The sequence below is a fragment of the Koromonas humicola genome (assembly GCF_059726255.1).
On the sequence record NZ_AP040873.1, the window covers coordinates 57672 to 519044 of the forward strand.

Below are 461373 nucleotides of genomic sequence, written 5' to 3' on the forward strand. Positions count from 1 at the left end.
AGATTTACGCATGAGGGTCTCGCTATTCTTCGCTCTAGTTATTGCGCCGCGCCTCGCCTGAACCGCACAGTACCTTGCGGGCTATTCCAGTTGGTTCGCATTTGCGTCGTGCTCATGCTACTCGGTGGCATGGCACTGGCACAGCAGGGAATCATCGAAGATATTCGGATTCACGGCAATCGCCGCATTCCGGCCGATACGATTAAGTCCCGCATGTTTACCCGCCCCGGCGATGTTTACGACCCGGCGGGAATGGAACGGGATTTTAACTCGCTGTGGAACGCGGGATATTTCGATGACCTTCGCATTGAACGTGAAGAGAGTCCTAAGGGCTGGATCATCCACGTTTATGTGAAGGAAAAGCCGACAATTCGTGAAATCAAGTACATCGGCCTCAACGCGGTATCGCAGAGCGATGTGCTTGATAAGTTCAAAGAGCGAAAAGTCGGACTGAGCCAGGAAAGCCAATTCGATCCCACGCGCGTGAAGAAGGCTGAGGTCGTTCTGAAGGAATTGCTGGCGGCCCACGGTCGCCAGTTTGCCACCATTACCACCGAAGTGCGCCAGATTCCCCCGGCTGCAGTCGGAATCACCTTCAATATCAAAGAAGGCCCGAAGGTAAAGGTTGGCAACATAAAATTCGAAGGCAACAAGAAGGTGCCGACGCGTTACCTGCGCGCCGCGATGCACAACTCTAGGCCGATCGGTATTCCGCACAGCCTCATTCTTGAAAACTTGTTTGCCCGCACATTTGACGCAACCAAGCTCAGCGAAGACGCCGAGCGAGTGCGTTTTGCTTATCAGGATCGCGGCTACTTCAAGGCGATTGTCGAAGATCCGAAAACGAAGACCCGTGATGTGAACGGCATTGCCTGGTACTTCCCGTTCAAGTCGCGTCATGGCAAGGCCGTGGATATCACGATCCCTGTCGAAGAGGGCGAGCGCTACAAGTTGAAGGAAATCACCTTCAGCGGAAACAAGTCGATCACCAACACCGCTGCGTTGCGCCGACTTTTCAAGATCAAGGACGGCGATTGGTTCAATCGCACCCAGGTCGGCAAGGGCTTGGAGGAATTGCGCAAGGCCTATGGTTCGCTGGGCTACATCAACGAAACCAACGTGCCGACTCCTGAAATCGACGAAGAGCACAAGACGATCACGCTGAAGATTGACGTCGATGAAGGTAAGCAGTTCTTCGTTCGTCGCATCGAGTTCTCTGGCAACACCACGACTCGTGACAAGGTGATTCGTCGCGAACTGGCTCTTGAAGAAGGTCAGATATACAACTCCCGCCTGTGGGAAGTCAGCTTGCTGCGATTGAACCAGCTCAACTACTTCGAAACCCTCAAGCCGGAACAGGATTCGGAAGTTCACCAAGACGTAGCCGAGAGCACGGTCGACATCAATCTCAAGGTGAAGGAGAAGGGCAAGAACTCCATCGGATTGAATGGCGGCGTCAGTGGCCTATCGGGCTCTTTCGTAGGACTCAATTACGAGACCAACAACTTCCTCGGCCTCGGTGAAACGCTGTCGGTTTCGGCATCGCTCGGAACGTACCAGCGCGATGTGATGTTCGGCTTCACCGAACCGTATCTTTTTGATAAGCCCATTCAGTTAGGGTTCACGGTCTTCACGCGCAACTTCAAGTACGATCAGGCGCGGCAGGCCAGCATCGCTACCGGCCAGAAGACGAATCTTCCTGACATCTACCTGAACTCGCTGCAGAACTACTCGCAGTCGAGCACAGGCTTCACGGTGTCGGCGAGCTATCCGCTGCATCGTTCGTTTAAGCGCGTGGGATTGACCTATTCGTTCGACAGCTCGAGCATCACCACATTCACGGATGCTTCGCGACTGTACTTTGAGTTCCTGGCATATCGGAGTGTTGGCGGCGCCAATGCTTTGCAGGGTATTCGTACCAGCAAATTGGTTCCCAGCTTTAGCAGCAGCACCATCGATAATCCGATGCGTCCGCACAGCGGCCGCAGCTACTTCGTCGGCATGGACATCGCCGGCATCGGTGGAAACGTTTCTGACATTCGTCCAATCGGTGAGTTCAAGCAATTCATCCCGATGAAGGGCCTCCATCCGAGAAAAGACGGATTACAGACCCTCGGCGTACGACTGCAGGGATCGTTCATTACCGGTTATGCAGGGAAGACTGCGCCGCCGTTTGAGCGTTACTTCCAGGGCGGCGATACCGACCTGCGTGGTTTTGATATCCGCGCCGCTGGTCCAATCGCTCTGATCTCTGACCAGGCTTCCATCACCTTGACCAACCCTGACGGCAACCCGGTTCCTAAGGATCCGAACAATCCGCGCGTTGGTTCGGCTACGGTTAACATCCCGATCTCGCGTCTGGTGTTCCCGGGCGGCGATACGAGCTGGGTAGGTAATGTCGAATACCGCATTCCTATTGTTGGACCGGTGACGTTTGCCCTGTTCTCCGATACGGGCATGAACATGGCAATTCGCCAGTCGCAGTTGCGCTTGAGCGATCAGCAGGTCAACCAGTTGAATGCAACACCATTCGGTTGTCCGAGCTACGATCCGACTTACAACACCTGCCAAGGCACTCAATTCCTGCAGTTCAGCAAGGAGTTGAAGCCATTGGCGCACACGAATTACGTGATGCGCATGTCGACCGGTGCGGAACTTCAGGTGATTCTGCCTGTGGTGAATGCTCCGTTCCGCATTTTCTATGCGTATAACCCATTGCGCGTCGATACCCAAGCGCCCCAGGCAAACCGTCTCTCAAGAGATATGTTCCCGGCGGGTGCGGCGGGCGACTTCACGTATCAGAACGCTATTGCAACCTACAATCCTTCGTACAGGCTGCGTGAGCCGAGAAAGACGTTCCGCTTCACCGTGGCTACTACATTCTAAGGATTGTCGTGAATTCACTGGGAAATAGGGCGTCGCCAGCAAAGTCGTTTGACGCTCTTTTTTCTGCAACCTATAATCGGGAACATCCGTCAGAGGAATCCATCAGGGCTGGAGCTGGATCGTTTGCGGCTCGCCCGCCTTCTGAAAGGTTTCTGCGGAATTTCCGTAAGCTCCTAGAGGAGTTGAGGCTAATCTCCATGAATCGCAACTTTGCACGTTTGCTCCCGGCCATGGCGCTGGCCGCAGTACTCAGCGTTCCGGCCTTCTCCCAATCTGCTGCTCCTGCAGCTTCCGCAGCGCCTACAGTCGCAAAAGTAGGCATTGTGAACATTCAAGCTGCCATCGTGAACTCGAACGAAGGTCAGCGTGATTTTGAATCGCTGCAGAAGAAGTTCGACCCGAAGCGTTCCGAGCTTGAGAACCTGAACAAGGAAGTGGATGAGCTTCAGAAGAAGTTCAACACTCAGGGCGACAAGCTGAACGACGAAGCTCGCAACGACCTTCTCAAGCAGATTGACGCAAAGAAGAAGACCCTGCAGCGCAACTACGAAGACGCAAACAGCGACATTCAGGCACAGCAGAATGAGATCGCGAACCGCATCGGGCAGAAGATGGTTGAGACTCTGGACAAGTACGCCAAGGAAAACGCTTACACGCTGATCCTGGACGTCTCCAGCCAGTCGAGCCCGGTTCTATGGGCCGCCAACTCGGTCGATATCACTAAGGCCATTGTGGACGCGTACAACACGCAGTCCGGCGTTCCTGCTCCGGCGAAGCCTGCCGCTAAGACCGCCGCTCCTGCCGCCAAGACCGCCGCTCCTGCCGCCAAGACCGCACCGGCTGCTCCGGTAAAGAAGTAACGACCCAGAAAGAGCTTTAAGAAAAAAGGGCCGCCTGTAAATTCAGGTAGCCCTTTTCTTTGCTCAGAACTCCCACACTCGGCACAGAGTCGCTAGACCATAGCGAATCTCGAACTTCAAATACCAAGGTTAACGAGTTAGTAAATGAGAGCTGTGGAAAACATGTGAAGAATTGAGGAGAAACTCTGATTTAAGAACTGGTCTCAGTGCAGTTAGGCTTTTGCAGAACTGAGCGCTCGTCTATAAGCTGCACACAATAAACGGGATAAATTAATTGGCAGAAAATGCTTGACGACCAAACCGTTGGCACTCAACAAAAACTGCATCGCGAGGTTTTGCACACATCCATACTTGCCAATCTTGTCATCCCTTGTTCCTCGCCTTAGGATTTGTCGTCAATCTTCGTTCGCGCCGACTCGTAAAACGGCGAGGAAAGCTTCCTGTGGAATGTCCACTTTGCCAATCCTCTTCATGCGCCGCTTGCCCTCTTTTTGCTTCTCCAGCAACTTACGCTTACGCGAGATGTCGCCTCCGTAGCATTTGGCGATGACGTTTTTGCGCAGAGCGGCAACGGTTTCGCGAGCTACAATCTTGGCTCCAATGGCTGCCTGGATGGCCACTTCGAATTGCTGGCGCGGGATGAGTTCGCGCATCTTGGAAACCAAAGCCTTGCCGCGTTCGTAGGCGTAGTCGCGATGCACGATGATGGAAAGTGCGTCTACCGGGTCGCCTGCGACGAGAATATCAAGCTTGACCATCGGCGATTCCCAATAACCGGAGAGATGGTAATCGAGCGAGGCATAGCCGCGCGAAACCGTCTTGAGACGGTCGTAGAAGTCGAGAACAATCTCATTTAGCGGTAATTCGTAGGTGAGCATCACTCGGCTCGCGCCTACATACTCAAAGTTCTTCTGTTTGCCGCGTTTCTCTTCGACGAGTTTCAGAATGCCGCCCACGTATTCTTCTGCGGTGAGAATCATCGCGGTGATGATTGGCTCTTTGACAGTGTCGATCAGCGTAGGGTCGGGCCAGCGGGAAGGGTTATCAACTTCGATTGTCTCGCCATTGGTTAGCGTGACGTAGTAGCGCACGCTCGGGGCCGTGACAATCAGGTCGAGATTGTATTCTCGCTCCAGCCTCTCCTGGATGATTTCCATGTGGAGCAGGCCGAGAAAACCGCAACGGAAGCCGAAACCAAGTGCGGTTGAGCTTTCTGGTTCGAAGAAGAACGACGCATCATTGAGGCGAAGCTTTTCGAGCGCGTCGCGCAACAGGTTGTGCTCGTGTGAGTCCACGGTGTAGAGGCCCGCAAACACCATTGCCTTGATGTCTTCAAAGCCGGGCATAGCCTCGAGCGCGGGCTTGTCCGCGTCGGTGATGGTGTCGCCGATCTTCACGTCGGCTACTGTCTTGATAGTTGCGAAGAAGAATCCAACTTCGCCAGCGGTGAGTTCGTTGACCTCTTTCGCTGCAGGCGTCAACACACCCATGGTGTCAACAAGGAATGTCGTCCCCTTCGCCATCAACTCTATTTTCTGTCCCTTGTAGAGTCGGCCATTGACAACGCGCGCCAGCACCCCGACGCCGCGATAACTGTCGAACCACGAATCGAAAACCAGCGCCTGCAGCGGAGCATCTACGCTGCCCTTCGGTGGGGGAACTCGCTGCACGACGGCTTCGAGCACATCGACTACGCCTTGGCCTGTCTTGGCGCTGATGGGGATTGCCCCGGAGGCATCAAGTCCCACGGCGCTCTCAATCATTTCCTTCGTGCGCTCGATGTCGGAACTTGGCAGGTCAATCTTGTTGATGACTGGAATGATTTCGAGCCCGTGATTGATCGCGATATAGCTATTGGCGAGCGTTTGGGCCTCTACGCCCTGGGTCGCATCGACCACCAGCAGCGCGCCTTCGCATGATGCCAGCGAGCGCGAAACTTCGTAGGAGAAATCAACGTGCCCGGGCGTGTCGATCAGGTTCAGCTGATACGTCTGGCCGTCCTTGGCTGTGTACATCATGCGGACGGCGTGGGCCTTGATCGTGATACCGCGCTCGCGTTCCAGGTCCATGGCATCGAGCACCTGCTCTTGGCCGGCCATCTCGCGGGCGCTAAGGGAGCCGGTTATCTCCAGCATGCGGTCGGAGAGCGTGGTCTTGCCGTGGTCGATGTGCGCGATGATCGCGAAGTTTCGTATCAGAGTGCGGTCCATGATTTACTTTCGAAATGCCATTGCCCGCACGATTTGCGAGGCTACGCTGACGTTATTTTCCGATTCTATCACCTGCCTACGAAGGCGCCTTTTTGGCGCTACCAAGGCGAACTCGCGGTTGGCGATAGCGGATTTAAACTCTTTTGTAACCGGTTGGCGAGCGCTGGGGCAGTGCCCGCAACCTCCGGAGGAATTCGGGGTTCGAACAGCTTGTAAGGAGGGTACTTTGGCTAAACGAATTGCAACACTCCTGGCTTTACTGCTGGTGAGTGCCGCTGCATTTGCTCAAATCCCAAGTTTTGGAAACGTGTTTATTGGCTATTCCTACAATCACGGGGATACGGGTTTGAACAACCGAGGCAATCTCAATGGATGGGAGGGATCGCTCGAGGGCAAGTTTCTGCCGTTCATCGGAATCGTAGCCGACGTGAGTGCGCAGTATGGCACGCTTCGCGTTCCCGCATCGAGCTTTGGTACAAATGTCGATGCAAAGACTCGAGTGCAAAGCTACCTCTTCGGACCTCGTGTCTCGTTCTCTGTAGGGAAGATTCGTCCGTTCGCTCATATTCTGATCGGCGCCTCGCATTTGCACGAATCCACCGACTTTGGATCGGGTAGCGAAACCGGCTTTGCTAATGCCATCGGCGGCGGAATCGACTATCACTTGATTCCCCGTGTGAGTTGGAGACTGCAGGCTGATGATCTCCAGACCAGATTCCACGGTGGAAGGCAGGATGATGCACGAATCTCCACCGGGCTTGTCGTGAAGTTCTAAACGGCGATCCGATTCCGGAGGCGTCTGATCAAAGAGGGCCGGCAATGGCGTGGGTTTGCGCCTCTCATGCCGACCCTCAAGACATTTCTCTTTTGGATTTGAGCACGAGTGCGCGTATGCTTCCAGCGATCATCTGGAGGTGTACGCAATGTCCCTGGCAGATTTGCGAAAGTATGGAAGGGCCGAGATTCTCGTGCCGCTACTCATTGCTGGGGGAATGATTGCTGGACTGATGGGCTTTGTCAGCCTGGCACTGAGAGTATTCAACTTGGCGCAGAATCCTTTCGGACTTTCGGGCCTGACTCTGCTGTTCTGCGGCATCGGTGCGATTGCACTCGCAGAATTACTTGATCTTCTCGTGGAAATCTCCGCTCATCTGGCGGCGATCAGAACACAACTCGGCAAGGGAGTACTTGGGTTGCTGGGCTGAAGAGTATCGCTAGTGGGCTCCGGCTCCGAGCAGGCTGTAGGCGAGCACTACGAGTACGGCCAGCGTGAACCCCACGTACAGGTAATCGCGTTCACGCGCAAATGCGAACGCAGAGAATACAACACGCGCAATGGGCGTAGCGATCAGCAACAACATTCCTAGCTGGATGATGGCGCGCCCGCTGAACTGCTTTGTGCCATGAAGTATCCCTCTGATGCTGCGAAGCGGTGAGAGTTCTCCGTGAAAATTGGAGTAGTCAGCCGTGGCGTGTCCATGATGGGTGAGATAAACAGCTCCACCCACGAGAACAACAATGGCGGAAAGAATAACTCCCACACGTAGAAGCCGACCAATGAACTCTTCCATGCGCTGGTCGTCCATGTCGGAAGTCTTCATAGTTTCCCCGTTAGGCCATTGAAAATCATCTCAATCCCGAGCCCGACGATCACTGCACTAAAAACCAATCGCAACGAACGAGTCCGAGCTTTCACCAACACCTTTGCTCCGGTCATTGAGCCGGCTAGCGCCCCAAGAACGACCGGCATCGCAATACCTGGGTCTATATAGCCGCGAGCAAGATACAGTCCTGCACTGGCCGCTGCAGTAACGCCAATCATGAAGTTGCTCGTGGTGGTCGAAACTTTGAAGGGGATTCGCATCGCCTGATCCATGGCGAGTACCTTCACCGCTCCGGAGCCGATTCCGAGCAGTCCTGAGAGTGTCCCCGCGCCGAACATCAGACCAAAACCGAGCGGTATGCGATGCACCGTATAGCCCTGCATGCCATCAGCAGTTGGATATTCCCCATCGAGATGCAATGCCTTGGCCAGTGCGTCGCGACGCCCTTCAGTCTGATGAGGTGGTCGGGTGCGAAGGGAAAGATACGCCGAATAGAGCAGGACAAATCCGAACACAATTGCAATCGTCGAGGTAGAGACGTGTGTTGCGATCAACGCTCCAATGATTGCACCGACTGTTGTCGCTATCTCCAGAAACATGCCGATCCGCATATTGCTGAAGCCTTCGCGAACATAAGCAGCGGCAGCTCCGGAAGATGTCGCGATCACCGACACTAGTGACGCGCCAATGGCGTAACGCATATCAACGTGAAAGACGAGAGCGAGCAGAGGAACGATGACAACTCCACCGCCAAGTCCAGTGAGCGCGCCGAGGAATCCAGCGAGAAACGAACCGATCGCGAGGAATACGGTGAAGTGTAGAACTGTCATTTCAAGCTACTAGATTCAAAAACGCAATCGATGTCCTGCATGCGAGTCGCTAGCCTTCCCACACGAAGCCGTCAAATGTATGCACATGTTCGTATCCGAGACGTTGGTACAGCTCATAGGCTCGCTGATTCTCTTCCGTTACGGTAAGCGAAAGCTCACTAAAGCGTCGTGCCGTGAGGTCGGCGTAGCAGTAGCGGAGCAGATGCTCGCCAATCCCTTGGCCGCGATACTCGGGAAGAGTGCAGACCTGAGTGATGTGTCCCACGTCGTGACGAACACGAGAGCAAAGCAATAATCCCACCCGCGTGTGCGTTGGTCGATGAAACGCAACGAATGAAGATGTAGCGTCGAAGACTCCGCACCCCGGAAATCGAACGATATTGTTCAAGAAACGAAGAGAACCGGAGATAGTTCGATACTGATCGTTCACGTCGCTGTCCACGTGGTCGCGGTATGCGGCGGTGATGATGTGCGCTGCGGGTTGGTAATCCGCGTCGTTCCATCGATGTATCTCAATGTCGTGTGGAAGTTCGCGGTCAGGCACGATGTAGTTCGGGTCGATGGCGCGAGAGAGAAATAAACGCCGGTAGCGCCGGAATCCCTCTTCCAGAAAAGGGGCCGCGAGTTCACCGCTGGCATGGATGAGCAGTTGTGCTTCTACGCGATGTAAGCCAGGTGACTGCTGAAGTGTGCTGATCGCATGGCGCAACAACTCGAGCTCAATGCTGTGCCGGCGCTGGTGAGTGGAGTCGGTTGACTCCACATAGAGATCGCCGATGACGCCCTTAGCTCCTTCATAAACGAAGAAGCAGTAGCCGTGCACGCGTCCACGCTCGATAGCTGCGAAGCCGGGCAGAATACGTGAATCGGCGTAGCGCAGAATCATGTCTGCCGAGGAACGGTAGTCCCAGTGCAGGATGTTTCGCCAGACACCCACTTCCTCATCCATCAGGAAGCGCAGGTCTGTAGAAGCGAAATGGCGTAGATCGAGAATCTCCACTCTGCGTAGGGCCTCAGGCTTAGGTCGACTGCCCGGTTAAGTGTAACGGATGTGAAAAGGGAATGGGTAAGGATGGTTGCTGGAGGGGGGTGACGCAAGGTATGCTCCCCCTCCAGTATTAGTTAGTCGCCTTCAGGATGTACGCCTGCCGCAGACACTTCGTAAATCTCGATGTGTTGAGCCCGGTACGAGCCCAGGAACCGCATTCCACGATTTTGCAGCAGCAAGCTGAGTGCAGGGATCGATCCCTCGCGCGTCACAAGAATGTGCGAAGACGCGGGAATGCCTGCAGGTATCTCAAATACAGCAGGAGAAACCTCCAAGCCCTCGTATGGAACCACCCGGCGATCCAAATAGAAAGACAATCCAAACGCGGTGTTCCGACTCATATTGAACGTGGCTAGAGGCAAAGAGCCGGGCTGGTCAATGTGCTCAAGCAGTTCGGCCACGGGACGTGAGGATTGCGTCGCGTCCATTGTGGGTGCCAGAGCGCGCAGGAATAACCCAACCGCAAGGATCAGCGGCAACAAAGTGATGAAGCGCAGCATGCGCCATCCAGAGAAGAGCAGCGGCAGAGCGACAATCAGGAAGATAGTCGTGCCTGCAAAAGCCGCAGCCATTGTGCTGGCCGAAGTCGAATGAAGCTTGTACAGCAGGCGTGGAGCGATGAAGAAGGCTGCCCCGATCACGCCTAGCAAGGCAGCGTGTATCAGAATCGCAACACGGCTTGGACGCTCATCGCGACCGGCACGACGATGAACCGCCAAAGCGCCGAGGATTAGCAGAGGCGGAATCGAGGGAAGAATGTATCCCGGCAGTTTCGACCCAGACAGCGAGAAAAATACGATCGGAATCAACGCCCAGACGAACAGAAACGTCTCAAACACGTACGAAGGTTCGTCTTCTTGCAATTCGACGTCTTCGGATGAGTGGCTAACTCGCTCGCGCAGACCACGGAATCCATCCATCAGACCATGCAGAACCCACACCACCCATGGAAGCGTGGCGAGCAATACGACAGGGATGTAATACCAGAAGGGCTGCTTGTGGCGGTAAAGGTTGGAGCCGAAACGGGCTAGGTTGTTCTTTAGGAAGAAGACGCTGAAGAACTCCGGCGTGCGAAGCTGAACCAACACATACCACGGTGCGGCGATCAGCAGAAACACAAGAATGCCGATTGGATCGAGTGAGCGGAGAAGCAGTTTGAGATTCCGCTGACTGGCGCAAAACGCAATCAGGATGAATGCGGCCAAAGCGGGAGCGACAGGCCCTTTGGCAAGCATCGCCAATGCATTGAGCGAATAAAAGAGCACAAGCCAAATGCGGCAGGAGGCCAAGCGTGGTTCCCCACTGGCCCCCTTTTTTGTCGCATCGTACCAGCCATACCAAGCCAACAGCGACAGGCAGAAGGGTGCGGCCAGGAGCATGTCCGTGGCTGCAGCGCGTGCAAATCCAAGCATGAGGAGCGCGGAGGCTACGAAAAGCGCTGCGTCGAGACGCGCTGCGTGGCGAAAACGGCGCACGGCGAGGAAGGTTCCGAAGACGAGCAGGGTGGCGGCTAGGGCGGAGGGTACCCGGGCTGCCCAGTCCGAGACTCCGAAAGCGGTGTAGGAGAGCATCTCGCCCCAGTAGAGCAGGATGGGCTTCTCGAGCCAGGTGTGTCCGTAGAGCGTTGGCGTGACCCAGTCGTGTCGAGCCAGCATTTCGCGGGCGATTTGGGCATAGCGAGGTTCATCGGGTCCGAGGAGTCCGAACCCGGATAGGCGGAAGAAGAAGAATAGGCCACAGAGTCCGATGAGCAGCAGTAGCTCGCGAACGCGGTTCTGGTTGACTTGCATGAGGAACAGTGTAATTCAGTGCCACAAGTGAACCCGAGCACGAGACCGCGAGCAGGGAATTCGCTTACGGCTCGTCGCGGTAGATTGCGATCTGCGGCTTTCCGCCTTCTTGCAGCTTGGCACGGAACATTCCAGGGGTGTTGAAGCTCCAGGCAAGCTGGCCGTCGGGGGTGAGGGCTACGATTCCACCGTCCCCATGCATGGCCTTGAGCTGCTTCTGGATGACCTCGTCGGCGGCGGCTTGGAGCGACATTCCCTTGTACTGCACAAGAGCGCAGATAGTGCGGGCGACAGTGAGGCGGATGAAGTACTCGCCGGTTCCGGTGGCCGAAACGGCACAGGACTGGTTGGAGGCGTAGGTTCCGGCGCCGATAATAGGAGAGTCTCCAACACGGTTCCAGTGCTTGCCTGTCGTGCCTCCGGTGGAGGTTCCAGCGGCGACATTGCCCTGGAGGTCTAGCGCGACGACGCCGACGGTGCCGAACTTATGCGCATCGGGTGACTCGTACTGTGCGATCGGCTTCGGTGGAGCTGCTGGAGCGCCTTCGGGGCGCGGAGGAATCGGCAATCCCTGCTTTGTCAGCTCCTTTACGAGCGCCTGCCAGCGGTTCTCGGTGAAGAAGAAGGAGGGAGGTACTTGCTCAAGATGCAGGCTTGCCGCGAACTGATCGGCTCCAGGTCCGATGAGCATGACGTGCGGTGACTTCTCCATCACGGCGCGAGCAAGCGAGATGGGGTGACGCGTGTGCTGAACATCGGCAACGGCTCCAGCGCTCATCGTCTTTCCATCCATGATCGCGGAGTCGAGTTGATTCGTGCCGTCGGCGGCAAAGACCGCGCCGCGTCCGGCGTTGAACATAGGATTATCCTCGAGCTGCTTGATGGCTGCCTCAACTGCATCGAGCGCGGACCCGCCTTTGTCGAGGACGGCGGCAGCGGCATCGAGCGCCTGCTTGATTCCGGCGCGATAGTTGGCTTCGGCTTCGGGCGTCATGGAGTTGCGCTCAATCACGCCTGCGCCTCCATGAAGCACAATTGCCCATTTGCGCGGAGGAGGCGCGGATTGCGCGAAGAGACCGCCACACACGAGGACGATTCCGCCGACCAGAACGAGACGAGCTAACAGATTCATGCGGTTAGTTATACAACGTCGCGCGAGGGGTTCGTCATTATTCACGGATCGCTCAAGGCTGAGAAGAAAAAACTGCGGGCAATTCTGGCGGCAGATACCAGCCAGGATACCCCCCCCCATATTTCCCGCTAAAAATTTCAAAACAGAGGAGTTAGAGCACAATCATATGGCTCTAATGCTCTCTATTAAGGATAGCAAGATTGAGGCCTGATCCCCTCACTGTGGCTGCGAGTTTATTCCTTTGGACTTCAGTCATTTGCGGGGAATTTTTTGAAATTGGGGCTTGACACACTAACGAGATCGGCTGTGTCACGGGTGAAATGGTGCTTGAGGGACGAAGGCACTGGACGCGGTAGGTTTAGCTATGAGGCCCGCGTGAATCCGTTATGGCTAGATTGATCTGTGAGTGAAGTTTGTGACGAAAGCAGCGGATGTGTTTTCTTTGCTCAAGCGGGTTGCTCGATGCAATCAGTCCCAGAGTTGGAAAGCGCCAACTCTGGGCCACCCGCCGAATCAGCTGCACTCGCCTATAATGCGCGCATGAAATATCTTGCGATCGTCTTGCTGGTATGTGCTTGTGCTGTACCTTCGCATGGCGATCAAGTTGTTTGCTCTCCTACCGCGCTGTCCAATGCCGCGGGGCAAATTCATGCTCTTCAAGAACAACTTAAGCGCACTCAGGTAGAGGAGATGAACACAGCCGTCCCCGCACCCGCGAGGGAGCAGTTGGAACAACTTAAGGATGCTCTGGTTGTCGCTGCTGACGCCGTTCTCTCCTGTTCGCCGAAGACAGTTGATCCGGATCAATTGCAGCGCAAGATGGCTGAGGCCCTGAGTGCTAATCCGCCAGAGCCCCCCGAAAATACGATTATTCCCAAAGACGATCATCGGTTCGACGAAGCATTTCGTTCGTATGGGCACAACCTAAGAGTCCGAGTAACTCGACCGCACGGCACCGCCTCCCTGCTCGAACTCAATTTTTCTATCAACATAGAGTGCGGCAGCGACCAGATGCTGCTGCTTTACGAATTTAGAAATGATGAGTGGCAGCGGCTGATCCGCTGGCAGGCACCGCCCTTGAAGGAGGTGTCGGACGCATTTGGCGACTTCTTTCTCTCGGCGATCTTGTCCAATCCTGAACGGGGAGACTCAACACCGCGACTAGTCGTTATTCACGGAAAGCCTTGGTGCAGCTCTCGGTTCAGCGCGTTTGACATCGACGTTCTATCTCCCATCTCTGGTTCGAGTTCGCCGAAAGTGGTTTGGCACACTGAGAGAAGCTATTCCCGAGGCGACTTCGAGCCGAAAATTAAAGCATCCGGCAACACCTTCGAGTTCCGGATCAACGAGAGCGGCATGGACGTCGCTGCGTTTGAGCGGCGCGTTGTTTACCGGTATCGCGTGGACGATAACAGGGTTGAGCGGCTTCAGCCTATCGCTATAAACGCCCGAGGATTTGTTGAAGAGTGGCTCGCAGCACCATGGTCTGAGTCCCTGCTGTTTTCGGCGCAGAACTCGACCGACGCGCTGAAAGCCGTCCATCATCGATTCAAGCGTTCATCGCGGTCGGAAACCGAATACGAGTCGCAGACCTATGGACCGGTCAGAGGGTGTAAAGCTCAAGGGGTATTCCAAGTTCAGATCAATTCAACGCTGGAAAAGACCGTTCCCGGAAAGTCAGGCGGTGAATCCAGACCACTACCGCCGTTCTATTTCCGAGTGCGCGATATCAAAGTAGGGTATTTGATGCTCTCGGCGTCTATGAAACCCGATCCGACTTGTGGTGGCCCGAACTTGATGGCGCTACCGAAATAGATCACGCACGATTTGAATGTGAGATGGTGCCTAAGGGACACAGTCCCAGAGTTGGAAAGACGCCAACTCTGGGCTACCCGGGTTGCCGTATTCACGTCAGCCGCGACGTGCTGCCTCGATCGTCGCGACATCGATCTTTCTCATCGTCATCATCGCCTCGAAAGCACGCCGGGCTTCACTTCCACCGGCGGCGAGCGCATCGGTCAGGGCGCGCGGAGAGATTTGCCACGAGAGGCCCCAACGGTCCTTGCACCAACCACACGCGCTTTCCGTGCCGCCATTGCCGACGATCGCGTTCCAGTAGCGGTCCGTCTCCTCCTGATTGTCGGTCGCAACCTGGAAGGAGAAGGCTTCGCTGTGCTTAAAGGTCGGGCCGCCGTTGAGACCGAGACAGGGGATACCCAGGACGGTGAACTCCACGGTCAATACATCGCCCTTCTTTCCTCCAGGAAAATCGCCAGGGGCCTCGTGAACAGCAACCACTTTACTGTCCGGAAAGGTGGCGGCGTAGAATTGCGCCGCCTCATGCGCATCTTTGTCGAACCAGAGGCAAATCGTGTTCTTTGGCTTCATCTTCTAGTGTGCTCCGTATGCTCGAGTTGAAGGCGAATGCAGTTGTTCAGGGGGATTGGATGCGAGTACGCCCACAAAGCTTCGTGTTGCGAGATTCAATGAGCAGGAAAGCTGGATCATCATCCCAGAGTTGGAAAACGCCAACTCTGGCCACCGATTTGGGGGGCAATGGTCCGTTCTGATTCCGAATTCGGCCCGGCGCAAAACAGGTGGAAGGTCGCATCTAAGCTGGGTGCGAGGGCATATGAAAGAGACGGTTCCGGTGAAATCGGCCTCAGTGTTGATCGACGAGAGGATCAAAGAGTTAGGAGACTGGCGCGGCAAAATGCTCGCGAAGGTACGAGAGATCGTGCACAAGGCTGACCCTGAGATTGTCGAAGAATGGAAGTGGAGGGGGACTCCGACGTGGTACCACGGCGGCATCGTCTGCACGGGAGAGACATATAAGAATGTCGTCAAGATGACGTTTGCCAAGGGTGCTGCGTTGGAGGACCCTGCGCGGCTATTCAATTCCAGCATGGATGGAAATGTCAGGCGCGCAATTGATATTCACGAAGGGGATGCGATTGATGAAGCGGCGTTGAAGGAACTTATTCGTGCGGCGGTGGCGCTGAATCTTGAGGGCAAGAGCAAGTCTCAGAGAGCGAGCAGCAAGCGGGCAAGTTAGGTTGTTACTGCTCTCACATGAACTGAAAGACGACCGACTGGTGGAATCCCAGGTTAGCTCCGCTTCGCTCCGTGAACCTGGGCCACCCGAGTCTGGGAAGAAATTTCGTTAGAGAGATTTCGAATTGAGAGTCGAGGAGATGCAATCAGCCCCAGAGTTGGAAAAACGCCAACTCTGGGCCACCTGCCCAGGTTAACTCCGCTTCGCTCCGTGAACCTGGGGCACCCGAGTCTGGGAAGAAATTTCGTTAGAGAGATTTCGAGCTGTGAGTCGAGAGGATGCAATCAGCCCCAGAGTTGGAAAAACGCCAACTCTGGGCCACCCGCCCTGCCACCTGCCATCTGCCCCACAATCGCAGTGAGTAAACAGATGTCTAGGAGTGTTTAGTCACGTTGCGAAGCTTGTTCTATGGGCATGCAGAAGCACAAGCCATTACCGTCTGGATCAGTCACGGCAAACTCACGAAGTCCCCAAGTCTGATCAACTGGAGCAGTGTGAATTGGAGATTCTGGACGCAGGGTCGTGTCTAACCCGCGTTTGCGAAACGTCAGATAACGCTCGTCAACGTCGTTCACAAACACGCGTATCAGTGAACCGAAGGCACCATCTCCCGCATGGTGCGAGAGTTGGAGCTGGGCTCCGTCTCGAATTAGGTCAATGACTCCGTTGGCCATCTCGAGATCTTCGTGTCCGGGCCACACGCGTTCGAAGTCGAGAATTCTTGTGTAAAACTGCACGGATCTTTCTAAATCACTACACTTCAGCACAGGAACAATCTTCATCGCAGCTCCCGCATGCTAGATGGTGGGATGTCGAGCAGATGTAAACAGCCCCAGAGTTGGAAAGGCGCCAACTCCGGGCCACCTTTTGTTCGGCTATTGCTTGTAAACCACTCCGTTCTTCATCACGAAGCGAACGTTCTTTAGTACCGAGATGTCGGCCAGTGGATTGCCGGGGACGGCGATGATGTCGGCGTAGAAGTTGGGTTTGAGTTGGCCGATTTCGTTCTGCCATCCGAGAAGGCGAGCGCCATTGATGAGTCCGGCGCGAAGGGTGTCAGCGGGAGACATGCCGAATTGCACCATCAATTCGTATTCGCGGGCTTGCGTGCCGTGGGGGAAGGGGCCTACGTCGGAGCCAATGGCCATGGGGACTCCGGCCGCGAGCTGTTTCTTGAATTCCGCGACGTGGTAGTCGAACATAGCGCGGCGGCGCTGCGCGGACGCAGGTGAGTCGGCGTGGAGCGCGAAGTATTCCGAGATGGCGAAGGTCGGCACGGCGTAGATCTGCTTTTCGCGCATGATGCGCATGGTTTCCGGTGAGAGCTGGTCGGCGTGGTCGATGGATGCGACTCCGGCGCGAGCGGCAAAGAGCGTTCCGGGCTCCCCGGTGGCGTGGACTCCGACTCGGGTTCCGACGCGCGCGGTTTCAGCGACGGCTGCGGCAATCTGCGCCTCGGTGTACTGGTATGGCGTGGTGAATCGGCCGTCGACGAGTTGGTCACGTCCCGTTTCGTAAATCTTGATGAAGTCGGCACCTTCCTTGATTTGCTGGCGGATCACGCGGACGAGGTCGTCGGCGGTGTTGGCGTAGGTGGCGTTCGACGAGATGTGTTCGGCGGGATTGTAGTGGATGGCGTCTTCGTGTCCGCCGAGGATGTCGATTGCGTTGCCGCTGACGCGGAGGCGCGGGCCGGGGATGAGTCCGGAGTCGATGGCGTTGCGCACGGCGGTGTCGGCTGAGCCTGCGCCTTCGGTGCCCATGTCGCGCTCGGCGGTGAATCCGGCCATGAGGTCTTCGCGCGCGGCGGACGCGGCGATGAGAGTGCGCTCGGGGACCGACTCGACGACGGTCTGCAGGTCTTCGGCGCCGGGATGCAGGAAGAGATGAATGTGGGAGTCGATGAGGCCCGGCATCAGGGTGAGATTTCCGAGGTCGATGACCTTGGCTCCGGCGGGATGCGTGACTGACGGACCGGCTTCGGCGATGCGATTGCCTCGGATGAGAATTTCGCCGGGAGAGATGAGCGTGCCGTGTTCCACATCGAGCATGTGCGCGGCGTGCAGGACCGTGAGTTCGGGCTTGGCTTCGGTGGGCTGCTGCGCGACGAGTGAGGCGGCGAAGATGGCGATGAATAGCGAAGTCAGTGCGGATCGTAACGTGCGTGACATGCGCAAGATGGTAGCACGGTAACGAGAGGTGATTATCGCTTGCGTAACGTGAGTTGAGAGATGCAGGCAGTGTGCTCTCCTAGGTTAACGCCGCAAAAGTCGCGGCGCGAACCTGGGGCACCCGGCACCGGCAGAAATGGGGCACCCGCGTTTCTTGTGTATGTACTAGCTGCGTCCGCGGAATTTGATGATTTGGCGACGGTCGCGCTTGGAAGGGCGAGTGGGCGGGAGGATTTCCCATTCGGCAAGGGCGCGGCGTTCGGCAACGGCTTTCTTGCGCTGTTCAATGCTTTCTTCGCTCTCGCGATAGAGGGCTTGTGCGACGGGAGCAGGGCCGCGCACATCGCTCAGTCCGAGCACTTCGATCTGAAAGATGCCGCCGTCGTTTGTGACCTGGAGTTTGTCTCCAACGCGGATTTCGCGGGCGGGTTTCGCGGGCTGGCTGTTGAGCAGAATGCGTCCGAGTTCACAGGCCTTTGCGGCTAGCGAGCGGGTTTTGAAGAAGCGCGCGGCCCAGAGCCACTTGTCGATGCGTACCGAGGTCATGTGCTTATTTTCCTACAGAACAGCGTTTTGAGCAGGGTGGGTACTTCCATTCATTGTTTGTCCGTGATTCGGATTTGGGATGGTGATTGTCCTTCGGTTTTCGATTCTGTAGCAGAGATACACGACAGTTCAGGGAGCGGGGTATATTCTGAGCTGCTCATTCTTTCCTCAGTTCCGAGCGTTGTTATAGCGTCGTTCACTCAACTGCATCTGTGCGGGAGCGAGTCGCATGATAAGACTTCGGAAGTTTTCTGTTCTGTTCGCGTTTCTGTTTCTCTTCATATCCTTCACACAGGCGCAGGACCTCAAGTCGTTTGAAAAGCGCATCACGGTCAAGACTCTGGACAACGGATTGACGGTGATCGTTTGCGAGAGGCCCGAAGCTCCTGTGTTCTCATTCTTCACCAATGTCGATGTGGGATCAGACCGCGAGGTGCCGGGTATAACGGGCTTGGCGCACATGTTCGAACACATGGCCTTTAAGGGCACGGACAAGATCGGCACTAGCAACTATGCCGAGGAGAAGGTCGCGCTTGAGAAGGTGGAGCAGGCGTACCAGGCATTCGATAAAGAGCGCCGCAAGGCAGTAGGCCGCGACGAGAAGAAAGTCGCGCAGTTGGAAAAGGACTGGAAAGACGCGATTCAGGCTGCTCAGAAGTATGCAGTCGAAAACCAGTTCGGCAGGATCGTTCAGGAGAACGGCGGCGTTGGTTTGAACGCATTCACCTCGAACGAGCAAACGGGATACTTCTATTCACTGCCGTCGAATCAGGTCGAACTGTGGGCGTATCTCGAGTCGGAGCGTTTTCTGCATCCAGTGATGCGCGAGTTCTACAAAGAGCGGGACGTTGTTTACGAGGAGCGGCGGTTAGGTGAGAGCCAGCCGATGGGACGCCTGATGGAAGAGTTCCTCGGCGTGGCATTCATCGCGCATTCGTATGGTCGGCCTGTTGTGGGATGGCCTTCGGATCTTGAGTCGTTCTCCGAGACAGATGCTGAGAAGTTCTATAAAACGTACTACGTTCCTTCGAACATGGTGCTGACGGTCGTTGGAGACGTGAAGTCGAGCGAATTGATGCCGGTGATCGAGAAGTATTTTGGACGCCTGCCAGCCGCGCCAAAGCCGGATCCAGTGCGCACGGCCGAGCCTCCGCAGAAGGCAGAGCGCGTCGTGATCTTGCATGAAGCGTCGCAGCCAATGTTCCTTGAGGGCTATCACAAGCCCGATGCGAAGGACAAAGACAGTGCCGTGTATGACGCGCTGGAGGACCTGCTGTCGAATGGCCGGACTTCGCGCCTGTACCGTTCGCTCGTAAGGGATAAGAAGATCGCGCGCGACACGGCGGGCTTCAACGCATTCCCAGGGCGCAAGTATCCGAACCTGTTTGCTTTCTATGCAGAGCCGACACCCGGACACACTGCGGCAGAGGTTCGCGATGCGGTGCATGCGGAGATTGATCGGCTGAAAAAAGAAGAAATCACGGACGACGAACTTCAGATGGTGAAGGCTCGCACGAAGGCCGATCTGCTGAGGCAATTGGGCAATAACTTTGGGTTGGCGATGCAGTTGGGCAATGCGCAAACACTCTTTGGCGATTGGCGGGAACTGTTCCGGCAAGTGGACCGCATCGACGCTGTCACGAAGGCTGACATTCGCCGCGTGGCGAGCGCCACATTTGTCGAGTCGAACCGCACGGTGGGATTGATTGAGTCGACCAAGCTTGCGCAGTCGGCTACTGCCGCGAAGGAGGCGCAATAATGAAGCGTCTTTCAAGAATTGCACTGACGATTGTGGTTTCGTTGCTGGCGTTTGTTCCCGTGGCGCAAGGTCAGGCTACGGATTACAAGCAGATTCAGGCGCCTCCGCTGCATGCTTTTAAGCCGCAGGTTCCGAAGCGGATTCAGCTGGCTAACGGGATGGTGATTTTCCTGCAGGAAGATCATGAACTGCCATTTGTTCGTGGTACGGCGAGAATTCGCGGCGGCTCGATTGATGAGCCGGCGGAAAAGTCTGGTCTGACGTGGATCTACAGTCAGGTATGGCGCAATGGCGGCACGAAGGACAAGACGGGCGACCAACTGGATGACTATTTGGCGATGCGGGCGGCAAGTATTGAGATCACTGGCCGCCGCGATTCGAACTTCGCCAGTTGGGACTGCTTGAAACAGAATTTCGACGAAGTGTTCGGAGTTTATGCCGAACTGTTGCGAAATCCTGAATTCCGCGAAGACAAGATTCCCATCTCGAAGAACCATGTGACCACTTCGATCGCTCGGCGCAACGATACACCGTTCGAGATTTCATCGCGCGAAGCCGCGAAACTGGTTTATGGCGAGAAGAACCCATACGCCATCGTGCCGGAGTATGCCACGGTGGCACGGATTACCCGCCAGGACCTGATCGACTGGCACAAGCAGTACGTTCATCCGAACAACATCATTCTGGGTGTGGTGGGCGACTTCGATTCGAAGGAAATGGAGGTCAAGCTGCGGAAGGCCTTCGATTCTTGGCCAAAAGGGCCTGCGGCACAGAAGACCAAAATCACCTTCCCGGGACCGAAGCCCGGAGTGTACTTTGCTCCGAAGGATGACGTCACGACCAGCATCGTGCGCATGCTAGACAACGGCACGAGGTTCGACGATCCGGACTACTACGCACTGGAAGTGTTCAACCAGTTTTTCGGCGAGGGATTCTCGTCGCGATTGTTCAGCAACATACGTTCGGTGAAGGGGCTGGCTTACGCGGTGGGTGGCGCTGTGCAGGCGGACTACGACCATCCCGGCATGCTGACCCTATATGTGGCGACCAAGAGCAAATCCACTGCGGCGGCGATTGATGCCTTGTATGCGGAAATGGACGGATTGAAGAGTAATCCGGTCACGCCAGACGAACTGGAGAAGGCTAAGAAGTCTCTGCTGAACTCTTTCGTGTTCCGTTTCGCGTCGAAGCAGGCAGTAATGAGCGAGAGAATGACGTACGAGTTCTACGGCTATCCTTCGGATTTCCTGGAGAAATACCGTTCCGGGATCGAAAAAGTGACTGCCGCCGACATCTCCCGCGTCTCCCAGAAGTACATGAAAAAAGACCGAATGGCCGTTCTGGTGGTTGGGAAGGCCAGCGAGTTTGATCGGCCCTTGGCATCGTTTGGCACGGTAACCACTCTGGACATCTCGATTCCAGCGCCGGGAGCCGTGTCTAAGTAGCTCAAACGAATACCTTCTGTTAAGGCCCGGGCAAGTACGCCGGGCCTTTTGTTGCGTGTTGCGATAGGAGGTTAACCAGAATGGAACGTAGCCTCTTAAGCTTGGGCCAAGGGCTCGGGGGAATGTCTGGAGCCTGATAGAATTCAGGGGTTTACAGTCTCTCGGACCGGTTCAAGGATTGGCGTAGCCAGAGGCGCTTTGCTCTCCCACGTTAGCCGCGCACGAAACGCGCGCCGAAGCTGGGGCACCCGCTGATACAGCAATCCAGAAACCTCTCCAGTGAACTTTTTGCGCTGAAATTTCGTATTAAGTCAGCATGGCCGCTAGTTCGCCCATGCTGACTCTGTTCACGGCTGCTCAAAGCCGTCAGGCGGAGGCTCGGGTGGAAGAGGCACAAGTCGTTGCACAACTTGTACGCCGCTGTGCATCCGGTGACACTGTCGCCTGGGAAGAACTCGTCCAGCGCTTTCATCGTCGCGTGTACAACATCTGCTACCGATTCGCGGGTTCGGCGGACGATGCGCAGGATTTGACCCAGGAAGTTTTCATCAAAATCTTTCGTACGGTGAGCAGTTTCGACGGCGAAAAGGCCTCTTTCAATACCTGGGTGACCACCGTAGCCCGTAACCTGCTGGTCGATCATTTCCGAAAAACCCGAAACGACCGGGCGACCGACTCTATCGATTCGCTGCAAACGGAGGATGAGGACGGGCCGACGTTGGCTGACAGGCTGGCCTCGGGCGCTTCGGGCGCTGACGCTCATGTGGAAAGCCGTGAACGGCGGGAAATGGTGCATCGGGCTTTGCAGCAGATCTCTCCAGACCTGCGCGAGGCGGTCATCTTAAGGGATTTGCAGGATATGGACTATCGCGAGATAGCCCAAGTGCTGAAAGTGCCTGAAGGAACGGTAAAAAGCAGAATCAATCGTGGCAGGGCGGAACTGGCGAGGCTGTTGCAGCGTACTTATAAACAAGCCCTGTAACCCGGATGGGTGATGGATCCGGTAGCTTGAGAGCTAACAAGGCGAGGGGTGAATTGAGATGTTGGGCGAAACAAAACCCGAGATGCAGTGCACAGAGTTCGACGCTCTGCTGGCGGAGGCAATCGACGGCACGCTGACGGGTGAGCGGCGTGAACGCTTCGAGCGGCATAAGTCGGAATGCGTCGCGTGCGGCACGATGTACGCCGAAGTCGTGAGTGGATTGGCGTGGCTCAGCGAGGTCGAGGAGGTCGAGCCTCCACGAAACCTGGTACACAACATTCTGGTTGCCACCAGTGGCGCAGCCGAGAAGGCGGCCAAGGCCGAGCCAAAGCGTTCGGTGTGGCAGCGCTTAATCACGCAGACGCGCATTGTGTTTGCGCCCGTGATGACGCCGCGTTTCGGAATGTCGATGGGTATGGCGTTCTTCTCCATCACCCTGGTATTGAACATGGCCCAGATCCGGATCAAGGATCTGACGCCTCACAACCTGAGTCATACGTTTTATAGCAGTCAAAACAAGCTGATGAAATATTACGAGAATATGCGCCTGGTGTACGAGATTGAGTCGCGAGTGCGGGACCTGCGGAACGCTACGGATGAGAGCGAGCGCGAACAGAGGAACCGTCACAATGACAAGAACAATCAGACCCAGGAGCAGAACCAGAACAGCGAGCCAGATCGGCGTCAGCACCGTGAATTCAGTCTCGGTCAGAACGTTGTCATGCAGGCATCGTTGAATGGAGGTGAGCCGCAATGGATGGCTCATCCCGGCATACTTGCGAAGCAGAGGAGAGAGATATGAACTGCGCACAACACCCCGACGCGGCAGCGGTAGCTTACTGTCGCACCTGTGGCAAGGCGCTCTGCGAGGTATGCAAACGCGATGTGCAGGGAACGATCTTCTGCGAATCCTGCCTGGCGGCCCGGATTAATCCCGGTGTGGGAAATTTCGGAACGGGCGCGGGCACGTATGGACCTTCGGCCGGAGCAGTACCGCCTCCGCCGCGCGCTCCTGAGGATGCGAGCCCAGGATTGGCTTTTGTGCTGGGTTTCATCCCTGGCGTGGGTGCGTTTTATAACGGCCAGTTCTTAAAGGGATTCGTACACGTCATTGTATTGGCTACCCTGATCTGGATGTCGGATCACGGCATGGGCGGTTTTGCCGGCCTGTTGATTGCGGCATGGTTCTTCTACATGGTCTTCGACGCCTGGTCAACGGCCAAGGCGCGCAGATACGGGCAGCCTCTGCCTGACCCACTGGGCCTGAACGCAATGTTCGAGTCGCGTGAGGGCACGTTCCGCGATCGTATGGAGCACGCGGGCGAGCAGATGGGAACGCGCATGGAGAACGTTGCGCGGGAATTCGGGCACCATTGGCAGAATGCGGGCGGAGCGACTCCTGGGAGCACGCCGGGTACGCAGGCAAATGTTGCACCTAACGCGGAAGGTGCTCCGAGCGCAACCGCAACGGGTGAGGCGCCAGGTGCTGGTCCGCAGGGTACGTACTACGCCGGGCAGGAGGGGACGTACTACACGGCTCCAAGCTATCCGCCTCCGCCAAAGGAGCGCGACCGCAATCCGGTGGGAGCAATCATTCTGATCGGGCTGGGCGTGATCTTGCTGATGGCGAATCTCGGCTGGTTCAGCTTCAACTGGGTTATGCACTTCTGGCCGGTAATCCTGATCACGATTGGTGTTTGGCTCTTCGTCAGACGCCAGCGTGAGGCACGGTGAGGAGGCGGCTATGAGCTACTATCGACCGAATCCTGCATGCAGATGTGGCCGTTGCAGTACGCACGGCCTGACCGGGCCAGCCGTGCTGATCACCATTGGCATTCTGTTCTTGCTGGCCAATATGGCCGACTATCCGTTTCACCGTACGTGGCCGATTCTGCTGATCGTTGTTGGTGCAATCAAAGTGGTCCGGTATGTGTTGCCCGCGAGCGGGCACGTGAACCCCGGGCAGTATGCGCCTCCGTACATGGCGCACTACGGGGCGCAGTATGACGCGGCCCCGAATCCGGGTGCAGCCCAAGGCCCGATCGTGACTCCGCCACCAGCCCCGATTGCGGGTGCCTTGGGGAGCGGCAATGCTGAGAAGGAGGCGCACAATGGCTAGCCCTGCTCCGGTGTACGTTCCTCCTCCGCCTCGTCGGAGATCGATTGTAGGACCGCTGATCCTGATCGTGATTGGCGTGTTGTTCCTGCTCAGGAATTTCGGGTACACGATCCCGCTGTTCCACTATTTTGTGAAGTATTGGCCTCTGCTGCTGGTTCTGGTTGGCTTGGTGCGACTGGCAGAGTTTTTTGCGGCACGCAGCGCAGAGCGTCCGGTGCCAGCGTTGGGCGGAGGTACGATCTTTCTTCTGATTCTGGTGATCATGGTTGGCGGCGGGATGAGCGCCGCGTTCCATGGCCGCAATGACATTAACTGGGGCAATATTCGCGACAACGTCGATGTGGATCAGGATCTGCTGCATTTGTTCGGCAGCGAGTACACCTATGACGGCGAGCTATCGCAGGATCTGCCCGCCAACGGCGCAGTACGGCTCACTCTGGATCGCGGCAACATCACGGTAAACAACTGGGATCAGCCGCAGGTCAAGGTCGTGTACCACAAGCGCATCTTCGCTGGTAGCCAGAACGAAAGCAACTCGACGAACGGTGCGACCATGCCAAAGATTCAGGTGCAGGGACGTGTGCTCGACATTCAGGGCAACACGGAGGGCGCCGGTCCGAAGGGTGTGGCATCCGACCTCGAACTGTTCGTGCCGGTGAAGGCTGACCTGGAGATCACTCAGCGACGCGGCGACATTTCGGTGACGCAGCGCACGGGCGATATCAAAGTGAACTCGGATCGCGGTGACGTGACACTGGATCAGGTTACGGGAAATGTGAACGTGGTGAGCCGTCATGGTTCGCTGCACGCCATGAACATCAGCGGCAACGTCAACGTGGATGGCCGCCTTGACGACCTGTCGCTCGACACGGTGTCTGGAACAGTGTTCGTCACGTCCGACATCTTTGGCGATACTCGGCTTTCGAAGCTGGCGAAGGGGGTCACGATTCGCACTTCAAGGACCGATCTGCAGTTCGCAAAGCTTGATGGCGACCTGACGATGGATTCCGGCGATCTGCAGGGCGATGGATTGCTTGGCCCAGTGGCGCTTACGACCAAGGCGAAGGATGTCAATCTGCGCAATCTGAAGGGCGACGTCCGAATCAACGATGACCGAGGCGACATAAACCTGGAAAACAATTCCGCCGCCGCGCTCGGGAATCTCGACCTGACGACGCATCACGGAGATGTGCACCTGAGGCTTCATCCGAAGGCGAACTTCCAGTATCAGGCAGTGACGCATCACGGCGACATCAACAATGAGTTTGACAACAACCGGGCGATGGGGAGGAACAATGTCTCCAGTGCTTCGGGAACGGTGGGTAAGGGTGGCGTGAAGATCAATGTCACTGCGGATACCGGCGACATTGAGATAAGCAAGCTGGACGGCTCTGCACCCGAAAGCCCTGAGCCTTCGGCGAAACCTCCCAAACCACCAAAGCCGCCTAAGGCGGGCAAGAAGGTTGGAGATGTCGAGGTGATGTAAGAATTTGCTGCAAGCAAAACCGGAGAGCTAAGCTCTCCGGTTTTCTTTTTGCCTGAGAAATGCGGATACAGATCAACCGAAGTTGATGGGGTGCTTGCCAAGCCAGTGCGAATCACGGGTGGTACCCATGTTGCGCATGGCTCCACGGGCGATTCCTGAGGAGAGCTGACGAGTGTCCCACGCCACGCCGGCAGTAAAGCCTACGACGGCACCGACAATGCTGAGAGCAGCAACTGCGGCTGGCTTTGGTTTACGCCGCTGCACCAGAACGCCGCAGAGAGCGCCAATGCCCGCACCTGCGAGGGTAGGCGCCCAGGAGGCACGCACGGAACGTCCGAGAACCTCGCCGACGCGCTGGCCTTCCAGCACCAGTTCATAAGCGGCGCGCGCACCGCTCCATCCTGAGCCCGCGAGATCGCGGCCGTATTCGACTTCTGATTTCAGCCAATCACCAATTTTCATGCCCATCCCCGTTGCTGCCAGGAAATTCAGTACAGATGAAATTTGATAGTACCTCTGAGCGTGAGAAAGCGAAAGCGGTCACGAGCAGAGAACGTTACCTTTTTCACTAAGTGCTTTCAATCTTGACGCAAGCTTGCAGAAAAGGGCAAATCTTGGCAATCAGAGAAAACCCCGATCCGGCCTGCGGATCGGGGTTTTGGGGCCAACGACAGAAGAACATATGCGATTTAGCGGGTTATGCCGCTGGCTTCTTTCTGCGAGGCGGGGTCACATCCGGGTTTTCGACCAGATCCTTGTCGCCCTCAACACGTAGTTCTTCGTGTCGTACATCGCCCGACACCTTTTCGGTACTGGTTACTTCTCGTTTTCCTACACGAACTTCTTCGTTTACCACTTGCTGCTTTTCGGGAACGACCCGCTCCTCAGAGAGAGGCACGCGGATTTCCTCGTTGTCGCCTATCTGTCCAGAAGCAGTGGTGCCGGTGGGCTGTACTCGTTCAATTACCAGTTCTTCACGCGTGACGGGAACTTCGATGGTCTGGTTTTCCGTTACGACTTCCTTGCGCAGACGCACATCGCCGCGCTGGACGCGTTCGCGGTGAGCTCGCAGTAGTTCGCCGCGAAGCTGGATGCGCTGATTTTCGACGTCAGTGTAGTCGCTGGTGTTGGTGCCGAATCGTGTTCCGATTTCGTCGGTTGCAGTGCGACGAGTTGCAGTTTGGGTGGTGTCGAACGACTCGAATCCGCTCTCGCGCAGATCGCCGCCGCATCGCTCAAGTATGGTACGCGCGGTTGTGAGGTCTCCACCCACAACGGTGACGATGGCTCCTCCCGAGTTCAGGCCGCGGGAGTAGTAGTCGTAGCGATCATCGGACCAGTTCATGCCCTGAGTGGAGGTTCGGAAATCGGTATCCTCGTCTTGGCTCTCACCGGAGAAGAACCCTTTTATGTCCTGCCAAAAAGAGCGATGACTTCCTTCGTGGTGCACTCCTTCAGTCTCGTCAGGACGCATGCGGAGAGACGCTGCATTCGGTTCACTGACGTTAGTGTCGAGACGGCTTTCGGTTGTGATTCCCTCATCAGGACGCATGCGGAGAGAAGACGCGTTGTTCGGATCGCTGACATTCGTGTCGATGCGGCCCAAGTTGCCTGTGCCCTCGTCCGGACGCATTCTCCTGGATGCATTGTCGGGAGAATCGATCGCCGCGTTGCCGGAGGTGCCAGTGGAGCTGGCTTCGCTATTGAGCGCGGCTACTCCGATCTGGTCATTGCTAAAGCCTTGTTGCTTGAGTTCGGTGAGTGCGCGGTATGCATCGTTTTGATTGGAGAAGAATGCTGTAATTCGTTCAGAATTACGTCCCACATCTTCGCCCAGGGGATAGTTGTTTGCGGACATCCAGGACTCCTTTGTTCGCGACTGTAGGTGTGGGCTCAATCATGCGAGCCGACGAAGTTCTGCACACCTATTGAGCTGCTGTTTATCGTTCTATCGGTCAGATGCGCATTCATTGCGCGGAATAAATGGGAGCAAAGGTTTTTCGCGATCTGGCGCGCTCAGTCGCAAACGCAAAAAGAAAATCCCCAGCGCTGAGGCCGGGGATTTGATTTCAGTGAACTTTTATTGCTTATTCATCATTCCCTGATACACGCGATTGGGATCGGTCGAGATCAGGTAGAGAGTGTTCGCGTCCGTTGCATAGAAGTGCACGGGAACGTTGCCGATGGTTCCGGTGCCGCGTCCGTTGCTGGTGATGGAGTAATTGCCCGACTGCGCTACATCGGTGTCGATGCTTGTGGGCGTCTGCGAATCGATGGTTCCGATGAGACCTCCGGCACCGTCAGCGTCGAAGTTTCCTGCCGATTCAGTTGTGCCTCCGGTGGTGAGAGTTCCGGAGAGATTCTCTGCATAATTCCCGGAGATGTTCGCCAAGGTAAGGCCGGTCGTTTGTGCTCGCATTTCGCCGGTCTCGACGATGGCGTAGTTGGCTACTGAGGAGCCAGTGACCATCATCAGCGACAATCGGGGCGAAACCTGCCATCCCACGATGTCCATTGTTGAATTCGAATACTTCAGGGTGGCAGTCCAGCGGCCAGTGGCTGCAACGGAGTAATTACCGCCGAAGCTGACTGCGTCCGAGTACGATCCTGCGTCGTTGAAATCTTCAACTGCATTCAAGATCGCTCCAGTGCCGTCAAGAGTCAGCCGCCCGGTCTCGACAATGGGGCCGTAGCTGTCATATCCGGAAATCTCGAAGACGTGATCTCCCTTGAATGTCGCTACGTCGGGGGCAATTGATTTCTGCGCGTAGCCGTAGCCGTGCAGGAAGAAATTGCGATCGGTGCTGATCAGTTCAATTCGGTCCTGAGCAAGTGGATATACGACGAAGTTGTGGGTTACACCGTTCGAGGTGTAGCTCGCTGTGCCGCGCGAAGTTCCGAAATTGAAGCTGCCGGTCACGGCCAACTGCGGGCGGAATGTACCAGTGTCGTTTTCGTCGATTGTGCCGGAAATGGTATTGCCCGCGGAATTAATTGTGAGCGCTCCCACCGCGCCGTAAATGTTCAGTGCTTGATCCTCCCCATCAAGGCGCACGATGTACGTGACCTGCCCTTGTACTGCGGTGGAGGTGGGATTGGGTTGGGGCAGGATCCTGCCAGTGGCGTCATTGCTGTTCGAGATTTCAAGCAGTGAGGCTTCGCCGCTGGCTTGCATCACAAAGCGATAAATGGCCTGACCTGTGCCGCCACGGAGCGTCAGTTGTCCTCGTCCATCCTGATTGACAGTATAAGAACCTTTGACTGTCTCGTTCAGGGCTTGTGCACCGCCATCGTTGGTGGTGTCACGGGTGCCCCCGGTGATGGTGCCTTTACCGTCGGCAGTGAAAGTTCCGGCTACGGCATAGAAATTGTTTGGGTTCGAGCCGTTCGCGGCAAATACATAGGTTCCATTTAGGCTCGACGTGCTGTATCCGGCATTGTTTCCAGAAGAGGGAGGTGTGGGAACAGGAGTAAAGTTACTACTCGAAGATCCACCGCAGGATATTAGAAGACTTAGAGCACCAGCGGTAAGCAATGTGAGAACGAGTTTGCGCATGGCTGTCCTCATCGTTCGAGAGAAGTCTCTCCATACAGTTAACTCAAGCCCGGGACGAAAGTTTCGCAATAGAATGCATGTATGAACAGTGAATTTGTTCCATTTCCGCCACGTCCGGTGAGCCGCGAACTATACCTGATCGGATTTCGTCTCGATCCGGCTGCCGAAGGGCCGCAATTCTATACAGTTATCGGAGTAGAGAACGGAGACGAAACCCCCATTACGTTTGGTGACCGCATCCTGTTCTTCCACAGCACCGATTGCGCAGCAACAGCACTGAAAGCCAGCGACAACGGCTTCAAAGACGTGCGTCCGGTGCCGACAGAGATGGAGATGCTGTGTGACATCAGCGAGGCCCTCTACTTCGCGAACTCGCAGAACGAAGATGGCGACGGTGCGCTGTTTGACACCATCGCAGTCTTTGACGATCTGCTCAAAGCGGTGAAGATGAGTGTTCCCGATGAGTATGCAGCGGTGCTGGGATTGTTGGCTGGAAGGCTGCGCGAGAATCCTGAGTTTGCCAGCTTCCTGGAAGAGAGTGGCCTGTCACGCGAGAAACTGGAAGATGCGCTGATGTGGTGCGTAGGTGCAGTGGCGGTGAAAAGTACCTGGGTGGCTTAGATTCCCTACTCGAATGAAAGAACCGCCGTGCTTCGAGGGCGCGGCGGTTCCTTGCGTCTAAAAACTAGCTTCGCGTGCTGGCAATCTCTGGCTGATGCCGGTTTGCTTGAGGCGGGAACTGAAGGTGATCGCGAACCAGGCTCTCCTTCAGCTTGTCGAATGCCTCTTCCGGAGAATTCACGAAGGTGAACAGGTTCACATCGTCGGGTGCAATCGTTCCGGCGTCGGCAAGCGCCTCCAGATTCAGCACTCGGCGCCAGTACTCTTCGCCGTAGAGAAGAACAGTCATCTTCTTCGCCAATTTCTCGGTTTGTGCCAGCGTGAGGATTTCGAACAACTCATCAAGCGTGCCAAAGCCGCCGGGGAACACCACGAGTCCCTTCGCCAGGTAAGCGAACCACAGCTTACGCATGAAGAAGTAGTGGAACTCGAAATTGAGTTCTGGAGTGATGTAAGGATTGGGCACTTGCTCAAAAGGCAGGGCGATATTCAGTCCGATCGTCTTGCCCCCAGCTTCATGTGCTCCGCGGTTGGCCGCTTCCATGATGCCCGGGCCTCCACCGGTGGTGACGACAAACCGATGCCGCTTGCCCGCAAGAGTCAGCGTCCACTCGGTGAGCATGAAGGCCAGTCGGCGGGCGTCTTCGTAGTAGTGGGCCATGTCAACGGCGCGCTGCGCACGATGTCTCTCCTGCTCGTGCTCAGGGGCAGGTTCCGCTGAGCCGGGGCGCGCGAGGAGTTGCACTGCTTCCTCGGCGCTGCTCAGGCTTCGGAATCGCGCTGAGCCAAAGAACACAACTGTGTCCTGGATCTTCTCGCGGCGGAATCGGGCCAGAGGTTCTGTGTACTCAGCCAGAATGCGCAGGGGGCGTCCATCAGGTCCCTGAAGGAAGGTTTCGTTTTCGTAGGCAAGGGGTGCGCGATGATTGGTATTTTTCGTCTGATCAGCCATATGAAACTATGCGTTCAAAGTGTTTCAAACAACTTCAGCAGCCGTCTGCTTCCGGCAAACGTTGGATGAAGATATCGGTGGGCGAGTTTGGCGACTGTAACTTTGGCAGAAACCAGCGTAGCGAATCCCTACCGAATATCGCGAAAGTGTGTGGCATCGGAAATCCCCATCCATACATCGACGAGGCCGATTCCTGAGATCATTCCGCGCACGAATCCGAGATTGAGAATCGCCTTCACGGAAGGCCAAGCTGCCAGCAACGGATTCTCGGTCCACAGACGCGTCCACGGGAGAACCATGACGAGAATTCCCGCCCAGACCGCGATGGCGACCTCGATCACTAGCAAGAGGCGCTGCGCCCATACGGGCGGATGCGTGGAGTTCGGCACACGCTGACCGGACTGTGGCTCCGGCGCCGGCGGTTGTGACGTCTGCTTCAGCGGTCCTGCTTCCATCGTCTTTTCGATGCGTTCCCGTTTTCCCGTGATTGGCATACCGTGGTCAAGACATCGCCTAAGGCAGTGTCTCGAAAGCACACGTGTTTGATTCTACGCTGAAGAACGCAAAAGACAGAATCGCGGCTTGATAGTTTCAGATGAAAATACGTTTAACCAATATTCCTAGATGGCGGCACGCAATTCGCGAATGCGCGTTGCGACGTCACGGTAGTCGATATTGGTGCCATAGACTTCCATAAATCGGTCAAGCGCTTCATGCTTTCGACCGGCAGCTTCATAGGCACTGGCCAATTCGTAATTCACAGCCGTGCGTGATTCCTCATCCGGTGCGACTTCCAGAGCTTTGAGAAACCACTTGAAAGATGCCTCAGGCACTGCTTTCTCGACAAAGCAGGTCGCCAACCAGATGTAGGCTTGCTGCATCCGGCTCGGACTCAGTCTTCCGGAGGTGCGGCACACCTTTTGAAGCTCACCAATGGCTTCATCGAGGAGGCCCATTTCGCGGAAAGCAATCCCGAGATTGAAGTGGGTTTCGGGATCTTCGTCCTCTTCGTGGGGAGCGGCAAGATCCTGCTCGAAATCGTGCAGCAAACTGCCAAAGACGTTTGACTGGGGAGCGGGTTCAGGCTCAGGTTCGGGCTCCACCGCCAATTGCGGCACGAATTCAGGTTGCGGAGTGGTATGCACCGGCACCGGCGCAGGGGGGATGGGCGCACTCGCTGCAGGTTGCACCGGGCGAGGGGCTACCGCCGGAGTTTCGTGTCGGGGCTGCGGGGCAGGAGCAAAGCTGTCGCCCAATTCGAAATCAAGCTCTGCAGCAAGCGAACTCAAGGTCGGTGCCGCTGCAGGAGCGGTGAGTTGATTCGAAACTTCTGATGGCCCGAGATCGAACGGCGCTGCTCCGCTCTCGCCCAATTCGATGACTTCAACTGGAGCAAAGCCCTGATCACGCGTAGCCGCGGGTTGGGAGTGGGGCGTTGGTGCGCTGCGCTGCAAGTCTGCCCGCAAGGCTGGCAGTTCGGGATGATCGGGGCAGGCCAGTGTCAATCGCTGGAGGGCCGATTCCGCCTCCGACCATATTTTTTGCGCAAGGCAGAACCGGGCTTCCTGCAGGAGTTCCGCAATGTTCTCAGAACTGGCGGACGCGGGCTGAACAGGCGCGGCAGATGGAAATTCCACCGCTGCGCTGGGAGTGGCGGGGTCGAAGCTCTGGTTGGTCTCTTCCTGCCAGACTGATTCCCACTCGCCTGAGAGATCGATTTCTTCGGTGCTGCCGGAGAGAGCATCGCCCGATCCAAGATCGAAGTCGCTGGCCTTAAATTCACCGCTGCCAGCTTCCCAAGTCGTTGTATGCGCGCCCCCAGCCAGATTGGCGTAGTACGCGGCAGCTTCGAGCTTGCCGAGTCCCTCGAGCACGCGTTGCATGGTGGAATAACATGCGGCAGCGTTTGTTGTTTGTCCCTCCACGTTGTAGAGGTTGGCAAGGCTGCGATTCACCTTCAGATCGTCTGGCGCTTTTTGCAGAACGGACTCGAGGAACTTGATGCCGCGAGCCTTGGAGGAGAAGGATTCGCACAGTTCGGCCTCGGTCAGGGCGGCGGCGATCTCCTCTTCTATATATGGCTCGTAATGTTGTTCAGGAAGCTTCGGTTCCTCGGTGGTGAGGAACTCCTCCAAAGTTCGAGGCTGTATCTCCGGCTTGGGTGCGGGGGCAGGCACAGGCGCGGGAGCTTCGCCCGGATTGAGTCGGGCGCAGACTTGCCGGTATCCCTGGAGGTGAGAAGAGTTCTCGGGCTCAAGCTCGATCAGCTCTTTGTATGCGTCGCGAGCGCGCTCAAGCTGCTCGGACTGCACGCAGGCGTGGGCGAGGAGTTCGAGCACCTCGGCCAGCATTGAGCTCTCTCCAGCACGCTGGAACAACTGATAAATAGTTTGCAGGGCCTCGGGATTGTTGCGGACGCGAGATACTGACCCGTGCAGATGAGCGACGACCTCTTCTTTATCGTGGGCCAATACTTCTGACGAGAAATCGCTGTATAGAGCGAGGGCTTTTAGTGTCTCGTTCTCCTTGTAGAGTTGGCTCGCGACTTTCAAGACTCCGTCCGCATCGTGGTGGACGGTCATCAACTTACGGCACAGGACGTAGGCTTCTTCCAGCTTGTTCAGCTTGAGGTAGGCTGCTAGCAGATTGCGAAGTCCATCGGCCCGCGAATCAAGATCGGGAATCGCCTCGTAGAGTTCGACTGCTTTTTCAGCGTCTCCGAGTTCGAGCATCACCTGGGCCCGCAGTTCCTGTGCCCGCAAGTTGGAGCGGTCGAGTGCGATCAGGCGGTCGAGAATCTTCTGCGCAGGATCGAGCGCACGGCGCATGACGAGCGTATTGGCCGTCTGCGACAGCATCTCTTTGGCTTCATTCTTCTGGCCGCTTTGAGTCATCAGGTCGGCGGTTCGGGATATAACCTGAATGTTCTCCGGATCAAACAGGACCAACTGCTTCAGCAGGCGTAGCGTTTCCTTGGATTGACCTTTGCGGGTGTACGCGTCGGCGGCGGCTAATAATGTGGAGCGCGCATCGGCGACCAAGCCTTGCTTGCGGTAGAGTTCAGCCAGTTTTTCGAGCGCCTGCAATCCATTCGGATCGAGCTTGGTGATCTTCTTGTACATCGCGATGGCTTTTAGGGTGAAGCCATCGTGGGCGTAGGAATCACCCACCACGCGGAAGCGCTCGATAGCCTTTTCGTTCTGCCCAAGGCGCGAGTAAATGTCCCCGACCTGATTGAGGATGGCGAGATCTTTTGGCTCGACCTGCAGTATCTTTTCGTATTCGGTGATGGCGTGCTGCAGTTTGTTCTGCTGCAGGTAACGCTCTGCATTGGCCCGCGACTTGTCTTTATTGAAACCGAACCCGAACATGATTGCACTCCAAAGCGCCTGCATCCGGCTGCTGACCGCGACTGCCAAATTGCGTACGCAGGGAGAGACCTTGTATTTGGCCTTACGGTAACACAGCTCTGGTTTGCCCGAAACCATCCAAAGCCCCCAATTTCAACATGGGGGGACATGTCCCATTGGATTGACATGCCTTCCAGTTCTCAGTAGCGTTAGGGTTTGCTCGTCATGGAACCTTCCTCGGCAGGGATGTCCATCTCGCGATTCCGTCTGCTCGTGCTGCTCCTGATGGTTGTTGGAGCGAGTGTTGCCATTCACGGCTATCACTATGGGATTGAAGATGAAGCCATTTACCTGGCGGCCGTCAAAGCACACGTAAATCCCGCGCTCTATCCGCACGACGCTGACTTCTTCCGCCCACAGACGGGGCCAACGCTGTTTGACGATCTGGTAGGTCTCACCGCGCGAGTGCTGCACGCTCCGGTGGATTGGGTGGACTTCGGTTACTATCTCGGCACCCTGCTCGCGCTTTTCGCCGGGGTGTGGGCCTTTTTATCCCGAATGTTCACGCAATTTCGTGCGCGATTGGGCGGGCTTCTGCTGGTTGCGTCGCTCCTGACACTGCCCGTTGCGGGAACCTCCATTTTCATCGTGGATCAGCATCTGCACCCGCGAACGCTGGCGACGGCGCTAATTTTGTTCGCCTGCGCCTGCGTCGCTCCACGAGCGTGGGGCGCAAAAGTTGCCGAGGGCAGCTACGCGTTAGCCGCGCTTATGATGATCGGCGCTGTGCTCGTGCACATCCAGATGGCGTTCTATGGATTGATTTTCCTTGCGCTGCTGGTGGTGCCGTGGCGCGCGGTGGCGAACCGGTCGGTGATGATTGCAAGTTTTACGCCGGTGCTGCTGGGTTCAATGCTGGAGAAGGGAAGCCCGGAGTGGAGGGAAGCCGCTCGCACGCGAACGCAACATTATTTATTGCGATGGGAATGGTATGAGTGGATCGGTGCGATTGCTCCGATATTAGTTCTATGGGCAATGGCGCGGTTCGCACGCAAAAGAGGGTTCACTGCGGCGTCGGCTGTAGCAATGCGAACGGCTATCTTCGGAGCATTGGGAGTTGTGGCCGGATGCGTGATCACGATTCCTCCGCAGTTAGAGAGGCTCACACCGTTTCAGCCGTTGCGGATCCTCCACCTTACATACCTGGTCATGATCATGCTGGGTGGAGCGTTGCTGGCGGAATTCGTATTGCGTCTGAAGCTTTGGCGCTGGGCTCTGCTGATTGTGCCGATTTGCATGGGAATGAGCTATGCGCAGTTCGAATCGTTTCCGTCGTCTCGCCATATTGAGTGGCCCGGTCACAGTACCGGTAATGCCTGGGTGGAGGCGTTCGACTGGATAAAGGCGAATACTCCGGTGGACGCGTATTTTGTGCTTGATCCTCATTACATGAAGCTTCGGGGCGAGGATTATCACGGCTTCCGGGCGCTGGCCGAACGGGGGCAAATGGCCGATTGGGACAAGGACCCGGGGGTGGCGTTGTTGTTTCCAGAATTGGCAAGCCGCTGGTCACGCGAGGTACATGCGCTGGATAATTGGAACCAGTTCACCGAGGCTGACTTCCAGCGTTTGCATCAGCGGTTCGGGGTTGATTGGACTCTGTTGCCAAACGCGGAAATTCGGAAATTGCAGGATGGGAACAACTCTCTGGACTGTCCTTATCGCAATTCAGCCGTCAGCGTTTGTAAGATAAGGTGAAACTTTCGAAGCTGAAAATTCAGGCGGGAACATTCTTGCCTTCTGTTTCGTATTCATAATGCGTGGCCATGTGCCCTGGTTTTGCGGAGGAGTATGCACGGCATCAGATTGAAGGAACCCACCCTCATCGCGCTTGAGACGATGCGGGCACACAAGTTGCGCTCGTTTCTGATGCTTCTGGGCGTCATTCTCTCGGTGTCCACGCTTATTCTCGTTGTGGCGCTAATCAACGGCACCAACTCTTATATAGCCGACCGCGTGGCTAACATGGGCAACGGCGTCTTCCTCATCACCCGCTACGGAATCATCAACAGCCAGGAAGAATTTGTGAAGGCGGCCCGCCGCAACAAGCAGCTCACCTGGGACGACTACGTCGCACTTCGCGATGGCCTCAAACTACCGAAGGCAGTCGGACTGGAGTGCAGGTTTAGCGATACCGTTCGTCACGAAGGGCAGACAGTAGAGGACGTAAGCGTTCGCGGGGTTACGGCAAACATCGGCCAGATGGGTACGGAAGAGGTTGCGCGCGGTAGGTACATCAGCGACAACGATAACGAGCACCGCAGCTTTACGGCCATGGTGGGTGCAGACGTCGTCAAGAAGCTGTTTCCCAGCGTGGACCCAGTCGGCAAGATGATCACAGTCCGTGGCTACGATTTCGAAATCGTAGGTGTCGCTAAGCCTATTGGCAATGTGATGGGCCAACCGCAGGATAATTTTGTTTATATCCCCGTCCAGACCTGGTTCAAACTCAACGGCACGCGCACGGACCGATTCAATATCAACGTTCAAGCACGTGCGCCGGAGTATCTGGAGCAAACGAAGGACGAGGCTCGCGCCCTGATGCGTGCGCGCCGCCATGTCGCACCGAATGAAGAAGACAATTTCGGCTTGTTTGGGGCCGACAATTTGATGGACTTATGGAAGAATCTGACCGGCACGCTCGCAGGAGCGATGGTCGGATTCGTCTCGATCTTCCTGGTGATCGGCGGCGTGGTCATTATGAATGTCATGCTGGCCAGCGTCACCGAGCGTACGCGTGAGATCGGCATCCGCAAGTCGCTCGGCGCGCGCACTTCCGACATCCTGAGCCAGTTCCTTGTCGAGGCCTCGGTCATGAGCGCCATGGGTGGGGTCATCGGAATCCTAGTGGCTTGGCTACTGTCAGTCGTCCTCGACAAGACGACTCCGCTGCCAATGTCCGTACCGCTCACGGCGGTGATTGTCGCCATAGGCGTTTCGACCGCGGTGGGACTGTTCTTTGGCGTGTATCCGGCGCGTAAGGCTGCAAGGCTCAACCCAATCGAAGCTCTGCGAGCCGATTCCTAAAGGAGAAGAAGAATGAATTCAAAAGGCAGATATTTCTCCTTTGGCGAGAGCGCACGAATGGCTTTTGAAACCCTGCTGGCCAACAAAGTTCGCTCGGCGCTGACCGTGCTCGGGGTGTTCATCGCGGTTGTTGTGCTGGTGATGGTGTTCTCCATCATGTATGGCGTGGATTCCGATCTGCGGGCGCAGTTGGAACAATATGGCACGGACACGTTGTTCGTGTTCAAGTTCGAGCCCGGAATTCACATGGGACGCCTGCCGCAGGAACTGCGTCTGCGCAAGCCGTTGACCTATGACGATGCGCAGGCAATTCGGGAACAGGCTCCGTCAGTGAAAGAGGTCTGCGTCGAGATCGACTCCACGAGTTTCACTCCCGGCACTCCGAATTTCATTCCGACGGCGCGCTACAACGGCAAAGAGGTTACGTCCGTGAACTTCGAGGGTGTGACCCCGTCCTATGAGGTCGTGCAAAACGCGAAACTGGACCAGGGGCGCTTCATCAACGACACGGAAAACACCCGTCGAATGGACGTAGCCGTCATCGGATATGACTTGGCCGAAGCTCTGTTCCCCGCTAAAGACGCGATCGGGAAGGAGTTGCAGGTCACCGGCATGACTTTCCAGATTATCGGCGTGCTGAGCAAAACCAAAGGCGTGTTCCTGCGCGACGGCAACGCAGATAAGCAAGTATTTATTCCATATCTCACCTACTTGAAGCATCGGCCACAGGACAAGGAAAACTTCCTTACGGCACGGGCCTTCGCTGGAAAGAAATCGGCAGCAACCGACGAGATTACCGGTATTTTGCGCCGCCGTAGGAATGATGGATTCAATAAGCCTGACAGCTTCGGAATCTCCTCGGCTGAGGCAATTTCCGATCAGTTCCGCAGCATTATGGGATCGATTGCACTGCTGACCATCGCTGTAGCTTCGGTTGGGATGCTGGTGGGCGGCGTGGGCGTCATGAACATCATGCTGATGTCGGTTACAGAACGCACACACGAGATAGGCGTTCGCAAGGCAATTGGGGCACGCAGCAAGGACGTGATTCGACAATTCCTTGTAGAAGCGATGGTGCTGACCGGCTCGGCCGGAGTGGCTGCCGTGCTCTTCTGCCTTGGCTTAATTGGATTGCTGAATGTGATACTGCCAAGCTGGCCGATGGCCGTCCCGGGCTGGGTGATTCCGGCTTCAGTAGCGGCAGCCATGAGCGTTGGCCTGTTCTTCGGAATCTACCCGGCGGCAAAAGCGGCGAAGCTTGATCCAGTAGAAGCCCTGCGATACGAGTAACTTACGCGTGAGTCACTAAGTCACGAGTGGGACGAATCGGTAGGAGACTGGCGGCGAGCTTTCATCTCGGAAGCCATTTGCCCCAACTGTTCGGGTGACAGCATCTGTAGCGCGGCCGGGAAGATGACGGTTTCCTCCAAGTGCAGATGGGCGCCAAAAATCTTGTCCAGTGCCGAGCCAACGTGCTCAAGCCGATGCGCCACCGCTGGTAAACCCTCGGGATGCTGCATCAGTCCAGAGCAGATCTCCAGCAGATCGTCAGCGAGTTCATCAATGGCTTTGTGCTGTTCCACCATGGTCTCAGCGGCCTCTCTAACCAGGTCGCCTTGGGCCAAAATGCTCTGAAAGCGCGGAAATAGAGTTTTATTCTCGTCAGCTTCGTGCAGCGGAAGCGCCTCCGTGAAGTAGCGATAGATGGCGCCAGCCGTATCGGCGATCTCGCGCGACGGTGCGGACTCAGCCCGTGCTAGTTTCTGGCTCAACTGCATGTAGTGCCGGATGCGCTCGTGACAACTAAGCAGCATCTGGAGTGCGTTGGGTTCCGCGGAGCCTTTCCCCGAGGACTGCCCCGCTATCTTCATTAGCCTCATGTAGCGATTTGATGCCGCTGCGGGGATGCTGTCGATGATCGAGGTCACAAACGCCCCGAAAATGGTTCCTTTTCAGACACCCCGCTTTACAATATCGCTGATTTTGGTGGTAAAATACTCGCGCTTTTGATTTGGAAGGACGCGAGCGATAAGTACCCCGAAAGCGACACCGAAAGTTGCTCCGGAACACGCAATCTGCAGACGATCTCTCCGATTCACAGCCTGATTTCAATTCACGAAGGAACACGTAACACCATGGAACAAGGAATCGTTAAGTGGTTCAATGACGCGAAGGGCTTTGGTTTCATCAGCCGCCAGAATGGCGAAGATGTTTTCGTCCACTTCTCGGCTATTCAAACGAATGGCTTCCGTAGCCTGAAGGAAGGCCAAGCCGTGCAGTTCAACGTCGTCAAGGGACCCAAGGGCTGGCAGGCAGAGAACGTTACGGCGATCTAGTACGCGTCCGCAAGGTTCCAAGGAGAAGGGCAGCCAATCGGCTGCCCTTTTCGTGTCTGGGCTACGACCATCGTGTGTCGTTCGTGCTATTGCGAAGAGCGATGAATGTTCGTACGATAACGCCATCCATGAGTTTGCCCTCAATCTGTCGCGGTCGGGGCGTGCGCCCGCCCGATGAGCGCGTTGGAGACTGAGTTGAAGAAGAGCCTATTGCAACAATGTTCGGAAGTGAATCGCGAGCTGTGGCTTGTGTTTTCGCTATTTGTCATCGCAGCGCTGTGCAACTTCCTGATCGCTGGCCGCGGCATGTTGCTCAGTTTCTATACATTCCCAACGTTGTTCTCGGCTTACAACTACGGGCGTCGCCATGCCGTACTTACGGCTGTGGCCAGTGTGTTGATGATTGTGATCATCACCATCCTCAACCCCAACTTGTTCGATCACAGCAGTGAAGCTCTTGTGTCGCAGAAGTGGTACGACATCTGTATCTGGGGCGGATCGCTGATTCTCACCGGCTTTGCCATGGGCACGCTGTATGACCGCAGCACGAAGCGCATGCACGAGTTGCGCGAAACCTATCATGGCGTGCTGATGATCCTTCAGCACTTCATTTCGAAGGACACGTACACTCAGAACCACTCATATCGCGTCTCGATCTACGCGGCCAAGATGGCGTCAGAGATGGGGTTTGACGATGAGCGCATTGAGGACGTTCGCGCTGCCGCCCTGCTGCATGACATCGGCAAACTCGACGTCAGCCGCGACATCCTGTACAAAGCAGCGCGGCTCACAAAGACCGAATACAGCGAAATGCGCGAGCACGTCACCCGCGGTGTCACCATGCTGGAGCCGGTAGGCGGCTCGCTTCGCCGTGTACTGCCAATCATCTTGGCCCACCACGACCGCTTTGATGGCTCGGGCTACACGGACCGCGCAGGGGAAGAGATTCCGCTGGAAGCTCGCATTCTCGCCGTAGCCGATGCCTACGATGCAATTACGAGCGACCGGCCGTATCGCAAGGGAAGCAGCATCTACGAAGCCCGCGAGATACTGGAGCGCGGCGCAGGACGCGAATTCGATCCCGAGGTCGTTGCCGCCTTCGTCCGAGCTTTCCGCAAGCAGCAAATGGAAATCCCTGACGTAGTGGTCTAACCAGCCCGTTTGGAAGCTTTCTAACCCGCATCGTACAATAGAGAACAGCTCGCAGTTCCTTCATGCGGAGGGTTGTGTGAGCGGTTGAAACAGGCGGTCTTGAAAACCGCTTTACGGGAAACCGTAACGGGGGTTCGAATCCCTCACCCTCCGCCAGTTGCTTATTTGCCTAGGTCCGTTCCCATGGCGGCGCTCCTGCCCTTATGCGAACCGCGCCACGTCCCCCGCCAGAGTTTTGATTCAGATCAGTTCCAATCGTTCATAGGCGACGTAAGATTGCGTGTACGTACAAACATTCCTATGAAGACACTTAGTGCAGCTCTCATCGTGTTCTCGATTGCGGTTTGCGCATCCGCTCAGACGCCGCAGACGTCCTCGAATACCCCGGAGATTTTTCTACTAGGAACTCTGCACAACAGGCATTTCGATCCCGCAAATCACTACTCCCTCGCTGACCTTCGCAGCGAAGTTGAGGCGCTACATCCTGACATCATTTGCGGCGAAATCACGCCCGAAGCTTACAAAGCACCGACGGAGGGCTACTTTCCTCCAGAGGCGGCGTACCTTGCAGAGATCGCACCGACACTAAACGCACAATTTGTACCGACTGACTGGCGGATTGCGTACGCTTGGCAGTCTCGGGCCGCAGCGATGGAACCGAAGAAGATCACGCACCGCGTCGAGGTGCTTTCGAAGAAAATGCTTTCGGAGATGAAAACGGAAACGAATCCGTCGATCTTCGACTACATGCATACAAGGTTCATTCCACTCGTCGATAAGCAATTTGAAGAAATCATTGGCGAGAACACAGTTTCCGACATTGCCGCCGGCGGATGGCATGAACGCAATCGGCGCATCGTCGAGAACTGCCTGGATGCCAGCAAGGGGGCTCGGCGGATTTTAATTGCTTACGGCGCGTCGCATCTGCCGCAGTTGCGACGTCAATTGGCAGCTAAAGGAATGCAGGCACAAATGGCCCCTCGACTCTTTACTCCAGCCGGAGTGGGCGCAGTGCCTGAGTCTGTGCTCGGGCGCTGGCGCGCGAATCGTGACAACCTCATCGCGATCCGCGAAGGTCGTCTATCCGTTTCACGCGATTGGCAAGACAAGATCAGAGATAGCGACCGCATAAAGGATCTGGACGAGGCGCTGAGGGTATCCGGGGAGGGACAGTTATCCACGGCAGCAAAGAAGTAGTTTCGAGAGCGGCACAGGACGAAACTCCCAGAGTTCCTGCAATCCGCTAATCAGCGAGCAATTCAGAAGACGTGCGTGCCAGATCACCTACTAGGATCATCATAGATTTAGGGCGCTCAGCATGACGCAACTGTACACAACGCTAGCAATCGTGTCTGTGCTTTTGGTGCTGAGCGTGATTGCCAGCAAGGCAGCAGTAAAGCTCGGAGTGCCAACGCTTCTGCTATTCCTGGCGCTCGGGATGGCTGCCGGCTCGGAAGGCCCCGGCGGACTGTGGTTCGACTATCCGCACGTGGCTCAGGGTGCGGGGGTCGTCGCTCTGCTGTACATTTTGTACTCTGCAGGATTCGACACAAACGCCAGAGACTTTCGACAGCAGATGTGGCCCGCCCTCAGTCTGGCCACATGTGGAGTCTTCGTTAGCTGCGCGCTGATTGCTACTTTCACACACTATGTGTTCGGCACAACATGGTCTGCTGGAGTTCTACTGGGTGCGGTCGTGTCCTCCACAGATGCGGCAGCAGTGTTCAGTGTCTTTCGAGCCAAGAACACGAATCTGAAACCAGGGCTCCGACACCTGATCGAAGCCGAGTCAGGCAGCAATGATCCCATGGCGGTTTTTCTTACGTTGTCCGCCATCACCGCCATCCTCAATCCTCACACTTCATTCAGCACGTTTATCTGGCACTTCGCGTTGGAGATGGGCCTCGGCGCGGTGTTCGGGTACTTGGGAGGCAAAGCCACCGCGTATGTGATCAACCACATACGGCTGCAATGGGAAGGCCTGTACCCGGTCCTGAGCATCGGACTGGTGTTGCTGCTGTTCGCGTTGTGCTCCAGTGTTGGTGGAAACGGATTTCTGGCCGTGTATCTGGCTGGATTGATCGTGGGCAATACAACACTGATTCATCACCGGAGCCTTCTTCTGTTCCACGACGGCCTCGCGTGGCTGCTTCAGATCGCAATGTTTTTGATCCTCGGCCTTCAGGTGTTTCCATCGCAGTTGCTGTCGGTTGCAAAGGTCGGACTCCTTGTCGCCGTGTTCCTTATCGCAATTGCTCGGCCGCTTAGTGTGATTGTTGCGCTGACACCGTTTCGCGTACCACTGCGCGAGCAGATATTCCTGGCGTGGGCTGGGCTCAGAGGTGCAGCGCCAATCATTCTGGCGACTATGGCCGTTACGAGCAAGGTTCCGCATTCGGAGACGCTATTCAACACCGTCTTCTTCGTCGCCGTGGTTTCGGTTGCGGTTCAGGGTACAACGGTCGATCAAGTTGCCAAGCTGTTGCGATTGGTTGACCGCGAGCCTGCACTGTCGGAAACTCCTCTTCGATTTGATCCGACGGCACTGCCGGACAAGCGCTTGGTCGAGTTTGAGATCGCTGCGCGCTCTATGGCGGAAGACAGGCGCATTGTCGATCTCAAGTTGCCTTCAGGAGTACTAGTGCTGCTGGTAGCACGGGCTGGTGAAGATGTGATTCCGAGTGGCGGGACGGTGCTTCGTCGCGGAGATATCGTCCAGGTGCTGGCTGATCCGGAATTCGCTCCACATGGCCGTGAGATATTCGGCGAGGCGACCAGGAATACATAAGCCACTGCTCTAGGTGCGAGATGCGGAAAGTAAAACCTTCTGCACCGCACTCGCATCCTCGTTATCCCATGAGCAGTCTTCCTCGCGACGATGTCTTTGCTGGTTCAGTTCCCACGCTTTACGAGCGCTACCTTGTACCACTGATATTTGAGCACTATGCAAATGACATGGCCGCGCGCTTACAGAAGATCAGACCGTCCCGTCTGCTAGAGATAGCTGCAGGAACCGGTGTACTGACGCGAGCTATGGCATCGTGGTTACCGATCAATGTCGAGATCACCGCGACGGACTTGAACGATTCGATGCTGCAGCACGCAGCACAGCTTCGCACTAAACGCCGTGTTGAATGGCGGCAGGCCGATGCTGCGAATCTGCCCTTCGACGACGGCGCGTTTGATACCGTAGGTTGCCAATTCGGAGCCATGTTCTTCGAGAAGCCAAGAGCTTTCGCCGAGATTCGGCGCGTGCTCTGTGCGGGCGGGACTTTCGTTTTCAGCGTGTGGGATCGCATTGAGGAGAACGAATTCGCAGACACGGTGACCGCTTCATTGGCATTGCTCTTTCCTGAAAATCCTCCGCGATTTCTCGAACGAACGCCGCACGGCTACTACGAGCATCGAGCCATTGAGCGAGACTTGGCGAATGCTGGATTCGGATCGCGTGCACAGATAGACACTCTCGATGGCCGCAGCCGTGCAGCCTCGCCGCGCATTCCAGCCATCGCCTACTGCGAGGGAACGCCTTTACGAAACGAAATTGAAGCTCAGGGTGTATCGCAACTCGATCCGGCGATCGCGATTGCGGAGAAAGCCATCGCCAAACGTTTCGGGTCGGGTCGTGTTGACGGCAAAATGCAAGCCCACATTGTGACGGTGCAGAAGTAATCTCACTCTGCTGTCGGCGCGAGCACCTCGTATTCACTGATCAACTTTCGCCAGTGCTCCGGTACCAGAATCGAAGACTTCGTCGCGTAGTCATAGGCCACTTGTGTTGAGAGCGCGTGGGCTGCGAGTTGGGACTTTGTCTCGCTCCATATTTCGTATGCAAAGTCGAAGGACTTGCGTCCTATGCGCGATACACGACATGCAACTGCGACTTCTTCTCGATAGCTGAGAGGCAGCGTGTAACTGAACTCCTGTCGAGCGAGGATCATACCAGTAGCGACCGAGAGCGGCTCTTTCAGCACTTCATCGAAATAGACCCCGCGAATAGTTTCTGCCCATATCACGTAGGCAGTGTTGCCCGCGTGTTGGGCCATGTTTATGTCGCAAAAGGGAATGCAAAAACGCATGATGCATCGAAAGTCGCTGAGAGCCATGGGCTTGTCTCGTTCGTCGGATGCCGCAGCCAGATGATGATTTGTCTTGTGTTCGAAACGAGATGTTGTTGACACGAAAAAGCAAAAGCCGGGCAGAAGCAGCCCGGCAGTTTCGGTTGGTTCGCGAAGAGCTAGGACTTGAAGACCTCAAACTTCTCATGCGAGGCATTGCAGATAGGGCAGGTCTTCAGCGTGGCATCGTCGGTCACCTCGCCGCAAATGGGGCAGACGTAGAATGTGGCGGACTCGCGCTGCGCTTCGAGTTTAGCCAAGGCGGTGGCATAGAGTGTGGCGTGCACTGCTTCAGCCGCCGCTGCCAAACGGAACGTACGTGCTGCACCGGATTGTCCGCTGATTTCTGCTTCGCGAATAAAGTCCGGATACATCACGTCGCGTTCGTACTCTTCGCCTTTTCTCGCTACGGCTAGATTCTCCGCCGTCGTTGCGACTACAGGTTCGGCGAGCTTGGCCTCAGGCGTTGCACCCATCCTGATGATGACCTTAGCGTGACTCGAGGCGTGAATCTGCTCGGCGCGAGCAGCGGCACGAAAGAGCGCGGCAACGCGGAGGTAGCCCTCCTGCTCGGCGCGCTTCGCAAATGCGGAGTAGCGCACTGCTGCGTTGCTTTCGCCTTCGAATGCCGCCTGCAGGTTCTTTAGAGTTTGTGAAATTCCAGGGGCACTGCTGCTCATGGTTATTCTCCTCGTGCTAAGACTACTCTCGTACCTCTGTCCTGCGCTGTGACGAGTGCACGCCGTAAGGACCAATAATTACTCGCCCTCTCAGGTGAGATGACCTGTGTCTTTCAACCAGAAACAGTGAATTTGCATCCAACAACATTCGGCTGAGGTTCTCAATTCCAACAAAGGGAAGGCGCGCATGAGTGCGAATGTGCAGAGTCAGGCAATCCCTGCTCTTGAGCAAAAAGGTTTCGTGGTGGAGAGCGGGGCTGATCGTCATGGAGGCGCAATTTACGTCGTCGGCGATCAGATCCAGGTAAAGATTTCGAGCAAAGATACGAATGGAGCCTACACGGTGCTCGAAGGCATCACGCCGCCTCATCAGGGCCCGCCACTTCATGTGCACAACAATCAGGACGAATCGTGGTACATCCTCGAAGGCAATTTCAAATTCGTCGTTGACGGCGAGCGAATCCTGGCAGGGCCCGGAGATACGGTCTTCGCGGCGCGAGGCACTTGTCATACTTTTCGCAATATCGGTGACACACCTGCAAAGGTCATTATCACCGTAGTGCCCGGCGGATTGGATGAGTTCTTCGAAGAACTGAGCGTGGCCGCGCCTCCGGGCGAAGTGCCCGACCCGGCAAAGCTTGTTCCGGTGTTCAAGAAGCACGGCTTGGAGTTGATGGGGCCGCCGCTTGGAGACGACTAGACGTGAGGCTTGCCGCGGATCACGGTAAGCCTATCCATTGATTCATTCCTCGTTAGCAGCAATGATCAACGTACGGCCCGAACGTAAACTGCTCCTTTGCCTCCCCGCAGATCGCGCCCGTAGCTGACGACAAATTTCACTCCGAGCGCACTCACCTTCAATTGCACTCCTGTGTCCCACAGCCAGCGTTGTGATGCAAGCGAGGACGGATCAACGGTCTTGCCGGTGTCGAGAAATGGTCCGAGCTTTACCGTGATGAGTCCGTTGCTGTATGTGTTTTTGTCCATCTCCCAATTCGAAAGCATATATCGGCGGCCTAGTGGAGCGCTTCCTTTCTTTCCATCGCGTGTTCCCACGTGAGCGCGCATCGTGAGGTCGTTATCTCGTTCAAGACCGAGCATGAACAATTCATCGAATGGAATCGTGCCCTTGATGTCTCCTACTCGCAGTCGATGCTGCATTTCGTAATCATCACCTTGTGCGCGCGGGTACCAGTGAGTTGCAATTGCTGCTTGTGGCTTGAAGAACGCTCCGCCAGACCTTCCCAGAATGCGCCCGGCCTCGGTCTCAGCCCACCCATCCATGTTCAGGCGCTTTTCCGGAATTGTCAGTAGCCGATACTCGATGCGCGCCAGATGTTTCAGTTGGGTTCCATCGAGCAGCAATCCGGGGGGCAGCACTGCGCCGGGATCGACATTCCTCAGGTCACGATGTGAAAGCTCCGCGCCGGTGGACCAACTCCAATTCGCATGATGAATCGACGCTATGCTGGCATTGATGCTTGTTCGCCGCAGGTTCAACGAAGCAGGTTCCGGAGCTGTTCCGGTGAATGATCGCCGGACAACCCAATTCTCGTTGCGCAGATCAAGTCCTGCTTGATACCTCCAACGCGGGTCGCGCCGCAGCGGACCAGATAGCGAGACCAGTGCACGCCTCTTCTGCGCGTCCCACCGAAACAGAGACACAACATTGGTAGCCGAGCGATCTATGTTGTAGTATTCCGGCATGAGTGTCTGATAGAAAACTCCGCGAAAGGTGGAAACGAGAGCTTCTGTCTTTGAATATCCCCACCCATTTCGCTCGAGTGCATGAAGCGTTACATCGAAGTTCTGGTCCTGCCGTGCTGCGATTGCGAGCTTGTAGTTGGGAAAGATCTCAAGCGCACTCAGGCGCTTCTCTGTTGCCCAGTACTCCCCGAGTCTAAGCACACTGCCACGCGAAAACGCATAAGCGCGATCGAGCAACACGCCATCCACCCGCGGCGTGGGATCGGAATGAATGCTTTCGATCTTCGGCTTGCCAACTCGATTCCAATACTTCAGGGCGGCATCAGTGTTTCCAAGGAGGTAATAGACACTGCCTGAAAAGTCGTTCACGTATTCGTCGTTGGGCGAAAGTCGCGAGGCGATATGCAACCAGCGTGCTGCCGCGGCATAGCGCTTGTTCAGAAACTCAATTCCACCGAGTTCGACAGGGAAGCGAGTATCGTGAGGATCCCGACGGTATCCCGAGAGAAAGCTAAGACGTGCATCGCTCAGCCGCCCAAGCTTCGCAAGAGACTGTCCATAGTAGTAGTACAGGTCCGGATCAGCATGCGACATTGTATCCGGTTGGCTCTCAAGTAGAGTGACGACCTCTTGCCACTTCTCCTGTGCGAACAACTGCGCCGCCGTAGGTTTCAGCGAAGATTCCTGAGGGAGAGCTTGTGCGGGAATAAAGAAAATCGCGAGAAGGATGAGTAGGCGAACTAATGCCCAGGCTGTTTCGGTAGAGCGAGTAACGTCCAGCGCTGGACTCCTTCCCATTGTCGTTCAAAGCTGCCGCGGTCGATTTCTCGCAACTTACGCTCAGCGGGATCGTTTACCATTACAACCTGTCTCTGACTGTCGATCCCGGTCACGACGACATAGTGCAATGCGCGCTCATTTGTTGCGGGTTTGAGCCCAATAATCAGTGGCCGCCCCTTCGTGAGATGCTGCTCGAGCAGTTCCCAGTCGCCTGAAAACGAAAATGTCTCGAATCCGTGTTGTTGGAGATAGCGCGACATTGCCGAGGCATAGATGCCATGTGCGCCGGGAGAATGCAGCGTGCGGAGGATGTGCGCGGCGTCGGCGCGATCCCCGGTTGCTTCTCCGCCGACGGCAGACCAATACTGCATGACCATCGCAATGCTTGCAGCTCCGCATCCCTCGGCACTTTGCTTCACGAACGGAACGTCGAGCCACAACGCACGGCTTTGTGCGGCTGCAATCGTGTTGCAACCGCACAGCGCGATTCCGAGGATTACGCAAAGTAGCCGCACGTTCAGCCGCATGTTACCGCAAAGCGACGATCAGCAGAATCAGGACGGCGATTGCAACCAGGATGAGCAGCAGATCACGATTGCCAATCGTGCCGGCAGCAAAGTCCGCCTGCGCCTTGTCGGTACGGGCAGCAATGGTTGCAAGTTCCTCATCGCTCAGAGTCGGCACCGCTACCTTCACCCGCTCGGGATCCATACCTGCATCGCGGATAGCTTTTGCGGCCTGTGGCGAAGAGACAAACTCCTGCACGCTCTGTTCGTTATGACGGCGTTTCTCACCCGCAGCAATCACTTGCTTCTGAACGTCCGAGGGATTGACAACGTGGGTTTGCGCCATCACTGGGCTGGGAGCAATATACAGCGCCATTAGCACAGTCGAGACCGCTACCTCTATCCGGCGCGGCAGTAATGAAATCATTCAGAACACCTCCAAATCCCATCTGCAGCCGATACATGGGCTTCAAGGTGCAATTAGATGTGCAGGATCGTTCTCATGTTGGCACAAGCCAGTAGGAGCGAGACAAAAAACGCACGCTCGCAATTCTTGCCGCGTGGAATGTGCAAGCTACGTATTCGACCGTTTCGTTCAGCTAATTAGTCGAGTGATTTATGGAATCGCAAGACACTGGCTAACAGAATAACGGCTGCAAATACCGCGAGGCTCGCCATTTGTGGCCACAGCACATCGAAGCCAACGCCTTTTAGGAATATGCCACGCAATATGACAATGAAGTATCGCAGCGGATCTGCATAAGTCAGCACCTGCAACCAATGAGGCATGCTGCTGATTGGAGACGCAAATCCGGAGAAGATGATAGCGGGCATGAGGAAGAAGAACGCCGAAACCATCGCTTGCTGCTGCGTTGAAGAAACAGTGGAGATCAGCAGTCCTACGCCGAGCACGCAAAGCAGGTAAAGCACCGTTCCGGCGGCAAGCACAAGGATGCTTCCTCGAAGCGGCACGCGGAACCACAAGGTTCCTACCGCGGTGATCAACACCGCATCGAGAAGTCCTATCAGGAAGAAAGGAATGGTCTTGCCGAGGATAAACTCCGCCTGTCGAATCGGCGTGACCATGATCTGTTCCAACGTGCCGATCTCGCGCTCACGAACAACGGCGAACGCCGTGAGTACCACGATGACCAGCGTGACCAAGTTTCCCATCACTCCGGGCACAAAGAACCACTGACTACGCAGATCGGGATTAAACCACGGCTGCCGCTGTAACACGATGGAAGGCATCTGTGCGGTCATCGCCGGAGAACTGCGGTCCAGCATCTCGCGCTGGTAATCCTGCGCGAATCTCGATGCAATCTGGTTCACGTATCCCAGCGACACCAATGCTGTGTTGGAATTGCTCGCATCGAGAATCACCTGCACCGGAGCAGTCTGCCCTTTGCGTAGCCGTTCGGAAAATCCTGCATTGATTTGCAGCGTGAGCAGCACGTCGCCATGGTCCACCATCTGGCGCACACGTGCGCGATCCAGCGTACGCTCACGCACGTCGAAGTAACGGCTCCCTGCAAATCGCGACACGAAGTCGCGGCTCACCTGCGTGTTCTCGTAGTCGATGATCGCTGTGGGCACGTGCTGAATATCGAGCGTCGCGGCGTATCCGAAGACCACCATCTGGATGATCGGTGGAGCGAACAGCATAAAGCGTGTGCGCTTGTCCCTGAAAACCTGGATGAATTCTTTTAGCAGCATTTGACGCAATCGAAGCCACATAGCCTTATCTCATCCGTTTCTGGAAAGCGTTTGTCGCAACCATGACAAGGACCATTGCGAAGATCAGCAGAGCAAGCAAGTCTTCCCACATCAGTACCAGCGGAGTGCCCTTGAGAAACACAGCCCGAATCATCGACATGAAATAGCGCGCCGGAATCACATGTGTCACAACCTGGATGAATCTCGGCATTTGATCGATAGGAAACACAAATCCGGAGAGAAGAAATGCGGGCAAGAAGGTCGCGATCATCGATGCCTGGCTCGCCGCCAATTGGGATTTGAGCACGACCGAGAGAAAGTATCCCAGCGAGAGCACAACCATCAGGAACAGCGCCGAGCTAACGAACATCACTAGCACGCTGCCACGAAATGGAACTCCAAACCACCATATCCCCATGACTGCACACAGCGCCGTGTCAGCCAATCCGATCACAAGGTAGGGAGACAGCTTTCCGATCATCAACTCCAAGGGCGAAACAGGAGTGGAGATTAACTGCTCCATCGTGCCGCGTTCCCACTCGCGCGCAATCGTCAGGGAGGTGAGGAAGGTTCCGACCACGGCCATAACGATTGCCACTACGCCGGGAACAATGTTGGCCATGCTTTCGAGGTCTTCGTTGAACCACGTGCGGGCTGCAACTGCAATCGGCGGATCCATTGCGCGTTGGCCCTTTTGCCGCACCCAATCGAGTTGCACCTGCTGCGAATATCCCTGCACGACAGCATCGGCGTAGCCCATTCCGACGTTTGCGCTGTTGCCATCGGTACCGTCCACTAGCGCCTGCACGGAAACAGGTCCACCATCGCGGAGCTTCTGTGAAAACTGTGGGGGGATTACGACGGCCAACTGGCAATCGCCCGAGTCGATCCCTGCAATCACGTCGCGATAGTTATCCACCTGCTTGCGCATTTCGAAATACTCAGATGATCGAAAGCGCTCGACGAGATCGCGGCTTTGCTGGCTGTTTTCGCGGTCAAATACGTACAAGGGCAGGTGCTTGATGTCAAAGCTCACGCCATAACCGAAGGCCAGCATAAGAATGACGGGCATGGCAACCACAATGAGTATGCTGCGCAGATCGCGTCGAATCTGCAGCACTTCTTTCCATGCAATCGCGCGCACTCTTCTCAGGTTCATCGCGCAGCTCCTTTTGCGGGCTCGCGTGCCGTGAGTGACACGAAGACGTCCTCCAGCGATGCCGGGATCTGTTCAATGCGTGCAACTTTAATGGATTTCTTCTGCAGCGTGTCGCGTAACTGCGGAATCGCGCTGCCTGCGTTCTGCACCACCGCGTGCAGTGCGTTACCGAACACTGCTACATCCATCGCCACTGTCGATTGTTCAAGCGCTTCCAGCGCGGGGCCAAGTGGGTCACATTCAATCAGCACCAGTTCGCCCTTCATAGCGGTGCGCTTCAGTTCGGCTGGAGAGCCTGAGGCGACGATTTTTCCGCGGTAGATCAGCATGAGCCGGTTGCAGTACTCAGCCTCGTCCATGTAGTGCGTCGTTACGAAAACAGTGATTCCCGCAGCAGCCATCTCATGAATTAGCTCCCAGAAGTTTCTGCGCGAAATCGGATCGACACCCGAAGTTGGCTCGTCGAGAAAGAGCACAGCAGGTTTGTGCAGCACCGCACAGCCAAGGGCAAGCCGCTGCTTCCATCCTGCGGCGAGAGTTGAGGTCAGCGTCTTCTCGCGACCTTCGAGTCCCGCCATCTTAACTACCCACTCGAAACGTTCTGCCATTTGCGCGGCAGGAACCTGGTACATACCGCCAAAGAATCGTATGTTCTCCTCAACGGTGAGATCGTTATAGAGCGAGAACTTCTGCGACATGTATCCGATGTTCTGTCGCACTTGCTCTGGCCGCTTGGCAACGTCAATCCCTGCGACGCTTGCCATGCCCGACGTAGGATGCAGCAGTCCGCAGAGAATGCGAATGGTCGTGGACTTACCTGCGCCGTTCGGTCCGAGGAATCCGAAGATCTCTCCCTTGTTTGCTTCGAAGCTGATGTGGTCCACGGCATAGAAATCGCCGAAGCGCTTCACCAGATCCTTAACCACAACGGAGCGTTCATCGCTCATGGGCGCACCTCCGGGCGAGGCTCGACTGCATCGACGAAAACGTCTTCCAGAGATGCATCAATCACGTTGGCCGAGGTGTAACTCACGCGCGCGTTGTCCATTCGCTCGCGTAGCAGTGGAACGATGCGAGCAGCATCCGAGACGAGGAGATGAACTCCATCGCCCACAAGCACTGTGTTTCCCACGCCGTCGATATTCTCGATTGCTGTTCGAACCTTTCGCGGATCGGGCGTTGCGATCGCGATTACGGAATCTGCAAGCCGGTGCTTCAAAGCATTCGGAGTATCGCAAAACAGCAGGCGGCCCTGATGTACGAGTGCAACGCGATGGCAGCGCTCCGCTTCGTCCAGATATGCGGTCGAAGTCAGGATGGCCACACCTTCGGCGAGTAGGGAATAAAGAATCTTCCAGAAATCACGACGCGAAACCGGATCGACGCCGTTTGTAGGCTCGTCCAGCAGCAGCACACGCGGAGTGTGAATCAGCGCGCAAATTAGCCCGAGCTTCTGCTTCATTCCTCCGGAAAGATTTCCCGCAAGGCGCTTGCGAAAGTTTTGCATGTCGGCGGCGTTCAGCAGTCGTTGACTGCGCTCGCGAAACACGCTTCGCTTCACACTGAAAATCTCTGCGTAGAAACGAATGTTCTCTTCCACCGTGAGGTCTTCATACAATCCGAAACGCTGCGACATGTAGCTGATGTCATGCTTCACGCGTTCTGGATCGCGCACCACATCATGCCCCGCAACGTGCACTGATCCGCCATCGGGCACAAGAACACCGGCCAGTATGCGCATGGTGGTTGTCTTGCCGGCGCCATCCGGACCCACGAGGCCGAAGATCTCTCCGTAGTTCACATCGAACGTGAGATGATCCACGGCTTTCACGCCAGGAAACTGCCGCGTGAGATCGCGAACGATAATGGCTGGCTGTTCAGGCATTCGCTATTTTCCCAACTCAATCGTCACATCGGCAGGCATGCCGGATTTCAATTCGCGGTTAGGATTCTCGACGTCGATCTTGACGCGATAAACCAATGCGACCCGCTCCTTATTCGTCTGTACGGTCTTTGGCGTAAACTCCGCCTCAGGCGAGATGAAGGAGATCGTTCCCTTGTATGTCTTGCCGGGGAAAGTGTCAGTACGCACTGTCGCCGTCTGCCCCCAGCGAACGCGGCCAAGATCGGTTTCGCTGACATAAGCGCGCACCCAAAGATGATCAAGGTCAGCCACAGTTACCACTGGCGTTCCCGGAACAACGTATTCGCCCAGTTCTGCCTGGCGCACCGTAACCACGCCGGTCACAGGCGAATTCAGCACCGTGTAGCTGTGGCGAACTTTTGATAGCTCAAGGTTCTGCTGCGCCGTTTGCACATTAGCGCGGCTTACCGCGACCTGTTCCTTACGGGTTCCTTCGCGAATCTCGGAGAGGTTCTGAATGCTGCGCTCGTAAACGGCTTGCGACCGCTTGTATGCGGTCTCCGCCTGATCACGAGCTTGAGCCGAGATCGCCTCGCGCTGGTACAGCTTGTTGTAGCGGTCGAGGTCGGCACGCTTCATTTCGAGGTCGGCCTTGGTGTCGGCTACGGTTTGTTCTGCTGCTTGCACATCCTGTGTGCGGTTTCCCGCAACCGCCAATGCCAACTCCTTGCCGCGCGTTTGCAGCGTTGCTTCATCGACGCGAACCTGCTGCTGGTAATCGGCATCGTCGAGCTTGGCAATCAAGTCTCCTGACTTCACTTGGTGGCCTTCATCGACAGGAAGCTCGACAATTCTGCCTTGCGTGCGAAAGCCGATGACACTCTCGTGGGCTTCGACGTTTCCTGAGAGCAGCAGAGTGTTCGATTGCCCCTTTTGTTTATGCGCCGTGCGGTAGTAGTAGATTCCTGCGCCGATGCAAACAACCAGCAGAATTGGAATGATCACTCGCTTCATTGCTTCGGTCCTTTCCTGCCGCTCAGCGGCTGCCAAGATAATCGGGGTAAGACTCTTCGGTATTGCCCATGGCACGTGCCAGTGAAATTCTTGCGTCGGCGTGATGCGTGAGCGCCACAATCTGATTCTGTTGTGCGCGTGAAAGCGCGTCCTGCGCGGTGATCACTTCAACGTTGTTCGTCACGCCTTGGCTGAACCGCAACTGTGCAAGGTCTAGTTCTTTCTGTGCCAGCTCAAGCCCTGCCTGGGCGACCGTAACTTCTTCGGCTGCCGATTCCAAGTCGAGCAATGCCTGTCGCAACTCCTGCTCAACTCCCAGTCGCGCGTCATTCATCTGGCGCTCAATCCGGCGAATGCGTGCATTGATTTCCGAGGCTTCGCCTTCGCGGTCCCGGTCGAAAACGGTGAACGAGAGCGAAATCTGCGCGGTTTCGGTCGCGTCCATTGATCCAAGAGTTCGCCCTATTCCACCGTAGTTGCCGGACGCCGTGAGCTTTGGCAAATAGCGCGAACGCGAAGCGCGTGCCTGCTCAAGCAGAGCCTCCCGCGTGCGCTTGAGAGATTCATAATCAGGGCGCGAAGCAAGCGCCTGCCCAAGCACGTCCTCAACTCTGAACGGCTTTGTCGTGCGGAACGAAAGCGATTCCGCCAGTTCAATCTCTGTCCCCGGTGACATGCCTATGTTTCGCGCCAGAGAGAGCAATGCGGATTTTGCACGATTCTGTGCCTGCACGAGCCCCTGTCGTTCATTCGCCAATTGCACCTGTGCCCGCAGAACGTCGATGCCGGTTGCGATTCCGGCATCTTTTTGATCGCTCGCCAGTTTGTATAGAGCTTGTGCCGTCGCGACGCGCGACTGCGCTGCTGCGGCCAAGGCGAACTGGGCTTGCGCTGAAAGATATAGTGCGGCAACGTTACGCACCACTTGGTCGCGAGCGTCCTGATAATCGGAGTTAGCCGCGGACTTTGATTTCTGTGCCGCACGATACGTGTGTAGCGACTGCATATCGACGATCGCCTGATCCGCATAGGCCCGTGCCTCGTATGTGCTGTACGGACCGACAACTGAGGGTAGCGGCAAGCCCGGCATGCTAATTTCCATGGCTGCGAGGCTGCGGCTTTGAACGGCTACCGGTGTTTCGACGCGCACTCGGGGCAGTAATAGCGCTTGTCGCCGCTGTGCAGTTGCCGCGGCTTCGTCAAGTCTCGTCTGAGATACGAGCACGCCAAGGTTGGCCTGCAACCCGCGGTGGATCGCATCCTCTAGAGTCAGTCTATAAGCTGCCGCAGGAGTGTCCTGCGCCCACGCCGATGCAGCTACTGCCGAGAGTAGAAGAACGCCAAGCTTCAGACGCAGCCTCGTCATAGTTTTCCCTCCCGCTTACGTTTCGTCTTTTCGCTAATGGTCGGCGCGCGCAGTCCGGAGAGAAACACCTGCATCGTCGTTTCCATCTGTTTTGCAAGAGAGGACTGGGAATCAAGGGACCAGAGAACAAGTGTTCCGAACAATGCCTGTTGAAAGACCATTGCTGATTTCGCGGGCGAGAACTCGTCGCTCAACTCTCCACGCTGCTGCCCGAGCTTGATGATCTCGGCGAGCAAATCCCGTCCAGCGGACATTTCGCGCACAACGTACTCGCGAACCTCCACGTTGCCCAAAAAGGACAGCACGATGCTCCGAGCCATGTGCGCACTCTTGCCTGGTGCCCGAATCAACTCATGTGCAAGAGACGTGAGCACGTCGATGGTGCTCCTATCGCCCTGTTGAGCCATTTGCAGATGGTGCCGAACTGTGCCTATCTGTTTTCCGGCGAAATAGCCGAGTACGTGCTCTTTGCTGGGGAAATAGTTGAAGAACGTTCCTTTTCCCACATCGGCTCGCTCGGTGATGTCTTCAACTTTCGTTTGCGCAAAACCTTTGCTGGAGAACAGCTCCATTGCCGCGACAAAAAGCTTTTCAGTAGTTTCCTGCTTGCGCCGCTCTCTGCGGCCCATCGCCGCCAACGCGGTTCTGTCGTCGGGTGCCGTAATACGGCCTTTCGTGACCATGAGACAAATATGACCACGAGTCATATTTATGTGTCAAGAAGGTTCGTGAGCTGCCAAAGGCAAAAGGGCAGAGGTGTTCCGATTCGGTTAAGGAAACGAGGGTAGTAGCAGGAAGGCTATTTGCTAGCGGAGTTCATCTTCTCGTCGAGTGCCTGCCGGACTGTGCTGAACAGCATATCGGAGGTATGTGGTTTTTCGAGGATTCGGATGCGTTCGGTTTTTTGCGTGCGTGCGAGGGCCTCTTCCGTGTAGCCAGAGACAAAGACAACCGCGACGTCGGGCATCATTTCCGAAACACGCTCGGCCAGTTCGGTGCCGCGCATCTTCGGCATCACGACGTCAGTCAGCAGCAGCCGGATCTCAGGATGCTCACGGCAAATCGCGATGGCTTGTATGCCATCGTCTGCTTCCAGAACTGTATATCCTTGGCGTGTCAGCAGCTCGCGCGTAAGCTCTCGCAGAGCTTTCGAATCTTCCACTACGAGGATTGTTTCGTCTCCGGTCATCTTTTCTGGAACGTGCTCCACGGCCCTCCGTGCTGAAACCGACTCTAAGGAGTACGGCAGATAAACCTTGAAGATTGAACCCAGTCCGGGTTCGCTGTACACCCAGATGTCGCCACCGCTTTGCTTCACAATGCCGTAAACCGTCGCCAGTCCCAATCCTGTTCCTTTGCCGGTTGGCTTCGTCGTGAAGAACGGTTCAAAGATATGCGAAGCGACTTCCGTATCCATTCCGGTGCCCGTGTCGGTGACTGCAAGTAGCACGTATCGCCCAGGAGATATCAGGGCATGCTGCTTAACGTATGCATCATCGAGCTCCACCGGACGCACCTCAACCGTGAGGCTTCCACCTTGCGGCATGGCGTCACGCGCGTTCGTGGCGAGATTCAGAAGTAGTTGCTGCAACTGCCCCGGATCAGCCTTCACGGGGCACTCGTCTTCCGAAGTGTGGATCGACAGATCGATATCCTCGGGCAGCAATCGGCGAAGCATTGAGTGAACTCCGCGGACAGATTCGCGCAGATCGAGCACCTCGGGGATGACCGCTTGTTTGCGGCTGAACGCGAGCAGTTGCTTTGTTAGGTTGGCGCCTGTACGCGCAGCAGCCATAATCTGCTGAATGCGATTCCTTACGGAAGCATCTTCGGGCAATTCAGCAAGGGCAAGTTCCGAGAAGCCGAGCATGATTCCAAGAAGGGTGTTGAAGTCGTGCGCGATGCCTCCCGACAGTCGACCGACGGCTTCCATCTTCTGCGCCTGGAACAGTTGATCCTCGATGCTCTTACGGTCGCTTACATTCTGGACGACGGAGATGCGATACAGCGACTTGCCATTGCCGTCTTTCACTAAAGATGAAGTTACGTTCACCCACACCGGGAATCCTTCTCGATGCAGGTATCTCTTTTCGATTCCGTACGCGTTCGTGTCTCCGCGCAGCATCTCGTCGAGAAGAACTGTCTCTCGCTTCAAATCTTCCGGATCGGTGATCCCACTGAAGGTGCGGCTTCGCAATTCCTGCTCGGTGTAGCCGAGCATGTTGCACAGGGCCTGATTCACCATCAGAAGACGGCCGTCCAGTGCAACCTGTTCAATTCCGACCGCAGCGTGCTCGTAAATAGAGCGGAACCGTGCTTCGCTCTGGCGTAGTGCCTCTTCGGCGTTTTTGCGTTCGGTGATGTCGCGCATCACCACCGTGTATAGCTTCTGAGAATCGACGGTCACCTGTGAGATTGTGGCCTCGATCGGAAACTCATCTCCATTGGCACGCAGAGCCGTCAACACGCCCGGTGAACGCATGGTGCGGGTCGTTACACCCGATTCGCCGAAGCGCCGGATGTGCTCTGCATGTTGCGCGCGGAATCGTGCAGGGAGAAAACGGTCCAGCGTGGTGCCGATTGCCTCATTCGCCGGACACTGGAACATTCTCTCGGCGGCGATGTTGAACATCACGATTCGCTGCTGCTCGTCCACGGAGATGATTGCATCCATGGCAGAGCGAATGATGCCTTCAAGCTTTGCCTCGCCGATGCGAAGGGCATCGCTTGCCTTGCGCTGGGCATGATATGCGCTCTGCAGACGTTCTGATGCGGCGCGTGCGTCGGCTTCGGCGTGTTCTGCTTTCTTGCGAGTGGCTTGTTCTGCATACAGCAGATCGCCGATCAGTTCGAGCTCGGCGTTAGCTTGCTTAATTTTCTCGCTCCGCAATGCGAGCTCCACCTGCATCTTTTCCAGTTGACCTGAATCCCCTTGTGCGGCGTTCTTGGCAACCGTGCGCTCCTCGCGCAAACTCATCAGGCTCGTGACGTCTTCGACGCGGTGGATCAGGTAAACGACTTTGCCATCATCGTCCAACACCGGGGTGTTCAGCGGACTCCAGTAGCGCACTTCGAATCCACCGCCTTCTTGCTCAGGACGGCGAATGTCATACTTCTGGATCGGCATCTGGTCTGGCGCGCCGGATGTCAACGCCCGCTGTAGCGAGTTGCGGAGATTATTTACTCCTGTTGCTGCGGTGTCTCCAGGATTGTCGGGGAAAACGTCGAACAGGTGACGGCCAACGATTTCATCGCGCCGCGTCATCGTCGCGCGCAAATAGGAATCGGACACCGCGACGATCACCAGTTCTGGCGAGAGCACCAGGAATGGCGTCGGAGAGGCTTCGAACAGCAGACGAAAGTGGTCCGGCGGCATTGATGGAGTTCGGTCAGCCATCGCAAAAACAAGAGTCCAATAATCAACTCTGAAAATTGGATGCCCTTAACACTCTTTGGGGATATCTAAGACTGCAGAGAGCAACTCAACTTACCCGTCGAATGAATATCTTCAAATGTATCACTTGTCGCTGTGACGTATGTCACAAATAAGTGGATTGCGAGACGGATTGTCGCGAATTTACCTGACCATCGCCGATGAACTTGCCAGCTCGTTGGATTTCTGTGTCGCCAGGCGGTACACGCGCACATAGTCCACCAGCATCGAGGCAGGGAATTGCGTGCTGGCGTTCGGACTGCCAGGCCAGTTGCCACCGACGGCCAGGTTGAGCAGCAGATAAAAAGGATGATCGAAAACCCACCGCTTGTTCGCGTCCAGATTATTGGTTGTCTGGGTTTGATACAAAACGTTGTCCACATAAAAGCGCACTACGCCTGGCTCCCACTCCGCAGCGAATACGTGGAATTCCTCGGCAAAGCGCTTCCCTTTTCCCAGCGAGTAGGATCCGGTCAGTGGATTGGCACCGAAGTATTGCGGCCCGTGCATGCTCCCGTGAACCTTGGCGGGATCGTAACCGACATTTTCCATGATGTCGATTTCGCCACACTCCGGCCACCCAACCTTCTCGACGTTGCTGCCGAGCATCCAGAATGCTGGCCACAAGCCTTGGCCTCCGGGGATGCGAATGCGTGCCTCGAACCGCCCATAGAGTTGTGCAAATTGCTTCTGAGTATTCAGGCGTGCGGACGTATATTCACGCGTCACTCCATCTCCACCAGTGAAGCGCTCTTTGCGTGCCGTGAGCACGAGGTTGCCCTTGTCGACATGCGCATTTTCAGGACGTGCCGTGTAGTATTCCAACTCATTGTTGCCGAAGCCATCGCCACCCACGACGTAGCTCCACTTGGACGGATCGGGTATGGAGCCATCAGGTCCATTAAATTCGTCGCTCCACACTAGTTCCCAAGCTTGGGAGGCAGGAGCCTTCGGCACCTCGGTACAGACGGCAGCAGTGGAAAGAAGAAAGAATACGAGCGGCAGGTAATGGAGCTTCATGACGAATTCAGCATAGCTCAGCACACGCTGGATCGTGAAGCGCCCAGTATTGAGATGGAGTCCCATCTTCTACTGATGCGGAGTGGGGCGATTCAGTAGCGGAGTGGCTGCTCGATTGATTTTGCAGCCAAGGTGGGGAAGATGTATCCACGCCACGTACGATCGTAGCGGAATCCCATCCGGAACATTCGCCAGCGTCTTTTATTGTCCGGCACGTTGACGACGACATATGGAGGCCATGCCAGCCCCAAACTCGTTCCTTTGGAATTGCCGATCAACCAGAAGAAGGGTTCGCGCTCGGAGCGCCATGAAAGCTTCTGCTGGAGCCAGCAAACTACGGGGGCGAAACCTCGAGGATCAATTCCCTGATTGACGCATTGTTGCCGCCCTACGAACTCGCGGTTTTGCATCGAGCCGATAAGCCATCGACCATCTTGCTTTGAGACTGTCCAGCTAAGCACACCTCGTTTTAAAGCAATAGCATTGCCGCCGTGATCCTTCGCGCCAGTCATCTCCCACAAAACTTTCACTGATGCCGTGTCGGGATGAAGGAACTGTGTTCTTACCTCTCGTGCTGCCAGCTGACTGTCCTTGAATGCGTTTGCGAATATCGGCTGCTGTGCCTGCTCAACCGCGAGTCGTCCATGTGCACTGGTGCCCTGATAGGCCTGGAAGTCGGCATCTTCAGTGAATAGCTTGGCGACCTCGTGTGCGTCATGGCTGTTCCACGCCGACACAAAGTCCTCGACTAACTGATTGATGGGTTTCAATTCCGCAGGAGCCGAAGCCTCCTGTGCCGGCGCCGCAACCACCAACAGCAACATCAAAGCGAATGCTCTCATCGTTGTTGACCCAAGCACTTGTGAACTGTGCGGGCTTGCGCCACTCCGCACGTGATGCCATATGATGCCGAGCTTTGTAGATGGGAGTGCTTGTCTCAGAATCAGATTCGCGATGCGTCGGTGCGCAGACACACCTCGGGCGGGGGATGATTTGGCAGGTAATTTCAGGGAGGGGTGTCGCTTTTGGTGGGACTCTACCGCATCGAGGAGTAGCCGCTACATCAGGCTACTAAAAGAGGGAATCGCCCGGTGTTTACTTCTGTTATGGGAGTAGATGCATGAGGGGTGGTCACAGTTGCTTGTTTTTGGACTGCTACAACATTCTCGTTTCTTTTTGCTGTTGAAAACCGAGGAAAAATTCTCGTCAACATGAAACCCTGGCAGCAACCGGATACGGCAGTCTGCAATTCTCTTGAGAGTTCCTGATGTGGAGGAGTCCTGAAGTTATGTCGCTCGGTCAACCAGTACTTATTGCTCTGCGGGACGGCAGTCTGCCGGGTTCATCGGCGCGATGAGGCGGGAGGCACTAGTGCTTACCGGCTAGGCGTCCCGCCGCCAGAGTCTGAACCAGGGATCTTCGGCGTGCATGGCATCGTGCTTCTGGTTCGCGGCCTTCCAGTCAGGCATTCGGAGCGGTCTCTTGTCTGGCAATTCGAGCAATTGCTCCAACTTCTCTATTTCTTGGATGGTCTTTTCAATGTCCATGGTGATTCCAGTTATCTGATGCTCACCAGCCGCGTTTTGGCTACCGATCATCCTCAAAATCGGCATTGCCTGCCACCAGCGAGACACAACAAACTTGGCTTCCAATTGAGGAAATTCTACGCTAAATGCCACCGCTTTGCATTGAAGCAGCTTGCGATCCCGCATAAGATTCGCTTCACGCATTTGCGGTTCCGGGGGAGGGTGAAATGCCCACATACGAATATCTCTGCAAAGATTGCCATGGCACTTTTGAAGCGATTCTGACCATGTCCGAGCACGAAAAGGAACATGTGGCCTGCCCAAAGTGCGGAAGCAAGAATGTCGAGCAGGAACCCACAAAATTCTTCTGCGTGACCTCTAAGAAGAGCGCATAGCAGGCAGTGCAATCGGAAATGAACGGCGCGGAACACTCCCTGATGTGTTTCGCGCTTTGTCTCTTCTCATCTGTTTGTGTGTAGGAGTTACTTCAGGACATTCAAAGGGATTGGCCGGGAAGGTGCGGGCGCTGCGACCATCGTGCGAAGCACATCCTTCTCATAGTGCCACCAGCCTTGGAACATCTGATTGGTTCGCAAGCGCACGCAAAGCGGATGCCAGACGTCCTCGATGTAGTGGTCGGAGGAACATGGTCTTCCGGGATCGACCGCTACATCCCTCGTGTCCAGTCGCAGTCCTTCACGCACGGCTTTTAATGCGCTCTCTTTTGCGCTCCACAGCAGAGCAAGAATTTGCGATCGCTCAGAGTCCCCGACCTCGGCGACAAATTCCTGCTCTTCTGCCGTGAAGTAGTCACTAACGAAATCATTGCTGCGCGGTTCAATCAACTCCAGATCACATCCCAACGCAACGGCTGCATCGAACGTGACCGCGCAGATAGCTTTTCCTCCGCGATGGCTCAGCGAAATAGCCATGTCGGCGGGTTTGCCTGAAATAAATGCCACAGGAGCGCCAGAGGGCTCTGGCCGAATCTCGATTTCAGCCAGCGATACGAAATGGGCAGGCAGTTTCAAGCAGGCTGCGAGAGCGCGCTTCGCCGTCCACCGTCCTAAACGAAAATCAGCTCGACGTTTTTCAAAGCGCATGTTTTTCAGACGGGCAAGTTCTCCCGTGCTCAGCCAACTGTTTTCCTTTGGCACATCCGCTTCGCTCTGTTCCAGCCAATAGACGTTCATCCCGCCCGCCTCATTTCATAAACTCAAGCTGCCTTCGCCTGTGCATGCAGAGCTTTCATAAGATCACTGCTCACCGAATCCGGTAGAGCGATGGTCTTGTAGCCCTGCATCTGCACATAGACATTTCCGTCAGCATCGACTACGTCAACGGCATAGGTACCTTGCTCCACATTCGGAGTCACCACCGCATACAGCGGATGTTTACTCTCCGTGTTTCGCAATACTGTGACGCGTTCAACGTGTTGCGGCAGACCCATCTTGCCGTTCACGCTGATCTCCCACAGTCCTGCCGTCTGGAAGCAGAACTCGATCAGTCGTGGAGCGGCGGCCAGCGGACGGTCAGCGGGATGATGATGTGTCGGCAGGTTCGCCGTCATCTCGCCGACCATCCGCTGTTTCTCCTCCCACGCCTTGGCCATAACTTGGTAGGCAGGACCGTGGAAGTAGATGTGATAGATATCTGCTGCCGCAATCGGCAAGCCGGTTGTCGCTGCCTTCTCAGTCGCGGCAATTGCTTCGGGCGCCTGCTTCGTAAGAATCACGCGACCGGTGAAGTGCGTTGTGATCTCGGGCTCCGGATTCTTCGGCAGTGTCCTGCTTCCAATCAGCTTGCAGTCCGCCACCACGGAATCTCCGCGCTGCGAAATCACGGCTTCCACTCTCAGAGTCCTCGGCTGGCTTCTATAGAACTTGAACGGAGCGAGGAAGTTCACATTTTCCAGCGCCTCTACATGCCAACCTGGCATCATGACCTGTGCCGCTTCAGCAAAGGCTTCAATGCCCATCACTCCCGGCAACACCGGAGTGCCGCCGATTTGGTGATCGTGCAAAAACGCCTGTTCCGTTGGGTTCAGAGTGGTCTCAATGACGAGTCCGTTGTAGAGGCCCATGCTGGTGACTTTCCCGATCATCGGTCCGTGCTTTGCCAGAGTCTCGACTGCTGCCGGATCGACGCCTCCAGTCTCATCCCACTCATGCACCAGGATGCCCAATCGCTGTCCTATCACGATTTCGCCACGCGTTCCGCCGTAGGTCAGTTCGCGGCGGATCAGCGGAATGCCCGCTTCTGGAGGCAGCATGTCGATACCGGCCAGTTCCATCATTTTCGGAATCGAGCCACGCGTCGCCATTCCCATTCCGCCCCACGCCGTCCAGTCGATCACGATTCCCCGAGTCGAAGGCCGCGTAGTGCGGAAGCTGGAAGTCGTCTTGCACAGCAGATCGTTGGCCGAACTGTAGTCTGCCTGCCCTCCGTTGCCAAAGCGTCCTGCAACCGAGCTGAAGCAAACAGTCGCACCCAGTGGCATGTTCCCAATGCCTTTGAGCAAGTTGAACCAGCCATCACACTTCACGTCGAAGATCAGGTCAAACTCACGCGGATCTTTATCCGGCAGGAAGTGACTGCGCTCCATGCCCGCCGCGTGCAGCAGAACATCGACTCTTCCATTGCGCTGCCGCACCTGCTCCAACACTTTGGCAACCGCCTCTGCATCGGTCAGGTTCACGCTGAAGTAGTGCACCGTGCCGCCAGCGTCGCGCACGGCGTTGATTGCCTTCAGCGCCGCTTGCGCCCGCTCCAGCCCCGCGAGTTCTTTCTCTACCATCACCGGAGTAGCGCGCACGCCGCTTGCCTGAATGCGAGCAAAGATTTGCCGCTTCAATGCTTCCTTGTCCGTTGAGAACAGCTTGAGTTCCGGGTTGTTCGGATCCGGCTCCGGCACCAGGTCGAGCAGATAGAACACACCGCCCGAAGCCGACGCCAGATCGGACGTAATCGCCGAAACAATTCCGCCCGCCGCGCCTGTCACGACGAACACCGTGTTTGCATCCAGAGTCAATCCGGGCTGACCATCCGCCGCAGGCTGTTCTTCCAGACCCACGCTCCAGCGCTCGGTTTCCTTGTATCCAACTTCCACCGTGCCGGGATCGCGTAGAGTCTCATTCATCAGGTTCTGCGCCATCTGTGCGGCATCACGTCCCAGTTCGAAATCAACTGCCTTCACCAGCACGTGTTCGCGTTCGCGCTTGTAGGTCTTGGTCATGCCAACCACCGGACCGCCCAGAGGCGCAATCGCTCCGGCTTCGTCATAGCCATGCTGTCCACCGAGCAGCGTCGCGGAAACCAGGAACGTGCCCGGAGCCGCGATCTGCTCGTACAGCGTGCGCATCGTGTGATACAGCAGCTTCACTCGAACCCGCAGAGCCTCACGCCACGCTGATAAATCCAGTGTGCGCAGACTCGGCTCTTCGTTCAGCGCAACCAGCCAGTACACGCCCTGAATCGGACCCGAAGCCGCCCACGCTTTCAGTTGTGCGTTCAAGGTGTCGGCATCCGGAGTGCCTTCAATGCGCAATACCTCTACGCCGAGTTTCTTTAATTCTGTGGTCAGCGCGTCGGCTACGCCGTTCTTGTCCGGCATCAGCACCACTCGCGATCCCGCGCCCAGTGTCACCCCTGTCGGCTTACACGCTGCCACCGGAGGCCGCAGAATTGGAATCGGCACCCTGCGCGGAACGCTGTTTGCCGCATCCAGCGAGGCCAGAGGAGGACGTGGCTTTGCAGGCTCCGCCTTCATCGAAACCTCGGTTGCTACACCCTTGGACTCAGGCTTCTCAGATTGGGGCAGAGCTACCTGCGCGGCTCCTTTTGCCATTCCCGGCTGTCTGTCATACGCGAACTTGATTACGTGATTCAGCGTCGGGAAGTCGTGCAGCTTCAAGTTCTCGTCACGCGGAATATTGTATGCACCGCGAATCGCCGCCAGCATTTCAGCCTGCTTCACGGTATCGACACCGAGGTCAGCTTCGAGATCGAGGTCGAGATCCAGCATGTCTTTCGGATAGCCAGTTTTTTCGGCCACAATCTCCAGCACCTTCTCTTTGATCTCCTCCTGCGAGATCAAAGGCACTGCTGGAGCAACTGCTGCTGGCGCTTCGACCGGAGCCACTGGTATTTCAGTGGCCTCACTCTTCGGCTCGCTGTTTTCTGGTGCAGGTACGGGCAGAGCCTCAGCCTTTACTGCCATCCCTGGCTGTCTGTCGTACGCGAACTTGATCACATGATTCAGTGTTGGGAAGTCATGCAGCTTCAAGTTCTCGTCACGCGGAATGTTGTATGCACCGCGAATCGCCGCCAGCATTTCGGCCTGCTTGACTGTGTCAACGCCGAGATCAGCTTCAAGATCAAGGTCGAGATCCAGCATGTCCTTCGGATAGCCAGTCTTCTCAGCCACAATCTCCAGCACCTTCTCCTTGATCTCCTCCATCGAGATCAAGGACGTTGGCGATGGTGCAGGCGTTTCTGCAATCGGAGCAGGTTGCAGTGCCGCGCTCTTCGGCTCGCTCTTTTCAGGTGCAGGTACGGGCAGAGCCTCTGCTTTTGCTGCCATTCCCGGCTGCCTGTCATACGCGAATTTGATCACATGATTCAGTGTTGGGAAGTCATGCAGCTTCAAGTTCTCATCACGCGGAATGTTGTATGCCCCGCGAATTGCCACCAGCATTTCGGCCTGCTTGACTGTGTCAACGCCGAGATCAGCTTCAAGATCAAGGTCGAGGTCCAGCATGTCTTTCGGATAGCCAGTCTTCTCAGCCACAATCTCCAGCACCTTTTCCTTGATCTCCTCGACCGAGATCAAAGCCACCGCTGGTGCAACGGTTGCTGGCGCTTCGACCGGAGCGGGTGATACTTCAGTGGCTTCACCCTTCGGCTCGCTTTTTTCTGATGCAGGTACGGGCAGAGCCTCAGCTTCTACTGCTGCTCCCGGCTGCCTGTCATATGCGAACTTGATCACATGATTCAGCGTTGGGAAGTCGTGCAGCTTCAAGTTCTCGTCACGCGGGATGCCGTACGCGCCGCGAATTGCCGCCAGCATCTCGGCCTGCTTGACTGTATCCACACCGAGATCCGCCTCAAGGTCGAGATCCAGATCCAGCATGTCCTTCGGATAGCCAGTCTTCTCGGCTACTATCTCCAGAACTTTCTCGCGAATCTCCTCAACACAAATGCGAGCTACTGGGGGCGCTGTGACAGGTTCACTCGCGGCAGTCGCGATCGGAGCGGCTTCCGCAGCAGCAGTTGTCGTTACTACCCCTACGGTTGCGGCGGAGACTCCTGCCGCTGCAGCCATGGCCTTGGCTGGCTCTGCTACTTTGGGTGCCACAAGATCCGGTCGCTTTTCGAGCACAAAGTCGATCACCTTTGCCAAGGTCGTGTAGTCACGCAGCTTCAGGTTCTCGTCGCGCGGAATATCGAACGCCGTGCGTGCGGCGACAAACAATTCAGCCTGCTTGACCGTGTCGATGCCGAGATCGGCTTCGAGATCGAGATCCAAATCCAGCATCTCCTTCGGATACCCGGTCTTTTCGACGACCATGGCCAGGATCTGCTCTTTCAGTCTCTCTCTGGCCCCGTTCGCTTCTGTTAACTTCTGATCGCTCATGGTCTCCTCCGTTGCTTCTGGAGTTGGCGATTGAGCGCCAAGCTCCGGGGTCTGCTCATCCAAGGTTTCGGTGAGCTTCTCGTGTTCTACCGTGAGTGTCGTTGCGGGATCGGCTACAACCTCGGCCACTGCCGTCGTTGGCTCGACAGCAATTTCTAACTGTGGCACTGCTACCGGAATTTCGATCACCGCTTCCGCCTTCGAAGCCTGCTTCGAAGCTGCTGCCTCAATGGCCGAAACTCGCGCATCACGCACGCGCAATGTGCGACGGACGACTTCCAATTCCGCGCTATTGCCGCCCGCGATTCTGGTCAGCCATGCATTCCAAACTTCCGGAGCAGTGATGCGATACTCATACCCGAGTGCATTCGGCTGGCGACGTGTGCCATCCTGGGTTTCAATCCAGCGCAGCAGCAGCATGCTGATCTGCGAGCCGAAGCCCGCTGCCAGCCGCAATGCATACTTCACCGGATAGCTGCCGCCTTTCGACAGATTCAGCGCACCCAGCTCCGGATCGATCTCCTTGAAGTTGGCTACGGGAGGCACCTGTCCGGTTTCGAGTGCTTTCACCGCGACTACATCCTCGATGCCCGTGGCCATTGCGTGTCCGGTGAAGCCCTTCGTATTGGCGATCACGATGTCATCGGCACGCTCGCCAAATACTCGTCGAAGCGCGTTGATTTCAGCTGAAGCCGAGCCACCGCGTGCGGGTGTGTAGGTCTCGTGTGAGATGAACACCATCTCAGGAGCAATCTTGCTGCGGGTTATTCCCTTTGCACTTTCGGCTCGCGCCACCATTTCTTCCATCACCTGGCCGATGTGTTGCACATCGAGCCGCGTGCCATGGAAAGCGCTGTTGGCTGTTGCCGAGCCAAGCACTTCGCATATCGGTTGCAGTCCGCGTTCTGCCGCAGCTTCTGGCGTCTCGATGACCAGAGCCGCAGCGCCCATTCCCACGATCATGCCGTGACGGCGACGATCGAAAGGAAGTGCAGCGGTGGTCACGTCTTCGTCAGTTGCTGCTGCGCCCGTCACCAGGAAGCCTGTGCCCATCCACCCGAGCAGATGGTCCGAAGTGACGTCGTCAGCGGAAACCACGATCACCCTGCGGCACCGGCCTTCATGAATCCAGTCCTCGGCTATTGAAATTGCCTGGGTAGTGCTGGCGCACGCAGCATTCACCTGGGTGTTCGGTCCGCGAGCGCCAATGAACTCGGCAAATTGCGAGTGACCCATCGACAGCACTTTGAAAAGGAAGCGCCGATCGAACGTGTACCTGTTCTGCTCTACCTCTGCGCGTGCCTTGTCGAGTTGCTTGCGCAGTTCAATGCCGAGAGCCGAGTGCCCATTGAGTTGCTGCGCTCTCCCGCACAATGTCTCGAGCAGTTCCACCTTTTGGCGACGTGCAACGTCGGCATGGTAGCGTGCAATCTCATCAGCAAAGTAATTACAGCCTGGGAACGCAGACGCAAAGATCACGCCCGTTTCGTCCCGCAGGCTTTCGGGCAGCATCCAGCGGTCAAACAGCTTTGTGCCCTTGCTTGTCGTCTTGTAGCGCATCACCAACGGAATTCCCGCATTACGCAGCGCGTCGATTCCTGCGGCGATCGCCAGAGCCGTCACTCGATCCAGTGCAGCCGCACGCTCGGTCGACACTCCAAACTCGGAGACCACGTCGAACTCGCCGCCGCGTCCTGCCAGCTTGATCACCTCATCGATGTTGTCGATCGTTTCAAATGCGCCACCGCCGTCTTCTCCCTTCACCAATCTCGTTACATGCTTGTCGAGCATGTCTCGACGAATGTTCATGGGGATCGGATGAATGAACTGATCGCCGTTGAGAATGCGGCCTACATTCGCGTCATCAAAAATCCGTTCGGTGCCCGGCAGACCAAGAGCTGCACCGGTGATCACCACCGAGGACTTCGCCCGCACCGCAGGTTCATCCTCTTCCTTGTGCTCTGGAGAAACGTGCTCCGGAGCGCTGTTCGCCGCAATGTTCTCGGCCTTCGGCAACGCCTCAAGAGGTTCTGCCGTTTCTTGCTGCGCAACCGCGACTGGCTCTGGCTGAGGTTCCAGCGCGACTGCTTCGGCCTGCGTTTTGCTATCGCCGATCTCTGCTACCTCTTCGGCTTCGCCTGCTCCCAGTCCCGCTGCATACAAGCCACACAGCGCCTGGTTGAAGGCCACCACATCTCCCAGCTTGGGATGATTTGTGAAAAGTGCAACCACGTCTCCGCGATCGCCAAGCACGTCATCTGCAAATCCCTGGAGAGCTTTCTTCGGTCCCGTTTCGACGAAGACGCGAGCTCCAGCGTTGTACAGAGTTTCCAGTCCCTTCACGAATTGCACGGGCGAGGCGACCTGCTTTGCCAGCACCTCGACCATTTGCTCCTTCGTTTCGGGATCCATCGAATAGAACTCGCCGCTCACGTTCGATACCGTCGGCAGCTTCGGAGGGGTCAACCGCAGCCTCTGCAGCATTCGCTTCAGTGGTTCACTCGCCCCCGCCACAATCGAGGTATGGAACGCGTGGCTTACCGGTAATGGAACCGCGTTGAATCCAGCCTTGAGGAATGCCTCTATCGCAGCAGTTATGGCTTGCGACTCTCCGCCGATCACGGCTTGGCTCTTGCTGTTGATGTTTGCAATTACGACGTAGCCTTCGATGGTCTTCAGGATGCGCTCGATCTCCGCCAGTGGCGCAAACACTGCCGCCATGCCGCCGTTGTCTCCGAGTGAAACCTTCGTCATCTCGCGGCCACGAGCGCTCACCGCCTCCATTGAGTCATGGAAAGGAAGTCCTCCGGTTGCAACCAGCGCACCGTACTCGCCCACGCTGTGCCCCATCGCCATGTCGGGCTTGATACCGTAAGCCGCCAACAGACGCGTCATGGCTACGTCGGTGGCGATTACCGCGGGCTGCGTAATCGCGGTCTGCCGTAGATCGTTCTCCGCCTGCTCGACAGCTTTGGGATCGTCGCCATCAATGAATATAAATTCGCTTAGCGGTTTCCCCAGCAGCGGGGTAAGAACCTCGTCGGCCTCCTTGAATGTGTCCGCCACAATCGGCTCTGCTGCTCGCAGTTCCTTCATCATGTTCACGTACTGCGAACCCTGCCCCGTGTACAGGAAGGCAACCTTTGCCGCCGGTCCCTGCCCCCGGAAAATCCCCTGCGCGCGCAGAACTTTCCAAATCGCTGGCTGGTTTGCGGCCAACGCCTTCAGTGCCTTCCCAGCTCTGTCCGCCAGCTCAGCCGCATCACCATAATCAATAACAATGCGCTCAGGGGCCTTCAGGTCTGCGACGTCCGGTGCTGCCACCGCTGGAGCCTGTCCGGCTGCAGCGTCCTTCTGCACTGTCTGTAGTCGCTCTTTCAGAGCTGCCACGGACTCCGCCCCAATCACCAGCGCACCCCGCAGCGGTGCCTTGCGCGAACTCTTCGGCTTCGGCTCGTCTTCATGCGATTCGGCCCTCACTGATTCGGGTCCCATCTTCGCCTCTACTCCAACGGTCGGGTGCCCCACGTTCGCACCCGCTGTTGGTGCTAACGTGGGAGCCTCTGCGTCAGCGCTTGCGTCTGCACGCACTGGCTCACCTGCACTCGCCGAAGCAATCCCGGCGCTTCCTGCACTCGCAACCGGAGCACCGCCAGTGATCGCCGCCACATCTCCCACAGCCATCAAATGCTTGCCGTTCAAGCGTCCTGGAATGTGTTCCTCGATGACCATGTGGAAGTTCGTTCCGCCAAATCCAAATGCACTCAGACCACCGCGACGAACTCCGTCCTTCGGAGTCTCCCACGCTCGCAGTTCCGTGTTCACGAACAGCGGTGAATGCACAAAATCGATTCCGGGATTCGTGCGCGGACAATTCACGCTCGGCGGCAACACCTTCTCATGCAGTGACAGTGCGGCTTTCAGCAGACCAGCCGCAGCGGCTGCGCCTTTCAGGTGTCCGATGTTGGATTTCACCGAGCCCAGCGCAACCGAGCCCGTTGGCAGGTTGAACTCGCCCAGCGACTTCATCACGCTCTCTACTTCCACTACATCGCCCACTTTGGTCGAGGTTCCATGCGCCTCGATCATCGTTGCCGTCTCGGGAGAGAGCCCTGCATTGTTCCACGCGCGCTCAATTGCGTACTCTTGGCCAATTGGGTTTGGAGCCGTGATGCCCTTGCCCTTGCCATCGCTCGCACCGCCAATTCCGCGAATCACCGCATAGATCTTGTCGCCATCGCGCTCCGCATCTGCCAACCGCTTCAATACGAAGATCGCCGCGCCTTCGCCCATCACGAATCCATCTGCGCCTTCTGCAAACGGCCTTGTGCCTGTTGCCGAGAGTGCCCCAATCTTGCAGAACTTCACAAACGTAGGCGCGCCCATATTGCGATCGATTCCGCCTGCGATTACCGCATCGAAATCGTGCGACGCCAGTCCGTTGATCGCAGCTGTCATGGCCGCCATTGTCGATGCGCATGCCGCATCAGACGTGAAGTTCGGCCCATGGAAGTTGAAGATGTTTGCGATTCGTCCTGCGAGGCAGTTCGCCAACTCGCCGGGCATGCTGTCTTCTGTAATGGTGGGGAAGCGTTGGCCAATCCGCTTGTGCAACTCGCGCGTGATCTCTGCCTTCAATGTTTCGGGCAGTGATGCAAAACAATCGACAGCCTTCAGTTCTTCTTCAAACTCGGGATAGTACACGCGCATTGCGGTGAGATAGTGTTTCTCGCCCGCCATCGCATTGCCCAGGATGACTGCTGTGCGGTTCAGATCCAGCGGCCGGTTCGGATACCCGTAGTCTTCCAACGCCTCGCGCGTACATGCCAGTCCCCACTGTTGCGCTTGATCCATCGCCTTTGCAACGAGCGGCGGAATCGGCATTTTCCACTTGATCGGCTCCCATGCAAATTCGCGCACCCATCCGCCGATTTTGGAGTAAGTCTTGTCTGGAGCACCGCGATCTTCGTCGTAATAGAACTGCGGATTCCATCTCTCAGGCGGCACTTCGGTGATGCAGTAACGTCCAGTCTTAATATTGTTCCAGAATGCCGCCACGTTCGGAGCTTCGGGTAGGACTGCTCCGGCTCCAACTATAGCTATGGCACGGTGAGCTGTGTCTTCCATGATGACGCTCCTCATGATTGCGAATAATGCGCATTGCGAAAAATGTATCCGGCCCCGCTTCACACTGCGTGGGCCGGATAGCTAATGTCACGTTCAATGACAACTACACGGCCGCACGTTTCGCGACGCGGTTGTAGAGCACGTCGGCGACGTAATCCATATCCCCCAGCAGACCTGCCTGCGCACGGCGGATCGCCGGCACCCCGATCAGCGTCTCGAAATTCGCGATTTCAGATTCCTCAACGCCGCCAGCGCCACACAGCCAGCGAAGTCCTTCCTCTGCCACCTTCAGTGCTGCTTCGCGAGCAAAGATGCGGCTGATTGCAGCCAGCCCCTTCGTCTCAAAGCGGTCGCTCGATTTTTCGTTGAGCTTGCCTTCTGCCATCAATGCCGCACGCCGCGCCAGGCTTCCAGCGCACTCGGCATAGGCGATCAACTCACCCAGCCGCAGCAGTATGTGCTGATGCCGCGTCAGTCTTGTCGTGCGCGTCTTCTCCAGCACTTCGGACAAAGCATGCAGCGCCATTGCCACATTGCCTGCACCTACTTCCGGATGCTTTGCGTGCATCTCTTCAAACTTCTTCGCCTGCTCGTGGTAGTACTGTCCGCGCGTCTTCAGGTGGAGCTGCCAACGGTCGCGTGCAATCGTCATCTCCATGATTTCCGACGTGCCTTCGTAAATCGTGGTGATGCGCACGTCGCGCTTGATCTTCTCCACCATGTACTCGTGCGTGTAGCCGTAGCCGCCCAGCGCCTGGATGCTCGCATCTGCCGCCATGTTTCCGGCTTCAGTGGACATATACTTTGCCACTGCGCCTTCCGTGTTCAGGAAGCCCTCGCCCGCATCGATCCTCTCGGCTGTTTCCTCAATCGCAGCGCGACCAGCTTCGAGTCTCGCCACGTGCGGAACGATCAATTTGTGCGTGTAGCCCTGCTTCTCCGACAGCGGAGCTCCGGCCTGAATGCGCTTTGCCGCATAGGGAATCGCGCGATCCAGCGCCGCCCATCCTCCGCCCAAACCAAACGCCGCCACCATCAATCGCGTATAGCCAAACACAGCCTGCGCCTGCACCAGTCCTTGTCCCTCAACGCCGCCGATCAAGCGGTCGGCATCGACATAGACGTTGTCCAGCGCCAGCGCTGCCGTGTTGCTCAGGCGAATGCCATGCTTGTTTTCCGGCTTGTCTTGCTTGAATCCCGGTGCGCCCTTCTCCACGATGAACCAGCTCGGCCCAGCGGGAGTTGCAGCCAGAATCGTGTAGGCGTCAGCAATTCCACCATTGCTGATCCACTGCTTCAGCGCGTTGATCTTGTAGCCGACGATCTTTCCGTTTTCTTCCACGCGTTCTGCCGTGCTCTTCAACGCGCCCAGATCGCTTCCTGCTGCCGGTTCGGTCGCGCCGTAGGCAAAAAGGATTCCCTCATCGGCAATCTTGCCCAGCCACTTCTTCTTCTGTTCCGGCGTCGCACCCACGAAGATTGGATCGCTGCCGAGGAACGTCGCCAGAACGGCTGTCGCAACGCCCAGATCGATATGCGCCATCTCTTCGCACACGCAGTACACGTCAAAGGCGCCGCCGCCAAATCCGCCATATTCTTCGGGGATAAACAGCAGTTGAATCCCGAGTCCATTGGGATCGCACATGCTGTGAATGGTCTCCAGCGGACACTCATCGCGCTCGTCCAGAGCGATCAGTTCCTCATCGGGTAGCCGCTTCTTCGCAAAATCCCTCAGCGACTTCAGGCTTAGCTTCAGAGTCTTTTTTGTAATCATGGCGCGCCTCTATTTCACTGTCTGGTGATGTTCATGGAGCTTCGTTTTTAACTCGGGCAGGAACTCGAGCAGATCGTCTACCACGCCCACATCGGCCACCTGGAAAATCGGAGCCTTGGGATTCTTGTTGATCGCGATGATGAACGGATTGCCTTTGAGTCCGGCCAAATGCTGGAAAGAACCGCTGATGCCGCACGCCATATAGACTTTCGGCTTCACCGTCTGTCCTGAAGATCCAACCTGTCGCGACTTCGGAAGCCACTTGGCATCCACTACCGGACGTGAGCAGCTCATCGCCGCACCCATTTCCGCCACGAGTTCTTCAACCATGGCGATGTTGTCCTGCTCCTGCACGCCGCGTCCAATGGACACAAGCACCGGTTCTTTGCTGATGTCCACGTCGCCTGTTTCCGGAATGATCGTTTCGAGATAGCGCCGTCCGGCACTGAGCGCGCCGACTGCCGATGACTTATCGACCACGGTCCCATTTGCTGCCGCTGCGGCGGTCGCCTTGAATGACCCAGGCCGAATGTTGATCACCGCGCCTGCCGAGATGTCCGCTCGAACATGCGCGCTCACCTGTCCGCCAAACTCCTGGCGAACTGCCTTCAGCGTTGCTCCTTCCACGCCTTCAATTCCGACGACATCCGACACGAAGGCCGCGTTGAGCTTCACCGAGAGTCCCGGTCCCAGATCAACGCCGAAATGTGAATGAGGCAGCAACACGATGCTGCCCGCAGGAATAATGGTGACGAGGGCTTTGCGAATCAGTTCGGCGTTCGGGTACGCCAGTGCGTCGTTCGACACCTTCCAGACTTCCGCGTAGCTGCTCTGGACCTCTTTGCAGGCTGTATCCAGTTCCGCTCCCGAACCGCAAATAATGGCCGTTGGTGTTGCCGTGGCGTCAATTGCCTTCGCCGCTACCAGCAACTCCGCCGCGGTGTCGTCCACCACGCCGTCTTTATGAACGATGTATGCAAAGATGCGTGCCATTATTTCAACCCTCCTTTGGACTTCACCAACTCGATCACCTGTTCCACAATCTCTTCGCGGCTGCCCTTCAGAATCTCTGCGCCCTTGCCCACGGCTGGAGCGAAGTAATCCGTGCGCACCACCTTCGGCGCAAACTTTCCGGCCACCCCCAGCTCCGTCGCGCCCAGCGTCGGAATCGGTACCGAAGCTACCTGCCGAATTCCCCTCATGCCGACATAACGTGGCTCGTTAATTCCTGTCTGGATCGAGAGCACGCAAGGGAGCTGCATCTCGTTCATCTCTTTGTTCCCGCCCTCGACTTCGCGGCTCACCTTCAGCTTTCCCCCATCGAGAACTTCAATCGCATTCACCAGGGAGGCAAATGGGTAGTCGAGCATAGCGGCCAACATTCCGCCCACCTGCGCAGCTCCGTCCTCAGCCTGCGCACCAGTCAGAATTAGGTCAAACTTGTTCTTCTCGACATAGGCTTTCAGCAGCGCGGCGACCCCGGCACCATCCGATCCTTCGAACTTTTCGTCCGAGATCAGCACGGCATTCTTCGCGCCCATTGCCATCTCGCGGCGCAGGACTTCTTCGTCCTCTTCGCTTCCCACGGTCACCACGGTCACATTGCCGCCGTGTTTTTCCGCGATCTGGAGAGCTTCTTCAACCGCGTAGTTGTCCCATTCGTTGACCGAATAAACGAGGTCGTCGCGCTCGATGTCGTTTCCGGCACCGTTCAGTGCGATTTCGTTCTCGGAGGTATCAGGCACTCGTTTAACGCAGACTAGAATTTCCACTTCATCCTCCCCGATAAAAAGGCGATTGATTGCAGTTTGCCGAACCGTATTGCTGCTTCGTTTCGGCCGTAACAAGTTCCTTCTGATCCGTTGCCGGAGTTCTTCTCACCATTTGCTTGTCGACAAGCTCTGCCAGGTCGATGGCCGTCATCTTGCCTTCCATGCCTGCGACCTTAATGGCGTCTTCCATATTCACCATGCAGAATGGGCAAGCGGTCACAATTACGTTTGCACCCGCTGCGGCTGCCATCCGCACGCGCTTCACACCCATGCGCTGTTCTTCTTTCGGTTCGTAGAAGAGCATCAGCCCGCCACCGCCACAGCAGAACGAACGGTCTCGCGAGCGTTCCATCTCGACGCGCTTCAATCCCGGAATCGAGTCCAGCACCGCACGCGGCGCGTCATACACCTGGTTGTGCCGCCCCAGATAACACGGGTCGTGATATGCGTAAATGGCATCCTTGTTTTCGACTGGGTTGAGTTTGATCTTTCCCGTCTCGACTTCGCGCGCGATGAATTCGCTGATGTGCTCCACCGGAGGCAGGTCTTCGTAGTCTTTCTTCAGAGCGTTGTACGCGTGCGGATCTGCGGTGACGATGCGCTTCACGCCTGTGGCCTTGATGGCCTCCGTGTTGTGCTCGCGCAATTCCATGAACAGCGTTTCTTCGCCGAAGCGTCGCACTTCGTGCCCACTGTCTTTTTCCGCCGCGCCCAGCACTCCAAAGTTCTCGCCCGCATTGTTGAGAATCCTTGCCGTCGCTCGCCCAATTGCCTGAATGCGATCGTCATACGACGTGATGCTGTCCACGAAGTAAAGCGTGTCGGCCGCCACGTCCGTCTTGCCGTCGAGAACCTTCACCTGGCACTCGGCGCGGAACTCCTTTGCCAGCGCCCACTCGGCCCGCTTCTTCTCCATCTTTCCGTAAGGATTTCCGCGGCTTTCGAGAGCCTTCAGAGGCTTCTGCATCGATTGCGGTACGTTGCCTTCGTCCACCATGCCGCGCCGCAGATCGACAATCTTGTCGATGTACTCAATCATCAGCGGACATTCTTCTTCGCACGCTCCGCACGTCGTGCACGACCACACTTCATCTTCCGAGTAGATTCCGCCAATCAGCCCTTGCCCGTTTGCCTTTGCCTTGCTGAACACCGGGTAGTGTGCGAACGCGTAATCGCGCGCCTTGATCGTCAGGAACCTTGGTGACAGCGGCCTGCCCACTGCGTTTGAAGGACAGTTGTCCGAACAGCGTCCGCAGTCCGCGCACGTGTAGAAGTCCAGCATGTGCTTCCACGTGAAGTCCTCGAAGGTCTTCACCCCGAAGGATTTCACTTCGTCCAGGTTTGCTACATCCCAACGCACGGGCTTCACCTTGCCGCGATCCAGCTTGGCAAAGTACACGTTGAACAGCGACGTGATCACATGGAACTGAATGCCGAATGGCCGGTAGCACAGCAGGAAGTAGAACGTCAGCTCATGCACAATGCAGATGGTAATGCGCGTATTCATCAGTGCCGGAACCGACGCCGTTGCCATCGCTTTGTTCAGCATCCATGGCAGTGATAGGTAGGCCAGCGACTCCACTTCGCGCCCTTGCTGTGCATGCAGAGCTGCGTTACTTGCCGCGTAGACGATGTCACACGCCATCAGTACTGCGATCAGTCCCAGCAGGAAGATTGCGTCCGCCGGATGACCTTTGCCGAATCGTTCCGGCACTGCGTATCGCGCAGGCTTGAACACGATTCTCCGGACGGCGGCAACGATCATGCATAGAAACACAATCGTTGCCGACCAGTCTGTTAGCAGGTCATAAAAGTGACCCGCCTCCCCCGGAAATCCGAAGTTGTCCGAAAGCCCATAGATCACGAGCGCAAAGGAGCGCACCGCGAGCGTGATGAATCCGCCGAAGATCAAGATGTGCAGAAGTCCCGCGCCCGGATAGCGAGGATGCTTCCACTGCGCCAGCCAGTATTGGAAGACCTTCTGCGTTCGCTCCCAGAATCGGTCGAATCGCACATCGCTCTGTCCATGAATTAGTGGAATCAGGCGCTGGGCGACGATGTAGGAGAAGAACGCCAGTCCGAGAACATGAATCACAAGGAACAGCACTTTAGCCGGATCCAACCATTCGGAAACCTGTGTCGTTGTATAAACTGCTTCAACCATAAGGCCCTCGTCTTCTCAGCAAGTTCCACTAACGTTGTTCACTCATCCGGTGCCGGCCCCGCACGGCTTATAGCGGGATATTTCCGTGGCGGCGTTTCGGCCGCACTTCCTGCTTGTTGCTTAGCGTTTCCAGAATCTCGATCAGTCGCATGCGCGTCTCGCTCGGCGTAATTACCGCGTCCACATAGCCGCGCTCGGCTGCGACGTACGGGTTGTAAAACTCCTTGCGGTAGTTATCGAGAACTTCCTGCCGCTTTGTTTTCGGGTCTGCAGCTTCCTTGATCTCGCGTCGGAAGATGATGTTTGCTGCTCCCTCGGCTCCCATCACGGCGATCTCAGCCGTCGGCCAGGCAAGCGTGATGTCGGCGCCCAAGTGCCGCGAGCACATCGCGATGTACGCGCCCCCGTAGTTCTTGCGCGTAATCAGCGTCATCTTGGGCACGGTCGATTCCGAGTACGCCCACAGCAACTTGGCCCCATGGCGGATCACGCCACTCCATTCCTGATCTTTGCCGGGCAAGTATCCCGGAACGTCAGCAATGGTCAGCATTGGAATGTTGAAGCAGTCGCAGAACCGGATGAAGCGCGTAGCTTTGTCGGACGAGTCCACGTCTAGGCAGCCCGCGAGCACGTTGGGATTGTTCGCGATGATGCCGATGGTGTTTCCATTCAGCCGCCCAAAGCCCACCACCATGTTCTGTGCGAAGTAATAATGAGGTTCGAAGAACTCGCCGTTATCGACGATCGCCCTGATCACCTCATGAACGTCATACGCAGCCGCAGGGCTATCTGGAATCACCGTGTCCAGTTCTGGTGCGAGCCGCTCTGGATCGTCTCCCGTCTCGACCTTCGGCGGATGTTCTTCGTGGTTGCTGGGCAGGAACGAAAGTAGCTTGCGGATCTGCATCAGACAGTCGCGGTCATCTTCTGTGGCAAACTGCGCCACCCCGCTCCTTGTGTTGTGAGTCATTGCGCCGCCGAGGTCTTCCTGCGAAATCTCCTCGCCAAGCACGGCCTTCACGACTTCGGGCCCGGTGATGAACATGTAGCTGGTCTTCTTCACCATGAAGACGAAGTCGGTCATCGCCGGTGAATACACCGCGCCACCCGCGTTTGGGCCCATGATTGCCGAAATTTGCGGAATCACTCCCGAGCAGATTGAGTTGCGATAGAAGATCTCGCCAAACCCGCACAGCGAATCGACGCCTTCCTGAATGCGTGCTCCGCCGGAGTCATTCAGCCCGATGAAGGGAATGCCAGCTTTCAGCGCGAGATCCATCGTCTTGCAGATCTTTTTGGCGTGCATCTCGCCCAGGCTTCCAGCGCGAGAGGTGAAGTCCTGCGCAAAGGCGGCTGCTGGCCGACCATTGATCTTTCCAAATCCAGTGATCACCGCATCGGCCGGAATCTCCATCTTGTCGATCCCAAACTTTGTTCCGCGATGCTTCATGAACATGTCGGTCTCACGGAATGTTCCCGGATCAAACAGCAGCTCCATGCGTTCGCGAGCGGTCAGCTTGCCACGCTCGTGTTGTGAAGCGACGGCTTCACCGCCGCCCATCTCTTTCACTTCGCTCTCGCGCGCGTGCAGGTCCCTGATCTTTTCTTCCACTGCTCCGGTCTTCAATTTGTAAGCGGCAGTTCTCATCGCTCTTTCCTCTCTCCTGTAATGCAGGGTGCCCTACCTTCCGGGTCGTCCGGACGGCAGGGCCCTTCGCACCTCAGCCGATCACAGCCAGCACAGCGCCCTTTGCCACCTTGTCGTTCTCTTTGCATTGAATGGACTTCACTGTGCCTGCCACCGGAGCCGTGATGAGGTTCTCCATCTTCATAGCCTCAAGAATCACAACCACGTCGCCCGCTTCCACTTCCTCGCCTTCATTCTTTTCAAACAGCACGACCACTCCCGGCATGGGAGCTACCAGGCGGGTCTCTGTTGCGTGGCCATTGCCCTTGGAAGGAGTAGCAATGGTTTTTTCCGAATTGACTGTAGGCGGAACCGCCACTACTGCCGCCGTTGTCGCGGCACTCACCTCGGTCTCAACTCTTTTCATCGCTGCAGCAGAAGCTTCAAACGGCATACTTCTCTCCTTCGAACATCGATTTGGCCCGATCAATCTCGGGGCGCAAAGGGTCGCAGTCGCGCAGATGTGCTCTCTTACGCCAGAGGCGGAGGTGTGAGACACAGTCATGCGCGGCATCTTCCGGATGCCGAACAAGCAACGTGCCAGCGCCTTGAGGTTGCTGTGTGTATGTGGACAGCTCACCTCGACAGCACTCGACTCACATTGCAGCTTTACGTTCTAGTGCTTCGTTTTTTGAGGGGTACAGGAGGATGGGGCGCGAGACCTCGCGCTGAAGCCCGACTTCTACAACAGGGAATGGTCCGAACTCAAATCACCGATCGCAATCTGGACCTATCGATCGTTGTTCGTACCCACGTTTGGCGTTTTCTGCATTCATTAAAGCGCTCGGGAAACCCGAACTTTAGAGTAAGTATGATCTATCTGTCCCGGTATTACCGACGCCAACCGTTGACTTCCGAGCTTGCTACTTCCTACCCGTGTCCTCTTATAAATGAAGCCCTAAGTCGTCCGCTAGCCACAGTTCCGGCAGCGGAAAAACGGCCATCAGTATGCGTTAATCTGTGCTTATGTGGGGTGACCTCTGGATTACATCTGAATTACCCGTCAGTGTCCTTGACTGTTGTAATGAAACGAGTAAATACTTCATGCGTCGAAAAGCCGCTTTCTCGCATTTCCCAAACTGGAGCGGTTATGCATAACGGAGAGTCCCGATGAACACTGCAAAGTCTCACCGTCTCCGCTTTTCAGATTTCGTTGCCGACCTCGCTACCGGCGAGCTTTTTAGAGATGGGACCAAGCTACAACTACAGGAGAAACCTTCCCAGATCCTCGCCCTTTTACTGCAACGTCCCAAAGAACTCGTAACGCGCCAGGAAATCATAAGCAAGGTCTGGGCCAAGACCTACGTAGAGGGTGATCTGTGTCTGAACGTCGCCATCCGACGTTTGCGTTCGGTCTTAAATGACACGGCCACCCACTCCAGCTTTATCGAAACCGTGGGCAGCCACGGCTATCGCTTCATCGCCGACGTCCATCGCGCAAACGGTTCGGGCACCATCACGCCCAGCCGCAAACATCCGCGAGTCGCTGTCTTTCCGCTGCAGTCCGCTCCCGAATCCAATTGCGCCTCTTTCGGCGGAGCCATGACCGAGCTGATCATCGTTGAGTTGCGGCGCATGCATCCCTCGCTGTCGATTGTCACTCCCGAATTCACCACCGAGCGCCGCCGCAAGAGCAAGAGCAAGGCGTCCATCTGTCGCGAAGTCGCTGCCGACTACATGCTGGTCGGTGAGGTCTCCACCGCCGAAGGTCAATTGCGCATCATCGCCCGCCTGCTCAAGGTTCGCACCCAGAGCTGCGTCTGGGCTGACAGCTATATGCGCAGCATGAGTGACCTGTTCGCATGCCAAATCGAAATTAGCCGCAGGATCGCCTCATCGCTTCTGCAGGCGATTCCCAGCTCCATGCACACTTCGCATCCTGAATCGGTTCCCCCTGCGGCGTACGAGACTTACCTCCGGGCCTGTTCCCTGCGCTCGCGCTTGTCCGAGGAATCGCTCAGCCAGTCCATACCTCTGTTTGAGGAAGCTGTGCATGAGTGCCCACAATTCGCTTTTGCCTGGACCGCACTGGCCAACGCGCATTGCATGATTGCCCGCCTCGGAATGGCTCCATCGAGTCGCAGCTTTCCCCTCGTCAAGAGCTATGCCGACAAAGCTCTTGCCCTAGAAGATCATGCCGAGGCCCGCACGGCGCTCGCCTACTATCAGTTCTTCTACGAATACGATTGGGAAGCGGCCGAAGCTACATTCCTCCGCGCACTTGCCCTCGATCCCCGCTACCCGCTTGCCGTCGGAGGTTACGCGCAACTGCTCGCCGCGCTAGGCCGGCACGAAGAAGCGGTTTTCCTCATGCGACAGGCTTGCGAGTTGGATCCCTACGCCAGCTACACGGCCATCATGTTCGGCTGGTCGCTCTACTACGCGGGCAATTATGAGGAATCTCTTGCCCAGCTTCAAAAAGCGCTTGAGATGGACTCATCCCAGTGGATCGGCCACACCAGTGCCGGAATGGTTCTTGAACGCATTGGGCGCATGGACGAGGCCATCACCGAATTTCGACTTGCGATGGAGTACTCCGACAATAGCTCGCTCGCTCGCGCACACCTCGCCTACGCCATTGCCCGAAAAGGCGATACTGCGGTTGCCACAGCCATCATTAATGAGCTGATCGAGCTTCGAGAATCCCAGTACTTCAGCCCTTACTGGATCGCCGTGATCTACGCCGGACTCAACGACTCAAGCAAGGCGCTCGAATGGCTCGAAGTTGCGGCGCGCGAGCGCTCCGGCTGGATCGTGTTTGCCCGCGAAGATCCCAAGTTCGACATCCTGCATTCCGACCCGCGTTTCCATCGAACCGTCGCCGGAATCGCTCCTTCGCGGGAAACTGCCGTGCCTGCATAGAGCTCTGGAAATTGCATCTACTTCGGCGTAAATTGTTGGCGGCTTCAATCGTCTTTTGTATTGCAATCAGCAGTGGGAGACGTGTGTGACAAAGCTGAACACAAAGTCCACGTTGACACTTTTGTTGGCACTCTTATTTCTCTTCACAGGTCTTCGAGATTGGGTTGCTCCGGGGTTTCTGTCGATTTGGGGTCACCGAAGTGACGGTCTTGAAATCGCAGTCGAACTGTTTGTTGGAATCGCTTTTGCCGTCGCATTCTTAAGAATGAAATTTCAAAGGGAAGAAGCATAGCTACAGAAACAACAAAGCCCACTCAATCTCAGTTGAGTGGGCTTTGGTTTGAATCGCTGTTGCCATTCTTAGGCGTGGGTTGCGAGCGCTCGCCCTTCTACCAGCGCCTTCATTCCCGCAACAATCTCACGTAAAGATTCAGCCTGGGCGTCGAGTTGTTCTCCGGCTGCGGCACCCTGCTCGGCGCTTGCTGCGTTCTTCTGGGTCACCTGTTCCATCTGCAAAATTGCGCTTGAGATCTGGGTGATTCCGCGAGCCTGTTCTTGGGTGGCCAGATTCACTTCGTCCACGAGTGTCTTGGTCTTCTTTGCTCCCTCGGTGAGGTCGGCAATTCCAGCTTCGACAACCGCAAGCTTATCCTTGCCTTCCCGAGAACTCTCGATCGATTCCTCGATGAGAGCGGCAGTCTCTTTCGAAGCCTGTGCGCATCTCTGCGCAAGGTTTCGAACCTCGTCAGCCACAACGGCGAATCCCATACCCGCCTCACCAGCACGGGCCGCCTCGACAGCCGCATTCAATGCAAGAATGTTGGTCTGGAAGGCTATCTCGTCGATCATCTTGTTGACCTTGGCAATCTTCTCGCCCGAAGCGTTGATGTGATTCATCGAAGTCACCAAGTCTGCGAGCTTCGCCTTCATCGATACATAATCCGCGCCTGCCTTCGTCACAATCTCGGCAACATCCTTCGAGTGATCCGCCGTCTGGCGCGTCATCGAATTGATCTCTTCCGTCGACGACGATGTCTCCTCCAGCGAAGCCGCCTGTTCCGAAGCGCCCTGCGCGAGAGCCTGCGAACTGCTCGACACCTGGCCTGCTGCGCTGGATACCTGGTCGGCACTCTGCGCCAGTTCCTCTGTTCTCTGGGCCAGTACTTCGACGATCCGTGAAACGCCGAACCAAACCACCAGGACCGACAGGATCGCAAGCACTACCACAATCACGTTTACGATCGTGGACTGCGTCCCCATAGTTTGTGCTTCGTCCCTTGCCTTCTGAGAGAGGGCCGATTGTGCTCCAACCAGCGAATCAGCAGCGTCGGTCAGTGATTTGCCGAGCGGAATGAACAGGCTGTCGCGGATGATTGCCTCGGTAGCTTTTCCATCGCGGCAAAGAGCGTCCTGGCTGCGGTGCATCTCCACGTACTCTGCTGTTTTCGTGCGCAGCGTGGAAAGAGCCGACTTGCCTGTATCGGTCACTAACATTGGCTCGAGCTCGTCATAGCTGCTGTTCAGCTTGCGAATCACCTCGCCAAACATCCGATTGCTCGAGTCGACACTGGTCTGATCTTTAATGACGGAAAACTGCAGGTCGCCGCGATGGTACAGACGCATGAGCGCAAGGTCGCCTTTGATCTGCGCCATGATCTGCAGCTTCTTCACCATCACGGTGGTGGAATGCTCCAAGCGGGTGCTGAATTGCCAGTGCACATAAAACGACCATGCCGAAAGCAACAGCACACAAATGAAGGTTGAGCTAAGCGCGAATAGAGCTTTCTTCTTGAGTGACATTCTGGTTGCGACTCCTGGGGGGGCGGACCGCAACAAATTTGGACCGCTAGAATGGTTCACCCTATCGGCAGCAACTTGAAAAACTTCAGTAAATTTTTGTCTCGTTTTGGTTACAAAACGACCAGTTTTCCTCAGGTTCCAAAAGCCCTCTCTCGGAGCACACCTCCTTCAATTTTGCCCGGTTTAAGATATATCTTTACATCCGATATATCTTGAGATATATCTTTAAATCGAGGAGAAAACAATGTTTGAACATGGATTCAACCACCATCACGGCGGGTGTGACCGCCGACATTTTCGCAGAGGCCCTCTAGGTCCGGAACGCGGTTTCGAGGGCCCTTTTGGTACGGAGCGGCATGGCGGCCCCGGGGGTGAGCGCGGTTTCCGCGGCTCACGTGAGCGCCTATTCGATGCGGGAGATGTAAGGCTCGTGGTTCTTAAGCTGCTCTCGGAGCAGCCCAGCTACGGCTATCAGCTAATTAAGACCATGGAGCAGCGACTTGCCGGAGGCTACACTCCGAGCGCGGGCGTGATCTATCCAACTCTCACAATGCTCGAAGAAGAAGGCCTAGCCACGTCCACTTCTGAGAACGGGAAAAAGGTTTACTCACTCACACCGGAAGGGAAGCAATACCTCAAAACCAACAAGCGTCAGATCGAGCAGTTGTTCGGGCGTATTGCGGAAGCAGGCCGTACCTTTGAGCGTGGGCGCTCGCCGGAAATTATGAAGGCCTTCCACACTCTGCGCGGTGCCGTCATCGCACGTGTTTCGCGCGAGAGCGTCACCTCCGAGCAGATCCGGGACATCACCGATATCATCAACGCCGCTGCTCAGGCAATCGATGACCTATAGCCTCAACGCGCTGTCACGCCTCGGGTACGGCTGCGCGTTGAGATCAGTTTGAAAAGGACAAAATCCATTGCAGTATTCAGAATCTAAGTTTCGCCAAGGTTTCACCCAAATCTACGCTGCCGCGAATCCACCTTGGGACATTGGCAAGCCGCAACCGCCCTTCGTAGACGTAGCAGATCAGGTCACCGGGCCTCTGCTCGATGCAGGATGCGGAACTGGCAACACATCCGTATTCTTTGCCTCCCGCGGTCTGCAGGTCACCGGCATCGACTTTGTAGAAGAAGCGGTTCGCCGCGCTCAGGCCAAAGCCGAGTCACGTGGGCTAACTGTTCAGTTCCTTGTGAAGGATGCCATGTCGCTCGTTTCGTGGGACCAGCGCTTTTCCAGCGTGATCGACAGTGGCCTGTACCACATCTACGACGTCGAAAATCGTACTCAATATGTACGCGGGCTCACCAATGTTCTCGAACCCGGAGGACGTCTGTTCCTCCTAAGTTTCAGTGATGAGGATCCAGCACCGGAAGGTGGAGTTTCACTCAAAGAACTTCAGGCGGATTTTGCCGAAGGCTGGAAAATTGAATCAATCCGCTCAGTCCGCGGAGAACTAAACACAGCTTTCGTGGCGGAACAGCCAAACGCCTTCCCTAATGGCGGCCCCAAGATGTGGTTTGCCATTATTCGCCGCACCGCATAAACAAAACCGGCGCTCTCTGGCGCCGGTCGTCTGTACTGTTCTAATTGGGGAATTACACCGCCGTTAGCACGTGTCCCATCTTCAGCTTTTTGGTTTCCATGTAGAAGTGAGAGCTCGGAGTTGGAGGCACTTCGCAACTAATACGCTCCACAACGATTCCCGCGCGCGTCAGCGCCGCGATCTTCTGCGGATTGTTGGTCATTAGTCGCACTTGCTTCAGCTTGAGGGCCTTCAGAATTTCAACTGGAAGCGCAAAGTCACGGTAGTCCACCTTGAATCCCAAGTGCTCGTTGGCCTCGATCGTGTCCAGTCCGTGGTCTTGCAGCGAATAAGCCTGAAGCTTGGCCATAAGCCCAATGCCGCGCCCTTCCTGCTTTTCGTAGATCAGAACTCCCACACCCTCATCGGCAATCGCGCGCATAGCCTGGTTCAGTTGCTCTCCGCAGTCGCATCGCAATGACCCCAGCACATCGCTTGTCAGGCATTGCGAGTGGATGCGCACCAGCGGAGCGCCCTGCGAGATGTCGCCCATAATCAGCGCCACTGCTGTTTCCAGCTTGTCGCCCTTCGTGCGTTCAAAACCCAGCGCACGGAAATGTCCCCACTTCGTCGGCAGCTCTGTATCGGCAACTTGCCTTACTGTGGAGGTACTGCAATTGTCAGCAATCATCTTTTCTGTCCTTCGTCTGCTCAGCCCTGGGTGCCCCATCCTGCGCCGCCTGGCGCACGTGGGGTATTTGAAGTTCGGCTAGTTCCTGGACTTCAGTGTGTGCGCTCGTTCCATCCGCTGGCGATACTCCACCAGCTCGGCGATACTCAGCACCACCATGTCATGCTCCAGCGCGAACTCATCGATGTCGCTGCCCTTGGCCATCGTGCCGTCAGGGTTCGTGATTTCGCATAGGACGGCTGCGGGTTTCAGTCCTGCGAGCACGGCCAAATCCACCGAGCCTTCTGTATGCCCTGTGCGAGTCAGCACGCCACCTGGAGCCGCCCGTAGCGGAAACACATGTCCCGGACGAACCAGATCCTCTGGCTTGGCGTCATCGGCAATTGCGGCCTTGATGGTCGTCACCCGATCCTGCGCCGAAACTCCAGTCGTCACGCCCTCGCGCGCCTCGATCGTCACGGTGAAGGCCGTCTGGAAGCGGCTTTCATTGTTCTCGACCATTAGGGGCAAATCGAGTTCTGCAATCTTCTGTTCGGGGAGGCACAGGCAGACTATGCCGCTGCATTCGCGGATCAGCACTGCCATGGATTTCGGTGTGATCTTTTCGGCCGCAACAATCAGGTCGGCTTCATTCTCGCGGTCAAAGTCGTCCACGAGAATTACGGGATGTCCCTGTCGCATATCTTCAAGGGCCCGCTGGAATCTTTCTTCAAAGGGAAGTGCCGCAGATTGGAGTGTCGCGGCTGCGACTGGCGAGATGGACATTTGAAACGCTCCTCGTTCGTTAAGTCTGACGAAAAACGTTTCAGGGCTTTGAAGCGGAAGGCTATCCCACACCCGAACCGTGTAACCTCGTGAGTTACTAGCGGGTGCAGATGTCGCGCATCTTCTTTCATCCGGACTTTAACCGTCGGCCCTGGAATTTCACCAGATCTGCTGACCCTGCTTTCGCAGGCGCTCGCGGGCTATACCGCCGGTGGGGAGTTGCACCCCGCCCTGAAGACGTACGCCTAATACAAACCCATCATAGCGCCAAACAGCCGAAAAGTAACCGTGCGCGCCGTCACTTATTTCCGTGATGCGTTAGGAATATTCTATTTCCAACGTATGTGGAGGCAGGTTCAGAGTATCGGCTTTGACTTGTTGACGTTTCGCTGGTACAGTCTCGAACCGTTTAAGTGCCTGTATCCGGGTTATTTGTTAGAAAGTAAGTAGTGGGGTTCTAAGCGGCTAGTCCAAATTAGCGTGTTTCGACGGCAAATGCTTTTGTTGCCGTCAATGTCGCTTGTTATCGCGCTCGGAGTCCTGAATATGAAAAACGTTTCGCATGCATCTGTTTCGCCTTACTTGGCGGGTTGTTCCGCGAGGAGGATTTGATGCCTTCGCCTTCTGTGCTCGTTCCTTGGGCCCTTTGGCCGTTGTTGTTGGGAATTGGGTTGCAACTGCTGTTGGTGAAGATGCAGTCCTCCCGCGCCAAAGGCGTTCTCGCTTTCCTTTGCAGCCTCGTTAGCCTCGCCGCCGTCCTCGGAACTTATCCCGGAATCCGTAACGGGGCAGCCATCACACTCAATCTTGGCACTTGGGACGGTCCGCTGACCCTCGTCCTGCACGTGGATGCGCTCAGCCTGTTGTTTGCCTTCATGGCCACAGGAATCGGATCGCTCGTCCTGCTGTATTCGATTGATTACATGGCCGAAGATCGTGCGGCCTCGCGCTTCTACAGCATCATCCTGGCATTCATCGCGGGCCTCGTTACCCTTGTTTACAGCGCGAACCTGCTGATCTTCTACCTCGGATGGGAACTCGTTGGCCTCTGTTCCTTCGCCTTGGTCGGTTTCTGGTACAAGAATCCTGAGGCCGTCAGCGGAGCCCGCAAGGTGCTGTTGATGACGCACCTCGCCGGATACGGCCTCCTCGCCGCCATCCTCATCATCTATGCGCGCACCGGATCCACCATCTGGACCGATGCGGCCGTGGGTCAGTCGCTCACCACGGGGCTGTTCGTGCTAATGCTCGTGGCGCTGGCAGCCAAATCCGTGCAGTTCCCGCTGCACACTTGGATTCCCGAAGCCATGGCCGCGCCGACTCCGGTCAGCGCCTTGCTGCACGCTGCCTGCTACGTAAAGGCTGGCGTTTACCTTGCCGCCCGCATGCACAGCTTCGCCGCATGGCCGCAATCGTGGTCCATCATGATGCTCACCGTAGGCTCCGTCACCATGCTGGTCGGCGTCCTCTACGCCTTGGTGCAAACCGATCTGAAGCGCCTGCTGGCCTTCAGCACCGTCAGCCAGATCGGCTACATGATCACCGGAATCGGCCTCGGCACTCCGCTTGGCATCGCAGCCGGTCTCCTGCATTGCGTAAATCACGGATTCTTCAAGGGCAGCCTCTTCCTCGCCGCCGGTTCTGTCCAACACGCTGCCGGAACTCGCGACATGGACAAGCTTGGCGGCCTCGCTACCAAGATGCCCCGCACAACCTGGGTCTGGATGATCTCGGTCGGAGCCATGATGGGCATTCCGCTCATGAGTGGATTCGCCAGCAAGTGGCTCGTTTACACCGCCGCCTTGCAGACCGGAATGGTCATCCCGGCGCTCGCCGCCTGGGTCGCATCCATCGGTACCGTATTCATCGGAGTTAAGGCGACCAGTGCCGTTTTCCTCGGCGAAACCAACAAACAGACCGAGCACGCCCACGAGTCTCCGGCCACGATGACCGCAGGCATGATCCTGCTGACCGTCGTGACCGTCATACTTGGTATCGCACCTCAGCTCGCCGTGCGCCTCATCATCAACCCAGTTTTGGCGGCATTCGGAATGCCTGCCGCGGTCGGCGTTTCATGGTTCGGAATGACCGATGCCATGGGTAGCTGGTCGGCTTCTGTAGGATTGGTGATGGCCGTCGTCTCTGCCGTCATTGGTGGAATCATCTACTTCGCCATCGCACGCCCGGCTCGCACGGTTGTAGCTCATCGCGCCGCCTATGCCACGGTGGCCGTAGGTGGTGGAACCTTCACCGGAGGCGAGCCACTCGGCAACGACTCCCACATTTCCGCAGGCGACTTTTCCGAAATCCTCAAGCGTCAGTGGTCTCCGATCCTTAGCGGCCTCAACGTCGATGAGGTCTATCTGCGCGTGTGGCAGGCTCTCTCCCGTGCGGCTTCAGCCTTCCGAACCGTGATCTCGTGGTTTGAAGCCAACGTTATCGCCACGCTTCTCGGTGCGTTGGTTGTGACGTTAGCCGTCGCGCAGAAGTTCGCACCGACGATCACGCCGATTCCAGTGGCCGCCGCCGAACACATTCCCGCCATCGTCGGCCTCTGCAGCGGAATCGCCTTGCTCGCGTTGATGCTTGCATCTGTCGCCAACTCAGCATGGCGCAAATACTCCGCGCTCATCTTGCTATCCGGAGCACCAGCCGTTGCGGCACTCTTCATTGAGTCCGCGACGCTGCGCTTGGTTCTGCTGGAAACGGCTTCGTTCCTGGCCATCGCTCTCATTTACCAGAGCGCGAAAAACGCAGAGGTGGCCCATTCAAGCCCATCAGTTGGGCTTGAGGGGGGTAAGCACGAATCCCATCTCTCTGCCGTCTGGACTTACGCATCGGTCGTCATCGCTTCTGCTGCGACGCTCGTTCCCGGCCTCCTGCTGCTTGAGAACGGAAACGCGAGTGTCGCCCGCACTTTGCTGATCGCGGGATTCTTCCTGAAACTCGCGCTCATTCCGTTCTGGATGTGGCTGCCCAAGGTCGCCGCTCAGGTACCGTCGCTCGTTATCGCCCTCCTCATCTGCGTCATCGACATCGCGGCCTTTGGCGAACTCGCGCTGGTGGCAAGAGCGATGCCTTGGTTGCTTGAACCACGTCCTCTGTGGCTTGGCGCTGCCGCTCTTACGGCAGTCATCGCGGGTGCATTGATGCTGGCCGAGCGCGACATCAAGCGACTACTCGCTCTCTCCACTGTCGAGGACATGGGCTTCCTTACCTTCGGACTGGTCGCCACAACAGCCATCGGTTTCGACGGTGCAATCGTCGGAGCCGCTGCCCACGCTATCGCCAAGGCCTTGTTGTTCATCTCGATCAGTTCACCGGAAGCCGATGGCGCACTGAACGATCATTCGCAGGCTCTTGCATCGCGGTACCCGATATCGGCCGGGGGATTTGTGTTCGGCATGCTGGCCGTGCTCGGAATTCCGCCCACGATGGGTTTCATCGGACGCTGGCGCCTTTACGAGACAGCGGCACAGCAAAGCACATGTTTGCTCGTGCTCTTGATTGCCGCTTCCATGATGGCGCTCATCGCCTATGTCCTCACGCTCACTCGAGTTTGGTGGGGACCATCAACCGCCCAAGCCTCTGAGGCTGTTTCTCGCGAGGCCGGATTGAGCAAGCTCACCGTGATCGTTCTAGTCGCGGTTCTGCTTCTTTCTGGCGTCTTGCCCGTCGGGCTGGAGAACTTACTGCGAGGCATCCAATGAAGCTGCTACAGAAACTCGTTAGTCACTGCCGCACCAAGAGCCCCTGGCTGTTCCACATGAATTCCGGGAGCTGCAACGGTTGCGATATCGAACTGATTGCCAGCATCGCGCCTCGGTACGACGTCGAGCAGCTTGGCATCCACCTCGAAGGCAGCCCACGTCATGCTGACATTCTCGTTGTGTCCGGCCCCGTCACTATGGGATCGGTCAACGCCGTGAAGGCCGTGTACGACCAGGTTCCTCATCCCAAAGTGGTCGTGGCGCTCGGCTCCTGCGGAGCGACTTGCAATGCGTTCGCCGGAAGCCCAACCGTCGTAGGCCCGCTCAATCGACACATCCCGGTTGATGTTTTCGTCCCCGGATGCCCGCCGCGTCCTGATGCCATCATCGAAGGCATCGCAAAGGCCGCAGCCATTCTCGGACAGCCCGATCGCAAGCCTCTCACGCTTGATGAAATGCAGGGTGAGCCGGACGCCGAAAGCGCGACCTCTGAGCCGACCGACCAATCCGAGTCCGCAACAGAAGGAGAGGCGCTATGCAAATAACCATCGCCATTCTCCGACTACTCGTTTTCCCCGGATTGTTGTTCGCTGTCCCTGCGGCGTGGTTTTTCCTCTATGTCGAGCGAAAGACCATCGCCCACATGCAGCAGCGCTTCGGTCCGCCATTGCTCCAGCCCTTCTACGACTTTGTAAAGCTGCTCGGCAAGGAGCCCATCGAGGGACGCGGCATCGAAGGCTTACTCATGAAGGCGTGGCCTGCGCTCTCGGTTCTCACGCTTCTCGCCGCGCTGGCACTGCTTCCGGTTTTCCCCGGGAAGTCAGGCTTTTCCGGCGATCTTATCCTGCTCATAACGCTCCTTGAGTTGCCCTCGATGTTCTACATCCTCGCGGGCTTCACCTCGCGCTCCGTTTACGGCAAGGTCGGAGCCATGCGCGAAGCCTCGCTCAGCCTTGCGAGCAACCTTCTTTTCCTCGTCGCGGTGATGATGATCGCCATGACGGCTCACACCTTCCGCATCTCGGAACTCGCCACGCCCACGGCATCACCTGCGCGCTGGCTGGGACTCGCGGCCATACTCATCTGCATTCCGGCGAAGCTTCGCCTCAACCCGTTCTCCGTCTCCAGCGCCGAGCAGGAAATCTACTCTGGCCCGCTCACCGAATACAGTGGCGGCGATCTCGCGCTCTGGGAATTGGCTCACGGACTCGAATGGCTTGCTCTTTCCGGACTGGTTGTTTCTCTTGCGTTCCCGCGCACCGGATTTGTTTTGGCTGATGCTGCTATTTTCGCTTTCCTGTGCTGCGTGGTGGTGATCGTGTTGGCGACGGTTGCCGCCGCGACGGCCCGTTTCACCATTGAACACTCGGTGCGCTTCTATTGGCGCTGGGGCATTGTACTGGCAGCGGTTTTTCTGATTTCTGCCATTGTGATTCGAGGTTAGACGATGAGCATCATCAAGCTGCTCTTAAAGAATCTTCGCGAAGGCACCATTACGCTGCCGTTCCCGGAACGTCCACCCATTCACGGTGCGTACCGGGGCATGGTGAAGAACAATCCTGACGAGTGCACCGGCTGCGGACTCTGCGCCTACGTATGCACCTCCTCGGCTATCACCGTGCAGCGTGTCCTCGATGGATACCAATGGAGTTACGATCCCGCGCGTTGCACTTTCTGCTCGCGCTGCGTCTCTCGCTGCCCTAAGCATTCCATTGAAATGGAAAGCGAGCGTCCTCCGGTATATGTGGAATACGGAAGTCTCGCACACACCGATCATGTGAAGAAGAAGACCAAACCGCCAGCCGCTCCGGCGACTCCTGCCGCTCCAAAAAACGAGGCCGCAGGTGCCTAGTACATCGAAAGAGAGCTGGATGAAGTGAGGGTGCAAGCATGACGCTAACAGAATTGCGATTCGACTCGACTCTGCTCGAATTACGCGCCGAAGATGGGTGGGAACAGAAGAACGGTAGCTGGTGGATTTCACCTGAGGCGCTCGACGTGCGCGCCATGACCACGTTCATGCTCGCCGAGGGCGCTCGCCTTATGACCATCATGTCCATGGAGCGCCAGGATGGCGAAATCCGTCTCGACTACCACTGGGATGTGAAGGGAACCATCATCACGTTTACCACTCGCACCGAAGGCAACAAGATCCCGAGCATTCTCGATCTGTTGCCCGGAGCCGACTGGATCGAGCGCGAGATTCACGAATACTTCGCCGTTGAATTCATCGGACGCGACAATACAAAGCCTTTGATGTTGCGGTCCGGACTTGAGCCGGGGCTGAACCGCCGCGAGGTCGCCAAGCAATGACCTACAAAATTCCTATTGGACCGTTCCACCCGGCTCTCGAAGAGCCCTACAAACTCGATCTCTTCTGCCACGGCGAAACCGTGCAGTCGGCCGAGCTGAACGTCGGTTTCAACTTCCGCAACATCGAGTACCTCGCGCAGAAGCGCAATTACCAACAGATCATTGCACTCGTCGAACGCGTCTGCGGCATCTGCTCCAACGTTCACACCACAACGTTTTGCCTCGCTGTCGAGCGCCTGCTCGGCTTCCAGGTTCCCGAGCGCGGGCAGTACATCCGGGTCGCTGTTGCCGAACTCGAGCGCCTGCACTCGCATATTCTTTGGGCCGGAATCGCCGCCAAGCTCATCGGCTTCAAGACCATGTTCATGAGCTGCTTTGCCATGCGCGAACAGGTCATGGATCTGCTCGAACTGATCTCCGGAAACCGCGTCAACTACGGCATGAACTGCTTTGGCGGAGTCATGCGTGATATCACCGACACCGATGTCATCCTGAAGATCGTCGACAACATCGAGAAGGGCCTCGTCAGCTCCGTCATCCCGGTCTTCACCACGAATCCCACCGTGCGCGATCGCTGCGCCGGAATCGGCATACTGACCAACGAGCAGGCACGCGCCATGGGAATCGTCGGACCACTCGCACGCGCATCAGGTGTCAGTCAGGATATTCGCCGCGACGCTCCTTACCTCGTGTACGACCGCTTGCAGTTCGAAGTCCCTGTGCAGACCGACGGTGATGTCCGCGCCCGCCTCGTTGTCCGCGCCCTCGAAATGCTTGAGAGCTGCAAGATTCTGCGCCAAGTCATTCGCGATCTGCCCGAAGGCCCCATCGCTTGCGCTCCCGGCATGCCACGCCTCAAGGTGCCCGCAGGCACTGCAGTTTCGCGCCTCGAAGCTCCGCGTGGCGAAGTCTTCTACTCGGTCACGTCCAACGGCAGCGACATCCCGGAACGCGTGAAGATCCGCACGCCAACCTTCGCCAATATGCCTTCCGTACAGTGGGCCGTCATCGGCGCGCAGTTAGCCGATGCTCCGCTCATCCAGGCATCCATCGATCCTTGCTACTCCTGCACGGATCGCTAGACGCATTCCAAAAACGCAATAGGCGCCGATCCCTTCGGCGCCTTACTTTTCCTTTGTTTTTCCTGAGCGAAGCGAACCCCGTCCTTAAGCTCTTACTGCTCTGCACTCTCAAACAGCACATGATACCCGCGCTGGAATGACTGCAGATGATTCCGCATGGCCTCCCGCGCCTTTGCCGCATTGTGCTGCCGGAAGGTCTCCAGGATTTTGCTGTGCTGTACGACGGCCTGCTGCATACCTTCCTTCACCAGGAGGCTTTTTCCGATCAGATCCATCATCTGCTCGCGCACGCCGGTCAGAATATTGCTCAGCACGTCATTGTTTGCTGCCTGTCCCATCAGCAAATGGAATGAAAGATCCAGCTTGCAGAACTCTGCCGGATCGTCCAGCGAATCCGCCATCTGCCTGATCAGTGTTTCCATCTCCCGGATCTGCTCCGGCAATATGCGTTCCGCACAAAGCCCTGCGAGCTCCGACTCCAGGATCAGACGCGCCTCGATGAATTCCCGTAGCGACTTTGCATTCGTCAACAATCCATTGCTCAGCCAAGGACTGGTGAAATACGCCGAAGGCTGCTCAGCCACATAGCTTCCGCCACCCGCCCGCACGCGAATCAACCCGATGAAAGCCAGCGAAGTCAGTGCCTCGCGCAGGCTTGAGCGACCCACATTGAACACCCTGCACAGTTCCGCTTCGGATGGCAGTCTTTCTCCGGGTTTCCAGTCTCCGGCAGTAATCCGCGCAGCAAGTTGCTTCGCCACCTGCTCACTCAAGGTAGCGCGCGCAACTGGACCGAGACCGCTGAAAGTCTTAGCGAACATTCGAAAGCCACTCTGTTGACAGGGCTAGGATAGGCTCTAATTCTCTCCTGTCAATCACGATTTCATATTAACCGAACACTAAGGCGATCACCGGGGTGCCCCACCCCTAAACTCGTGCTTCCCGAGTTTAGGGTGGGGTTGTTGACTTTGACCTTCCTTCCCCTGGTATGAATAAGGCTGAATGGTCTTTACACGTTCTTCACTTCCTGCGCCAACTGCGTCAGCGAAGACTTCGCATCCCCATACAACATGCTGGTCACCGGCTTGAAGAACAGCGGATTCTCCAGTCCCGAGAACCCTCTCCCCTGACCGCGTTTCAGCACAATCACCGACTTCGCCTTGTCCACTTCCAGAATCGGCATCCCTGCAATCGGACTGTTCGTGTTGTCTCTCGCGTCCGGATTCACCACGTCATTCGCACCTACCACTACCGCCACATCGGTCGATGGAAACTCCGGATTAATCTGCTCCATCTCGTAAAGCTCGCCATAGGGAACGTTGGCCTCTGCCAGCAACACGTTCATATGCCCCGGCATACGTCCCGCCACCGGATGAATCCCATACTTCACCGTCACACCGCGTTCTTCCAGCGCGCTAGCCAACTCGCGCACTGCGTGCTGCGCCTGTGCCGTCGCCAGCCCATATCCCGGTACGAAAACTACTTTGTTCGCATACGCCAGTCGCACAGCTGCGTCGTCCAGCGAAATCTCCCTCATCTCACCAGCTTCGCCTTCTGCCGCTGCATGATGCACCGCGCCAAAGCCGCCAAACAGCACATTGGTGATCGAGCGATTCATCGCCTTGCACATCAGGATCGACAGGATCAAGCCCGAGAATCCATCCAGCGTACCGGCGATGATCAACACATTGTTTCCCAGCACAAATCCTGTTGCCGCCGCCGCCAATCCTGCATAGCTGTTCAGCAGCGACATCACTACCGGCATATCCGCCGAGCCAATCGGAATCACCAGCATGATTCCGAACACGAATCCCAGCGCCACCATCGCGTAGAACGCCGCCGTCGCCTCCGGATTCACAATCGAATACACGAAGCACGCCACCATCCCGCCAAAGAGCAACAGGTTCACCACCTGCTGTCCCTTGAACTGCACCGGAGTCCCTCTCACCACGCCTTGCAGCTTGCCCGCCGCTATCAGCGAACCCGTCGTCGTCAGCGAACCCAGCATCACTTCAAATCCCAGCGCGCCGCGCGTGAATGTCGGCATCTCTAGCCCGCCATGCAGCGTGTATTCGGCAATGCCCACCAGCGCCGCGGCAAATGCGCCAAACGCGTGCGACAGCGCGGTTCGCTGTGGCATGGCCGTCATCGGCACCCAGATCGCCATCAGCGCGCCCACAATCGAGCCCACAATCAGCCCTGCCGCAATCCACTCGTACGTGATGATCTTGTGGTGGAACAGCGTTCCAATAATGGCCGCCGCCATGCCAGCCTCGGCCATAAACATGCCTCGCCTTGCCGACTCCGGATGGCTCAGCCCCTTCAGGCCCAGGATGAAAAGAATTGACGCAATCAGGTAGGTGAATTCGAGGAAGTAATTAACGCCGACTTGCTCCATTTACTTGCTTCCTCCCTTCGCCGTCTTTCGTGACTGGAACATCTTCAGCATGCGATCCGTAATGCCGAAACCGCCCACCACGTTGATCGTCGCCGTCGTCACCGCAATGAATCCCAGCAGAGTAGCAATCGAAGGCTTCGCCGCATCGCCTCCGTGCGCCAGCGCATGGAAGTCCACCTTGTGCATCCCGGCAATCACCAGCGAGCCAATCAGCGAGATGCCCGAGATCGCGTTCGTCGCCGACATCAGCGGCGTATGCAGCAGCGGAGGCACTCTCGAAATCACCTGATACCCCAGAAAAGCCGCCAGACAGAACACATACAGCGCCGCGATCAGTACCGCCGGATTCAGTCCTTGCATGAAATCTCCTACGCCTGCTGCGCACCGGCCGCAGCCGTCACGCGCTCGTTCACAATTTCGCCGCCGAATGCGACACACGCCCCGGCGATAATCTCGTCCTTGCGGTCGAGCGTCAGTTCGCCATTTTTCAAGATCAATTGCAGAAAGTTACTCAGGTTGCGCGAATACAGCATGCTCGCGTGTACCGGCATTTCCGCCGCCAGGTTCAACGGCCCAAAGATGGTGACGCCGTTGTGCACAACGGTCTCGCCCGGCTTTGTCAGCTCGCAATTGCCACCCGCCGGAGCCGCCAGATCGAAGATGATCGCCCCCGTGCGCATCTCCTCCACCGCCGCCCGTGGAATCATCAGCGGAGCCCGTCGTCCTGGCACCTGTGCCGTCGTAATTACCACATCGGAAACCTTCGCTGCCCGCGCAATCGCCTGCCGTCCCAGCTCCAGTGCCTCCGGACTCAGCTCCTTCGCATAGCCCCCCTTGTCTTCCGTCTGCAGCCCGCCCAGATCGACCTCGATGAATTTCGCACCCAGCGACTTCACCTGCTCGCCCGCCGCCGCTCTTACGTCATAGGCCTCAACCACCGCGCCCAGCCGTCGGGCTGTCGCAATCGCCTGCAACCCCGCCACGCCCGCGCCCAGCACCAGCACCTTTGCCGGAGGCACGGTACCCGCCGCCGTCATCAGCAGCGGAAACAGCTTCGGCAAGTGATCCGCCGCCACAATCACGGCTTTGTATCCGGCCACCGTTGCCATCGATGACAGCGCATCCATCGACTGCGCTCGCGTTATGCGCGGCACCAGTTCCATCGAAATCAGCGTCGCCCCGCGCCGCACCGCCGTCTCCAGCGCCGCCGGCTCATCCAGCGGACGCAAGAACCCAATCAGTACGCAGCCATTCTTCAGTCTTGTCTGGTCTTCCACCGGAGGCACATTCACCACCGGAATCACATCGGCCTCAGCAACCAGCGCCGCGCGATCGTCTGCAATCTGCGCGCCCACTGCTTCGTAATCCTGATCGCTTGCCCCCGCCCGCAATCCCGCCCCTGCCTCCACCACGACGCTCACGCCTTGTGCGGTAAGCGTCTTCGCTCCATCCGGTGTCAGAGCCACGCGGGACTCGTCCTGTCTGCTCTCTTTCAAAATGGCGACAAGCACAATTTCCTCCGTAACCTCATAGTGTTAGGAATGCAAACACTACTTCGATGCTGCGCGACTCAGAGCTGATTCCCTGATATCGCACCTCTTTTCGATTTCTTGTGAATTTCTGAACCGCCCCACGCGGCTACCGTAAGACAACAGTGTCATCCTGAACTGCGGTTTGAGCTATGGCGTCATCCGAAGGAAGTGAAGGACCCCTACCCCGCCAGCCTCTGAACTGCCGGTGTGATCATTATGGTGTCATCCTGAACGAAGTGAAGGATCTCTATCTCCACTGCCGCCGCAGGTCACCTACTGCTCACTCTCTCAATGCCGGAGTCGTGAAGCAACATGCACCGCCTACTCCTCGTACAGCAGCGGAAACGCGTTCTGCACCTCTGCCGCCACCCCACGTGCGACTTGGATGTTCACCAGCGGTCCTCGATTCATCCCCGGACAATACGACGCCGCATGACGCCGCTGTTTGGGATCATTCAGTAGCTCTGGCCAGTACGGAAACGCGCTGCATTGCAGTGGCTTCACCTCGTGCACCGAGCACCCTGTCGTCATCAGGAAAGGACACTGCTTCCCGCGCGGCTTTCGGAACCGCAACAACGGCTTCTTCCCGCACACATAGCGTCTGCGGAACTCCACCCGCCCGATTTTCAGATGACTCGCAATGCGCGCGATATCTTCCGGAGTCAAATACACGAAGCCCTTCTGCTCGCAGCACTTCGTGCATCCCTTTTTGCATTCAAAACGCATCTGCCGAGTGTACTCGAAACCACCCCGCCGTCCTTTGCCTTTGCTCTTTAGCAGTGTCATCCTGAGGCGAAGCCGAAAGGACCCCTACCGCTCCACCGTCGTCCCTCTCATTTCCGAGGAGTCGATTTCCGCCTGCTGGAATCTAAGCAGAGTAGAATTCCGTTGCGCATTTTCGAAAGGGGCATCGCATGGCAAAAGCTCTCATCATGCTCGTACGCATCCTGGCTCTGGTCGGTCTCGTTCTCGGCTTGTTTCTGTGGAGTGGTTCGGCCAGCTATCTCGCACCACACATCGGAGTTGGCTTTCTGATTTCCGCCGTGGTTTTCATCCTGTCCATTGTCGGCATTCTCAAGAAGGCGGTTGTCCCCGGCATCCTCGGCGTCATCCTCGCCGTCCTCGTCCCCGTCGCTGGATTCAAACAGCTCCCGCTTACCTTCCACACCTTCGGAGTCATCCAGATCATCCACGTCGTCGTCGCGCTTGCCATAATCGGCGTCGCCGAAGGCCTCTACGGCGCGATCCGCCGCGCCAGCTAAAGCCTCCAAAGGGGTGCTCCATCGTGCGACCGCACGCGACGATGGGCACCCAGACTCACCAGAATCAATCACCTAGCTGACGCAAAGAGAAATTTCCTCGTTTCACCGCGCCCCAAAGTCATTTCCATGCAAATCGGCGGCTTCATTCCTGCTCTGCATTTTTGCCACTCTATGTTCACTTCCTGCCAACAGGCATACAGCACGTAATTGCGTGCTTTCATCACACTGCGATGTGATGTGCCGTTAACTCGACTAAAATTTGCTTGCACTCAGGTTTGCATTCTAATTACCATTTAACTTCCCTCAGGAATGGTCGCGCGTTTTCCCGAGCGCAGGTGTACTCATACGATGAATATTGGCGAAACGATTCGGAATTTCCGATTGCAAAAGGGTATGTCACAGGGTGACATTGAAAAACGCACAGGCCTTCTGCGCTGCTATCTGTCACGTGTAGAGAACGGTCACACCGTGCCCTCGTTAGACACTCTGGCAAAAATCGCCGAATCCCTTGAGATTCCTTTGGGTAGTTTCTTCGCCGAGCCTGCTAGCGATAGTGGCCCCGTCAGGGCTCTGCCTCAGCTTAGCGATGAAGAGGTGCGGTTCCTTTCCCAGATTCGCCGCTACTCCAGTGGACTTAACGATAGCGACCGCAAACTCGTTGTTGCGATGGTCAAAAAAATGGCGGCCTCGAACGGTCGCTAGGTACCTCTGATTTTTGCTTTCCGATCATGAGCGCGCCTTTCGGGCGCGCCGATCTATTTACGGTCGCTCGTCGAAGCTAACTACCACCTTTTCTTCACCCGGCACCGCAACCCCGTTCTGTCGTGCAGGCGAGTATCGCCACTTCTGCACAGCCATCACCGCGGCTCTTGCCAGCAGCGGATTTCCGCTGACCACGCGCGTGTCGTAAACCATCCCGTCAGCTCCTATCGAGACCTTGAGCGTGACGTTCCCATTCACATGCGATCGCACCGCATCTGCCGGATAAACTGGCCTGACCATTTTCACCAGCACCGGATGGGTGTCCTTGGCTTTGATTACGGGCGCGGGTGGGTGTTCCGCTTGAGTATTGCTGTCATCCACCACCGGCTTCGGCAGCGTGGGCACCGCACGTGGAGCCGGTTTCTTCGCCCAAGGGAAGGGAATATGCAACGCACCATTCAATGCGAGCAGCAAGATAAGCGCGATCACCGTTGCGACCACGGGAATGACCACGGCTGCGTGCAAATGCCTTATGCGTCTGGCGCTCTCCTCCTTCGCTGCGTCTTTTATCTTCGCGACCTTTTCCAGTGCAATCTGCTGAGCGCTCTTAATCGGCGGCGGAGGCACTGGGACTGGCCGGAAGCTCTTACGCAATTCATCCGGAGCGTTCGCCGTTACCGGTTCCTCATGCTTCGCGATCCTCGGAGCGAATAGCTGCGACACTCGCGGGTCAGGCCGCACCTCTAGCTTTTCGGCCGCGCTCCCCTGCGTTCTGATCACCACTCTGGGCGTTCGCGGCGCAAATATCTTTGACACCCGCGGGTCCACCGGAACCGCTCCCGGCGTTGTATCAGGCGGAGTGTCAGACCCTACGGGAGAGTTCGGTACCAGCCTCGGCCCACGATCCTGCGGCTCTTGCGTTGATTTCGGAGCGGGTGATTTCGGAGCGGGACGATACCCAGCCACTTTGCTCTTGTCCTTCGGATTTGCCTTCGCAGCCGCATTCGCACTAGGCGAAAGTTCGCCTGAAAGCTCCGGAACAGAATCCAGCTTCGACAAGAATGACGCCAGACTTGCGTCTTCAAATACCTTCCCCGGCGTCTTGACCGTTTCCGGTTCAGATTTCACTGCCTCCGCCTCAGCTTTGCTGAGCTCGGGAGATGGTGTTTCTACGCCTGAGAGCACCGAATCGATCATCTGGTCGGCCAAGCTCAAATCAATCGCCGGATCCAGCTTCCAGTTGTCGGTGGTCTTTGGCGCAACGTCTCCCCCCGCGGTGCTTTCTTCCTTGGGTGCGGAACTTGGCTCGATCCACCCTAACTCCGGTACAACGCTCTCAATCACCTGATCCCCCAAGGTTCGCTGCGCCATTCCAATCTCCACCTGTGAACTAGCGGCAGCGGCGGCAGTACTTCTGGGAATCTCTGGCTCGACAGCGCGTGCCGCGATGTCTTTCTGCTCCTCGCGCTTCTCGTCCCCAGGCTTCGCTCCCACATCAAGGTCCGCAAGCACAGCGTCCACGATTCCGCCCGCCAGCTCTCGCTGTTTCAGCGCAAATCCCAGCTTCATCGCGTTGGCACAAAGCCGGTTCACTTCCCGCGGAACCCCTCGGCTCGCCTTGCATATCTTGACGAGAGCATCTTCGGTGAACAGCGCCGCGCCCGCATAACTTGCCACCTTCAGCCTGTGCTCGATGTATTCCTTCACCTGAGCCGGGGAAAGCGGTTCCATTCGGCAGATTGTCGTGATCCGCTGCAGCAGTTGGGCATGGCTTTCAGTACGCAGATTTGCTTCAAGCCCCGGCTGTCCCGCCAGAATGATGCGTAGAAACGCATTCTCCGTGGATTCAACATTCGACAGCAGACGCACCGACTCGAGTGCCGAGCCATCTAGGTTCTGCGCCTCGTCGATAATGATGATGACCGGTTTCTTGCGTCCTGCCTGTGATACAAATCCGGCAAACAACTGCTGCAACCGCAACCCGTCGTGCTCGGCCTCGGCTCCCGCAATTCCCAGATCGACGGCGATCATGCGCAGCAGCGCGTCTCCACTGCACTGTGTGTGGAACACAAATGCGACGTCGGCCTCACCGCGATAGAGCTGCATCAGCTCCAGCAAAACGGTGGTCTTGCCGCTACCAGCCTCTCCAATCAGGGCCTGCAGCACATCGCAGTCTTCGATGCCGGTTGAGAGCTGGTCCAACGTCTGAAGGTGCTGCGTTCGCGCGTACACAAAGCGAGGATTGGGCGATACCCCAAAGGGCTGTTCCCGCAGGCCGTAGAAATCCAGCATTTTAGACATGGTGCACGTCCGCGGAGCCCCGATCCTGAGCTCCACATTCTACTAATTTCAGATGTCAGAACCGCGCCTGCCGTACTCGCCAAAAGCGCACAATCTTAGCCCACATTTCCAATTAGGCTCAAACTGCCGACGTATAATCCACTCCTGCTCAGCGATTCCTGCGTCGCTCGTCCGTTTCAGCTGGCTTATTTCTGTTCTCATCGTTTGCTGAATGCGCTAGATTCTTCTGAATTCGGAGAACATGATGAATCGCGCAATCAGGGTGTCCCTTGCTGTCTGTCTCCTTCTCGTTACTATGGCAACCATCACTGTTTCACAGACGGACGCCCGATGCCAGCTTCCTCTTTCGCAGAGTTCCAAGGTCAAAAGCTTGTTCACTGATGAGCAGGAAAACGAACTCGGCGACGTGACCACCTATAAATTCCAGCAATCAAATCGGGTGCTTGAAGATCCCGACGTTACCGCTTATTTGCAGCGCGTGGGAGACAAGCTGGTTGCCACTCTTCCGCCCACCGGAATTCGATTTCGCTTTTATGTGGTGGACATCCCCGAGGCAAACGCCTTCAGTTTCCCCGGAGGCCGTATATATGTCTCGCGCAAGCTGGTTGCGTTTCTTCATTCCGAAGACGAACTTGCCGCCATCCTTGCACACGAACTAGGCCATGTCGCAACTCACCAGAGCGCCACTGAGATCTCGCAGCACATGCGCCACGTTCTCAAGATCGATCACCTTGAGAATGGCGAAGTTTACGACCGCTACAACGAACTGCTTGAGAATTGGCGGCGCAAGAATTACGATTCCGAGCACAACGAGGATGCCGAACAACTTCAGGCTGATCTGGTCGGCCTCTTTGCCCTGGCCCGCGCTGGATACGAACCCCATACTATGCCCGATCTTTTCGGGCGATTTGTGGAGTCGAAGCCGAAAACGGGGTCCTGGTTTTCCAACATCTTCGGAGGCTTCACTCCAAACGCACATCGCTTACGGGAAATGACGAAGGAAGCTGCCTCTGTACCTTCCTTCTGCATTCAGCCCAGCGCGAAGTTTCCAGCTTCAGAGTTCCAGCAGTGGCAGTCCACCGTTCTTGCTTATCGCGGCATTGGACATCGCGAATCTCTGCAAGGCGTCGTCTTGCGCAAGAAGTTGCAGCCCGCGATTCGCGCCGACCTCGATCAGCTCATCATCAGCCCTGATGGCCGCTACTTCCTTGCTCAGGACGAAGGCAGCATTGTCATCTTTCTACGCGAAAATACGAAGCCTCTGCTGCGTATAAATGCTGAACGCGCACACCCGGCGCAATTCTCGCCTGACTCGAAGCACGTTGTCTTCTACGTGTCCTCTCTCGGCTCTTCTCCTCGCGTTGAGGTCTGGAACATCGAAGATCAGTCGCAGGAAGTCCACGAAGTGTACGAACGCAATGGGTGCGAGCAGACTGCGCTTTCGTCCGATGGCAATTACTTCGCATGCGTATCCGGTACCGGCGTCCAGCTCTCAGGAGTCAATTTCGACCTGCGCGTGCATGACGTAGATACCGGAGATCTTGTTTACGAGAAGAAATCGTTCTTCTCCGGAGCGCTCTTCTCGACAATGCTCGACCTGATCGTGGCTAGCACATCCGGTTCTGACAGTATTTCGATTGCGCAGATCGTCTTCACCCCCGACAACCGATTCCTGTATATCGGTCGCGACAACATCGCCACCGCCATCGAACTCGCAACTGGCAAGCAGGTTTCTCTCGACCAGAACATTAAACGCATCATGCGGTTACAGTTTGCGTTCCTCGACAATCACCGCATGATCGGAGTCGAGTCGGATGGCAAAGCCGATGTTGTGAACCTTGCCGATGGTCGTATCCTTGCGGGACGGCTCGGCACGGGTTTCACTCGTTTCCAGGTCGCTTCGAATCCCGAGTACCTCATCCTACGCCCGATTAAGGATCACGCCGCTGGCGTATTCAGCATCAAGCAGAACATCATATTCATGGCCAGCAAGACCCGTGCACTTGATCTCTATGGCGACGTGGTCGTGCGCGAGCGCATGGACGGAAGAATCGCGGTCCACAGCATTACGGATGGGAAAGAGCTCTCAGCCTCTCCCATGATGGACACAACTCTGGGCGAGCTTCGTGCCGCAGCGCTCTCCCCCGACATGAGTATGCTTGCGCTCTCTGGCGGATCGCGCGGAGCCGTCTGGAATCTCAATACCGACAAACGCCTCGTCTATACGCGCAACTTCGATGGTGCCTACTTCAACGACAAAAACCTCTTCTGTGCCGTCTTTCCCAAGTGGGAAGAGAGAAAACGAAGCATCGCCACTGCCGATCTCAACGGAGGCGGTGTTCGCAACCTGGATACCGAGGAGAACGTGAAAAGTTGGCAATCCGGCCGCTATTTCATTGTCGAGCGCCCGGCTAAGAAGGACGAGTACAACAAGAATGTCACCTTCGAAGTTCACGACGTCTGTACCAACTCATTGTTGTGGTCACGTCAGTTCCGCGACGGCGTTCCGAGTTCTTATCGAGACCAGAACGCCCATTCGATTGTGTTCATCTGGCGTGTGAACGATGACGAAGCCAAAGCTCAGATCCGTAACAGTCCTCAGCTTCAGCAGAGGCAGCACGAACTCCGCGAAAAGCAAGGTGTTTACTATCTTGAGCTTCTGGATCTCGATACAGGGAATCTCCGCGCCCGGGTGCTCATCGACACAGGGAAAGGCTCGTTCGCGTTTTCCGATGCGTTCTTCACTTCCGATCGCCTTTTCATAAGCGACGAACAAAGCCGGCTTCTCGCCTACTCGCTCGATGGTCATCTTCAGGGGCGCATCTTCGGCAACTCTGCCACGATCTCTCCTGACGGGAACAATCTTCTAGTTTCCAACAATCACGGACGCCTAACCGTCTTCGATACTCACACCCTGAAGCAGCGCCAGCAGCTTGAGTTCACTGAACGAATCGCATCTCTGGCCTTCGGCTCCAATCCATCGTTGCTTAACGTAGTCACCGCCGACCAGACGCTATTCCGAATCGATCTCAGCTCATCCTCTGCGCCCGCGGGCGGGCAGTGAACTCAACGAAAAAAGCCCGAGACTGGTCCAAGTCCGGTTTCGCAAAGGTGAACATCTGGCCCGTGACAGCATCGCGAGGACATGTATGTGCATCCTACCGAGCGCATTGGAGAAAAGACTTTGGGATCAGCTCTCCCCAGCCGCTCTCGCCGCGCCCTCGTGTTCGCTCATAATTTCTTCAAACATCCGAGGATGATTGGCTCGCTCATCCCAAGCTCGCGGTTTCTCGTCGAGCGCCTGTTGCAGCAAGTGGATTGGAGTCGGACGAAAGTTGTCGTAGAGTACGGTCCGGGCGTAGGCACCATCACGGCTTCCATCCTCAAGCGCTTGCCTTCCGATGCCGTCCTGATCGCCATCGAGATGAACGAAGACTTTGTTGAATTGCTTCGTGAGCACAATCGCGATGCGCGTTTGAAGGTTGTGCACGGATCAGCCGCCGACGTCCGTCGCGTCCTCCGGAGCTTTGGCTATCCCGGTGCCGACTACATCATCTCCGGCATTCCTTATACAACGCTGACCGAAGATGTTCGCGTACGTGTCATGAGAGAATCCCGTGCGGCATTGAATCCCGAAGGTGCGCTGCTTATCTACCAGTTCACCCGCGCCGTGCTTCCATACCTTCGTCGCGAGTTCGGAAAGGTTCGAACCGACTTCGAACCCCTCAACGTACTTCCCGCACAACTCTTCACCTGCAAAAAACGCGCCTAACGAATTTCGAGAGAAGCCCGGCCTCCATCCTAAATCTCCAGGTGGCCCATTCAAGCCATCCTCTGGCTTGAGTGGGGTAGTTGCTTTTGCTCCTGTTCTTGCCCTCTTATATAGCAGTCCACCTGAGCGCGACGAAAGATCCCACATGTACACATGCATTCCTGCCGACAGGATATGGATTCCGCCTCCTTCGTCTTCTCCCGCTTCTCATCTACACTAGATCTATATGGTCCGCTTCATCTCTCTTGTCCTATTGGCTGGCGTTTTAGTGTTTGCATGGGCGTACGCAATTCCGGTCGCGCCTCCGGTCCCCCAGACTCTGCTTTTTTCGCCGGGATCGTCCTCCAAGACCATTGCCGCCGAGCTCGAGCGTGCCGGAATCATCCGCAACCGCTACGCCTTCGAACTCTTGCACTATGCCATGCCCAAGAAGAAGCTCAAGGCCGGTGAATACCGCTTTGTGCGTGCCGCCAACGGACTAGAAGTGTTCGACCGGATTGCCCGTGGAGATGTTCTCATCCACACCGTCGTAGTCCCCGAAGGCTTCAATATGTTTGAGATCGCCTCCGCCATCGAAGCCGCCGGACTGGGCAAGAAGGATGATTTCCTCAAAGTCGCCACTCACGATACCGACCTCGTGCGCGCTGTCGATCCTCAGGCCAAGAGCCTTGAAGGATATCTCTTTCCGGACACCTACAATTTCTCGCGCACCATGAGCATGCGCGACATGGCCGCAGCCATGGTGCATCGTTTCCAGCGCGAGGCGCAGGCCCTCGGTCTCAATCACGACACGCACCGCCTCGTCACTCTCGCCTCTATCGTCGAAAAGGAAACTGCCGCACCCGAGGAACGTCCCGAAGTCGCAAGCGTTTACGCCAATCGCCTCTCGCATAACATGGCGCTTGCTGCCGACCCAACGGTCGTTTACGCTGCACAGCTCAACGGTAACTATCGCGGAACCATCTACCAGAGCGATCTTCAGTCCGAGTCGCCCTACAACACCTACAAGTTCGCTGGACTTCCACCCGGGCCAATCGCTAATCCCGGAGCGGCCTCGCTGAAGGCTGCGATGCAGCCAGCCAGCACCGAGTACCTCTTCTTCGTCGCCGCCGGAGACGGAAGCGGACGCCACCACTTCTCCGCCAACTTTGAACAGCACGAGCGCAATGTCATCGCGTATCGCAAGGCCATGAAGGCGCAGTCACGATGATGAACGTGCAAAGCAATACTGGCTTCATGCTTCAGCACGGAGTCTCGTTCTAATGCAGCTTCCTCCTGCGTTGCGCCGCGCCATTGACGAGGAACTCAGTTCCGCAAACCCTGCTCGCTTGCGTGCCGCTTCCACCACGCTCAGTGCCACCTATCGCCAGAGCGCCGAAAGCACCTCGCCGCGCACGTCTTCCAGTCCTGCGCTCTCCACCGACGACCAGCGCGCAGCCTACCTAGCTGTCCGCGTTCCGGCAACATTCGCCGCCGCCTCTGCGGCTCTCAGTGGGACCTGCGAAACGACACATTCAGAGCCCGTTTCTGTCCTTGACCTCGGCAGCGGCCCTGGCACCGCACTCTGGGCAGCTGCAGAAGTCTTTCCCGGGATCGAGTCCGCCACCGCGTTTGAACGCGATCCCAGGCTCATCGACATCGCGCGTCGTCTCGCTGCAAAGTCCGAGCACCCAGCAGTCCGCCAAGCCAGATGGGTTCAGGGCGATCTCAACTGGGCTTTGCCCTCAGGCACTTGGGACCTGGTGCTTTGTTGCTACGCGCTGAACGAACTACCGGCACCAAAACGCGCCGAACTCATCCGTCAGGCTTGGGCTCGAACTGCGAAGCTGCTGATCATCATCGAACCCGGAACAAAGCCCGGCTACGCCAACGTTCTCGCGGCGCGTACCCAACTACTCGCCTCCGAGGCGGCCTTGGCGGCACCGTGCCCCAATGCTCTTGCCTGTCCCATGGCTGGCAGCTCCGACTGGTGCCATTTTGCCGCTCGCGTCGAGCGCACAGCCGAGCACCGCCGACTTAAAGACGCGACCCTCGGGCATGAAGACGAGAAGTTCTCCTATGTTGCTTTCTCTCGCGAGCACGTGCAGCGTCCTTCGTCGCGCATCGTGCGCCATCCCCGAATATTCAGCGGCTACACGCAGCTCACGCTTTGCCGCGAAGGTGAGATCGCAAATCAGACTGTAACTCGTTCCCAGAAAGAGGATTGGCGACGTCTAAAGCGCCTTGGCTGGGGAAGCGGCTGGTAAGCTCTCGCTCTCTGATCCGCGTTCAGGACAACTCTGGTGGCCGCTCGACACCTCTGAAGTAAAGCGGTGTCAGGATTGCAGTCCACGGGTGCGGATGTTGACTTGGGTGCCATTGACCCGGGTGCATCACAGGTGCCCCACCTTCGACGCGCTTTTTGTGCGCGGCTAAGGTGGGAAAGCAAAACGCCCATGACTCCAAGCCTGAAAACGCTATACGCAAGCATTCTTGAGATAGGCGGCTTCCATGCATCAAGCGGCTAGACTCAGGAGTGAGTCGAACGTAGTGCCACTCCACAGAGCAGTCCTGTGTGTCGACTGCGAATCCATCACCAACGGTCTGTCGGATGAGTGTCTCGTCTGTGGCAGCCGCTCCCTTTTCAGTCTCGACCGATTGCTGAGTAGCTCGCATCCATCGAAGGCAAAAATGAAGCCCGGCAGCGTGTTGCTCAACGCAAAGGTTTCGATCGACCTCGAGAAGATGACCCCGAGCGAGTTCAGTGGCATTGTCGAGGACATCGCGGAAGCGCTCCGCTCCAAGCAGCTAGCCGGAGAAGCACAGTTCCGAATCAAGGTAGAACCTGCGGTGCTGGAACTCAGGAAGCCGGAGCTCAAGGCCGCATAGACACTACTCCGGCAGGAAGCGGTATCCCACGCCGCGCACCGTGATCAGGTACTTCGGGGTTGATGGCGAGTCCTCGATGTATCGCCGCAGTCGCACGATGAAATTGTCGATCGCGCGCGTATCCGTATCCTCGTGCAGCCCCCAGACTTGTTCCAGAATCTGTTTTCGGCTCACGTTCTCGCTACGATGATCGATGAAGTAGCGCAGTAGCGACGCTTCCATCAACGTAAGCTGAACCTTTCCCTTTGGCGCGGTAAGTTGCAGCGTATTGAAATCCAGCGTCCGTCCTTCGAAGGTGAAGACATCATGCGCAGGTGCGGGCCGATCTGCTGTCGCGTTCACCGCAGCTCGTTGAGTGTCCGGAATCACGGGAACGGTTGCAATCTCACGGGCCGTAAGCTCGCGCTGCCACTGCATCCTGCGCAGCAGTCCACGGATGCGTGCCAGCAGAATGCCGAGTTCGAATGGCTTTGGTAAATAGTCATCGGCGCCCGCAGCAAACCCGCGCAACACATCCTCTGGACGCGAGCGTGCAGTTAGCATCAGGATCGGGACGTAGTTCTTCGCTTCCCGAAGACGAGCAGCCACTTCGAATCCGTCCACGCCCGGAAGCATGATGTCGAGCACGAGGGCGTCGAACTGCTCGCCACGGTCAAGTAGCAACTCAAGTCCTGCCTCGCCGGTCTCTACGGCAACTACTTCGTGCCCGTCGGCTTCGAGATTGAACAGCACTCCCCGGGCCAGGTGAATTTCATCTTCAACGATCAGAATTCTTGCCATCGCGAATCGATGTTATCGCACGCGAGCAAGAGGAAGCGAGCCAGGGAGATTGTTCGCAAGATATCCAATCAACAACTTAACTTTGGAGGAACTACTGAAGTCGGGAATGTTGGCAGCTAAGCTAATGCTTTTCTGCGGCGGCGGACACCATTAACCAAAGTGTCACATCCGCCGCGAAGAGCCATTATTCAGAAAGTGAATGGTTAGGCTTTTACTGTGTTCCCCTCACGTGCGAGGGAAGCCATGTGCTGCGCCGCTTCCTTGCCCGTGCGAATGCAGTCCGGCACGCCGATTCCCTTGTAAAAGTTTCCGGCAATCGACAGGTTCTGCATCTGCTTCAGGGTCTCGCCAATGCGATCTATTCGCTCCAGGTGCCCCGGCGTGTACTGCGCCATCGAGCGATCCCAGCGATACACCTTCACAAACCACGGATCGGCAGATAGCCCGGTGATCTGCTTCAGTTCCTTGCGCACCTGCGTCGTGATCTCTTCATCGCTCAGCTTCAGAACGCTCTCGTCCTTCGCTCCGCCAAGGAAGCATCGCACCAGAGCCTTGTTGTCCGGCGCGCGGAACGGGAACTTTGTATGCACGAAAGTCGTCGCCAGCATGCGAGTTCCTTCGCTGCGCGGAATCAGGAAGCCGAATCCCGGAGGACACGCCTTCAGTTGCTCGCGTTCGTACCCAAGCGTCACCGTGACCGACGAACTGTATTCAACTTTGCCCAGGTCTTCCGAAAGCTGAGCATCGATATTGGTCAGCATTTTCGAGGCGATGCGCGCCGGAGTGGCAAAGACTACGGCATCGAACTGCTCGACTCCGCGCGGCGTAATCAGCTCCCATCCGCTCTCTTTGCGGGTGAGCTGACTGACCGCGGTTCCGGTACGCAGGCTCTGTGGATTCAAGCGCGCAACGATGGCATCGATCATCTGCTGCATGCCGCCCTTCAGCGAGCTGAACAGCGGCTTCGGCGCATAACCCTTTGCCTTCTGCATAGCGGCCATCTTCTTGCGACCGGCCAGCATGGCTCGGCAAAGCGATCCGTAGTTCTCTTCCATCTCGACGAAGCGCGGCAGCACCGCACGCACGCTGAGCGAAGAAGCATCGCCGCCGTACACACCCGAAAGCAGCGGATCGGCAAGACGATCAACGACCTCGGCTCCGAAGTGGCGCTCGACCATCTGTGCGACGGTCTCATCTTTGCCGACCGGGCGAGGTGGATGCATCAACTCGCCAAGCATCTTGAACTTTGTACCCCAAGAAAACAGCCGAGTCAGTGCGGTTGGAATGAGCTTGGTGGGCACCATGAACATCAGCCCATCCGGCATGGGAATCAAGCGGCCCTTGACGAGAATGTACGTGACGCGCTGCGAGTCATTGGAACCAATGAGGTCGTTGGCGATGCCGAGTTCGGCGCAAAGTTGATTGGCCCACGGCTTTTCGGTGAGGAATGAGTCGGGTCCGCCTTCGACAACGCAGTCGCCCACCTTGTCGCTAAACATGACTCCGCCGAGCCGGTCGCTCGATTCAAAAAGAGAGTATTCAACGGGCGCGCCAGCAGCGCGCTCCTGTTCAAGATAGTAGGCGGCACTCAAACCCGAAATGCCGCCACCAATAATCGCAATGCGCATGTATAAGAACTCCCGTACTACAAACCAGACAGCTCACCAGTTGCAGGCGAGCTGATAGCTTAAGATCCTGATTCCGCTGCCGCAGCCAGACGCGTGCGCGCAAGTTGCGCAACGGCGCGGGCAAACAGCACAGAGTCGTTCAGAGACTCGGCGCGCGAGAGCGCAATTCCTCTATCGACAGCGTAGGCCTTGAACATGATGTCCACGTCGTAGAGCACTTCGACGTGATCGCAAACAAACCCAATCGGTTGAACGAACAAATGCTTGTGCCCTGCGGCGGCCAGTTCATCAATCACACTCTCGACCGTCGGTCCTAGCCACTCTCCGCCACTCATTCCTTGGCTCTGGAAGGCAAAATGCCAATGTCCCGCAATCTCGGGAATTGTCGCCGCGACCAGTCCCGCAGTTTCCCGAGTCTGGCGCTCGTAGTTGTCTCCGGCCTCGATGGTGCGAACGGGAACACTGTGTGCGGTGAACAGCACTGGCACGGGTGCGTTGGCTTCGCAACATGCTCGCGACCAGCCGTCACGCAGCTTTTCAGAGAATGCCCGGATCAGTAGAGGTTCAGCGTGCCATTCGGGAACGAAGTCCACGCTGAATGGAGCCTTGCCTGTTTCGCCAATCACCGCGCGGCGATAAAGGCCGACACTTGTTCGCGAATTGTGTGGTGCGAGGCAGATCGCGATAGCGTGCGTCACTCCGTGGGCTGCCATCTGCGCAACGGTGTCGCGAATGTAGGGCTTCCAATTTCGCATGCCGACGTAGGCGGGAAGACCGAGTTCGGCGGAGATGCGGGCCGCCTGCTGCATCGTGATTTCCGTCAGCGGCGAGTGGCCAATCAGCGAGTAGCGATGCTTGATTTCTTCAACCACGGAGGGCGGAAGCGGCCGTCCGCTGGTTACGTTGGCCAAATAGGCCGGAATCTCGTCGATGGTGTCCGGAGTTCCGTGCGCAAGCAGCAGGACGGCAGGCTTCTGCATATTATCGAGTCCCGGCTACGACGCCACGATGCTGCGCCGAATACTCCCGAACAAATTTTGCCAGGTCCTTTACGTTCTCAACTGGAGTCTGCGGCAGGATTCCGTGTCCGAGATTGAAGATGTGCCCCGGACGGTTGCCAGCGATATCCAGAATGTTTTTCGCGCGCTGCTTCAGTTCATCCCATTCGGCAAAGAGAAGCACCGGATCGAGATTGCCCTGAACGGCGGGGCGGAAGTTCATCAGCTTCCAGCCTTCATCGAGCGGAACGCGCCAGTCGAGGCCGATCACGTCGGCTTCGGTCTCGTTCATCGACGGAAGCAGCGTGGTGCTGTCGGTTCCGAAGTAGATGATCGGCACGCCAGTTTTCTTTAGCGACGAAATGAGTTCCTTCGTGCGCGGCAGAACGTACTTGCGATAGTCCTCAACGCTCAGGCAGCCCACCCAGCTATCAAACACCTGGATGACGTCCGCTCCGGCCTTTACCTGGTCGGCGATGTAGGCAGCAAGCACCACGTTGAGCTTGCGCAGCAGTTCATCCCAAACTTCGGGCTGGCGGTACATCAACTTCTTCACTTCGATGTAGTTACGGGAGCCGCCGCCCTCGACCATGTAGCTTGCAAGGGTGAAGGGAGCTCCGCAGAAACCGATCATCGGCAGCTTGTCGCCCCAGTGCTTTACGCAGTCGGCAATGGCTTGGGAAACATACTGCAGCTCGGGAGCGCCATCGGTCGTGAGGACCTTGATGTCATCGGCCGAGCGGACAGGCTTTTCTATGACCGGACCCTCTCCGGCAGAGAAATGGAAAGGCAGACCCATCACTTCGAGTGGAAGCAGCAGGTCGGCAAAAATGATAGCGGCGTCGACGTTCAGAGCCTCAGCGGCCGTGATCGTCACCTCAGCGGCCAATTCGGGTTTCTTGCAGATTTCGACGAGGGAGTGGTGCTTGCGGACTTCGCGATACTCGGCCATGTAACGGCCAGCCTGGCGCATGAACCAGACCGGGGTAGACTCAGTCGGAAGGCCTTTGCAGGCACGGACGAAAATAGAATTGGGTGCGGACATAAAGACTAGAGTTTATCAGAGAGGGCAAACTCCAGCTTGTGACAGGAGTCACTCTGGATTTTGTGCGCGGACTCGGGCCGGGCATTATTGCGAAACAAAGATGACAGCCAGCCTGTCTTCGTAAGCGATCCGCCAGCTATGATTTCCGGTCTTGATTCGAAACAGTCCTGCAAGCTTCGAGTTTGGCGCCAGCAGCACCGTTTGGATCTTCTGCCGACGGAGAACTTCGTCAGGGTTCTGCTCTCCAAGGTACAGGTGATAGTAGTCGAGCAGAAACCGGTCACCGTAGAGGTCGGCGCGACCATCGATGTAAACCTTGTATTGAGGGTAAGCGCGCCATATCAGATATCCGCCGTACCCGTAGTCGTTGAGCAAATTGGGGCGAAGGTTGTGTTCGATCATGTAGTCGAGTGCAGACTTGGGGAAGCGAAGCCATTCGGCCTCACGCTGATAGCGCACTCCGGCCCAAAGTTGGCAGACGCACAACAGAGCTGATGCGAACACGATTCCCGCCGCAAGCGAAGCTCGCATTCTTATGTTGATGGATCGTGTGATGAGTCGCGCAGCCCATTCGGAACGCATGTGTTCGGCGAGTATCGGAACGGCGATCAAAGCAAAGAGCGGAATATTGCGGCCCGACTTGAGCGCAGCGGCCCAGAAGATAGCAAACATCAGCAACTGGCCGGGGCGCATTGGCTTGCGAGAGAACAGGATTGCCAACAGCGTGAGTACGGCCAGCGCAACGAACGGGTAGAACGCAGGGAACGTCAGCGGTGGAGACTGCCATTCTGTGATGAATTCATTGCTCGCCATCCTGATGACGGTGAATGGGTAGCGCAACATGGCAATGCCGTTCGGGTTCAGCGGCACGATTGCGGCACACCCCAGCGCGGCGATACATAATGCGCCAATTTGCTTAGGGCTGGCCGATTCGCGCCCGATGAACGAATCGAGCGCTTCAGTTCCGGCAATCACCAGCAGAATGGCAATTCCGAACATGTATCCGGCATGGAGTTGCACCCAAAGCAATGTCAGCAAGGGAAGCCAGAACAGTGACCGAACCCGACCAGTCCGCAGGAATCGCTTTGAGATCAGGAGGAATGCGGCTCCGAGCAGCAGAGTGCAGGTTAGTGGCCGGATAGCGAATCCCGGTCGAGCGGCCCAGCACCCGAGTATGACGGCGGCTGCTCGTGTCCAGCGATTTCCTTTCGATGCCAAATACAGCAATGCAAACGCTAGAGTCAGTAATGCGGTATTGACGATTGTGAGTGCGGTGAAACCGCCAAGTCGATGGATGAAATACATCACGAGATCGCAAAGGTACTCGTGGGCAATCCATGGTTGGCCGGAAAAAGTGTAGGAGAACGGGTCTGTGTGAGGGATGCCGTGATGCTGTGCTATCCAGCGTCCTGTCGCGAGGTGCCACCAGGTATCGGCTGACGCCATGGGCCGCGAGGCCAGCGCGCAACACGCGAGTGACATCGCGACTACCGGGGCATGGTTGAGCATGCGGGACGCGAGCGAAGCCTGGGGCGAGCTTTTGGAAGCGGTGCTCGGCGACAGGCTTTCTCGCGTTGTGAATATGCTCGCCATGCTTTAGTGGCGGAAGTGTCTTACTCCGGTGAACACCATTGCCAGTCCCAAACGGTCAGCGGCTTCAATCACTTCCTGGTCGCGAACGGAACCGCCGGGCTGGATGATCGCGGTGGCTCCGGCTTTGGCGATCACCTCGACTCCATCGGGGAAGGGGAAGAACGCGTCGCTGGCCGCAACGGTTCCGGTCAGGGGAAGAACGGCTTTTTCGGCTCCGATGCGGGCCGAATCCACCCGGCTCATCTGTCCGGCACCGACGCCCACGCTTTGTCCATCGCGCGAATAGAGAATCGCATTGGACTTAACGTGCTTGCAGACCTTCCAGGCAAAGAGCATCGCGCGAGCTTCTTCGGCCGTGGGCTGCCGTTTGCTGACGACTTTCAGGTCGGCTTCGGTGATTGGGTGAACGTCATTGTCCTGCATGAGGACGCCGCCGGATACGTTCTTTAGCACCCACTTCTGCTTGAGGTCGGCAATCTTGACGAGGCGAAGGTTCTTCTTCTTCGCAAAGGTTTCAAGAGCGTCGGGAGTGAAACTTGGGGCGGCTATGGCTTCGACGAAGAGCTTTGCCATCTCGGCAGCCGTGTCGGCGTCAACCTCACGATTCACGCCGATCACTCCACCGAAGGCCGAGACTGGATCGCACTCGAGGGCGCGAACGTAGGCTTCCTTCAATGTCGATCCGGTGGCGGTGCCGCAAGGATTGGTGTGCTTGATGATGGCGCAAACGGGCTCGGAGAACTCCTGAGCAAGATCCCATGCAGCCTGCAAATCGACGATGTTGTTGTAGCTGAGCTCTTTTCCCTGAAGCTGCTTGCCGTTCGCGATGCCTTTGCTGCTGCCATCCGAATAGAGTGCGGCTTTCTGGTGCGGGTTCTCTCCGTAGCGCAGGTCGAAGGCCTTGTGGAACTGCAAACGAAGCGTCTCGGGGAATGTGGCGCTCTGGCCCAACTGGGTGATATCGAACTTCGAGGCGTCATCAATGCTGATTTCGGCAAGTGCGTTGGCGATGGCCATATCGTAGGCGGCGGTGGTGGCAAATGCCTTTTGCGCCAATCCCCACTTCGTTCTCAGCGAAAGCTCGCCGGAGCTCTGCTCCATTTCGGAGGCGATGGATTCGTAGTCGGTGACCGAGGTCACGATGGCGACGTCCTGGAAGTTTTTCGCCGCCGAGCGGACCATGGAGGGACCGCCAATGTCGATGTTCTCGATAATCTCCTCGAAATGAACGCCCGGCTTGCTTGCTGTCTTCTCGAAGGCATAGAGGTTCACAACCAGCATGTCGATGGGCTCAATTCCGTGTTCCTTGACGGCGGCGACGTGGGCAGGATTTGAGCGCACGTGCAGGATGCCGCCATGCACCTTCGGGTGCAGGGTTTTCACGCGGCCATCGAGCATTTCCGGAAAGCCGGTGAGGTCGCTGATGTCGCGGACCTTGAGTCCTGCTTCCCGCAGGGTGCGCGCGGTGCCACCGGTGGATACCAGTTCCACTCCGAGTGTGGCGATGCGGCGTGCAAATTCGATCAGGCCGGTTTTATCAGTAACACTCAGAATGGCGCGTTTGATCTTCGACATGTACTTCCTCTCCAGAGGATGAGATTTCGGAATGCCGGGGGAGGGAGGGAACTGGAGCGCGCTACAGAGCGGATGAAGTAAGTGCATCCTCGCATCTGCAGGGCTGATTGCCCGGCGTTTGTTGGGTGTCCTTACAGGAATCCGGTCTAGATATCTTTGCGGGGACGCGCTTTCAGTCGAACCTGTCCGTCCTTCACCATTACAGTGTACTCGACTGCTTTGCACTTGAACTGATTGCGGATCTCTGAGGACTTGCTCTGGACGAACTTGGCGAAGGGGTCGAAGGCTCCGAGTGGCTGTCCTGCGGCTTCGCGGGCTCGGACGATCGCCTCGTAAAGTGCAACCACTTCAATGACGTCGTCGCTGAATAGCAGGTAGCTCTCGGGATCGAGGTCATTACCGGGCTTCGGAGCCGTGTCTATATGGCCGAAGCCGCCGACGCCGAGCAGAACGTCTTCCGGACGACGGTAGCCCTCTTCCTTAATCTTGGCTTTGCGTCGCCAGAGATCGCTGAAGACGGAATACTTTTGCGCGACTGAGTTGAGGCGGAACCGCTGGGCGAAGCTAAGTCTGCCGTTCTCGACATTGCGCCGAATCAGGGTCTGAACACGTGATTCCGTGTCCATTGGAGGCTTTTTGGAGCCGCCTGCGAAGTAGATGTCGAATTCGATTTTCAGCCGCCGAAAAGATTCCTCTAGCAGCCCTAACTCTTCATCAATGGTCACGGACTCACACGATAGTTGTAGCTCTCGAGAGCAGAACTCCTGCGCTAGTTGTTCGGAATATAGCATATCGAGGGCGAAATCAGGGCAGAGGACGGGAACGGGAGGCAGACGCGAAAGGGCACTGTCTGTCGGGAGAAATAAATTGTTTGCTGTAGCTGCCTCTAAGGTGCCTTAACTCGCATCTAAGCTGACATGTTCCGCGGAGAAAAAATCCGTGTGGCTGTAGCGGATGATCACGCCGTTTTGCGCGAGTCGCTGGGCGCATTGCTCGCGGCACAACTCGATTTCGAAGTCGTAGGCACCGCCAGCAATGGCGTAGAAGCGCTGGACATGATTCAGAGAGAGCACCCTGACGTGCTGGTGCTCGACTTGTTCATGCCCGCAATGGATGGATTCGAGGTTCTTCGGCAACTTGATCGTGCCAACGAGAGGGTTGCTAGCGTGGTGCTTACGGGATCAGAGAGCCAATCTGACTACGTGCAAGTGGTTCGATTAGGTGCGCGGGGTTTGGTGCTGAAGGGCGACACTCCCGAGAAACTCTTCTCCGCAATTCGATCCGTTGCCGATGGTGAGTTGGCCTTCAGCGATGACGTGGCGCAGGGTGTGTTGCTTGCCATGTCGGCTGAAACGCAACAAGAGCGTGCCACAAATCTGCAGCGGTTAAGTGAACGCGAAAAGCAGATCGCCTATCTGGTGGCGCGCGGAATGAAAAACAAGGACATCGCCGTTCAATTGACCATTAGCGAAAACACGGTGAAGCGACATCTGCAAAGTATCTTCAGCAAGACGGGCGCTAAGGATAGGCTCGAATTGGCCGTCATCGCGTTGACTGAGAGTTCCTCAAGCGCCGCGTAAATACAGCTTCTTACAACTCTCCCCCGAGTGATCTTGCCGCGTTCTGCGGCCGCTGCGACTTTTGTGTCAGGTTTGACACTCAAGAACAAAGCTCCTAAAGTCATTGCATCGGCTTCGAATTGATGTATGCTCCTACGGTTTGATGTCGTGTTCTTTTCCAAGTAAGCGTTCGCGCGCCTGAGGCTCTCGCCTCATGGCATGGGAAGCGGGTGAGAATCCCGCGCTGCCGCGCAACTGTAAGTCGGAGAACGCCCTTGTAGCCACTGTGCAATTTGCATGGGAAGGCGTGAGGCACGCTACGGTCGATGAGACCACTCCGAACAGCCAGGAGACCGGCGCGAACACAACCAGCAACCCCTTTCGCGTGTGAGGGAGGATGTATGCGAGTTTTCCGCCTCGTAGTTTTCTCTTTTCTGGTACTTCTAATTTCAATTTCTGCTCTCGCCCTGGATGTCCAGGTGCGTGTCGTGGACCCGTCGTCCGCAGTCGTGAACGGAGCGCATGTGGCTGTTTATGCGCAGGGATCGAGTCAACCCGTAGCGCTTGGTACGACTGACGCTCGCGGCATAGCAAAATTCTCAAACGTTCCGGGCGATGCGCTTCGTGTTGATGTGCTTGCTCCGGGCTTCGCTCGCTGGAGTGCTACTGTGGCGAAGTCGGGCGACGTCACGGCGCAGCTTAAGCTCACTTCGGGATCGGAGACCGTGTTGGTTTCCGCGACACCTTCGCCAGTTGAGGCAGGGCTCACCGGGTTGAATGTTTCCACGCTTGACCCAGCGACGCTCAACACGATGCAGCCTGTCGCGGCGTCGGATGCGATTCGGTTTCTGCCCGGTGTGATTCTTGCTGATTCGGGTAATCGCGGTGGACAGACATCATTGTTCGTTCGCGGCGGTGAGTCGCGTTACAACAAGATTTTTGTGGATGGCGTTCCAGTCAGCGATCCGGGAGGATACTTCGACTTCGGAACGGTTTCCATGGCTGGCATGGATCGCTTGGAAATGCTGCGCGGTTCGGAGAGCGTGCTGTACGGCTCCGACGCGATGAGCAGCGTGGTCCAGATCACATCGGCCGTCGGACACACAAAGACTCCTGAGCTGCTCGTCGAAGGCGACGGAGGTAATTTCCAGACTGGACATGGATACGCATCGCTTTCGGGTGCGCGTGGCCGTTACGACTACAACCTGTTTGGCGATGAATTCCACTCGGCTGGTCAAGGTGCAAACGACAAGTACGACAATGCGACCGAGGGAGCGAATCTCGGAATGCAGCTTGCCAAGAACGCGTTTGCGAGACTGCACGTAAGACATACAACATCGCGCGCCGGAGTTCCGGGCGAAACTACATTCCTCGGACAGCAACTGCTGTTGCCAGACTCCGACGCGTACGCGCATCAGAACAATCTGCTCGCTGGCTTGGATTTCAACGTCTCTGCGCCTGACAAGTGGCAGCACTTACTCACGATCTACAACTACAACCATCAACGTCGCGACGCCGATACCGTGACAGATAACTGGCGTACTACTCCGGCGTACGGATTGATCGACTATCCCTATGAGGACCAGGCAAGCATCAATCGTTTCGGCATTCGCTATAACGGCGAAGTGTGGGAGTCACGGCGGGCGCGCACGAGCTTTGGCTACGAGTTTGAAGACGAAAACGGATTCGTAGGCGACAATCTGTATCCGCCGTTGAATCACGGTCTGCGTCGCAACCATGCAGTGTTTGGTGAGCAGTTCGTCGAGTACGGTCGTTTCAGCGCAATTGTGGGCGCACGTTATGTACACAACGAGAGCTTTGGCGATCGCGGCGTGCCTCGCGCATCCTTTACCTACTTGGTGTCGCGTGGAAACAACGTGCTTTCAGGCACGCGCCTGAAGGCAAGCTACAGCGAGGGCATCAAAGAACCGCGCTTCGAAGAATCGTTTGGAATTGGCGGATACTTCATCGTCAAGAACCCGAACCTAAAGCCCGAACAGGCTCGCAACCTCGAAGCGGGAGTTGAGCAGCGTTTTGGTTCGCGTATCGCGGGAACGGCAACATACTTCAATACGCAATTCCGGAACCAGATCGCGCTTACGACCGACCCTGCCACCTACATCTCGAAGTACATCAACCTGAACAAGGCGCTGGCGCATGGCGCGGAACTGGACTTGAGCGGCCGGATTAGTCAGTCGCTTCAGGTACAGGGTTCATATGTATATACATCGACGCAAATTCTGAAGGCCCCGGTCAGCATGGATCCGCTGACGATGGCTGGAGCCCCGCTGGTTCGTCGGCCGAAGCATGCTGGGTCATTGCTGCTGTCTTACTCGCGTCCGCGGTATGGAGCCACACTCGGTGGATCGTTCATCGGGCGTCGTCCTGACTCGGACTACTACGGATATGGATATACGCACGCAGCAGGTTACGCGCGGGTTGATGTGAGCGCATGGTATAGGCTGAATCGCTATGCCACCGTCTATACCAGCGTGAACAACCTGCTCAACAAGCACTACGAAGAAGTGTTGGGCTACCCGGCGCTGACCGCCAACTTCCGGGCGGGCATGCGCTTCCACTTTGGCGGAGAATAGAGCGGTTTTCCAATCGCACTCTTTCGCACAGGAAAGTCGTTTTCCCCCAACGGCTTTCCTTTTTTTATTGCGATAATCCGCCGCGCCCCAGCGCACACATTAGGGTCTCGCGCAGTATGCTCAAATCAGCACTCATAGATTCGAACGGAGAGATTTCGATGGAATGGTTGAATTTAGTGCGGGCGCGCCGATCGGTTCGGCGATATCGTCCTGAGCCGGTGCCGCAGGAGATCGTGAAACGTTTGCTGGAAGCTGTTCGAATGGCACCTACGGCAGGGAATTTCCAGGCTTATGAGATTTACCTCGTGAGTGGCTCCGAGCGCATGAAGGCGTTGGCCGGAGCGACGTTTAACCACGACTGGATTGCGCAGGCCCCGATGGCGCTCGTCATCTGCACGAATGCGGCGCGTTGCGAATACGACAACAAGGAACACTGGGCTCTGCAGGATGCAAGCATCGCTGCGACGATAGCGCATTTTACGGCGGCTGATTTGGGTTTGGCGAGCTGTTGGGTCGGAGCATTCATTCCGGCAAAGGTGGCAGAGGTACTCGAGATACCAGTCGGGCATGTGCCGATGGCGCTGCTGCCGATAGGGCATGCGAATGAGACGCCCCAGGAGAGCCCGCGCCGTGGCATTACAGAATTTGTGCACGAGAGGAAATGATGAGGGGTAAAGGTTTCAAAGTTTCGAGGTTTCAATGTCAAAGCCGAATCGTTTGATGATTGGTGACCTAGAGCGATGAGCTGAGATTGGAGCGGCGGCAGGGATCCTTTGCCTACGGCTCAGGATGACATCCATCCAAATGATGGATGTTCGAAACGTTGAACCTATGGAAGTTTGAATCTTGTCCCTACGCCCGCGTTCTTTGCTCGGACTTGTACTGCTGCAGGCGCTGGCGAATTTCGTGAAGCTTGGTCACCTGTTCGGCTGCCAGGGGGCGCTCGCAGCCGAGTTGCTTTACCACAAGCGCGATCTTGGCGAAGTGCTCCACGGTTTCCATGTTCATATAGGCCTGCATCAGATCGCCGCCATAGGTGACGACACCATGATTGGCCATCAGAACCGCGTCGTGGTCAGGGATAAACGGCTCCAGCGATTCGGAGAGCTCGGAGGTACCCGGCGTGGCGTAATGCGCTAGCGGCACGGAGCCAAGCGAGAGAAGAACTTCGCTGATGAGTGCCTGATCGAGCGCCAGTCCGCAGGCGGCAAAGCCGGTCGCTGTCGGTGGATGAGCGTGCACGATCGCGTTGACGTCCGGGCGCATGCGGTAGATGGTCATGTGCATGCCGATTTCGCTGGTAACGTCGCGGAATCCGGAGACTTTACGGCCGTGCATGTCAACGACCAGCAGGTCCTCGGCGGTCATCATGCCTTTGCAAATGCAGGTCGGTGTGACCAGGACCGATACCTCATTCAGGCGCACGGAGATATTGCCGTCAGTGGCGGCAATCAGACCGCGCTCGTGCAACATCTTGCCGAAGCGCAGAATCGCAAGCCTGGACTCGTAATCACTCATTGCCGGTTCATTCCCATCCGAAAATTCCCGCTCCACGCATACTACCGTAGCCTCAAGCGCTCCGCCACTTTTTCTGTAATCACCTGCTGATTCAGAGGGCGCCCTATAATCGAAATGTGCTTGTTTCCGAATTTGATTTTCCTCTACCCCCGGAGCTGATTGCCCAGCATCCGCCAGCCCAGCGTGCGGCTTCGCGGATGTTGCACCTGAAACGCTCTCAAAATGGCGAAGTCGCGGGCGAATTCTGCCTTCGCGACACGGTTTTCACCGAATTTCCGTCACTCCTACGGCCGACGGACCTAGTTGTCTTCAACGATACCCGCGTGCTTCCGGCACGGCTGTTTGGGCACCGAAGCGGCAGTCGCGCGCAGCTTTTGAGTCCGGCTAATCCGGCCTCTCGCGACTTCCTGAAGGGACGCGTTGAAGTGCTCCTGACGCGCCGTCTTCCGGGTGATGACCAGCGGTGGCAAGCACTTGTGCGTCCTGGAAGGAAGATCATGCCGGGCGAGCGGCTGTACTTTCCCAATGCGTCTGGCCAAACCCAGCTTGAGGCCGAAGTGCTCGAGCGCGGCGAGTTTGGAGAGCGAACGATCCGGTTCCTGCCCGTGCCGGACTTCTTCTCCCGGCTTGAGGCATTGGGGCATATACCTTTGCCGCCATACATTGACCGCGAGGATACGGCGGAGGATCGCGCACGGTATCAGACGGTATTTGCCCGGGATCCCGGTTCGGTAGCCGCGCCCACGGCGGGACTGCACTTTACCGAGGAAATTCTGGCCGAGATCCGCAGCAAGGGCGTTGAGACCGCGACCGTTACGCTCCATGTGGGGCTGGGTACGTTTGCGCCAATTCGCACGGAAGTGGTCGAGGAACACAAGATTCACACCGAGTGGTATCAGATTTCGGAGGAGACGGCTGAGCGCATCTCGCGAGCTAAGCGCGAAGGGCGGCGCGTGGTGGCTGTTGGGACCACAACCGTGCGCACGCTGGAGTACGCTGCCGGGCAGAATCCTCCCACGCCGGGTGAACCACAGCAGATCACGGCTCACAGTGGCGAAGCCGATATTTTCATCTATCCGGGATATCGCTTTCGTGTGGTGGATGCCATGCTGACGAATTTCCATTTGCCGAAGAGCACGCTGCTGATGCTGGTGTCAGCCTTTGCTGGGCGGGAAACGACTCTCAAGGCATACAATCACGCGGTCGCAGAGCGCTATCGGTTCTTCAGCTATGGGGATTGCATGTTCATCGAGTAAAGGGCAGGAGGAGCATCGGACCATGCCCTCCTGCTTCTGATTTGTTAGCATTTGAGTCGTGCCAGCCAAGAAGAAATCCGCTACTGCCGAAGTTCCTGCTGCTTCTCACACCTCGGTTCTACCTCCAGAAGGCAAAGGGCGCGTCTTTTTGATCGATGCGTACTCGTTTGTCTTTCGCGCCTATCATGCGATGGCCCGACAGAGGCCGATGTCGACGCGCTCGGGATTGCCCACGGCAGCTACATTCGTATTTGTCAATATGTTGAACAAGCTGCGTAAGGACTTCGCGCCGGAGTACATCGCGGCAGTGTTTGATATGGGGCCAAGCTTCCGTGAGGAGCAGGCGGCAGCGATGCCCGCTTTGAAGAAGCGCGACAAGGAAACGGGCGAAATCGTTGAAGTGGCCTACGCGGGTTACAAGGCCAATCGTGCCGAGATGCCCGAGGATTTGCGTCAGCAGATCCCGTATATTCATCGCGCGCTCGATGTGTATCGCATTCCGATCCTGGGCAAAGAAGGATTTGAAGCCGACGATGTTATCGGTACGCTGGCTCACCGGGCAGCCGAGGCGGGCTATGCGGTTTACGTGGTCAGCAGCGACAAGGACATGATGCAGTTGGTCAACGGCAATGTCTGCGTGCTCAACCCTCCGAAAGACAATCTGATCTGCGATCCCGAGAAGGTGAAGGAAACGCTTGGCGTGAGACCCGAGCAGGTGGTCGATCTGATGGCGCTTCGTGGCGACTCGATCGACAACGTTCCGGGCGCGCCAGGCATTGGTGACAAGGGGTCGGTAGAGCTTATTCAGCAATACGGGTCACTGGATGCTCTGCTGGAGCATGCGGCTGAGGTGCAGAGAAAGACTTATCGCGAATCGCTGCAACAGAATCGCGAGATGATTCTGCTGAGTAAGGAACTGGTGACGATCGACTGCAATGTGCCGATCGAGTTTGAGCCAGAGGCAATGCGGGCCAAAGATCCGGACGTGAATGCAGCTCGCGAACTCTTTACGGAACTTGAATTTAGCGGGCTGCTGAAAGAATTCCTGGAGGAAGGCGAGGCAGTCGGCGAGACGAAGTACGGCGAATTGACCTCGGACGTTCTGGATGCAATTTCGAAATCGAAGGACGTTGCTGTTGCGTTGAGTGCAGCGGCGCAGTTAACCGAAGCCGAGTCGAGTAAAGCGGCAGCAGAGGCAGGCGACATTGCACAGACGGACGAAGCGCCGGAGCAGGGAGTGCTCGCTTTGGGCGAACCGATGCCTGTTGCTGCAGCACCACAGGAGAGCCAGCCGATAGCGCTTTCAGTGAAGAAGGCCGAGAGCTACACGTCAGACCTGAATGGTGAGCACCGAACGGGGATCGCCGAGGTGCTCGCAAATCCGAAAATCTCAAAGGCCGTTCATGACGTGAAGTCCACAGTGCATGCGTTGCGCGACACGGGGCTGGCACTCGATGGAGTGGAACACGATACGATGCTCTACTCCTACTTGCTGGATCCGACGTACAGTTCGCATACTCTGCCTGAGGTAGCTCTGCGCAGGTTGGGGCTGAAACTGACGGGATCGCTGGCTGAGGCGGCGGACATGACGTTGCGGCTGGCTGAGACTTTGCGCGAGGAAGTCAACGCGGAGCCGGAGCTTGAATGGCTCTATCGCGAGGTCGATCTGCCGCTTGCATACGTATTGCACGGGATGGAACAGGCGGGCGTACAGCTTGATTGCGCCGTGCTGGCCGATATGTCGCAGAAGCTGCAGGGTGATATTCGACGGCTTGAGCGCGATATTTATGGCCTAGCCAGGGTGGAATTCAATGTAAATTCGCCGAGGCAGCTTGGCGATGTGCTGTTCAATCAGATGGGTCTGCCGAAGCCGATCAAGTACGGCAAGGGTAAAACGATTTCGACGGCACAGGATGTACTCGAAGGCTTGGCTGGCGATCATGAAGTCGTGAGATTGGTGCTGGAATTCCGCCAGCTTACGAAGCTTAAATCGACATATATCGATTCACTCCCACAGCTTTGCCGAAATGGAAGATTGCACACGAGCTTCAATCAGGCGGCGACAGCAACAGGGCGGCTGAGCTCCACGAATCCGAACTTGCAGAATATTCCGATACGCACTGAGTTGGGGCGTGAGATTCGCGCTGCGTTTGTGGCGGCTCCGGGCAAGACGCTGATTGCAGCGGATTACTCGCAGATTGAGTTACGGCTTCTTGCGCACTACTCGCAGGACAAACTGCTGGTCGATGCATACCGCACGGGCAAGGACATTCACACGATCACGGCGGCGGAGGTCTTCGGGATTCCGCCGATGCTGATCGATGCTGAGCATCGTCGCCGAGCGAAAGCGGTGAACTTCGGAATTGTGTATGGAATTTCGCCGTTTGGATTGGCTCAGCAGTTGGGGATTGAGCAGAAGGAAGCGAAGCAATTCATTGAGACTTATTTTGAACGCTATGGCAGCGTTCGAGGATTCCGCGAAGGAGTTTTGGAGCAGGCGCGCAAGGATGGGTTCGTGCGCAATCTGTTTGGACGCAAGCGGCCGATACCCGATTTGCTGAGCAAGAATCCCAACCTGCGCGGCTTTGCGGAACGCACGGCGGTGAACACTCCGCTGCAAGGGACGGCGGCTGACTTGCTGAAGATTGCGATGATCCGGCTTGACCGCGAGATCCGCAAGCGCGGGTTGCAGGCGCAGATGCTGCTGCAGGTGCATGACGAACTTGTGCTGGAAGCTCCCGACGACGAAGTTGAGACCGTGAAGGCTCTGGTGAAGGAGTGCATGGAAAATGCACACGAGCTGAGCGTTCCGCTTGAGGTCGAAGTGAGTGCGGGAGCGAACTGGCGCGATATGGATTGAGGTTGAGGCCGCGTGCCTGCACGGCAGCGCGGCCTTCAGATCGATCTAGAACACAATGCTGATCGCGATGCCGGGACGGCTCGGGTACCGACGATTGTACAAGTAGTACCCACCATCTACGTAGTCGATGAATACATCCTCTGATTCATACCAGTTCGCGGCCCAGTACTCCGGGAAGGGCTCGACTGGGGTGAACCAATAGCCCGAATACTGGAATCGGGGCGCTCCGCCTACAACCATGAAAGGCAGACTGTAAACGCGGAAGAAGTGTGCGCGTCCGTAGTGCGTGCGGAAGTAGCAGTCAGGAACTCGGTATCCGGTGTATCCGCCGCGCTGTACCCACGTTCGGTGTTCTACGTCCCACTGATGCGCGCGGTAGGCTGCCCAGTGGTTGCGCTGTTGCATTTGCTGTTCACGGCGTTGCTCTCCCATTGGGCGAAGTTGGCGGCGCGGACCAATCTCGCGTGCAGTAGGTGGCTCATCGCGACGAGGTTCGAAGCGCTGCGGGTGGGGCTGAGCCTGGATGCGCTGCTGTTGCTCTCGCTGCACGTGTTGAGGCGGTTGCGCCTGCGGTCTCCGGTACGATTGAGGTTGTTCCACGCGCTGCGGCGGTTGCTGTATGTGCTGTGGACCTTGCTGCGCCCGAGGTGGCTGGTGCTGTTCTGGAGCACTTGGGTGCTGCTGTTGCTGAATCTGCCCGTGCTGGGATTGTTCGGGCCTGCCCTGGTCGCGATTGCCGCGGTCGTGCTCCTGGCCGTGCTGAGCGTAAACTGGCGCGACCGCCAAAAACGCGGAGAACAATGCAACTCCGGTGAATCGAATCGCTTTCATAACCGAAACTCCGTTCTCGTAAGCCGGTAAGGAAGGCTTCGTTCTTTAACCGAATAGAAGCAGACGAATGATGCTAATGGTGTAACCAGACGGCTTATTCGGCACGCCATTCATGATATGAGAAACACGGAACGATAGCTTTTGTTGCGACGTAATGTTGCGAGGCTAGGGCAAGAATGGGAACGCCTCGTACTCGGGATGAAATGAAAAACGGCGTGCACGCGATGGTACACGCCGTATCTGAAGTTAAGCTGGTTAAACGCCAATCGTCTTTTCTAATGCTGCCGCGACGGAGTCCACGTGTTTCTGCATCAGTGTTTCGCTTTCGGCTTCGACCATTACACGGGCGAGTTTTTCGGTGCCGGAATAGCGAACCACGAGGCGTCCGTTCCCATCCAGTTCTTGCTCGGCGGCGCGAATTGCATCGGCGACTTCGGGGATGTCTTTCATCGGAACTTTTTCGCGCACGCGCACATTACGAATCTTCTGCGGGAATACCTTGAATTCTGCAGTCAGTTCTCGGAGTGACTTGCCCGAGCGCGCGACAACATCGAGAACGCGAAGCGCGGTGAGAAGTCCGTCACCGGTCGTAGACTCGCCATCCATGAAAAGGATGTGGCCTGATTGCTCACCACCAAGCACAGCGTGCGTCTTCAGCATGTCCTCAAGCACATACTTGTCACCCACGTTGGAGCGAAGCATCTTTATACCGTGAGAGCGCAGAGCTTTCTCGAGTCCGAGATTGCTCATGGTGGTGGCTACAACCGTGTCTTCGGCAAGAACGCCACGAGCTTTCATATCGAGAGCCGCGAGCAGCAGAACGGCATCCCCGTTGACGACATTTCCTTCAGCATCGCTGAACAATGCGCGGTCGGCATCGCCATCGAGCGTGACTCCGAGATCGAACTCGCCTGCACGGCGCTTCAATTCCTCCGCCACGTGTTCGGGGTGCAATGCTCCGCAGCCGTCGTTGATGTTGCGGCCGGTGGGCGAGGTGTGGAGAGCCTCCACTTTGACTCCGACGCGGTCTAGCAGTTCGGGACCGACCACGCTGGCGGCCCCGTTGGCGCAGTCGATTAGAACGCGCATTGTGGCGAGCCGCTTGGAATCAACGTTGGATGCGAGCCAGCGCTGGTAATCAGCGCGTAGGGCGGCGCGACCGGGGAGGATTTCAGACATCAGGTCCGTGTCATCCTGTTTTTGTGCGAGAAGCTGATCGAGGTGCTCGAATATCTCGACTTCGATTTCATGCTCGATCTCATCGGCGAGTTTCATGCCGTTCTGGCCAAAAAGCTTGATGCCATTGTCCTGCCAAGGATTGTGCGAAGCCGAGATGACAACTCCGGCAGCAAATCCGTGGGTGCGGGTGAGATAGGCAATGCCGGGAGTCGTGAGAACTCCAGCACTGGCAAATCCGCATCCTGCATCTCGCAGACCGCGGGCCATGGTTTCGGCGATCCAAGCGCTGGATTCGCGCGTGTCCTGCCCGAGAACGACTCGGGAGTCAGGTGAGCGGCGTACAAGGCGCGTGCCCAGCGCGCGTCCAATGGCGTAGACCGTAGTGCGGTCCAGGGGGTATTCGCCGGCGACTGCGCGAATACCGTCAGTTCCAAATAGCTGCCTCATAGATTTCCGTACAGGAGCACCAACTAAGGGACTCCAGCTTTCGAAGATGATTTTTGAGTTCTTACGATCACGTGAATGGGGGTTGAGCCAGAGATGTGCACAAGGGGGTCGGGAAGGTAAGCCATGGTCTCAAAGCTTGCCTGTCCGGCGACTCCTGTGACATCCACCGCGTCGGTGGCTGCACTCTCAATGGCCTTCACGTGGCGTGCGGGGCCCGTTACTGTGAGAACAGCAGGGTCGGCTGCGACAGATTCAATCCGGTATCCCGGAGGTAGAGTTCCAACCACACGCGGGCGCACAGGAATTTGTCGCGTGGCGCGAACATCGAAGACGATGCGTAAGCGGCTTGGGGTTACCTGCATGACCTCAACTTCATGCGGCACCTGAATGTGGTCGGGTGTTAGGTCGTAAGTGTGTTCCCCCGGAGCGGCACCCTCGAGATTGACAACGGCATGCACCCCGGATTGTGCGAGCTCGCGCAAAACTCGTGCGGGTCCACGAAGCCGGATCTGCGCCTGAGGAATCACGTCGGATGAGTAGTCGAGATTCTTTGGGGGATGAGCGAACTCGACTGGCACTAATAAAGAGACTTCGGATACAGGATCGCGAGCAACGCCGTACCACATCAGGACGGCGATCATTACCGAAGTGAGCTTCAGTAAGAGGTTATCGAAGAGAAGATGTCGCACGCGCGTGATCACAGCGTGTCCTCCCGCTCGGCATCGCGTTGCTGTGAACGCAAGGTACGATCGTCAGTTCGGGGGCGCAGAGCCTCGATTGAACTTGGAGTGAGGTGCGTTGCTCCGGGCTCGGGAATTGCCGGCGGCACATAGCGCATCAGCAGTTCGCTAAGGCGCTGGCGAAGGCGTTCGGGAGTAATCTCGCGCTCGACTTGCCCACCGACGGCAATCGAGATGCCTCCGGTCTCCTCAGAGACGATCACAGAGACGGCGTCGGTTTCCTCGGTGATGCCGATTCCTGCCCGATGTCGCGTACCGAGTTGCGTGGAGAGAAGAGGGTTCATCGAGAGCGGCAGGAAGCAGGCTGCGGCGGCAATCCGATCCTTTTGCAGGATCACGGCGCCGTCATGCAGTGGTGCACTAGGGCGGAACAGAGTCGCAAGCAAATCGTAGGAGAGATGCGCGTCCAGGGCGACTCCACTTTCGATATAGGTGCGGAGTCCAATTTCACGCTCGATGACGATGAGTGCGCCAGTCTGATCCTGCGAGAACGTGCTGGCCGCCATGACAATGTCGTCGTACGTGTCGATAGTGCCATTCTGCGAACCGCGAGTGAGCGTCAAGTTGCGTCCAAGCCGTGCCAGAGCTTGACGAATCTCAGTCTGGAAAATGACGATGAGCGCGAAAATGCTATACGGCAGGATGGTGCCGACCAGCCAATCAAGCGTACGCAGGTTGCTGAGATGCGCAATGTAAAACGCAATCACCAGGGCGCCCACGCCCGTCAGCATGGTGACGGCGCGCGTTCCTCGCACCAGCAACAGAAACTGGTAGATCAGGAAAGATACAAGCAGAATGTCCAGAATTGATCCGGTCGTCAGTTGCGGCGAGTATCCAGATAGATTCGGGAACTTCGGCATGGTCTCCTCAAGAAATCTGGGTTGAACGGCACAAGGACGCGCCTATATCGGAACTTGTCATTGTAAAGCAGCGCACAAACGAATACAGCTTACATAGCTGATTCTTGAGCTTTCGTAACCTTCTGTTTGGAATCCCCTGTTCGGACTCCGAACTCAGGTCCGGTCAGTGGGAGGCGAAGCAGGCAAAACGGATTCGACCCGAGCCCGCACCTCGCCTCGCGCAAGACGCGCCTGGATCGCGTCCCCGGCGGCGAGTTGGGAAGCGTCTTTCACCAGCGTGCCGGAGGCATCGAAAATCAGCGAATAGCCGCGCTCGAGGATCGCTACCGGCGACAGGGCAGCCAACTTCGCTGAGGCTTGGTCGAGCCGCGACCGTCGCTGCATTAAGCCGTGGCGAAGCGCTGCCGAAATACCCTGTGTACGAGCAAGCAGGTCGCTTTCCCACGTTTTGAGCTGCTGGCGCATATCGCGCTGCTGTAGTCGGGAGGCTGCCATTTCCACCTGGCGGTGCGCATCGGACAGTCGCGCCCGGGTCAGGCTCTCAAGCCGGAACTTCAGGTCATCAACACGCTGCTGCCGTCTGGCGAGTAAGTCTTCCATGCGGCCGAAGACACGATTCTGCTCCAAGGCCATTAGGCCCTGACGAGATGCTAACAATTTGTACTGCATTGCCCGGCGCAGGCGTTCGCGAAGAGAACAAACGTTCTCTTGAAGATCATGCTTCGAGCGGACCACGATTTCTGCGGCCGCGGATGGTGTCGGAGCGCGAAGATCGGCCACGAAGTCGCAGATTGTGAAGTCAGTCTCGTGCCCTACTGCAGAAATAACAGGAATACGACTGGAAGCTACGGTCCGGGCTAGCGGTTCTTGATTGAAGGCGGCGAGGTCTTCGATGCTGCCGCCTCCGCGGGCAACGATGATGACATCGACGGCATGCTCTGAGCCCGGTTCCTGTTTGTTGAAGAATCGAACGCCTGCCGAAACTTCGCTTACTGCGGCTTCGCCTTGAACTTGCGCAGGAAAGATGAGCACGCCGAGCGACTCGTGCCGTCGGCGAAGCACGTTGAGAATGTCGCGAATGACCGCGCCTCGGGGTGAGGTAACTACCCCAATGCGCCGGGGAAGTGCTGGGATGGGCTTCTTCCGTTCCTGGGTAAAAAGTCCTTCGGCGGCGAGTTTCGCTTTCAGTTGCTCGAAGGCGACCTGGAGCGCACCGGCTCCCATGGGCTCCATGTATTCGGCCAAGAGCTGCATTTCGCCGCGGGCTTCGTACATGGTGATGCGTCCGCGAGCGATGACCTGCATGCCATTTTGAGGCTTAAACCGAAGCAGTCGCGCCTGTGTGCGGAACATCACAATGCGGAGTTGGGCGTCACCATCCTTCAGAGTCAGGTAGAGGTGACCGCTATCGGCAGGGCGGCAATTGGAAATCTCGCCTTCGACCCACACATCCGGAAATCCCTTTTCCAGATGGTTGCGAACAGCCGTGACCAGATCGCGAACACCGTAAATGCGGCGTGACGGTGCTTCGGCTACCTTGAAGTCGAAAGAGAACTGAGAATCTCCCACGCGGGCATTCTAGCAGGAGCAGGGAAGGGTAGAGCCTATGCAGGTCTGTTACCGGCGGAAATTCCGCAGCAACCACATCACAAATGTCAGCAGGACGCTTAGCAGGATCGACGTGGCAATCGGAAAATAAACACGCGTGTTGCCGCTACGACTACGCCACTGTACGTCTCCGGGCAGCCTTCCCAAGGGAATCCCCAGGCGCGAGCCAAGCATTATGACGGCGCCGATTGCGACCAGCACCAACCCTACAGCCAACAGAGTTTTCCCGAGGTCCGCCATCGCCTCAGTTTAGCAAACTGCGATCTGTGTTCGGCGCGACAGCCCGCATGGAAAGACCGAGCGAATTGGGCAAGCAATACACGACTTTGTGCATCCAACCGCATGACCGCCGGAGTGAGCTCGCCTGGCTCGAAGCATTGCAGGCAGCACACCAGCGGCTCGTAACTATGAATCGGACAAACGAACAGCTCCGGGCCGTTTACCTTCTATGCTGCATCGTCGCGTGCCTTGTGCAGCTCCAGGCAGTGGCTGCGGACCGACCTCCGATTCCCACGACTCAGGCCCCCGCGATGGGGATGACAGCGAACGAGATTGTGGCGCGGCTGGAACAAGGTAACCAGCAGAGGGCCGCTGCGCTGCGAGGGTATGAAGGAAGACGGTTCTACACTCTCGTTTACCACGGTTTCCCTTCGAGTCGGCAGGCTGAACTCGAGGTGATTGCGCGATATCAAGCGCCGAACAGCAAAACCTTCGACATTGTTTCCGAAGAAGGATCGAAGGCGATCCAGACGAAGGTCTTTGCGAAGCTGCTGGAGAGCGAGCGCGAAGCGTTCCAGGCGGAAAACCAGCGGCACACCGCACTCTCGATAGAGAATTACGAATTCATATTGCTCGGCTCGCGACCCAGCCCATATGGTGGGTGCTACCGGCTAAAGGTAGAGCCACGTAGGGAGGACAAATTCCTCTACCGCGGCGAAATCTGTGTGAATGCAATTGATTTTGCCGTGGAGAGCATTGACGCTGAGCTGGCTAAGAACCCTTCGTTTTGGCTGAGGAAGACACATATCGAGCACCACTACCAGAAGGTGGGCGATTTCTGGCTACCGGCCTCCAATCAGACGATCACCAATATGCGCATGGGCGGCACGGCGACTCTGAATATCGTGTACTCGCAATACGAGCTGCACTGATCGGCGTCCAGAAATAAAAATGCCGGAGCTTTTCGGCTCCGGCATGCGAAGGTAAATCTCCAAAAATTAGAAGTGGTAAACGAGCTGGATCGAGGGCTCGGGAACGTGCGTCTTCAGCTGCGTTCCGAAGGGCTCGCTGGTCAGCTTGAAATCCGGCGACGTGCGAAGCAGACCGCGGTACTGCAAGCGAACGCCCCAGTGGTCGGAGAACTTCAGGTCGGTTCCGAAGCCATAGGCGAAGGCTGGCTTGGTCTCGGTTTCAGGATTGCCGCTCGTAGTGAATCCACCATCGACAGGGCCAAAGTGCACCATGCCACCGCCGAACATTGCGTAAGGCTTCACCCGGTCGTTAGAAGGAAGCCGGAAGATATAGGTGCCGATGACTTCAACGTTGTCCGAAAGCACACGGGTGAATGTGCCGCTCTGGAAACCATTACCCTGGAAGAAAAGTTCAGAAGCGCGATTAGCAGTAACCGCCAGGCCAATTGCGCTGTGGCGGCCGAAATCGTAGCGGGCATCAACGACAGCGCCGATCGATTTCGTGGTGGATTGAGTATTGGCAGCTCCGTTCGCTTCCAACGTTTTCGAGGTAAACGTTGCGGCTGGGAAAATTCCCTGGCCGCCTACACCGATGGAGATATTGGAGACAATGCCCTGCGCGTGTGCCATGCTGCCAAACGCCAGTACGGTGATGAGAATCAGCTTAAGTTTCAAAACTCTCTCCTTTACTTGGGGACAACGGCGACGAGACTGGGAACCAGTTCAACACTGCTTGAAAGGTCCTCGGCGCCAGTCGAAGTTCCGATGCCAGTGGTACTGTCAATTCCGACTGCGAAGCGATGTAGCGTCGATTTGCCAGTCGTTGCGTCATGAGTTCCAACGAACACATAGCGACCGTCGCTGAGAACGCCACCGCTGAGGGGAGTGATCGAGTTGCCATCTGCTGTGGCCATCGTGAACGTTGCGTTGCCGCTCATGTCGTAGCCGTGAATGATCGACTCAGCAGTGCCGCAGGCCGACACTCCGTTCGTGGATGGGTATCCGGTGATGAAAGCCTGCTGCAGACGCGGTGAGAAGCTAACCTGTGGCGACGAGCAGGACACTCCTGCTGTGGTCGAAACGGGCGAGTTCACCGTGACAATCGATTTGCAGACATTGCCGACGAGCGGCGTAGATCCTACCTGCGAACTGCTATTCACGCTGTAGTTCAGCCATTGATCGGTGGACGATAACCCGATCACGTGCGACACACCGTTGATGACCGTGGTATCAAGCGCCAGTGGAGTGCCGCTCGGAGCAGGCACAGTCTGACGGAACGTGTCGTTGCAAGTGGAATACGTTACGAGCTGATCGCCGCTGGCAATGTAGGACTGGCCATCGGGAATCCAAGCCAAGGCGTTCACTGCCCCTTTTGCGCTGCTCGCCGCAGTCTTCACGAAGGCGCCATCCTGATAGACGTACACGCCTTGTGAACCGGCAATCCAGATGTTGGAGCTGTCTGGTGCAAACGCAACCGAGGTGATTCCGGGAATGGTGTAACGAACCGCATTTCTCGCGGTCGCTGTGTCAATGAAGAACACCAGACCGTGTGCCAGATCGGAAAGCACTACGTAACGGCTGTCGGGAGAGACACCCAACACTTTGCCGGTGACGATATCCGTGCTGAGGCCGCCCGAAACTGGGAACGTCTGGATGGAGGATTGGTACGTGGTCAGGTCAACCACTACGAGTCCTGCATCGCTGCCCAGGTAAGCCTTGGTTCCATTCGGTGCAACTACGAGCGAGTTCGGCAGATTCGCCAATTCCACTCGCTGTGCGACGGCCATCGATTCGCTGTCGTAAACGAGCAGACGATGCAACGAGCTCGAAACATCGGCGGAGTTTGTCACCAGCACGAAACTGGAAGACGTCCCCTTCACGGTTACGCCGATCGGGTTGCTGTAGATCGGATAACCGAAGCCAACCTGACTTCCACTCGTCGGTCCCGCGGGAGAGGTGAAGTTCTCTACAGCGTTGTTGCAAGTTGTCGGCGAACAGGATGCCATGATGCTGAACTGTCCGGAGGTGTTTGCCGCCAGCTTTGCAGTCAAAGGCACAACCGTGGTCAGCGATCCGGTGACGGGATTGGATGGAACGTAATTAAGTGACAGGTTCGTTACGGGATTGCCGTTCAGGTCCGTGGCAGAAGCCGTGACATATTTCTGATCACCCTTGTTGAGGGCCAGGTCGCTTGTGCTGCCGATGGACGTTGGCAATTTACCGCTCACATACGCCGAGGTGCCAATCGTTATCGCCGCCGGTGGGCAGGTCGCGAATGCCAGTGGAGCACTGATTGTGCCATTTAGCTTTGCGTAGATATTCGCCACGCCAGGAGCACGCGCCGTAACGAATCCGTACGCGCTTACCTCCGCTACGTTGGAGTCCGAAGACGTCCATGTGTAGTCGTTGGTGCGCACGGTACCGCCGGTGACTCCACTGAAGTTAGGAGTAGCAACGTACTGAACGTAGTTTCCTTGCGAAACGCATCCAGTCGGCGAATACGTGTGATTGGTAGCGGAATCCGCTGCACTGACTCCCACCGGAGCGCTCAGCGAAATGCTGGTTGCGCGCGGGTGAATGGTCACCAGCGTGGTGCCGCTTACGCTGTGAGTGGCGTCAACTGCGGTGATAGTCACTTGTCCAGACGGTAAGTCCAACAGCCCGGCATTTTGCGAGCTTTGCGGGAACACCGTCGGGGTGCAGGTGAGATAACGAGTGTCCCACTGTCCGGCGCAAACTTCGCCGGAAGGAGACACGGTCACTCGCGAGTCCGACGAGTAGAACTTGATCGTCGGCTGCGGCGACACGGGGCTCGGTGTGCTGTTCCTATACGAAAGATCAACGGTGGCGCTGATCGAGGACCAATCTCCGGCATTCAACGTAAATTGGTCCGGCGATACGACCACCGTATATTCTTCGTTAGCTTCGGGTTGGGTGCTGCTCTTCACCGAGCTTCCACAGCCGGACAGCAGGCCGGCAGCACCAACCGCAAGAATTAAAGTCAAGAACCGATTCATGCACCCACCTATCGGATGGTGATCCAGGTCGGAGCGCCTTCCGCACTAACGGATGCCGGGCTCTGTATTCTTACTTTTCCTGTGTTCTGGTCCAGTTTGTACTGGAACACCTTGTTAGCGCTGGTATCAAGGATGAAGAACGCGTTGTTCGAACTGGCGATCGACAGGAATGCAGGGGTAGTACAGCCGGTTCCGCAGTCATAAGGAGACGCGGTAGTCGTGATTACACCGTTGGCGTCCTGTTCGGAGCCAATGACTTCCGTCAGTTCGCCAGTGCTCGTATTGACCTTGAAGGACGAGATGTTATGCGAGCCCTGATTGGCAATGAGCAGGTAACGGTTGTCGCTTGTCGTTGCGCCAGCAACGGGGTTCGAAGGTGCGGTCCAGATTTTTGCCCCGGAGATCGGGTCATCAGACGTGTGCGCCGGGTTCTCGTTAAAAGGCGATCCCGCCATTGCCGTCAACACGCCCGTTCCGGAGGTGTTGTACCCAAAGATGCTCGGTGTCGCAATGTTGATTCCGAGTTGATTGTTCGTGCCAGTTGCAGTCTTGTCGAGCACATACAGGAAGTTGCCGTTGCCGGAAAGCACGAGGTAGCTCGGATTATTTCCGACCGGAAGCGTCGAGGACAAGGTCGCCACGCCCGAAGAGGTGTTCAGCGTGAAGCTCAACACTGCCTGCTGGTTCGGAGCGAGTCCGTAAAGGACCGAGCCGCCCGGCGACATAACCAATTGCGTAATGGCGTAATTGATCTGTGCCGAACTGCCAACCTGCGAGAGAATGCCGGTCGAGTTATCGATCGAATAAACGGCAAGTCTTTGCGTGTTGGGAAGTGCGACGTACAGGAAGTTGCTGCTGGGAGCGATCACCAGTGAACTGGCTGCGCCGCTGACAGGGTAGGTGTCAATCTTGGTGCTGAGTTCGCCGTTGCCCGAACGTGTGTAGGCGTAAATGTTCGTGCCGGCCTTGTCCAGGAAGTACGCCCACTTGCCGTTTGGAGTGAACTCCAGAACTTTGGGTGACGCCGGAGTATCCTGTGGGGAGATACTCGACTTGGTTAGAGTGCCGTCGGTGTTCACTTTGAATACAGTGAATCCGGTTCCCGTAGAATTGCTGATGTAAGCCAGCGTACCGGTGCTTGTAACTCCACCACAGCCGACCGTGAGTGCCAAAAGACAAAGTGCGGCTGTAAAGCCGATCAAGCGCTTCATGCAAGCTCCCAGGGCGAAGCGGATGTGCTACGCCCGTCTTTATTCGAAAAATCGATCCTACCTAATCATAATTCGGGCAGACCACAATTCACCCTTAAGTTAAGCAGCAATTCGGGTAAATTTTCCTATCTCGGATTGTGAGATTCTACTCTATAGCTCGCAATTTCGGCCTGTCCTAATTTGCGTTGTGCCGGGTTGCCGGGTTACTTTCCGAATTCGGACGATCTGCCTGATGGCATTGCGAGGTTGTTCGGCAGTCGCGGCGGAAGACTTCTGGGACGAAGAGGGGACAACTTGGAGCTAAACCTTGACTCGGTAGAAAAGCGGGTATTGGGCGCGCTGATGGAAAAAGAAATGACCACGCCGGAGTATTACCCCTTAACTCTCAACGCGCTGCAGGCGGCCTGCAATCAGAAGTCAAATCGCGACCCGGTGATGGAACTGACCGAGTCTGAACTCCGTGAGGCTTTGCATCGACTGGAAGAGAAAGGTCTGTCAGGCGTGGCCAGAACCGAGGGTAGGGTTGCCCGTTTCGAGCATCGAATGGGGGACGCGCTCAATCTTGGTCGGCGCGAGAGCGCGTTGTTATGCACGCTGCTTCTGCGCGGTCCACAGACTCCGGGAGAGTTGAGAGGCCGCAGCGAGCGCATGCATCGCCTCGAAGACCTGGACGAAGTGCAACTGGTCCTGCAGAAGTTGATCGAGCACGATCCGCCACTGGCAAAGCTCTTGCCTCGTCAGCCTGGAACCAAGGAAGCTCGATATAGTGACCTGTTCGGGGATCAGCAAGCGACCGGCGATGTCGCAAAGGGCACCTCGGCGCCGGCGACTCATTCTGATTCGGGAGATGAAAGCCGAATTGAGGCTCTAGAAGCAGAGATTTCCCAATTGCGGGCGGAGTTTGAGTCTTTACGGCAGCAGTTTGCAGCCTTTAAGAGCCAGTTCGAGTCTTAGTCCTATGAAACCGCCGCGGGGCGGCGTAGCATTGCCTATCTTTGATATAGACGAACGTGGGGACGAGATGAGCGCGATAACCGAAACACTGTCCAGCGAAACAAAGATATCTATTCATCCGCCGAAGCGCCTCCTTTATGGACCCGGCCCGACGCAGGTGTATCCACGCATCTACCATGCAATGTCGCAGCCAGTGGTAGGCCATCTTGATCCGTACTTCTTTGAGGTTGCGGACCAGGTCCGGAAAGGCCTGCGCGCGGCTTTCGGGACCAAGAATGAACTGACAATGCCGATTTCGGCGACGGGTTCGGGTGGCATGGAAACCGTCATTGCCAATTTCATCGAGCCCGGAACGAAAATCGCGATTCTGGTGAATGGCTACTTCGGAGAGCGCATCACCGAGATGGCGAAGCGGCACGGCGCGAACATCGTGCGACTGGAAAAGCCGTGGGGTGAAGCGTTCGGCGATGCCGAAGCCGCTGAATTCATTCGCCGCGAGCGTCCGCAGGTTGTGGCGTTTGTGCAGGCCGAGACCTCGACCGGTGTGTATCAGCAAAGCAAGGCAATTTGCGACGCCGCTCATGAAGTGGATGCCATCGTAGTTGCCGATTGCGTCACCTCGCTAGGTGCCATGCCGGTGGAGATCGACGCAAACGGAATTGACGTGGCGTATAGCTGCTCTCAGAAGGGCTTGAGCGCGCCTCCGGGATTGAGCCCGGTTACGATTTCGCCACGTGCGCACGACCGCTTGCGCACTCGCAAGGAACCAAGTCGGAGTTGGTACTTCGACCTGTCGCTCATCGAGGACTATCTCGACGGACATCGCTACCATCACACAGCTTCGGCGACGCTCTACTATGCAATGCGCGAAGCTCTGGCCATCATCGACGAAGAAGGCTTAATTAACCGCCAGCAGCGGCACAAGCGTGCACATGATCGTTTTGTCGAAGGTGTGGAGCGCATGGGGATCACGATGCATGTGGCTCCGGGCCATCGCATTTGGAACCTCAACACGCCCCGCGTGCCTGAGGGCGTGAACGAAGCTCGCGTCCGCACGTATCTGCTCGAAAAGCATGGAATCGAGATCGCGGGAGGCTTCGGGCCGCTCGCGGGCAAGATCTTCCGCATCGGATTGATGGGGCCGCTGGCGACCGATGAGGGCGTCGACCGAATCCTCGCCAAGTTGGACGAGGCGATCAAGGAAACGGCGTAAGAACAGGTTTCAAAGTTGAAGGTGTCAAGGTTTCAAAGTCATGTAGACACTAAGGGTGCGGCTTTATGCAGCACCCTTAACTTTGAAACTTGAAACTTTAGAGCCTCGAAACCTAAGCTCTACTCTTGGCTTATTCGGCCGTCGATGGGGCGGCGTCCGGAGTAGCCTTCTTCTGTGCCGTGCCAGTGCGTGATTGTGGGTTCTCCCATTCTCCAGCAAAGCAGAACGATCTCTCCGTCAACACGACATGGGAAGTCGAGAAGCCCGATCTCCAGATCTTTCACCTGCACGCCAATGGCGTTGATTTCCGATAACGTGTCTTTGGCAATCTGGATGGCCTTTTCTCGCTCGGCCTTGCGTGCGGCAACGGCGCGCACATCGACCAAGGTTCCGCCGTTCAAGAAGATTCGCTCGCTCAGGTCACTGAATTCCTGATCGACCTCTTCTGCCAGCGCCTTGGATTCAATGGACCTGCGCAGCAGGCTCTCCAAAACCGGGAGCATAGATTGTGCTTCACGCAGCGTAAAAGTTCGCATAGTCGGCTCGCGCACCTCCATTCTATCTCGATTGCCGCCCGGTGCTTTTGGCAGGGCGACAAGGCCGCGCTCTCAGGCGCGGCCAGTGCACTCTGTTCTCCTCGTGTGGCCTCGACGGCCATCACTTATCAGCCCTTAATCTGCAACATGCGATCCAGAGCTACTTTGGCCCAATGCTTAACGGCAGGACGCACCTTGATCTGGTTCACTACGTTCCCGTCGACCAGGTTCTCCAACGCCCAAGCCAAATGCTGTGGCGAAATACGATACATCGTTGTGCACAGACATCCTGAGTCGTTCAACGTCAGGACCGTTTTATCCGGATGCTGCTTGGCAAGGCGATTTACGAGGTGGATCTCGGTTCCAATCGCGAACTTGCTGCCTGCTGGAGCTTCTGCCACGAGTCGGCGCAACTTGTCGGTGGAGCCAGTGTCGTCGGCCTTCTGGCACACTTCCCAGCGGCACTCGGGATGCACGATCACCCGGATGTCCGGGAATTTTGCGCGCATGCGGTCCACGTGTTCGGGAAGAAAGCGCTGGTGTACGGAACAATGCCCCTTCCACAGAATCACTCGCGCTTTGCGCAACTGATCAGCCGTGAGCCCGCCCTGCAACTGATATGGATCCCACACGACCATCTCGTTCAATGGAACCCCGAGAGCGTACGCCGTGTTGCGTCCGAGATGCTGGTCGGGGAGGAAAAAGAGCTTTTCGTTTCGCGCAAAGCCCCATTTGACTGCCGAGGTGGCGTTGCTGCTGGTGCATACGGTTCCGCCGCGCTCGCCGACAAACGCCTTGATGGCTGCGGCTGAATTCATATAGGTCAACGGCGTTATGCCATTTCCTGCATCGGTGGTGATGCCGAGGCGCACAAACTGTTCCCATGCGTCTTCGACCTGCGAGATTTCGGCCATGTCGGCCATCGAGCAACCGGCGTTCAAGTCCGGCAGGATCACCTGCTGATCTGGACGCGCCAGGATGTCGGCGGATTCGGCCATGAAATGCACGCCGCAAAACACGATATAGCGCCCCTTGGCTTGTGAGGCCAGTTCCGAAAGGCGCCAACTGTCTCCCTGATAATCGGAGAATGCGATGACTTCGTCGCGCTGATAGTGATGCCCCAGAACGACACATTGCTCGCCGAGAATCTCGCGGGCAGCTTGAATGCGGGCGTCACACGTGTGGTCCGGCAGGACGAGGTAGTTGTCCAGGGAACACGTGGAATTCGTACTAACTGCAGTAGCCAATTTTATCTGCCTTCAGTTTTCGCCGTTGCCGAATTGCCAACGCGAAAACGGGGATGTTGAAAGCGCTATCTCCGGCTCCAGCGGATGCACATACCAAAAGGTCCCACCCGCGGGGATGTTGAAGCCGTAGTCTTACTAGGTGTTAATGATGCCCTAAACAGGAGAAACGAATCAACTAATTTGGCCTACCGAAGGCGAAAGTGGGACTCATTAGCCTCCGATATGAACCATGGTTCGACCTGGTTGAACGAATCCGGGCTCTCCGATGTGATGGCGCTCTTCTTTATGAGCCACCGCGTATTCAATTAATTTCGCGAGTTCATGGTCGCTTGCGCCATCCCGAAGCGCTCCATGCAAGTCGTGTTCACGCAATGAAAATAGACATGTACGGATCTTTCCATCGCTCGTGAGCCGGATCCGCGAACACGCTCCGCAGAAGGGACGCGTCACGGGGGCGATCACGCCAAATTCGCCGACGACATCGTCGAATTCGTAGCGCCGAGAGGTCGAACTGGGTTCATGTGCGATTTCGTGGAAGGGCGCATACCGTGTCATGCGGTCCAGTATCTCGCTGAGTGGGACGAGGACGTCGCGGCTCCACACGCGACCTTCTTCCAGGGGCATGAACTCGATAAACCGCACGATCACCTGCTCCTCACAGGCGAAGCGGCCAAAAGCTTCGATTTCGCTGTCATTGAACCCGCGAAGGAGCACGCAATTCACTTTCACGGGAGCGAGCCCAATCTCACGCGCTTTCCGCACGCCCGCCACAACCGATTCGTATCCTCTTGGCACGCGCGTGATTCGCGCGAAGCGTTCAGGGTCAACGGCATCCATGCTTACCGTAACGCGACCGAGCCCAGCGTTCTTGAGCGGTTCAGCCATTTCGGCCAGCAGATGTCCATTCGTCGTGATTGCCAGTTCCGGGGGCGTGCCGTTCCTAGTGCGCAGATGTGAGAGTTCGCGCACGAGTTCCACAATGTCGCGCCGCAGCAGCGGTTCGCCTCCGGTCAAGCGGATTTTAGCTATTCCCAGTGAGACAAAGACGCGCGCCATGCGCAGGTAGTCTTCGAGCTTCAGTTCGGGATACTGCGGCCCGTCGTTGCCGGTGCGGCAATAGACGCAGCGGTAGTTACACCGGTCGGTGATGGAGATTCGAAGGTCTTGGATAGTACGGCCAAACTTATCCTGTAGGGGCATCCGAAAGCCGGCAGCCAACGCCGGAACTCTTGTTAGATGCACCACCGGTTTCCACGACTCCGTCATACATCTATGCAGGCGGACAACAAAGAAGGCCCGGAATCCCGGGCCTTAAACAGATTTGCAAGGAGGACGAAACGCCTACATCTTGAGATGCTGATTCAGCTAGTCACGTTGCTTCTTACATGCCGTCGTAGTTTGGCCCACCGCCACCCTCGGGAGGTACCCAGGTGATGATCTGGTACGGGTCCATGATGTCGCAGGTCTTACAGTGCACACAGTTCGACGGGTTGAGGTGAATTCGCTTTTTCTGAGGATCCGTTGGGCACTCTTCCATCTCGTACACGTTGGCAGGGCAGAAGAACTGGCATGGGTTGCCATATTCCTTCGTGCACCGATTTGTGCAGATATCGGTGTCGTGGATGATGAGGTGCGCAGGTTGATCCTCTTCATGCCGCGTACCGGAATGATACAGGTCCGTCAGCTTGTCAAAGGTCAGCTTGCCATCGCCTTTCGCCCATCCTGTGAGTTGCTGGCGCTCGCCCGCATGTCCCATAACGTCCCAGAGCGGGAGCATGCGTTCGTGTCCGGCGTGTCCGGGGTAGCGGTTGCGGATGCCGTAGCCGCCTGTTGCAAGCAGTAATCCTGTGTTGAGCATTCCGGTCAGGAATCCGTGCTCGAATCCCTGATGGAAATTGCGAACAGGGTAGAGCTCCTTCTTGATCCAGCTCTCGTCCACTCTCTGCTTATATCGGCTGAGCTGCTTTGCGCTGTTATCACCTGCAAGCCATGCTTCGAAGGCAGTTTCAGCCGCTAGCATTCCGCTCTTGATTGCAAGGTGAATGCCCTTGAGCCGCTGCGAGTTCAGGAAACCGGCGGAGTCGCCGACGATCATCCAGCCATTTCCACCCAGCGGAGGCATCGACCACCAGCCACCATAGGGCATCGTCTTGGCCCCATAGCGCACAAGCTTGCCGCCTTCGAGCAGTTTGGCCACAAACGGATGCTGTTTGAATGACTGCAGTACGTGTTGCGGATCGGTGTGCGGGTCGGGATAGTCGAGGCCAGTGACAAAGCCCATCGAGACCGTGTTGTCCTTGCCCCCGTAGATCCATGCGCCGCCGTACTCCTTCGTGGTCAGCGGATACCCCATGGTGTAGATCACTTCACCGGGCTTGATGCGGCCTTCGGGCAACTCCCACAGTTCCTTTACGCCGACACCATAGGTCATGGGATTGCAATCGGCGCAGAGGTCAAACTTTTCCGTAAGTTGCTTCGTGAGCGAGCCCCGGGTGCCTTCGGCCAAGATCGTGATCTTCGCTTTCAAGTCATATCCCGGCTCGAAGTTCGCCTTGGGCTGGTTCATTTTGTCCACGCCCTTGTCGTCGGTGCGCACACCTACAACCTGATCGCCGTCGAGCAGCAACTCGCTTCCGGCAAAGCCGGTGAATACCGTAATGCCCGTCTCTTCCACCTTCGACCCGAGCCACTTGGCAAAGCGATTCAGGCTGATGACGTAGTTTCCGTGATCCTGCATCGGCGGAGGCGTGATCGGCGCTTTGAAGGCCGACTTGCGGGTCAGGTAATAAACACTGTCACTCGTGACCTCGGCTTCAATCGGAGCTTCCTTCCGCCATTCAGGCAGCAACTCGTCCATTGACTTGGGATCGAGCAGCGCGCCCGAAAGACAATGCTGCCCAATCTCGCGTCCCTTCTCGAGGACGTAGATGTTTTCCTTCGAGAGCTGCTGGTCGGGATGTTTGGCGTTGTGCTCATCAATCAACTGCGACAAGCGCAGTGCGCAAGCCATTCCTGCCGGTCCGCCGCCAACGATCACGACGTCGGCTTCCATCTCCGGGTGGTCGATACCTTCTATGGGAGTTCGGAAGATCATGGAACCCTTTCGAACTAAACTTTTACTTTCTTAACTTCTTCCGTCAGAGCCGGGACGATCTCAAACAGATTGCCCACGACCGCGACGTCCGCGATTTCGAAGATTGGCGCTTCGGCATCTTTATTAATCGCAATGATGTTGCGGGAGCCCTTCATGCCCACGATGTGCTGGATGGCACCGCTGATTCCGAGTGCGAGGTAGAGCTTCGGGCTTACGGTTTGTCCGCTGGAGCCTACCTGGCGTTCCATCGGAAGCCATCCGGCGTCGCAGATCGGGCGTGAAGCCGCGATCTCGCCGCCGAGCGCATCGGCCAGAGCTTTGGCAATCTCGATGTTCTTCTGCTCTTTGATTCCGCGCCCGACCGACACGATGATTTCGGCCTGCGACAGATCTACGGCTTGCTTTGCTTCCTGAAAAGGCGTTTCGGGTTTGGTGCGAATCTCGCCGGTGGTGGCATTCACGTTTTCAACCGGAGAAGTGCCGGTCTCCACCTGATCGCCACGGAACGCTCCAGCCTGGAAGCTGACGAACCATGGCCCATCGCCTGACAGCGAGACATCCGCGGCAAACTTGCCTTGGAACATCTGGCGCGTGACGATCAGTTTGCCGCCCTCGAATTTGCACGCAACTGCATCGCTAACCAGCACGCTGCCGAGCGAAGCTGCGAGCTTCGGCGCAAAGTCGCGTACCTGGTACGTGTGCGGCAGCAGAATGAGCTTCGGCTTCTGCGTTTCAATGAACTTCTTGAGCGCTGCCACGAAACCATCGGGTGTGTAGCGCTCCAAAGTCGCGTCTTCTATTGCATACACCTTTGTCACCGCCGCCTTTGCGAGTTCGTCGGCTGCGGACGCAATGTTGCTGCCCACGACGGCAGACTCCAACGACCATCCGGTCTGTTTCGCCAGCGCCTGCGCGCCCGTGAGTGTCTCAAAGGAGACGCGGTTCAGCCTGCCTTCTCGCTGTTCCGCCACTACCAAAATCGTATCCGCCATCTCTCGTTTCCTCGATCGACTTGTATCGTGCGTCGTTAGCGCAGTGCGCGAATTTTGCGTTGTCCCACCCAGAGCATTGCCGCGCCGACAATGGCAAACACCGCAGAGCCGACGCCAATCACGTAGTGGCCTGCAGGAACCTCCGCCAGGTGGAAGAAATAGAGCAGCAAGGCGACCATCAACAGCAGGCCTCCAACGAAGCGCACTACGTTGATTGCCTCTCGCGTCTGCTCCAGGTCTTTCGGTTTCATCCGTGAAGTCGTCATCGCTTACAGCACCCGTAGCTCATCGCGCAGCTTCGAAGCCAGTTTCTTGGCAACTTCCGCCGCCGAGCCCTGAATGACTTCCGTCTGTTTCGTTTTCTTTGGAATGTAGAGCCGCTCGATCGTCAACTGATTCGGCTTCAGCGCCGCGCCGACCTCGTCATAGGTCACCTTGCGCAGAGGCTTGTTCTTAGCCTGCTTGATGCCGATCAACGTGGCGTAACGTAGTTTGTTGATTCCGGACTGGATCGTCAGCACGGCGGGCAGCGGCATATCTACATGCTGGAAGTAGCCGTTCTCCAGTTCGCGCTTCACCCGAATGCCGCCATCCTTGGCCTCAATGTGCATGATGATCGTGGCATGAGGCCAGCCCAGCAATTCGGCAAGCAGCACGCCGGTTTGGGCATAGCCGTAGTCATCCGACTGCAAGCCGGTAAAGATCAGGTCGAACTGCTCGCCCTTGATCGCTTCGGCAAAGGCTCGAGCGATGTTGAAGGCGTCGAGCGTAACGAATTTGTCGTCTTCAAGATGAATCGCGCGGTCGGCGCCCTTGGCCAGCGCCTCGCGTAGTACCTGCTGTGCGCGCGCCGGACCCGCCGTGATTACCACGACTTCGCCGCCATTCTTCTCTTTTTGACGTAGCGCCTCTTCCAGCGCATAAGCGTCGGGCTCGTTTACCTCGTAGCCCACATCTTCGCGGATCCATGTGGCGCTCTCATTCAGCTTGAGAGGCGCATCCTTCTGCGGAACCTGCTTCATGCAAACCAGGATTTTCACCTGCACCTCGAATAACGAAGGATTGAACTGAAGACACCCCAAGTGTCTGGAAACTCGAAAAATCCAAGAGAGAAGCACCCCCGCTTCATCTCTGATGTGCCAGCAACTAGGATGCGGCTGCGGGACCGACGAGTATATCTGCGCTGGCAGAAAAATGAATAGCCATTCACTTTTTGATGCTGAATCTATGGACTTCGCGAAAACAGAAAAGGACGCCGATTGGCGCCCTCTTAGGGTCGATGAATTGTTTCGTTTATAGGAAAGCTACGCTCTGTATGCCCACGATCTCGAAACGCTTGCGGCAGCGAATGTTCTTGCAGGCGAGTAGATCGTCTTTCCTGACCATATAGCTCTGGGCTTTTGCGTACTTTGCGCGGTCCCGCTCGTCAGCCCTCGGCGGCAGCGACTTCTTCTTTGTGCGCACAATCCAGCCGATCTCATATTCCATTTCTTGTCGGCAATGCGGACAGGTCACCAGATGCTTCTTGGTTTCCTGCCTCTCCTCGTAGAAGTCCCGTTCATCCATGGTGTCAATTATAGGGCGAGTAAGGCCGGAGACGGCTGTAGGAGAGAATTTTTGAGGGATGCTCGTCCTGATCCTTCCCTACGTATTTCAGAACACCATTTTGTTGCAAACTCTACCGAATTCAACATCTCTGAAATCAGGATTTACCAAAAATCATATATTTCCAATTTTCCACAACTTACTCCTGCTCCTAAGCTACTGAAATTTCGACACTACCCAGAAGTGCCACTCTGGAACGAGAGTTGCAGGTACTAAGGTACTTAGTTCTTTGAATCACCCAACTCGTTGTCTGTTCTGTTTTTTGAATTGGCGTTGCTTGCTGTTGCATTCACGTCACCTATGGAGAAGAAACAAGAAGTGAAAAACAACAGATTCTTCAAATACTTTCTCGTCAGCACGCTGATTCTGGTGTTCTTAGCCAGTTTCGGTTTCGCTCAGACGTCAAAGGGAACTATCACCGGCGTGGTTACAGATTCCTCCGGTGCCGTGGTGCCCAACGCTTCTGTTAGCGTTGTCGCAGCCGCCGGCGGCGAAAGCCGCAATGTTCCCACTGGGCCTAACGGAGTTTACCTTGTCTCGGCGATGTCGCCTGGTGAATACGTCATCACCATCAATGGGACCGGCTTCGCGCCGTTCAAGGTTGAGAAGGTGGTCGTTCACGCCGGTGTAACCACCTCTATCAATGCCGAACTTAAAGTAAAGTCCAGCGCTACCTCTATTACCGTCGAAGCGACCTCTGCTCAGGAATTGCAGACGATCAGCGGCGAAATCAGCCACGAAATTTCAAGCAAAGAAATCACCGAACTTCCTATTCCCTCGCTGAACCCGATCGAGTTGGCTCTTACTGAGCCCGGCGTTGTTAGCCAAGCCGGTCGTGACAGCATGACCAACGGCGTGGGCTTCTCGGTCAATGGCACCCGCCCCAGAGCAAATGAATTCCTGCTCGACGGCTTTGATAATAACGACTCCGCCATTCAAGGTCAGGCCATGCAGGCCACCAACCCTGAAGCGATCAGTGAAGTCGAAATCAAGACCAACTCCTTCGCCGCTGAATATGGCAAGGGCGGCGGTTCCGTTACGAACGTTACCTTCAAGGGTGCGAACAACCAGTTCCACGGATCTGCGTGGGACCTGCTCCAGAACTCGGCCCTGAATGCGAACACCTTTGATTCCAAGCTTGTTGGGAGCCCGAAGGCTCCTATGCATGACAACACGTTCGGGTTCTCTCTTGGTGGCCCGATCAAGAAGGACAAGCTGTTTGCCTTTGGTACCTACCAGTGGGATCGCTATGGGACCAGCGCAAATGGTTCCACGTTCCGTGTTCCAGACGCGGCCGGTATTGCAGCTCTGAACGCGTACGGCAGTGCAAACGCAAAACTGTTGGTCTCCGGTCTGAATGGACTGGTAGCGCCGACCCCCGCGAAGCCCTGTACCGGAAACGCGACCACTGATGCGAGCAATGCAAATTGCGAGTACCTCGGAAACGGTTCTGTAGTTGAAACCGGCCTGGTGCAGCGCACCGGTGTTGCCGAGCGGTCGCATGATGACCAGTGGACAACTCGTGTCGATTATCTGCCGACCAGCAAAGACTCATTCACTTTCCGCTACATCTTCGACGACACATTCCTGTCGCCTGACTTCTTTACGAATTCAACGGCTATGCCCGGCTTCGATACCATGCAGGGCGGTCGCTCTCAGAACCTGGGTATTCTTCACACACACACGTTCACTCCGAATGTTGTAAACGAAGCCCGCTTCTCGTTCGGGCGCATCAACTTCGGGTTCCTGCCCACACCCGCGACCAAGGCGAACCCGGCTGCATTGGGTCCGCAGTACACAATCGATGGCCTGACCAACCTTGCGCTCGGTATGGATTCTGGCAATCCGCAGTCCCGTACTCACAACACGATTCAGTGGCAGGATGCTGTCAACTGGACGACGGGTAAGCACACCTTCAAGTTCGGACTCGATATGTCCGAAATTTGGAGCTACGACACCATTCCGTTCAACGGCCGCGGTACTCTGGCGTTCCAATCCGGCGGTACTAGCCCGGATGGCGGAACCTACTCTGCTCTGGCCAACTTTGCGGATAACTACACTGGTGAGAGCGGAAGCCTTTCCAAGGTTTTTGGAATCAGTCGTCTTCGCAGTAACGCCTTGGTTCAGAACTACTATGTCCAGGATACCTGGCGCGTACTTCCGAACCTGACGCTCAACTTGGGTGTCCGCTATGAATATGCCGGCAACCCCGAGAACAGCCTGAAATACCCGGCGATCAATGCCAAGCTCCCGATCACACAGCTCGGAACTGCGTCCGAGCCTTGGCCCGCTCGCCAAGTCGTTAAGAATGACAACAACAACTTCGCTCCTCGTGTAGGTATCTCTTACACGCCGAAATTCTGGAAAAGCCTGTTTGGCGATGAGAAGACTGTTCTCCGCGCTGGATACGGTATGTTCTATGACTCGTTCTTCAACAACATCCTCGTGAACTCGGGTGCCAATTCGCCGAACGTGTTCGGCGGCACAATCACTGGTGGTGATGGTCGCGGCTTGGCGAACGCCACAACCGCATTCGCCGGCATCACTGGTGAATACAGCCCGACCTCGCTCCAGGAGCTGGTTGACAGCAACTTGGTCGCACCGATCACGCACCAGTGGAACATCGACGTCGAGCGTGCACTTCCTAGCAACTTTGTCCTCACCCTGGCATACGTTGGAAGCCGTGGCGAGAAGCTGTTTGCAAATCGCGAACTCAACTACACGAACTTCGATTACGAGACTCACCTGAACCCCGACTTCGGCCGTGTTATCATCCGTGCCAACACTGCTGATTCCAACTATCACGCTCTTAACGCTAAGTTGGATCGTCGCTTCAGCAACGGTCTGCTGCTCCGCGCAGCTTACACGTACTCGAAGATGATCGATGACGGTTCGGAAGTGTTCGTCACCTCCGGATACAGCTCCTACCCGCAGATCCTGGACAATCGCAAGGCTGATTACGGTCCGTCCGCTTATGACCGCAAACACCGTTTTGTGTTCTCGTATGTGTATGCAATTCCCAGCCTGCACAATACAGACAACGCGTTTGGCAAGATCGCGCGTGAAGTTCTGGCGCACTGGCAGATTTCGGGCACGACTAGCTTCCAGACTGGCGCTCCTGAAACCGTAGCCGACGGCTTCGACGGCAACGGCGACGGAATCGCATCGGATCGTCCTTCCTTGGCCAACCCCAAAGCTCCGATGAACAAGTGGGCACTCGACGGCATGCAGATCGGTGGAACTCCTGGCGTGCTTTATGACGGCCCGTCTGCTCTGAAGGGTAAGGGCGTTGTCGTAAAGATGAGCGACGTTCACTGGTATGTTCCGGATGGCGTGAATACTCTGTACGGAAACGTTCGTCGCAATAGCCTTTACACCAACGGAACTCAGGATTGGAACTTTGCGCTTGCGCGTACGTTCCCGATCACTGAGGGACATCAGTTCCAGGTACGCACCGAAATGGCGAATCCGTTCAATCACGCGAATCTCGGCATTCCAGTGTTCGTTCTGACCAGCTCGGATCTCGCCGACAAGAGCATCACTGCTTACGGCGGTCGTACGATCCGTTTCTGGCTCAAGTACAGCTTCTAACCTGTTGTAAATTGCAGTATTCAGGGAGCCTCTCGGGGCTCCCTTCTTTTTCAGCCCAAAACGGTCCAATGTCGTTGCCTCGCCCTCATGTTCTTCCACCAAAGTTGTATCCAAGTTGAAATTGCTCCTCGGACGCCGTATCGTAGTGGCTTGTCCGGGAGACGCGATTTTCCCCCGCCGGACAGGGTTAACCCGCCAGATGTTTGTGTGGGCGGCGTTTCTGGTTTTCTGGCTGTTCTACTTGAAGGAGAAGTGACCGATGGAAAGCAAACCGGCACAGAACATACAAGACTCGTTTCTCAACACTGCAAGAAAAGACAAGTCCGTCATCACGATTTATCTTCTCAGTGGCGTCAAGCTTTCCGGACGCATTCGCTCTTTCGACAAGTATTCGGTTGTGCTGGAGACAAACAACCAGGAACAGTTGATCTTCAAGCATGCCATCTCGACCGTGGTCATGGCGCGCGCCCCGCATGTGGAGCGCCCAGCCTCGCATCCGCCGCAGTCGGTCGCGGCTTCTCCAGCCACGACGCCTGCTGCGCCGCTAACGTCTACGTCGCAGGGGTGAGCCATCGCTGAGCGTCGCTTGCCCGGTTCTCTGGAAGCCGCCGCGGCTTCGGTTACACGCCCCCGTGTTCCCGGCGAACCTGAACGTGCATTTCTAGTAGGAGTTGAGTTTCGCAGTCAGCCGAGCTCGCGCCCACGTGGCGATGATGAGCCAGCGGAGGAGTCTGCGCATCGACCTGCGCGCATTCCACCCCAAGCCTTACAGGCCAAGTCTGCGTCCCGAACTTCGCTTCGTCTTGAGGCTTCTGATCATGCTGTTCCGTTTAGCGCCTTCGAGTCTCTGGCCGAACTCCATGAACTGACCGAGAGCGCTGGCGCTACCGTTGTTGGCGAGATCATGCAGCGCAGAGATCGTCCTGATCCCGCTACGCTGATCGGCCGCGGCAAAGTCGAAGAGGTTGCTGCAGCCGCAAAAATGGCCGATGCGGGCGTGCTCATCTTCGACCATGAATTGTCTGCCTCACAACTGCGCAATCTAGAACGCGAGTTTCACTGCCGGGTGGTCGATCGCACTCAGCTAATTCTCGACATCTTTGCACGCCACGCACGCACGCGTGAAGGTCAACTTCAAGTTGAGCTAGCACAGCTCGAATACATGCTCCCACGCCTCACGGGGCGCGGTGCGGAGATGTCTCAACTCGGCGGCGGAATTGGTACGCGCGGTCCTGGAGAAACACAGCTTGAAACCGATCGCCGCAAGATCTTTCGGCGAATCCGCCATGTTAAGCAACAGATCGAGGAAGTGCGGCGCATCCGGTCGCAGCAGCGGCGGCGGCGCGAAAGCGTTCCGGTGCCGGTCGTTGCGCTCGTGGGCTATACAAATGCGGGGAAGTCAACGCTATTCAACGCGCTGACGCGCGCGGGCGTCGTTGAAAGCTCGCGTATGTTCGCCACACTCGATCCCACGCTTCGGACAGTGACTTTGCCATCAAGGCGAGACGTGCTGCTATCGGACACGGTGGGATTCATTCGTAATCTGCCGACGACGCTGGTTTCTGCATTCCGCGCCACGCTCGAGGAGGTGCAGAGGGCGGCACTCCTGCTGCAGGTGACAGACGCAACCAGTCCGACGGCTGCGGAGCAAATGGCACAGGTGGAGTCGGTTCTGCGCGAGCTTGATGCCTTCGACAAGCCTCAACTCCATGTGCTGAACAAGATCGACCTGTTTGATGATGAGGCTCGCTCGCAACTCCGGGACAACGAGGATGACGTCCACATTTCCGCTGCTCGAGGACTCAACCTCGATCGGTTGTTGGCCGCCATCGATGCACATCTTGATCTCGATCCCGTCGAGCGGGCGCATCTGCGGGTGCCTCAGGCAGAGGGGAAAGTCCTAGCCCAGCTCGAAGCGCGCTCGATTATCCTTTCTCGCGAATATGCTGAGGGTGAAATGGTGGAGTTCGAGGTGGATGCCCCGCGTTCCCTCCTTAGAAAGCTGGAGCGTTTCGTTGTAATCGAAGGTTTTCGACCCCAGCAAAACTAAGTCAAAGAAGACGAGAACGGGCCCGGGCGAAGTGCTTAAGGTTCCGCTAAGGGATTGTTCTTGCTCCTAAGACGATTTTGCTTGCAATTAAGCTCATAAGAAAATTAAATGGGCCTATGGGTGAGGAGCGGAATGTTTATTCCTCAACCATAAGCCCATTCGATCCTGGAGTGGATCGGAGGCGATGGGGGTATGGTAGCGCTGTCCATTCTTGAGTCAAGTGAGATCGAGAGCGTCTCCTGCTTTCCTTCCCGATTTCATTTACCGTACGGGCTAAGTTAATAGAAAATATAGGGAAAGATTGACAGTACCTCATAGGGAATGGTAGCTTCGGAAGTTTCTTGTGGGTTCCCTTACTTCTCGGCTGTCGCACTCACGATATTGAAATGGAACAAACCCTCAATCAATTAGGTAATTTACTGCTCGGCTCCATACCAACCGTGGTGCTTCTGTTGGCACTGTACGGTCTCTACCACGTATTGGTGCACAAGCCGCTGGAAGCCGTGTTGGCCGAACGTCGGAAGCGCACGCAGGGAGCGATCGAGCAGGCACGCGCTGACGTTGCCGCCGCAGCCGCTCGCGCAACCGAGTACGAGAACCGCCTTCGCGAAGCTCGGCTGGCAATCTTCAAGTCACTCGACACCCGCCGGAAGCAGGCCCTGGAGGCTCGCGCCGCCGCCGTAGCCCAAGCTCGTGAGCGCGCCCAGCAGCAAATCGCTGAAGCCAAGGCTCAAATGGAGCAGGAAGTCGCAATCGCGCGTACGTCGCTTCCCGTCGAAAGTGATCGCCTCGCCAACCAAATAATTCAGACCATCCTTCAGACTGCCGGAACCAGCCCGGCCTCGGTGGGCGGACGCTAAATGTCAAAGAGAATTCACGTTTACATCCTTGGGCTGGGTCTCGTGTTGGGGACTGGTGTGGTGGTTGCCCAATCTGAAGCTCCGTCGCAGCCGCCTGCGACCGCGACCCAGCAATCGTCTGAAGTTCAGAAGCAGTACGCAGAAGGGAAAGTCGCTGCAGAGCCTAAAGACAATCGCGCACCTCAAGAAGAGGAAGAAGAGAACATTCAGTTCAAGTACTCCTCCGTCGTGCGTGGCGTTGCGGCCAAGACCGGACTCTCGAAAGAGGCTGTGTACTGGATTTTTCTGACCATCAATTTTCTGATTCTTGCCGGTGCTCTTGTTTGGATCGTTCGCAAGGCGCTGCCGCACGGTTTTGCCCCGCGCAATGCCGAGATTCAGAAGGGAATCGAAGAAGCTCGGAAAGCCAGTGCTGAAGCCAGTTCGCGTCTAGCGGAAATTGAGAGTCGGCTTGCCAAGCTCGATACCGAAATTGCCGCGATCAGGACTGCAGCCGAGGCGGATTTCAGCGCAGAAGAGCAGCGCATTAAAGCCGCTGCTGAGCAGGATGCGAAGAACGTGGTTGCCGCTGCTGAGCAGGAGATTGCCGCAGCATCCCGTACTGCGCAACGCGAGTTGAAGGCTTACATTGCGGATCTCGCGGTCGGCTTGGCAGAGAAGAAAATCACCGTGGACGAAGCTACAGACCACGCTCTCGTGCGTGACTTCGCTTCGCAGCTCGGAAAGGATGGACAATAATGGCAGCCGTTTCCGGCCGTTACGCCCGTGCCCTTGCCGATGTAGTCACCGACAGCAAGTTGGACGTCTCCAAAGCCATCGAGCATCTGCACTCGCTCGTTTCTGCGTTTCAGGAGAGCCGCGATCTGCGCGAAGTCTGGGAATCGCCCGCCATTCCGGTTGAGCAGAAGCATCAGGTTCTTGATTCGCTGACCGTGAGGCTTGGAATCACGGAACGTCCGTTGCGCAATTTCGTAGCAGTGCTCATCGACCAGGATCGCATCGCGCTATTTCCAGAGATCGCTAAGCTAGTGGATGAGGAGCTCAATAGCCGCACGGGACGCATTCATGCCGATATCGTGAGCGCTCGCGAGCTTGGTCCCGAGCAGCAAGCCCAGTTGGTGACGGAGATTACGCGCCTTACTGGCAAGACGGTTCAGCCCCACTACTCGACTGATGCAACGCTGATTGGCGGCGTTAAGGTTCGTGTAGGCAGCACAATTTACGACGGCACCGTGCGTGGACAGTTGCAGCGCCTGCGTCAGCAGTTGGTCGAGGAATAGGCAGTTGTGTGGTGCCGGTCTCCGGTGCCAAGGCAAGCAGGATTTTGGGACGCCAACACGGCGCTCCAGTTGTTTTGAGTTTTGATCAATCAAGTGCCACCGCCGGTCACAGATCGGTGCTTGGTAGCTGAGAGCTAAAATGGCCCAGATTAAAGCAGACGAGATTACACAGCTCATTCGTGAGCAAATCGAAAACTACGAAAACAAGATCACTGTCGATGAAGTTGGTACGGTGATCTCCGTTGGCGACGGCATCGCCCGTATTCACGGTCTCGACAAGGTTATGGCCGGCGAACTGCTCTCTTTCCCGCATGGCATCGCGGGTCTGGCCATGAACCTCGAAGAAGATCAGGTCGGTTCCGTGCTCCTCGGCGAAGCCACTGAAATCCGCGAAGGCGACCAAGTTAAGCGTACCGGTCGAATCATGAGCGTGCCTGTGGGCGATGCTCTCATCGGCCGCGTCGTCAATGCTCTGGGGCAACCAATCGACGACAAAGGCCCGATCGTCACCGACAAATACAATCCTGTCGAGCGCCTGGCCCCCGGCGTTATTGATCGTCAGCCTGTGCGCGAGCCAATGGCAACCGGTATCAAGGCTATTGACGCCATGATTCCTATCGGACGCGGCCAGCGCGAACTGATCATCGGCGACCGCCAGACCGGTAAAACCGCCATCGTTCTCGACACCATCATCAACAACAAGGGCGGCGACCTCATTTGCGTGTACGTGGCTATCGGCCAGAAGCGCTCGACCGTTGCCCAAGTTGTGAAGACTCTGGAAGAAGCGGGCGCGATGGCGTACTCCATTGTTGTCGTAGCTTCGGCTTCCGATCCGGCTCCGATGCAGTACATCGCGCCGTACTCGGGCACTGCTATCGCCGAGTACTTCCGTGACACAGGGCGTCATGCGCTGGTGATTTACGACGATCTTTCGAAGCACGCGGCGGCCTATCGCGAAATCTCGTTGCTGCTCCGCCGTCCACCGGGGCGCGAAGCCTATCCGGGCGACGTGTTCTATCTCCACTCACGTCTACTGGAGCGCTCGAGCAAGCTGAGCGAAAAGCTGGGCGGTGGATCGATCACCTCGCTGCCGATCATCGAGACGCAGGCTGGTGACGTTTCGGCGTACATTCCGACGAACGTCATTTCGATCACCGACGGTCAGATCTTCCTCGAAGCTGACCTGTTCAACTCCGGTGTGCGTCCTGCTGTGAACGTCGGTATTTCGGTATCGCGTGTAGGATTCTCCGCTGCCATCAAGGCAATGAAGCAGGTCGGTTCCAGCCTGAAGCTGGAACTGGCGCAGTACCGCGAACTCGCAGCATTTGCGCAGTTCGGTTCCGACCTCGACAAAGCGACGCAAGCGCAGCTGAATCGCGGTGCGCGTCTCGTCGAGCTGCTCAAGCAGGGACAATTCGAGCCGCTGCCGTTCACGCATCAGGTTCTGTCGATCTATGCCGGTACGAACGGATATCTCGACGATATCGCTGTCGAAGACGTGCGTCCGTTCGAGAAGGCGCTCTACAACTATGTTGAGACCGCCAACCCCGCTCTGTTCAAGAATCTGGCGGAGAAGAAGGCACTCAACGACGAGATCAAGGCCGACATGAACAAGACAATCAAGGAAGCAAAGGAACGCTTCCTTGCCGAGCGCGAATCGCAGCGCAAGCCAGCCGTAGCCACGGCTGCTCAATAGGGGCAACTGCCAGAGTGAACGAATATGCCTAACGTTCTGGACATCCGGCGCCGTATCCGCAGTGTGAAGAGCACGCGGCAGATTACCAAGGCCATGAAGATGGTCTCTGCCGCGAAACTTCGCCGTGCGCAGGACCGCGCCCTGGCCGCCCGCCCTTACGGGCAAATGCTGACCAACGTGCTCAAGTCGCTTGTCGAGCGCGCCGATGTCATCGATACCGATACAGGTAAAGCGAAGCATCCGCTGCTGGAAGCCCGCCCGGAGCGCAACATCGTGCTCGTCGTCGTCACGGGAGATCGCGGACTGGCTGGAGGATTCAACTCCAACCTGCTTAAGGCTGCGCAGCGCTTCCTCGATGCGAAGCTTGCAAGCTCCGAAACCGAGATCAACGTCGACATCGAGTGCGTCGGACGCAAGGGACGCGACTACTTCCGTCGGCGCTATCCGGCGCAGGCGGCAGATGAAGAGCGTACTGCGCAAGTGCGCGTTACCGGCGAGCATCTTGGAATCCTGAAGGTGCCGCAATTCGCGCAAGTCTCGCCGATTGCCGAAGATATCATCGAACGCTACACAAAAGGCGAAGTCGATGCTGTCTATATTTTGTTCAACGAATTCAAATCGGTGATTGCTCAGCGCTTGGTAGTTGAGCAGCTTTTGCCCGTCAGCAAATTGGGCGAGCGCGACATTGAGCAAGCGATCGAGCCCTCGGCAGAAGAGCGCGAGCGTGCAGGTGAGGCCGCGACTTCGGCAGGCATCAGCCTCGAGGCGCAGGATACATCGGAAATCGACCGTCGTGCCGCTGGCTTTGCCACTGCGCAAGTTGACTACATTTATGAGCAGCCCGCAGCTACGCTGTTCCGCGCGCTGCTTCCCAAGTACGTTGTTGGGCAAATCTATCGCGCCATGCTGGAGTCTGTTGCCGCTGAGCATGCAGCCCGTATGACGGCCATGGATTCTGCCACTAACAATGCAGGCGAACTGATCGACTCGCTCACGCTCTCGATGAACCGCGCCCGTCAGGCGTCGATTACGAAGGAAATCATCGAAATCGTCAGCGGTGCCTCAGCTCTGTAATTCAGCCTTCGCGCAAGCGAAGCAAACGATATTGGCACTACGGGTTTCAGCTTCAAGGGCAACCTTGGAACCTTGAAACCCTGAAACTTTGAAACAAGGTTTTCTACATATGCCTGAAAACATCGGACACGTCATTCAGATCGCCGGACCCGCCGTTGACGTACAGTTTTCCGAAACGGCCATTCCCTCGATCTACACCGCCCTTCGTGTTGTTAGCGATGGGTTCAACACCCCGCAGCCGGTGAATGTAATCCTCGAGGTGCAGCAGCACCTTGGCGAAGGTCGCGTTCGCTGTGTTGCTATGGAACCCACCGAAGGCATGGTTCGCGGCATGAAAGCCATCGACCTCGGTGGCCCCATTAGCGTTCCCGTAGGTCGTCAGACGCTGGGCCGCGTGATGAACGTGATCGGCGAGCCGGTGGATAGCCTTGGCCCGATCGGCTCTGAAACGCGCATGCCGATTCACCGCCAAGCCCCGGCCTTTGACGAGCAATCTACGCGCGCCGAGATGTTCGAGACTGGTATCAAGGTCATCGATCTCATCCAGCCCTTCTTGAAGGGCGGCAAAATTGGTCTGTTCGGTGGCGCTGGCGTCGGCAAGACGGTCGTCATTCAGGAACTCATCAACAACGTCGCCAAGCAGCACGGCGGCTACTCGGTCTTTGCCGGAGTAGGTGAGCGCACCCGCGAGGGAAATGACCTCTGGCTCGAGTTCCAGGAGTCGGGCGTCATTAAGGCAGGCGATCCATCCGCATCGAAGGCTGCACTTATCTACGGCCAGATGACCGAGCCTCCAGGGGCGCGTCTGCGCGTGGCACTGACTGGCCTCACCGTCGCAGAGCATTTCCGCGACGCCGAAGGCGCCGACACGCTGCTGTTCATCGACAACATTTTCCGCTTCACCCAGGCGGGTTCCGAAGTATCTACACTGCTCGGCCGTATGCCTTCAGCGGTGGGATACCAGCCCAACCTCGCCAGCGAAATGGGCGAGTTGCAGGAGCGCATCACTTCGACCAAGAAGGGGTCGGTCACCTCGGTGCAGGCCATCTATGTGCCCGCCGACGATTTGACGGATCCGGCTCCGGCCACCACGTTTGCCCACCTCGATGCAACAACGGTGCTCAACCGCGCGTTGACTGAAATCGGTATTTACCCGGCGGTCGATCCTCTGGCCTCCACCTCGCGCATTCTCGATCCGCGCGTTGTTGGCCAGGAGCACTACGATGTAGCGCAGGCTGTGAAGCAGACCCTCCAGACCTACAAGGATCTGCAGGACATCATCGCCATCCTTGGCATCGACGAACTGTCGGAAGATCAGAAGCTGACTGTGTCGCGCGCCCGCAAGGTTCAGCGCTTCCTGTCGCAGCCCTTCCACGTCGCCGAGCAGTTCACCGGATTCCCCGGCAAGTACGTCAAAGTCGAGGATACGGTGCGCAGCTTCAAGGAAATCATTGACGGCAAGCACGACGCGATTCCTGAGCAGGCCTTCTACATGAAGGGCTCGATCGAGGAAGTGCTCGAAGCCGCTGAGCAGATGAAGGCAAAGGCCTAGCGTCCGGGAGATTAGCCCCAGTTCATAATCCGATTATGGCTGGGGCTACTGATCCGGTCGAACCAGGACACTGTTATGGCAGATTCACTAGAACTCGAAATTGTCACGCCGGAGCGCCAGGTCATAAAGGACCGTGCCGAGCAGATCCAGATACCGGGCCGCAACGGCTATCTCGGAATTCTCCCCGGCCACGCGCCGCTTATTACCGAACTTGCGGTCGGCGAAATCACGTACAACAACGCCGGTCTTACAACGCGTCTGGCTGTGGCCTGGGGCTTTGCCGAAGTGCTGCCCGACAAAGTCACGATTCTGGCAGAAACTGCCGAGCGCGCCGAGGACATTGATATTCCTCGCGCTGAAGCTGCCCGAGACCGTGCGCAGGAGCACTTGAAGAAGGCCGATGACGCAGCCGCCTTCGAGGAAGCTTCACTCGCTTTGGCCCGTGCCGAAGCTCGGCTGCAGGTAGCAAACAAACAATAGAAATTGTTCACAAGTGAAAAGCCCCGGCTCGAACCGGGGCTTTTTCTTTAGCGCGATATTGCGTTACCGGGCACGGTTCATGCTTAGCTCCGGATTCCAGCGTCGCTGCATTGCCTTCCATGAAACCCCCTCGTATATCCCCGCGAGTCCCACCAACGCATACACGATGGAAGTCAGAGCCGAGGTTTCACCGAAGTGCATACCAAAGATCGCGGCTACCAGATCAAACCGCGCGAGACCCACAAGTCCCCAGTTCAACGCTCCTATAACCACCAACGCCGTTGCCAACAGATCGACTACCTTCATTCTGTACCCCACATCTCCAAGCGACTCGAAAGATCGAGCGCGCCGAATTGACCAACGTTTAAATAGATGTGAAAGGGCGGAACCAGTAGTGGCGAATATCAAATGCGTTTAACTGACTTGCAATTCCGAGGGCGGGATTTGCGTCTGCGTCAATTGATCGAGAGAGCACCTTCGCACACTTCGAATGTGTTCAGTCCAGAGTCGATTTGTCTGGCAATCTAGGCAGCATCTTGACTGTCTTGAAATCGAGCGACCATCACGGTGCAATCGTCTTCCCGCGCCCGGGTTCCAGAAAAGTCTTGGGCCGCGCCAACCACTGAGAACAGCATTTCCGAGATTGAAAGCGACATTGCCTTCTGGGCTTCGTTGATCACCTTCGCGGTGTCGAACTCTTCATCTCGCTCATTCCTGCACTCGATCAGTCCATCGGAGAATGCAATCAGTGTGTCTCCCTGACGCAGCGGGATGCTGACGCTCTGGTATTCAGCCTCGTGCAGAACACCCAACAACGGACCACCCGCAGTCAGCATCTCAGGCGGTTGGTTCTCTCTTAGCAGAATCTGCGCAGGATGGCCGGCGTTGCTGTATACGAGTTCACCTCGTTCGCAATCAACGTAAGCAAGGAACATGCTTGTGAACGGAGGAGAGGGGCATGTTGCACACATGGTCTCATTCAGCGTGTGCAAAACCGATGCCGGATCCTGGGTATTGCTGCCATACATGCGACAGAGTTGCAGCACGTGAACAGACCACATTCCGGCCTGCAATCCCTTCCCACAGATGTCTCCAACGGCGAGCATCTTGCTAGCACCGAAATCGGCGATGCAATAGAAGTCGCCCGAGAGATGGCGCACTGGGAACAGTTCCGCAGCGATCTCGATCGAGTCTTGCCGCACAAGTCGCGGTCCACACAGATAGCGCTGCATCTGCGCGGCCTCAAACAAATCGCGGCGCAGTTCTGCGGCTTGAGCATTAGCCAGAGCGAGTTGTTCTTCCAATGCTGTGATCGCGCCCTGTGCCTCTGCCGCAAAAACAGCGATTCCCGGCACGTTCAGTTGAACTCGATTTCGATGTGCCATTGTTGTGTTCCTGATGTCGTGTTCCTAAGCCTGTCGCTAGCCTACAAACCTGTACCCGATGCCGTGGACTGTGAGCAGGAATTGTGGCTGTTCGGGAGTAGGTTCAAGCTTCTGGCGCAGATGCACGATATGCGCGTCCACGGTTCGTGTCGTCGGATAGTTCCCGTAGCCCCATACTTCATCCAGAAGCCTGTCGCGAGTAATCGTCTCTCCCGGATGACAGATGAAGAACTTGAGCAGGTCAAACTCCTTGCTCGAGAACTCAAGCCGCCTGCCCGCCCTCAATACCTGGCAAGCTTTCATATCCACTTCGACATCGCCGAATGCGTAGCAGTCCATGGTCTTTGGGAGCACGTGGGCACGGCGCAGAACGGCCTTCACACGCGCAAGTAATTCGCGAATCGAGAACGGCTTTGTGACGTAGTCGTCTGCACCGAGTTCGAGGCCCACGACCTTGTCGATCTCCTGTCCGCGAGCGGTGAGCATGATGATCGGCAGCGAAGGGCGCTTCGCCTTCAACTGCTTGCAAACATCAAGTCCGCTCATCCTCGGCATCATTACATCGAGGACCACGAGGTCTGGTGCTCCAGAGAGAGCACGTTCCAAGCCTTCCACTCCGTCGCGAGCGGCGATCACTTCGTAGCCTTCAAACTCGAAGTTGTCGCGCAAGCCTGCAACCATGTTTGGCTCGTCTTCCACAACCAGAATGCGAGCTTTGGATGAGCCCGTGGTTGTGGCAATAGGCTGCGGAGCCGGCATGGTGGAGAGCTTGCGGTTCTGATGTGCGTTCATGTCAACCTGCCTTGGCTGAGTTTGCTTTCGCTTCTGTGTTGATAGGAAGTTCGATGCTGAACTTGCTGCCTTGACCGGGAGTGCTTTCCACCCAGATCTTTCCGCCGTGCGCGTCTACAACGTGGCGTACCAGGGACAGTCCAAGCCCGCTGCCTTTTGTGTTGTGTACCAGCGGATCGCTAACGCGATAAAACTTTTCGAATATTTTGCTCTGCTCCGCTCGCGGGATGCCGATGCCGCGGTCGATCACTTCCATGTTGAGCGCACCATCGTGACGCGAGAGTCTTACGGCAAGACTCTTCTCGTCGCATGAATACTTCACGGCATTGTTCACCAGGTTCAGCAGAGAGCGGGCGATTGCCTCACGATCTGCCTTGATCGAAGGCAGGTTATCTTCGATCTCTTCCTGCAAAGAAAATCCGTTCTGCTCAATCTGATAGCGGTAGGAATCGAGCGTAGTCCTCACCAGTTCGGCCATGTCGGTTTCTCGAAAATCGTAAGCCTTCTTTCCTGCTTCGATTTTTGAGAAGTCGAGAATGTTGTTGATGAGTGTTGTTAGCCGCTCGCTCTCCTTGCGAATGATGCGGTAATACTCCTGTTGCTTTTCAGTGCTTGGGATGCGGCCCAACTCCAGTGTCTCGGCATATAACCGAATGAGCGAAAGAGGCGTGCGTAGCTCGTGTGAAACGTTGGAAACAAAATCGGACTTTAGCTTTGCCACGGCGACTTCTTTGCTCACGCTTCGGTAGCTCAACACAATCCCGCCAATCATGAATGCCGACAGACCCGCAAGAATCAGGTAGCTCGTTTTCAGAAAATGGCTGCTCAGTGCTTGCACGCTAGTGCCGTGATACTTCGTGGCCAACACCAGTCCTGGAAATCCGGCTTCCATCGGATGCTCAACCTCGGGTTTGCCTGCGTCCCAATTAGACGAGGCCGCCAGGGTTTCTGATTCGTGCCTCGCGTGCAGCATCAATGCTGGTTTGTTTCGTTCATTCGTGTCAGCCGAATGATTCGTCGGGCAGTCAGCCATCAGGTTCAGAACGCTAGGGAAGAACTCGTTTCGCAGGTACTCGGCGTCAAACGCAATTCCGCCAATTACGACGTGGTCTGCGGGCACGTTTCGGATCGGAAACAGCAAGGCGGCTTGGTAGAGCTTCTTCTCGCCACGGGGCACCCACGAGTAGTCGAACATGAACGGGCGTCCGTCTTGCCTGTCCATCTTCCAGAGCTTTTCGACCAGGTCTTTGCCCTCCATCGGAAGCCAGGTTGAAATGCTGCTTTCCAGCTTGTCGCGCTCTTTCCTGAAATCAGGATTTCGCATTTTCTCGGCGCGCGAGACGAAGACCGTACCCGTATCCTGATCAAAGAGGAACGCATGAGCCACGTTGGGATAGCGGTCCAGGATGCGCTGTAATTGCTCTTCGACGTGGTCGTCTTCAGGCTGCGGAAATTCGTTGCGAATCGTCTCGCCCATTTCGTAAGCCTTCGACGTCATCTGCTTGTCGGTCAGCATCAGCATATTCTGCAAGTCACGCTCAATCGCCGCATTCACTGTCTTGTCGTGCCCGAGCGACTTCAGATGCAGAATGCTTATCGTGACCAGCGCCAATGCGGGCAGGATCACAGCAAACTCCAGCACCAGCAATCGAGCACGTTGATTCCATTCGCGACCACGCTTCATCGACATCTCCCGCCCGTACTGGAGTGATTCGATTCTCACCTTACGGCGGAGGACACCTGCAATCTGCGAACTGGCTGTAAAACCTTGTAAAAAATTGTTGGACAGCTCTCGATGTGCGCGCCAGCCAAAGGCACTTTCCTCTGGTACACTCATCCGTTGCCTTCGCCCGTCCTGCGGCGGAATCAGACTGAAGGAGCACTCCATGACAATTCAAACCATAGGGATCGTTGGTGCTGGAACCATGGGCAATGGGATTGCACATGTCTGCGCTAAATCGGGGTTCAACGTCATCCTGGTCGAAATCGAACAGCGCTTTCTCGATCGCGGCCTCGCCACTATTCAGAAGAATTTGGGACGTGAGGTTGAAAAAGCGAAGCTCTCCGCCGAGGATCGTGACGCCGCGCTGGCCCGCATAAAACCCACGCTTTCACGGGATGATCTGGCAGCTGCTCAACTCGTAATCGAAGCCGCGAGCGAGCGCTTCGAAATCAAGCAGCAGTTATTTCAGCAGCTCGATCAGCTCTGTCCCGCCGAAACCATATTGGCTTCGAACACGTCATCCATTTCCATCACCAAGCTCGCAGGACAGACGAAGCGGCCTGATCGCGTCATCGGAATGCACTTCTTTAATCCAGTGCCGATGATGAAGTTGGTCGAGGTCATTCGCGGCATTGCAACGAGCGATGAAAGCTACGCCGCAGTGAAGGCCTGCGCCGAGCAACTGGGCAAAACTCCGGTTGAGGTAAATGATGCTCCGGGATTCGTCAGCAACCGCATATTGTTGCCGATGATCAACGAAGCAATTTATACGGTGATGGAAGGAATTGCCACGCCTGAGGCGGTCGATGAAGTATTTAAACTCGGCATGGCGCACCCGATGGGTCCACTCACGCTGGCCGACTTCATAGGGCTCGATGTCTGCCTCGACATTCTTCGCGTGCTGCACACAGGACTGGGTGATCCGAAATATCGCCCCTGCCCGCTACTCATCAAGATGGTCGATGCTGGTTGGCTGGGACGCAAGTCTGGCCGCGGCTTCTACAAGTACTAGCGCCTGCAACCACTGCGTGAAGGTGCCCCACATCTGCCGTACTCAGCAGATGTGGGGTCTTTGACTTTCGGCGCTCGAGTTTTGGATCCGAGGTTTTCGCCGTTAGCTGAACAGCTTCTACTTCTGCGCCGCCATCGCTGCTTTGTCGTCTTCCGAAGGCCCATACACGCCGGGAACTTTCAATCCCGCCTGCTTCATCAGCACAGTCATCTGCGCGCGATGATGTCCCTGGTGGGCAATGACGATATTCAGCACAGCGCCTTTTCGCATGCTATGTCCGAAGATCGGAATTTCCTGGCCAAGTTCGGCGTCCTTCCACTTCGAAACGACCGCATCCTCAAGTTGTTTCGCGTTCTTCTCGTAAGCTGCGATGATTGCGTCGACAGTTGCAAGTTGGGCTTTTTCCGGCATCGGCAACAATCCAGCGTGCGCAGGAATGGCGACGATGCTGCCCGCGATATGCGCCGCGAGCGAGCCCAGAGTGTAACTTCCGGGTACTACTGCCTGCACAAGCGAACGGTCATCAAGTGCGCGAAAAACGCGCAGGGTTGAACTGCTCTCAGCTTTCCACGTTTCGAGAAAGTCCTGTACGGTTCTGAACATGGGTAAAACAATAACCCCAGTGGGGCCGTTCATCAATGCCTCACCAGCTCAGTTGCCGACTGTTGTCTTTGAATTTACAATCGCTGGCGCAAGGATCGTGCCTTCCATGAACGAATCCACTCCTGAACGCTATCCGCTGATTTTCTACCTATTCGCTCTGCTCCTAGGCATGGCGTGCGGTGCTCTTCACATTGCAGTTGAGTCGATGGAAGAGCCCGATGCACTGCTTTCCGCTCTGGCCGTAACTGCCTGCAGCATGCTGCTCGGAGTTCTGCGCCCTGCACGTCCATGGCGCTGGGCGCTGCTCGTAGGAGCGCCCGTGCCGCTTGCCATCGCCATCGCGAAGTATGTCACCCCAACTGCGCACTTCACTCGCGCCAGTGTCGCAGGGGCTTTCCTGGTCGCTTTGCCCGCCATCGCAGGCGCGTTCGGAGGATCGGTGATGCGCCGCAAGTTCTCGGAATTGTTTTTCGAGAAACATTCCTGACCACGTAACCTGCGCCACAAAAAATGCCCCCTTCGTGAGGGCATTTTGCGTTTCATTGGCAAGCTACGGCAAGTGATCCTGATAACACGGGGCGGACGTCGTCTGCGTCGGTGGCGTGCCGGGATTCAAATTTGGCGAACTCCAATCGAAGAATTCCGTCATGTCTGGCTGTGCCGCGTCACGCTTGTTGAGCGATGGCAGGTTGAAGCGCGTCTCGATGAACTTCAGCATAGCGGTAAAATCTGCCGGGGTGTTCGAAACATAGTGCGGCTTTGTGAATGGTGAAATCACGATCAGTGGCACGCGCAAGCCTGTGATTGTGAAGTCGCCAGTTGGATCGAAGGAGGTCAGGTCTTTCGGCGCAACGCCATCTGGGCTTACCGTTTGCATTGGCGGAACGTGATCATACAATCCACCGAACTCGTCGAAGGTGACGAAGAACACGCTATCCTTCCACGAAGGGCTAGACATCAGAGCATTCACCTGCTTCTGAACGTACGCTGCCCCAACCTGGACATTGTTCTGCGGATGCTCATCTGTTGCGCTCGATTCGTATCCAGTCTCGATCAGAGAGACCTGCGGCAGAGTTCCGTTGGCTGCGTCGGTCGCAAACTGAGTGGCCGGAACGAAATTCGAGATGTGCTGGTTGGTGAATGAAGGGAAGTACGTCATGTACGTGCTCCCTGTCTTGCCCGGAGCCCAATTGTCGCTAACGTACACACGCCAGCTTATGTTGTTTTCCTGCAAAAGCTGAAAGATCGTCTTTGCCGTGAGTGTGTCCGTTGGCGGCCGCGTAAAGCCCTGTGATGTCGCTGCCAACAGATACATCCGATTCGGCTGCGTGCGTGCCGGGGCGGCGCTGAACCAGCGATTCGAGGTTGCAAACTGTGTGGCTGCCCAGTAGTAGAACGGAAGTTCGTTCTCGTTGTAATAGCCCATCGCACGCTTGCCCGCGGGATCTGGACACGTGAGGCCGCGATTGGCGGCGTCATGCACGCAGAATCCACCTTGCATCGCTGCGGCCCCATCCATAGGTGGAGTGCCTGTTACCTGCGTCGGATGGACGAGATTGATGGTGTTATGCGTTTCCTGCCAATTGCTGGTCATGTCGTACGAGCACGCGCTGACCATGTGAAATGGCGAGACGTTCGGGCTTCCATCCCATGTTTTCAGCGACACGTTCGCGGGCAATCCATCAATGTCGCTTGCTGCGCCTGCCCCATGCGAAGCGCGGTAAGCGCCTAGCTGTCCGAAGTAGTGATCGAAGCTGCGGTTCTCCTGCATCATGATCACAATGTGATTGACTGATTGCAGGCTTCCCGTGCTCGTAGTGCCTCCGCCTGTACTGCCGCCACCTCCGGTAGTGCCGCCCTCAGTGGTGCCTCCGCCCGAGCCTCCGGTAGTTGTAGAGTTTCTGGTGCCTGTGCCGCATCCGATCAGCGTGGCCAGGAATATGAGCAGGAGTGCCGATAGATATCTCATTTGCGATTACACCCGTGGGTTGTGGTCGCACTTGGGATGGCACAGTCCCAGTCGGGTGTTGCCCATTCCGCCGTTTACGCCATAGCCGGTTCAAACCTTGTGAAAATGCGATGAAAATCATGCAAAGCAGGGCAAAACTCGTTCCTGAACGACAACTTGTTCCCTCCAGAGTTCATCCCATTTGCAGAACAAGCCGATACAAGCTCCCTGCAGGAGAACTTCACCTATTGCGCAAATGACGGGTCAGACAGGAGCAAGCAGAATTGAAAAGAAAAGTAAGAATTCCGGGAATTGCGCACTGGATCTTTTTCGCTTTGTTGTTGGTGTGGATGGCGCTGATCATCGTGGGTGAATCATTGCATGGCCTCATTCACCTGTTGCCGCTCTGTGCCGTAATCATTCTGGCTTATCGTCTGCATCGTTCGTGTGTGACGCGCGCGGCGGTGCCTGCCCCTGAAAAGACAAAAGAGATGGCCGCCCGGTAGGCGGCCTTGTTCTTCCCTTGATACCTGGTCAGCTTTCCTGCGTCTGCTCTTGCTGCAGCTCTCCGCGCTCCAGTTTCTCCTGACATGCAATGCAGTGCCTTGCCCATGGAAGTGCTTCGAGTCGGCGCTCGTTTATGTCTTCGCCGCAAACTTCGCACTCGCCATACTCGCCTTTTGCAATCCTTGCCAGTGCGTGATCGACCATCTGGAGGAGATGGCGGTCGTTGCTGCTCTGAGCAAACAAAAATTCCTTCGTGTACGAGCTTGAGGCTCGATCAGCAACGTCCTGTGCGGAATCGGTCGCGTGTGCTGTACGGCCCTCTTCTTCCGCACGCGCTACGCTCTCGAGCAAGTCTTTACGACGTGCTTCGAGAAGTTGTTTGAGATGCTGGATACGTTCTTTGTCCATCGCCGTCACTTCTCTACAGCGTTTAGAGTCACAGACCGCAAATGATAGCGGCGGCTACTTCGGCGGTCAATTCGTTTCGGCCACATGAGCGTCGTGCCCAGACTAGGATGCGTAGGGACGTCCGCGGCACTCAGCAAATCGGACGGATTTGTGAGCATCGAAAAAGCGACCCTTAATGGGTCGCTTCTTGAAAGAGGCAAGGGAGGGTGGGAATTTAGGCAGGAAGATTTAGGTGCCGCTCCAACCTTTCGGGAGCCGCGAATAGAAGTGTGTACTCCTTGAGAGGAACTTTCATTGGCAATTTCGGCCTCTTTGTTACCCATACTGATGCACGTTCCGGGCCAGTGAAGCGGAACGCCCGCAGCCGTTCAGCAGCGAAATTCTAAGTTGTTAATTTGATTGTAATATTCGGATCTTCGGGCAGGATGTTCGGACAGAGGTGAAGAAGCACTGTGTAAAATATGCAAGAATAAAGTGGTATTCAGCTTCCACTATTTAGAAGACAAGTTCTTGTTGTTGAACTGGTCTTGTTCTTCCATTGCCTTCAGCTTGTTGAGTAATGCCTTGTAGCTCACCTTCAAAATCTTCGCTGCTTGCCGACGATTCCAGCGCGTCTGGTTCAACACACGTTCAATAGCCTCGCGCTCGGCCTTCATTGCCGCTCGGCGGCCAATTTCCAACAGGGACAAGGACTCTAGCTCTCCTTTGACGGTGTCCGCCGCGACCATGTCGATCTCAACCGGACGTGCTATCACCGGAACCGCAGGCTTCGGCTCCCAATTCGAGGAGCTGATCGGTTTGTGGTTCGAGAGCTCGCGGATGATCTGTGATTCATTACCCACGATCACGTAGCGCTTAACCAGGTTTTCCAACTCGCGGATGTTTCCCGGCCAACTGTACTCAATCATCCGGCTTACTGCGTAGTCGCTGAATGGTGGCGGTTGCTTGCCGTAGTATTCGCTGTACTTGCGTAGGAAAAAGTCGAGGAACACCGCAATCTCTTCTTTGCGCTCACGCAGTGGCGGAATGTTGATCGTGACGACGTTCAGGCGATAGAAGAGATCTTCGCGGAACGTACCTTCCTCCACCGCCCGCTCCAATTGCTTGTTGGTTGCCGCGAGCACGCGAACATCTACTGCAATATCTCGTTTCCCGCCCAAGCGAGAGAACTCGCCATCCTGCAATACATGCAGCAGTTTCGCTTGAAGGGCGGGGTGCATTTCGCTGATTTCGTCCAGAAACATCGTGCCGCCATGGGCCAAGTCAAACTTTCCCAGTTTCTGTCGATTGGCTCCCGTGAATGCTCCCGGCTCGTAGCCGAACAACTCGCTTTCGAGCAATTCATGCGGAATAGCTGCGCAGTTCACTTTTACAAATGGCTTGTCGTGTCTCAGTGAATGCGAGAACACCATGCGGGCAACAACTTCCTTGCCCGTGCCGCTCTCGCCGCGGATCAGCACGGTGGCATTGGTGTCGGCCACCTGCTCGATCGTGTTCTTCACGTCCTCCATCTTCGGACTGGTGCCAAAGAGCATGCTGAAATCGCTCTGGCGGCGAACTTGGTCTCGAAGCTGCGTCACCTCAGAGGTGAGCCTCTGGCCTTCCAGCAGACGTGTCATGTGCTGATCGAGCACAGCAAGTTCCATCGGTTTGCCCATAAAGTCGTCGGCGCCTAGCTTTGAGGCCCTGAATATGACTTCTGGCGAACTGCTGCTTGCGGTCATGATGACCGAAACATCGGGCTTGATATGCTTCAGCCGCTCCAAGGTCTCCATCCGCTCCATGCCGCGAGTGTCAGCGTCGAGCAACACCAGCGCGGGATCAAACACGCGGAACATGCGGACCGCCTCATCACCGTTTGCGGCGGCGCTCACGTCGTAGCCGCGGCGCGTGAGATGCGCGCTCAGAAATTGGCTCTGAGCTCGGTCGCCGTCCACGATCAGAATCCTGGTCCTGCTGCTAACGTGCATGCTGAAGCGCCTTCCTGCAAGGGTTGGGCCGAAGCCGTTGAGGGTTAGCCAGCCAGAACTCCTCCTGGTGCCGTGTACGGGAGCGGACCTACTTTCTGTGCGCCGTACCCAATTGTGATGCTTCCCTTTGGTCGCCAGCGTCCTGAAAGTGGTTAACAAGTGCAAATGGTTTGAATCCGCATTCTAATCCAGATTCTCAATGTTGGAACAGGGATAACAATACCGAGTACCTGACAACTCACGGGTTCCATCGTTTGCTGCTGCTGAACGCAGAAAAGCCGGCTCGCGGCCGGCCTTTCAGAGCAGAGGAAACTGCGATTCAGTTATTTACGACCGTGCGTACTTTTCCCGGGTCGGGCATAAAGTGATAGGGCGGCCAAGGGCCAGAAATCGTGATTTCGACACCCTTAAACTGCCGCAGCGCACTTGAGTACCGGTTCTGGTACTTCTCTACCATATCCGAGTTGATCAGGTGAGCGATGTCGAGCACAATTCCCGTCTCGACCTTCTTGCATGTAATTTCTTCTTGCAGCGGGTTGAGCAGCTTGCTCACTTGCAGCGACAGTGCCCGGGCTTTCGACTGGCGTTCACGGTCTAGGGTCGCCTGCACTTTCAGCCTCGACAGGTATTCGCCTCCAACCTTGTGGGGCAGGTCTTTCATCGTTTCAGCGATTGCTGTGCCTTCCCTGACCGTCACCCGAATGTGCATTTCGCTTTTTCCGCGGAGCTTTGCAATCGAATCTGCAAAGGTTCGTTTGTTGTTCCTGATTGCTTGGCGCAGGGCTTCGTCGGATTCAAACACGGTGCCGAACTTGAAGGGAAGCAGTGTCGCCATTTTGAAGCAGTCGCTCACAATCCGGGCGTGCTCCATGGCGGACTGTTGGGTCAGCGCTTGTCCGTGTACGATCTCGCTGACGATCACCACAAACTCGCCGCAAGGAAACCCGCTTACCGGGCTCCCGTTTATGCCTTTGAGAGAATCAATGAGAAACGGACGACGAACGCGTCCTTGTTGGAAGTTCGCTTGTTCGCTGATGCAGTATGCGTACCACGCCATCTTCGCTCTCCAAAGACTCCCGGCTGCTCACACCGGGAAATCGGAACAGCCATTAAGACTCGATTGGAACTGCGGAAAAATCCTTTGGGGGAGGCGATACGTAACAACCTGTCTTCATTCTGGGCTCGTCAGCCTTGCGGGTGAACCAGAGTCTCCTTTTACCTCCGGAGTAGTTCCTTTTTTGTGTTTCCATTTCCAAGGAATCTTCTTTCTGGCAGCAACTGGGCCGTCGAAAACGGCACTTAGGTGCTTCTCACCATTCCAATCATAGAGCGAAATGCTTAATTTGGCAACCGAACACACTCAATCGTCCATCGAGCGGCGGACAGGGCGGCACCAGGTTCGTCGGATGCATCCTAACGGAACAAGCCGCGTCCCGCTTCGTTTATGGCACAACCGTCTCGTTCGTCTCCTCAACCCGACTTGCTCGAGCGATTCGCCGTCGAGGTTTTCTCAGAGCTTCAGGAAGAGACGATTGTGCGACGTGCTCGCGAAGTCAATGTTCTGCTTCGTATGAGCATGCTCGCCGGACTTGAGATGGAACTTGCCTCCACTCTGAATCTTGTCTGCGACCTCGCTGCTGAAATTGTCAGTTTTGTTCGTGGGGCGGTTTATTTCTGGGAAGAAGACGGCGAAGTGATGCATGTGCGCGTCACTCGCAACATGCCTGATCCGGACGAAGAGAGTTACACGCGCGCAAACGTTCTCAACTACTGGTCTGCAAAGCTTGGACGCCCTCTGCTGATCTCGCGGCATTCGCAACCGGAAGCCGACACTCTGCTGCGTGCGATGGATGCCGCCAGCGTGCTCGTGATTCCACTTTTTGTGCGCAATCGCGTGATGGGATCGTTGCAGTTGTTTGGTGACCGCACAGATAGCTTTACTCGCGAAGACGCGCAGCTTCTGTGGATACTCTCGTTGATCGCTGAGAGCATGCTTGCGCGCGATTATTCCAACGAGACTTTGCTGCGCTTCGCGTTCACAGATTTTCTGACCGGATTGAAGACGCGTGGCTTCTTCGAACAGCAACTCGATATCGAACTTGCCCGCGCCGAACGCCGTGGTACGCCTCTGTCGATCCTGATGATCGACATCGACCACTTCAAGCGTCTGAACGACACGCACGGACACCACGCAGGAGACATCGTGCTGCGCGACGTTGCCGCGATCCTCGCACGCGACCTTCGCGAAATCGATACAGCCGCACGCTATGGTGGCGAAGAATTCATCCTGCTATTGCCGGAAACCGATCTCGCAGGCGCAAAACTGGTTGCGCAACGCGTCCGCTTCTCCGTTGAGCAGGCGAATTTCTTCACCGGAGTTCGCACCGAAGCCGGACAGGAATCGGAGCACGTCACCATCAGTGTGGGAGTGGCAGTGTTTCCTTCGGAAGCTCACTTCAAGCGCGATCTGCTCGAAGCTGCCGACGCCGCTCTCTATGAAGCGAAGGCACGTGGCCGCAACCGTGTCGTGCTTTACTCCGACCTGAAGCGCGACAGAGAAAAGTCAGAAGCATCCTAAATGCAAATGCCCCATCCGAGAATGGGGCATTGTGTTGCGCTTGAATTGATCTAGCGGCTCTTCGCAATGACTTTCGACTTCTTCGCCGCGCTTTTTGCGGCGGGCTTCGCCACTGCTTTCGTCGCTTTCACTGCTACCTTCGCTGGAGCCTTCGTGGCCTTCACCGGCGCGGCCTTTGCAGCCTTCGCATGATGGGCTGCCTTCACCGGCACAGCCTTTGAAACTGCCACCTTCGCCTTGGAAACGGCCTTTGCCGCTACAGGCTTCGCTTCATGCTTCGGTTCCGGCTTGGGCTCTTCCTTCACCTCTGGCACAGGAGCGGTAACTGCTGATTCTGGCTCAGTTGCAGCTGCAGCATTCGCCGCAATCGCTCGCGCCTTAGGCTGAACGACCGTCGGAACTGGCGTCTGATTCTCACCACCGGCGGCACCCAATTGGCGCAGAAGCACCTGCCGAATGCTGTCGATCGGAGCGGGTTTTCCAGTCCAGATCTCAAATTGCCGTGCCGCCTGATGTACAAACATCTCGGCGCCACTGATTGTGCCGCATCCCTTACTTTGGGCAAGCTTCAGCAGCTTCGTCTCGATTGGGTTGTAAACGGAATCGAACACCCACACGGCATTCAGTTCATTCTCTTCTAAGGGCGATTGCTTGTCCGTTCCCATGCCTACTGGCGTGCCATTGAGAATCACGTCAAAGGACATCTTGCCGAAGTCGCTCCGCTTGATCACCTTCGCGCCAGCCTGCTTGGCCAGAGCTTGAGCGTTCGCTGCAGTGCGATTCAGAATCGAGATCTCGGCACCCTTTGCCTGCAGCCCAAAGACGGCGGCGCGCGCTGCGCCTCCCGCTCCGAGTACCAGCACGCGAGCACCCTGCAGGGTCACGCGGGATTCCAGCGCTGCCACGATCCCATATACGTCCGTGTTAAAGCCGAACATGGCGCCGTCTTTGCCGCGAACAATCGTGTTGCAGGCGCCGGTGCGCTGTGTCAGCACGTCGCTGTTTTCAAGATGTTCGACCATCGCCTGCTTGTAAGGCATGGTTACACTCATGCCGTTGACGGGCAGGTCCGTCGCGGTCGAGAGCAGATCGTCGAGCGCCTTTGCATGTAGCGGAACATACACGGCGTTCACGTTCTCGCGCCGGAAAGCCGCGTTCATCACCCACGGCGACATCGAATGCGCCACCGGGTCCCCGGCAATGCCATAAACCTTCGTCACTGATTCCATGTGCTCCACGCGGTAGAAATCGCGCAGCTCGCGGAACGTGGGCTGCCCCGGAGCGGTTTCCTTGCCGTGCTCGGGAGACCCAAACGTGAAGGCTCCGCCAGCACGAATGCTCAGGACGCGGCTCAACAGGCCTTGCTCACCCATGCACATTCCGACCATGGCGTACTCCGAGCCATGCTCCTCCAGGAACCGGATCATCGTGACGTTGTCGTGCAGGCAGGTCGCAGTACCGACAATTTTGTAGAAGTCGGCATTGAAGGCGCGCATCCGTCCAAAGGTCTCTTCCAGCTTCGATGTGGTCTTGAAGTCGTGGTAGGAGAGGATGATAGCTGCACGTGACCGGAGATCTTCCCAGTCCGCAGTCGCCATTGCCTCAACGCTTTCTATTTCAATATCGATAGCTGGGCAGCCAGCCTCGGCAGCCTTGCGCAGGATGTCGAGTTGCTCCTCCAGCGAGCCATGGAACCCGCCACCAGCTCCGGTGCGCCGGCAAGTCGCAATCACGACCGCGTCAGGGCGCACTTCCATGAGCCTTTTCAGGCGGGGCAGGGCGGAGAGCGGTGCCTTCAGGTGGTCAAGCCGTAGCTCGACCAAGGGATTCTCGCGCAGGACGGTTTCCGCTCTTTCCAGCAGCTCAGCCGGATCCGTACTTGTAATCGCAACGCAAATGCGCGGCATGCGAAAGCGCAGGGAGCGTGCAGCGTAGTTCATCGGTGAAACAGTCATTTGTGCGCACATAGTAATTAGCTCGTGGACGGGTTGCAATGCTTTCAATGATTTTTTATCTGGTAATTGTCCTGAAACAGTGTAACGTGCCCGATCAGTCAATGGCTTTCGCGTCCGTCTTGTCCCAAGGTCACTTGACCCTTGCACCTGCCTTTGTTAGCTTCCAGCTAGCATCGAGAAAACTCCTCTCCTTACAAGCGGTTAAAACGGGAGCGTGGAATGAAACACCTGATCATTACGTTCGCCCTTTTCACCGGGACTCTCGTGGCACAAGCCGGACCCGCGCCACAACCCCGCGTTGCCGAAGCCAAAGGCCCCAACTATAGCCAAATGTACTGTGCCGGCTTTCTGACCAGGGATTCCATTCCGCGCACAAACTACCTGCTTGGCTCCAAAGAGAGCCCGCACGAGAACAATTTCCCTGCCGAGTCGCAGTTGTTCATCGGTGGCCCGGCGCTGGTCGAAGGGCAGCGATATAGCATCCTGCGCCACGTGGCCGATCCGAATCGCGAAGACTCCGCCCCTGAAGTGCGGAAGGAGCTCTTGAAAACCGGTTCGCTATACCAGGAAATTGGCTGGGTGACGGTGCATTCCGTCCAGAAGAATGTTTCCCTTGCGACCTTCGACTTCGCTTGCGACACGGCGGTGCCGGGGGATGTCGTGGTGCCGTTCCAGGAGAAGCCCTCGATTTCGTTCCGCTCCACAGGCACTGCGCTCAAAGACTTCCAGGACAAGTCGGATGCTCCCCAGGGTCACATCCTTGGCGCAAAGGACTTTGTCGGACTGCTTGGGGAAGGCCACATTATCTACACCGATTACGGTACCGAGAAGGGTGCCAAGCCGGGCGAATACCTTGTTGTCCTGCGCGGCTATGCTTCGAAGGATCTGAATCGCATGGACCGAGCTTCGGAGCGGCTGCCCCGAGGTGCTGACACGGCTGTCGATTCCCGGAAAATCAAGGCGAAAGACGATTCTCTCCTCCCGCAGCGTGTTTTGGGCGAGGTGCTCATATTGAGCGCTACCCCCAATTCTTCCACCGCTCTTGTCACCCGGGCTTTGTCGGAGATGGAGCTCGGAGACGTGGTGCAGCAGGAGCAGAACTGAAGTTCCAAATCAGAGCTGAAAACGAATGCCCCAGGTGCCATTGTGGCGAAAAACCTGGGGCATAGTTGTTTGACTTGCCAAGAACTCACTACTGCAAACTTTCTCCGGGCGCTTTCTCGCCAAAAACTTCGGCTGTAAACGCCTCGATCTTTGCGCCCCTCTGCCACATGTCCGGCGGCAATCCGGCTTTGCGACACGTTTGCTGAAGGAAGGTTTCGCGATCCCAGCCGTACTCTCCAGGAACTTGGGGCAGCAGTAGCCCTCGGCGTTTTTCATGGCTCACCAACAAGCCATGACGGCCCACAATAACGTCTTCTGGTGCGATCTCAAACATTGGCGACAGGACGCTTATCTCTATCTGCAATCCCTCCAGCTCGGTCTCACTTACAGGAGCGAACCGGGGATCCTCCAGTGCTGCTGCACGTGCTGTCCGCCACACGGCTTCGTCCAGCGGATCGGTCGCGAGCACGTATCCAATACAGCCTCTAAGCTGGCCATTTCTGTGCAGGGTTGTGAAGACACCGCGTGGCTCTCTTAGATGTTCGCTCGCGGGTTCGGAAGATTGTTGTTGCCCTCCGGCTACGGCAGCGCGAATGCTGCGATGAGCCAACCGCAATAGCCATCGCCGTTCATCGTCCGAGTATTCGACAGGGAATTGCGTCATGAGAATGAATCAGATTGCCTGCACCCCGGGCGTTGCCATTTGGGATGCGGAATGGCAAATGACTCGAATACGAAAAGGCTCTACGCCCTGGTCTTGTCTCCGCCGTGATTCACCACAAAGGCAAGAGGCGCTTTTCGAGCCTTGCTCTGTGCCAGCGCTTCAGCCCAGAACGCGCGGAAGTAGGCGAAGGCGGATAACAGCGACACGGCCAACGTAAGCCAAATCGCCAGCACTGCCAAGGTGGTTCCATGCAGCACTGTGCCCCCTACCTTCCACATGGGCCACGCGTGGGCCATCAGTACCGACACGACGGAGAGGATCTGCACCACCGTCTTGCCCTTCCCGATGTCGCACACATGCAGAGTCATCCCTTCCTGCACGGCCACCGAGCTTAGGCCGGTGACAAGGAACTCGCGGCCTACGATCAGCACAGCCACCCAGCCCGAAACCAGCGCAGGAGCGAACTTCACGAGCGTGATGTATGCAGTGGCGACCAAGAGTTTGTCGGCCAACGGAGACAGCAGTGTTCCGAGCGTGGTTACTTGATGAAGGCGGCGGGCAAGAAATCCGTCCAGCCCATCCGTCAACGAAGCGAGCAGGAAGACAGCAGCAGCCAACATCTCCTGTCGGCCGTGCACACCGGAGAAGTGGCTGCTTGCCAAAACCCAGAGAAACAGGGGTACGCAACAAATGCGACCTAGCGTGATGGAATTAGGCAGGTTCACGAGAGCACAACTTAGCACCGCCGCTTCGACTATTCGCCTCGCAGTTCACTACGAGGAGATTCTGTTCAGCCGCGAAGTCTCAAGGCGTGCAGTTGGGCCCCGCGCTGTGCTTTTGTTTTAGCTCTCAGGCTTTGCGGCTTCGGCCGAAGCTGCTTCTGCTGCGGCAGCCTGCGGCTTGGCGGCAGCGGCCGCCTCATTGACCATATCCTTCAGCTCTTTGCTGGGCTTAAAGAACGGAATCTTCTTCGGAGGGACTTCCACCCGGTCGCCGGTCTTTGGATTGCGCCCGACCCGGGGTTTCCGCTGCCGTGTGCGGAAGCTGCCGAATCCGCGAATCTCAATCTTGTCTCCGCTGCGCAGAGCTTTCACAACGCTGTCGAAGATTGTCTCCACAATGACTTCGCTGTCCTTGCGGGTCAGTTCGGCCAGTCGCGAAACTTCTTCGATGAGATCGGCTTTCGTCATGTTTTTTGTATCTCCGTGTAGCGGATTTCAAATACCGCGCGTCAGCAACCGAAGCTAAAACGTTGGCACCTCGGAGTTTACCACGCTTAACGCCAAGAACAGTAGGGGGCAATTCAAAGGAAATTCGCGATCTCATTTCTTTTTAATCGGTTATTTCCAGAAAAGCCTTCCCAGCATTCGTCCAAATTTCCGCAAGGCTCCCGGCTTCTTCTCTGGAGCCGCGGGTTTTGCCACGGTTGGCCCGTTCACCTGCGGCAGCAGGGCCATCGTCAGCCGCGAATTGTCCCTCGACACCGACAGCTTGGCTACCGATGCAAGAAAGTCGTCCGCCATGTCGTTTCCACGGAAGGCAAACTGGGTCTCAACCTCAAGATGCTCGGCCGCGTCAGCCTCCTGCTGGCCTTCTTCTGGCTCGCTGCGCTGGTTGAGCGCAACTTCGGGCACGATTGGCGTCGAATCGCTCGATTTTGCCTGTTCTTTCGATTCCGTGGGCTTCGGAGTGGGTTCAGACTCTTCGGCCGGAGCCGCGGCCTTCAGCGGCAACGGCTTGCTCGCAGGACATCCACACGACTTCGGAGCTTCTGTCGCCCCGGAAATCTTCCCTGCACGAAACAGCACGCTCTTGCCTGGGGTGAGCTGGTAGGAATCCGTGCCCATCATCTCGGCCACAAACAGCGAAGCATCGTTGCCCGGCAGTGATCGCACACAGGTATCTCCCGAGGGGGCGACCGTGATTTCCAGGTGGAAAGTTCCCGGGCTGATGAGCTGGAATCGAAAATCAGGGGTGAGCAGGGAATCCTGCGCCGAACGCAGGCTGTAGTTCAGTTCCATCGCCCCGGCGTTCATCCCCAGCACCAGCGAGCGCCCGCTCGCGTCCGAGGAAAGAGACAAGTTCGTCTTCGGGCAGATCCTGAGCTCGCCGCCGCGTTCCAGTTTCAGAAGGGCGATGCCGTCCCCGGCCGACACCTGCGAGCCGCTCAGTACCTTTGCCCCATTGCTCGAGAGAACTACCGCGCCGCGAACGCTCGCGTCACCGGAATAGACCTCGCCAATCGCATTTTGTGCATGCAGCGCCGTAGGCACAACCAGCGCACAGCCCAGCAGCAACACACGCTTATTCACGATCACTTATTCAATCACACCACGGCGTGCGCGTCAGCAGAGCTCATGGATTTGAGCAAGCCGTCATCCGTCAGAAATTCGTAGCTGTCGATTGCGGCGGCAATTTTGAATTCGCTGCCCGAGTCGTTGTTGCTTTCGACTCTGACCACCTTGGCTCGGCAATATACGCTCAGCGGGACGGTCATCGTGATGTCAGGCGGGAGAGTCAGCGTGAACTCGATCATCGAGTCGCGTTTCATCGCAGCGTCGCAGTAGAAGCAGACGCCTTGGGAACTGATGTCTCGCGTTCTTGCCGAGGTTTCGCCACCCTCGGACTTCACTTTCAGAGGCAGTTCCACCGCAAAACGGCGCATGATCCGCTTGTCTTCCACGGGGCTCTGGTCCATAGCTGCTCCTTGTTGCACTCCAGCTTACTTGGGGTTATGGCGGTGTCAAGGCAAAGAAGCGGCAGATACCCAATCAGTAATCCTTCTTTCCGCACATAAAGATGTGTGTCAGAATGGGATTTCATTTCGACATATCAGTCGGTTCGAAAACTCAGCTGCAGTTGGGGTGTGTGCTCCCCGGTTGTAGGTGGGGTGGGCCTTTGCGCAGTTTGTCAGCGTCAGCAGACGTGAGACAAACGATGTATTCACGTATATACTTTGCTAACTCTTAGTACCGTGCGCGCGTTGTTGGGAGCCAGGAGTATCGCCACTTCCGCTCTCACGCAGGAGAAGCATGGAAATCAAGTTCTGGGGCGTTCGCGGGTCCACACCCACACCGCAGTTGGAGAACATGCGGTATGGCGGAAACACGTCCTGCGTCGAGGTGCGCATCAACGGCCACCTCTATGTCTTTGATTGCGGCACCGGCTTCCGCAATCTAGGCAAGAGCCTCGGCATGCAACAGGGTGCAGCGCCCATCACTGCCCACATCTTCCTGTCGCATTTCCATTGGGATCACATTCAGGGAATCCCATTTTTCGTGCCGCTGTACAACAATCCTGATAATTACTTCTACTTCCATTCCTCAAGCCGTACCCGTGGCCTGCAGCGCGTAATTGAGGAGCAGATGACAGACCCATATTTCCCGGTCGATATGACGGAAATGTCTGCCCACTGCAACTTTTACGATATCGAAGAGGAGAGGGTAGAGTTCGATGACTGCATCGTGCAGTCCATGTGGCTCAATCACCCGCAGGGCTGCCTGGGTTTTCGCATGGAAACCGACACCGGAGTCCTCGTTTACGCCACCGACAACGAGCCCGGACACTCAGTTTTCGATCGTAACCTGCGCCGTCTGGCCGAAGGTGCCGATGTGCTCATCTACGACGCGCAGTACCTGCCGGATGAATATCAAGCGAAGCGACGCGGATGGGGACACAGTCACTGGCGCGAGGCGGTCAATGTCGTGATGGAGAGTGGAGCCAAGGAATTGGTCCTGTATCATCACGATCCTGACCACGATGACAACTGCATCGACCGAATTCAACGGTGCGCATCGGAGTACTACCACAAGGTCCGGGCTGCGCGCGAAGGCGACGTCATCATCCTTTAGCATCGAAATATCAATGCCGTAGTTCATCAATTGGATCGCCCATAATCTGAGCAGAATCGCGCTCACTATGGTAGATTAATCAGTTTCCCCGGTCATAATTTGGAGACGCCTTCCAACGGCGTAGGAGTATTGTTTCTTGGAAAACCGCAGTGCACAGCACCACAAAGATCGGCTGATCGAAGCGATCAAGGAAGAAATCGTAGTTATCGTCACCGGAGAACTTTCAGACCCTCGCATCGGTCTCATCACGGTAAATGACATCGTTCCTGCCCCGGGCGGCAAAGCCATTCGTATCTATGTCGGCGTGGAAGGCGATGAGCGCGAGCAGAAGGAGTGTGTCTCGGCGCTTAACGATGCTGTCGGATTCATTCGCCACGAGTTGGCTGAAGCTCTCAGCCTGCGCGTAGCTCCCGATCTGCATTTCGTTCTCGACAGCTCAGTTAGGTACGGAGCGCGGATCGATGAATTGCTTGAAAGGATCGATAAGCGCAGCAAGAAAAAGCCCCAATGAACACATTCGACGAAGTAGTGAACGCAGTGCAATCTCGCCAGCGGTGGGCTGTCACGTCTCACGCCCGACCCGATGGTGACGCCGTGGGCTCCGTCCTCGGCTGCGTTCAAATACTTCGTGCGATGGGCAAGCAGGCCGATGGATATCTCGCGGACGGCGTTCCGTTCATCTATCGCGGATTGCCCGGCGCCGCCGAAGTCAGCAGCGGTCCGGTCAACGCCGCGAGCTATGATGGCGTGCTTATTCTTGAGTGTGACAGCGTTCATCGCGCTGGTCTCGATGGAATCGACGGTTTGTTTTCGATCAACATCGATCACCACAGCACGTACTTCGAATATGCCGACGTCAACTACGTTCTTCCCTCTGCTGCGGCGGCTTCTGAAATCGTCTATCGGCTAGCCAAGTCCGCAGGGGTCACCATTACACGTGAGATAGCCACTTGCCTCTACACCGCTGTCCTCACCGACACGGGTTCGTTCTGCTATTCCGGCACAAATGCTCAGACCTTCGCCTTTGCACGTGAGATGGTGGTGGCCGGTGCTGACCCGGCCGCGATAGCGCAACAGGTGTACTTCTCCAACCCCGCGTCGAAAATGCGTCTTCTCGGGTTTGCTCTATCCACGCTGCAGTGCGAGGAGGGCATCTCCTGGATGCACGTTTCCGAAGCCGACATGCGCGCCGCAGGTGCGACTGAGCAGGATTGTGAAGGCTTGGTGAATTGGGCGCTTGGAATTGATGGCGTCGAAGCCACCGTATTTTTTCGCGAAACGGGCGATAGTCGCTATCGTGTAAGCCTGCGGAGCAAAGGCCGCATCAACGTAGCTCGTATTGCTGCGATGTTTGGTGGCGGGGGGCATGTCTGCGCCAGCGGGCACAGCATCCCGGGCCCATTCGAGTCGGCTCGTACTCGAGTTCTATCTGCACTTCGCGCTGCATTCGAAAGCCCGCAGCATAGCCGCTAGCCGTTTCCAGATTCAGGCCACGCCGAGGTTCGAAATCTCGCTTACCGCATGTTCCTCGCGAGCGCCCGCGGGAGTTGCTGAAAATGAAAAGAGCGCGGAGGTCATCCGCGCTCTCGTATCTAAAAAGAAAATTGCTAGTTATTCGGGTCTTCCACTACTTCGATCAGGAATCCGAAGGCATTTTCCGCACGCGACTTCGGATGTACAAAGAACACGGTGGTTCCACGCGATCCCGGACGCGGAGCCGCGTCAATGATCGTGAATCCGTTTTCCTTCATGTAGTCGAACGCCTTCTGTGCGCTCTTCACGCGGAATGCAACGTGAGCAAACCCACCGCGTCCGCCGTTCTTTTCGATCAGCTTCTGCACCGGGCTTTCGGGGGATAGGGGCTCAAGCAACTGGATCAGGTTCGGTCCGTCGCCAATCTGAAGCAGTGCTTCGCGAACCATGTCTTTGCCGTGTACTTCTTCGCGATGAATTTCCTGGAAGCCCAGCAATTCATAGGCGGCTACCATGCCGTCGAGTTTGCCCTGCGGTACAGAGATCGCAAAGTGGTCAATAAACTGGAATCCCGGAACCTGCTTCAACTGCTCGAAAACTGCCTTCTGATTTGTAGCTGTGCTCATTACTCGAACTCCACCAAGATTTGATTCAACTGGACGCCATCGCCCTGTTCAACGGTCACGCTCTTCACCTTGCCAGCGACGGGCGATACCACGTTGGTTTCCATCTTCATTGCTTCCAAAACAAGCAGCAGATCATTCGGCTGAATCTGCTGGCCAGCCTGCACGTTCACGCGAGTCACCATGCCGGCGATCGGCGAACGGCAAACTTTCTTCTCGTCCACCGGGCCTTCAGGCGCTTTTGCCTTGGGCGCTCCCGCAGCGGCTGCGGCCGGAGCTGCGGCGATAGTCGTCGCCGTCGGCTGTGCCGGAATGAAATGCGGCTTCGGTTTATCTTCCTCAACTATCTCTACTTCGACTTCGTAGGACTTTCCGTCGATTCCGATCTGTAGCTTCAAGGTCGTTCTCCTGGTACCTGATCTCGGTACCGTGGCGCACAGTTGCGCCTGGTCCTAAGCGGAGCACCGCACAATGTGGCGGTCCAAGGCCCCGGGAGTTTATCCCGGGGCGCCCCGGAGTCTTACCGCTTTAGCGCTTCAGGTTGTGCGAGGCTTGGATCGTTGCGCGTCCAGCCTGCGCCCATTGATTCACCGCCGGAATCTGTCGTGCCGAGCGGATCTTCACCTTCTTGCCAAGATATGCTGTGACTGCCACCGCGATAATTGCCAGCGTTTCCGGCGAAGTCACCTGCTCTTCCACGGTGGGAGTTTCCACCTTGGGGATCAGGGATTCAACGGCGCTGATGCGCTGTTCCAGTTCTTTCTTCAGCGCTTCCAGCTCCGCCTGCAACCGCTTCACCTCCGCTTCGGACGGGTTCTTGGTGGCGTTCTTATCTACTGCTGTCGATGCCATTCTCAATCTCCTCGCCGCTATTAGAGCGGAATCAGTCCGTGCTTCTTGGAAGGACGAAGTTCGCGCTTCGTTTCGAGCGCCTGCAGTGCATGTGCCAGCGAGCGGCGCGTCTGCGAAGGCTCAATCACGTCATCCACCAGACGGCGTCCGGCAGCGACATAAGGATTGGCGAACGCATCGCGATACGTCGCAATCAGTTCCTGCCGCTTCGCCTTCTTGTCGTCGGCTTCCGCGATTTCCTTGCGGAATACGATCTCGGCTGCGCCTTCGGCACCCATCACGGCAACTTCCGCCGTCGGCCATGCAAGGACGCGGTCAGCACCGAGGTCCTTGGAGCACATCGCGAGGTACGCACCGCCGTAGGCTTTGCGCAGAATGATGGTGATCTTCGGGCTGGTTGCCGCCGAGTACGCAAACAGCATCTTCGCGCCGTGACGGATGATCCCGCCGTACTCTTGCTGCACGCCCGGCAGGAAGCCCGGAACGTCCACGAAGGTCACGATGGGAATATTGAATGCATTCAGGAAGCGGATGAAGCGTGCCGCCTTGTCGCTGGCGTTGATGTCCAGCGCACCGGCCGAAACGCTCGGCTGGTTGGCGATAATGCCGATCGTCCGTCCCTCGATGCGTCCGAAGCCGATCACGATGTTGGGAGCGAAGCCCGGCTGCACTTCCATGAAGTCGTTGTGATCGAGGATCCGCGTCAGAACTTCGCGAACGTCGTATGCCTGCTTCGCATCCACCGGAACGATTCCATTCAGCGAAGGATCGTCTTCCATCGGGAACTCGTACTGCAGTCGCGGCGGATCTTCCAGGTTGTTCGAAGGAAGGAAGCTCAGCAAGCGACGGCAGATGTAGATCGCGTCGGAGTCGCTCTCGGCAACGAAGTGAACCACACCCGAATTGTTCATCTGTGCGACAGGGCCGCCCAGAGCTTCGGCTGAAACCACTTCGCCCGTAACCTGCTTAATGACTTGCGGGCCAGTGATGAACATCTGGGCCTGCTTGGTCTGGATGATGAAGTCGGTCAGCGCCGGGCTGTACACCGCGCCGCCTGCGCACGGTCCGCAGATCAGCGAGATCTGGGGCACAATGCCGCTCAGCATTACGTTGTTGTAGAACACGCGACCGTAGCCACCCAGTGCGTCGATGCCTTCCTGGATGCGAGCCCCGCCCGAGTCGTTGATGAAGACGAAAGGCGAGCCGGTCTTCAAGGCCAGCTTCATCACGTCAACAGCTTTGTCGTTGTGCACTTCGCCGGCAGCGCCGCCCGCCACGGTGAAGTCCTGGCTGGCCAGGTGCACCAAGCGGCCGTCGATCTGCGCGCATCCGGTCACAATGCCGTCTGCCGGAAGCTCTTTGCCTTCCATGCCAAACAGTGTTGCGCGGTGCTGTGCATAGGCGCCGATCTCTTCGAACGAGTTCTTGTCGACCAGTTTGTCCACGCGCTCGCGGGCGGTCATCTTGCCTTGCGAGTGCTGCTTTTCGATTCGTTTGTCGCCGCCGCCCTGTTCGATTGACGCGCGTTTTGCTTTAAGGGCCGCGATGCGCTCTTCCATCGTTTTGCTATTCGGCTGTGCCGAAACTGTGGTAGCCATTAGGTATCTGATCCCTTTCCTTTACCGCGCCGCCGCGACGGTGACGTTGTGGGTCTGTCCATTGACGGTGACCGCGTACTTGACCGGATCGGTGGGCTTGCCTGCAGCAGGTGCAGTCTTCGGCGCTGTCGCCGCTGCTGCTGCCTGTGCTGCCGGATCCTTGCCCAGGTTCTTCGGTCCCTGTTCGCGCGTGCCGAAGAACTTCGGCGCAACCTGCGGGAACATGGCGTAGGTCAACACATCTTCGTCGGTGCCGTTGCAGCCCTTCAGAGCCAATGCGTCGTCGCGCAGTGCCTCCCATTCCGGCTTCAGCAAGTCGGCCGGACGGCAGGTGATGGGTTCCTTCTTGGCGTGAGCTTTGGCCTTCTCAAGCACGGCAGGGTCCTTCGGTCCCAGCGTCTCGCCGTAGTAGCCAAGCATCAGATCGGCAAATTCACCAGTCAGGACCTTGTACTCGCCCATTAGCACGTTGAACACAGCCTGCGTGCCCACAATCTGCGAGCTCGGCGTAACCAGTGGCGGATATCCAGAAGCCTTGCGCACGCGCGGAACTTCCAGAAGCACCTGCTCCAGCTTGTCGCCGGCGCCCTGCTGCTTCAACTGGCTTTCCATGTTGCTGATCATGCCACCAGGGATCTGGCTGTTGAAGATTTCGGTTTCGACGCCCGTGATGTCGCTGAGGAACTCCTTGTAGCGCGGGCGAATCTTCTTGAAGTAGTTGCGAACCTTAAGCAGCTTGTCCATGTCGAGACGGGTTTCGATGCCGGTTCCTTCCAGCATTTCCACCAGGCTCTCGGTGGGATTGTGTCCCGGTCCGAGCGACAGCGAGCTGATCGAGGTGTCAACGATGTCCACTCCGGCTTCGATCGCCTTCATATAGCTCACCAGCGTGACGCCCGTGGTGGAGTGGCAGTGCAGGTGGACCAGGGTGTCCTCGCCGCACTTTTCCTTGATGCCCTTCACGATGTCATAAGCCGGTTGCGGCTTCAGTAGGGCGGCCATGTCCTTGATGCAGATCGAGTCGCAGCCCATTTCCTTCAGCTTCTGCGCCATCTCTACAAAGGCTTCAACCGTGTGCACCGGGCTCACCGTGTACGAAATGGTGCCCTGTGCGTGCTTGCCGCTCTTCTTCACTGCTGCAATCGAGGTCTTCAGGTTGCGAAGATCGTTGAGTGCATCGAACACGCGGAAAACATCCATTCCGTGTTCGGCTGCTTTCGCCACGAACCGCTCTACGACCGAATCTTCGTAGTGACGATAGCCAAGCAGGTTCTGGCCGCGCAGCAACATCTGCAGTCTGGTCTTCGGCAGCAGCTTGCGGAACATCTTCAGCCGCTCCCACGGATCCTCATTCAGGAAGCGGATGCAGGAGTCAAACGTGGCTCCGCCCCAGCACTCCAGCGACCAGTACCCGGCATTATCCAGGTCTTCGCAGGCTGGAATCATGTCTTCCATTGCCATGCGCGTCGCCATAAGCGACTGGTGCGCATCGCGGAGGATCAAATCAGTGACTTCAAGTATGCGTGTCATAATTGCGATTTTCCTTATTAGATACAGCCCTAATTACAGGTAACGCCTCTGCTCCCTATAGAGGCTGTGATTCAGGTCACAAAAAATGGCGACATTCGTGCCTTAATCCTTTCGAGCCATCACAAAAGGAGCGGTAAAATTCAATCTCTCTATGCTTGAGACTCTATCATTGGACCTACTATCCAGTGCTGGATAAATGTGAAAGTTGAGCAGTTTCACATCCTCCAGTTTAGTTGGAATCTCTGTTGCCGCGGTCCCTTTCCTTGTAATTCGCTCCTGCCTCGACACGTTCCTGCCTACGAGCAAGAAAAACCGCGTCCCCAAGAGGACGCGGTGTTCACATCAGTTTGCTTACGGAACCGTAACCGTGAGCGTTACAGCCGAGGGGTTAGTGACCGTGCCTGACCCGGTCGGCGTTACCGTCACCGTGTAGGTGCGAGCCGTCTTCTGGTTCTGGTTAGAGGTGGAACTTCCACCGCCTCCACCGCATGCGATTGCGAAGCCAGCCAGGCTAATCGCAGCAGCTGTCAGCAGTACCGCCAGTGCGCGCTTACGACGCAGTGTCAGCGGAGCTCCCAACAGAACGGTGCAGAACAGGATCGCTCCGCCGCTCTTCCACGGAGTCGCCGGAGGACGTGCGGCTGCGCTTGCTGTAGTGGTGATCGTCACGGTCGCGGTCGTAGTTCCGCCGCTCGTCAGCGTTACCGAAGGAACTGTGGCCGTGACATTGCCCGCCGGGCTTACCGAAGCCGTGAACGACACCGTTCCGGCATAGCCATTCACCGAAGCTAACGTGAGTGCAACCGTGTCGCTGCTGGCCGCACTGATCGTCTTTGAGGTCGCAGCCGCTGTGACCGTGTAGGTTGGAGCCCCTGCAACCGTCACGCTAGCCGTCCCGCTGGAGCCGCCAAAATTCGTATCTCCACCGTAAGTAGCCGTAATCGTATCGGTTCCCACAGAGAAGCCTTTCGCAGTCGTCACCGATATGTTGCTAAGCGTGGCTATCCCATTGGAGACGGTTGCCGTTCCAAGCGAGGTGGTGCCAACACTGAACGTAACAGTCCCAGTGATTGTTCCTGCGGTCGCCGAGCTTACATTTGCCGTGAGAGTCAGCGTGTCTCCGATTGTCACCGAGTTCGAGGATGCCGAAACAGTTGTGGTCGTTGTCGGCAAAGCATCGACCTCGAGGGCTGCCGTGCTGCTCGAGCTCGCAAAAGTTGAATCGCCGTTGTAAGTGGCCTTGACGGTATCGCTGCCCACCGAGAAACCATTGGCGGTGCTAACTGTCACGTTGCTCAGAGTCGCTGTCCCGTTCGAGATCGTTGCTGTCCCGAGCGATTTGCTGCCGACGCTAAACGTCACATTGCCAGAGATCGTTCCCGAAGTCGTGGACGTGACCGTTGCCGTCAGCGTGACCGTACGGTTCAACATTGCGGCGGTTGGTGACACGGCTAAACTCGTCGTTGTCGAATTCTTTGGCGTTCCGAGCGCCGCATCCAGCGCTCCAGCATCCACCGAGCCCAATCCGGTCACGAGATCATATCCAGTGCCTGCGTTGTAACCCACGAGTCCACCACTGCAGCCCGTACCCGTTGTGCAAGGTTGCTTGTTGGTTCCCGATGTGATGTCGTGGAACACAGAAGCATACGTTGTCGCGTTCGATGCCAGTGAATACAGCGTCTTGTTTAAGTTGCCGAAATTGCCGTACTTCTGAACCAGCAACGTGAGCAAGCCTGCGAACGAAGGTGATCCAGCAGACGTTCCTCCAAAGACCGTCAATCCGTTGTTAGTGTTCGGATCAGTCGATGCATAGCGGAACCCATTTACGCAAGACGCACCCAGCGACTGCGACGCAAGAGTAGCGTTATCGGGGAATACCTGCGTACATACGAGGTATCCGTCGTGGTCGGGCGACGCCGCGAAAGAAACGTCAGGGACGTAGCGCTTGCCAGCTCCGGTGTAATCGCTTTGCCAGCTTGGCAGACTGTAGAGCTGGCTCACGCCTCCGCCACCTGAAGACAGTGTCGCAGTGGAATCCTTCCCCTGCTCGTAGGCGGTGTCATTCCAGCTCGTCTCAGGAATGTATTGCAGTGCCGAACTGATGACATCTACGGAGGGTGTATAGCTCCAGTACTGATTGGCTCCGGTCTGGGGAATGGCTGCGGTTCCATCGGCGCTAAATGTGGTTCCACCGATGGCGGTCACATACGGGTAGCTAGCAGGCCAATCAGCGATTGCGCCGCTGTTTCCGAGCGTGGTGCCCTGATCGCATCCCGCCGCGCCTGCGTCACCGGATGAGTTCAGGATGCTCTGTCCCTGCGCTGCCGCTTGTGAAAGGTACGACTCGATAGACTGTCGATACGCTGCGTACAGGCCGGTCAGGTCGGTCTCGCAGTTTCCGTAGCTCATGCTGACTACCGGGAGTACCGCGCCGTTCACTTTGTACGTGCTTATAGCGTAGATTAGAGCTTCATACACGCCTTGATTCTTATCTGCTGCGCTCGCGTAAATGTAATCGACCGTGGCGTCCTTTGCGATACCGCCAGCCCATTCAACATCGAGGTCCGCCTCTCCCAGGTCGCTGACGCTTTCACCCGCGGTGCCCGTGCAGCTGGAACTGCTGATGCAGACATACGTGAGCTTGGTCGCCGGGAGCCCTGATGCCGAGCGGAACTGATCGACATCACTCTGCGGAAGATATGTCTGGCCCACGATGCCTACGTGCATGCCTGTGCCCGTAGCTGTCGGGTACACAGAACTCACGTTGTAAATCGTTGCCCAGTCGCCCGGAGTGAGGAAGTGGTTTCCCGAAGTGCCCGAGGTGAACTCAGCCGTCGGCTTTTTGAGCACTCCGTGTGGCTTGGGGCGGAAGCTATTTAGCCCGCCCACATTGTTCACCGTACCAGACAGGCTTTTCGGAACCATCACATCAGTTGAGTTCGCAATGTGAAGCTCGCCGTTGATCTGGTACTGGTGAATCTGCGTCCGGAAAGCCGCCTCGGCCTGTGCGACGGTTCCCGAGAAAGTTATCTGGTTGCGCGATGGCGCGACGCTCTTCACCGTGAACCCTTGTCCTGTGAGCCAAGATTTGACTTTAGCCAAATCTGTGTCGGTCAGCCCAAAGCGCGCACCGTACTCTTCCTGCGTAAGCCACTTGTGGTACTGCGCCGACTTCGGATCCTGCTGTGCCACCAGCAATACATCTAGCTCTGCTTTCTGCGCTGCCGAAAGCCCAATGCTCAGCGTCAGTGATTGCAGTGTCTTGTCCCCGCTTACAAGGCCCAGATCGGTTGCCTGCCGCGTCCACGGATGGACGCTTCCGGCAATTTTCACGCTTGAAACAGTGTTGGCGCTCAGTTCTTCGCTGATGCGATTGACGCGCGTTTTTGTCTGCGCAGCCATTGATGTCGAGGTAGCCGCTACTACGGCCGCCAGGGCGCAGACCGTCGCAATTTTGCCGAAGGCAAAATTTAGAAACGTCTTCCCACGCCAGAATTCTTTCAGTCTCATGAAACGGGCTCCCTAAGGGAATATGGAACACTGCAAGCAGCTACACAGGCGAGAGCTGCTTTCGTAGAACACTACCCCTGTTTACTCTGAAAGGCAAAGCTCAAACAGGCATTTTCGGGCAAAACGCAAGCTGAAAGTACCAAGATTTCCGGGAAGAGTATTAAGTGAAGAACTAAGGTATTTCTGGATACTGAATTACGAGGCGGGTTCTTCACCCGCCAATCAGCACTCGCAAGCTTGGCTGCACTGTCCGTGCAGTGAGCAGGACTCCTTCGTGCAATGCCGCATGTGGTCCTGCGTCTGGCGAAGCGCGCTGAGCTCGTCGCACATCATTCCCATCACCTGCATGCACAGCATCGGCTTTTCGCGCAGGATCTGGTTTACTGCTTCAGTTTCAAGGAAAACCGTTTCGGCATTCTCCAGGGCTTCAACGTCAAAGGCATACCGTCCCGAACAAAGTGCTGCTGGCAGTCCAAGCACCGATCGCGGACCCACCACATGGCACACCACTTCGCGTCCGCCCTCGCTCTCGAGCGAGACCCTCGCCGAGCCACTCACAATCAGGTGCACACCCCGAGCTGCATCGCCCACAGAAAACAGGCGATCGCCGCGCTGGCGTGTCTGCTTTTGTCCGAATGGTTCCAAAGCGCGTGCCACTTCTTCCGAAGCCTCAAACGGCAACGCCGATCCACCCTTTGCAATCGTTTCCAATGGATTCAAAACCTCACCCCCGCATTACTACTATCAACTCGACAAACATCGCGGTGTGATTTGCATCACGCTAGCATGTGACCACTTCGGGCATCTAGAACCGCGCAAATTAGCAATATCTTTCCCTCCCCCGTTCCCCCGGAGGTAACTTGTCTCAGCCAGCGTACCCAGCTACTCTGAACCCAGCATGATCCGATTCTTCCGAGTATTGGCTAAGATGCTGGTCTTGGTCATCGTGGCGCTTGCCTCGACCCTCATCAGCATGAGATTCGCCATCCATGGGCGCGAGGTCACCATACCCGACTTTCGCGGCATGGCTCCATCGGAAGCCGAACGTGTGGCGTTCGAGCATGGTCTCGAACTTTCGCATAGCGATCATTTCTATTCCGCAACGGTTCCTGCCGGGCATATTGTGTCGCAACAGCCCGAGCCCGGTACCCGAGTGCGCCGTGGATGGCGCGTGCAAGCCGCCGAAAGTCTTGGCGCGCAACTCATCGACATTCCACAGGTAACGGGACTCAGCCCGAGGGCCGCCGAGATCAATATTCGTCGTCGCGGTCTCGAGGTCGGAGCCTCGGCCGAGCTTCCTACCGACGCAGCCGCTCCTGAGGCAATCATTGCCCAAACTCCTGCTCCCGGAGCTCAGGGCGTTGCTGCACCTCGAGTTAGCCTGCTGTTGGCGGCTGCACTACCCGAAAAAGCCTATGCCATGCCAGACCTCACCGGAATGACAGTTTCCGACGCGAACGGCGTCATCAACCAGGCTGGTCTGAAGACCTCATCGGTCACCACGAGCAGCGACCCGTACATGAGTCCATCAGGAACGCCGATCGTTGTAGGACAGTCTCCCGCTCCCGGCACTCGCGTCACACCCGGAACCAGCGTCACACTCCAGGTCACCCGCTCCTGAGTCGAAAGCGCTGCTAGCGCCCTAGCGTTTTCTCATTACAGCCGCAAAGAATCCATCGCACGGCAGCGTTCCGGGAAGCGTTCTTAGGAATTTTCTTCGCACGATGCTGGCAACATCAATCTCCGCCAACTCGCCTTCGCTTTGCAGCTCTCCCAGCACACATGCACAATCGACCAGCTCCAGTGAAGCGTCTCTACTTAGAACACGCTCCACCACCCGCTCGCCCTCTTCCGGTTCAAGCGAACAGGTCGAGTACACAAGCCGTCCTCCAGGAGCCAGCGCCGAAATCGCGGAATCTAATATCGACACTTGCAAATGTTGAAGGCTGGTAAGGTCGTCTGCCTGCAAGCGCCACTTGATTTCCGGATTTGACGCCAGCGTGCCTGTTCCGCTGCACGGAACATCCGCCAGCACGCAATCGAACTTTTCCTCGAATTCCATCTTGATCACGTCGGCCGTCACGACTTCTACGTCCAGCCCTGCAACACGCTCTTTCAACAATCGTGCGCGATGCTCATGCAATTCCATGGCTGTGATCTTCGCTTCGGGATTGCGCGCCGCTATTGCAGCGGTTTTTCCTCCGGGTGCCGCGCAGCAGTCCAGAATCCGCGCCCCGTGTCCCACCATCATTGCGACCAGTTGCGAAGCTTCGTCCTGCACCGAGACCCGGTGTTCGTTGAACGCCTTGCTGTGTGCCAAGTCACCGGAAACGAGTCTGCGCGCAGATTTCAGTAGCGCTCCTGGGGCCATGCGTACTCCCTGCTCCAGCAATTCCTGCTCGATCACTGGAGAGGCCAGCCGCAAAGCAGCTACCGAAGCATGCTGGTTAGCCGCGCAAATAGCTCTCGCCGTGTCATATCCATATATGTCAATCCAGCGCGCCACCATCCACTCGGGATGCGCAAGCTCGGCAGCCAGCGCCGCCGCAGATGGATCGCCAGCGTCGACGACCGGAGTCTTGGCCGTAGCGACCAGTTTTCGCAGTACCGCATTCGCAAAAGGTGCCGCCGAGCGTTTTCCCGCCCGCTTCACCAATTCAACGCTTTCATGAACTGCAGCGTGCGCAGGAATCCGCTCCAGATGATTGAGCTGGCACGCTCCCAGTCGTAGCGCAACGCGTACTTCCGCATCGAGCCGCGACAACTTCTGCGAAGAGAACTTCGCAACCCTTGCATCCAGCTCGGACTGCCAGCGAAGCGTGCTCATCACCAACTCGTAAGCCAGTGCACGATCCTCTCGCGAGAGCCGATCCATACGCGCAGCATTCAACAACTCGGAGGCGTACGCCCCGTCGCGCTCTACCCTCATCAAAATGTCAAACGCAATCGTGCGCGCAGGCGATATCGCCATTCTTCATCCTCACTGTTGTTTGGTGCCAAGATGTTTTCAGCTGAGCGCAGCGAAGCATCTCTACGCCGCACGGGCTTACAGCCGCCGTGCAGGTGCCCCACCTTCGACGCGCGTTTTGTGCGCGGCTAAGGTGGGAGAGTAAAACGCCTATCGCTACACCAACCCCGGAGCCGTTCCTAGTCTTTAACAGCGCCCACACCGCTATTCGATCTCCGACATCACGCGCCGAACTCCTCGCCTTTCTTCGGCTGATATCCGTTGATGAAATCGCGAGTGCTCATGCGTCGCTTGCCTTCCAGTTGTAGCTCATCCACGGCAAGCACTGTCCCGGCATCGCATCCAATCCAAATCTCTCCATCGTGGATCGCAATCTCGCCTTTTCCGAGCCCAGCGCCTGCATGTACCGTGCGTATCGCATGCAGCGTGATCTGTTTTCCTCGAAACGTAGTAAACGCTCCCGGCCACGGCTGAAATCCGCGATACCGATTGCGAATAGCGGAAGCTGTGAGCGCAAAATCCACGCGCCCATCTTCACGCTTCAGAATCGGAGCCAATGTCGCCTGCGCATTGTCCTGCGGCTTCGGCTGCACACTCCCATCGTCTAGCGCAGACAATGTTTCCGCGAGCAGTTCTGCCCCCATCTGCGCCAACCGAGGAGCTAGCGTGACGCTCGTGTCATCGTCGCCAATCGTCATCTCGCGCTGCAGCAGAATGTCACCGGTATCGAGCCCTTCGTCGATCCGCATTGTCGTGTTGCCTGTGACCGTCTCGCCCATGGCGATCGCCCACTGGATCGGTGCCGCACCGCGATATTTCGGCAGCAGCGAAGCGTGCAGATTGATGTTGCCGTGCTTCGGCAAATCGAGCATCCAGCGTGGAATGATGCGCCCGTACCCGACGACCACAATGCATTCCGGCGCGATTGCCTCAAGTTGCACGCGAAATTCCAGATTGTTTTTGATCTTTTCTGGCTGCGCGATATCGAGGCCGAGCTCTATCGCTTTCTGCTTTACGGGAGACAGAGCCAGTTCCATGCCGCGTCCCTTCGGACGATCTGGCTGCGTTACAACCAACTTCACATCGTGGCCCGCACGCACCAGTTCATCCAGCGGCGCGACCGCAAACATAGGAGTACCGCAATAGACGATCTTCACATCTTCGATTGTAGTCGCTGAGAATCTTCGACGTTAAAGGGCAGACTTTGAAGGGAAGGGAATACCTTGACGGTGCCCCATCCTAACCGCCGCTCTTGCGGTTAGGGGGGTGTTGATTTTGCTGTTGCTCTTGCTTCTGCACGAACGGGGCAATCTACCACTCACCCTGACGTTTTAAGCGACGAATCTTCCGCTTGATCATGTCGCGCTTCAGCGCCGACAGATGGTGAATGTAGAGCGTGCCGTTCAGGTGATCGATTTCGTGCTGAAACGCGCGGGCCAGAAGATCCTCGCCCGTCTTTTCATACCAGTTTCCGTCCACATCCTGGGCCTTAATCGTCACGCGTTTGCCTCGAGCGAGGTTCTCGCGGAAATCCGGAATCGAGAGGCAGCCTTCGCCGCCGTTCTGCTTTCCTTCGACGTTTAGGATCTGCGGATTTGCCAGCACCAGCTTTGCTTCCGGATCTTCCTTGAACGATGTATCGATTACTGCCAGGTGTAGAGAGATTCCGATCTGCGGTGCGGCCAATCCAACGCCCTGAGCCTCATACATCGACTCAAACATGTCATCGACCAGCTTTTTTAGCTTGTCACCAAACTCCGTTACCGGCGCCGCTGGAGTTTCCAGCACGGGATCGCCGTATTTCACAATTGGATAGATCATTAGTTATTCCGTTAAGAATATAGCTCTTAAAAATTCCTAAGCTGCTCGCAATATCCGTCATAATTGCGACGAAGCTCAACCAGCGAGTCGCCGCCAAACTTCTCTAATGCTGCAGCAGCCAGCGTCAATGCCACCATGGCTTCGCCAACGACTCCTGCCGCTGGCACCGCGCACACATCCGAACGCTCATAGGCGGCCTTCACCGGTTCGCGGCTGGCAAAATCTACCGATCCCAGAGGTCGCCGAAGTGTGGAGATCGGCTTCAGGTGTCCACGAACTACGATATCGCAACCATTCGAGACACCGCCTTCAATTCCGCCTGAGTGATTACCCGCGCGGGTAAAATTCGTGAAATTGGACCGCAAAGCCCCTGCATTCTCCTGTGCGGAGTATCCAATCTCATCCTGCGCCGCTGAACCGTGCGAAGCTGCCGCCAGCACCCCGTCGCCAATTTCGACTGCCTTCACTGCCTGGATCGACATCACAGCCGACGCGAGCTTCCCGTCCAGCCGCTCGTCCCAGTTTGCGTAGGTACCCAGTCCCGGCGGAACGTTGTGCGCTACAACCTCGAACACGCCGCCAACGGTGTCGCCCGTGCGCAACACCGAATCCACCTCGGCCTTCATGCGCTGCTCGGACTCCGCATCGGCGCAATTCAGCAGCACGTCGTCTTTCTTCGCAAGCTCTTCGATTTCCGTCCAGGAAACCGTGCGTCCCAGCCGCGCCGAACCCACCTGGATCACATGGCTGAGCACTTGAATGTCGAGTGCTGCGAGAATCTGCTTCGCCACCGCCCCAGCAGCTACTCGTGCGGTTGTTTCCCTCGCGCTGGCGCGTTCCAGAATGTACCGGGCCTCTGGCAGATTGTATTTCAGTGCTCCGGCCAGATCCGCATGCCCCGGTCTCGGAGATTTCACCGCCTTATGCTTTGCCGGGTCGCCCTCTCCCACCGGCAGCGAATCCGTCCAGTTCTGCCAGTCGCGGTTCTCAATCAGCATCGCTATGGGCGAGCCGATCGTATGTCCGTGCCGCACTCCGCTAAGGATGCGAGCATGATCGCGCTCAATCTTCATTCGACCGCCGCGTCCAAATCCCTGCTGCCTCCGCCAGAGTTCGCGGTCAATGTAGGCCTCAGTCACAGACATGCCTGCAGGCAATCCCGAGATGTTGGCGATCAATGCCTCGCCATGCGACTCACCAGCGGTAAAAAATCGAAGCATTACAGGATTGTAAAGGAAGCTTTTGCCCTGATGCTCCCATCCATATCAGGTCTTTCCCACTTAGCGAGTGGTACACCTATAAGGTGTTAAGGTAACGACTTTATAGACAGTTTCACCTAAGTTAGTGATCATTGAGTCAATCACGGGGTGGAACCAGCGAATTACTTAGTGTTTCCCGGTCATAACTTCTTCAACTTACCTGGCGCAGCCGCTCACCGGTAGGCCGTTAGTTACTGATTGCTACATACAAAGCTGCTGTTCTTCTCTGCATCTAAATAGGAGTCATGGTGTCGACTGTATTACCCATCCAAGAGCCCGCCAGAGAGTTGATCCTTGAAGCGACAAACGCTCTGCAGCCTCATTTCGGCGAAATGACGGCCAATTGGCGGCAGCGAATGTTCGAGGAGTTTCAGTTCGAAGGCCGTGCCATGGTGGCTTTGGAACGTCTGAACCTGGGTGTCGGCTTCATGCTGTTCAGCCATTCGGACTTCAATCAGTTCACTGACAATCTGTACCACTACGGGCAGCGTCTGGCGAAACTGAGGGTCGATACCCGTGCCGTCGCACGCGCTCTGGAAATCTATCTTCAGGTAGCCGAACCCTTTATCGCTCAGGCCTTCGGGGACCGGCGTTATCCCGTCACGGCAGCTCTGGAAACCCTGGTTTCAGCCAGCTTCGTAGCCGTTTCCGGTGCCTATTTCGATGTGCAGCAGAGCGCAAGTGACGCGCTGCTCAAGGTTCTCGATGCCGAACTGTCAGCTGGAAATCTGAACACGCTGCTCGAACGCGTTCTGGGCATCACCACTGGCATATTCGGAGCCAACATCGGCGCTGTTCTGCTTGCGGATTCTGAAACCAACAAGCTTCGCGTTTGCAGTGCCACAGGCTTGCCTCCAAGTTTCGGTGACGAAATATCGATCGATGCTGGACAGGGTTTTACCGGACACATCTACGAAACCGGAGAGCCTGAGTTCCTGCCGGATCTGGCTCGGTCCAGCGGCCTTCTCAATCCCGAGTTGCGCAACAAGGCGGAATCGCTCTGGGGCATGCCGCTCAAGATCAACGAGCGCACCATCGGAGTCATCATCATCGGCTTCGAGAAGTCCTACCAGTGGTTGCCGACCGAGCTGGACTTGTTCCGCGCTGTTGCCGACCGTTCCGCGCTTGCTATCGATCGCGCCCGCATGACCGACGCGCTGCGCGAGCGTGAAATGCGCATTGTGGAGTTGAGCGGCCACCTGCTTAAGGCGCAGGAAGAAGAGCGCAAGCGCATCAGTCGCGAACTGCATGACGAAACCGGACAGGCGCTCATGGTGATCCGTCTTTACCTCGGCATGCTCGACGGCAGCGTGAAAACCCGTGAGGGAAAAGCCAAGATCGGCGAACTGCTCGGCGTTGTTGATCGCACCATCGAGGGAATTCGCCGCATCATCGGCCGCCTGTCACCACTAGTCTTGCAGGAACTCGGCTTGATCTCGGCGATTCGCAAAGAGGCCAAGGACCTGGCGAAGACCGCAGGCGTGAAGGCTCGCGTTGCCATCAGCGATGACGTGGGGCGCCTTGATCCCGTGATCGAAACTGCAATCTACCGCGTCGTGCAGGAGTGCTTGCACAATGTCGCAAAACACGCGCAAGCGCAGAACGTGAACATTCAGATGGATCGCAGTGGCGAAGCCATCAAACTCGTAATCGAGGACGACGGCGTAGGGATTCGCGCCGTATCCAATCCTCTTCGGCCGTCCTTCGGAATGGCTGGCATGCAGGAACGCATCAGCACCCTTGGTGGGCAGATGAAAGTGACTTCGCGTAAAGGCGAGGGAACCAAAATCGCAGTGACCGTGCCGGTGCCGTCGCGCATACAGGAATCCATGGAAAGCAATGCAAAAGAAGGTCGCGCGCTGACCGGCACGCGAAATTAATCAGGTAGCAAGCGAGAAATGAACATCAATATAACTGTGCAAGTGTTGAGGGGTGAGGCCAATGCCGAAAATTAAGTGTTTGCTAGTGGACGACCATACATTGTTCCGGCAAGGCGTTCGCCGCCTGCTCGAGAGCGAAAGCGATTGTGAAGTTGTGGGCGAGAGCCCCGACGCAGGCGATGCCGTTGAAAAAGCCCGCGAAATGCGTCCCGACATCGTCCTTATGGACATCGGAATGCCCGGCCTGTCTTCGTTCGAAGCAGCGCGCCACATTCGCAAGAATCGCCCCGAGACCAAGGTCCTTTTCCTCACCATGTACGAGGACGAAGACTACCTTGTGCAGTGCCTCGAAGTAGGCGCCTCTGGCTACGTGCTCAAGGACACCCCCGCACAGCAGCTCGTTACCGCCGTGCGCGATGTCTACAAGGGCGGAAAGTATCTAAGCTCGCAAGTGCTCGGCAAACTTGTCGAAGACTTCCGCGCCCGCGTGCGCGACACCAAGATGCGGCCTCGCATTTCGACCCTCACCCCGCGTGAGCGCGAAATCCTGAAGCTGCTCGCCGAAGGCAATTCGGTTAAGGAAATTGCCGTCCTGCTCGGCCTCAGCGTGAAGACCGTGGAAGCGCACAAGTTCAACCTCATGCGCAAACTCGACATCCACAACAAGGCCCAACTGGTCACCTACGCGATCCAAAAGAAGATCATCAAGATCCCCGTAAACCAGTAGTTGCAAGCCTGTAGCAACACGAAAGCCCGGATCACCTCCGGGCTTTCGTCATTGTGGTGTCTCGTGGAGCTCCGCGTCTTCTGATTTTGTGGTGTCATCCTGAGCGCAGCGAAGGATTCCTACTGTCTTGTGTTCCTCCTTCTCTGCTTCGGGTCACCTATCAGTGGGCACCTGGCTACTCACTGCCTTCGTCGCTGGAGGTGCAAACTCGTTGAGGTTTAACGGGCGCATCGCCTCACCCGGTGGCTGAATTGCAACGATGAGAGCTAGAGTAGTGGGCGGCCCCTGAAAGTACGGCAAATGGATTGAATGCCATCCTTCGGAAAGCGTGATCGTCGCACTTTGAACCAACGCTTCGTGAACCCCGTCGAGATCGATGAGATTCCGGTCGTCAATTTCAAGACGTGCGCCATCGTCCGATACGAGTTTGAATTCGTACTTGCCGGGCTTGGTCACATAGAATTTGCCGTAGTAGTCGATCGCGAACCATACGCTGCGGTGGGTTACGCCGGGAATGCCGCCCATCTGCGTGATGTTCTGGCCGGGGATGTTGAGAGTGTTGGTGTATAGCGACGCAACTGGATCAATCTTCCGAAGATAATCCACAGAAATCATACCCGAGGGAATCTCGTAAACATCTCCGCAGAAGGCGCTTGCGCTAGGAGTAACTGAGCCAAAGGCGCGAATACTGCCCATGAGCGCCCTCTTCCTTTCGGCCTGTTTCTTTTGGGCGGCAATCGGAAGAGACCGGGAAACATCGACAACCCCAAGATTGCCGGTCGTTCGATCCAGTACAGCTATACGCGCCATTGCGGGCGCTTGCTTGCCTGGAACTTCAACAAAACTGACAAACCCATGCTCCCACAACCGCGCACGATCGGCGTCGTTCAGTTCGTGATCGACGGTCGAGTGCAGATAGTGGGCCACGTCGCCCGTCTCGTCAAAGACGCACATACCGAAGTCGAACTGAACCCGCGGGACGGTACCAATGACTCCGATCTTGCTCAGTGATTCCGGTTTGATCACGACCGCGTAGCGCGTCGCAGTTCCACCGGGCGCGTCGAACACTTTAGCAGTAATTGCAAGCGTGCCGGGCGTGAGGGAGTGATAGCAAGCTGCTTCGTGCAATGCCTCTGGAGTGACGAGTTTCTTCAAGTCTTTCGGAGTGGCGTTCGCCGGAAGGCCGACATAGTATTGGCGGCGGAAAGAGAGACGAACGTGCGGTCTTGAAGTTTCCACCAGGACTGTGTGAAAGCCCGGTTCCGACGATGGGCGGATTGCGATCTGGTAATGAACCGCAGCATTCAGTGCGCAGACTGCGCCCGAAGTGACGTGAAATCCCTTGGCTGAATCATCTTGTTGATTCCCGCGCTCCGACTCGACAACGCGAAGCCAAAGAATGTGTAGAGGAGTTTTGGCTCCGTGTTTGGGCTGTTCGAACACTCGGAATTCTTCGGCAGCCAAATCCGGAATTGGCGCATTGTGGCGATCCCGGGCAACCACGTCGATGACCGCTTCGCGGGAATCAACATGGAAAACTATCCCTGATTCGTGTTCTTGGGCGGCGGGAGAGGTCTGCGCCGAAGCGAATAAACAACACAAGGACACCAGGCAGACTGCACCCAAACTAGGCGCACAGAAGAGGCGTTTTCCATGCATGGCCGGAATTCTTCCTCAGCCCGACAAGTAAGTCAAGGAATCACGCGCTGCTTGGCGAAACTAGGTGGCTGGGTGCCCCAGGTTCGGCGCGCTTTCTGCGCGGCTAACCTGGGATAGCAACCTGCATGGTGCTTATTCGGCCGGAGCGGCCGCCGCTTTTTCCTCTTGCTCCACTGCCTTCAAAAACTTCTGCGTATTCAGCAGCGGACGTGCCAGTGAGGAGTTGTAGGCGGTCCATGGAGATTCCAGATCGGCATCGCGCTCGAATTGTGCGCGCATCGCTTCCATCTTCGAATCCAGATCGTCCATGTAGTGCAGCATCAGCGCTTCGGGGAACATCGGCAGCTTGGGTGAGCCGAACTCGTACTGTCCGTGATGGCTGATGATCAGGTGTTCGACAAGAATCTTTAGCTGTGGCGGGAAATTCGGAATTTGCGCCAGTTTGGCGTGGAGCATTTCTAACTCGATGATCATGTGCCCCAGTAACTGACCTTCGTTGGTGTATCCAAATGAGCGCGAGTAGCTCAACTCGTGCGTCTTTCCAATGTCGTGCAGGAACGCGCCCGTGATCAGCAGGTCGCGATTGATGAACACATAGTTGCGCGCAATCAGATCGCAACTCCGCATCAGCGAAACCACATGCTCCAGCAACCCTCCGATAAACGCATGATGCATCGTCTTCGCCGCGGGAGCGTTGCGATAAGCGCGTGCGATCACCGGATCGGCCATGAATAGTTCGACCAGCTTTCGCAGGCAAGGCTCCTGGATCGTCGCCGCGAACTCCGCCAGCTCCTTCCACAATTCATCGATATCCTTCGATGTTTTCGGCAGATAGTCGGAGAACTCAATCTCCTGCTCGCTTACTTTGCGGATCTTGTGAATCGTGAGCTGCCAGCGCTGGTTGTACTTGTTGATGAGTCCTTTGATCTTTACGACGTCGTCCTGCTCAAATGTGTGGGCGCACTCTTCGACGTTGTCCCACATCTTCGCCTGCAGCGATCCCGTTCGATCCGTCAGCGTCAGGTCCAGATACGGTTCACCGCTTTTTTTTGCTTTGATCTGCTTATTGCTGACGACGAAGCTGGTGACGATTACGTTGTTTTCCTGCTGTGCTGCGTCGCGAATGTAAAACTCTTTCATGAATGCGCATCCTGAGCCCGGCGGGAGCAGGGCGATACGTAATGGTATCGCGGAACGCGCTCAACGGATAGCAGTAAACATCTGCAGAAAAATCTAAGATTTATCCCTGGGCAGTCGCACCGTTACTGTAGCGCCGCGACCTTCACCTTCACTTGTGGCATAAGCTCGCCCGCCATGACGACGCGCAATTCCTCCAACGATGTACAGTCCCAATCCCGTTCCTTTCACGCGCTGCCGGAAACGTCCGTTGACACGATAGAACCGGCGGAAAATTCGTTTCAACTCGCCTTGAGGAATGCCTTGTCCCTTGTCGGTAACGCGCACAAGTAGATCGGTGCCTTCATCGATAATGTCCACCGTGATCGCGATTTTGTTCGGCGAATACTTCACGGCATTCTCCAACAGGTTATCGACCACCGATCGCAGTTCCTCCGGATCGCCTTGCACAATCGGCGGTTCGGTTGTGTAGTTCACAAAGCGCAGGGTGTCATCGGCAAGGTGATGCCGCACCTTGGCCAGCGCGGCACATTCGCGAACGATGTCTGTCAGATCGACACGCTGGAAATTGACCTTGTTCTTTTGCGCCAGATGCCCGGCTCGCAGCACCTGTTCCACCGTGTTGATCAGTCTGTCGGTATCTTCCAGCATCACGCCGTAAAACTGCTTTCGCTGAGCTTCGTTCAGGTCTCGCGATTGCAGGGTTTCCAGATACAAGCGGATCGAGGCAATCGGAGTCTTCAGTTCGTGCGTCACGGAATTGATGAAGCTGTCATGCTGCTCGCTCCGCCGCACCTCGCGTACGAGGAAGATTGTGTTCAGAGTGATTCCCGTAATGATGAACCCGAAGAACAAGACGCCCAGCACAATCATGCCGACTTCTTGCCAGCGGATCATCCACGTGATGTTCAAGGCCAATGCGAACGCGACCGAGCACGCGCCCAGCACGATGAAGACCGCAATAGCCTTGTTGCGAGATGAGATCGGCATATTTCAGCTAGATACTAGGCGAGGTCGCCAACGCGAGTAAAGAGGCATCAGCAATAGATCCTACGCGTGACTCAACGGCACCAGGACTGCCGTGCGGTAGGTGCCGCTATCGCCGGGTGCCCCAGGTTCGCGCCCCATTGTTGGGCGCTAACCTGGGACTGCAAAATGCTTGTATCTATCTTTCATCGAAACCTTTCATCGAAACGCAAAAAGCCCCGGCCACTTCGGGCCAGGGCTCTCAAACCTTCTATGTATCGCTCTAATCGCCTGCGACAGCCTGATTTCTATCAGCCTGTCCTCGGTTCACCAGCACTGGCCCTCGCTGAATCTCTTTCACTCGGCCATCTGTCCGAGGTAACTTGATGTCGCGTGCCAAGCCGAGGGCCTTGAACGCCGAAATCACGTACCAGTTCGTATCAACTTCCCACCAGCGCAGCCCATGTCGAGCCGAACTCGGATGGGCGTGATGATTGTTGTGCCAGCCTTCGCCGAAAGTCAGCAGTGCGATCAGGAAATTGTTGGTCGAGTCGTCGCCCGTAGCCCAGCGCCGGGATCCCCAAATGTGAGTAGCCGAATTCACCAGCCACGTCGCATGCAGACCCAACACCGTGCGCAGGAAAACGCCCCACAGTGTCACCTGCCATCCGAACAGCAGCAGCACGGCAACGCCCACCACAACCTGCGTGACCCAGTGATACTTGCTCAGCCACAGGTAGAACTTATCTCTACGCAGATCCGGCACATAGGGGCCAAGCTCTTCCGTCTCCTGGTGCAGCGCCTTTCCCATCAGGATCCAGCCCATGTGCGACCACCACTTGCCATCGCGCGGCGAGTGCGGATCGCCTTCCTTATCCGTCAACTGATGGTGAATGCGGTGAATTCCCACCCAGAAGATTGGCCCGCCCTCCAGCGCCAGCGTTCCGCATACAGCCAGCGAGTATTCCAGCCACTTCGGGCAGCGGAATCCGCGATGCGTAAGCAAACGATGATAGCCAACTCCAATTCCCAGCGATCCTGATATCCACCACAGTACCGCCGCCACGGCCACGCCTTTCCATGTGAAATTGAAAAGCGCCACCAAGGCGAGTGCGTGATAAATGAACATCACAATTGCCGTAAGCCAATTAATCTCGTTGTTTTCTTCTGATCTCACCCAAGCCATCCTTTTCGTGAGCTTCGTTGCGCGCCGCGGAATCGGCAGACCGGAGCAACAGAAAGCCACGCCACATTACTTGTATAGATAGCAGGCGGGCTGAGTAGGCATTGTAAGAGTTTTGTAAGTCGGCATTTCCTATCCATCACACTCTAAGACGCGGCAAAGACGACTGTGAGGATGATCTCTGGAAACTCTTGAAACCTCATCAGCAATCCACAACTCTCGATTCGAGATTCGGAACCTTGCATTTGCAAAGAAATGTTAATTTCGCCCCGACTGCCCCCGCCGTTGTCAACGTGCCACTCTGCTCCGCGTCTATCTTGGTGTAAGTCTTTCAAGAAAGTTCAGCTACGAGGGAAAGTAGAATGCAACGCACGATTCTCGGCTTTGTGGCAGTAGCAGCAGTGGCAGCAGTTTTTTCCACCACGGCGATCGCACAGGATGCGCCTCAAGGTCCCCCTCCCGGCATCGGTTCCGGCCATGGTGCACGCCCCTTCAACGGCGTTGGCGGCGAAATAACGGCCATCGAAGGCTCGACCATCACCCTGCACACTTTTCGTGGCGAAACCGCGAAGGTAAAGCTCACGTCCTCCACTCGTTTCATGAAGGATCGCGCCGAAGGTAAGCTCTCCGACTTCAAAGTCGGTGATCGCGTCTTCGTCGCCGGACAGCAGGACAAGGATGGCGTGTGGACAGCCGAAATGCTAGGCCAGCGCAGCAGTGGATTCGGTGGTCCTGGTGGCCCCGGCATGCAAATGAATCCGGCTGACAATGGCAAGACTTACATCCTCGGAGAACTCGTCAAGGTAGATGGCACCCGCCTCACCATTCGCAAGCCCGACAGCACCGAGCAGGTCATCGAAGTGGATGACGACACCTCGTTTCGCAATCAGCGCCACGAAAGCGTCACGCTGGCCGACATCAAGGTCGGAGACTTCGTTCGCGGCATGGGCTCCGTCAAGAATGGCATCTTCGTTCCCAAGGAACTCAATGCAGGGCGCCCGCGTGGTCCGCGTCCCGATGCTCCTCCGCCCGCGTCCGATGGTTCCTCGGCCCCCGGCGCACAACCCGCACCTGAATCCAATGGCAAAAAGAATTAGGGGCAGGGAATCGATCATGTTATCGACCACTGGAGCTAGTAAGCGGGTAGCACTGGACCTTGGATTGATCCTTGGGATTTGCATTGGCCTCACGTCGGCCCTGGCGCAAGAAACTTCCCCTGCGTCCGCCGCGCCCACAGCATCCTCATCTTCCGCCACGCCCTCGGAAAACACATCGGCCGCACAGGGAGCAAACATGACACCCTTAAGCGCGCAGGCATTCTCAATTCGTGGCGTGATCCGCTCCGGCGCGTCCAAACTTCCTGGAGTCAGCATCATTGCGGCTCACTCGCTTACCGGGCGCAAGATCATCACTTCCACCGACGTAGATGGCTCGTTCCGTCTCGATCTGCCCTCTCGCGGACGCTGGGTCTTGCGTGCTGAATTCCCAGCCTTCGCCGCGCAGTCAGCCGAAATCGTCCTCACGCCGACTGCTCCCGATGCCACACATGACTTCGATCTGGTTCTCGAGTCTCGCGCGCCAAAAACGACCGACACCGAATCTGCATCGGCCACAGATCAACCTCAACTGCGCCAGCGTGTCGCCGGAGCCACGATGAACGGCACCCGCAGCGCCCAGCGCCTCACGCTCAGTGCCGATGATGCTGCTCTGGCGCAATCATCCGGCGATACAGAATCTAACGGTACCAACGGCAGCTCAAACGGTGTAAATGGTTTCGCCACAAGTGCCGACGCCACAAATCAGTCTGTCTCTGTCACCGGACGAGGCGGCAACGCTCAGGACTTCGGCCTGCAGAATATGGATGATCTCCGCGATCGCATCGAAGAAATGCGGGCTCGTGGACAACTTGGCGGAGGCCAAGGCGGTCCCGGCGGAGGCGATGGCGTCTTCATGATGGGCGGTGGCCCGCCTCCCGGAGGACCTGGTGGCCCCGGCGGCGGACGCATGCGCATGGGCTCTTTGACCCGCCCCCACGGACAAATCTTTTACCGCGCCAGCAATGGTGCGCTCGATGCCTCTCCCTACTCTCTCAGTGGAGAGCCTTCGGCCAAGCCTGCATATGGTGCGAACCGCTTTGGCGGAATGCTTGGCGGTCCGTTCAAGATTCCGCACGTTTATGACGATGGCGGCAAGACATTCATGTTCGTGAACTATTCCGGCACGCGCAGCACCACTCCTTACGACGTGTTCTCGCACGTACCCACGCTTGCCGAGCGCGGCCAGCTTACAGCCACCGATGCGCCCGGTACCTACGACGCAAACTTCTGCTCCAGCACGGCGAGTTGCTCCGTCAGGATTTACGATCCGACGCATCCCGGCCAGTTGCTTGGCAACAACGGACAGGCCCTGCCAGCCGCACTCATTCAGAGCAGCCCGAACTACCAGGCCGTAAAGACGCTGCTCGCATACATTCCGCTTCCTAACGTCACTAACGGTTCGACGCAAAACTTCCGGTATTCCTCCGCTGCTGATTCCAACTCCGATATGCTAGGCATCCGTCTCACCCACAACTTCGGAGCCAATGCTCAGAGCGGTCCCATGCCTCCTCCGCCTCCCGGAGCGCATGATTTCGGTGGCGGCACGCGAAGCCGTCGCCCGCGCAATAACCTCAGCTTTGGCTTTAACTATCAGCGCAACGAGTCGCAAACGCTTGAGCCGTTTCCGTCTGTCGGAGGCAATACTCACAGCAACGGCTTCAACGCCAACGTCGGTTGGGCGCTTAGCAAAGGCAAGCTCAGCAATCAGCTTCGCTTCACTTGGAACCGCAGCCGTGCACACACTGGAAATTTCTATGCCGGAGTAACCGATGTCGTCTCACTTGCTGGAATCAACGGAGTGTCTTCTGGTCCGGACAATGCAATCAACTGGGGAGTGCCCAATCTGTCCTTTGCTGACTTTACCGGGCTTACCGACGTCACTCCATCTCTGCGCGACTCTCAAACGTTCAGCCTGAGTGAGAACTTCGGATGGGTGCGCGGCAAGCATCACTTCCATTTCGGAGCTGACTATCGCTGGATCGACAACCTCGCCTACGCCAGCTCCAATCCGCGCGGAACATTCACCTTCACTGGTTCGTCCACCGCAAACTACGTGAATGGTGTCGCAGCTTCTGGAACGGGATACGACTTCGCAGATTTCCTGCTCGGCTATGCGCAGCAGACTTCGCTGGCCTACTCCAGCGTCCGTGACGAATACCTCGCTCACAGTTACGACTTCTTCGCGCAAGACGATTGGCGTGTGCGCAGCAATCTGACCATCAATTACGGACTTCGCTACGAATTCATCTCGCCCTTTGACGAGGCCCACAACCGCATCACCAACCTGCTTGCCAACTATGACGCCAGCGGCGCATTTCAGGGCGTTACCCTCGTATCTCCTGGCAGCAGCTTTGGTCATTCTCTGATTCGCCCCGACCATAACAATTTCGCGCCGCGCCTCGGAATAGCTTGGAAGCCCTTCGGCAACAAGACCGTGGTGCGTGCCGGATACAGCATTAACTACAACCTTGGGCAGTACGCCTCTATCGTGCAAAACCTCGCGTCGCAGCCGCCTTACGCTGTCACGCAGACGAACACTGCTCCCGCTACCGCACCGAACACGACACTCACGTTGATCAACGGCTTTACCGATCCCAACGCCAACTCTTCGGTGATAACCAACAGCTTCGGCATCGATCCCAACTACCGCATTGCCTACGTGCAGATGTGGAATCTCAACGTCCAGCACGAGCTCACGCCAACGCTACTCATTAACATTGGCTATACCGGCAGCAAAGGAACAGCACTCGACATGCTGCGCGCCCCTAATCGCTCCGCCTCGGGACTCAAGATCGCCGATGTTGAGCCGTTCAATTGGGAAACCTCTCAGGGTTCATCCATACTGCACGCGGGTTCGCTTCGCGTTCGCAAACGCATGAGCCACGGCGTTTCTGTCGGAGGCACCTACACCTACTCCAAGTCGATCGACAACGCATCTTCCATCGGAGGAGGCACTCAGGTTGTTGCGCAGAACGATATGGACCTCCGTGCCGAGCGTGGACTCTCCAGCTTCGACCAGCGACACAAGTTCACCGGCGACTGGATGTACGAATTGCCCTTTGGCGAAGGCCGCCGCTGGCTTACCAAGCCTGGACTCGCGCAAAAGGCTTTTGGTGACTGGATGCTTCAGAGCAGCTTCACACTGGCTTCCGGGACGCCGTTCACAGCACGCGTCCTCAGCAACATTTCTGACGTAGCTCGCGGCACCAACGGCACACTGCGCGCTGACTACAACGGCGAGTCTATTCAGGTTGGCAACCGCAGCCTCGGACGCTGGTTCAACACCGCAGCCTTCTCCGAACCTGCCTCTGGCAGCTACGGCAATGCGGGACGCAACACGATCATCGGCCCTGGAAGCTTCGTGATGAATCTCGCGCTGTCGAAGAATTTCCCCATTCACGAAACTACCGGACTGGAAGCGCGCGCCGAAGCGTCCAACGTGCTGAACCACCCCAATTATTCAAGCATCGACACCACCGTGAACTCTGCCACCTTTGGCCAGGTGATCTCCGTGGCGTCTATGCGAAAAATGACCTTGTCCTTGCAGTACAGGTTCTAAGCGTTGCGAAAGATTTGCTTATGTCGATGAATAAGTGCGGATACGAAATCATGCGCAGGACTCTCGCCCTGCTTGTCTGCTGTTCCATGCTCATTCCACCGGCCGCTCTCGCGCAGGACACTCATTCTGGTGACAGTGGTTTCACATTCCGTGTTACCAGCGATCTGGTGCTTGTCTCCGTCACAGTGCGCGACAAGAAAGGCGACCTCGTCCGTGGCCTTCAGCAGAGCGACTTCACCGTGCTCGAAGACGGAAAAGCGCAGCGCATCCAGAGCTTTGACCTTGAGGACGTTGGCAACTTCGCCCCCGCAGCTCCACAGTCTGGCCCGGCGCAGGCGGAATCCGTAGCCACATCCGCCGACCTGCTCACAAGCAAGAAAGCTCCTACCCACGAGGCCCTCAAGGATCGTCGCCTCATCGTCCTCTTCTTAGACCTCAGTTCGTTGCAAAGCGACGACAGTGATCGCGCCATTGAAAGTGCGAAGAACTTCGTCGCCAAGCAGATGACGCCAGCCGATCTTGTTTCGATCGTCACCTTTGATACCTCGCTCAAGATTGCGCAGGACTTCACCGCCGACAAGAAGCGTCTTGCCTCCGCTCTCGACCGCATTGCCGGAAACGAGGGATCCGGACAGGAATCCGGCACCACGGGCACCAGCGAAGGCACAGCCGACGACGCTGGTTCATTCGTTGCCGACGATACCGACTACAACACTTTCAACACCGATCTGCGATTGCAGGCGCTTTCCACGATTGCCAAGAATCTCGCGGGTATCGATCAGAAGAAGTCAATTCTCTACTTCAGCAGTGGCATGACGAAGACTGGCGTTGAGAACCAGGCTCAGCTTCGTGCTGCGGTCAACGCCGCTGTGCGTTCCAACGTCTCGATCTACTCTGTTGATTCTCGAGGCCTTGAAGCAATGCCTCCCGGCGGAGGTGCAGGCTCTGCTAGCCTGCGCGGAGCCTCTGCCTATAGCGGCGCTGCCGTGCAAAACGATCTCGACTCCAACTTCGCGAGCCAGGAAACGCTTGTCACCATCGCCAATGACACTGGCGGCAAAGCCTTCCTCGACTCCAACGATTTCAGTAAGGCTTACGCCAAGGTTCAGGCCGACAGCGAAACCTATTACGTGCTGGGCTATCGCAGCTCGAATGCCAATAAGGACGGACGTTTCCGCCGCATTCAGGTCAAGCTCAACCGCAAGGATCTGAAGCTGGAATACCGCCTCGGCTACTACGGCCCTCGGGATTTCCAACACTTCACCAAGGAAGATCGCGAAGAGCAGTTGCAGGAAGAGATGATGTCCGATCTTCCTAACACCGATCTGCCCGTCTATCTCGCCACCGGATATTTCCGCAATGCGGATGGCAAGTTCTACGTTCCTGTCTCGATCATCGTCCCCGGTTCAGCTATCGCCGTACAGCGCGACAAAGACAAAGCCTCGCTCGACATCCTCGGCATGGTGCGCGACAAGGAAACAAAGTTCCCCATCGGCAACATTCGCGACACCATAAAGCTCTCCGTCGAACAGACGCAAAGCGTCACCGCCGCTGGCCAGCAGCAACCGACCGACAACGCGAACCCGCAGCCTGCAGCTCAAACGACTGTGCCCGCAAAGCGCAAGAACGTGCAGTACACCACTCGGTTCCTGCTTCCGCCCGGCAAATATCACCTTAAGTTTGTCGTGCGTGAAAATCAGAATGGCCGCATCGGAACCTTCGAAAGCGATCTTGTCATCCCAGATCTTCGCAAAGAGAAGATGAAGGTCAGTTCAGTCATGCTTTCCAGCCAGAAGATTCCTGCGGGGAAGAAATCGCAGGACAATCCTCTGGTCGGCGACGGACAGGAGATCGTCCCCAACATCGCTCACGTCTTCACACCCGACCAGTCCATGACGCTCTACTACGAGGTCTATGACCCCGCCAAGTTGCCGGAGAAGAAGGATTCGATCCACGTGATGACGAACATCCAGTTCTTCCGCGGCAAGGTGAAGGTTTACGAAACCCCGCTTGTCGCAGCCGAACACTTGAATGTCGCCGATCGCAAAGCAGCCGCCTTCCAGTTCGAAGTTCCCATGAAGACGCTCACCCCTGGCTGGTACACATGCCAGGTGAACGTGATCGACGATGCCGGTGCTTCCTTCGCCTTCCCCCGCACTCAGGTATTAGTGCGCCAGTAAGGAGAAACTCGAGGGTGCCCCATCCTAAACTCGGTTTTTTGATTTTAGGGTGGGGTAGTGACGCTGCTCTTGCTCTGCTTTCACCCACCAGCTCTGAACCTTGCCTCTGCTTCCTCCTCGCATTTACCCTTGCATGCACTTATGAATTCGAGGTCCCGATGACACACAAATTCCTCATCCTTGCAGCTCTGCTCTGTACGCCACTAGCGTTCGCACAGCAAAATGAAGGAGTGAAGAAGTTCGAATACCCCAAGGCTCCCACCAGCAATCAGGTTGACGATTATCATGGCACTAAGGTCGCCGATCCCTATCGTCCGCTCGAAGACCCTGATTCGGCGCCCACGCGCGCCTGGGTCGAAGCCGAAAACAAGCTCACCTTCGGCTATCTCGAACAGATTCCCGCGCGTGAAAAGATCCGCTCTCGCATGAAGGAGCTTATGAACTACGAGCGCTACTCCGTTCCCGAGAAACGCGGTTCGCGCTACTTCTACTCGCACAACACGGGACTGCAAAACCAGAGCGTGTACTACTGGCTGCCTTCGCTCGACGCCGAGCCTCGCTTGCTGCTCGATCCCAATACACTGTCTTCCGATGGCACCGTAGCCGTCAGCGGCACCGCGCTCAGTGACGACGGATCGTTGCTCGCCTACAGCCTTTCTAGCTCCGGTTCGGACTGGATGGAGTGGCACGTGCGCGATGTCGCGAGCGGCAAAGACCTTCCAGACGTCATCAAGTGGTCCAAGTTCTCTCCGGCTTCATTCACCAAGGATGGCAAGGGATTCTTCTACAGCCGCTACGATGAGCCCAAAGAGCAATCCATGCTGCGCGACGCCAACTACTATCAGAAGCTCTACTATCACAAGCTTGGCACGCCGCAGTCGCAGGACACGCTTATCTACAAGCGCGACGACCAGAAGGAATGGGGCTTCAGCGGCACGGTCACTGATGATGGACGCTACCTAATCATCCACATCAGCGAAGGAACCGACCCGAAGAATCGCGTCTACTACAAGGACCTCGCCGCCGCCGATAGTCCCGTCATTGCTTTGCTCGATAAGAAAGATGCGGTTTACAACTTCATCGACAACGATGGCCCCGTCTTCTGGTTTGTGACGAACCTCAACGCTCCTCTGAGCCGCGTCATTGCCATCGACACACGCAATCCCGCGCCCGATCAGTGGAAGACCATCATCCCCGAAACGAAGGAAACTCTCCAGGGCGCAGCTACGCTTGACAACAAGTTCGTCGCCAGCTATCTGAAGGACGCGCATAGCGAGGTTCGCGTCTTCAGCTTGGATGGAAAGCTTCTGCGCACCATTGCGACTCCGGGCCTAGGCACTGTCGGCGGATTCAACGGTAAGCGCACCGACCGTGAGACGTTCTACTCCTACACCAGCTACTCCACGCCGAGCACCGTTTATCGCTACGACATGACAACGGGCACCAGCACGGTTTTCCGCCGCCCAGTCGTTAAGTTCAATCCTGATGATTACGAAACGCGACAGGTCTTCTACAACAGCAAAGATGGCACGCGCGTTCCCATGTTCATCACGTCGAAGAAGGGAATTGAACTCGACGGCAACAATCCCACGCTGCTCTATGGATACGGCGGGTTCGACATTTCGCTGACGCCAGCCTTCAGCGTTTCCAATCTCGTTTGGATGGAGATGGGCGGCGTTTACGCCGTAGCCAATCTCCGCGGGGGCGGCGAGTACGGCGAGCCCTGGCATCTCGCAGGAACCAAGCTGCAAAAGCAGAATGTCTTCGATGACTTCATCTCGGCCGCTGAATGGCTCATCGCCAACAAGTACACGCAGCCTAAGAAGCTGGCCATCAGCGGACGCAGCAACGGCGGTCTCCTCGTCGGAGCCGTTCTTGCTGAGCGCCCCGACCTGTTTGGTGCCACGCTTCCCGGTGTCGGCGTGATGGACATGCTGCGCTTCCACAAATTTACCATCGGCTGGGCGTGGACCAGCGACTACGGATCATCCGACAATCCTGAGGAGTTCAAGGCGATCTATAAATACTCGCCTTTGCACAACCTCAAGCCCGGAACGAAGTATCCACCCACGTTCATCGTCACCGCCGATCACGACGACCGCGTAGTCCCGGCGCACAGCTTCAAGTTCGCGGCAACCTTGCAGGCTGATCAGTCGGCCGATTCACCTGTGCTCATCCGCATCGAAACCAAGGCAGGACACGGCGCAGGCAAGCCCATTTCGAAAGCCATTGATGAAGTCACAGATGAATGGAGCTTCCTCGTAAAGAACCTCGGCATGAGCGAAGACCCGTGGGCCTCGGCAAGCAAGAAGGAGCCACACGCTGGAGGCACAACCAAGTAGAAGTTTTTGCAAGATGTGTTGGTGGCCCAGAGTTGGCGTTTTTCCAACTCTGGGTCTGCTTCGATCGCAACGAATCTTCAGGCGTGCAACTCACACCATCAGTCCCAGAGTTGGAGCGGAACCGACTCTGGGCCACCCAGCGTCAGATGTCCACCGAATAGCGAACCCATAGCCCTCGGCACTACGTTTCAATCGAAATATGCGCGACTCTCCCCACCACGTAGTCTGCAAATGTCTGCCCCTTATTGATCTGCACAAATCCAAGAGAGCACTTCTGATTTTCCGGCCGCAGCGTGAGCTGGGTTCCTTGCAACTCGACATAACGCACTTTGTATTGATCTCCGCTCTTCACGACGTATAGATTCGGCTCGCGACGCCTGTAGCTTTGTAACGAGTTGTAATGCCTGTCGATCAGCAGGGTTGCCCCAGGTAGAAGTCTCGGACGCATCGCCTCACCCGAATCCTTGTCCGCCTTTGTGATTACGAAACGCTGCCAACTTTGCCGCTCGCTGGCCATCTCCGGACGAATCCTGCGCAGAAAGTTCTTCTTAAAGCGAAGTACCTCGACGATTTCCTCTTTGCTGAAATCACTTTGCAATAGCGCTGCAGGCGCGACAACCGGGATGGAATCGAACAGGTTGCTGTCAGATGTTGGGCTTTTCTTGCGATCCTCGGGCAGAAGGTCGCGTGCGTCCAACCGCAGCACTTCCATCACTCGATCCATAGCCTCTATGCTCAAACCTCTGCGTGCGTTCAAGAAATTCGAAACGTGCGCCTGCTGGAATCCAGCGCGTGTAGCCAGTTCCGTTCCTGTCAACTCACCTTTTTCGATGCGCTCACGAACCAGCGCACGCAAACGATTCTGCATATCGGACATCAACATTGTAGGCTCGCCAATCTATAACTTTCAGAAATGTTTTTAACCGTCATATCTATACTTTAGTAACTTAGAGATAAGATTTTCGTTCCACTCCGCCCCATATCGTGCAATGATTCACCCATCGAACAAAATTGCCAGTAGGAGCTGTACCAATGGAGCAAAGCAGTACCGGGAACGAGACCACGTTCGCCGAGTTTCGTCGTAAGGTTCAAAATTCCGAGCTTCTGGCTTTGGGCGTTGCACATCTTCTCCGGGAAATTCGCTTCACCGGCCGTCTCAGCGTCGTCATTCAGAACGGCACAATACTCAAGTCGGGTTATGAAGAAGGGTACTTTACACGCAAAAGCGACCGCAGGCTTACCTGAGGATTTGCAGGAACTAAACATTGCCGGCGGCACATCCCTTCGCGGATAGTGACGCGGCAAATCAGTTGAAATTACACAGGTCGTCGGAAAACAACCGAGCCCTGTCATTGGCAGCAGCATGGGACGTGCGTGGAGTTCATTCCCGCCCGATTTCATGTCGTGCCGGTGACAGGCTTTTTTATTAGGGGGCGTTGGAACAATGGAAGTTGTTGTTACATCTTCGCAGTCGCGCAGTTTGGAACTGAAGTATTGCGAGCGTTGCGGAAATCTCTGGTTTCGTCGTGCTGGCAGCCATCGGAAAGAATGTGAGCCATGTGCAAGAGTCGAGGTTGCACTTCGAGTCGGAGATCCCGAAGCCTTTCTGCAGTTCTTCACCCGTTTTCGCGCGGAGGCTGCATGAGGAAAGTAGTGAGCAAACCCGGGTTGCAACTCATCTCCGGAGGTTCTCGGTCGTTGCGCGAGAATCTGTCTGCTTATCGTCCGTACACACGTGCGCTGCTGCAGCGCTACTTCCGCATGGCAGTCGATATTGGACGCTTGCCGAGCGTGCTCGGAGGACTCTGCTTCCGTGCCCGCGTCAGTTCTTACAAACTGCATACCTTCGAAGATGCTGTCATCTTTGTTCATGACATCGAGCGGGTTTTCGATCGACTCGAACGTCACTTGCTGGAAATCATCGCCGGAGTAGTGCTGCTGGAATACAGCATTCCTGAAGCGGCATTGCGCTTGGGCATTACCGTTCAACGCGCCGAGCGCCGCTACGCAACCGCGATGGACTCGCTTTCGGACATTTTGCTTGAGGTTGGACTGCTGAGGCCGGTATTCGAGTCTGAAGACGTCGACACCGAAAGAGCGGCTGTCGAAACCTCGGACGCTCTTCCGCCTAAGAAACCTCCGGTTTCGGCTCGAATTGATGCTCAAGCTGCTGTTCATCGGCAGACTTCCTCGGGAGAATAAAGGGAGGGAGTCTGGTGACTTAACGCCGTGCCGCAGATATGAAAGCTGCGGGTATCACGTTTCACCTTTATTCTTCGTGTCTGCATATCTGTTATCATCGGCACCGCGCCGCCTTTTCATAAGGGGCGCGGTGTTTCTTTAAATCCAGCTTCGGAGTGTTTCCCGTGAGCGAAATTCCTGCTCTCCCAGTTCCTCCTGCTCCACCTCTGCGCCGCGATGAAGAGATCGCCCTCGAGATGATGAAATTCATCGCCACTACCACTGGCTACGGCCGCACCGGAACCCCCGGCGCCGGATTCCAGGGCGGCACTGTGTCCCGCGCCGAGGACTACGCCAAGCACCTCCTCGATCTCTTCGGCCAATGCCTCGAAACCGTTCGAGCCAAGCGATAAGCGCGGTTAACCTTCTGAGCGCCTGAGCGTTGCGGGAGAGCCGATCCCTGATCGGGTTCTCCCATGTTGCACTCGCAGTAAGGTAAATCCTGTACACTTCATAAACTGGATTCGATCTCACCAGTGCACATGAACAAAACCTCTCCCGCATCCGACGCCACACTCTCGGTTCACGCCGGGGAAGACCGACACGGTCGCAACGCTCCCATCACCACCGAGATCCAGCAGACCGCAGTTTTTGCGCTCCGCAATACAGAGCAGTTGCGTCGCTATGCTGCCGGTGACCCTGAAGTTTTTCTCTACACGCGTTATGGAAACCCAACCTTGCGCGCCGCTGAAGAGAAGATTGCTGCTCTCGAGCAGGGGGAAGATTGCATTCTGACTGCAAGCGGACTCGCCGCCGAATTGGCCGTCGCTCTCACCCTCTGCAAGAGCGGCGACGAGATCGTCTCAATGGTGGACATCTATGGCGGCACGAGCAAGTTGTTTTCGGACCTGCTTGCCCGATGCGGAATAAAGACCCGCTTTGTGCCGTTCACCGACCTTCCCAAAATCGAGAAGTACCTCACGCGCAAAACGCGCATGTTATTCCTCGAAACGCCCACGAATCCCACCTTGCGTTGTGCCGACATCCGCGCTCTCAGTGCGGCCGCACATCGCCGCAAGGTCGCCGTTGTGGTCGACAATACTTTTGCCACCCCAGTACTTCAGAAGCCGCTGGCGCTCGGAGCCGATATCGTCGTTCACTCGGCTACCAAGTATCTCGGAGGCCATAGCGATCTCACGGCTGGAGCGGTTGTAGCTTCGCGCCGCTGGGCAGATCCGATTCGCAACACTATGATTCTCTCCGGAGGGTGCTCCGATCCCGGGGTTGCGTACCTCCTGCTGCGAGGACTCAAGACTCTCGAAGTCCGCATGGAACGCGCCTGCCGAAATGCCAAGGTCATTTCAGAGTACCTTGCCAGCCACCGCCAGGTAGCTCAAGTTTTCTATCCCGGACTCTCAGATTCACCTTCACACCAGCTAGCCGCCGCGCAGATGCGCGACTTCGGGGCTATCGTCTCGTTCGACATTCGCGGGGGAGGCGCTGCGGCGGAGAAGTTTATTGATGCGCTCAAGTTGTGGTATCTCGCCACCAGTCTTGGCGGCGTCGAGTCCACTGTGTCTTACCCTGTACTCTCCTCGCACTCCAGTCTGCGTCCTCGCGAGTTGAAGCTGCTGGGAGTCTCACCGGCTACGATTCGGCTCTCGGTCGGAATCGAGGAGGCCAGTGACCTGATCGCGGATCTTGAGCAAGCTTTTGCCGCCCATTAGCTCCGGGGTCAACTGTTCAGCTCGGTTCGGATTGCACAGTAGTATATGGTTTCCGGACCTGCTGAACCATTATTGATTTAGTAACTATAAGTAGTTACGAGGATTGACCCTTCGGTGAATCGTTCGTAGATTTGAGTGAGCGCACGTTTTGGGCCCGATTTGGATGGCTCGAGACAGTTGCCAATAAACGATGAATTCTTATCGCATTCTTCTTTCGACTCTGCTTCTTTCCAGCTTCTTTATCTCTTCCTGCGGGCCAGAGAAAAAGCCGGCCGCCAGTGCCAGTCCTGCTCCGCAGGCCCAGGCCCCAACGCTTCAGCAGCAGCCCACAACTCAGACGGTAGCGCCGAAGCACAGTGCGCAGGGCCGCACGCAGACTGTTCCGCAGCCCGCAGCCGAGACGGTCGACCATCTGATTACCCGCGCCGAGGCCGAGTATGCCCGTGGTCAAGCCAACTACAATGCGGGACATCTGGAAGCGGCGAAGGACAACTTCGACACAGCCTTCAACATTCTGCTGCGCGGCCCTATGGGCGTACAGCAGGACGAGAAGCTACAAGCCGAGTTCGACAAGATCGTTCAGGCCACGCACGAGTTGGAATTGCAGGCATTGAAGGCAGGTGACGGGTTCACAGAACAGCGCGCCGAGCCTGCACCAATCGACGAGGCGAACAACATCACGTTCCCGGTCGATCCGTCGATCAAAGCCAAGGCACAGGCCGAGTTGGCTAACACCCGAAGCGACCTTCCTCTAATGCTGACCGACCCAGTGGTCAGCTACATCAATTACTTCTCCAGCCGTGGACACGGAACGATTGAGCGGGCGCTGATCCGTCGCGGTCGTTACGGAGACATGATTTCGAGGATCTTCCGCGAGGAAGGCGTGCCGCAGGATTTGATCTTCCTGGCACAGGCAGAATCTGGTTTCCAGCCGCTTGCGCTTTCCAGAATGGGTGCGCGCGGCATGTGGCAGTTCATGCCGTGGGACGGAATGCACGCTGGTCTACAACGCAACTGGTGGATCGATGAACGTCAGGATCCGGAGAAGGCGACGAGGGCGGCGGCACGTTTGCTGCGCGACCTTTATAACCAGTTTGGTGACTGGTATCTCGCGATGGCCGCTTACAACTCCGGCCCGGGAACCGTTCAGCGCGCAGTCCAACGGACGGGATATGCCGATTTCTGGGAGCTATATAAGAGGAACGTGCTTCCGGGTGAGACGCGCAACTATGTGCCGATCATTCTCGCCATGACGATCATGGCGAAGAATCCGGGGCAGTACGGGCTGGATCACTTGCAGTTTGACCGGCCTCTGGTTTCAGACACCGTACGTATTCACTACCCGATCGACTTGCGATTGGTGGCCGAGTGCACGGATTCCTCGCTGGCAGTGCTGCAGGAGCTGAATCCCAGCCTTCTCCGCATGACTACGCCGAAGGATATGGGTTTCGACCTGCATTTGCCGCATGGAACAGCGGAGAAGTTTGAGACAGCGGTCGCGGCGATTCCCGAGGAAATGCGGGTATCGTGGCGCTTCCACCGCGTTCAGAGCGGCGAGACGCTGACGGAGATTGCGCGTCGTTATCACACGACGGCAAGCGCCATCTCGGAGGCGAACAATCTGCAGAATGATGATCTTGCCAAGGATATGAAGCTGATCATTCCAGTGTCCCCTTCGAAGAGTGCAGTCAGCAGCGAAGCTACCTCGCGTGCGACGGCCAGCAATAACACTGGATACAGCAAGACGGCTGTTCGATACTCGGTCCGTAAAGGTGACACCGTGCTTTCGGTGGCCGATGATTTCGGAGTTCCGGCCGAGAAGGTGCGACAGTGGAACCATCTGAAGGGCAACTCGCTGCGTTCGGGGCGCGCACTGACGATCTACAAGCCGGTCGCCGCGACGGCTTCTGCGAAGCGATCCGGGTCATCCTCTTCCTCTTCCGAGGATGATGAGCGTCCCGCACGGACCAAGTCAGGCAAGAGCGCTCATGCATCCCATGCACATGGGAAGAACGCTCGTGGAGCTAAAGGCCGCAAGGACACTGTAGAGGACGAGGATTCTCCAACGAAAAAGTCCAAGGAGACTGCAGGTTCTAAGAAGAAAGACGCTGCAGCCTCAAGCAAGAAGGAGAAGCCGACGGCATCCGCTCATTCCAAAAAGAAAGAGGCGGAGGACGATGCTCCCGTTGCGAAAAGACAGAAGCAGAAAGTGCGAGAGGCCGAGAAGCCTGAGCCTTCGAAGAGCCGAAAACATCGGCACCAGGGGTAATTGAGAAGCGACGTTTGCGAATCAAGTACCTCAATCCGTTGCATCGTAAAGAAGGCTGAGTTATTGTGTTCGGGTGCGGAGGCGTGCGTGTTGTCAATGCATCGTGCACGCGAAGCGCAAGGGCTGGACAAGTCGTGTGGTACCTGTGCTCAGGAGTCCGCGGGCGCGGAGCGGCAATAGAAACCAGGAGGAGACATGACGTTCGACGATACTCTTTACACACGCGGCACTGATGATGATGACGAGTTTGGGGACAACGAGTCGTTTGACGACGTAAACGACGACGAAGAAGAAGAGGAACTCGAAGACGACGAGGACGAAGCGGAAGAGGATGAACTCGGAGATACCGAGGATGAAGCTGTAGCTCCGTCCGCCAGTCGTGCTCAGCGCGATCAGGAATCGGCGTCGGAGGAAGCAGAACCTGAGCCCGAAGCCGAGTCGGAGCCGGAAGCCGAACCCCAGCCTGCGAAGAAAGCGGCGAGAAGGACCGGCGCAAAGAAGTCTGCCAAGAAGGCGCCCGCCAAGAAAGCTGCCAAGAAGGCCAGTGCGAAGAAGGCCACCAAGAAGGCTGCGGTAAAGGGTGGCGCCAAGAAGGCCGCGAAGAAAGCGACCAAGAAAGCAGCGAAGAAGGCTACCAAGAAAGCTGCAAAGAAGGCGTCAACCGCCGCGAAGCCCGCAAAGAAAGCCTCGAAGAAAGCCGTTAAAAAGGCGATCAAGGCCGTGAAGAAGGACAAGAAGGCTGGCGGCAAGAAGGGCGCAGCAGCAAAGGGCAAAGGCAAGGGCAAAAAGGGCAGAAAGTAGTCGCCTGAGTTCTGTGAATATGAGGGCCGCGGAGAATTCCGCGGCTTTTTCTATCTATGCTTTCGGATCACGCGTGAGATGAGAACAGCCAGTGATTGCAGGGCTTATGGCTCTTAGGTGCTATGCGGAGAATTGCCGAGACTCCATCAACCCTACGCGGCCAGAGAGATGGCTGTGGACCAGCACAGGAATCTTGGCCTTTTCGGATGCCCGAGATAATCTAGGTGTTGGTTGCAGAGCTATGGAGACGGACCATGGTGGATCACGAGTTTAAAACGCGGGTTCTCGTCGTGGACGACGAGCCCATCATTCTTGAGACGATGTCAGCCATTCTTGAGATGGAAGGTTTTGTCGTTCGTACCGCAGAGGATGGTTTTGCAGCATTAGTCACCCTTAGACAAACACCACCCGACATCATCATCTCCGACCTGCGAATGCCCAATATGTCTGGCTTTGAGTTCCTGTCGGTGGTTCGCAGAAGGTTCCCGCATATCCCTGTTATCGCCATCAGCGGGGAGTACATCACTGCAGACATGCCACCGGGACTCTTGATGGATGTGTTCCTCCAGAAGGGCGGCTACACGCAGCAGCAACTTTTCGACACTATTCGCCGCTTGGTTACGGAGTCCCCGATTCGGGCTCATGCACCGAAGTGCGACAAGGCTCCGCTCTGGATTCCTCGCAGAGATGCCGGGTACGTGGTTGCCGTGTGCCCGGAGTGCCTGCGCTCCTTCCCCGTGGATGATAGCTCGACAGGAACTGAGATTCATAAAACAGAATGCCCTTCCTGTGGAACACTAGTCGAGTATCTGGTGGATTCAGCCGTTCTGAAAATGCTAGAGCAGAAGAGGAACAGGCTTCCGGGAAACTGACGAGCGTCGCTGAGAAGCCGTGTACTCGGCATAAATTGAGTTTGAGTTGTCAAGCAGCAAAAAGCCCCAACCGTGAAGGCTGGGGCTTTTGCTTTGTCTGAACGGCCGTCTAGGCTGCGGGAGAGGCTGCTGCTGCAGCTTTTTGATCCTGCTTGCTGAGTTGCTCGATTGCGCGGCGAAGCTGCTCGTCTGGCTGATTCTTCTTGGGCTCGGGCTTGTTCTCGTTTTCATCGGTCTGCAGGTCCGAATCTTCAGGAGCGATGAAATCGTCCAGCTTGTCCGCTACCAGCACGTTCGGAGTGATGGCGACATCCTGAATCGCCTTGCCTCCGGGCGTGTAGTACTTGGCAATCGAGAGGATGAGCGCACCACCATCCTGAAGATCGATGGTCTTCTGGATGGAACCGGAACCGAAGGTCTTGTCGCCCAAAACGTCTCCGCGTGCATTCTCAAGCACCGCGGCAGCGATGACTTCAGCCGCACCAGCAGTGGTCTTATTGGCGATTACGACCAGAGGCAGGGTGGTGATTGCCTTGGCCGGATCAGCCGCAAAGCTCTGACGGGGGTACTTCTGACCCTCGAGGTACGTGATCTGTCCGTGGTTGAGGAACAGGTTCGCGGTGGCGATTCCTTCGGAGATGTCTCCGTCACCGGAGTTGCGGAGGTCGAGAATCAGCTTCTTCGCACCGTTCTTCTGAAGTTCGCGGATGCGGGAGGCGATTTCCTGACTGCGGCCTTTGGGGAAGCCCTCGGCACGAATGTAGCCGATCTGATTTTCGATCATGCGGTATGTCGCAGCCGGGTACTTCACGTTGTCGCGGGTGATGCTGATCTTCTGCGGCGTGGCCTTTGTGGGACGCACAACGCTGAGGTTCACGATAGAGCCTACGGGGCCTCCGAGGAAACCGTTGAGTTCCGCTAACGACATCTCGCGGGTGCTCTTATCATTGAGGGCTTCAATGATGTCTCCAGCGAGCAGGCCAGCCTTGTCGGCGGGCCCTCCGGGGACGACAGAGATAACATCACCGTAGCCAAAGCGCTTGGAAATTGCGGCGCCAATTCCAGCATTGGATGTGCCAAGCTGCTTGAACTGCTTGTATTCGTCGGCGTTCATGTAGCTGGAGTTCGGATCGAGAGCCTCCAAAAGGCCATGGAGCGCGCCGTTGCTGACCTGCGGGATGTTCGGATCTTCGACATAGTCAGATCGAATCCGCGAGAGCACTTCGCTATATACGCTGAGTTGGCGGTACGCGCCATCGTTGCCGCTGCTCGGCTTTACGCCCACCGCTCCAGCTACCGCGAAGGCGAGAATGAGAAACGACAAGAGGAGGAGAGTTGTTTTTACGCTTTTAGACATGGATCCTTAGCCAGCCTGGACTGGAGTCATTATACGGCGGAAACCCGGCGGCTACCGCCCGGTCCAGCCCCGCTTCATTAGACGCACAAGCTTTAGCAAAGGTGAAGATGTATTTTGGGAGGGCTTGGGGCGGGAGGGGGCGGGAAATCGCCGATCGTGACATTTGCAGAGCCCAGAGTGGGCACTGCTGCCAACTCTCGGGCACCTTCGTGGGTAGCTTCGGGTATGTGCCGCATTCACAAGGATTTACAAGAAGCAGTGGCCAGCGCTGCTTCTCTTGCCGTAGGTGGGGCATCTCAAGGTTAGCGAGGGTCCCCTGACAATTTGACGTTTGGCTCGACTTGGCCCTGTGTGGCACGGCATTATTATTACTTGCGCACCCTCAGGTGAATCGCGCAGTGAAGTATCGGAGCACCTGGCCTCGTCCGGGAGCAGAAAGGCTATTGAAAGTTAATGTCAGCGAATGCGCAGCAACTTGAAACAACGACTTCGGCGGAGCTCGACCAGCTATGCGTAAACACAATTCGTACGCTGTCGATTGACGCGGTTCAAAAGGCGAACAGCGGACATCCCGGAGCACCGATGGGATTGGCTCCGTTGGCTTATGTACTCTGGGACCGCATCATGCGCTACAACCCGAAGAGCCCGCGCTGGCCGAATCGCGACCGGTTTGTGCTTTCCGCTGGACATGCCTCGATGCTGCTCTACTCAATGCTGCACCTGACGGGGTACGACGTGCCAATGTCGGAGATTCAACGTTTCCGGCAGGTCGGGTCGATGTGCCCCGGACATCCGGAATACAACATCACGCCGGGAGTGGAGACCACGACGGGACCGCTCGGGCAGGGCGTAGCGAACTCGGTGGGCATGGCGATTGCCGAGCGCTGGCTGGCCGCGCATTTTAATCAGGGCAGCGAAAAGGTTGTCGATTATCGCGTGTACTCGATCTGCTCCGATGGCGACATGATGGAGGGGATTTCGCACGAGGCGGCGGCGCTGGCAGGGCATTTGAAGCTGTCGAACCTGATCTGGCTGTATGACTCGAACCACATCAGCCTGGATGGGCCGACGGCGATGGCGTACACGGACGACGTGGAATCGCGCTTCAAGGGCTATCACTGGAACGTGCTGACTGTGGATGACGGCAATGACGTGAAGGCGATCGAGTCGGCGATTCGCAAGGCGCAGGAAGAGACCGGGAAGCCGACGCTGATCATTGTTCATACGCACATCGGATTTGGCTCTCCCAACAAGCAGGACAAGAGCGCTGCACACGGCGAGCCGCTGGGTGCAGATGAAGTGAAGGCCACGAAGCGCAACTATGGATGGCCGGAAGATGCGCAATTCCTGATCCCCAAGGAAGCTGGCGAACATCTGGGCAAGGCTGTCGAGCGCGGAGCGAAGTTCGAAGGCGATTGGAAGAAGACATTCGAGGCGTGGGCAAAGGCGAATCCTGAACTGGCGAAGCAGTGGGACGGGATTATGTCCGGCAAACTGCCCGAGGGCTGGGATAAGGATATTCCGGTGTTTCCGGCCGACGCAAAGGGCATTGCGACACGCGAAGCCGGTAGCAAGGCGATGAACGCGATTGCGAAGAATGTTCCTTGGCTGCTGGGTGGCTCGGCCGATCTTGAGACTTCGAACAAAACCAAGATTTCGGACGAAAAGGCATTCGAAGCTGACAGCTATGGCGGACGCATTCTGCGATTTGGCGTGCGCGAGATGGGAATGGGCGGAATCCTGAACGGACTGGCTGCAAGCGGGTTGAGGGTGTTCGGGGGAACGTTCCTGGTATTCAGCGACTACATGAGAGGAGCCGTGCGGCTGGCCTGCATCATGGAGCTGCCGGTAACCTACGTCTTCACTCATGACTCTATTGCAGTAGGAGAAGACGGGCCTACGCATGAGCCGGTTGAGCAGGTGATGTCACTGAGGCTGATGCCGTTTATGCGGTTGATTCGTCCGGCAGACGCGAACGAGACTGCGGTGGCGTGGAAGGTAGCGCTGGAAAGCAAGGGGCATCCCACGGCGCTGGCTCTGACGAGGCAGGCAGTTCCCACGTTTGATCGCACGAAGTACGCGAGCGCGGAAGGTGTGCGCAAGGGCGCTTACGTATTCAGCGATTGCCAAGGCACGCCGGACGTGGTGCTGATTGGTACGGGAAGCGAACTGCAGCTTGCGGTGGAAGCACAGGAAAAGCTGGCCGGCGAAGGCGTGAAGGCGCGGGTGGTGAGCTTCCCCTGCTGGGATCTGTTTGAAGAGCAGACGCCGGAGTACAAGGAAAGCGTGCTGCCCAGCGCGGTACGTGCGCGCGTGGCAGTGGAAGCAGGGATTCCGATTGGCTGGGAGCGCTACGTTGGGCTGGAAGGCCGAATCGTGGGGCAGAAGCAGTTTGGAGCTTCGGGTCCGGCGAAGGAAGTGTTCAAGCACTTCGGCTTCACAGCCGATGCAGTGGTGAAGCAGGCCAAGGAATCGATTGCCGTGGTGAAAGGCTTAGGGAAGAGATAGATGAAAGTTGCCGTTGCGGCAGACCACGCGGGGTCACGGCTATTGACCCCGGTGATCGACTTTATTCGCAGCCTGGGACACGAAACGGTGGATCTGGGCACGCATGACGCTGTGACACCCGATGACTATCCGGACAGGGCCGCCGATATCACTGCGGCATTACTGGACGGGAGAGCCGAGCGCGGAGTGTTGATTTGCGGAAGCGGCGTTGGTGCATCGGTAGCGGCAAATAAGGTTCGCGGCATTCGCGCTGCACTCTGCCACGATACGTACTCGGCGCACCAAGGTGTAGAGCACGATCAGATGAACGTGCTTTGCCTCGGCGGGCGAGTGATTGGCGAGGCACTGGCGGTGGAGTTGGTGCAAGCGTTCCTGAACGCAACGGTCAGCAACGAAGAGCGGCATCATCGGCGCGTAGCGAAGATCGCCGTCATGGAATCGAAATTCTGAGGCATGGAAGGAATGAGGAGATAAGAGATGTCCAGCAATCCTTTACAGCAGTTAAGCAAGGTGGGCCAGAGCCCGTGGTACGACCAGATGATGCGTTCGCTGGTCACAGAGGGCAAGCTGAAGAAGATGATCGAGGAAGATGGGCTGCGGGGACTGACCTCGAATCCTACGATCTTCGAGAAGGCTATCTCGGGCGGCAAAGATTATGAAGAGGCAATGAAAGAGCTGGTCAGCAAGGGCGCGGAGCTGAACGATATCTACGATGGCCTGGTTGTGACCGATATTGCGAGCGCGGCCGACGTCTTTCTGCCTGTGTACAAGAGCACGAACGGTGCTGACGGGTTTGTGAGCATCGAGGTTTCTCCGCTGCTGGCGAAGGACACGGCAGGGACCATCAAAGAAGCGAAGAGGTTGCATGGCAAGCTGGCGCGTCCGAATGTGATGATCAAAGTTCCGGCGACACCGGAGGGAATTCCGGCGATCGAGGAGCTGATTTCAGAGGGAATCAACGTGAACGTCACGCTGATTTTCTCGGTCGAAGTTTATGCGCAGGTTGTTGAGGCGTATCTGAAGGGCCTCGAAAAGCGCATTGACAAAGGCGGCGCGGTAGACAAGGTCGCATCGGTGGCGAGCTTCTTTGTGAGCCGTATCGATACGGCGGTGGACAAGAAGTTGGAAGAGATGGCCAAGGCTGGTCGCGCGGAAGCCAAGGAACTGTTTGGTAAGGCGGCAATCGCGAACGCGAAGCTGGCGTATGAGAAATTCCAGCAGCTCTTTAGCGGGGCACGCTGGGAGAAGCTGTCTAAGGCTGGCGCGAAGGTGCAACGGCCGCTGTGGGCTTCGACGGGTACAAAGAATCCGAAGTACTCGGATGTGCTGTACATCGAAACACTCATTGGTCCGGACACCGTGAACACGATGCCGCCGCACACTTATGACGCATTCCGCGATCACGGCAAAGTTGCTGTGACGATCACGGACGATGTGAAGGGCGCGCACAAGGTGTTTGATGATCTGAAGGCTTTGGGTGTGGATCTGACGGCAGTGACGCTGGAGTTGACTGCGGCGGGCGTGAAGAGCTTCGCCGATTCGTACAACGATCTGATTGCCGTGATCGAACGGCGCCGTCACGAGGTTGCACATGTCTAAAGCAAGTGGAGTGGTGCTGGGATCGGGACAGGCGGAGTTTGAAGCGGCACTGGAGACTCTGAAGAAGCAGAACGTGGTCGAACGCATCTGGAAGAAAGATGCGAGCGTGTGGTCGGACAAGCCCGAGCACGCCAAGATTATCGGGAACTCGCTGGGCTGGTTGCGCGTGCCAGGGCAAGTACTGGAGCGCGTGGCAGAGCTAAAAGCGTTTGCGGAGGAGATTCGCAAGGAAGGCTTTACGCACGCAGTGGTGCTCGGTATGGGCGGTTCCAGCCTCTGTCCCGAGGTGCTGCGGCAGAGCTTCGGTCCGCAGAAAGGCTTTCCCGAACTGCTGGTTCTTGACTCGACGGTTCCTGCGTCAGTTGCGCATGTCGAATCGCAGGTGAAGCTGGAGAGCACGCTGTTCATAGTGGCTTCGAAGTCGGGTTCGACGACCGAGCCGCAGATGTTCGAGCGTTACTTCTATGATCGCGTGAAGCAGGTGAAGGGCGAAAAGGTCGGCCAGAACTTTATCGCTGTCACCGATCCCGGAACGCTGCTTGAGAACCAGGCAAAGGAACTTGGCTATCGCAAGACCTGGGTGAACTGGGCGGACATAGGCGGAAGGTACTCGGCGCTGAGCTTCTTCGGCATGGTGCCGTTCGCTGTCATGGGCGGAGACGTCGAAGGTCTGTTGGAACGCGCTGTCGCAGCGGCTAAGAAGTGCGAAAGCACGGATGTGGCTGCGAATCCGGGAGCTGCGCTTGGGGCTTTGATTGGATCGCTGGCGAAAAAAGGCGTGGACAAGCTGACGTTGGTGATATCGAAGGAGATCGCTTCGCTGGGACTGTGGATTGAGCAGTTGGTGGCGGAGAGCACGGGCAAGGAAGGCAAGGGGATTGTGCCGATTGCCGGTGAAAACCTGGCACCTGCGAGCGAGTATGGCAAGGACCGCGTGTTCGTCTCGATTTCGGTGGGCGATGGCGATGCAGGCACGACGAGCAAGATCACGGCGCTGGAGAGTGCTGGATTCCCGGTTGTGCGGCAACAGCTTGCAGGACCGATCGATTTGGGCGCAACCTTCTACATCTGGGAGTTTGCAACTGCGATTGCCGGGTCGCTGCTGAATATCGACGCATTTGATCAGCCCAACGTGCAGGAGTCGAAGGACAACACGAAGCGGTTGCTGCAGGAGTTTACGTCGAAGGGTGCGTTGCCGGAGCAGATGCCGCTGCTCACGGATGGTGCGCTGAAGCTCTACAGCGAAGACAAGTCGCTGGGGGCGAACTTGGATGCGGCCATTGCAGCGCATCTGAAGAAGGTCGAAGAGGGAGATTACGTGGCGATCACGCAATACTTCCTCGAAACGCCGGAGGTCGAGTCACTGGTGCAGCAGTTGCGGCTTGCCGTGAGGACGAAGACTCATGCGGCGACAACGACCGGATATGGGCCGCGCTTCCTTCACTCGACAGGACAGTTGCACAAGGGCGGCGGGAGCAATGGTGTGTTCCTGCAACTTACGGCGCAGGACACGAAAGACGTTGCGATTCCGCGTGAGCCGTTTGGCTTCAGCGTGCTGAAACAGGCACAGTCGCTTGGCGATTTGGAATCTCTGCTGAAGCACGGACGCCGTGCAGTGCGCGTGGATCTCGGGCCGGATGTGGTCGCGGGATTGAAACGACTGCTGCAGGCAGTACAGAAGGCGTAAGAAGTTCTTCGCAACACACGCGGCGCGGCCTGAGGGTCGCGCCGAAGTGTTTATGGCTTCCTCGGGCAGCGGTGGTGGCCAGAGGGGTTCTTCGCCTGCGGCTCAGGATGACAAGTAAGAGCAAAGGCTCGTTTCATTGCATCCAAAGTAGAGTCTCTGTCCGGGGTGGGTAGCGAACACTTCGTCTCCGGCATCACACACCACAGGACGAATGAACGATGAGCACAGTCATTCCCGCGACACCGACGGCGCGCACTGAAATACAACCACTACCCATAGGCGAACCTTGCATTCTGGTGATCTTTGGCGGTTCAGGAGACCTGGCCCGGCGCAAGTTGTTGCCCGCTGTCTTTGACCTGACCTCGATGGGCTGTACGGAAAAAGGATTCGACATTGTCGGCGTTGGGCTGCCGGCGATGAGCGATGAAGAGTTTCGCTCGGCCATGCGCCAATCGGTCGAGATGTCGAATGCGGCTCGCACATTCAATGATGAGAACTGGGGCAAATTCGCAGGCAAGCTGACGTACTTGTCTGGAGACCTGGATTCAGCGGAGACGTTCACGCAATTGGCGAAGCGTTTGGAAGAGATGCGTGGGGCTGGCGCGAGCAGCAATCATCTTTTCTATCTCGCGGTGCCAGCTTCGATCGCGCCCGACGTGATTTCCGGATTAGGACAGGCAGGGCTGAACTGCAATGACAAGGGGTGGTCGCGAATCATCGTCGAGAAGCCGTTTGGACGCGATCTGGAGTCGGCGAGGGCACTGAACAAAAAGGTGCTGAGCGTTTTCGATGAGAGCGCTGTGTACAGGATCGATCACTACCTGGGCAAAGAGACAGTGCAAAATTTGCTGATGTTCCGGTTCGGCAATTCTCTGTTTGAGCCGCTGTGGAATCGCAACTTCATCGATTACGTGGAGATTACAGCGGCGGAACCTCTGGGGGTGGAGAACCGCGCGAAGTTCTACGAGGAGACGGGCGCACTGCGAGACATGGTGGCCAATCATTTGCTGCAATTGATCGCATTAACAGCAATGGAGCCGCCTTTCAGCATGGATGCCGATGCGGTGCGTGAGCAAAAAGTGCAGGTGCTGAAGGCGATCCGCCCGATGTCGATCGATGAAGTAACGGCCCGCACAGTTCGCGGGCAGTACGGGCCGGGTGTAGTCGAAGGAAGCCTTGTGCGCGGATACCGGCAGGAGCCGGGAGTGGCCGAGAATTCGATGGCAGAAACCTACGTCGCTTTGGAGTTGCGTGTGGACAACTGGCGGTGGGCGGGAGTGCCTTTTTATATTCGAACCGGCAAGCGGTTGGCCACGCACAGGACGGAAATTCGCGTGCATTTCAAGGCAACGCCAGAGGCTCTTTTTGTTAGCGGTCAGAATCGACAGCCGGAACCGAATGTGATCAGTCTGCGAATTCAGCCGGACGAGGGCATTGCGATTTCATTTGGCGCGAAGCGACCCGGGATCGGGATGAACGGCATTACAGTCAAGGCCGATTTCAGCTATCGCGATGCGTTTGGCATGAATACTCCGGTGGCATATGAGACGTTGCTGCTGGATGTGATGATGGGCGACGCCACGCTTTTCACTCGCGGTGACGAGGTTGAAGCAGAGTGGCGCATTGTCACTCCGATTGAGCAGGCGTGGGCACAGTTGCCCAAGCCGCAGTTCCCAAATTACGCGGCGGGCAGCGACGGGCCAGAGCTCGCGCAGGCTCTGATGTGGGGCGATCGGCACTGGAATGCACTTCGCAGCAACTCACGCTGATGTTCGATGCAACCAGCAAACAATTCCAAGCAACTAGTCTGGTAGGGTGGGAAGGCTCGCTTGGCTTGGATACTTTTCTTGGTGTTGCTGGGAACGTGGGTGGCGGGCGTCGTGCGCGGAGAGTCGTACGGGGGCGCAATGCACTTTCTGCTGCTTGCGGCGGTGATGATGCTGTTATTGGATACGTTGAACCGTCGTCCTCGCGCGGAAGACTGACACGGCTGCTCGTGGGGCCTCTGGCGCGTGTGGTTGTGTGCCTTGCACTCTGCGCCAGTTTCGCATTACCCGCCAAATCGTATTCGGTGCTCACGCACGAAGAACTGATCGACCTGGTTTGGGATGACAGCATTCGGCCTCTGTTGCTGAGCCGGTATCCGAATGCAACGCCGGAGGATCTGCGGCGCGCACATGCGTTTGCGTATGGCGGGTCGGTAATTCAGGACCTTGGGTATTACCCATTCGGCAGCAAGCTGTTCAGCGATCTGACTCACTACGTGCGCACCGGGGATTTCGTTCGGAATCTCTTTCTTGAATCGACAAATATCGATGAATTGGGATTCGCTGCGGGAGCATTAGCTCATTACGTTTCGGACATACAGGGGCATCCGTACGTGAATCGTGCTGTGCCGATGGAATATCCCGATCTGCGCAGGAAGTATGGGCCGGTAGTGACCTACGACGAGGGCAAAATCGAACACCTGCGTACGGAGTTTGGATTCGATGTGCTGCAGGTGGCTCGGCATCGGTATCCGCCACAAGCTTTCCATGACTTTATCGATTTTCAGGTCGCGAAGCCACTGCTGGAGAAGGCGTTTTTGCGGACGTATGGAATGCCGCTTAACTCCGTTCTGACTCATGAGGATCTGGCGATTGGAAGCTATCGCCGCGCAGTGAGCAAGGTCATTCCCGAGATGACGAAGGTGGCACTGGCCACTCGCGGCAAACGCCTCCAACGTGAGATTCCGAACTTCAATCGCAAGTTGTTTCTGTATCGGTTGACTCGGGCAGACTACGAGAAGAGTTGGGGGCGTGATTATTCGAAGCCGGGCGTCGGAGCACGCGTGCTGGCATTCTTCCTGCGATTGGTGCCGAAAATTGGGCCTTTCAGAGGGCTGTCATACAAAGATCCGACGCCGAAGACGGAAGATCTCTACATGAAAAGCGTGAATCTGACGGTGGATGCTCTGCGGGTCCAAGCAAAGCGCGCACAAGAATCTGCGCTCGCCTATGCAGCCATGGATTTGGATACTGGCGCGCCGACGAAGGCAGGCGAATATCCATTGGCCGATGAGACCTACCGTGAGTTGCTGCGTCGGCTACAGAAAGACAAGTTCGCCCACGTGGATGGTGATCTGCGCGCGGCAGTGCTGCGGTATTTCAGCGATTTCCATCCGAAACTGAGAAATGCAAAGGACACAAAGCGCTGGGCCGATGACGAGTGCGCGCTGAACGCTTTGAAAGTCGCGACTCCGGGCGCGGTTCCTGTAGCAGAGGAGCCGGAGCGGATTGACAGTCCCCCGAAGGCCCAATAGAATCAGGGATGTTGGTTCCACTTCAACAGGTAACTTCTGCCTGCCTGCACGCCAGGCCCTCCCGGCAGAAATCTCGTGGCGGCGTAGCTCAGCCGGTTAGAGCGACGGTCTCATAATCCGTAGGTCAGTGGTTCGAGTCCACTCGCCGCCACCAATGTTGTCAATAACATCCGAATACCCAAGCATTCAGTGACGTACATCAGGCTCACGTTGCATGAAGACAGCCATCGGCGGCTTCCTGCATTGCGTTCGCTGGCATTGCCGAAGTAAACTCCTCGGCCATCACTCCGCACGATGACTGAGGTGCGTCCTTGAGGTCTACACGTCGAGCATTGCTGAAGGCAGGCCTTGTCGCGAGTCCATTGCTTGCGGCGCGGTTTGTTGCTCCTCTTGCCGCTTCGGCACCGTCGTCCTTACCTACGGAACACTGGTACTGGTATCCGGGGCACTCTCTCGCTATCAAAGCAACAGGAAAACACACGGGCGGATCGTGCATGTGGATGCTGGTCGAGAACTCCCCGAGGGAAGGCGTTCCATTCCACAAGCACCTGAACGAGGACGAATCTTTCTACGTCATCGATGGGCAATTTGAGATCTCAGTCGGCGACAAGACCATCACGGGAGGGCCTGGAACCTACGCTTATGGGCCACGCAATGTGCCACATCGTTGGACCAACGTTGGAAGCGCGCGCGGGCGCATGCTGAATGTGTTCACTCCTGCCGGGCTTGAGAACTATTTTCTCTCGGTCGCCATTCCAGTCGCTTCATCTTCCGCCAAGCCGTGTGTTGACATGCGAGCGATGGCGAAGAAGATGGCAGAACTCCGTGACAGGTACGGTCTTATTCGAACAGGAGAACGGAAGTATCCCACGAGCGACGAGAGTTTTGGTTGCTCTGCCTAGCTGCTTTCGTTGCGGGCTTCACTTGGGTGAGCATCTCTCGCGTCCAGATATCTATCCAGCACTGTTCCGATGAGGGCGGCACTGGGCACGGCGACGATGGCTCCGCTAATTCCTCCAAGTGCGCCTCCGATGGCGAGGGCGGCGATGACTGCTGCGGGCGCAAGTTCCACGGTGCTCTTCATAATGCGAGGAGTGAGGTAGGAGTTCTCCACTTGCTGGTAGACGAGGTAGAAGATGATCACCCCGATGAGCTTGCTGATGCCTTGCGTGAGGGCAATCAAGCCGGCTAATGCGACAGTCACGATTGGGCCGAGGATAGGAACGAAGTTCGCCAAGGCGGCGAAGAGCGCAAGAGCGTAGAAGTACTCGATCCGAAGAGCCCAGAATACGACGAAGCTGGAGGTTCCGAGCACAAGCATCAGCAGGGCTTGGCCGATGAGCCATTGCTGCATTCTGCGCGCAGCGTGGCTGAGAGTGTCTGCCGTCTGATCACGATGACGATGCGGGACCAGGCGCATGGCCCAGTGAAATGCGCGATCTCCATCGACGATGAAATAGGCCGTGAGGATCACAAGCAGGAAGAAGTCAGTGATGACGCCGGTTAAGGCAGGAACGGAGCCAACGATTTGCTTTGCGAGAGCCCCGGCTCTGGAGCCGATATCGGTGGAAGCGAGAGCGGCAGAAATGCGCGGGCCGAATGGCAGCTTGGCGAGCTCACCTTTGAGGTGGTCGAGCTTGCCTGGAAGCTGAGTAGAGAAGTCCTTCAGGTCGGATGCTATTGACGGGATGATGAGAAATGCGAGTCCGGATAAGACCAGGACGATGGCAGCGATGATGGCGAGAACGGCAATTCCCGTAGCCGGGTGCCACCAGAAGATAACCCGCCGAACCCACTTCACAGCAGGGGTGAAGACCACCGCAAAAACAATGCTCACGTAGATCAGGAAAAGAGTGTTGCGGACCTGCCAGCAGACGAACAGGAATATCGCAACTGCGAATGCGAAGACGATCTCTCGGTGCACTGTGTCGCGGTCAATCATTCACGGGCGCCTAGAAGGTTCGATACATTCGAGCAGTCTTCGTTTGTATCATCCAGCGCGTGAGTGAGCAGGTGTCCCGCGACATGTGATTCGGAAACTCTGATTTCAGAGCAAAAAATCGGCCGCGACTCGGTACATCGCGGCTAAGGGAGATTTGGTGAATTAGCTATTGGAACCTGGTTTGGTTCTACTGCGGAACAGTTGAACGCCAATCAGGATTGATGAACCAAGAGCGAGCAGATTGCCAGGCTCAGGCACGCTATGCTTGCCCGAACCTCTTCCTGGATGTCGGTCGGGGTGCGAATGATCACTTGTCCTTGCCGAAGCAGCTACTGACATAGCCAGTAAGCAGGCAAGGATAAACGTAGCCGAGGGTCGTCTAAACATGGACAGCTCCGCGTAGTGTTCGTGTTGCGCTTAGTAGGACTGCGGACAACAAGGCGCGGTTGCTCTGAGGGTGTGGTGTTGCGAAATGGCGCGAATCGCGGCTCAGCCCACATTTTCAGTCACTTGAATTTCGTGAGAGGCAGATGCAAAAGAGAAAATTTGATGAATTTGCGAGGTGGGTGTTTCGGGAAATGAGCCGCTGCCCAATAAAGTGAGCGACTGCGGCGATTACGAGGGCTACAAGGGATCCGAGGGTTGCAATGGGATAGGGAATGCCGCCCATCTCTTTTCAGGTGCGCAGATGACGGTGAAAGGCGAACTGCGGTCCAGTTAACTCGGGATGGAAGCTCAGGTATATGCCCGATAGTGTTCTAGCGACATTGTGCCGATAGAAAGCAGCCACGAAGTGGGCCCGCAATATCCATCCTGTACTCGAATTTCGAAAGGGTTGTTGTCCAGATGTCTCTCACCAAGAAGCTGATACTCGCATTTACGTACCTAGCCATTGCGCTTGCACTTGTGACGGGGCTCATGCTGTTTGGGTTCTCCATGATGAAGAGCACTATGCAAAAGATCGAGAGAGAGACGGGCAAAAAGCAATTTCTGGCCATGCAATTCGCAACGGATATTCAGACTATGCGCGCTGCCCAGCGTGGATTGGAGTTGTACACCGTTAGCAAGAATCGGGCGAAGGTGGATCAATCCAAGCGCGCTTATGTCGAGCGATTGGCCTCTGCTAAAGATGCTTTGAGCAAAATGGAAGCACTAGGGCTGTCAGCAGACGAGCGGAATCTGATCGGACAGTCACAATCAGGGCTGAGGGAAGTCGAAAGTTATCTTACAGAGCTGGTCGGCTTGTGTGACGCAGAGAACGGCGAAGGTGCGATGCAGCTATCGGCATCAAAGGCAATCTCACCTTTTGATTTGGCGGGAGCCCCTGCGATAAAGCTCGCAAGGCTGGAAGAGGAAGCTCTACACACGGTACAGGAAGACTTTCTTGGAAGATTAATCAGCCTTCTCTGGACGGGGCTTTTGCTTGCATTACTGGGGGGAGTTGCTGCGGTGTTCGTGCTGATCATGTTGCGGCGGGTCACAGGTATGTTGCACAAAACCGCGCATGACCTATCGCAGGGAGCCGAACAGGTTTCGTATGCAGCCTCACAGATTTCGTCGGCCGCGCAGTCGCTGGCTCAGGCGTCTTCGGAGCATGCTGCGACCCTGGAAGAAACATCGTCTTCGACGACCGAGATTCATTCGTTGACGGTGCGCAATTCCGAACGCTCGTCGGAAGCAGCGAATTTCATGAATTCTGCTGCGGAACGGGTGACGTTGAGCAATGAGCGAGTGCATGAACTGGCAAGCTCGATGGCGGAGATTTCGCGTTCGAGCGAGAAGATCTCGAAGATTATTCACGTGATCGATGGCATCGCGTTCCAGACGAACATTCTGGCGTTGAACGCGGCTGTGGAGGCCGCTCGCGCGGGCGAGGCAGGCATGGGATTTGCGGTTGTGGCGGATGAGGTTCGGAACCTGGCACAACGCTGCGCACATGCTGCGAAGGACACAACTGCGCTGATCGAGGAATCTATCGAGAAGACCGCCGAGGGCAGCAGAAAGCTGGAGGGTGTTCAGCAGTCGATTGTCGATTTGACTGAACTCTCAAGCAAAACGAAAGCGCTTGTGGAAGAGGTGAGCGCGGCCAGCCGCGAGCAGACGCACGGCTTAGACCAAATTGCTGGGGCGGTTACGCAGATGGAACAGGCGACTCAAACGACCGCTGCCAATGCCGAGCAAAGCGCGGCTGCGGGTGAGCAGTTGAAGGCACAATCGGAAGGGCTGAATCGGATTGCGCGGGATCTGCTGACAATCGTGAATGGAAATAAAGCCGTATATACTCGCTCCTCGTATGCCATGAAGACCGATGCAGAGTCGAGCCTTATGGAGGGCGTATTCGGGCCGTCGAGGTAGTGAAGAGGCGCAGCAACAGAATGGGCCATCTGAGATTTCAGATGGCCCATTCGTTTTGATCAAAGTGGATTGGGACTAGTGACCGTCCAGGCAGCCCTTCTGTCCAGAACTGTTGGGGTAGCCAATTCCGGTAGTGTAGGCATTGTTAGACCACTCACCTTGGATCTTCCACTTGCTGCCGTTGGAGAAGGTGACGGAAGGAACGTTGAAGGTCCACGCGCACTTGTCGCCGTTCTCTGCGCCGGAGGCGTCATACCAAGCGCCGGGGCTGGCAGGATCGGTGCGGGCCTCGGAGAGTTCGTGGCCGCTGACATTGGAAAGGGCCGCGAGTCCCTGCGAATGTCCCGTGGTGGTGTCCTGCGGGTCGCATCCAGGATCGCCATCAAGTTTCCAGAAGAAAGCGAACTGGACGACGGTGGTGCTGGTGCCGCAGGTTCCGGCACTATGCCAGGCACAGTAGTTAGCATTGCCGCGCGGGAGATCGGTGTACACGGCGTAGTATCCATTGCCGGCGGCGTTGGGCGTGACCATCTTGCAGACTTCGGCGAGGATTGCCGAGGTGGAATTTCCGCCTGAGGCGGGAGTGGTGTCGATGAGGTGTCCGAGGTAGGAGGTTGTGGGGCCGACCTGTCCGTTGCTGCCAGTGTACTCGTCAGAGGTCTTGGAGTAATTGGAGTTGCTGAAGCCGTTATACCAATCGTCGATGCCAGTAATGATGTCGCCTGAGTAGCTGCCCCAACTGGTTCCCCAGAAGATGGCCTGAGTCACGGCGGTGGTCATGATCTTGCCCCCGTGATAGGTCATGTTGGCAGACCTCGTGCGCAGCTTGGAGGCGGCGAACTCGCGGGTCCAGTGGATTCCCAGCATCGGCGGTTCGTTCTGCTTGATCAGGATTTCAGGCTTAGTATCTCTCCTGGAGTTGTTATCGGCTTGAGCGAAGCCAGCAGCGCTGGCCAGCAAAACGAGAGGTACGGCGATCCACTTCATTGAACTCCTCCATGGTGTGAACAGTGTTGGGTTTAAGTAGAGCGGGACCGGTGCTCAGTAGCTCGTTAATGAATAGGGCTGCTCACAACCTCGCAGGAGATACGTTTTGGTGTATTTCAGACGTGCTGCACGTCTTTGGGGGAACAGCAGCTTCCTTCGTGAGATGCATAACTTCGCATAATCGCAACCATAAATAATTTGAATTTCCGTTATTGATGAGAGCGCGTTAGGGTACAGGAACTAAGCAGTGCCGATTTAGCAGCGTGCGGAAAGAACACGCGGTGGTTGGGGCGGAGCGAAGACAGAATGGGTTGTACGGTAAGGACCGTGCGCCGAATCGGCGAAAGTGGAAGTGTTTTAGTTTTTCCGACTAGTTCGGAATGTCGTGGTGCGTCCATTCGTCGGCGCGTCAGTTTTGGCGCGTCTGCGATGTGCGCATCAATGTAAGACCGATTCGCTTAAAGCGGGCGACGCTGTGCGGCCTACGCCAGTTGAGTCCGACATTCGTGCGAATCGGCGCACAGGTGTAATCAAAGGGCGATCATTTCTACGTCGCCCCAAGCCTGTTCCCTCCTTTTGTAGCTCGCCTGAAGTGATTGCAAACAAAGTTGAATTGACACTGATAGGTGATTTTGTCGGTGCTCCTAAAGCGCGGACCGCGTTGTGCGGTGTTGAGTTGAGGGCAGAGACTCGGAGCAGAGAAGTTTTTGCCTCAGCGCGAAACTCGTCAGCAAGTGTCGTGTTTAAGCTGGTGACCGTCTTCCCAGAGGGGCATGTGCTGCTTCGAGCGGGTTGCGGCGGGAGTCATTTCATGAAATCTGATATCAGAAGTAGCGGTGGCATCGCTGGAGAAATACTGGGCGGCATCATGGAGCCAGCCCCTGCACCGGCCGTGGGTAACAGGATCGGGCAGCGGATTCGCAGAGGGTTGGCAACTATGCTGAGTGCGCTGATGGTCACGGTTCCCATGGGGCAGCAGGCATTCGCACAATATGAGCCTCTGCCGGGAACTGCACAGCAAGCACCGCCTCCGGCCAGCGCTCAGCCGCTCGCGCCCGAGCAGCTTGACCAGCTCGTAGCTCCCGTCGCCTTGTATCCGGACGCGCTGGTGGCGCAGGTGCTGGTTGCGGCGACGTATCCCACGCAGGTGGTGGAAGCAGATCGCTGGCGCGCTTCGATGGGAAATGCTCCGGCTGACCAGATTGCAGCAGGCGCTGACGCGCATGTGAATTGGGATCCCAGCATCAAGGCGTTGACGGCGTTTCCGAGCGTGCTGGCTTTGATGGATCGCAACCTGCAATGGACCACAGACTTGGGCAATGCGTATTACAACCAGCCGCAGGACGTTATGGACTCGATCCAGTCGATGCGTCAGCGGGCTTATTCTGCAGGACAGTTGCGCGACACGCCGCAGCAGGTTGTGACGCAGCAGGCTGGAGTAATTGCGATTGTTCCGGCGAATCCCGCGGTCGTTTATGTGCCGGTGTATAACCCGTGGGTCGTGTATGGCGCACCGATGGTGGTTTATCCGGGATACTACTACGCTCCGCCTCCGGGAGTTGTTTTCGCGGGGGGATTGGCACTCGGATTCGGAATCGGAATCGGCGTGGTGGCGTTTTCGCACTGGGGTTGGGGATGGCATCACTGGGGATGCGGCTGGCGTGATCATGCAGTGTTTTACAACCACGCACACTACTTTACGCACAGCACGACGGTGATCAATCGCGGCTTCTATCGTCCTGGAGGACCAGGACGCTACTACGGCGGGCGCGGACCTTATGTAAGAGCTGGTGCGCCTTTACATCCTGGCATGGGCCGTCCGGCGGTGGGATATCGCGGTGGGCCAGTTCGCCCCGGCATCGCTCGTCCTGGTAACTATGCAGCGCGTCCTATGGGTCATGCAGAAGGAAACTACGGGCGTCCAGCAGCGGGATATAGCCGCCCGGCAGGTGGAGGTCACGCTGATATGGTTCGTGGTGGTGGCGCACCTCACGGTGGTGGCGCTCCGGCAGTTCACGGCGGCGGTGGCCACTTTGGTGGTGGCGAAAACCACGGCGGAGGACACGGCGGTGGTCATGAAGGGCATGGCCGGTAAGCAAAGATAAAATTCAGCGAGAGGGAGACCTGAACAGTCTCCCTTTTTGCGTCGAAAGATGCGCATTGAGCGCCTGTGAGCTGATCGTATCTGCTATGATTTGTTCAACTCTGCTCCCTCCTTCCGCGTAATTCCAAAAGACAGAAAAAGGAGCCCGGCCCGATGAGAAGCCGCTCATTCGCTGTACTATTTGTTTTTCTCGTCTCGATTCTTGCTTCTGGCGCATTCGGACAGACGTTTCGCGGAAGCATTCAGGGAACAGTAACAGACTCGACTGGCTCAGCCATTGTTGGCGCCCAGGTAAAAGTCTTCAATCCCGCCACAGGTTTCTCGCGCACGCTGACCACGAATGAGCGCGGCGAATATCAGACTTCCGAGTTACCTCTCGGAAACTACAGCATCACAGTTGAAAAAGAAGGTTTCCGCACGACGACGCTGACGCAGATTCCTGTGAGCGTAGGTTCGCCGGCACGCGCAGACGCGAAGCTCTCCACGGGCGAAGTAAAGGAACTAGTCGAGGTAAATGCCGACGTTCCCCTGGTAGAGACCTCTTCGAACACAACAGGAGGCACGATTGAGGCGAGCGAAGTCGCCGAACTGCCGGTGAACGGACGCGACTTTACAAAGCTGCTACAGCTCGTACCCGGTACGTCGGGCGATCCAGAGGGATCGAATGAGTCGGCTGGCTCGTATGGTTTGTTTAGCATGAACGGCAACCGCGGCCGGTCGAACAATTATCTGCTCGACGGCACGGACATGAATGACGGCTACCGCAATCTGCCCTCGATCAATGAGGCAGGTGTGTGGGGATGCCCTTCGACGATTCTTCCGATGGATGCACTGGCCGAGATTCCAGTGACGGGCAGCCCGGAAGCTGAGTTTGGCCGCAGCTCGGGCGCGACAGTCAACATTGTGACGAAGTCGGGTTCGAACCAGATACACGGCAGCTTCTTTGAGTACTATCGCAACGATGCACTTGGCGCGCGAAATTACTTCAACACTCCCGACCAGCCCAAGAACGCATTCACCAATCACCAGTTTGGCGGATCGGTGGGCGGACCTTTTGTGAAGAATAAGTCGTTCTGGTTTGTGGCTTATGAAGGTCAGCGTGAAGATGGCGGCCTGCCGCAACTGGGCACCGTACCAACGCAGGCGGACATTAAGGCGGCGACTCCGGTCGGCGGTATCAATCCGGTAATACAGAAACTGTTGGCGCGCAATCCGTGGGGCGCCCTTCCTGCCGATGGCGATGGCAATGTGCAGTTCACCACTCCGTTCTCGAACGAGATCAACAGCCTAATCTTCAAGGTGGATCAGCACCTGAACCTGTTCAGCGCAGGCGACCTGCTGACTGGACGTTACTACTTCAGCCACGGCCAGCAGAGTTTCCCGCTGGGAATGCTTTACACCGGAAGCAGCGCACCGGGGTTCAACACCTCGACGCCAACGCACGTAAACATTCTGTCGCTGTCGTACACCTCGGTGCCGAAAACGAACCTGATTGTTGAGGTTCGCGGCGGCTACAACCGCTTCACGCAGGGCTTCTATCCGAGCGACGTTAAGTTTGACCCGACGAGCATTGGGTTGAACACGCTGCCTCCGGGCTTCGAACAATCGCGCGACTTGGGCCTGCCTACGATGAATGTGGGAGCGTACAGTCCGATTGGTTCGACTCCAAGCGATGCTCGCGGACGCGTTGACACAAACTATCAGCTCTTTGGCAATGTGTCGTACACGAAGGGCGCACACAATTTCAAGGTTGGATACGAGTGGCGCCGGACGTTCATCAACAGCTTTATGAACTCGGGTCACCGCGGCAAGCTGATCTTCTCGGACTGGCAGGATCCGTTGTCGGGCGACCCGATCTCCGCGCTGGGTGAGTTCCTTGCAGGAAACATCACGGGCGGCGGCAGCTCGGCGGCTGGATACAGCACGCGCTACACATACCAGAACAGCAACGGCGCTTATCTGCAGGATAGCTGGCGCATCACCAACCGGATCACGGCGAATCTTGGCGTGCGTTGGGATTACTTTGGCGTGATTGGCGAGAAGAATAACGAATTCAGCCTCTTCGATCCGACGACGTCAGGGCTTGTGCAGGTTGGCGTGAAGGGCGGCCCCAGCCAGCTGTATCCGAAGGACTGGAATAACCTCTCGCCGCGAGTGAGCGTTGTCGATGATCTCTTCGGTAACGGCAAGCTGGTGCTGCGCAGCGGTGTGGGCCTTTTCTACGACGGTCCGTCACAGGACTTCTTCGTCGGAAACCAGCCGTGGAACACTTATCCTGCGCAGGCAGGTCCGGCGTTTAACAACATTCAGTTCTCGTTCTTGAACACCCCGGATTCGTCGAATCCTGCAAACTACACGACCATTACTCCGGGAGTGGCGGTGTTCGATCCAACGAGCTACAGCCCGAACAGCGCATTCACCGTGGCGCAGAATCTGGCTACGCCCGTATATTTCGCTTACAACTTCAACGTCGAATCGCAGGTCGCAAAGAGCGTAGCGGTTCAACTCGGATATGTTGGGTCGCAGGGACATCACCTGTTCCGCTTCCGCGATCTCAACCAGTTCAATAACGTTGCGGGGACAACACAGAGCTGTGGCAATGGCACGAGCATTGGCTACGGCGAGCAGTGCTTCCCGGCGTATTACTACGTGAACCAGATCGAGACCAGCGCGGCTTCGAACTACAACTCACTGCAAGGAACACTGAAGCTGCAGAACTGGCACGGATTGAGCTCGACGCTGAACTACACGTGGGCTCACTCCATTGATGATGCCAGCGATGGGTTGGACTTTGTGCCCAACGCTGCACAGCCGGATAACAGCTTCAACCCGCGCGCCGATCGTGCAAGCTCCAACTTTGACGTTCGTCAGCGCGTGCAGTGGTACTGGACTTACAACCTTCCGCAATTCAAGACGGCGAAATGGATTACGAATGGGTGGGCACTGGATGGCATGTTCAACTATGCGACCGGTCAGCCTTATTCGGTGAACTACATCTATGAAGCCGATTACAACGGTTCGGGCGAATTCTTCGGACGTCCGGATATCATTGGTGACCCGCATGCCGGAGCGCATGGCCGCTACCTGTTGAACATGGCGGCGTTTGCGGCTCCGTGCACGATCGACGCTAATGGCGACTGTGTGAATGCGCATCCGGGCAACGAAGGGCGCAATGCTTTCAACGCCACGAACTATGCCAACTTTGATTTCTCGGTCACAAAGATGACGCACTTGACGGAGCGGGTTGCGATGCAGCTTCGCGCCGATATCTTCAACGTGCTCAATCACGTGAATCTGAGCAATCCACTGTTGCCGGGCTTCGGAGTCGATGCATTCGTTAGTAGCCACGTGGTGGGTAACCGCATTGTGGCCGGAGTTGATCCCGCGGCTTCCACGGCTGGAGTGCTGAACGGACCTCAGTTTGTGCAAACGACCGCAACTCCGGATGTGGGCAGCGGCAACCCGTACCTCGGTGGAGGCGGTCCGCGCACGGTGCAATTGGCCGTCCGATTCACCTTCTAGGGAGAGGGGTGGTGTAGCCGTGCTCTCCCACCTTAGCCGCGCAAAAAACGCGCGTCGAAGGTGGGGCACCCGCGGACAGCAGCGACGCAAGAATCCAGAAACCGCATTAGTCAACGATTGCTTACGAGAGGCCACCTTCGGGTGGCCTTTTTTATCGCTGGCGACTACGGCTTTCCCCTCGCTTCGCGGCCGAAGATACCTGTAAGCGCCAAATCTTCTGTGCGTTTGCGGTACTCTGCTTTTACACTTCAAGATGGAGAGTCAACTCTCAACTGATTGACGGTAAACGGGCCATTCGTTCTGGCGGTAGGGAGACAAATACCTGAAATGAAAAAACTCATTCGCGCCTGTTGCCTGGCAGGACTTGTCGCAATAATGTGTGGCGGTCCACAGGCTTGGGCGTCGTCTTTACCCGCGGGAAAGCAAGATGTTGTTCTCGTCAGCATGGGACGGGAACTGCAGCGCGCCAACACCGAGCTGGGGAAGCTATCGCCTTCTCCTTATTACATCAGCTACACGGTATATGACCAGCAGGTCGCGATGTCTGTCGGAATTAACGGCACTCTCGTGACGAGCACAGCCGGGCGGAAGCGCACGGCTGATGTCATTATGCGAGTTGGCACACCGAGCCTCGACAATGCACACGGCGAGTCGCGCCCATCAGCAATTCACAGCGACACACTGCCTGTGGATGATGATGCAAATGCGATTGAGCACGGGTTGTGGCGATTGACTTACAGCGAATATCGCAAGGCCTCTTCGGCATTTCTGAATGTGCAGACCAAGTCACAGGTGAAGGCTAAGGAAGACGATCTTTCGGCCGACTTCAGCAAGGAACCCGCACAGGTCCACGAAGAATACAAGGAAGTAGCGCCCGCGCCGGAGCAGAAGGAAATGGATGCGTTCGTGCGGCGCTTCTCGGCGGCATTCAAAAAGTATCCCTACATTTATTCGTCGGGCGTGCTGGTTACGGGTGAGAAGAAGTTGCGACGCTTCGTTTCAAGCGAAGGCGGAAAGGTCGTAACGCCGGAGACGGTGCTGCGTGTCGTGATTCAGGCGGAGACTCGCGCCGATGATGGCATGGAGTTGATGCGAGTTGAGACATTCCAGGCCGATTCGCTGAGTAAGCTTCCCTCGGCAGAAGAGATCGACGCCAAGGTTGAGCAGATGGCGAAGGACCTGAAGGCGCTGCGCGAAGCTCCGGTAGCCGAGCCATACGATGGACCTGCATTGCTCTCGGGGCGCGCGTCGGGCGTGTTCTTCCATGAAGTACTGGGACACAGGCTGGAAGGCCAAAGGCAGCGCGGCGACGAAGAAGGTCAGACTTTCACGAAGAAACTGAACCAAGCCGTGCTTCCGGAATTTCTTTCGGTGGCGGATGACCCCACACAGCGCAGCTTGAATGGCACGCGGTTGGCGGGTTGGTATGAGTATGACGATGAGGGTGTTCCGGCAGCAAAGGTTGAGGTTATCAAGAACGGCATTCTGCGGAACTTCCTGTTGTCGCGTATGCCAATCGACGGATTTGATCGCTCCAACGGTCACGGACGTGCGCAAGCTGGATACATGCCGGTGGGACGTCAGGGAAACCTGATCGTGACATCGACGCACGCGGTGAACGATTCGGAACTTCGGCAGAAGTTGCTGGACGAAGTGAAAAAGCAGGGCAAGCCTTACGGACTGTACTTCGAAGACATTCAGGGTGGATTCACGCTGACGCAGCGTTCAGCGCCACAGGCTTTCCAGGTGCTGCCAGTGATGGTGTGGCGAGTGTACGCCGATGGGCGTCCTGATGAGTTGGTGCGCGGAGTGGATATAGTTGGCACGCCACTCGCGGCGATGACGCGCATTGTGGTCACCGGCGATAAATCAGCGGTGTTCAACGGCGTTTGCGGTGCAGAGTCGGGTGGAGTTGCTGTATCGGCCGCGGCACCGGCAATCTTGTTCTCTGAAATCGAAGTGCAGAAGCGGGCGCACTCGAAAGAACGTCTGCCCATCCTGCCGCCGCCGGGCTTTGAGCAGCAGCAGGAAGTCAAGACGCAAGTACACACCGGGGGGCAGCACTAATGAAGAAGCTAACAACAAGATGGATGCTCCTGGCGTCAACGATTCTTTGCGCAGCCATGATGTTTGGGACGGACGCAAAGAGCACACAGACGGAAGACCCGATCCTGCGTGATCTGCAAACGGAGATGGAGCGCTCGAAAACGCAGCTCCGCTTGGAGAATATGTCCACGCCGTACTTCATTGACTACCGCGTGGTGGACATCGATCAGTGGGAGGCCGACGTTGCATTGGGCGGTGTGCGTGTGGAGTCTCGGGGGCGAGTGCGATTCCTGCTGGTGCAAGTAAGACTCGGCGATTACAAACAGGACAATTCGAGCGCCAGAGGCGAAGGCACCATGGAAGTAGTGCCGCTCGATAGCGACTCGCAGGCGTTCCGTTTCCAGGTGTGGAGCGCGACGGACAAGGCTTACAAGCAGGCTGTCGAAGCTCTGACGGACAAGCAGGCGCGACTGAAACAATTGACCATCGATCATCCAGTGGATGACTTTGCACATGCGGAACCCGTGCAGTCGATTGGGCCGACGGTGGAATTGAAGTTCGAACGCGAACCGTGGCTGAAGATGTTGAGGGAAGCCACAGGGCTTTACACGAAAGATCCGAAGTTGCAGTTCCTCGGTTCGACTGCGAACTTTAGGGCTGTGAACCGGTATTACGTGAACTCCGAAGGCACCGTGGTGCGAAGCGGAGAAGAGCTATATCACATGTCGATCAGCGGAACGACGCAGGCTGAGGATGGCATGCGCCTGGATCGCGCAACGGGCTTCACCGCCACGTCTTTGCACGACTTGCCGTCCGCGGACGTGGTTCAGAAGCGCACGCTGAAGCTGCTTGAGGCGTTGAGCAAACTGCGAGAAGCTCCGCTGGCTGACGAGGATTATCACGGCCCGGTGTTGGTTTCCGCAGACTCGGCCTCGACCGTGTTTGAATCCTTGATGGGCGAGAACCTGCGCGGCATCAAGCCTGAGTTGGGACAGAATGCGCGTGTTCGCGGACAGTTCGCAAGCAGCTACAAGACCCGCGTGCTGCCGGAGTTTCTGACAGTAGTGGACGACCCAACGCTCGCCACGATGAAGGGCAAGGCGCTACTCGGTCACTACGATGTGGACGATGAAGGCGTGAAGGCGAAACCGGTGTCGCTGGTAGATAAAGGCGTGCTGGTGAGCTATCTGATGGGACGCGAACCAATCCGCGATTTCCCAACTTCGAACGGACACGGGCGTGCTTACCTTCCATTGAGTTGGCCATCACCAGCAGTGGGCAACCTCGTGGTGAAAGCAGAGAATGCCGTGACGCCGGAAGAACTAAAAGCGAAGCTGATCGCTATGTGCAAGGATCGCGGTCTTGAGTACGGCTACTTTGTTGAGACCATGGGAGGGCCTCGCAATCCGCGCGTGCTGTATCGCGTGTGGGCCAACGATGGACATGAGGAACTGGTGCGCGGCGGGGTGTTCGGCGATCTCGACCAGCGCTCGATGCGCAGCGGGATCATCGCGGCGGGGAACGACGAATATGTCGACAACGAAGCCATGCCAATTCCGCACAGTGTCGTGGCTCCATCAGTACTATTTGATGATCTGGAAGTGAAGCGCCAGACATCGAACAAAGACAAGCTGCCGGAGTATTCGGCACCGGCGGTCACGAAGTAATAGATCGCGCGTAAGCAAACAGGCCCTCATCCGAACAGGACGAGGGTCTTTCTATTTGTGCCGCGCATCGGGCTACAATCGTCTTTTGCTACTGCAAGCGTGAGGGACTTCTGCATACACCTGTTGGTTCATTGGTCGTGCAACCGTGGTTCGAGCAACTGCGCATAGTGCTGGTGCGTCCGCGAAACCCGCTGAACATCGGGGCGGCGGCGAGGGCGATGAGCAATTTTGGGTTTACACACATGCGGCTTGTTTCCCCATGGGAGCCGTCGTATCACGAAGCACGCTCGGCTGTGGGACCCGCGTCGGATGTGTTGCAGAATTCGCAGGTGTACGCGTCGGTGTCTGAGGCCGTTGCGGACTGCAGTTTGGTAGTCGGCACGACGGCGGTGGGCGCAAGAGAATTGCAGCATCCGGTGCAGATTCTGGAGCACGGTGCAGAGCTGATGAAGCAACAGTTGGCGACTGCTCCGGTTGCGCTGTTGTTTGGTTCCGAAAAGACTGGACTGTCGAATGACGAGTTGAGCTACTGCCATTGGCTGATGCGAATCCCAACCAGAGATCAACATATATCGATGAATTTGGGGCAGGCGGTGGCGGTGTGCGCGTATGAGTTAGCGCGCGGTGCTGGCAAGGCGTCACGACGAGGCATTCCGGCCGCGGCAGAGGCCGCGGATGTTGAGCGCCTGACGCAGTTGCTGTTCGAAAGCCTGCGAAACAGCGGGTACATGGGCGAGGCAGGGCAGGATGCGGCGCTGGAGAAACTGCGCCGGCTGGTGAGGCGAGCAACTATCGAAAAGGGTGACGCGGAAGTGTGGCTCGGAATGATGAGAAAGATTCTTTGGAGGACACGGCAGTAAGTCGCGGGCGCTGGACGCTTATTTGCCGGACTTGGCGGATTGGCGGTTAGTGAGCTGGGACGGCGCGAAGATTGACGCGCTGGCGGGGATCCTTCGCCTGCGGCTCAGGATTACAGACCCCTCCAATGCGAAGCAGAGCAGGTAGGAGCTGCAGCAAATAAAATCCCACTCTTAGTTCAAGGGTGGGATTTTGACGTTAAGCGAGGATCAGCGCACGCGGAAGAGGCTGAGTGTGAACCAATCACGGTCGTCGCACCAGAATCGCTCGATTTGGAAGCCGCCATTCCTGGCAAGCGATTCAATCATCGGCAAGGTGAATTTGTAGCTGTTTTCGGTGTGGATGGATTCTCCGGTCTCGAAAGGGATGACGAGGTCGAGAGCGTTGATGTTGACCCGCTGAGCACAGAGGCTTTCGAGATGCATTTCGATGCGCGAGTCATGTTCGTTCCACGCGATGCGATGCGCGAATCGGCTGAGGTCGAAGTCAGCATCGAATTCGCGGTTGATGCGCGCAAGAACGTTCAAGTTGAATTTTGCCGTGACTCCAGCCGGATCGTCATAGGCACGAAGCAGAATGTCGACAGGCTTGCGCATGTCGGTGCCGAGGAGTATCGAGTCTCCGGGTAAGAGCGAAGAACGCAAACGTCGCAAAAGGGCGCAAGCCGCCATCGGCTCGAAGTTGCCAATGCTGGAGCCGATGTAGAGGACAAGCTTACGTCCCGGAATCTGCGCGAGAGCCGACGTGTGCTGGGTGTAGTCGAGCACGAGTGGATGCACGGAGATCTGTGGAAGTTCAGAGTGAACGCGAGCGTGCGCCACTTCGAGAGCGAATTCAGATACATCGACAGGTATGAATGTAACCGAGTGGTGCTGTTCGAGTGCGGCGCGGAGGACGAGCATTGTCTTCTTCGCCGTTCCCGCACCCAGTTCGATGATGGTGGATGCACCTCCGGCGGCTCGCACCATGTCGGCGGCGTGCTGTTCGAAGATGGCTTGCTCAGTCGCAGTGAGATAGTACTCAGGCTGTTCGGTGATCTGCTCGAAAAGCTCGGAGCCAGTCGCGTCATAGAAGAGCTTCGGTGGAAGTCGCTTGGGACGCGCCGTAAGCCCGTGCAGCACATCACGCGCATTCCCGTCAATTGAAAGTACGGATGGATTAACGCTCATCGTTGGCGAGCCTCACTCCCATAAATTGCCAGCGTGCATGGGGCGGGAAAAAGTTGCGATAGGTTGCACGAATGTGTGAGGCGGAAGTCGCAAACGATCCTCCACGAAGGACAAACTGGTTACACATGAACTTTCCGTTGTATTCGCCTACGGCACCTGCGGCGGGGCGGAAGCCGGGATAGGCGAGATACGCGGAGCCGGTCCATTCCCAGATATCGCCATACAGTTGCTCCTCCTCAATTGGCGAGTCGGATTGCGCGGGACGAACGTCGAGAGCGAATTCGTCGAGCAGGTTTCCTGCGATCTTGCGATCACGCGCAGCTTGCTCCCATTCGGTTTCGAGTGGAAGGCGCGCATGTGCCCAGCGGGCGAAAGCATCGGCTTCGTAGAAACTGAGGTGCTTAACGGGCGCAGCGAGATTCAGAGGATTCATGCCGCGAAGACCAAACTCAAACCATTGATCATCCTTCTGATCCCAATAGAACGGCGCATGCCAGCCTTCACGATTCACGGTGTCCCATCCATCTGAAAGCCAAAGCTCCGCGCGCTGGTAGCCGCGATCCTTGATGAAATCGAGATACTCGGCGTTGGTGGCAAGGCGCGAAGCGAGGCGGTACGGCGCTAGATAAGCCTTGAAACGCGGACGTTCGTTATCGAAAGCGAAGTAATCGTCGGAAGCTCCGAACTCATACGTGCCGCCGGGATGCGAGATCCAGCGCAAGGGTGTCGCATTGCTGGCAGAGGCCGAAGGAAACGGGATGATGGTGTCGTCGGCAGGCGCGGGTGAGTAGGCGGGCCGCAGAGGCTGCGTCCAAAAGGCGTGCAAGATGTCGGTGAGCAGCAGTTCCTGATGCTGCTGCTCGTGATTCATCCCGAGCTCGATGAATGCGGCTAGTTGCGGCGAAAACTCACGCGACATTAGGCGCTGCATAGCTTCGTCGACGTGATCGCGATATTGCAGGACATTGCGGAACGATGGACGAGAAAATGTTCCGCGCTGCGAGCGTAGGGGATGGCCTCCGAGCGCCTTGTAATACGAATTGAAGAGAATGCGATATTCGGGGTTGAAGATGCGGTAGCCGCTGAGTTGTTCGGAGAGGATGAAGGTTTCGAAAAACCACGTGGTGTGCGCCATGTGCCACTTCGCAGGACTCGCGTCGGGCATGGACTGCACCATGGCATCTTCTTCTGAGAGCGGTTCGGCGAGGCGGAGCGTGGTAGCGCGAACCTGGTTGAAACGTTCAAGAAGAGAGGTGCCAGAATGAAGTGGAATTGTGCCGGGAGTTATGGAAGCCAAAGGAAACCTCCACCCCTTTGGATACGAATAGCGGGGCCAGTAATCAGATGCGCTGGGGAGCGGGATGGTTCCATTGGATTGAGCTAATCAGGCGGCGGCTGGGTAAGGTGATGAAGAGGCGGCCTCATCGGCTGGAAGCGATATGGTGAATCTTGTGCCGTGGAACTGTCCGCAGCGACTGCGTACGTGAATGCTGCCATTGTGTTTCTGCACGATGCCGGATGTTACCCAGAGGCCGAGTCCGGTGCCGCGCTCCCCTTTGGTTGTGAAAAACGGTTCGAAGATACGCTCCATGTTGGCGTGGTCTATCCCGGGGCCGTTATCAATGAAGTCAATGCGCACAGATTTGCCTATTTGTGCGACGCGGATACATATCCTGCCTCCGGAGGTTAGTGCGTCGCAGGAATTGCTGACGAGATTTGCAAAAACCTGACGCAGATCGCTTGCAATGCCAACAATGTGCACCGGGGTGTTGCAGACGAGTTCGATTCCGATATTGCGCCTTGATAATTGGGTTTTGTAGATCGCGATAGCGCTTTCGATGATCTGATAGAGTTCGAGATTAACGGCCTCGGAACTGCCGCGGTGAAATGCAAGTGTGCTTTGCACGATGTGGCCAATGCGCTCGAGTTCGCGGACGCTGAGGTTGGCGAGTTCCTGCAGATCGGGACTCAAGCTCGGGGTGTGGGCGAGGATGTAGTTGAGGTTCATCACAGACGACAGCGGGTTGTTGATCTCGTGAGCAATCGTGGCAGCCATGCGTCCGGTGATGGCCAGCTTTTCGGAACGCCGCATAGCTTCCTCGGCGAGTCGACGAGTGGTTACATCCATATTGACGCCAACCATGCGAACAGCCCTTCCGGACTGGTCATAGATGGGCGATCCGCGGCTCATCAGCCATCGCGTTTTACCGTTCGGAGTGACGATTCGGAACTCCGCGTCGTAGTCAGTGTGCTCGCGAATAGCGCCATCAATGACCTGGGTGAGATGGGCTCGGTCTTCGGAATGTACCAATTGCATCACCCCGCTGGAGTCGAGGAGATGCATGTCCTCGTGGCGCAGACCGTACACAGCTTCGGCATTGCCGGACCACTTGATGGCGGAGTTGAGCAGATCGCGATCCCAGAAAACCATTCCGGTTGCCATGCGGCCTGCGAGCTCGGAGCTGATCTTCTCGATGCGAAGCAGCCCAGCATTGGCCTGTTCTAATTCCTGGCGAACGGCATTCTGCTGGCGGGCAGCACCGGCCAGAGCCATTGCCTTTGGAACCAAGCTAGGGAGAGAGAAAGCAGTAACGAGCGAGGCGATTGCCGTGACGATCTTGATGTCGGCGGCGAGCCAATACAAGGGCCGCCAGATAGTGACGACCTCCATCAGGTGGGTTAAGCCGCAGGCCACGATGAAAAGGCCGAATGCCAGGAACATCCAGGAGAATGGGATGTCACCTCGAGCACGGTTGACAAGGTAGGCGAGAGTTGCAGAGATTGCGATGTATGCCAGCCCTATTGCAACGTCCGACGCGACATTGGCGCAAATGAGATCGGGCGTATTCAGGTAGCAGAAACGATGAGGCAGAAAGTCGGAAGAGACAGCACGCGTGAGCAACGACGGCCAGAGCAGAAATGGGAGCAGCGATGAAAGGACTACCAGTGCGACGAACGGGCCGAAGAGTTTCTTGCCGCTAATGGCGGGCTTTGTCTGTGGAAGTGTGCTCATTACATCCTGGAGCGACCTGAAGTGTAGAGTGCAGTCGAGATGCTGAGCCTTACTACTGAGGCAAATCAACAAGGCAGCTCAACTCACATTGGCACTCGTAGATAGATGCAGAAAACCAATTAGCGAGTGGCTGAAAGTAGAAAATCTAATCCTGAATCATAAGATTTACTCATGCGATTGCGGGCAATCGCCCGCCACAGTGGCAACATCGTCACTGAAAGTCTCATCTCTCTAGGTGCGAACAAGATAGATATCTATAGATGGAAGCAGGAGAGATCTATGCGCGGGTTTTGGATCCTTGCTGGTCTTTCGATTTGCACCATGATGGCGGCGGCGCAAGACGTTCAACAGAACGTTACGCCGATGGAGAAAACTCCCGTGTATCGAGTGAACGTAGTGGCCCGCTCGGTTCCGGCAGTGAACTATCGTCATCGCAATTCGACAAGAATCGATTTCAGGGGAACGAGTTTGATGCCGGACGGTGCCGGCGAGGCAAAAGTCGAGAGCAAGGCAGGACGGCTCGAGATTGATGCAGAGTTCAAGAACGTGCGGAACCCAAACTACTACGGGCCCGAGTATCTGACTTATGTTCTTTGGGCGATTACGCCTGAAGGGCGTCCGGTGAACCTGGGTGAGGTAGTGCCAAACGACAAGCACGAAGTGCGTATTCGCGTGACTGCAAATCTGCAGGCATTCGGCATGATCGTGACAGCCGAGCCGTACTTCGCAGTGACACGGCCGAGCAACATGACGGTGCTGGAAAACGAACTTCGTCGTGACACAAAGGGGTGGGAGCAGCCAGTTACGGCCAAGTACGAAGCCACCGAGAAGGGCGAATACACGGTGGATCTGGCGAGCAATCAACTCCCAGCTTCGAACCTCACACCGCAGCAAGCCCACCGGACTCCGCTGACATTGCTTGAGGCTCGAAATGCAGTGGCGATTGCGAAAGCAACGGGAGCTCAACAGTACGCTCCGGATGCGCTGGCACGAGCAGAAGACTTCCTGAACCGTGGCGAAGATTACATGCGCCGCAAGCAGTCGTCTTCGGCAATTGGCACGGTGGCACGGGGAGCAGCACAGGCTGCAGAAGATGCACGCATTCTGACTATCCGGCGGAAGGCTGATGCGGAAGCGCAGGCACGCCAGAGGGCAGTGGAAGAACAGGCCAGAGAAGCTACTGAGCGCGCACACACAGAGCAGGCTCGTGCGGAAGACGCCCGGCAAGCCGCATTGCAAGCTCAGCAGGAACGTCAGGCCGCAGAGCAAGCCAAGGCTGAAGCAGTGCAGGCTCAACAACAGGCCGAAGCAGCGCGTCAGGCAGCACTGGCTCAACAGCAAGCTCTAGCCGCGCAGGCCCAGACGGCGGAGCAGCGAGCTCAACAGGAATCGCTACGAGCTCAGCAAGCCGAGCAGGATCGGGAGCAGATTCGGCAGCGCCTTATGACTCAGTTGAACCAGGTGCTGCAAACGCGCGACACGGCTCGTGGCTTGATTGTGAATATGAGCGATGTGCTGTTCGATCTGGATCGCTCGACCCTGAAGCCGGGAGCAAAGGTTCGGTTGGCGAAGGTGGCCGGGATCATCCAAGCGTACCCGGATCTGAAGCTGCAGATCGAGGGGTATACAGATTCAACGGGGACGATGGAACACAATCAGGAGCTTTCGGAACGCCGCGCCGCAGCGGTACGGGACTTCCTGATCTCACAGGGAGTGAGCGCGAATAACGTGTCGGCGCAGGGATTGGGGCCATCGAACCCGGTCGCTACGAACGCTACACCACAGGGTCGGCAGATGAATCGTCGGGTGGACCTGGTGGTGAATGGCGAATCCATCAATGCTCAGCGGAGAGTTCCGGAGCAGGGAAATCAGAATGCGCCTGCTATGGGTGCTCCGGTGACCTCTAATCCGAGAGAGCCGGTCGCACCGCAACCTCAGCCACAACCACAGGCGGAGCAGAGGTAAGGGATGTTTGGCAGGTGAAGTTTACTCTCCCACCTTAGCCGCGCACAGAACGCGCGTCGAAGGTGGGGCACCCGATTGCACACCCACGTATCTTAAAAGAGGGCCGATGTGGGTGATAAATGACAGTTGAGTGTAGGTGGCGCGAGCTTTAGGGCTCGCGCTTTTTGTTGCGGGTACTTGAAAAGAAGGTGGGTGAGACTTGAAACTGTTGCGATGCAAGCTGTCGCTATTATTCCCTCTCGAATTGCCTCTACCCGGCTGCCAAGGAAACCGCTTCGTGAAATTCTTGGTAAGCCGATGATTCAGCGCGTGTATGAAGCAGCACGCGCATGCAAGAAACTCAGCGACGTGATCGTCGCGACGGATTCGGACGAGATTTTCGCGCTGTGCGAGAAGAACGGCTGGAACGTGCGGATGACTTCTGCGGAGTGCCGAAGTGGTACGGATCGCGTCCGGGAAGTGGCGCAGACGGTTGCAGCCGACATCTATGTAAACGTGCAGGGCGATGAGCCACTGGCGCGTCCGGAGCATTTGGATGCGCTGCTTTCGGCGATGAAGCCGGGAGTGGAAGTCGGCACCGTGTACACACCTTGTGTGGCGGAAGATGTGGCGAATCCGAATGCGGTGAAGATTGTCACGGCTCTGAACGGGCGTGCACTTTATTTCTCGCGGGCGACGGTTCCGTTTGATCGTGATCGCAGGGGCGATGTGCGGTACTTCAAGCACCTGGGGTTCTATGCGTACACGAAGCGGGCGTTGGACCAATTCTGCACGTGGCCGGAATCGGAGCTCGAACGCAGCGAACGTCTAGAGCAGTTGCGGTTCCTCGATCACGGGGTTGATATCTACGCGGCGGAGACGCCGTTTGATACCGTGGGCGTAGACACAGAGGACGATCTGCGCAGGGTGGAGGAGATCCTGCGCAGGGAAGGCAGAGCGTAAGATCGCGGATCGCTTAATCGCCCCGATCAGGTCCAAGGAGACTTGATCGGGGCGTCACGGCTACTTCACTTCGAGCGAAATCTGTGCTTTTTGCGAATGTCCGGCGCCGTCATCGGCCGTGAGCGTGTAGGTAGTGCTCTTTTTGGGACTGACATCGACGCAGCGGTTCATGGAGGGCCAGACGTTTTCGATCGGTGGTTCGAAAGCCACGTTTTTCGCGTTGACCACGCCATAGCAGATTTGGGCGGTCTCTCCCTTGTGAAGGACGGCGGGAGAAGCGAACACGGCGGTGATCTTCAGTTGGTTGCCGCCGTTTAATTCAACATCTTTGCGGGCGCGCTCAAGTTCTCGCTCGGCAGCGGCATGTTGCGCTTCGCGAGCGGCGTTCCATCGAGAATAAAATATCCATCCAACATAGATGGCCACGATGGCAACAATGATGGGCATGAGAAGTGGGACGCGTTGAAAGAAGGTTTTTCGGGGCTCGGTCATTTTGGTTTCGACGCCGTTGAAACAGGCTTTGTGAATTGTAACGCGGGTAATGCAGCGCGGAGGATCGCTGGATGAAGCAAGAGAAAAGGCTGAATTCGCTGGCTACGCGGTACAGAATTGATCGGGGAAAGAAATTTCGGTTGAGCGATTTCGATCCGTCAGATACGGCAGGGCTCTCCGACAACTTCAAGGATGACTCGAATGAACTGCTGCAACGCTCGACGGAAGAGATGGCCGAGTTGCAGGACATGCTTTATGCGCAGGACCGCTGGGCGCTACTGCTGATTTTTCAGGCGATGGATGCCGCAGGCAAAGACGGAACGATTAAGCATGTGATGAGCGGAGTGAATCCGCAGGGATGCCAAGTGTATTCGTTCAAGTCGCCTTCAACTGAAGAACTGGATCACGGGTACCTTTGGCGCACCTCGAAGAGTATGCCATCGCGAGGACATATAGGAATCTTCAACCGGTCGTACTACGAAGAAGTGCTGGTGGTGAAGGTGCACCCGGAACTGCTGGCGGCGGAGAGGATTCCAGAACAATGCGTAGACGATGATATCTGGAAGGAAAGATACGAGGACATCTGCGCATTCGAACGATATTCGGCCAGGAATGGTACGGCGATCCGAAAATTCTTCCTGAACGTTAGCAAGCAGGAGCAGAAGAGCCGATTCCTGTCGCGGCTCGAGGAACCGGAAAAGAACTGGAAATTTTCCGCGGCCGATGTGCGCGAACGCGAGTTCTGGGATGAGTACCAGGATGCCTATGAACAGATGATTCGACATACGGCTACGGCAGAGGCTCCGTGGATCGTAGTTCCGGCAGACAACAAGTGGTTTGCGCGGTTGGTGGTTTCATCGGTAATTGTCGATGCGCTGAAAGAGATGAAGCTGTCCTATCCCGAGGTGAGTGCCGAGAAGCGAAAGGAGTTGGACGCAGCCCGGAAGGAGTTGGAAGGCAACAACAAGGGCAAGTCCAAGAAGTCGTGAGTCCGGAGGATGGAAAAGAGCATCTCTGCTTCCATAGATTCTTGAACGCATGACAGAATAAGAGAAATTATGAGTACTGAACACGAGATGGAAGAATTGCGGGAAGCGGCGGAACATGGCCGCGAACATTCATCGCTGGCGCCGGTCAGCTTGACGATGTCGATTTTGGCAGTGCTGGTGGCGGTAGCGGCGCTGCTGAGTCATCGCGCACACACGGAGGAAGTTCTGCTGCAGAACAAGGCGACGGACACGTGGTCGTACTACCAGGCCAAGAATATTCGACGCCACACGATGGAGCAGATAGACGAGATGCTGAAGGTAGTTCCATTGAAGGACGCCGCTGCGGGCGAAGCTCTGCTGAAGAAAAACGAGGCAGCGATCGAGAAGCAGCATTCTGAACAGGAGAAAGTTCAGGAGGAGGCGAAGAAGCTCGAACAGGAGGTAACGCTGTTTGAGCATCGCGCTAACCGCTATGACCTCGGCGAGACAATGCTTGAGGTAGGACTGGTCATCTGCTCAATCACCCTGCTGACCAAGCGCAGGGGGTATTGGGTCACAGGAATAGCCTTTGGAGTGATAGGCATAGTGCTGACCACGTCTGGGGCATTGATGCACTAGTTTGGTCGCCAAGACAGCGGAACATTAATCCACCTCTGTCTGACACGGGCAGAGGTGGCGTAAAAACTTCGAAGTATTCCTTCCGGCAAAACATCAACGAAAATTTTCTGTTCTGGCGAGGTCTCGCCTGCTACATTGCTCGGCATGCAAATGCAGGGAATATTGCGGCGGTCGATGGGCATGCTTGTGCTCATCGCAGTATTGGGATCGGTTCGGGTGGCGGCGCAGAGCGGGCGCGAAGCGGCACCGCGCTTCCGAGCCAAAACGACGAGCGGGGAAGTGTTCGACAACAACTCACTGAAAGGCAAGATTGTGCTGCTGCAGTTCTGGACGACGTGGTGTCCTTACTGTCGCAAGGAACAGCCAATCGTAGATGATTTGCAGAAAGCGTGGGCCGACAAGGGAGTCGTCGTGCTCGCGGTGAACGTGGCGGAGTCAAAAAAGAAAGTCCACGAATACCTGAAAGAGCATCCGCGCTCATGCCGGATCGTGCTGAACGAGGATACGAACCTGCCTGCAATGTTTGAGGCTAAGGAGTATCCGGTCTACGTGGCGATAGATCGCAAGGGGAATATTGTGAGCGTGCAGAGGGGAGCCGCAGGTGCGGACGCGCTGGAACGTTTACTGAAGTTTGCCAACACGCCAGATGATAACTATGGCGACGACGAGTGGGTTCCGATGCCGAGGAAGTAGCTTCTTAAGATTTGAAAGAAGAACCCCACATCTGCTAACTGCGGCAGATGTGGGGCACCGCGTGTGTCCATGTACGCAGGGCTAGATGATGCCTGAGAGTCCGGCGATTGTTTCCTTGAGGACGCGGGCGGAATTGCGCAGCTTGGTTTCTTCGTCCTGGCTGAGTTCGAGCTGAATGACGCGCTCGACACCACCGCGGTGCAACACCGTAGGTAGGCTGAGGTATACGTCTTCAATCCCGTAGAGTCCCTGAACGAGACTCGACACGGAAAGCACGGTGCTCTGGTCGCGCAGAATGGCTTCGGTAATACGCATCAGTCCGGCGGCAATGGCGTAGAAGGTCGCCCCCTTGCGCTCGATGATGTGATATGCGGCATCGCGCGTCTGCGTAAATATCTCGTCCATCTGCTGCGGCGAACACTCGGCGGCATTGTGCAGCGTGTATTCGGGCAGACGCATGCCCGCTATGTTTGCGAGTGACCAGACGGGGACTTCGCTATCTCCGTGCTCGCCAATAATGTAGCCGTGAACGCTGCGGGCATCGACGTCGAAGTGCTGGGAGAGCAGATAGCGGAAACGCGCGGTGTCGAGGATGGTGCCGGATCCAATTACGCGGTGGGCGGGAAGTCCGCTGAGCTTCCAAGCCACATAGGTGAGAACGTCGACCGGATTCGTGGCAACGAGAATGATTCCGTCAGGATTGTGCTTTACGACTTCAGGAACGATGGACGCGAAAATCTTGGCATTGCGCTTGACCAGGTCGAGGCGCGTTTCGCCGGGTCTCTGCGCGGCTCCGGCGGTGATCACGGTGACAGCCGCTCCGGCGCACTCGGAGTAATCTCCGGCAGTGATGCGCGTTGCATGGGTGAAAGGCATGGCGTGATTGAGGTCCATCGCCTCGCCTTCGGCCTTGGGTTTATTAGCGTCGATTAGAACAATTTCAGATGCTAGTCCGCGGAATAGGAGGGCGTAGGCGAAGCTGGCGCCTACGTTGCCAAGTCCGACGATTGCTACACGATTCGTTTTTGCCATATCACCTACAGGATTTCACAAATGCAGGGGATTGTGCGCGCTTGAGAGCGCAAATCAGGGGCGGGGCAGAGCCGTTGGACGGGTGCAAGATTCTGCTGTCAAGAGCAGAAAAGATCGAGAATCCGGGTAAGTTATTGAAACGAAGGCGAATTTAGTTCTGGGGCGAGGTGAGGGGATGAGGGGGTGCCGCTTGGTATCCTGAAAATAAGAGGGAGTGAGAGGGGCGGCAGTGGTACAGAGGAAGAAGTCTGAGACAAAGGGAAAGAAGAGCGCAGCCAAAAAGAGTGCAACGAAAAAGGGCGCGGGGGTCGGAAAAGGAAGTAATCACAGGGTGAAGCGCCCGCAGGATGAAGAGAAAACTGTGCCGGATCAGAACGAGGCGCAGGATCCTTTTGAGATCGCGCGACAAACAGTCAAGGGATCGGTGCCCGCGATTGTTAAAACCATGGTGGAGAAGGCTAAGAAGGGCAGTTGCACCCACGCCAAAACTCTACTGGAGATGACCGGCGCGAAGCACATGTTCGAGGACCTGGCTGATGGTCAAGGGAAGGGCGAACCCTGGGCAAAACTCGTTCTGGAACGGTTAGGGGCACCAGAATCCGCTCAAGGTGAAGAAGTAAGCACGCAGGAAGCATCAGAACAATAAGAGGTACTGGCACAACCGGACGTAAGAATGCAGATTTGCATGTGGCACACTGGCTCGACGTGTTGGGCGACCTCAAAGAACTGATGGATTGGCGGGCACTGATGGATATGACTTGGGTGACCGACCGGATCGCGGTCGGCGGTGGAATCTGGGGCGATGATCGTATGGCCGAGGTAGCGCAGGCCGGAGTAACGCACGTTATCGACATGCAGATTGAGTTTGACGATACGCCGCTGGGAGAAAGGGCGGGCGTAGCGGTCCTCTGGAATCCGGTGGACGATGATTTCCAGCCGAAAGACCGCAAGGTTTTCGAGCGAGGCGTCGAGTTTGCGCTGGATGCGCTGGAAGATCCTCAGTCGAAGTTATTCGTACACTGCGCCGCAGGGGTGCACCGGGCTCCGATGATGGCGCTCGCAGTGCTCTGCGCGACAGGGTATTCGCTGGAAGAGGCGAAAGAACTCATCCAGACGAAGCGGTACGTGGTGGACTTTGCAGAAGTGTATGTGCGCAGCGTTGAGAATTTCTTGAAGACCTACAATAAGGCAGTGCTAAGGCCGGCGATGAGCCGGAAGGACGGCAACGGAAACGAATGATAGCAAGAACATTGGATAACTCAAGCCGCCTGCTCAGGCGGCTTTTGACTTTTATGTGGGCGGCATTGATGTTGAGCACTGCCTCGGCCAAAGCCTATCCGGCGAAGACGCTGGTGCAGGACACGCTTTATCGCGCGAATGGAGCGGTGGCGCAAGGTAAAGTGACGATTCGCTGGAGTGGATTCTCGACCAGCGCGGGCGAGGCGGTCGCGGCGGGCGAGATGACGGTCTCGACAGATTCGAACGGACACATCTCCATCCCGCTAATACCGAATACTGGCTCGAACCCTTCGGGGACGTACTACCGCGTGGTGATCAAGCTGAACGATGGCACGACAAGCCAGGAGCTCTGGGTGGTTCCGGCGGCGAGCACAACGACGATCGCGGCGATTCGGGCAAAGATGGTGCCGCAAGAGGTGGCAGCGCAATTTCTGACACGCGATGCACTGGATACGGCGCTCAGTAGTTTTTCTGCCAGTTCGGTTGTGCACTTGAATGGGGCGGAAACGATTCAGGGAGTGAAGACATTTGTTTCGTCACCTGTGGTTCCGGCGCCTGGCGATGCGGGGGCGGCCACGAACAAACAGTATGTCGATCAGCAGATCTCAGAACTCGTGACGCAGATTCCCAGCCTTTCATCTCCGGGAGCGATTGGTAGCAAGACGCCAGGAGCAGTGAGCGGAACCGATGGCAGCTTTTCCGGAAGCTTGGTAGTGGGTACATCGTGTCCCGCTCCGGTCGGGAGTGGAATGCTGCAGGCACAGCAGGTGAATGGTGTGCTGAATGCGGCTTGCTTCGCTGGAACCGATGCAGCGGCAAGAATTGCGGCGGCAGTGGCCTCCTGCTCATGGGCAGCAAACTGCACGGTCGATGCAACACAGTTGGGTGGCGCACAAAGCTGGGGGTCTACGGTGACGCTGACGCAGGCAGGGACGCAACTGATCCTTGGATGCGGCACGTACAGCGGTGCAGCAGACCCGATGTTGAAGGTTCAGGCAAGCAATGTGAAGGTAAGTGGCTGTGGAGAAGGCACGGTGTTCGCGACGACTGGAACGAATGGCGCGATCAGCGTTGCGAGCGCAACATCAGGTGGAATCATCGAAGGGTTGGTGCTTAGAGACGTCTCGATCAAATCGATCGCGTCGTCCACTCCGTACGGAGTATCGCTGAACGGTGTCGCGATGTTTGATATCGACAATGTGTCGGTGGACGGCAACTCGGGCGCTATGCAGTACGGGTATGTGTTGCAAGGAGTGGAGCAGGGCGAGATTCACGGCGGAGCGATCTTGCAAAGCGCACTGGTGAATGTCGATTTTCGAGCCGGTACGATCGGAAGCAGCAGGTTCGCGAGCGGAAACGGCGTCGATTTTCATGGCATGAGCTTGCAGAACTCTGCAACGGGCGGCAAGAACATCGTGCTGGAATCGAACTGCTGTGATGACGTTCAGATACACAACAATCACCTGGTGATCAGTGCCGGAGCACTGGAGAACATTGAGGTGAATTCAACTCCGAGCCATGCCGGCCCGATTGCGATTGTTGGAAATCATTTGGAGAACTACAGCGTTCCTCCTTATGCATTGAGCGATCCGGCGAACTCGTGGGTTATCAAGGTGAACGGAAGTACGGGCGTCGTAATCGAAGATAACGATCTGGACAACGGGCCTTCTCCCTACAATCTGGTTTGGGTTACAGGGGCAGCGACGAACACTCGGATTGTTCGCAATCATGTCGGCGGAGTTGTGCAGATCGATGCTGCGGTGGCTCAGACTGACTTTAGCGGAAACATGTGTCGCATCGATGGTGGCACTACTCTGAACGATGGCGGGGATGGAACGAGCGTCAGTGGAAATACGGGGCCGTGCAATTTTCAAGATAAGTATTACGGAACTTCGTACATCAATCCTGACATTGTGACGTTCAAGCCGAGGGTCAATAACGGCGCTCCGGCGGGATCGAATTGGGGCATTTCTGTTGAAGGCAAGGCGACCAGCGGATCGCTCGTTTATCAAAAGCTGTGCGCATTCAACAGCACGACAGATTGTGCCTGGATGGCGAAGATCGTTGGATCGGATTACCTCTACTTTGGGAATCCAAATTCATCTACGCAATGGATCGGGTTGGGCCCGGGAGGAACGAATTTTCCCGGTACGATCAACGCACAAGGGTACATGCTGACGAAATCCTCGATTGAGGGCCAGGGTGCGAACTTCTACAACCTGGGCGGCTATCAGGGTGGCGCAGATTACGCAAACTATCAAAGGTTGGCGATTGTTCCCCAGTCCTCCACAAACTGGATGATCGCACCGCAGAATGGCGGCACGGGCGTTCCGATGGCGTTGTCGTTGTACAGCGGTTCGGGGATGCCGATTCAGTTCATGCCGGGAGGAAATAATTCCTGGTATATGGCGAGCGATGGTAGCCTGCTTTGCCATAGTGATGGCGGGTGCAACATCGGAAACGGCGCGTTGAACCGACCGGCGAACTTGTTCCTTGCAAACTATCTGAGCGTGAACAGCAACTTCACGGTAGGTGTGGCGGGTAATTGGGTGGCCAAAGGCGCAGGCTCACTGTACGGCGGCGCAGTGCTGCAAGGGTTCAGCGATGGCGGAACTTCGAAGACCTACCAATTGAATGCTGCGACAGGAGTTGGCCAGTTCAACGGCGGTGTGCAGCCTTCTGCGACGAGCTCCAGCCTGACGTTTTTCGGTGCGGGCAGTACGGGGAACATCGGTGGATCAGCCTTGACGGCAGGGCAGTGCGTGTCGGGTACGGTGAACATCGCAGGCGCGACTGCGGGAATGGTGGCGATGGCCTCGCCGGTGAGTTATCCGGGAGATGCGATCAATTGGAAAGCATATGTAAGCTCGGCCGGAACCGCTACGGTGAAGGTTTGCGCAATGGCGGCGGCGACGCCGGCGGTCAGCGTGTATAACGTGAGGGTCATTCAATAACACGCAATTGTAACGAAGGAAAGCCGCTCCTGGTGAGCGGCTTTTTCATTGGAGGGTGAAATGGCTGGAATGGTAAATCGAGTGGTTGGGAATCCGAAGACAAGTGTTGCGGGAGTTCTTCTGGGAGCGACAACGGTGCTGGGAATCTTGCAGCAGCAGGGGATTTCGTTGGGGCATATCGGCAGCGGAACTGTGATTTCGCTGGCGAGCGCGATCGCGACAGCGGTGCTGGGGTTGGTGGCGAAGGAATAGGCAGAAGGTTCGCGATATTTCGCGAGCGTAAAGAGCACGGACAATACCCCACCCTCAACTCGCAAAAGCGCGAGTGGACGGGTGGGGCACCCGGCAGGGCCGGGCGTGGTGAGGTGAGTTTGGGGATTGGGGGAAGGGCTTCCGGATCGAGGAGAGGGAAGCAGGACAAGATCGATCTGGAAGCCCTGGTGGAGTTTGGGAAGAGACTGGATCAGAGGACGGGGCAGGAAAGCTTTAGACAAGCACTGGCCGCGAGTTTGCTGAGGGTACGCGACAAGCGCGGACGAATGGTGAGGTTGGAGGCGAATCCAGCACAGCGCGAGTTTGATTTGAAGTGCGGGTCAAAAAATATTGTGCTCAAAGCCAGGCAGCTCGGGATCTCGACGTGGGTGGCGGCGAGATTCTTCTTGAGCACGATTACAAGGCCAGGCACGTTGACGGTGCAGGTAGCGCATACGCGGGAGGCCGCGGAAGGAATCTTCCGCATGGTGCACAGGTTCGTGGAGAACTTGCCAGAGGACCTGAAACGCGGAGCGCTGCGAAGATCGAAGTCGAACCGGAGACAACTGGTGTTTCCGGCGCTGGACAGCGAGTATCGCGTGGAGACCGCGGGTGACGCGAACGCTGGACGGGGACTGACGATTCGGAACCTGCACTGCTCGGAGGTGGCACGGTGGGGAGCGAACGCGGCAGATGTGCTGGCATCGGTGCGAGCCGCCGTGCCACCCGATGGGGAGATTGTGCTGGAATCAACTCCGAATGGAGTGGGAGGCTGCTTCTTCCGCGAGTGGCAGAGAGCTGACGAAACTGGGTACGTGAAGCACTTTTTCCCGTGGTGGATGGATGGTACATATCGTGCAAACGATGAACAACTACTGCGAGTGCCGCTGCAGGAGGACGAAGTGCGCTTGATGGATAGCTATGGGCTGGATCGGGCGCAGATTGCATTCAGAAGAATGGTGAAGAGCAACTTCGGGGTGAAGGGGGCGGAGGAGTTTGCGGAGGATCCGTCGACGTGTTTCCTGGCGAGTGGAATGGCGTTCTTCGACATGACGAAGATCGAGGCCCGACTGCAAGAAGTGTCGGCACCGGTTGAGAGTCGCGAGAATGGACGCATCCAAGTGTGGCTGCCTCCGGTGGCGGGAAGGAAATACATTCTCGGCGTCGATGCTGCCGGTGGAGGCGCGAATGGCGACTATGCATGCGTGGAAGTAATCGATCGAGCGAGTGGGTTGCAATGCGCGGAACTGTATGGGCACTACACTCCGGAGGAACTAGCGCACGAAGCTGCGAAGCTTGGGCGCGAATATAACGGCGGCTTAATGGTTGTTGAGCGCAACAACCATGGCCACGCGGTACTGGCAATGCTGGAGCGCGTGGAGCAGTATGAACCGCTGTATCGGAATCGGAGGTATTCGGGTTGGGTGACCACTGTCTTGACCAGACCGACCATGCTGGAGAGGTTCGGTGCGGTGCTGGTGACCAGTTCGGAGCTGTTTCAGAGCCGAAGACTGCTGGAAGAATGCAGAACATTTGTGCGGCATGGGGATGGAAGAATCGCGGCGGCTGAAGGGGCTCATGACGACGCGATCATGGCGATGTCGATGGCACTCGCGGTGAGAGATGAAGTGATTCACGTGTAGTGAAATGCGCAAAGTGGGTAAGGCAGTTTAGAGTATATCTTTGGGCAATGTAGCTGAACGTCGGAGGAGCAGTTGGCGGTTGTCGCGGTACAACATGTGAGAAGGATGCGGGGCGGATCGCAGAGTCACTTGATGCGATGCTCCGATGGCTTCTTTTATGTTGTGAAGTTCCAGGGAAACCCGCAGTGCACACGGGTGCTCGCCAATGAAATGCTCGCGACAAGACTGGCGCACGTTGCGGGATTACCGGTTCCTGCGACTGAGGTAGTAGAGGTGGATTCGTGGCTCGTCGAGCATACTCCGGAATTGAAGTTTGAACTCGTGCACGGTTCAAAGCCGTGCACCCCGGGATTGCAGTTTGGATCGCGCATGGTCGTGCCTCCGATGCAGGGCCTGATTTACGACTATCTACCGGAGCATATGCTGGACCGCGTGCGTAACCTGGGGGCGTTCGCCGGAATGCTCGCCTTGGACAAGTGGACGTGCAATGCGAACGGCCGACAGGCGGCATTTTGGAAGAAGAGCCGGGAGCGGAAGTTTACAGTTTCGTTCGTAGATCAGGGATACTGCTTTAATGCGGGAGAGTGGTCGTTTCCAGATGCGCCATTGAGGGCGGTTTATCCACGGAATGACGTGTACCGTGACGTGACGGGCTGGGAGAGCTTCCACCCATGGCTGGGCAACATCGAAACGATGGATGAGCAGAAGATTTGGGGATGCGCGGAGGAAATTCCCACGGCGTGGTACGGCGAGAGCTGTGACATGGAGCGCCTGGTGGAGGAGTTGGTCCGGCGACGATCGCGGGTGGCAGACTTGATTGTCCAATTTAGGAACTCGAGTCGGGAACCGTTCCCGAAATGGGTGGACGTTGTTCACTGAGAGAAGATTTCAGGCTTTGGTGAGCGGTAGGCGTAGACAATTGCGGGATGAGGGCGTGAGGCAGTCAGAGAAGCATCCGGGATGAGAGAGCGACGACAATGCGAGTTCTTCCTGCTGCGGTATGTACCGGACGCGGTGAAGGACGAGTTTGTGAATGTGGGCGTCGTGTTGATGGAAGCGAACGGCGGTTGGGCAGACGTGCGTTTTACGCGGGACTGGAAGAGGGTACGGTGCCTCGATCCGGACGTAGATATCGAGTTGCTCGAGGGATTTGAGCGTGAGATCAAGGAACGCATTATCGAGGGAGGAGCCAGCCAGGATTGGTTGTTGAAGCGCATGCAGGATACGTTCTCAAATGCACTGCAACTGACGGCGGTGAAGGCCGTGCTGGCCGATTCGCCGCAGGAAGAGATCGGGCGGCTGGCTGAGATCTATCTAGAGCGATCAAAAAGAGAGTCGCGCATTGTGAGCGGCAGGATGCAGATCTTCCAGACCATGCGCAGGGAGTTTGATCGCCAGGGAGTTTGGTCGCTGATGCGCCACAATGTTGCCGTCAGCGAGTACACGCACAAAGGCGATCCGCTGAAAATCGATACGGCTTACAGGCCGAACGGCACGGTGCATATGTATCACGCAGTGTCTCTGGAGACCGATGTGAATGCCGCAAAGGTGCTGGCATTCAGCTACCCGAAGATACGGGAAGGCGTCATGCGCACGGAAAAAGCAGAAACGGCGCTGACGGCGATTGTGGAGAGCGAGTTTGATCGTGAAGATGACATGACGATGTTTGCGCTGGAGACGCTGGCTGCAAGCAACATCATGGTTGCGACCGTGGCGGATTTGCCAAGGATTGGGCTGAGCATTCGGCAGAAGATGGGATTGCAGTAAGAGGCGAGGGTTCAAAGTTTCAAAGTTATAAGGTCTCAAGGTGGACGCCAAAAGGGCGTCCTTTTTTGTTGCGTGGAGGGCGAATGAATATTGCGGAGAGGATCTGGGAGCCGGTGCGGCGGGCGGGATTGCGGGCATTTGGGGGAGAGGTGCCAAAGCGCAGGACCGCGCCGCTGCCCTCGATTTTGCAGACGTACGGAGGAGCTAGGCCGGAACTGCTGCCGAAGAAAACACCGGAAGCATTGCACCGTTTTGCGGAAACGCCAATTGCGCGCAAGGCGATCAACACTATCAAGGATCGCGTCGCGGGAATGAATTGGCGCATTCAGCCACGGCGTGGGCGTGTGCTGGATGACGACATGCGAAATCGCATTCAAGTGCTGACGGAAACGCTTGAGCAGCCGAATCCGGATGACTCCTTCCGTTCGTTTGCCGAGCAGGTGTTGGAAGACATCATCGTAGGCGGCTATGGCGCGGTGGAGATGCGGTTGACGGAGGATGAGACGAAGCCGCTGACTCTGTATCCGGTGGATGGGGCGACGATTCAGATGCGGGCGGACTGGAACGGGCAGCCGGATACGCCGCGATATGTGCAGGTGACGTCAGCAGTGGGCGCTGGGCAGAAGATCGAACTGAAAGATTGCGAACTGTCCTACATCCGGCTGAATGCGAGGAGTCATACGCCATTCGGGTTGGGACGGCTCGAGGTGGCGTTTGAGACGATTCACGAGTTTCTGAGCGCGCATCGTTTCGCAGCAAAGTTGGCAAGCAATTCGGTGGTGCAGTTTGCGCTGTGGATGCAGGAGCAGGATCCGGCAAAGCACGAGCGCTTGATTCGGTGGTGGCAGGACGAGATCGAAGGCACAGGCAAGGTGCCGATCCTGACGGCGGAAAGCAAGCCCGAGGTGTTGCGCTTTGGTGTGGGGACGGATGCGGACCTGAGACTTGCGTGGCAGGAGTTCCTGATCCGAGTGATTGCCAGTGCGTTTGATCTACCTCCGTTGCTGCTGGGCGTGGAGGCCGATGTGAATCGGGCGACGGCCGAGCAGTTGTCGAAGTCGGCATTCAGGACGGCGATTGTGCCGACGGCCCGGTTGTTCGCCGAGCACATCACGCGGGATGCGATTGCGAAGCGGTTGGGGTGGGATGATCTGGAGTTTGTCTTTCTGGACCTGGATGCGACGGATCCGCTGGCGCAGGCACAGATTGATCAGATATTGCTGAACAGCGGAGTGCTGACGGTGAACGAGGCAAGAGCGTCGAGGGGATGGACGGCATTGGAGAACTCGGGGGAGAAAGGATGAGGATGCAGTGGGAGGCGATGGCACTGGCAATGCCGCAGGTGGATGGGCATCCGAACCGGAAAGAATTCCGTGGGGTGTTGACCTTGGCGAATACGCCTTCGGATCGGGCTCCGAGCGGTGCGCGTGGGCATCGGGTGATGCTCACTGCGCAGGCGACGGAGAAGGCGTTGCCTTCTCTGTTGGGGATGGCAGTGGACTACGCTCCGGAGTTGGACAGGCATGATGCTCGGCGGAAGGTTGGCATTATTACTTCGGCGGATTTGAGTCCGAAGGAGGGCAAAGGGCAGCGGCTCGATGTGACTGGGTACTTGTTCGCACGGGACTTTCCCGAGGTGATCGATGAGATGACGCGTCGCAAGGGACAACTCGGGATGAGTTACGAAATTGCAGACGTGCGTGTGGTCGATGCCGAGGCTCCGGTGTGGGTAGCAACTGATTTTACGTTCACCGGCGCTGCGGTTCTGCTGCGTGAGAAGGCGGCCTACAGGGATACGAGCGTGGAACTAGCGTAAGGCGAACGTTTCAGAGTTTCAAGGCTTCAATGAACGACGGTGTACAGGCAGGGTCGGCAAATTCGCCGGCTTTTTTTTATTGGGAGAAGAAATGGACGAAGAAAACCAGGTGGGTCTGTTGGAGCAATGTGCGGCGCAGTTGAGCAGCGCGGCGCATGTGCTGGAAAGTGTGATCGGAAAGCTGGAAGCACAGTACGAGGCGCTGAACCAGAAAATCGATCGAATTATCGCCACGGTCGAAAAAACTGCTGGGGAATGCGGCGAGTCGGAAGTGGCGGCCAACGCTGCGACTGACGAACAGGTTGCGGAACTCGAAAGAGAAAATCGCGAGCTGCGTCTGAGAGCAGGGCGAAAGACGCTGGCGCCGATGGTAAGCACACTGCTCGCAAAGAGCGGAGTGGGCGAGGGTGCGGAGATCGAGTCTGGCGCGCTAGACAAGGCCCTGGGTGTGTTGACGGTGGAACAGCGCATTGCAGTAAAGGCCGAATTGGCACGTGCGGGAATGATCGCTTAAGTCGAATTCAGAAAAGGTCAGAACCACTAACCCTGACTGGCTAACAGCGCGGTGAACGATTCATAGGTGAGAAAGAGATTGCAATAACCCGGGCACGGAAGGTGCGACGGATAACCGAGCCGGATTGAGTCCGGCAGAGAAGGAAAGAAAAGAGAATGAATACGCAATTTGTGGATTTGCATGCCGCAGCAGACTTCATGGCGCCGGGCGCGGTTGAGATTGACCGCTATCAGTCAGAGATTTTCGACATCGTGCGCCGCCGTGGTGCTTTCGGTCAGCGCATTAAGAATGTTCCGGCTAGCGGACATCCGTCGCGTTTCTTTGAGCAGACGGCGATCGCCTCTCCGGCGGCGACCAGCGCGTTTGTTGATCCACGCAATATCGTTGCGACGGTGAACGCGCCGAGCCGCGTTGAAAGATCCGTTCCGTTGAAGGCTCTGGTGTCGCAGATCAACTACAACCTCTTCGACATTGAAGTGGGCCAGCAGCAGGAGCAGTTTGCTTTCCTGCAGGCGAAAGACCTGGCGGATGCGGTTGATGGGCTGATGCGTACGCACGATGTTGCGCTGTGGAACGGCAATGACACTTCGTTGAGCGCTCCGACGACGTTGCAGTATTACGGCGTAGCGCAACAGATTGCAGACGGCGGAAATGTCGCCACGGTGCCTACGACCGAGAGCATTATTGACGGCCTGAAGTCGCAGATTGCGGCGATGGTTTCAAACTCCAGCTTCGAGGTTCGGCCGACAGCGATCTATGCGAATCCCGTTTTGCTGGACCTCATCGACCGTGAGATGAAACAGGAGTTCAACCTGGTATTGTCCACGACGCAGATTGCAGGCGGCGTAACAGTGAAGACGCTGTCCACGCAGGCAGGCGAATTGCCCCTGATTCCGGAATGGTCGCTGCCTTACAGCGGCACTCCGGGCAGCGGATCGGCAACGCTTCCGGCCTACATTGTGACGGAAGACCTGATCGAGTATCACTGGTTGACCGATGCGAACCCGCGTGTGTTCCAGCTTGGAATGAGCGGCTCGCTGGCTCGTCAGTTGGTGGTCGCGAAATTCGGCGGTGTTGTGGTGAAGGGCGCCGGATACGCACACGCCAAGGTGATCGTAAACCGCTAAAAGTGAGCTCCACATTCGCTGAACGCGGATGTGAGCAACAAGCTAGCTAGAGCAGCGGGAGTCGTAAGAGGCGTGCGGAGGAGGATGTTTGTTCCTCCTCCGCGGCGCGAAAGAAGAGCAGATGATGGCATACCTATCGGCGGAAGAGTACGCACTGTTCGGGTTGGAAGATACAACTCCGGACAGCCTGGTAAGTGCAGCGTCGGACTTAATCGATGCGCATTGCCGAAGGAAGGGTTTCGGCATTGCGCAATATATGGAACGGTTCCGGGTGGGACAGTCGCGAATCGTGAGGCTTTCATACCTGCCGCTGGCATCGGTGGATGGAGTGTCATCGCCGATTGTGCAGGCGAGGGGGCGATACTCCAGCGCTGCCCTGCAACGAGCAGCGTGGAATGAACTCGCTTGCGAGGTGGCACAGGCGTTTGCCGTTCCGGTTCGGTGGGTCACTGTTTCGCCTGACGCACTGGACGTGGATGCACAAAGCGGGGAAGTCCTGGTGGGTGCGGGACTGCTTTCGCCCGCGCTAACGGATTTGGAAGTGACGTACACGGCTGGGTACAGCGAGGTGCCACAGGCAGTGAAACAAGCATGCGCAAAGCTGGTGAAGAACGCGCTCGCAACTCCGGCATTGAATGTATCGAAGCAGAGGATTGATCGCATGTACCTGGAATACTTCAGCGACACGTTGGTCGATGCAGATGTGAGGCGGTTACTTGCTCCGTTCATTGCGCAGAGGTTGGCGTAATGAGGAATTCTGACATAGGGAGGGAACAGGCTGCCGTTGCCACTCTTCGTGCATTGGGCGCAAGGAGGGCGCATTTGCTACTGCCGCAACCTGCGCTCGTGAATGAACAGACCGGGCTTGGGGTGGCTGTTCCATTGGTGAATGAAATCGAGTTGGAACCGGTGCTGCTACAAACCGATGTGAATGGCTCAGCACTGTTGGCCATCACAACACCTCGAACGGTGAAAAGAGCGCTCATGAATGCAGGGGCTCCGTCTGACGAGTTGAGCGTTGAGAAAGCGATGTTGCGGATTGGCGAGAAACAATACCAAATTCTGCACGTGACGGTGAAGCATTGCGGCGGCACGGGGTTGATCTGCGAAATGGAGATTGAGGCTTGATGCAGGCTGCAAAAGACACATTCTTTCGAGCAATGGTGGACCGACTCGCAGCATTGAATCCAAGCCGAACGATCACTGTGAATGGTGTCGTGCGCCCTGCAGTGGTCGCGCTAGAGAACGAGGCGCAAGTCGAATACGGTCAGATGCCGAATGCTTTCCTTTTAAGTTGGGGCGCGTCGGGTGAAGTGTCTGAGGGCAGATCACTCCGTTATCTCGATTGTGAAATACGTTACGGCAGTCGGGGAAGCAATGCGATGCTAAGCACGGATCGTGGACGCGTTGTGACGGCAATGGACTGCGAGTTGCTCCAGATATGCCGACAGCGATCAACCGGGAAACGCGACTACACGAAAACCCCTCCTTTGCTGCTGGGGACAAATATCTTCTGGACGCAACCCGCCATGGATGCTCTACGCGAGGCCGATGGAATGCTTCAGAGAACAGCTAACCTGCGGGTCTATTTCTTCGAGGAGGAGGAGTGATGCAACGAGCAGCGATGCAGCAATACTCTGGTCGGGTTCGCGCATTCTTTGCTCCGGTGAATGGGGCTGCGAACATATTTGATCCCTCGATCGCGTTCGACCTGAATAACCCTACGGCACCTTGGGTGGACCTTGGCCTGATCCGAAATTTGAAGCGCACCTCGGGAACGCATGTCGGAACCGTGCGGACGGGAGTAACGGGAACTGCACAAGCGCAATTTCGCAGGCTGGTGGATGCACGGGTGAGTTTAGATTTCTGCGAATGGGGCAAACTGCAAATGGCATTATCGGCCAGTTCTCAACATATGAACGTGCTGGAAAGTGCTGGTTCGGAGATGAGGCCTTCTGGTGGTGCTGCGAAACCGGGAGATCGCGTTCAGGCAGGCTCAACGGCGTCGCTGATATTGCTGGATCCAGCAGCGTTGAGCAGGTATTCGGCTGGAGATCTGGTGGTTGTCGATGTCGATTACGCCGCCGGAATGCAGAGCCTTGGAACGGGGATCACGGGAGCAGTAGCGGCAACAGGCGTGGCAATGGATGTGGACGCCGTCCGCAGGGTGAGCTACAACGTTGCGGCGATCGCAGCGGTGACTGAAACGGGATTGCAACTCGAGGCTCCACTGCTCGGAGGCGCTCCGGCGAGCGGAGCACGGGTGCAGAAGGTAGTCGCATTTGTCGATCGAGAAGGCGGCAGTTTCTTTCAAGAATGGGCGGCGCTATTTGCACTCGATGAGGAGAGCGGAGGACGAGTGTACTTTTACTATCCGCGATTGCAGTCGGCCTCACCAGCCCAGGAGACGACGACATCTCTACCCAGTGCGGCGAGTGAACAAGCCTCTGGGATTAACGCATTGGCACTCCACGCAGAGTTCATCGCATTGCCGACGACAGATGCGAACGACGGGGAAACTGGAGTGTGTTATCGATCCTATATACCGACGGACGCTATTCCTGCGTACTGAAGGTCAACGTTGATGCAATGACTGCATCAGCGCTAATAGGTCTGGCTCAGCGTCCGTGATGGCATCGCGTATCTCTTCGAGGTCGCACTTAACAGAAACGCTGAGGCTCGCGATCGACTCCTTGTATTCGGGTTCAATGCTGAGAAATAGAGGTAGCGTGTGCTCGGCGAAGTTTCGACCGAGAACGGAAATGTGCGCAAGGTGACGGCTCAGATTCTCGAGACCTGCGCCTTCCGGCAGACCCAAGTCGAGTAATCGCTGGCGCAAGCGAGTTTGCAGAAGAACAATCGAGGCAGTTTCAGAGTCAGACATAAGCGAAGGGGCGAAGATCTCGCCCCTTCGTGTTTTTGATGCGCGCCGAACTGACCGGGTGCGGGTGAGGGGCAATGTGAGACTAACAATCGACAACCTGGATGGAGCGGGTGAAAAGGATTACACCGCGTGGCTCGATGCCGAGATGCCACCGAAGATCGTGCGCAAGCTGAATGAGCCGCCGACCCTGCTGGCGCATCTAGCTTGCGAAGCATTAGGGGTGAGCGCTCTCGCGGGAAGCAAGGTGAAGCTTTATCGCGATACAGGAGACCTGTGGTTCAGCGGCTACCTTCTGAGCGCTCCGCAGCCAGAGTTTCTGGGCAGAGGGACGACCTGTAACGTGTATCGGTTGACGCTGAATGCAACTGGCGAGATGAACGTCCTCGACCGGCAGGCGTTAAGCGAACATCCCGCTATGGGTGGCCGCACGGCGGGAGCTGCAATTACCGAGCTGGCGCGTGAAGTCAATCCGGCGATTGAGATATCGGGATTGCAAGACGTCGCACCTGCTGGAATATGTAGCGTGGAGACCGGAGAAGTTTGGACCGCGAGCGCAAGTCAGATTGCAAACAGCGCGCGGGCCGTTCTGGAAATGCAGAATCGTGCCGCCACGCTGAAGGCGTTAGGGAGTGAGACACGGACGCTGTCGGACGCAGATCCGGAATTTTCTCCGGAATCTCTGAAAATCGTGGTGGGCGAGCCGTGTGCGAACGACCTGACGGTCGTCGGAGGCACGGAGCCCGGCATGTATGTTCGCGACTGCTTCACCGCTACCGGAAAGCAACAGGCGTTTCCGGTGTCGCGTTTGCCATTCAGATTAGAACCGGAAATTCAGGTGGATGATGACTTCCGTGACCCGATACTAGATCCGAACAAATGGAGGAGTGAATATCCGGATTCGCTCTCACTTACGCAGAGTGGGGTGTCGTGTGCGGGAACAGTTGCCCTGCATTATCGCGACTGCGTCGAATTAGGTGGCCTTATCATTCTCGAGCAGACCGGGATTACCTACACGGCGGGTGAGGGAGTCATTGGAGGATTGTTCAGCGGTGGTTTTGCTCTGAACTACTGCCTTGCAGGAGTGCTTTTGGCCAATGGTCAGATACTGCCCATCGTAAATGGCGTGTCGAATGCGCCGGTTCGGCAGATTTCCCCAGATAAGCGGTATGAATTCCGCACATTGATGTTTCATCCGGAGCCGATTCGCGCCGGGCAGGTTTATTCGAGTAGCGTGTGCAACCAAGGGAACGCACGCAGTTCGCAGGTGTGGTCGGGTACAACACACGTCGTACTTACGATGCGAGAGATTGATCCGGAGGACGCGTCTTCGACTGGCGCGGCGCAAACGGTGCTGTTCGACGGCACTCTCGACAACGTACCTGCATATGCCGACTACTGCCCGCTGTGGGGCTTGAACCTCGAGTGCACGCTCGGGCACGCGAGAGCGACCAAGAACGGCGCCGTTTGGGTTCAATCCGCTGCGCCAGGACAACCGTGGCGCACGCGTTTGATTGGGGATATCGCTTCGGGTGCGGAATGCTTCTTTACTTCCACTCCGGAACTGCACTTCAGCACCGTCGCACAGCCCGTGGCAGGTGAACAGATCGAAGTGTTCTATCGTGCACGAGGCTTGGCTTGCGGACGTGTGATTGATTCAGAGAGCGTGCGGTCGCTTCACAATGCCGAAGACAGCGGCACCCGCGCAATGGTGCTTCGTGTAGTTGTACCCGCGCCGCGTACATCGCTGGATTGTGAGCAGGCAGCAAGAGCATTGCTGGACGATCTATCGAAATCGCCGTGTTGCGGCGAATACCAGACCTGGATCTCGCTTCTGCCTCAAGGTGAGGAGGATGTGCACCCGGGAGAGCTGTGGAATTTGCAAATCGAAAGCCTGAACCTGAATTGCGCGGTTATCCTGCGTGAGGTCGAGATCGACTTCGAGGATCTCTCGGATAGTCATGCGACGGTGAAAGTGCGATTTGCAAACGAATCTGCCGAGCCCATAGCCATCGAGTTCGCACGCACAAAGCGCAGCGCGTTGATCTCCGTTGTGTCGAGCGAGAAGAACGAGGACGTGTCTTCGCGGCCCGCAGCACTGCCCGATGCTCGCGTCACGAGCTGGAGCGCAACAAGTATGACCGTTGATGTCGGCGCAGATCCGCTTCCGGGAGGAGGATTTGAAGTTCGCGTCGAGGGAGATTGGGGCTGGGGCGCAACAGTGGACCGCAATCTCGTCGGTCGTTTCACAACGCGAACCTTCACGCTTCCGAGAACGACGAACACGCAAGAGTTTTTTCTGAAGCAATTCGATGCGAGTTCTCCGGCGAAGTATTCGCCTTACGCTTCGGTCCTGCACCTGGATGCATAAACAATGACAAGTTTTGAAGAACGAGTGCTTCGCGATCTGGGCGAACTCAAAACACATATGCGCTGGATCGTTGGAAACGGCAATGAAGGAAAGATTCAAGAGCTGGAGTTGAGGCTTCAGCGGCACGAGTCGGCGCTGCAACGCGTCGCGGGCATTGGAGTGGCAGCGGGGATCTTGCTGACACTGCTACATATCACGCTGGATTCAATAAGGGTTTTACATCACTGATGACGAAAGAAGAATTTGTAACGCTGGCATACGAAGCTGCGTTGGAAAGTTCACGGCAGAGCGGCATGCACCCCCTGATCACGGTGGCACAGGCAGCGCTCGAGAGCAACTGGGGAGCTTCTAGGCTCTCCACTGAAGCTCACAACTACTTTGGCTTGAAGGCGCATGGCAAACATGAGCGCATCAAGATGGCAACGAAAGAATGTCACAATGGCATGACCTTCACGGTTAAAGCTGAGTTTGCGAAGTATGAATCTATGAAGGATTGCTTCGCTTGTCGTGATGGCATTCTAAGTCGCAGTCCTGTTTACGCCGCGGCGAGGCAGTGTCTCTCGGACGAGGTGGCATTTATACGCGAACTCTCAAAGCATTGGGCGACTGATCCGAAATACGCGGATAAACTCTCGGCGGTTTTGGATCAGGTGAAAGCAATATTGCAGCGAGAGAAGGTGAGCGCAGGACAGTAAGGTTTTTCGGATGTGCTGGCGGCAGACATTCGTGTCTGCCGCTCTTTGTTGCAATAGATTAGCGGCGAGCCGAAGCCCGCCGCTGTTAGTCGTAAGAACGCCTCTAAACGATCGGTTCGCTCCAGTTCTCAAGAATGTTCTTGATGACCATCATGAACTGGTCGGCGACTGCTCCATCGATCACGCGATGGTCGAAACCTATCGCCATCGTAATCACCGAACGGATGCCGATTGTGTCGTTGCCTTCCTTGTCGGTGATCACAACGGGACGCTTCACAATCGCACCGAGATCCAGGATCGCGACCTGTGGCTGGTTGATAATGGGCAGCCCAAAATTCGCGCCGAAGATCCCCGGATTTGTGATCGTGAATGTTCCTCCTGCCACTTCATCCGGCTTCAATTTCTTGGTGCGTGCGCGTTCGCCCAAATCATTGAGGGCACGTTGCAGCCCAACGAAGCTCAACTCATCTGCATGCTTGATGACCGGAACCAGCAATCCCCAATCGAGTGCCACGGCGATGCCGATGTTGATGTCGCGCTTGTAGTTGATGCTGTCGCCTTCGACGGACGAGTTCATGATCGGCCATGCGCGCAAAGCCTGAGTGACTGCACGAATGAAGAACGGGGTGTAAGTGAGTTTCAGCCCTGTCGCTTGCTGGAACTTGTTTTTGTTCTTCTCGCGCAGCTTCACAATTCGAGTCATGTCGGCGTCGAACACCGTGTGCACGTGCGCGCTGGTACGGCGGGACAAAATCATGTGCTCGGCGATTTTCTTGCGCATTACTGACATTGGCTCGACAACACCCGGAGTGCCCGCAAATTTCGAGGCAGGCGCCGTGGCGGGCGTTGCGGTAGCGATCGCGGCAGCAGGCGCCGGGGCAGCAGCAACAGGCGCAGTTTTTGCTCGATCAATGAAGGCCAAGATGTCGTCTTTTGTGACGCGGCCGCCTGCTCCTGTTCCTTGGATCTGTCGCAGGTCAACATTGTGCTCAGCCGCAAGCTTGCGAACCAGAGGCGAGGTGCGTACCTCTTCCCATGAGGTCGGTCCCATATCTCGTGGCGGTGCCTGAGGCCCGGTCGCTTGGACTGTTGCGGGTGCGGTAACGGCAGCCGCAGCCTTGGGTGCTTCAGGAGCGGGTTGCGCAGCGCCTTCGGCGGCTCCGCCGATCACGGCAACTACGGAATTCACCTGCACCGTAGTTCCCGCTTGTGCCTTGATTTCGGACAGCACGCCTGAGGCTGGCGCCGGGATTTCGGCATCGACCTTGTCTGTCGAAATCTCAAACAGTGGTTCATCTCGCGTGACCTGCTCGCCCACATTCTTCAGCCACTTGGTAATCGTGCCTTCGAAGATGGATTCACCCATCTGCGGCATGACAACGTTCGTTGCTGGTCCGCTTGCCGCAGTCGCGGGCTTGGGAGCTTCTTTAGCCACCGGATTCGGCTCAGGCGAACCAATCGCCGGTGCGGTCGTCTTCTCGGCAGCCTTTGCGCCACCACCATTCCCACCAATCGCAGACTCGTCGATGACGGCGACGACCGAGTTCACTTGCACCGTTTTCCCTGCCTCGGCCAAAATCTGCTTCAGTACACCCGACGCCGGCGCCGGGATCTCGGCGTCCACTTTGTCAGTTGAGATTTCGAATAAAGGTTCGTCCCGGTTAATCTTGTCGCCGGGCTGTTTTAGCCACTTGGTGATGGTGCCTTCAAAGATGGATTCACCCATCTGAGGCATAACTACGTCAGTCGGCATGCTCTTCCTTCCGCACTGTTTCTTATCCTGCTAGAATCCCAAATTCAAATTATATATCCGCGACACAGGGCTGCCGTGGCGTCAGCCTGCTCCGGCCCTATCTCGATAGAGCTTCTGATTCGTGTATAGGATTCGTGTACTAGCGAAAAACCTGCCTATCGCTGTGCGACAACGATGTAGGTCCAGTCCGTTACGATGTCGCTTTTCACGACGCCCCAGCCAGCCTCTTCCAGCGAACTTTCCACTTTGGATCGTTGTATGCGATGTTCCAGCGGAGGCCCCGGTGGGCGGGTTGCATCCGGACGCCAATCAATAATGGCGAGCTTAGCATTCGGTGCCGCTATCCGTGTGAACTCCCTGAGCGCCGCGGCATGATCGTCAAACTCGTGCCACACCGCCGACAGGAAAATCAGATCACAACTAGCATCTGGCAAACCCGTTGCCCGATCCTCCCCAGCGATTAACTCGACATTCTTCAGACCATCCTTCGCGACCAGCTTTTCCCTCAGCACTTCGCGCAACTCAGGCGAAACGTCCACGGCATAAACTTTCCCGGGAGCCACCCTTCGTGCCAGCGGCAGCGTGAAATATCCGCTGCCCGCGCCAATATCGGCCACGTTCAGCATCCCGCACGCTCCCACGGCATCCATGATCGCCTGTACAGGAAACTGCTCTCCCCGGTCTGGCGCTTCCAGTTTTTCCAGGCTTTTAGGATCAAATCGGCGTTCGTTGCTCATTTGGTCTTACCTTTCAGGTCGAGCTCTTCAGCGCACAATATAAGGCGTTCCCGGATCCTTCAGAATCGCTCGCGCGTCGTCCGCATCTTCCTCGCGCACCTTCAGCGCAATCCCTCCGGTTATGCCGTTGTAGATTCCGCTGCTAATGCGGCTCAGATATTCGTTAGATGAAAAGCACTCGATCCCGGCTGACTCCAGCCGCCCTCGCGCAAACAGGAACTCCTGCTCCATCAGAAATCGCGCCACCACTACGAGTTCCGGACCCTCACCGCCACGCATCATACATCGATTCTCCCACGAAGCGGTCCACCCAGCTCTGCCCAGGCGATCCAGATCCCCTTGTGATTGCAATCACACACCCGCACCCTGCTCGGGACTATACTTCCTAAGTTATGGCCTTCCCAATCAATCGCCAGCGCCGTATGCGGCGCACTGAAGCCTTGCGTTCTTTTGTGCGCGAAACCCGTCTCACTCCCAAAGGTTTTGTTTATCCGTTGTTCATCTGCCCCGGCGAAGGCGTCCGCAAAGAAGTGCGTTCGATGCCCGGCGTTTACAATCTCTCGGTTGACGAAGCTGTTAAGGAGTGCCGCGAAGTTTACTCGCTCGGCATCCCCGCGATCATCCTCTTCGGCCTGCCTGAAGTGAAGGACGAGATCGCCACCGGAGCTTGGGCAGAGGACGGCATTGTTCAGCGCGCCGCCCGCGCCATCAAGGCCGAAGTACCAAACCTCATCATCATGGGCGACGTCTGCCTCTGCGAATACATGTCTCACGGGCATTGCGGCATCGTGAAGAAAGTCAGTGGTGGCACGCCGGAGACTGAATACGAGATCGTCAACGATGCCTCGCTCGACATCCTCGCAAAGACCGCCGTTTCGCAGGCCAAAGCCGGAATCGACATCATCGCCCCGTCCGATATGATGGACGGCCGTATCGAAGCCCTGCGCATCGCGCTCGATGCCCACGGATACGAGAACACGCCGATCATGAGCTACGCGGCGAAGTTTGCCAGCGGCTTCTACGGACCTTTCCGCGAAGCAGCCGACTCGGCTCCGTCGTTTGGCGATCGCCGCAGCTATCAGATGGATCCGGCGAACGCCCGCGAGGCGATGCGCGAAATCGAACTCGACCTTGAAGAAGGCGCGGACATGATCATGGTCAAGCCCGCCATCTCCTACCTCGATATCATTGCCGAGGCTCATGCCCGTTTCGATGTTCCGCTTGGTGCGTACCAGGTCAGCGGCGAATACGCCATGATCAAGGCTGCCGCTCAGAACAACTGGATCGACCACGACCGCGTCATGCTCGAATCGCTCCTCAGCATCCAGCGCGCTGGAGCTTCGATCATCCTGACCTACTTCGCAAAGGAAGCAGCGAAACTGATCGGGTAAACTCGTGTGCATAGTGAAAAGAGGCCGCTGAAAAGCGGCCTTTCCCATTTATGCCGTCGCAGACGCTACGGTTTGATGATTCAGCGGGCCTTAGATCGGTTCGGGGCTAGTGCTGTGGGCATCGGTCACGTTGTAGGGCTTACCATCGAACGACGTTCCAGGTGGGTAGGCGAACTTCATATATTTCGTACCCACCTTGCGAATAGCGTCGTGCCAGCCATTGTCCCAACTCACGCGCGCTTCGCCGGCAAAATAAGTCCAAGTGCCGTGGCCACCATTACCGACCGTGTTTGTGGCTTGTCCGTCTTCTTTGAAGACGAAATAAATGTCGCGACCATTGCCGTCGCCGACCGTCCACTTGCCAACGAAACGGTGCCTTCCGGGAGTACTCATGCCGGAGTCCGAGGTGCTCGAGGCAGCAGTCGTTGTCGACGGTCTAACCTCTATCCGTGCAATCTCGGCCAGCGAAAAGACCTGCTGATGGCCATCCTTGAACGTGATTACGATTGAATTGTCAGAATTCTTCTTGGCTCTGTCGTTCGATGCCGCGCCGGCAATCATTGGCACGCTCACGACTCCGAACCACAATAGAGCAATCCAGCCTAATCCTATATGCCCCCTGCGCATCTTCTTTCCTCGAGAACGCAAATTTGCACGCGGAACAGCTTAGTCCTAAATACGACAGGTAGGCCGAAATAGTTTCAGAGATTCTGGGCAACCTTCCAAATCAGATCATCGTGCGCTAGGAGACTGTTTGCATTAGCGGTGATTGTGGTTCTGAGACTCCTTAGCTATGCTGCCCGCTTGGTCCCCCGAGACCTGAACGGCAGGATTAAGTTCAGCGGCAGAACCCGTTCGCGACGGCGCTCTGCTTCGAGATTCTTCGTTCTCGCCGCAAGCAGGTCATCAAGCGAAATCATCCCCAACAGTTTGCGTTCATGGTTCCGCTCAATCACGGGAAACCGCGTCAGCCCTGTCTCCGCCATGCGGTAAACGACTACCCGCAGCGGTTCGTCTGGATGCGCAACCTGCGCGTCCTTCCGCAGCAGTTGTGAGAGCGAGCAGCCTGAATCGTGCTGACACATCTCCGTCAATTCCTGCCGCGTTACCACTCCAATCAACCGCTTCTCGCCGTCCACCACGGGGTAGAGCCGCTGCCGCTTTGGGCTCGTGTTGTGATGCAGTACCTTCGATAACTCATCCATCGTGATCTCCGCTGGAAGCGCCACAATGTTTGTCCGCATCACCTCGCGCACAAAGAGAATCTCCAGCGGGTCAACCGAGTACTCACGGCTCAGGTGGTATCCCCGCCGTGCAACTTTCTCCGTCAGGATCGAGCGCCGCAGCGTCAGCACGGTAAACGAGTGCGAAACAATGCAAGCCAGCAGCAATGGCAGCATCGCATTCAGATCATGCGTGAGTTCCACGGCGAATACGACGCCAGTAAAAGGCGAGCGCATCGTTCCGCCGAGAATTGCGCCCATGCTGATTAGTTGCCAGAAGCCCGCGCCTTCGTGCGGCAAGAAGTTTCCGGCGAGGCCACCCAGCGCACCTCCCATCAGCAGCAGAGGCGCCAGCACACCACCCGAAGTCCCCGACCCCAGCGACGTGGCCCATATCACCGACTTCACCAGCAGGATTCCCAACAGCACCCCTGTAGTTGCCTTACCAGCCAGTAGTGCGCCGATCGTGTCATATCCGACGCCAAGAGCCTGCGGGAAGATCAATCCACCCGCGCCCACAACCAATCCGCCGATAGCGGGCCACCACATCCAGTGAATCGGCAGCTTTCCAAATAAATCTTCTGCGGCGTACACAGCGAGTGTCAGCAGTGCCGACAACGCACCTGCCAGCAAGCCAACAAGCACACATCCAAGTAGTCCCTGCGGGCCGATGAATGCCGGATGCGGCGGAGTAGGGAACAGCGGTCCCATGCCAATGATGTACCGCCGGGTGGCCGTTGCTGCTACGCTCGCCAATGCAACTGGAATTAAACTCCGAGGCTTCCATTCGAAAAGCAGCAGTTCGACCGACAACAGCACGGCAGCCAGCGGCGAAGCGAATGTCGCGGCCATTCCCGCCGCGGCGCCGGAAACGAGCAGAGTTCTGCGTTCTGCGCTTGTGAGATGGAAGAATTGCGCAATCAGCGAACCGAACGCACCGCCCGTCATGATGATTGGACCTTCGGCTCCAAACGGTCCACCTGAGCCAATCGAGATCGCGGCTGAAATCGGCTTTAGCACCGCGACTCGCGGCTCCACCTTGCCGCCTCTCAGCAGAATTGCCTCAATGGCTTCCGGAATGCCGTGACCACGAATCTTCTCCGACCCGTATCGCGCCATAAAGCCAATAATTAAGGCCCCGACGACGGGCACAAACAATTCCACCCATCCCAGTTGGTTTGCTGCGGGCGAAACCAGCGCCGTGCTCCAGCGTTGAAAGAAGAAGAGGTTCGTGAACAGCCCAATGAGTTTCAGCAGAATCAACGCGATGAACGCACTCGCAACTCCGATTACGACGGCAAGCCCAGAGATCGGCAACACTCGCCAGTTCGTCGTAAAGTCGCCGAGAAGGTCTGATCCTTGCTGCTTTGTGGTGTTCTCTTCAGGAATGAATTGCCGAATTTCCGCCATCTCTTCAGAATCCCTTCTCCCAGTAAGATGCTGCGAGTGGATGGCGGGCGCACGACTGCTTTGGTCAGGGTCATCGGGTGCTTTCCTCAATTCACTTGATGTTGCAGGTTTTCCGGCTTCACGCACTCTTCTTCTTGTTTTGATTCTTTTTTCTTCTCACCCTCCAAGCCTCGACCAGCGCTCCGTGCATCACGTCCTCTGTCGCTTCCGCCAGACGAATGTGCGTGATGCCCATCTTGCCCCATCCGCCTTTCACAGGCAGAAATAAGTCAGGACGCTCTTCGACATATGCGGTCTGCTGCTCTGGTGTCAGCATCAGGTTGCCGAAACCTTCCTTCTCCGATGCAAGGGTAGCGAAGATCCGCCCTCCCACACGAAAGTCGACCGCTCCCATGTGTGAGCCCTCTTCCGCGCCTTCCAGACTTAGCGCAATTCGTCGAAAATCGTCGGCGTTCATCGCTCACCTCCGCGGTTTTTTGATCACCACATTCCTTCAGTGTTTTAATTGTGGTTCACTGGCACCCGCACATCGGAGGAAGAATTGAATACTGCTCGCGCCCGTTGCCGCCGCCTTGCGGCGCTGTTGCTTTTCTGCACGTTTGCTCTGTTTTCGATTGCTCAGGCTGCGCCTGACAAAAAGCCCGACGAACTCGGCGAGTGGATCAAGGAAAACTACACCAAGTACGAATACCGCATCCCGATGCGTGATGGCGTTCATCTGTTCACCAGTGTTTACGTGCCCAAGGACGCAAGCGAGCAGCACACGTATCCAATTCTTTTTGATCGCACTCCCTACACGGTTGCGCCCTACGGCGTCGATCAGTTCAAGACCGCGCTCGGCCCCTCCGAGCTCTTCGCTCGCTCCAAGTACATCTTTGTCTATCAGGACGTGCGCGGAAAGTTCATGAGCGAAGGCACGTTTGTGGACATGCGTCCCTACATTGCCGACAAGAAATCGCCAAAGGACATCGATGAGTCCAGCGATACCTACGACAGCATCGACTGGCTTGTGAAGAACGTCCGCTACAACAACGGACGCGTCGGAGTCTGGGGTATTTCCTATCCAGGTTTCTACTCCTCCATGGCCGCCATCGATGCGCACCCCGCGCTCAAGGCCGTTTCTCCGCAGGCGCCGATTGCGGACTGGTTTATCGGAGACGATTTCCATCACAACGGCGCACTCTATCTGCCGCACATGTTCAACTTCATGTACACCTTCGGACAGCCGCGTCCTGAGCTGACTACAAAGTGGGCTGAGCACATCGAGCACGGAACCCCCGATGGCTACAGCTTCTTCCTTGGCGTTGAGCCACTCTCGAATGTGGACGCGAAGTTTTACCACAACAAGGTTGCCTGGTGGGACGAGATCATTCAGCATCCCGACTACGATCAGTTCTGGCGCGCACGTTCCACTCCGCAATTCCTGCGCAAGATCAAACCCGCCATGCTCACCGTAGGCGGATGGTTTGATGCAGAAGATCTCTGGGGCGCGTTGCACACCTACAAGTCAGCAAATTCGCAGAGTCCCGACGGAGATGTGAAACTCGTCATGGGCCCATGGTTCCACGGTGGCTGGGCACGTGGTGACGGAGACCATCTCGGCAATGTCTGGTTCAACGGCAAGCAGAGCATTTTCTATCGCGAGAAAATCGAGTTCCCGTTCTTCGAACATAATCTGAAGGGCACTTCCGATCCGCAACTTCCTGAGGCTTATGTCTTCGAAACCGGAACCAACGAATGGAAGCGCTATGACGCATGGCCTCCCAAGCAGGCAAAAGCCGCCGCTCTCTATCTCGGACCGAACGGCCAACTTAGTTTTGAAAAGCCCGCCGCTGGAAGCGAGTTCGATGAATACATCAGCGATCCCGCGAAGCCCGTGCCCTTCACAACGGCCACTGAAACAGGCATGACGCGCGAGTACATGACTGACGATCAGCGCCAACCCGGACGTCGCACCGACGTACTCGTTTACGAGACCGCGCCGCTCACCGGGGACGTCACTTTCGCCGGGCCCCTGCACCCCGAACTGTTTGTCTCAACTTCGGGCACTGACTCCGACTTTGTCGTGAAACTCATTGACGTGTATCCCAACGACTACCCCGACAATGACAAGAACCTCAAAGATGTCCACCTTGGCGGATATCAGCAACTCGTGCGCGGCGAACTCTTCCGTGGCCGCTTCCGCAATAGCTACGAAAAGCCCGAGCCCTTCGAGCCCAACAAGGTGACGAAAATCGCATATGAAATGCCTGACGTGAATCACACCTTCCGCCAGGGCCATCGCATCATGATCCAGATCCAGAGCACATGGTTCCCGCTCGTAGATCTCAACCCGCAGAAGTTTGTTCCGAACATCTACCTCGCCAAGCCCTCTGACTTCCAGAAGGCCACCGAGCGCATCTACCATTCCGGCGCCCACGAATCGCACGTCAACGTCCTCGTCCTGCCGCAGTAATGTCACTGCGCGAAGGAGAACACTCCAAGCAAAGGAAACACTCCAGGGTGCCCCATCCTAAACTCGCTTCTGAGTTTAGGGTGGGGTAGTTGCTTTGCTCTTCCTCTTGCCTTTGTTCTTGCCCCTACCTTTGCTCTCGCTCTTGGCCTTTGCCTTCAAGGTGTCATCCTGAGCGCAGCGAAGGATCCTAGCGCCGTCCACTGCCGTCGCGAAGGCATTTCTGCCACCGTCCTTCGCTCCGCATGCTCAAAAGCGAGCACAGCGACACGACACCGCATCGTTTTCCTCCGGCGAGTATCCTATCTACAGCATGATCTCCGTCCTCAACCTCGGTCGTTGCGATTACGCCACCGCGCTCCACCTTCAGGAAACCCTCGTCGAACTGCGTAAGCAGGATCGTGTTCCCAACGTTCTTCTCTTTGTAGAGCACGCGCCGGTCATCACGCTCGGACGCAACGCTCACGAAACCAACATCGTTGCCCCTCGCGAATCTCTTGCCTCGCGCGGTGTCGAGGTCTTCGACATTAATCGCGGCGGAGACGTCACCTTCCACGGCCCCGGACAACTCGTTGCCTACCCGATCTTTGACCTGCGCTCATTCGTCCCAAAGCTCGGAGTCATCGAATACGTGCGCCGCCTCGAAGACGTCCTCATGCGCATCTGCGCCCAGTACACGATCGAAACCCAGCGCATTGCGGGCATGACCGGCGTCTGGACCCACGCCACCCCGCCTCCACGCTTAACGCCGCGCCCCATGAACCGCGACTACGTCCCTCTCGGCGATGAGAAGAACTCAGATGGGAACGCGCAATTCACTCCTCACCCCTCTGAGCGCAAGATCGCAGCCATCGGTGTCCACGTCTCGCGCGGAGTCACCTCCCACGGCTTTGCTCTCAACGTCACAACCGACCTCGATTTCTTCAAACTGATCGTCCCCTGTGGACTCACCAAGCCCGTGACCTCCATCGAATTCGAAACCGGCCTGCGCCCCTCGCTCGATGAAGTGATGACGCTCGCCTCGCGCACCTTCGGGGAACTTTTTCGCTCGCAAATGCTCTGGCTGGAATCCATCCACGACCTGCTTCCTGAAATCTCCGAACCCACATCCGCCAATCAAGACACTCCCGCCCGCGCTCCCGAAAACGAGCGCCGCATTTCCAGCGATGACATACATCTAGCCTGATCAAACACTTAGCCTCCCAGGCACAATGAAGCGTATCGCGAGACCAGCGAAGGCCAAGCTTTGCCAGCTGCTGTCTGTTTTATCTGCTTGTTTTTAGAGCTGCTGCAGGTCGACGATTTCAGAGCTCGGGCTATCGCTTACGTCTACGCCGTCGGCACTTCTCCGAACTCTTCAGGGTGCCTCGATACATAGGCGAACAGTAATCCTGTCAGGTCGTGCGGATAGGCGTAGAACTCCCGGTCGAGTGCGTCGAGCATCTCCTCGATCTCATCGGAGAAATCAGCAGCAGCCGAACTGATCTCATCCTGATTTTCCGGTAGTCCACCTGGGAACGCGGCAAGGATTGCACGCCTGCATATTTCAGCAGTTTGTGGCGCGCCAATTGTCTCAAGGGCCTCGACAACAAATCCTGCCGTCTCACAACTGTTGTTCAGGAAATATTGTGAAAATCCGCCATTGTTAACTTCCGACTCGACCGCCCAAATAGCAGAAAAGACCTTCTGGGGAATGGACTGTGTGCTGAAGTCCTCTTTACCAAACTTCGTCCTGTCCGACTCGGAGAGTTGAATGAGAATAGCGTTCTTGTCCATGATTGGTGCCTCCAGCCGCGAGTCCCAACAGAGTAGCTTTCACATCCTCGGCTGTCCATAGCTAGCCTCCGACTAAAATGAATCCAGTTTCATTGAGGTGACGCCTTTTCTGTGAGGCGGCAGGTCCATCCGTTAAGCCTCCCGGCCAGACTCCTCCGTCTGCGATAATGGCGGTAGAGGAACACGCGCTGAAGCAGCCTTCGCAGGTTTCAACCTCGCGAAACCTTGCTCACCTGCGCAACCTCGCGAAACCTTGATCATGCCCACACCGCTTCTCCATACCAGCGCTACTGCCCTTGAGTTCGAGCGTCTCCGCGACATTGTTCGTGGATTTTGCCAGAGTGAACTCGGCCAAGAAGCAGTCAATGACCTCGTGTCCACTACTGATGCGGACTGGATCGACCGTCAGCAGCAGCTCACAGCTGAAGTGCGTGCGTTCCTCCGCGCCGGCGGACGCTTTGATTTCGGCGGGCTCATCGATCCAACGCAGCTAGTGCAGCGCGCCCGCATCAGCGGAGCCACACTCGAGACCACCGAACTTCGTGACGTCATCCTGCTTATGGACCGCGCCGCCGAGTGGCGCGAAACCGCTGCTCATCCGCCGCAAGCAATGAGGGATCCATGGCCAGCCATCGAAGAGCTTTCGTCGGCCATCGCGGATTTCACGCCGCTCCTCCGCTACTTCGCCAACAAGCTCTCGCCCGACGGCACGCTTGATGACAATGCTTCGCCCGCACTCACCAGCATCCGACGCGAAATCGAGAAGCAGCGCCGCTCCATCCAGAACTCCCTTCGCAGCTTCCTCCGCCGCCTCTCCGAAGGCGATGCGCTGCAGGATGAGTTGGTCACCATTCGCGGCGATCGCTTCGTCATCCCGGTTAAAACCGAGCAAAAACGTCGCGTCCAGGGCGTCGTTCATGGTGCCAGTTCCAGCGGGCAGACCGTGTTTGTCGAGCCTCTCGAGACCATCGAGCAGAACAACGAACTCGTGCGCCTCCTCGAAGACGAACAGGCCGAGATTCAGCGCATCCTCGTCGAGATGACTTCGCGCATCGGCCAACAGTCGGAAGCCATTCTCGCCTCCGTCGATGTCCTGCGCGAACTCGAACTCCAATTTGCCAAAGCGCGTTTCGCCGAACAGTACCAGTGCACCCGCGTCAAGCTGCTCACCGAGGACAGCGCCAACTCGCTCATTCTCATTAACGCCCGGCATCCTGTCATGGAGCGCAATCTGCGCTCGCGCAGTAAGTCTGTCGTTCCACTCACGCTTGAGATGGACCGCCGTCAGCGCCAGCTCATCATCAGCGGCCCCAACACCGGCGGCAAAACCGTTTCGCTCAAAACTGCGGGCCTGCTCGTGCTCATGGCTCAGGCCGGAATCCCCGTGCCTGCCGAGCGCGCCGATCTCCCCATCTGTGACGCCGTACTTGCGGACATCGGCGACTCGCAATCCATCGAACAGAACCTGTCCACGTTCTCCGCGCACGTCACCAATATCGACTTTATCTCCCACACCGCCACTTCGCGGTCCCTCGTGCTGCTCGACGAACTCGGCTCCGCCACCGATCCCGAAGAAGGTGCCGCGCTCGCCGTCGCCATCGCCGAACACTTCCGCCGCCGTGGTTCGCTCACCATCATTTCTACGCACCACACGGCGCTCAAAATCTACGCGACCAATTCGCCCGGTGTGCTTAACGCTGCCGTCGGGTTCGATGAAAAAACTCTCGCACCCACCTACGAGCTTCGCGTTGGCGTCCCCGGCGCATCTGCCGGAATCAACATCGCGCAGCAGATCGGTCTCAACCGCGAAATCATTCTCGACGCCCGTCAACGCCTCAGCACCCAGACACAGGATATTGCGGGCTTCCTCGATCGCCTTCACTCCGATCTGCGCGATATCCAGAACGAGCGCCTCCAGATTCGCCAGCGTGAGCAGGAAATTGCCCGCGAGCGCTCCCGGCTTGAAGCCGAGGGCCTCAAGGAGCAGCGCGATAAGATCCGTGAGCTAGAGAAGAAGCTGGATTCGCTCATGCGCGATTTCGAGTACCACGCCCGCGAAGCAGTCTCTGCCGTGCAGGATCGTGCCGCCGCGCAAAAGTTAAGTAAAGAAGCCGAGCGCCGCATCGCCAAAGCCCGCCGCGAGTTCCGCGAGCAGTTCAATCAAGCCGTTGTCGCGCACACCACCGGAGCCGATCGTGGAGATGAGAACGCTCGTCCTCACGTCGTCTCCCGCGTTGCGGTCGGCGACATGGTGCAACTCAAATCCATCGGACGCAGCGGCAAGGTAGTACGCAAACTCGACGACGAAGCCATTGAAGTCCAGGTCGGCCCCATGAAGATGCGCGTGCCGCTCGACGACATAGCCGCCGTCATCGGACAAGCCGGCAACAATCCCGTCCAAGCCGCGCGCAGCAAAGGTATCAACGTCCGCCTGCGCGACGAAGACGAGTCCGCGCCCACCGAACTCAATGTCATCGGACACAACGTTGACGAAGCCACCGCCGAGGTCGAGAAGTTTGTTGACCGTGCCTTCCTTGCCGGACTCTCGCACATCCGCATCGTGCATGGATCTGGCATGGGCATCCTGCGCCGCGCCCTGCGCGACTACCTCAAGCACCATCCACAAGTCATCAACGTCACCGAACCTCCGCAGAACCAGGGCGGCGGTGGTGCCACGGAAGTCGAACTCAAGGTATAAGGAACCAAGTTCTGTCACACGAGCGCACCTCTATGATCAGTGGGCTAGAGGTGCGTTACTTTCCTTCTCCTGCAGAATCTCAGAATCGATACATCACGCCGAAGTTCACGATGGGATAGAACCTGAGCGGCTCAATGTTGCGATTGATCTTCCTCTCTTCTGCATTCAGGTCGGTTTGGAAATCCTCATACGATTTCACTGCCGCGCACGTCCTCGGATCTGGCGTGCTGCACGCGCTTCCTTCCATCGTCAGGTCAAAGCGCGGTGTTCCTGCGAAAGCGACGCCCACCTCAACTGGAAATGTGAAGTGCCGTTTGCTCCGCGAAATCGCATTGCCCCATCCGAAAGTGATTGTCGGAGCCACTTTGCGCGACAGCCCAATTCTGCCAAAGCCATGCAGAGGATCTTTCGTGCTGCTGTAGTAATCGGTGTCGTTGAAGGTGATCGTGCGCCCACCCCCTACCAGCGCCACTGCACGCGCGTTCACCTGGTGGAAGGCCATCATGCCCGTGCTCACTCTAAAGCCGTGACGAAATGGATACACGTCATACGAGAAGCGCAGGTCCCCTGTGCGGAGCCTTCCATCGTATGCCACGCTATCGCGTTTCAGGTCAGCCGAGATGCTGAGAAAATGCCCGTCCAGTCGCAGGTTCGAGCGACTGCTCAGCGGCGTCACCAATTCGAAGCCCGGACCCATAGTGCCGGCAGAAATTCCAAGTGCCCACTTCGAAAACGGCCGCGTGGGCAGTGGTTGCGTTCGGGAAATGTTCGTGCTGTTCACCGCCACGACAGCGGCATCGTCTGCTGCATGGGCAAGCAGGGAAGGGAGGCAAACAATCAAAGCAACAGCAGCAAAGGCGCGTCTCCAGCCAGAACCAAAGGTCTTCCAATCCATACGGGGTCTTTCCTTTGCACACCCATCGAGCGGGCGATTGCAGTTCGGGTATGGATGATCGTGAGTAAGTTCAGGTTGGAACAGAGTTCGCCAGAAACTAAGACGAAGATGCAGCGGCAGCTCTCGCGTGCCACTAGATCGGAAGAATGCATGTAGAGGTTCAATGGGATTGTGATCTGGTTTGGATTTAATTGCGCGGCAGGGTTTCCCGCCGCGCATCTTGCATTCTGCGCGTTAAGCTGCTTCGCTCCAAGCGTCGGAGCCGTGTTGTTTCACCATCTTGTTGTAGACGCCCAGCAGCAGGAACGGTGCAGCCCACTGTCCCACGAACAGCGCCCAATCGTCTCGCCGCATAATTTTCAATGTAGCTGAAATGGCCATCGAACCAATCGCCATGCCGAGGTAAGCGCTCGATGGAATTTTAGAGGTTTGAGACTCGATTGCACCGGTTACGCGATCTTCTCGCTCTCCTTGATACACCTTTGATTGCATCCTGTTTGCACCCAATCTTGGATTTACGCTCGCCCCATCCAAGGCGGTCAGCGCATTACCTGCTATGACGACGATGGACAAATCGGGGAACGGGGCTGCTCAAATCTGTTGTCGCAATTGTTAAAAGTCTTGTCCCCGTTCGAGCCAATCCAACTCCACCTCGATACGTCAAATCACGCCAGAGCCACTTCGCTTGCCGCGGGAGAAAAATGCCTCAACTGTGCTTCACGTTTTAGAATGTCTCTATCCATGACAACCAGACTTGAGCAGCAGATCAATTTCATCCTGGAAATCGACAAGCTGAAACGCATTCTGCGGCAAACCCCTATCTCCGGTCCCGACCGCCGTCAGGAGAACACTGCCGAACATTCGTGGCACATCGCCGTGATGGCGTCCTTGTTGTCCGAGTACGCTCCTGAGCCAGTGAATGTCTCACGCGTAGTCGGTATGCTTCTCGTCCACGACATCGTTGAGATCGATGCCGGAGACACCTTCGCCTATGACGCTGTCGGCTACTCCGACAAGGATGAGCGCGAGCGTCTTGCTGCCAATCGACTGTTTGGTCTGCTCCCCGCCTCCCAAGCCAGCGAAGTACGTGCGCTTTGGGATGAGTTCGAGGCCTTCTCCACTCCCGAATCCCGCTATGCCAACGCGCTCGACCGACTCCAGCCCCTATTGCTCAATTCCCGCACCGGCGGAGGCTCCTGGCGCAGCCATGAGGTCACTCGCGACAAGGTTCTGGCCCGCATGGAACCGATTCGCACGGGCCTCCCCGACCTTTGGTCGGTCGTCATGGCCATTGTCGATGATGCCTGTTCCCGAGGCTGGCTGAGCGACTGAACTGCGGCTAAGGCCAGCGCCGACATCGAGCTAGAAGTATTTGTGACATTTACATGCACCAATACAGTCGCACTTTTGCACACCCCCTCAGGGCAAAAACCCCCATACTCACAGGTTTTCCACAGCTTCCAGCGCCTTTTCGGCTTCTCCTTGGGGCAGACTAGTAACCGTGGCTAATCCCGGAGACTTCGCATATCAGGTCAAGCAGCAGGCTGACATCGTTCGCGTCATTGGCGAGTATGTAAAGCTGCGCAAATCGGGAGCCCAGAACTTCTCCGGCCTCTGCCCGTTCCATGGCGAGAAGACTCCATCGTTCTCTGTTCACGCCAGCCGACAGTACTTCCACTGCTTCGGCTGCGGCGTGTCGGGCGATGTGTTCACCTTCATTCAGAAAATCGAAAACATTACCTTCCCTGAGGCCGTACGTGCCGTTGCCCAAAAGCTCGGCATCGCTGCGCCCAAGGTGCAGTTCAGTTCACCTCAGGAAGCCAAGGAGGCGCGCACTCGCGGCCTTCTGCTCGATCTCCACGAAGCCGCCTGCCAGTGGTTTCAGGAACAGCTTCGCCGTCCAGAGGGTGCCGCCGCCCGAGAATATCTGCATGGGCGCGGACTCGACGACGAGGCCATAGCTCGTTTCCGCATTGGATTTGCCCCCGAATCCGGCTTCCTACTTCGCGACAAGCTCAAGGGCTTCGCCGACGAAGACGCACTCCGCGAAAGCGGGTTATTCAGTTGGAAAGATAGGGAAGACTCGCGCACCAGCGAAGCATCCCGTCCCGCGCCCGCAGCTCTTTACAGCAAGTTTCGCAATCGGGTGATGTTCCCCATCTGCAACGAAAGCGGCAAGGTCATCGCTTTCACCGGACGCACCCTCGCCACGGATGAGAAAGCTGGCCCCAAGTATCTGAATTCTCCCGAGACGCCGATCTACAGCAAGTCTCACGTGCTCTTCAACTTGCATTTGGCAAAGGAAGCAATCCGCCGCCTCGACTACATCATCCTTGTCGAAGGCCAAATGGACTGCATCTCGGTGTTCAACGCCGGATACCACAACGTTATCGCCTCCAGCGGCACCGCGTTCACAGAAGCGCAGGCCCGCCTACTGGCTCGATTCAGCAAAAAGATCGTTGTTAATTTCGACCCTGACACCGCCGGAGCCAATGCCGCAGAGCGTTCTCTCGCAATGCTGGTCAGCGAAGATTTCGAGGTCCGCGTCGTAAGTCTGGAGCAGGGCTTCGACCCCGATCTCTACGTCCGCCGCAAGGGAGCCGCGGCGTACGGAGCGGCCCTCCAAGGTTCGCAGAAATATTTCGACTACCTCATCGAACGCGCTCAGGCCCAGTTCCCCCGCACTGCCGAAGGCAAGGTCAAGGCCATCAACTACCTGCTGCCGCATATCCAGCGCGTCTCCAGCCGCATTGTGCGCGACGAGCTAGCGGCCGATGTGTCGCAGAAATTGCAGATCGACTCAGCCGTATTGCGGCAGGAGCTTCGCCACGTGGCTTCCGCCCGTACCTCTACCCACCTGACGCCACCACCCGAATCGCCCATTACCGAGGCCGAGCGCTTTTTGATCCAGGCACTTACATGCGGTCCCGAGGTCGCCTTCACCTATCTCGACGAGCATGGGCAGGAGCAGCCCTACAACCCGGCTGAACAGGCATACTACACACTAAGCTCCGAGCAGTTGCATAAAGGGCTTCGCGCCGAGGCACTGATCGACGCCATTATCAAAGGCCTTGCCGATGGCGCCGACCTCATGTCGTTGCCCATTTCCGAGGAGGACCGCAATTTGCTCATGTCCATCCTCATGAAAGAGCACGAGTCCCTCACCGCCGAGCTTCTGCACGGAGCCATCGAGGCGCTGCGTCGGCGTCAGCTTGAGCATCGACAAGTTGAACTCCGTCGCCAGATCGCCGAGGCTGATCGCAAGAATGATTCTTCGTCCCTTGCTCGTTTCCTTCAGGAAAAGCAGCAGGTCGACGCCGCTCTGCTTGCCGCTAAGTCCGTCTAAAGAACCTGCTTGCATTCATGGCCGAAACAGGACAAAATTCCCGTCCAGCAAACCTGTGGGGGTGAGCAATGGCACAACTGTGGTCTATGCGGCGACAAGACCGTGCGACCGACGAGATCGAAGCTCGTCAGATACTGCTGCGCGGTGAATACGGCATTCTCAGCACTGTCGGGCCTGATGGCGAGCCCTATGGCATGCCGGTCAGCTACGTGTACCGCGACGGGGTGATCTACTTTCATTCCGCGCCAGAAGGACGCAAGATCGCGCACCTCAGCGCCTTTCCTCGCGCCAGCTTCTGCGTAGTTGGCTCAACGGAAGTCCAGCCCGAGATGTTCAGCACGCGCTACGAGAGCGCCATTGCTTTCGGAAGCGTGCGCGAGCTTGAAGGTGAGGACAAGCGGGCAGCCTTGGGGTGGCTGGTTCAGAAGTACGCGCCCGAGTTTTACGAGCAGGGAATGGAGTACATTGCCTCCTCCCAGTCCGCCACGCGAGTCTTTGCCCTGCATGTCGTTCAACTCTCTGGAAAGCATCGAAACTAGGGGCGGCGAAAGACTTCTGGAGCAATTCTGATTTCAGATTGCTTTTTGTTCGCGACCGTAGATTTCTGTCGCTCTTGACTGCCACAACCTAGCCCAATCCTGTGACAAACCTTGCTTTTCCTCAGCCCGTCTGCAAAAATGTTGAAGTTCCCGAACCTTGGGAAGCTCTCCGCCATCTAAAGGCTTAAGGCCTTCTCGCCTAGACAGGCGACTTTGCCCGTAAGCGGAGCGGGCACTCGTGTACTGCGTGGTGAAATTTGAGGTTATTGCGGCACTTCGTCGGTCGGGAAACGACCGGGAGGCCGACTTGCGTGCATTATGAGGCTTCCTCGGCCTCTGCAATTGTTTCTTTCGGCTGCCTACGGCGCCAGTGAAGGGTATTACTCTTGGCTCTAGACGATAAATACGAAGATATTCAGAAGTTGATCGATACCGGCAAGGAAAAGGGCTTCCTCACCTATAACGAGGTCAACGACCTTCTGCCGAACGATATCAACTCTCCCGACGACCTCGACGACCTGCTCGGAATGATCGGCACGCAGGGGATTAATGTCCTTGAGGACACAAAGCTTCCCTCCGAAAAGAAGTTCGATCCCGACGAAGAGTCCGATGACGTTGAGCTTGATTTAACTCCCGGTGCGTTGGAAAAGACGAACGATCCGGTTCGCATGTACCTGCGCGAAATGGGCACTGTCCCCCTGCTCACCCGAGAGGGCGAAGTAGAAATCGCGAAGCGCATCGAGCGCGGACAGATTCGGGTTCTCAAGTCTCTCTCTCGCTCGGCGATCGTGATCCGCGAAGTTCTAGCGATCGGCGATGATCTCAAGCGTGGTGTGCGTTCCGTCAAAGAAGTAGTGGTCTTCGACGAAGAAGAGATCACCGATGAGGTGATGAACAGCCGCCTTAAGGAGATCACGGTCAAGATCGATGACCTCGGCCGTCACTACAAGAAGGGGCTTGGCCTCGCCGCCAAACTCAATGAACTCGGCCCCGCAGGCAAGGATCGAAAGAAACTTAAAGATTATCGCAAGCTGCACTGGGCTCTCGGACGCGCCCAGGTTGAGGTCAGCCGCTCGATTCGCAATCTGCGCTTTACCAACCAGGAGCGCAAGCGCCTCATCGACCGCGTAAACAAGACGGTCGAGAACATGAAGGCCTTGGATCGTCAGGTCCTCAACCTCGAAAAGCGATGCGAGTTCACCAAGAACGAAGAGCAGAAGAAGGAAATCCGCAAGCAGATCAAGACCGTGCGTACCGACATGGAGCGCATCGAGGTCGAGGCCGGAGCCGTCTTCAGCGAACTCAAGCGCACTCAGCGCGAAATCATTCAGGGCGACATGGATGCCGAGCACGCCAAGCGCGAGCTCATTGAGGCGAACCTGCGCCTCGTCGTTTCCATCGCCAAGAAGTACACCAACCGCGGTCTGCAGTTCCTCGATCTGATTCAGGAAGGCAACATCGGTCTGATGAAGGCCGTCGACAAGTTCGAATACCGCCGCGGCTACAAGTTCTCGACCTACGCCACTTGGTGGATTCGTCAGGCCATCACGCGCGCCATCGCCGATCAGGCTCGCACCATCCGCATTCCGGTGCACATGATCGAGACCATCAATAAGCTCATCCGCACCAGCCGTCAGCTTGTGCAGGAGTTAGGCCGCGAGCCAACTTCGGAAGAGATCGCCCGCCGCATGGACATTCCTGTCGCCAAGGTCCGCAAGGTCCTGAAGATCGCGCAGGAGCCCATCTCCCTTGAAACCCCCATCGGCGAAGAAGAAGATTCGCACCTTGGAGATTTCATCGAGGATCGCGCCGTTGTCTCGCCCGCCGAGGCCGTCATCAACGTGAACCTCAAGGACCAGACCTCGCAAGTCCTGCGCACCCTGACCCCTCGCGAAGAGAAGGTCATCAAGATGCGCTTCGGCCTCGAAGACGGCTCGGAACACACGCTCGAAGAAGTCGGCCAATCCTTCGCCGTCACCCGCGAGCGCATCCGCCAGATCGAAGCCAAGGCTCTGCGCAAACTGCGCCATCCTTCGCGTTCCCGCAAACTCCGCGCCTTCATGGACGGTGTTCACGAGTAACGGAAATCATCCGAAAGCAAGATGGGCACGGCTCTCGCCGTGCCCATCTTTTTGAGGTGTCATCCTAAGCGTCAGCGAAGGATCCCTACTTCCGCTCAACTCTCAACCGCAGTTCAAGGTCACCTACCACCCAACGTCGTGAAACCTTGTAACCTGTCCCTACTCGTACCGCAGCGCCTCAATCGGATCCAGATTCGCCGCTTTCCACGCCGGATAAATCCCAAACACCAGCCCAATGAATGCCGAAGAACTAAACGCGAACACCGTCCACTTCGCACTCATCGTGGCCGGTAACGCAGGCATCAGCGCCGCAATGATGTAAGTGATCACGCCTCCAATCAGAATCCCGATCACGCCACCCAGCGCCGTCAGCACCATTGCCTCCAGCGTGAATTGCAGTAGCACATCGTGCTTGCGCGCACCCACTGCCTTGCGTACCCCAATTTCTCGCGTGCGTTCCGTCACCGACACCAGCATGATGTTCATCACTCCCACGCCGCCCACAATCAGCGCCACGCTTGACACGGCAAACATGAAGATGAACACTCCGCCCGTCACCTGGTTCCACACTTGTACAATCGAATCCTGGCTGAACACGGCGAAATTGTCCGGCTGATCCGGCTTCAATCTGCGCTTCCTTCGCAGCAGATCTCGCATCTCGTCCATCGCCTTTGCCATGTCTGGCTGCGATGTGGCCTTCACCGAAATCCAGTTTTGCTTCATCTCCGGATGCAGCTTTTTGAACGTCTGGTACGGGAACATGACAATGTTGTCTTCCGGATTCGACCCGCCGCTGAACGCGCTCTTCTTCTGTTCCGCCACGCCGATCACCCGGAACAGTTCACCTTCGACGTTCACCTCCTGGCCAAGAGGATCGCCGTCGCCGAACAATTCCTTTGCGGTGTCCGACCCCAGCACTACCACCGGCATGCGCTGATCGTCTTCAGCTTGCGTGAACCAACGCCCACGCGCAACGGCATAGTCAAACACGTCTCGCGAATCCGGCGTATTGCCTTCGAGAATCGCGTTCTTGGCCGTCCTTCCGGCGTACTTCACCGAATAGCTGCCAACTCCGAATTCCTGCATCATGATGCGCAGCGAAGGAGCCACGGCCTTCACATGCGGCAGATCTTTCATGGCGATCGCGTCTTCGTAGGTCAGTTCTTTGCGATTTAGCATCTCCGCCGTTGGCCGCCCGAAATTGAACACATCGATATGGAATGCGAACACAATGTTCGATCCCATCTGCTGCACCATGTTCTGTACATTGCTGTTCAGCCCGCGCACCACCGAAGAGATCGTAATGACCGTTGTCACGCCGATGACAATTCCGAGGATGGTCAGCCCCGAGCGCATTTTATTGCGCACCAGCGTCGTGAACGCCAATCGCAAAATTTCCTTAAAATCTCCGCGCGATGCCATCACAAACTCTCTTCCGTACTTCAGATGTATTTACGAAGGTGTCATACTGAGCGCAGGGAAGGATCCCCACCCAGCTCAAATATCAACTGCCGCGTGAGAGGCTTCTCCGCGTCCGTCCCCAACCTCGCGAAACCTTGCTTCTTACAGCTCAAACCTCAACGCCGCAATCGGGTCCAGCCGCGCCGCTTTCTGTGCCGGATACACCCCGAAGAACACTCCCACCGACCCAGCCATTACCAGGCCCGCGAGTATCGTCCAGAACTCGACATTGCTTGGCATCCCAATCAGAATCGTCACAGTCTTCGCGACCACGATCCCCAACGTCACCCCAATTGCTCCGCCCACCAGCGCCAGCGTCGAAGACTCAATCAGGAATTGCCGCATCACGTCGCCGCGCTTCGCTCCCAGCGCTTTCCTTATCCCAATCTCGCGCGTTCGTTCCGTGACTGATACCAACATGATGTTCATAATCACTACGCCGCCCACGATCAGCGAAATCGATGCCAGCGCCACCGCGACCATGAAGAACGATCCGCTCAGGTCGGCCCAAATCGACAAAAAGCTCTGGTTGGTTTCCGCCACAAAACTGTCGGGCTGCCCCGGAGCATCGTGCCGCCGCGCTCTCATCACTACTCGCACCTGGTCAATTGCGGCTTCCAGCGGAGCACCCACTCCATCAGCTTTCGCCCAAATGTTCAGCGATTTCTGTGATCCAAATTGGCTGAACCAGCTCGTCAAAGGAATCACAACCCAGTTGTCCTGGCTCTGTCCCAACGTCTTGCCCTTGGGCTTTGCTACGCCAATCACCGTGTAGACGCGCCCATTGACCCTTATCTCTTTGCCCAGCGGATCCACGCCTGACATCAGATTTTCGGCAATGTCGCTACCAATCACCGCTATGCTCGAGCCTGCGTTCAAGTCTGCTTCCGTCAGGTTGCGCCCCGACTGCAAGTCCAAGTCGTAAATTGCGCTCATCCCCGGAGTCCATCCGCGCGCTGTCGTGTCCGTGCTGTTCTGCTCGTTGTACTTCACTTGCACGTTGCCTTGACGCGCCGATGCGCCAACTGTGCGGCAAGCGGTACACGCCTCCTGCACAGCGAGGAAGTCTTCGTAGTGAACATCCTTCCTCTTCTGCGATTCCAGGTATTGATCGACGTTTGTGATTACGTTCGGAGCCTTGGAGACGATGAACACGTCTGCGCCCAGATTGAAAATCTTCTCCGCCACGTAGCCATTGATGCCATTGACAAAGGTTTCCACTGCAATCACCGTTGCCACGGCGATCACCACCCCGAGCAGGGTAAGCACTGATCGCAACTTGTTTGCCCACAGCGATTGCAGGGCAATGCGGATCGCTTCCAAGGTATTCATAGTAAGAAAAAGCGCGTAAATAGCGGCCCTCAGTGTACCAGACCTGCTGCGCCGCATCGCTCGAGCTCAGTCCTGCACGGAAACCCGCCGACTTGCTGTTAGCATGAGGGCAATGAACCTGATCGAACTCATGGGCTTCCTGACCGGAGCTGTCTGCGTGCTGCTTGCCGTACGCCAGAACATCTGGAATTGGCCCATCGGCATTACGAACAACATCATCTACTTCATCGTTTTTTGGCGAAGCAAACTCTACGCCGACGCCTGCCTGCAACTCGTTTATATCGCGATCTCGGTTTATGGATGGAGAAAGTGGCTCCGCAAGGATGCAGCCAGTCAGGAACTCATTCCGACACGCATCACCCGCAACTGGGAATTCGTTGTGCTTGCCTCCGTGACAGCCATTTCAACCGTCTGCCTGTATTTCATCCTCCATCGCTTCACCGACAGCACGGTCCCGTTGGGTGATGCCACAACTACGGCCTTGAGCCTGACCGCGCAATACCTGCTCAGCCGCAAGCTCATTGAGAACTGGATGGTCTGGATCGTTGCCGACGTGCTTTACATCGGGCTCTACTGCTACAAGTCCCTTTACCTCACCGCTGGACTCTACGCCGTCTTCATCGTTCTATGCGTAATGGGCCTGCGGCAGTGGAAAGCCTCCACGGCAAACGCTCAGACCGCCGTTGTGGTCGAACCGTAATCAAGAGGCTCACTCCTCTGGGTTAGCGCTGGCCATCTCCGACCAGCGATAAATCCACTCCTAATGGCAACCCCGGAATTGCAGTGAACCTCTTCATTCCTCCAGATCGCTCGTTGATCATTGGAGGTCCTATGACGCGCCACCCTTGGCTGAGCGGACTCATCCTGCTTAGCTGCACCCCCCTGTTCGCCCAATTCCAGTTCACAGTCGCCAACTATCCAACGAGCGGATCTCCTACCAGCATCGCCATTGCCGATTTCGACCGTGATGGCTATCCCGACATCGCGGTCGCCAACTACCAGAGCACCACTTCCAGCACCGTGGACATCTACCGCAACCATCGAGATGGAACCTTCGAGCCGTACAAGAGTTACACCGTGGCCAGTGCCGGTATGATCGTTGCAGCCGATCTCAACGGGGACTCGTGGCCGGACATTATTGTCGCTGGCCTGAACGTAAACAAGAATTCACTGTTGGTGAATGATGGCACCGGATCATTTCATCTCGGCACCGCACCCGTCACGCAACGCGCAGTCAATCGCTTCGTTGCGGGTGATTTCAACGGAGATGGCAGAGTGGATCTCGCCGCCGTCGAGGTCACATTCGGCAAGCCTTCTCAGATCGAGATTCTCAAGAACATTGCCTCCGCCAAATTCACTACGTCACAGGTGCTCTCGCTCCCGACTTCCATACAGAACGCTGCCGTCTACGATATCGATGGCGATGGAAAGCTGGATATCGCTGATGCGCTCCCGTCCAAAACACAGATCTGGTGGGGCAAAGGCGATGGCACTTTCTCTGCGCCTTTGCAACTGCCTTCTCCCAACACTGACGCGCTCTACTCTCTTGTGACGGCAGACTTCGACAATGATGCGCGAGAAGATATCGCCGTATCCACCATCCACCCCTGCTCAGACCCAACGAACTTCTGTGGTACGAACACCGTCTGGGTCTATCGAAACCTGGGCAATCGGCAGTTCAAAATTGTCTCTTCATCCCAATTGGGCACCGACGCCGGAGGTATCCTCTACACGACCGATCTGAATGGCGATCTCAAACCCGACCTCGCGATGCTTAACGTGAGCGTCTGGGTGGGTGCCATTACGTATCGCTTTGGCAATGGAAACGGCACCTTCGGCCCCGCGCAAAACCTCACCGGAACGACCGCGCCCGAAATTGCCTTCCGCGACCTCAATCGTGATACACGAACCGACGTCGCCATTGCCTCGAACTTTCCTGGCGGAGAACTAGAGGTACTTCTCTCCACGAGCGGAACGCTAGGGTGCTCGAGTCCCGGCACCAGTACGCTTGCCGCGCACGTTTGCACTCCTGCTGCGGGCAGCACTGTTTCCAATCCCGTCGTATTCCGCGCAAGCGGAGACTCGCCAGTCGGTGTGAGACGACTTGAACTCTGGGTTGACGGAGTGAAGAAATATCAGAAACTTGGAAACCAGATGGCAACGAGCCTCACCCTCACCCCCGGAACTCATTACGTGACCGTCGTTGCCGTAGATCAATACTCCGGATATCGCAAAAACTCACGAACCATCACCGTGCGTTAACTGAGCGTGCTTCGGTGGCCCACTCAACGTTCTGTTCGTTGAGTGGGGCTGTTCCTCAAAAACGAAGGAAGCTTCCATCACACTCTTCTGTGACATAAACCTATTCCCCGATTGCTCTCTGTCGTGTATCACACCTACTAAGCAGAATCTTGTAGCGCCGAGTGAAATTGAGCCTGCTCCGTCCGTGTGCTACGATGCTCTGCTCTAGATGTTCTTTCCATATGTGCCGCGAGGTGCATAAGTTTTGCCCTTCCGCCCCCGTTTGGGGGTGTCTGTGGCGCGTTGCGTCCCGGCAGCGGAATGGCTGAGTGCAGCTAGCTGGTGCAGCTGGATTGCGCAGTAAAGACGCTCGCCGCCTTTTCAGGTGGGCGCCGTAGGCGAATGGTTCTGCAACGCGTTTCTCGTGTTTGCCGCCGCCGCTTTCGACGGAAATCCGGGTAGCTCGATGTAGAGCGTTCGAATCAAAGCTCTCGGGAGTTATTTTGTGAAGACCTACGATGGTGAGAATGTCCGCAATGTGGCTGTAATTGGCCACTCCCACTCAGGCAAAACCTCTTTAGTGTCGGCCCTGCTCTACACCGCCGGCAGTACACCCCGGCTCGGCCGGGTTGATGACGGAACCACAACCACCGATTACGACGAAGAAGAAATTTCCCGGCAGATGACCATTTCCGCCTCCCTCGCCGCCGTCGAGTGGGGCAAAACCAAGATCAATCTAATCGACACTCCCGGCTTCAACATGTTCGTCCACGAAGCCGAGCTTGCCATGCCTGCCGTTGACGCCGCCCTCGTCGTTGTTGACTCCGTTTCCGGAGTTCAGGTCGTCACCCAGAAGGTCTGGAACTACGCCGACTCGCTGAAGCTTCCTCGCGTCGTCGTCTGCACTCGCATGGATCGTGAGCGCGCCGACTTTGAGCGCGTTATGGAATCGCTCACGTCCACCTTCGGGCGCAGTGTCGTTCCCGTGCAGCTTCCCATCGGTGCTGAAAAGAACTTCAAAGGCGTCATCGACCTCGTCAAGATGAAGGCCTACTACTACGAACTCAGCGGCAACGGCAAAGCGCGCGTCGAGGACATTCCCGCCGACATGGCCGACAGAGCCAAGGCTGCGCACGAAGCTCTTATCGAACTCGTCGCCGAAGGCGATGACGCACTCATGAGCGAGTTCTTCGATACGGGGACCATCGGCGAAGAACATATTGTCAGCGGCATTCACAACGCCATTCGCGAAGACCGTCTTTTCCCCGTACTCTTTGCCTCCGGCCTCGGCAATATCGGCACCGACGAAGTTCTCGACTTCATCATTGACTACGTTCCTTCTGCCGTCGAGCGCGGAACCATTGCTGGAGCCGTGACCGCGGACAACGGTGAGCCGCCGCAACGCAAGATTTCAAAAACCGAGCCACTATCGATCTTCGTTTTCAAAACCGTCAGCGATCCTTTTGCCGGACGTATCTCCTACTTCAAAGTCGCCAGCGGCGTACTCAAGAACGACGCCTCGATCACGAACTTCAATCGCTCCACACTCGAGAAGTTCGCTCATATCTCGGTCGTTCAGGGCAAGCAGCTTGTCCCCGTGCCCGAGCTTTCTGCCGGAGACATCGGTGCCGTTGCCAAGCTGAAAGAGACGCTCACCGGAGACTCCCTTGGAGACAAAGCGGCTCCCTTTAAGTTTCCAACTGTCACTCTCCCCGAGCCGGCCATTACCTTTGCCATCGAGCCTAAGACCCGCGCCGACGAAGACAAGCTCGGTGTCGGTGTTCACAAGCTGATGGAAGAGGATGCCATGCTGCGCTTCTATCGCGACCCGCAGACCAAGGACTTCCTCATCGCCGGAACAGGACAGCAACACATCGAAGTGGTGGTCAGCAAACTGAAGCGCCGCTACCACACCGAAGTCGTGCTCAAGGCTCCGAAGGTGCCGTATCGCGAAACCATTCGCGGCACCGCCGACGTCCAGGGCCGCCACAAGAAGCAGTCTGGCGGACACGGCCAGTTCGGTGATTGCAAGATCAAGATGTCGCCTCTACCTCGCGGAGCTCAGTTCGAGTTCGTCAACGACATCTTCGGCGGAGCCATTCCGAAAAACTTTATTCCTGCCGTTGAAAAGGGAATTCTCGAGGCCGCAGCTCGCGGATTCCTTGCCGGATACCCTGTTGTCGATTTCAAGGTCAGCCTCTACGACGGCAGCTATCACGACGTTGACTCCAACGAACTCAGCTTCAAAACTGCCGGCCGCATCGCCTTCCGCAAAGCAATGGAAGCCGCAAAGCCCGCTTTGCTTGAACCCATCATGCAGGTCGAAATCACCGTTCCCGACGAGTTCGCCGGAGCCATCATGGGCGACATGAACTCCCGGCGCGGACGCATTCAGGGCATGGACAATGTGGGTGGAAACACCATCATTCGCGCTCACGCGCCCATGGCTGAAATGCTGACCTACGGCACCGACCTCACCTCCATGACTCAGGGCCGTGGTTCATTCAACATGGAAATGGATCACTACGACTTCGTCCCAGCTTTGCAGCAGGAAAAGATCATCGCTGCTGCCAAGGCCGCCGGAGCTGGTCTGGAAGAAGAGGAAGAGGAATAGCGAGAGTACCAACGAAACTCTGGTCCACCAGGTGCCCCACATCTGCCGCAGTCAGCAGATGTGGGGTTTTTCTTTGCCCACTAAGCAATGTTCGCCAGTGTGGCTCCCCCAATATTGAACGACGGAAAACCCGGCCTTTCTTCCACGTCTCATACTCACTAACTACCTAATTCACAAAGGCTCCTATGCTGGCGCTTCGCGTCGCCCAAAACCTCTTCTGCAAAGTTTCTCTTCCACTTCTCGCAATTCTGATCTCGATCTTCAGCTTGAGTTGCGGCGCTGGCAGTTCCAAAACCACTCTCATCAGCACGAAAAAGCTACCCCACTCCGACCATGTATTCGTGCTCATGCTCGAAAACCATGCATTCTCTGAAGTCTTTCCCGCCGGAGATGCCAGCGACTGCTCCGCATCCGACATGCCCTACCTGTGCGGACTCGCAGCAAAGAACGCAATGGCGCTCAATTTTTACTCCAACATGCATGGTTCGCTCTGGGGATATCTCTACAACACTTCTGGCTCGCAATGGATAGACCCGCCATACAAGTGCAACGGAAACAACTGCTCCGCTCCCGGCGTTGTGAACGGAGACAACATTGTTCGCGCTCTCAACCTGGCGGGCAAGACCTGGCGCGCCTACCTCGAAGACCTTCCATCGCCCGGCTACGTCGGAGGCAACAAAGGCCCGTACGTCGATCGTCACAATCCGTTCAAGTGGTACTCCGACGTGACTTCCGCGCCCGAGCAGCAGAGCAACATGGTCCCCGTCACACAGCTAGCCACCGACCTCGCCGCGTCCAACTTCGCCAACTACACCTACATTGTTCCCAACGTCCTCAATGACGCACACGGCTTCGGCGGACAAACCGCCACGCAGCTTCTGAATTCGGCCGACACGTGGATGCAGAAGAACATTGCTCCTCTGCTTGCGACTCCGCTGTTCCAGGCCGGAGGTGACGGCGTCCTCATCGTCACCTTCGACGAATCTGCGCTCAACCGTGCTTCTGGCGATAGCTTTAGTGACGATGCCTGCTCGCCTACCATCACTGCCGGATGCGGCGGCCACATCCCGTTCGTTGTGGTCAGCCCGCTTGTACCTCCCGGCACCACCAACACCCAGACATATCATTTCGAAGACATGCTCCACACCACCATCAGCCTGCTCGGCCTTAATGACTATATGAACGCCTCCGCCACCGCCGGCGACATCACACTGTTCTGAGAAGAGCCGAAGATTGCGTAGAAAGTAAAAGGCGGTATGGAAATGCTTGAGGGTGGGGTTGTTGACCTTGCTTTGTAGTTGCTTGGTCTTCACGAAAGGATCTTGAGTGTTCGGTTTGTTGCGGAAAAGCCCTCTCACTACCGCATCTTCAGCACAATCTTTCCCACCGTGTGCTGTTGCAGAATTCCCTGCAGAGCCTCTCCTGCCTGGTCCAGTCCAATCACTTTCAACTCGGGAACCCGCAACTCTCCCCGTTCGAGATGGGCAGAAAACTTTTTGCCAGTCTCGACCAGTGTTTTCCTTCCGTACTCGCCATTGCGGTGTCCCGAGCCCAGGCTTAGTTGATGAAAGCTCAGCCCTCTCCCAAACGCGTCTTTGTACTGCATCGGCTCTACAGTCGTCACCAACTCCACCATCTCGCCTTCGAATCCGAGACAGTCGGAAACGAGCATTGCGCTCGCACCGCCAACACAATCCAGCGCACGGGTTGCGCCTTCTCCTTCAGTGATCTCCTCCACTCTCGCCACCACGTTTTCTCGCGTGTAGTCGATCACGTCGGTAGCTCCCAATCCGCGCACGTACTCTACATTCCTGGTCGAACACGTCGCCATCACGCAACTCACTCCTGCCACTCGGGCAATCTGTATGGCGAAGCTTCCAACTCCTCCCGAGCCACCGGCGACCAGCAGTCGATCGTTTGACTGTATGCGCAGCTTGTCGTGCAATGCTCGCCACGCCGTCCATCCTGCACAAGGAGTGGCCGCCGCAACCTCCGAACTCACCTTCGGATGTGCAATCAGCGTGCGCGCATCCTGCACCGTGTACTCGGCAAACCCTCCACGTGGGCGGAACATGTTTCCATGCGTCAGCACGCGATCGCCCCGCTTCCACGCGGACACCGCACTACCAACCTCGACCACTGTTCCCGAAACGTCCAGTCCGCCAACCCAGTCGGTGGTCATCTCAGGAACCATCTTCTTCCACTGCACGATCTTGGCATCTACCGGATTCAACCCGCAGGCTTCTACCTGCACCAGCACGTCGCTGTCCGCCAGCATCGGCACCGCAATGTCCTGCACGGTCCACCGGTCTGTCTTGGGATCAAACGTCAGAGCGCGCATCTTGCTTCCTCCTTGCAGGCGAAAGGGCAGCCTCTCCGGCTGCCCTCACCTCGCGAAACTCGCGAACTTCATCCACCTTGCGACCTCCTCAGAACAACATGTTCTGCCGCCTTGGTGGCTCCACTCCAAAATGCTTGTACGCCAACTGTGTTGCCACACGTCCTCGCGGAGTGCGATCCAGAAACCCGATCTGAATCAGGAACGGCTCGTAGATTTCCTCAATGGCATCGGGTTCTTCCGCCAGCGCTGCCGCCAAAGTATTCACCCCAACCGGCCCGCCTTGATATTTCTCAATGATCGTCAGCAACAGTCTTCGATCGACCTCATCGAACCCGTGCTGATCCACTTCGAGCATCTCCAGCGCCGATTGCGCCGTGGCCAGATCGATATGCCCCGTCCCGCGAACCTGTGCGTAATCACGTACGCGCCGCAGCAGCCGATTTGCAACGCGCGGTGTCCCGCGACATCGCATAGCAATCTCCATTGCCGCATCATCATCAATGCCGACATTCAAAATCTGCGCCGAGCGATTCAAGATGATCTTCAAATCATCGTGCGAATAGAACTCCAGCCGTAGCACCAATCCCAGCCTTGAGCGCAGCGGAGCCGAAATCAACCCGATCCTCGTCGTCGCTCCTACAAATGTAAACGCCGGAATCTCAAACGAATGTGTCCTCGCCGAAGGCCCTTGCCCGACCATGATGTCCAGACGGCAATCCTCCAACGCCGAGTACAGAATCTCTTCCAGCGCCGGCTGTAACCTGTGAACTTCGTCCACAAACAACACCTGTTGCGATTGCACATTCGTCAGAATGGCCGTGAGGTCGCCCTTGATCTGCAGCGTTGGCCCCGCCGTCTGCTGGAAAGCCGCACCCATCTCATTGGCGATGATTGTCGCGAGCGTCGTCTTGCCCAGCCCGGGAGGTCCATACAACAGGATGTGATCCAGTGCCTCGCCTCTGGCGCGCGCGGCTGCAATCGCCACCGCCAGATTCTCTTTCACCTTTGGCTGGCCAATAAATTCCTGCAATCGCTGAGGCCGCAGCTTCAGCTCAAATCCTTCTTCGCCTTCCAGCGGCCCTCCGGCCACCAGTCGCGCCCGATCTTCTCTATTTCCAGCCATACTCAGCGATGTTATATCCCCAGCCCCCAACCATCAATTCCGAACTCAGATAAACCGAACTGACCAGTTCTTGGCGTGAGCACTCGGTCATCGTGACCGTGAATCCACGCTCCGCGGGAGTGCCCATTTCAAATCGTGCGAACGAAGCACCGCGGGAGGAGTGACGGTTCCAAATCGTGGTGAACCCACGCTTTGCGGGGAGCGACCATTTCAAATGGTGGCCGAATCAAGCGCCGCGGGTGCCCCATATACACTCGCCTCTTTTGGCGAGCGCATGTGGGATCTAATAAACTCGCGCGAAGCGCGCCCCGAAGCCTCTTCTTTTGTCCTTGCTGTTGATCCTGTTCTTGAAACCGGTCCGCCAACCACACGCCCTCAGTAGTTATCCACCGAATCCCAGCACATGACGGTCACCCCCATGCGGCCAATTGCACTCGACTAGCTAGCTTTCATCAGCACGATTCCTGACAGGATAAGCAAACTGGCCAAGATTCTGCCGGGGTTCGTCGGCTCTCCAAGGATGAGTATTCCCATCAGAACTGCCCCGACCGTACCGATTCCCGTCCACACGGCGTATGCCGTGCTGAGTGGTAGCGTTCGCATCGAAATCGCGAGCAATGCAACACTCGCAATCATCGCCAGTAGGGTAACAATCGATAGCAGCGGACGCGTAAAGCCCTGAGAGAGCTTCATCGTGTATGCCCAAACAGCTTCAAGCACACCAGCTAAAAACAACAGCACCCAAGCCATAGCGGCCCTCCACTTAATGTAAGGGCCGGGCCGTCCCGGCTGTCGTCTCCGCGCTGCGGTGGAGGGCGTGGCCTCCAAGGGTGACGAGATCCCTATTATCCCACGGGTCGTAGTTGCGACTGATAAACGGAACTGTCCACAACTCATGGCAGTGACACTCTGAGCCTCCCGTCCACGCCTGAATCGCAACCGAAGTATTTCGCGCACCATCTCCATCACCAGTCCCTCACACCAGAATCACGGAAAACTAATCATGTAACATGCGTGAAACATCTCCATAACTCTCTGAGCAATCGAGAGTTGCTCTCGTTACCGTGACACACCTTGAAATACTTGTGTATCCTCCGCCCGCGCAACAGAATTCCATTGTTTAGTTCAGCAGATTTTCAATTCCAGGGTCTGTCACTGCATGAGTCCGAATTCATACGGCCGTACGCTCCTGTCTGCATTCCGCAACCACGTCCTCGTCTTCGCAATTCTTTGCGCGACCGTTTCCGCTGCGCTTGCGCAAGTTCGGGCAAACCAGCACGGCCTGATAGCCATCAACTCGGGAGGCACCCTTGAGATTACGGCCTTGCGTGACGACGTCCTGCACGTTCGCCAGTCGCACAGCCGCACTCTTCCCGAAAATGCATCGTGGGCAGTGCTTTCATCGGCACGAGACGCGCGCGCAACGGTCGTACCTGAGAAGAACGGCTTCCGTACCGCGACTCTGCGCGTGACAGTTTCTCCAGACCTGCGCATCACCGTCGCCGATCTTGCCGGGAACATTATTCAGCAGGATGCCGAACCTGTACGCTGGAATGGCAACTGGTTCCGCATCTATAAGCAGCTCGATCCCACGGCGCATTTCTTCGGACTCGGCGACAAGCCCGGTCCGCTCGACCGCCTCGGCCAGAGCTACACGATGTGGAATTCCGACGCCTTTGGGTGGGACGAAGCCAGCGATCCCATCTACAAGAGCATTCCGTTCTTCATCGAATTCCGCTCGGGGCGGGCACTCGGAGTCCTCTTCGACAACACCTGGCGTTCCTACTTCGATTTCGGACACGAACTCGCTGATCGCTACTCCTTCGGTGCTCCCAACGGCCCAGTGGACTACTACCTTATGTATGGGCCCGATCCCAAGCGCGTCGTTTCCAGCTATGCCTGGCTCACCGGCCCAACGCCGCTCCCGCCGCTCTGGTCCCTCGGATTCCAGCAGTCGCGTTACAGCTACGAAACCCAGTCGCGTGTCATGGAAGTCGCCAATCGCCTGCGCACGGATCAGATTCCCGCCGACGCGCTCTATCTCGACATCGACTACCAAGTAAAGAATCGTCCATTCACCATCGACCGCGAGAAGTTCCCTGACTTCTCCGGCATGGTCAAGAAGCTTTCTGCCGACAATTTCCATCTCGTCGTGATCACCGATCTGCACATCGCCAAGCTTCCAAATCAGAATTACGCTCCCTACGATCTCGGCCTTGCTGGCGACCACTTCGTCAAGAACCTTGATGGCTCCAACTACGTCGGCCCCGTCTGGCCCGGCCCTTCGGTTTTCCCCGACTTCACCCAGCAGCGTTCGCGCACTTGGTGGGGAAGCTTGTATAAGGATTTCGTTTCCACTGGCGTTGCAGGCTTCTGGAACGACATGAATGAGCCTGCCGTCTTCCGCTATCCCTCCAAGACGATGCCCGACGACGTTCAGCACCGCATCGACGAGCCCGGATTTGCCAAGCGCACGGCCAATCATCTTGAAATTCACAACGTCTATGGCATGGAAAACTCTCGTGCCACCTACGAAGGCGTCCTCGCTCTCCAGCCAAACGAGCGTCCGTTCGTTCTTACCCGTGCCAGCTTCGCCGGGGGACAGCGCTATGCCGCCACTTGGACGGGAGACAATTCTTCCTCGTGGAGTCACATGCGCCAGACGACTCCACAGCTTCTCAATCTCGGACTCAGTGGTTTCGCTCTCTCCGGTGCTGACGTGGGTGGTTTCGGTGGCTCGCCTTCTCCCGAACTACTCACTCGCTGGCTCGAACTCAGTGCCTTCCAGCCCATCGACCGCGACCACGCCGCCAAAGGCACTCGCGACCATGAGCCTTGGGTTGATGGTCCCGAACACGCCGCCATCCGCCGCAAGTTCATCGAAGAGCGCTATCGCCTCATGCCTTACCTCTACACCGTGGCCGAAGAAGCCTCGCGCAATGGTCTCCCCATCGTGCGTCCGCTCTTCCTCGAGTTCCCAAATGCCACCAAGGACGGCCATCCGATCGACCTCGATGCTACAAACGAGTTCCTCTTCGGCCCCAATCTTCTTGTCCTGACCGCGCCTACTCCCGACGAGACAACGCCTTACGCGGTTCACCTTCCTCCGGGCACCTGGTACGACTACTGGACCGGCGAACGCGTCCATGATGGAACCCAACTCGAAGCACGCGATCTTGAACGCCGCGACGATTTGCATCCCCTCCGGCTTTCCGTCACGCCCAAACTCGACCAACTGCCTGTTTATGCCCGTGGAGGCAGCATCGTGCCGATCGCGCCCTTGACCCAGAGCACCGACGTCAAGCCCGCAGGTCCGCTGACGCTGCGCGTTTACCTGCCCGAAGCCGATTCCAAGTCCACCGGTGATCTCTGCCATGGCGAGGTCTATCTCGACGACGGACACACCTTCGACTACCGTCGAGGTCAGTACCTGCGCGAGCGCTTCACCTGCCGTGCCAACTCCGATGGATCGTGGACCCTCCGTGTCTCTGAGCACGAAGGCAGCTATTCATCCTGGTGGAAGAGTTTGCGTTTCGAGGTGTATGGTTTGAAGCCGTCCGAGAAATTAGCCTCAACCGCTCACGGCAATCTGCCCTTGCAGCAGTCCGGCTCGACTTGGACTGCCGAAGTCGAGGATGATCCTCACGGAGTAGAGGTTACATTGCGGTAATTGGAATGAATTTAGGGCGCCCCACCTACGATGGAGGGTGCAGGGGTGCCCCACCTTCGACGCGCGTTTTCCGCGCGGCTAAGGTGGGTGAACAAGAACAGCAGTTCAGGACTTGCTCTAGCATCCGATAGCAGCAGCAGAGGACTGATTCATGAATCGACCGCGCCGCACATCTTGGCAGATCCTCAACATGAGTGCCGGATTCCTTGGCATCCAGTTCGGTTGGGGACTGCAAATGGCGAACATGAGCGCCATCTACGAGTACCTCGGAGCCAAAGCAGACCAAATCCCGATGCTTTGGCTCGCCGCACCGCTCACCGGACTCCTCGTTCAGCCGCTCATTGGCCAAGCCAGCGATCACACCTGGGGACCCCTTGGCCGACGCCGTCCCTATTTCCTTGCCGGAGCCATTCTAAGTTCGCTCGCCTTGCTTCTGATGCCGCGCTGTTCGGCTCTTTGGATGGCCGCCGGGCTCCTCTGGATCCTCGACGCTTCCATCAACATCAGCATGGAACCCTTCCGCGCCTTCGTTGCCGACATCCTCCCCGATGAGCAGCGCACCGCCGGATTCGCCATGCAGTCCATCCTCATCGGAGCCGGAGCCATTGCCGCTTCATCGCTCCCCTGGTTCCTCGGCAAGTATTTCCACTTCGCGGCCGACACCACGCACCACGCCATCCCCATCACCGTGCGCCTGTCGTTCTATATCGGAGCCGCTGCCTTCCTCGGTGCCGTCCTTTGGACGATCCTCACAACCAAGGAGTACCCACCCGAAGACCTCGAAGCCTTCCGGCAGCAGAAAGCAGCTTCCGCCTCGACCAGTTTTGTCTCGCGGCTAGTTAAGTCCGCCAAAGAAATCCTCACCGCCATCCGCGAGATGCCGCACGTCATGCGCCAGCTCGCCTGGGTTCAGTTACTCACCTGGCTGGGACTCTTCTGCATGTGGCTTTATTTTCCCGTCGCCGTGGCCCACAACGTCTTCGGAGCCGCCGACACCACTTCGCCGCAGTACACCCGGGGCATCGAGTGGGCAGGGAATTGCTTTGGCTTCTACTCCGCCATCTGCTTCGCTTTTTCCTTCTCGCTTCCGTTCCTCGCCCGCCATCTAGGACGCCGCAATACCCACAGCCTCTGCCTCGTTTGCGGCGGCGCGGGACTGCTCTCCGTAGCTCTGATCCAGCACCCGATGCTGCTTCTCCTGCCGATGCTCGGTGTCGGAATCGCATGGGCCAGCATTCTCTCCATGCCGTACTCCGTGCTCTCTGCGTCGCTCCCTCCTGCGCGCACCGGAGTCTACATGGGCATTTTCAACTTCTTCATTGTCCTGCCCGAAATCATCGCATCGCTGTTCTTCGGTTGGGTGATGAACCACGTCCTGCATAACAACCGCATGTCGGCCGTCATCGCCGGAGGCGCATTCCTCCTCGTCGCCGCCATCCTCATGCAGCGTGTCCGGGACACCGCATCAGAAAGCGTGAACGTCAGCTCCAATAAAGCGGTCGAGCTGTCATCGTAAACACGAACGATTCCAATCTGGAATGAACACGAGGGTGCCCCATCCTAAACTCGCCTTTAGAGTTTCGGGTGGGGTAGTTGCTTTGGCAGTTGTCGTTAGTGTGCTGTTGCCCTTGGTGTTGTTCTTGCAGTTGGATCTGTCATCCTGAGCGCAGCGAAGGATCCCATCCATGCGCAAATAGGCAATTCCGCCCAAGAGGCTCTTCCGCCACGGACTGCAATCTCCAGGATTGTTTACTTATGCACCGCGACCAGACTCGCTTCCACCGGAACCCCGTGCGAGATCCTCACCTTCAGCAGCGCTTCAAACGGCTTCAAATCCTCCGCCTTCTGCACCCCAAGCTTCGCCAGAAGCTCCTCCAGCGACTCTTGGTGGCACAGATACTCCACCGCGCCCTGCGTCCCGAAGGTCGTCGTTCCGGCGATCGACAGCACCAGCCTTGAGGACTCCACTCCGCGCTTAAATCCAACAATGGCATAGTCTTCCGTAAGCGCTTGCCCCGCCGGACTCGCCAGCGAAACTGCAGGCTCGCCTCCCTGGGGCGAAACCGTTGCAATCGACAGGTCGCCAGCCCTCGGCCCCGCAGGCACGCGCTGGAAAACGAAGTGCGTCGTGCTCGGAACGTCTCTTAACGTCAGATTTTCCGCGGGAGAGCCCAAAAAGATCAGGTTGTTCTGCTTGATATCATCCAGCGAGAACAGGCTGCCGCGCTTCACCCTCACGCGCCCATGTAGCGTGGCAAAAACCTCATCCAAATTGTGCACCGAAAGCACTTCACCCACGCCCGTGTAGTGATCAAAAACCTGTTCACGCGCGTCATTCGTTGCGTTGGCATAGCGCAACCCGGTTTCCGGACGCCCAACAAACGCGGCATTGCTGAACACCACCCACGGCTGATCCGGCGTGGTCAAAAACTGACCCCAGAACAACTGGTAGGCCGCCGGAGCCTTACCGTCCGCTCCCACCGTCGCCACTGCCTTTGCCGGCGGGCGATTCACCAATAAGAATATGACCGCCGCCACCGCCACCAGCAGCAGAGAGCTTAATACCGGCACTGCAATTCGAAATTCGCGCCCAGTTTCAGCCGGTTTCGCCGCTTCTACGGGGCTGGGTTTATGCTCAACCGCCTCAGGCACTGGCTTTTGTGCGAATCGCGGGTTTTCACGGAAGTGTACGGCGTAGTTTCCCTTTGGCAGTTCGACGATTACCCGGTCGTTTTCGCCATCCGTGCTGTAGTAGCTTGCCAGCTTCGTTCTCAGCCTTCCGGCCTGTACGCGGATAACCGAATCGAGCTGCGGATCGAAGTTGGATGAGCGATGAAATACCTCTGTCGCGATCTGGTATTCCTTGATCGCCGCTCCCGGCTGATTCAGTGACTGTTCTGTCAGATAGCGCAGCAGTTTGCACAGCGCCTCAGAATTATGCAGGGCCGCACTTTGCGACAAGCGCTCAATCTGCTCCAGAATCTGCTCTCGTGTGAACACGCCAGCTATCTTGTCACATCATGTAACAAAAGGTGAAACATTTTGTAAGTAAAAGATTTCAGACGCATTGGGTCAGTTACCGTGACTAACCAGCAGAAACTTGCATTAAGCTATCCAGAGTTTCAGACTCCCCTACGGTTTTGTTAAATGATGCAGAGTTCGACAACGGCTCGACTTGGGCGCCACAAAAGGCCTGAGCGGTCGTGGTTGCCCCCTCCGTGTATGCCCAGTGAGGCCGCGTTGGGGGATACAAAACCTTAGTTTCAGGCGAGAGCATGCGTAATCGGGCTAGCTACATGACTGCAAAGGACTTATCCCCTGCGCACTGCTCTTAGAAGCTTTTCCCGTAACGATTAGGGTTTTGGATTTTGTTTCTTTGGAGGAACTATGAAGCAGTACGCCAAAAGGTGTTTCCTGGTAGCTCTAGTGCTGCTGGTCACAACCATCATGGCCCTTGCTCAATCGGATAACGCACGCGTGTTCGGTACAGTAACCGATCCCGCTGGTGCGGCCGTTCCGGGTGCCACGATCACCGTCACGAACCTGGCGACGAATACCACTGTATCCGTCCAGAGCCAGGGAAACGGTGACTACGTTGTGAACGCCCTTCGCATCGGCCAGTACAAGGTCGAGGCCAAGAAGGACACTTTCAGGTCAGCGACGGCCAACGTCACCCTGGAAATCTCTCAAGTCAAAGAAATCAACTTCAAACTGCAGGTTGGTTCGGCTGTTGAAACCGTCAATGTGACCGATGAGGTCGCACTGGTTGACACCGCTACCTCCTCCGCAGGTGAAATCATTCAGGGACGTCAGGTTGTCGAACTTCCACTGAACGGCCGTAACTTCACTTCGCTTGCCCTCCTCACCCCTGGCGTTGCACGCGGCGCGTACAATGATCAGGCTACTGGCAGCAACAATCAGTCCGAAACATGGCGCAACAGTGAGTCCGGCGGCGGCGCTCTTACCGTCAACGGCCTCCGTCCTCAGGCAAACAACTACCTGCTCGATGGCCTCGACAACAATGAGTCGCTGGTCAATACATTGGTTATCTTCCCGCCAGTGGAAGATATCGCCGAATTCAAGGTAACCACCAGCGTCGCCTCTGCCGAATTTGGCCGCTCCGGCGGTGCAATCGTGCAGGTCGCAACCAAGTCTGGCAGCAACTCGATCCACGGCGCAGGCTACTGGTTTAACCGCTCGCGTGAAGGCGCTGCACTGCCATGGGGCTGGGGTAATGCCGCGGCTCCTGTGCTCAAGCGCAACCAGTTTGGCGCGTCTTTAGGCGCTCCCATCTGGAAGAACAAGATTTTCGGCTTTGTCGACTATCAGGGCTGGCGTCAGAAAACGCCGCAGGTTGATGGCACCGATATCGTCCCAACGGCCAAGATGCGCACTGGCGATTTCAGTGAGCTGTATTCGGCAGCCGGTACGACGTCCGCAACCTCTCTGCCTTTCATGACGAATACGACCTGCGTTGCTGCAATGAAGACCGATCCAACGGCCTTCAACGCAAAGCATGGATACATCTTCAACCCGCAGACCTGCCTTCCGTTTGGGTGGGATTCAGTAGCGCACCAGCCGGGAACTAAGATCAATATCATCCCAACGGCGAATCAGAATCCCGTTGCGATGAAATTCCTGAATGCCTTCCCGTTGCCCAACGTGGGCAGCTTCAATCCTGCTAGCGGTGACAATAACTTCCAACCGCGTCGCCAGATTAACAAGACCCTGGACGACTACGATGCACGTCTGGATTTCGTTCTTAATCCGAAGGAATCCATCTTTGCCCGTTACAGCTTTGATCAGGATCTGCTGAGAGATACGGACAAACTCGTCGACTCATCACATGATCTGCCCTCCGGCTACGGCTCGGGCAGCAACCCGCAGCATCCGCGTCAGCTTGCTGTCGGTTACACTCGCACTCTTTCCGATTCCATCATCAACGAATTCCACTACGGCTACTCTCGTCCGTACTTCGGATATCAGCAGCCCGGCTTCGGCGGGACGCAGGCATCAGATCTCGGCATTGTCAACGCCAATACCAGCCCGCTTCTGGGTGGCATGCCAGCCATCGACTCCGGCACGCGGTTGGAGTACGTCGGCGACGGCGGTCCTTACACCGTAGCCGAAGGTACCCATCAGTTTGTGGATACCCTGAGCTGGGTTAAGGGACGTCACAACCTGAAGTTGGGCTTCAGCATAATGCACCGCAGTGTGGACTTCACCCAGGGCAATAATGCCAAGGGAAACTTCTGCTTCAGCGCCGCAGACGGTTGGTGCTGGCCTGATCAGGGTCCGATCGGTGGTTTCACCGGACACGCGATCAGCGAAATCGCTGCCGGATTTGCGTGGGATTACACCATCGGCGTTTTCAACGGCTACTATCGCACCCGTAGCTGGGAAAACGGCTTCTTCGCTCAGGACGACTTCCGCGTCAGCCGCAAGCTGACCTTGAACCTCGGCCTGCGTTACGACGTTCTCTCTTGGCCGACCGAACAGAGCGGCAAGCAGTCCAACTTCGATCCTTCTACTGGAACCTTGGTTCTACCCGGAGAGAAGGGCTGGAACAAGTCTCTGATCGACACGCCCAAGGGAAACTTTGGACCCCGTGTAGGCTTCGCCTATGACCTCAGCGGAAACGGCAAGACCGTCATTCGCGGCGGTTACGGCCTCTTCTACTACGTGGATCGTGGTGGAGTAGGTACGCAGCTTTCCAATAACCCGAACTTCAACGGCTCGCAGACGTACTATGCTTGCCCGTCCGCCGATCCGACTTGCGCGACTGGCGTTCGTTTCACGCTCGGTGGATCAGCTCCGAACGGTTCGCTGGACCCGACTGTTGCTACCGGTGCGCTACCGGTGGGACAGGTTACTGTGAACCCCAAGGTCCTCACCAGCAGCCAGAACGTCATTTATTACCCCAAGAACAGCAAGAATCCGAACATCCAGCAGTGGAACATTCAGGTGGAACGTGCACTGAATGGTTCGACCTCTTTGGATCTGGCTTATGTGGGCACCCACATGGGTAACCTCGGAACCTCGTTCAACGCCAATGCCACCGTTCTTGGCACCACCTCTCAGAAGTGGTTCTCGAACGTTGGTTCAATCTCGGAAGTGGCTATGATCGGCAACGGCAACTACAACGGCCTGCAGGCTCGCTTGAACAAGAAGATGAGCCAGGGCTTGCAGTACACCGTCGCCTATACGTACTCGCACACCTTGGACAACGCCCCGTCCGCAATCGCTGGTGGGACCAGCACGAATATGGCAGCCAATGGAGTGCCGCTGCTCAAGTACAACTACGGCAATTCCAACAGCGACCAGCGTCAGGTGCTAGTGGCCAGCGCGTTGTATGAGCTGCCCTTCGGCCGTGGCAAGACGTTCTTCAGCAACATTCCACGAGCTGCTGACTTTGTTCTCGGCGGATGGCAGTGGAACAATGTGCTGAACTTGGCAAGTGGCGCGCCGGTTGACCTCGTTCAGAACAACGTTCGTCCTGACTACCACGGCGGATGCAAGGAAAACTACTCCCGGAAAGTTTGGCTGTACTGTCCTGTCAGTGCCTTCACGGCACCCGCTACTGGAACAGTCGGCTCCTTGGCTCGCAACTACTTCCATGGACCGGGATACCACACTTGGGACATGTCGCTGGCGAAGAGCTTCCAGGTCGCCGAGCGCGTAAAGACGGAGTTCCGTGCCCAGGTTTATAACCTGACCAACACTCCGCAGCTCCAGAACCCGAGCGATTTGAATTGGCAAGACGCGATGAACGCAAGTTCTAACAAGAACTTCGGAGTCGTGTCCTCACCTCGCACCGAATCGCAGCGCGAGCTCGAATTAGTGCTTCGTGTTTCCTTCTAACAATGAATAAACAGCGGGGACAGGTTCGCCTGTCCCCATTTTTTGTAATTCTTTGCCGATAACGAGGCACTGCTAGCCATGATTCGCTCAAAAATCAGATCGAAGTCCGTACTCCTTACCGCACTCCTATCTATCTTCTTCTCGGTCGCCTTAGCGCAGCCGTCGGTCCAAAAAGTCGAGCCACCCAACTGGTGGGTAGGCATGCCGCACGACCCCATGCTGCTCGTCACGGGAGACAACCTTCAGCAGGCCAAGGTCACAACTCAGTACAAAGGCGTCTCCATCCTCCGCACTCAGTCCAGTGCCGACGGGCGCTACCTTTTTGTCTGGACTCACATTGCCGCCGATGCCGCACCGGGCAAGGCCGAACTCTCCGTCTCCACGACATCCGGCAACACACGAGTCGCATTACCGCTTGAGCGCCGCGAAAAGACAGCCGAAACCGGACATGGCGTTCATGCCGATGACGTTCTCTACCTCATCATGCCTGACCGTTTTGCCGACGGAGACCTAACCAACGACAATCCTGCACAGGCTCGCGGACACTACGATCGCACCAACGCCCACGCCTATCACGGGGGCGATTTCAAAGGCATTCAGCAGCATCTGCCTTACCTGAAGCAGCTCGGCGTCACCACCCTGTGGCTTACCCCTTGGTGGAAGAACGACTCCAACGCCGCCGACTATCACGGCTACCACGTCACCGATTTCTATGCGGTTGAAGACCACTTCGGCACCATGCAGGATCTGCGCGAGTTTGTCGCAGCCGCCCATGCCTCAGGGATCAAGGTCGTAAGCGATTATGTCGCCAACCACACCGGCCCCGATCATCCCTGGGCTGCTCATCCACCCACGCCGACTTGGCTCAACGGATCGACCGCGCATCACCTCCAGCCCAAGTATGACTTCTGGCCTCTGGTTGACATCCACGCCGACACCCGCGACCGCCGTCCCGTCGTCGAAGGCTGGTTTGCTGACAAGCTTCCCGACCTCAACACCGACGATCCTTTGCTCGGCGAATATCTTGCCGACAACGCCATCTGGTGGATGGAGACAGCACACTTTGACGGCTATCGCCTCGACACCTTCCCCTATTCCTCGCGTCGCTTCTGGGGCCAGTGGCATCAGACGTTGCGCCAGTGTTACCCGCAGGTCACGACTGTCGGCGAAGTCTTCAACGACGACCCGGTGATCACCGCATTTTTCGAGGGTGGACGCCCAATGCAGGGAATCGACTCCGGCCTTACGACTGTTTTCGACTTTCCGCTCGAATCAACGTTGCGCAACGTGCTCCTACATAATCAGCCGGTTTCCAAACTGGTCAACCTGCTCCAGCACGATTACCTCTACCAGCGTCCAAACGGCCTGTACACGTTCATCGGCAATCACGACATCCTTCGCTTCATGAGCGAGCCAGGCGCCACCGTTCCCAAACTCAACGCGGCCTTCTCGCTGCTTTTCACCCTGCGCGGCATCCCGGGACTCTACTACGGAGATGAAATCGCAATGGATGGAAAGGATGATCCCGATAACCGCCACGATTTTCCCGGAGGCTTCCCCGGTGACACCGCTTCGTCCTTCAACCCGACCGGGCGCACCGCCGAGCAGCAGCAGGTGTTTACTCATGTCCAGCAACTTGCCGCTTTGCGCCATTCGCATCCGGCGCTCCAGACCGGTGATTTGACCACCGTAGCATCCGCCGAAAGCTACTTCGCGTTCCTTCGCTCACAGGGCCCCGACCGCTTGCTGGTGGTCTTCAACGGTTCCACCTCCGAGCAGACGATCGAGTTGCAGCGCGCTGATACGCCGCTTACCGAGGTGAAGTCCGTGGAGCCTGTCCAGGACGCCTCTCCCGCAACCGTCGATGCAGACAAGATCACCATGCACGTTGCCCCGACCTCCGTTGCGATTTACAAAGTGGCGCCCTGAGCCGAGATGAGTTCGAAAGAGTTTGCTTTGTTGTTGTGCTTTGCTCGTAAATTGCTTCGCTCCTGAGCTTGATGTCCTCCCATCATGGGCGCGGGTTCTCCCCGCGCCTCTCTTTTTTGCTCGCCCATTCGCCGCCGCGCCAATCAGCCCGGCAAGCGCTCACATACATCCCCAAACACCGCGGGTACGGCAGGAGACATACCGGGCGTGCACTTTGCACGGTAGCTGTGCGAACTCAAGCACCGCGGGTGCCCCATATACGCTCGCCTCTTTTGGCGAGCGCATGTGGGTTCTAATAATGAATGCGCGCAGCGCGCTCCAAGAATTTGCTTTTGGTGTTGTCCTATCGTTGCCTAGAATGACTCCGACCCGCACTCGCCTGAAGCCCAACAAAAATGGCGCGGGCTTTCCCCGCGCCATCACTTCGACCACTCACTCCTACTGCTGCGTCACTTTTACTTCCACGTCATACCGTCTCTTCGAAACCGCGTCATCAATACTTGCCAGCAGCATCGGCTTGCCCAGCGTCACCGTGCTATTCGTATCTGCTCTGTTCGTGCGCATCACGGGATGAGAGCTCTGTCCTGCCTGGTCCGGTGCTATGCCGCTGATTTCAATCGAGGTCGTCAGATATAGACTTCTACCCACTGTCCTCAGGTTCACCTCCATGCGAACGCCGATATCCACATATTGGAAGTGTGCGTTCTCTCCAGAGCCGCCCGTCGTAATTGGCACCCGCGAACCGGTCTGTAACACCGCCCTCTGGTTGTAATCCGTGATGCGCATCGTGTATGAGCGCGTGTTGATGCGCTTCCCGCCGTCAATCTCGTGAACGTCATAATCCAACCTGTAGGTCGAGACCGTCGGGGCAGCTTTCGCCGCCTGTTCCTGTGCTTGTCCCGGTGCCGACGCTTCCTGCCCCACCGCCATCGTCGCGCTCGCGACGACCAAAGCTAATACCACACGTGAAAGTAACCGCATGAGTCCTCCTATCGATTTCCCTCCGCTCCCGCATCAGCTCCGGGACCGGATTCAAATCTCTTCTGTGCCTCTTCGCGTTCTGCTTGCCGCATTGCCACTGCTACCAGCACTTCCTCTCGCGGAGTCTGACGCAAGTAGTTCGTCATCAATCGTTCTTCTTCCGATAACGGCGCAGGAGAAGGGAACTGCTCACGTTCCACCTTAACGACCGTTGCCATTCGCTCAAGTCGTCGTACCTTTCTCCCAGAATCCGCCGCCTCACCGCGCTCTGCGCCTTTAGGTGTCGCTATTTCCGGTTCTTTTGACCGAATGGTTGCCAGTTCTCTGCGCTCCTCAGGCATTGAGGTGATCTGCGGCACCGACGTCGTCTGAACCGGATGCCTTTCCAGTCCTGCGTGCCAATGCCACCCACCCCCCAGCGCCCCGACAATGATTGCGGCAGCCGCCACTTGCCACGCCAAGCCTCTGCTCCAGGGGAACACTAATCGCCGCACCGCACGCTTGCTCTCCAACGTCTGCAGAACACGGGCTTCCAACCCCTCCGGCACATCCTGCGCGCCAAAACGTTTCAGCCCCTCATCCAGCCATCGTTCGGCCAGTCGTTCGCGCTCTTCGGAATTCATAACGACCTTCCTTCCAGCAATCCAGCGAGCTTTTCCTTCAGCAACCGCCGCGCCCTGTGCACTCGCGTTCGCACCGATGCCTCAGGAATCCCGAGCACCGTCGCAATCTCCACTGAGGTCATCTCCTCCACGGTTGAAAGCGTCAGTGGATCGCGCAGCTCCGCCGGAAGCTTTGCAATCAATCGCTCGACGAACTCAAGCATCTGCCCGTCAATTGCCACCTGCTCCGCCCCTACGGCGTGACTTCGCAACTCAGCCACAAGCGTAGGCACCGCCAGGTCATCATCCGCGGCCGAGGTCCTGCCGCGAGCATCTAGCGCCACCCGCCACGCAATCTTCGCCACCCAACTTTTCACATCGCGAATTCCGCTTAACTCGCGCCTGTGCTTCATCACTCGCACGAAGGTCTCCTGCGTCGCATCCTCGGCGTCGTGATAGTTGCGCAGCACGCTGTAGCAGATCTGGAACACCAACCGCGTCTGCCCGCGTACCAGAGCCGCGACGGCCGAATCCTCAGCGTCGCCTTGTACTGCCGCGAGTTCCAATATCTCCACATGCTCCAGCACGTTTAGCGTCCTAACAGTAAAGACGTGACACAAACCAAAGTGTTCTGAAAATTTATAAGCCTTAGTTCACGACAAGGGGAGAAATACGGGGCGTGCACCCTGCCGCGCAGAACCGCGAACCCAAGCACCTATACGGAACCCAAGCACCGCGGGTGCCCCACATACGCTCGCCTCTTTTGGCGAGCGTATGTGGGATCTATTGAAGAACGCGCGCAGCGCGCTCCAAAGGTTCTTGTGTTGTTGCTTTTGCTTTTGTCCTACTCTTGCTTTGCCACTTCCTTCGCGTCTGGTTGAACTTCGGCGTCATCCTGAGCGTAGCGAAGGACCCAGCGCGCTCCAAATCTGCACAGTCCCACAAAAGGCTTTTCGACCGCCTAACCCCCATCCCTCCCCATGCGATACACTTCCTTTTTGCAACACTGGAGATGTCTGGATGCTACGACGCACTCTCATCGCATTGTTATTGCTCGCTTCGCTCCCCGCGTTTGCCGAGAAACGTCCCTTCACTTTTGAGGACATGATGAACCTCAAGCGTGTCGGCGATTTCACCGTCTCGCCCGATGGCCGCTGGGTCGCCTTTTCCGCCGTTGATGTCTCGCTAGCCGATAACACGCGCAAGTCGCATCTATGGATCGCGCCACTGTCCTCCGGCACGGCTCGTCGTCTGCTCGAACCGACGCAGGGCACCGAAGATCGCCTCCGCTTCTCGCCTGACGGCAAGCAGGTCCTCTACACCGCCACGCGCAACGGAGCCTCGCAACTGTACGTTCAGGAATTCCATTCCGACACCGGAACCCTCGCAGGCTCGCCGCGCCAGCTAACGAATATCTCAACCGAAGCCGACGGTGCCATCTGGTCGCCCGACGGTAAACAGGTCATGTTCCTCTCCGCCGTCTGGCCGAACTGCAAGGACGACGCCTGCAATAAACAGAAGGACACCGCCGTCGAGAGGTCCAAGGTCAAGGCTCGCATCTTCGACCACCTGATGTATCGACACTGGAACGCCTTTGACAACGGCAAGCGCTCGCACCTGTTCCTCATCGATGCTGCCTGCAACGCCGCCACTGCCGCCTGCGCCGGACACGACCTCACGCCTGGCAACCACGACGTGCCGCCCTTCTCCCTCGGCGGGCAGGACCAGTATCAATTCGCGCCCTCGGGACGCGAGATCGTCTTCACCAGCAACCTCGACGAGGTGCAAGCTACATCGACAAATAGCGATGTATTCGTTCTCTCGCTCGATCAGAACGCGCAGCCCCGCAACCTGACTGCCGAAAATCACGGTTCCGACTCGACGCCGATGTACTCGCCCGATGGCAAATACATTGCAATCCGTTCGCAGTTCCGCGCCGGATACGAGAGCGACCGTTTCCGCCTTCGCCTCATCGAGCGGGCCACCGGCAAGATCGTGAACCTCACCGAGAACTTCGACCGCTGGATCGATTCCATCGCTTGGGCGCCCGATTCCAAGAGCATCTACTTCACCGCTGGTGACGCTGGCGACTCGCCCATCTACAGCATTGCTGTCACCGGAGGCAAGCCGAGCGAGATTGTTCGTGGTTACAACGACTCCCCCACTCCGACACCGGACGGCAAGACGCTGGTCTTCGCTCGCAATTCCGTCCGCTACCCGACAGAGTTGTTCTCGATCGCCGCATCAGCAACAACGAAGTCGGCGGCTCCTGTCGTTCAGCTCACGCACATGAACGACGCAGTGCTCTCGCAGGTCCAGATGCAGCCTGTCGAGCCGTTCTGGTTCATCGGCTCGGAAAACAAGAAGGTCGAGGGCTTCATCGTCAAGCCACCCAACTTCGATCCTGCAAAAAAGTATCCGGTGAAGTTCCTCATTCACGGCGGACCGCAAGGCGCGTGGGGCGATGACTGGAGCTATCGCTGGAACCCCAATCTTTTCGCGGCTTCCGGCTACGTGGCCATCATGGTTAATCCGCGCGGCTCGACCGGATACGGACAGCAGTTCGTGGATGATGTCAACGGCGACTGGGGCGGTCGTCCCTTCCAGGACCTCATGCTCGGACTCGACTATGCCGAGAAGAATTTCTCGTTCATCGATCGCGATCGCGAATGTGCCCTCGGAGCCAGCTATGGCGGTTACATGGCCAACTGGATCCTTGGCCACACCGACCGCTTCAAGTGCATCGTTTCGCACGATGGCATGTTCAATCCCGAGTCTGCCTACGGCACGACCGAAGAGCTCTGGTTCAACGAGTGGGAGTTCAAGGGGACGCCTTGGGGAAACCGCGATCTCTATCGCAAGTGGTCGCCCGCCTTGGCCGCGCCGAACTTCAAGACGCCTACGCTCGTCGTCCACGGACAACTCGACTACCGCCTCGACGTCAGCGAAGGCTTCCAACTCTTCACCACTCTCCAGAAGCTGAACGTCCCCAGCCGCATGCTCTACTTCCCAGACGAAGGACACTGGGTACTCAAGCCTCAGAACTCTCAGCTCTGGTACAAGACGGTGACTGACTGGGTTGACTGGTTCATCGGAACCCCGGGCAAGCATCCGCACGAGGCACCCGCAGCCGTCGAGTAAAACCCGCAACCATTAACAGAACAGGCACCCCATTCGAGGGTGCCTGTTATCTTTTCTGCCAATCTTTACTCAGCCGAACCCAACCATTCACCAACTAGTCACGAACAGCGATTTTAGCCATTGTCTCTCTAGCTAATGGCTCCTGCGTTTTCACCTTCCGGCGTTGGGGTCATCAGCGACTGCCTTCCTGCAGTCTTGAGGTCTTGCGCTGACAGATGTGCTCCTCCCAGCAGCAACAGTCCCGAGAAGAATGCCCAGAAGATCAGCGTCACCGATACCGAGAAAGGTCCGTACGCCTCAGGGAAATCGAGCCACGGCAGGCATGCCACATAAATCAGTTTCGCAATCTCCCATGCCACGCCGGTGATGATGGCCGATGGCAGCACTGCGCGGGGCGGCACCTTGCCATTGGGCAGCAGCCAGTAGATCAAGAAGAAGATAAGGACGCTTGCCACCATGCCAAATGCCTTCATGGCGACGAACTGAGTTGTGACGTTGATCTTGTCAATCATCGAGTACACCGTGCCGGTGCCGATGTGATTGCTCAGCCAGATCTGTGCTTCTGCCGCCGGAGCCCACACTCCAGCCGTTGCGGCCACGCTCGTCAGCGCGAGCACACCGCAACCCAACGCGAGCCCGAGCGACACGACCTGGTTCATCAGGTAGTTGCGCGATTTGAATCCCCATACCGAGTTCAGCGCCACTTCCAGCGGTTCGAAAACACCCGTGCAACTGATGAACAACATGATGATCGACACCAGCTGAATTTTGTGCGTCGCTGACATTGAGTCCACGGTGGACACGATGAAGCGCTGGTTGTCAGGCAGATACGCCATCAGCATGCGCTTGATCGCTTTCACCATTGCTGGCGAGTGGAACACTTTTCGGCTCAACGTGAGCAATAAAACCGCAGCGGGGAAGAACGACAGAATTGCATTCGCGGCCACGGAGAAGGCGTATGTATGAACTTCGGTTGTGCCCAGGTACTTGAGCGTGGACCCGCCGTTGCGACGCAGGGTCTGCAGCATGGAACTGCGTATTTGTTGGACTGGATCGTTCGAGGCAGGGGGTTCGATGGCAGCGGCCACGGCTGCGCCAGATGTGCTTTCGCTTGTCATGATCTTCTCTGTCCATTGTACGAGATTCAGTTGTCGTCGATAAGGGTCGCAGCGTCTCGAAACACCTGAGTTCCGGAGGGCAATTGCTCTATATCGGCAGTTGTCGTGAAGTCTTTACATAATTTTTCGTTCTCTGGAAACATTTGCTTGCCAACCCGACCAGAATTGCTGTAAATATGCCATGCTCTCTGAGTTGCCGTTCATTTGTAGCTCTAGTGGTTATGCGGTGCTGTAAAGGAAAGTAGATGTGCGGTTGCAGTCGGTTCTGGCAGTCAAATCCGGATTCCAGCATCTTCTCCCGCTTCGCGGCTAGCGGCTCTGGGGCGATAGAAGGTGCTGGAATCCGGATTTGTTTGGCAGAGGCTTTTCGGCTGTCGGTGGAACTCAAAGGGGGTTCCGCGTAGTCACTGTTTCTCTTGCAAGATGTGAAAGGAGTAAGTCGTGAAAGAAAAAGGTACTGTTAAGTGGTTCAATGGCGCTAAGGGATATGGCTTCATTCAGCGTAGTACGGGTGAAGATGTTTTCGTACATTATTCTGTGATTCAGGAAAATGGCTATCGCACTTTGAACGAAGGCGAGACCGTCGAGTTCGAATGCGTAAAGGGACCAAAAGGCCTTCAGGCTCAGAATGTGAGCCGTGGGTAGTTTCTGATCCTCTCAACCCAAAAGGGCCCTCATCCCCCGGAGGGCCATTTTCTTTAGCTCTATCTCCCCAATTGACAATCGCAAATCCAGGCTAATCGGTCTCAAGTGACACTACATCGCCTTCCTGACTGCCACTTCTCTTGAAGTTGATGGAGACTTTGCCGTGCGATCCGCAATCGAAGTGGTCGCTGCCGATCATCACGATGTCATTGCGATCTGCTACGTGCATGTGCCATGTCTGTCCACCGGAGTTCACCGTCAACTCCGCTGCCGGAGGAGCGCTGCATTGAACGCTGACAATGCTTCCCTTGAGGAACTCGATTTTGCGGCTATCGTGTTTCACGTCGGCGACTTTCTTCTTCTGTGCGGCTTCGGCGCGCTCGTCTTCTTCGATCGCTTCCTGCAGGTTGTCGTACTTGGTGTGCTTCGCCCCGGCATCAGCCGTTGAGCCCGAAGCATTCCCCGTCAATTCCCATGGCTTTGGCTGTTTTTTCTGCATCCCCAGTTCTTTCAATAGTTGCTGGGAGTCGTTGACGATGGCAGGGTCTCCACCCGCACGCGCATACATTATGAGGTTTCGAGCGGTGTCCTGATTTCCCGAAGCATCGTAGGCACGAGCAAGGTTCAAGTAGTACCGGTCATTACGAGGGCGCAAAGCCGAGGCTCGTTGTAGAGTCGCAAGAGCATTTTTTCTAGCTCCGTCGCTCAATTCCGCAAGCCCCAGCAGTTCATACGCCGGAGCATAGTTAGGATCGCGTTGCAGCGCGTCTTTCAGGCCCAGACTCAGCCGTGTCTGCGCGGCTTGCACATGGATGGTGTTTTCATCCCCCTGATTGACCCAGCGCGCATATAGGTAGTGCATCGATGGCTCGGATGGGTCAATTGCCAACGCATGACGGATGTGTTCGATAGCGTTTTCCTGATCGTGGCGCAGCATATATGCCCATGCCAGTGCGCGATGAACTGCAACGTTCTCCTGGTTCTCGCGCATGAAGGTCACCAGAGCGTGCAGCGTGCGATCCGAGTCGGGACCAAACAGCGTCATGCTGGCTTCGAGCACATGAATGTCTGCTGCTGGAACCTTCTGCGACTTGAGCATGTAGGTATCAATGCGTAGCGCGGGCATCTCTTTGGGCGTGATCTTTGCGAGTGATTCGCGCACCTCGCGGTCGAGGTTGTCGAAGTCCATAGAGAACGCCTCACCCAATGCGCGTTCCGGAGTCGCACCGCGAGACTCAACCGCGTTCAGATAAGCACCGGCCTGCCCGAGCCTGCTGTTATCGACCAACCAGCGCACGACGGCCCACGACTCGGCTTCGAACGCCTGACGCTGCGCCGGACTCAAGCGCGAAACATCATTGATGGCGAATAACTGTTTCAGCGGAATCCAGTCGGCTGCGGTCAGGTGCATTCCAATAGGCGATACTCCGAGCTGCACCTGTTCGCCATTGAAGCGCATTGCGCCCAGATAGGTCGATATCCCGGAGTCAAACCAGGGTTGCGCTCTTGGATAGTTGTCTTCGAGAACCAACGCGGAGATTGCTCGTGCGGCGGCAAACCACGAATCTGGCTGGGATACATCGACTGTGACGATGTTCGCCATCGGCGTGCGCACGAGCACGCTATTGGTGGGAGTCGTTGAGCGGAGCGCTCGTACGCGGAGAGGCGTTCTGAAGCTAACGTCCTTGCGGTGAAAGACCTGTCCGAAGATCGCGATCAGTTGCTCACCACGCTGCGCGGCGTCGCGTGCTGCGCGGTCGTTCACGCTGGAGTAACTGATGAGATGGTCGGTTTGCACCGAATACCATTGCTGGGCTGTAGCTACGACTGTCCACAGCAACAGCAACGGAATTACGAGCAACCATCGCGGACGCATGGCGCTATCTCCTGATGCCGAGAATATCGGCTACAAAGTTGGATGCTGCGCTTCTCGGGTCAGTGTCGGCAGAGTTCGTTCAGCATCAGGCGTTGTTCTGCCGTAGGGTGCACGAACCGGAGTCCAACGCGAAATCCCGTTCGCCGAATGACTACCGCGTGCAGGCAAAGTGGCGTGCTCTGACCGGGAATCGGCAGGCACAGTATCACCTCGACCCCTTCCGGAAGTTCGTGCGTGATGGTCAGTCCGGCACCGGTATGGGACAGATCGCGCGTGCGCCCGTGAATCAGAAGACGCTCGCCCGAGGTACGCACGGCGACCAAACGGGCTCGCACGTCGAGCCTGCGACGCGCAAATAAACGGCTGGCGTAGATCGAGGAACGGCTATGTGCGTTCAACATCGGCTGTCGCCTCCAGTCGTGCAATCGCCCAGCGAGCGTGTTCCGCTATGGCAGGATCCTCGTGCTCGGCCAATTCGCGCAACCGCGCAAGATGCTTGCGGTCTTCGCTGTTTCCCATCGCAATGGCAGCCGATCGTAGCAAACCCTTAAGTTTGGCTCGCTTCACAGGAGAGCCTCGAAATACCTCGCAGAACTCGTCCATGTTCATACCTGAAATCCACTCCAGCGGGGGATTGACGAGTTCGGTACGCGCCGCAAACGCGGGATCGGAGGAAACCGGAGCGCGGCGATTCCAGGGGCAGACGTCCTGACAGATGTCGCAGCCGAAAACATGGCGCCCCATCTTCGGGCGAAGCTCCTCGGGCACAGCGCCTCGCTGCTCGATGGTCAGATATGAGATGCAGCGTGTCGCGTCCAGTCGCCGAGGGCCGAGGAAAGCCTGAGTTGGACACGCGTCAAGACATCGCGTGCAACTTCCACAACGGTCCGCTGCCGGGAGATCGGGCGGCAGAGCGTGCGAGCTGAGAATGACTCCGAGGAAGATCCACGAGCCGAGCTGCTGGTTGATGATGCAGGCGTTCTTTCCCGTCCAGCCTATGCCGGAATTCTGTGCCAGCACTCGCTCCACGACCGGGCCGGTATCGACATAGCACCAAGTCCGCGGCGCCTCAGTTCCGCCGTCAACGATCCGCGAGATCATGCGCGACTCGATCCGGCGCAGGCGCTTCAGCAGCACGTCGTGATAGTCGCCTTCGACAAAGGCGTAGCGAGAAATCCAGCCACGATCCGGGTCTGCGGAGTCGGTCGAGTGCGGTGCAGGCGAGTTGTAGTTCGCGGCACAAACCACAACCGATCGCGCCCACGGAGCAACATTGCTCAGCGATGCCCGCTTCAAGGCGCCCGTGTCGGTCGATTTCGCAAGGTACTCCATCTCGCCATGATGCCCGGCCGAAATCCACTCGGGGAAATAGTCGAGTTCCCGCAGCGGAGCAGCCGGAGCAATGCCGCACAACGAGAATCCCTCGTCGAGCGCGGCCTGCTTTACGAATTCAGCAAGCGATGGCATGGATGAAAAGGAAGTGTAACCGAAAGGTGAGCGTCTTTGTGAGTCAAACCAAAATCCGGTCATCTGGCGGCTTATTGCATAGAACGGCTTGCGCTGAAAACAGAGTTAGGATCGAGTCTCAGATATCGGAGCCCCGTCCAAGCCATGCTTGGGCGGGGTGTTTGTCCTTGGCGCTACGGTACGGTGTAGATATCAATGTGCGCGAATTCGAATCAAAATCATTCCATGGGAGGCCACATCTGCCGAAAATTCGCCGTTCTCGAAACTGATCTCCCGGTGCGTCCAGAGATTTCGTGCGAGAGTCACTTGACCCTGAAGCCCTAACTCCACATCACGAATAGTAGCCCTCTCTGACGTTGCACCGAGGTTCACGATTCCCACTGCGACGCTGCCGTCGGCCAGCGGCTTGCGCCATAGTTCGAGGTTAGTCCCAATCTTTTTCGGAATGGCCTGCTTGCCGAGTGGGTCTTGGTCGATGGCAATAACCTCTTCGTTCATGAGAATCGACTTCGTAGCTGCTGACATGTTACGGACATCGTTACCAGCAATGAGCGGAGCCGCGACCAGTGCCCACAGACTCATGTGCGTGCGGTATTCCTCATCGCTCATGTGCCCGTTGCCGATCTCTAACATGTCCGGGTCGTTCCAGTGACCGGGGCCAGCATACGCTGCAGTAGAAACCTGTTTTTCAACGTTCCCAATCATGCTGGACCATGAATCGCGGATATCGCCTGTAGTCCTCCAAAGATTCCCGCCAACGTTGGCACCCCACTCATGCACAGCTCCATCGCCATACTCGCAGAGGCTGTACATGATGGGTCTGCCAGTGGCGTGGAGCGCATCGCCCATTTTCTGGTATACGGGGCGAAGTTGAGCGTCGTCGTAGACCTGTGCCGCGCTACACCAGTCGTATTTCAGGTAATCAACTCCCCAAGAGGCAAAGGTCTTTGCGTCCTGCTCTTCGTGACCATAGCTGCCGAGAAATCCTGCACAGGTCAGCGCACCCGGGCCCGAGTAGATGCCCAACTTCAGACCTTTCGAATGCACGTAGTCGGCAAGAGCTTTCATGTCGGGGAACTTTTGATTCGACTGCAGATTGCCTTGTGCGTCGCGACCGCCCTGCCAAGAATCGTCAATATTCACGTAGACGTAGCCTGCGTCTCTCATACCACTCGCGACCATGGCATCGGCGATGCCGCGTACGGTCTGATCATCGATCTTCTCCGCAAACAGGTTCCAACTGCTCCAGCCCATCGGAGGCGTTTTCGCCAAGCCATTATGGGGAACGGAATGAAGTGCCGGAGGCTCGATGTACTTGACCCAGGGCATATCAGCCGATGCTTCCGCGAATGGATGATTTCCGCCGCCTTTTACACCTCGCAACTCTTCACCTCGAATCTCTCCGAGGAGAAGCGGAGTTTTTGAGTGCCGCGCGAAGAGTTCGAAGTGAGTGCCTGACACTTTTCCGTGCACCTCTTCCGACCACTCAAGAAACTTGTAGGTGCCTTTAAGCTTGGAGCCTTTTTGTTTGAGTTCGAGGACCGCGTCCTTTCTCTCGCTGCCCCAGGAGGCTCTGATGTACACCCACTTGCCCGAGAGGCTCTGTCCATAGGCACGCGGTGCAGCCGCTAAGATTCCAAGTAAGGCCAATCCGGAAAGCGCACAAACGACAAAATTGCAGAAATTTCGGGTTCGAATTTGCATAAATAAATCTGCTTCCCTCCTAAGCCAATGATTCATGCGTGTGGTACCCATATCGGGCGTACGGCGGATAAACTCTCACACCTATCCTTCGCGAGCTTGCTGAATAGTGTGGTAACGATACCATACGCGGGAAGGGCTTATGTAGCGGTACAAATCGGAGGACAGAGGTGTTACTTGTTTTTCGGCCACACGGTGGCCGTACCTACTGGGTTTTGCTGGAAACTTCTGTCGAGAAAGAAGCGGAACACGCCAAAGCGCTTGGCCGCCTTACGTCCACGTTCAAGATCGTTGCTTCGAAGTGAATGCCAATCATTAGGCCATCATTTCTTCTCAAACGACAAAGCCCCGCAGCAGCGCGGGGCATAGATGTCGCAAGTTCGGAGCCGGACTAGATTCCCAGCTTCTTAACCTCTTCGTTGTAGTACTTGTGATAGAGGATGTTCCACTCGGGAGTGCCTTCGGGGATGATGCGGCGCTGGCTTTCAATCTTCTGACGGGCTGCCTTGTCCAGCTTTTCTTCGCTCATCAGCAGTTCTTCGAGGATGCGCCGAATTTCCTGGCGAATGTCGTCGTAGCCTTCCATGAAGTCGACATTCTTCAGTGACGCGAGTTGTTCCGTCGAGGTGGAGGCGAGCTTGTTCAGCTTTTCGCGAGTCAGTCTCATAGCACCGCCTTGTACTTGCGCACGAGTTCGTTCTTCACTCGCTTGAACATTTCCTGGTAATTAGCGCCGCGATTGCGCATCTCGTCGGAGTAGGCATCGAGAATGACGCGGACTTCGTCATTAATGCGATCTTCGAGGCTTAGTTCCTCGACCATCGTGTTCTGGATGCGCTCGATAACTTTCTCTGGCTCTTGCGTCTTAATGAAGTGATTGTCTTGGAGCCGTTTGACGACTTGCCGGGCGAGGTAGCCCACGTATTCTTTCGAAAAGAGCATGGTTGTGTGTCGAAACTAGCGGTATGAACAAAGAAATTTTAGCATAGACGCATTGCCCCTCACCGGTTCAGCGGAACGCGTACCAAAATTACGTCGTCCACACGCACGATGCAGCGCGAGAACTTTTCTCTCCCTGCGCTTTGCATAGATTGATAACGCGGGTTGAGGGATTCCACGTTGACTCGCAGCGGTGCTTTCGCGTCGGCCGGTACATCGAAGCTGGCACGCAGATCGGGCTGGCCATCGCCATCTACATCCACCAGGTCCGAGACGTGGCGTGGCAGCGCGGTAACAGGCTTCCAGTCGATCTGCACAAAGGGGCCTTCGCGCTGGAGCATGTGAGGCGATACGGCGCGATGAATGTCGATTGCGTAGCCAGCGAACTGAATGCTTCGGACTTTTGGCCCGCCCGAATACATTTCATCCACGTGCAATCCGAGTGCGGCAAATCCCTTGGTAAAGGCTCCCATCAGCAGGAAGGGAACGAGCAGTGCTACAAGCACCGTGAACCAAGCAGCGGTGTAGCCAAGGCCCGATCGCAATTTCATGTTCCCTCCTAGATGAATACGCCGAGTATGGTCGCAAGACCCTGCGCGATTATGCTCCCGCCGAACATGGTGGCCATGCCCCAGGCTGCGTAAAGAAATAGCAGTCGCGCGCGCTCGGGCTTGGCAGTGTCCGCACCCTTGATGTGCCAGAAGGCAGAGTGCTTCGGGCAGGAATCGACGCAGGCACCGCATTTCATGCACGACATCAGCACCTTGCCTTCGGCAACCGATTCTTCGCTGATCGCCATGGTGGGGCAAGCCTTGCGACAGAGACCGCATTTGGTGCAGGTATCCTTGTTGATCTTCACCTCAAAAACGCTGGTCTTGTTGAACAGCGATTGAAAGGCTCCGAACGGGCAGAAGAAGGCGCATTGCGTCCGCTTTTTCGTCAGGAAAGGCAGGATGATTACCAGTCCCGCGAACAGCATGATGAAGATTCCGTTCTGGATGAGGCCCAGCGTGTTCCTGGCGGCTACGTATTCCGACACTGCCTTGAATGGGCACAGCCACATGCAGTACACGGAATCGAATACCGCCAAGGACAGCAGCACCATCGAGAGCAGTACGGCCCAAGGCATGTAGCGCCAGCGGTTGTCGATCTTGCGCAGAACTGGCTTCTTGCGGATTGACGCAGCGCCCTCCTCGATGCCTCCGAAGAAGCAGGCGTACGCGCACCAACCCTTGCCCAACACGATGGTCAACGCAAGCCAGAGTCCCACCATCGCGGCCATTCCGCCGCCGGACATGCCTCCATTCGGCAGGATCGAGCCGGGGAAAATGACAGTCTTGGTCAGTGCCGCCGGGAGGATCAGGAACGGGATTGGAAGAAAGCAGAACGGAGTGCGCCCGGCAATCATCTCCTCCAGCGGAATGCCCATAGTTCCGCGCATGGTGATGACCGTGTGAATAAAGCCGATCGGAAACAACACGCCGAGGCTGACGAAAAACCAGCGCCGCCAGCGATAGGTCGTCGAGGTTCTCATCATCATGAAGAACAGGACGGTCATGAAGATGGCAGTAATCAGTCCTGCGATCTGCAGTGAGCGGTTCTTCTGCTGGAAAGCTCCGGAGAACATGAGCAGCGACCACAGCAGGATGGGCAGCGTGAGTAGAGAAGAGCGGGCGATGCTGCGCGGCTTCTGCATGGTCTTGTTAACTACGGGCGGATTCGGGATTTGAACTTCACTGGACATGAAGGTTGTTCCCAGTCAGCATGGCGAAACCGAGACATGCGTAGTAGATAGCTATGAGAGCCATGGACATGCGTGCCACGGTTCGGACAGCTTCGTTGCGACGCACGCAGCCTAATCCAAGGAACGGAACAAACCAAATAGAAGTTCCAACAAAGAACACGGCAAAGAACAGAATTGCCGAAATGACACTTTCCAAAGCTGCGGCTCGAATGCCAGCAGCGATAAATGGTGGGCAGAGACTCAGACCGGTGAGAAAGCCCAGGGCGGCAGGACCGCTCATGGCCGTTTTCTTCTTGCTGCCAATCGACACCAGCCCTGAGTCGAGACATGAGGCCGAGCAGACCCATCCAACGGAGTGCGCGTACCAGAACAGCACGAGGGCGACCAGCAGGTGCACCGAAGCCAGAATCATTGTCCGCGCCGCACTATGAATCGATAGGATGGCCCCAAATCCCCAGGCAGCACAGCCGAAAAGCAAGTAGCCGGCCAAGCGTGCGCTTAGAAATGTGGAGAGATAGCGCGAGTTGCGCCCCCTCCCGCCGTCACTCGCGAGCATTGATGGCACTAGAACCGGGGCACATGATGCAAGGCAGGCAGGGCCAGAGGCTAGTCCGAGCAGCAATGCTTCGCCAAAGATGAATCCTGCCGACATGCGCGCAATCTAGCACTAAGCGGGGCTATAGTCTGTGATTCGACACACCATTCGTGGCCTGCAGTTCTGGTTCGGTACGAAGTGAACTGCTGTCGCGGAGTATCATGAAGCGGTGAGCAAGGGGTGAGTTGCAGCGCCCGATTCCATTTGTTAGAAAAGCAGTGTGATGTTAGAAGACCTATCCAGCATTCAAGATGACGTGAACGCCTTTACCCAAGGCTTGGGTTTGCGGCGATTCCACGGCTATATTCCGGACGAAATGCCCAGCGTGCTCTGGGACTCTGAGGATGTAACGGAAAGCTGGAAAGATTTTGTCGAGCTGGCGCGAGCCTCAGGGGCTCCGTTCCTGACGATCAACTCCGTCCAGCTTGAGGCTGATGATGTCGATTTCCTGATCTCCGAGCTTCGCCGATCGAGCTACAGCCGCGAAGAAGATCTGGAAACGGCGCGCCAGCTTCGGTCCTACTTCGGCCGCATCGGATTCATCCAGTTGGGTTTCCCGTACCAGGGTGTCATGTTCATTTGCGAGCTCTCGACCGAGTGGTATGAGGGTTACAAGGCATTGCAGGAGATGGCGGACGACCTTGGCGGCATCATGATCGACGGTGGCGCCGAAGGTTCCGACGAGGACGAGCGCTAGGCGTGCGCTGGACTCGACGGGCCCACGAAGCCGCTATCGGCCAAGATCTTGATCAAACCTCGCGCCAATTGGCGGCAGCGATGGACCTGCCCGCGATTGTTGCCGATCTCCTTGTGCGCCGTGGCATCACCTCGGTGAACGAGGCTAGCCGTTTCCTGCACCCCTCACTAGATCAACTCCATTCCCCTATGCAGATGCTTGGCATGCTTCCGGCCGTCGAACGGTTGGAACGAGCCATTGCGCAGCATGAACCGATGCTGATCTATGGTGACTACGACGTGGACGGCACGATGGCCACGGTCATTCTGAAGACCGCCATAGAGTTGCTCGGAGGGCAATGCAGCTTCCATGTTCCGCACCGATTGCTTGAAGGCTACGGCATGCGGGATGAGGTGATCGAGCGTGCCGCTGCCGATGGCGTTCGGCTGATTATCAGCGTCGATACCGGCATTCGGGCCTTTGCCGCCGCTGAAACCGCTGAGCGAGTTGGCGTCGACTTGATCGTGACGGACCACCACCTCGTTGCTCAAACAGAGGGTGTGCCCAAGGCGCTGGCGGTGCTGAATCCCAACCAGGGCGATTGCGGATACCCATGCAAAGACCTGTGCGGTGCTGGTGTGGCCTTCAAGGTTGCGCAGGCATTGCTGGAGCGCGCAGGACGACAGCGCCTGATTCCGTCATTCCTGAAGGTGGTGGCCATCGCAACGGTTGCCGATTCAGTTCCGCTTCTGGGGGAGAATCGTGTCTTTGTCGCGCTTGGGCTTGAAGGTTTGCGGCGGGTGGTGAATCCCGGACTGAATGCTCTGATGCAGGTTTGCGAACTCGATCATGGACGCGGCCTCAATACAACGGAAGTTGCTTTCCGTATTGCTCCGCGCATGAACGCCGCCGGTCGCATGGATGTGGCGAAGGACGTGGTTGAGCTGTTTACAGTCAAAGACCCGGTGCGCGCCCGCGAACTTGCTGTGCGCCTGAACGAATTGAATTCTGCCCGTCAGCAGGAAGAGCAGCGCATTTCCGACGCCGTATTGCAGCAGGTGGAGGAAAGCCCAGAGCTTCGGGATGCCGCGTGCATGGTGGTTGATGGCGAAGGCTGGCATCGTGGAGTTATCGGCATCTGTGCGTCCCGGGTGGTGGACCGGTTTGGAAAACCCGCGCTGGTGATTTCGCGCGATGGCGATGAGGCGCATGGTTCGGGGCGGTCGATCCCAGGTTTTCATCTGCTTGATGCGCTGGAGTCGGTTTCTGATCTGTTCTTGCGCTTTGGCGGACACGCGCATGCGGTGGGGTTCGCGCTCCGCTCGGAGAATGTGCCGGAGTTGCGGCAGCGCATGGACGAATATGCTCGAACGAAGCTGGCAACTGAAGACTTGCAGCCGGTCAGGGAGTTCGATGGCGAACTTGCAATGGATCAAGTAACTCCGCGCTTCTGGGAATCGCTCCGCTCGCTTCAACCCTTCGGTATGGGGAATCCCGAGCCGGTATTTGTCTCGCGAAGCGTTGGACTGATCGGCGAACCCAAGGTGATGCGGGAGAAACACATCAAGCTGAAACTGCGCCGCTATGCGCAGTCCGCACCGTCGAACGGCTATGCTCGCGGAATCGATGCTTTGGGTTGGCGAATGGCGCATCGTCTTGAGTCTGACCCGCTGGCCGGAGGCGACGCCCTCGATGTTCTGTACCGAATCGAGCAGAACACCCATCCTGATTTCGGCGGAGGCCTGCAACTGGTTCTCTGCGATTTCCATCGCGCAGAGCAGGCGGTCGCGAACTCTGCTGCATCCAATTCTTTGTAGCTAAAACTTCGCGAGCAGGCAGATGCCCAGATACATAGCATTTCTTCGTGCCATTAACGTAGGTGGTCACGTGGTGAAGATGGAGAACCTGCGCGCCTTGTTTGAGGCGATGAAGTTCAAGGGTGTGGACACGTTCATTGCGAGCGGCAACGTGATTTTCGAGACCGCTGCGAAGCCCATTGCGGAGCTGGAATCGAAGATCGAGGCCACCCTACAGAAGGAGCTCGGCTACGAGGTTGTCACCTTCCTGCGAACCGACAAAGAGTTGCAGGCGATTTCGCAATACCAGCCATTCGCGAGCGCAGATCTGGAATCAGCTCCAACGTTTTGCGTCGGATTTCTCAAGTCGCCTCTTGCTGCGCAGCAGGTGAAGCAGTTAACAACCTTAGCTGACGGCCATGATTTCCTAGATGCGCACGGCTCCGAGGTTTATTGGCTGAGCCGGATCAAGCAGAGCGAATCGAAGTTCTCGAATGCCGTGCTGGAGAAAGCTCTGAAACTGCGGTCCACCTTTCGCGGGATGAACACCGTACAGAAGATGGCCGCAAAGTATGCTCCGCCCTCTGCTTGAGCATCCAGCTTTCCGACACAATTCATTACACATTTTCCTAATTGGAGAGAGATGCGGTGGGCGCGGGGCTCGCGTACACTGGTTTAGCAATGCCCGTTTCCATCCCTCGCCTGCGAATTTGGTTTGCCGTCATGGGCCTGGCCGTAGTGGCTGTGGTCGCGGGTTTCTATTTCTACGCCCGCATCCAGATGCGCATCGCGCTCAAGAACCTGCCGGGCAAGGTCGGAATCGACATCCAGCAGACGACCGAGGGCTTCACGCTGTCGAAGAGTGAAGGCGGGCGCACGCTATTTACCATCCATGCGTCGAAGGCAACCAAGTTTCGCCAGAATGGCCGCGCCGAGCTACACAACGTAAACATCATCGTGTACGGGCGCAAGTCCGATCGCTTCGACCAGATTTACGGGGATGAGTTCGAGTATGACCAGTCGGCCGGAACCGTTGTAGCCAAGGGACAGGTTCACATCGATCTGGAGGGCAACGCCGACGGGCAGAAACTCGATGATCAGGCTCCTCCGCGCGAGTTGCAAAACCCAATCCATCTGGAAGCGCAGGGCCTAACATTCAATCAGAAGACCGGGTTGGCAGAGACCGACGGGGTAGTCGAGTTCCGCGTGCCGCAGGCTTCCGGAACGGCTCATGGCGCGACATACGATTCGAAGAAGAACGAACTGCAACTGCATTCGACCATCGACGTTCAGACCGAGGGATCGGACCCAACGCATATCGAGGCTGAGCGTGGCAGCATCACCAAAGACCCACGTGTACTCGTCCTCGAGTCGGTGAAAATGACAAGCAGTGATCGGAACATCCAGGCGAACCGCGCGACCGTCGATCTCACGCAGGAAAACGCTATTCAGCGCGTCGTCGCCACCGGGAACGTCCACATGAGCGACCGCGAGGGAATGGATGTGCGCGCACCTCAGGCTCAGTTGCAATTAGGACCGCAGAATGCGATTGAGACTGCTGTTTTCTCGGGTGGCGTGAATTTCGAGTCGAGCAAGCAGGGTGCGAATGGGCATTCTGGCGAGTTGTTGCTGCACTTCATCCCGGGCAAGCCCGCAAAGGTTAAGACCGTTTCCGCGAAATCAGCGAACACTCACACTGGGGTTGCGACCAGCGCTCCGGCAATTCTCAAATCGATTCAGGCGCGTGCCGGAGTAGTTCTGCACCGTGAGGCGCAGCAGGGCGGCAACAATCCGCAGGCATTTTCCATCACCGCTCCGGCGATGTCGTTTGCTGTTGGCAACGGACGCCTGTTAACGTCGGCGCAAACCGAAGGCCCGGGACAACTTCTAATGTCCGGCACGGGGAAGAACGCGGGTGAGCAGACAAAGGTCGATGCGCAGCACCTGGTAGCTCAATTTGCGGAGCAGAACAAGATTAGCGGCGTTCAGGGCGCAGGCGCAGTTCGCGTTACGAATCACGTTCCCGGGCAACCGGACAAGGTGAGCACCAGCGACAACATCGATGCGCAGTTCACAGCCGCCGGCGAAATTTCGCGCGTCGTTCAGGTTGGAAACTTCCGCTACCTCGAAGGCCAGAGTTCACGCAACGAGCCCGGTGGACGCATGAGCACGGCCGAGCGCGCCACATATTCTCCGCAGGACGATTCGCTGACGCTCATCGGCAGTCCTCGCGTGGTGGATGGCGGCATTACGGTAACGGCTGACAGCATTCGCCTGCTTCGAAAGAGCGGGGAGGCTTTCGCGCAAGGGAATGTGAAGACCACCTACAGCGAACTCAAGGTGCAGCCCAATGGTGCTCTGCTGGCGACGTCCGATCCTGTTCACGTGACGGCTCACGCGATGAATGCCAAGCAGTTGACGGGTCTTGCACACTACACGGGAGGCGCACGCTTGTGGCAGGCTTCGAACATCGTCGAGGCTCAGACAATCGATTTCGATCAGAAAGCCCGCACAATCAGCGCGCAAGGTGATCGCAGACATCCTGTGAGCAGCGTGTTTCTGCAGGTTGATAAGAAGGGGAAGGCGACCACGATGGTGGTTACCGCTCCAAGGCTCAGCTACGCCGATAACGAACGTAAGGCGCGCTACTCCGGCGGAGTGACGGCGCGAGCAGAAGACGGTGTGATGACCGCCGACCATGTGGATGTCTTCCTCAACCCTGCCGGCGCCACGCGTGTCGGAGGTCCCAGCCAACTCGATCACATTATGGCCAGCAAGCATGTGCTGGTTCAGCAGCAGGAGCGCCGCGCCGAAGGCGAACAATTGGTGTACACGGCATCGGCGGGCAGCTTTGTTATGACTGGCGGTTCACCCGTGCTGAGCGATCCCGTCAACGGCACCGTCCGGGGCGAATCGTTGACCTTCTACAGTCACGATGATAGGGTGGTCGTCGAGGGCAATGGTTCCTCACGAGCCGTAACCCGTACTCACATTTCCCGCTAATGCAGACGCTTTCCACTGAAGAGATTGGCAAATCCTACCGCGGCCGCCGTGTCGTAAATGGTGTTTCGTTATCCGTAAACCAGGGCGAGGTCGTGGGCCTGCTTGGTCCCAACGGAGCGGGAAAGACCACCAGCTTTTACATGATCGTCGGCCTGATTCCTCCCGACTCGGGACGGATCATGGTGGGTGAAGCCGATATCACGGATGTCCCGATGTATCTGCGGGCGCGGAATTTCGGCATAAGCTATCTACCGCAGGAGGCTTCGGTCTTCCGCAAACTGACGGTGGAAGAAAACATTCTGGCCGTGTTGGAAACACAGCGCTCTTCCGGTCAGGAGCGTCGTGCCAAGATGGAGAGCCTGCTCGATATGTTGGGCCTGGCTCACATCCGCAAAAATAAGGGCTACGCGCTCAGCGGAGGCGAACGCCGCAGAGTCGAAATCGCTCGCGCCCTTTGCATCAATCCCACCTTCATCCTGCTGGACGAGCCGTTTAGCGGAATCGACCCAATCGCCGTACTCGACCTGCAGAAGATCATCTTCACCCTCAAAGAGAGCGGCATCGGCATCCTCATCACCGATCACAACGTCCGCGAAACTCTTTCCGTGACTGACCGCGCCTACATTATCAACGAGGGGCGCATCTTCCGCACCGGAACGCCTGAGCAACTAGGTAACGACCCTGAAGTGAAAAGGGTGTATCTCGGCGAAAGTTTTACCTTAGTTTAGTTACCGCTCAGCGCCAAATTCGGCTAATATGCACTTCAATTGCCGAACCCGTCTGGATATTCGACTTTGTTAGGTTAGAATCAGTTTGGGAAACATCCCGTAATCGCTAACTAATGGTATCTCTGCAAACAAAACTCAATCTCAAGGTTACTCAACGCCAGATCCTGACGCCGGGTCTGGTGCAGATGGTGTCTGTTCTCGCGCTCAACAAACTCGAGCTCAAGGACATGATCAACGAGGAGATGGTCGAGAACCCGGTACTCGATGAATACATTGACACCGTTCCGACAATCGATGAGATTGCAGCCCGCGAGGAGCAGCGCGAACGCGAAAGCTCTGCTGCCGTTGCAGAAGAACCCAAGACCACGCCCGAAGAGCGTGACCCCTTCGAAGAAGTCGATTTCGGCTCGTTTTTCAACGAGTATCTCGACCCCGGCTATCGCAGCAACTCCGAACTGGAATCGATTGAAAAGCCTTCATTCGAGAACTTCCTTTCCAAAGCGACGACCCTTACCGATCACCTGATGTGGCAGCTTGGCGCTGTGCACGTGAAGGATGACGTGCTGGCCGCGGCCGAGCTGATTATCGGCAACCTGAATGAAGACGGCTATTTGCTGGCTACAGACGAGGAACTGCTGGAACTTGGTGCCGGTTCGCTGAGTGCGTTGGAAGGTGGCGCTGCTCTGGAGCAGGAACTGAGCGGCTCGGAATCCACCGAAGATGGCGGAGCTGTGGCCACCGATGTCGCGGTGCATGCGAAGGTCGTTCCCACTCCCGAAATTCCGTCGAAGGCGCTTTTCGGTCGCGAAGCCCTGCACGAAGCCCTGGAACTCGTCAGGCAGATGGACCCGGTAGGCGTTGCTGCTCGCGAATTGCGCGAGTGCCTGATGGCCCAACTGAAGGACTTGCTGCGCGTTCACGACGAGCGTGGCGGGGAGCCTGATATGCCCGAACTGCTTGAAGACGCAATGGTGATCGTCGACAAGCATCTGCACAGTTTGCAGAACAAGCAGATCCGCGAGATCGGCCGAGCCATGGGCAAGAGTATGGAGCGCGTGGAGCGCTGCGTAACGCTGATCCGCACGCTTGATCCCAAGCCGGGCCTCCGCTATAACGTGCCCGAGACGCGGTTGATTGAGCCCGATGTCGCCATCATCAAGCAAGGCGATGAGTACCTGGTTGTGATGAACGACGATGATCTGCCGCAGCTTCGCCTGAACCCGACTTACAAAAAGCTGCTGAGCCGCGAAGGCAATGAGAAGGACGTGCGCAACTACGTGAAGGAGCGCTATAAGTCCGCCATCCAGCTCATCAAGAACATCGAGCAACGCAAGCAGACAATCCTGAAGGTCTGCTACGCGATCATCGGACGTCAGACGGAATTTCTGGATTTCGGTATCGACTACCTGAAGCCGATGATGATCAAGGAAGTGGCCGAGGAGATCGGAGTTCACCCCTCGACGGTGAGCCGTGCCGTGGCCAACAAGTACGCGCACACTCCGCAGGGCGTATTTGAACTGCGCTATTTCTTCAGCGAAAGCGTTAACGGACCTGAAGGCGGTGCCACCTCGCTGCTGATCCTGAAGCGCAGGGTCAAAAAGCTGATTGAGGAAGAAGATCCGACTCGCCCGCTGACCGACGAACAGCTTACCCGCATCCTGCAGTCGCAGGGGATTCAAGTGACACGCCGCACGGTTGCGAAGTATCGCGAGGATATGAAGATTCCCTCGACGCACCAACGGCGGGTCAAGAAGTAAATTCCTTTCCAGATTCGTAGTACTGGCCTCGCCTCCGCACATCTGATATAACCAAACGCCCACGAGTTTTTTTCGTGGGCGCCCGGCGGGGGTGTATTCCTTCGCGGGGGTTTTGCTTCAGGGCCGGTTCATTTCTGCCGATAATTTTGGTGTTGGCCCTGAACAATGTGCCACCCCAGCACACAGCACGCTGGACGGTCCAAAGGAGGGGAATTCGAATGAACGTGGATTACACAGGTAGGCAATTCGACATCACTCCCAAGATTCGCGAAGAATTGGAAGCAGGCTTGGCGAAACTTGAAAAGATGGTGGGCAACAACTGCACCAGCAAAGTCATTCTGACTGCCGAAAAGCAGCGCCGCATCGCCGACATTACCCTGATTCGCCGCACAAAAACGCTAGTCGGCCATGGTGAAGCTCCTGACGTGATGGCAGCGATCGACGAAGCTCTCGAGCACATTGAAAAGCAAGCCCTGAAGCTCAATACCCGCAAGCGCGACGTGAAGCGCTCGGAAAAGCCGACCTGGAAACAAGAAACCGCCGAGGCAAATCCCGAGATTCCGGTAGCCACCGTGGGAGCAGCGGGAGCGGCTGTTACCGCAGTCCCCGTGGTAGTTCACAAGTTTCCCGCGAAGCCAAAGGTGACCGAAGCTCACCTGGTGAAGAGCGAGGATTCAGTGGCGCTGCAGCCCATGACAATCGAAGAGGCTGTGAAGGAATGCGAGTTCCGGGACCGAGGTGTATTCGTCTTCCGTGATAAGAAGAATCTTATACACGTCCTGCATCGGCGCAAGGACGGAAAGCTGGAACTAATCGACGTTCCATAGGCACACTGCAAGTTCTGTAATCGAAAATTTCAGGAGCGTGCGTTCGGGAAAACCTGGCGCACGCTCTTTGTCTTGTGAGGAGCTGTGTTAAGAAGATGATGATGGCTTAGGTGATTTCAAATCAGCCGGGTGCCCCACCTTCGCCGCGCCTTGTGCGGCTAAGGTGGGAAGCAGTTACCCTCCGGGCTGAAGCACTTCGACTTTCTTCCCCTCTCGTTTTCGTGCCGTCCACTCCGATTCAATCTCAACCCTACCCAGCTCACCGAACGCGTAATGGCGGAAGCTGCTCCACGCCCAATCTTCTGGTCTTGCACAGAGTCCCCGTTTGACCGGGTTGCGATGAATGTACCGTAGCTTCTCCACAAAGTCCGAATAGCTCCGAATGTTGCGGTCGTAATAACGCTTCTGCCAGAAGTGTCCGCCCGCTTTCTGCCTCTCGGAGATCAATTGCTTGGCGGATGACAGTTTCAGAAAATGAATGGTCTCCGCCAATGTATGGGAACAAGGTTCATTCAGGAGCAAATGGATGTGCTCGGGCATGACGACGTATCCGTAGACACACATAGAGAACTCCCGCCGGGTTCTCTCGAGAGTTTCGAGAAACAAAGCACGACTCGCTTTGATATTCAGCCGAGACTGTCTGCGGTGGCAACTGAAGGTCACAAAATGAGACTGCCCCGAATGCTGCAATCGTATTAGTCCCTGTGTCATGCCGTAATCACCTTACGGCATGAGCCTGAACTTGGAAAGGCGAAATCAGGGAGCGCAGAGATGGGGCGCATTGCTTCCCACCTTAACGCCGAAAGACACGGCGTGAAGGTGGGGCACCCGGCGTGCGTTCGGGAAGATCCGGCGCACGCTCTTTGTGCATCTGGGCATCGATCAACAGCAGCACACCTACGTGACTTTCTCCAGATCACGTTCTGCTGCTACATTACGTCTATGGCTCGAACGGATCGCAAAGCTCGTTCAAAGGCAACGCCTCAGCCCGTGATTCCAGAACTGGAGCGCAAGAACCCGCCAACCAAAGCAAAGCTGGTAATGATCACCGGACTGAGCGGATCGGGTAAGATCACCGCCCTCAAGGTGTTTGAGGACATGGGGTACTACTGCGTCGATAATCTGCCCGCAGAATTGATCCCGAGCTTTGCCCAGCTCATCACCGACTCGCGAGACGACAAGAATGCCGCCATCGTCATCGACATCCGCGAGGGTAGCCGGTTGGAGCAGCTTCCGGCCATCATTGCCGAGCTGAAGAAGAGACTCGACGTCACGCTGATCTACCTCGATACGAGCGACAAGGTTCTCGTCCGCCGGTTCAGTGAGACGCGCCGTCCGCATCCGCTCGGCGCAAATACCACCTCGGTTCCGAGCTCCATTGCAAGCGAGCGCCGCCGGCTGGAGCCGATCCGTAACATCGCTGATCTGGAGATCGACACTTCGAAATTCAATGTGCACGAGTTGCGAACGCATTTGGTCGAGCTCTTCAAGAGTGGCGAAGAGCGCCAGCCGATGCTGATTTCGACACTCAGTTTCGGATTCAAAAATGGCGTGCCGGACAACGCAGACCTGGTCTTTGATGTTCGCTTCCTGCCGAACCCGCATTTCATCCCCGAGTTCCGGCCCTACACAGGAAAGCACCCGCAGGTTGCGAAGTACATCCGCTCGTTCCCGCAAACGCAGGAGTTCATCGACAAGGTGATGGACCTGCTGCTATTCCTGCTGCCGCACTACATCGCGGAAGGGAAGAGCTATCTGACGATTGGCTTCGGCTGCACCGGTGGTCAACACCGCTCGGTGTTCATGGCTGAGGAGATCAAGAAGCGGCTTGCGAAGGCCGATTTCCGCGTCAAAGTCGAGCACCGCGACAGCCCGCGATAAGACTAGGTGATTTATCCATCCTGACTCCGGGGCTCTTTCCCCGGAGATCCGAGCGGAATAGCCGACCAGCAATTCTGCTGGCGCTCTGTTTTCCTGCAGCTACTTCCAGTAGAATCGATGTTTGCACCCCAATTTTCAATTTCGGATGGGCCGCCATCCCATGAGTAGTTCATGCGCCGACTGATCCGTTTGCTTTGGTACGTCCGGCCGTACTGGCTGCAATTGATCGCCAGTGTGTTTCTTTTTGGCTTGGTCGGACTGCTGGAAGCGTTCCGCCTGGCGCTGTTCCGTCCTATTTTTGACCGTGTACTGACGCCGGAAACACCGGGCCGTTCGATGGCCCTGCTGACGATTCCCATTACTCACCACACCATCTACCTCGAACAGCTTGTCCCAAGCCACTTCCGGAATCCCTGGACTGTAGTTGCCTTTGCGCTGGTCGCATCGGTGTTTCTCAAGGGCATCTTCGATTACGTTGGCACTTACCTGGTGAACTACGCAGGTTTCGGGCTCGTGACCGATCTGCGCAACGACATCTACGGCAGTGTGTTGCGCCGTTCGGCTGCATTCTTCCAGAAGCATCCAACGGGCATGCTGGTTTCGGCCATCATCAACGACATCGACAAGGTTCAGTTTGCGATGTCGAGTGTCCTGGCTGAGTTCCTGCAGCAGTTCTTCATTCTCGTGTTCACTGCAGGGCTGGTCGTCTCCACTGGCGGCAAGCTGGCGTGGATCCTGTTGGCCTTTGTCCCGATCATCGTGTTCAGCTCGCGCAAAATCGGCAGACAAGTACGGAGCACAACACGCCGCGGACAGGACAAGCTGGCCGAAATCCAGAACATTCTGCACGAGACCCTCATCGGAAATCGCATCGTAAAGGCCTTCAGCACGGAGATTTGGGAGACCATGCGATTCAAGGCCGCAGCAAAGCGTTTGTTCTCTGCCAATATGCGGTCGGTGGTGGCGATGGCCCTGAGTTCGCCGCTGATGGATTTGCTAGGCGCGGTCGTGATCGCTCTGCTGCTCAACCTCGGACGCAGCAGCATCAACCATGGCACGATGACCATCGGTCTGTTCATGACCTTCATCGTGGCCACCATGAGTCTGTATCAGCCGGTGCGCAAGTTCGCTGCGTTCTATAACAACTTCCAGCAGGCGCTCGGTGCGAGTGAGTCGGTGTTCCGCTTCATGGATGCCAAGGACGAAGTGCGCGAGAAGGCTTTGCCTCGCAAGCTGAATGGCTTCCACAACTCGATCAAGTTCGAAGACGTGCGATTCTCCTACTGCGACGGCGAAGACGCGCGCGAAGTGTTGCAGGGCATCAACCTGGAAGTGAAAGCCGGAGAGATGGTCGCCATCGTCGGTGGCAGCGGTGCTGGCAAGTCAACCATGGTGCACCTGATACCGCGCTTCTTCGACGTAACAGGCGGACGCATCCTGGTGGACGGCATCGATGTGCGCGATCTTTCGCTGGCTTCGCTGCGTAAGCAAATCGGTATCGTGGCGCAGGAAACCATGTTGTTCAACGACACGGTGCGCAACAACATCGCCTACGGTCAGCCCCACGTGTCGCAACAGGAAGTCGAAGCCGCCGCTCACGCCGCACTTGCGCACGACTTCATTCAGCGCATGCCAGAGGGGTACAACACCGTCATCGGCGAGCGCGGATTCCGCCTTTCGGGTGGCGAACGCCAGCGTTTGAGCATTGCTCGCGCGCTGCTGAAGAACGCTCCGGTACTGATTCTTGACGAAGCCACCTCGGCGCTCGATTCCGAAAGCGAATCGCTGGTGCAGGCGGCCTTGCAGAACTTGATGTCTGGACGTACTGTTTTCGTCATCGCGCACCGGCTCTCGACCGTGCGCAAGGCCGACCGGATTATCGTGCTCGAAAACGGCCAGATTGCCGATCAGGGCACGCATGAGGATCTGCTTTCGCGGCTTGGCACCTATCGCCGCCTGTACGAATTGCAATTTGTAGATTTGGACGCGCCGAAGCAGAGCGCTCCCGTGGAAGGAGTCGGAGAGTAGCTATGTCCATTCGCTCCATGACTGGCTTTGCCCAGATCAAAGGTCAGCACGAAACAACTGCCTACACTTTCACCGCTAAATCGGTGAATCACCGTTTCCTCGATCTCCACCTTCGCTTGCCCGCCAAATCTGAACTGTTCGAGCAGAAGTTGCGCAAGCTGTTCAAGGAGAAAATGCATCGCGGCCACGTCGAGGTGACGCTCTCGCTGGAGTATGCAGGAGCCTCGGGCATCAGCATCAACCGCGAACTGGTCACCGGTTACGTGAAGGCGTTCCGCGCACTCTCGACTGAGCTCGAGATTCCGGGCGAACTCGATCTGAACGCGATCTTCCGGCTGAACGGCGTGCTTTCGGCTTCGAGTGAAATGCCCGAGACCGAAGAATTGCAAGCAGCGTTATTCGCTGCGGCCACCGAGTTGATCGACGCGCTGAATTCGAATCGTCAGCTTGAAGGCGATCACACCCGCGCCGAGCTTGAGGCACGTATGAATCAGCTTGAGCAGAACACGGCCGAAGTCGAAAAGCTGCGCGGGGCTGTGCTACAGGCGCATCTCGAACGCATTCGCGCGCGCATGGCCGAACTGGTCGCCGACAAGGCTGATCCAGACCGCATTCTGCAGGAAGCGGCGATGCTAGCTGAGCGCAGCGATGTGCAGGAAGAAATCGTTCGTCTGCAGACCCATGTGAAGCATTTCCGTGCGCTCCTCGACGAGGGCGAGGATGTCGGCAAGAAGCTCGACTTCCTAATGCAGGAGATGAACCGCGAGGCTAACACCATGCTCTCCAAGACCACCGGACTGGCTGGAGATGCCATGAGAATCACCGAGCTTGGCCTGGCGCTGAAAAGCGATATCGAAAAATCCCGTGAACAGGTGCAGAACGTCGAATGAGTCTCGTCTTCATCATTTCCGCCCCCTCCGGCAGCGGCAAGTCAACGCTGGTCAATGAGATCAAGAAATCTGTTGATCGCCTTGAGTTCTCCGTGTCTTACACGACGCGGCCACCGCGCGGCAGCGAAGAGAATGGCCGCGAATACTACTACACGAGCCGCGATGTGTTCGAGCGCATGATCAAGAACGACGAGTTTCTTGAATATGCCGACGTCTTCGGAAATTACTATGGCACGGCCAAGAAATTCCTAGATGACGCCATCCTGCGAGGCCACGATCTTCTGCTGGATATCGACGTGCAGGGAGCATCGCAACTGCAGGCGCGTCTGCCCGGCGCCATCAGCATCTTCATCCTGCCTCCGACTAAGCAAGAATTGGAGGCACGCCTCCGCCGCAGAAGTTCAGCGGAGCGCATGACCGATGAGGCAGTGATCTGCCGGCGATTGGAAACTGCCAGCCGGGAGATTGAAAAATACGACAAATACGACTACATTCTGGTCAACGACCGGCTCGAAGACTCGATTGATGCGCTAAAAGCCATCATTTTGACCGAACGTCTTCAAGAGACCGGGCGTGAACCTTCGCGGACGGACGAGCAAAAGCTCGCAGAGTTGGCGAAGGCCCGAAAGCTCGAAAATGTGAAGCCGCACCTCGGCCCCATTCTCGAAAGCTTCCGGAAAGCGACGGTGTAACAATTTAGGGGGAAACAAAAGTGGAACTTCATCACGGGTTCGACAGCAATTATCGCTACATTCTGGTTACGGCACGCCGCGCTCGCCAGTTGCAGTCCGGCGCACATCCCTTGGTAGAGACGACGGTCACCAAGCCTTGCCGCATTGCCGCACTTGAAATTGAAGCTGACAAGGTAAAGTGGGAGACTACGCCGCTCGAGGTGGTCTCAGACTCCGATCTGAAATCGGGCGTAGCCTAGCAGCGCTTAGAATAGAATTCCGTGGTGCCCACATCCGTCGTAACAGGCAGATGTGGGTTCCGGGCCAATATTTCCAGCCGCAATCGTTCGCATAGCTTGCGGCATCAAATTGTTGCCCACCCAGCACCGAACGCTTTCAGGGGAAGTGCGATTCGGATGCTGGATTATGCATTTTTTCGGCGCTTGAATATGAAAATCGCATTGGGAGTTACAGGCGGCATTGCCGCATATAAAGCTGCTGAGATCGCTCGGCGACTGCAGGATCGCGACATCCGCGTCCAGGTTGTGATGACTGCGGCGGCGCAAGAGTTTGTGCGTCCGCTGACCTTTGCCGCGCTTACCGGCGAAAAGGTCATCACCGAGATGTTCTCCCAGCGCGATTCGAACTCGACTCTCGATTCTTCTGTCGAACACATTGGCGTCGCCCAGGCAATCGATGCCTTGGTTGTGGCCCCGGCGACGGCTGCAACCTTGGCGCGCTTCGCCCAGGGATTGTCAGAAGACTTCCTGTCCACGCTATATCTGGCCACGACCGCTCCGGTGATCGTTGCTCCGGCGATGAACGTGAACATGTGGCGCCATCCGGCGACTCAGGCGAATCTAGCTACGCTACGCTCGCGCGGCGTGACGATTGTGGAACCCGGTGAAGGTTATCTTGCATGCGGCATGACTGGCGAGGGACGCCTCGCTGACACGGCGGAAATCGTCGAAGCCGTTGTCGCCCGTCTCGCGGAATCGCAGGATCTCAAGGGTGAACACGTGCTCATCTCGGCCGGACCAACGTACGAACCCATTGATCCGGTGCGCTTTCTTGGCAATCGTTCCAGCGGCAAAATGGGTTATGCGCTGGCTGAAGCCGCCGTTCGTCGTGGCGCGCACGTAACGCTGGTCAGCGGACCAACGGCGCTGACGCCTCCTCCGGTTGAGGAACTTGTGCAGGTCGAAACCAGTGCGCAGATGCGCGAAGCCCTGATTACCCGCTTCGGGCGCGCAAGCCTGGTCATCATGACCGCCGCGGTTTCGGACTTCGCTCCTGCCGTGGTCGCCGAACAGAAAATCAAGCGCGAAGCGGCGATGACGCTTGCCTTGGAGCCTACGGCTGACATTCTCGCCGAACTCGGATCGCGTCGCGCACCCGGGCAATTGTTGATCGGTTTTGCCGCCGAGACGCAAAACGTGGTGGCAAACGCACGCCAGAAGCTTACTCGCAAGCATCTGGACGCAATTGTGGTGAACGATGTTTCGCGGCCGGGCATCGGCTTCGCTTCCGACCGCAACGCCGGAGAGATCATCACAGCCGAGGACTCCACGCCGGTACCCGAAATGTCGAAGCGCGAGATGGCCGACCGCATTCTTGATGCAGTAGTGAAACTGCGCGCAGGCCAGCAATCTCCGAAGGTGACCGCATAAGCATGGCAAAAGTTTTGGACGAGCAGAGCAGAAAGGCTGTAGCCGCCGCTGTGCGCTACTACCGCGACCTCGGTATCTACGATCTTTACCAGCGCGAAGTACCAGAGGGCATGACCTTCGGACGCACGATTGAGCGCGAAGCGCTGGCCGAAGTTTCGGTCGAGACGGAAGCGGCTGCCGTTGCGGTCGGGGCTGCAATTGAAGTTACGCCAACGCCTGTCGCCGATTCAGCACAGATTGCGACGATTCTGGCCGACAAGCCCGCTGCATTGCGCGTCATCCGCGAAGAGATCGGCGACTGTCAGCGGTGTCGGCTTTCATCGGCCCGTACCAATGTTGTGTTCGGCGTGGGTGCCACCGATACTCGCATCATGTTTGTCGGCGAAGGTCCCGGAGCGGATGAAGACGCTCAGGGCGAGCCTTTCGTTGGTCGCGCCGGACAGTTGCTCAACAACATGATTCAGGCGATGGGAATCAGCCGCGAAGACGTGCACATTGCCAACGTGGTGAAGTGCCGTCCTCCGCAAAACCGCACGCCTGAGCGCGACGAATGCGATATCTGCGGGATTTTCCTGCTGCGCCAAATCTCGGTGATCCGCCCCGAAATCATCGTTGCTCTGGGCGCGACTGCTGCTCGGTTCCTGCTCGGAGTCAACGACTCAATGGCCAATTTGCGGGGACATATCTACGACTTCGTTCCCGCCGCGCATCCTGTTTTGCGCGATGCGGCTGTGGCTGCGGAGCGCGACCCTGAGTTTGCGACGAAACTAGTTGTCACCTACCATCCGGCTTACTTGCTGCGCGACCCGCGCCAGAAAAAGGAAACGTGGGCCGACTTGCAGATGGTCATGAAGCACCTGAAGATGCCAATGCCGCAGCGCGCGGCTGAGCGTCCTCACGAGGGCTGATGTCCACGCCATCGGAAGCCGCGCAGGCATCGCTGCTTCCTGAAACCCAGACTGTCTATTGCGATGTGGCTTTGCCAGTGCCGCTCGACGCCGTTTTCACCTACGACGCTGGCGAGTTGGAACCAGTCGTGGGCGGACGTGTCGTGGTGCCGTTTGGGCGAGGGTCGGAGAAGCGTCTTTCTGGCATTGTGACGCGTGTTCACGGCGACCGCCCAGAGACACGCACGATCAAGCGCATTCTGCAGGTGCTCGACACCGCCCCGGTGCTCGATGAATCGCTTCTCGCGCTAGGCCGCTGGATTTCGCAGTACTACCTCGCTCCTATCGGCGAGGTCTATCGCACGATGCTGCCATTGCAAGCCGAGTTCCGCCAGGCCCACGGCTATCGCATAACCGAACTCGGAGCCGAAGCGCTCTACGACTCAGCCAACGAAGGCTCGTCCCGCCGCTCGCAAAAAGACATCGAGCACCAGATGGCGGAATACGCTGTGCTCGACGCCTTGTCTGAAGGCGAACTCGTGCGCGAAGAGCGATTGCGATCAGCCATTGGTGCCACGCGCGAAGTTCTGCGCACTCTCATTCAGAAGAAATGGATTGTTCGCGAAGATCTCTCGGGCGTTCGTGATGCACGTAGGTTGGTGAAGTTTGCGGTTCTGCGCTCGGATGAAAGCGCGGCCAGCAAAAAGCTCAACGCGACCCAGCAGCACATCGTCGATCTGCTGTGCGAGGCTGGTGGCCGCCTGCGCATGGAAGAACTCCGCGAGGCTGGAACATCTGCAAGTTCGCTGAAAACGCTGGTGAAGCACGATGTGATCGAGATCATCGAGGAGAAGGCCGAACAGGCGGTTCCACAGATGAAGCCTCGCACAACGTTGGAGGAGCGCTTCACTCCGCGCCAGAAAGAAGCGCTCGCAGCCATTCGCAAGAGCGTTGATGAGCGCCGCTTTCAGGTTGCGTTGCTTCATGGAGTTACAGGATCGGGGAAGACCGCCGTTTACCTGGCGGCAATGCAGTCGGTGCTTGCCGCGGGACGCGGATCGATTCTGCTGGTTCCCGAGATTGGCCTTACGCCCGGGGTTGCCGCCGATCTCTACAGCATCTTTGGCGAAGAGATTGCCATCCTGCACTCATCACTCAGCGATGCGGAGCGCGCCGAACAATGGCATCGAATCCGGCGGGGCGAGGCTCGGATTGCGGTCGGAACGCGTTCGGCAATCTTTGCTCCGGTACACGATCTCGCTCTGATCATCGTCGATGAGGAGCACGACAACAGTTACAAGCAGGAAGAAACGCCGCGCTATCACGGACGCGATGTGGCGGTAATGCGCGCCAAGTCGGCGGGTGCGACAGTCGTGCTCGGGTCGGCTACGCCTTCACTTGAAAGTTTCCAGAATGCGACGAAAGGGAAGTATGCTCTCATCGAACTCCCCGATCGTGTGCAGGAGCGTCCCCTGCCGGAAGTCGAACTGATCGATATGCGGCAGGAGTTCAAGGAGACCGGACACGAAACCGTGCTCTCGCGCAAGCTGATAGAGGAGACGACAACGAGGCTGGAGCGTGGCGAACAGGCAATGATCCTGCTCAATCGCCGTGGCTACTCTGCGTGGGTGATGTGCCGAGCTTGCGGAGACACGTTGCAGTGCCGCGACTGCGCAGTGGCGATGACCTACCACAAGAAGCAGCATCGGTTGCTTTGTCACTATTGCGGATATCAGGCGCCGGTTCCCAAGACCTGTCCCAAGTGCGGCAGCGACTACGTGCAGTTTCTAGGTACCGGGTCAGAGAAGCTGGAAGACATGTTGCACAAGGCGTTTCCGACGGCGCGCATTGGACGCATGGATCGCGACACCGTGCGCGGGCATGACGATTTCGAGCGCATGCTCAGCGAGTTTCAGGCGGGAGACATCGACCTGCTCGTTGGTACGCAGATGATCGCCAAGGGGCACGATGTTCACGGGGTTACTCTGGTTGGTGTTGTCGGTGCCGACACTGCGTTGGGACTGCCGGATTTCCGCGCCGCCGAGCGCACTTTCCAGTTGCTGACCCAGGTTGCCGGACGTGCCGGACGCGGCGAGATGCCGGGCAAAGTCGTGTTACAGACGCATTTTCCGGATCACTACGCAGTGCAGTTCGCCGCGCACCATGATTATCACGGATTCGCAGATAAAGAGTTGCGATTCCGGGGCTGGATGCACTATCCTCCGTTCGACTCACTTGCAAACATTGTTGTGCGCAGCGACAAGCAGGAAGAAGCATTGCGCTATGCTGGCGTGCTCGGGAACTGGTTTGAGAGTTTCCGGCATGAAGGCGTCCGAATCATGGGACCCGCTCCGGCGCCGATCATGAGGTTGAAGAAGGACTACCGGTTCCATTTCGTACTCAAGGCCGGCAGTCGCGAGCGCCTTAATTCGGTTCTACGAGCAATGCTCGCCGCCGCACAGCACCACAAGGTTCCACGAACAAGCATCATAGTGGACGTGGATGCGATGTCGCTGTCGTAGTGTCAGAGCGATGGCATTTGGGCCAAACTTTCACGACTAGCACGGGTTTTTAACTGATAAACCGGGCACGCACCGGTTGAGACAATATCAGCATTCATTCTAGGGAGCCCAAATTGCCGTCCCGTTCGCACACATCTCCGGAAGCACCGGCCTCGTCAGCTCAGGCGCCAACTCCGGGGAGTTTTCTGCTCAAGCTGGAAATCACAATTCCGGCGCGGGTTTCTGCGATCTCTCCGCTTGTTGAATCCGTCATGACTGCCGTGCGGCGTCATGCAAAAGCGAAGGAAATGGCAATTGAGACGGCGTTGCGCGAAGCTCTTGCAAACGCCATCAAGCATGGGTGCTGCGACGACCCGAATCTTCACGTGCAGTGTTCGGTTGTTTTTGAAGCTGACCACAGCGTGCTGATCGTGGTTCGAGATCCCGGCCCTGGGTTCAACGCCCGGCACCTACCAGACCCGACCGAAGGCGAGCACCTGTACGAGAATCACGGTCGCGGCATTTATCTGATCCATCACCTGATGGACGAAGTGCATTTCAAGCGCAAGGGCGCTGAAATACATATGCGCAGCAAGATCTAGTAGTTCTCGGAATCGAGAGAGTCACTCGGGTGCCCCACCTTCGCCGCGTCCTTTGCGGCTAAGGTGGAAAGCAGTTACCCTCCGTGCTGAAGCACTTCGACATTGTTACCCTCTCGTCTTCTTGCCGTCCACTCTGACTCAATCTCTACAGTTCCCATCTCACCGAATGCGTAATGTCGGAAACTGCTCCACGCCCAGTCTTCTGGTCTCGCACAGAGCTCACGCTTGACTGGGTTGCGATGAATATACCGAAGTTTTTCGACGAAGTCGGAGTAGCTCCGAATGTTGCGGTCGTAATAACGCTTTTGCCAGAAATATCCTCCCGGTTCCTGCCCCTCAGAGATCAATTGCTTGGCGGATGACAGTTTCAGAAAGTGAATGGCCTCAGCCAACGTATAGGAACAAGGCTCGCTCAGGAGCAAATGGATGTGCTCGGGCATGACGACGTAGCCGTAGACACACATAGAGAACTCCTGCCGGGTTCTCTCAAGAGTGTCGAGAAACAAAGCACGACTCGCTTCGACATTCAGCCGAACTTGCCTACGGTAGCAACTGAAAGTGACAAAATGAGACTGCCCCGAGTGCTGAAATCGTATTAATCCTAGCGTCATGTCCAATCACTTTATGGCAAAGAGTCTGAACCGGAAAAAGCAAAACCGGGAGGCTCACAGATGGACTGGATTGCTTCCCACCTTAACGCCGAAGAGCACGGCGTGAAGGTGGGGCACCCGCCTTCACGTAATTTCTGATTATCGCCCCTTCATCTCTCTTGCTACCTGCGGGAAGGATTTGTTCGCCACCGGAGCGGGAGTAAAGGTGAGTAGCAGCATTACTAGTGCGAACAACGCCAGCTTTCGGCGTCCGCGTCCGATTGTCGGCCAGCGAGGGACGCTTGGCTGTTGAAGTCCGCTCAAGGCGAGCAGGACCGCCCAGATCATCCACCCCACCCAGAAGAACCACGCCATGACTACAAGAGCTACCACCATTCCCCATGAGAGGAAACGGTGCAGGCGGGGCGAAACGGCAAACACAAGATGGCCGCCGTCCAGTTGTCCGCCGGGAAGCAGGTTCAGAGCGGTTGCGAGCATTCCGGCCCAAGCGGCGAGCGCCACTGGATGCAGGTAATAATGTGTCAGCGCGACCGTTCCGGGATGCAGCAGAAAGTGGCCGATCTGGAAGATCAGCGGAAACCCAAATTGCAGGTCGGGATCAGGATTACCCGGCATAGGGTGCGACATCGCTATGCCGGCAAACATTGTCGGAACAGCGACAACGAAGCCCGCGATTGGGCCTGCGATGCCGATGTCGAACAGCGCCGCACGCGATTCGATATAGCCGCCGATCCGGATAAAGGCTCCCATGGTACCGATCAGGGTGGGAGCCGGAATGAAGTACGGCAGGGTGGCGCGAACACGGTAGCGGCGGCAATAGAAGTAATGTCCCAACTCGTGCGAGAGCAGGATCGCCATGATTGCCAGCGAGAAGGGAATCCCCAACAGCAGTTGGCGCGGACTCTGCCAAATCCATTGCACGGGGAACAGCGGGATCACTTCATCGTCGCTGCTGGCGAAGGCGTCCAGATTGTGATTGAAGTTGTATTGCAGGCGCGAACCCACCAGCAGCGTGGTGCCAAAGGTGAGTAGAAGCAACAGCAAAGGAATCCAGAATTTGACCCGGTGCACGCGTTCTTGGGGAAGCACCGCGGAGGCCTCGGGCAAGGCGTCCGCAGGCAGAGAGTCCCCGGGCAAAGAATCAAAACTGGGTTCAGACATCTAGGGTCGCTGTTCGGTTAGTCGATCGACTGCAGTTCCTTGCCGGGCTTGAAGCGCACGGCCTTTCCCGGAGGGATATTCACTTCGGCGCCGGTGCGTGGATTGCGGCCAATGCCGGTTTTGCGTGGACGCACGTTGAAAACGCCGAAGCCGCGCAACTCAATGCGGTCGCCTTCTGCCAGAGCTTTCTTCATGCTTCCGAAAACGGTCTCTACCGCGCGCTCGGCCTTCGTCTTTGTGACCCCCGTGCGGTTCACCACTTCGTTGATGATGTCCAGTTTGATCAAGCCTCGGCTCCCGGCTATGGATTTAAAATCAAGAGCTTACCAATCGATGCTAGAAAATGCGGCGGGCCTTGTCAACGTGCCCAAAGCATCGCGATAGCCCAGTGGCGCGATATTATCACGACTTCTACGCCCGCACGAATGCTGAATGTTAAGCTGCCCCCATCGAGATACCTTTCAGGTTTGCAGCGTTGGTTGATGTGTCAATCGAATGCTGAATGTTAAGATGACCCTACAGAGATAATGCTGCCCCGTTCGCACTCATATGTTGAGATGCACCCGGCTTATCAGGCCGCGAGGGAAACGAGGAATACGAGACCACATGGCAATTAAGAACGATCGTTGGATCCGCGAGATGGCGCAAAAACACGACATGATCAGCCCGTTCTGCGAAAAGCAGGTGCGGCAGGGCGTCATCAGCTACGGACTTTCTTCGTATGGCTATGATCTTCGCGTAGCTGATGAGTTCAAGATTTTCACCAATGTGAACTCCGCCGTGGTCGATCCAAAAGAGTTCGACGAGCGCTCGTTTGTCTCCGTTCGTGCCGACAGTATCATGGTTCCGCCCAACTCTTTCGCCCTGGCGCGTTCGGTTGAGTATTTCAAGATTCCTCGTGACGTGCTGACCATCTGCGTTGGCAAATCCACCTATGCCCGCTGCGGCATCATCGTCAACGTCACGCCTTTCGAGCCGGAGTGGGAAGGTTTCGTCACTCTTGAGATCAGCAACAGCACGCCTCTGCCTGCAAAGATCTACGCCAACGAAGGTCTGTGCCAGATTCTGTTCTTCCAGGGCGATGAAGCCTGCGAAGTGAGCTACAAGGACAAGGCCGGGAAATATCAGAAGCAATCGGGCATCGTGCTGCCCAAGCTGTAGGGCGCTGATGGAAACCCTTCGCCTTCGCCTCACCTCTTCGGTACTTGCTACCGACCCAGCTTTGCTCAAGGCCGCCGAGATTATTCGCTCTGGCGGCCTTGTCGCGTTTCCAACAGAAACGGTCTATGGTTTGGGCGCAAACGCGCTGGACCGCGAAGCCGTGGCCAAGATATTCGAGGCCAAGCAGCGACCGCACTGGGATCCGGTGATTGTACACGTGTATACAATCGAGCAGGCTCGCAGCCTTGTGCAGGAATTCCCCGAACGCGTCGAGCGCTTGGCAGGAGCCTACTGGCCCGGTCCGCTGACCATGCTGCTCCGACGCGCCGAGGTGATTCCCGATGTCTGCACGGCTGGACGCGAAAAAGTAGGGCTGCGCATGCCTGCCCATCCAGTTGCCCGTGCGCTGATTGTGGCTTCCGGAGTGCCCATCGCAGCCCCGAGCGCAAATCGATTTGGCCACACCAGCCCCACGACCGCAGAGCATGTTTTAGCCGATCTCGACGGTCGCATTGACGCAATCCTCGACGCCGGTTCAAGCGACATTGGACTCGAATCGACGGTGCTCGACCCTACGGCAGAGCCGCCAATTATCTATCGCCCCGGCGGCATCACTCCGGAGCAGATTCGTCGCGTTCTGGGTGACGTCACCGTGGCCGAGCGCAAGATTTCGGATGAAACTCCACCTGAGTCGCTCGAATCGCCCGGCCTTGGCATACGACACTACGCACCGCGTGCGAAAGTGATTCTTGTTGAAAGCCAGCGTGAACTTGATGCGGCCTCCGAGCGCGAGTCGCAGACATCTCAGGTCGGCGTGCTACTGCCCTCTGGCTGGAGTGCCCCTGCCCACGCCGAGGTCATTCTCGCTTGGGGCAATTGGGACGATCCCGAGTCGATGGCCCGCGATCTTTACATGCAAATGCGCGCCCTGGATCAGCGCGGAGTCGATGTGATTCTGTGTCCGTTGCCTGCGGCTAGCGGAATCGGACTCGCGATTCGCGACCGCCTGCGCAAGGCTGCCAAATAGAAAAGCCCGCGCGAGGCGGGCTTTCCAGTCATTGATGATAGCCGATCTATTTGGTGACTTCGCCTTCTTTGTATAAGTACCGAATGCTGGTTTTATAGACTAACAAGTTGGACTGCCCACCTGAGCGGTTCAGCTTGATGCAACTCTTGTCGTACCACTCAATAATTCCGTGCAGTTCTTCGCCGTCGCGAGTGACCACTACCATCGGCGTCCGGCTCTGCATTTGCTTCTGGTAATAAAAGTTCTCGGCGTGCGTCTGTTCTGCTGGTGGCGTCTTCTTCGTCGAACTCGCCTGGTTTCGTTCAGTCGCGATGCGGTCACCCTGCGGGCGCACAGGCCTGTTGCGGTCTGCGCCAGCTTCGTTTCCACGTGCCTGCTGGCTTAGCGATGGACGAATCAGTTTGCGATTCCCGAAGCCTTCTGCATCTTCGGGTGCTCGAACCACGGCGGTCGAGTCAGGTCCGTTTCTCATTTGAATCCTCTCCCCCACAGCGGGAGCAATAACTCGCTGCTCGAAGCACCCCATCAATTCCTTCTGGACGCAGTTCTGCGCGCACATCTCTAGCCTCGAGAGCTTATATCCTGAAAGGGATTGCAGTGATTCGTTTCCAAACCCTACCACACGCATAGGGCCAAAAACAATAATTGTTATCCACTCGATCTGACGAACTCAGGTGTTCTTTGGATGCCAGAACTTAAGCACCTAATAGGAAAAACTTGAGGGGATTCTATATCTCGATAGAACTGGAATATCCGTCGAGCGAAAGCGAGCGCAGAAGGTTGCGTCTCATGCCGTTTTGCACTTCTCCAATACCCTCGCTGGCGCGGACGACCCACTCAAACGACACCTGTCCTGCGATACGGTCGAGTTCGCCTTTCATATCTTCGTTATGCATTAGCTCTGGCGAATTTGACTTCAGAAATAACAGGTCTTCGAGGATCGAGTACATTACAGCGATCAGGAGATCGGTTTTCGCTTTGCCCTCGCCACCGGCGCGGTAACCATCGGTGGCGCGAAATAGCGCTGAGTGGTCGCTGTCTCCCAAGGCAGTGGTCAGTAGTACGAGCGCGTCTTTTCGCGCCGCCAAATATCCACTGAGGTCAAAACTGCGTGCCCGGCCCACGGCTCCGCCGCACAGTCGGGCTACCAGTTTCTTCTGCGCCGCCGTCCATTCGGTGCGCATAGCCAAGTCCTGCGAAATCTCTTCGGCGCTGAGAGGGGCAAGACGCAGGGTAATGCAGCGGGAGCGGATTGTAGGCAGCAGGGCATTGGAATTCTCGGCCAGCAGGAAGAGGGTGGCAAACTCTGGCGGCTCCTCCAGAACCTTCAGCAGCGCATTGGCCGCTTCCTTCATGAAGTTCGATTCAGAGAAGATGTAGAACTTCTGGCGGCCTTCGCTAGGGCGGTAGTACATTTCGCCGATCACATGCCGCACCTGGTCTACCTTGACCAGCATTTGCGGCGGATCGGGCGGAACGATCAGGACTTCGGGGAACGTCTGCACGAAGATGCGCGTTTCGCGCTTGTCAGTCTCACGAAGATTCTCTCGGGCTTCGACTGCTTCCGCGCAGCGCTCTTCCAAGGCGTCGGCCTGAGCAATCCGTTCGCAGTTGCGGCAGGTTCCGCAGAAATCCGGCAGTCCGTCCGGAGCCGTTGGTCGGTTCAGGCAGTTCACGGCCTTTGCTACCATCTGCGCCAGCGTGAACTTCCCGGAGCCCTTTGGCCCTGTAAGGATGATTGCGTGGGGCAGGTGATCGCGCGCGATCATTTCGCGCAGTCGGGTCACCGTAGCGGCATTTCCGTGAAACTGTTCGAATCCCATTACACCTGCTTTGCCATCAACCGCTCGCGCACCACGGCCACAAGTTGCTTGTGAACTGGCTCCAGCGGACGCCGCGCGTCGATGAGCACGACCCGCTCGGGTTCTCTCCGGGCGATGGTCAAGAACTGCTGATGCACGCGCTCGTAGAACGCCCGGTTCTCCTGCTCAAACCGGTTTTCGTCGCCATTGCCCTCGGCCGCCAGATTCCGCCGCCGTGCCCGCGCCAAACTGGCGCCCACATCATTATCGAGCAGCAGCGTGAGGTCGGGCTGAAGTCCCAGGCAAATGACGCGATGCATGGTCAGAATCGCGTCAGCTCCAAGCTGCCTCCCCGCCCCCTGGTAGGCCTCAGACGAATCCGTGAAGCGGTCGCACAGCACCCATGCTCCGCGATTCAGCGCCGGAAGAATGACCTCCGAAATCTGCTGGGCTCGCGAGGCGAACATCAGCGCAACCTCGGCCAGAGGCGCCAGTCCGTGCGTCCGCGAATCCACCAGAATGCCGCGAATCCGCTCGCCGATTTCGGTGCCGCCGGGCTCGCGCGTCGTTATGACTTCCAACCCTTCGCCGCGCAAGACCTCCGCAAGCCTTTCCAGATGCGTGCTCTTGCCGCATCCGTCCAGACCTTCAAAGGTGACGAATCGCCCACTTTTTGAGATGTGCCGCACAGGGGAATAATAGCAAAGCGCGGAGAGACTCTCCTTAATTCGTCATTTCAGCATCTGTTACACTCAGAAACTCACCCGAGCACGCGACCCGCATTTGCGTTTCGTGGCCCGGCTTCCCCGGCGCGGTAATGCCGCCCTCAAAACCCCTTGTTTCAGGAGTTGCAAGTGCGAACGTTGTGCGGTGTATGGCTGTTCTTGTCTCTCGGAATTGGCTCCATCATTGCCCAGAGCGGTCCCGCTCAGAGCAGTTCGATCAAAACCTCAGGATTCGCGGTGCATGAGACCATCTCGGTCGATGCGACCGAAGCGCCGCGCAAGATCTTCCATGCGCGCATGACGATTCCTGCCACACCCGGCGATTTTGTCCTGCTTTATCCCAAGTGGATTCCCGGCGAACACGGACCGACTGGCCCGATCGTCGATACGGCAGGCATCTACTTCCGCGCCAACGGCCAGAACCTCCGCTGGTATCGCGATCCGGTCGAAATGTATGCCTACCACGTCGAGGTTCCCGCAGGAGTGACCTCGATCGACGCGACCCTGGACTACCTCAGTCCGGTCGAAATGCCGGGAGGCTTCAGCGCTGGCTCTTCAGCCACCGAAAAGCTGGCCGTAATCTCCTGGAACTGGTTTGCGCTCTATCCCAAGGGCCGCGGCTCTGATGATGTTGGCGTAAAGGCTTCTCTGAAGCTCCCGCCAAATTGGCAGTGGGGAACAGCTCTGCCGCAGGCTTCGGCTGCCGATGGCTCAGTGCAGTTTGCCGAAGCATCACTGACCACGCTGGTGGATTCGCCCGTGATCACCGGACAGTTCTTGAAGAAGGTTCCGTTGCAGAGCGGCAAAACGCCCGAGCACGAGATGGATATTGCCGCCGATTCCGCCGCTGCGCTCGAGATGTCTGCGCAGCAGACCAAGGCGTTCGACAATCTGGTCGCTGAGGCCGGAGCTCTCTATGGTGCGCGTCACTATCGTGACTACCACTTCCTGCTCACACTCAGCGACCATGCCGCGCATTTCGGACTGGAGCACCATGAGTCGAACGATAGCCGAGTCGGCGAAGGCTATCTGACCGATCCGGCGCAGTGGACACTGAATGCATCGCTGCTGCCACATGAATACACCCATTCATGGAATGGCAAGTACCGCCGTCCTGCCGGATTGGCCACACCCGACTATGAAGAACCGATGAAGGGCAACCTGCTCTGGGTATATGAAGGACTGACCGAATACTTCGGCTACGTGCTCACCGGGCGCAGCGGCCTTCAAACCCCCGAGCAGTGGCGCGAGCAAATGGCGCTGATTGCCATGACCTACTCGCATCGTCCGGGCCGCAACTGGCGTCCACTCGAGGACACCGCCACGGCTGCACAGATTCTCTACGGCGCTTCGGAAAGCTTCAGTAACTATCGTCGCAGCGTGGACTACTACGACGAAGGCGCACTCATCTGGCTAGAGGCCGACAGCATCATTCGCCAGAAGAGCAATGGGCAGAAGTCGATGGACGATTTCGCTCACCTGTTCCACGGCGGCCAGAACACGCCTCCGCAGGTGAAGACCTACAACTTCGACGATGTAGTGAACACCTTGAACCAGGTACAGCCCTACGACTGGCGCGGATTCCTCACCGACCGCATTATCAAGGTTGCCGAGCGCGCACCGCTGGGAGGCATCACCAACTCGGGCTGGATGCTGGTTTACACCGATCAGCCGAATACGATGCTGAAGCTGCGCGAACAGCAGGCACGCGGCACCGATCTGACGGCTTCGCTTGGCCTAACGCTGACGAAGGAGGGAACCATCACCGACGCAATCGAAGATGGCGTTTCCGCTAAGGCAGGCATCGGCCCCGGCATGAAACTCATCGCCGTCAATGGCCGCAAGTACTCGCCCGAACTTCTGATGGCCGCGTTACGCGAGGCGCAGAAATCGAAGCAGCCAATTCAACTGCTGGTCGAAAACACCGAGTACTATCGCACGTTCTCGATCCCGTATTTCGATGGCCCGCGCTTTCCGCACTTGGTGCGCGACAACGCAAAACCCGACCTGTTGAGCGACATCATCAAACCTAAGGTCACAACCCTTCCGGCACCGGTTACTGGAGCAGAATAGAAACAGAGAACTATTCGCCTGAATGCCCCGGCCTCGAAAGCCGGGGCATTCTTTTGCGCAGCAACGTCTATTTGCAGGTGAGCCCCGGCATCCTTCGCCATTTCCAGTTTGGAAATACCGCCAACCGCGAGCATCTTTGTGGTCGAACAAAGAAAGCAGCGCCGATATCAAGAAGTAAAATGCGGAACCATGAAGAACTATCGCTCCTCCATTCCGAAGACGGCTAAGGAGCACATCTTGGCCACGTATATTTCTGGCCCTCAGAAGTACAAAGCAGAATACAGAGTCGATGGAAACGTAGTCGGCGTGCGGTACTTCTACGAGAGTGGTGAACTCCAATCTGAGCGCCCGCTGAAGAACGGAAGAACGCACGGCACCATGTACTGTTTTGATGAGGGTTACCTTGAATTTTCTGAGCCCTACTCGAACGGACTCGCTCACGGCACAGCTAAGCAATGGTCAAACGACGGCAAACTAATCGGCACATACAAGATGAAAAGCGGTACAGGTCTTGACCTTTGGCGTTGCAAGACAAATCGGGGAACTGGGTCCATCTATCTGTCCGAAGCCCGCTACCTTAGAGACGGAATGTTCCACGGATTCGAGTGGTGGCTAAATGAAGATCAGGAGAGTGTGAACCATGAACGACATTTCTGGAAAGACCAGATGCATGGCATCGAACGGATGTGGAATGGCAAGCAGCGTTTGAGCCGGGGCTTCCCACGGTACTGGGTCAAGAATAAGCGGGTTACCAAACTCCAGTACCTCCGTGCATGCACCACGGACCCAACGCTTCCGCCCTTCCGGGAAGCTGACAATTCTCCTCGAAGAGAATTTCCACCAGAGGTCCGCGAAGCGAGCAGATGAATAATGAGAATCAAAAGAACAGCAACTACCCCGCCCAATCAGAGCTTGGACGGGGCACCCGCTCTATCTGTTTCACGTTGTATGACTCCAAAAGTCTAGACCTTGAGGTTGGCTCAGGTCCTGGTTGTCGGCGTGACATCCTGATCTTGGAACGCGTTCATCCATATCTCCTCTGCCAGATCACGTGCATCCTAAGCACAATCGAATTGCAGCGCAAGAAACGGATGGCACCACCTCGCGGCCATGCGTAACGTAGCGTTATGACAAGCGTAATGAATGAAGAAAGACTCTGGCAGGCAGTGAAGGAGTGCGACGCGTCTTTCGATGGCCAGTTCTTCGTTGGCGTGCTCACCACGGGAGTCTTCTGCCGGCCGGGTTGCAAATCCCGCACGCCGCTCCGAAGGAATGTTCGGTTCTATGCGACGGCAGCAGAGGCACAGGCCGACGGACTTCGGCCCTGTCTGCGATGCAAGCCACTCGAAGCCGCCAAGTCGGACGAATCACTGCGCCAGCAATTTCAGCAGATCTGCGTGTACATTCGCGATCACGTCGAGGACCGCAGCGCCTTGAAACTGGAGTCGCTCGCCAGGCGCTTCGACTTGAGTCCGTTTCACTTCCAACGCACGTTCAAATCCGTCGTAGGCGTCAGCCCTCGGCAGTATGCGGAGGCTATTCGTATGCAGGCACTCAAGGAAAGTCTGCGCGAAGGCGAATCCGTAACCGAAGCCATCTTCGACGCCGGATTCGGCACGAGTAGTCGCGTGTATGGCGGCATCAACACCAATCTCGGAATGACTCCGCGCCAGTACCGTCGCGGTGGCGAGCAGGTTGAAATCTCCTACGTCACAGCCAACACCCCGTTGGGATTGGTGATGATCGGCGCAACGGATCGCGGCCTGTGCTTCCTCGAATTTGGCGACTCTGAAAACGAGTTGCTGGAATCCTTGCGGCAGGAGTATCCCGCCGCCAACCTCGCGCCCATGGCACAACCTCATTCGGCGGAATTCTCGGCTTGGATGCAGTCACTTGCGTCCTACCTCGAAGGTGAGCGCGCGCTGGCGAAAACTCCGCTGGTTCTGCACGGCACTGCGTTCCAGATGAAGGTCTGGCGCTACCTGCAAACGATTCCCGCCGGAAGCGTCCAATCCTACGCAGAGGTCGCCAAGTCCATCGGAGAGCCCAAAGCGACTCGCGCGGTTGCCAACGCCTGCGGAGCCAACCACATCGCACTCGCCATCCCATGCCATCGCGTCATTCGCGGCGGCGGAGGATTGGGCGGCTATCGCTGGGGCGTCGATCGCAAACGCGCTCTGCTCGATGCGGAACTGCGCGTGGCGAAGACCGTGCGCTGAATGAGGCTCGCGAATAAATCACTGCCCTGCGCTCCAGCTACTCAGCTATACTTTCCGGCACCTTATGAAAACTCCGTTTTCGGTCTATTTCGCAGGCGTGCTGGAGTGCATCGGCGGAGTACTGACGCTTCTAATGAGCGTGTTCATGGCGTATGCGTTTATGAATCGAGGAATGAATACGCCCTCAAATCCAGCCTTGAATCAATCCGGATTTGGCATGGGATTCTTCCTGTGCATCGCCGGTTTCTACGCTCTGATGGGAGCGTTGGGCATCGCAACAGGCATTTGCGTCTGCATGCGGCAAAACTGGGCGCGGTGGAGCACGATCATCTTTTCGTGGATCACCATGTGCATCTGCGCGATGTCGGCACTGTTCATCGCGGTAATGCCGAACGTAAGCGGTGCACCTGAAAACATCATGCACGCGGTCAAGATTGGAGTGGCCGGTTTCTTCGTGGCTATTGCTCTGTTGTGCGCCTGGTGGGCATGGTTATTCACTCGCCCGCGCATCAAGGAACTCTTTGCCGAGCCCGGTGAGCCGCCTGTCTCCACTCGCCCAATCAGCATGAGCGTGCTGGCATGGCTTTGGATTTCTACCGGAGCCACCATGTGCATCGCTGTTGCGTTCATCTCCTTTCCAACTTTGCTTGGAATCTGGGTACTTACTGGTTGGAGCGCAAGACTGGTCGCATTTGCCTGGGGCGTAGCCTATATCGTCTTGGGATGGGGACTGCTGAAACTTGAGGAGTGGGCGCGCCTGGGGTCTATCGCGATGCTTGTCTTCGGAGCCTTGAACGCATTGGCCAACTTCTTAGTGCCGGGTCAGACAGAGCGCATGCAGCGGCTTATGCACAGCTACCCGTGGAAGATGCCGAGCACGGATTTCACAATGGCATCCTGGGGCATGCGGCAAGGCGTCGCCATTGGCCTCATCGGCATAGCTGTGCCTTTGTACTTCCTGATTACGCGCAGGGCGGCGTTCTCACAGTCTCAGATTGGCTCCTCGGCAGGAGAGATTCCGCCCGTGGGCTAGGTACGAAAATCGGCTTTACACATCAGCTTGACCAGCTTTTCTGCATCTACAATGAGTGACACTGGACGCCTCCGTTTCCGCGTTCGACAGGAGGTCTATATGTTCAAGGGATTTCGCGAGTTCATGCTTCGCGGCAACGTCATCGACCTTGCCGTAGCCGTGGTCATCGGTGCCGCCTTTGGAGCAGTAGTCACATCCTTCGTCGCCAACATTCTTACGCCGTTCATCGCTGCCATCGTGGGCAAGCCCGACTTTTCCGCCCTCGCCATCACCATCAATGGCAGCAAGATTCAGTATGGCCTGTTTCTCAATGCGTTCATCTCATTCCTGCTCATCGGCAGCGCCGTGTACTTCACCATGGTGGTCCCGATGAATGCCTGGAAAGCCCGTCAGGCCCGTGGTCAGGCTGGTCCCGACCCCACGACCAAGACTTGCCCGGCCTGCATGGAATCCATTGCCATCGCGGCCAGCAAGTGCAAATGGTGCGGCTCAGAGCAGGGCGTTGTCGAAAAACAGCTTGTCTAGTTGAGCCCTCTGGGCGGTGATTACTGCGCGGCTTGCCACCACCGCCAAGTTCCGCGATAATAGATGCTTGCTGCAAGTGTATGCCTGACGTGTGTCTGGTCATTCCTTTGTGGTAGAGCCCGTGGCGGATGTCAATCTGCCGATTGCGTCCTGAAAAGGAGCAGCGGGTCACAGCGTTCGAATCAAAACCGGCCTGTCCGGTCGCGATTTCCGGTCCTCGGGAGCAAAGCTCGCCGGGGATGTCGAGCGCTGGAGTTAAGCGAAGAGAGGAAATAAGCCTGTGTTAATGATCCGTCTTTCGCGCCGTGGCGCGCGTAAGCAGCCTGTTTATCGTATCGTCGTCATCGAAAAGGACCGCGCGCGCGATGGTCGTTCGATTGAAGTTGTTGGTCTCTACAATCCGCGCACAACCCCTGCAACGGTCGAATTGAAGAGGGATCGCGTCGAGTACTGGCTCTCTAAGGGTGCCCAGTTCTCCCCAACTCTTGCGCGCCTTTATAAGAATGCGCCCGCAACCCCGGCTCCGGCTGAGCCGGTAGCGTAACAGGAGCCGACGATCATGTCCGCCAATCTGCCTGAACTGGCCAAAGAGCTGGCCAAGGCTCTTGTGGATGCTCCCGAGGAAGTTTCGGTCGACGCCTCCGGCGACAGCGAGTACGTAAAGCTGGAGCTGGAAGTTGCCGAAGACGACTTGGGACGTGTGATTGGCCGTTCCGGCCGAACCGCACGTGCGCTGCGCACCATCCTTTCCGCTGCGGCGGAAAAGAACGGTCAGCGCTGTTCGCTCGACATCCTCGAGTAGCATGGCGCTGCAATCGGACGCCGCATTTGTCACCATTGCGCGCGTTATTCGAGTGCAAGGCCGCGTAGGTGAAGTCCTGACTGAGCTGTACACCGACTTCCCCGAAAAGTTTGAGCAGCGGCGCACGCTCTACGCTTGGTTCGCAGAGAAGGATCAGCGACGCGAACTGCATCTCGAGGACTTCTGGCCCCACAAGGGCGGAATGGTTCTTAAGTTCGCCGGTGTGGATTCCATTGAGGAAGCGGAAACGCTGCTGCGATCGGAAATCCAGATTCCTGCCACCGAACGCGCCGAGTTGGAAGAAGGCGCGGTTTACGTGAGCGAACTGCTGGGCTGCCAGGTAGTGGAAGTAACCCGGCCGGACGGCGCGATCGGAACCGTTGTAGATGTAAATTTTGGGGCTGGGACGGCCCCTCTGCTCATCGTGAAAAACGAGGGCGGTAAAGAGTTCATGATCCCCTTCGTCGAGAGCTTTACGAAACAGCTCGACTTGAAGGCGAAGCGGATCGAAATGCAATTGCCGGACGGCATGCTGGATCTGGATGCTCCGCTCAGTGCGGGCGCAAAGGATCGGCAGCAACCACCGGCGAAGCGATCACGATAGGACAGAGGCCAGGAAGTGCGGTTCGAGTTCGTCACCATCTTTCCGGACTTCTTCCGTGGTCCCTTGGATTACGGCATTGTGCGCCGAGCGCGCAACGCCGGGCTCATTGAAATCGGACTCCACGACCTTCGGGCATTTACCCATGACCGTCATCGCACGGTGGACGATCGTCCATTTGGCGGCGGCGAAGGGATGCTGCTGAAACCCGATCCGCTGTTTGACTGCGTTGAATCTCTTGGCGTCGCGCCAAGGGAAGACCGCATCAACGGCACGGCTCGGGAATCGGTCATCATGCTGTCGGCCTCGGGTAAGCTGTTTACCCAAGCCATGGCGCAGGAACTGTCGCAACTTGATCGCATCACGTTCCTGTGTGGCCGCTACGAAGGAGTGGATGAACGCGTGACCGAACATCTCGCTGACCGCGAGGTTTCGGTAGGTGACTTTGTGCTGAGTGGCGGCGAGCTAGGTGCCGCGCTCATTCTCGACTGCATCACCCGCCTGCTGCCCGGAGCGTTGGGCAACGAAGCTTCCTGCAAGACCGAAAGCTTCAGTGAGGTGGTGGCCGAGCCAAAGTTCGACGACCGCGGACGTCTCGAGCCGGATTCCACGGTGCATACCGGTGGGTTGCTCGATTATCCGCATTACACGCGCCCCGCAGAGTTTCGCGGGATACCGGTTCCGGATGTGCTGATGAACGGGAACCATGAAGAGATCCGGCGTTGGCGGCGTCGCCAGGCACTGGAAAAGACGCTGAGGAATCGCCCCGATCTTTTGGACAAAGTGGCGCTTAGTCCGGAAGATAAGGCCTTGGTTCAGGAATTGAAGCGTAGCGAATTAAAGCTTCGCGGGTTGTAGCGCGAGGCCAAACAAGTTTCGAGAAAGATTACGGGATCGTCCGTGGCTGCTGCCCCGGCACCCGAGAAGAGAAGAGGAAATCGAAATGTCGTCATCTCCCATCATTACCCGGATGCTTGCGAAAGTGCAGCGCACCGACCTGCCGAATTTCGCGGTGGGCGACACCGTCCGCGTTCACGTCAAGATCAAGGAAGGCGATAAGGAACGCGTCCAGATCTTCGAAGGCATCGTTATCAAGAAGGCCAACGGCCAGCAGGCGAGCTTCACCGTCCGCAAGATGAGCTTCGGACAGGGCGTCGAGCGCATTTTCCCGCTCGGCAGCCGCATTATCGAAAAGCTGGAAGTGGTCCGCTCCGCCAAGGTACGTCGCGCCAAGCTGTACTACCTGCGCGCGCTGCGTGGCAAGGCTGCCCGCTTGAAGGAAGTCGAGCGCACCAAGTAGTTCGCGCACTCACGCAATCTGGCAAGAAGATCGCATGCAAGGGGCGAGGTGCATCCTCGTCCCTTGTTTTATGCTGTCGGAATTCCTCAGCTAACAAGAACTCCATCTGATTTGCTCAAATATCTCATCTAGTCCAGCTCAAATCTGATTTACTCAGGTGGCCCACGCTGCAGTTCGCATATGTGAGGTATGCACTGGCCTGCATTCATCTACTCCACCGCTCAAGTTCTCCCCGCTCCCGCCGATGAGTTCAAAGAAGGCGGTCGATATCGATGATCGAACTCACGCGGCTGAATGGTCATCCCATCCTCATAAATGCAGAACTGATAAAGTCCGTCGAGCAGAGTCCCGACACCGTCATCACTCTCATCACGGGAGACAAGATGGTAGTTCGCGAAGCGTCCGCAGAGGTCATGCAGAGATTTGTCGCTTACCGCCGCACTCTCCTGAAGCAGGATGCCACCGTTGGCGCCGTGGTGTCCGAGCCGCGTGCGTCACGCGAGGAGTAGTCCGTGGACAAGGGAACGGTCGCCGGAATTGTCGTCAGCTTTGGGGGAATCACTGCCGGGCTTCTGCTTGAAGGCGGCAAGCTCAGCCAGATCTTCCAGCCGACTGCCGCGCTGATCGTTGGCGGAGGCACAATCGGCGCGGTTCTGTTGCAGTTTCCGCTGGGCACGGTTTTTGCAGCCTTCCGCAATCTCGCCACCATCATCTTCGAGCCACGATCCCGGGCGCGTGACGAGATACACCGCCTGTCTAAGCTCGCGCAGAAAGCAAGACGCGATGGCATCATCTCTCTCGACTCCGAACTTCCGAACATTGCCGATCCATTCATGAGCCGTGCGCTCATGCTGGCCGTTGACGGAACCGAGTCGAGCGAACTGCGGGCCATCATGCAACTCGAACTCGATGCCAGCGCCGAGGCCGAAGATGAGTTGTCGCGCGTGTACGAAGCCGCCGGAGGCTTCGCGCCAACCATCGGGATCATCGGCGCGGTGCTTGGACTGATCCAGGTAATGCAGCATCTCGACAAAATAGAGGAAGTCGGACGCGGCATCGCCGTAGCCTTTGTCGCGACGATCTACGGTGTTGGATTCGCCAACCTCATTGCGCTGCCCATCGCTGGAAAGCTGCGCCATCGACTGCGCACTCGTCAGATCGTCCGTGAGCTGACGCTTGAAGGCGTGGTCTCGATCCTCGAAGGCATCAACCCGCGCATGCTCGAAGCAAAGCTCAACGGCTTCCTGCAGCACGCAACCGAAAAGGTCAATGCGAAAGTTGAATCCAAACCGCAAACAGATATGGCAGGCGTGCGATGAGTCGTCGCCCGAAGAATCATGGCAACAGCGAGCGCTGGATGGTGTCCTACGCGGACTTTGTCACGCTGCTTTTTGCGTTTTTCGTTGTGCTCTACTCAACTGCGCAGGTGGACAAAGCCAAGCTCGCCAAGCTCTCCCAGGCAATCTCCGAAGGCTTCCAGCAGCTCGGAGTCGGCTCCGGTTCGGGTACTCCTGTGATTCTCGTTCCCGGCACGACTACCATTCAGGCCACGCATCCCGCCCGTGCACAGGACACGGCGGAAGCGATCCGCCGCAAGCTCGAAGCAGAGCTAGCCGAAGAGCTTAAGCGCCACAACATCTCATTGCGTGAAACTCCCGAAGGTCTCGTGCTCAGCCTGCGCGAAGTTGGATTCTTCGATAGCGGATCGGCCACCATGAGGGCCAGTTCGGTTGCTGCTTTCGATCGCATTGGCCATGTGCTGGCTTCCATTGGGAGCAATCTTCGTGTCGAGGGGCACACGGACAACGTGCCGATTCACACTCTCCAGTTCCAATCCAACTGGGAGCTCTCTACGGCGCGAGCCACCGAAATCACCCGCCTGTTGCTCATGCGCGAGGGGATCAGTCCGGAGCGCCTTTCAGCCGCAGGCTATGCGGAGTATCATCCCGTAGCCGACAACGCCACCGAGGACGGACGCCGCTTAAACCGCCGGGTCGATATCGTGATCGTTGCGCCTCACGAACTCAACCCACCTCACAATTAGCATTAAAGATCTATCGCCGGTCTGCCGATAAATGAACCAGACGATAACGGATACGGAAAACTTAGCGCTCATGTTGTCACAAGCGGATGTCGAATGCCGTATTGCGGGGCTGAGTGAGCTGCCGCCCATTCCGGCGATTCTGTTTCCTCTTCTCAGTCAGCTCGATGGATGTGCTACCGAGGCTGATCTGCAGAAAATCGTCCAGCTTGTTTCTCATGACAGTGCGCTCGCTACGCAGGTAATACACACGGCCAACTCCCCCTTATTCGGCCTGTGTGGACGCGTATCGAGCTTGCGTGAAGCAGCGCTCGCACTGGGCATGACTCGACTGCGCGACATCGTGACCTCCTGCTGTCTTATGCAAATATCCCCCCGGCAGAGTGGTCTCGATGTCGCGTGCTTTTGGGAGCACTCGCTCGCCTGCGCACTCATTTCCCGCAGCCTAGCCCGCAAATTGCAGTACGCCGATCCCGAGCGCGCCTACCTTGCTGGATTGCTGCACGATCTCGGCATCATGGTGGACATGCTCCTCATTCCACGTGAATTCGCCAACGCCTTCCAGGTTGCGGCCGAATCACGCCGCCCCTTGTGCGATGTCGAACTGGAACAGATGGGCGTCTCCCACGAAGTCACAGGTGAAATGCTTTCCACGCACTGGCGGCTCTTCGACTTTCTGCCCGAGGTCATCCGGTGCCATCATGCGGTAGACCGTGCTACGGTTGATCCCGCGCTTGTCGCGATCGTGAATATCGCCGACTTCATCTGCCGCACCTCCGGCCTCGGATACGGCTACGAAGAAAGTCTCCAGGTCACGCTTGAGGACGAATACGCCTGGAAGATCCTTTCCCATGCACGCCCGGATTTGCGGGCCGTTGATGTAGCTGGATTCACCAATGACGTCGAGAGCTACGTCAAAGAGGTCAGGAACTTGATCTCGGCGCTATTTCGTGTGTAGTCAGTGAGCGAACACCTGTGCCAACGTGCGGGTGAGTGTTTCAATCCTGAAAGGCTTTTGCAGGTATCCAAATTGCGATCCTGCCTGATCATCGTGCAGTAGCGCATTTTCCGTGTAGCCCGACATAAATACGACGCGAAGCTGCGGAAGTTTCTTCAAGATTTCATCTGCCATCTGGCGACCGTTCATTCCGGGCATCACTACGTCGGTGAGCAACAGATCGATTTGGCCATGATAGTCGTGGCACATCTCGATTCCTTCTTCTGCTCCGTCACAGGCCAGCACGCGGTATCCTGCGCGTTCGAGCACCTCGCCTATGATTCCGCGGATCGTCTTTTCGTCTTCCACCAGCAGAATTGTTTTAGTGGGTGATTTGCTTCCGGCTGCGCTCGTGGCTTTTGCCTCTACTGCGCTCGCTTCTTTTTGCATGTTCTCATCTCCTGAAAAGGCGCACATACTGCATTGGTTCAATGTCGCGTATGTATTCTTTGCAAAAACCGCGTGGACCGCACGTGTTTCATTCCGCATTTGGAAGCAGAACTCCTCTGCCGGGTTCAAAATGAACTGCGGTCCCAAATCGGACAACACGAGTCTGTAGGCTTTACTCTTCGTTACAGTCCTGACGTGGCAGTGTTCTCACGCCGCTACTTACAAGTGCTAAGATTTCGCAATCCGGCAAAACTCGTGTATCTCTCACGCGAGAATCCTCCCGCCGTTCGAGGACTGATTGATGATTCATCTTCGCCATATGCGGCGAATCCAGCTCGCCATCTGTTCTGGTCTTGTCGTTGCCTCCAGCATCGCACCTGTATATGCGGCTACAGCTTCCATGCACGATGCTGTTGATCTTCAGGTAGTCACGCGCATCCGACAGGAAGCGATCCAGCACAGCAATGTGATGCAAACTCTCTCCGAGCTTACTGACCGCATCGGGCCGCGCCTCGCCGGGTCCCAGAACCTGAAGAACGCAAACCTCTGGACCGAAAAGCAGCTTACCGATTGGGGACTTTCCAACGCGCATCTTGAAGGCTTCACCTTCGGACGCGGTTGGGCGCTGGATTCAATGTCGATCCGCATGACCTCTCCGGATACGGCGATTCTCATTGGCTATCCCAAGGCGTGGACACCTTCGACGAATGGAGCAATTCAGGGCGAAGTCGTTCCGGTAAAGATCAAGTCCATGGAGGACCTTGAGAAGTATCGCGGTCAGCTAGCGGGAAAGATCGTCCTGCTTGGTGAGCCTCGCGACCTCAAGCCTGAATCCGAACCGGCGCTCCATCGCTACGACGAAGCCAAGCTTCGCGATCTCTCCGAATTTCAGATGCCCGGCACTCCGTACAAAGATTCAACTGGCCGCGTGTGGACCCGCGAAGATCTGATGCAGCGCCGGCGCCTCAGCTTGGCAATTGACAAGTTCCTTCAGGAAGAAAAGGTCGCAGCTTCTATCGAAGGCAGCCGCGGCGATGAAGGACTCCTCTTTGTGCAAGGCACGCAGAACTATAAGCCCGGCTCGCCTGATGGAGTGCTTCAGATCGTGATTGCAGCCGAGCAGTTCAATCGCATGTCGCGCCTGCTGGACCGCAAGCTTCCGGTGGCAGTCGAACTCAATGTGAAGTCGCATTTCGAGTCGCCTGACAATGGAGAGGTGTTCAACACTATTGCCGAGATTCCCGGCAGCGACAAGAAAGATGAACTGGTCCTCGTCGGCGGGCACCTCGACTCGTGGCATGCCGGAACCGGCGCAACCGACAACGCAACAGGCGTCGCCGTAGCGATGGAAGCCGTTCGCATCCTGAAGGCGATGAACGTCAAGCCGCGTCGTACTATCCGCATTGCACTCTGGGCTGCAGAAGAAGAGGGCTTGCTCGGTTCGCGCGCATACGTGAAGGAGCACTACGGCTATCCGGAGGAGCCTAAGGACGAGACCCCGTCCTACCTGCGACAGACTCCGCTTCCCGTCGTATTGAAGCACGGACAGGAGAAGGTCTCAGCCTACTTCAATCTCGACAATGGCACCGGAAAGCTTCGCGGCATCTACGCACAGGAAAACGCTGCTGTTATGCCCATCTTCGAGCAGTGGGGCGAACCGTTCCGCGACCTCGGATTCACCTCGGTGACCATGCGCAACACCGGTTCCACTGACCACATTTCGTTCGATGCCATCGGCATTCCCGGATTCCAATTCATCCAGGATTCCGTCGAGTACGAAACGCGCACGCATCACTCCAACATGGATGTGTACGATCGCGCCCAGCGTGAAGATCTCATCCAGGCGTCCATCATCATGGCGTCGTTCCTCTACAACACTGCCATGCGCGATGAGCCGCTCCCGCGCAAACCTCTCGCCGTCGAAGCCAAGTACGAACCGGCCCCGGCTCCTGCTGCGGGAGCTCCAACCCATAAGGACGCGAAAAAGAAAGCGAGCGGCGTGACAAACTAAAACTGTTTTGGGATTGCAGTGCCCGCGGGTGCCCCACCTTCGACGCGCGTCTTTTGCGCGGCTAAGGTGGGAGAGCAAAACGCCCATGGTCACACCAATCCTCGGAGCCATATTCGCAGCAAAGAAGAGGGCGGCCCTTCAACAGGCCGCCCTCTTTGCTTTCGAATCCTTCTTCTACTTTCTGCCGACCTTTACCGCGGCTGCCAATTCTCGCAACAGCGCTTCGGTATCATCCCAGCCAATGCACGCGTCTGTGATGCTCTGGCCGTAGGTCAATGCTTTGCCGTTCACCAGCGATTGCGACCCCGCCACCAGACTGCTTTCAATCATCAGCCCGATGATGCGTTCTTCGCCGTTCGCAACCTGCTTGGCAACGTCGCGACATACCAGAGGCTGACGCGTATGGTCCTTTTGGCTGTTCGCATGGCTGCAATCGATCATCACCTGAGGTTTTTGCTTGCAACTGTCGAGCTTGGCGCAAACTTCTCCTACAGCTTCGGATGTGTAATTCACCATCTTGCGGCCACCGCGCAAGATGACGTGCGTGTCAGGATTTCCATTGGTCACAAAGATTGCCGATTGCCCATACTTCGAGTGTCCAAGAAAGGTATGCGGATTCGCCGCCGAGAGCATTGCCTCAATCGCAATCTGCACGTCGCCCGACGTCGCGTTCTTGAATCCCACAGGGCACGACAGTCCCGACACAAGCTGGCGGTGAATCTGGCTCTCCGTCGTGCGTGCGCCAATCGCGCCCCAACTCACCAGCCCCGCCACATACTGTGGTGAAATCATGTCCAGAAACTCGGTTCCGGCCGGAACGCCCATTTCTGCCAGATCGAGCAGCAGCCTGCGCGCAATCCTCAGCCCATCATTGATCTTGTAGCTCTGGTCAAGGTACGGATCGTTGATCAGTCCCTTCCACCCGATTATCGTTCGCGGCTTTTCGAAATACACGCGCATCACGACAATCAGTTCGTTTGAAACCTCGTCCATCACGCGCTTAAGCTTCGCAGCGTACTCGCGCGCAGCCTTTGGATCATGAATCGAGCACGGCCCCACGACCACGATCAGCCGCTTGTCTTGCCCCTTGAGCACGTCGCAAATCGCGTGGCGCGTCTTGTATATAGTTTTGGACGCCTCCTCCGTCATCGGCATTTCTTCTTCAAGGAATGCGGGAGGCAGGACTACCTTCGTCCATTTGATTCTTAAATCATCTGTTGCATACATGGCACTTATCCGATGGGGAGACATTCACGCAGCCGCAGCAGCGCCCCACTAGCTCCGGCACATAGCCCGGCAGTGTTATTTCGCAGGATGTATGAGGTTAAATCGAATTCTGCCACTCTGCAACCCACCTCCAGAATCGCGGCCAGCACATTGGTTCGCAATTCCGTGGAACTGAGCCAATATCACATACCCACAACAAAGCTTAGCCTAGTGACTTTAGTCGCTGTCGCTTTTTCGCTCTGCCCGTAAGCTCCTTTGTGTACTCAGTTCGAAGGAGCTCATACCTAATGTTCTGTTATCAATGTGAACAAACCGCAAAAGGCCAGGGATGCTCGCAGATTGGCGTTTGCGGTAAAGACGACAACACAGCCGCCCTGCAGGACCTGCTTGTCCACGCCCTTAAGGGTGTTTCCATGTATGCCCATCGCGCCGCCAAACTCGGCGTGCACGATGCCGAGGTTGACGAATTCGTTGTTGAGGCTCTTTTCGGCACGCTGACCAACGTCAACTTTGATCCCGTCCGCGTGGCCGCCATCATTGCCGAAACCGCGAAGGTCCGCGACCGTGCACGCCAAATCTATCTCTCCGCAGCCGCCGCCCAGGGCACCGCTCCCGAGCAGTTCAATGGAGCAAGCAAGTTCGTTCCCGCCACTGGCCTCGATGCCTTGATTGAACAGGGCAAACTCCACGACATTCCTGCTGCCCAGCTCGCCAACGGCGAAGAAGTCGCCAACCTGCAGGAAATGATTCTTTACGGGGTGAAGGGTGTTGCCGCGTACGCCGAGCACGCCCGCCAACTCGGTGGCCGCGAAACCGCGATCTACGCCACCATCCACGAAGTTCTCGACTTCCTCACCAAGCCGTCGCCTTCTCTCGAAGACCTCCTTGGCTACGCGCTCAAGGTTGGCGAACTGAACCTGAAGGTCATGGAAGTTCTCGACCGCGCCAACACCGACACCTTCGGACACCCCACGCCGACTCCAGTTCGCGTTCATCCCGTTGCTGGCAAAGCCATCCTCGTCAGCGGACACGACCTTGCCGATCTCGCCGCCCTGCTTGAGCAGACCAAGGGGCTTGGCATCCAAATCTATACGCACGGCGAAATGCTTCCTGCCCACGGGTATCCCAAGCTCAAGGCCTACTCTCACCTCGCCGGAAACTACGGTGGTGCATGGCAGGATCAGGCCAAGGAATTTGCCGAATTCCCCGGCGCGATTCTGATGACTTCCAACTGTATCCAGCAGCCGAAGCCCAGCTACGAGTCGCGCATTTTCACATCGGGAGTTGTCGCCTGGCCGGGCATTACCCATGTCTCTCGCAAGGACTTCTCGGCAGTAATCGCCGCCGCGCTCACCGCGCAGGGATTCGAAGAGGACGGCCCGAATGACACCATCCTCACTGGCTTCGGACGCAGCGCCGTTCTCGGCGTCGCCGACCAGGTGATTGGTGCAGTGAAGGCTGGCAAGATTCGTCACTTCTTCCTCATCGGCGGATGCGATGGAGCACGTTCGGGCCGCGACTACTACACCGAACTAGCCGAATCCGTTCCCGACGATTGCGTCATTCTGACTTTGGCTTGCGGCAAGTATCGCTTCAACAAGCTGCAGTTCGGCGACATCGGAGGCATCCCCCGTCTTCTCGATGTCGGCCAGTGCAACGATACCTACTCGGCTATCCAGATCGCGGTCGCGCTCGCCGGAGCCTTCGAATGCGGCGTCAACGATCTGCCCTTGTCGCTTGTTCTTTCGTGGTACGAGCAGAAAGCGGTCGCCATCCTGCTGACGTTGCTTTACCTCGGTATCAAGAACATCCGCATCGGTCCCACACTTCCGGCATTCATCACCCCCAAGGTGCTCGGCCTGTTGCAGCAGAACTACAACCTGATGCCGATCACCAACCCGGAACAGGACTTGGCGGCAATCCTGAAGTAAACAGTTAAACAATCCATACTCCTTTCGAACACACTGAAGCCTCAGAACCCTGAGGCTTCGTTTTTTTGCAGATCGCTTGGCTTTGATTTACGGTTTGACGCGAGCGAAGCGAACGCTTCTGCTCATTTTGAAACCTGAGGATCCTATGCCCAACATCGAGCTTTCCAAGCAGGCACGTGAAGAAGCGATTGCATCCCTGAAGCGCTATTTCGACGAAAACATGCCCGAATCACTCGGCGATCTTCCTGCCGGTCTCCTGCTCAACTACATCGTCGAAGAGATCGGCCCCGCCATTTACAACCAGGCGATTGCCGATACTCAAGCACGCATCCAGCTCCGCATTTCCGACCTCGGCAGCGAGCTCTATGCCGATGAGTTTCAATACTGGCCGCGCTTGGACAAGAAGCGGAAGAATCGTCGCTAACCCGGTCGAAAACAATTGAGCTCTGGATGCCCGATCAGTATCATCCCCGAGTGCGTCTTCTATTCCTTGCTATTGTCGCCATTCAACTAGTCGGTGTGCCATTGGCCGTGGCACAAGCAACAAATCCTGAAGCCAAGACTTCAGAGCGACTGATCTTTGTCATTCCCAACAATCGCACGGTCGAGCATAAAACTACCTTCGCTCCTATCTCGGCACGCACGAAATGGAAGCTTGCCGCCGAGGACGCGTTTGACCCATACGCATTCGTCTCCGCAGGCGTGAATGCAGCCGCTGAGCAGGCCGCCAATGATCATCCTGAGTATGGCCAAGGCTTTCGCGGATTTGCCAAACGATATGGTGCCGACTTTACCGATGAAGCCAGTTCCGAGCTTCTAGGCGGGGGACTTTTCCCCACAATATTTCACCAGGACCCGCGCTATTTCCGCATGGCCCAAGGCGGTGTCTGGCGGCGGGGAATGTATGCGCTTTCGCGATCCGTCCTGACAAAGTCTGACTCCGGGAAATCGCAGTTCAACTATTCCAACGTGCTTGGCGGATACACGGCGGCGAGTCTGTCCAACGCATACTATCCTGCGCCCGATCGTACTTTCGGCCAGACGATGCAACGAGGCAGCATACTTCTGTTTGAGGACGCCGCATTCAATCTGATCAAGGAATTCTGGCCGGATATTCACAGTCGCTTGCGTCACAACCGCAGCTCTAAATCAGATCCAAAGTAGAAATTCGAGATCGGGGCCGCCGCTATAAAGCTTCATGACGGCCCTAGCTTTCACACTACATCCAGCGCCGCCAGCCAAGACTTCTTCTCCAACAAAACTGCAGACGAAATATCGTGCAATTCAGGTGTGAGTCGGCGTAAATTGCTCAGACGTGAAAAAAGTATTCGCATGGTGCAGTTGATTTGAACTGCGCACCCGATTCACGTGTCTAGACGAATGTTGGATTTAGGAGAACTGCCCCCAATGCTACGCCGGTACGCTGCTGTCGCCGCACTAGTATCAGCAATCACTTTGCTCGCTCTAATGGTTCCAGTCCGAAGTTACGCTATTGGTTTTCAGCCCGTCTCGCCTGATGAATTGAAGATGGTCAGTGAGCCAAGTGCTCCCGGTGCAACCGCAATCATTCTTTATCGTCAGGTCGATCGTGACGACAACGGTCTGCACGCGCACATCGCTCACGAAGATAACTACTTCCGCATCAAGGTTCTCAAGGAAGAAGGACGTTCGTACGCGAATATCGAGATCCCATTTGATCGGGGCGCTGGTTTCGTAGGCACCATCAAGGCTCGCAGCATTCGACCGGATGGCACGATCGTCAACTTCGATGGAAAGGTGTTCGAAAAGACGATCGTAAAGGCGAAGGGAGTGAAGTATCTTGCAAAGACCTTCACCTTGCCCGACGTGCAGGTCGGCGGCATCATCGAGTACTACTACACGATCGACTTTAATGATGACGCACTCTATAACTCTCGTTGGACAGTGAGCCATGAACTGTTTACGAAACGTGCCAAGTTCACGCTGAAGCCATACAAGAGTAGTTACGTGACACTCGCTCTCCGGTGGACATGGAGGGGAATCCCCAATTCGCCGAAGGAAGACGCCGATGGCGTCGTACGCCTCGAAGTCAGCAATGTTGCCGCATTCCAGACGGAGGATTATATGCCTCCAGAAGAAGAAATGAAGGCGATTGTCAATTTCATATACGCTGACGAAGTTCTCGACAAAGACGCAGACAAGTTCTGGCAAAAAGTTGAAAAGAAAATGTACAGCAGGATGGACGCCTTCGTTAATAAGCGAGGTGCCATGCAGCAAGCAGTCTCGCAGATAGTGTCACCCAATGACTCGCCAGAAGAGAAAGCCCGCAAGATCTACGAACGCGTGCAGCAGTTGCGGAATACGTCATTTGAAGTTCGTCGAAGTGAAGAGGAGAAAAAGCGCGATAAAGAGAAGTCTCCGACGAACGTCGAAGATGTCTGGAAGATGGGGTTCGGCGATGGCTATCAGCTTACTTGGCTTTATCTCGCTCTGACCAAAGCCGCAGGATTCGACGCCCACGGTGTGATGGTTTCCGATCGCAAACATTCGTTTGGGATTAACCCGAAGGTGATGGACAGCAGCAGGCTCGTGACCAATGTTGTCCGGATCAAGATTCAGGACAAAGACATCTTCTGCGATCCGGGATCGGTCTATGCACCCTTTGGATCGTTACCGTGGTCGGAGACTGCGGTTACAGGGCTCGAACTCGAAAAGGACGGCGTGCATTGGATCGAAACGCCTCTGCCCAATAGCAGCGTGTCTCAGATTATTCGCAAGTCAATTTTCAAGCTCAATCCTGAAACCGGATCTCTCGAAGGCAAACTCACTGTCACCTATACCGGCATTGAAGCCGCGCAACGGCGACTCGAGCAGCGCAATGAGGATGACACGGCCAAGAAGAAGTTCCTTGAGGATGAGGTTCGTGAATTCGTTCCCGCCCCTGTCGATGTGGAACTCGTTAACACCCCTGATTGGAAAGCTTCCTCCACATCTCTCGTCGCCGAATTCAAGCTAAACGTGTCTGGTTGGACTCAAGCAGCAGGCAGGCGTGCGCTGCTCACCGTGGGCCTATTCAGCGCCACGGAAAAGAACGTCTTCGATCACGCTCATCGTGTTCATCCCATCTACTACCGCTATCCGAGTACAAAGCTGGACGACATAACGATCGAGCTTCCTGACGGCTGGAAAGCTTCGGCTCTACCGCGTCCAACCCAGGAAGGGACCAAGATCATTGCTTACCTATCAACAGCAGAAGAGAAAGACGGTGTGTTGCATCTCACACGCAAGTTCAGCAGTGACATGTTGATGATCGACGCGCAACACTACGCAATCCTGCAGAGCTTCTATCGCATGATGAGGACGACCGATGAGCAACAGATTGTTTTGCTGCCAGGCACAGCCAAAGCTTCTAATTAGGCGTGCGTTACTGATTCTGTTGCAGGTGTTGGTCGGCTTGGGCTGCGTGCCATTGCGCTTGGCTGCCTCCGAGGCTCCTGCTTGGATGTACTCGCTCGTGAATGCGCCGCTGCCGTCGCATGATGAGAAGACCGATGCTGTCCTGTTGTATTCGGAAAAGTCGCTCAACGTTATTTCGGCCGACAAGATCAAGATACGAGTGCGTGAAGCGTATAAGATCTTGCGACCTGCCGGTCGTAGATACGGAATCGTAAGCGTCTATTACAACCCTCAGCGGAAGGTCTCGTTCGTTCACGGTTGGTCGATTCCGACGCAAGGCAAGTATTTCGAGGCGAAGAAATCGGAGGAGGTCTCGCCTGATGCCGATGGCAGTGAACTGTTCACGGACGTGAAAGTGAAACTGCTGCGCATTCCCGCTTCGGATCCCGGCAACATCATCGGCTACGAGTATGAGGTCGAGGAGCATCCTCTTGTTTCCCAGGATTACTGGGATATCCAGGAGGAGAGTCCGGTGCGCGAGAAGCACTACTTCCTCCACCTCCCGCCAGGCTGGGAATTTCAGGCTAAGTGTGTGAATCATCCCGAACTCAGTCCGAAGAAGTCTGGCGACAACGATTGGGAGTGGACGGCACAGGACGTAAAAGGCGTTCGAAGAGAAGCCGACATGCCCCCGTTTTACGGTGTAGCAGGATACATGATCGTTTCCTTCTTTCCTACGGGTGGGCCAAGCACGCGAGGCATCTCGAACTGGAAACAGATGGGTGACTGGTATCAAACGCTGACCAAGGGGCGTCGCGACCCATCGCCGGAAATCACTCAAAAGGTGCAGCAGCTAACATCCGGTACGGCTGATCCCATCGAAAAGATGAAAGCCATAGCGAAATTCATGCAGCGCGATGTTCGCTATGTGGCGATCACGCTCGGCATCGGCGGGCTTCAGCCGCACGCAGCCGGTGAAGTTTTCAACCACCGCTACGGAGATTGCAAAGACAAAGCATCACTCATGAGCGCCATGCTTCATGAGATCGGAATCGAATCCTACTACGTCGTAATCAACACGGAGCGCAATAGGGTAACGGCTGAAACTCCGGCACAGATCGCCGGCTTCAACCACGTGATACTGGCGATTGCGTTGCCATCCACCATTTCCAGCCCTTCGCTTCAGTCCGTCTTGCAACATCCAAAACTCGGGCGCCTCCTGCTCTTCGATCCAACAAGCGAGATCACGCCGTTCGGCCAGATCGGTGGATACCTCCAGTCCAACTGGGGACTTCTCGTCGCCCCCGATGGTGGCGAGCTCATTCTTCTGCCCCGATCACCGAGCGTTACGAATGGCATTCAGCGCACAGGCACATTCAGGCTTTCTCCGGGAGGAGTCTTGACGGGCGACGTGCGTGAAGTTCGCTTGGGCGATCGCGCTGCCCAGCAACGTTACGCGCTTCGAGCCGTAACCAAGGACATAGATCGCATCAAGCCCATCGAAACTGTCCTGTCCAGGTCAGTTTCGGCATTCGTCATCAACAAGGCGACAGTCGTCAACTTCCAGAACATTGAATCGCCCTTCGAGTATCGCTATTCCTTCACGGTTGCGGATTACTCAAAGCGTCTTGGAGACCTTCTCTCCGTCAGGTTGAGAGTGATTGGGTCGCACTCTGCTGGATTACTTGAAACGAAGGAACAGCGAGTGTTTCCAATCGAGTTCGAAGCACCGGAAAGAGATACGGATATATTCGAAATCGAATTACCCAGCGGGTACGAGGTTGATGATCTGCCTCCGGCCGTGGACGTGGACTTCGGCTTCGCAAGCTATCACTCCAAGTCCGAGGTGAAGGGCAATCTGATCTCCTACACTCGAGCATTCGAAATCAAGGAACTCACCGTACCGGCCAGCAAGTCAGAAGAGCTGAAAAAGCTCTATCGCATCATTTCCAGCGATGAGCGCGGTACCGGGATCCTACGACCAGTTGCGCGTTAACCCCTTCGCACATGGGTAGCCCAGAGTTGGCAATTTCCCAACTCTGGGATTGCTCAACACAAGCACCCCTTCTGCGGACAAGCACAACTGTTTTTTGTTAACGCGACTCGGGAGTCTGCGGGAGTTGGCGAATCATGTCGGCAAGGTCAACCCAGACGTTCTCGCGCTGTATCTTGCCATCCTTTGCAAACTCGACGACGTGCAGTAACCGAAAACGCACCGGACGATTGTTTCCAGTCAGTCCAAATGGTTGTCCGGGAGCAGTCCCCTCCCAAACCGAGTCGTCAACGATGAAGTTATCTCCGTAAAGTCGCTTCGTACAGGTGACCTTGCCGTTCGCGAGGTCGGCAAATAGCGCCTGGTAAAAGGGACGGGCGCCCTCGGGACCGTGGGTCGGTCCTCCCGGCCATCCGACGATGTCGTGCGTGACCTCGGGCGCCATCGTGGACAATACGCCCTCGATATCGTCCGCCGCCTCAAAGCCAAAATGCTCGTCCATCGCGCGGTCCATTTCTTCTCGTGTCAGCGGCATGCGTATCTCGACTTTCAAAATGAGATCACCGTCTCGTCAGAGACTTGCGATTTTGATGGCCGAACCTGCTGCACAGGTTGCAAAGAAACCCGGTTACGCTGTAAAGGCTTCTAAAATGGGGTGCGCCCGATTGTCCGGTGGTGCTATCCAGCGAAGTAAAGCGCTGCTGCACATCAGCCTTTTATTCGAGCAAAATGCCGAAACAGTGGCGCGCCCCAAGCGCCCACGGCGAGCATCGATCCAAAGAGGATGACTGCATCTATGCTCTCGCGGCCTTGTCGCGACCAGTATGCGGCTGGATCCAGATTCAGCCACAGTGCGAATTCATCCAGTGTGAGCGCGGCGCCGGCACCAAACGCGAGTGCAATGATACGGCTCAACAAGATGTCGGTTGCAGTATCTCCTATGCCGACGTCCGCAATCTCCGCATACCCGCAAATCAGCAACAGCAGGATGCCCCATACCAAATGGTGAATGTGCCGACCTCCCATCTGCACATATCCGAATGGCCCCACGTGGTGCGTGATGGAGGCGACCAGCAATCGCACTCCAACGAACGTAAGAAAGAAGCTCACACTCGCAAGAAACAGTCGTCTCTGAGGTCGATCCGATATGTGCTGATGAATGAGCAGTCCGAGTTGCGTCAGATGCAACACGAGCAACACGACGGAAATGACTACCCCGACGAAGATAAGCAATATGTAAGTCCCGGCAATGTGCATGGTAGAGCATTATGCGACGGATTGGGGGCGTGTGAGGGGAGCCGAGAAGCATCGAAATCAAGAAGGTGGCCCAGAGTTGGCGAATCCAGCTCTGGCACTGCTTAAATGCTGTATCACTTTTGGGCTAAGCGGCGAAACCACGTGTGAAGGACGATTTGAAATGAGAAAGCTGAAACTCATCGAACATATCTCGCTGGATGGTGTGATCCAGGTTGGCAGCCCGGGTGAAGACGGCGATTTCCCATACGGCGACTGGACCGCTCCATATCGCTGTCCTGCTGGGTTGGCGACAATGCTTGCCGCATACGGCGACAGCCTCGATCTGCTGCTTGGCCGGCGAACCTACGATCTCTGGTCGGCGTATTGGCCTAAGGCACCGAAGAGTCCAATGGCGGACCGCCTCAATGCGGCGACGAAGTATGTCGTAACCCACAGGCCTGAGAGCCTGGAATGGGGCCCGTTCGAGGGCATTGGACCGGACTTAGTGAATGACATTCGCGGCATCAAGGCGAAGGATGGCGTGGACCTGATCCTGTCAGGCAGCTCGACACTGACTTCAGCGCTGCTCGAACATGGACTTGCGGACGAGGTGCTTCTGGTGGTCTATCCTGTTCTGCTGGGCAAAGGGAAACGCCTATTTGCTGACGGAACTCCAGCACGCGCACTTGAGCTCGACAGCACGAAAGCATTTCCCTCGGGCATTGTCTTCAGCACTTACAAGGTTGTCGGCGCCTTACAGAGTCAGGGATGACTTATAGACGCGGACGCAGTGGAAGTGGCACCTTGGATGGGACCAGAGGTACTATTCGCTCCCAGAGGCGAGCTTCAGAAAACGAAGTCGCCATAGTTGCTGATATATGCCATCGTGCTAGCTATCAATGCGGCGGCTCGCGCGTGACGTTTTGAGATGTCGGTGGAAACGGATCGGGAGGACACGACTGATATGTCACAACTCGGAAAGACAATGCTTCGCGTCGCGTTGGGGGCGGTGGCTGTTTTGATGGTGCCGCTCGTGGCATCGCGGGTTGTGGAAGGGTGAACTGGCCTGCGCGAAGTTTTGTGCTCGTGTATTTCCTGTTTTTCGGGACGGGAATGGTCTATGCGGTGATCGCGAGGAGGATGGACGCGTGGTCCTACAAGGCGGGCGTTGGTGTGGCGCTGGTAGCCGGATTCGTGTTGGCTTGGTCCAACATGGTTCATGTCGCTGATTCTGGAAACCCGGCGAACCTGTGGTACTACAGCGTACTCGCTGTGGGAGCACTTGGTGCTTGTCTGGCGCGGTTGAGGGCGCGAGGACTGGCTCTCACTTTGTTCGGAATGGCGGCGACGCTTGCGCTGATTGCCCTCATGCTGCCTTCGGGCGCGCCTCCCGAGCTTGCGCGGAATATGGCCGTCGGGCACGCTGCCTTCGTAGCGTTGTTCGCCGCCTCGGGTGTACTTTTCCGAAACGCGAGTTTGACGGAACTGAAGTGAAGCCGAAAGGTGTCCCTGGCGTCATCTGCTTACCGCATCGCAAATGGAAAACTTCAACAGACCCCCGATATAGTTAGCTTCGTCTTCTCGCACATTTCCAGAGTATGACTGCAGCATAATCTTGCCGCTGGCAATGTTATGCATGGAAGGAATAGCGGTATCGGGATGAAAGTCCGAGCTACAGCCGGCTCGTTCCCGTTGTAAATGGGCAGAATCAGAAGTCGTGCCAATTGTCGTGCGCATGTTTAGTAGAATCCTGCTGGAGACTAGTTCCTGTTTCGGGATAAGTCCATACTTGCCCTGTAGTCGCCAACTATCGAAAACTCGGTTTCCATTTCAAGGTATATTGCTGAAATGATTCTTGTTTCCATCTGACTTACTGGAGTCGAGTGTGGGGAATTTCTATACGAATGTCACACTGCGAACGTCCGAGCGAACTGCGGTTATTGAACACATGCGTACGCACGGCCGAGCCAGCTTCGTCTCGCCAACCCGCAAAGGGTTTACGACAGTTTACGACCGGCTCTGTGATGACCAGAATGTCCATGATCTTGAGGCTCTCGCTTCTGAGCTTTCGTCGCGATTCCATTGCACTGCTTTAGCCGTTCTGAATCACGACGATAGCATTTTGTGGATCGGCGTAATTCGAGACGGCACTTGGATTACGAAATACGACTCCAGTGCGCACCTCAGTGGCTCTGCATTCAAGATCGCTGGAGAGTTCAAGGTTCTTGGGCTTGTGCCGCTCATTTCATTCCTGATGAGATGTCCGATGCTATTTCAGATAACGCGTCATACGGCACTCGCGGCCACTCTGGGAATTCCCAGCTTTACTGTTGGATTCGGCTACGATTATCTTCTACGCGGTGAGCGACCGGACGGCGTCAATGCAGACGAGTTCGAGTCTGTCTAACCGTTGGCCATTAGGTGATGGCTAATCCCCAATATGGAGTGATCCCGATGTGGGTTGGAGGTGACTTTATGCCGTGGACTATACGCGTCGTGGACTCGGACAACCACCCTCTAGACGACAGCTACGTGGTTTGTGATTTCGAGATCATACCGCTGGGCGACGAGAGGTTTCCGACTTTGGCTCATATCGATCAATGGGACGATACTCGCTTCACTAGGGTTCAAATCACACCATTTCTGCGCGAGTGGGAACAGATCAAGCCGAAGGCGGCTGAGCTAGGCTTGAGCGAGCAGTGGGTTGGGGTGAAAAATCTGGCCACGTACGTCCAGAAAGAGCCGCTCAGGTACTTGTTATTCATTGGCGACTAGATTTCTGGCGAATAATCCCTAAGTATGGAGCAATCCCGTTCCGGGATAGTTCACTAGTTGCCCTGTTATCGACAGTTTTGGTGCGTCACAAGGAATTGTGGATAATCTGAACAATGCGAAATGCAGCTATCCAACTCGTCGGCTCTGTTGCTCTAGGCGTCTACGTACTTGTGTTTGCGCGTTCGACGTTCGGCGAACCTGAACGTATTCGACGGGACTGGTTCTCTCAACTGCCTGAACGAGAATGGTCTTCAAGACTATTGCGCATCGTTGCTGTCTTCTGGATGCTCGGCGGATTTCTGCTGATCGCGAACGGATTCATCACACTGCCTTTCTTCGACCAGTATCGTGGTTTCAGATTCATGATATTTGGCCTGATTATCGCGGCCGCTTTGACCGCCTTGTTCCCAGCCAATACGCCTCGACGTAAGTGGTCAAAGCGGTAGCTGTCGCAAAATCGCCTATCGTTCCGGTATCCCAGTCTGGAACTGCGAGGCACTGGCCTTGCAGTATGCAGGTATCTATAAAGACTGGCATTTCGAGACCGTCAAGGTTAAAGTGACCGTACCATGCGTGTTCCCGTCAAGAAAATCAAGCAGGTGCTGCTTGCGTTGTTCTTCGCACTTGGCTCAATCAATGCAGGGGTCTCTTTTTTCATCGGGGATAGACGAAGTCTGCGGTGGAGCTTTGGTTTTCTCGCGCTGGCCTGTAGCGCGTGGGGCATTTACGAGGGCATCGTTCGCCTTTATGTGAAATATGCGCCTTCCCGTCTCGGCGACTCCAGTATTCATTTGATCGGCAATGAAGTGGAATCAGGACACAGGCGGTAGTCAACGAAATATCGCCTTTCCTCAAGTACCTCCAATCGGAATAGGCGAACGGTAGGTATCTCCTACTCCTATTCAACGTGCGAAAACGCACATCCTAATGCATAATCTGGAGCATGATCATTGCCCTGCCGTTGGTGATCGTGTTCTCGTGCCTCGTCTTGTATCAGCTAAAGACAGGGATATTGCTCACTTCGCAGTGCACGGTTGACAGTGCTCGGCAGCAGAGTCCGGTGTGCTACTGGTTGAGCTTGGCAGTAGAAACAGTCGCTGTCGGATTTCTTGCCGTTACCGTGGTTCGAGACATTGTTCGATTGATCAGATAACGGTTCGTGTCGAACAATCGCCTAGTCGTGAACTATCCCGATACGGTCCAAAGCGCGCTGCCAAAGCGAGCCGAAGGTAATGCAAGGTTAGAGGCCGGGCCAGGAGTTTTCGGCAATCTTATCGAGGAGCGCACCGGAGAACGCCAGCGCGAAAAGCTGGCATTCATATGTGTCAAATGCCAATTGTATTATTTAGACGCACAGAACATGGATACGGCTCGGCGATTGCAACGGTGTCAATCCCCATCCCACCACAAAAAGCTTCCAAGCTGCAGAATCCATTGCACATAAATATCACCGCCCAGTGAGGGGATCACCCCACTCAAGCTGCTATCCTGAAGGAAAGCGCAATGATTTCAAATATTTGCGTGTAACTGACCTGTTTTCAAATTTTTAGCAGGAAATATAGGGGGAGGGGTGTCTTAGTCGTGTGCAGTCGACTGCACTGCTTTTGCGGCATTTTCTTCCAAGCGCCGACGAGCTTTCGAACGCCTGCGCTGCAAGAAACTATAAGCTCCCATAACAACGGAGCAAACGATGACGAGTCCAATCGCCCACTTAGTGGAACGGGCGAACACTTCCATCCAGTCGAACGTGCGCAACGACAACACGCCCGCGAGCAGCATAATGAGGATCCAGAGCAGCGAGCCGATTCCGTTGTAGATGTGGAAGCGGATTCGGGGAAGCAGCGCCGCTCCAGCAACCGGAGGCGCGAGATGAGCGACACCGGGAATCCACTTGGCATAGAGCAACGAGAAGCCTTTGAAGCGGTTCAGGCCGTTGTAAGCCTTCTGTTCCATCGAGTCGGGGACAAAGGAGATGCGGCACATCGCGGCAATCACCTTGCGCCCCTTCCAGCGGCCCAGTTCGTACCACATCGCGTCGCCGAGCAGGCAGGGAACTGCCGTGGCGAACAGTACCAGCCAGAACTGGAATGGATTGACCGCCACCATGGCTCCGGCGGCCAGCAGCAGAGGGGAGATGAATACCGGCAGTCCAAGTCGTTCGCCCAAGGTCACGAGGAACATCCAAAGCGCTCCGTGACGGGCGAGCAAAGTGGCTTCTGAGGGTACAAACATGCAGTTCTATCTCCCAGGATCGGTATAACACGCCATACACGGCATGGGACGCCAACAACGCGTCAGGCGTCCCTTCTCTGAACAGTTTATCTGGAAAACGGTAGGAGCTTGTCAGGCTCTTTACGGTTTTGGTGGGATTTACTTACTTACGAACAGGAGTTCACACCGCCTCGATCACGGACAATGCATGTCCATCCTCGCCAAAGTGCCTATCAACTGGAAAGCCGAGCCGTTCCCAGCCTGCTAACCCGCCTTCGAGTGGACGCACGCGCGTTACTCCAAGCTTGCGCAGGTCCGAAGCGACCTTCACCGAAGTCTCCTCGTTGGGGCAGGTGCAATACACGACAATGTCGCGGTTGGACGGAAGCTCCGACCAGCGCTCGCTGATGTCGTTCGGATTCATCCTCAGCGCCTTCGGAAGTGTTCGAGGAGCGGCAAGGAAGTCCAGCGGATGGCGCAGATCCACGATCACCGGGGCCTGACCGGTCTCAAGCTGGTGATGCAGCTCTTCGGGCGAGATGCGGGCAGCGTGCAGCATCTTCAGGAACTGCCGCCGCTTCCAGTAGCTGCGTGCCGCCATGATCACCGAGATTGCAATGGCTAGAGACACGGCCCATTGCGCGGTGATGACGAACAGTCCGAGCCAGTCCACCGTGCGAGTCGAGAGGTATCCACCGGCAAGCAGTGCCGTAATCCAGAGGACCGAGCCCGCGGCGTTGTAGAGATGGAAGCGTACGCGTGACACGCCCGCAGCTCCGGCCAGCGGTTGCGCCATGCGACCTACACCGGGAATCCACTTGGCCCACAGCAGCGAAAGCCCAGTGTGCTTGTCGAGCGCTAGCTGGGATCGCTGCACGCAGGTGTCAGGCTGGAAGGAGATACGGCATAGGAGTCCGAACAGGGCATTGCCTTTCCACCGCCCCAACTCGTACCAGACGGTGTCTCCGATTAGGCATCCGATGGTGGTCACCAGCAACAGAAGCCCGATGTGCATCTTGCCCATCGCGGCCAACGCTCCAGCCGCCACCAGCAGAGGAGTCACAAACAGGGGTAGCCCCAGCCTCTCCCCCATCGTCGCAAAAAACAACCACAACGTCCCATGTGCCGCCAGGAAATGAAAATTTGAAAGATGGCCCATTTACCCATTTCCTTTCGACGTGGGGATGAAGCAGTTATGAGAATTGAAGTTGTGGCGTACTGATTCGTACAAACGATAGTAGGTAGATGCTCTTGAGCTTCTACAGGGTTCAAATCCCAGAGTGAGAGACGCCATGTCTGGGCAGAAACGCAGTTTCCCTCTGCGGCTTCGGCGGGATATCATGAAGGCTCGCTCGGGACATAGGAGGAAAGAATGATTCCCTTGCTTGTATTAGTTGCGATCCTCGTTGTCATCGGCCTGATCGTGGCCGGGATGTACAACGGGCTTGTGCAACTCAAGGTCCGCGCCGACAATGCGTGGTCCGATATCGATATTCAGTTAAAGCGTCGCCACGACCTCATTCCCAACCTGGTCGAGACCGTTAAGGGATATGCCGCGCACGAGAAGGGAACGTTTGAGAACGTAGCCCGCTACCGTTCAGCTGCCATGGCAGCCAGCTCGGCTGAGGATCGCGCGCAGGCCGAAGGCCAGTTAACCCAGGCTCTACGCGGACTACTTGCGGTAGCCGAGGCGTATCCCGATCTGAAAGCAAACGCGCAGTTCATTTCCCTGCAGCAGCAGCTGTCAGAATTGGAAGATGCGATTCAGAACTCGCGCCGCTACTACAACGCCGTTGTGCGCGACCTGAATACCAAAATCCAGTCGTTCCCGACCAACATCATTGCCGGCATGTTCAACTTCCAGCAGCGGCAGTTCTTTGAAATTGCAGATGCTGCTGAGCGTGCCGTGCCTACTGTGAAGTTCTAAGCATCACGATGAAACAGGATCGATTACTGAGTTTCATGAACCCCAGCCGTAAAAGCTGGGGTTTCTTGCTTGCAACGCTGCTAATACTGGCCTCTCCGGCATTTGCACGGTCATGGAAGATTTCCCGCTTCGACGCACGCTACACGATTGCAGAAGACGGAACGGTACTCGTGGAGGAGGAGATACATCCTTCGTTCGAGGGCACGTTCAACGGCCTGCTTCGCGACATTCCGGTTGAGTATCCCGGCCCGAATGGGACCAGCTACAAGCTGATGCTCAAGGTGGATTCAGTCACCGACGAGAACAACCAGAAGATCAAATTCGAGCAGAGCAGTCGAAACGTGCGGACATCCGATGGCTCAACACATCGATTCCTGGTGTTGAAAATCTATGCAGGCGGAACTGACACCGAGCGGACTATTCGGATCGCCTATCGTGCGCCCAATGCGATTCGGTTTTTCAAGGATCATGATGAGTTCTATTGGAACGTCACTGGGAATGATTGGAAGGTTCCCATCGACTCGGCTACGGCATTCGTTGCGTTGCCCGGGAGCGGCCCAGCGGGTCTGAAGGCGCAGGCGTTTACAGGAGGTTTTGGTTCGCGGGAGCAGGAAGCATCGGGCAGTGTAGAAGGCCGGAATATAAGCTTCGAAGCCACAAATCCACTTGAAGCGCGCAGTGGACTTACGATCGATGTTTACATCCCTAAGGGCATTCTGAAAGAACCTTCGGCGCTGACTTATGCGTGGTGGTTCGTGGCTGGAAATCCCGGTGTACTGCTTCCTGTTTGGGCGTTTGTCGTAATGTTCGGACTTTGGTGGTGGAAGGGACGCGAACCAGATCCGGGCATGTCAGTCGCGCCAATGTATGAGCCTCCGAAGGGCATGACGCCAGCGGAGGCAGGCACACTGCTGGAAGATGCAATCGAGTCGCGGGACATTACATCGACACTCATCGATCTCGCCGTCAAAGGGTACTTGAAGATTATCGAGGTAGAAGATAAGGCGCTCTTCTTCAAGCATAAAGATTATGTTCTACGGTTGATGAAGCCCAGGTCCGAGTGGCAGACGCTTGCTCCGCACGAGATTGAAATCCTCAACAATATGTTTCCCGAGATCACGGCGGAAGAGACCAGCCTTTCCGGTCTGAAGAACCGTTTCTACCTGGCGCTTCCCTCGATTCGTAAGGAAATCATGGAAGCGCTCACATCGAAGCAGATGTACTCCACTGATCCGGAATCGGCCAAGGGGTTGGCACTCGTGGGCGTGTTGGCGATTGCGTTGCCATTTGTGTATTTACAAGCGACGGGCGCGATCCGCCTCACGAACTCGATTTCCGTGCTCATCGTCGGAGTCTTGCTATCTGCGGTGATCGTCTTCGTATTGGGTCGAAAACTCGCGGCGAAGACCGTGCGAGGCGCGCGAACAAAGGTCCAGTGTCTCGGGTTCAAGGAGTTCATGACCAGGGTGGACGCAGATCGCATCCGCCGTATGCCCCCAGACACGTTTGAGAAATTCCTGCCTTATGCCATGGCTTTTGGCGTAGAACAGCATTGGGCGAAGGCATTCGAGGGACTGATAAAGGATCCTCCGTCGTGGTATGTGGGTTCGGGGTACGGAACACCTGGAATGATGTGGAATCCGATCATGTTCACGCATACGATGAACTCCTTCTCAACATCTGCGTATCAGGCGTTTGCTGCGGCACCACAGGCCAGTTCGAGCGGTTCTGGATTCGGCAGCGGAGGCAGCTTCGGCGGTGGTGGCGGGTTTTCCGGAGGTGGTTTCGGCGGCGGCGGGGGAGATGCGTTCTAGCTGAATCTGAATTCAGGGCAAAAGTGGCGTGAGCTTTGTGCTGTTACTGGGTATCCGTGCTTGCGGTGCCAACGCATAGGCGCATCCACACATCACACCTTTACGTTTAACGTGAGGATAATGCGATGTCCGAAGCTCTGCCTGAAAATAATGAAGGGCTGCCAGAACCAGAAGCTCGTCCGCCCGTAGCACCTCCGGTCGAGGGTACGGCGCCGACGCTTGCGGACCCCATCGATCAGCCGCTCCCTTTGAGACCTCTTGGAGAGGACGAACACAGAGAATCACAATTCACTGTGGAGGAAGGTGGGCGAAGCGGGATGACTGATGCCGCCGAGCGCATCGGTAGCGCCGTTGGAATGGCGCAACGCCAAGTGCGACGTGGACTCCAACTCGTTCGACGGCCGCCGGAAGGCGGTCCGAGTCCGGCTCAGGAGCGCGCAACTCAGCTCGCCGTGGAAGGAAGGGAACGCGCTTCGGAATTGATTGAAAACGTCCAGGATGCGCGCCGCCAAGCCGCATACAAGATGGACGAATGGAGCACGGTAGTCGGCCACAGACTTCAGCGGTTACGCCGACAAACGCAGCGTACGCTAGCGACCTCACGGGTTCGTGCGCAGGAGATAGGGAACGCCTATCCATTACAAACGATCGCCGCCACAGCCGGAGTATGTTTCGTGATCGGCGTGGTGCTTCGCTTCAGGAGGTCAAACCGTGGCTAGCCGTCCTAACTACTATCCGCCGGAAAAGTCGATAGCGCAGGTTCTGAACGAGTTCAAGGATGAGCTCAAAGAATTTGCCTCAACTCGCGTCGAAATGCTGCAAGCCGAAATGAAGGAGAACATTGCCGTAGCTAAAGCTGCGGTGCCGGCAATTGCCATTGGAGCTGTATTAGCAGTGCTGGCGTTGGTGTTTCTCTGCGTGGCGCTGGTCGCGGTAATCGCGATGGCTTTGGGTGGTGGCGCGGGTGCCTGGGCCGCTTCTTTCGGAATCGTCGGCCTGGTTTTCTTGCTTATCGGCGGTGGTGCGATAGGGTTCGGAATGAGCAAGCTGAAGGCGCGCAGCCTGAAACCTGAGCGGACGTTGCGCGTGCTCAAACAGGACCAGATTTGGCTACAGAATGAAGCGAGGAATGAGCGATGACAAACTCCTATCCATCGGACGAGCTTGAGCAGCGCGCCGCCACTCAAAGGCGGCGACTCCATGAGTCTGTAACCGAATTGCGCAGCAGCGTGCGCGAGAAGCTGGATGTGCAGAGGGCGGCACGAGCTTACGTTTGGAAAGCGTCAGCTGTTGGCGGGATTCTGGCGTTAGCTTTGGGTTACGGAATCGCTGGCGCATTTACAGACTGAACGCTAACTCAGGAGACACCGTTCGTAACCTAGACACCCATCTCAGGTGGTGAGGAATCAATTTGTTTACCCCGTTAAGCAATTGATTCCTCTGCTGCTAAGGCAAAATCCGTACTATCCCATCCATCTACACTCGTGTAATAATCCAAGCAGTTACAAGTTACCTAAGTCATCGCAGCCAGTTTGCGGGAGGCGGATGTGTCCGATATCCGTACGAGTAGACGGTTCCCTGTGCAGCTTCCGTTGAAGGTGCTAGGCACCCAGGAGACTCCGACAGGAGAAACCTCAAACATAAGTGCTGCTGGTGTTTATCTGCTTGTGGATGGTGTGATGGAAATCGACTCCGCCATCGAGTTTGAGATTACGATCCCGGGGAACACGATCGGCACCGGCAACGATGTTCGCTTACATTGCCAAGGCCGCGTCGTACGCCGTGACATGGATAAAGAATCGGGACGTACCGGGGTAGCCTGCGTCATTGAAGGCTATGAACTACTGCGGGATGCCGAAGTTGGGAGCAAATGATGCTTAAAGTGATTCTGGCTGACAATCAAGCTATCTTCCGGGCAGGGATTGCCAAGGTGCTGGCCGTGGAGGACGATGTGCGGATCGTCGCTCAGGCTCAGACCGTGGAGCAGGCCCAAGTAGCTATCGAAAAGTTTCGCGGGTCAGTCATGATTTACGCTTCCAGCTTTCTTCCGGACACAGCCAGTCTCGTTGCTCAGGCCCGCGAATCCGGAATTCAGCTAGTTGTGATCGCCGAAGCAAACGAGGCGTCTGAACGTTATTTGAATGCGGGTGTGCTGGGATTGATCTTCCGCTCGGTCGATGGAGCAGAATTGCTTCGCTGCGTACGGAAAGTCAGTGCTGGAGAAGTTTACGTTCAGGACTTGCGAGCGGTGCCCAGCAATTCCGATTCGGATGACTTTGTCGGAGCGAGGGTTCGCGATCGACTCACGCCGAAGGAACTCAAGATAGTCGCGCTGATCGTTCAGGGATTCAAGAACAAGGAAATCGCGAACCTGCTTGGAACAACAGAGCAGGTGGTGAAGAACTACCTGCGAAATGTGTACGACAAGATTGGCGTTTCGGATCGTCTAGAGCTAGCGCTTTTCACGATTCATCACCGAATCCTGGCTGAAGCGGCAGCCGCCAGTGCCGCGGGGATGAGGACTACGCCTCCTCCGGCTGAAGCTAATTAGTTCAGCACCATTAAAAAGTAAAAGCGCGGCTCATTGAGCCGCGCTTTCTTGTTGCAGAAAACTGAACATCAGTGACGCGAGGCTCGCTCACTCGCCTTAAGCAATTCGTTCACGATTGTGACCAGTTCTTCAGGATTGACCGGTTTCTCTAGGTACAGATCCGCCAGAGGCTCGGCCGATTGGTATGCCTCAGCAACATAACCAGACACAACAACGACAGGCATGGTCGAGTGATTTTTTGCCGCCTGCACAACGCCTCTGCCATTCCCATCGCCAAGACGCCAATCCGTGACTACGGCATCGTACTCATGAGTTGTCATAAGTTCGATCGCATCGTGGGCCGAGGTTGCGGGCGTAACTTCATGCCCAGCTTGTTCAAGAATCGCGCATTTTAGCTTTACAACGTGCGGTTCATCATCAATGCAGAGAATTCTCGCCATGAAATCCTTCGGATGCTGGGGATTGCACCGCTACGCGAATCGGTCCATCCAAATACCCATTCGCGTACATTACAAAAGTAATTGTCTGCAGGGGATGCCTGCTTGTCAAATAAAGCCTCACTTTCAAATCTCGTAAGTTGCTGGGAAAGTGAGGCTTTCAGGCTACAGTTTGCGAGCGATGGATTTTGCCTGCGTAAATAGCAATAGGTAATCGGGGCCACCCGCCTTGGAGTCGGTTCCCGACATGTTGAACCCACCGAAGGGATGCGCTCCCACCATGGCTCCCGTGCACTTGCGGTTGAAGTACAGATTGCCTACGTGGAACTCGTGTTTTGCCTGCGCAATTCTCTCTTCCGAATTGGTGTAGACAGCCCCAGTCAGACCGAATTCAGTATCATTCGCGATCCGCAATCCGTCTTCGAAATTCTTGCAGCGGATCACTGCGAGTACGGGACCGAAGACCTCATTCTGCTCAAGGGTGTCGCCGGGCTTCACTTCCGAAATGATTGTCGGTTCGAGGAAATAGCCATTCTTGCCCTCTACGGCTCGCCCGCCGGTGATGAGACGACCGCCCTCGGAAATCGCCGTCTCAATGAAATTGAGCATCGAATTGCGAGCTCCCTCATTGATCACCGGACCGAGGTTCGGATTCTCTTCTGCAGGGCCAACGGTCAATTTCTCTGCCTTGTCCTTCAGCCGCTCGACGAATTTGTCATAAACGCGGTCATCGACAATGGCGCGCGAGCATGCCGAGCACTTCTGGCCGCTGAAGCCAAAAGCGGAAGCGATTACGCCATTGACGGCGGCATCCAGATCCGAATCGGCATCGACCAGAATTGCGTCTTTGCCGCCCATTTCGAGGATGGTGCGCTTGATCCAAATTTGCCCAGGCTGCGCCTTGGCCGCTAGTTCGTTGATGTGAAGGCCTACTTCCTTGGAGCCAGTGAAGGAGACAAAGCGTGTTTTCGGATGCTTTACCAACTCATTGCCGAAACTGCTTCCGCTGCCTGTAACGAAGTTCACGACGCCAGCTGGCATTCCACATTGTTCGAGCACTTCGAAGAACTTCGCCGCAATCGTCATGGCATCGCCACTCGGCTTGAGAACCACTGTGTTGCCGCTGACAATGGCAGCCATCGTCATGCCCGCCATGATCGCGGACGGGAAGTTCCAGGGCGGAATCACGGCGCCTACGCCGAGCGGAATATAACGGAGTTCGTCCTGTTCCCCGGGAAGCTGAATCGGCGGCTGAGCCTTGTCGAGGCGTAGAGCTTCGCGAGCGTAGAACTCGGCGAAGTCGATGGTTTCGCCCACATCGGCGTCGGCCTCAGCCCAGTTCTTGCCTACCTCATAGACCATCCACGCAGCCCATTCGAACTTGCGCTCACGAATGGTGTGGGCGACACGGAACAGCAACTCGGCGCGCTCCTGGACCGGAGTGCGGCTCCACGTCTGGAATGCTTTGAGAGCGGCTTCAACTGCGGTGGGCACATCCTCTGCTCCGGCTTTCTGGAAAACGCCGACGACCTGTTCAGGGTGGGATGGATTAAGGGACTTAATCTTGGCTTCGGTGCGTACGCGATGGCCGCCAATCACGTTGTCGTATTCGCGCCCGAGCTGCCGGTGCACTTTATCGAGCGCCTCTCGCATAGCTCGAATGTTCTCCATCCGAGTGAAATCCAAGAAGGCTTCGTTTTTGAACGGCGTGACCGCGGCGGTTTCAACTGTGGTAGGTGCGACGGTGCTTTGTACGGTAGCCATGTTTCCTCTCAAATCCTGCGCTGCGGACCATGATGATCCGGATGTGGATGGTGTAACGCACGATTCTAGCATTTCAGATTGAGGAAGGTAGGTTTCGCGCCAGCAGTGGACATGGAGATAAGGCCATTCGGGAGTGCCAGCAGAATCAAGCAGCCCAGCGGCGCAAGAAGCTCGTTTTGGACGCATCGTTTTCGCGTTTGTGACAGATAACTTGGAAGGCAACTCTGCATCTAACTGGCTGTTGCGCGGCGGGCCTTGTGGGGAGGCTTGCAATTCCGCCGTGTGTCTGGCGGAAGTGCGACGTGAGGTGGGCGACCCTTGCCCGTTTCGGACTTCAGGGAAAAGCGAGACAACATGAATAAGGTTTTTGCGAACGCCGAGGAGGCGATCTTCGACATTCCTGATGGCGCCACGATTATGGTCGGCGGCTTTGGGCTGTGCGGAATCCCGGAGAACCTGATTGCAGCCCTTGAGAAGAAGGGAGTGCGCAACTTGGACACAATCAGCAACAACATGGGTGTCGATGATTTCGGCCTCGGATTGCTGTTGCGCAAAGGTCAGATACGCAGTCACAAGGGCAGCTATGTCGGAGAGAACAAACTCTTTGAAGAGATGGTTCTGAGCGGCAGGTTGCAACTTGAGCTGATTCCGCAAGGCACGCTGGCCGAACGCATTCGGGCTGGTGGCGCGGGGATTCCGGCGTTCTTCACGCCGACCGGCGTCGGGACGATTGTGGCCGAAGGCAAAGAGACTCGAGAGTTCGATGGCCGCACCTACGTCATGGAGCGTGCGTTGAAAGCTGACTTCTCCTTAGTGAAGGCGTGGAAGGGTGACAAGTGGGGGAACCTTGTCTACCGCAAAACAGCGCAGAATTTCAATCCGATGATCGCTTCTGCGGGACGGGTGACGATTGCGGAAGTGGAGGAGTTGGTCGAACCTGGCGAGATTCCGCCGGACCATATTCACACTCCGAGCATTTATGTTCATCGCATCTTCCAAGCGGTGGGCGAAGAGAAACGGATCGAGCGTCGCACGCTGCGCAAGACAGCTGCCTAATAAGAGGGGAAGATGAATAAGGTTCCGGGAGCAAAGATCGACATACGTGAATACATCGTGCGCCGGATTGCGCGCGAGTTAAGGGATGGCTTTTACGTGAACCTCGGCATCGGAATGCCTACGCTGATTGCAAACCATGTTCCGAAGGGAATCAAAGTGGTTCTGCAGAGCGAGAATGGAATGCTGGGCGTCGGGCCGTATCCGGTGCAAGGAAAGGAAGATCCTGACCTGATCAACGCAGGGAAGGAGACCGTAACGGAAATTCCGGGAACAGCGTTCTTCTCCTCGGCTGAGTCGTTTGCCATGATTCGCGGCGGGCACGTGGATTTATCCGTACTGGGCGCGATGGAAGTGGATGCCGAAGGCAATCTGGCGAACTGGATGATTCCGGGCAAAATGGTAAAAGGCATGGGCGGAGCGATGGATTTGGTCGCCGCCGCACGCAGGGTCATCGTTGCCATGGAGCACACAAATAAGCATGGACAACCGAAGATCCTGAATCGCTGTTCGTTGCCAATTACTGGCTTGAAGGTTGTGGACACCATCGTGACAGAGATGGGGTACATTCGCGTGCGTCCCGAGGGGTTGGTGCTGGAAGAGATTGCGCCCGGCGTCACGGTGGAACAGGTGCAGGCCGCGACCGAGCCTAAATTAATTGTCAGCCAAAATTTGCTAGAGATGAATGTGCTTGAACCCGCTGCGTGACAGCGCAGATCCGGCCTAGCCCATCATCTGACCAAGCAGCAAATGCACCATGAGGTATCCGATACCGACGAGTGCCAGCAACACGGCGGCGATCAGTGCGCCATAGAAGTATTCCTGCCCGGGGGCGGGAGGGGTGACGCCGAGATAGAGCGCGAAAAAGTTGTAGATAGCAGTCTGAAAGAAATTGCGCTTAGGTTCGGCCGATGCCATCGTCTTGCCCTCTTGCATAGCATTCCATGATAGCCGCGTCAGAGCTGACTCCAGAGTGCCGACGCGGCTGAATCTTTCTATGCCACCGCCTTGCGTGCCATCCGTTTCAGCAGCCAACCACAAGACATTCCCATCAATATATAGCCGATGATCTCGGTCAGAATCGCCGCTGCCGTGTAATTCGCGGGGAATCCATACCAGTTCCAGTAAGAAACATTGGTCGCGACAGCCGCGCATATTCCAGCGGCGAAGCCGACGTAGGCTCCGGAGGCGACGGTGTGGGAAGCGAGCAGGGCAAGAATCATCGCGAGAGCGAGTCCCTGGAGGACGTTGTTGAGCAGTTCGGTGGCGAGTTGCCGACCGGTCATCATGCTGCCGCCGACAGGGTGATAGACGATCAATCCGGCAGGGCCCGTGGCATAACGCTGCATGTAGGTATTCATCGCAGCCTGTCGCTGGGCGCGAGGCGCGTCAAAGGGAACGCCCAGGCTGGGGTAGAGGTAGAGCCCGGCCGCAGGCACGTTAACGCGAAGGCTGTCTATGACGGCTTGATCGGACGGAATCTGACTAATTCCGGCGGAGCCGAGCGGCGTGGCCATGTGGGCAATGGAGAGCCACACAAAGAGGACAATCCCGCCTAGAACTCCCGCGAGAATCACACGAAGCTTGATCATGGTAGAACTCTCTTTCTCGCGCCAAGGGTAATGGAAAACGAAAACAAATACCAGCCGCATTGATTTGCTGGTTGAGAAAAGAAAGTTCGCCGGGGTTCAAGCGACTGAAAGCCGGGTCTGAGTGGACTTTACAGCACGACCACAGCTTCAGGATACTGTTGGTTCGAAGTGGCTTCGACGGTTGTTTCGTGTACTGAAGCCAGCAGCGGAGATGGAAGGTGCGAAACCGAATCGTTAGTTCGGGCGAGATGGCCGACCTCACGCGAAGGTATGCGTGGGACAAGACGCCTCTGGGGCCAATCGAGAGCTGGCCCAGCGAGTTAATCGCCACGGTCAACCTTCTACTCTCTTCGAAATTCCCCATGCTCCTGTGTTGGGGGTCAGAACTCACGCAGTTTTATAACGACGCTTTCCGCCCCTACATGGGAGCCGAGAAGCATCCGTGCGCTTTAGGACAGCGTGCGAGCGAATGTTGGCAGGAGATCTGGCCGACGATCGGCCCGGAACTCGAACGCGTGATGTGTTCTGGTGAGTCCATTTGGAGTGAAAACAAGCTCATACCACTCTTGCGCGACGGGCATATTGAAGAAGTGTATTGGACCTTTTCCTGCAGCCCAGTAGCGGACTCGCAAGGGGATGTGGGCGGTGTTTTGATAGAGGGCATTGCGACCAGCGAACGACTGATGAGCACTGCGCGGCAACTAGACAGTCGCGGTCAGAGCACGCATGTGTTCGAGTCCATGAGCGAGCAGCGTGAATTGCTTGTAAGCATTGTGGAGAGTGCACCGGCAGGAATTGCGGTGTTTGACATCGATCTGCGGTTGAAGTGGTGCAATCCATATTTCTTAAGTTTCTTTGATTCGAAGCTGACGAACCAAGACCTTATAGGAAAAAACTTTTCCGACGTCGTGGCAGACGGGGACCAAGTGATCCGCATCATGGAACGGGTGCGCGACACACGAGAGCCTTTCGTCAGCACCGAATATGAGCATCACGGCTTCGTACGAGGCACGACATACTGGCGCTGGTCGGTTACGAGGCTTGCGAACGGGAACATCCTGAGCGTCTCGTCGGAAATTACTGACCAGGTAACGGCGCGGCGCAAACTGGAGTCGGTGGGCGAGAGACTTCATCTGGCGCAAAAAGCGGCGCATCTAGGAACGTATTACTGGGACCTGACCAACTCAAGACTCGAGTGGTCGCCGGAGTTCTGCGAGGCTGTAGGGTTCAGTGCGTCGCAGCCAGCTAACTGGGACTACTACTTGGCGAGAGTGCATCCGCACGACAATGAACGACTTGAGCGCGAACTGAACGCCTGCGTTTCACAAGAAGATGAAGAGTGCCGCTTCCATGACCATCGCGTGATCGACGAAAACGGTGGCGAGCGATGGATTGCGCTAACCGGACAATTGCATCGCGATAGCTCAGGTGGAACGACGCGCATTGTGGGAAGCGTGGTGGACATCACGCAGCGCAAGCGTGCCGAGAGAGAGTTGAAGGAGAGCCGAAAGGAAGCTCAGCAACAATGGGCTGAACTGGAGGCGATTTACCGCACGGCTCCAATAGGTCTCGCGCTGTTTGATCCGGTGGAGTTTCGCTACTTGCGCCTCAACAGCCGCCAGGCTGAAATCGTGGGACTACCGCCAGAGGAGATTCTGGGTAAGACGCTGACAGAGATTGCGCCCATCGAGGGGTTGCGTGAGATGTTTGAGCAGGTAGCGCGTGGAAAACCTGTGATCAACGCGCTGATCGAGGGGGAGTTGCCGATGAGTCCGGGAGAGCATCGCTACTGGACGGTGAACTATTTCCCGGTATATGACGCGGATGGCACGATCCAGGCAATCTCGGCGGCGTCGCTTGAGATCACGGCGCAGAAGCGCGCTGAATTGGCCCTCATCCAAACCGAGAAGATAGCTGCGGTAGGACGTCTGGCGAGCTCGATTTCGCATGAGATCAATAATCCTCTGGAGGCGGTGACCAACCTTCTTTATCTGCTGCGAGATGAGAATCTGTCACGCGAAGGGCAGGAGTACCTGGAGTCAGCAGAGCGCGAACTGGGGCGCGTCTCGCAAATTGTGACGCATACGTTGCGCTTCCATCGCCAGTCGACGAAGGCTTCAGAGACTAGCGCCGCAGAGATGATTGAGCCTGTATTGGCGCTCCACATGAGCAGAATCAGCAGTTCCGGCATCGCCTTGGATAAGGACTATCGCACGGACCAGCGCGTACTGTGTTTTGATGGTGAGATCCGGCAGGTGATTAACAATCTGATTGGCAACGCGGTGGATGCGATGTGGCGCGGAGGCAGGTTGCGCCTGCGTTCGCAGGTGGTTACAGATTGGCTGCAAGGTCAAAAAACAGTGCGCCTCACGATTGCCGACACAGGCGAGGGAATGAATGATCTGACGAAAGAGCGGCTGTTCGATCCATTCTTCACAACGAAGGGACTTAAGGGCACGGGGCTTGGTCTGTGGATCTCGGCTGACATTGCGCAAAAGCACGGCGGACGACTGCGTTTCCGGAGCAGCAGAAAAGAGGGCGTAACCGGCACTGTGTTTCAACTCTTCCTGCCGCTACAATCTGCTAGAGCGGTTCCCGGGGCACAGTAAGATTAGAACTGCAGCAGACGGTCAGGAATAATCAATCGATGGACGATCTCAGAAAGCTGTTTGAGCAGTATTTCCATTCCGCACCTACCGATGTTCAATCCGTGCAGGGCGAACTTGGCGGATCTGGCCGTAAGATCATTCGCCTTTCAAACGAAAGCCATACAGCGATTGGGGTGGTCCACGATGTGCGTGAGGAAAATGCAGCCTTCCTCGAATTCTCTCGACACTTCCGCAAGCATGGTCTTCCAGTGCCGGAGATCTACGCCGAGGATTTGAGCCATGGCGCGTATCTAGAAGAGGATCTCGGCGACACGACCCTGTTTCACTTTCTTTCGGAGCATCGCTCGGGAGCTGATATTGATCCGCAGGTCGTGGATGCTTATCGCAAGGTAGTCGAGGTGCTGCCGCGATTCCAGGTCGAGGCCGGGCTGGATCTGAACTACAAGGTCTGCTATCCGCGGGCTCACTTTGACCGGCAGTCGATTGCGTGGGACCTCAACTACTTCAAGTACTACTTCCTTCGGCTTGCGGGAATTCCTTTCAACGAGCAGGACTTGGAAGAAGACTTCAATCGTCTCACGAAGTTTCTTCTGAGCGCCGATCACAACTACTTCCTGTATCGCGATTATCAATCTCGCAATGTCATGTTGCGCGATGGCGAGCCGTGGTTTGTCGATTACCAGGGCGGACGACACGGCGCTCTGCAATACGACATCGCTTCGCTGCTGTTCGATGGCAAAGCTGATCTCCCACCGGACATGCGCGGGCAACTGCTCGATTATTACCTCGTTGCGCTTTCAAAATACGTGAAGGTAGATCGTGATCAGTTCCTGCACCACTACTACGGTTACGTTTACATCCGTATTATGCAGGCGCTCGGGGCCTACGGATTCCGCGGATTCTACGAACGCAAGGCGCACTTTCTGCAGTCAGTTCCATTTGCGCTGCGCAATCTCCGATGGCTGCTGCACAATGTGACACTTCCTATTGCGCTTCCGACGTTGATTGAAGCATTCACTGAAATGGTCGGCTCGGAAAAGCTGCAGAACATCGCGGCGGAGCCTCCGAAATTGACGGTGCTGGTCTCGAGTTTTTCATTCCATCGAGGGCCTTTGTATGACGAGAGTGGCAATGGCGGAGGATTTGTCTTCGATGCTCGGGGCCTGCCCAATCCGGGACGCGAAGAGCGGTTCAAGAAGCTCTCGGGACAGGATGCACCGGTAATCGAGTATCTGAATCAGCAGGAGAGCGTTCATCAGTTCCTTGCCTCAGTGATGTCGCTAGTTGAAGCGAGCGTGAGCAATTATCAGAGCCGCGGATTCAGGCACCTTATGGTTTCGTTTGGGTGCACTGGCGGGCAGCATCGCTCGGTGTTCCTCGCCGAGCAGGTTGCAAAACGGCTGCGCGCACGCGGAGTGAGCGTCGTGGTGCAGCATCGCGAGCAGGACCGGTGGGTTCGATGAGAGCGATGATCTTTGCTGCCGGGTTGGGGACGAGACTGCGTCCCATGACGGATACCCGGCCCAAAGCGCTGGTGGAAGTTGCGGGTCGCACACTGCTGGACATTGCTTTGACCCGTTTGCGTAGCTTCGGCATTCGTGAAGTCGTCGTCAACGTGCATCACTTCGCCGATATGGTCGTGGAATATCTGGCGAAGAACAACAACTTCGGCATGCACATCGAAATTTCGCGCGAAAATGTTCTGCTCGATACCGGTGGGGGATTGCAGAAGGCTGCGCACTTTTTCGAGCATGAACGGGAGCCGTTCATCGTGCACAACGTGGATGTGCTCAGCTCCATTGATCTCGGGGCAATGGTCAGGTTTCATCAGGAGCATCAGGCACTGGTGACCATGGCTGTGCAACATCGTGAGAGTTCGCGCCTATTGCTCTTTGATCGAAAAGGGCTTCTTTGTGGGCGTCTGTTGAATGGCGAAGCACACATGGCGAGAGTCAGCGCGGACTCGTTTCCGATGGCCTTCACCGGAATCCATGTGATCTCCCCAAGGGTTTTTCAGCGCATGAGTGGCGGTTCGATGAACGGCGACCACGTGTTCCCGATAATTCCTGTGTACCTGAGGCTGGCAGACGAGGGCGACAAGGTTGTGGCCTTTGAAGCAGACGGGTTCTACTGGCGCGATCTGGGCACTGCGGCCAGCCTCGAGCAAGCTCAAAAGGACATCGAAACGGGGCTGGTCAGTATCTAGAGCTGGGCTGAAAAGCAGCAGTTCTGGTTGCGAAAGCTCTCACCACGGCAGCTCTCAGTTTTTCGTTTCGGCGCTTCGTGCCGCTGTACAATTCCCCGGTGCGAGCCGCGGCCATCGTCCACTCCTACCTGAAGTCCAACGTCGTGGAGCCCTTCTGCGACGCTCGGGTCAATATGTTCCGCGGAAACACGCTGGAGCGGCATGACATGCCAGACGCGGCTCTCGTGTTTGGCGGAGACGGCTCAGTGCATCGCGTGCTGCCTTCATTGGCCTATTCGCAAACACCGCTGCTTGTGGTGCCAATGGGCACGGCAAATGACTTTGCCCGTTGTCTCGGTATTCAGAATCTGAAAGAGGCTTTGCGCGCATGGCGGCGATATCTCGATCGCGGCGACAACGTGCGAACCATCGATCTGGGCACGGTGCGTCCCATGGCCGATCCCGTAGATGACCAGTTCGAGGCACCAGAGTCGATCACTTTTGCAGATGGTGAGGGTCGGATCATGCCCCCGGAGCGGGCGTTGGGGCCAGCTATCATGCGGCACCACTTGCGCCATGTGGAGGAGACGGAAGAGCAGCAGAGAATGATTTACTTTACCGGCATTGCCGGTATTGGGCTCGACGCGGAAACAAACCACAGGGCCAATCAGATGCCTCCGTGGTTGCGGCGAAACGGCGGCTATGCGTTGGCGGCGATGCGCGCGCTGGTGAGATTCGTCCCACCCGAGGTGACACTGCACAGTTACGATGCTGATGAACGTGAGACATGTCTCGAGGGCGAGGTGCTGTTTGTTGCCGTGGGTAATGCGCCCGAGTATGGCAGCGGAATTCGCATGCTGCCGCAGGCTCGACTGGACGATGGACAGCTAGATTTGTGCTTTGTTCCCGCTATGCCGAAAACGACCGTCTTGCGGCACTTCCACAGGATTTACTCCGGTACACATATAAGAGTTCCGGGCGTACGCTATTTCCGGACGAAACAGGTTTTCATTGAGACTGATTCGCCACTGCCGATGTATGCAGATGGCGAGTACCTGTGCCAGGCTCCGGCAGAAATATCCATCGCATCTAGCGCCCTGCGAGTGATCTTGCCGATTTAGCCCTGCCGCTGTGGTTTATTCCACATTCATCGCTCCCAATCCCAAATTGCCTAATTCTGTTTAGGTTCGTAGTTAGACGAAACGGAGTCGCTGGTCAGGTGTTTTTCTGAGGCAGTTCACATCTCGGCGATTTATACTTGGGCTTACAAATGTCCACCTCGGAAGTGAAAAAACCGGAAACCCAGGCGCTCCCTGGCGAGCAAAAGCACGACGTGTTGCCGACGCTGTTTGGAGACGGGACTGGGCTCTACGAAGTTAAAAAGGGCTCCTTCGTAGCATCGTTCCTGTTGAACTCCGCCATACTCGCGTCGCTGATTTGGCTGGGTAGCTGGACTGCTACTCACGCGCCTGAGATAAAGAAGACGATTGACATGGCTTCGGTGGATATCAGCCCGTATGTCATGTCGCCTTCCAAGACGGTTGCCGGCGGTGGCGGTGGCGGCGGTTCACACGACAAACTCCCGGCATCGAAGGGCGCATTGCCCAAGTTTTCGAATTCCCAGATCACTCCTCCCACAGTTCTTCCTCCGGATAAGGCGAAGCTGGTTGTGCCCCCTTCAGTGGTGGTTCCGCCAGAAATCAAGATGCCGCAAGTCGGCCCGATGGGCGATCCGCTGTCGAAAGTGCTTGGACCGGCTTCGAATGGAACTGGTTCGGGTGGCGGAATCGGTAGCGGTTCGGGCGGGGGTGTCGGTTCCGGACGTGGTGCCGGTGTAGGTCCTGGCTGGGGCGGCGGAATCGGCGGTGGCGCATATCGTGTAGGTGGCGGTGTCAGCGCCCCCAAGGTGATCTACAAGGTAGATCCTGAATTCAGCGAAGAAGCGCGCAAGAACAAGTGGCAGGGAATAGTCGTGTTGCGCGTCGTGATTGGTACGGATGGCAAGACCCACGAGATTAGCGTGGTACGCTCACTCGGCATGGGCTTGGATGAAAAGGCCATCGAGGCAGCACGCCTCTGGCGATTCGAACCGGGGCAAAAAGACGGCAAACCCGTTCCGGTTGAAGTCAACATGGAAGTCAACTTCCACCTCTACTAAACAGATAAGAGGTTTCGAAAACAACGAAACCTCTTTCCTTTTCAAATTTTCTCAACGATCTCAGACCCTTACGGAGCCCCTGTTGAAGCGACGGGTGACGGGCTCTGCTTTTCTGCGCGCGGCTTCGGCCCAATCTTCACGATGCTCCCACATATCTGCTGCGCGATCCGTCCAGTCACCCATGACGTCTCGTGCATCTTCGTATCGGCGACGAAATTCCTTTCGAACTTGACGTCCTGTTTTCGGTGTCAGCAAAAGCGTAGTGAGCGCTCCAAGGCCTAACCCAATCATAAGGAAGCCAAAGGCCGACGTGTAGTTCCTCTGTGTACGCGAAAACTGATAATCACCAAAGCGAAAATCTGGCATGGACGATATCCTCTCGGCGTTTTAGTCGTTAGAGGTATCTTTAGCCCGGCTCGTTGCCCCCAGAGGCAGCACGCGACGGCCTTCCGTACGATACGCACCGCTGGCAATCAGCGCAATCGCTTCACTGTAAGCCAGATGCTCCTGCACAAGGATGCGTTCAGAAAGCGAGTGTTCATCGTCGGACGCGAGAACGGGCACTACCTTCTGCAGCACGATGGCTCCGTGATCCAGATGCTCATCAACAAGATGCACGGTACACCCACTGAACTGAACTCCGTAGTCGAGAGCCTGCTTTTGTGCCTCGAGGCCGGGGAATGCGGGTAGCAGGGAGGGATGAATATTCAAAATCTTGCCGGGATACTGCTGCACAAACCATGGCGAGAGGAGGCGCAAGTATCCGGCGAGGATAACAAGTTCGACTCCAGCATCGCGCAATGCCTGCACAACGGCGCGGTCGTGTTCCTCGCGTTTGCGTCCGCGACTGGGTAGCACGAGCGTTTGCAAGCCCCGCTTGCGAGCGGTTTCGATTCCGGCGGCATCCTCGCGATTGCTGATGACGATCGCAATTTCCGCACGCAGCTTGCCGGTGGCAATGTTATCGGCAATGGCCAGGAAGTTGGAGCCACGGCCAGAGATCAGCACTCCGAGTCGAGGCTTTGAGTTGGAATTCATGGACCTTCAGGATATCGCTCGGCATGGTACATGCTCAAGCACGGACGCCGAGAGCCGTTCAATTCCTTCGGTGGGTTTGCATCGCAAGCAGTCGCAGCGCAATCTAGCACTTCTGGAGGTTGGGCTGAAATGGCGAAAGATACGGAAAGCGCGCTGCGCCAGGAACTCGTCGCGGCGCTCAAGGGCGGGCACGCCCATGCAACATTTGAAGACGTGGTAGGAAATTTCCCTGAAAAGCTGCGTGGTGCGCAGGTCGATAACGGCAAAGGCGGCCTGCCTTACTCGGCTTGGCAACTGCTGGAGCACATTCGAATCGCGCAGGACGATATCCTGCGTTTCAGTCGCAACCACGACGGCAGCTACAAGGAGATGAAGTGGCCGGATGATTATTGGCCGAACTCCACGGAGCCTCCCAATGCTGCAGCCTGGGACAAATCGGTGAAATCCGTAATAGCCGACCGCGATTCAATGATCAAGTTGATTGAGGACAAGGATCAGGACCTCGCGACGCCGTTTCCATGGGGGGATGGGCAGAACCTGCTACGCGAAGCCTTGCTTGTGATAGATCACAGCGCGTATCACGTCGGCGAATTGTTGGCGCTGCGCAGGTTGCTGGGAATCTGGCCCGCGAAGTGAATAGTGCAAGGTTTCGCGAAGTTGGGTAGGGTTCGCGAGGAACTCAGAGGAAGTCGGTTATGAATGTAATCGGTTCCCGATGGGGATAGTGAACCCGCAAAAAAAGAAAAGCCCCGCCGATGATGAGCGGGGCTTTGTCTTGGTATCAAAAATTATGTGTACTGAACTTTGCGTTCGCCCTTCACAATACGTCCGATGACGTAGCCCTTTTCTCCGGCGCGGTCGAGGATCGACTGCACTTTCTTGAACTTCTTGGCCGGGACAACAAGGATCATGCCGATGCCCATGTTGAAGGTGCGCATCATTTCTGCCTGCTCGATGTTTCCGATCTTCTGCAGGTGCTCGAAGATGGGCAGAACGGGCCAGCTTCCCATTTCGATCAAGGCGCCCACGCCTTTGGGTAGCACGCGTGGCAGATTCTCGGTGATGCCGCCTCCGGTGATGTGTGCCATGGCGCTAACCGCCTCGGCATCCACAACGCGCCGGACGATGGGCCAGTAGCTCTTGTGCTGCTTCATCAGTTCGGCACCGACCTTCCCCTTCATCTCATTTACGTAAGTCTCAGGGGTGTAGCCGGCCACGTTGAACATCAGCTTGCGGGCGAGGGAGTAGCCATTGGTGTGCAGTCCGGTGGAGGGCAGGCCAACGAGCACGTCGCCAATCTGCACATCTTTTCCGGTAATGATCTTCTCGCGGTCGACGGCGCCTACGATGAATCCGGCGAGGTCGTACTCGCCCTCGGGGTAGAAGCCCGGCATTTCGGCCGTTTCGCCACCGATCAGTGCGCAGCCATTGTGCTTGCAGGCCTCGGCCAAGCCGCTGACTACCTTTTCGGCTATCTCCAACTCAAGCTTGCCCACGGCGAGGTAGTCCATGAAGAAGAGAGGCGTCGCGCCCTGCACGGCGATGTCGTTAACGCAGTGATTCACTAGATCACCGCCCACCGTGTGATGGACATTCATTTCGAACGCGAGTTTCAGCTTTGTGCCGACGCCATCGACGCTCGACACCATGACGGGATCGACAAACTTCTTCTTGTCGACCTGGAAAAGTCCGCCAAAGCCGCCGATCTCGCTGAGGACACACTTGTTAAAGGTGCGGTGCGCGAGGTACTTAATGCGCTGCTTTGTGCGATTTGCCTGCTCAATGTCGACGCCTGCATCCGCGTAGGTCAGACTTTTCTGTTCTATATCGTCAGCCAAGGTCATCACGTCCGTTGAGATTTTTCGGTGGGTAGCCGCATCACGATTGTAGCATTTGCGAACGACCAGTAAGTTGCATCGTGGCCAATTCCACGGGACAGCGACTCACGGGGTTTGCCCCTGTCCGGGTTTGGGACGATACTGGACAGGATCAACTTACTCCCATGCAAACAGGTTAGACCTACATGGGAGACGTGTGTGAGTCAGAATAATGGTGCCTCTGGATTGGGTTTTTGTAGGATTTGGAGTAGTCGTGGCCGCAACAGGTGTGTGGCTACAGTTCCATCCCGAGCGCATACTGCCGCCAAAGAGTGGTGATGCAGCATGGGCCGAGTCGCAACTGGACGAGCGTGCCGTGGCACAGATCCGGTTGTTGGGTTCGTGCTTCCTGTTCATGGGAACGTTCTTTGCCTTACAAATGACGGTTGACCTGACTCGCCTTCCCTGGTGGACGGGAACTATCGGCGGATTGCTGGCCGCAATCGCGGTTGTATCACGGGTCAACGCGCATGTGAGCCACGGCATTTACCGCAACAAACGGCGGTACGTGCAGCAATCCTCGTTGCCGAAGAAGGTTTTGGAATTGCGCTAGGAATCCGAGAAGAGATTGGGGAAAAAGGCGGGGCACCCGGATCGGAGTGCCCCGTTGCTATTTCGGCTAGTTCGCTTTGACGTAGAACGGGATGTTGGCTGTCGCGGCGCTGCCATGGCCATCGTGAACCGTGAGGAACAGGCGATAGGCGCCGGGCTGTTGAGGCGCGCGGAACGTGACACTCGAGCCGGTGGTATTGACGATCGCTTCAGAATGCGTCGGCGGGACGGCCTCCCGGTCTCCGCCCTCACGGGCATCGTGTGTCTCCTCTCGGACTTCCCATTCGTAGATTAGCGAAGCGCCATCGGGGTCCTTCGCTGCGACGGTCGCGGTCCACTCGGAAAACGCAGCAACTTCCTTCTGGTCGGCGGCTGATTGGATGGGCTCGATTTCCGGAGCGCGGTTTGCAGGCCAATTGCCGGTCCATTCATAGCTGAGTGCATCGACTGCAGCAGTCTTTTCGACTCCGCCCTTTGCGGTTGGAATCAGCAGGCCAAACCATGTATGCGTGCGCTCCTGCTTGTTCCCCCAGATGAACGCATAACTGCCGAATGCGAGATTCCCGGCTCCCTTAATGGAGTGTTCATAACCTTTCTCGTAGGTCACGGCTTTTTCCGTGCTCGTGTTTTCCAGAGGAGCCCCCCAGGAGGTCTTTGGGCGCTCCCACCAGCCGACGGGGCCGAATTCGGTGACGACGTAGGGACGATCGAGCTTGTGCGCCTTTACTTCATCCACCAGAGTGGCGATCCCGCCGTAGGTGTTGATGCCGAGAATATCCACGTCCGGGCAGTAGGTCATGAACTGCTTAAGCTTGGAGCCATCGCGGCCAATTCCCGCGATCACGGTCATGGTCGGGTGGTTGGGATCACGACGATGGATTTCGCGTGCGATGTCGTTGATAGCCTTCCAAATAGCGACATTGGAGCCGTCGGCCTCCATCTCGTTGCCGATCCCCCAAACGAGGATGGAAGGCTCGTTCTTGTACTTCTCGACAGCGGCGATCGCTTCGTCGTACTGCTTTTTGACCTGAGCAGTATCGGTATAGCTGAAACCATGGCGCTCGTGTCCGAGTCCGATTCCGGCGGCGATTGTCAGGTTGAGCTTTTGCGTTTTTGCCAGCAGGTCGCCGTGCTTCAGGCTTTCAACGCCCCACGTACGAATGGAGTTTGCGCCGAGCTGCGCAGCGAGTTCAAGGTGTCCGCTGCCACCAGCGCCATAAATGTAGTACGGCTTGCCGTCGCGCAGCAGAACCCATCCATCAGCGACTCGCTGGACTTTTACGGGAACGGGGCTGGAAGTCCTGGCCATAGCGAACAGATTTAGCACAAGAATCAGAAGGGGAATCAACGCGACAGTTTTACGCATGCCAACATTCTGCAAGCAAAACCCGGGTTGTTCAATCGCCTGAATACGCCATTCCATGTCGGATAGAGGAAATCAAGTCACATCTGAACGTGCTCTGGATCACTTCAGATAAAAGGCGGCTGGTGCCACCCTGTTCAACCGCGTGCAACGCCACGGGAGGAACGATGTGAAACCAAGATTCATGTTGTTCGCAGTACTTTTTGTGAGCAGTGTGTTCTTGAATTCCTGTGGTGCATCTTTCTCCGGTTCCAGTGACTCGGCAAAGGATATCGTTAACGGCAACTGGTACTTCATGGCTAGCAGTACCACCACACCTTCGGCAATGACGATTGGTGGAAACCTGATCGAAGCTGGACATTCCGTTACCGGCATTCTGCATATCATGAACACCGATTGTTACAACTGGTTTGCCGACGTGTATTTCACCGGCAGTTTCTCCGATTCCACCTTGGTTCTCACTTCGGACAATGTCGAGGGGCAAGTGATGACCCTCAGACTGAAAGGCGCGGGTAAATCGCTTTCCGGCACATACTCGATCTCCGGAGGCTGCTCGGATGGGAACAAGGGAAACATTTCCGCCACCTACGTGGAGTCCGTTACTGGCACGTGGGCGATCAAGACGCTGTCCAGCGACACCGGCGTAATCGTTTCAGGCACCGCAGCCCTCACCGAGGGTAGCGGCGACAGCCATGGCCGCTTCCCGCTGACCGGGACCGTTCAAATCAAGGGAGTGCCATGCTTCACCGGCGGGGAACTGGTAACAACCAGCACGACCGGGGTAATTTCGAGCATGTGGGGTAAGACCATCCTGCTCATTGCGACTCCCCAAGGCAGCAGCGACCCATTGAACACGCCATCGATGATGTACGCCGGTCAGGTGATTGATCCTCTTGCCCCCAAACAGATACAAGGCAACGGAGCAATTTCTGGCGGTTCATGCACTCTGGTCCCCTATCTTGAACTCGAGTTGGACAAGCAGTAATGCTCCGCATTGGAGGAACGACATGAAACTCCGAACGTTGGTCGCAGTCCTCTTTGTTTGCAGTGTTGTGTTGTCCTCGTGTGGGGGAGGGGGCGGGTCGAGTGACCCTGGTGCAAACATCACGAGCGGCAACTGGGGATTCACCGCTACATCGACTGTCAGTGGTGGGACTCTGATAATCGGAGGAAACCTGGTGCAGTCGGGCAGCACTTTGTCCGGCATGATGCACCTACTGGCATCGGACTGCTTCAATGTGTTCAGCGATGACATTGGCGTTACGGGTAGCTTCAGTGGAGCAAATCTTACGCTGAAGTCATCTGCGATTGCTGGGCAGGTCATCACTGTGAAACTGAATGGAACTGGGAACAGTCTCTCCGGAACCTATTCGGTTTCGGGAGGTTGCGCCAACGGCGACCAGGGCTCAATCACTGGAACATATGTGGGCTCGTACAGTGGTCAATGGAAGATCACGACCATCAAAAGCGAGAATGGAACGACCATGACAGGTACCGCCAGTTTAGTCGAGGGGGCGGCGGATGTTCACGGGCGCTTCCCGCTGAGCGGCACCATAGCCATCTCCGGACTGTCGTGTTTTTCCGGCGGCTCGCTTGTGACAACAAATGACTATGGAATGTATTCCAGTGTGTGGGGCAATACCGCCTTGATGGCGGTAACGCAGGAGTCCGCGGACTATTCGCATTCCATGATCGTAGCCGCGAGCGCCGTCGATCCATCGAATCCCACACGGCTACATGCTCAGGCAATTGTGGCGGGAGACTCGTGCCCGGTGAACTCGATTTTTGAACTCCAGCTAGATAAGCAGTAACTGGGAGTTGTGGAGTGAACAACTCTAAACATGGATCCGATGCCCCTGTCACTACTTGTAACAGGGGCACTGTTGTTTAGGCAGCGCGTTGCTGCGCCCATGGATCGATGACGACCTTGACGCAATGGTCTTCTTTGTTGACGAACGTGTTGTACATCTGTGGCACATCATGCAGCGTTACACGATGCGTGATAAGGAAGCTGGGGTCGATATCACCTCTCTCTATCCTTTCGAGTAGGGGTTGCATGTAGCGCATCATGTTGGTTTGTCCCATGCGCATTGTGAGGCCCTTGCCAAACGCTGCTCCGAACGGGAACTTATCGATGAAGCTGGCGTAAACACCGGGCACGGAAACAGTTCCGCCCGGGCGGCAGGCCTGAATGCACTGGCGCAGCACGTTTGCACGCTCGAACTGGAGCATCATCTTCTGTTTGGCCGAGTCAACGAAGTAATCGATCGAGTGCCCGTGCGCCTCTAGCCCCACCGCATCGATACACGCATCAGGCCCGCGTCCTCCGGTCAGGAATTTCAATTGCTCGATCAGGTCTTCGGTCTGCGAATAGTCAATCGTCTCGGCGCCGGACCGTTCGGCAAGATGCAGGCGGTCAGGGAAGCGGTCAATCGCAATCACCCTTCCAGCCCCGAGCAACTGCGCAGAGCGGATCGCGAAGAGTCCTACCGGGCCGCATCCCCAAATCGCCACGATCTGGCCGGGTTGAATGTTGCACTGCTCGGCCGCTTGGTATCCAGTGGGGAAGATGTCCGAAAGGAACAGCACCTTCTCATCATCCATGCCATCTGGAATTTTGATCGGGCCCACATCTGCGAACGGCACACGCGCGTACTGGGCCTGTCCCCCAGCGTACCCGCCGTACAGGTGCGAGTAGCCGAAGAGCGCCGAAGCGTTGTGACCAAATTGAGCCTCAAGCATCCAGGCGTTGGGATTGGTGTTGTCGCAAGCCGACCACAGTCCCTGCTTGCAGAAGAAGCACTGTCCGCAGGCGATCGTGAAGGGAACTACGACCTTGTCGCCAACTTTGAGCTTCTTTACCTCGCGGCCGATTTCGACGACCTCGCCCATGAACTCGTGGCCAACGATGTCTCCCTGCTCCATCGTTGGGATGTAGCCGTTGTAGAGATGCAGGTCGGAACCACAGATGGCGGTGCGCGTAATGCGCACGACGCAATCGTGCGGGTTGAGAATTCTCGGGTCTGGGACGTCCTCGACTCGCATGTCCCGTTTTCCAAACCAGCAAATTGCTTTCATCAGAACTTTTCCTTTCGCAATGGAATAGCCACGCAGGTTGAGTTCACATTCCGGAGCACGGGCGTCTAGCTAACAAGCAGGCCCGATTCTTCGCGATTCGAGTGCGACAGTTTGGCTCGATTTTTTGGCTGCTGGCTGGCGGCTTCGAGCATTCGCACAAATGCCGTGCGACGTCCGTGCGGTTGCCCGTCGATCGTGGCGATTTCACCTGCTTCGATCAGCTGCTTGAAGCGCCTGAGGTCTTCACGAATCTGCATGCCCGGTTCACGGCCGAACACCTTGGCGAATAGCTGACCACCGCGTCCGGCGGGCGGGAAGTATTCCAATACGCAGGTCATCTCCGTACCGCCGTGGTATTCGCTTGCAGGACGGAAGGACACCGAGCCGCGATTGGGAATCAGCGTGCCGGGCAGTGATCGCCAGGTAAGGAAGCGGTTTGGTTCTTCGTCAACGATTTCGGCGTTCCACTCGCAGTCAAAGCCCAGTGGAGCTTCGGCGACCCAACGCGAGGTGCGATCACCGGTAATGCGAACTTCGCGAAGGTGCTTCATGAATTTAGGAAGATTCTCGAAGTTGCGGAAGAAGCTATAGACCTCGTCGACAGGGCGATTGATGGTGAAACTTCGCTCAATGTGAATGCTGTTGGGAGTGGCAGCGTTTCGGATACCGCGGAAGGCCAGAAGACCTCCTGCTGCTGCTAACCCCATGCCTCCGGCACTCTTGCGTGTAACGCCGTAGACTGCGATCGCGCCACCAGCAAGAATAGTGCCTACCGTTGTGCCAATATTCATCCAGTTTCGCTGGCTGCCATTGTTGCCGCGACCGTTGCCTGCAAATTCCGCAATTGGGTGTTGCGGAGCTCTGAGTTCAGACATAATCAGCTAGCCTCACTTGAATTGAGTTATCTTTTCGGATGCTGTCTCATACGGCGGTGTTTTGCAGAATCGAAAGACTCGGACGCCGTCTGAGCCGACGAGCCGTACAGGGGTAAAACGGACTTCGGAAGGCGAAACAGAATCTGTAGCAGAACCCAACCTTCCGTTATAGGATTGAGGCAACAGGCACAACCACTCAAAGCTCGACAATTGAATAATCAGGTTGGAAAGGTATTGCCCATGACTCCCGTAGGTAAACTCCCTGTGTCCAATGTCAGCCCTGCCCATGATGTTCTCAGAGCCGATCGCCATCCTCTTGACCCAATCTTTAAGCCGACCAGCGTGGCCCTCGTGGGAGCCAGCGAACGTGCAGGTTCGGTGGGTCGCAACGTGCTCTGGAACCTGATCAGCAGTCCTTTCGGTGGAACCATTTATCCGGTAAATCCCAAGCGCAGCAACATTCTAGGCATCCGCGCCTACTCTTCCATGCAGGCGCTCCCGGAAGTGCCGGACTTGGTAATTGTGTGCACTCCAGCCGACGGCGTTCCGTCGCTGCTGAAAGAGTGCGTGGACATGGGAGTTCCCGGAGGAATTGTTATCTCGGCAGGGTTCAAGGAGACCGGGGCACATGGTGCAGAACTCGAGAACCAGATCATGGAGGCAATCGAGGGCCGCATGCGCATCATCGGTCCCAACTGCCTCGGGGTGATGAACCCCATCCTGGGTCTGAATGCAACCTTCGCCAACTCGATGGCGCGGCCCGGAAGTGTAGGTTTTATCAGCCAGAGTGGTGCCCTTTGCACTGCCGTCCTGGACTGGTCCATTCGTGAAAACGTAGGCTTCAGCGGCTTCGTCTCAATCGGTTCGATGCTCGATGTGAACTGGGGCGACCTGATCGACTACTTTGGCAACGATGCACGCACGCATTCGATCATCATCTACATGGAGTCGATAGGTGACGCGCGCTCCTTCCTTTCCGCCGCACGCGAAGTGTCGCTAACTAAGCCCATCATAGTAATCAAAGCCGGGCGCACGGCTGCCGCCGCCAAAGCTGCAGCGTCGCACACAGGATCGCTTACCGGCTCCGATGATGTACTCGAAGCGGCGTTCCGGCGCGCTGGCGTGTTGCGCGTCAACTCCATTTCGGAAATCTTCTACATGACCGAAGTTTTGGCGAAGCAGCCACGTCCGAAGGGCAACAGGCTTTGCATCGTCACCAACGCTGGCGGGCCTGGTGTGCTCTCCACCGATGCGCTGATTCAAGGTGGTGGTGAACTTGCTGAACTGTCGCCGGAGAGCATGGCTGCCTTCAACTCGTTTTTGCCTGCTGCCTGGAGCCACGCGAATCCGGTGGACATTCTCGGCGACGCGGAGCCCGAGCGTTATGCCAAGTCGCTGGAAATCGCAGCCAAAGATCCCAGTATCGATGGCATGTTGGTCATCATGACTCCGCAAGGCATGACGAACCCGACTCTCATCGCGGAGCAGTTGCAGCCCTATGCGCGCGGGCTTGGTAAGCCTGTACTCGCAAGCTGGATGGGCGGTGAAAGCGTAGCTCACGGGGAAGACATCCTGAACCGAGCGGGCATCCCGAGTTTCTATTATCCGGATACCGCAGTGCAGGCATTCAACTATATGTGGCGGTACGCGTATAACCTGCGCGGCATTTATGAAACGCCATCCCTTAACTCCACCGCACAGCCTGATCGTGCGCGGGCCTCGGAGATTCTGTCCACCGTGCGCGAAAGCGGTCGCACGATATTGACCGAGTTTGAATCGAAGAAGCTGCTTGAAACTTATGGAATTCCGACGGTGCCGACCGAAATCGCGGAAACCGAGGATCAAGCAGAGCAAGCAGCGAACAAGATTGGCTATCCGGTGGTGCTGAAGCTGCATTCGTTCACCATCACGCACAAGACTGATGTGGGCGGAGTGATCCTGAATCTTCCTGATGCGGCCAGTGTGCGCAAGGCGTTCACAAAGATTCGCACTAGCGTTGCAGAGAAGGCTGGGGAAGGGCACTTCCAGGGCGTAACGGTTCAGCCTTTTGCCAAGCAGGAAGGCTATGAATTGATCCTTGGATCGTCGATCGACCCGCAGTTTGGCCCTGTGTTGCTGTTCGGAACCGGCGGCCAACTCGTCGAGGTATTCCAGGACCGCTCGCTTGCGTTGCCACCGCTGAACACCACACTCGCTCGCCGCATGATGGAGCAGACTCGCATCTACAAAGCTCTAAAAGGTGTTCGCGGGCGCAAGTCGGTGGACATGACCGCTCTTGAAGAACTCATGGTGCGGTTCAGCGATCTCGTTGTCGAGAATCCTGCGATCAAGGAAATCGACATCAATCCGGTACTGGCTTCGCCGGAGCGGTTGCTGGCGTTGGATGCTCGCGTGGTCGTGTTTGATAAAGACGTGAGCAATGACAAGCTGCCAAAATCAGCGATCCAGCCCTACCCGGCGCAGTATGTTTCGAAGTGGACGACGACAGATGGAGAGGAAGTGACGATCCGTCCGATCCGTCCCGAAGACGAACCGATGATGGTGGAGTTCCACAAGAAGCTGAGCGAACGCAGCGTGTACCTGCGCTATTTCCAGCCATTGAAGCTCACACAGCGCACTGCGCACGAGCGCATGACACGCATTTGCTTTATCGACTACGATCGCGAAATGGCCTTGGTAGTTGAGCGCAACAAAGCAGATGGCACTCACGAGGTAATCGCCGTTGGTCGTATGAGCAAGATCCACGGGCGTCCTGAAGCGGAGCTTGCGGCGTTGGTGCAAGACGAATTTCAGCGCAAGGGCCTGGGACAGGAACTCTATCGCAGACTGATTCAAGTGGCTCGCGATCAGCGCTTGCGAACCGTCCACTCGAACATGCTCGGCGAAAATAAGGAGATGCAACGCTTGTGCAAGAAGCTTGGCTTCAAACTGAGCACTCCAGAACTTGAGGACAACCTTGTGCTAGCGCAAATGTCGCTGTAGGCATGGATGGGTTAGAAGGGCACCCGCAAAAGGGTGCCCTCTTCTGTTGTTGGCAATGCTCCGCCTTTAGCCGGAGACAACGCCTCGGCAGCGGAACTGGGTTCCGCGTCCTAGACATGCTCGAACTTTCGGGGCTTTACTCTTGTGAACCCGATTCAGTTTCGTCGCTGGGAACGACGATGGTTGTGTCAGGTGTTGATGGCGTTGAATCGGGGTTAACTATCGCGATACTCGAATTCTGTGGATCTTCGGTGATGGTCATGCTTGTATTTCCGCCGAACGACGTTGCATCGTCAGGTGCAAGGGTTACTCTCGGAACCGAGTTAGGGTTCTTGTTCGAGTCCGCGTTCTGCCCCGTAACTGGATTGAACCTCGCAACCGAATCCGGAGAATTCGTCTGAGGATTGATCGCCGAAGGTGTGCGATCGTTTACGCTCGCGCTTGACGCTGTAGAACTGGCCGCGTTTGGCGCACTGCATTGGGCAACTGCCATTCCTGCGCTCAACAAAACCACGGAAGCAATATATGGAAACTTCATCTACCAGATTCTCCTCTGCAATGTTGATCAGTTCGAGCTTGCTCGGCTCTACTCATACGACTCCTGCGGCGGCGAAAAGATTCACTCAGGCAGTGCTGGAGGACCGCGAAATTATTGCATAAGAATGATTTTTGCTCCGCATTCATATCTTTGATGCGACGCTGTTGCGGCCTTTGCATCGGGCATATATATCGAATTGGGGCTTGCGCTTCGCGGTATGCTATCGGCGAGCGGCTCTCATGAAGATCTTTCGGGTTTTATTTTTCATTGCAACGCTTTTGGCTACTACGTTGTCCATGGCGCAGCCAGTGCCGACACGTCGACCGCGTGTAGCACTCGCACTTTCCGGAGGAGGCAGTCTCGGACTGGCGCACATAGGAGTTTTGCAGTACCTTGAGGAGCACCATATCCCGGTCGATGCCATTGCAGGCACAAGTATGGGCGGCATCGTGGGAGGTCTGTACGCGACCGGCCACAGCCCCAAGGAGATTGAGAGCTCTTTCGCGGAAGCAGGATGGGATGAACTACTCCGCGTTCAGCCGCGCTATCAGGACCTGCCAATGCAAGCGAAGCAAGATCGTGCGCAGCATCCCGGTCAGTACACGCTCCGTCTCGGGCGTAGTCTTACGCTGCCAGCGGGTATCAGCACCGCAGAGCCTCTTAATTTGTTCCTGTCGCGACAAGTGCTCGCGTATTCCAATGAAGAAGATTTCGATCAGTTGCCGACGCCGTTTCGATGCGTTGCTACACGACTGGAAACTGGCGAGTTGTTCGTGCTTCGGCGCGGGAATCTTGCACGCGCAATGCGGGCGACTATGGCCGTTCCCGGCATCTTCAGTCCAGTGGAGTGGGATGGGCATGTGCTAGTTGATGGCGGGCTGGTTGATAATCTTCCGACGGATGTGGCACGCGACATGGCCGACGTCGTGATCGCAGTGCACTTCACTACTCCGCTTCCGCAAACTCGCCAGCTTCAGACCTTACCCGCGGTGTTGGCACAGGCGGTTTCAGTTGCTGTGTCGGTGACAGAGCGTGAGAACCTGCGCAATGCCGACCTTGTGTTGGCGCCATCGCTCGTCGGAATCGGCGGCATCGATGCGGGTCATGCGCGCGAACTCATTGAGCGTGGGTACCAAGCCGCTGCTCAAAAAGCACGGTTTCTCGACACGCTTCGATTGAGCGATGCGGATTGGGCCACTTATCTTGCTGCTCGTCGGAGCCGGATGAAAGCCGCTCCGCAGAGAGTTTCGCAACTCACGGCGCACTCCACCAATAAAGAGCTAGAGCGCTACGCACAAGCGAAACTGAATCAACTCGATGGGCCGCTAACTTTCGCGTCAGTGGAAAACGGTCTCTCGAGCTTTGTGGCCACGGCCGCGCTGCCAGGAGCGTTTTACCGGCTTGCGCCGCAGCAGCCTTCTAACTCATCGTCATCCACTCCCGCACTACGCGCCGAGGTTGAGCCTCGCGTCGGAAGCCAAATCTTTATACGGCCTGCGCTTGATCTGGCCATTGCCAACGGCGAGCCTACACGGGGCGCGCTTCGGGGATTTGCTACGGTGCTGCCCAGGGATGAGTATCGTGCCCGTTATCGACTGCAGTTTGTACTTGGATATAGTCCGATGATCGCTGCGGAATACGAGCATCCTATTGCCGCTTCTTCATGGTCGTGGGCGCCATCGATTTCATTGCAGCGGATCAACAGTGCTACCTACACAAACACTGGTAGCCAGCATTTCACCCATTGGCAGGATCACTACTCCGCAGCATTCGACATAGGACGCGAGATAAATCGCCGTTTCAGAGTGCGTGCGGGACTTGAGGCAGGATACGACCAGTTTTCTGCTGTGCAGTTTCCAAGCGCGTTACCTGCTCTGAATGGCGCATTCCTTACACCACGCCTCCTCGTCGATTGGAACAGCGTGGACGATCCCTCGCTGCCTACGCGGGGTATAGATCTCTCTGGCATGGTGGCGTCCCGGTATAGGGAGGCAGAAGGCCGGACTGTGTCGATCGGGCAGTTTTCAGTCGCGGAACACTTGCCTCTATTCTCCGGCACGATGACTGCGACGCTCAGCGGAGCTTCAAGCTTCGGGACGAAGCTCAACTACTTCGACTTGTTTGCGTTGGGCGGGCCTCAGGATCTTCACGCGTTTCGTTATCAGCAGTTCCACGCTGAGTCTTATGGGTTAGGAACGCTTGCTTATCACAAGCCGGTCGGGAATCTGAAGTTCTGGGGAGAACGGCCGCGCTTCGGCGCTTGGTATGGTCTTGCCGCACTAACTCAGCCGGGGCAATCGTGGCAAACAGTGCAGAGTGGATCTCTCGGAGTGCTATACAACTCACCTGTTGGCGTCATTACTTTTGCAGCAGGGCGAACAAGCGATCACCAGACCCGGGCATGGATTAACGTAGGAAGACCTTAGAATAGTCCGCTTATTGTCGATGCTCGAATGGTGTGTCCCCTGCAGCTTTACGCTCTCTCAGATGGGTTGCTGCGTCTTTCGGAACATAGACGTCCACTGCATGTTGCGCCCGAGGATCTTCGAAATAGACCAGCGCTTCGGCAATGGCAGATGCGCCTGATGCAGGTGCCTTCTGGCACGCCTCGATGATGTCGGGGACCGATTCTTTATCCTGGGTCTCTGCAAGCCCCATTGCAGCGATTGTCTGCATCATGTGGTTGGAAGACTTAAGAGCTCGACGAAGCAGTGGAATTGCGCGCGGATCACCAGTGGCACCAAGTAGACCAACTTTGCCAGGAAGCCAATACACCGCCTGTTCACCGGCAACATTCACATCCAGGTTGTTGGCTTTTGCCCAAGCCCTAAAATCCGGCGAGGGCCCTGGGCCCGCCTTGCCCTGTGCGTCGTAATTAAAGAAATCGGGAACATTGCTTTTGACAGCGTTTGTCGCTTCGGCCACCAAGAGGTCCCAATGTGGGCCGTCTTTCTCGCCCAGTCTCACCAGCACCTCCGCGGTTTTGAGTTTATTGAACAAGTCCTTCGTGGATGAGAACCGCTCCTTCAGCAGAGGGATCGCTTCGACGGCCCTCCCTTCGGCGATCTGTTCAAGATCGTACGGTGAGAAGTTTCCGGACTGCAGATTAGCGAGTGCTTTAGGAAGGTCTGGAGGATTGGGCTGTGCGTAACAGCTCAGTAGAAGGAGTGCCGAGCATAAGGGAATCTGAAGAAGCTTTCTTATATCCAATCAAGTCGCCCCCTAGCGGCTTGGATAGGATCGGCGCTCTCTCATGTTGCATCGCTGTTTTTGAGAGAGCGCCATAACTGCTCTAGCGTTTTTTTGACTTTATGTTCCGTGCGGCCTTGTCTGCATCTCCCTTGTGTTCGCGGTTGTGGCGCTTCACCGCTTTTGCGATTTCGTCGGCGGAAAGATTGCTGTGACTCTCGATGTGAAGCACGTCGCTCGTGATATTCGCGCTTTTTTGATTTGTGTCCATAACCCCTCCTTGGGAGGAATGCGTGGCGCTGCACAGCGTGCGCTGATTGAGATCAGCGGGCAGTCGCCGGATTCAGTGATGAGGAGATCTGGAGGGCGGGTCAGGTGAAGCCTGAGGCGCTCAGTCGCCAATCACTGAGCAGCGTCGCTTTCCTTCTAGCATAAGCCCATTTTGGAGAGGGTGGCGCAACAATTGCGCGTTCTACTCAGCGTCGTACGACTCTCTTGCGGGGTGTGCTTCCGTTTGGCAGGTAAGGGTCGCCTTGACCCACACGAGGCTCACGGCGATAACGGCGGCGCTGGTATCAAGAATCACATCATGCCACCTGCCGGTCCGACTCGGAATGCTCATTTGGTGCAGTTCATCTGACGCAGCCACCACGAACGTAAACAGCACGGCGAGAATTGCCCACTCGGCACGCCACCAGAGGCGGCGCACCTGAATCCCCGCAGTCTTGATGTATCCGGCGTAGTCATGCTGCAGCCAGTAGGTGCCGCGCAGCAACATCATCCAGCAGAAGCCAAGCGTCCCATACCCGATGGCGTGTCCGCACTTGCGCAGTATTAAGTTCATTACATCCAGTTGCTGCGCGCCAAGGTGAATTCCTAGCAGCAGCAATAAGTGTTGGAGCAAATGGCCGGTGTGCGCTCCTGAAAGAGCGTCGGTGGATTCTACCTTGATGAGGGTGAGCATTACTAACAGCGGCATCCAGTAATGCCAAAACAGTTCTCGTACGTGCTTCAATCGTCCTCGCAGATACCTGAAAAGTGCGTACAGCCAATTCCTCACACAAAACGAGCAAGAGCCAAGGCCCCTGCTCGTCTAGTGCTTCTGATGCGACGCATACGTCGTTCGCGTCTACTCCGCACGATAATTTGGAGCTTCGCGGGTGATGGTCACGTCGTGAACGTGGCTTTCTTTCAACCCCGCGCCGGTGATGCGAATAAAACGTGCGTTGTGGTGCATGTCTTCAATGGTCTTGCAGCCGACGTAGCCCATACCGCTGCGCAACCCGCCTACCAACTGGTGAATCATCAGGGCCACAGTGCCTCGGTAAGGCACGCGGCCTTCAATGCCTTCGGGAACAAGCTTTGCGAGTCGGTTGCCTTCTTCGCCGTTGTCAATGCGTCCCAGCGAATTCGAGTCATCGAGTGTCTGGAAGTAGCGCTCGCTCGAACCCTGTGCCATTGCGCCCAGCGAACCCATACCGCGATACGCCTTAAAGGTGCGCCCCTGGTACAGAATCGTTTCACCCGGACTCTCTTCGGTGCCCGCGAGCAGCGAACCGACCATCACGACACTGGCTCCGGCTGCAATCGCTTTCGAGATGTCGCCCGAGTACTTGATGCCGCCGTCCGCAATGATGGGAACTCCGGTTTCGCGTGCCGCACGCGCTGCCTCGGCAATTGCCGTGATCTGTGGCACACCGGCTCCGGTGACGACTCGCGTAGTGCAGATAGAGCCTGGTCCGATGCCGACTTTTACGCCATCGGCTCCGCACTCGATCAGTTCCTTCGTGCCTTCATAGGTGGCTACGTTTCCGGCGAGCAGACTCACGTCAGGGAGGGCCTGCTTGATGCGTTTTACTGCTTCTAGCACACGGCTTGAGTGCCCGTGCGCGCTATCAATGGCCAGCACATCGCACTTCAGACGAACCATTTCCTGCGCACGCTCAAGGTAATCGCCCGTGGCGCCAATTGCTGCGCCAACCCGGAGACGGCCCTGCTTGTCCTTAGCCGCGTTCGGATATTTAAGCTTCTTCTGAATGTCTTTTACGGTGATCAGGCCTTTGAGTTCGTAATTGTCATCGACAACCAGCAGTTTTTCGACGCGATGCTGATGGAGTATTAGTTCGGCTTCTTCCAGCGTGGTGCCCACTGGAACGGTGATGAGGTTTTCTTTGGTCATCACCTGCGATATTGGAATGTCAGTGCGGGTTTCGAAGCGGAGATCGCGATTGGTAAGAATGCCGACAAGCTTTTTGCCCTTGGTGACCGGTACGCCGCTGATGCGATATCGCTTCATTAGGTCGAGCGCGTCGCTGATATTGCGTTCGGGCTCGATGGTGACCGGATCTACGATCATGCCGCTTTCCGATCGCTTCACCTTGTCGATCTCGCCAGCCTGCTCTTCAATGGTGAGATTGCGGTGCACAATGCCCAGTCCGCCTTGCTGAGCCAGCGCAATGGCCATCCGCGATTCGGTCACGGTGTCCATGGCGGAGCTGATGATGGGAATATTCAGGCGAATGTCGCGTGTGAGTTGGACCTGTGTATTAGTTTCGGCCGGAACCACATCAGACTTTGCTGGAAGCAGCAAGACGTCATCGAAGGTCAGGGCCTCTGGAACCGGGAAGTTAATCATTCAGATTGTCCAAAAGGAAGGTCATACAGCATTGTATGAAGTCCATTCGGCTCATGCAAACCAGCGGCTTCCGGCATTGGCCATCGGCGGTTATAGGAGCGATAAAAACTTCCGATTTCACAAGTCGTCCGCGGTAAGGCATTCTCTAACTCGTAGGCAATACAGCAATCGATGACAGGGTCATCGATCACGCAAAAGTTCCTCCTAGGCCGGAAGGCGGTGACGACCGCTTGCTCCGGCCACCTTTTTGCCCGGAAAACTCCCAGCCTCGTTTACCCGGCTGCTTCCAGGCCATTTCAGGGCTGCCTACCCTGTGCGCCTGCCTGCGCAATCTTGTTCTTTTTGAATACGCTGTTGTGAATGTCAGGCCAGAACTCCTGAAATATGCCGCCGATAGTTCCGTAACTGGTTACCTCGATGGCGCGGACGAACGTTGTTCCCACTCCGCGGTCATTTTGTGGGTAGTAGAGATTGCCAAAGGCGCAGCCACTCAGGTTCCCGAGGATGTTGGAGTAGTTGGGGTGATGTGTTCCGTTATCGTGGCGCGCAATCACGGTTGTGCCGACAGCGTACAGAAGCCTGCTGCTAAAGCTGCCCGAGCCTTTGCGGAAATAGCGGGGATCGTCATTCAGCAACACTGGATAGGCGAAGTTGCCAAAGAAGGATCCGAGGCTGCTGTCGGCGAAACCCGCACCATAGCGCTTGGCGTACCCCTTCGCGCCTTGTCCGTATTCCGGAAATTGGTCCTGTGCCTGGCTGATCCCGGCGGAGAAAGCGGCTGTCAGAAACTGAAAAGGGTCGTAAGTCTGTCGATAGAAAAGGCGCCACTTCTCTCGGTTGGATAGCGGACGAGCCTTGCTGGGGTCGTTTACAACTGTGAACATGGGGGCAAGCCCGAGAATGCGCTCGTGACTTTCCTGATTGCCGCTGGCCTTCCTTAGGTCTTCGGCGTTGTCCTTCGGAGCGTGCGCAGGATTTATGGGGCTGTCCTGGGGCGTGGTTTCGGTGTACTGCGTTGGGGCTCGCCAGTGGCTTTCTGGCCCGTCAATCAAGTCTCCCGAAGCCGGTTTCTCAGCCCATGAAGGCGCACTAAGGACACATGCTGCCACTAAGCTCAGCAGCCACCTACTTGCAAGTCTCACGAAAACTCCGATCAGAGTATGCGATGCGAAATCCTGTAATCGTGGCCCGGACCGGGGTGTTTGTCGCCTGGCCGGTTTCCGGGGTTGGACTAGGCCGCTCGCGAGGGCTGAATCCTTTTCTGTCCTGGCGCTATCCAATTCTGGGGAACACCGTAGAGTGTTTACCGAGGCCGCGCTTTGAGTGAAGGTCAAGAGCGCCTCCTGCCCCTATCGTCTGCTTGGTTGTATTCCTTACAGGACCGGCGCTATACTCTTAGCCGGTAGCTGCGGATGTGTCCCTCTGTGCCCTCGGGTAGGGGCCGGGTGAGAGCAGCAGCGGATTTCTTCCGATCCGCGTCCTGGTTTCAAACCCCTGTCCATTTGCGACGTTGGCGAAGGCAGGCAGCCGTCAGGCCTGTTAAGGGGAGCTACGGTCGTTTTAGATGTTTAGCGGCGTTCCAAGAAGGCGCTGCGGAGTCCTGAATTAAGCATGGCGTTTGCGTTCGAAAAAGTTCGTGAGATTGCGGAAAGAGTCGCCCAGTCCAATGGACTTATCCTATGGGATCTGGAGATGAAGGGAAGCGGTGCAAACCGCACTCTGCGCATCTATATCGACAAACAAGAAGGCGTAACGCACCAGGATTGTGCGGACTACAGCCGCGAGGTAGCGACCATCTTCGACGTGGAAGATGCGGTTCCCGGCGGCGCGTATCTGCTTGAGATTTCCTCTCCGGGATTGGATCGCAAGCTGTTGAAGCCGGAGCATTTTGCACAGTTTACGGGCAGCCTCGTCAAGTTCAGTACCCGCGAGCTTTTGAACGGTAATCGCCATTTTGAGGGACGCCTGCTAAGTTTTGCCAACGGCCTGCTTACGGTCGATCTGGACCAGGTAGCTAGCCGCAAAAAGGCTAAAACGCAGGGGGGCGGCATAATCGTTGTACCTTTCTCCAACGTAGAGAAGGCCAGCCTAGTACCCGAGTTTTAGCTGCTCGTACTCGTTCCATTAGCGCGGCAAGCGACCGCGTGCAACATTCAACAAGCTGATTCCGGTGCTAGGCCGGGGCAGGGAAGAATTCAACCGGGGCGTGGCCCCGCATACGTTGAGGTGGCAGGAAATATGGCAAGTGAACTCTATAATGTGATCGAAGGCTTGAGCCGCGAGAAGGGCATTGACCCTCAGGTCGTTGTCTCTGCCGTCGAAGATGCCATCGTTGTCGCCACGCGCAAGTTCTATAAGACGCAGGAGAGCCTGCGTGCCGTCCTCGATCGAGAAACTGGCGCGATTCGCGCCTACTCAGTAAAAGAGATACTTCCAACTGAGGATGATATCGAGGACCCGCAAATTCAGATCTCGCTCGAAGAAGCCCTCAAGATCAGCGAAGACGCCGTGGTTGGCGGAGAGCTTCTGCAGGAGAAGTCCATCGAAGGACTGGGGCGCATTGCCGCCCAGTTGGCCAAGCAGGTCATCTTCCAGAAGGTGCGCGAGGCTGAGCGCGATACAGTTTTCAACGAGTATCACAATCGCGTGAACGAGGTTGTGAATGCCACCGTCAAGCGCATCGAAGGTCCGGATTACATCTTCGAACTGAGCAAGGCCGAAGCCAGAATGCCGCGCAAGGAGCAATCGAAGCTCGAATCGTTTGCGGTGGGCGAGCGCGTTCGCGTTGTGATCATACGGGTTGAGAAGGCCGCCAAGGGACCGGGCGTCATTGTTTCGCGCGCCGCTCCGGAGTTGGTCATGAACCTGTTCCAGACGGAAGTGCCCGAGATTTACGACAACACAGTTGTGATCCGCGCCATAGCGCGCGAAGCTGGCGAGCGCACTAAAATTGCCGTTATGTCGCGCGATAAGGACGTGGACGCTGTCGGCGCTTGCGTCGGAATGAAGGGCATGCGCGTACAGTCCATCATCCGTGAACTGCGTGGCGAAAAGATCGACATCATCGAATACCACGAGGACCCGGTGGCCTTTGCCGAGAAGGCATTGCAACCTGCCAAGGTCTCCAGGGTTTCGGTCGTGAGTAGTCAGGAAAAGCATCTAGAAGTGATCGTCGACGACACGCAGTTGTCGCTTGCAATCGGCAAGAAGGGGCAGAACGTGCGCCTTGCCGCTAAGCTTCTTGGTTGGAAGATCGACATTAAGAGCGAAGAAGAGAAGCGTCAGGAAGTCGAGCAGCAGATGAACTCGCTGGTTGGCAATGCGACGACCTCTCTCGATCAGTTGACCGCCGAATTGGGCGAACCGGTTGTAGAGAAGCTGACCGAAGCTGGCGTAAGCACGGTCGAGGCGCTGGCCGATATGACTCCGGAAGAGCTCGAAGCAATCCCCGGCATCGGTCCTGAGACGGTCGAAAAGATTTCAGTCGAGGTAAATAATTACTTCTTGAGACTGGATTCACAGCAGACGCCGAATGCAGAAGCCGCGAACGTTGAGTATCCGTCTGAGCCAATGCTGGCGGAGGAGCCTGAGTTAGCCGCTCCCGATGCGAACGCATCCGATGAGCAGGTTGAATCTGAAGCCGCAGAAAGTGAATCAGCTACGGCAGAAGAGTCTCGTGAGGAGCACCCGGGCGAGCACGCCGGCCCGGCTAATAAGTAGCGTTTTGGGGTGTGGCCTGCAAGCCACACCCGCGGTTTTGCTTTGGTAAGCAGTTCCTGGGGTCGGTTCGCCGAGTGTCCCAGGCAAACGCAGCATGGATGTCTTCATGGAAGACCTCTCCAGTAAAGTAGTATGGCGCTTTGGCGCAGCCGCATCGGTCCAGGCAGGTGGAAACGGAGCGGCATAAGGAAATGAACGGCGGATGAAGATTCGAATCAACGATCTGGCTCGCGAGCTGGAAGTTAAAAGCAAACAGATTCTCGACGTGCTCGTTAAGGTGGGCGTCACGGAGAAGAAGACTCACTCCAGCTCCGTTGAGGCCGATGAAGCCGATAGGGTGCGCAAATATTTCCATGAGATCAGCGGGGCGCACAAGTCTGCCCATCGCACGGGTGGCGAAGAGTTCCACCCGAAGATCGATCTCTCCAAGATTTCCAAGCCTGGCGACGCCCTGAAGGCCATTCTGGCGCGTAAGGAGCAGGCTGAGAAGGCTACCACTGTTGTTAAGCCTCCTGTTGCTCCGCCGCCCGCGCCGCCGAAAGCAATTGTCAACAAGCCTGCGCCCCCGAAGGTTGTGCCGCCTGCTGCTCCGGCGACGCCACCTCCGGCTCCCGAGCGCGCGCCGCGCCTGATCACGCCGGAAACGGTGGCCCAGCGCCATCAACATGCGCGTGTCGAGCCGCCGAAGGCTCCAGTTGCGCCAGCGGCTGAGGTTGTGGAAGCTCCGGTTGCGCCGCCTAAGTCTGCTGCTCCGGTCGAGCCCGTACAGGAGACTCCGGCTACCCCAGCTCCTGTCGTGACTCCTGCTCCGGCAGCGGTCACGGCGCCGCCTGCTCCTAGCGCACCTGCGGCACCAGCACCGCCCTCGGCTCCGGCTGAAGTTACCGCTGCGCCTTCCGACGGAAAGAATGCTCCGGTTGCTCCGCCCACAAAACAGGCTGTACCTGCGCCTGCCGCGTCGGTCACAGCTCCTTCTGCACCTGCGAAGCAGGCGCCTTCGAAGCCAGCTCAGCCGACAATTGGCTCCTCTCGACCGCCGCTGCCGGGTCAACCTGCGCCGCCGCCGCGTCGCATGATCGTTCCGCAGACGGGACCGCGTCCGGTATATACGGCTCCGCCACCACCTCCGCCACGCGCGCCGCAGCCTCCGTCCTCGATGGGAAATCGCACGGGTCTGCCTGTGCGCGGGCAGCCGATTTTCCAGCGCCCACGTCCTGGGCAAGGTCAAGGACAGGGCGCGCCTGGTTCGCGTCCGCCGTTCCGTCCTGGCGAGCGCCGTCCTATGCATCCCACACGCAGTGCGCCGACTCCTGGCGGTCGTCCCCCGATGGGTGGACGCCCCGGCATGGGCACGCGTCCTGGTGGTCCCGGGCGTCCCGGCGGCCTCTTAGGTCCGGCTGCTGGAGCTCCGCCACCGGGCACTGCTCCGCGTCCGGGAGCACGTGCTGGTGCGCCTTCCCGTCGTCCGGGACAGCGCTATCAGGCTCCTCGTGGCAAGCAAGAAGGACCGATGAAGGGTTTCACGCCGCCACCTCGGCTGTCGCTCAGCAATGAGCCCATGCCGATTACTCGGAATATCACTATCTCCGAGGGTGTCAGCGTAAAGGATTTGGCAGAGAAACTCGAAATCCGAGCCAAGGATCTCATCGCACGTCTGCTGGCTCGTGGCGTTTTCGCCACCATCAACCAGACACTCAGCGAAGATTTGGCCCGCGACATGGCACGTCATTTCGGTGCCGAAAGCTCGGTCATCAGCTTTGAAGACCAGATTCAGCAGGAATATGACGCGCAGGCGATCGAGCAGGAGAACGAAGCGGTCTTCAACACCGTTACCCGTCCTCCGGTGGTCACCATCATGGGACACGTCGATCACGGCAAGACCAGCCTGCTCGACGCAATCCGCTCGACCAACGTTGCCGAAGGTGAAGCTGGTGGTATCACGCAGCACATCGGCGCGTACAAGGTGAAGATCACGGACACGAACTCGCCCGCCTATGGCCGCGAGATCGTATTCCTCGACACTCCGGGTCACGAAGCGTTTACCCGCATGCGTGCTCGTGGTGCCAAGGTCACCGACATCGTCGTGCTGGTTGTTGCCGCCGATGACGGTGTCATGCCTCAAACGATCGAGGCTATTGATCACGCCAAGGCCGCGAAGGTTCCTCTGATCGTTGCGGTGAACAAGATCGATAAGCCCGATGCTCAACCTGACCGTGTGAAGAAGCAGTTGGCTGACCGTGGTCTGCTCCCCGAAGATTGGGGCGGCGACACGATCTTCGTAGATGTTTCAGCCAAGAAGCACACGAACCTGAACCAGATCATGGAGATGATCTGCCTGGTTGCGGACATGAAGGAGCTGAAGGCTACGCCTGAGCGCCTCGCAACCGGAACAGTGCTTGAAGCCAAGCTTGATCGCGGACGCGGCCCGGTCGCCACAGTCCTGATCGACAATGGCACGCTCAAGTCTGGCGAAAACTTCGTTGTCGGCAACATCTTCGGCAAGGTTCGCGCCATGTTCGACGACCGTGGGCGCAGCCTTGAGGAAGCCGGTCCATCCACTCCGGTCGAAATCCTCGGACTTGAAGGTCTGCCGCAAGCAGGCGATCAGTTCGTGGTGGTGGCCGAGCGCGAGAAGGCCCGCGAAATCGCTGATTATCGCGAATCTAAGGCTCGCGAAGCTGTGCTTGCCAAGACGGCTCGTGTCTCGCTTGAAGGGCTAGCTCAGAAGATCAAGAACGAAGGCACGAAGCAGCTCGACATCATCCTCAAGGGTGATGTGCAGGGCTCGGTCGAGGTCATCAACGACCTGCTGACCAAGCTCTCGAACGAGCAAGTGCGCATCAACGTTCTGCGCTACTCGGTTGGCGCCATCACCGAAAGCGACGTGCTTTTGGCTGCCGCGTCGAACGCCATCATCATCGGCTTCAATGTGCGTCCTGAACGCAAGGCTCAGGAGATGGCCGAGCAGGAAAAGGTTGATATCCGCCTCCACTCGATCATCTACGAACTGCAGGATGAAATTAAGAAGGCGATGACTGGTTTGCTCGATCCGACCATCAAGGAAACCTACCTTGGCCGTGCAGAGGTCAGGGATACGTTCCGTATTCCGAAGGTTGGCACTGTTGCCGGCTGCCAGGTTATTGATGGCTTGATCAAGCGCGACGCCGAAGTTCGGCTCCTGCGCGACAACGTCGTGGTTTACCGTGGCAAGATCGCTTCGCTCAAGCGCTTCAAGGATGATGCGAGCGAGGTTCGCAACGGGATGGAGTGCGGTCTCGGTATCCAGAACTATAACGATGTGAAGGTTGGGGACGTTATCGAAGCCTTCCACAGCGAAAAGGTCGCTACGCAATTGGCATAAAACATACAGAGTGTCCATGGGTTTACGGGCACTCTGTATGACCTAAACACAGTCCCGAATTTCAGACATGAGGTTCGGGATTTTTATGCCCCGAGGTTTTGCGGGTTCAGCGATCTTGGGGAACGTACAAATTTTTGCAAATTTTCTCATTTGAGACGTTCATTTGGTGTACCATTCGTGCGCTTCATTCAGCTACTTTGGATGGCAGGCTGAAGACGGGGTGGTAGCCACATCGGGTTTCATCAGCAGTAGCAGCGCTCTCATAGCGTTTTTGCCGTGTCCGGCGCGTTCTTCGTTTGAGAGATGTAAGACTTGGTTCGGCGGGTGTCAAATTTGATGCCCTTAAAGATTAGTACAACTGTCAGAGTTCCTTCTCGATCAAACAACTAGCTATCGAGAAGCTCATTACTCAATCAGGGGAGCCCAGGAATGAAGAAATTCTTGATTGTTTCAGCGCTGCTTTATGCCCTCTCTGCCTGTGCTTTCGCGCAGCAGGACTACGTCGGTCGCTACGACGTGTTCACTGGATTCAGCTATCTGAACTCGCCCAAGTTGAATCTGCAGCAGCGCGGATTCAATACGCAAATTGGTGTGAACCTCAGACGCTGGTTAGCATTCGGCGTTGATTACAGCATCCAAGAAGGCCGTGCATCGCTGGTGACGCGCGATCTGAAACCGGCTTTGCAGACCACTTTAGCTGGCCTCGTTGGAGCCCCGGTGGCAAATGCTTTGTCCGTGCCTTTTGATGCGACGACTCAGACCTACACCATTGGTCCGCAGGTCACGTATAGGCACTTTAAGAAGGCGACCTTCTTCGCACACCCCTCCATCGGCGTGATTCACGAGAACATCTCTCTGAACGCGACTGAGGGTGTACCGCAGCCATACGCGACGCTGGTCGTCCCCAGGTTGGTGCAGGCCGGCATCCTGAATAGCACAAAGCCGAACGACACAACCTACTTCTACGGTCTCGGCGGCGGCGCAGACTACAATCTGACCAAGCATTTCCACCTTCGTGCCGACGTTGAATTTGTGCACGTGTTTCTCTATAGCGATCTGCTGAAGGATTCGCGAAACAGCGTGCGCCTCTCGGTTGGGCCGACGTTCACCTTTGGCAAGAATGTGACTCGGTAGAAGCCATTTTGCGGTGAAGGCTTCGTTCTCTCGAACGAAGCCTTTTCCTTTGGGGTTGCATATACTTCGGAGTCCTTTCTACACTGAGCGGCCAAGCCATGCCCATCGCTTATCTCACCATGGAACTTCGAATCGAAGCCGCACACTCGTTAAAGGATCGTCGACAGGTGCTTCGTAGCCTGAAGGACCGTCTACGCTCAGGATTCAATGTCTCTGTGGCGGAGATTGATCCGACAGATCTCTGGCAATCGGCAACGCTGGGCGTTGTAGCCGTTTCCGCGTCGCGCGATTACCTGCAAGGGATGATGAAGCAGGTCGAATCTGCTGCCGTACGCATCGCTAACAACCACGGCGCAGAAATCACCGACAGTTTTGTAGATTTTCTTGACTGAGTCCAGTTTTGCCCTGACTAGCCTTTTACTTTTAATGTGGGTCAGGCGACTATTTGCTCCTGTCCACATCTAATAACTTGACTACAGATGTCAGCACCAATGGCTTACCAACCCGCGTCGCCTGTTTCGCCTGCGCATCTTTTGTTGACTCGCGGCGAGGAAGGGGGTACGCTCCTGCCCAATGGTAGCTGCTCTCATCAGAAGCAAAGCATTTCAGTTGGCTCCGCAGATTCGCGTCTCCGCCTCAAAACTCAAATCGCTTCCTCCGCTTCTCATTCGCGCTTTTGCGCCAGAGGTGAATCGAAACTCTAGATGAAGAAAAACATCGAACTTCGTCCCAATGTCGAAACTCTATTCGGTACGCGTGACGAAAACCTTCATCTGCTTGAGGACGGACTGAACGTTACGGTCGAGCTCAAGCCCAATTCCATCCAGATTGACGGCTCCGCCGATGATGTAAACCGCGTGGAGCAGGTCTTTACCGACTTTGACTACCTGCGCTCTCATGGACATCAGCTATTCAATGGTGAGCTTACGTCCATGCTGCGCGTGCTGGTTGCCGACCCGGCGGTCACGTTGCGTCAGCTCGCCGAAGCGGGCAAGCAGCGCTCCGTGGGCAGCAAGCGCCAGGTGCAGCCTAAGAGCCTTAACCAGCGGCAGTATCTGGATGCCATTGAGCGCAATGACATGGTTTTCGGCATCGGACCTGCCGGAACAGGCAAGACTTACCTTGCTGTGGCGATGGCTATCTCCGCCCTGTTGTCGAAGAAAGTTTCGCGCATCATCCTTGCGCGTCCTGCGGTTGAAGCCGGCGAGCGTCTTGGATTCCTGCCCGGTACGTTGCAGGAGAAGGTCGATCCCTATCTTCGCCCGTTGTACGACGCTTTGTATGACCTGTTAGAACCGGAGAAGGTGGATCGCTTCCTTGAGAAGAATGTGATCGAAATCGCGCCGATTGCCTTTATGCGCGGTCGCACGCTCAATGACTCATTCGTCATTCTCGACGAAGCACAAAACACGACCAGCGAGCAGATGAAGATGTTTGTCACCCGCCTCGGGTTCGGTTCCAAAGCGGTGATTACTGGTGACATCACGCAGATTGACATTCCGAACCCCAATCGCAGTGGTTTGGTTGAGGCTATGACCGTGCTCCAGGGTGTGGAAGGCATTCACTTCCAGATGTTCAATGAGCAGGACGTTGTCCGTCACCAACTTGTGCAGCGCATCATTCGTGCTTACGAGGATTTTAAAGTTCGCGACGATCGCCAACTCAGCCTGCAGTTGGAGAATGAGGCTGCGCGTACCGCCGCTGAACTGACGCCAATCACAGAAAAGGTGAACCCGACCACTACTGTCCAGCAGTAGCCGTTTCGGTACAATATTGGGAGAGCCCTGTGCTCTCCCTTTTGCTTTATTGTCTCCGGACTAAAAACAGTGATTCTAGAACGAAGAAAATCGAAGGACCTCAGCCGACTGGCGCTCGCGCGTTTTGCAAATCGAGCGAGGCAAGTCGCGGGACTAACCGGTGAAGTAAACATTCTGCTCACCGGCGATGCCGAAATCCAGCGCCTGAACTCGCAATTCCGTCACAAAGACAAACCGACCGACGTGCTTTCGTTTCCGAGCGCAGACGGCGGTGATATTGCCATATCCCTGCAAACAGCTCGCGCCCAAGCCGCCGAAATCGGTCATGACCTGCAAACCGAGGTGAAAGTGCTGATCCTCCATGGAATGTTGCACCTTGCGGGTCACGATCATGAAACGGACCGCGGCCAAATGCTTCGGCTTGAGCGGCGCCTTCGTGCCGACCTTAAGCTTCCTGCTGGTCTGATCGAGCGCGCAGTTGCGCCGCGCACAACATTCAAACCAAAGCCGCGACATGTAGCGGCCGTTCCTGGCCGGGGAAGGCCGTAGTTTATGGCCCTCACACTCGTTTTCCTGCTGCTCCTGGCACTGTTAGTTCTTAGTGCCTACGCTTCGCGACTCTATACGGAGAGCGGTAAGTTCCTTTCGCGCGAGTTCCAGGAAAACATCGAAATCTTCGAGCACAACATCGAGCCGCGTCTCGGATTCACTCACCATCGTGCCGCGCTGTCGTTCGCTTTGCTCGAACAGCTCTTGACGGCATGCGTCTGCTTTCTGCTCGCATACACGGTTTTTTCGCGGCGGAACTGGACCATGGAAGAGCTCGCGGAAACGGCATTTTTCGCAGTGGCGATTGTGCTGATTTGCGACCGTTTTCTGCCGTACTTGTTTTTCTCGCGTACTCGCGGCGGGTGGTTGATCCGGTTCACTTTGTTGCTGCGGCTTCTGATCTGGGCTGTGTTTCCGCTGACGCTATTTCTAGGATTTCTGCAGTCCATCATTTCTCTTACTCGTCCTGAGAATGCGGATGAGGAGCCGGAGCATCCGTCCGAAGCTGTTGACGCTCTCATCGAAGCTGGACAGGACGAGGGCATTCTCGAGGAGAGCGACCGCGAACTGATTCACTCGGTTGTTGAGTTTGGTGACAAAACCGTGCGCGATGTGATGACGCCCCGCCCTTCGATCATCGCTATCTCGGCCGAGACCACTATCGAACAGATAACGCAGTTGCTTTCACAGCATCCCTTCTCTCGCTTACCGGTCTACCGCAACGATGTCGACCACATTGTAGGAATCATCTCAGCCCGTGACCTGCTTCAAGTGGCCGACTCTGACGCTCCCCGCCGCGTGGCCAGCAGCCTGATGAAGACCGATGTGTATTTCGTTCCTGAAACGAAGCGAGCCAATGAACTGCTCAACGAAATGCAGCGCGAGAACCGCCGCATGGCCATCGTTGTTGATGAATATGGCGGAGTTGCCGGTCTGGTCACTGTCGAAGACCTCATCGAGGAAATCGTGGGTGAGCTCAGCAACGAAGGCGAGCAGCGCAACGAAGCCGTCAGAGAGAGCGACAGCAGCTATGTCGTACTGGGTTCCCTCGATGCCGATCGCTTGGAAGAGCTATTCGGATTTCACTTGCCGGAGGATCATCACGCCACTACAGTCGGCGGTCTTGTGACCGAAATCGCCGGACACATCCCGCTGCCTGGTGAAGTCGTCAACGAAGGCGACCTCCGCTTCGAGATCATCGAATCCACCGCACGCCGGGTGGAAAAGATCCGTGTGCTTACCAAACAGCCTTCCCCCATTCCCAAGAACGGCCCGGTAGAATAGCATCAATAGGTGCATTCAGGATTCGTAACTATCATCGGACGCCCCAATGCGGGCAAATCGACTCTGCTTAACTCGCTCGTTGGCGAGAAGCTCGCTATCGTCACTCATAAAGCGCAAACTACGCGCAGCCGTATCACAGGCATCGTCAACGTCAAACGTCGCGGCAAGCACCCAGCCGGACAAATCGTGCTCGTTGATACGCCCGGCGTCCACAAGCCCGAAGACCAACTCAACCGGCGCATGATGCAGGAGGTCTATGACTCGCTTGAGGGCTGCGACCTGGTCCTGCTCATCGTCGATGTTACGCAGAAGTTTGGCACCGGAGACGAGTTTGTTCTCGACATTGTGAAGCGCGCAAAGGCCAAGACCTTTGTGCTGCTGAATAAGATCGACCTCATTGATAAAACAAAGCTGCTGCCCGAAATCGAGCGATGGGCGCAGCGCTTCGAGTTCGCGCAGATTATTCCGATCTCAGCCGAAAAGGGGCAGGGCAAAGATGAACTGCTGACCGCTGTCGTTGATGCGCTACCAGAAGGCCCCAAGTACTTTCCGGAAGACCAGATTACGGATCAACCCGAGCGCTTCATCGTAGCCGAACTCATCCGCGAGCAGATCCTTATCAACACCGCCCAAGAGGTTCCTTATGCGAGCGGTGTGCTCATCGAGCGATTCGAAGAAGGCAAGAAGCTGACTAAAATCTCTGCCGTGATCTTCGTGGAACGCGAAGGGCAGAAGGCCATCATCATCGGCAAGCAAGGCGCCACGCTAAAACATATTGGCACCCGAGCCCGCCTACAGATCGAACGCATCCTCGGCACCAAAGTTTTCCTCGAACTCTTCGTCCGCGTGCGCAAAGGCTGGCGCGACAACGCCACCGAAGTCGATCAAGCCATTGACTGGCGCAAGCAGATCGACGTACTAACGCGTAAGAATGTACCCGAGGAAGATGAGTAAACAAGCCATCGGCACGCTTTTTCCCAACTTTATCGCGGGGTGTTGTCGGGCATAAAAGTGTTGCCTATTATGTCCGACGAACCTGCATTTCTCGGCTCGTGCGCAGCGCTGAAGCACTTATTGCTCTCCGAGAGAAGGAAGAGTTGAGCGTACTGCCGGACTCTTCTCTTTCAGACCACGCGCAAGCCATGCGTGCGAAATGCTAACCAGTTCTGGCGAGCAGCATTCGAGTGAACGACTTACGTATTGCAGCCCTCAGCTATCCTGGCAATTTCTGCCGCTGCCGTCCCTACCTCATTAGCCTGAGCGCGCATTTTTGTGCTCGATGCCGAGGCTGACTTCCAGTGTCTCTTCACGAGGAAGCAACTTAACTTGAGCTCTTTGTAGTCGCGGGAAATCCGACGCTGCATCGTGATTCCGCTCGATTGATATGCGCATGATACAGGTATTCACTAAGCCGTTCACCCGGCGAAAGCTGCTCGGCAGATGCTCTGCAACCAGTGACTATGTGCCGAAAATAGTGAGTGCGGACTTCCGATGTATTTAAAGGTTTGCGCAAGATTAGCCGATGAATATGTCACCCACCGAAGGAGCCCTGCTTGTTCAACCTATTCAAAAAGCACTGGAGTATTACTGCCCGAATAGCACTGGGGTTTGCCGCCATTCTTGTCGGCGCGAGTATCGCAACTACGATCTGCTGGTTCTGCACAAATGGGGCATCCAAAGCTAATCAACTTGCACTCTCTTCCTATTCTCCGGTGGAGCAGCATGCCCGTGCTTTTGAACGAGAGATTTTGAATGCACGTATTCATTTCATCTACTTCGTGACAATTCAAAAGCCTGGGACAGAAGAGAAGGGCAGGGAGCGCTACGCAAACGCGCGACACGAACTTGATCAGTTGCAGTCCATGGTTAGCTCCAATGAGGCTCTTCGAGATCTTCAACCGGAAGTGGCGAAACTTGCTGAAGCATTTCAGGCTTATGACCCAGTCCTGAACCAGATACTCAGCGAGGTTGAGCAGGGTAGGACGAAAGGCCCAGCTATGGACAGCTTGATCGCCAATTGGGCTGATAAGGGTGGACAGTTGGTGAAAGGTGCCGGCGCTGTTCAGACTGCTGCCGTTGCAGGAAGAGATGGCGCACTGCAGCATGGTGCATCCTTGCTTGCGCTCTCTAATGTTTTTGTTTGGATCACGGAGATCTTCGGCATTGGCACGGGAGTCCTGATTGCAGTCTTTGTCTCCCGGAGTATTCGACGCGATCTCGCGCGCGCAGTGGACCAGCTTGCTCAGAGCACGGAGCAGGTGTCGAGTGCTGCTGGTCAGATTTCCAGCACTTCGCAGTCTCTGGCGGACGGGGCGTCACGACAAGCCGCATCGCTAGAAGAGACCTCGTCATCGACGCAGGAGATCTCTTCGATGACGCGTCAGAACGCCGATAACTCAACCAGCGCAGCAGAGATTGTCACCTCCGTCGAAGCAGAGGTTCAATCAACGAACGACCGGCTGAGAGAGCTTGCGAACTCGATACACAGAATCAACGGCTCAAGCGAGAAGATTGCGAAGGTGATTAAGATGATCGATGAGATTGCCTTCCAGACGAACATCCTTGCTTTGAACGCTGCAGTCGAAGCGGCCCGGGCCGGTGATGCGGGCATGGGTTTCGCAGTTGTTGCTGACGAGGTAAGGAGCCTTGCACAGCGCTGCGCTCAAGCGGCTAAAGAGACGAGCGCGCTAATTGAGGAGTCGATTACCAACTCGACCGAAAGCACTGAAAAGCTGTCTGCCGTCGAGTGCGGAATGAACACGCTCACGGCGAAGACTCAAACGGTGAAGATGCTGGTGGATGGTGTTAATGCAGCCAGCCATGAACAGTCACGCGGGCTTCACCATATCTCATCTGCAGTCGCTGAGATTGAGCGTGTCACGCAGAACAATTCCGCCAGTGCCGAGCAAGGCGCCGCCGCCGGTCAGCAACTGGCCTCACAGGCCGAGAGCCTCCGACAACTTGTAGTTGCCATGCAGACGCTTGTGCAAGGTGCGACACAGGATCGTATGTGTATTCAGTAATTCGCGGCTCCCAATGAGAAGCGGGACGTTAGCGTCGGATGAATTCAGCGGAAAGGTACATCACGCGTTGCTATAATCTCTGCTTCATTCGGAGTTGACGATGGGAAGCAATGCTAAGCGAGTAACCGGGCCAACCTTGAGAGATTCGCTCGCGATGCTTCACAACTCTGCCTACCTCGGTGTGGTAACGGCGGATATGGATCACATCATCGATGCCAATGCCGCGTTTCTCCGCATGATCAAATGCAGCCAGGAGGAATTAGAAGCTGGCGTGATCGATTGGCGGGCGATGACACCGCCGGACTCGCTGGCAAAGGACGAAATAGCTTTACAACAACTTCGGCAGTACGGTGCTTCCGTGCCGTTCGAGAAGGAATACATACTTCGCGACGGGACTCGTCTTCCGATGATGATGGGCGGAATTCGCCTGAATGAAGATCCGCTAGAGTGGATGTGTTATGTCGTAGATCTCACGGATCGTAAACGCGCGGACGAAGCGGAGCACACAGCACGAGCCCTACAGGCGCGGCAAGCTGTGGTAAATCAGATTGCTCACGAGCTCAACAACCCTCTCCAGGCGTTAACGCTATTAATGCACTCGATGAGTCAGAATTCGGAAATCCAGGCTAATCCTGAGCTTCGAAAAACGCTTATTGATGCAGACAATATGCTCAACAGATTGTCTGCACTGGCGCGTGCAGTACTGGCAGCAGGAAACGTATAGCGCGCAAGGCAAGCTCCCTCGCACGCCGATTCAACGGTCTGATTCATGCTTAATATCCAACGAACAACTATTCGCAGCATCCTGCAATAGTTTGAATAGCTGGCTTGCACTGCACTCGTCGCGAACAGACCGTTTTCAACACAACGATGGAAATTCGTGTGGAGAACCTGTTGAGATAGCGAATTCGATCGCTTTCAATGCGGAGTTCTTCAATTTGCCTTGAAATCAGTGCATGCGTAAATCGTCCATCCCATAGAACGTTGTCATGCCACTAAGGTGTCACTTCGAGTGCTGTCGTGGAAATCCTGAACCTTGATTCTGTTCGCTACCCTCGAATTTCAATGAACTGAATTTTTCATTTCAATCGATTCTTCTGTTGCACACGTGCAAGTTACAGCCACAGGCGTATCGCTTCTGGTTCTCCCGAACAGATGTATCGCTGAGTAGAGAAACCCAAGTGTGCTCCTGTCGTCATCATAGGGGTCACAAACACAATTACACGGCAGTACGGCCCGCCCGTCTGTTGGGAGAGTCCACGATGAAAGTATGTATTAGGACGACAACCGTCTTCTCGATGCTTCAACTCGTTCTATCAATCGCTATCGCTGTGCAACCAGCTGTGGCACAGAATCCGGTCGGATATTGGAAGTTCGACGATGCTTTTGGAAGTAAAGCGGCCGACTCGTCAGGCAGTGGGCGTCCGGCCACACTACTCAACGGTGTGGGTTGGATAACAGGAATCAGCGGCCGGGCAGTTACAGCAAGCTCGTATCGTCATCAATATGTCAGCATTCCGGCCATTGACTTGAGTGCAACGAAAGCCACAACTATCGCTTTCTGGACGAACCGCCGTTACTCCACCGTTGGCGGACATACGTTGATCTCGGCTGGCAGCAACTACAGTACATCTATAACAGGATTCGCGATTCTTCCAGATGACAACGCGTGTGGTGGTATCCGGGTGGCATTGCGCGGTGATCAGGGAACAACGGCGAACTGTTATCGCCAGCCATCATCCGGAGCATGGCACCATCTCGTTGTGGTGATCGACAAGTCGCAAACTGCGGGGGATGCAATCAAGCTGTACATCGACGGTAATTTGCAGAGCGTGAATCGAAGCCTCAGTGCTGCTACTAACACAAATAAGCTCGGCAATAATCCTCTCTATCTATTTTCGCGTGGCGGAACCGCAGAATATACTTCCGGCTCCATTGATGATGTTCGGCTGTACAGTACAGCACTCAGCTCCAGCCAAGTTCAACAGCTTTACGACTGGATGGCTTTGAGGTCGCTTGCCGTATTCCTGCAGGCACTCAGCAGTCGTTCACCGCGACAGGGACTTACCGCGACGGTACGACAAAGAACCTTACGAATGCGGTCATCTGGAATTCTAGCGCTGCTCCTGTAGCAACAATTACCAGCAGCGGTCTGGCGACTGCGATGGCAGCAGGTACGTCAGTCATTAGGGCGAGCGATGGCGCGATCACCGCATCGACTAACTTGGCCGTCACTCCTGGAACAAAACAAAGCACACTCGTATCTCTGACCGTAACACCGAGCTCTCCTTCAATTGTGGCCGGAACGCAGCAGCAGTTTGCCGCCATCGGCAAATACAGCGACGGAAGTCAGCAAGACATGACCAATTCCGTGACATGGAGCTCAAGCGCTATATCGGTGGTGACGATCAACGCTGCTGGGCTCGCAGTTGGAGTGGCTGCCGGAAGCTCCACGATCAGAGCTAGTTCGGGTGCCATCAATGGCTCGACAGGACTCACTGTCACAGCCAAAGCCGGAGGCCCAACATTGGTGTCGATTGCTGTGTCGCCGCAAAATGCGTCGATAGCTCCAGGTGCACAACAGTCATTTACGGCCAACGGCACATACAGCGACGGGACGCAAACCGACCTGACTAGCACGGCCACGTGGAACTCGAGCTCAACCTCCATAGCTACGGTCAGCAGCGGGGGAATCGCTAAAGGTGTGTCCGCGGGGAATTCAAACATTGAGGCGACGTCGAATGGCGTTATTGGAACCGCTGTCCTTAGCGTCACGGGAATAGGCGCGAACAGTCATAGCACCAACTTTCCCAACGCCGAGAATCCTCTTTCGGAAGGCGCAAGTTGGTCTTGCGGAGGCACGGTAGGTCTGGACTGGCATGATGTACAAACAACGCCGGGTCTTGCCTGGGGGACTCAGTTGGGAAATACATCCTACGATGATTCCATCTGTGCCCTCAACGGTGCTTGGGGACGACAGCAAACGGCACAAGGAACCGTGAGGGTGAATGCGTCCGACAATAGTGCGTTTGAGGAAGTGGAGGTCTTTCTGCACCTCACAATCGCACCGCACAACGCTACGGGGTACGAAATCAATTGCTCAGTGAAGCCGGGGAACCCGTACATTCAGATTGTGCGGTGGAATGGTCCGGAGGGAAGCTTTACCTTGCTTGATGGCTCAAGCGCGTATTACTGCAAGAGCGGCGACGTGCTCAAAGCGACCGTGAACAGCAATGGTGTGATCACGGTTTATCACAACGGCACAGCGGTGACATCGACGACAGATAACACCTATACGGCCGGTGCTCCCGGAATTGGCGTGTACCTTCAGGATGGGACAGGTCCCACCAGCAACTTCGGATTCTCTTCTTACAGCGCTACGGAATGAGCGACGTTCGAGGCTGACTAGATTGGCGGCTCGATATGAGCCGCCATTGTATTTGCAGGAAGGAGATCAGTTCGGTCAAACTGATTGTCAAGTTGCTATTCTAGTGATGATTGCAACGCAAAAACTTGCTGTTTGCTTTTGGTCTGTGAAGCCAAAGGGGAGCTTCTTTCGGATGGATGAAGAAATCGATCTCGTGGACAGCCAAGGACGTGCAACGGGGGTGCGAAAGCCGAAGACGCTAGTTCATAAACATGGTGACCGGCATAGAACCGTACACATCTGGATCCTTAATCAAAACGGTGAACTGCTCATTCAGAGACGTGCGGAGGCAAAAGAAAATTACCCGAACCTGTGGGACATCTCCTGTGCTGGACATATCTCGGCAGGCGAGACTTCTCTGCGAGCAGCCGTACGCGAGTTGAAAGAAGAGTTGAATCTACCTGCGAAGCAAGAGGACCTTGAATTCCTCTTCACGGTGAATGGCGAACGCCTTGTTCTGAATAGTGGAAAGTATATCGACCATGAATTTCAGGACGTTTATTTGCTGCGGGTGAATGCTGATGGTTGGACTTTGAAACTGCAAGATGAAGAAGTCGCCGACGCAAGGTGGATTCCGTGGCAGGAACTGCAAAGAAATGTGATCGAATCAGGATACGACTTTGTACCGCATGAAGAGGAATATAGAAGCTTATTTGCTGCTTTACGCGAGCGCTAAATTGCCCGGCCGCATCCCTCAGTAGTGGGCATTTTGACTTGGCTTACCGGAAACTCTCTGCCACGATCACGTGCACTTTTCGCTCTTGCAAGGTCGGCGAGAATCAGCTGTTTGCCATCGGGCGCATGACTGCGCTCGTGCATTATCGACATATGTCAATAGCGCATGAGCACGACACCGTTAAGGCGCAGCGCAGAGGCTCTTCATGACCTCAGGGAATGCACGAGGTCAACATACTGCTGCATCGCTTCCTGCTCTGATGTGCCCTTAACCTTGCTCCACGCTTCGAATTTAGCCTTGCCGACAAAGTCGAAGCCTCCCGGACCTTCGCCTTGGGCGTCGCCTTGAGTAGCCTGCTTGAAAAGTGCATACAGTCTGAGCATCGTGTCATTGTTCGGCCGCTGCGAGAGATCTTTTACGTCCTCTTGAGCCTTTAGAAACTCTTCCTTCAGATTCGACATGAGTCTCCTTTCGTTTTGGGCAATCTTGATATGAGAACCGCATTCAACTCGGTCGCCCCAAGTGAGAGCAGAGATAATATGAGCCAACAGCTTCGGCCGCACAAGAGGAAGGTCTCGCGCGGGTGCGGCTGAAGCGGATGCTCTTCCCGAAGCTTTTGGATTTGATTCGATAACCAAACGTGTTGAGGTGCGAGGGCAAATGGCAGAACAGGCATTTCGTCGCATGATCTTTCGGCGACACGGACCGCCTTCTGTATTCGAGTGGGATGATGCTCAATTGCGCCCGCTTGCGGCGGGTGAAGCATTGATCCGCGTTCGAAACATTGGCGTGAACTATGCTGACATCATCGCTTGGCGTGGTTATTACAAGTGGATCGGTAAACCTCCAGCATGTCCGGGGTTTGAGGTCTCTGGCGAAATCATCGCCAAGGCCAGCGATGTCGAACTTCCTGTTGGTACGCGTGTTGCCGCTGTCACCCGATTCGGAGGCTATTCGCAGGCGGTGATAGTGGGTGTCGATAGATTGATTCCCATTCCGGATACGATGTCTTTCGAAGTCGCAGCGGCTTTTCCTGCTGTTTACATCACTGCTTAAGTGAACGTGATGCGCATACGCGCAGGAGAATCGATTTTGATTCAGGCCGTAGCAGGTGGCGTCGGGACCGCTGCTCTACAACTGGCTCGCCACTTTGGGCTTACAACATATGGGACGGCAAGCAGCGCCGCAAAGCTTGAATTCGCGCAGGAACGGGGACTGCAGCATGAGATCAACTACATCGAAGAGGACTTCGAAGCAGCCGTGATGCGCATGACGGATAACAAGGGTGTGCAGTTCGTGCTCGATTCCCTTGGTGGGTATGGTCTTCGCAAAGGGGTGAGGTGCCTTGCGAATGGAGGACACTGCGTCACCATTGGAGCAGCGGGCGTAGTGCCTCCAGTCGGACACGGACTGGCAGCTTTGCGCGAGTGGAGGCGGGTCGTACACGACTTCATACGAGGCGGCGTTTACCATCCATTCAAGTTGATTGAACGAAACGTAGGCCTCTCCGGAGTTCAGGTGCTGTTGCTTTGGGAAGAGACAAACATGCTGAACTCAATTACTCAGCACCTGTTGCAGCTATACGAACAAGGCGCAATTCGCCCGATAGTGAATGCAGTGTACCCACTTGAGGAGGTTGCGCGAGCGCATGCATTGATGGAGTCGCGCTCCTCCGTGGGCAAGGTTGTGCTGCAAGCATGAGGACGGTGGCATGTTTTGAGGCGCGCCCGTTCGAATCGGCTCGCAACCAACGGTTCACATCGGCGGCGTTGAATCAATCGTTGCTCGCCGCCCCAGCTAACACCTCATCCCCGCAGGGCGGAGAAGAAGCGGCGCTATATAGCTTCGCTTGTTGCCGTGGGCTGGAGAATCTCGACCTGAGAGGCAAGTCGATCAGGTACAGGACCAACACGGCGAGCACGAGAGGTGCGACGAGCAAACACGTACTGCTGCGAATGCCAATCGTAAGCATGGCAATAAGCGCTGGAAGGTGAAACAGGTAAAGCGGGTACGAGATGTCGCCCAAGAGTTCAAATAGGCGAGCCAATTTGCCGGTTACGATCACATCCGTACTCAGGACGAGCACAAAGATTGAGAAGAATAGCGGGAGTCCCCAGTTCTTGTTCAACGCGAGTGCCAGAGTCGCAGGAAAGGCCAACATCGTGAATCCCAGAGGCGTTCTTCTCAACCTGAAGTAAAGAAACCCACTCATCCACATCCAGGAAGAGACCAGCAGAATTCTCCAATTTGCGAGAGTCTCGATGCCGCCGCTTGGGGGTTGAATAAACATAAATGCGACGAAAGAGGTGAGAATCAGAGCGAAGAGCGCTGTCGTGGGTAGCTTTCGGAGTTGAGGGGCAACCATGTAGTGCCACCACTCCGGACTGAGCGACCAGAGCGGGCCATTGAAGGGAATTGGCCCGCTTATGACGCTCTGAAGCATCAGGAACGACGCGACAATTGAAATCGTAGACGTGCCGGGAACGTGTTCACCAAGCGGCCATGTGAATGAACCTGATGCCGAGTGATGGGTTACAAGCCACTGAGCGAGCAATCCGAACACAACAGAAGCAAGGTACATCGGCCATATTCGGATAAATCGTCGCCTATAGAAGCCGACTCTCTCCCTTTCAACACTGGCAGCGATGCTGTATCCGGAAAGCACAAAGAAACCGAAGACAGCGCTGCTCGGATTCAGATGATCGGCCCTGAAGATCGAATGAATATCGGGCTTGATCAGCATGGAGTAGTGCCCGAGGACGACCACAGACGCGAGGAAGAACCGCCAAGCGGCAAGGATGCTCCAGTTTGTTTTGGGGGCGACGGTGGATGTCATTTAGGAAACCAGCTCAGGCTCTTTCAATGTTAACGCAAGAAAATCGGCGTCTGCGTTTTTACTACCCGCGCGTGAGATTTCCACGAAAGCTACCGGGTGGGGGAGTTGCAAGCTGCGTGCTGATTTGTTACAACAATGAAGCACGACACGGCGCTAGAGGCGCTGGGCGGCGGGAGCCGCGATTGATATTTATCAGATTTTTTGTAGTGATTTTCGGACGAGTTGAGATCTGTATTCCATCTTTCCGTTGTGAATCAAACTAAATTGAGAGTCGACCAGCGACGGCAGCGTGGCTGCGATAACTGCTGGGGACTTGGCGCGCGAGTTGCACGAAGCGTGAGAGTTTGATATCAATAGAAAGTCGACGAGCTGCTGCGACGTGATCGAGTGTGCGGCTGTGTCGGATGTGAAGTTGCAAAGCTTCAGCGGATTTGATAGAGTCTGAGAGTTGCAAATGGTTCGACGAGGCGAGTCGAGACGAGTTGACAGGGCCGAAGCGGTTCTGATAGCTTGAGAGAGTTGCAAGCGGCCCGGCCACGGGCGAGCGGGACAGAGTTTCCCGGCAGGATTCAGCGGTAAAGCGCAGAATACCTTCACTGATCTTTAAGTTTGAGCATGCTCTTTGCGGTAGCGCGGAAAACGCAGCAAATCGCAAAGGGTGACAATATCGCGCGCTCCGCAGATAAATCGAAGCGTAGAGCGAATGCATCCCAATTCATCCGATGGCTCTCTGGCGTAGTTCAAGCGCTGGGGGTTGCGATCGCGTCTGCGGGGCAATCAAGCGATATTGCATAAAGGTTTCGAGGACAGACGATCCATGAGGATCGTCGTTCACCGAGAGCGCCGCCTAGTGCGGGAAAACGCGATCGGATCTTTGACAACAGGTTGAACGTGCCAGTCGTGAGAAGATGCTTGAGATTTATTTCGAGTGATCTCACAAGATAAGGTTTGTCGATAGATTCTGTCGATAAACGGTTTCCGACCTCCGTCGGAAACAACAGGTTTCAAACGAGAGTTTGATCCTGGCTCAGAATCAACGCTGGCGGCGTGCCTAACACATGCAAGTCGAACGAGAAAGTGGAGCAATCCATGAGTAAAGTGGCGTACGGGTGAGTAACACGTGACTAACCTACCCTTGAGTGGGGGATAACTTCGGGAAACCGAGGCTAATACCGCATAACACCGAGAGGTCAAAGGAGCAATTCGCTTAAGGAGGGGGTCGCGGCTGATTAGCTAGTTGGTGAGGTAATGGCTCACCAAGGCAATGATCAGTATCCGGCCTGAGAGGGCGCACGGACACACTGGAACTGAAACACGGTCCAGACTCCTACGGGAGGCAGCAGTGGGGAATTTTGCACAATGGGGGAAACCCTGATGCAGCAACGCCGCGTGGAGGATGAAGTCCCTTGGGATGTAAACTCCTTTCGACCGGGACGATAATGACGGTACCGGTGGAAGAAGCCCCGGCTAACTCTGTGCCAGCAGCCGCGGTAATACAGAGGGGGCAAGCGTTGTTCGGAATTATTGGGCGTAAAGGGTGCGTAGGCGGTGCGGTAAGTCTTTTGTGAAATCTCCGGGCTCAACTCGGAGTCTGCAGGAGAAACTGCCGTGCTTGAGTATGGGAGAGGTGAGTGGAATTCCTGGTGTAGCGGTGAAATGCGTAGATATCAGGAGGAACACCTGTGGCGAAAGCGGCTCACTGGACCATAACTGACGCTGAGGCACGAAAGCTAGGGGAGCAAACAGGATTAGATACCCTGGTAGTCCTAGCCCTAAACGATGATTGCTTGGTGTAGCAGGTACCCAATCCTGCTGTGCCGCAGCTAACGCGTTAAGCAATCCGCCTGGGGAGTACGGTCGCAAGGCTGAAACTCAAAGGAATTGACGGGGGCCCGCACAAGCGGTGGAGCATGTGGTTCAATTCGACGCAACGCGAAGAACCTTACCTGGGCTCGAAGCGCAGTGGACTACGGTAGAAATATCGTTTTCCCGCAAGGGACTGCTGCGTAGGTGCTGCATGGCTGTCGTCAGCTCGTGTCGTGAGATGTTGGGTTAAGTCCCGCAACGAGCGCAACCCTTATTGCCAGTTGCCATCATTTAGTTGGGCACTCTGGCGAAACTGCCCCGGATAACGGGGAGGAAGGTGGGGATGACGTCAAGTCCTCATGGCCTTTATGTCCAGGGCTACACACGTGCTACAATGGCAGATACAAACCGTCGCAAGCCCGCGAGGGGGAGCTAATCGGAGAAAGTCTGCCTCAGTTCGGATTGTAGTCTGCAACTCGACTACATGAAGCTGGAATCGCTAGTAATCGCAGATCAGCACGCTGCGGTGAATACGTTCCCGGGCCTTGTACACACCGCCCGTCACATCACGAAAGTGGGTTGTACTAGAAGTCGGTGAGCCAACCGCAAGGGGGTAGCCGCCCAAGGTATAACTCATGATTGGGGTGAAGTCGTAACAAGGTAGCCGTAGGAGAACCTGCGGCTGGATCACCTCCTTTCTAAGAGAGAACGTCATGGCACTCGCGCGACCTTCGGGTTTAAATATGCGTGGGATGTTGTCATGTACCCTGACTTGAACCCTACCTGTGGTTCAGTTGGGATTCTCGCTCGAATCTCTTGCTTAAGACATCTGCATGATGGTCCGGATCAGCTTAGCTGGTCCGCACGTTCAACCTTGTCCTCGATCTCTTTTCCAGTAATTCGGATTTAGATGTAGGGCGCCAGCGATCCTGGGCCTGTAGCTCAGCTGGCTAGAGCGCACCCCTGATAAGGGTGAGGTCGGTAGTTCGACTCTACCCAGGCCCACCATAACCTCGAACGCAATTTCAGGGGCTGTAGCTCAGTTGGGAGAGCGCGTGCTTTGCAAGCATGAGGTCACCGGTTCGATCCCGGTCAGCTCCACCAAGTTTCTGAATCCAAACGGAACGCTGTGCTATCAAACGGTACACGTTCAGACAATCTGTTTAAAGTTGGGCAACAACCGATGGTTGGCGTCGAATCTTGAACAGTAATGTTCTCCGCGAGAAGCGGGGCGCGGTAAGACGCGCAAGCGATGTTTGACAACTGAATAGCATTGGGATAATTACAAGGCTAAGTTTAAATTTTATGAGTGCCTTAGAATCAATGCAGACGTCGTGAGACGTCGCAGGTGATTGGAGAGGCCAATAAGATTTACGGCACCAACGACGTGAGTCGATGTGCGGAGTAAATTTTATGGTCAAGCTACTAAGGGCGCACGGTGGATGCCTTGGCAGTAAGAGGCGATGAAGGACGTGGCAAGCTACGATAAGCCTCGGGGAGCCGCAAGCAGGCAGTGATCCGGGGATTTCCGAATGGGGAAACCCTGTACGGTGAACCCGTACAACGGCCCGATGAATACATAGTCGGGTACGAGCAAACCCAGGGAAGTGAACCATCTCAGTACCTGGAGGAAAAGAAAGAAACCTCGATTGCGAAAGTAGTGGCGAGCGAAATCGCAAGAGCCTAAACCAGTCCTACCTTCGGGTAGTGCTGGGGTTGTAGGGCCGACAATAGTAGAGTTACCAATTCATTTGTTAGTCGAAGCCCTCTGGAAAGAGGGGCCATAGAGTGTGACAGCCACGTAGGCGAAAGCAAATGAACTCGAAGTCGGTACCTGAGTACCGCGGGGCACGTGAAACCCTGCGGGAATCCACGGAGACCATTCCGTAAGGCTAAATACTACTTACTGACCGATAGTGAACCAGTACCGTGAGGGAAAGGTGAAAAGAACCCCTGCGAGGGGAGTGAAATAGTACCTGAAACCGTGTGCCTACAAGCAGTGGGAGGGCTATGCCCGTAAGGGAATGCCTGACCGCGTGCCTATTGCATAATGAGCCGGCTAGTTATTCTTGTCAGCAAGGTTAAGCGGAAGCGAGCCGTAGCGAAAGCGAGTCCTAATAGGGCGTTAAGTTGGCAGGAATAGACGCGAAGCGGGATGATCTACCCTTGGCCAGGTTGAAAGTGGGGTAACACCCACTGGAGGACCGAACCGGTGTTTGTTGAAAAAAGCTCGGATGAGCTGAGGGTAGGGGTGAAAGGCTAATCAAATTCCGTGATAGCTCGTTCTCTCCGAAATAGCTTTAGGGCTAGCCTCGTGCGATTTGCAGTGGTGGTAGAGATCTGGATGGACTAAGGGGCTTTCCAGCTTACTGAATCCAACCAAACTTCGAATGCCATGGACAACCAGCACGGGAGTCAGACGGCGGGGGCTAAGCTTCGTCGTCGAGAGGAAAACAGTCCAGATCGCCTGCTAAGGTCCCCAAGTTCTAGCTAAGTGGGAAAGGATGTCGGAACGCCCAGACAGCCAGGAGGTTGGCTTAGAAGCAGCCATCCTTTAAAGAAAGCGTAATAGCTCACTGGTCAAGCGGTCCGGTGCCGACAATTCAACGGGGCTAAAGCTAGACACCGAAGCAGCGGATGCGTCGTAAGACGCGTGGTAGGAGAGCATTCCCAGCGGTTTGAAGCGAGATCGAAAGAACTCGTGGACTGCTGTGGAAGAGACCCTGCCGGCATAAGTAGCGATAACGGAGGTGAGAACCCTCCGCGCCGAAAGTCTAAGGTTTCCTGAGGAAGGTTAATCCGCTCAGGGTTAGTCGGTCCCTAAGGTGAGGCCGAAAGGCGTAACTGATGGACATCCGGTTAATATTCCGGAACTCCCATGATTTCGTTATCACGATGGGGTAACGCAGAAGGATAATCCCGGCCACATATGGCTATGTGGTTCGATACGTGTAAGCCTGATTTGGTAGGCAAATCCGCCAGATCTTAAGGGTGAGACGTAAAGCAGTCCCGTACGGGGCAAAGGGGATGAGTTCACGCTGCCAAGAAAAACCTCTAAGGAGAAATCAGGGGAACCGTACCTCAAACCGACACAGGTAGACGAGGAGAATATCCAAAGGCGCTCAAGAGAACACTCGTTCAGGAACTCGGCAAATTAACCCCGTAACTTCGGGAGAAGGGGTGCCTCACTAGGGTTTAAAGCCCGAAGAGGCCGCAGCGAATCGCGCACGGCGACTGTTTAACAAAAACACAGGTCTCTGCAAAGTCTAAAACGACGTATAGGGGCTGACGCCTGCCCGGTGCCGGAAGGTTAAAGGGAGAGGTTAACCGCAAGGTGAAGCTTCGAACTGAAGCCCCGGTGAACGGCGGCCGTAACTATAACGGTCCTAAGGTAGCGAAATTCCTTGTCGGGTAAGTTCCGACCTGCACGAATGGCGTAACGATCGTGCGACTGTCTTAACGAGTGACTTGGCGAACTTGTAGTACCGGTGAAGATGCCGGTTTCCCGCATCTAGACGGAAAGACCCCGTGCACCTTTACTATACCTTCACTATGAATTATGGACTTTGCTGCGCAGGATAGGTGGGAGGCTTTGAACTCAGGCTTTTGGGCTTGGGGGAGCCAACGGTGAGATACCACCCTGTGAATTCTGTGATTCTAACCTACTCCCGTTAACCGGGAGAGGGACATAGTGAGGCGGGTAGTTTGACTGGGGCGGTCGCCTCCTAAATTGTAACGGAGGCGCACGAAGCTACGCTCAGGCTGTTTGGAAATCAGCCGTCGAGTGCAATGGCATAAGCGTGGTTTACTGCGAGACCTACAAGTCGAGCAGTTGCGAAAGCAGGTCATAGTGATCCGGTGGTTCTGTATGGAAGGGCCATCGCTCAACGGATAAAAGGTACGCCGGGGATAACAGGCTGATCGGAGCCAAGAGTTCATATCGACGCTCCGGTTTGGCACCTCGATGTCGGTTCATCGCATCCTGGAGCTGTAGAAGGTTCCAAGGGTTAGGCTGTTCGCCTATTAAAGCGGTACGTGAACTGGGTTCAGAACGTCGCGAGACAGTTCGGTCCCTATCTGGTGTGGGCGTAGGAGATTTGAGAGGGCCTGTCCTTAGTACGAGAGGACCGGGATGGACGAACCTCTTGTGTTCCAGCTGTCGTGCCAACGGCATGGCTGGGTAGCGAAGTTCGGTTGTGATAACCGCTGAATGCATATAAGCGGGAAGCACTCCTCAAGATTAGATCTCCCAATCCAAAAGGATCAAGAAGGGCACAGGAAGACCACCTGTTTGATAGGCTGGATGTGCAGGCGCGGTGACGCGCATAGCTTACCAGTACTAATCGCCCGTTCGGCTTGACCATAAAATTTACTCTGCGCATGGAGCGAACCTGCTCCTGCCTTGTGTCCTAATGCTATTTAGTCGTGAGACATCGCTCTCATGTTCTTTACAAGTTTCCGGTGATCATACCGCAAGGGAAACACCCGTTCCCATCCCGAACACGGAAGTTAAGCCTTGCTGGGCCGATTGTACTGCACGCGAAAGTGTGTGGGAGAGTAGGACGTCGCCGGATTAAATAAAGGCCTCACGCTCATACCGTGGGGCCTTTTCCGTTTATCCCTACTTACCTTTGCTCCACTCTGCACACGACACATCTGTCGTTCTATTTAGTATCAGACCACAAATGAGAGGGCACCTCGGCTCACGGATCGCGATGTGCTTTCTTATGAGACCGATTCTGCCGAGTAGCGTGCAATCAGTCCCGTACGAACTGCGAACCGGTACATCCGGGTGAAGAAATAGCATGCTGCCGATACGTAGAGAATTGCCAAGCTAAGGCCGACGACCAGGGCGGTTGTCGACGCGTGCCCACCGTGCACGATCATACGCATCGACTCGAATACATAGGAGGGCGGCAGTGCGTGTGAGATCATCTGCATCCAGTGGGGAAGGGTTGAAATGGGGTAATACACTCCAGCGAAGGGAACGACGAAGGCTGGAATAGGCCAGACGAACCACTCTGATGCGGGGCCAAGTCGCAGAACCATTCCGCTGCCCACTACACCCAATGCAATTCCAAAGAGAAAGAGCACAAGAAGAAACGGAATCAGCGAAATTCCATAGCTGAGGAATGAAAGGCCGAATATCGCGCTGGCCACTAATAGCATTATTATCAAGCCAATCGATGTGGTTGCAATAGATGACAGCACCAGTCCGCCTATGTATTCCGAGATGGACAGCGGTGACGCGAACACATTCAGAAAGTTGCGTGACCAGACGTCTTCGAAGAAGGCCATTGTCACGCCTTGCATAACCCGCGTAAAGAAATCCCAGAGCAAAACGGCCCCAAGCAGGGACGGCACGAAGTTCATACCCGGGCCAGCGACCTTGTCCAGATAACGCGTGATAAATCCCCACAGCACCATGTCGATTCCTACCCATGCAAACAAGGGAATCACGCGCGAGAAGCTGCCGCGTATCAAGTAGATTTGGCGGAGGAATATGGCAAAGGTGCGGGTCAAGAACACTATTCGACTCCGAGAGTGAGCGGTTCGCGCGCTACGGTGATGAACAGCTCCTCGAGCGACTCCTTGCCGTGCTCACTTGGAAGTGTCTTGGGATCGCCCTCGAGTAAGATTCGTCCATGCGAAAGGAAGAGTACGCGATCGCAGACTTCCTCGACTTCGTACATGTTGTGTGATGTCCAGAGCACGCCGCCAGTACCGCTGGCCGCGAATTCGCGAATACAATTCCGGATATCCTTCGCCGTCGCCGGATCCAGTGATGCAGTAGGCTCATCGAGCAGCAGAAGTTGTGGCCGGTTCAACATCGCTTTCGCTAAACACACTCGCGTCTGCTCACCTGAACTGAGCACCCCTGCTTTCGACTGCCGAAATCTGGTCAAGTCAAATTGGACGAGAAGTTCCTCGATGCGAGCCCCGAGCTGTTTCACGCCATAGATCATTCCGAAAATTCTAAGGTTCTGCTCAACAGTGAGATTTCCGGGGAGTGGAGCGTAAACAGCTGCGAAGTTCGTGCACGTTAAGGCGCGTGATCTTTGTCGGGACAGGTCTATACCAGCTATTGCGATTCGGCCGCAGGTCGGCTCAAGTACTCCGAGTACCATGTTGATGGTCGTTGTCTTTCCTGCGCCATTTGGTCCGAGCAGTCCGACGATCTCATTTGGAGCAACTTGGAACGAGATGCCGTCCACCGCAAGTATGTCGCCGTATCTCTTACTGAGTTCCGAAACTAATAGGACTGATGTTGTCGCCATGGATACAGGCCGCATCTCATTCCTGCGGCATTCCTGAGATTATCACGCCGCAAAAGAACAACTAGGGCGTGCCATTCTCGACATGTTCCTGCAAGCCGACCGACCACCTGTAACGAATAAGCATCACATCAGGTCTGTTACGCCACGCTGATTTCGCGGCTCTTCATCCTCTATAGAGCATTTGCGGATACCGCTTTGGCGTAGCCAGCTTTCGTTATAAAGTATGTGCCCTTATGGCCAGCTACCCTGTTCCTCATGACGAGTCGGAACGCCTGAAGGCTTTGTTCGAATTGCAAATACTGGACACGCCTCCTGAGGACGCGTTCGAGCAGATCACACGCTTGGCGGCCATGATCTGCAAGACACCCATGTCGATCGTCACGTTGCTGGACGAGAAGCGACAATGGTTCAAGTCTCGGTTTGGCGTCCACGTAACAGAGACTCCGAGAGAACTTGCGTTTTGCGCCCACACCATCATGCAAGACGAAGTGCTGGTGGTACCCGATGCGAGTAGCGACCCAAGATTCAAAGAAAACCCTCTGCTGAAGGGAGACCTGAAAATCCGTTTCTACGCGGGCGCCCCGATCATAGTCGGAGGCATGGCGATCGGAACGCTGGCAGTGCTAGACACAGTGGCGCGTGAGCTGAGCAGCGAACAGCGTGAAGCCCTTCACTTGTTGGCGAGGCAATGTGTTCAGCAGCTTGAAGTGCGCCGACTCGCTTTTACCCGAAAAGAGATGCTGGAGGGAGTCCTGAATGCTTCTCCACTCGCGGTTGTTCTACTCAACACACGAGGGGATGTAATTTCTTGGAACAAGTCTGCCGAACGGATCTTTGGATGGCATAGTGGAGAAGTCCTGAATCGGCGATATCCGGCCGTGCCTGCAGGGCGTGAGGCTGATTTCGAGCGAACGCTTGCGGGGATGTTAAACGGGTCAGAATATCAATTCGACACGGAGCGGCAGAGGAAAGATGGTTCTGTGTTTCCAGCACGAGTCTGGGCTGCTGCACTTCGAAATCCACATGGTTCAGTCGTGGGAGCCGTAGTCCTGGTCGAGGACTTAACAGGCGAGCAGATGCTGCACAACCAGTTACTTCAACTTGGCGCTGCCGTATCAGCTTCTGAAGATGCAATCATTTCTCAGGACCTAAAAGGCAATATTCAGAATTGGACAGGCGCAGCAGAGAAGATTTACGGGTACTCTGCCTCCGAAATTCTCGGGCACCACATAGCTGTGCTTTTGCCGCCCGAGTCCCGGGACAAAGTGAAAGATGGTCTGGAGTATATCCAAGCAGGCAAATCGTTCACGCACTCGCAAACGCACTTACGCAAAGATGGTAGACGACTTCACGTTTCGGCTACTTACGCACCGTTGCGCAATCTCGCAGGGCAGATCACAGGGGTGTGCGCCGTTATACGAGACATCAGCGCACAAATATTGATTGAGCAACAGCTAGCTCAGGCGCAAAAGATGGAAGCTGTGGGGCGACTAGCCGGAGGTGTGGCTCACGACTTCAACAACATGCTTGGCGTCATTCTTGGGTACGCTGAGCTTGCCGATTCCAGCATTCCTCCTGACAGCCCTCTCAAGAGGAGCTTGGCCATGATCAAGACGACTGCAATGCGCTCCGGCGACCTTACGCGTCAACTGCTGGCATTCAGTCGGAAGCAGATATTTGAGCCGGTGCTACTCGATTTGGACGAGGCCGTGGTCGAGTCCCAGAAGATGTTATCTCGCGTTATCGGAGAGGATATCGAGCTGGAGTTGCTCTTGAGATGCGGACATCGCAGAGTGCTTTGCGATCGCAGTCAGTTACAGCAGGTACTGATGAACGTTGTCGTTAACGCACGCGATGCGATGCCTAAGGGCGGCAAGCTTAAGATCGAGACGGATTCATTCTTCGGCAAGCCTTCCTCGACCACGCCATCAGGTGCTTATCTGGTCATGAGGATTTCAGACACCGGTACCGGGATTGATCAAGGTACGCAGGCGCACATGTTTGAGCCATTCTTCACAACAAAACAGTTAGGAAAGGGCACTGGCTTGGGACTGTCAACCGTTCATGGGATTGTCACCCAAAGCGGTGGTCATATTACCGTGCAGAGTGAGGTCGGGGCAGGAACTACATTCGAGATATTTTTGCCAGAAGCGTCGGATGGCGAGCAGCGCACGCAGCTTAAAAGCTCAGAGCGAAATCCGGTGCGCGGTGTCGGAACTGTGTTGCTCGTCGAAGACGAAGCTTCTCTCCGACAGATCGTTGCAGAGTGGCTTAGAGCCCAAGGCTATTCCGTAATCGAAACAGAAAATGGAGAGCAGGCGATTCAGACCGTCGGTTCCACGCAAGATGGAATCGATGTAGTTCTCACCGACATAGTGATGCCCAAAGTGAGCGGCAAAGAGCTCGTTCGGCAGCTACGATCGCGGTATCCGACTTTGAAGGTCCTTTACATGTCTGGTTACGCGGATGAGGTCCTCGACGCGCCCGACGTGAGCGAGCCGGGCGTCTCGTTTATTGCCAAGCCTTTCACCGCGTCGGCGCTTAGCTTGGCGCTCAACAATCTGTTAACGAGTTCTATTCAAACAGAGCAAGACAATGTCGCGTGACGCCTGCAAGCATTTTCTAAACGCTATGTAGTCGTTCGCCATCTCTTCGCAGAGAGTAATACGACGAGATACTCACGATGCCCATGCTCCTGTGTACGTGAGTCCATTCAGAAACTTGGCCCTCGGTCATTGCACGGCCCACAACTCGACAAGCCCCCACAGTTACTGCTCGTATGATTCAGATCCTTGACAGCAAGTAGTTTTTAGCAGAATGTGTGTGCTGCAAATTCTCAGGCCCGCTAGATCTCCTGGTAAGGAGAACGTATGGCTAGTCCCCAGCTTTCTCGACCGACATTATCGTCAGAGATATCTCTAACCGACCTGTTCAAGGTGGAATACCTGCAGAAGCTGCAGGATGCGTTTGCCCAAGCCACCATGGTCGCGTCCATCATCACCCGCCCTGATGGAACTCCTGTAACTCAGCCCAGCAACTTCTGCAGGCTTTGCAACGATGTCATTCGAAAAACCGAGAAGGGACGGGCAAATTGTTTTTGTTCCGACTCTGTCATTGGAAAGCAGAACCCACAAGGGCCGACGGTACGGATCTGTCTGAGTGGAGGGCTGTGGGACGCAGGCGCTAGCATCACCGTCGATGGTCAGCATATCGGCAACTGGCTGATTGGGCAGGTGAGAAACGAAGCGACTGACATCGAGAAAGTAATGCAATATGCCGACGAGATCGGCGCTGATCCACAAGCCTTTCGTGAAGCGTTCGAACAAGTCCGCCTAATGTCGATGGAGCAGTTCGAAAACATTGCACGCCTTGTTTTTCTGATGGCGAACGAACTCTCGGTACAAGCCTACCAAAACCTGCAGCTTTCGACGAGTCTGGCGCGTCGCAGGCATGCAGAAGCGGCACTGCGAGAGAGCGGTGATCGTCTGAAGTTATTACTGGACGTGAATAATGCGGTCGTTTCCAAGCTTGAGCTTGCTGAGTTGCTCGAGCTGATTTCGAAGCGCGTGCGTAGCGCCATGCAGTGCGACGCAGTTTATCTTGCGATGCCCGATTCGGTTGCGCGTCGTTATGTCGTCAGCGGACTCGATTTCCCGACCTCCAAGGGACTGCTACGTGAAGGAATGCTGATTGATCGCAACTCATCGGGAGCTGGTATCGCATTCACCACCGCGAAACCTCAAGACTACGGAATGCTTCCGGACTGGCTTAATCCGCAACTACGCAGCATCTGCGAGGCCGAGGGATTTCAGTCGGAGTGCTGTATTCCCGTAATCGCAGGCGGCACCACGGTTGCGGTACTCAGCCTGAGCGATCGCCGAGACTCATTCTTCGGCGCGCGCGATATTGAGTTCCTTACGCAAGTTGCCAACCAGGTTGCAATCGCGCTGGGGAACGCATTGCAGTACCAGCGTCTAAGCTTGTCTCGCGAACGCCTCGCGGAACAGAACCTCTACTTGTCTAACGAGATCGAGGATTACAAGCGCGTCGAGCCGATCATCGGCGACAGCCAGGAGATGCGCAGGGTCTTGGAACTTGTGGATACGGTCGCGAAGACCGACTTCACAGTGTTGATCCAGGGAGAGACCGGCACTGGCAAAGAGTTGATCGCACGCGCCATACACAACCGCAGTCCGCGGCGTGACCGAATGTTTGTGAAGTTCAGTTGTGCTGCGATACCGGCGGGGCTGCTTGAAAGCGAGTTGTTCGGTCATGAGAAGGGCGCCTTCACTGGCGCGATCGAAAGAAAGATCGGCCGCTTTGAGTTAGCCAACGGCGGCACTCTGTTCCTTGATGAAGTGGGCGACATCCCAAAGGAACTTCAGCCGAAGTTGCTGAGAGTTTTGCAGGAGCGTGAGTTTGAGCGGCTCGGGAGCACTCGATCCATCAAGGTCGATGTGCGGTTAGTGTCGGCTACCAATCGTTCTCTTGAGAACATGGTTGCTGAAAACGAGTTTCGTCCTGATCTTTTCTATCGCTTGAATGTTTTCCCGATACATCTGCCAGCGCTTCGTGAGCGTGTTCGAGATATCCCATCATTGATCCGGTATTTTGTTTGGAAGTACTCGCAGAGCATGAACCGTAAAATCGAGGAAATTCCAAGCAGCGTCATGGAAGCGTTCATGCGCTACAAGTGGCCAGGAAACATTCGTGAGTTGCAGAACCTCATACAGCGCGCAGTGATTCTTTCTTCGGGGTCGGTGCTGGCTTCTCCTTTCTCCGAGCCTGCGCAAGCAAAGCTGATCGCATTTGGCGTGCGCGAAAAGCAGCCAGGTGAAACACTGGTCGATCTCGAACGCAAGCATATACAGAAGGTGCTCAAAGAGACCGCTTGGGTTTTGGGCGGAGAGGAAGGCGCCGCATCCCGGCTTGGCATTCCACGAACAACTCTTCTGTATCGCATGAAACGACTCGGCATTGCTCGCAGTCAAAGCTGAGCAACGCACGATCGCAGTACTGACAACCTCGTCATCCCCTCGCTTCGAACCGAGCATACGTGTGTCTAACAATCCGTCAACAATTAGCGGTTTGTCTCTGACGGAACTCCGCGTCGAACCGCTGTCAACCTTTCGACATTGACGCTCACAAAGGTTCGACACTCTGAAGTAATCCAAAACTTAACCAGCGCCATTTGAGCCAGATGCAATGCACAGGCACCCCACTTGTGTCATGGCACGGCACTTGCAACTTCTTGAGCCCGGCTGTCCGTTTGTTCATTTCGGCCCGCCGCAGGAATTCACAGATTGCTTGGACATTTCAGCAAGTGAGTGATGACCCGAGACGTCATGAGCCCCCGAGAATCCGCATCGCGATCATGGGGCACACGGACGTTTGAATGTGATGAAAAGGCACCCAGGCCAGTCAACGCGGTTGGCCAACGCAAAGTTTCACTACTCGAACCGGTTCTGAGAAGGAGGATTTCAGATGACGAAGGAATCACTGGGAATGATTGAGACCCGTGGCTTGGTCGCCAGTATTGAAGCGGCTGATGCCATGGTGAAGGCAGCGAACGTCGTGCTGGTCGGACAAGTAAAAGTTGGAGCCGGACTGGTGACGTCGATGGTGCGCGGCGATGTCGGCGCGGTGAAAGCCGCAACCGATGCGGGCGCAGCGGCGGCAGCCAAAGTCGGTGAAGTCGTGTCCGTGCACGTCATTCCGCGTCCGCACTCGGATGTGGAGAAGATTCTGCCGGCAAGCGAACCCTTAACCGCGGCAGCGACTGCCGGAAAATCCGAGTAAGTCGGATACCCGTGGAGGAATAGCAGATGCAAGAACAATTGGTTGACAAGGTTCTGCAAGAAGTTATGAAGCGTGCGGGTGCGGGCGCAGCAGGTACGGCCACGGCCGCGGCTCCGGCGAAGATCGCCGGGAACGGATCCGAACTTGCCCACATCACCGAGTTCATTGGCGTCAGCACGGGCGATACCCAGGGAGTCGTGATCGCAAATCTCGATCCGGCCATTCACGAGCTCTTTGGCTTTGATCCCAAGTACCGCTCCATCGGCGTCATTGGTGGACGCACGGGAGCCGGCCCGCAACTGATGGCTGCCGACGAAGCAATCAAGGCGACCAACACCGAAGTGATCCTCATTGAAATGCCAAGAGATACCAAGGGCGGAGCTGGCCACGGCAACTTGATCGTGTTCGGTGCCGAAGATGTCTCCGACGCACGTCGTGCTGTCGAGGTCACCCTTCAGAACGTCCCCAAATATTTCGGCGATGTGTATGCCAATGATCAGGGATACACAGAGAACCAGTACACCGCGCGCGCCAGCAAA

396 protein-coding genes, 4 tRNA genes, 3 rRNA genes and 2 riboswitches (1 of these 405 cut by a window edge) are annotated in these 461373 nt (G+C 56.5%); of the genes, 226 read left to right on the top strand and 177 right to left on the bottom strand.

All coding sequences use genetic code 11. The annotated features are described in order from the left end of the window. Positions 1-114 precede the first annotated feature (114 nt). Complete coding sequence (bamA, locus tag AC6IZD_RS00275; RefSeq protein WP_497787546.1) at positions 115-2886, top strand: outer membrane protein assembly factor BamA; 2772 nt, start codon at positions 115-117, stop codon at positions 2884-2886. Between the two features lie 197 nt (positions 2887-3083). Next, on the top strand, positions 3084-3746 hold the full coding sequence (locus tag AC6IZD_RS00280; protein WP_497785664.1) for an OmpH/Skp family outer membrane protein: 663 nt from the start codon (positions 3084-3086) through the stop codon (positions 3744-3746). Positions 3747-4141: 395 nt separating this feature from the next. Here AC6IZD_RS00280 and lepA read toward each other — a convergent pair whose 3' ends face one another. After that, complete coding sequence (lepA, locus tag AC6IZD_RS00285) at positions 4142-5956, bottom strand: translation elongation factor 4 (RefSeq protein WP_497785666.1); 1815 nt, start codon at positions 5954-5956, stop codon at positions 4142-4144. Between the two features lie 226 nt (positions 5957-6182). Between lepA and AC6IZD_RS00290 the strand changes: the two genes are divergently transcribed. Both AC6IZD_RS00290 and AC6IZD_RS00295 read left to right on the top strand, forming a co-directional pair. Further along, positions 6183-6731 (top strand): outer membrane beta-barrel protein, encoded by a 549-nt coding sequence (locus tag AC6IZD_RS00290; RefSeq protein ID WP_497785668.1) that lies wholly within the window; start codon positions 6183-6185, stop codon positions 6729-6731. A 148-nt stretch (positions 6732-6879) separates the two neighbouring features. Further along, positions 6880-7161: a hypothetical protein gene (locus tag AC6IZD_RS00295; protein ID WP_497785669.1), complete on the top strand. Its 282-nt coding sequence runs from the start codon at positions 6880-6882 to the stop codon at positions 7159-7161. Between the two features lie 9 nt (positions 7162-7170). Here the strand turns inward: AC6IZD_RS00295 and AC6IZD_RS00300 are convergent, their stop codons facing one another. The 5 genes from AC6IZD_RS00300 to AC6IZD_RS00320 form a co-directional block, all read right to left on the bottom strand. Further along, positions 7171-7557 carry a DUF1634 domain-containing protein gene (locus tag AC6IZD_RS00300; protein WP_497785671.1) on the bottom strand — a complete coding sequence of 129 codons (387 nt, stop codon included), beginning with the start codon at positions 7555-7557 and terminating at the stop codon, positions 7171-7173. Then, entirely contained in the window at positions 7554-8390 is an 837-nt protein-coding gene (locus tag AC6IZD_RS00305; protein ID WP_497785672.1) for a sulfite exporter TauE/SafE family protein, read from the bottom strand. The genes AC6IZD_RS00300 and AC6IZD_RS00305 overlap by 4 nt, the downstream gene beginning before the upstream one ends. A gap of 49 nt (positions 8391-8439) precedes the next feature. Further along, positions 8440-9390 (bottom strand): GNAT family N-acetyltransferase, encoded by a 951-nt coding sequence (locus AC6IZD_RS00310; protein ID WP_497785674.1) that lies wholly within the window; start codon positions 9388-9390, stop codon positions 8440-8442. Positions 9391-9512: 122 nt separating this feature from the next. Next, the gene (locus tag AC6IZD_RS00315) at positions 9513-11228 is read right to left on the bottom strand and encodes a glycosyltransferase family 39 protein (protein WP_497785676.1); all 1716 of its coding nucleotides are present in this window, start codon (positions 11226-11228) and stop codon (positions 9513-9515) included. Positions 11229-11292: 64 nt separating this feature from the next. Beyond that, positions 11293-12360, bottom strand: a complete 1068-nt coding sequence (locus AC6IZD_RS00320) for an isoaspartyl peptidase/L-asparaginase family protein (RefSeq protein WP_497785677.1) — start codon at positions 12358-12360, stop codon at positions 11293-11295. A gap of 690 nt (positions 12361-13050) precedes the next feature. Here AC6IZD_RS00320 and AC6IZD_RS00325 point away from each other — a divergent pair. Beyond that, positions 13051-14175: a hypothetical protein gene (locus AC6IZD_RS00325; RefSeq protein ID WP_497785679.1), complete on the top strand. Its 1125-nt coding sequence runs from the start codon at positions 13051-13053 to the stop codon at positions 14173-14175. A gap of 96 nt (positions 14176-14271) precedes the next feature. Here the strand turns inward: AC6IZD_RS00325 and AC6IZD_RS00330 are convergent, their stop codons facing one another. After that, entirely contained in the window at positions 14272-14748 is a 477-nt protein-coding gene (locus AC6IZD_RS00330; RefSeq protein WP_497785681.1) for a VOC family protein, read from the bottom strand. A 244-nt stretch (positions 14749-14992) separates the two neighbouring features. On the opposite strand from AC6IZD_RS00330, the gene AC6IZD_RS00335 reads away from it, so the two are divergent. Beyond that, on the top strand, positions 14993-15415 hold the full coding sequence (locus AC6IZD_RS00335) for a DUF1801 domain-containing protein (protein WP_497785682.1): 423 nt from the start codon (positions 14993-14995) through the stop codon (positions 15413-15415). A 383-nt stretch (positions 15416-15798) separates the two neighbouring features. On the opposite strand, the gene AC6IZD_RS00340 is transcribed toward AC6IZD_RS00335, so the two are convergent. The 3 genes from AC6IZD_RS00340 to AC6IZD_RS00350 all read right to left on the bottom strand — a co-directional run bounded on the left by AC6IZD_RS00340 (position 15799) and on the right by AC6IZD_RS00350 (position 18132). Continuing rightward, the gene (locus AC6IZD_RS00340; protein WP_497785684.1) at positions 15799-16197 is read right to left on the bottom strand and encodes a bleomycin resistance protein; all 399 of its coding nucleotides are present in this window, start codon (positions 16195-16197) and stop codon (positions 15799-15801) included. A 93-nt stretch (positions 16198-16290) separates the two neighbouring features. Next, positions 16291-17586 (bottom strand): metal-dependent hydrolase family protein, encoded by a 1296-nt coding sequence (locus AC6IZD_RS00345; protein WP_497785685.1) that lies wholly within the window; start codon positions 17584-17586, stop codon positions 16291-16293. A gap of 165 nt (positions 17587-17751) precedes the next feature. Further along, on the bottom strand, positions 17752-18132 hold the full coding sequence (locus AC6IZD_RS00350; RefSeq protein ID WP_497785686.1) for an RNA-binding S4 domain-containing protein: 381 nt from the start codon (positions 18130-18132) through the stop codon (positions 17752-17754). Positions 18133-18361: 229 nt separating this feature from the next. On the opposite strand from AC6IZD_RS00350, the gene AC6IZD_RS00355 reads away from it, so the two are divergent. The 7 genes from AC6IZD_RS00355 to AC6IZD_RS00385 all read left to right on the top strand — a co-directional run bounded on the left by AC6IZD_RS00355 (position 18362) and on the right by AC6IZD_RS00385 (position 25923). Continuing rightward, entirely contained in the window at positions 18362-19891 is a 1530-nt protein-coding gene (locus AC6IZD_RS00355; RefSeq protein ID WP_497785687.1) for a M16 family metallopeptidase, read from the top strand. Next, positions 19891-21336, top strand: a complete 1446-nt coding sequence (locus tag AC6IZD_RS00360; RefSeq protein ID WP_497785688.1) for a M16 family metallopeptidase — start codon at positions 19891-19893, stop codon at positions 21334-21336. The genes AC6IZD_RS00355 and AC6IZD_RS00360 overlap by 1 nt, the downstream gene beginning before the upstream one ends. 334 nt (positions 21337-21670) lie before the next feature. After that, the gene (locus AC6IZD_RS00365) at positions 21671-22318 is read left to right on the top strand and encodes an RNA polymerase sigma factor (RefSeq protein ID WP_497785689.1); all 648 of its coding nucleotides are present in this window, start codon (positions 21671-21673) and stop codon (positions 22316-22318) included. A 58-nt stretch (positions 22319-22376) separates the two neighbouring features. Beyond that, on the top strand, positions 22377-23120 hold the full coding sequence (locus tag AC6IZD_RS00370) for an anti-sigma factor family protein (RefSeq protein ID WP_497785690.1): 744 nt from the start codon (positions 22377-22379) through the stop codon (positions 23118-23120). Then, entirely contained in the window at positions 23117-24052 is a 936-nt protein-coding gene (locus tag AC6IZD_RS00375; RefSeq protein WP_497785691.1) for a LiaI-LiaF-like domain-containing protein, read from the top strand. The genes AC6IZD_RS00370 and AC6IZD_RS00375 overlap by 4 nt, the downstream gene beginning before the upstream one ends. 10 nt (positions 24053-24062) lie before the next feature. Continuing rightward, positions 24063-24437: a LiaI-LiaF-like domain-containing protein gene (locus AC6IZD_RS00380; protein ID WP_497785692.1), complete on the top strand. Its 375-nt coding sequence runs from the start codon at positions 24063-24065 to the stop codon at positions 24435-24437. Further along, a complete protein-coding gene (locus tag AC6IZD_RS00385) occupies positions 24430-25923 on the top strand; it encodes a DUF4097 family beta strand repeat-containing protein (protein ID WP_497785693.1) in 1494 nt (497 codons plus the stop codon). Before AC6IZD_RS00380 ends, AC6IZD_RS00385 begins: the two co-directional genes overlap by 8 nt. A gap of 72 nt (positions 25924-25995) precedes the next feature. Here the strand turns inward: AC6IZD_RS00385 and AC6IZD_RS00390 are convergent, their stop codons facing one another. The 3 genes from AC6IZD_RS00390 to AC6IZD_RS00400 form a co-directional block, all read right to left on the bottom strand. Beyond that, positions 25996-26385 carry a hypothetical protein gene (locus AC6IZD_RS00390; RefSeq protein WP_497785694.1) on the bottom strand — a complete coding sequence of 130 codons (390 nt, stop codon included), beginning with the start codon at positions 26383-26385 and terminating at the stop codon, positions 25996-25998. Positions 26386-26620: 235 nt separating this feature from the next. Beyond that, positions 26621-27781, bottom strand: coding sequence for a YsnF/AvaK domain-containing protein (locus AC6IZD_RS00395; RefSeq protein ID WP_497785695.1), 1161 nt, complete (start codon positions 27779-27781; stop codon positions 26621-26623). A gap of 222 nt (positions 27782-28003) precedes the next feature. Then, positions 28004-29479 (bottom strand): hypothetical protein, encoded by a 1476-nt coding sequence (locus AC6IZD_RS00400; RefSeq protein ID WP_497785696.1) that lies wholly within the window; start codon positions 29477-29479, stop codon positions 28004-28006. Between the two features lie 81 nt (positions 29480-29560). Here AC6IZD_RS00400 and AC6IZD_RS00405 point away from each other — a divergent pair, with 81 nt between their 5' ends. Continuing rightward, complete coding sequence (locus tag AC6IZD_RS00405; protein WP_497785697.1) at positions 29561-30100, top strand: hypothetical protein; 540 nt, start codon at positions 29561-29563, stop codon at positions 30098-30100. 64 nt (positions 30101-30164) lie between these two features. Here the strand turns inward: AC6IZD_RS00405 and AC6IZD_RS00410 are convergent, their stop codons facing one another. The 3 genes from AC6IZD_RS00410 to AC6IZD_RS00420 all read right to left on the bottom strand — a co-directional run bounded on the left by AC6IZD_RS00410 (position 30165) and on the right by AC6IZD_RS00420 (position 34423). Next, positions 30165-31052 (bottom strand): LOG family protein, encoded by an 888-nt coding sequence (locus AC6IZD_RS00410; protein WP_497785698.1) that lies wholly within the window; start codon positions 31050-31052, stop codon positions 30165-30167. A 128-nt stretch (positions 31053-31180) separates the two neighbouring features. Then, a complete protein-coding gene (locus AC6IZD_RS00415) occupies positions 31181-31546 on the bottom strand; it encodes a hypothetical protein (protein WP_497785699.1) in 366 nt (121 codons plus the stop codon). A gap of 126 nt (positions 31547-31672) precedes the next feature. Then, positions 31673-34423: a tetratricopeptide repeat protein gene (locus AC6IZD_RS00420; RefSeq protein ID WP_497785700.1), complete on the bottom strand. Its 2751-nt coding sequence runs from the start codon at positions 34421-34423 to the stop codon at positions 31673-31675. A 204-nt stretch (positions 34424-34627) separates the two neighbouring features. Here AC6IZD_RS00420 and AC6IZD_RS00425 point away from each other — a divergent pair, with 204 nt between their 5' ends. The 3 genes from AC6IZD_RS00425 to AC6IZD_RS00435 all read left to right on the top strand — a co-directional run bounded on the left by AC6IZD_RS00425 (position 34628) and on the right by AC6IZD_RS00435 (position 38779). Next, a complete protein-coding gene (locus AC6IZD_RS00425; protein WP_497785701.1) occupies positions 34628-36160 on the top strand; it encodes a DUF6798 domain-containing protein in 1533 nt (510 codons plus the stop codon). A 93-nt stretch (positions 36161-36253) separates the two neighbouring features. Further along, the gene (locus tag AC6IZD_RS00430) at positions 36254-37489 is read left to right on the top strand and encodes an ABC transporter permease (RefSeq protein WP_497785702.1); all 1236 of its coding nucleotides are present in this window, start codon (positions 36254-36256) and stop codon (positions 37487-37489) included. A 12-nt stretch (positions 37490-37501) separates the two neighbouring features. After that, positions 37502-38779 carry an ABC transporter permease gene (locus AC6IZD_RS00435; protein WP_497785703.1) on the top strand — a complete coding sequence of 426 codons (1278 nt, stop codon included), beginning with the start codon at positions 37502-37504 and terminating at the stop codon, positions 38777-38779. A gap of 20 nt (positions 38780-38799) precedes the next feature. Here the strand turns inward: AC6IZD_RS00435 and AC6IZD_RS00440 are convergent, their stop codons facing one another. Then, positions 38800-39417 carry a hemerythrin domain-containing protein gene (locus AC6IZD_RS00440; protein ID WP_497785704.1) on the bottom strand — a complete coding sequence of 206 codons (618 nt, stop codon included), beginning with the start codon at positions 39415-39417 and terminating at the stop codon, positions 38800-38802. Positions 39418-39624: 207 nt separating this feature from the next. On the opposite strand from AC6IZD_RS00440, the gene AC6IZD_RS00445 reads away from it, so the two are divergent. From AC6IZD_RS00445 to AC6IZD_RS00470, 6 genes are all read left to right on the top strand, one after another. Next, positions 39625-39825, top strand: a complete 201-nt coding sequence (locus AC6IZD_RS00445; protein ID WP_497785705.1) for a cold-shock protein — start codon at positions 39625-39627, stop codon at positions 39823-39825. A 195-nt stretch (positions 39826-40020) separates the two neighbouring features. Then, positions 40021-40977 carry an HD-GYP domain-containing protein gene (locus AC6IZD_RS00450; protein ID WP_497785706.1) on the top strand — a complete coding sequence of 319 codons (957 nt, stop codon included), beginning with the start codon at positions 40021-40023 and terminating at the stop codon, positions 40975-40977. A 66-nt stretch (positions 40978-41043) separates the two neighbouring features. Beyond that, positions 41044-41133: transfer RNA gene (locus AC6IZD_RS00455), tRNA-Ser, on the top strand. A gap of 144 nt (positions 41134-41277) precedes the next feature. Next, on the top strand, positions 41278-42174 hold the full coding sequence (locus tag AC6IZD_RS00460) for a hypothetical protein (RefSeq protein WP_497785707.1): 897 nt from the start codon (positions 41278-41280) through the stop codon (positions 42172-42174). A gap of 121 nt (positions 42175-42295) precedes the next feature. Beyond that, positions 42296-43765, top strand: a complete 1470-nt coding sequence (locus AC6IZD_RS00465; protein WP_497785708.1) for a potassium/proton antiporter — start codon at positions 42296-42298, stop codon at positions 43763-43765. A 68-nt stretch (positions 43766-43833) separates the two neighbouring features. After that, positions 43834-44649 (top strand): class I SAM-dependent methyltransferase, encoded by an 816-nt coding sequence (locus AC6IZD_RS00470; protein WP_497785709.1) that lies wholly within the window; start codon positions 43834-43836, stop codon positions 44647-44649. 2 nt (positions 44650-44651) lie between these two features. On the opposite strand, the gene AC6IZD_RS00475 is transcribed toward AC6IZD_RS00470, so the two are convergent. Both AC6IZD_RS00475 and AC6IZD_RS00480 read right to left on the bottom strand, forming a co-directional pair. After that, positions 44652-45023 (bottom strand): acyl-CoA thioesterase, encoded by a 372-nt coding sequence (locus AC6IZD_RS00475; RefSeq protein ID WP_497785710.1) that lies wholly within the window; start codon positions 45021-45023, stop codon positions 44652-44654. Between the two features lie 191 nt (positions 45024-45214). Further along, the gene (locus AC6IZD_RS00480) at positions 45215-45775 is read right to left on the bottom strand and encodes a rubrerythrin family protein (RefSeq protein ID WP_497785711.1); all 561 of its coding nucleotides are present in this window, start codon (positions 45773-45775) and stop codon (positions 45215-45217) included. 187 nt (positions 45776-45962) lie between these two features. On the opposite strand from AC6IZD_RS00480, the gene AC6IZD_RS00485 reads away from it, so the two are divergent. Continuing rightward, positions 45963-46475 (top strand): cupin domain-containing protein, encoded by a 513-nt coding sequence (locus tag AC6IZD_RS00485; RefSeq protein ID WP_497785712.1) that lies wholly within the window; start codon positions 45963-45965, stop codon positions 46473-46475. Between the two features lie 65 nt (positions 46476-46540). Here AC6IZD_RS00485 and AC6IZD_RS00490 read toward each other — a convergent pair whose 3' ends face one another. The 14 genes from AC6IZD_RS00490 to AC6IZD_RS00555 form a co-directional block, all read right to left on the bottom strand. Further along, complete coding sequence (locus AC6IZD_RS00490; protein ID WP_497785713.1) at positions 46541-48280, bottom strand: tetratricopeptide repeat protein; 1740 nt, start codon at positions 48278-48280, stop codon at positions 46541-46543. Then, complete coding sequence (locus AC6IZD_RS00495) at positions 48223-48789, bottom strand: C39 family peptidase (protein ID WP_497785714.1); 567 nt, start codon at positions 48787-48789, stop codon at positions 48223-48225. The genes AC6IZD_RS00490 and AC6IZD_RS00495 overlap by 58 nt, the downstream gene beginning before the upstream one ends. A gap of 1 nt (position 48790) precedes the next feature. Next, positions 48791-49195 carry a PA2779 family protein gene (locus AC6IZD_RS00500; protein WP_497785715.1) on the bottom strand — a complete coding sequence of 135 codons (405 nt, stop codon included), beginning with the start codon at positions 49193-49195 and terminating at the stop codon, positions 48791-48793. Between the two features lie 176 nt (positions 49196-49371). Then, a complete protein-coding gene (locus AC6IZD_RS00505; RefSeq protein WP_497785716.1) occupies positions 49372-50505 on the bottom strand; it encodes an ABC transporter permease in 1134 nt (377 codons plus the stop codon). A gap of 4 nt (positions 50506-50509) precedes the next feature. Next, positions 50510-51643, bottom strand: a complete 1134-nt coding sequence (locus tag AC6IZD_RS00510; RefSeq protein ID WP_497785717.1) for an ABC transporter permease — start codon at positions 51641-51643, stop codon at positions 50510-50512. Continuing rightward, positions 51640-52590: an ABC transporter ATP-binding protein gene (locus AC6IZD_RS00515; protein WP_497785718.1), complete on the bottom strand. Its 951-nt coding sequence runs from the start codon at positions 52588-52590 to the stop codon at positions 51640-51642. Before AC6IZD_RS00515 ends, AC6IZD_RS00510 begins: the two co-directional genes overlap by 4 nt. After that, positions 52587-53528: an ABC transporter ATP-binding protein gene (locus AC6IZD_RS00520; protein ID WP_497785719.1), complete on the bottom strand. Its 942-nt coding sequence runs from the start codon at positions 53526-53528 to the stop codon at positions 52587-52589. The genes AC6IZD_RS00515 and AC6IZD_RS00520 overlap by 4 nt, the downstream gene beginning before the upstream one ends. Before the next feature lie 3 nt (positions 53529-53531). Continuing rightward, positions 53532-54521 carry a beta-barrel domain-containing protein gene (locus AC6IZD_RS00525; protein WP_497785720.1) on the bottom strand — a complete coding sequence of 330 codons (990 nt, stop codon included), beginning with the start codon at positions 54519-54521 and terminating at the stop codon, positions 53532-53534. 22 nt (positions 54522-54543) lie between these two features. Next, positions 54544-55887 (bottom strand): TolC family protein, encoded by a 1344-nt coding sequence (locus tag AC6IZD_RS00530; protein ID WP_497785721.1) that lies wholly within the window; start codon positions 55885-55887, stop codon positions 54544-54546. Next, the gene (locus AC6IZD_RS00535) at positions 55884-56570 is read right to left on the bottom strand and encodes a TetR/AcrR family transcriptional regulator (RefSeq protein ID WP_497785722.1); all 687 of its coding nucleotides are present in this window, start codon (positions 56568-56570) and stop codon (positions 55884-55886) included. Before AC6IZD_RS00535 ends, AC6IZD_RS00530 begins: the two co-directional genes overlap by 4 nt. 116 nt (positions 56571-56686) lie before the next feature. Further along, complete coding sequence (locus AC6IZD_RS00540; RefSeq protein ID WP_497785723.1) at positions 56687-59284, bottom strand: PAS domain S-box protein; 2598 nt, start codon at positions 59282-59284, stop codon at positions 56687-56689. A 180-nt stretch (positions 59285-59464) separates the two neighbouring features. Next, positions 59465-60406: a glycoside hydrolase family 16 protein gene (locus tag AC6IZD_RS00545; protein WP_497785724.1), complete on the bottom strand. Its 942-nt coding sequence runs from the start codon at positions 60404-60406 to the stop codon at positions 59465-59467. Positions 60407-60432: 26 nt separating this feature from the next. After that, complete coding sequence (locus tag AC6IZD_RS00550) at positions 60433-61182, bottom strand: SgcJ/EcaC family oxidoreductase (RefSeq protein ID WP_497785725.1); 750 nt, start codon at positions 61180-61182, stop codon at positions 60433-60435. Positions 61183-61722: 540 nt separating this feature from the next. After that, complete coding sequence (locus AC6IZD_RS00555) at positions 61723-62070, bottom strand: hypothetical protein (RefSeq protein WP_497785726.1); 348 nt, start codon at positions 62068-62070, stop codon at positions 61723-61725. Positions 62071-62093: 23 nt separating this feature from the next. Between AC6IZD_RS00555 and AC6IZD_RS00560 the strand changes: the two genes are divergently transcribed. Further along, entirely contained in the window at positions 62094-62261 is a 168-nt protein-coding gene (locus AC6IZD_RS00560) for an FmdB family zinc ribbon protein (RefSeq protein ID WP_497785727.1), read from the top strand. Positions 62262-62348: 87 nt separating this feature from the next. Here the strand turns inward: AC6IZD_RS00560 and AC6IZD_RS00565 are convergent, their stop codons facing one another. The 8 genes from AC6IZD_RS00565 to AC6IZD_RS00600 all read right to left on the bottom strand — a co-directional run bounded on the left by AC6IZD_RS00565 (position 62349) and on the right by AC6IZD_RS00600 (position 80419). Then, the gene (locus AC6IZD_RS00565) at positions 62349-63059 is read right to left on the bottom strand and encodes a 4'-phosphopantetheinyl transferase family protein (RefSeq protein ID WP_497785728.1); all 711 of its coding nucleotides are present in this window, start codon (positions 63057-63059) and stop codon (positions 62349-62351) included. Positions 63060-63082: 23 nt separating this feature from the next. Further along, positions 63083-72628, bottom strand: a complete 9546-nt coding sequence (locus AC6IZD_RS00570) for an SDR family NAD(P)-dependent oxidoreductase (RefSeq protein ID WP_497785729.1) — start codon at positions 72626-72628, stop codon at positions 63083-63085. A gap of 103 nt (positions 72629-72731) precedes the next feature. Continuing rightward, positions 72732-74402, bottom strand: a complete 1671-nt coding sequence (locus AC6IZD_RS00575) for an acyl-CoA dehydrogenase family protein (RefSeq protein WP_497785730.1) — start codon at positions 74400-74402, stop codon at positions 72732-72734. Positions 74403-74411: 9 nt separating this feature from the next. Further along, on the bottom strand, positions 74412-75395 hold the full coding sequence (locus AC6IZD_RS00580) for an electron transfer flavoprotein subunit alpha/FixB family protein (RefSeq protein ID WP_497785731.1): 984 nt from the start codon (positions 75393-75395) through the stop codon (positions 74412-74414). Beyond that, positions 75395-76174, bottom strand: coding sequence for an electron transfer flavoprotein subunit beta/FixA family protein (locus AC6IZD_RS00585; protein WP_497785732.1), 780 nt, complete (start codon positions 76172-76174; stop codon positions 75395-75397). Before AC6IZD_RS00585 ends, AC6IZD_RS00580 begins: the two co-directional genes overlap by 1 nt. Position 76175: 1 nt before the next feature. Beyond that, positions 76176-78338: a heterodisulfide reductase-related iron-sulfur binding cluster gene (locus tag AC6IZD_RS00590; protein WP_497785733.1), complete on the bottom strand. Its 2163-nt coding sequence runs from the start codon at positions 78336-78338 to the stop codon at positions 76176-76178. Positions 78339-78405: 67 nt separating this feature from the next. Beyond that, positions 78406-79986 carry an acyl-CoA carboxylase subunit beta gene (locus tag AC6IZD_RS00595; RefSeq protein ID WP_497785734.1) on the bottom strand — a complete coding sequence of 527 codons (1581 nt, stop codon included), beginning with the start codon at positions 79984-79986 and terminating at the stop codon, positions 78406-78408. Positions 79987-80059: 73 nt separating this feature from the next. After that, positions 80060-80419, bottom strand: a complete 360-nt coding sequence (locus AC6IZD_RS00600; protein WP_497785735.1) for an acyl-CoA carboxylase biotin carboxyl carrier protein subunit — start codon at positions 80417-80419, stop codon at positions 80060-80062. A 716-nt stretch (positions 80420-81135) separates the two neighbouring features. On the opposite strand from AC6IZD_RS00600, the gene AC6IZD_RS00605 reads away from it, so the two are divergent. Beyond that, positions 81136-82887, top strand: coding sequence for a winged helix-turn-helix domain-containing protein (locus AC6IZD_RS00605; RefSeq protein ID WP_497785736.1), 1752 nt, complete (start codon positions 81136-81138; stop codon positions 82885-82887). Positions 82888-83247: 360 nt separating this feature from the next. Here the strand turns inward: AC6IZD_RS00605 and AC6IZD_RS00610 are convergent, their stop codons facing one another. Then, positions 83248-84687 carry a methyl-accepting chemotaxis protein gene (locus tag AC6IZD_RS00610; protein WP_497785737.1) on the bottom strand — a complete coding sequence of 480 codons (1440 nt, stop codon included), beginning with the start codon at positions 84685-84687 and terminating at the stop codon, positions 83248-83250. 244 nt (positions 84688-84931) lie between these two features. Here AC6IZD_RS00610 and AC6IZD_RS00615 point away from each other — a divergent pair, with 244 nt between their 5' ends. Together AC6IZD_RS00615 and AC6IZD_RS00620 are read left to right on the top strand one after the other, a co-directional pair. Continuing rightward, positions 84932-85540, top strand: coding sequence for a PadR family transcriptional regulator (locus AC6IZD_RS00615; RefSeq protein ID WP_497785738.1), 609 nt, complete (start codon positions 84932-84934; stop codon positions 85538-85540). 67 nt (positions 85541-85607) lie between these two features. Further along, positions 85608-86234 (top strand): class I SAM-dependent methyltransferase, encoded by a 627-nt coding sequence (locus tag AC6IZD_RS00620; RefSeq protein WP_497785739.1) that lies wholly within the window; start codon positions 85608-85610, stop codon positions 86232-86234. A 52-nt stretch (positions 86235-86286) separates the two neighbouring features. On the opposite strand, the gene ribA is transcribed toward AC6IZD_RS00620, so the two are convergent. Together ribA and ribB are read right to left on the bottom strand one after the other, a co-directional pair. Beyond that, positions 86287-86904 carry a GTP cyclohydrolase II gene (ribA, locus tag AC6IZD_RS00625; RefSeq protein WP_497785740.1) on the bottom strand — a complete coding sequence of 206 codons (618 nt, stop codon included), beginning with the start codon at positions 86902-86904 and terminating at the stop codon, positions 86287-86289. Positions 86905-86982: 78 nt separating this feature from the next. After that, positions 86983-87669, bottom strand: coding sequence for a 3,4-dihydroxy-2-butanone-4-phosphate synthase (ribB, locus tag AC6IZD_RS00630; protein WP_497785741.1), 687 nt, complete (start codon positions 87667-87669; stop codon positions 86983-86985). Between the two features lie 115 nt (positions 87670-87784). Next, positions 87785-87912, bottom strand: a riboswitch (FMN riboswitch). Between the two features lie 368 nt (positions 87913-88280). Between ribB and AC6IZD_RS00635 the strand changes: the two genes are divergently transcribed. Genes AC6IZD_RS00635 through AC6IZD_RS00660 form a run of 6 tightly spaced genes read left to right on the top strand, consistent with a single transcriptional unit; the run spans position 88281 to position 94774 of the window. Next, positions 88281-91379, top strand: coding sequence for a proton-conducting transporter transmembrane domain-containing protein (locus AC6IZD_RS00635; RefSeq protein ID WP_497785742.1), 3099 nt, complete (start codon positions 88281-88283; stop codon positions 91377-91379). After that, the gene (locus AC6IZD_RS00640; RefSeq protein WP_497785743.1) at positions 91376-91924 is read left to right on the top strand and encodes an NADH-quinone oxidoreductase subunit B family protein; all 549 of its coding nucleotides are present in this window, start codon (positions 91376-91378) and stop codon (positions 91922-91924) included. The genes AC6IZD_RS00635 and AC6IZD_RS00640 overlap by 4 nt, the downstream gene beginning before the upstream one ends. Beyond that, positions 91915-92823: a respiratory chain complex I subunit 1 family protein gene (locus tag AC6IZD_RS00645; RefSeq protein WP_497785744.1), complete on the top strand. Its 909-nt coding sequence runs from the start codon at positions 91915-91917 to the stop codon at positions 92821-92823. The genes AC6IZD_RS00640 and AC6IZD_RS00645 overlap by 10 nt, the downstream gene beginning before the upstream one ends. Before the next feature lie 3 nt (positions 92824-92826). Further along, a complete protein-coding gene (locus tag AC6IZD_RS00650; RefSeq protein WP_497785745.1) occupies positions 92827-93231 on the top strand; it encodes a 4Fe-4S binding protein in 405 nt (134 codons plus the stop codon). 38 nt (positions 93232-93269) lie between these two features. Continuing rightward, positions 93270-93692 carry an NADH-quinone oxidoreductase subunit C gene (locus AC6IZD_RS00655; protein ID WP_497785746.1) on the top strand — a complete coding sequence of 141 codons (423 nt, stop codon included), beginning with the start codon at positions 93270-93272 and terminating at the stop codon, positions 93690-93692. Next, positions 93689-94774, top strand: coding sequence for a hydrogenase large subunit (locus tag AC6IZD_RS00660; RefSeq protein WP_497785747.1), 1086 nt, complete (start codon positions 93689-93691; stop codon positions 94772-94774). The genes AC6IZD_RS00655 and AC6IZD_RS00660 overlap by 4 nt, the downstream gene beginning before the upstream one ends. 92 nt (positions 94775-94866) lie before the next feature. Here the strand turns inward: AC6IZD_RS00660 and AC6IZD_RS00665 are convergent, their stop codons facing one another. From AC6IZD_RS00665 to AC6IZD_RS00685, 5 genes are all read right to left on the bottom strand, one after another. Further along, the gene (locus AC6IZD_RS00665; RefSeq protein WP_497785748.1) at positions 94867-95595 is read right to left on the bottom strand and encodes a FadR/GntR family transcriptional regulator; all 729 of its coding nucleotides are present in this window, start codon (positions 95593-95595) and stop codon (positions 94867-94869) included. Between the two features lie 188 nt (positions 95596-95783). After that, a complete protein-coding gene (locus tag AC6IZD_RS00670; RefSeq protein ID WP_497785749.1) occupies positions 95784-97172 on the bottom strand; it encodes an NAD(P)(+) transhydrogenase (Re/Si-specific) subunit beta in 1389 nt (462 codons plus the stop codon). Continuing rightward, positions 97173-97532: an NAD(P) transhydrogenase subunit alpha part 2 gene (locus AC6IZD_RS00675; protein ID WP_497775969.1), complete on the bottom strand. Its 360-nt coding sequence runs from the start codon at positions 97530-97532 to the stop codon at positions 97173-97175. An 8-nt stretch (positions 97533-97540) separates the two neighbouring features. Next, a complete protein-coding gene (locus AC6IZD_RS00680; RefSeq protein ID WP_497785750.1) occupies positions 97541-98683 on the bottom strand; it encodes a Re/Si-specific NAD(P)(+) transhydrogenase subunit alpha in 1143 nt (380 codons plus the stop codon). Between the two features lie 342 nt (positions 98684-99025). Then, complete coding sequence (locus AC6IZD_RS00685; protein ID WP_497785751.1) at positions 99026-99490, bottom strand: YkgJ family cysteine cluster protein; 465 nt, start codon at positions 99488-99490, stop codon at positions 99026-99028. Between the two features lie 128 nt (positions 99491-99618). Between AC6IZD_RS00685 and AC6IZD_RS00690 the strand changes: the two genes are divergently transcribed. Together AC6IZD_RS00690 and AC6IZD_RS00695 are read left to right on the top strand one after the other, a co-directional pair. Then, on the top strand, positions 99619-99966 hold the full coding sequence (locus tag AC6IZD_RS00690; protein WP_497785752.1) for a hypothetical protein: 348 nt from the start codon (positions 99619-99621) through the stop codon (positions 99964-99966). Positions 99967-100314: 348 nt separating this feature from the next. Next, the gene (locus tag AC6IZD_RS00695) at positions 100315-100668 is read left to right on the top strand and encodes a helix-turn-helix domain-containing protein (protein WP_497785753.1); all 354 of its coding nucleotides are present in this window, start codon (positions 100315-100317) and stop codon (positions 100666-100668) included. 57 nt (positions 100669-100725) lie between these two features. Here the strand turns inward: AC6IZD_RS00695 and AC6IZD_RS00700 are convergent, their stop codons facing one another. Then, on the bottom strand, positions 100726-102969 hold the full coding sequence (locus AC6IZD_RS00700; RefSeq protein WP_497785754.1) for a TonB family protein: 2244 nt from the start codon (positions 102967-102969) through the stop codon (positions 100726-100728). A 241-nt stretch (positions 102970-103210) separates the two neighbouring features. Here AC6IZD_RS00700 and AC6IZD_RS00705 point away from each other — a divergent pair, with 241 nt between their 5' ends. The 5 genes from AC6IZD_RS00705 to AC6IZD_RS00725 all read left to right on the top strand — a co-directional run bounded on the left by AC6IZD_RS00705 (position 103211) and on the right by AC6IZD_RS00725 (position 109609). Then, positions 103211-106033: a M48 family metalloprotease gene (locus tag AC6IZD_RS00705; RefSeq protein WP_497785755.1), complete on the top strand. Its 2823-nt coding sequence runs from the start codon at positions 103211-103213 to the stop codon at positions 106031-106033. 120 nt (positions 106034-106153) lie between these two features. Then, on the top strand, positions 106154-106741 hold the full coding sequence (locus AC6IZD_RS00710; RefSeq protein ID WP_497785756.1) for a class I SAM-dependent methyltransferase: 588 nt from the start codon (positions 106154-106156) through the stop codon (positions 106739-106741). A 226-nt stretch (positions 106742-106967) separates the two neighbouring features. Next, a complete protein-coding gene (mltG, locus tag AC6IZD_RS00715) occupies positions 106968-107951 on the top strand; it encodes an endolytic transglycosylase MltG (RefSeq protein WP_497785757.1) in 984 nt (327 codons plus the stop codon). A gap of 52 nt (positions 107952-108003) precedes the next feature. Further along, positions 108004-108987, top strand: a complete 984-nt coding sequence (locus tag AC6IZD_RS00720) for a small ribosomal subunit Rsm22 family protein (protein WP_497785758.1) — start codon at positions 108004-108006, stop codon at positions 108985-108987. 283 nt (positions 108988-109270) lie between these two features. Further along, positions 109271-109609, top strand: a complete 339-nt coding sequence (locus AC6IZD_RS00725) for a hypothetical protein (RefSeq protein WP_497785759.1) — start codon at positions 109271-109273, stop codon at positions 109607-109609. 3 nt (positions 109610-109612) lie between these two features. Here the strand turns inward: AC6IZD_RS00725 and AC6IZD_RS00730 are convergent, their stop codons facing one another. The 7 genes from AC6IZD_RS00730 to AC6IZD_RS00760 all read right to left on the bottom strand — a co-directional run bounded on the left by AC6IZD_RS00730 (position 109613) and on the right by AC6IZD_RS00760 (position 117953). Next, positions 109613-110389 carry a response regulator transcription factor gene (locus AC6IZD_RS00730; RefSeq protein ID WP_497785760.1) on the bottom strand — a complete coding sequence of 259 codons (777 nt, stop codon included), beginning with the start codon at positions 110387-110389 and terminating at the stop codon, positions 109613-109615. Positions 110390-110592: 203 nt separating this feature from the next. Beyond that, positions 110593-112017: a protoporphyrinogen oxidase gene (gene hemG / locus AC6IZD_RS00735; RefSeq protein WP_497785761.1), complete on the bottom strand. Its 1425-nt coding sequence runs from the start codon at positions 112015-112017 to the stop codon at positions 110593-110595. Positions 112018-112076: 59 nt separating this feature from the next. After that, complete coding sequence (gene hemH / locus AC6IZD_RS00740; RefSeq protein WP_497785762.1) at positions 112077-112997, bottom strand: ferrochelatase; 921 nt, start codon at positions 112995-112997, stop codon at positions 112077-112079. Between the two features lies 1 nt (position 112998). After that, positions 112999-114060, bottom strand: coding sequence for a uroporphyrinogen decarboxylase (gene hemE / locus AC6IZD_RS00745; RefSeq protein WP_497785763.1), 1062 nt, complete (start codon positions 114058-114060; stop codon positions 112999-113001). An 84-nt stretch (positions 114061-114144) separates the two neighbouring features. Then, positions 114145-115569, bottom strand: coding sequence for a hypothetical protein (locus tag AC6IZD_RS00750; protein WP_497785764.1), 1425 nt, complete (start codon positions 115567-115569; stop codon positions 114145-114147). 87 nt (positions 115570-115656) lie between these two features. Beyond that, positions 115657-117228, bottom strand: coding sequence for a bifunctional phosphoribosylaminoimidazolecarboxamide formyltransferase/IMP cyclohydrolase (gene purH / locus AC6IZD_RS00755; protein ID WP_497785765.1), 1572 nt, complete (start codon positions 117226-117228; stop codon positions 115657-115659). Between the two features lie 146 nt (positions 117229-117374). Then, positions 117375-117953, bottom strand: a complete 579-nt coding sequence (locus AC6IZD_RS00760) for an MXAN_5187 C-terminal domain-containing protein (RefSeq protein ID WP_497785766.1) — start codon at positions 117951-117953, stop codon at positions 117375-117377. Positions 117954-118169: 216 nt separating this feature from the next. Here AC6IZD_RS00760 and AC6IZD_RS00765 point away from each other — a divergent pair, with 216 nt between their 5' ends. The 3 genes from AC6IZD_RS00765 (at position 118170) to AC6IZD_RS00775 (ending at position 122046) form a co-directional block, all read left to right on the top strand. After that, positions 118170-118808, top strand: a complete 639-nt coding sequence (locus AC6IZD_RS00765; protein ID WP_497785767.1) for a response regulator — start codon at positions 118170-118172, stop codon at positions 118806-118808. Positions 118809-118962: 154 nt separating this feature from the next. Continuing rightward, a riboswitch (cobalamin riboswitch) is annotated at positions 118963-119163 on the top strand. Positions 119164-119188: 25 nt separating this feature from the next. Next, a complete protein-coding gene (locus tag AC6IZD_RS00770) occupies positions 119189-121381 on the top strand; it encodes a TonB-dependent receptor (protein ID WP_497785768.1) in 2193 nt (730 codons plus the stop codon). 158 nt (positions 121382-121539) lie between these two features. Next, complete coding sequence (locus AC6IZD_RS00775) at positions 121540-122046, top strand: nitroreductase family protein (protein ID WP_497785769.1); 507 nt, start codon at positions 121540-121542, stop codon at positions 122044-122046. Between the two features lie 187 nt (positions 122047-122233). On the opposite strand, the gene AC6IZD_RS00780 is transcribed toward AC6IZD_RS00775, so the two are convergent. Further along, positions 122234-122899: a class II aldolase/adducin family protein gene (locus AC6IZD_RS00780; protein WP_497785770.1), complete on the bottom strand. Its 666-nt coding sequence runs from the start codon at positions 122897-122899 to the stop codon at positions 122234-122236. A 116-nt stretch (positions 122900-123015) separates the two neighbouring features. Here AC6IZD_RS00780 and queA point away from each other — a divergent pair, with 116 nt between their 5' ends. Then, positions 123016-124155 carry a tRNA preQ1(34) S-adenosylmethionine ribosyltransferase-isomerase QueA gene (queA, locus tag AC6IZD_RS00785; RefSeq protein WP_497785771.1) on the top strand — a complete coding sequence of 380 codons (1140 nt, stop codon included), beginning with the start codon at positions 123016-123018 and terminating at the stop codon, positions 124153-124155. A 58-nt stretch (positions 124156-124213) separates the two neighbouring features. Further along, positions 124214-127015, top strand: a complete 2802-nt coding sequence (polA, locus tag AC6IZD_RS00790) for a DNA polymerase I (protein WP_497785772.1) — start codon at positions 124214-124216, stop codon at positions 127013-127015. A 45-nt stretch (positions 127016-127060) separates the two neighbouring features. Here the strand turns inward: polA and AC6IZD_RS00795 are convergent, their stop codons facing one another. The 6 genes from AC6IZD_RS00795 to AC6IZD_RS00820 form a co-directional block, all read right to left on the bottom strand. Continuing rightward, positions 127061-127846, bottom strand: a complete 786-nt coding sequence (locus AC6IZD_RS00795) for a hypothetical protein (protein WP_497785773.1) — start codon at positions 127844-127846, stop codon at positions 127061-127063. A gap of 255 nt (positions 127847-128101) precedes the next feature. Continuing rightward, positions 128102-129472, bottom strand: a complete 1371-nt coding sequence (gene glmM / locus AC6IZD_RS00800; protein ID WP_497785774.1) for a phosphoglucosamine mutase — start codon at positions 129470-129472, stop codon at positions 128102-128104. Between the two features lie 23 nt (positions 129473-129495). After that, on the bottom strand, positions 129496-130173 hold the full coding sequence (locus AC6IZD_RS00805) for a CdaR family protein (protein ID WP_497785775.1): 678 nt from the start codon (positions 130171-130173) through the stop codon (positions 129496-129498). Continuing rightward, complete coding sequence (gene cdaA / locus AC6IZD_RS00810) at positions 130170-131072, bottom strand: diadenylate cyclase CdaA (RefSeq protein WP_497785776.1); 903 nt, start codon at positions 131070-131072, stop codon at positions 130170-130172. Before cdaA ends, AC6IZD_RS00805 begins: the two co-directional genes overlap by 4 nt. Positions 131073-131225: 153 nt before the next feature. After that, positions 131226-132641, bottom strand: coding sequence for an exodeoxyribonuclease VII large subunit (xseA, locus tag AC6IZD_RS00815; protein WP_497785777.1), 1416 nt, complete (start codon positions 132639-132641; stop codon positions 131226-131228). A 48-nt stretch (positions 132642-132689) separates the two neighbouring features. After that, entirely contained in the window at positions 132690-132920 is a 231-nt protein-coding gene (locus AC6IZD_RS00820) for a DUF2905 domain-containing protein (protein ID WP_497785778.1), read from the bottom strand. A 167-nt stretch (positions 132921-133087) separates the two neighbouring features. Between AC6IZD_RS00820 and AC6IZD_RS00825 the strand changes: the two genes are divergently transcribed. After that, the gene (locus AC6IZD_RS00825) at positions 133088-133831 is read left to right on the top strand and encodes a DUF5686 family protein (RefSeq protein ID WP_497785779.1); all 744 of its coding nucleotides are present in this window, start codon (positions 133088-133090) and stop codon (positions 133829-133831) included. Between the two features lie 66 nt (positions 133832-133897). On the opposite strand, the gene AC6IZD_RS00830 is transcribed toward AC6IZD_RS00825, so the two are convergent. The 3 genes from AC6IZD_RS00830 to AC6IZD_RS00840 form a co-directional block, all read right to left on the bottom strand. Next, positions 133898-134545, bottom strand: a complete 648-nt coding sequence (locus tag AC6IZD_RS00830) for an outer membrane beta-barrel protein (RefSeq protein ID WP_497785780.1) — start codon at positions 134543-134545, stop codon at positions 133898-133900. An 11-nt stretch (positions 134546-134556) separates the two neighbouring features. Next, a complete protein-coding gene (locus tag AC6IZD_RS00835; RefSeq protein ID WP_497785781.1) occupies positions 134557-136818 on the bottom strand; it encodes a YncE family protein in 2262 nt (753 codons plus the stop codon). Positions 136819-136895: 77 nt separating this feature from the next. Beyond that, positions 136896-138098: a lactonase family protein gene (locus AC6IZD_RS00840; protein WP_497785782.1), complete on the bottom strand. Its 1203-nt coding sequence runs from the start codon at positions 138096-138098 to the stop codon at positions 136896-136898. A gap of 294 nt (positions 138099-138392) precedes the next feature. Between AC6IZD_RS00840 and AC6IZD_RS00845 the strand changes: the two genes are divergently transcribed. Together AC6IZD_RS00845 and AC6IZD_RS00850 are read left to right on the top strand one after the other, a co-directional pair. After that, positions 138393-139052 (top strand): YceH family protein, encoded by a 660-nt coding sequence (locus AC6IZD_RS00845; protein WP_497785783.1) that lies wholly within the window; start codon positions 138393-138395, stop codon positions 139050-139052. A gap of 4 nt (positions 139053-139056) precedes the next feature. After that, complete coding sequence (locus AC6IZD_RS00850; protein ID WP_497785784.1) at positions 139057-140265, top strand: pyridoxal-phosphate-dependent aminotransferase family protein; 1209 nt, start codon at positions 139057-139059, stop codon at positions 140263-140265. A 119-nt stretch (positions 140266-140384) separates the two neighbouring features. Here AC6IZD_RS00850 and AC6IZD_RS00855 read toward each other — a convergent pair whose 3' ends face one another. From AC6IZD_RS00855 to AC6IZD_RS00890, 8 genes are all read right to left on the bottom strand, one after another. Beyond that, entirely contained in the window at positions 140385-140801 is a 417-nt protein-coding gene (locus AC6IZD_RS00855; protein ID WP_497785785.1) for a DUF2203 domain-containing protein, read from the bottom strand. A gap of 128 nt (positions 140802-140929) precedes the next feature. Then, entirely contained in the window at positions 140930-142048 is a 1119-nt protein-coding gene (gene nadA / locus AC6IZD_RS00860) for a quinolinate synthase NadA (protein ID WP_497785786.1), read from the bottom strand. Positions 142049-142258: 210 nt separating this feature from the next. Beyond that, positions 142259-143290, bottom strand: coding sequence for a GTP 3',8-cyclase MoaA (gene moaA / locus AC6IZD_RS00865; protein WP_497785787.1), 1032 nt, complete (start codon positions 143288-143290; stop codon positions 142259-142261). A 139-nt stretch (positions 143291-143429) separates the two neighbouring features. Then, positions 143430-145142: an electron transfer flavoprotein-ubiquinone oxidoreductase gene (locus AC6IZD_RS00870; RefSeq protein ID WP_497785788.1), complete on the bottom strand. Its 1713-nt coding sequence runs from the start codon at positions 145140-145142 to the stop codon at positions 143430-143432. A 14-nt stretch (positions 145143-145156) separates the two neighbouring features. Then, on the bottom strand, positions 145157-146134 hold the full coding sequence (locus AC6IZD_RS00875) for an electron transfer flavoprotein subunit alpha/FixB family protein (RefSeq protein ID WP_497785789.1): 978 nt from the start codon (positions 146132-146134) through the stop codon (positions 145157-145159). 35 nt (positions 146135-146169) lie between these two features. Further along, positions 146170-146400, bottom strand: coding sequence for a hypothetical protein (locus tag AC6IZD_RS00880; protein WP_497785790.1), 231 nt, complete (start codon positions 146398-146400; stop codon positions 146170-146172). 3 nt (positions 146401-146403) lie between these two features. Continuing rightward, entirely contained in the window at positions 146404-147174 is a 771-nt protein-coding gene (locus tag AC6IZD_RS00885) for an electron transfer flavoprotein subunit beta/FixA family protein (RefSeq protein WP_497785791.1), read from the bottom strand. 253 nt (positions 147175-147427) lie between these two features. Continuing rightward, positions 147428-147700, bottom strand: a complete 273-nt coding sequence (locus AC6IZD_RS00890) for a hypothetical protein (protein ID WP_497785792.1) — start codon at positions 147698-147700, stop codon at positions 147428-147430. A gap of 357 nt (positions 147701-148057) precedes the next feature. Here AC6IZD_RS00890 and AC6IZD_RS00895 point away from each other — a divergent pair, with 357 nt between their 5' ends. From AC6IZD_RS00895 to AC6IZD_RS00940, 10 genes are all read left to right on the top strand, one after another. Then, entirely contained in the window at positions 148058-151330 is a 3273-nt protein-coding gene (locus AC6IZD_RS00895; RefSeq protein WP_497785793.1) for a TonB-dependent receptor, read from the top strand. A 259-nt stretch (positions 151331-151589) separates the two neighbouring features. Continuing rightward, positions 151590-151898 (top strand): RNA chaperone Hfq, encoded by a 309-nt coding sequence (gene hfq / locus AC6IZD_RS00900; RefSeq protein WP_497785794.1) that lies wholly within the window; start codon positions 151590-151592, stop codon positions 151896-151898. 18 nt (positions 151899-151916) lie between these two features. Continuing rightward, positions 151917-153380, top strand: a complete 1464-nt coding sequence (gene hflX / locus AC6IZD_RS00905) for a GTPase HflX (RefSeq protein ID WP_497785795.1) — start codon at positions 151917-151919, stop codon at positions 153378-153380. 386 nt (positions 153381-153766) lie between these two features. Continuing rightward, positions 153767-154240 (top strand): F0F1 ATP synthase subunit B family protein, encoded by a 474-nt coding sequence (locus AC6IZD_RS00910; RefSeq protein ID WP_497785796.1) that lies wholly within the window; start codon positions 153767-153769, stop codon positions 154238-154240. Beyond that, the gene (locus AC6IZD_RS00915) at positions 154241-154978 is read left to right on the top strand and encodes a F0F1 ATP synthase subunit B (protein WP_497785797.1); all 738 of its coding nucleotides are present in this window, start codon (positions 154241-154243) and stop codon (positions 154976-154978) included. It begins immediately after the preceding gene. Beyond that, positions 154978-155520, top strand: a complete 543-nt coding sequence (gene atpH, locus AC6IZD_RS00920) for an ATP synthase F1 subunit delta (protein ID WP_497785798.1) — start codon at positions 154978-154980, stop codon at positions 155518-155520. The genes AC6IZD_RS00915 and atpH overlap by 1 nt, the downstream gene beginning before the upstream one ends. Before the next feature lie 139 nt (positions 155521-155659). Next, entirely contained in the window at positions 155660-157216 is a 1557-nt protein-coding gene (gene atpA, locus AC6IZD_RS00925) for a F0F1 ATP synthase subunit alpha (protein WP_497785799.1), read from the top strand. A gap of 24 nt (positions 157217-157240) precedes the next feature. Next, entirely contained in the window at positions 157241-158290 is a 1050-nt protein-coding gene (gene atpG, locus AC6IZD_RS00930) for an ATP synthase F1 subunit gamma (RefSeq protein ID WP_497785800.1), read from the top strand. Positions 158291-158399: 109 nt separating this feature from the next. Further along, positions 158400-159842, top strand: a complete 1443-nt coding sequence (gene atpD / locus AC6IZD_RS00935) for a F0F1 ATP synthase subunit beta (protein ID WP_497785801.1) — start codon at positions 158400-158402, stop codon at positions 159840-159842. 75 nt (positions 159843-159917) lie between these two features. Continuing rightward, positions 159918-160322 (top strand): F0F1 ATP synthase subunit epsilon, encoded by a 405-nt coding sequence (locus AC6IZD_RS00940; RefSeq protein ID WP_497785802.1) that lies wholly within the window; start codon positions 159918-159920, stop codon positions 160320-160322. A 63-nt stretch (positions 160323-160385) separates the two neighbouring features. On the opposite strand, the gene AC6IZD_RS00945 is transcribed toward AC6IZD_RS00940, so the two are convergent. From AC6IZD_RS00945 to AC6IZD_RS00960, 4 genes are all read right to left on the bottom strand, one after another. Further along, positions 160386-160628, bottom strand: a complete 243-nt coding sequence (locus AC6IZD_RS00945; protein WP_497785803.1) for a DUF378 domain-containing protein — start codon at positions 160626-160628, stop codon at positions 160386-160388. Positions 160629-160846: 218 nt separating this feature from the next. Next, entirely contained in the window at positions 160847-161707 is an 861-nt protein-coding gene (locus tag AC6IZD_RS00950) for a PP2C family protein-serine/threonine phosphatase (protein WP_497785804.1), read from the bottom strand. Between the two features lie 36 nt (positions 161708-161743). After that, a complete protein-coding gene (locus tag AC6IZD_RS00955) occupies positions 161744-162499 on the bottom strand; it encodes a response regulator transcription factor (protein ID WP_497785805.1) in 756 nt (251 codons plus the stop codon). Between the two features lies 1 nt (position 162500). Beyond that, positions 162501-164183, bottom strand: coding sequence for a sensor histidine kinase (locus tag AC6IZD_RS00960; protein ID WP_497785806.1), 1683 nt, complete (start codon positions 164181-164183; stop codon positions 162501-162503). A gap of 202 nt (positions 164184-164385) precedes the next feature. Here AC6IZD_RS00960 and AC6IZD_RS00965 point away from each other — a divergent pair, with 202 nt between their 5' ends. After that, positions 164386-165234 (top strand): 3-hydroxybutyryl-CoA dehydrogenase, encoded by an 849-nt coding sequence (locus AC6IZD_RS00965; RefSeq protein WP_497785807.1) that lies wholly within the window; start codon positions 164386-164388, stop codon positions 165232-165234. A 117-nt stretch (positions 165235-165351) separates the two neighbouring features. On the opposite strand, the gene AC6IZD_RS00970 is transcribed toward AC6IZD_RS00965, so the two are convergent. Beyond that, positions 165352-165837 (bottom strand): DinB family protein, encoded by a 486-nt coding sequence (locus AC6IZD_RS00970; protein WP_497785808.1) that lies wholly within the window; start codon positions 165835-165837, stop codon positions 165352-165354. A gap of 106 nt (positions 165838-165943) precedes the next feature. Here AC6IZD_RS00970 and AC6IZD_RS00975 point away from each other — a divergent pair, with 106 nt between their 5' ends. Continuing rightward, positions 165944-166324, top strand: a complete 381-nt coding sequence (locus AC6IZD_RS00975; protein ID WP_497785809.1) for a hypothetical protein — start codon at positions 165944-165946, stop codon at positions 166322-166324. A 63-nt stretch (positions 166325-166387) separates the two neighbouring features. On the opposite strand, the gene AC6IZD_RS00980 is transcribed toward AC6IZD_RS00975, so the two are convergent. Further along, the gene (locus tag AC6IZD_RS00980) at positions 166388-167806 is read right to left on the bottom strand and encodes a phospholipase C (RefSeq protein ID WP_497785810.1); all 1419 of its coding nucleotides are present in this window, start codon (positions 167804-167806) and stop codon (positions 166388-166390) included. Positions 167807-168069: 263 nt separating this feature from the next. On the opposite strand from AC6IZD_RS00980, the gene AC6IZD_RS00985 reads away from it, so the two are divergent. Next, positions 168070-168291, top strand: coding sequence for a hypothetical protein (locus tag AC6IZD_RS00985; protein ID WP_497785811.1), 222 nt, complete (start codon positions 168070-168072; stop codon positions 168289-168291). A gap of 28 nt (positions 168292-168319) precedes the next feature. Here the strand turns inward: AC6IZD_RS00985 and AC6IZD_RS00990 are convergent, their stop codons facing one another. From AC6IZD_RS00990 to AC6IZD_RS01000, 3 genes are all read right to left on the bottom strand, one after another. Then, a complete protein-coding gene (locus AC6IZD_RS00990) occupies positions 168320-168700 on the bottom strand; it encodes a TraR/DksA family transcriptional regulator (protein WP_497785812.1) in 381 nt (126 codons plus the stop codon). A 491-nt stretch (positions 168701-169191) separates the two neighbouring features. Continuing rightward, positions 169192-170670 carry a sigma-54-dependent transcriptional regulator gene (locus tag AC6IZD_RS00995; protein WP_497785813.1) on the bottom strand — a complete coding sequence of 493 codons (1479 nt, stop codon included), beginning with the start codon at positions 170668-170670 and terminating at the stop codon, positions 169192-169194. A 319-nt stretch (positions 170671-170989) separates the two neighbouring features. Then, complete coding sequence (locus AC6IZD_RS01000; protein ID WP_497785814.1) at positions 170990-171727, bottom strand: GvpL/GvpF family gas vesicle protein; 738 nt, start codon at positions 171725-171727, stop codon at positions 170990-170992. A 387-nt stretch (positions 171728-172114) separates the two neighbouring features. Here AC6IZD_RS01000 and AC6IZD_RS01005 point away from each other — a divergent pair, with 387 nt between their 5' ends. Next, on the top strand, positions 172115-173248 hold the full coding sequence (locus tag AC6IZD_RS01005; protein WP_497785815.1) for a GGDEF domain-containing protein: 1134 nt from the start codon (positions 172115-172117) through the stop codon (positions 173246-173248). A gap of 50 nt (positions 173249-173298) precedes the next feature. Here the strand turns inward: AC6IZD_RS01005 and aroE are convergent, their stop codons facing one another. After that, a complete protein-coding gene (gene aroE, locus AC6IZD_RS01010; RefSeq protein ID WP_497785816.1) occupies positions 173299-175203 on the bottom strand; it encodes a shikimate dehydrogenase in 1905 nt (634 codons plus the stop codon). Positions 175204-175422: 219 nt separating this feature from the next. Here aroE and AC6IZD_RS01015 point away from each other — a divergent pair, with 219 nt between their 5' ends. Beyond that, positions 175423-176307, top strand: coding sequence for a hypothetical protein (locus AC6IZD_RS01015; protein WP_497785817.1), 885 nt, complete (start codon positions 175423-175425; stop codon positions 176305-176307). A gap of 88 nt (positions 176308-176395) precedes the next feature. Here AC6IZD_RS01015 and amrA read toward each other — a convergent pair whose 3' ends face one another. The 5 genes from amrA to AC6IZD_RS01040 form a co-directional block, all read right to left on the bottom strand. Further along, positions 176396-176971, bottom strand: coding sequence for an AmmeMemoRadiSam system protein A (gene amrA, locus AC6IZD_RS01020; RefSeq protein WP_497785818.1), 576 nt, complete (start codon positions 176969-176971; stop codon positions 176396-176398). Positions 176972-177051: 80 nt separating this feature from the next. Next, the gene (pgsA, locus tag AC6IZD_RS01025; RefSeq protein ID WP_497785819.1) at positions 177052-177696 is read right to left on the bottom strand and encodes a CDP-diacylglycerol--glycerol-3-phosphate 3-phosphatidyltransferase; all 645 of its coding nucleotides are present in this window, start codon (positions 177694-177696) and stop codon (positions 177052-177054) included. Between the two features lie 117 nt (positions 177697-177813). Further along, the gene (locus AC6IZD_RS01030) at positions 177814-178161 is read right to left on the bottom strand and encodes an HU family DNA-binding protein (RefSeq protein ID WP_497785820.1); all 348 of its coding nucleotides are present in this window, start codon (positions 178159-178161) and stop codon (positions 177814-177816) included. Positions 178162-178311: 150 nt separating this feature from the next. Beyond that, complete coding sequence (locus tag AC6IZD_RS01035) at positions 178312-179283, bottom strand: hypothetical protein (protein WP_497785821.1); 972 nt, start codon at positions 179281-179283, stop codon at positions 178312-178314. Positions 179284-179297: 14 nt separating this feature from the next. Further along, positions 179298-179669 carry a PilZ domain-containing protein gene (locus AC6IZD_RS01040; protein ID WP_497785822.1) on the bottom strand — a complete coding sequence of 124 codons (372 nt, stop codon included), beginning with the start codon at positions 179667-179669 and terminating at the stop codon, positions 179298-179300. A gap of 334 nt (positions 179670-180003) precedes the next feature. Between AC6IZD_RS01040 and AC6IZD_RS01045 the strand changes: the two genes are divergently transcribed. The 3 genes from AC6IZD_RS01045 (at position 180004) to AC6IZD_RS01055 (ending at position 182295) form a co-directional block, all read left to right on the top strand. Continuing rightward, positions 180004-180822: an MBL fold metallo-hydrolase gene (locus AC6IZD_RS01045; protein ID WP_497785823.1), complete on the top strand. Its 819-nt coding sequence runs from the start codon at positions 180004-180006 to the stop codon at positions 180820-180822. Between the two features lie 136 nt (positions 180823-180958). Further along, entirely contained in the window at positions 180959-181333 is a 375-nt protein-coding gene (gene rbfA, locus AC6IZD_RS01050) for a 30S ribosome-binding factor RbfA (RefSeq protein WP_497785824.1), read from the top strand. Further along, positions 181330-182295, top strand: a complete 966-nt coding sequence (locus AC6IZD_RS01055) for a DHH family phosphoesterase (RefSeq protein ID WP_497785825.1) — start codon at positions 181330-181332, stop codon at positions 182293-182295. Before rbfA ends, AC6IZD_RS01055 begins: the two co-directional genes overlap by 4 nt. Before the next feature lie 134 nt (positions 182296-182429). Here the strand turns inward: AC6IZD_RS01055 and AC6IZD_RS01060 are convergent, their stop codons facing one another. The 7 genes from AC6IZD_RS01060 to AC6IZD_RS01090 all read right to left on the bottom strand — a co-directional run bounded on the left by AC6IZD_RS01060 (position 182430) and on the right by AC6IZD_RS01090 (position 191119). Next, entirely contained in the window at positions 182430-182921 is a 492-nt protein-coding gene (locus tag AC6IZD_RS01060) for a VOC family protein (protein WP_497785826.1), read from the bottom strand. Further along, positions 182921-183316, bottom strand: a complete 396-nt coding sequence (locus AC6IZD_RS01065; protein WP_497785827.1) for a biotin/lipoyl-containing protein — start codon at positions 183314-183316, stop codon at positions 182921-182923. The genes AC6IZD_RS01060 and AC6IZD_RS01065 overlap by 1 nt, the downstream gene beginning before the upstream one ends. A gap of 130 nt (positions 183317-183446) precedes the next feature. Continuing rightward, positions 183447-183770 (bottom strand): hypothetical protein, encoded by a 324-nt coding sequence (locus AC6IZD_RS01070; protein ID WP_497785828.1) that lies wholly within the window; start codon positions 183768-183770, stop codon positions 183447-183449. A 20-nt stretch (positions 183771-183790) separates the two neighbouring features. Then, positions 183791-185368: an acyl-CoA carboxylase subunit beta gene (locus tag AC6IZD_RS01075; protein ID WP_497785829.1), complete on the bottom strand. Its 1578-nt coding sequence runs from the start codon at positions 185366-185368 to the stop codon at positions 183791-183793. 21 nt (positions 185369-185389) lie between these two features. Beyond that, positions 185390-186898 carry a methylmalonyl-CoA carboxytransferase subunit 5S gene (locus AC6IZD_RS01080; RefSeq protein WP_497785830.1) on the bottom strand — a complete coding sequence of 503 codons (1509 nt, stop codon included), beginning with the start codon at positions 186896-186898 and terminating at the stop codon, positions 185390-185392. 351 nt (positions 186899-187249) lie between these two features. After that, the gene (locus AC6IZD_RS01085; RefSeq protein WP_497785831.1) at positions 187250-190408 is read right to left on the bottom strand and encodes a protease pro-enzyme activation domain-containing protein; all 3159 of its coding nucleotides are present in this window, start codon (positions 190406-190408) and stop codon (positions 187250-187252) included. A gap of 222 nt (positions 190409-190630) precedes the next feature. Continuing rightward, entirely contained in the window at positions 190631-191119 is a 489-nt protein-coding gene (locus tag AC6IZD_RS01090; RefSeq protein ID WP_497785832.1) for a Crp/Fnr family transcriptional regulator, read from the bottom strand. Between the two features lie 187 nt (positions 191120-191306). Here AC6IZD_RS01090 and AC6IZD_RS01095 point away from each other — a divergent pair, with 187 nt between their 5' ends. Continuing rightward, positions 191307-192029, top strand: a complete 723-nt coding sequence (locus AC6IZD_RS01095; protein ID WP_497785833.1) for a PASTA domain-containing protein — start codon at positions 191307-191309, stop codon at positions 192027-192029. A 21-nt stretch (positions 192030-192050) separates the two neighbouring features. Here the strand turns inward: AC6IZD_RS01095 and rsmB are convergent, their stop codons facing one another. From rsmB to aroC, 4 genes are all read right to left on the bottom strand, one after another. Beyond that, on the bottom strand, positions 192051-193379 hold the full coding sequence (rsmB, locus tag AC6IZD_RS01100; protein ID WP_497785834.1) for a 16S rRNA (cytosine(967)-C(5))-methyltransferase RsmB: 1329 nt from the start codon (positions 193377-193379) through the stop codon (positions 192051-192053). Positions 193380-193597: 218 nt separating this feature from the next. Then, the gene (gene fmt / locus AC6IZD_RS01105) at positions 193598-194533 is read right to left on the bottom strand and encodes a methionyl-tRNA formyltransferase (protein ID WP_497785835.1); all 936 of its coding nucleotides are present in this window, start codon (positions 194531-194533) and stop codon (positions 193598-193600) included. Between the two features lie 154 nt (positions 194534-194687). Further along, the gene (def, locus tag AC6IZD_RS01110) at positions 194688-195197 is read right to left on the bottom strand and encodes a peptide deformylase (RefSeq protein ID WP_497785836.1); all 510 of its coding nucleotides are present in this window, start codon (positions 195195-195197) and stop codon (positions 194688-194690) included. A 26-nt stretch (positions 195198-195223) separates the two neighbouring features. Then, on the bottom strand, positions 195224-196417 hold the full coding sequence (aroC, locus tag AC6IZD_RS01115; RefSeq protein WP_497785837.1) for a chorismate synthase: 1194 nt from the start codon (positions 196415-196417) through the stop codon (positions 195224-195226). A 284-nt stretch (positions 196418-196701) separates the two neighbouring features. On the opposite strand from aroC, the gene AC6IZD_RS01120 reads away from it, so the two are divergent. Beyond that, a complete protein-coding gene (locus tag AC6IZD_RS01120) occupies positions 196702-198336 on the top strand; it encodes a GAF domain-containing sensor histidine kinase (protein ID WP_497785838.1) in 1635 nt (544 codons plus the stop codon). Between the two features lie 61 nt (positions 198337-198397). Then, positions 198398-199063: a response regulator gene (locus AC6IZD_RS01125; protein ID WP_497785839.1), complete on the top strand. Its 666-nt coding sequence runs from the start codon at positions 198398-198400 to the stop codon at positions 199061-199063. 153 nt (positions 199064-199216) lie between these two features. On the opposite strand, the gene AC6IZD_RS01130 is transcribed toward AC6IZD_RS01125, so the two are convergent. From AC6IZD_RS01130 to AC6IZD_RS01145, 4 genes are all read right to left on the bottom strand, one after another. Continuing rightward, complete coding sequence (locus tag AC6IZD_RS01130) at positions 199217-200671, bottom strand: PA14 domain-containing protein (RefSeq protein WP_497785840.1); 1455 nt, start codon at positions 200669-200671, stop codon at positions 199217-199219. A gap of 183 nt (positions 200672-200854) precedes the next feature. Continuing rightward, positions 200855-201862 (bottom strand): 3'-5' exoribonuclease YhaM family protein, encoded by a 1008-nt coding sequence (locus AC6IZD_RS01135; RefSeq protein WP_497785841.1) that lies wholly within the window; start codon positions 201860-201862, stop codon positions 200855-200857. Between the two features lie 93 nt (positions 201863-201955). Further along, positions 201956-202849 (bottom strand): sensor histidine kinase, encoded by an 894-nt coding sequence (locus AC6IZD_RS01140; protein WP_497785842.1) that lies wholly within the window; start codon positions 202847-202849, stop codon positions 201956-201958. Positions 202850-203108: 259 nt separating this feature from the next. Further along, positions 203109-204011 carry an acyl-CoA desaturase gene (locus AC6IZD_RS01145; RefSeq protein WP_497785843.1) on the bottom strand — a complete coding sequence of 301 codons (903 nt, stop codon included), beginning with the start codon at positions 204009-204011 and terminating at the stop codon, positions 203109-203111. A gap of 359 nt (positions 204012-204370) precedes the next feature. Here AC6IZD_RS01145 and AC6IZD_RS01150 point away from each other — a divergent pair, with 359 nt between their 5' ends. The 4 genes from AC6IZD_RS01150 (at position 204371) to AC6IZD_RS01165 (ending at position 213186) form a co-directional block, all read left to right on the top strand. Continuing rightward, complete coding sequence (locus AC6IZD_RS01150; RefSeq protein ID WP_497785844.1) at positions 204371-205105, top strand: DUF5666 domain-containing protein; 735 nt, start codon at positions 204371-204373, stop codon at positions 205103-205105. A gap of 196 nt (positions 205106-205301) precedes the next feature. Then, positions 205302-208664: an outer membrane beta-barrel protein gene (locus tag AC6IZD_RS01155; RefSeq protein WP_497785845.1), complete on the top strand. Its 3363-nt coding sequence runs from the start codon at positions 205302-205304 to the stop codon at positions 208662-208664. A 20-nt stretch (positions 208665-208684) separates the two neighbouring features. Further along, positions 208685-210844: a VWA domain-containing protein gene (locus AC6IZD_RS01160; RefSeq protein ID WP_497785846.1), complete on the top strand. Its 2160-nt coding sequence runs from the start codon at positions 208685-208687 to the stop codon at positions 210842-210844. A 158-nt stretch (positions 210845-211002) separates the two neighbouring features. Next, the gene (locus tag AC6IZD_RS01165) at positions 211003-213186 is read left to right on the top strand and encodes a prolyl oligopeptidase family serine peptidase (RefSeq protein ID WP_497785847.1); all 2184 of its coding nucleotides are present in this window, start codon (positions 211003-211005) and stop codon (positions 213184-213186) included. A gap of 181 nt (positions 213187-213367) precedes the next feature. Here the strand turns inward: AC6IZD_RS01165 and AC6IZD_RS01170 are convergent, their stop codons facing one another. Beyond that, positions 213368-214069: a hypothetical protein gene (locus tag AC6IZD_RS01170; RefSeq protein ID WP_497785848.1), complete on the bottom strand. Its 702-nt coding sequence runs from the start codon at positions 214067-214069 to the stop codon at positions 213368-213370. Between the two features lie 149 nt (positions 214070-214218). Between AC6IZD_RS01170 and AC6IZD_RS01175 the strand changes: the two genes are divergently transcribed. From AC6IZD_RS01175 to AC6IZD_RS01205, 7 genes are all read left to right on the top strand, one after another. Beyond that, entirely contained in the window at positions 214219-214431 is a 213-nt protein-coding gene (locus AC6IZD_RS01175; protein ID WP_497785849.1) for a hypothetical protein, read from the top strand. Between the two features lie 396 nt (positions 214432-214827). Then, a complete protein-coding gene (locus tag AC6IZD_RS01180) occupies positions 214828-215388 on the top strand; it encodes a hypothetical protein (protein ID WP_497785850.1) in 561 nt (186 codons plus the stop codon). Between the two features lie 164 nt (positions 215389-215552). Then, positions 215553-215780 (top strand): hypothetical protein, encoded by a 228-nt coding sequence (locus AC6IZD_RS01185; protein ID WP_497785851.1) that lies wholly within the window; start codon positions 215553-215555, stop codon positions 215778-215780. Between the two features lie 129 nt (positions 215781-215909). Next, positions 215910-217094 (top strand): trans-sulfuration enzyme family protein, encoded by a 1185-nt coding sequence (locus AC6IZD_RS01190; RefSeq protein ID WP_497785852.1) that lies wholly within the window; start codon positions 215910-215912, stop codon positions 217092-217094. Between the two features lie 190 nt (positions 217095-217284). Beyond that, positions 217285-219363: a lytic transglycosylase domain-containing protein gene (locus tag AC6IZD_RS01195; RefSeq protein ID WP_497785853.1), complete on the top strand. Its 2079-nt coding sequence runs from the start codon at positions 217285-217287 to the stop codon at positions 219361-219363. A 195-nt stretch (positions 219364-219558) separates the two neighbouring features. Next, positions 219559-220164 carry a hypothetical protein gene (locus AC6IZD_RS01200; protein WP_497785854.1) on the top strand — a complete coding sequence of 202 codons (606 nt, stop codon included), beginning with the start codon at positions 219559-219561 and terminating at the stop codon, positions 220162-220164. A gap of 254 nt (positions 220165-220418) precedes the next feature. Then, the gene (locus tag AC6IZD_RS01205) at positions 220419-221036 is read left to right on the top strand and encodes a response regulator (RefSeq protein WP_497785855.1); all 618 of its coding nucleotides are present in this window, start codon (positions 220419-220421) and stop codon (positions 221034-221036) included. Between the two features lie 109 nt (positions 221037-221145). On the opposite strand, the gene AC6IZD_RS01210 is transcribed toward AC6IZD_RS01205, so the two are convergent. After that, positions 221146-222393, bottom strand: coding sequence for a S41 family peptidase (locus tag AC6IZD_RS01210; RefSeq protein WP_497785856.1), 1248 nt, complete (start codon positions 222391-222393; stop codon positions 221146-221148). Between the two features lie 453 nt (positions 222394-222846). On the opposite strand from AC6IZD_RS01210, the gene tkt reads away from it, so the two are divergent. The 8 genes from tkt to AC6IZD_RS01250 all read left to right on the top strand — a co-directional run bounded on the left by tkt (position 222847) and on the right by AC6IZD_RS01250 (position 232390). Beyond that, entirely contained in the window at positions 222847-224901 is a 2055-nt protein-coding gene (gene tkt, locus AC6IZD_RS01215; RefSeq protein WP_497785857.1) for a transketolase, read from the top strand. Continuing rightward, positions 224902-225351 carry an RpiB/LacA/LacB family sugar-phosphate isomerase gene (locus AC6IZD_RS01220; RefSeq protein WP_497785858.1) on the top strand — a complete coding sequence of 150 codons (450 nt, stop codon included), beginning with the start codon at positions 224902-224904 and terminating at the stop codon, positions 225349-225351. Between the two features lie 27 nt (positions 225352-225378). Continuing rightward, positions 225379-226500 carry a transaldolase gene (tal, locus tag AC6IZD_RS01225; RefSeq protein ID WP_497785859.1) on the top strand — a complete coding sequence of 374 codons (1122 nt, stop codon included), beginning with the start codon at positions 225379-225381 and terminating at the stop codon, positions 226498-226500. Then, positions 226493-228187, top strand: a complete 1695-nt coding sequence (locus tag AC6IZD_RS01230; protein WP_497785860.1) for a phosphoglucose isomerase-related protein — start codon at positions 226493-226495, stop codon at positions 228185-228187. Before tal ends, AC6IZD_RS01230 begins: the two co-directional genes overlap by 8 nt. A 218-nt stretch (positions 228188-228405) precedes the next feature. Then, positions 228406-229956 (top strand): glucose-6-phosphate dehydrogenase, encoded by a 1551-nt coding sequence (gene zwf, locus AC6IZD_RS01235; RefSeq protein WP_497785861.1) that lies wholly within the window; start codon positions 228406-228408, stop codon positions 229954-229956. Further along, positions 229911-231488 carry a zinc dependent phospholipase C family protein gene (locus AC6IZD_RS01240; protein ID WP_497785862.1) on the top strand — a complete coding sequence of 526 codons (1578 nt, stop codon included), beginning with the start codon at positions 229911-229913 and terminating at the stop codon, positions 231486-231488. The genes zwf and AC6IZD_RS01240 overlap by 46 nt, the downstream gene beginning before the upstream one ends. Before the next feature lie 77 nt (positions 231489-231565). After that, positions 231566-231642: transfer RNA gene (locus AC6IZD_RS01245), tRNA-Met, on the top strand. Positions 231643-231799: 157 nt separating this feature from the next. Further along, entirely contained in the window at positions 231800-232390 is a 591-nt protein-coding gene (locus AC6IZD_RS01250) for a cupin domain-containing protein (protein WP_497785863.1), read from the top strand. On the opposite strand, the gene AC6IZD_RS01255 is transcribed toward AC6IZD_RS01250, so the two are convergent. After that, complete coding sequence (locus tag AC6IZD_RS01255; protein ID WP_497785864.1) at positions 232387-233430, bottom strand: AI-2E family transporter; 1044 nt, start codon at positions 233428-233430, stop codon at positions 232387-232389. The genes AC6IZD_RS01250 and AC6IZD_RS01255 overlap by 4 nt on opposite strands. 846 nt (positions 233431-234276) lie before the next feature. On the opposite strand from AC6IZD_RS01255, the gene AC6IZD_RS01260 reads away from it, so the two are divergent. Next, the gene (locus tag AC6IZD_RS01260; protein WP_497785865.1) at positions 234277-235785 is read left to right on the top strand and encodes a methyl-accepting chemotaxis protein; all 1509 of its coding nucleotides are present in this window, start codon (positions 234277-234279) and stop codon (positions 235783-235785) included. A 75-nt stretch (positions 235786-235860) separates the two neighbouring features. Here the strand turns inward: AC6IZD_RS01260 and AC6IZD_RS01265 are convergent, their stop codons facing one another. Continuing rightward, positions 235861-236772, bottom strand: a complete 912-nt coding sequence (locus AC6IZD_RS01265) for a hypothetical protein (RefSeq protein ID WP_497785866.1) — start codon at positions 236770-236772, stop codon at positions 235861-235863. An 811-nt stretch (positions 236773-237583) separates the two neighbouring features. Between AC6IZD_RS01265 and AC6IZD_RS01270 the strand changes: the two genes are divergently transcribed. The 5 genes from AC6IZD_RS01270 (at position 237584) to AC6IZD_RS01290 (ending at position 246971) form a co-directional block, all read left to right on the top strand. Beyond that, complete coding sequence (locus AC6IZD_RS01270; RefSeq protein ID WP_497785867.1) at positions 237584-238867, top strand: DUF3300 domain-containing protein; 1284 nt, start codon at positions 237584-237586, stop codon at positions 238865-238867. 162 nt (positions 238868-239029) lie between these two features. Continuing rightward, positions 239030-242398 carry a TonB-dependent receptor gene (locus AC6IZD_RS01275; RefSeq protein WP_497785868.1) on the top strand — a complete coding sequence of 1123 codons (3369 nt, stop codon included), beginning with the start codon at positions 239030-239032 and terminating at the stop codon, positions 242396-242398. Between the two features lie 327 nt (positions 242399-242725). Next, positions 242726-244465 (top strand): TldD/PmbA family protein, encoded by a 1740-nt coding sequence (locus AC6IZD_RS01280; RefSeq protein ID WP_497785869.1) that lies wholly within the window; start codon positions 242726-242728, stop codon positions 244463-244465. Further along, positions 244465-246111 carry a metallopeptidase TldD-related protein gene (locus AC6IZD_RS01285; RefSeq protein WP_497785870.1) on the top strand — a complete coding sequence of 549 codons (1647 nt, stop codon included), beginning with the start codon at positions 244465-244467 and terminating at the stop codon, positions 246109-246111. Before AC6IZD_RS01280 ends, AC6IZD_RS01285 begins: the two co-directional genes overlap by 1 nt. 137 nt (positions 246112-246248) lie before the next feature. Next, positions 246249-246971, top strand: a complete 723-nt coding sequence (locus tag AC6IZD_RS01290; protein WP_497785871.1) for an RNA methyltransferase — start codon at positions 246249-246251, stop codon at positions 246969-246971. A gap of 207 nt (positions 246972-247178) precedes the next feature. Here the strand turns inward: AC6IZD_RS01290 and egtD are convergent, their stop codons facing one another. The 3 genes from egtD to AC6IZD_RS01305 all read right to left on the bottom strand — a co-directional run bounded on the left by egtD (position 247179) and on the right by AC6IZD_RS01305 (position 251151). Then, on the bottom strand, positions 247179-248138 hold the full coding sequence (gene egtD / locus AC6IZD_RS01295) for an L-histidine N(alpha)-methyltransferase (protein WP_497785872.1): 960 nt from the start codon (positions 248136-248138) through the stop codon (positions 247179-247181). Continuing rightward, complete coding sequence (gene egtB / locus AC6IZD_RS01300) at positions 248128-249435, bottom strand: ergothioneine biosynthesis protein EgtB (RefSeq protein WP_497785873.1); 1308 nt, start codon at positions 249433-249435, stop codon at positions 248128-248130. Before egtB ends, egtD begins: the two co-directional genes overlap by 11 nt. An 87-nt stretch (positions 249436-249522) precedes the next feature. Beyond that, complete coding sequence (locus AC6IZD_RS01305; RefSeq protein ID WP_497785874.1) at positions 249523-251151, bottom strand: two-component system sensor histidine kinase NtrB; 1629 nt, start codon at positions 251149-251151, stop codon at positions 249523-249525. A 279-nt stretch (positions 251152-251430) separates the two neighbouring features. Between AC6IZD_RS01305 and AC6IZD_RS01310 the strand changes: the two genes are divergently transcribed. Together AC6IZD_RS01310 and kdsB are read left to right on the top strand one after the other, a co-directional pair. Continuing rightward, the gene (locus tag AC6IZD_RS01310) at positions 251431-253116 is read left to right on the top strand and encodes an OmpA family protein (protein WP_497785875.1); all 1686 of its coding nucleotides are present in this window, start codon (positions 251431-251433) and stop codon (positions 253114-253116) included. A gap of 213 nt (positions 253117-253329) precedes the next feature. Further along, a complete protein-coding gene (gene kdsB, locus AC6IZD_RS01315; RefSeq protein ID WP_497787547.1) occupies positions 253330-254058 on the top strand; it encodes a 3-deoxy-manno-octulosonate cytidylyltransferase in 729 nt (242 codons plus the stop codon). 60 nt (positions 254059-254118) lie between these two features. Here kdsB and AC6IZD_RS01320 read toward each other — a convergent pair whose 3' ends face one another. Then, positions 254119-254550 carry a hypothetical protein gene (locus AC6IZD_RS01320; protein WP_497785876.1) on the bottom strand — a complete coding sequence of 144 codons (432 nt, stop codon included), beginning with the start codon at positions 254548-254550 and terminating at the stop codon, positions 254119-254121. Positions 254551-254621: 71 nt separating this feature from the next. On the opposite strand from AC6IZD_RS01320, the gene AC6IZD_RS01325 reads away from it, so the two are divergent. The 3 genes from AC6IZD_RS01325 (at position 254622) to AC6IZD_RS01335 (ending at position 256850) form a co-directional block, all read left to right on the top strand. Beyond that, the gene (locus AC6IZD_RS01325) at positions 254622-255539 is read left to right on the top strand and encodes a polyphosphate kinase 2 family protein (RefSeq protein ID WP_497785877.1); all 918 of its coding nucleotides are present in this window, start codon (positions 254622-254624) and stop codon (positions 255537-255539) included. A gap of 69 nt (positions 255540-255608) precedes the next feature. Continuing rightward, positions 255609-256157: a DUF4337 domain-containing protein gene (locus AC6IZD_RS01330; protein WP_497785878.1), complete on the top strand. Its 549-nt coding sequence runs from the start codon at positions 255609-255611 to the stop codon at positions 256155-256157. A gap of 174 nt (positions 256158-256331) precedes the next feature. Further along, positions 256332-256850: a TlpA family protein disulfide reductase gene (locus AC6IZD_RS01335; protein WP_497785879.1), complete on the top strand. Its 519-nt coding sequence runs from the start codon at positions 256332-256334 to the stop codon at positions 256848-256850. A gap of 81 nt (positions 256851-256931) precedes the next feature. Here the strand turns inward: AC6IZD_RS01335 and AC6IZD_RS01340 are convergent, their stop codons facing one another. Beyond that, the gene (locus AC6IZD_RS01340) at positions 256932-257882 is read right to left on the bottom strand and encodes an L-lactate dehydrogenase (RefSeq protein WP_497785880.1); all 951 of its coding nucleotides are present in this window, start codon (positions 257880-257882) and stop codon (positions 256932-256934) included. 331 nt (positions 257883-258213) lie between these two features. On the opposite strand from AC6IZD_RS01340, the gene AC6IZD_RS01345 reads away from it, so the two are divergent. The 15 genes from AC6IZD_RS01345 (at position 258214) to AC6IZD_RS01415 (ending at position 271766) form a co-directional block, all read left to right on the top strand. Continuing rightward, the gene (locus AC6IZD_RS01345; RefSeq protein WP_497785881.1) at positions 258214-258528 is read left to right on the top strand and encodes a hypothetical protein; all 315 of its coding nucleotides are present in this window, start codon (positions 258214-258216) and stop codon (positions 258526-258528) included. 41 nt (positions 258529-258569) lie between these two features. Beyond that, positions 258570-259121, top strand: a complete 552-nt coding sequence (locus AC6IZD_RS01350; RefSeq protein ID WP_497785882.1) for a dual specificity protein phosphatase family protein — start codon at positions 258570-258572, stop codon at positions 259119-259121. Positions 259122-259189: 68 nt separating this feature from the next. Then, a complete protein-coding gene (locus AC6IZD_RS01355) occupies positions 259190-262075 on the top strand; it encodes a hypothetical protein (protein ID WP_497785883.1) in 2886 nt (961 codons plus the stop codon). A gap of 60 nt (positions 262076-262135) precedes the next feature. Beyond that, positions 262136-262327: a hypothetical protein gene (locus AC6IZD_RS01360; protein ID WP_497785884.1), complete on the top strand. Its 192-nt coding sequence runs from the start codon at positions 262136-262138 to the stop codon at positions 262325-262327. Positions 262328-262446: 119 nt separating this feature from the next. Further along, positions 262447-263970 (top strand): phage terminase large subunit family protein, encoded by a 1524-nt coding sequence (locus tag AC6IZD_RS01365; RefSeq protein WP_497785885.1) that lies wholly within the window; start codon positions 262447-262449, stop codon positions 263968-263970. Between the two features lie 105 nt (positions 263971-264075). Further along, the gene (locus AC6IZD_RS01370; protein WP_497787548.1) at positions 264076-264849 is read left to right on the top strand and encodes a HipA family kinase; all 774 of its coding nucleotides are present in this window, start codon (positions 264076-264078) and stop codon (positions 264847-264849) included. An 81-nt stretch (positions 264850-264930) separates the two neighbouring features. Further along, positions 264931-265737, top strand: coding sequence for a DUF3037 domain-containing protein (locus AC6IZD_RS01375; protein ID WP_497785886.1), 807 nt, complete (start codon positions 264931-264933; stop codon positions 265735-265737). A gap of 83 nt (positions 265738-265820) precedes the next feature. Further along, positions 265821-267041, top strand: coding sequence for a phage portal protein (locus AC6IZD_RS01380; RefSeq protein WP_497785887.1), 1221 nt, complete (start codon positions 265821-265823; stop codon positions 267039-267041). Further along, complete coding sequence (locus tag AC6IZD_RS01385; RefSeq protein WP_497785888.1) at positions 267038-267553, top strand: hypothetical protein; 516 nt, start codon at positions 267038-267040, stop codon at positions 267551-267553. Before AC6IZD_RS01380 ends, AC6IZD_RS01385 begins: the two co-directional genes overlap by 4 nt. A 91-nt stretch (positions 267554-267644) precedes the next feature. After that, the gene (locus AC6IZD_RS01390; RefSeq protein WP_497785889.1) at positions 267645-268067 is read left to right on the top strand and encodes a hypothetical protein; all 423 of its coding nucleotides are present in this window, start codon (positions 267645-267647) and stop codon (positions 268065-268067) included. A 155-nt stretch (positions 268068-268222) separates the two neighbouring features. Then, positions 268223-269194 carry a hypothetical protein gene (locus tag AC6IZD_RS01395; protein ID WP_497785890.1) on the top strand — a complete coding sequence of 324 codons (972 nt, stop codon included), beginning with the start codon at positions 268223-268225 and terminating at the stop codon, positions 269192-269194. A gap of 88 nt (positions 269195-269282) precedes the next feature. Continuing rightward, positions 269283-269942: a hypothetical protein gene (locus AC6IZD_RS01400; protein ID WP_497785891.1), complete on the top strand. Its 660-nt coding sequence runs from the start codon at positions 269283-269285 to the stop codon at positions 269940-269942. After that, positions 269942-270322 carry a hypothetical protein gene (locus AC6IZD_RS01405; RefSeq protein ID WP_497785892.1) on the top strand — a complete coding sequence of 127 codons (381 nt, stop codon included), beginning with the start codon at positions 269942-269944 and terminating at the stop codon, positions 270320-270322. The genes AC6IZD_RS01400 and AC6IZD_RS01405 overlap by 1 nt, the downstream gene beginning before the upstream one ends. After that, entirely contained in the window at positions 270322-270804 is a 483-nt protein-coding gene (locus AC6IZD_RS01410) for a hypothetical protein (protein WP_497785893.1), read from the top strand. The genes AC6IZD_RS01405 and AC6IZD_RS01410 overlap by 1 nt, the downstream gene beginning before the upstream one ends. Beyond that, the gene (locus AC6IZD_RS01415; protein WP_497785894.1) at positions 270804-271766 is read left to right on the top strand and encodes a hypothetical protein; all 963 of its coding nucleotides are present in this window, start codon (positions 270804-270806) and stop codon (positions 271764-271766) included. Before AC6IZD_RS01410 ends, AC6IZD_RS01415 begins: the two co-directional genes overlap by 1 nt. A 3-nt stretch (positions 271767-271769) precedes the next feature. Here the strand turns inward: AC6IZD_RS01415 and AC6IZD_RS01420 are convergent, their stop codons facing one another. Further along, positions 271770-272078: a hypothetical protein gene (locus tag AC6IZD_RS01420; RefSeq protein WP_497785895.1), complete on the bottom strand. Its 309-nt coding sequence runs from the start codon at positions 272076-272078 to the stop codon at positions 271770-271772. Positions 272079-272154: 76 nt separating this feature from the next. Here AC6IZD_RS01420 and AC6IZD_RS01425 point away from each other — a divergent pair, with 76 nt between their 5' ends. The 3 genes from AC6IZD_RS01425 to AC6IZD_RS01435 are packed head-to-tail and all read left to right on the top strand — an operon-like array spanning position 272155 to position 275141. Next, entirely contained in the window at positions 272155-274446 is a 2292-nt protein-coding gene (locus tag AC6IZD_RS01425) for a hypothetical protein (RefSeq protein ID WP_497785896.1), read from the top strand. A 3-nt stretch (positions 274447-274449) separates the two neighbouring features. Further along, positions 274450-274674 carry a hypothetical protein gene (locus AC6IZD_RS01430; RefSeq protein ID WP_497785897.1) on the top strand — a complete coding sequence of 75 codons (225 nt, stop codon included), beginning with the start codon at positions 274450-274452 and terminating at the stop codon, positions 274672-274674. Continuing rightward, a complete protein-coding gene (locus AC6IZD_RS01435; protein WP_497785898.1) occupies positions 274674-275141 on the top strand; it encodes a glycoside hydrolase family 73 protein in 468 nt (155 codons plus the stop codon). The genes AC6IZD_RS01430 and AC6IZD_RS01435 overlap by 1 nt, the downstream gene beginning before the upstream one ends. A 103-nt stretch (positions 275142-275244) precedes the next feature. Here AC6IZD_RS01435 and sucB read toward each other — a convergent pair whose 3' ends face one another. The 3 genes from sucB to AC6IZD_RS01450 form a co-directional block, all read right to left on the bottom strand. After that, the gene (sucB, locus tag AC6IZD_RS01440; RefSeq protein WP_497785899.1) at positions 275245-276894 is read right to left on the bottom strand and encodes a 2-oxoglutarate dehydrogenase, E2 component, dihydrolipoamide succinyltransferase; all 1650 of its coding nucleotides are present in this window, start codon (positions 276892-276894) and stop codon (positions 275245-275247) included. Between the two features lie 155 nt (positions 276895-277049). Further along, positions 277050-277631: a class I SAM-dependent methyltransferase gene (locus tag AC6IZD_RS01445; protein WP_497785900.1), complete on the bottom strand. Its 582-nt coding sequence runs from the start codon at positions 277629-277631 to the stop codon at positions 277050-277052. 27 nt (positions 277632-277658) lie between these two features. Further along, a complete protein-coding gene (locus tag AC6IZD_RS01450) occupies positions 277659-277913 on the bottom strand; it encodes a putative signal transducing protein (protein WP_497785901.1) in 255 nt (84 codons plus the stop codon). Between the two features lie 110 nt (positions 277914-278023). Here AC6IZD_RS01450 and hemB point away from each other — a divergent pair, with 110 nt between their 5' ends. Further along, a complete protein-coding gene (gene hemB, locus AC6IZD_RS01455) occupies positions 278024-279022 on the top strand; it encodes a porphobilinogen synthase (protein WP_497785902.1) in 999 nt (332 codons plus the stop codon). A gap of 90 nt (positions 279023-279112) precedes the next feature. Here the strand turns inward: hemB and AC6IZD_RS01460 are convergent, their stop codons facing one another. The 3 genes from AC6IZD_RS01460 to AC6IZD_RS01470 all read right to left on the bottom strand — a co-directional run bounded on the left by AC6IZD_RS01460 (position 279113) and on the right by AC6IZD_RS01470 (position 282112). Next, positions 279113-279589, bottom strand: a complete 477-nt coding sequence (locus AC6IZD_RS01460; RefSeq protein ID WP_497785903.1) for a hypothetical protein — start codon at positions 279587-279589, stop codon at positions 279113-279115. A gap of 224 nt (positions 279590-279813) precedes the next feature. Further along, positions 279814-281655: a chloride channel protein gene (locus AC6IZD_RS01465; RefSeq protein WP_497785904.1), complete on the bottom strand. Its 1842-nt coding sequence runs from the start codon at positions 281653-281655 to the stop codon at positions 279814-279816. 118 nt (positions 281656-281773) lie between these two features. Beyond that, the gene (locus tag AC6IZD_RS01470; protein ID WP_497785905.1) at positions 281774-282112 is read right to left on the bottom strand and encodes an MmcQ/YjbR family DNA-binding protein; all 339 of its coding nucleotides are present in this window, start codon (positions 282110-282112) and stop codon (positions 281774-281776) included. Between the two features lie 84 nt (positions 282113-282196). Here AC6IZD_RS01470 and AC6IZD_RS01475 point away from each other — a divergent pair, with 84 nt between their 5' ends. Next, positions 282197-284110, top strand: a complete 1914-nt coding sequence (locus AC6IZD_RS01475) for a CocE/NonD family hydrolase (RefSeq protein WP_497785906.1) — start codon at positions 282197-282199, stop codon at positions 284108-284110. A gap of 310 nt (positions 284111-284420) precedes the next feature. Continuing rightward, complete coding sequence (gene lipB / locus AC6IZD_RS01480) at positions 284421-285293, top strand: lipoyl(octanoyl) transferase LipB (protein ID WP_497785907.1); 873 nt, start codon at positions 284421-284423, stop codon at positions 285291-285293. A gap of 143 nt (positions 285294-285436) precedes the next feature. Here the strand turns inward: lipB and AC6IZD_RS01485 are convergent, their stop codons facing one another. Then, entirely contained in the window at positions 285437-285883 is a 447-nt protein-coding gene (locus AC6IZD_RS01485; protein WP_497785908.1) for a DMP19 family protein, read from the bottom strand. 259 nt (positions 285884-286142) lie between these two features. On the opposite strand from AC6IZD_RS01485, the gene AC6IZD_RS01490 reads away from it, so the two are divergent. Further along, positions 286143-288581 (top strand): endonuclease MutS2, encoded by a 2439-nt coding sequence (locus AC6IZD_RS01490; protein WP_497785909.1) that lies wholly within the window; start codon positions 286143-286145, stop codon positions 288579-288581. Positions 288582-288660: 79 nt separating this feature from the next. On the opposite strand, the gene AC6IZD_RS01495 is transcribed toward AC6IZD_RS01490, so the two are convergent. Both AC6IZD_RS01495 and AC6IZD_RS01500 read right to left on the bottom strand, forming a co-directional pair. Further along, on the bottom strand, positions 288661-289476 hold the full coding sequence (locus AC6IZD_RS01495; RefSeq protein WP_497785910.1) for a hypothetical protein: 816 nt from the start codon (positions 289474-289476) through the stop codon (positions 288661-288663). A gap of 234 nt (positions 289477-289710) precedes the next feature. Then, on the bottom strand, positions 289711-289968 hold the full coding sequence (locus tag AC6IZD_RS01500; RefSeq protein WP_497785911.1) for a hypothetical protein: 258 nt from the start codon (positions 289966-289968) through the stop codon (positions 289711-289713). Between the two features lie 249 nt (positions 289969-290217). Here AC6IZD_RS01500 and AC6IZD_RS01505 point away from each other — a divergent pair, with 249 nt between their 5' ends. The 4 genes from AC6IZD_RS01505 to rpoD all read left to right on the top strand — a co-directional run bounded on the left by AC6IZD_RS01505 (position 290218) and on the right by rpoD (position 295442). Beyond that, entirely contained in the window at positions 290218-290808 is a 591-nt protein-coding gene (locus AC6IZD_RS01505; RefSeq protein WP_497785912.1) for an HD domain-containing protein, read from the top strand. A gap of 169 nt (positions 290809-290977) precedes the next feature. Next, positions 290978-292822, top strand: a complete 1845-nt coding sequence (gene dnaG, locus AC6IZD_RS01510; protein WP_497785913.1) for a DNA primase — start codon at positions 290978-290980, stop codon at positions 292820-292822. Positions 292823-292890: 68 nt separating this feature from the next. After that, a complete protein-coding gene (locus AC6IZD_RS01515; protein WP_497785914.1) occupies positions 292891-293361 on the top strand; it encodes a pyridoxamine 5'-phosphate oxidase family protein in 471 nt (156 codons plus the stop codon). A 386-nt stretch (positions 293362-293747) separates the two neighbouring features. After that, entirely contained in the window at positions 293748-295442 is a 1695-nt protein-coding gene (gene rpoD / locus AC6IZD_RS01520) for an RNA polymerase sigma factor RpoD (protein WP_497785915.1), read from the top strand. Between the two features lie 159 nt (positions 295443-295601). Here the strand turns inward: rpoD and AC6IZD_RS01525 are convergent, their stop codons facing one another. Both AC6IZD_RS01525 and AC6IZD_RS01530 read right to left on the bottom strand, forming a co-directional pair. Further along, entirely contained in the window at positions 295602-296864 is a 1263-nt protein-coding gene (locus AC6IZD_RS01525; RefSeq protein WP_497785916.1) for an ABC transporter permease, read from the bottom strand. Between the two features lie 141 nt (positions 296865-297005). Beyond that, positions 297006-298235, bottom strand: coding sequence for an ABC transporter permease (locus AC6IZD_RS01530; protein ID WP_497785917.1), 1230 nt, complete (start codon positions 298233-298235; stop codon positions 297006-297008). A gap of 112 nt (positions 298236-298347) precedes the next feature. On the opposite strand from AC6IZD_RS01530, the gene pnuC reads away from it, so the two are divergent. The 4 genes from pnuC to AC6IZD_RS01550 all read left to right on the top strand — a co-directional run bounded on the left by pnuC (position 298348) and on the right by AC6IZD_RS01550 (position 304310). Continuing rightward, positions 298348-298935, top strand: coding sequence for a nicotinamide riboside transporter PnuC (pnuC, locus tag AC6IZD_RS01535; RefSeq protein ID WP_497785918.1), 588 nt, complete (start codon positions 298348-298350; stop codon positions 298933-298935). Positions 298936-299066: 131 nt separating this feature from the next. Continuing rightward, on the top strand, positions 299067-300497 hold the full coding sequence (locus tag AC6IZD_RS01540) for an FG-GAP-like repeat-containing protein (protein ID WP_497785919.1): 1431 nt from the start codon (positions 299067-299069) through the stop codon (positions 300495-300497). Between the two features lie 484 nt (positions 300498-300981). Next, positions 300982-303090 carry an elongation factor G gene (fusA, locus tag AC6IZD_RS01545; RefSeq protein WP_497785920.1) on the top strand — a complete coding sequence of 703 codons (2109 nt, stop codon included), beginning with the start codon at positions 300982-300984 and terminating at the stop codon, positions 303088-303090. A gap of 185 nt (positions 303091-303275) precedes the next feature. Next, positions 303276-304310 (top strand): alkaline phosphatase family protein, encoded by a 1035-nt coding sequence (locus AC6IZD_RS01550; protein WP_497785921.1) that lies wholly within the window; start codon positions 303276-303278, stop codon positions 304308-304310. A gap of 137 nt (positions 304311-304447) precedes the next feature. Here the strand turns inward: AC6IZD_RS01550 and AC6IZD_RS01555 are convergent, their stop codons facing one another. The 4 genes from AC6IZD_RS01555 to AC6IZD_RS01570 form a co-directional block, all read right to left on the bottom strand. Further along, on the bottom strand, positions 304448-305431 hold the full coding sequence (locus AC6IZD_RS01555) for an alcohol dehydrogenase catalytic domain-containing protein (protein ID WP_497785922.1): 984 nt from the start codon (positions 305429-305431) through the stop codon (positions 304448-304450). An 88-nt stretch (positions 305432-305519) separates the two neighbouring features. After that, positions 305520-306554, bottom strand: a complete 1035-nt coding sequence (ruvB, locus tag AC6IZD_RS01560; protein WP_497785923.1) for a Holliday junction branch migration DNA helicase RuvB — start codon at positions 306552-306554, stop codon at positions 305520-305522. Further along, positions 306541-306681: a hypothetical protein gene (locus AC6IZD_RS01565; RefSeq protein WP_497785924.1), complete on the bottom strand. Its 141-nt coding sequence runs from the start codon at positions 306679-306681 to the stop codon at positions 306541-306543. Before AC6IZD_RS01565 ends, ruvB begins: the two co-directional genes overlap by 14 nt. A 311-nt stretch (positions 306682-306992) precedes the next feature. Continuing rightward, positions 306993-307304, bottom strand: coding sequence for a DMT family transporter (locus AC6IZD_RS01570; RefSeq protein WP_497785925.1), 312 nt, complete (start codon positions 307302-307304; stop codon positions 306993-306995). A 409-nt stretch (positions 307305-307713) separates the two neighbouring features. Between AC6IZD_RS01570 and AC6IZD_RS01575 the strand changes: the two genes are divergently transcribed. Continuing rightward, positions 307714-310224 (top strand): glycoside hydrolase family 31 protein, encoded by a 2511-nt coding sequence (locus AC6IZD_RS01575; RefSeq protein WP_497785926.1) that lies wholly within the window; start codon positions 307714-307716, stop codon positions 310222-310224. Between the two features lie 151 nt (positions 310225-310375). Continuing rightward, positions 310376-311740: an MFS transporter gene (locus AC6IZD_RS01580; RefSeq protein ID WP_497785927.1), complete on the top strand. Its 1365-nt coding sequence runs from the start codon at positions 310376-310378 to the stop codon at positions 311738-311740. A 233-nt stretch (positions 311741-311973) separates the two neighbouring features. Here the strand turns inward: AC6IZD_RS01580 and AC6IZD_RS01585 are convergent, their stop codons facing one another. Beyond that, positions 311974-313224, bottom strand: coding sequence for a hypothetical protein (locus AC6IZD_RS01585; protein ID WP_497785928.1), 1251 nt, complete (start codon positions 313222-313224; stop codon positions 311974-311976). A gap of 387 nt (positions 313225-313611) precedes the next feature. On the opposite strand from AC6IZD_RS01585, the gene AC6IZD_RS01590 reads away from it, so the two are divergent. Further along, positions 313612-317085 carry a TonB-dependent receptor gene (locus AC6IZD_RS01590; protein WP_497785929.1) on the top strand — a complete coding sequence of 1158 codons (3474 nt, stop codon included), beginning with the start codon at positions 313612-313614 and terminating at the stop codon, positions 317083-317085. A gap of 78 nt (positions 317086-317163) precedes the next feature. Next, positions 317164-319014 (top strand): alpha-amylase family glycosyl hydrolase, encoded by a 1851-nt coding sequence (locus AC6IZD_RS01595; RefSeq protein ID WP_497785930.1) that lies wholly within the window; start codon positions 317164-317166, stop codon positions 319012-319014. 438 nt (positions 319015-319452) lie between these two features. Here the strand turns inward: AC6IZD_RS01595 and AC6IZD_RS01600 are convergent, their stop codons facing one another. The 3 genes from AC6IZD_RS01600 to AC6IZD_RS01610 are packed head-to-tail and all read right to left on the bottom strand — an operon-like array spanning position 319453 to position 321184. Then, positions 319453-319995 (bottom strand): hypothetical protein, encoded by a 543-nt coding sequence (locus AC6IZD_RS01600; protein ID WP_497785931.1) that lies wholly within the window; start codon positions 319993-319995, stop codon positions 319453-319455. Positions 319996-320003: 8 nt separating this feature from the next. After that, a complete protein-coding gene (locus tag AC6IZD_RS01605) occupies positions 320004-320618 on the bottom strand; it encodes a hypothetical protein (RefSeq protein ID WP_497785932.1) in 615 nt (204 codons plus the stop codon). Beyond that, a complete protein-coding gene (locus tag AC6IZD_RS01610; RefSeq protein ID WP_497785933.1) occupies positions 320615-321184 on the bottom strand; it encodes an RNA polymerase sigma factor in 570 nt (189 codons plus the stop codon). The genes AC6IZD_RS01605 and AC6IZD_RS01610 overlap by 4 nt, the downstream gene beginning before the upstream one ends. A gap of 433 nt (positions 321185-321617) precedes the next feature. Between AC6IZD_RS01610 and AC6IZD_RS01615 the strand changes: the two genes are divergently transcribed. Next, positions 321618-323738, top strand: coding sequence for a dipeptidyl-peptidase 5 (locus AC6IZD_RS01615; RefSeq protein ID WP_497785934.1), 2121 nt, complete (start codon positions 321618-321620; stop codon positions 323736-323738). A 128-nt stretch (positions 323739-323866) separates the two neighbouring features. Here AC6IZD_RS01615 and AC6IZD_RS01620 read toward each other — a convergent pair whose 3' ends face one another. Further along, positions 323867-324856, bottom strand: a complete 990-nt coding sequence (locus AC6IZD_RS01620; RefSeq protein WP_497785935.1) for a YihY/virulence factor BrkB family protein — start codon at positions 324854-324856, stop codon at positions 323867-323869. Positions 324857-325297: 441 nt separating this feature from the next. Between AC6IZD_RS01620 and AC6IZD_RS01625 the strand changes: the two genes are divergently transcribed. Next, positions 325298-325501, top strand: a complete 204-nt coding sequence (locus AC6IZD_RS01625) for a cold-shock protein (RefSeq protein ID WP_497776272.1) — start codon at positions 325298-325300, stop codon at positions 325499-325501. Positions 325502-325592: 91 nt separating this feature from the next. Here the strand turns inward: AC6IZD_RS01625 and AC6IZD_RS01630 are convergent, their stop codons facing one another. The 4 genes from AC6IZD_RS01630 to AC6IZD_RS01645 all read right to left on the bottom strand — a co-directional run bounded on the left by AC6IZD_RS01630 (position 325593) and on the right by AC6IZD_RS01645 (position 330548). Continuing rightward, positions 325593-327377 carry a tetratricopeptide repeat protein gene (locus AC6IZD_RS01630; protein ID WP_497785936.1) on the bottom strand — a complete coding sequence of 595 codons (1785 nt, stop codon included), beginning with the start codon at positions 327375-327377 and terminating at the stop codon, positions 325593-325595. Between the two features lie 59 nt (positions 327378-327436). Continuing rightward, positions 327437-327778, bottom strand: coding sequence for a PilZ domain-containing protein (locus tag AC6IZD_RS01635; protein WP_497785937.1), 342 nt, complete (start codon positions 327776-327778; stop codon positions 327437-327439). Continuing rightward, a complete protein-coding gene (queG, locus tag AC6IZD_RS01640) occupies positions 327762-328844 on the bottom strand; it encodes a tRNA epoxyqueuosine(34) reductase QueG (RefSeq protein ID WP_497785938.1) in 1083 nt (360 codons plus the stop codon). Before queG ends, AC6IZD_RS01635 begins: the two co-directional genes overlap by 17 nt. A gap of 192 nt (positions 328845-329036) precedes the next feature. Next, a complete protein-coding gene (locus AC6IZD_RS01645; protein WP_497785939.1) occupies positions 329037-330548 on the bottom strand; it encodes a glycoside hydrolase family 27 protein in 1512 nt (503 codons plus the stop codon). A gap of 167 nt (positions 330549-330715) precedes the next feature. Between AC6IZD_RS01645 and AC6IZD_RS01650 the strand changes: the two genes are divergently transcribed. Continuing rightward, complete coding sequence (locus AC6IZD_RS01650) at positions 330716-330850, top strand: hypothetical protein (protein WP_497785940.1); 135 nt, start codon at positions 330716-330718, stop codon at positions 330848-330850. 86 nt (positions 330851-330936) lie between these two features. Here AC6IZD_RS01650 and AC6IZD_RS01655 read toward each other — a convergent pair whose 3' ends face one another. The 5 genes from AC6IZD_RS01655 to AC6IZD_RS01675 are packed head-to-tail and all read right to left on the bottom strand — an operon-like array spanning position 330937 to position 333880. Next, positions 330937-331212, bottom strand: coding sequence for a DUF507 family protein (locus AC6IZD_RS01655; RefSeq protein ID WP_497785941.1), 276 nt, complete (start codon positions 331210-331212; stop codon positions 330937-330939). Further along, complete coding sequence (locus tag AC6IZD_RS01660) at positions 331209-331487, bottom strand: DUF507 family protein (RefSeq protein WP_497785942.1); 279 nt, start codon at positions 331485-331487, stop codon at positions 331209-331211. Before AC6IZD_RS01660 ends, AC6IZD_RS01655 begins: the two co-directional genes overlap by 4 nt. A gap of 59 nt (positions 331488-331546) precedes the next feature. Next, the gene (locus AC6IZD_RS01665; protein ID WP_497785943.1) at positions 331547-332035 is read right to left on the bottom strand and encodes a hypothetical protein; all 489 of its coding nucleotides are present in this window, start codon (positions 332033-332035) and stop codon (positions 331547-331549) included. A gap of 8 nt (positions 332036-332043) precedes the next feature. Further along, positions 332044-333228: a 4Fe-4S binding protein gene (locus AC6IZD_RS01670; protein ID WP_497785944.1), complete on the bottom strand. Its 1185-nt coding sequence runs from the start codon at positions 333226-333228 to the stop codon at positions 332044-332046. Then, positions 333218-333880, bottom strand: a complete 663-nt coding sequence (locus tag AC6IZD_RS01675; RefSeq protein ID WP_497785945.1) for a sulfite exporter TauE/SafE family protein — start codon at positions 333878-333880, stop codon at positions 333218-333220. The genes AC6IZD_RS01670 and AC6IZD_RS01675 overlap by 11 nt, the downstream gene beginning before the upstream one ends. A gap of 166 nt (positions 333881-334046) precedes the next feature. Here AC6IZD_RS01675 and AC6IZD_RS01680 point away from each other — a divergent pair, with 166 nt between their 5' ends. From AC6IZD_RS01680 to hpf, 7 genes are all read left to right on the top strand, one after another. Then, on the top strand, positions 334047-334520 hold the full coding sequence (locus AC6IZD_RS01680) for a hypothetical protein (RefSeq protein ID WP_497785946.1): 474 nt from the start codon (positions 334047-334049) through the stop codon (positions 334518-334520). 2 nt (positions 334521-334522) lie between these two features. Beyond that, positions 334523-336316, top strand: a complete 1794-nt coding sequence (gene recJ / locus AC6IZD_RS01685; RefSeq protein WP_497785947.1) for a single-stranded-DNA-specific exonuclease RecJ — start codon at positions 334523-334525, stop codon at positions 336314-336316. Between the two features lie 22 nt (positions 336317-336338). Continuing rightward, the gene (locus tag AC6IZD_RS01690) at positions 336339-336887 is read left to right on the top strand and encodes a DUF1697 domain-containing protein (RefSeq protein WP_497785948.1); all 549 of its coding nucleotides are present in this window, start codon (positions 336339-336341) and stop codon (positions 336885-336887) included. Positions 336888-336976: 89 nt separating this feature from the next. Continuing rightward, entirely contained in the window at positions 336977-339298 is a 2322-nt protein-coding gene (gene lptC, locus AC6IZD_RS01695) for an LPS export ABC transporter periplasmic protein LptC (protein ID WP_497785949.1), read from the top strand. Further along, complete coding sequence (lptB, locus tag AC6IZD_RS01700; protein ID WP_497785950.1) at positions 339298-340026, top strand: LPS export ABC transporter ATP-binding protein; 729 nt, start codon at positions 339298-339300, stop codon at positions 340024-340026. Before lptC ends, lptB begins: the two co-directional genes overlap by 1 nt. Positions 340027-340139: 113 nt before the next feature. Beyond that, positions 340140-341783 (top strand): RNA polymerase factor sigma-54, encoded by a 1644-nt coding sequence (rpoN, locus tag AC6IZD_RS01705; RefSeq protein WP_497785951.1) that lies wholly within the window; start codon positions 340140-340142, stop codon positions 341781-341783. 218 nt (positions 341784-342001) lie between these two features. Further along, positions 342002-342610 (top strand): ribosome hibernation-promoting factor, HPF/YfiA family, encoded by a 609-nt coding sequence (gene hpf, locus AC6IZD_RS01710; protein ID WP_497785952.1) that lies wholly within the window; start codon positions 342002-342004, stop codon positions 342608-342610. A gap of 174 nt (positions 342611-342784) precedes the next feature. Here the strand turns inward: hpf and AC6IZD_RS01715 are convergent, their stop codons facing one another. After that, on the bottom strand, positions 342785-343321 hold the full coding sequence (locus tag AC6IZD_RS01715) for an REP-associated tyrosine transposase (protein ID WP_497785953.1): 537 nt from the start codon (positions 343319-343321) through the stop codon (positions 342785-342787). A 231-nt stretch (positions 343322-343552) separates the two neighbouring features. Here AC6IZD_RS01715 and rapZ point away from each other — a divergent pair, with 231 nt between their 5' ends. The 9 genes from rapZ (at position 343553) to AC6IZD_RS01760 (ending at position 353740) form a co-directional block, all read left to right on the top strand. Continuing rightward, entirely contained in the window at positions 343553-344491 is a 939-nt protein-coding gene (gene rapZ, locus AC6IZD_RS01720; RefSeq protein ID WP_497785954.1) for an RNase adapter RapZ, read from the top strand. A 171-nt stretch (positions 344492-344662) separates the two neighbouring features. After that, positions 344663-346519 (top strand): ABC transporter ATP-binding protein, encoded by a 1857-nt coding sequence (locus AC6IZD_RS01725; RefSeq protein ID WP_497785955.1) that lies wholly within the window; start codon positions 344663-344665, stop codon positions 346517-346519. Positions 346520-346521: 2 nt separating this feature from the next. Further along, positions 346522-347409 carry a YicC/YloC family endoribonuclease gene (locus tag AC6IZD_RS01730; RefSeq protein ID WP_497785956.1) on the top strand — a complete coding sequence of 296 codons (888 nt, stop codon included), beginning with the start codon at positions 346522-346524 and terminating at the stop codon, positions 347407-347409. Further along, complete coding sequence (gmk, locus tag AC6IZD_RS01735) at positions 347406-348101, top strand: guanylate kinase (RefSeq protein WP_497785957.1); 696 nt, start codon at positions 347406-347408, stop codon at positions 348099-348101. Before AC6IZD_RS01730 ends, gmk begins: the two co-directional genes overlap by 4 nt. A gap of 20 nt (positions 348102-348121) precedes the next feature. Then, entirely contained in the window at positions 348122-348340 is a 219-nt protein-coding gene (rpoZ, locus tag AC6IZD_RS01740) for a DNA-directed RNA polymerase subunit omega (protein WP_497785958.1), read from the top strand. 189 nt (positions 348341-348529) lie between these two features. Continuing rightward, on the top strand, positions 348530-349750 hold the full coding sequence (coaBC, locus tag AC6IZD_RS01745; RefSeq protein ID WP_497785959.1) for a bifunctional phosphopantothenoylcysteine decarboxylase/phosphopantothenate--cysteine ligase CoaBC: 1221 nt from the start codon (positions 348530-348532) through the stop codon (positions 349748-349750). Positions 349751-349752: 2 nt separating this feature from the next. Continuing rightward, positions 349753-350658: a uracil-DNA glycosylase gene (locus AC6IZD_RS01750; RefSeq protein WP_497785960.1), complete on the top strand. Its 906-nt coding sequence runs from the start codon at positions 349753-349755 to the stop codon at positions 350656-350658. Beyond that, entirely contained in the window at positions 350658-353159 is a 2502-nt protein-coding gene (gene priA, locus AC6IZD_RS01755) for a primosomal protein N' (RefSeq protein ID WP_497785961.1), read from the top strand. Before AC6IZD_RS01750 ends, priA begins: the two co-directional genes overlap by 1 nt. Positions 353160-353272: 113 nt before the next feature. After that, positions 353273-353740 (top strand): ATP-binding protein, encoded by a 468-nt coding sequence (locus AC6IZD_RS01760; RefSeq protein WP_497785962.1) that lies wholly within the window; start codon positions 353273-353275, stop codon positions 353738-353740. Positions 353741-353814: 74 nt separating this feature from the next. Here AC6IZD_RS01760 and AC6IZD_RS01765 read toward each other — a convergent pair whose 3' ends face one another. From AC6IZD_RS01765 to AC6IZD_RS01775, 3 genes are all read right to left on the bottom strand, one after another. After that, complete coding sequence (locus AC6IZD_RS01765) at positions 353815-354351, bottom strand: REP-associated tyrosine transposase (RefSeq protein ID WP_497785963.1); 537 nt, start codon at positions 354349-354351, stop codon at positions 353815-353817. Between the two features lie 138 nt (positions 354352-354489). Continuing rightward, entirely contained in the window at positions 354490-355512 is a 1023-nt protein-coding gene (locus AC6IZD_RS01770; protein ID WP_497785964.1) for a site-2 protease family protein, read from the bottom strand. Between the two features lie 17 nt (positions 355513-355529). Continuing rightward, positions 355530-355799 carry an HU family DNA-binding protein gene (locus AC6IZD_RS01775; RefSeq protein ID WP_497776306.1) on the bottom strand — a complete coding sequence of 90 codons (270 nt, stop codon included), beginning with the start codon at positions 355797-355799 and terminating at the stop codon, positions 355530-355532. A 319-nt stretch (positions 355800-356118) separates the two neighbouring features. Here AC6IZD_RS01775 and dcd point away from each other — a divergent pair, with 319 nt between their 5' ends. Further along, entirely contained in the window at positions 356119-356673 is a 555-nt protein-coding gene (gene dcd / locus AC6IZD_RS01780; protein WP_497785965.1) for a dCTP deaminase, read from the top strand. 7 nt (positions 356674-356680) lie between these two features. Next, a complete protein-coding gene (locus tag AC6IZD_RS01785) occupies positions 356681-357700 on the top strand; it encodes an L-threonylcarbamoyladenylate synthase (protein WP_497785966.1) in 1020 nt (339 codons plus the stop codon). 46 nt (positions 357701-357746) lie between these two features. Here AC6IZD_RS01785 and AC6IZD_RS01790 read toward each other — a convergent pair whose 3' ends face one another. From AC6IZD_RS01790 to tmk, 3 genes are all read right to left on the bottom strand, one after another. Further along, a complete protein-coding gene (locus AC6IZD_RS01790; RefSeq protein ID WP_497785967.1) occupies positions 357747-358172 on the bottom strand; it encodes an Hfq-like protein in 426 nt (141 codons plus the stop codon). A 256-nt stretch (positions 358173-358428) separates the two neighbouring features. Beyond that, the gene (locus AC6IZD_RS01795; RefSeq protein ID WP_497785968.1) at positions 358429-359523 is read right to left on the bottom strand and encodes a DNA polymerase III subunit; all 1095 of its coding nucleotides are present in this window, start codon (positions 359521-359523) and stop codon (positions 358429-358431) included. Beyond that, on the bottom strand, positions 359523-360191 hold the full coding sequence (gene tmk / locus AC6IZD_RS01800) for a dTMP kinase (RefSeq protein ID WP_497785969.1): 669 nt from the start codon (positions 360189-360191) through the stop codon (positions 359523-359525). Before tmk ends, AC6IZD_RS01795 begins: the two co-directional genes overlap by 1 nt. A 165-nt stretch (positions 360192-360356) precedes the next feature. Between tmk and AC6IZD_RS01805 the strand changes: the two genes are divergently transcribed. From AC6IZD_RS01805 to AC6IZD_RS01870, 14 genes are all read left to right on the top strand, one after another. Beyond that, positions 360357-362300: a M61 family metallopeptidase gene (locus tag AC6IZD_RS01805; protein WP_497785970.1), complete on the top strand. Its 1944-nt coding sequence runs from the start codon at positions 360357-360359 to the stop codon at positions 362298-362300. A 189-nt stretch (positions 362301-362489) separates the two neighbouring features. After that, complete coding sequence (locus AC6IZD_RS01810; protein ID WP_497785971.1) at positions 362490-363167, top strand: toxin-antitoxin system YwqK family antitoxin; 678 nt, start codon at positions 362490-362492, stop codon at positions 363165-363167. A 272-nt stretch (positions 363168-363439) separates the two neighbouring features. Next, positions 363440-364519, top strand: a complete 1080-nt coding sequence (ada, locus tag AC6IZD_RS01815) for a bifunctional DNA-binding transcriptional regulator/O6-methylguanine-DNA methyltransferase Ada (protein ID WP_497785972.1) — start codon at positions 363440-363442, stop codon at positions 364517-364519. A gap of 64 nt (positions 364520-364583) precedes the next feature. Then, positions 364584-365552 carry a hypothetical protein gene (locus tag AC6IZD_RS01820; RefSeq protein ID WP_497785973.1) on the top strand — a complete coding sequence of 323 codons (969 nt, stop codon included), beginning with the start codon at positions 364584-364586 and terminating at the stop codon, positions 365550-365552. A 99-nt stretch (positions 365553-365651) separates the two neighbouring features. Continuing rightward, positions 365652-366077 carry a large conductance mechanosensitive channel protein MscL gene (gene mscL, locus AC6IZD_RS01825; RefSeq protein ID WP_497785974.1) on the top strand — a complete coding sequence of 142 codons (426 nt, stop codon included), beginning with the start codon at positions 365652-365654 and terminating at the stop codon, positions 366075-366077. Between the two features lie 286 nt (positions 366078-366363). Continuing rightward, positions 366364-366621, top strand: a complete 258-nt coding sequence (rpsP, locus tag AC6IZD_RS01830) for a 30S ribosomal protein S16 (protein WP_497785975.1) — start codon at positions 366364-366366, stop codon at positions 366619-366621. Positions 366622-366636: 15 nt separating this feature from the next. Then, positions 366637-366879, top strand: a complete 243-nt coding sequence (locus AC6IZD_RS01835) for a KH domain-containing protein (RefSeq protein WP_497785976.1) — start codon at positions 366637-366639, stop codon at positions 366877-366879. Between the two features lies 1 nt (position 366880). Then, complete coding sequence (gene rimM, locus AC6IZD_RS01840) at positions 366881-367483, top strand: ribosome maturation factor RimM (protein WP_497785977.1); 603 nt, start codon at positions 366881-366883, stop codon at positions 367481-367483. Positions 367484-367498: 15 nt separating this feature from the next. Beyond that, entirely contained in the window at positions 367499-368338 is an 840-nt protein-coding gene (trmD, locus tag AC6IZD_RS01845; protein ID WP_497785978.1) for a tRNA (guanosine(37)-N1)-methyltransferase TrmD, read from the top strand. An 85-nt stretch (positions 368339-368423) separates the two neighbouring features. After that, complete coding sequence (gene rplS, locus AC6IZD_RS01850) at positions 368424-368780, top strand: 50S ribosomal protein L19 (RefSeq protein WP_497785979.1); 357 nt, start codon at positions 368424-368426, stop codon at positions 368778-368780. A 272-nt stretch (positions 368781-369052) separates the two neighbouring features. Next, on the top strand, positions 369053-369289 hold the full coding sequence (locus AC6IZD_RS01855; protein ID WP_497785980.1) for a flagellar FlbD family protein: 237 nt from the start codon (positions 369053-369055) through the stop codon (positions 369287-369289). Positions 369290-369292: 3 nt separating this feature from the next. Then, positions 369293-370099: a flagellar motor protein gene (locus tag AC6IZD_RS01860; protein ID WP_497785981.1), complete on the top strand. Its 807-nt coding sequence runs from the start codon at positions 369293-369295 to the stop codon at positions 370097-370099. Next, positions 370096-370824, top strand: coding sequence for a flagellar motor protein MotB (locus tag AC6IZD_RS01865; protein ID WP_497785982.1), 729 nt, complete (start codon positions 370096-370098; stop codon positions 370822-370824). The genes AC6IZD_RS01860 and AC6IZD_RS01865 overlap by 4 nt, the downstream gene beginning before the upstream one ends. A 70-nt stretch (positions 370825-370894) precedes the next feature. Beyond that, positions 370895-371779, top strand: coding sequence for an HDOD domain-containing protein (locus AC6IZD_RS01870; protein WP_497785983.1), 885 nt, complete (start codon positions 370895-370897; stop codon positions 371777-371779). Here AC6IZD_RS01870 and AC6IZD_RS01875 read toward each other — a convergent pair whose 3' ends face one another. Next, on the bottom strand, positions 371780-372208 hold the full coding sequence (locus AC6IZD_RS01875) for a response regulator (protein WP_497785984.1): 429 nt from the start codon (positions 372206-372208) through the stop codon (positions 371780-371782). 301 nt (positions 372209-372509) lie between these two features. On the opposite strand from AC6IZD_RS01875, the gene AC6IZD_RS01880 reads away from it, so the two are divergent. Next, positions 372510-374219 carry a M20/M25/M40 family metallo-hydrolase gene (locus AC6IZD_RS01880; protein WP_497785985.1) on the top strand — a complete coding sequence of 570 codons (1710 nt, stop codon included), beginning with the start codon at positions 372510-372512 and terminating at the stop codon, positions 374217-374219. 174 nt (positions 374220-374393) lie between these two features. Here the strand turns inward: AC6IZD_RS01880 and AC6IZD_RS01885 are convergent, their stop codons facing one another. Continuing rightward, positions 374394-375446 (bottom strand): 3-deoxy-7-phosphoheptulonate synthase, encoded by a 1053-nt coding sequence (locus tag AC6IZD_RS01885; protein ID WP_497785986.1) that lies wholly within the window; start codon positions 375444-375446, stop codon positions 374394-374396. Between the two features lie 287 nt (positions 375447-375733). Between AC6IZD_RS01885 and hcp the strand changes: the two genes are divergently transcribed. The 5 genes from hcp (at position 375734) to AC6IZD_RS01910 (ending at position 382748) form a co-directional block, all read left to right on the top strand. Continuing rightward, positions 375734-377377, top strand: a complete 1644-nt coding sequence (gene hcp, locus AC6IZD_RS01890) for a hydroxylamine reductase (RefSeq protein WP_497785987.1) — start codon at positions 375734-375736, stop codon at positions 377375-377377. A 145-nt stretch (positions 377378-377522) separates the two neighbouring features. Then, entirely contained in the window at positions 377523-377801 is a 279-nt protein-coding gene (locus AC6IZD_RS01895) for a DUF2164 domain-containing protein (protein WP_497785988.1), read from the top strand. Between the two features lie 26 nt (positions 377802-377827). After that, positions 377828-378541, top strand: coding sequence for a hypothetical protein (locus AC6IZD_RS01900; protein WP_497785989.1), 714 nt, complete (start codon positions 377828-377830; stop codon positions 378539-378541). A gap of 243 nt (positions 378542-378784) precedes the next feature. Then, positions 378785-380773, top strand: coding sequence for a DUF3857 domain-containing protein (locus AC6IZD_RS01905; protein ID WP_497785990.1), 1989 nt, complete (start codon positions 378785-378787; stop codon positions 380771-380773). Beyond that, a complete protein-coding gene (locus tag AC6IZD_RS01910) occupies positions 380724-382748 on the top strand; it encodes a DUF3857 domain-containing transglutaminase family protein (RefSeq protein WP_497785991.1) in 2025 nt (674 codons plus the stop codon). The genes AC6IZD_RS01905 and AC6IZD_RS01910 overlap by 50 nt, the downstream gene beginning before the upstream one ends. A gap of 97 nt (positions 382749-382845) precedes the next feature. Here the strand turns inward: AC6IZD_RS01910 and AC6IZD_RS01915 are convergent, their stop codons facing one another. Further along, positions 382846-383280, bottom strand: coding sequence for an ester cyclase (locus tag AC6IZD_RS01915; RefSeq protein ID WP_497785992.1), 435 nt, complete (start codon positions 383278-383280; stop codon positions 382846-382848). A gap of 173 nt (positions 383281-383453) precedes the next feature. Further along, a complete protein-coding gene (locus AC6IZD_RS01920; protein ID WP_497785993.1) occupies positions 383454-384002 on the bottom strand; it encodes a hypothetical protein in 549 nt (182 codons plus the stop codon). 160 nt (positions 384003-384162) lie between these two features. On the opposite strand from AC6IZD_RS01920, the gene AC6IZD_RS01925 reads away from it, so the two are divergent. The 6 genes from AC6IZD_RS01925 (at position 384163) to AC6IZD_RS01950 (ending at position 387586) form a co-directional block, all read left to right on the top strand. Beyond that, complete coding sequence (locus tag AC6IZD_RS01925) at positions 384163-384753, top strand: dihydrofolate reductase family protein (RefSeq protein WP_497785994.1); 591 nt, start codon at positions 384163-384165, stop codon at positions 384751-384753. A gap of 284 nt (positions 384754-385037) precedes the next feature. Further along, the gene (locus AC6IZD_RS01930; RefSeq protein WP_497785995.1) at positions 385038-385475 is read left to right on the top strand and encodes a hypothetical protein; all 438 of its coding nucleotides are present in this window, start codon (positions 385038-385040) and stop codon (positions 385473-385475) included. Positions 385476-385866: 391 nt separating this feature from the next. Continuing rightward, positions 385867-386388 carry a hypothetical protein gene (locus AC6IZD_RS01935; RefSeq protein WP_497785996.1) on the top strand — a complete coding sequence of 174 codons (522 nt, stop codon included), beginning with the start codon at positions 385867-385869 and terminating at the stop codon, positions 386386-386388. 68 nt (positions 386389-386456) lie between these two features. Then, the gene (locus AC6IZD_RS01940; protein ID WP_497785997.1) at positions 386457-386756 is read left to right on the top strand and encodes a hypothetical protein; all 300 of its coding nucleotides are present in this window, start codon (positions 386457-386459) and stop codon (positions 386754-386756) included. A 113-nt stretch (positions 386757-386869) separates the two neighbouring features. Beyond that, positions 386870-387202, top strand: a complete 333-nt coding sequence (locus AC6IZD_RS01945) for a hypothetical protein (RefSeq protein WP_497785998.1) — start codon at positions 386870-386872, stop codon at positions 387200-387202. A gap of 123 nt (positions 387203-387325) precedes the next feature. Next, positions 387326-387586: a hypothetical protein gene (locus AC6IZD_RS01950; RefSeq protein WP_497785999.1), complete on the top strand. Its 261-nt coding sequence runs from the start codon at positions 387326-387328 to the stop codon at positions 387584-387586. A gap of 745 nt (positions 387587-388331) precedes the next feature. Here the strand turns inward: AC6IZD_RS01950 and AC6IZD_RS01955 are convergent. Both AC6IZD_RS01955 and AC6IZD_RS01960 read right to left on the bottom strand, forming a co-directional pair. Then, positions 388332-388988 (bottom strand): DedA family protein, encoded by a 657-nt coding sequence (locus AC6IZD_RS01955; protein ID WP_497786000.1) that lies wholly within the window; start codon positions 388986-388988, stop codon positions 388332-388334. A 160-nt stretch (positions 388989-389148) separates the two neighbouring features. Beyond that, entirely contained in the window at positions 389149-390126 is a 978-nt protein-coding gene (locus AC6IZD_RS01960; protein WP_497786001.1) for a VTT domain-containing protein, read from the bottom strand. A 213-nt stretch (positions 390127-390339) separates the two neighbouring features. Here AC6IZD_RS01960 and AC6IZD_RS01965 point away from each other — a divergent pair, with 213 nt between their 5' ends. From AC6IZD_RS01965 to AC6IZD_RS01995, 7 genes are all read left to right on the top strand, one after another. Then, positions 390340-390894: a LemA family protein gene (locus tag AC6IZD_RS01965; protein ID WP_497786002.1), complete on the top strand. Its 555-nt coding sequence runs from the start codon at positions 390340-390342 to the stop codon at positions 390892-390894. Between the two features lie 35 nt (positions 390895-390929). After that, positions 390930-392708: a DUF2207 domain-containing protein gene (locus AC6IZD_RS01970; RefSeq protein ID WP_497786003.1), complete on the top strand. Its 1779-nt coding sequence runs from the start codon at positions 390930-390932 to the stop codon at positions 392706-392708. A gap of 125 nt (positions 392709-392833) precedes the next feature. After that, positions 392834-393427, top strand: a complete 594-nt coding sequence (locus tag AC6IZD_RS01975; protein WP_497786004.1) for a hypothetical protein — start codon at positions 392834-392836, stop codon at positions 393425-393427. Next, positions 393420-393848 carry a phage holin family protein gene (locus tag AC6IZD_RS01980; protein WP_497786005.1) on the top strand — a complete coding sequence of 143 codons (429 nt, stop codon included), beginning with the start codon at positions 393420-393422 and terminating at the stop codon, positions 393846-393848. The genes AC6IZD_RS01975 and AC6IZD_RS01980 overlap by 8 nt, the downstream gene beginning before the upstream one ends. Continuing rightward, on the top strand, positions 393845-394057 hold the full coding sequence (locus AC6IZD_RS01985; protein WP_497786006.1) for a hypothetical protein: 213 nt from the start codon (positions 393845-393847) through the stop codon (positions 394055-394057). The genes AC6IZD_RS01980 and AC6IZD_RS01985 overlap by 4 nt, the downstream gene beginning before the upstream one ends. Positions 394058-394255: 198 nt before the next feature. After that, positions 394256-394582 (top strand): PilZ domain-containing protein, encoded by a 327-nt coding sequence (locus tag AC6IZD_RS01990; protein ID WP_497786007.1) that lies wholly within the window; start codon positions 394256-394258, stop codon positions 394580-394582. Continuing rightward, positions 394579-395259: a response regulator transcription factor gene (locus AC6IZD_RS01995; protein ID WP_497786008.1), complete on the top strand. Its 681-nt coding sequence runs from the start codon at positions 394579-394581 to the stop codon at positions 395257-395259. Before AC6IZD_RS01990 ends, AC6IZD_RS01995 begins: the two co-directional genes overlap by 4 nt. Positions 395260-395327: 68 nt before the next feature. Here AC6IZD_RS01995 and AC6IZD_RS02000 read toward each other — a convergent pair whose 3' ends face one another. Continuing rightward, positions 395328-395699, bottom strand: coding sequence for a response regulator (locus AC6IZD_RS02000; protein WP_497786009.1), 372 nt, complete (start codon positions 395697-395699; stop codon positions 395328-395330). Between the two features lie 162 nt (positions 395700-395861). Then, positions 395862-397460 (bottom strand): L-glutamate gamma-semialdehyde dehydrogenase, encoded by a 1599-nt coding sequence (gene pruA, locus AC6IZD_RS02005; protein WP_497786010.1) that lies wholly within the window; start codon positions 397458-397460, stop codon positions 395862-395864. Between the two features lie 354 nt (positions 397461-397814). Between pruA and AC6IZD_RS02010 the strand changes: the two genes are divergently transcribed. Further along, the gene (locus AC6IZD_RS02010; RefSeq protein WP_497786011.1) at positions 397815-398516 is read left to right on the top strand and encodes a CoA transferase subunit A; all 702 of its coding nucleotides are present in this window, start codon (positions 397815-397817) and stop codon (positions 398514-398516) included. Between the two features lie 12 nt (positions 398517-398528). Continuing rightward, a complete protein-coding gene (locus AC6IZD_RS02015) occupies positions 398529-399221 on the top strand; it encodes a 3-oxoacid CoA-transferase subunit B (protein ID WP_497786012.1) in 693 nt (230 codons plus the stop codon). Between the two features lie 15 nt (positions 399222-399236). On the opposite strand, the gene AC6IZD_RS02020 is transcribed toward AC6IZD_RS02015, so the two are convergent. Then, positions 399237-399431, bottom strand: a complete 195-nt coding sequence (locus AC6IZD_RS02020; RefSeq protein ID WP_497786013.1) for a hypothetical protein — start codon at positions 399429-399431, stop codon at positions 399237-399239. A 77-nt stretch (positions 399432-399508) separates the two neighbouring features. Then, positions 399509-400105: a hypothetical protein gene (locus AC6IZD_RS02025; protein ID WP_497786014.1), complete on the bottom strand. Its 597-nt coding sequence runs from the start codon at positions 400103-400105 to the stop codon at positions 399509-399511. A gap of 218 nt (positions 400106-400323) precedes the next feature. Between AC6IZD_RS02025 and AC6IZD_RS02030 the strand changes: the two genes are divergently transcribed. The 5 genes from AC6IZD_RS02030 (at position 400324) to AC6IZD_RS02050 (ending at position 407057) form a co-directional block, all read left to right on the top strand. Further along, complete coding sequence (locus tag AC6IZD_RS02030; protein ID WP_497786015.1) at positions 400324-402714, top strand: PAS domain-containing protein; 2391 nt, start codon at positions 400324-400326, stop codon at positions 402712-402714. A gap of 38 nt (positions 402715-402752) precedes the next feature. After that, positions 402753-404177 (top strand): RapZ C-terminal domain-containing protein, encoded by a 1425-nt coding sequence (locus AC6IZD_RS02035; RefSeq protein ID WP_497786016.1) that lies wholly within the window; start codon positions 402753-402755, stop codon positions 404175-404177. Then, the gene (locus tag AC6IZD_RS02040) at positions 404174-404920 is read left to right on the top strand and encodes a nucleotidyltransferase family protein (RefSeq protein WP_497786017.1); all 747 of its coding nucleotides are present in this window, start codon (positions 404174-404176) and stop codon (positions 404918-404920) included. The genes AC6IZD_RS02035 and AC6IZD_RS02040 overlap by 4 nt, the downstream gene beginning before the upstream one ends. 77 nt (positions 404921-404997) lie before the next feature. Next, positions 404998-406020 (top strand): diacylglycerol/lipid kinase family protein, encoded by a 1023-nt coding sequence (locus AC6IZD_RS02045; protein WP_497786018.1) that lies wholly within the window; start codon positions 404998-405000, stop codon positions 406018-406020. Between the two features lie 149 nt (positions 406021-406169). After that, positions 406170-407057 carry an energy transducer TonB gene (locus AC6IZD_RS02050; RefSeq protein WP_497786019.1) on the top strand — a complete coding sequence of 296 codons (888 nt, stop codon included), beginning with the start codon at positions 406170-406172 and terminating at the stop codon, positions 407055-407057. A 60-nt stretch (positions 407058-407117) separates the two neighbouring features. Here AC6IZD_RS02050 and AC6IZD_RS02055 read toward each other — a convergent pair whose 3' ends face one another. Then, positions 407118-407423 (bottom strand): YtxH domain-containing protein, encoded by a 306-nt coding sequence (locus AC6IZD_RS02055; RefSeq protein WP_497786020.1) that lies wholly within the window; start codon positions 407421-407423, stop codon positions 407118-407120. A gap of 21 nt (positions 407424-407444) precedes the next feature. Then, complete coding sequence (gene purN / locus AC6IZD_RS02060) at positions 407445-408095, bottom strand: phosphoribosylglycinamide formyltransferase (RefSeq protein WP_497786021.1); 651 nt, start codon at positions 408093-408095, stop codon at positions 407445-407447. Positions 408096-408224: 129 nt separating this feature from the next. Between purN and AC6IZD_RS02065 the strand changes: the two genes are divergently transcribed. Beyond that, positions 408225-408731, top strand: a complete 507-nt coding sequence (locus tag AC6IZD_RS02065) for a DinB family protein (RefSeq protein ID WP_497786022.1) — start codon at positions 408225-408227, stop codon at positions 408729-408731. A gap of 152 nt (positions 408732-408883) precedes the next feature. Here AC6IZD_RS02065 and purM read toward each other — a convergent pair whose 3' ends face one another. Further along, positions 408884-409939, bottom strand: coding sequence for a phosphoribosylformylglycinamidine cyclo-ligase (gene purM / locus AC6IZD_RS02070; protein WP_497787549.1), 1056 nt, complete (start codon positions 409937-409939; stop codon positions 408884-408886). 247 nt (positions 409940-410186) lie between these two features. Between purM and AC6IZD_RS02075 the strand changes: the two genes are divergently transcribed. Next, entirely contained in the window at positions 410187-410525 is a 339-nt protein-coding gene (locus tag AC6IZD_RS02075) for a hypothetical protein (RefSeq protein WP_497786023.1), read from the top strand. A gap of 66 nt (positions 410526-410591) precedes the next feature. Here the strand turns inward: AC6IZD_RS02075 and AC6IZD_RS02080 are convergent, their stop codons facing one another. Then, complete coding sequence (locus AC6IZD_RS02080; protein WP_497786024.1) at positions 410592-411890, bottom strand: glycoside hydrolase family 2 TIM barrel-domain containing protein; 1299 nt, start codon at positions 411888-411890, stop codon at positions 410592-410594. Positions 411891-412056: 166 nt separating this feature from the next. Between AC6IZD_RS02080 and AC6IZD_RS02085 the strand changes: the two genes are divergently transcribed. Both AC6IZD_RS02085 and AC6IZD_RS02090 read left to right on the top strand, forming a co-directional pair. Beyond that, a complete protein-coding gene (locus AC6IZD_RS02085) occupies positions 412057-412872 on the top strand; it encodes a hypothetical protein (protein ID WP_497786025.1) in 816 nt (271 codons plus the stop codon). 22 nt (positions 412873-412894) lie between these two features. Then, a complete protein-coding gene (locus tag AC6IZD_RS02090) occupies positions 412895-413698 on the top strand; it encodes a hypothetical protein (RefSeq protein ID WP_497786026.1) in 804 nt (267 codons plus the stop codon). 76 nt (positions 413699-413774) lie between these two features. Here AC6IZD_RS02090 and AC6IZD_RS02095 read toward each other — a convergent pair whose 3' ends face one another. Both AC6IZD_RS02095 and AC6IZD_RS02100 read right to left on the bottom strand, forming a co-directional pair. Next, on the bottom strand, positions 413775-414965 hold the full coding sequence (locus AC6IZD_RS02095; protein WP_497786027.1) for a zinc-dependent alcohol dehydrogenase: 1191 nt from the start codon (positions 414963-414965) through the stop codon (positions 413775-413777). A 65-nt stretch (positions 414966-415030) separates the two neighbouring features. Continuing rightward, positions 415031-415840 (bottom strand): SRPBCC family protein, encoded by an 810-nt coding sequence (locus AC6IZD_RS02100; RefSeq protein ID WP_497786028.1) that lies wholly within the window; start codon positions 415838-415840, stop codon positions 415031-415033. Positions 415841-416080: 240 nt separating this feature from the next. Here AC6IZD_RS02100 and AC6IZD_RS02105 point away from each other — a divergent pair, with 240 nt between their 5' ends. Beyond that, positions 416081-418822, top strand: a complete 2742-nt coding sequence (locus AC6IZD_RS02105; RefSeq protein WP_497786029.1) for a bifunctional acetate--CoA ligase family protein/GNAT family N-acetyltransferase — start codon at positions 416081-416083, stop codon at positions 418820-418822. 136 nt (positions 418823-418958) lie between these two features. On the opposite strand, the gene AC6IZD_RS02110 is transcribed toward AC6IZD_RS02105, so the two are convergent. Then, a complete protein-coding gene (locus AC6IZD_RS02110) occupies positions 418959-419360 on the bottom strand; it encodes a hypothetical protein (RefSeq protein ID WP_497786030.1) in 402 nt (133 codons plus the stop codon). 239 nt (positions 419361-419599) lie between these two features. Between AC6IZD_RS02110 and AC6IZD_RS02115 the strand changes: the two genes are divergently transcribed. After that, positions 419600-421786 (top strand): patatin-like phospholipase family protein, encoded by a 2187-nt coding sequence (locus AC6IZD_RS02115; protein WP_497786031.1) that lies wholly within the window; start codon positions 419600-419602, stop codon positions 421784-421786. Between the two features lie 10 nt (positions 421787-421796). Here the strand turns inward: AC6IZD_RS02115 and AC6IZD_RS02120 are convergent, their stop codons facing one another. The 5 genes from AC6IZD_RS02120 to AC6IZD_RS02140 form a co-directional block, all read right to left on the bottom strand. Beyond that, a complete protein-coding gene (locus AC6IZD_RS02120) occupies positions 421797-422570 on the bottom strand; it encodes a HEAT repeat domain-containing protein (protein WP_497786032.1) in 774 nt (257 codons plus the stop codon). Between the two features lie 82 nt (positions 422571-422652). Then, complete coding sequence (locus tag AC6IZD_RS02125) at positions 422653-422820, bottom strand: hypothetical protein (protein WP_497786033.1); 168 nt, start codon at positions 422818-422820, stop codon at positions 422653-422655. Positions 422821-423021: 201 nt separating this feature from the next. Then, positions 423022-423564 carry a VanZ family protein gene (locus tag AC6IZD_RS02130; protein WP_497786034.1) on the bottom strand — a complete coding sequence of 181 codons (543 nt, stop codon included), beginning with the start codon at positions 423562-423564 and terminating at the stop codon, positions 423022-423024. A 114-nt stretch (positions 423565-423678) separates the two neighbouring features. Continuing rightward, positions 423679-425184, bottom strand: a complete 1506-nt coding sequence (gene guaB, locus AC6IZD_RS02135; RefSeq protein WP_497786035.1) for an IMP dehydrogenase — start codon at positions 425182-425184, stop codon at positions 423679-423681. 296 nt (positions 425185-425480) lie between these two features. Beyond that, complete coding sequence (locus AC6IZD_RS02140; RefSeq protein WP_497786036.1) at positions 425481-426326, bottom strand: hypothetical protein; 846 nt, start codon at positions 426324-426326, stop codon at positions 425481-425483. A 469-nt stretch (positions 426327-426795) separates the two neighbouring features. Between AC6IZD_RS02140 and rimP the strand changes: the two genes are divergently transcribed. From rimP to AC6IZD_RS02210, 14 genes are all read left to right on the top strand, one after another. Then, complete coding sequence (gene rimP / locus AC6IZD_RS02145; protein ID WP_497786037.1) at positions 426796-427290, top strand: ribosome maturation factor RimP; 495 nt, start codon at positions 426796-426798, stop codon at positions 427288-427290. Positions 427291-427422: 132 nt separating this feature from the next. Then, positions 427423-428904 (top strand): transcription termination factor NusA, encoded by a 1482-nt coding sequence (gene nusA / locus AC6IZD_RS02150; RefSeq protein WP_497786038.1) that lies wholly within the window; start codon positions 427423-427425, stop codon positions 428902-428904. Positions 428905-429106: 202 nt separating this feature from the next. Then, positions 429107-432265, top strand: coding sequence for a translation initiation factor IF-2 (gene infB, locus AC6IZD_RS02155; RefSeq protein ID WP_497786039.1), 3159 nt, complete (start codon positions 429107-429109; stop codon positions 432263-432265). A gap of 429 nt (positions 432266-432694) precedes the next feature. Then, positions 432695-433399: an outer membrane beta-barrel protein gene (locus AC6IZD_RS02160; RefSeq protein ID WP_497786040.1), complete on the top strand. Its 705-nt coding sequence runs from the start codon at positions 432695-432697 to the stop codon at positions 433397-433399. A 98-nt stretch (positions 433400-433497) separates the two neighbouring features. Beyond that, positions 433498-433791 carry a DUF503 domain-containing protein gene (locus AC6IZD_RS02165; RefSeq protein ID WP_497786041.1) on the top strand — a complete coding sequence of 98 codons (294 nt, stop codon included), beginning with the start codon at positions 433498-433500 and terminating at the stop codon, positions 433789-433791. Between the two features lie 312 nt (positions 433792-434103). Then, on the top strand, positions 434104-435156 hold the full coding sequence (locus tag AC6IZD_RS02170) for a PhoH family protein (protein ID WP_497786042.1): 1053 nt from the start codon (positions 434104-434106) through the stop codon (positions 435154-435156). Positions 435157-435225: 69 nt separating this feature from the next. Next, entirely contained in the window at positions 435226-435705 is a 480-nt protein-coding gene (ybeY, locus tag AC6IZD_RS02175) for an rRNA maturation RNase YbeY (RefSeq protein WP_497786043.1), read from the top strand. Positions 435706-435708: 3 nt separating this feature from the next. Next, positions 435709-436989: a hemolysin family protein gene (locus tag AC6IZD_RS02180; protein WP_497786044.1), complete on the top strand. Its 1281-nt coding sequence runs from the start codon at positions 435709-435711 to the stop codon at positions 436987-436989. A gap of 9 nt (positions 436990-436998) precedes the next feature. Then, a complete protein-coding gene (gene era / locus AC6IZD_RS02185; RefSeq protein WP_497786045.1) occupies positions 436999-437943 on the top strand; it encodes a GTPase Era in 945 nt (314 codons plus the stop codon). 794 nt (positions 437944-438737) lie between these two features. Then, on the top strand, positions 438738-440012 hold the full coding sequence (locus AC6IZD_RS02190) for a methyl-accepting chemotaxis protein (protein WP_497786046.1): 1275 nt from the start codon (positions 438738-438740) through the stop codon (positions 440010-440012). A gap of 100 nt (positions 440013-440112) precedes the next feature. Next, the gene (locus AC6IZD_RS02195) at positions 440113-440736 is read left to right on the top strand and encodes a PAS domain S-box protein (protein WP_497786047.1); all 624 of its coding nucleotides are present in this window, start codon (positions 440113-440115) and stop codon (positions 440734-440736) included. Positions 440737-441274: 538 nt separating this feature from the next. Continuing rightward, entirely contained in the window at positions 441275-442144 is an 870-nt protein-coding gene (locus tag AC6IZD_RS02200) for a LamG domain-containing protein (protein WP_497786048.1), read from the top strand. A 32-nt stretch (positions 442145-442176) separates the two neighbouring features. After that, on the top strand, positions 442177-443400 hold the full coding sequence (locus AC6IZD_RS02205; protein ID WP_497786049.1) for an Ig-like domain-containing protein: 1224 nt from the start codon (positions 442177-442179) through the stop codon (positions 443398-443400). Between the two features lie 46 nt (positions 443401-443446). Beyond that, positions 443447-444115, top strand: a complete 669-nt coding sequence (locus AC6IZD_RS02210; RefSeq protein ID WP_497786050.1) for an NUDIX hydrolase — start codon at positions 443447-443449, stop codon at positions 444113-444115. A gap of 203 nt (positions 444116-444318) precedes the next feature. Here the strand turns inward: AC6IZD_RS02210 and AC6IZD_RS02215 are convergent, their stop codons facing one another. Continuing rightward, entirely contained in the window at positions 444319-444576 is a 258-nt protein-coding gene (locus tag AC6IZD_RS02215; RefSeq protein ID WP_497786051.1) for an acyl-CoA-binding protein, read from the bottom strand. Positions 444577-444775: 199 nt separating this feature from the next. Here AC6IZD_RS02215 and AC6IZD_RS02220 point away from each other — a divergent pair, with 199 nt between their 5' ends. Beyond that, the gene (locus tag AC6IZD_RS02220) at positions 444776-445171 is read left to right on the top strand and encodes an alcohol dehydrogenase catalytic domain-containing protein (protein WP_497786052.1); all 396 of its coding nucleotides are present in this window, start codon (positions 444776-444778) and stop codon (positions 445169-445171) included. A gap of 36 nt (positions 445172-445207) precedes the next feature. Next, complete coding sequence (locus tag AC6IZD_RS02225) at positions 445208-445816, top strand: quinone oxidoreductase family protein (RefSeq protein WP_497786053.1); 609 nt, start codon at positions 445208-445210, stop codon at positions 445814-445816. Between the two features lie 73 nt (positions 445817-445889). On the opposite strand, the gene AC6IZD_RS02230 is transcribed toward AC6IZD_RS02225, so the two are convergent. Beyond that, a complete protein-coding gene (locus AC6IZD_RS02230) occupies positions 445890-446951 on the bottom strand; it encodes an acyltransferase family protein (RefSeq protein WP_497786054.1) in 1062 nt (353 codons plus the stop codon). 1004 nt (positions 446952-447955) lie between these two features. Here AC6IZD_RS02230 and AC6IZD_RS02235 point away from each other — a divergent pair. From AC6IZD_RS02235 to rrf, 5 genes are all read left to right on the top strand, one after another. Next, a 16S ribosomal RNA gene (locus AC6IZD_RS02235) occupies positions 447956-449455 on the top strand. Positions 449456-449688: 233 nt separating this feature from the next. Next, positions 449689-449765 (top strand) — tRNA-Ile (locus AC6IZD_RS02240). Positions 449766-449785: 20 nt separating this feature from the next. Continuing rightward, a tRNA-Ala gene (locus tag AC6IZD_RS02245) sits at positions 449786-449861 on the top strand. A 311-nt stretch (positions 449862-450172) separates the two neighbouring features. Beyond that, positions 450173-453121: ribosomal RNA gene (locus AC6IZD_RS02250) — 23S ribosomal RNA — on the top strand. Positions 453122-453214: 93 nt separating this feature from the next. Then, positions 453215-453331: ribosomal RNA gene (gene rrf / locus AC6IZD_RS02255) — 5S ribosomal RNA — on the top strand. The 16S, 23S and 5S rRNA genes sit together here with 2 tRNA genes alongside, the layout of an rRNA operon. A 151-nt stretch (positions 453332-453482) precedes the next feature. Here the strand turns inward: rrf and AC6IZD_RS02260 are convergent. Together AC6IZD_RS02260 and AC6IZD_RS02265 are read right to left on the bottom strand one after the other, a co-directional pair. Further along, positions 453483-454286: an ABC transporter permease gene (locus tag AC6IZD_RS02260; RefSeq protein ID WP_497786055.1), complete on the bottom strand. Its 804-nt coding sequence runs from the start codon at positions 454284-454286 to the stop codon at positions 453483-453485. Beyond that, positions 454286-455035 carry an ABC transporter ATP-binding protein gene (locus AC6IZD_RS02265; RefSeq protein WP_497786056.1) on the bottom strand — a complete coding sequence of 250 codons (750 nt, stop codon included), beginning with the start codon at positions 455033-455035 and terminating at the stop codon, positions 454286-454288. Before AC6IZD_RS02265 ends, AC6IZD_RS02260 begins: the two co-directional genes overlap by 1 nt. A 233-nt stretch (positions 455036-455268) precedes the next feature. Here AC6IZD_RS02265 and AC6IZD_RS02270 point away from each other — a divergent pair, with 233 nt between their 5' ends. From AC6IZD_RS02270 to pduB, 4 genes are all read left to right on the top strand, one after another. Continuing rightward, positions 455269-457641, top strand: a complete 2373-nt coding sequence (locus AC6IZD_RS02270) for a PAS domain S-box protein (RefSeq protein ID WP_497786057.1) — start codon at positions 455269-455271, stop codon at positions 457639-457641. A 264-nt stretch (positions 457642-457905) separates the two neighbouring features. Continuing rightward, on the top strand, positions 457906-460032 hold the full coding sequence (locus AC6IZD_RS02275) for a sigma 54-interacting transcriptional regulator (protein WP_497786058.1): 2127 nt from the start codon (positions 457906-457908) through the stop codon (positions 460030-460032). 487 nt (positions 460033-460519) lie between these two features. Beyond that, entirely contained in the window at positions 460520-460834 is a 315-nt protein-coding gene (gene eutM / locus AC6IZD_RS02280; protein WP_497786059.1) for an ethanolamine utilization microcompartment protein EutM, read from the top strand. 26 nt (positions 460835-460860) lie between these two features. Continuing rightward, positions 460861-461373: the 5' portion of a propanediol utilization microcompartment protein PduB gene (gene pduB, locus AC6IZD_RS02285; protein WP_497786060.1), read on the top strand. Its footprint extends 294 nt past the window's final position; the window shows 513 of its 807 coding nt (coding positions 1-513); it begins with the start codon at positions 460861-460863; its stop codon lies off the right edge, out of view.

Coding starts and splice junctions, on each gene's coding strand:
- AC6IZD_RS01965 (WP_497786002.1), top strand. CDS start 390,340: ATGATTCCCTTGCTTGTATTAGTTGCGATCCTCGTTGTCATCGGCCTG.
- AC6IZD_RS02050 (WP_497786019.1), top strand. CDS start 406,170: ATGTCCACCTCGGAAGTGAAAAAACCGGAAACCCAGGCGCTCCCTGGC.
- AC6IZD_RS01690 (WP_497785948.1), top strand. CDS start 336,339: ATGCCCAGATACATAGCATTTCTTCGTGCCATTAACGTAGGTGGTCAC.
- AC6IZD_RS01985 (WP_497786006.1), top strand. CDS start 393,845: ATGACAAACTCCTATCCATCGGACGAGCTTGAGCAGCGCGCCGCCACT.
- AC6IZD_RS01285 (WP_497785870.1), top strand. CDS start 244,465: ATGAAGAAGCTAACAACAAGATGGATGCTCCTGGCGTCAACGATTCTT.
- hcp (WP_497785987.1), top strand. CDS start 375,734: ATGTTCTGTTATCAATGTGAACAAACCGCAAAAGGCCAGGGATGCTCG.
- tal (WP_497785859.1), top strand. CDS start 225,379: ATGTCCAGCAATCCTTTACAGCAGTTAAGCAAGGTGGGCCAGAGCCCG.
- AC6IZD_RS01155 (WP_497785845.1), top strand. CDS start 205,302: ATGACACCCTTAAGCGCGCAGGCATTCTCAATTCGTGGCGTGATCCGC.
- AC6IZD_RS01770 (WP_497785964.1), bottom strand. CDS start 355,512: ATGTCTGAACCCAGTTTTGATTCTTTGCCCGGGGACTCTCTGCCTGCG.
- AC6IZD_RS02275 (WP_497786058.1), top strand. CDS start 457,906: ATGGCTAGTCCCCAGCTTTCTCGACCGACATTATCGTCAGAGATATCT.
- AC6IZD_RS01270 (WP_497785867.1), top strand. CDS start 237,584: ATGAAATCTGATATCAGAAGTAGCGGTGGCATCGCTGGAGAAATACTG.
- AC6IZD_RS02080 (WP_497786024.1), bottom strand. CDS start 411,890: ATGCGTAAAACTGTCGCGTTGATTCCCCTTCTGATTCTTGTGCTAAAT.
- AC6IZD_RS01655 (WP_497785941.1), bottom strand. CDS start 331,212: ATGAGACTGACTCGCGAAAAGCTGAACAAGCTCGCCTCCACCTCGACG.
- AC6IZD_RS01645 (WP_497785939.1), bottom strand. CDS start 330,548: ATGCAAATTCGAACCCGAAATTTCTGCAATTTTGTCGTTTGTGCGCTT.
- AC6IZD_RS01410 (WP_497785893.1), top strand. CDS start 270,322: ATGCAGGCTGCAAAAGACACATTCTTTCGAGCAATGGTGGACCGACTC.
- AC6IZD_RS00875 (WP_497785789.1), bottom strand. CDS start 146,134: ATGGCGGATACGATTTTGGTAGTGGCGGAACAGCGAGAAGGCAGGCTG.
- AC6IZD_RS01125 (WP_497785839.1), top strand. CDS start 198,398: ATGCCGAAAATTAAGTGTTTGCTAGTGGACGACCATACATTGTTCCGG.
- AC6IZD_RS00405 (WP_497785697.1), top strand. CDS start 29,561: ATGAACAGTGAATTTGTTCCATTTCCGCCACGTCCGGTGAGCCGCGAA.
- AC6IZD_RS00360 (WP_497785688.1), top strand. CDS start 19,891: ATGAAGCGTCTTTCAAGAATTGCACTGACGATTGTGGTTTCGTTGCTG.
- AC6IZD_RS01205 (WP_497785855.1), top strand. CDS start 220,419: ATGGTGGATCACGAGTTTAAAACGCGGGTTCTCGTCGTGGACGACGAG.
- nusA (WP_497786038.1), top strand. CDS start 427,423: ATGGCAAGTGAACTCTATAATGTGATCGAAGGCTTGAGCCGCGAGAAG.
- AC6IZD_RS01465 (WP_497785904.1), bottom strand. CDS start 281,655: ATGGCGGAAATTCGGCAATTCATTCCTGAAGAGAACACCACAAAGCAG.
- AC6IZD_RS01675 (WP_497785945.1), bottom strand. CDS start 333,880: ATGTCGGCAGGATTCATCTTTGGCGAAGCATTGCTGCTCGGACTAGCC.
- AC6IZD_RS01530 (WP_497785917.1), bottom strand. CDS start 298,235: ATGAATACCTTGGAAGCGATCCGCATTGCCCTGCAATCGCTGTGGGCA.
- AC6IZD_RS00370 (WP_497785690.1), top strand. CDS start 22,377: ATGTTGGGCGAAACAAAACCCGAGATGCAGTGCACAGAGTTCGACGCT.
- atpA (WP_497785799.1), top strand. CDS start 155,660: ATGGCCCAGATTAAAGCAGACGAGATTACACAGCTCATTCGTGAGCAA.
- AC6IZD_RS01910 (WP_497785991.1), top strand. CDS start 380,724: ATGAGCAACAGATTGTTTTGCTGCCAGGCACAGCCAAAGCTTCTAATT.
- zwf (WP_497785861.1), top strand. CDS start 228,406: ATGAGCACAGTCATTCCCGCGACACCGACGGCGCGCACTGAAATACAA.
- AC6IZD_RS00525 (WP_497785720.1), bottom strand. CDS start 54,521: ATGAAGCGAGTGATCATTCCAATTCTGCTGGTTGTTTGCATCGGCGCA.
- AC6IZD_RS00305 (WP_497785672.1), bottom strand. CDS start 8,390: ATGACAGTTCTACACTTCACCGTATTCCTCGCGATCGGTTCGTTTCTC.
- queG (WP_497785938.1), bottom strand. CDS start 328,844: ATGCCATCGCTTGCTGAATTCGTAAAGCAGGCCGCGCTCGACGAGGGA.
- AC6IZD_RS00490 (WP_497785713.1), bottom strand. CDS start 48,280: ATGGGAAGGAGTCCAGCGCTGGACGTTACTCGCTCTACCGAAACAGCC.
- AC6IZD_RS02040 (WP_497786017.1), top strand. CDS start 404,174: ATGAGAGCGATGATCTTTGCTGCCGGGTTGGGGACGAGACTGCGTCCC.
- AC6IZD_RS00300 (WP_497785671.1), bottom strand. CDS start 7,557: ATGAAGACTTCCGACATGGACGACCAGCGCATGGAAGAGTTCATTGGT.
- AC6IZD_RS00535 (WP_497785722.1), bottom strand. CDS start 56,570: ATGGTCACGAAAGGCCGTATTACGGCACCCGACGACAGAACCGCGTTG.
- mltG (WP_497785757.1), top strand. CDS start 106,968: ATGGTCCGCTTCATCTCTCTTGTCCTATTGGCTGGCGTTTTAGTGTTT.
- AC6IZD_RS02095 (WP_497786027.1), bottom strand. CDS start 414,965: ATGAAAGCAATTTGCTGGTTTGGAAAACGGGACATGCGAGTCGAGGAC.
- AC6IZD_RS01095 (WP_497785833.1), top strand. CDS start 191,307: ATGATCCGATTCTTCCGAGTATTGGCTAAGATGCTGGTCTTGGTCATC.
- infB (WP_497786039.1), top strand. CDS start 429,107: ATGAAGATTCGAATCAACGATCTGGCTCGCGAGCTGGAAGTTAAAAGC.
- AC6IZD_RS01870 (WP_497785983.1), top strand. CDS start 370,895: ATGTTGTCACAAGCGGATGTCGAATGCCGTATTGCGGGGCTGAGTGAG.
- AC6IZD_RS01885 (WP_497785986.1), bottom strand. CDS start 375,446: ATGTATGCAACAGATGATTTAAGAATCAAATGGACGAAGGTAGTCCTG.
- mscL (WP_497785974.1), top strand. CDS start 365,652: ATGTTCAAGGGATTTCGCGAGTTCATGCTTCGCGGCAACGTCATCGAC.
- AC6IZD_RS00460 (WP_497785707.1), top strand. CDS start 41,278: ATGAAGACACTTAGTGCAGCTCTCATCGTGTTCTCGATTGCGGTTTGC.
- AC6IZD_RS02195 (WP_497786047.1), top strand. CDS start 440,113: ATGGGAAGCAATGCTAAGCGAGTAACCGGGCCAACCTTGAGAGATTCG.
- gmk (WP_497785957.1), top strand. CDS start 347,406: ATGAGTCTCGTCTTCATCATTTCCGCCCCCTCCGGCAGCGGCAAGTCA.
- AC6IZD_RS00665 (WP_497785748.1), bottom strand. CDS start 95,595: ATGTTCGCTAAGACTTTCAGCGGTCTCGGTCCAGTTGCGCGCGCTACC.
- rimM (WP_497785977.1), top strand. CDS start 366,881: ATGGCGCTGCAATCGGACGCCGCATTTGTCACCATTGCGCGCGTTATT.
- AC6IZD_RS01880 (WP_497785985.1), top strand. CDS start 372,510: ATGATTCATCTTCGCCATATGCGGCGAATCCAGCTCGCCATCTGTTCT.
- hemB (WP_497785902.1), top strand. CDS start 278,024: ATGGCCTTCCCAATCAATCGCCAGCGCCGTATGCGGCGCACTGAAGCC.
- AC6IZD_RS00595 (WP_497785734.1), bottom strand. CDS start 79,986: ATGAGAACTGCCGCTTACAAATTGAAGACCGGAGCAGTGGAAGAAAAG.
- AC6IZD_RS00380 (WP_497785692.1), top strand. CDS start 24,063: ATGAGCTACTATCGACCGAATCCTGCATGCAGATGTGGCCGTTGCAGT.
- AC6IZD_RS00340 (WP_497785684.1), bottom strand. CDS start 16,197: ATGAAGATTGTTCCTGTGCTGAAGTGTAGTGATTTAGAAAGATCCGTG.
- AC6IZD_RS01865 (WP_497785982.1), top strand. CDS start 370,096: ATGAGTCGTCGCCCGAAGAATCATGGCAACAGCGAGCGCTGGATGGTG.
- amrA (WP_497785818.1), bottom strand. CDS start 176,971: ATGACGCAATTCCCTGTCGAATACTCGGACGATGAACGGCGATGGCTA.
- AC6IZD_RS00960 (WP_497785806.1), bottom strand. CDS start 164,183: ATGAAGCGTGGTCGCGAATGGAATCAACGTGCTCGATTGCTGGTGCTG.
- AC6IZD_RS00280 (WP_497785664.1), top strand. CDS start 3,084: ATGAATCGCAACTTTGCACGTTTGCTCCCGGCCATGGCGCTGGCCGCA.
- AC6IZD_RS00655 (WP_497785746.1), top strand. CDS start 93,270: ATGACGCTAACAGAATTGCGATTCGACTCGACTCTGCTCGAATTACGC.
- AC6IZD_RS00690 (WP_497785752.1), top strand. CDS start 99,619: ATGGCAAAAGCTCTCATCATGCTCGTACGCATCCTGGCTCTGGTCGGT.
- AC6IZD_RS01875 (WP_497785984.1), bottom strand. CDS start 372,208: ATGCAAAAAGAAGCGAGCGCAGTAGAGGCAAAAGCCACGAGCGCAGCC.
- AC6IZD_RS01180 (WP_497785850.1), top strand. CDS start 214,828: ATGAGGAAAGTAGTGAGCAAACCCGGGTTGCAACTCATCTCCGGAGGT.
- atpD (WP_497785801.1), top strand. CDS start 158,400: ATGCCTGAAAACATCGGACACGTCATTCAGATCGCCGGACCCGCCGTT.
- AC6IZD_RS01790 (WP_497785967.1), bottom strand. CDS start 358,172: ATGAGAAACGGACCTGACTCGACCGCCGTGGTTCGAGCACCCGAAGAT.
- AC6IZD_RS01485 (WP_497785908.1), bottom strand. CDS start 285,883: ATGGACAAGAACGCTATTCTCATTCAACTCTCCGAGTCGGACAGGACG.
- cdaA (WP_497785776.1), bottom strand. CDS start 131,072: ATGCCGAAGTTCCCGAATCTATCTGGATACTCGCCGCAACTGACGACC.
- AC6IZD_RS00980 (WP_497785810.1), bottom strand. CDS start 167,806: ATGAGATATCTATCGGCACTCCTGCTCATATTCCTGGCCACGCTGATC.
- AC6IZD_RS00730 (WP_497785760.1), bottom strand. CDS start 110,389: ATGGCAAGAATTCTGATCGTTGAAGATGAAATTCACCTGGCCCGGGGA.
- AC6IZD_RS01310 (WP_497785875.1), top strand. CDS start 251,431: ATGCGCGGGTTTTGGATCCTTGCTGGTCTTTCGATTTGCACCATGATG.
- rsmB (WP_497785834.1), bottom strand. CDS start 193,379: ATGGCGATATCGCCTGCGCGCACGATTGCGTTTGACATTTTGATGAGG.
- AC6IZD_RS00695 (WP_497785753.1), top strand. CDS start 100,315: ATGAATATTGGCGAAACGATTCGGAATTTCCGATTGCAAAAGGGTATG.
- AC6IZD_RS01080 (WP_497785830.1), bottom strand. CDS start 186,898: ATGACACGCATACTTGAAGTCACTGATTTGATCCTCCGCGATGCGCAC.
- AC6IZD_RS01960 (WP_497786001.1), bottom strand. CDS start 390,126: ATGGGCCATCTTTCAAATTTTCATTTCCTGGCGGCACATGGGACGTTG.
- AC6IZD_RS01005 (WP_497785815.1), top strand. CDS start 172,115: ATGGCACAACCGTCTCGTTCGTCTCCTCAACCCGACTTGCTCGAGCGA.
- AC6IZD_RS01160 (WP_497785846.1), top strand. CDS start 208,685: ATGTCGATGAATAAGTGCGGATACGAAATCATGCGCAGGACTCTCGCC.
- AC6IZD_RS00320 (WP_497785677.1), bottom strand. CDS start 12,360: ATGAATCTGTTAGCTCGTCTCGTTCTGGTCGGCGGAATCGTCCTCGTG.
- AC6IZD_RS01605 (WP_497785932.1), bottom strand. CDS start 320,618: ATGAATTCCGAAGAGCGCGAACGACTGGCCGAACGATGGCTGGATGAG.
- AC6IZD_RS01855 (WP_497785980.1), top strand. CDS start 369,053: ATGATCGAACTCACGCGGCTGAATGGTCATCCCATCCTCATAAATGCA.
- AC6IZD_RS01595 (WP_497785930.1), top strand. CDS start 317,164: ATGATTCGCTCAAAAATCAGATCGAAGTCCGTACTCCTTACCGCACTC.
- ada (WP_497785972.1), top strand. CDS start 363,440: ATGAATGAAGAAAGACTCTGGCAGGCAGTGAAGGAGTGCGACGCGTCT.
- bamA (WP_497787546.1), top strand. CDS start 115: ATGCTACTCGGTGGCATGGCACTGGCACAGCAGGGAATCATCGAAGAT.
- AC6IZD_RS00890 (WP_497785792.1), bottom strand. CDS start 147,700: ATGGATGAACGGGACTTCTACGAGGAGAGGCAGGAAACCAAGAAGCAT.
- AC6IZD_RS01820 (WP_497785973.1), top strand. CDS start 364,584: ATGAAAACTCCGTTTTCGGTCTATTTCGCAGGCGTGCTGGAGTGCATC.
- AC6IZD_RS01515 (WP_497785914.1), top strand. CDS start 292,891: ATGGCACAACTGTGGTCTATGCGGCGACAAGACCGTGCGACCGACGAG.
- AC6IZD_RS00705 (WP_497785755.1), top strand. CDS start 103,211: ATGATGAATCGCGCAATCAGGGTGTCCCTTGCTGTCTGTCTCCTTCTC.
- AC6IZD_RS01630 (WP_497785936.1), bottom strand. CDS start 327,377: ATGCGTCCGCGATGGTTGCTCGTAATTCCGTTGCTGTTGCTGTGGACA.
- purN (WP_497786021.1), bottom strand. CDS start 408,095: ATGAATTCCAACTCAAAGCCTCGACTCGGAGTGCTGATCTCTGGCCGT.
- AC6IZD_RS00470 (WP_497785709.1), top strand. CDS start 43,834: ATGAGCAGTCTTCCTCGCGACGATGTCTTTGCTGGTTCAGTTCCCACG.
- AC6IZD_RS02165 (WP_497786041.1), top strand. CDS start 433,498: ATGCCCATCGCTTATCTCACCATGGAACTTCGAATCGAAGCCGCACAC.
- purH (WP_497785765.1), bottom strand. CDS start 117,228: ATGTCGAAGATCAAACGCGCCATTCTGAGTGTTACTGATAAAACCGGC.
- AC6IZD_RS00350 (WP_497785686.1), bottom strand. CDS start 18,132: ATGACCTCGGTACGCATCGACAAGTGGCTCTGGGCCGCGCGCTTCTTC.
- hfq (WP_497785794.1), top strand. CDS start 151,590: ATGGAAAGCAAACCGGCACAGAACATACAAGACTCGTTTCTCAACACT.
- AC6IZD_RS01380 (WP_497785887.1), top strand. CDS start 265,821: ATGAATATTGCGGAGAGGATCTGGGAGCCGGTGCGGCGGGCGGGATTG.
- AC6IZD_RS01765 (WP_497785963.1), bottom strand. CDS start 354,351: ATGACGCTAGGATTAATACGATTTCAGCACTCGGGGCAGTCTCATTTT.
- AC6IZD_RS01165 (WP_497785847.1), top strand. CDS start 211,003: ATGACACACAAATTCCTCATCCTTGCAGCTCTGCTCTGTACGCCACTA.
- AC6IZD_RS00965 (WP_497785807.1), top strand. CDS start 164,386: ATGACAATTCAAACCATAGGGATCGTTGGTGCTGGAACCATGGGCAAT.
- AC6IZD_RS01570 (WP_497785925.1), bottom strand. CDS start 307,304: ATGGCTTGGGTGCTGTTGTTTTTAGCTGGTGTGCTTGAAGCTGTTTGG.
- AC6IZD_RS01635 (WP_497785937.1), bottom strand. CDS start 327,778: ATGTTGAACGCACATAGCCGTTCCTCGATCTACGCCAGCCGTTTATTT.
- AC6IZD_RS01075 (WP_497785829.1), bottom strand. CDS start 185,368: ATGGCTACCACAGTTTCGGCACAGCCGAATAGCAAAACGATGGAAGAG.
- AC6IZD_RS01070 (WP_497785828.1), bottom strand. CDS start 183,770: ATGGCATCGACAGCAGTAGATAAGAACGCCACCAAGAACCCGTCCGAA.
- AC6IZD_RS00910 (WP_497785796.1), top strand. CDS start 153,767: ATGGAACAAACCCTCAATCAATTAGGTAATTTACTGCTCGGCTCCATA.
- AC6IZD_RS00880 (WP_497785790.1), bottom strand. CDS start 146,400: ATGACGACTTCACGGATGAAACCGAAAGACCTGGAGCAGACGCGAGAG.
- AC6IZD_RS02090 (WP_497786026.1), top strand. CDS start 412,895: ATGAAACTCCGAACGTTGGTCGCAGTCCTCTTTGTTTGCAGTGTTGTG.
- AC6IZD_RS00615 (WP_497785738.1), top strand. CDS start 84,932: ATGTTTGAACATGGATTCAACCACCATCACGGCGGGTGTGACCGCCGA.
- AC6IZD_RS01975 (WP_497786004.1), top strand. CDS start 392,834: ATGTCCGAAGCTCTGCCTGAAAATAATGAAGGGCTGCCAGAACCAGAA.
- AC6IZD_RS00325 (WP_497785679.1), top strand. CDS start 13,051: ATGAACACAGCCGTCCCCGCACCCGCGAGGGAGCAGTTGGAACAACTT.
- AC6IZD_RS00555 (WP_497785726.1), bottom strand. CDS start 62,070: ATGCGTGAAGCGAATCTTATGCGGGATCGCAAGCTGCTTCAATGCAAA.
- AC6IZD_RS01040 (WP_497785822.1), bottom strand. CDS start 179,669: ATGGACCAGAGCCCCGTGGAAGACAAGCGGATCATGCGCCGTTTTGCG.
- AC6IZD_RS01715 (WP_497785953.1), bottom strand. CDS start 343,321: ATGACACAGGGACTAATACGATTGCAGCATTCGGGGCAGTCTCATTTT.
- AC6IZD_RS00540 (WP_497785723.1), bottom strand. CDS start 59,284: ATGGCTGACCGAACTCCATCAATGCCGCCGGACCACTTTCGTCTGCTG.
- AC6IZD_RS00700 (WP_497785754.1), bottom strand. CDS start 102,969: ATGTCTAAAATGCTGGATTTCTACGGCCTGCGGGAACAGCCCTTTGGG.
- AC6IZD_RS01340 (WP_497785880.1), bottom strand. CDS start 257,882: ATGGCAAAAACGAATCGTGTAGCAATCGTCGGACTTGGCAACGTAGGC.
- AC6IZD_RS01000 (WP_497785814.1), bottom strand. CDS start 171,727: ATGGCGTGGTACGCATACTGCATCAGCGAACAAGCGAACTTCCAACAA.
- AC6IZD_RS02180 (WP_497786044.1), top strand. CDS start 435,709: ATGGCCCTCACACTCGTTTTCCTGCTGCTCCTGGCACTGTTAGTTCTT.
- AC6IZD_RS00855 (WP_497785785.1), bottom strand. CDS start 140,801: ATGCGAACTTTTACGCTGCGTGAAGCACAATCTATGCTCCCGGTTTTG.
- AC6IZD_RS00990 (WP_497785812.1), bottom strand. CDS start 168,700: ATGGACAAAGAACGTATCCAGCATCTCAAACAACTTCTCGAAGCACGT.
- AC6IZD_RS00640 (WP_497785743.1), top strand. CDS start 91,376: ATGAAGCTGCTACAGAAACTCGTTAGTCACTGCCGCACCAAGAGCCCC.
- AC6IZD_RS00750 (WP_497785764.1), bottom strand. CDS start 115,569: ATGCTCAACCATGCCCCGGTAGTCGCGATGTCACTCGCGTGTTGCGCG.
- AC6IZD_RS01555 (WP_497785922.1), bottom strand. CDS start 305,431: ATGCGCGCTCTGACGTTTGATCCCAAGACAGACCGGTGGACCGTGCAG.
- AC6IZD_RS01525 (WP_497785916.1), bottom strand. CDS start 296,864: ATGGCATCGCGCGGAGATTTTAAGGAAATTTTGCGATTGGCGTTCACG.
- AC6IZD_RS01015 (WP_497785817.1), top strand. CDS start 175,423: ATGAAACACCTGATCATTACGTTCGCCCTTTTCACCGGGACTCTCGTG.
- tkt (WP_497785857.1), top strand. CDS start 222,847: ATGTCAGCGAATGCGCAGCAACTTGAAACAACGACTTCGGCGGAGCTC.
- AC6IZD_RS01430 (WP_497785897.1), top strand. CDS start 274,450: ATGACAAGTTTTGAAGAACGAGTGCTTCGCGATCTGGGCGAACTCAAA.
- AC6IZD_RS00995 (WP_497785813.1), bottom strand. CDS start 170,670: ATGCACGTTAGCAGCAGGACCAGGATTCTGATCGTGGACGGCGACCGA.
- AC6IZD_RS01575 (WP_497785926.1), top strand. CDS start 307,714: ATGAGTCCGAATTCATACGGCCGTACGCTCCTGTCTGCATTCCGCAAC.
- AC6IZD_RS02200 (WP_497786048.1), top strand. CDS start 441,275: ATGAAAGTATGTATTAGGACGACAACCGTCTTCTCGATGCTTCAACTC.
- AC6IZD_RS00515 (WP_497785718.1), bottom strand. CDS start 52,590: ATGAGCGATGAACGCTCCGTTGTGGTTAAGGATCTGGTGAAGCGCTTC.
- AC6IZD_RS00420 (WP_497785700.1), bottom strand. CDS start 34,423: ATGTTCGGGTTCGGTTTCAATAAAGACAAGTCGCGGGCCAATGCAGAG.
- AC6IZD_RS02205 (WP_497786049.1), top strand. CDS start 442,177: ATGGCAGCAGGTACGTCAGTCATTAGGGCGAGCGATGGCGCGATCACC.
- AC6IZD_RS02020 (WP_497786013.1), bottom strand. CDS start 399,431: ATGGCATCGGCCGAACCTAAGCGCAATTTCTTTCAGACTGCTATCTAC.
- lptB (WP_497785950.1), top strand. CDS start 339,298: ATGCAGACGCTTTCCACTGAAGAGATTGGCAAATCCTACCGCGGCCGC.
- AC6IZD_RS00685 (WP_497785751.1), bottom strand. CDS start 99,490: ATGACACTGCTAAAGAGCAAAGGCAAAGGACGGCGGGGTGGTTTCGAG.
- AC6IZD_RS02160 (WP_497786040.1), top strand. CDS start 432,695: ATGAAGAAATTCTTGATTGTTTCAGCGCTGCTTTATGCCCTCTCTGCC.
- AC6IZD_RS01195 (WP_497785853.1), top strand. CDS start 217,285: ATGAATTCTTATCGCATTCTTCTTTCGACTCTGCTTCTTTCCAGCTTC.
- AC6IZD_RS02265 (WP_497786056.1), bottom strand. CDS start 455,035: ATGGCGACAACATCAGTCCTATTAGTTTCGGAACTCAGTAAGAGATAC.
- AC6IZD_RS01145 (WP_497785843.1), bottom strand. CDS start 204,011: ATGGCTTGGGTGAGATCAGAAGAAAACAACGAGATTAATTGGCTTACG.
- AC6IZD_RS00975 (WP_497785809.1), top strand. CDS start 165,944: ATGAACGAATCCACTCCTGAACGCTATCCGCTGATTTTCTACCTATTC.
- AC6IZD_RS01420 (WP_497785895.1), bottom strand. CDS start 272,078: ATGTCTGACTCTGAAACTGCCTCGATTGTTCTTCTGCAAACTCGCTTG.
- AC6IZD_RS00675 (WP_497775969.1), bottom strand. CDS start 97,532: ATGCAAGGACTGAATCCGGCGGTACTGATCGCGGCGCTGTATGTGTTC.
- coaBC (WP_497785959.1), top strand. CDS start 348,530: ATGAAAATCGCATTGGGAGTTACAGGCGGCATTGCCGCATATAAAGCT.
- AC6IZD_RS01390 (WP_497785889.1), top strand. CDS start 267,645: ATGGACGAAGAAAACCAGGTGGGTCTGTTGGAGCAATGTGCGGCGCAG.
- AC6IZD_RS02125 (WP_497786033.1), bottom strand. CDS start 422,820: ATGGACACAAATCAAAAAAGCGCGAATATCACGAGCGACGTGCTTCAC.
- AC6IZD_RS01055 (WP_497785825.1), top strand. CDS start 181,330: ATGAACACATTCGACGAAGTAGTGAACGCAGTGCAATCTCGCCAGCGG.
- AC6IZD_RS01085 (WP_497785831.1), bottom strand. CDS start 190,408: ATGAGACTGAAAGAATTCTGGCGTGGGAAGACGTTTCTAAATTTTGCC.
- rpsP (WP_497785975.1), top strand. CDS start 366,364: ATGATCCGTCTTTCGCGCCGTGGCGCGCGTAAGCAGCCTGTTTATCGT.
- AC6IZD_RS02035 (WP_497786016.1), top strand. CDS start 402,753: ATGGACGATCTCAGAAAGCTGTTTGAGCAGTATTTCCATTCCGCACCT.
- AC6IZD_RS00635 (WP_497785742.1), top strand. CDS start 88,281: ATGCCTTCGCCTTCTGTGCTCGTTCCTTGGGCCCTTTGGCCGTTGTTG.
- AC6IZD_RS01500 (WP_497785911.1), bottom strand. CDS start 289,968: ATGCAATCAAAGGTGTATCAAGGAGAGCGAGAAGATCGCGTAACCGGT.
- AC6IZD_RS01140 (WP_497785842.1), bottom strand. CDS start 202,849: ATGCCGATCTCATCTCGCAACAAGGCTATTGCGGTCTTCATCGTGCTG.
- AC6IZD_RS01925 (WP_497785994.1), top strand. CDS start 384,163: ATGAGAAAGCTGAAACTCATCGAACATATCTCGCTGGATGGTGTGATC.
- AC6IZD_RS00495 (WP_497785714.1), bottom strand. CDS start 48,789: ATGCGGCTGAACGTGCGGCTACTTTGCGTAATCCTCGGAATCGCGCTG.
- AC6IZD_RS01375 (WP_497785886.1), top strand. CDS start 264,931: ATGAGAGAGCGACGACAATGCGAGTTCTTCCTGCTGCGGTATGTACCG.
- AC6IZD_RS00345 (WP_497785685.1), bottom strand. CDS start 17,586: ATGTCACGCACGTTACGATCCGCACTGACTTCGCTATTCATCGCCATC.
- def (WP_497785836.1), bottom strand. CDS start 195,197: ATGATCTATCCAATTGTGAAATACGGCGATCCCGTGCTGGAAACTCCA.
- AC6IZD_RS01445 (WP_497785900.1), bottom strand. CDS start 277,631: ATGAGCAACGAACGCCGATTTGATCCTAAAAGCCTGGAAAAACTGGAA.
- AC6IZD_RS00500 (WP_497785715.1), bottom strand. CDS start 49,195: ATGATTTCATTACTGCCGCGCCGGATAGAGGTAGCGGTCTCGACTGTG.
- aroC (WP_497785837.1), bottom strand. CDS start 196,417: ATGCTTCGATTTTTTACCGCTGGTGAGTCGCATGGCGAGGCATTGATC.
- AC6IZD_RS02065 (WP_497786022.1), top strand. CDS start 408,225: ATGGCGAAAGATACGGAAAGCGCGCTGCGCCAGGAACTCGTCGCGGCG.
- AC6IZD_RS01385 (WP_497785888.1), top strand. CDS start 267,038: ATGAGGATGCAGTGGGAGGCGATGGCACTGGCAATGCCGCAGGTGGAT.
- AC6IZD_RS00660 (WP_497785747.1), top strand. CDS start 93,689: ATGACCTACAAAATTCCTATTGGACCGTTCCACCCGGCTCTCGAAGAG.
- AC6IZD_RS01030 (WP_497785820.1), bottom strand. CDS start 178,161: ATGACGAAAGCCGATCTCATCGAAGAAGTTTCGCGACTGGCCGAACTG.
- ribB (WP_497785741.1), bottom strand. CDS start 87,669: ATGTCCATCTCGCCAGTCGCAGCCGCGACACTCCAATCTGCGGCACTT.
- AC6IZD_RS01355 (WP_497785883.1), top strand. CDS start 259,190: ATGTTGAGCACTGCCTCGGCCAAAGCCTATCCGGCGAAGACGCTGGTG.
- AC6IZD_RS01275 (WP_497785868.1), top strand. CDS start 239,030: ATGAGAAGCCGCTCATTCGCTGTACTATTTGTTTTTCTCGTCTCGATT.
- AC6IZD_RS02010 (WP_497786011.1), top strand. CDS start 397,815: ATGAATAAGGTTTTTGCGAACGCCGAGGAGGCGATCTTCGACATTCCT.
- AC6IZD_RS01600 (WP_497785931.1), bottom strand. CDS start 319,995: ATGCGGTTACTTTCACGTGTGGTATTAGCTTTGGTCGTCGCGAGCGCG.
- AC6IZD_RS01210 (WP_497785856.1), bottom strand. CDS start 222,393: ATGTCTAAAAGCGTAAAAACAACTCTCCTCCTCTTGTCGTTTCTCATT.
- AC6IZD_RS00820 (WP_497785778.1), bottom strand. CDS start 132,920: ATGGCGGACCTCGGGAAAACTCTGTTGGCTGTAGGGTTGGTGCTGGTC.
- AC6IZD_RS00970 (WP_497785808.1), bottom strand. CDS start 165,837: ATGTTCAGAACCGTACAGGACTTTCTCGAAACGTGGAAAGCTGAGAGC.
- AC6IZD_RS01405 (WP_497785892.1), top strand. CDS start 269,942: ATGAGGAATTCTGACATAGGGAGGGAACAGGCTGCCGTTGCCACTCTT.
- AC6IZD_RS01900 (WP_497785989.1), top strand. CDS start 377,828: ATGCCCGATCAGTATCATCCCCGAGTGCGTCTTCTATTCCTTGCTATT.
- AC6IZD_RS01615 (WP_497785934.1), top strand. CDS start 321,618: ATGCTACGACGCACTCTCATCGCATTGTTATTGCTCGCTTCGCTCCCC.
- AC6IZD_RS02100 (WP_497786028.1), bottom strand. CDS start 415,840: ATGTCTGAACTCAGAGCTCCGCAACACCCAATTGCGGAATTTGCAGGC.
- AC6IZD_RS01895 (WP_497785988.1), top strand. CDS start 377,523: ATGCCCAACATCGAGCTTTCCAAGCAGGCACGTGAAGAAGCGATTGCA.
- AC6IZD_RS00825 (WP_497785779.1), top strand. CDS start 133,088: ATGAATCGGACAAACGAACAGCTCCGGGCCGTTTACCTTCTATGCTGC.
- AC6IZD_RS02000 (WP_497786009.1), bottom strand. CDS start 395,699: ATGGCGAGAATTCTCTGCATTGATGATGAACCGCACGTTGTAAAGCTA.
- AC6IZD_RS00410 (WP_497785698.1), bottom strand. CDS start 31,052: ATGGCTGATCAGACGAAAAATACCAATCATCGCGCACCCCTTGCCTAC.
- pnuC (WP_497785918.1), top strand. CDS start 298,348: ATGAACCTGATCGAACTCATGGGCTTCCTGACCGGAGCTGTCTGCGTG.
- AC6IZD_RS00580 (WP_497785731.1), bottom strand. CDS start 75,395: ATGGCACGCATCTTTGCATACATCGTTCATAAAGACGGCGTGGTGGAC.
- AC6IZD_RS00510 (WP_497785717.1), bottom strand. CDS start 51,643: ATGAACCTGAGAAGAGTGCGCGCGATTGCATGGAAAGAAGTGCTGCAG.
- AC6IZD_RS00520 (WP_497785719.1), bottom strand. CDS start 53,528: ATGCCTGAACAGCCAGCCATTATCGTTCGCGATCTCACGCGGCAGTTT.
- kdsB (WP_497787547.1), top strand. CDS start 253,330: ATGCAAGCTGTCGCTATTATTCCCTCTCGAATTGCCTCTACCCGGCTG.
- AC6IZD_RS00670 (WP_497785749.1), bottom strand. CDS start 97,172: ATGGAGCAAGTCGGCGTTAATTACTTCCTCGAATTCACCTACCTGATT.
- AC6IZD_RS00560 (WP_497785727.1), top strand. CDS start 62,094: ATGCCCACATACGAATATCTCTGCAAAGATTGCCATGGCACTTTTGAA.
- AC6IZD_RS02055 (WP_497786020.1), bottom strand. CDS start 407,423: ATGCCAGATTTTCGCTTTGGTGATTATCAGTTTTCGCGTACACAGAGG.
- AC6IZD_RS00335 (WP_497785682.1), top strand. CDS start 14,993: ATGAAAGAGACGGTTCCGGTGAAATCGGCCTCAGTGTTGATCGACGAG.
- AC6IZD_RS00870 (WP_497785788.1), bottom strand. CDS start 145,142: ATGATCTTCCGAACTCCCATAGAAGGTATCGACCACCCGGAGATGGAA.
- AC6IZD_RS00650 (WP_497785745.1), top strand. CDS start 92,827: ATGAGCATCATCAAGCTGCTCTTAAAGAATCTTCGCGAAGGCACCATT.
- AC6IZD_RS01190 (WP_497785852.1), top strand. CDS start 215,910: ATGAACAAAACCTCTCCCGCATCCGACGCCACACTCTCGGTTCACGCC.
- priA (WP_497785961.1), top strand. CDS start 350,658: ATGTCCACGCCATCGGAAGCCGCGCAGGCATCGCTGCTTCCTGAAACC.
- AC6IZD_RS00770 (WP_497785768.1), top strand. CDS start 119,189: ATGCGAGTTTTCCGCCTCGTAGTTTTCTCTTTTCTGGTACTTCTAATT.
- AC6IZD_RS00545 (WP_497785724.1), bottom strand. CDS start 60,406: ATGGGACTCCATCTCAATACTGGGCGCTTCACGATCCAGCGTGTGCTG.
- AC6IZD_RS01785 (WP_497785966.1), top strand. CDS start 356,681: ATGGAAACCCTTCGCCTTCGCCTCACCTCTTCGGTACTTGCTACCGAC.
- AC6IZD_RS00530 (WP_497785721.1), bottom strand. CDS start 55,887: ATGACGAGGCTGCGTCTGAAGCTTGGCGTTCTTCTACTCTCGGCAGTA.
- rpoN (WP_497785951.1), top strand. CDS start 340,140: ATGGTATCTCTGCAAACAAAACTCAATCTCAAGGTTACTCAACGCCAG.
- hemG (WP_497785761.1), bottom strand. CDS start 112,017: ATGCGCATTGCGATTATTGGTGGCGGCATTTCGGGTTTGAGTGCCGCC.
- AC6IZD_RS01230 (WP_497785860.1), top strand. CDS start 226,493: ATGTCTAAAGCAAGTGGAGTGGTGCTGGGATCGGGACAGGCGGAGTTT.
- AC6IZD_RS01220 (WP_497785858.1), top strand. CDS start 224,902: ATGAAAGTTGCCGTTGCGGCAGACCACGCGGGGTCACGGCTATTGACC.
- AC6IZD_RS01490 (WP_497785909.1), top strand. CDS start 286,143: ATGCCCACACCGCTTCTCCATACCAGCGCTACTGCCCTTGAGTTCGAG.
- aroE (WP_497785816.1), bottom strand. CDS start 175,203: ATGACTGTTTCACCGATGAACTACGCTGCACGCTCCCTGCGCTTTCGC.
- AC6IZD_RS01280 (WP_497785869.1), top strand. CDS start 242,726: ATGAAAAAACTCATTCGCGCCTGTTGCCTGGCAGGACTTGTCGCAATA.
- AC6IZD_RS01730 (WP_497785956.1), top strand. CDS start 346,522: ATGTCCATTCGCTCCATGACTGGCTTTGCCCAGATCAAAGGTCAGCAC.
- AC6IZD_RS00430 (WP_497785702.1), top strand. CDS start 36,254: ATGCACGGCATCAGATTGAAGGAACCCACCCTCATCGCGCTTGAGACG.
- AC6IZD_RS00645 (WP_497785744.1), top strand. CDS start 91,915: ATGCAAATAACCATCGCCATTCTCCGACTACTCGTTTTCCCCGGATTG.
- AC6IZD_RS01255 (WP_497785864.1), bottom strand. CDS start 233,430: ATGATTGACCGCGACACAGTGCACCGAGAGATCGTCTTCGCATTCGCA.
- atpG (WP_497785800.1), top strand. CDS start 157,241: ATGCCTAACGTTCTGGACATCCGGCGCCGTATCCGCAGTGTGAAGAGC.
- AC6IZD_RS02170 (WP_497786042.1), top strand. CDS start 434,104: ATGAAGAAAAACATCGAACTTCGTCCCAATGTCGAAACTCTATTCGGT.
- AC6IZD_RS02105 (WP_497786029.1), top strand. CDS start 416,081: ATGACTCCCGTAGGTAAACTCCCTGTGTCCAATGTCAGCCCTGCCCAT.
- AC6IZD_RS00295 (WP_497785669.1), top strand. CDS start 6,880: ATGTCCCTGGCAGATTTGCGAAAGTATGGAAGGGCCGAGATTCTCGTG.
- AC6IZD_RS00480 (WP_497785711.1), bottom strand. CDS start 45,775: ATGAGCAGCAGTGCCCCTGGAATTTCACAAACTCTAAAGAACCTGCAG.
- AC6IZD_RS01995 (WP_497786008.1), top strand. CDS start 394,579: ATGATGCTTAAAGTGATTCTGGCTGACAATCAAGCTATCTTCCGGGCA.
- AC6IZD_RS00600 (WP_497785735.1), bottom strand. CDS start 80,419: ATGCCGTTTGAAGCTTCTGCTGCAGCGATGAAAAGAGTTGAGACCGAG.
- hpf (WP_497785952.1), top strand. CDS start 342,002: ATGAACGTGGATTACACAGGTAGGCAATTCGACATCACTCCCAAGATT.
- AC6IZD_RS01920 (WP_497785993.1), bottom strand. CDS start 384,002: ATGCACATTGCCGGGACTTACATATTGCTTATCTTCGTCGGGGTAGTC.
- rapZ (WP_497785954.1), top strand. CDS start 343,553: ATGGCTCGAACGGATCGCAAAGCTCGTTCAAAGGCAACGCCTCAGCCC.
- AC6IZD_RS00780 (WP_497785770.1), bottom strand. CDS start 122,899: ATGAGTGATTACGAGTCCAGGCTTGCGATTCTGCGCTTCGGCAAGATG.
- AC6IZD_RS00365 (WP_497785689.1), top strand. CDS start 21,671: ATGCTGACTCTGTTCACGGCTGCTCAAAGCCGTCAGGCGGAGGCTCGG.
- AC6IZD_RS00720 (WP_497785758.1), top strand. CDS start 108,004: ATGCAGCTTCCTCCTGCGTTGCGCCGCGCCATTGACGAGGAACTCAGT.
- AC6IZD_RS00415 (WP_497785699.1), bottom strand. CDS start 31,546: ATGCCAATCACGGGAAAACGGGAACGCATCGAAAAGACGATGGAAGCA.
- AC6IZD_RS02015 (WP_497786012.1), top strand. CDS start 398,529: ATGAATAAGGTTCCGGGAGCAAAGATCGACATACGTGAATACATCGTG.
- lptC (WP_497785949.1), top strand. CDS start 336,977: ATGCCCGTTTCCATCCCTCGCCTGCGAATTTGGTTTGCCGTCATGGGC.
- AC6IZD_RS00315 (WP_497785676.1), bottom strand. CDS start 11,228: ATGCAAGTCAACCAGAACCGCGTTCGCGAGCTACTGCTGCTCATCGGA.
- AC6IZD_RS01550 (WP_497785921.1), top strand. CDS start 303,276: ATGCTGGCGCTTCGCGTCGCCCAAAACCTCTTCTGCAAAGTTTCTCTT.
- ribA (WP_497785740.1), bottom strand. CDS start 86,904: ATGATTGCTGACAATTGCAGTACCTCCACAGTAAGGCAAGTTGCCGAT.
- AC6IZD_RS01660 (WP_497785942.1), bottom strand. CDS start 331,487: ATGCTCTTTTCGAAAGAATACGTGGGCTACCTCGCCCGGCAAGTCGTC.
- AC6IZD_RS00330 (WP_497785681.1), bottom strand. CDS start 14,748: ATGAAGCCAAAGAACACGATTTGCCTCTGGTTCGACAAAGATGCGCAT.
- hemH (WP_497785762.1), bottom strand. CDS start 112,997: ATGCAGAAGCCTGCCGTCCTGCTGCTTGCGCACGGAACTCCGGACACC.
- pruA (WP_497786010.1), bottom strand. CDS start 397,460: ATGGCTACCGTACAAAGCACCGTCGCACCTACCACAGTTGAAACCGCC.
- AC6IZD_RS01680 (WP_497785946.1), top strand. CDS start 334,047: ATGTTAGAAGACCTATCCAGCATTCAAGATGACGTGAACGCCTTTACC.
- AC6IZD_RS01905 (WP_497785990.1), top strand. CDS start 378,785: ATGCTACGCCGGTACGCTGCTGTCGCCGCACTAGTATCAGCAATCACT.
- AC6IZD_RS01360 (WP_497785884.1), top strand. CDS start 262,136: ATGGCTGGAATGGTAAATCGAGTGGTTGGGAATCCGAAGACAAGTGTT.
- guaB (WP_497786035.1), bottom strand. CDS start 425,184: ATGATTAACTTCCCGGTTCCAGAGGCCCTGACCTTCGATGACGTCTTG.
- AC6IZD_RS00955 (WP_497785805.1), bottom strand. CDS start 162,499: ATGAACGCACATCAGAACCGCAAGCTCTCCACCATGCCGGCTCCGCAG.
- AC6IZD_RS01580 (WP_497785927.1), top strand. CDS start 310,376: ATGAATCGACCGCGCCGCACATCTTGGCAGATCCTCAACATGAGTGCC.
- AC6IZD_RS00795 (WP_497785773.1), bottom strand. CDS start 127,846: ATGAAAGCGATTCGATTCACCGGAGTTGCATTGTTCTCCGCGTTTTTG.
- AC6IZD_RS00395 (WP_497785695.1), bottom strand. CDS start 27,781: ATGTCCGCAAACAACTATCCCCTGGGCGAAGATGTGGGACGTAATTCT.
- AC6IZD_RS01120 (WP_497785838.1), top strand. CDS start 196,702: ATGGTGTCGACTGTATTACCCATCCAAGAGCCCGCCAGAGAGTTGATC.
- AC6IZD_RS01565 (WP_497785924.1), bottom strand. CDS start 306,681: ATGGGCACTCCCGCGGAGCGTGGATTCACGGTCACGATGACCGAGTGC.
- AC6IZD_RS01665 (WP_497785943.1), bottom strand. CDS start 332,035: ATGAAATTGCGATCGGGCCTTGGCTACACCGCTGCTTGGTTCACGGTG.
- AC6IZD_RS00940 (WP_497785802.1), top strand. CDS start 159,918: ATGGCAGATTCACTAGAACTCGAAATTGTCACGCCGGAGCGCCAGGTC.
- purM (WP_497787549.1), bottom strand. CDS start 409,939: ATGACCTTGGCTGACGATATAGAACAGAAAAGTCTGACCTACGCGGAT.
- AC6IZD_RS00570 (WP_497785729.1), bottom strand. CDS start 72,628: ATGGAAGACACAGCTCACCGTGCCATAGCTATAGTTGGAGCCGGAGCA.
- AC6IZD_RS00385 (WP_497785693.1), top strand. CDS start 24,430: ATGGCTAGCCCTGCTCCGGTGTACGTTCCTCCTCCGCCTCGTCGGAGA.
- AC6IZD_RS01470 (WP_497785905.1), bottom strand. CDS start 282,112: ATGAACGCCGACGATTTTCGACGAATTGCGCTAAGTCTGGAAGGCGCG.
- AC6IZD_RS01395 (WP_497785890.1), top strand. CDS start 268,223: ATGAATACGCAATTTGTGGATTTGCATGCCGCAGCAGACTTCATGGCG.
- AC6IZD_RS01970 (WP_497786003.1), top strand. CDS start 390,930: ATGAACCCCAGCCGTAAAAGCTGGGGTTTCTTGCTTGCAACGCTGCTA.
- AC6IZD_RS01320 (WP_497785876.1), bottom strand. CDS start 254,550: ATGACCGAGCCCCGAAAAACCTTCTTTCAACGCGTCCCACTTCTCATG.
- AC6IZD_RS00565 (WP_497785728.1), bottom strand. CDS start 63,059: ATGAACGTCTATTGGCTGGAACAGAGCGAAGCGGATGTGCCAAAGGAA.
- AC6IZD_RS01810 (WP_497785971.1), top strand. CDS start 362,490: ATGAAGAACTATCGCTCCTCCATTCCGAAGACGGCTAAGGAGCACATC.
- AC6IZD_RS01945 (WP_497785998.1), top strand. CDS start 386,870: ATGCGAAATGCAGCTATCCAACTCGTCGGCTCTGTTGCTCTAGGCGTC.
- AC6IZD_RS01260 (WP_497785865.1), top strand. CDS start 234,277: ATGTCTCTCACCAAGAAGCTGATACTCGCATTTACGTACCTAGCCATT.
- AC6IZD_RS00605 (WP_497785736.1), top strand. CDS start 81,136: ATGAACACTGCAAAGTCTCACCGTCTCCGCTTTTCAGATTTCGTTGCC.
- AC6IZD_RS01540 (WP_497785919.1), top strand. CDS start 299,067: ATGACGCGCCACCCTTGGCTGAGCGGACTCATCCTGCTTAGCTGCACC.
- AC6IZD_RS01265 (WP_497785866.1), bottom strand. CDS start 236,772: ATGAAGTGGATCGCCGTACCTCTCGTTTTGCTGGCCAGCGCTGCTGGC.
- AC6IZD_RS01330 (WP_497785878.1), top strand. CDS start 255,609: ATGAGTACTGAACACGAGATGGAAGAATTGCGGGAAGCGGCGGAACAT.
- AC6IZD_RS01495 (WP_497785910.1), bottom strand. CDS start 289,476: ATGGATTGGAAGACCTTTGGTTCTGGCTGGAGACGCGCCTTTGCTGCT.
- AC6IZD_RS01750 (WP_497785960.1), top strand. CDS start 349,753: ATGGCAAAAGTTTTGGACGAGCAGAGCAGAAAGGCTGTAGCCGCCGCT.
- AC6IZD_RS01915 (WP_497785992.1), bottom strand. CDS start 383,280: ATGCCGCTGACACGAGAAGAAATGGACCGCGCGATGGACGAGCATTTT.
- AC6IZD_RS00550 (WP_497785725.1), bottom strand. CDS start 61,182: ATGAGAGCATTCGCTTTGATGTTGCTGTTGGTGGTTGCGGCGCCGGCA.
- AC6IZD_RS00445 (WP_497785705.1), top strand. CDS start 39,625: ATGGAACAAGGAATCGTTAAGTGGTTCAATGACGCGAAGGGCTTTGGT.
- AC6IZD_RS01950 (WP_497785999.1), top strand. CDS start 387,326: ATGCGTGTTCCCGTCAAGAAAATCAAGCAGGTGCTGCTTGCGTTGTTC.
- AC6IZD_RS01415 (WP_497785894.1), top strand. CDS start 270,804: ATGCAACGAGCAGCGATGCAGCAATACTCTGGTCGGGTTCGCGCATTC.
- atpH (WP_497785798.1), top strand. CDS start 154,978: ATGGCAGCCGTTTCCGGCCGTTACGCCCGTGCCCTTGCCGATGTAGTC.
- AC6IZD_RS01725 (WP_497785955.1), top strand. CDS start 344,663: ATGCGCCGACTGATCCGTTTGCTTTGGTACGTCCGGCCGTACTGGCTG.
- AC6IZD_RS00610 (WP_497785737.1), bottom strand. CDS start 84,687: ATGTCACTCAAGAAGAAAGCTCTATTCGCGCTTAGCTCAACCTTCATT.
- AC6IZD_RS01940 (WP_497785997.1), top strand. CDS start 386,457: ATGCCGTGGACTATACGCGTCGTGGACTCGGACAACCACCCTCTAGAC.
- lipB (WP_497785907.1), top strand. CDS start 284,421: ATGATCTCCGTCCTCAACCTCGGTCGTTGCGATTACGCCACCGCGCTC.
- AC6IZD_RS00465 (WP_497785708.1), top strand. CDS start 42,296: ATGACGCAACTGTACACAACGCTAGCAATCGTGTCTGTGCTTTTGGTG.
- AC6IZD_RS02230 (WP_497786054.1), bottom strand. CDS start 446,951: ATGACATCCACCGTCGCCCCCAAAACAAACTGGAGCATCCTTGCCGCT.
- egtD (WP_497785872.1), bottom strand. CDS start 248,138: ATGAGCGTTAATCCATCCGTACTTTCAATTGACGGGAATGCGCGTGAT.
- AC6IZD_RS02270 (WP_497786057.1), top strand. CDS start 455,269: ATGGCCAGCTACCCTGTTCCTCATGACGAGTCGGAACGCCTGAAGGCT.
- AC6IZD_RS00575 (WP_497785730.1), bottom strand. CDS start 74,402: ATGATTACAAAAAAGACTCTGAAGCTAAGCCTGAAGTCGCTGAGGGAT.
- AC6IZD_RS01835 (WP_497785976.1), top strand. CDS start 366,637: ATGTCCGCCAATCTGCCTGAACTGGCCAAAGAGCTGGCCAAGGCTCTT.
- ruvB (WP_497785923.1), bottom strand. CDS start 306,554: ATGGCTGGAAATAGAGAAGATCGGGCGCGACTGGTGGCCGGAGGGCCG.
- hemE (WP_497785763.1), bottom strand. CDS start 114,060: ATGTCCGCACCCAATTCTATTTTCGTCCGTGCCTGCAAAGGCCTTCCG.
- dcd (WP_497785965.1), top strand. CDS start 356,119: ATGGCAATTAAGAACGATCGTTGGATCCGCGAGATGGCGCAAAAACAC.
- AC6IZD_RS01955 (WP_497786000.1), bottom strand. CDS start 388,988: ATGTTTGTACCCTCAGAAGCCACTTTGCTCGCCCGTCACGGAGCGCTT.
- AC6IZD_RS01325 (WP_497785877.1), top strand. CDS start 254,622: ATGAAGCAAGAGAAAAGGCTGAATTCGCTGGCTACGCGGTACAGAATT.
- AC6IZD_RS01135 (WP_497785841.1), bottom strand. CDS start 201,862: ATGAAAGAGTTTTACATTCGCGACGCAGCACAGCAGGAAAACAACGTA.
- AC6IZD_RS02115 (WP_497786031.1), top strand. CDS start 419,600: ATGAAGATCTTTCGGGTTTTATTTTTCATTGCAACGCTTTTGGCTACT.
- AC6IZD_RS00475 (WP_497785710.1), bottom strand. CDS start 45,023: ATGGCCCAACACGCGGGCAACACTGCCTACGTGATATGGGCAGAAACT.
- AC6IZD_RS01060 (WP_497785826.1), bottom strand. CDS start 182,921: ATGAGCACAGCTACAAATCAGAAGGCAGTTTTCGAGCAGTTGAAGCAG.
- AC6IZD_RS00945 (WP_497785803.1), bottom strand. CDS start 160,628: ATGAAGGTAGTCGATCTGTTGGCAACGGCGTTGGTGGTTATAGGAGCG.
- AC6IZD_RS01590 (WP_497785929.1), top strand. CDS start 313,612: ATGAAGCAGTACGCCAAAAGGTGTTTCCTGGTAGCTCTAGTGCTGCTG.
- AC6IZD_RS00775 (WP_497785769.1), top strand. CDS start 121,540: ATGGAATGGTTGAATTTAGTGCGGGCGCGCCGATCGGTTCGGCGATAT.
- glmM (WP_497785774.1), bottom strand. CDS start 129,472: ATGAGGCAGCTATTTGGAACTGACGGTATTCGCGCAGTCGCCGGCGAA.
- AC6IZD_RS02110 (WP_497786030.1), bottom strand. CDS start 419,360: ATGAAGTTTCCATATATTGCTTCCGTGGTTTTGTTGAGCGCAGGAATG.
- AC6IZD_RS01505 (WP_497785912.1), top strand. CDS start 290,218: ATGACAACCAGACTTGAGCAGCAGATCAATTTCATCCTGGAAATCGAC.
- AC6IZD_RS01170 (WP_497785848.1), bottom strand. CDS start 214,069: ATGTTGATGTCCGATATGCAGAATCGTTTGCGTGCGCTGGTTCGTGAG.
- rplS (WP_497785979.1), top strand. CDS start 368,424: ATGTCGTCATCTCCCATCATTACCCGGATGCTTGCGAAAGTGCAGCGC.
- AC6IZD_RS00400 (WP_497785696.1), bottom strand. CDS start 29,479: ATGCGCAAACTCGTTCTCACATTGCTTACCGCTGGTGCTCTAAGTCTT.
- AC6IZD_RS00850 (WP_497785784.1), top strand. CDS start 139,057: ATGAAACCGCCGCGGGGCGGCGTAGCATTGCCTATCTTTGATATAGAC.
- AC6IZD_RS00375 (WP_497785691.1), top strand. CDS start 23,117: ATGAACTGCGCACAACACCCCGACGCGGCAGCGGTAGCTTACTGTCGC.
- sucB (WP_497785899.1), bottom strand. CDS start 276,894: ATGCCGACTGACGTAGTTATGCCTCAGATGGGTGAATCCATCTTTGAA.
- AC6IZD_RS01795 (WP_497785968.1), bottom strand. CDS start 359,523: ATGGGATTCGAACAGTTTCACGGAAATGCCGCTACGGTGACCCGACTG.
- AC6IZD_RS01620 (WP_497785935.1), bottom strand. CDS start 324,856: ATGACAAGCGAAAGCACATCTGGCGCAGCCGTGGCCGCTGCCATCGAA.
- AC6IZD_RS00355 (WP_497785687.1), top strand. CDS start 18,362: ATGATAAGACTTCGGAAGTTTTCTGTTCTGTTCGCGTTTCTGTTTCTC.
- AC6IZD_RS01150 (WP_497785844.1), top strand. CDS start 204,371: ATGCAACGCACGATTCTCGGCTTTGTGGCAGTAGCAGCAGTGGCAGCA.
- AC6IZD_RS02215 (WP_497786051.1), bottom strand. CDS start 444,576: ATGTCGAATCTGAAGGAAGAGTTTCTAAAGGCTCAAGAGGACGTAAAA.
- AC6IZD_RS01045 (WP_497785823.1), top strand. CDS start 180,004: ATGGAAATCAAGTTCTGGGGCGTTCGCGGGTCCACACCCACACCGCAG.
- AC6IZD_RS01370 (WP_497787548.1), top strand. CDS start 264,076: ATGCGGGGCGGATCGCAGAGTCACTTGATGCGATGCTCCGATGGCTTC.
- AC6IZD_RS02220 (WP_497786052.1), top strand. CDS start 444,776: ATGGCAGAACAGGCATTTCGTCGCATGATCTTTCGGCGACACGGACCG.
- eutM (WP_497786059.1), top strand. CDS start 460,520: ATGACGAAGGAATCACTGGGAATGATTGAGACCCGTGGCTTGGTCGCC.
- AC6IZD_RS01305 (WP_497785874.1), bottom strand. CDS start 251,151: ATGAGCACACTTCCACAGACAAAGCCCGCCATTAGCGGCAAGAAACTC.
- AC6IZD_RS00590 (WP_497785733.1), bottom strand. CDS start 78,338: ATGGTTGAAGCAGTTTATACAACGACACAGGTTTCCGAATGGTTGGAT.
- AC6IZD_RS02025 (WP_497786014.1), bottom strand. CDS start 400,105: ATGATCAAGCTTCGTGTGATTCTCGCGGGAGTTCTAGGCGGGATTGTC.
- AC6IZD_RS00915 (WP_497785797.1), top strand. CDS start 154,241: ATGTCAAAGAGAATTCACGTTTACATCCTTGGGCTGGGTCTCGTGTTG.
- AC6IZD_RS01450 (WP_497785901.1), bottom strand. CDS start 277,913: ATGATGCGTGGCGGTGAGGGTCCGGAACTCGTAGTGGTGGCGCGATTT.
- AC6IZD_RS01175 (WP_497785849.1), top strand. CDS start 214,219: ATGGAGCAAAGCAGTACCGGGAACGAGACCACGTTCGCCGAGTTTCGT.
- AC6IZD_RS00840 (WP_497785782.1), bottom strand. CDS start 138,098: ATGAAGCGCTTGATCGGCTTTACAGCCGCACTTTGTCTTTTGGCACTC.
- AC6IZD_RS00485 (WP_497785712.1), top strand. CDS start 45,963: ATGAGTGCGAATGTGCAGAGTCAGGCAATCCCTGCTCTTGAGCAAAAA.
- AC6IZD_RS01435 (WP_497785898.1), top strand. CDS start 274,674: ATGACGAAAGAAGAATTTGTAACGCTGGCATACGAAGCTGCGTTGGAA.
- AC6IZD_RS00425 (WP_497785701.1), top strand. CDS start 34,628: ATGGAACCTTCCTCGGCAGGGATGTCCATCTCGCGATTCCGTCTGCTC.
- AC6IZD_RS00390 (WP_497785694.1), bottom strand. CDS start 26,385: ATGAAAATTGGTGATTGGCTGAAATCAGAAGTCGAATACGGCCGCGAT.
- AC6IZD_RS00435 (WP_497785703.1), top strand. CDS start 37,502: ATGAATTCAAAAGGCAGATATTTCTCCTTTGGCGAGAGCGCACGAATG.
- AC6IZD_RS00950 (WP_497785804.1), bottom strand. CDS start 161,707: ATGGCACATCGAAATCGAGTTCAACTGAACGTGCCGGGAATCGCTGTT.
- AC6IZD_RS01335 (WP_497785879.1), top strand. CDS start 256,332: ATGGGCATGCTTGTGCTCATCGCAGTATTGGGATCGGTTCGGGTGGCG.
- lepA (WP_497785666.1), bottom strand. CDS start 5,956: ATGGACCGCACTCTGATACGAAACTTCGCGATCATCGCGCACATCGAC.
- AC6IZD_RS01200 (WP_497785854.1), top strand. CDS start 219,559: ATGACGTTCGACGATACTCTTTACACACGCGGCACTGATGATGATGAC.
- AC6IZD_RS00505 (WP_497785716.1), bottom strand. CDS start 50,505: ATGTGGCTTCGATTGCGTCAAATGCTGCTAAAAGAATTCATCCAGGTT.
- AC6IZD_RS01670 (WP_497785944.1), bottom strand. CDS start 333,228: ATGTCCAGTGAAGTTCAAATCCCGAATCCGCCCGTAGTTAACAAGACC.
- rimP (WP_497786037.1), top strand. CDS start 426,796: ATGGCGTTTGCGTTCGAAAAAGTTCGTGAGATTGCGGAAAGAGTCGCC.